This window comes from Paenibacillus dendritiformis (genome assembly GCF_021654795.1).
In the GTDB taxonomy this organism is placed as follows: Bacteria; Bacillota; Bacilli; order Paenibacillales; family Paenibacillaceae; genus Paenibacillus_B.
This window is the reverse complement of record NZ_AP025344.1, coordinates 634,387-1,095,759: the sequence shown is the minus strand read 5'-3', so window position 1 is coordinate 1,095,759 and position 461,373 is coordinate 634,387. Positions and strand designations below refer to the sequence as shown.

The following is a 461,373-nucleotide window of genomic DNA, read 5'->3' as shown; positions in this document are numbered from 1 at the left end:
TTCTGATTGATCACCCCGATCACGCCCCCCGCCCGGCTGACTTGATCGACGATGTCCTGCACATCGGACCAACTGATGAGGAGTCCCGCATCGAGGCGCTTCTGCTCGTATAAGCGAAGCAGCGGGGTTACGTCCGACACGTCCAGTATCGTGATCAGCGTCTGGTACCCCCGTTCCGCGCATTGGCTGATAATGGCGCCCACGATCGCGCCGTAGAACAAATCATCCTCATAGATCCTGTTGTGACTGGCGTCCTGGATAATGAACAGGCCGATCGTCCCCGGGTTGCGGGAGGCTTGCCTCCGGGCTGCCTGAGCCGGTTGTTCCTGATATTCTCTCCCGGCTCTGCGCACATTGGCTGGCGCTTCCGGATGCATGTTGGGGGCACCGCTGACCAGCGGAGGCATGGTGCTGCCCGCTCCTCCCGCTGGCGGGGCCGTAGCGAATCTATCCATATGTAGATATCCCGTTCCTCTTGTCATCATTTGTATCTCCTCAGTGTACCGGAGTCCGTTACCAAGAGTCAACGTTCCACCTGCGGCAACCTGCAATAAATACTTGCTTTTATGATTCAGATTGGCCAAAATAGGAAACGATTCGACATTATTTTCGTATTTCTTGGTATGAAGCCATTGTTCGCATACAAGGGGGCATCGGGAATGAACAAGCCATACATAGCGCAGCCGCTCCGCCGCAGCGCACTTATCGCATCGATGTTCTGCTTCTTGCTTCTCTCCGGCCAGCCCGCGGCGCATGCCGGGTGGTGGGGCACCATCAAGGATATTTCCGAACTGCCCGCCGAAGTCAATGAATTGAAGGAAAATTACCGCCAGACCGTCGACCAACTAGAGCAAGCTCATCAAAATATGGAGATATACCGGCAGGAAAACCAAAAATTAATCGAGCAGAATCAGGAACTCACTCGCATGGTTGCCGAGTTGAAGCGGCTCGAAGAGGAACGCCAGGCGAGCTACCGCAAGATGAGGGCGCTGCTGCTCACGGCGGCCGGCCTTCTGATTGGGTATTTCGTGCTGCTGCGCGGCCTGCGTGTCTGGATGCGGGTTCGGGCAAGATAGGAGGAGTTCCGGATGGAGATCTTAGTTGAACGCGAGAACCATACGAACGGACAAGCCGTCACCTTCCGGGTTCTGGAGGGAGAGCAGGTGAACGTGCTCCATCCGCAGCAGGTCATCGCCTATCGCGGCGCTCCCGACGGGCGCTCCGACCGGCTGATGACCGCCAAGGGCATGTACCGCAAGAAGAAGCTTATCCAGGCCCGCTTCACCGGGCCCTGCGAATTTCTGACCGCGCTGCCCCCCGGGTTCAGCATGAAGCCCGTTCCGTTGACAGGGGAGAGCGACCTGCTCTATGACGTGCGGCATCTGCTGTTCTATACGGAAGGCATCACGATGCAGACCCGCATCTTGAGCATGAAGAACATGCTCGTCACGCAGGATGTCGTCAAGGTGAAGTTCTCCGGTGAAGGGCAGATCGGCATCCTGACCCAAGGCACCGCTTGCGATGCCGAGCTCCACCCGGATCAGCCGCTCTACGTGGACGCAGGCAGCGTTATCGCCTACCCCGAGAACGCGAAGCTGGAACTATGCGTATACGGCAATCATCTGGCCAGCCAACATATGAATTATCATTGGAAGATGACCGGCAGGGGTACCGTCCTGATCCAGGCCGGGCGGCAGAATCAATCGCTCGTGCACGAGATGAACGATGAAGGGCTGTTCAAGCGCATTCTGCGCGAGGTCATCCCTTTCGGGGGCGTATTTATCAAATAGAGCGGGGAGCCGTACCTTCTCGGAAGGAATAGGCCCGCACAAGATCGCCAAGAGCCGATGATCAAACCGCAATTGATCTTCGGCTCTTCGATTCTTCGGTACGTTCGTTCATTGGATGCACCTGCCGCCCTTTTAATGGAGCGGCCTTAGTTTTTTATTTCTTCTTCGGATAACCCCGAAGCCTTGGTGATAAGAGCGATGTCCATGCCGAGAGCAAGCAGTTTCCGGGCCATTTCTTTCTTGCCTTCAGCTATTCCTTCGGTTATGGCTTTGGCCCTCCCCTCAGCTATTCCCTCCGCTCTAGCCCCTGCGATTCGGGACGCCTGGTCCAGCAGATATTTCTGACGGGCTTGGTTTCCCATCTTCGCCTGTCTATCCAGTCTCAAAAATTCCACGGTCGTCATCGCCTTTTTCAGCATGGGTTCGTTCATTGTCAACACCATTTCGTTTTGTCTATACCTTTCAAAAACAATAACCAGTTCACTCCCCCCCCTTCGCCGCCTTACTCCTGTTCTTTCTCCACAGCCGGAAAAGTTACGGTAACCTCGGTTCCGACGCCTTTCTCGCTGTGGAATTCCAGCTTGCCCTGCATCACTTCAATGATGCGGAAGGTCACCATCAGTCCAAGTCCGGTACCCTTCGTCTTGTTCGAGTAATAGGGCTCGCCCAGCCGCGCCAGCTCCTTCCTGTTCATTCCTACCCCGTTGTCCCGAATCCGTATGATGACCTTCCCGTCCTGCTTATGAGCGGCAATCCGGATCCACCCGTTGCTGTGCAGAGCCTCAATGCTGTTCTTGACCAGATTGATAAATGCCTGCTTGAACTTGGACGAGTTCCCTACGATCGCGAGATCCGGCGGCACGTCGAGCGTGATCTCCGCCCCCTGCATGTTGGCCAACGGCAGGAGGACCCCTTGGACATGCTCCAATTCCTCCCCTACATTCAGCAGGGCCAGCTCGTTTAGCTCGGGCTTCGCAAAGGTGAGGAAATCGGTAATTATACCGGATGCCCGATCCAGTTCGGTCAGCGCCAAATGGTAGTATTCCTTCTCTTTTGGACCGGACTGCTTCTCCAGCAGTTGGAGGAAGCCCCGCGTTACCTGCAGCGGATTCCGCACTTCATGGGCAACGGAAGCGGCCAGTTCGCTAATGATCTCCATCTTCTCCGAACGCTGAAGCCGGTGGTTGTACAGCTCCAGTTCTTTCGAATATTGAACGACCTGCTCGTGATTGCGCGCGATTTTGCGGCCCAAAATAATGATAAGCGCAACAACGAATAGCAGGATCCCCCACTTCCAGTACACCATATAATAATAGCCGGGATGAAGCAGGAACCAGATTAATTCGCATCCGGTGATCAGCGCAAAGGCGACAAATCCGACGCAGAACAGAATGGCGTCTTTATCTTTGTGGAAGGCGTAACGGATGGACGCCGAGATCAGCACGACGAACTGAATCAGGATCAGGAAGCCGAGCACGCGAACCGACAGGAAATAGTACAAATCATAAAAGCGGTTATCCGACAAAATATTAAGGAACAGAACGGCCATAGACAGAAGGGAATACGCGGTCTGGATCTGCCGGAGTCTGCGGATGATCCAATACGGGCCCGGGCCGAACATCAATTCGAAATAGTACGTAAGCAACGGGAAGAAGACCAGCATCGCAAAATCATAAATAACGAGCGACCAGACTTCGGTATGGAAAAAATACGTATAGGTAAAGGATGAGTACGTAAAGATCATTACCCCCGCGCATAGAATGAGCACGCAGAGCGACAGCCAGCTTGAGAAAAATATGTTCCGGAGAAACAGCGTGCAAATGAGCATGACAACCGCGATAAGTATGAGGGCGCTCCCCATGACGACATTGACGAGTCCCTTTTTCACATACTCGGGGAGCAGCTTTTGATAGTCTCCGATCCGGACCGTATCGTGAATGCCCAACTGCTCGAAAGGCGTCTTTACGTGTATATAGATGACCTGCTCCTCGGCGCTGCGATCCAGCGCAATAAGCACCGGATTCATGTCGAAGGAGAACATCCGCGAAGACCGGAACAGTCTTCGCCCTTCTTCCGATAATGCCTCTACTTCGCAGGCGTATACCTGTTCAATCCAGAGCCCGGCCTTGTCCCACTGCAGCGGCGGCAGCCTGAAGCGGAACCAGGCCGATTGGGCCCCTTCGGGCTTGCCGGGCACTCCTTCGCGAATATCGATATCTAGCCAACCCTCATCCGTGGAGGCAATGTACTCCCAATCCAGGGCCGACGTCTCCCACAGCACCTGCCATTGCGTAACTTGCAATTCCCCCTGCTCCGATTCCGCAATCAGAAGAGAAGGGCACAGAAGAAAGGCCGCCATGAGAAGCATGAACGACACGGTTGAATATTTAAAAATTGTTCTCATGAGGCACCTCTGTCCGTTCCAATTTGTAATGCGATGGTGAGCCGCAATCCTACACAGGCACTATTTCGACAGTTATCGCTAATTTCCTGCTCTATCCGCCATGAATCCCTTGCTCGGCTTTTATTTTTCGACATTCTGTTTCTTATGTTGTTGCTCCAATGATCAATGGCTTCTATAATAGAAGTACTAGAATGCAGGAATTTTGTCGCAGATCCAGGAAAAGTCCGATTTCGACCCGGGAGGACAGTAATATGGAATGGTTCGACGAATACATGGAGGATGTGGAGGCGATATTTGCAGAGGCGGCGCGCCTTGTCTCATCGTTCCCCGCACCGTTGGTGGAGATGGGCCTTCGCTATTTGGAAAAGTCAAACCCGCTGCTTACGGAGTCCACTAACTATATCTGCTATTTGCTCCCGTTCTGGCTGCAGGAGGCCACCGGAGCAGAGCGAAAAGGGTGTCGCCGCTTGGGACTGGCCGGCGTCTTCATGATGCTGCATTATTGCTTGCTGGATGATGTCATGGATAGCCCTGAGCAGAGAAGGTGGCATAAGACGTTGGCGCTGGGACATCTCTGCTACATCGAATATGAAAAGGTTTACCGTGAGCTGTTCCCTGCCTTCTCGCCGTTCTGGCATGCCTTCAACCAATACAGCGCCGAATGGGCCGAAGCCGTCAGCATGGAGTTGGAGCATGACTTCTTCCTGAACGACCGGATTAAAGTCGCGCACAAAGCGTCGCCCGTCAAGCTATCCGCCGTCGGATCAGCCTATCTTGGCGGAACGGATCATTTGCTGCCAGCCATTACGGCCGCGGTAGATACTGTGCTTGTCACGCTGCAAATGTCCGATGACGCAGAGGATTGGGAGAAGGATTTGCGGGAAGGGAGCTATAATTGCCTATTATCCTGGATCCGCTCCATGTCGAACCGGCCGTCCGGCGCATCGCCGACGCCTGACGAGGTGCGCCAGGCCATCACCGTGTCCGACGCCTTGCAGGGCTATGCTGCCATCGCGGCAGAGAACCATGCCCGGCTTCAGCGGCTGTCTATCTCCTCCCCGCACTTGCTCGCCTTCCATCAGGCGATGGCAGACAGTCTTAAGCAAGAAGCCGATTACATATATGAAGAAAGAAATAAGCTGATGTCGGGCGGATTTTCATATATATTGTCTAATCTAGCAAAATAGTACTGGTAAGTCGGAATCTATCAATGGTAATCTACCTATAATCTTCTGATTCTACAAATATGGAGGGATACGTTTTATGTCTATTAATCAAATGCATATGAATCAAATCGTCCAAAGAGCATGGGAGGATGCCACATTCAAAGAGAAGCTGCTAGCTGATCCGAAGTCCTCCATCAAGGAATTATTAGGCATTTCGATTCCTGAGCATATTCAATTGACTACGGTAGAAGAGTCTCCGAACCAATATGTACTGGTGATTCCTCCGAATCCGGTGGAGGTTATGAAAACTACTTCAACAGCGAGAAAGGGTATTTGGTAACTGATAACAGTAAAAAGAAGAGGCGCTCCTGAGAGCCCTCTTCTTTTATATTTATCTTAAAACAGAAGGAAAAGAGACGGTAATGACGGTACCAACACCCTTCTCGCTCTTGATATGCATTTTCCCCTGCATTACTTCAATGATGCGGAAAGTAACCATCAACCCAAGCCCAGTCCCCTTCGTCTTATTCGAAAAGTACGGCTCGCCAAGTCGCTTAAGCTCCTCCTCGTCCATGCCGATGCCATTATCCTCAATTCGGATAATAACCTGTCCTTCCCGCTCGTAAGCCTCGACCCGAATCAGTCCTTTCTCGGTGAACGCCTCAATGCTGTTTTTTATCATATTAATAAAGGCTTGCTTGAACTTGGACGAGTTCCCCTGAATCCGGAGATCCGGATTCGCATCCAGTTCGATCGCGCCCCCATGCATTGTCGCCATCGGCATCAAGATGCCCTCGATATGCCTCAACTCATCAGCTACATCGAGGACTTGAATCTCATCAAGTTCTGGCTTCGCGAACGTTAAGAAATCGGTAATGATCTCGGATGCCCGATCCAGTTCGGTCAAGGCAAGGTTCAAATATTCCTGCTCCTTCGTCCCCGTCTTGCCGCCGAGAAGCTGCAAAAATCCCCGCGTGACCTGCAACGGATTCCTTACTTCATGTGCGACGGACGCGGCCAGCTCGCTTAATATCTCCATCTTCTCCGATTGCTGGAGCTTGCCGTTGAACAACTCCAGTTCCTTCGCATAAAAAATGACGCGGCGATGATTTTCCGCAGTTCTCCGCCCCAGTATAAGGATAAGGCAGACAACAAAACAGACAACTCCCCATTTCCATAAATACAGTTCATATTCCCTCGATATAAAAGTGTACCAACTGACCTCACCGACAGACATAATAGAGAACAAGCTGAAACCAAGAGTAAACAATATTGCATCTTTGTTCTTCCGAATGGCGTGGCTAATTGAGAAAATCAACAGGAAAATAAATAGGACAATCATATAAATGCTAAATATGTGTATTGAAAATAAAGTATAAATCGGATGGGAATCATCTTTCTTGATTTCGACAAAATATACAAATAAAAGGAACCAGATGACCGAATAACAAACTTGGAACATAAAATATCTAAAAATTATTTTATAAGGACCGCTCCCCAAAAATTTCATAAAGAAATAGGTCAAGCTAGGAAACAAAACCATCATTGCGAAATCAAATAATCTGACGCTCAAATGCCCCCAATCTTTCAAAAACGTATAGGTGAACTTTGAGTATGTTATCGTAACAATACCTAGCGACAAGATAACAAGCGTCAATGATAGCCAGCTTGGCAACTCGATTCCACGCAGAAAAATTGCACATACAAACATAATGAAAGCAATAAGTATCAGGCTGCTTCCAATTACTATTTCCGTCAGCCCTTCCTTAACATATTTCCCTTGAAGCAGGTCATATTCACCTATAATGACGGGGATTTGAATCCCGACTCTCCCCTTGTTGGCAGATGTATGAATATATATCGTATTGTATTCTGGCTCCAGCGGAACAAGGAGATGAAAAATATCGTGAAAGTAATCCCTTGAATCATGGAAGAGCCTTCTGCCGTCGGGTCCCCATACTTCCACCTCATTTGCGTACAACTTTCCAATATACAACGCAGGTTGTTCCGGATCTAACACCGGCAACTGAATCCGAATCCATGCCGATTGCACGCCCTCTGACAACGGCGGAATCGACTTCCTGCTATCAACCTTCTCCCAGCCTTCCCGGACGGAAGCGATCTCCTCCCACGTCCTGGGACTCGTCTCCCACATCACTTCCCATTCGTGCAGCTTGATGCTCTGCGGTTCCGGCTCCGCTCGGGCGATGGCAGGATCCATAAGCCACCCGAATAGTACCAGGAATAAGAAGAAAACGGTTATGTATCTTCGCACACTCATCGCACACCCCTACACGTTTCTCTTGGTTTCGCCATTTTGCCCCATTTCGCAATAATTCTACAAAAAGAGAGCCAATTCCTTCTTTAAATTTTCAAATATTTACTTATATTCAAATAACGAACGTTGTATGGTCTGTCCGTATAATCTGGGATACTTCTCCAAACACCTATATATAAACTAAGGAACGAATAGAAACAGACTAGGAGAATTCTCCCCCTTTGCCGCTGATAGATGCAGAGGGGAACGGCCGTTATGGAAGCAACGCTGATGGATGGGGACGCTGCGGGGTTTATCTTGTGGAGTTATCGTAACAGGAAGAAAATGTTGTAATTGATAGAATCGCGTCACATCGTGTCGCTGACGAATTGAGTGAAGCTCTCTTTTCTGCGATAATGATTATGCTACTGGATGAAAGCGGGAAATTCAAGAAAACGTTATGTTACATCTATCATCATGTTAGACATACATCTGTGGAAATGAGGGGGATCCTGTTGCAATTCGTATTTGATTTAGATGGTACTATATGCTTTCGCGGGCAGCCGCTGACGGACCCGATTGTCCAATGTCTCGAGGAATTGGGCCAAAAGGGCCATGAAGTGATTTTCGCCTCCGCCCGCCCGATTCGGGATATGCTGCCTGTGCTGCCTGAATCTCTTCACGGCGGTTCGCTTATCGGGGGGAACGGCTCCATGATTGCCAAGGAAGGCCGGGTCGTGCACACCGAAGCCTTCACGGCAGAGCAAGCTTCGACACTGCTTGCGCTTATCGCCGAGCATGAAGCCGCCTACCTCATCGATAGCGACTGGGACTATGCTTATACCGGTCCGGACGACCATCCGATTCGGAACAACCTCGACCCGTCCCGGCTGGCGCGTTGCATTGCCCTCGAAGAGCTGAAGACGATAGTAAAAATTTTAATTCTATCCGCTCGCGATATGGAAGGTCTGGCGGAAAAGCTGTCCCGCCTCGGGGTCGTCGTGCATCGTCACCGCCACGAGGACGTCATCGATCTCAGCCCGCCGAATATTCATAAATGGAACGCGCTCCAGCGCCTCGGCGTCAAGGAAGGCCGCTACATCGCCTTCGGCAACGATGCGAATGATATCCCGATGTTCCGGACGGCCGGACATGCGGTCATGATCGGACATCATCCGGAGCTGGCCGCCTATGCAACGGAAGATATTCCGCTCCAGGGAGACGATGAAGCGCGCATTATCGCCAAGATTCAGGAGCTCGCGGCATGGCATCCATTGATGGCATCGAATTGAACCGGGCTGCCGTATGATCACCAAATCGGCCAAAGAGACGATCCGTTGAGATCGTCTCACAGATTGAAGACAAACTCCCGCGAAATACCTGCAGTCGCGGGAGTTCTTTGTGTTGTTTATACATATTTACATATACGAAAGAGAACTTAGGAGAGATGCGACTGGTCATCGTATACCATCATCTCATCGACGAAGATGCTATGAACTCGCAAATAGCGAAAGGGGCACACCCTCTCCACATGCCGCAGTTGATCCTGAACATCGGCATGCAAGCCTCCTTGGCTTTGCCGATCGTGATCAACGGCTTCCACGTATGCCGGATCGGCTCGCCGGGGACGGAGAGGTCCACTTCTCAGGCGTACTCTCCCGCCGCGAGAATATCATCATCCGCTGCACCAAGCGATTGGCTGCGCTGCAAATACGGATTGAGATGATCCTCAGCGCGCTGGATGAATTGAACGCCAAATCGGTGGCCGATGGCTTTTTCATCTGCTCCGCCAAAGCTGCATTATCTCCCGACACTCTATTCACCTGCTCCACCAATACTGCAAAAATGCAGCAATTTCATTGACACGAGGTAACGAAAATAAGATTGCTGCAAAAGTACAGCAATTCCCCTACGGCAAGGCATATATAGCGTTCAAAATGGCGAAATAATGTAATTTTGCAGGATTTTCTTGGAATTTAGCCTCTTGAGGTTAAAAATGCTGCGCCTGTGCAGCATTTTTAAGCGGGGACTAGCTTGCTTCATGCGCGGACCAGTTTGCCCTAACCTAACCTGTCCTGCCTCCCCCCCCCCGGCCTCGCCCTTCCTAAGAAAAAAAGACTATCGACAGGACTTTGTCGACAGTCTGAGAGACGATCCGCTGAGATCGTCTCTTTTTTCATGCGCTTCGACCGCACCCAAGATTCCCCCGCCGGATTATACCATGTTGAAACCAAATATACCTGCAGCAAGACAACCAGGACAAAGGAGATAGTGCCTGCGATTTTGGCAGGGTGCGTAAATTTATAACTGTGAAATGGAGTAATCCGGTTAACGATCCACCAAAACAAAAGTGTACCTGCCAGGATGAGAAAAGATCGTGCTATCATATAGTCCATTGAATTCGCACCGTTTACGATATGAGTGATGAAAAGAACCCATAAATAACCTAAAAAGCCGTGGACAACAATAGACTGTACTACTTCTTTAGTAGTCATGATCATCCCCATTTGAGAAGACTATTTATCAGGATAAATAGGTGTTTACAAAACATGCCACATAGGATAGTATGATTTGCATATCGATCTAATTTCTTAGAATGAACTAAATAATTAGATTATCAAAAATAGGTTGCTCGGCTATTCCATTTTATTAAGGAGGTTCCCGCCAATGGACTTCACACCGCAGTCCTCTCTTCCGATTTCGGTCGAACAATCCAAGCTGCTTGGCAATGCCAAGCGAATTAAGATTATTGCCGCCCTTCAGGACAAACCCAAGACAGCGAAGCAGGTCGCCGATGAACTGAAGCAGACGCCCGGCAGCATTCACTACCATATCCAGAAGCTGTATGAAGGCGGGCTGATCGATCTGGTGGATACCCAGTCGGCGGGCGGAATTATCGAAAAGTACTACAAGGCGAAAGCCGCATGGTACAGCTCGGAAGGCGCTCAATTCAACGACCCGGCGCTGGCGCAAGATCTGGATGACGCATCCCGTACCCTGCTCAGCCTCCGCTTGTATCTATCGCCTGTTCAGCGGGAGGAACTTGTGTCCGAGTTCCGTTCTTTTCTGGAACATTGGGTGCAGAAGACGGCGGACAATCATGAAGACAATAGTCAGGAGTTCGCGATTGGCGTGAAAGTGGTGTCAACGGAGCAGGAGTCTTGATTGGCGTCCGAGTGCCATAACGGAGGGATTGTATTGGACATTTTTCAAAACCGGAATTTCACGCTTATGTTCGCGGGGCGCATCCTGACGAACATCGGAGACAGCCTCTATGCCGTGGCAGCGATGTGGCTTGTGTATGACTTGGGCGGTTCCACGCTGTACACGGGGCTGGCCGGATTTTTATCCCTTATTCCCAGACTGATTCAGCTTCTGTCCGGGCCCATCATCGACCGTCTCCCTATTCGGAGCATTCTCGTATACACCCAGTTCCTGCAGGGCATTTTGCTGCTCATCGTTCCCCTGGCATCGTATATCGGATTTTTGAGCGTTGGCCTGGTGCTCACCATTACGCCGATATTATCCGCATGCAATATGTGGGTCTATCCCGCGCAATTGTCAGCGCTGCCCAGATTGGTAGAGAAGAAGCATCTCACCCAGGGCAATTCCTTGTTCTCGATTGCCTATCAGGGCATGGAAGTGGCCTGCAATGCATTGTCAGGCGCGCTAATCGTTCTGCTCGGGGCGCTCTCGCTGTATCTCTGGAATTCGGTCGGCTTCTTCATTGGAGCCCTTCTCTTCGCGCAGATTCGGATTCCCCCATCCGAAGAGGCTTCCGCAACCGATGAAAGACATCTGCGCACGGAGCCGAAGCCAGCCTCTCATCCAGTGAAAAAGTATCTATCCGACATGCGGGAAGGCATCCGGCTTCTGGTGGGCACGCCCCTCTCCCGGCTTCTCTTCGGGGTCATCGCTATTAATGCCGCCGGCGGAGCGACCTTCAGTCTCCTGCCGGCTTTTAGCAGCCAGATTGGAGGCCCCGGCATCTATGGCATCCTGCTGACGGCGCAAGCGCTCTGCAGTCTGATCGGCGCCATATGCTCGCCTTATTTGAAGCTGGAGCGCCTTCGGCTTGGCTTCCTGTACTCCATCGCCTATCTGTCATGCGGGATCTTATGGTCATTGAGCGTATTCAGCCCCTGGGCCTGGCTTACCGTTCTCCTCTACGGCTTGGCTTGGCTCCCCGGCGGAGCCGTCAATGTCCTGATCAACACCGTGATCCAAAAAGGCGTGCCGCAGCGCCAATTGGGCGTTGTCTTCGCGGCGGCTTCCGGGTTAAGCGGAATCGCCTCCCCGATCGGAAGCCTGCTCGGCGGCAGCCTCGGCACGCTGCTGCCCAGCGCCGCAGTCATCGCTTCCTGCGGATTGGCCGTGGCGGCCGTCGGGCTCTACTGGTCGCTCGATTCCGTCTCACGGAGCTTGCCGGCCACCGATGCGATGAAGGAGGGGTTCTTCGCGGGCCGCAATCCATCCCTCCGGATGGAACGACAGCAGTCAGATCTCCAAGGGTAGCCGGCCGTTGCATGGGCAGCGAGCGGGAGGCCCGCTCTCAGCCCAGTCCCCACCCGACAAGCGGAACCCGGATCGCCATATAATACGCTGCCGCCACCAGTCCAAGCATCGCGAGCGTGAAGCCGATGTCGGAACGGGTATATCTCGTTACATAGTAATATGTGCGCGCCCTGCCCATCTGGAACCGCTTCGCTTCCATGGCGACGGCGACGCGCTGGGCCCGGCGGATGCTCTGCGCCAGCAGCGGCAGCGCGTAGTTCCGCAGCCGCTCGTACATGCCCTTGATTCCCTTGGCATAGCGCACGCCCCGCACGGTCAGCGCATCGGATCGCGTGCGGATGTCGTCCCAGACCGCAGGAAGCATCCGAATCGAGGCGATGAAGCTGTAGGCGTATTTGGCGGGAAGCCGGAACTGCTGCATCAAGGCGTAGAAGAGCTGAATCGGCTTCGTCGTCAAGGCGAAGGCCAGTCCCAGCATGCCAAAGGTCAGCGTCTTGCAGCCCAGCAACAGACCGCGGTAGAAGCTCTCCTCGGAGATGCGAATCAGCCCCCACGACCACCAGATATGTTCGCCTTTGCCGAACAAGATCATCGTCGAAGCGGAAGAGATGAACAAGAACAGGAACGGCAGCGTAATCAGCAGCACCTTCTTCCGGGAATGGCCGCTGAACAGAAACAGCAGCAGCGTATAGGCAATCAACTGGTTCAAAGCAAAATCGAATTGCCTGTTCAACAAGGTGACAAGAAGCAGCAGCACGAAGACGAACAGCTTATAGGCCGGGTTGACGCGATGCAGCCAGGTCTCGGTTTCCGGTATCAGCAGATTCATGTAAGCTGCGCCTCCCGTTCCCCGATCGTGTCCAGGACCGTAAGACTGCCCCGTTCGACCCGCCACACGCGATCGGCATAATAACGTACAATATTCAGATCGTGCGTCACCATCACGATGGCCGTCCCTGCCGCCCGCAGACGCTCCAGCTTATCCAGGATCGCGAACGTGTTCCTCGCGTCTTGGCCGAACGTCGGCTCGTCAAGCAGCAGCACCGGATGCTCCCGCACGACGGCGGTGGCGACGCTGAGGCGGCGCTTTTGCCCCATCGACAGATGATACGGATGCCGGTCGGATCCCATATCGAGATCGAAGGCCGCCATCAAGGCCGTCACCTGACGCTCGACCTCCGCGGCAGGCCATTCCGCCAGCCGCAAGCCGTAAGCCAGTTCCTCGTAGACGGAATCGGTCAGGAACTGCATCTCCGGGTTCTGGAAGACGAAGGCCAGCTCCTCTGGCGGTTCCGGCCGGGCCGGCCGGAACCAGCCGCGCTTCTTCGGCTCCGGGACCGGACGTCCCCCGATAGCATAGGAGCCGCTGGCGCGAAGCAGCCGCATCAGGGACAGCAGCAGCGTGCTCTTGCCCGCCCCGTTCGGGCCCGTGACGGCAATCCATTCGCCCGGATAGACATCGGCCGCCTCGACGGAGATTGCCTCGGCCTCTCCCCGGTACCCGGAGAACCCGCGCAAGGCGATGATCGGGTCCTCCCGAAGAGAGGACGCCGCTTCGGCCTGGCGCTGACGCCGCTTGGCGCCCGCGATGGCGCGGTACGACTCCGACTTCACGTGATCCCGCCACACATCCGGATACCAGATGCCGTATTCGAGCAGCTTCTCCTTGTGCATCGTGAAAATAGCCCCCGGCTCGCCATCTGCCATAATGCGGCCCTCGCCGTCGAACAGCACGACCCGATCGACGATATCGGCGACCAGATCCAGCTTATGCTCCACGATCAGCAGCGTATGCGATCCGGCAATGTCCTTCACCGTATCCCAGATTTGCTTCGTCCCTTCCGGATCGAGCAGAGCCGAAGGCTCGTCCAGGAACAGCACCTCCGGCTCCAACAGCAGGACGGAGGCGAGCGCGAGCCGCTGCTTCATGCCCTGCGACAGCGCCGCAATCGGCGTATGCAGATTATCCAGCCGCAACCCGACCCGCTCCAATATGCTTCTTATGCGCGGCTCCATCTGCTCCCGCGGCACCGACAGATTCTCCAGGACGAATGCCAATTCCTCATCGACGTACGGCATGCAGAATTGGGTATCCGGATCCTGGAATACGAAGGCCCAGCTATCCGGGAGCTGCCTCCGCTCATATTTGAGCGGCACTTCGACCGAGTCCGGCATAATGCCGCTCAGCACCTGCAGCAGCGTAGATTTGCCGCAGCCGCTCGGTCCGAGCAGCAGCACCTTCTCCCCCGCCGCAATGGAGAAGGAGAGGTCCTTGAACAGCAAGGACGCCTCTCCCGGGAATTTCAATCTCAGATTTGTAATCGCGGCCCTGGTTGAGGCCGCTTGTTCTTGTGTCAATCCCAACACCCCATCGTTCATGTGCCATGATAACCGGCCGGCGGGCCTGACCGCCAGCCGGTGTCCTGCGCGCCTACCGGTCCAGGGCCGCGTATTCTTCTTTCGCGACCGGCCGGATCGACCTGGTCACCCCGGTCGCTTCCAGCGCGCGCATCAGGAAGTAAGCGAAGATGCCGGCGAACGTGAAGGCGCTGATGACGCGCAGTCCGTATTTCAGCACAAGCATCCATGTCTCGTAATTGGCATAGCCGTATCCGAGATCGAGGAGGAACGAGCCGGCAGCCGACATGATTCCGGCCGCTCCGGCGATCGCTAATCCTCCCCGGCGGTAACGCGCCAAGGCGAAGACGAGCTCGGCCGCCAAGCCTTGCACGAATCCGTACATGATCGTCTCCAGCCCCCATCCCGACCCGAGCAGGGCCGACAGATTGGCTGCGGCCAGACTGGCAATGAGCGCGACGCCCGGCTTGCGGATGAGCAAGTAGGCGAACGGCCCGGCCATGAACCACATGCCGTAAGTCAATTGCCCCGCCTGCGGGAACAGCGGCTTCACGATGCTGTACACGCTATCCCACAGCTTGAAGATAACGCCGAAGACGACCCCGATCATGACGGTAATGAGAATGTCCTGGAATCGCAATCCTTTCTTTTCACTTGCCTGTTCTTGCATTGCTACCCTCTCCCTTATCTCATGGTTCATACAAAAAAACCGTCTGGAACCCAGACGGTAGAGTAAGCCGATGATCATCCTGCAGGCATGATCGCACGACAAATACAAGATTTCTCTACGCTGGCATTATCCAGATCAGATTAACGGTCCGTAGCGGTATACTGGCTACTATCTCAGCCTGACTCCTCAAGCACCCGAATTTGTATGAATATGTAATCGCCCCTATAATACCGCATTCCCGATTGGTTGGCAATGGCGGATGGGCGAGAGGCGAAGAAGAAGCGGTCCTTATCTTCGCCGCCATCCCTTCTGTAGAGTCACCATAACCCGTGCCTGTCATGCCGGCCAAGACGAGCGTTATGCCCCGAACTGGGCCTGATGCAGCCGGCTGTAGCTTCCTCCCAGCGCCAGCAGCTCGTCATGCCGCCCCTGCTCGGCAATGCCGTCCTCATTGACGACGATGATCCGGTCCGCATGCTTGATCGTAGCCAGGCGATGGGCGATGATCAGCGTCGTCCGGCCGGCCGCCAGTTCAGCCAGCGACTGCTGGATGGCCGCTTCGGTCTCGGTGTCGAGCGCCGACGTCGCCTCGTCCAGAATCAGAATCGGCGGATTCTTGAGGAACATGCGGGCGATAGCCAGCCGCTGCTTCTGCCCGCCGGACAGCTTCACGCCCCGCTCGCCCACGACCGTGTCCAGCCCGAGCGGCTGCGAACGGATGAACTCCTCCAGCCGCGCCCGGCGCGCGGCCTCCATAATCTCCTCCTCGCTGGCATCGAGCTTCCCGTAGGCAATGTTCTCGCGCAATGTACCCGCGAACAGGAACACATCCTGCTGCACGATCCCGATCTGGCGGCGCAGCGATGCAAGCGTCATCTCCCGCGTATCGATGCCGTCGATCGTGATGCGTCCCGCCTCGGCGTCATAGAAGCGCGGCAGCAGGCTGCAGAGCGTCGTCTTGCCTGCCCCGGAAGGCCCGACGAACGCGACCGTCTCTCCTGCCGCAATCGTCAGGTCAATATTCTCGAGCACCGGGGGAAGGCCGTCATAGCCGAAGGTGACGCCTTCATAGCGGATATCGCCGCGCAGATGGGCCACCTCAATCGCATCGGGCGCATCCTTGACATCCGGTTCCGTATCGAGGATTTGCAGGTAGCGCTTGAAGCCCGCGATCCCTTTCGGATAGCTCTCGATGACAGCGTTGATCTTGTCGATCGGCTTGAAGAACACGTTCGTCAGCAGAATGAAGCCGACCAGCTCGCCATAGGACAACTCCCCCCGAATGACGAACCAAGCCCCGCAGATGAGCACAAAGACGGTCACGAGCCGCATCAGCATATAGCTCACCGACGAGTTAAGCGCCATAATCCGGTAGGCGATCAGCTTCGTCGAGCGGAAGCGCTGGTTATTGACCGCGAAGCGTTCCCGCTCGAAGCCTTCGTTCGCGAATGCCTGCACGACGCGGATCCCGCCGAACGTGTCTTCGACCCGTCCGTTGAAATCCGCGATGTCGGTGAACATCCGGTGGTTCGCCCGGGTCATCCGCTTGTTGCAGACGACGAGCCAGATGAGGAACGGAATGATCGCGAACGTGAGACAAGCCAGCTTCCAGTTGATGGTGAGCATCAGCACGAACGAGCCAATCAGCGTCATCACCGCGATGAAGACATCCTCGGGACCATGATGAGCCATCTCGCCAATCTCGAACAAATCATTGCTCATGCGTGACATCAGGTGGCCCGTCTTGTTGTTGTCGAAAAAGCGGAACGAGAGCTTCTGAATATGATCGAACAGCTTTTTGCGCATGTCGGTCTCGATGTTGATGCCGAGCATATGACCCCAATAGGTAACGATATACTGCAGCCCCATATTAAGCAGATAGAGCGCCAGCAGCCCGGCGCAGGCCCAGACGATAAGCGGCCAGTCATTGCTCGGCAGCAGCTTGTCCACCACCTGATTGACCGCGATCGGAAATCCCAGCTCCAGCAGCCCCGCGATCACCGCGCAGCCGAAGTCCAGGAGGAACAAATATTTGTACGGCTTGTAATAAGCAAAAAAACGGCGAAGCATGAAAGTACCTCATTTCTCGAATAAAATCGCTCTGCCGCTTCCAGGGCCGGATCAGCATCGTTCTCGCGCAGGACTATCACAATGCGAAAAGTCCACCGGGGCACCATCGCCTCCAATGGACTCTGCACTTGCCGAATGTGTTCCCATGTCCCATGTTTCCATAACCAATGCTGCGGCTTGCGCACCCGCGCTTAACGCGTGGCGGCATCGCTCCATAGACAACCCTATTCTACAAAAATAATGAAATTCCTTCTCCCGGCCGAAAATCACGGGAAACCGGCAGCGCACCTATCCCTGGGTTCCCGCAGCGCGATCACCCCGATCCATCACACACAGCCCCTTGAACATATTGATCCGAAAGGGGAATAGCGAGCTTGTCCGGCGTGTGGAGCGTTGAGGCCAAAAAGCGCACCATTCCCAATTGGTAACCGGAATGAATGCGCTCTTTATCGTATTGATTACTCCGCATACCGCGCAGACAGGAGCCGCCAACCGGCCGCTTTATGCCCTAACGGTTGGCTGAGCCGATACGCTCGGCCGCCAGCCGCTACGCCTCGTAAGCTTGCAAGGCGATGACGGCATTATGCCCGCCGAAGCCGAAGGAATTCGAGATGCCGATACGGGCCCCGCTCTGGCGGGCCGTATAGGGAACATAATCGAGGTCGCAAGCCGGATCCGGCTCCTCCAGATTGATCGTCGGCGGGACGATGCCTTCCTTCAGCGTCTTCACGAGCGCGATCGCTTCGACCCCGCCCGCCGCGCCCAGCATATGGCCGAGCATCGATTTGTTGGCGGTGACCGGAATGCGGAACGCATGCTCGCCGAACACATCGCGAATCGCGCGCGTCTCCGACAGGTCGCCCACCTCGGTGCTGGTCGCATGGGCGCTGATGACGCCCACCTCCTCCGGCGCGATTCCCGCTTCCCGCAGCGCGGCTCTCATCGCCTGGCTCGCCCCGCGCCCCTCCGGATGGGTAGCGACCATATGATACGCATCGGAGCTCGCTCCATAGCCGATAACCTCCGCGAAAATCGGCGCCCCTCTGCGCAGCGCATGCGTCAGCGACTCCAGGATGACGATGCCGGCGCCTTCCGCCATCACGAATCCGTCCCGCCCCCGATCGAAGGGGCGGCTCGCCCGTTCCGGCTCGTTATTGCGCGCGGACAAGGCTGTCGCGTTGCCGAAGCTGGCCAACGCCAAATCCGTCAGGGCCGCCTCGGTTCCGCCGGCGATGACGACATCCGCCCCGCCCGCCCGAATCAGGCGGAACGCCTCCCCGATTGCCGTATTCCCGATCGAGCATGCCGTCACGGGGGCCATCGACGGCCCGAGCGCGCCGTAACGGATGCTGATCTGGGCAGCGGCCATATTCGCGATCATCATCGGCACTAGCGTCGGGCTGACCCGATCCGGCCCCCGTTCGCCCAGAATTGCCTGCTGCTGCAGCATCGTCTGGATGCCGCCGATGCCCGATCCGACATAGACGCCCATCCGCTCGCCGTCCAGCCCGGCCCACCGGTCGAGCTCCGCTTGGCGGTAAGCCTCCTCGGCCGCCGCCAGGGCGAATTGGGTGAAGCGGTCCATCCGCCGCGCTTCCTTGCGCCCGAAGCGGGCTTCCGCATCGAAGTCCCGCACCTGGCCCGCGATGCGAACCTTGCAGGAGGAAGCATCGAACGCATCGATGGCGGAGATTCCCGATTGTCCGCGAATCAGCCCCTGCCATAGGGTATCCGTATCCTGACCAAGCGGCGTAATGGCTCCCATCCCTGTAATGACGACTCTCTCCATATCTATGTCCTCCTCCATCCGTACTGGTTGTCGTGTCGGATTTATTTTGTCATAGCAATTATCCTATTACAAGTTGTTGTTTATCCTAGTATAATTAGTACCAGATTAGACACTGGGAGGTGCTACGATGAATTCACCGACCCGTTTGCAAATGCTGTCCGAGTTCCTGCGCGCCAAGCGGGCTCAGATCCTTCCCCAAGCGGCAGGGCTTCCGGCAGGAACCCGGCGCCGGACCCCCGGGCTTCGCCGCGAGGAGGTCGCCCAGTTGGCGGGCGTCAGCACGACATGGTATACCTGGCTCGAGCAAGGACGGGATATTCAAGTGTCGGCTTCGGTGCTGGACCGTGTCGCGGAGGCGTTGAAGCTGACCGTGGACGAGCGCAAATATTTGTATGCGCTCGCCTTGGAAGGAGGGGCAGGCCCCGCCGTACGGGAAGAGGAAGAGCCGCAGATCAGCCCCGCCCTGCAGCGGATTCTGCAGGAGCTGCGGCATTGCCCGACAATCGTGTCGGATCGGCGCTGCCATATCGTCGGCTGGAACGAGGCGGCATCTCATGTCTTCCTTGATTTCACCCTCATCCCGCCGGAAGAGCGGAATATGATTCGCCTGCTGTTCACGCGCAAAGAATTCAAGAGTCTGGCGGTGAACTGGGAGCATTTCGTCAAAGGATTTCTGTCGATATTCCGCGCGTATTACGGCCAGTACGTAGAGGATGGTTGGTATGATCGCTTCCTGGAGGAGATGAAGGAGGTTCACCCGGACTTCCAGCGGTTATGGAACCAGAGCCAGGTAAGCACCGCTCCGGAAGTCGTCATTGAATTCAGACATGCCCGGGCGGGAAAGATGCTGTTCCACCTGACTTCCCTGCAGGTGCAGGGCGACGCCGATCTGCGCTGCAGCATCTACACGCCGGCCCCCGAATCTTCGACCGAATTCAAGCTGGTGAAGCTGATGGACCGCTGATTCGGCCCCGCAAGCAAGCAGAGAGTGAAAATATTTTATGCACCCAGGTTGTACATCACGGTTCCGAATTGCCTTATAAAGTGAAGGCGCGAATGTCCAGGCGAACATTGGCGTGCTGAAGGCGGGAAAAGCCGCCGGTTCACCCAATTCCCATTCGCGTTCGCGCTCTTCGCCAATCACGGAGATGGAGGCGAACCCCTAATGATGAGATGCAAGCAGCCTGAATTGTCCGCAAGTAAGATGGATGCGGCTTATCCCTTCCAAGAAGTTGCAGCCGCTGCGCCGGGCAGCTGCCGCAGACTGATGCTGAGCGATAATCCGGAGGTGCTCGATGCCGCCAGCTTCCCCGAGGCGGGCGGAACGCTCTGGCATGATGCGGTCCAGAGCGGCGAGGATGAGGTGAAGCACCGGGTGATGGGCTGGCATATCAATCAGACCGGCCAGCCGTTGCGGTTGGGCCTGACCCTGGAGAATCAATCCGGAGCGAACGCAATCGAGATTCGGGATATGAAGCGAGAGGTGCGGATCGCGGACGCGTCCGCGAACATACTGGTCGAAGCGGGCCAATGTCTGGCCGCGTCCTGCTTGGCCGGGACGATGGAAGACCATGCTGCGGCCGATTGCCGGCCGTTGGCGCGGGAGGCCGGCCTGATCGAAGCCCGGGAGGTGCCGCAAGGCCATCTTATCGGCTTCATCTATGAATTTACTGTCTGCCGCAGCACAGGAGAGGGGCCGCTGCATTATGTCTTGCGGACCGTGGCCAGCCGCCGTGCCGATGCCGATCTGAGAACGATCCTATCGGAGCCGCTGTCTGCCGCCGGGCAGCCGCATCCACGCGGCAGCTGGCCGTTCTCGGAGACGTTGGCGCTTATGCCGGAATACGAGGTCGGCGGGACGACGCATAACTATCGCGCCTTGGCGAAATCGCGCCAATTCGGCGGCAGCCCGCCCGCCGACCTCCTGTTCACGGCCGGCAGCAGCGATCCGCTCAGCGGCACCGGAGCGGTGAACAATATCGCCCAATTCGGCGCGGTGTACACGGTGAGCCTTCCGATACGGAACGAGACGGGCGCTCCGGCCCAGGTCCACATTTGGGTGAACCCGCGCGGGGGGAAATATGCCGGCGCCGTTCGGCACGGCGGGGAAGTGTTCCGAATTCCGGCGCTGCCGACGAACAAGGATGCATGCCGGATCGCCGAATATGAAGCCCCGGAAGGCCTGTCCACCTTCACCTTCTCCCTCATGACCGCCGGAGAATCGAATACGCCGCTCGGCATATTCGTGACGACCGCTTCCTAGCACACAGCAAGGCCCGCGCCCGCTTGCCGGCGCGGGCCTTGTCTGGTTCGATCCGGCAGCAGGATCTAGGAATCCATCCCTGCGTTCATGCCTCCCGCTTATTTTCAGTTGCCGTAATGGACGAGCAGCGCGTTGCTGATCTCCCGGCCAGGAGAGGTGATATATTTGCCTTTGTAATACAGCCCGCTCGATGCCCCGCCATCCAGATTCATCGCATGCTGCGCACCGGCCTGCTTCATCATCTGTGCGAGCTCCGGAATCGTGGCCCCGGGCGTCGTCAGCAGAATAAGCTTATGATCCGCTGTTACGCCGACAGCGCTGCGCGCGCCGCTGTTCGTCAATATTTTCGGATCCTTGAAGCCCTCCGGCACCGGATCGACGCTGACCTGACCGTTCGTCACCAGGCACGGTCCCGCCTGAAGCGCCCCTTCCACGCCGCCTGCCTCGAAGCGCTGCGGGAAGTCCTTGCCCTTCACGAACTCCACCTCATTGTCCTTCGTGAACACGAGCACGGTTCGGCGGTCGGCTGGACTTGGATGCACCAGCTCGCCCTTTTTCACGATATGGCCGTACGGGGGCTTATAGCTCGATTTCGTATACGCATCGAAAAACGTCCCATTCATCGCCACCGCCGCCTTGCTGGCATCCGCCATAAGCTTCAGGCTATCCACGGAGCCAATCTTGCCTCCCGCCACCGCCACATCGATCCGGATTTTCGGATGAAGCAGATCGACCTCCACGATCGAAGCCGACATCCGCTTCTTGCCGACGGTGAATGTTTTCTCCTTTTGTTCCAGGGGAGCAGCGGCTTGGTTCAACCGGTCCATGGAGACGACCGGCAGCTTCTGTGTCCCCTTGTCCGTATCGAACACGAGCGCGGAGGCCGCCTTGTCCCATTTCATCTGGAGCTTCATCGCTTCTCCGACGAAGCGAATCGGCACATAGGTCGTCCCTCCCTCGACAAAGGGCGCCGCATCCATCTGCTTCACCGCGTTATTCACCCGGGCCTTCTTGCTCCCGATCGTCAAGGATAACGTGTCCTCATTCGCGCGCACATCGATGCGCCGGGCAGCCTTGTCCCATTTCACCTGGTACTTCAGTTGCTCGCTCAAGTAACGGATCGGCACGAAGGTGCGGTTCGCCGCCGTATCCATATACCCGACGTTGCGCCCCGCGGCTTGTGTCTCGCCCTGCTGGCCCAAGACCGCCGCGAGGAAGGCGGCCCCCAGTACTGCCATGATTGCTCTCTTTCTCATTCTCTCTGCTCCCATTCTCTTCTGATGAATGTCCCTGCGGGGTACCGGGGTTCCGGAATCCGTTTCCCCCTTCCTGCCTTCTTGGGTTCAGTAAACCGTGTAAATGTTACCATATAGGACGTTTTACCCACAAACCTTATTTTTACAGCCTCTTTGACCAGCGTCTTCTTTCCTGGATAAAAAAAGAGAATAGGAGCCCGTGTCGCTCCTGTCCGTTGCTGCTATTTCCCGTCACTCCTCTGCATTTCGCCCCGATCCGCTGCAAGCATCGCATCGAAATACGCCGAGCCTTCCTCGGTTACCCCGCTGATGAAGCAATGCCCCTCCTGCCATGCGGAGCGGATGACCGCTATCTTGTCGTTCAAGACGGCCTCCCGGTGATACGTGATGCGGAAGCGGGACAGCCCACGTTCCAGTTCCTCCGGCTGCAGCGCATCGAGGCAAATATCGCCAAAACGCGCATTATTCAGATGCCCGTTCATGTCGATGCTGCTTAACCGCACCGTCATATCATAGGCATGCTCCCGGTTCAGGCCGTCCGGAACCTCGACCTTGCGCGGCATGCCGCCGACGCAATCATCGGGATGCGCCGGCAGGTCGTAAGGACAGGCCGATGCGCGAAGAATGCGGCGCTTGTTCAGATCGACCAGCACCCATGAGGTCCGGGCCTGCGCTATCCAGTCCGCGCCATCCGGGCCAAAAATGCGGAAGTCGCGCTGCCACTGAACGCCGGTGGCCCCCCGGTTCCATGTCACAATCTCAATTGTCTCGCCGTAGACGGGAAGCCTTTTCCATTCCAGATCGATCGTAACCAGCATCCAGGCCATGCCCTGCCGGATCATCTCGTCCAACGATACCCCGTAGTGCCCAAGCTGCGCATCTCCCGCCCGTTGCATCCATTCGAGCAGCGCCGACAGCTTGCACTGTTTCTTATAATCACAATTGTCCGAATGTATGTAATGCTTCTCGCGCCACTGTACTCCCATAGCCGAACATCTCCTTGTCTCCATTGAGCCTTCCTCGCCTGCGCGAGTGGAACAGCTTTATTGTACCTCAAGCGGATGGCTGCAGGGAAACGCATCACTCGGGACGCGCCTTCAGCGGAAGCCACATGCGCCATATGCTTCATCCTTTGCCCTTTGCCCGTTCCTCCACCTGAGCAATCCTCGCTTCATTCTTCCATCTGAGCAACCTTAGCACCATTCTCCCCCCGGTTCAGGAAAAACACTGTTCGACAGGTTATCCCCTTGAATCAGAAAGATCTTGCCGCTCAACCTAGAAGATATGTCCGGAGCGATGCCGCATCGCCCCAAATCGACAGCAGCTGTGGTAAAATAAAATCATGCTCTGGGAAAGGACGGTTATGATGAGCGAGCAGCTTCTTCACACGATTGTTCGGGAACTGCAAGGTCTGAACGGGCGGATCGACAAGATGGACATGAGGTTCGATCAGGTTGAGCAGCGCCTCGACAAGATGGATAAGAGATTCGATGAAGTCGATCAACGCCTCACCGAGATGGACAAGAGGTTCGATGAAGTCGATCAACGCCTCACCGAGATGGACAAAAGATTCGATGAAGTCGATCAACGCCTCACCGAGATGGACAAAAGATTCGATGAAGTCGATCAACGCCTCGGGAATGTCGAAAAACGTCTCGATAAAATGGACAAAACATTCGTTCAAGTTGAGCAGCGCCTCGATAAAGTCGAACAACGTCTAGGTAACATGGACAACCGGTTCGATCAGGTTGAACAACGCCTTGACACGATGGACTCGCGACTGGATGCTCTAGAAATGGAGGTTAAGCAAGCAAATGCTTCTCTGTCCCAAATAGAGCAGTCACAGCCAAGCGATATCCGCTCCATGCTTCATATCATTTCTCATAAAATCGATTCCTTGACCAAAGATATCGAATTCACCTATCATAAAACCGCTCAACATGAATTAGAGATCAACCGCCTTCGAAACCAGTAGGTTTCAGGGCATTTTTTATGCGATGCACACCGCCGTCTTCATATGCTACTATAAACATATCCCTAGATGCAGGGTTACCCTACGTCTAAAATCATGTCCGGCCTCCCTTTACTTCCGGGCGGGAACCGGATAACGTGGAGGCAGGACAACGTTCCGGCTGGAACTACATGCAAGGAGAGTCGGTTCATATGAGCTCACATCATAACGAAAAGGTGGATGCTTCCCATCTCCGCAGCGAGATAGCGGGAACGGGACATCGCATCCTTATTGTAACGTCCGTCCCCGCCGAGCGGGATGCCGTCCTGCGCGGGTTGGGCGGAGACGCCCGCTTCAACGTGATCGTCGGCGGCGTCGGCACCGCCGCAGCGGCAGCGGGAACCGCACGGGAGCTTGCTGCCGCTGATTACGGCGCCGCCGTGTGCGCCGGCATTGCGGGGGGCTTCCCGGAGCGGGCCGAGGTCGGCTCCGTCGTGGTCGCCAGCTCGATCATCGCGGCCGACCTGGGGGCGGAGACGCCCGACGGCTTCTGCAGCGTGGACGAGCTGGGCTTCGGCTCGGCCTATATACCGGTCGATGCCGATACAGCCGAGCGTATCCGCCAAGCGCTGCAGGCCATTCGGCTGCAGGCATGCGCCGGCCCCGTGCTGACCCTGTCCACGGTGACAGGCACGGCCGAGACGGCGGCGATGCTCGCGCAGCGGGTGCCCGGGGCCGCCGCCGAGGCGATGGAAGGCTACGGCGTCGCTGTGGCCGCCCGCCAGTTCGGCTTGCCGGCATTCGAGATCCGGTCGATCTCGAACGCGATCGGCCCTCGCAACCGGGCGGCATGGCGCATCCCAGAGGCGCTAAAAGCATTGGAAGCCGCTTGTTCAGTCTTACCGGAGGTGCTGTAAACATGAAAATTGCCTTTTCCCCTTGTCCAAACGATACGTTTGTGTTCCATGCCTGGGTGCACGGGCTCGTTCCCGGAGCGCCGGAGCTGGACGTAACCTATGCGGACATCGATATTACGAACGGTCTGGCCGCCAGCGGTCAAGGCCCGGAGGTCCTTAAAATCTCGTATGCGGCGCTTCCCTGGGTTCTGTCCGACTACGCGTTGCTCCCATGCGGCGGCGCGCTCGGCAGGGGCTGCGGACCACTCGTTCTAACGAAGGAAGCCGGAGGCGATCCGGCGGCCCTCAGCGGCCGGCGGGTAGCCGTGCCGAGCGAGCGCTCGACAGCCTACCTGCTGTTCCGCTTGTGGGCGGCGAAGCATGTGCCCGGCGGCGTAGGGGAGATCGTCGTCATGCCGTTCCATCAGATTATGCCGGCGGTGCGCGACGGCCATATCGACGCCGGACTCGTCATCCATGAAGCGCGCTTCACCTACCCGTCATACGGGCTGACCTTGCTGGCCGATATGGGAAGCTGGTGGGAAGCGGATACCGGCCTGCCTATCCCGCTTGGGGCGATCATTGCCCGCCGGACCCTGGATGCAGGCCGAATCGCCGAGTGGACCCGTGCATCCGTGGAATATGCCTGGGCGCATCCGGAAGCGTCCCAGCCGTACGTGCTGCACCATGCGCAGGAAATGGATCCGAAGGTGGCGCAAGCGCATATCAATCTCTATGTGAACGAGTTCACCGCAAATCTGGGCGAGGACGGATATGCAGCCGTGGATGCTCTTCTGAGAAGAGCCGCTCGGGAGGGGCTTGTACCCTCCTTCGATCCGGCTCTGCTGCGGTTGTAACCTTCCGTTCTACGCCAATCAGCTCTAGCGTGCGGAACTGACCGCTCCCAGTTGAACCGAAGAGAAGAGCACAAAGAGCGCCCCGCCAAGGAGCGCTCTTTGCGGCATCCAGTCCCAAGCTTAACCGAGCACGATGCCGAAATAGGTTTTTAACGCCTCATCATGCTGCTCCTTCGTCTCCGGGACGAAAGTGTGAACGCCATCGGCCGTGAAGATGCGGAATTCGTCTCCGGCGAGCGTATGGCGTCCTTCGCGAGTGCGGACAGCCGCCATCGCCTGCTGGGTAAAAATGGATTCTGGCGCATGCTCGCACCAGTACGAAGGCATAATAAAATCACGCGCGAGCTGCGGCTCCTCCGTAAAGGAATAGAGACGGCTCCATCCGTCCCGCTTGAACTCGAACAGCATCCAGCCATAGTCCGGGTCCCGCTCCAGCCGATAGCATTCATCCCCCTGCCATTGCTCCAGCCCCGTCTCGATTCGTACAGGCCGGCGCGGAACAATTCCGCCTACCCCGACATCGCACAGGTACGTCTCGCCTCCAGCCTTGACTTGCAGAACCTGGTGGCGGCGCTTGGGCGGAGGATTCGGTTCATCCCTCCAAAAGCGGGCCATCAAATCGGTGACCGAGTAACCAAGCTCCCGGAGCAGCCATCCGAACAAGGCATTGAGCTCGAAGCAGTAGCCGCCCCGGCGGCGGGTTATAATTTTATCTATAAGATCAGGAATGTCCAGCGACAACGGCACGCGGTTCAAAATATCAAAATTTTCATAAGGCACGGCATGCAGATGACATTCCTGCAGATCGGCCAGCACAGCGGCACTTCCATCGAGCGGGCCATCGTAGCCTATCCGCTTCAAGTAAGCGTATACATCAGATTTCAAATGCTCGCGTCCCTTCAACCTCATCGTCTCCTTAGCCTATGTTTCCTCTCATCATAGCAACATCCGCTTCTCCCAACAAGATGATCCGCCAGGTTTCGCCGAACAAATTTATAATACTATCTTACTGGAATCGGAGCCTTCATCATAACCCTGAAAAACAGTAATGGCGAGACAGATATCCCTCTTCATATTCACGGTAAAATGGAAATCCAGCCTCGGATAATTCTCCAATCAAAGGATGCAATTTGACTTTATTCCAAAATAATGAAAATTAGTTATAGCCAATTTGGTTAAAATTTTGTAATATAAAACCAACGAATGTCCTCGACCCTCCTGTCGAATCTTAGGGAGGAAAAGCGGCAACACGCAGTCTTCATCGTGAATTCGACTTCTTTTTCGGCACCTTGCGAGCATACCATCCCTTTGTGATAGATGCCGCCAACATGTGACAGCTCCAGTCCAACTCTGAGAAAATAATCAAAGTAACAATCAGCCGACATTTCCAGCTTCCAAACTTGGCTTCTTCTACTTTCTAACTGTAAATGACACTTATTTTTTTATCCTTTTTACCAGTCCCTTTTCTTTTTTTGGGAGAAAAGTTAAAACGAGATAACTTTAACTTAAAACGTTTACATTCTATGAAGGAGGTGGTCTTCTTTTCAAAAACAAGTTCCGGCGTTGTGTAGAGCTTGTCCAACATTAACTTTTAGGAGGTATTGTTATGAATCAGTTGCGAGTATGGAATCCGCTAGCATCCAAAGTATCCCCGCTGTTTGTCGCTTTTGGCGCTGTCTTGGCCGCCTTCTTCTGCATGATGGTGTTCGCTGAGCAGGCGTCCGCTCATGGCTATATCGAATCCCCGCACAGCCGCGCCTATCAATGCAAGCTCGGGGAGAACACCAATTGCGGACTCGTACAATACGAGCCTCAGAGCATCGAAGCGAAGGGCAACTTCCCGATCGGCGGTCCGGAAGATGGCCATATCGCCGGGGGCGGCGTGTTCCCGGAATTGGATGCCCAATCTTCTACCCGCTGGAATAAAGTCAATATGAACGGCGGCAACAACACCTTTACTTGGAATTTGACGGCGCCGCATGCCACGAAAGAATGGAAATACTATATTACGAAAAAAGACTGGAATCCAAATCAGCCATTGACCCGGGCCCAGCTTGAGCCGGATCCGTTCTGTTACTATAATGACGGCGGGAAAAAGCCTGACAAGTCCGTATCTCATCAATGCAGCGTACCGACAGATCGCAGCGGCTATTATATCATCCTCGGTGTCTGGGAAATTGCCGATACCGGCAATGCCTTCTATCAAGTCATTGACGTCAACTTGAACAATGGTTCCGGCGGCGTGGCGCCATCGGTTCCTGCAGGCGTAGCTTCGCCTTCGCAGACGGAGACGAGCATCTCCTTGACATGGAGCCCTTCTTCAAGCCCGAATGGAATCCAGCAGTACGAAGTATACCGCAACGGCACACTGGCCGGAACGACGGCACAGACCTCGTACACCGATACGGGATTAACGGAGAATACTTCCTACACATACACAGTAAGAGCCGTCGATACGGCAGGAAACAAATCGCAGCCCTCCCCGGCCCTGACCGTCAAAACGTTGGGCGACAGCGGTTCGCAATATCCAGCTTGGGACGCAAGCAAGACCTACGTTGGAGGCGACCGGGTATCGCATAATGGCGCTGTCTACGAGGCGCGCTGGTGGACATCCGGCGAAGAGCCAGGCCAAGCGGAAGTATGGAAAAAGCTCTAGCCTGAACCAGTTAACATACACTCACGACACAGGCTAACGGTGCGGCTTGCGCCCGTTAGCCTGTGCTGCTATATGAGGTGCATCTAGAAGGCCCTTAATCCCCTGCGAACCATAACCCGCACACGCCTACCCGGGTCTTCCCCACGCTAGCCCCCTTGGCAGGTTGGCAGCCGTCTTTACTGGCGTAATGCCTGATACGCATCGCTTCGCTCTTTGCATCATTATCCCATCGCATCAGGTACATTCGCATTCGCTCTTTACACCAGTCTCCCATCAAGTCAGCTATACATGCGCATTGGCTCTTTATCCCACTCTCCCGTCGAGTCAGGTTCACTCGCATTGGCTCTTTATCCCAGTCTCCCGTCGAGTCAGGCACTTTCGCATTGGCTCTTTATCCCACTCTCCCATCGAGTCAGGTTCACTCGCATCGGCTCTTTACGCCAGTCTCCCGTCGAGTCAGGCACTTTCGCATTGGCTCTTTATCCCACTCTCCCATCGAGTCAGGTTCACTCGCATTGGCTCTTTATCCCACTCTCCCATCGAGTCAGGTTCACTCGCATTGGCTCTTTACGCCAGTCTCTCATAATGTCAAATTACCCTGAACCGTTGGGACACTGCCTAGAAGGGACCCGCACACTTAACTACCTGAACCGTTGGGAGATTGCCTAGAAGGTCCCGCACACCTAACTGCCTGAACCGTTGGGAGACTGCCTAGAAGGTCCCGCACACCTAACCTACCTGAACTATGGGGAGATTGGCTAAAAGGACCTGCGTACATCACATGCATCTGCCTGAGTTGCGGGGGAGCGTAATAAGGAATCCCGTCCCGCATTGTTATTCCTGTACCAATGCGGAACAAGCAGGGCACTGGGGTCGTGCCCTGCTGGTTATGTGCGGCGAGTTGAGTTAATGAGAAAGGGCGGCTTATATGCCTAGTCTTTGTAGGGATCGAACTCGTTCGCTCCGGCCATGCAGACGCCGATTGGCTTGAGCACATGCAGCACGTCGAGCGTGTTCCGGTGCGAATCGAGCACGTCCTGCAGCTTGCGGTAGACGAATGGGCTCTCGTCGGTGCCTGCGCCGCGCAGCTCGACGCCGAAGCTCCGGACCGCCTCTTGCATCTGCTCCGGCGTGATCTGTCCGCCCGTCCGGGTGCGGGTCTTCCAGTTCATGCGGCCGGCGGCCTGGGTGCGGCTCATCATCCGGCCTGCGCCATGAACCGTGCTGTAGTAAGCATCCCGGTTCTCCTCCGAATCCGCGCCGCGCACGATGACGGAAATATCGCCCATGCTTCCGCCGATGAAGCCAAGCTGTCCGGGAGCCGAAGGCGTGGCCCCCTTGCGGACGACGATAGCATCCCGCCCGTTATGCCGTTCTCGCCATGCGTAGTTATGGTGATTATGCACTTCGAAGTCCGCCTCCGCCCCGAGGATGGACAATACTTGGCCGATGACGTAGTCCCGGCCGGCGTAGGCGTACCGCCCGGCCAGCTTCATGGCGCGGAAGTACATGTCGCCGAGCTCGCTGTCCAGCTTTGCTCTGGTACCATCCGCGGCGAGGCATGCTGATGTCCACGCGGCTGCGGAACATCGCGGAGGCGGACATGGAACCGGTGCCGGACGGCATGGCGGAGACATGGCTGAGCCGAATCGCGGCCGTCCTGGATTCCCGCAAGGAGCATGCCGTGATTGAGGTCGTCCGGATGTACAACCGGGAGTTGTCCCGGATCATGTACGGCTTCTCCTGCTTCGAGAAGGAAGTGGAATATGTAGAGGAGGAGGACAGCTACCGGATTCGGCTCGCCTTCATGGGCGACGAATGCGAGTATGTGCTATCCAAAATCCGCTTCCTCGGCAAACGGGTCCGCATCGTGGAAGGAGAAAAGCTCCAGCGGCGCATGCGCGAAAGCGCGGCGAAGGTGCTCGCCCGCTACGGCATCGGGGCAGAGGGCAGCGAAGCGACAAACAGTCGCAGCGATTAAAAGTCCCGGGCAAAAACCGGATATCGCCCATTGGCCTGTTTTATTTATACACCTGCGATCTATCGTCGGACAACGCTTCGATTTTCAAAAATTCAAACTGCGCTTCAAAGCCTTCTCCCTGCGGACTGCACGCATAGATGCCGGCCTGAACGGGCTGATCCGTCCGTTCGAACAGATGGGCCATGCGGATCTGCCTCCAGGCCTGCCCATCCCGCGAATAATCGGCATAGAAATCGCTGCCGATTCTTGAAATCCGAAAATAAAGCGGCGCGTTCCCTTCGTCCGCCTCCTGGGTCGACCAATCGGAATAGCCGTGATTCGTCACCACGGCACCGAGCTTATTCGGGCTGTCGGGAATATACTCTGCCGACGACTTCATCCATGTATCGGGCGAAAATCGGACCATCACGCCGGCCTGGTCATAGCGATGGACAGGAAATGAATGAACTTTGGTCGTCAGCCTCAAGTTCCCTGCCGCTTCGGCATAGAGAAAATGACCGTTATCCGCTTGAAAGCCATAATGCGTTTTTTGCCAAAAATCAGTATCTTTCTTCGTGTGAACGATCAACCGGGATGAGCCCGTGTCGATCGACCACGCTCTGGGCGGCGAAAACCAGTTCAAGCTGGCGTGGAGCCGCTCGTCCTTAAAATGTTCATGCAGCAGCAGATGGCTCATGTCAAATCCCTCCGGTAAACACAGGTTGCGTGTAAGTGATGGAAATAAAAGGAGCCTCCTGCGAAAGGCTGCCCCATAAGCAGGAAGGCTCGGACTTGTCTATTCGACAATAATGTCTTGCAGGACGAGACGCACCGGGTTGTTGATCGTGTCGCCGACCGGGCAAGTGCGTTCAATGAACTCTACGAATTCCTTCGCCTGCTCGCAGGAAGCATTGCTTTTGATATGTATATTATAACGAATCTCCGAGTATCCGCGGCGCACATCCGACTTGTTCATAAAGCCGTCCGTATCCAGATCCCCTTCTAGTTCCACCCAGAATGCCTCAAGATCGATCTTGAACTTGCGCGCATAGGCTCTGGCGACGATGGACTGGCAGGCCCCCAGGGCGCAGAGCACGACCTCCACCGGATTCATGGCTGTGTCCGTCCCGCCCAATGATTTCGGTTCATCGATCATGATCTCGAAATTTCTCGATTTTGCCCTTACCACCATCCCATCCTGCAGGTGTGCGGTCGCTTTAAACGTCTCAACTGGCATAGGATAACCCCTCTCCCACATTTTAACTTCCATTATAACATAGTTAGGAGATAAAAATAGTAAGAATTTAAACAATCAAAATTAGCGTAATCCCCCAATTTAGCTCCACCATGAAGGGGCAGCCGCTGCCCGCGCTGCCTCTTCCCTGCCCTTCCTGGGCATTTCCCCAGAACAATCATGCGCTTCCTCTCCGCTCTCGCCGATCGCGGCCCACGTAGGCGAAAAAATATTTTTTCTGCCGCTTTCCCTTGATGCATCAACCTCTGCGCAGGCAAGCTCCCGTTCGGCCGGCCTCGCCGGGGAAGAAAAAGATTGACTGCTTGCGGTATAATAGGAAGCGGATAATGTGTTCGGTCTGACATATCGAGTGCCGTTAGAATGACACTCCAATCGAAATGTACGTGGAAAAAGGAATATCGGGAGTGAAGATCTAATGGAAACATGGAAGAAAAATCTGTGGATACTGTGGTTCGGAGCATTCATTGTCTCTTCCAGCTTCTCCATGGTCGTTCCTTTTCTGCCGCTCTTCCTGATTCAGATCGGCGTCAAGGATCATCTGGAGCTGTGGTCCGGGATTCTGTTCAGCAGCGCCTTCCTGGCCGGAGCGATCGCTTCTCCGTTCTGGGGAGCCGTCGGGGACAAATACGGGCGGAAGCCGATGATTATCCGGGCCGGGCTGGCGCTCTGCGTCATCTATCTGCTGACCGCCTTCGTCACCAGTCCCGTTCAGCTGCTCATTCTACGGTTGCTGCAAGGGCTTCTGTCGGGATTCATTCCGGGTTCGATCGCGCTGGTCGGCACGAATACGCCGGAGCGCAAGGTCGGCTATGCGCTGTCGATGATGTCCACGGCGACGGCGACAGGCAGCATCATGGGGCCGATGCTGGGCGGCGTGCTGGCAAGAATCTTCGACAACCGGATTGCGTTCGGCAGCGCGGGAGTGCTCTGCTTCCTGGCAACCCTGCTCATTATTTTCTGGGTCAAGGAAGAATCGTTCGTGCCGAGCAAGGATCGCGTCTCGATCGTGCACACGTTCAGCCTGGCGGCCCACAATAAGCCGCTGCTCGTCGTGCTTGTTCTGTCGCTCTGCACGCAGTTCTCGGTCATGACGATCGAGCCGGTGCTGCCGCTGTACATTGTCGAGCTCGGCATCTCCGACAAGAACGCCTCGCTAGCGGCCGGCTTCGTCTTCTCGCTCGTCGGGGTAGCGAGCATCATCTTCGCGCCGCGCTGGGGCAAGATGGCCGACCGGGTCGGATTCCAGCGCGTCCTGCTGATTGGCCTGCTCGCCGGCGGCATTGGAACGCTAGCCCAGATTCCGTTCCACAACATCTGGTGGTTCTCGTTCATCCGGTTCGCGTACGGCATCTTCTTCTGCGCCGTATTTCCGGCCTTGAACGGACTCGTCGTCCGCGCGACGGACAGCGAATTCCGGGGCCGCGCGTTCAGCCTGAATCAGACGGCGAACCAGCTTGGGGGCATGCTCGGTCCGCTGGTTGGCGGCGCGATCAGCGGCGTATTCTCCATTCATGCCGTCTTCTGGGTGACCGGTATCCTGCTCCTCTCCACAATGGGGCTCGCATCCTGGTCGCAGCGCAACGCGAAGCGGAGTTCCGCATCGGCGGAGCAGGGAATGTAACTTGACAATGCCTGCGAAGAAACCAGGCATCAAATGGGGCTTGCACGAGGCAAAAGGCCGAGTTCCGGGTAAATGTACCCAGACTCGGCCTTTTGGCTTCCTTGTTGCCCTCTTGATCCATTGGACGGGGAAAGACAGCCCTGTTCCGCTGCCAATTAGGATTTCATTATTGTAGTCATGATCTGCTCCAGCTCTTCTTCCGAGTTTTGCAAAAAAATGAGCATTTTGAGCCCGTCCTGCACCCCTTTGGCATAGAACCAGCCCATCTGCACTAAAGCGAGTTCCGCGTGCGCATCCAGCCATTCCAGGTGCAAGTCTTTTGCCTGTTGCTGTAATTCGCGCTGCAGCGCCCGTTCTAGTGCTTTCCGTTTATTCTGCAATATTGCGATCTCCGGCAGCAGTTCCACATGCTCTTTTAGATATTCAAGGCGTTGATGCAAGGTTTCCTTTACCCAATCGGACATATTGCTTCCTCCACATCGATTTCTGAACTATCAGCTTTGCCTCATTCATCTTTTTGACTTGGAATCTCTGCGAATCGTTCTATTATATTATAACATTTTTATCTTTGTTATGTTATAGTGATATCTCTTTTTCTTCTATGTTTTACTAACCTCTAACTGAGGTGACTTTCATGTCAGATTTGCTAAAGCTCGTTGGCGAACAGCTCAGAATGATTCGAACCGCCAAGGGATTAAGTCAGGAACAGGTTGCGGAAAGAACCGGCAAAGAAGGAATGAGCAAGTCGCGCATCTCGGATATCGAATCCGGAAAAGTCAACGTAACCTTGAAAACATTGGAATCGCTCATGCATGCACTGGATATTGGACCGGCTGAATTGTTTAATTTTGAGAAGCTCCATGGCAAGGATGGCATCGAAGAGAAGCAAATGCTTCTTGATCTCCATAAAATTGCGCTGATGGAAAGATCGATTGACGAGGTTAAATATGTCGTTCGGACCGCAAAAGACTTTCTTGAAACGATAGATGCCCAAGCTGCAAAAGAAAATAAGAAGCGTTAATTGTCTGCGCCCCGGCCGCTCCGGAGCCAGTAAGGCCCAAAAATCAGAGGGCGGCTCGCGCTCTCTGATGGATATCTACCGGATTGCCTTTATGTTCTTTTCATTTCCTGCCCCCCTTGGCTGTACTTCCTTGGACCGGCTTGGTCTACTCCGTAAATTTTTCTTTTCCCATTGACTATCCCCGTAACGGGCAAGCCTCCGTTGCAGCTCTTCCAAGCGGTCAATCCCCCTCAAGCAGATCGGGAGCATCGATATTTTCATAGTCGGCTGCAACAAGAAAGCGGCTTTCCCGGAAGATCTTCCATGTAAGATTGTTGGATTGGCAACCCCAAGACGAGGTTTTCACGGATTGCAATTCCGCCCATAATATACAAAAAACCCGAAAGCAAGCGATCCTGTTCGGGAGCACTCAACTTCCGGGCCTTGGACTCCTTCCCCGCGTCTATGCCAGGGAATTCGTTATTTGCGGCGCGATGCCGGATGCCACGCCGCTTGGCGATGCGATACAGCGCCACGCCAGTTCCTCCAGCTCCTGAATCTCCCTGCAAAGCTGCGCGATGATGGCCGCATTATCGTTTCCGCCGTGGATGGCCATGAGGAAGAAATTTTTCAGCATATCCGCCTTGCGGGCAATGCGGCGCAGCAGCTGCGCCAGGCTTCGATCCCCCTCCGCCGCTTCCACGAAGCAGGAGAAGGCATAACGGGAGCCCGCAATGAATTTGAAGGCATGCGCATGGCAGTCATACAGCTCGGCCAGACTTGCGAACGGCCCCGTCTCTCCGCCGCATGCATAGGCGCGGACGATCTCGTAGTATGCCGTCTCCCCCTGCCGCCGCGCCATGCGCTCCGCATACCTCTCCCTAATCCGGTTCCAGTCCGGACTCGCCTTCGCTTCCGGCTTGCGGAGCAGGAAAACGGCCCGCTCCTCCGGCTGCAGCGCAGGAACCTTGCACATCCGCCGGAGGTCCTCTCCCGATATCTCCCCTTCGTATTCGGGGTAAGTATCGCGAATCGCATAGCGGCCCGAACCGCCCGGCTCGGGAGTCCACCCGCATACCCATATCGAATGCGCCGCTTCCGGATCGCCGAACGTTCCCGGCTTCGCATAAGGCGCTTCCCCGCAGGAGATCCAGAGGAAGGCCGCGCAAGCGCCGTAATCAATGCGCTGCAGCAGCGGGGCAATCTCCTCGTCATCCGCATAAGGCAGCTGTTCATAAGGAATGCCGATCAGCTCCAGCTCGGACGGCTCCAGACAGGGGGAATGGTAAAACCATGGCTTCGACTTTTTCACATACAAATGCTCGTAAATCTCCTTCGTGCTCTCCCACGCGTTATAATAGAGCGCCTCGACCGGCATTCCCCATTCCTGCAGCGCCAAGGTTACCTGAATGGCCCGGCAATCGAAGAAGCCAGCCTCGAACCGCAGTCTCTCACGTATGTCCATCACAACAACGCTTCCTCCCTCTCCTCATTTCATTGCGCCAAACATGCCGAGCCGCCGGGCCCTCATTAGCTGCCCGCGCTGCTGTACCCTCGTACCGCCCGCTTCCAGCACCATCTGGCCAGCAGCAGAAGCAGAAGCGGCGCCGCAGCCGCCCAGGCGATATCCCAGGAGCTCAGGTCATTGAAGACAAACTTGGGTGCGTAGTTGCTGATAAGAAACACCGGGATTACGTAAACGCCGATGCGCTGCAGCCACGACGGGAAAATATCGAGCGGCATATTGTTCGCATCCCAGATCGAATGCGCGATCTCCGTCACCGCTCCGGTCTGTACGAAGCGGAAGGCCAGCAAGGCCGGCAGCAGCATCAGACCGTAGGTGACAGCCAATGCCGCCAGCAGCAGCCCGGCGAAGCCAACGAGATTCGCCGCATTCAGGGGCAGCCCGGCGCGGGACCAGCCGACAGCGATCATGGCGGCTCCGGCCAGCACGTTCGGCACCGGCAAGCCGATATCGACATAGCGAAGCGAGACGAGAAATTGCAGGGAAACCGGCTTCGTCAGCAGCAGATCAAGCGAACCGTCGCGCACATATTGCTGCAAGCGGATGAAATTGACGTAGAACAAGCCCATATAAAGTCCCGTCATCATCGTGTAGGTGCCGATGAACAGCAGGATATGATCCGGCGTCAGCTTCCCAATATGGAGATTCGTCTGATAGACAATCAAAATGTACAGCGCCTTCACGCATAAAAAAGCGATTTCGACCGCAATGCCCATCCAGAAATTAAAGCGGTACTCCATGCTGGCCGCCAGGCAATTGCGGATAAAAACGCCATACAGACGCATATACTCCGCTCCCGTGCGCCATGCGTCCCGGAAGGGCCTTCGTCTCTCTCCACCCATCGCCGCCTCATCCTCCCAATCCGACATACCGCTTCAGGCCAAGCCGCCATGCGATGTGCGCGGTCCCGGCCAGCAGCACGAGCCAGACGCATTGGATGGCAATGCCGCCGAGCGCTTCGCTTGCGGGAATCCGGCCGGTCAGTACATTGACCGGAAAATAAATCGTATATTTGAACGGCAGCAGGCTGAACCATCCGTTCACCGTCTCGCCGAACACCTCGAGCGGCACGATGCCGCCGCTGACGATCTGCACGATAAGACCGGTGATGACGAAAAAGTAAGAAATCTCCGCCAGCCGGAAGGCCAAGGCGCAGATCGCGTAGGACAGCAGGAATTGCACGAACGAAGCCAGAAGGAGGGCTGCCGCGAACAGAGCAAGACGAGCAGGCGGCAGCGGAGCATGGCCGTAGCGGACGGCGGCGAGCAGCACGGCGGCCGCGAGTCCGATCAGCACGGTGTCCGGGATGACCCGGCTCCCGGCATAGGCAGAGAGCCGATAGCCGAAATAGCTGATCGGACGGACCAGATACGCGTTCAGTCCGCCGCTCTTGATGTCTTCCGCGATCGTGTGCTCCAACTGGGTCATGACGAGCTTCGTCACGATGCCCGACAGGATCGTGTACAGAATCATCTGGCTGTAATCGTATCCGTACAACACCCCGTCGGCGGACGAGCGGTACACGGCCGTCCAGATCAGCGACTGAATGCCGATAGGGAAGACGAGGCTGACAAGCCCGATCAGGAATTGAAGCCGGTATTCCATTGAGGCCTGGAGCCCGATCTTGAATGCGGCGGCATACTTGCCGGCAGCGATCCGGAAGCGGCCCGCCCTGGAACGGCCCGCATCGTGCTCCTTGCCGTCCGCCGTCCCGGTACCGTCCGCGTGGAGGCCGCCGTTATCGAAACCAGCCCTGCCGTGCGGCCGGTTGCCCGGCAGGCCGCCGCTGTCTTGCCTGTTCCCCGGCCTCTCCATCGGCGGATTATCCGGTTGGCCATTCGGTTGATCTGCTGGCTGATCATCCGGCTGGCCATTCGTGCCGCTGCCGTCCCGCAACCGCTGTCCGCCGCTATCCTTCCGTCGCATGCCGGGGCGCTTCGCATCCATCCGCGCGCTCTCCTTCCCTTTCCGACTTGGCCGCATACAAGCGCTCGATCGCTTCCTCGACCGGGATCTCCTCCACTGTCCAGTCCTCGACCAGATCATGGTCAAGCAGCAGACGCGCCAGCGGCTTCACTTCATCCGCCGCCACCTCCAGCTCGGCCGTCATCCCCTGATGGGCCCGGACCTCCGCCAGCATCCGCACGAGCGCTCGCAGCTCGATTAGGGGAATGTCGGCAGCGAACCGCACCTTCATCCGTTTGCGGCGGCCGAAGGATGCGCTGATTCGCGTCAACTCCCCATCATAGGCGATTTTCCCGCCGTGAATGACGAGCGCCCGGCCGCATACCTGCTCGATATCGCGCATGTAATGGCTCGTCAGCAGAATCGTCGCCCGCTTCTCTTCCTTATAAGCCCGCAGGAATTCCCGCACATTCTGCTGGGCGGCGAAGTCCAGACCCAGTGTCGGTTCATCGAGGAACAATAGCTGCGGCCGGTGAATGAGCGCGGCGATGATCTCCATCTTCATCCGCTCGCCCAGCGACAGACGGCGCACCTGCACGCCGAGCAGATGCCTTACATCGAGCATGCCGGCCAGTTCGTCCAGCGTCATCCGGTATTCGCGATCGCCGAGCCCGTAGATGCATTTGTTCAAATAAATCGATTCATTCGCGGGCAGATCCCACCAGAGCTGGCTTTTCTGGCCCATGACGATGGCGAAGCGGCGCTTGAACTCCCGCCGGCGCTCCCAGGGCACATAGCCGAGCACCTTCGCCTCTCCGGCCGACGGATGCAGAATGCCGGACAGCATCTTGAGCGTCGTCGTCTTGCCCGCTCCGTTCGGGCCGATGAAGCCGACGGCTTCGCCCTGGGCAATGTCGAAGCTGATGCCGGCGACGGCATGGCGGTACAGCTCCTCGCGGCGGAACAGATGGCGCAGCGAATGCCGGAGGCCGCTCTGCTTGCGGTAGTAAGCGAAGGTCTTGCTCAATCCCCGCACCGTGATGGCGCTCATGGCAGTTCTCTCCTTCCTTGTCCGCCCGTTCCGTGCCCGGCCCGCGGCCGGAGATTAGGCGCCGTTGTTGTACAGCAGCACGCATTTCGAGCAGACCGGCGTCAAGCCGCAAGCAAGCGCCTCGCGGTGCTTCTGGTACCCGTCGCCATGAAAGACGTCCTTCAGGCTGCCGTCCCGAAGATCGGCGATCGTGAATTCCGGGAAAAACTTGCATGGATTCACCTTCCCGTTCGGCAGCACATCCATGCGGGTCGCCAAGGCCAGGCACTCGGACCGGCCCATGCCCGGCCGGTCCGTGCCCAGCACGAAGCTGCGCACCTCGTCCGGCTCCAGCGCGGGCTGGAAGCGGATGCGGTTCCTCCATACTCGCGAACGCAGCTTCTCCATCTCCGCGATCAGCGGCTCGATGTTGTCCGGGGACAGATGGTAGGTAAAGGAGTGCCAGCTCTTTTTGCCGGACTCCGCGTCCTGCCGGGCCGCCTCAAGCCAGCCGAAATGCTCCGCGAAGTAGGTGTCCATCCGCTCCGCGACTTCCTCCGGAATATACCAAGGGAAGACGAAGTAGACGGAATTGACGCCGGCCTCCTCGAAAAATTCCATAAACTCGTACAGCCGGGTGACCATGGCGTCGTTGATGGTCAGGCTGACCGACACATCCCCGCGGAATTCGCCTGCCCGCTTCCGCTCCAGCAGCAGCTCGATGGCGGACATCACCTTGCGGAAGATGCCGCGTCCGCGTATCGCATCGTTCTCCGCCTCGAAGCCTTCCAGGCTGGCGAGAAGCGTCACCCCTTCCGGAAGCTTCAACAGCGACTCCAGCTTGGGCTCGACGAGCACCGCGTTCGTGCAGATGGTCGAGATGCGCGGATCGGAGGCCAGCAGTTCGCACAGCTCGTCGAACTTGGAATACATCAAGGGCTCGCCCCCCCATAAGTACATGCGGGAACGGTAAGGCCGCGTCTCCTCGAAGATGCGCTTGATCAAGGCAAAATCGATCTCCCGCCGGGCCTCCTGGCGCTCGAACTCATGATGATATCCGTCGGGATTCCATTCGAAGCAATGCTTGCAGCGCAGATTGCAGCCGTTATTCAGCTTGATCCCGATATCGCGCGGCAGATCGAAGGCGAAGGAGCGGTCAAGCTTCCGGCCGCGGCTGGCCGCGCTCCGGTTGTGAAGCGTCTGCTTCATGGAGCGGAATTCCGCCGGGGTCAGGGTAGCGCTTGTCTTCGGTTGTGTCATGGATACATCCCTCCGTAATCGGATAGTGAAAGCGCATGTCGAAGCAGATTATGATGAAGCGTCTCCAGCGCGCTGCGCGCGAAGCCGGACGCCGCCCATCGGTCGTAGGCGATGCCGAAGCCGAGCCGTTCCCACAGCAGCGCATTGGCCCGCTCATGATCGCCGAACGGCTCCAGATAGACGAGCGGCGCCGCTGCGGACAGCGAATCGACGAGCGTGCCGCCGCCGGGCTTGCTCACGATGGCCAGGCTGCGGCGGATAGCGCCGTATAATCGCGGTCCGTCCTGGCCCCGCTTATAGATCGGCGCTTCCCCCGCCTTCCATTCCGCCATCGGCGGATAAGGCGGCTGCTCGGGCCCCGCCGGGTCCTCCGACCACGGGTGCCATGCCGGGTCGGTGAGATAGACGCGATCGCCAGGCCGCGCCGCCCCCGTCTCGTCTTGATCGTAGGCGACGAGATCAAGCGCGTACCGCTCCTGGAGCGCGGGGGCCACGCCGCGGTAGGTGCCGATGCCCCATCCCCCGCCATGGACCACAATCCGCTCGTCCCGCTCGGCATAGGGCAGGATCGGCTCATCGGACATCGCGAGCCGGTAATGCAGCAGCGGCTGCTCTCCCTCCAGCCGGAACAGCCAGTGGTGGCGGAAGCGGGGATAGGTCTCGCGATAGACGCGGTAGGAGGGCGTATCGATCGCATCGAGCCGGAGAAATTCGGCCCGGATCGTCTCGGGGTGGACGCGCCGTTCGTATTGCTCCAGAATAGGAGCCCAGAAGCCCGTCACGGACAGGAAGGTGCGGCGTTCTTCGGCTTGCCAGCGATCAAGCAGGGCATCCACCGCGCCGTCCGCGAGTGACGGGCCAATGCCGCGAACCAAGCGCGTGCCCATCAAGGCCGTGGCGAAGCTGGCATGGAACGCCTGCTTCGCCCGGACAAGCTGCTGCCGCGTCTCTTCCGGGAACAAGCGTTCCAACACCTCGAATTCCGCCGGAACGCCGCGCTTCCGCAGCCGCTCCAGCAGGCAGATGCCAGGCACGTACGCGCCAAGCGAATTGCCCGAGGTCAGGATGGTAACAGGTGAAGCGGATTGCATCGATGACACCTTCTTTTTTCCATTCATAGATGAGCCGCGCCAAGACGGTTCATTCAACTTCGACCGTTCTGATTATCCGTCCATTCTCATTCATCCATTTTCATTCGTCCGTTCTCAATAGATGCGGAAGCCGTACGCCGCCAACGCCTCGCGGAGCCGCCGGCCGATCCGCTCGCTCGCCTCCCGGCTGCCGGCGGCCAGCGAGACATACCACCGTCCGGACGACCGTCCGCCATCCGGCGCGAACAGCGTATTGGCCGACAGGGGAACAACGCCTTCCCGCCGTTCCGGCGTGAACAGCAGCCCGCTCCGATCAAGCCGGGCCAGCAGTTCGGCGAACCGCTCCGTCTGATCGCACCAAGCGCGGTCCTCCCGTTCGGACTGCTTCATGTCTCCGCCCGTCCCGGCCGAGACCTTCCACGCGTCCGGAAGCCCAAGCTGAAGGCAGGACAGGAAGCTTCTGTGTCCGCATCGCTCCCAATGCGTGCCGAGGCTGTAATTCAACAGCCCCATCGAATGCCGCGCATTGATCTCGACGACGGGATGGACGCGGCCATCGGCAAGAAGCATCGAATCGACGCATACCGGGCCGAAGTAGCCCTCCTCATACAGGCATCCCGCCAATTGTTCCATCGCCGCGAAGTACCCGGAAGCGTTCAGCCGATCGGCCAGTTCGGGCCCGGCAGCATGAGAACCGCCGTAATTATGCCCGCGGTTCACCATCTGCTGAACGCCAAGCAGCGAGACGTCCCCGTCCGCCGCAATCTGGAGATGGCAGGAGAAATCAATCTCTTTCTCCAGCCACGGCTCCAGCAAAAGCTGCACCCGCTTGCCCGCCCGCTGCTGATCCCGGATATAGCCGATCAGCCGTTCCAGCAGCGGCGCGGAATCGACCGCAAGATTGCCGCTGCCCGAGACGCCGTAGGGATCCTTCAGCACGAGCTTCCCGGCCTGCCGCAGCAGCTTCGTCCCGATGCGCATCGCCTCGTCGGCATCCTCCGCGAGATGCCCCGGCGGATTCCAGCCCAAGCGGACCGCCAGCCGGTGCGAATACGCCTTGGAATTGACCCGGGCCGCGATGTCTGCGGCGGGAACCCGATCCGCGGCGCCATAACGCCGGGCCAACGCCGCGGCGGACGGGATGGCCGCATAGACAGCCCAGGGCAACTCCTGCAGGCAGCGGAGCCACTGCTCCTGATCCGGCTGGCTTGCGATGGATTGGAAGATATCGTCTTCCCGTGATCCGGCAGCCCCGCTCCCGCCTGCCGCCGCCGTCCGGAAGCGGAAGCCAATCTCCCGCAAATAAGCCCCATGCGCCCTGTTCATGGGCTGCCGTGTGATCAGCACGCCGTCATCGCCGCAGAGCGGGAACAGCAGCTCGTCCATACATCCGGCGACCGCTCGCCCCCGAGACGCTCGAACCGCAGGCAGCTTCGCCAGATGATCGGGACGCCAATACGCTTCGGCATCGAATGTTCCGAGCACGATCCGAGGCCCGTCATAGACCGGCTTCAGCAGCGGCCGCACGGCCTCCGGCGCCGGACTACGCATGCCGCTCCGCCCCGGCATCCAACTTCCCGAGGAAGCCCAGGAACGCCCGCACGCTCTGCAAATGCTCATACTCGAACCGTTCGAAATCGATCCGCACCTTCAACTGCTCCTCCACCTTCAGCATGAAATGAATGAGCTGAAGCGAATCGAGCCCGACATCGTCAATCAGATTCGTCTCCGGCGTCAGCCGCAGCTCCCAGGCCGGCTCCTCCTTCACCTCGCTGACCAGGCGAGCCAATGTGTCGATTGCGTGCATACCACCACTCCTGTTCTCTGTAAGTCGGATCGAACATCCTTAACCAACATATGAAGCCATAACAAGGAATATTTCACTCGATTTAAATGATATCGCTTTCACTTTCATCTTTTTTCATGGCTCTGCACGCTGCCCCCCCCCTAGACTCGCACATAGCGGTTTCCCGTATTTTTCTTGTCGCTGCTATCCCCTGCCTTCGCAGTCATCGCAAAAAAACCGTCCCGCAAGGCTGCTGCTCCCTTGCAGGACGGCTCTGTCATCTCAGTCTACATATGTCCCATTTGCTCCAATACGCGGTACAGGAGGACCGCCACCTGCGCCCGGGTCGTCAGGGCGTCCCCTGCGAACCCGCCTGCGCCCATGCCTTTGACCCATCCGGTCTGGTAGGCATACGCTACGGCCGCGCGCGCTTCCGGCGACACCTGCTCCAGCGCCGTCTCGTCCATTTCCCCGGCCGGAGGTTGCGGCAGCTCCGGATGGAGCGCCGCCACGAGCAGAACAATCATCTCCTCGCGCCGCAGCGCCTCATGGGCGCCCGGCTCGCCGGACCGCCGCTTCCAATCAGGTTCCTTGCCCGTGATACGGTCCAGCAAGGTCATGAATTCGGCCTGCGTCACCGGATCGTTCGGCGCGAACCGGGTATCATTCCGGCCTGACACGACATGATGGGAAGCCAGCGCTTCAATCTTGGCCCGGCCCCAATGCTGCGCGATATCTGCAAATGTCTTTGCGTATTCCAATCCCGCATATTCGCCCGGCTGCCGCACCGGCACAGTCAGGACATGCGCGCCTTTTTTGCCCGGCTCATTGGCTATGCGCTTCGGCAGCCCGGCGTAACCCCACGATTCCGCTCCATGTCGTCCATAAATGCCGGCCGCTTGCGGATGCCGGACCAATTGTTTGTCCAGTTCCAATTCCAACAGCAGGGGCACGTTCCAAGCCTCGCTCTTCGAGCCGATGCCCGGTTCGCCCGCCTGTCCCCCCGCTCCCTGTTGCTTCCCGGCTGCCGGTTTTTGCTCCTGTGCCTGCTGTGTCCGCACCGGGGTCTTCATGCCAATGATGTCCGACACGAGCGCGGCGGTATCGCCCGAGACCAGAGCCTGGCGGGCGCCGCCCAAGCTGGAGCTTGCCTGGACGGAGAGCGTCAGCTTCAGTCCATCCCGGTCAATGAAATCCGGGATCGCTTCTGCCGGCACGGTCAATGCGAAGCGAAGTCCCTTCAGAAGCAACACCTTCCCGGACTTGGCCAGCCTTTCGGCCGAGGAGTTGACTACCTCCACGACCGTCTCCGTATACTCCTTCCATGACAATGAGGACAGATCCAGCGCAACCGGAGCGCCGGCTTCCCCTGTGTCCAGCTCTTTCTCCAGCCAATCGGAAGCAATCCGCACGCGCGCCTGCTTGCCGCCCTGGCCATCGGTCACGTACAGCGTCCCTATCAAGCGGCCATCCGCCCGAATCAGGGTCCCGGTTCGCGAAGCCGGGCTTGAGCTTGAGTTTGAAGAGGATCCCGACCCCGAAGCAGATGATGGCGGATCCGGGCGGGTTGCTGGCGGCGTCGCCATGTCCGCCCCCTTCACCTTCACGAGCGCTTCTGTCTTCAGCGCTCCATAGACAATATGGATGCGGGCCTCCCCTTCTCTCAGGGCGGCAATGCGGCCGCCCGCTTCCGCCCGGGCGACTTGAGGGTTGGAGGATGTGAAGGACAATCCTTCCGTAATCGGGACGCGCTTCACTTCGCCTGCGGCATAGACGGCCGCCGTGACGGTCAACTGAGCCGATTCCCCCGCCTTCAATGCGAGCTCCTCAGGTTGGACATGGATCGAGCGCACTTCCTCTGTCGGAGGCACATCGGATTTCCTGACCGTGACCGGCACGACAGCCTCCAGTTCGCCATAGCTTACGGTCACCTTCGTCTCGCCTGCCTGCAAGCCGGTAACCCGTCCCGCCTCATCGACCGCGGCAATGCCGGCATCCTGCGAACGGAACACCAGGCCCTTCACCAGCGGGACCGTCAATTCCTTGCCCTCGGAATAGACTGCGGCCGTGACGGTCAATTGCGAAGCTTCCCCTTCCTTCAGTGCCAATTCCGGCGGGTGGACGGCAATTGAGCGAATCTCGCCCTCCGGGATGTCCGGAGCCGGGGACACGGTGACCCGAACGGTATCTTCCAGCCCCTCATACGTTGCCTTCACCGTCGCTTCGCCTGCCGACCGCGCCGTGATCAAGCCTTCCGCATTCACTTCAATGACTTGTTCACCGTCTGCCGCGTAGGCGGACAATGCAGTGACATCGCGCTCGTTCCCGTCCTCATCCTCCGCCTTGACATGCAATTGAAGCTGTTGTCCTTCGTACAAGCGGATATCACGCGGCTCCACCGTAATCTTCGCCACCGGTTGGGCGGGATCAGGGTGCGTGATGCGCGCGCGGATCATATAGTTCCCTTGCGAGGCTGCCGCCCGTGTCCAGGTTCCGTCCTCCAGCCTCCAGGATCGGCCGTGATTGACGCCCTCTTCATCGACGGCTAGCCCCGGCACGTCAGGATAAGCGCCGTCCTGGATATAGGCGACATAGAAATCCCCGTCAACGAACGGACCATTCGAAAAAGAAAGCTCGGTCCATTCCCCGTCAAGGCTGGCCGTTCCCGCGTGCGGACCGGAGAGCAGCCCGCCCGGCTGCCCGTCGGGTCCCGATGCGTCATACAGCGCATACCGGAAGGCCGTTCCGCCCGGAACCGGCCATCCATCAGCCCAGAAGAACATGCGCGCCCCGGTCACCTGGGCCGGGCCGTCGCTTGTCATGCGCACCGCATAGCCATTGCCTGAACTATAAAAAGCTACCGCATTATCCCCCTCCCCCCGATCGTAAGCCAACTCGTCCTCTGTCCCGCGGAAAGATTTCAGCGCAATCGGGTTCGTCACCGCCCCTTCCGCACGGATCTGCTGCTCATATGGCCAATACCCGCGCGCAGAGACGAGCAGCGTGTAATCTCCAGCGTAGACCTCCAGCGTGTAGTTCCCCTGTTCATCCGCAACGGCGGTTGGCACATGCGCATCTTCCCTTACCCGTACCGCCGCCCCGGCAATCGGCTCTCCCGTCGCCTTATCGGTAATAACGCCGCTGATCGTGGAGCTTGAGAGCGGCTGCAAATGAATATTCGCCTCGGTCCGCTCCCGATCATGTATCGTCACCGTCTGTTCGGCCGTGTGATAGCCATACGCTTCCACCCGCATCGTATACGTCCCCGGCGGGTGCGTCAGCCGATAGCGGCCCGTCCCGGAATCGGTCTTCGTCGAACGGTCCGTCTCGACGATCGTAACCGTCGCCGCGGCAGGAAGGCCGGAAGAGCGTTTTCCCTTCCCGTCTGCCGTCTGAAGGGAGGCGGTCTCCTGCTTCATGCTTCTCCACGCTGACAAGCTCGGGGCTGTTGGCGCTTTCTTCGCCGCCGCTTCCCTCGAAGTCGCTTGTTCTTCCTTGCCCGCTGCTCCTGTCCCCGCTTCTTCGGCAGGCTTGGCCTCGGTCCCGGCTGGAATGAAAGTCTTGACTGGCAGCGTATCCCGCACCTGAATATCATCCAAATACCACCCGTTCGCCAGAGAGGCTCCTCCGGTCTTCAGCCGGAAGCGGATGTGCACCTTCTTGCCGGCGTATTTGCCGATGTCGATCTCATCCATATACCAAAACCTTTTGGGATGGTTCGTATTATAGGTTGGCTTCGGATAGGCCGCCAGACTTTGCCACGCAGCGCCCCCATCCTCGCTAATCTCGACATAGCCCTTATCTCCGTCCTCCAGATCATACCACTGCTGAAAGTAGAGCGACGCATGCTTTGCTCCCGTCAAATCAATTTCCGGGGAAATGATGCTTTGATTCGTATTTTTCGAGACATATCCAGCGAAGTTCGTGCCGATGACGTTCTTGCCGGAGACGGCCTGCGGCGGTCCATACTTCGGGTCGGGAACCCCATGCTCCCACTCGTTCGGCTCGCCTTCACGCGTCCAACCCCTGTCCCCGCCTTCGAAATCTTCGCCGTAAATAAGCTCCCCTCCGGTAAATGTCCAGCTCACCTCGTTCGAAGCTTCGCTAAGCACATGGCTGTATGTCCTCGCCTTGGCGATATAAAAGTATGTTCCCTGCTGCGGCAAGGGGTGGTCGGCGAAGTTGCGTCCGGTGCTCACGCCAATCTCCGCGTACGATCCGCCTGGCTCCGGCGAACGGTAGATGACGTACTCCTTCACATCGCCTTGCGGCTCCTGCTCCCATTCGAGGATAACCTTGCCCGGGGCGTTACTCCGCGCCTTCACCTTGGGAGCGTCAGGCTGGAGGTTAGTCGGTCCGATAAGCTCGATATCGTCGACATACCAACCTTCATCGCTTCCGTAGGCTCCCCGGAGATTAAAAAGAACGAAAATCCGATCTCCTTTGTACGGAGACAAATCGATGTAGTCCGTTTTCCAATCGCCGCTTTTCCCGTCAAATTGCTTCGCGAGCTCGAATTCGAATTGCTTCGACTCCCGTCCGATAAAAACCTCTGCCTTGTCCAGCAGAATCGAGTACCAGCTTCCGAGCTTGTGCCAATGCTTGAAGCTCAGTATCGTATGCTCGCTGTCCCGCAGATCGATAAGCGGCATGACGAAGTAGGCCTCTTCCGCCCCGGTGGGGTAATTGCCGTCAAGCCGGGTCGCCATCACTTTGCTTCCCGAGCCCGCCTTGCCCGGCCCGCTCGTCGGGACGCCCCATTCCCAGATGCCCGGTTCCCCGCCGAAGCCGTAGCCCTCGATGTCCGTCTCGAAGTCCTGCGCATATCCGAGCTTGACTCCCTCCGAGACTTCCACGGGCCACCAGGCGGATACCTTCTCGTTGCCTCCGAAATCCACTGCCCGAATCCGGTATTCGATTCCAGCGGTGTCCAGCATCGATGACGGGATAATGCCCTCATAGATTCCATCCCGGTAATCCCCCGACATCCGAACCATAGATATTGCAGTTCCAGCCTGTTCCCCCTTCTTCTTCACTTCCAGTTCCGCCCGGGTGACGCTGATGTCATCCATAATTCGGGCCGATATTTCCTGATCCAGCGCGTTGAACACGAGCGTCAGGGGCTGATGCTCGATGACTGGTTCTTCGTCATCCTCTCCATCCACCGTTACCGCGCCTTCAAGTTCGCCCAGACCCGCTTGCTGGGTGGAGACGGCATTCAAGGCATTCACGATGCCCGATCCATAGCCATTGTTCGGACTCTGCGGGAACGTATTGTCCGTCAACGCGATGGCCGTGTCCTTCAAAATCTTCTCGACTTCATCCACCGTCAGTGAATGGTTGGCCTGCAGCAGCAGCGCGGCTACTCCGGCCACATGCGGAGCGGCCATCGATGTCCCGTTCATGAGAGCGTAAGAGCCGCCCGGGACGGAGGAACGGATGCTAACGCCAGGCGCCGACACTTCCGGCTTCATCTGCCCGTAAGGAGACGGGCCTTGGAGCGAGAAGTCAGCCAGCCGATTGCTGCTGTTGACCGCTCCAACCGCGAACGATTCCGGATAGTTCCCCGGCGGGGTGATAGACCCCGGCCCGCCGTAATTATAAGGAGGTCTCGTATTGCCCGCCGCAAATACAGGCACGATGCCGGCAGAGCGCCATGACCGGACGATATCCTGAAAAAACTCGTTCTTCCCGGCCTGCACGTTTCCCCAGGAATTGTTGACAATATCCGGAGCCAGCTCGGGATAGGCGCGGCCCGAGTCGTCGGTCGGCGCCAATATCCATTCGCCTGCCGCCAAAATGCCTGCGTCCGTCGCCTCCCCAGCCGAGTTGAAGATGCGCGCCGCGATCCATTTCGCCTGCGGCGCGACCCCGATCGGGTTGGTGCCATCAGGCTCCGATCCGACCATCGTGCCCATCACATGCGTTCCGTGGGCGTTGCCGTCAAAAGGCAGCTTCTTCTTTTCCGGCGTGGCGTCATACCAGCTTAACTCTGGCCGATCGACCTGCCCTTGAGCATTATAGCCTCTCCATTTCCGCTTCAGCGCCGGATGATCCAGATCGACGCCCGAATCCATGTTGGCGACGACGACGCCCATGCCGTCAAAGCCTTTGTCCCACGCTTGACCCACATTCAAGTTGCGCAAATTCCAAGGCAGCTCGACTGCTGCATCGGCTCCTCCCGTCCAGTCCTGAGCCGGTTCCCCCGCTCCATCCGCCTTGGACGGCCCGGTGTCCGGTACGGCTTGCCCCTTGTCGAGCACCTCCAGCATGTATTTGCGGTTCGGGGTGATGCGCTCTACCGCGGGATGGGCTGCCAGCCGCTCCATCACCTCCCGCGTGCTGGTGACCGCGATAGCGTTAACGATATAGAAGGAGCGGTAATCCTGCACCGAGCCATTCTGGAGGCCCGCTTCCAGTTCCTCGCTGATCCCGGCCTGAGTCCGATCGGCCGTCTCCTTCAAGTCGTTCAAGACAAAGCTTCGCACGGTCAGCTTGCGCTTCGCGGATGTCTCCCCGCTCAAGGCGGAATAAGACTTGGCCAGCTTCGCGGCGGCCTCCACGTCGCTCTGCTCCCGCAGCTTCACAATATAAGTCCCTGTCCCTTCCTGCCCGAACTCGTCATAGACTTCGCCATCTACAACGGCGGGCGGCAGACGAATCCTGTTGGATTCCGCCATCTGGACCGAGTTATCGGTCTGTTCTCCCGCGTGCGCATACACTCCCGGTACGGAAGTCATGCCCATAATGAGCGCGATGACGAAAATCAGCCATCGCCGCAGCCAAGCTTTGCCTTTCACATTCCATTCCTCCTTGTCCCGATTCTATTACCTTGATGAACAAGCCCAAGAAGTTGATAGAATTGTACACAAATTGAAATATTTTGTAAATGAATTTTTATAAACCATTTATGGATCATACTCTCATTTTTGAATTCTTTCTATTTTGGAAGAAAGTATTTCCGAGCCCAATCGTCAAAAGAGCGCTTCGATCGTCACCAATCTGCAAGGCAAGGGACTGCATTCGGCATGTCCCCGTATCGAAATATGTCCTAAAATTCTGACTTGTCTTCACGCAAAATCAGCCGCTCCCTCCGTTGATTTTGGCCCTTGCTCCCTTGTTCCTCCGACCCTGCGAAGCAGGCGGCGCTGTTAGTTCCCGGCCTTTCTATCAAACATTTTCAATGATTGGCCGATATAGTAAATAACATCCTGAATCTAGCAGCTTGGAAGAACACCCGCCGTACTTCATTTTTATGGAGAAGGAGACAGACTAAGCGATGAAAATCAACAATGGGTCGCTGCTTCCCCCGAACCTGTACAACATGAGCAGTCGTGAGGGAGAAACCGGACGCGCCATGCAACTCGAAGCGGGCAAGCCTGTTGGGGCGAATTATGACACGGTTGAGATCAGTCCGGCCGGACGGAAGCTGGCGGAGGATGCGATTGTGCATCACCCGGCGGCGCAGGTATCTATGCCCTCCAAGCCGGCGGGAGCGCCCGATGATTATGTCAACATTGGCGATTTGATGAAGCGATTTGATCCGGAAGGGCACCAGCAGATGAATGAAGCTATGATGAACGGTGGCGACTGGTTCGGCATCATGCTGAAGTTCGTCCATCGCATCCCGGACAACAAGCACTGGATCAGTACGTATCTGAAGGAGGAAAAAGAGGGGATAACAGCGGCAAAAACGGCAGCGGCTTTCTCTCCTCAGCAGACGGTTCAACCTGCAACGCCAGCTGATTCGGTCTTGTCCGAGCTTCAAGCTCTGTTGAAAAAGAATCCGTTCATGCTGGACGATGAGACGGGCCGGAATGTCTTCTTGTTTGTGCGAACGCTGCAAGCGGAGACAAAATAGAACGCGGAGTTCATACGTACCTTCCCTGGAAGCTGGGGCTGTCCTATATTTTGGGTCCGAACGAGACAGCCCTGCCCTTCCCCCGCTTCTTACAGCTCAACTTGCCGGAGAAACTGTAAAAATGCAGTTTTCCTCTATGACGTTTACTCCGCTGCAGCAATTCCTGCAAAACTGCACCATTTCCAGCTTATACAGTAGTTCGAAAGCAGAAATCAGTAAAAATGATGTACTTTCGCAGGAAAACTATCAAATCATAGATAAAATAGCGCAAATTGCTGCATTTACGCAGGATTTAACTGCTAAGGGAGCAGCAGACATCCTGAAGCAACTTAAACATATCAGAAGCCGGGGCTTCCGACCCCGGCTTTCTGTCTCTCTGCCTAGTATTCATCATAGAAGCCGCTCTTGGGCAGAAGCCCATCATATCGCTACACGCGGGCTTCCACCGGGACCCGGCCGATCATATCCGCGAGCTTGACCGGCATGCCTCGCTGGAGACGGGATTCCTCCGCGGCAAAGGCGATTAAGTGGCTCTGCAAGGAGGCTGTCGCCGAGGTCAAAGCCGACGGCGACGCTTCCTCCTGATGCTCGCGCACCAGATGGAGGAAATCGGCGACCATCCGCTCGTCCCCGCCGCCATGGCCGTCGCCGGAGACGCCGCAGTGGAACTCTACCCGCTCGCCGGTGGCAAAGCGCTTCAGCGTATACGTTCCATCCTCCATATTGCCGATAATCTCGCCCTTCGTTCCCATGATGCGCACGCTCCGAACCTCTTGCTCCGCGAAGGCCGACAGCGTGAAATTGGCATTGGCTCCGTTCGCGAATTCCATGTTGACGATCTGGTGGTCGACCACATTGTTGTCGCAGCGGTAGACGCAGCGCCCGAACGGGCCTTCCTTCAAGGCGGTCATGATGCCTTCCGGCGACAGATCATGCGTAATGTAGCGCGCCCACGGGTGCTCCGGCGGCTGGTTGTACAGCTTGAGCGCCGAGAAGGGGCAGCTTCGCTCCACCTGGCAGCCGTCCGTGCAGCGGGCGGTGGAGCCTGCCGGCGCATGCTCCTCCCGGAAATGCATCAAGGATCCGTAAGAGCTGACGCTGACGCAAGGCTCATCCATCAGCCAGGAGATAATGTCGAGATCATGGCATGATTTGGCGAGAACCATCGGACTCGATTCGTCCGAGTTCCGCCAGTTGCCCCGCACGTAGCTGTGCGTCATATGGCGGTAGCCGACATATTCCGAATGCTGGATCGCCGCGATCGTGCCGACTTCTCCCGCGTCGATGCAGCGCTTGATGCCGGACCAGAACGGCGAGTACCGCAGCACATGGCTGACCGTCAGCACCCGGCGGTGAGCGAGGGCGGCCTGCTCGATGCGGATGCACTCTTCGGCCACGGGCGACATCGGCTTCTCCAGCAGGATATGGTAGCCCAATTCAAGCGCCTTCATCGCCGGCACATAGTGCAGCCGATCCAGCGTGCTAATAATCATGACATCCGCGATGCGGCCCTTCTCGAAGGCCTGCTCCCACGAACGATATACATATTCCGGCGCGATGCCATGAATCTCCGCGATGCGCTGCCGCCGCTCCTCATTCGGCTCCGCGACCGCCACGATTTTCAATTCATCCGGATGCTTCTCCGCATAGGGACCGTAAATATACCGTCCTCTGCTTCCGGCTCCAAGCAATACGGCAGTTACTGTCTTCACAAGGGTTCCTCCTCGTCATGGTGATTGCTGTGCCCTGATCGTACGTCACCGGACGAGGAGCCGAAAGAGACTTTTCGATACATTCATATACTCTTCTTGACCTCCCTGGCCTGCCGCTGGAGCCGATATTCCTGCGGGGTCGCCTGATTCTGCTTCTTGAAAAAGCGGATAAACGCCAGCGCTGAATTGTAGCCCAGCGCCGCCGCAATCTCATTGACCTTCATCGGGCTGTTCAGCAGCCATTCCTTCGCCTTCAAATTCCGGTACTCATTGATGTAGTCGGACAGGCCGATACCCGTCAGCTGCTTATACAGGCGCGAGAAGTAAGACGGATTGAGCCCGACATGATCCGCAATGGCGATAAGCGAAATATCACGAGACAGATGCTCCTCGATAAAGCGGTGCACCTTCTTGACCAGATCGGCCGGCACCTGCCCTCCTTGGGCTGCCTGGCGCGCGAAGAAGCAGTCGGCCAGATTCCAGAAATACTGCTTCACATCCGGCCACGAGACCGCTTCATCCTTCTGGTACAGCAGCGTCGCGTCCAGCTTCGCGTGCACCTCCTGGCGGAACGGCTCGTTCTGATCCATGCACGACAGGAAAATGGAGGCGAGGGAATGATACAGCTCCATTTTGCGCCCGTAGGCATGCGAGTCATCCGTCCAGATGGCAGTCAGGTGAAGATACAGATTATTGAACTCTTCCCGGTGGTTGCTCTCCAGACATTGCAGGAGCAGCTGCAGCCGGGTATGGTGGCAGTAATCGTTCGCCGCATCCTCGCCTTCCTGCAGCTTGAGCAGATCCGAGTCCGTCACAATCACGGCGGGAGACAGGCCAAGCCCGTAGACGAAGCAATATTTCAGCATATGGAAGCGTTCCGAGATCATGGGCCAATTCGTCGGCTCGCTGCTCAGGGCGAAGGAGACCGAGACGCGCAGCAAGCGCTGGCATGTCTGCTGAATGTTCTCCAGCATAGCGCTGATATGCGAATACCCCTTCTGCCACGCCGCAGCCTCGGAGGGACCTGTCTCCCGGGGCTGCAGCAGCCACACGATGCGGGAATTATCACAGACGCAGGAGTAGCATTGCATCTGCGGCGCCGCGTACTCTTCGGCAATGTTCTGCACGGCGTACAGCAGCAGCGCCTTGTCCAGCGGCGTGAACGATTCCTTCCACGTGTCCACCCGGCCCAGCAGCAGCAGGATCGGCCGTTCCGCCTGCAGCGGAATGCCCAGCTCCCGCAGGTGGAGCGCCCGCTCGGCCGCTGCCTCCTGCTTGCCCTGCAGCAGCTCCCATATATACTCCTTCTGCAGCAGCGGCATCGCCTGGCGCGCCCGTTCATTGGCCCGCTCCAGCATCCGGAGCTGATCCCCTTCTTCGTCCAGCTTCGCCATCGCGCGCTCGACCGAGCTGATGATTTTGTCGTCGCTCTCGACCTTCAATATATAGTCGAAGCCGCCATACGCCATGGCGCTCCGGATATAATGGAAATCATTGTAACCCGTAAGAAAAATGACTTTGCAGGACGGCCAATCCGTCTGAATGATCTGCAGCAGCTCGATGCCTTCCAGTCCCGGCATTTTGATGTCGGAGATGACGATGTCCACCCGGTGGCTGCGCATGAGCTGGAGCGCCTCTTCTCCTGAATACGCTTTCATCACTTCCAGCTCCGGATGCTTCGTGGTCTGGAACAATTCCAGTAGCCCGTCAACAATGATGGGCAGATCGTCTACGATGAGCAGTCGACGCATAGCCGATTCCTCCTTTATTCTACGCCAAGATGTATAAGTACTTTGAGCCCGCCAAGCGCAGAGCGCGACACTTCCAGCCCGTATTCCGCACCATAGTGAAGCTGTATCCGCCGATGCACATTGATAAGCCCCGTCGTCTCCTCCATACGGTCAGCCGAATGCGCTAACCGGGCGCGCAATTGCTCCAGCCTGTCATCATCCAGATTGTTGCTGTTGTCTTCCACGCCGATGGTCATTCCGTCAGCCCGCACCTCGCTATACACCCACAGCTCGCCCGGTTCCACCATGCCGCCGATGCCATGCTTATAGGCATTCTCGATAATCGGCTGCAGCACCAGCCGGGGAACCCGCAGCGGCGGCGTCTCGACATCGAAGCGGACCCGGATCCGATCGCCGTAACAGATCGTCTGCATCTCCACGTACGTGCGCGAATGCTTTACTTCCATCTCCAGCGGAATAACATCCTCATCGTCCCGGGTAATAAATTGAAAATACTCGCCGATGTAGAGACAGAATTGGTATGCCTTCTCCTTATGCTCGGACTTGATGAGCCGGCACAGCACGAAGAAGCAGTTGTACAGAAAATGCGGATTAATCTGCGATTGCAGCCGCTTCAGCTCGGATCGCTGGCTGCGTATTTGCTGTTCATAATTTTGCTCGATCAGCGTCTTCAGCGAATGAACGGTATCGTTGAAGGCCTGGTACAGATAACCGAACTCGTCGCGTCTGCGTTCTATCGGAACCGGCACCAGCTCCAGCTTCTGCACCCGCTTGAAGCCATGAATCAATCTCATCAACGGGCGGTACATCAGCTTCATCAGCGAATACGAAAAAAACGTCCCCACGACAACCGCAAGACCGCACGCCCACAAAAACCACCGCTTATACGTCTGAATCGGACCCAAGACGGCGGATTCCGGGATGCAGGTGACGGAATAGGATTTCCATACGTCCGAGTACTTGAATACGGTAAGATAGCGTTCGCTTCCGAACTCGACCATCTCATAGCCTTGCTTTATCCCCGCCAGCTGCTTGTCGCGCACGAAATTCGTAAGTTCCAGCTCCTGAAGCGGAGACTGGTCATTGCTCCGAATCACCCAGCCCCGCTCCATATTCATCAGCATGCTCTCGCCGCCCAATGAACGGGTAATTTGTTCCAATGCTTCCTTGATCTTGCGCGTAGACAGTTCTACGCCAACGACATAGAGCGGATCCTTGAACGTATTGGTCGGATACTGCATCGTCAGGAACAAGCGGTCGTTCCAGTAGATGAACGGATCGTCGTAGAACGGCCCGCTATGCTGCATCGCGGCATATTCCTCCTGGCTCATCCCCGTCTCGTACTGCACGCTGAGCAGGGTGCGCCCGAGCTTGGGCACATAGGCCTTCGCTTCGCGGATGAACGGGCTCGAGTTCTTCATCAGGTCGAGCCGCTTCTGAATGAGCGTGATGCTGTGCGCGCGCTCATAATATGTCAGATCGGCGCCGAGCGCCGCCAGCTCCATCAGATCATTGTCCATCACATAGTTCGGCAAATACTGCACGATGCGCTGAACCTCCTTATCCAGCGAATCGAGATAGAAGCTGGTCGTGTTCAAGGTGGAATGCGAGATTTCGGTCTGAATGCTGTCTGCTCCCCGCTCATTGATGAACCATGTGATCATCATAAGGGGGAGCAGCACGATCAGGAACACGCCCATCATTTTCATAAAAATCGAGGAGTCTTTCAATCGGAATAATAGATTCATCAGGCGTTCCCCCAGACGTGAGTTGTTCGGGTCGAACTATTATTCTTTGACACTCCCCATGACAATTCCTTTAATGAAGAACCGCTGCAAGAACGGATAGATCGCCAGGATAGGAAAAGCGGCGACAAAGATCTGCGCGGCTTTGCTCGTCCGGTCGGACAGCTTCTGCATCAGCTCGATGTCCTGGGACTTCAGGAAGCGAAGGTCCATCTTGATAATGATCGACTGCAAAAAGGTCTGCAGCGGATATTTATCCGGATGGTTCATCAGGATCATCCCGTCGAACCAGCTGTTCCAATGCCAGACGATGGTGAACAGGCCCGTCGTGGCGAGCGCCGGCAGCGAGAGCGGCGCATAAATTTTCCACAAGGTCGTAAAATGGCCCGCCCCGTCAATCTTCGACGATTCCTCCAATTCCTTCGGCAGATTGCGGTAGAAATTAAGCAGCAAAATGATGTTGAACACTTGAATCGCGCCCGGCAGCACCAAGGCCCAGATCGTATCGATGAGCCCGACCGCTTTGACGGTCATATACCACGGTATCAAGCCGCCGTTGAACAGAATCGTAAAGACGAAGACCCATACATAAAGGGTACGCATCCGGAATTGACTTGTTTCCTTCGATAACGGATAGGCCGTTAAAATCGTCAAAAACATGCTGAGCGAGGTGCCCAACACGACGCGCTGAATCGTAATCCAGAAGGCGCGCAAATATTCCGGCTTGCCGAAGACGTTCTGATACGCCGCTGGCGTGAACTCTACCGGCCAGAGCAGGACTTTGCCTGCGGAGGCCGCATTGCCCGAGCTGAATGAAATCGCGAGAATATGAATGATGGGCATAAGACATAGAAGCGACAGTACCGCCAGAAAAACGAAATTGCAGCCCAGAAACAGTCGTCTGCCGAATGACTTTTTCATAAGTATGACCGTTCTCCTTTGCTAGAAAATGCGATAATTGGCGAAGCGGTAGGCCAGGACATAGGATACGGAAATCAAAATGAACGAGACGACCGATTTCAGCAATCCAACCGCCGTGGCGAATCCGTACTGCGCCTGCTCGATCCCCATCCGATAGACAAAGGTATCGATGATATCCCCGCTCTCATAGACCTGCGGACTGTATAAGTTGAAGATCTGATCGAAGCCCGCATTGAGCACGTTGCCGATATTGAGCGTCAGCATCAGCACGATAATCGGCATCATCCCCGGCAAGGTGACATACAAGGTCTGCTTCCAGCGGCCCGCGCCGTCAATCTCCGCGGCTTCATACAGCGCCGGATTAATGTTGGTGAGCGCGGCCAGATAGATGATCGTGCCGAAGCCGAACTCCTTCCACACATCCGTGATGACCATGACATATGGGAACCAGCTATTGTCTCCGAGGAAAAATATCGGCTTCACGCCGAACAGCCCCAGCAATTGATTCAATATGCCTGTAGATGGAGACAGGACGTCGATGACAATGCCGCTCAGGAGCACCCACGATAAGAAGTGGGGAAGATAGACCATGGTCTGGAATGCCCGCTTGACCCATTCCTTGCGCAGCTCATTCAGCAAGATGGCGATCGTAATCGGGACGATCAGACCCGCGATAATTTTCATCGTTGCAATATACAAGGTGTTGAAGACGATGCGGCCGATGTCCGGATAATCGAGGAGGAACTGGAAGTTCTTCCACCCGACGAACGGAGAACCGAACAGCCCCTTGGTCGGGATATACTTTTGAAATGCCATCAATATGCCGGCCATCGGAATGTAGCTGAATAGGATGACGAAGATGAGCCCGGGAATGAGCATGATATGCAGCGGCCATTCTCGCTTCCACATACGAGACCATTGATTCATTATGCATCACCTGCTTGGAGTAATTAGAAAAAGGGGGGAACCGAAGCATTCCGATTCCCCGCACACCACGTTAACTAGGCCATACTCATGAAAAATCTTGCTTCACGGCTGCCATCACAACCGATTACTTATTTTTGGCATACCATTCGTTGACTTCCTTCGTAATATCGTCCCCGCCCAGCTTCTTCCAGTCAGCGACAAACTTGTCGAATTCATCGATGGAGACTTGGTTCATAATGATTTTCATGAAGATTTCATCGCGTTTGCGGTTCAAAATCTCCCGCTTCTCCACCATCGTCGGTGTCGGCGCGCCCCAGAACTTGTTCTGATGGAACAGATTGTGCTCCTTCAAGTAAGGGATATTCGATACCGCTCCGTTCGGTCCGGAGATAAGGTATTCCCACCACATGCTGATATCTTCGCCATTCACGTATTTCATCGCCCGTTCGAAGCGCGTTTTTTGGTCCTTCGTCTTCGGCAGAGTCTCATCCTTCGTCTCAATCGCCTTCGGCAGCACTTCCCCGTTATCGCTCGTCAGGTTGAATGCCATGACCGGGTTGAGGAGCCAGTAGTTATTGCCTTTTTCCTTCAGATCCTTGCCGTATTCATACACCTTTTGCTCCGGCGTCGGATGATTGTCAACCACGATCCATTGGTTCAGCAGCTTGATCAGCGCTTCCGGATGCTTGGCATTCTTGGACACGACATAATAGCTCTCCGTTCCCAGTTCGATCTGCGTGGACGCTTCCGTGCCGTCAATGGAAGGCAGACGGTATACGCTCCATTCCTGCACCACCTTGCCGTCCTTCACGGCAGCCTGGGCCAGATGGGCCGGCGTCCACTCCGCGCCGTACAGCAAGCCAATTTTGTCGCTGAAAATCAGTTCGGACGCTTTCTGCATATCCTTCACTGCGAATTCCGGGTCGATCAAGCCTTTCTTGAACATCTCCTGAAGCGCGCGCAGCGCTTCCTTCATCTCCGGCTGAATGTCACTGTTCACCAAGCCGCCTTGGCCGTCTTCAATCCATTGATTGAAATAAGCATGATATCCATTCAGGAAGCCGACCAGCCCGAGCGCGCCTTCATCGAACTTCTTGTTCAGCGCCAGGCCGTAGGATTTCCCCGTGCCGCCCGGATCCTTCGTCGCGAAGGCTTCCATAATCGTCATCAGATCCTGCATCGTCTTCGGCTCCGGCAGGTTCAGCTTCTTCAGCCAATCGGAACGCACCCACAAGAGCTGCGGCGCGAACGGGTTGCCCGTCTGCGGGATGGCCATCAGCTTGCCGTCGAACGTGCCCGACTTCATCTGCAGGCCGCCGTCCTTCAGCATGAACTCCTTCGTCTCGTCCGTCGCATACTGGTCGTAGACCTCGGTCAGGTCCATAATCATATCCGCCTCGATCAACTGCTGCACCTGTGCCGGAGTAGCCGGGAAAAAATCAGGAATATCATTGGTGGCAATCGCCATCTTCAGCTTCTCCTGGAATTGAGGGCCGTTCACGACACCATCGACAACCCACTGGTTCTTTATGCGGACGCCAACGTCTTTTTCATACGCATCGTACACGGCGTTCTTGTCGAAATTTTCCCCTTCGTCAAACTTCAAATACGGATCTTGCGCACGAACCGTCGATATTTCCAAGACAGTCTCTTCCGGCGAACCTGCAGCCGTATCCGCGGCCTTGTCTGCCGGCTGCTGCGATTCCGCCGGCTGGCTGCTGCAGGCCGTTACCACGAGACTCAAGATGAGCGTAAGAATCAATCCGAATTTCCGCACTCTCTTCACGTCTGACCCTCCCATTGTGAATGGCATGATTATGTCTTCTTTCTATCTCCATTATAGGTAGCGCTTTCAGCCAAGGGCTATATACCGGTGTTTACTTCCGTATACAACTGTTGCGGAGCGCGAAAAAACCGTGGTTCCCGGGGGAAAACACGGTTGGGAAGGCTAATTGCACTGGGCTTGCTTGCTATCAAAAAACCCGAGACGTTCACTTTCACAGGCATCCTCGATGAACCAAGTGATAACGAATTACTCATAATTCAATTTCGTGGAGTCGTGGGATTAATCGCAGGTATCGTGACTATTGTGTTGAGTATACAGTTTTTTCTGGTCTGAAAAACTGCTGTCTCTGAGCACCTAGCGCGATTCCTCTCTAACATCATCCTCTTGAATGACTTGCGTTACCTTTGTTGCTAAATCTGCGGGCTCCTGATCCAACTTAACCTTCGCTTTGCCTTGACGGCGCGCTTCCCGCCATAGCCGTATGTCCGCTTCACTTTCTAACCTAAGCTCCGCTACTTCGCAAGCACGGTCAAAAAGTGGCTTCGCCGTAAACAATGCGTGATACACGTAATGGCCCCCTGGGACAATCGGTTGTTCCCGCTCTTCCCATTGCTCCACGGTAAAGAGTACATAGAGTTCATCTGCCACTCCACGGCTGGATTGAATATACGTAATTTCACGACGGGGTAGAACCTTCCATTCGCGCACACGGCCGTAATATCGTATCCCCGCTTCACCCCCAAATTGCTTCATGGACTGATATAACGCCACATACTCGATTTGGGTAAGCTGACGATGATCCGTTACCTGCTGCAGCGGAACATGGTAATGGTGATTCGCTAATGATGCTTCTAGCTGCTGCTTGGCTGTTCGGCCTAAGGCACCGACGAGCACATTTTTGCCCGATAGCTTTTCTATATAGTATTGCTCAGTCCCTCTTGGCCGTATGGAACGTTCATAGGCCTTTTCCGGGCTATCTTCAATTATCTCGTCTAAAAATTTCTCAACAAGCTTCGTTGCATTTGGCAAAAACGGCAATGCCCCGATGTTAATCAACTCAATGCTCTTATAGAAGCGATGATGTTGGAACTTCTCCTCGTTTGCATACGGGAATAATACATACGCCCCGAACATACTTCGCTCATATGTCTGATTAGCAAGATCCTCGTATACAATTGCATCTCGATATCGATGCATCGTATTGATGTCTTCTTCCTCTGGCCCAGGTTGCTTATATTTTGACCAATAGGGCGTACCTTCATAGGCCGGATTCAGGCGATACTTAGCATCAAAAATATATTTGTACTCCGTGGCCGATTCATTTTTCTTCAACGTTAGTACCGTGTCCGGCCGCTGCGATAGCGTTTTGCTAACCTCTCCTGCAGGGAGGGCATTATAGTAAAGAGTAAACTCTTCCCCGTTCCGAGGATTACAGTATTTCACCGTCGCCTTTCGCGACCGATCCAGCGTCACGAATAGTCCGCCTCGATTTACTTTAATAATATCCTGCTGGATAAGCTCGTATTTTTCACTTAATAAATGGTGTATTTTCAGGAAGCACCAATACTCGTACAGTTGCGCTAAATCCTTCACCGACAACCGGAACAAGTCCGTCTGAATAGACAACCCTTTCATGAGCATGAGATAGTACCGGTACACCTCGCGATATCCTGGTGCCATTTGCAACACAAGGGAAAGCGACATTTGCTTCATTTCCCCAACTTGAAGAAAATCTTGCTGGATCACTCGTCGAATCTGATTGTGCATCTGGTCAAGTCGACGGAGTAGATGCTCGTCACGAGTTCGTTGCATGTTCAGCAGACTTACCCGAATCCGTTTCAACTTTTGCTCCATTCGTAAGAACACCCACCGGACAAATCGGTTCTCAGGTGTATCGAACGATACCCGCCGCCTTTGCTCTAGCAAGTGCGAAGGGTTATAACGTTTATCATGAATAGAGATAATTCCATTCACACCAGCTTGTTGTAGCAAGTGAGGGTGCTTCGCTACATATGCCATATTCCCCTTGTCTGCCTTTCTTATCCGAGCCGCCTCTACTTTACTGTACTCGCTCTGAAGCTTCGTATGCGGGGCAGCCTGAATGCGCCCTACTGCCTCCAGCATTTGCGTAAAAAGCTGCTGAAGAATAACGAAAAACTCGGTCAAGCTCTGATGCTTCGTCTCCTTGAGACCACTGAAATGAAAGGTTTTGCGCAAAAAATCAAACGCTAGGTTGGAAATTTGGGCATTCACATCATTTAAAATAAGCAGATAATCACATTTATAATTCAGTTTGGATGGGAAAATCTCGAGCTGGATGCGCAGCAGCGTTTCTCCAAACAATTGAAGTTCCAACTCGGTGAGTCCGATTTCATTCGTAAACCGCAAAATACCTGACAAAATACGGCTCCCTAGCGGTCTGACTGCCTCACGAAGCTGAAGGTGCTCGTGATAGAACGTAAGCGGTAGATCTGCCTTTTTTTCTACAACTAGCTCATAAGCTTGTGTCTCATAGAAGAGCGGTACCCAAACATCACCTTTTCGCCAGATTCGCATTTCTCCATCAACGGGGGAATATAGATGAACTCCTTCAACTTGAACACGTGAAGCAGCAGTAACGTGAACATAAGTATCCACCCACTCTTGATGAGAATTACGATGCAGTTGGAGCGTCTCTACCGTAGGATGAAATGGTTTCCCTTGAATATATAAAGTAAATAAGTTCGTTTCAATCCGTAGGAGCTCCACGACTTCCTTAAGAGAGCCAGAATGAGGTGAAGCCATCCTCTTCTAACCTCCCTAACATGAAGCCTAGCTTCCGTGCACTGCGTGGATAACGTGCTTGGGCCCAATCTTGTGGCAGGTACAATGGGGATGAATCCTCCATATGTTCATCGATGGAGAAGTCCGTCCCTAATGCCTCCTTCATGAGCAAAAGCAGTGCACGCTTAATCGACATGCTGCTACCCTGAATTCGGGGAAGAATCTTTTGCAGCAACTGATGGTCAAAAGCCTCGTCTTCGCTCATTAATCCGAACTGCTTATTATAGATCATATAGAAGCATACCGAATCCCGAATCCGGAACCCGATTTGCGCATGAATGGGCTCGAGAATTTGGTTGATTCGGACCAACTTTTCTGTGACCAACTGAACGGACTCCCGATGTTCATGATAGACATCAACTAACTGCAAATACTCGCTACGTAGAAAAACATTGGATACAGAATGCTCTACAAGTAACTCAGCCGATTCCTCGAGGTCAGGGTATTGATCGAGAGCAATATAGTTGAACTCGATGGTATTGGCCCGATCCAAAACCTTTTTGCTAAAAGGATGTGTCGTCTCATCCATGTTCACCGTTCCAACCAAATAGACGTTATCAGGTATATGTAAAGTACTGAAACGAGCCCGATCTTCCTCCTGCAATAGCATCTCCGGCTGAAGAAGGCGCGTTGTTACAATACGATCGGCTTGCCATTCCTGCGTCTCTAGCACGCTAAGTACATCACTAAAGTAATGCTCTACCCGTGCCAAGTTCATCTCATCCAAGCAAATAAAATAGGGTTTGCGGCAATTATTAGGCTTCAGCGCTTCTTCCAGCGCTAAAGCAAGTGGTCCTGGACGAAACGATCCAGACAAATCCTTATAGCCTATCAAATCAGAAGGATCGTTCCAATCCGGCCGTACGGGAATAAGCGTAAACTGCTGATTGGATGCTGTTGCGCCTAACGCCTCTGCAAACAGCTTTACAAGTTTCGTTTTTCCTGTACCTGACACCCCTGCCAAAATAACAAACGGTTTCGTCTTCAAAGATAAGTAGAAGTTCGAGATAAGGTTTTCAGGGTAGGAGAAGCCTTTATGGCGAATATACCCCTGAATACGTTGTAGCTCATCAGCGACGATTAGAGGTTTTTCAGTATGTTCTTGTTCTTCCTCTGTTTCATCCTCGTAAGTTAAGTGCTCTTGGTTCATTTGCTCCTCCACGTATTGCCTGTAGTTCTCGACAACATTTTGTAAGTCGGCTTTGAGTTGCTCGTCGTCAGGAAGTTGATCTCGATCATAGCGGTAGTACGCGACAGTGGACACTTGGTAGTCATAGCCAAGACCGCCTGATGCCAGTTGGATATGATCGTCCTTCTTCATACCGGTTAAAGGCAAATACTCACGTAATTTTTCAACCTTATGACGAAGATATTTATAAGCCTCTGATTTTCCTTTTTCATTTTTGGGCGCCGTCACGCCCTGGTTGAAAGTTAGGTACACAGAGCTCATATCTTCTGAAAAGAGATAGACAATATACTCCCCACGCTGAGTAGAGGTAGTCACTCGATTGTCCATAATGGCAATCCAAGGTACGGTTGCCCAGTTCCCTTGCCCCACAGAGCCATATACTTTAAGCTGTTCAGAGATGAAAGGGAATGTTTTGATTCCATTCGTGATCGAATTTCTCACCAGCTCTCCTAGCTTGTGCCCCTTGAACTGTTCTGTCTTAGCCTGTAGATAATTAATCATTACGTGTTGAAGGGATTCCCTTAAGGACCATCCATGGTGAGGTTCTTGATAAAATTCTTCCAATTCACGTGCAGCAAAACCCTTTAATTCAACTGGTAAAGTCATGGCGTTCACCCGAATGAAATATTTTTTACGAATATTACGATAAATTTATTCTGCTATATAGTAACGTAAGACTCTATCTGAAGACTTATATATTATGTTTCGAGATTTTGGTAGAAGTTCCTCTTTCCAGGTCGATTTAAGACGGAAAATATAAAGAGCTCAACAGTCTATTGACCGTTGAGCTACATCTTTTGAATAGATCGATCTATTCCCTTCACACGATGCATTATTCTCAAGGCCCTATGACCATCGAAGATAAAGATCTGCCATAAAGATACACTATTCCAATTTCTTAGTTTGACTTTAAGTGAACTCCAACTAAACTACTAGGTCTTGGATTAGGGGATATTTTCCAACACAGCAATAGACCCTTCTCCTAACTACTGACCAATAAGAAAGCCAACCAGAAATAATGGTCGGCAGCAAGGCATATCTATTTAGGGATTATGTGAAACCTTATTTTGTTGATTTGGCTATAGACTCAAGCTCATTAGGACTAAAAATATTATTTTCGCTCGCTAAAGACTTCCCAAATGCCCCCACATTGCCTTTTTCTCCAATAAGAGTATATGAAACGCCTCCATCACTCCAGTAAAAAATTTGTGCGTTTCCGTTGTTTAAATATTTGGTATCATTCAATTCACTTGATGAATAGGATTGAAGTAAATTTTCACTATCAAGTGGTACAACCTTTGAATTAATTGCTCTTACCGTGAGAACATCCCCTGTTTGATTATTTATATAGTATAATTGAATCATTTGTTTATTATTAATATTCGACACAGAAGCAAAACTATGCGTGACTTCAAAAGGTATATTTTTTGGTTGTTTTACATTAAATGAGACTCTATTTATTGCATCTTCAATACTTAATGTTTGATTGCCTTTCTCTGCTTCAGCAAATACCCTATTAGAACTAAGATGATTATATCCTAAGGCAAAAAAAACACCAAGAAGTACACTCCCGATAGTTCCCAGCACTAGAATTTTATACTGTTTTTTCATTCTTCACACCTCGGTCCTAATTAATATTTATTTCATTAGCCTGAACATATTCTTTACAAGTCCAAGGTTGAGTACCACACCATCTTGGGTGGGTATTACGGGAATATAAAACTGCAGTCGGGGCTTCTCCAGGGTAAAATTCAGATGTTTTATCGATAGACCTCATCGATGATGAAAAGTCCGCTAATCTTTTTCCGTATGCAGAATCGTCTGTATAAATAATTTTGCTCTTATGGTTATCAGTAAGGAAATAAGATATCGTTACAGGGTCACCGGCCGTGACTTTTGGATTCCATTCTGTGAAGACAAAATAAATTGAGTATGCATTTTTGACATCATATTTTTCTTTTTGGGTTAATTGATAATTCGCAAGAGAGTCATTTACCCTAAGTGTGTTTGAACATGAAGTGAAAGCACCAACATTTGAATAGCAAATCTTGCTGGAGTCAAGCGCGTTCACAATAACAACTCCGATTGAACTTGATACAAGAAATGACAGGACAAAAACCAATGCGTACACTCTGTTTTTCAATTTACACACCCTCCCTTTAGCAAATATAGGTATATAATACAATCATTTCATCTTTACGTCAAGATAATTATTTTTTATTTCCTTTTAAGGATTATGTATCCAACAATTATAAACCAGTAATTTTCTAAATTACTCAATTTGCTCTCTCCTTTAGGGTATGAAAATAGTGTTTTGAAACAGGCTTTGACCTTTAGATTGTAAAAACATAATGTCCTGCAAAGAAAATATCAAATAAAAAGGCGAGTATTACGCTTCACGTAAACCCGCCAGAGATGAATATGAAATATAAGACAAAATCAATTCTTATTGAAAAGAACAGTCAATAAGTTCAATAGTATTTATTATAATCACCATTTCTTTGTAAGTACTCCTCTATTTTGTTTATTTTTTTGTTTATTTTGTATAAAATTGGAGATATAAATAGTAAGAATAAAAAACAAGCACTAACTAACGGTATCATCACTACCCCCCTTATTTAAAATTTTTTTGTGACACTTTATCTGAGCAAAATTATTCACTTAAGGCTAAACATGAAATATAAAAATTCCATTATATAATAAATCATATAAATTATATCCTCAAAATGCAATATTGATCAGATGTTAAAAGAAAATGATTTATATTCTGAAACTTAGCATTATATTTCTTAATCTCCCGCCTAGCTTGCAAAACCTAAATACTCACCTATTCAACTTCTCCCCCAAAAACTTCACAATCCCGTCCTCCGCGTCCTGCGAGTATTCCCAGACCATCGCCCCGCCCAGGTCTTTGGCTTTGATGTATTTCACCTTTTCCGCCAGGGCTTCCTTGTCCTCATAGCTGATGAAGGTATTGCCGTTATAGAGGTAGGCCGTCTTGGCCTGATCGTCGTAGTAGCGCTTATAGCCGTTTTTGTTCAAGTAGGATTTCTCGATCGTTTTGTAGCTGAGATCCGTTTTGTCGATATCGATCGGCTTGCCGGGAGTGAAGGCGCCGTCCGTCTTGCTCTTGACGTCCTTCCAGCCGTAGGAATAGGCAGGGACGCCGAGCAGCAGCTTCTTGCTGTCAATCTCATGGTCCAGGTACATCGTGATGACTTGATCGATGCTGTGCTTGGCTTTCTTCTCGCGATCCGGATACAGATTGGAGTTGTACCCGGTCGTGTCCGACCATCTGCCGGTGAAGTCGTAGGTCATGACGTTGATGTAATCGACGTATTTTTCGACTTGTTTGACCTCGACATTTTGGAAATACCAGTCCTGGGTGCCCGAAGCGAAGGTGAGCAGATACTTTTTATTCTTTGGATGCGGCAGCCGGTACAGCTTCTCCCGTAATTCCTTCATGAGACTCGTGAAATTTTGCGTATCCTCGGGGCGCGCCTTCTGCGTATTCCAAGCGTGGAACGCCGGATATTCCCAGTCGATATCGACGCCGTCCAACTCAAGCTCCTTCACCATATTGATGATGCTCTCGGTGAACAGATAGCGGTTGCCGTCCAAGGAAGCGTCAGAGAAGCCATCCGCGCCATAGCCGCCCACCGCCAAGACCATTTTGGTCTTCGGATTATGCTGTTTCAGCTTTTTAATGTTTTCTTTGATCTGATCATTGGTCGCGCCGTCTTCATGAAAATAAATATTCGTGCCATCGATTTTGGCAAAAGCGATAAAGGCAATATCCACATTTTTTTCCGACAGCTTGATGTTCTTATAATCTTTCCATGCTTCCACATAGACCGCCGTGACTTTGCGATCCCCCGCGTTCGAGATTTGATAGAAATACAGGCCCATCCCGGCCAGCAGCACGACGATAAAGCATTTCGTCCACAGGTTTACTTTCATCGTTCTACCCTCTTCCGCCGAATAATACGTAGGTAACCAGTTTATTGAGATTGAGCACCTTGACGGTGATATAGCTGATGCTGAATATGGCTGCGATATTGACGAGCAGGCTGAGCGTCGCCTCCAGCACCGACGCCTGGACTTCCGTGCGGCCGGACACCAGCATTTCGATGAGCAGATGGATTAAATAGATGCTGAAGCTCGCCTTGGAAACCGAACTGATTAATTTCTGGATTTTATGATTCGCTTTTTCGCTGATCCGCTCTTCTTTTTCCTTGAAGTAAATAAACATGCCGGCCGCCATGAAGAAAGTGGTGATGGAATAGTTGCCGTAGAACATCTCATCCAGCACGCCGTTCCGCAGCGAGACGAAATACGTCGCGACCGGAGTCAGGAAGAAGGAGACGATGCCGAGATTGAATACGATATTTTTCGCCCGCGGCGTCAGATCGTAATGAAAGAGATAATATCCCAAAATAAAATAGCCCAGAAACCCCATAAAGAAAGGGATGTTCATGATCGGAATATTGATATATTGATCCGTGGCGCGAAAGACAGCGTCGGAGATAAAGCGATACGCGATGCTGACAATGAACCACAGCAGCAGATAATAGCGGAGATCCCGTTCGCTGCATGTTTTGATTAATTTGCTGATTAAGGGAACGGTCATATAAATCGCGATAATGGCATACAGGAACCACAAATGCACATAGGTTCGGTCCGTCAGCAGCCGATAGCCGAAATCCAGCACGAACTCGTAGGCCGTCATCTTGCTTTGTAAAATATAGTACTGATTGTACAAGCCATAAATGAGCGACCAGCTCACAAGCGGAATGAGCAAGGGGACGACTCTTTTTTTATAGAACTCCGGATATGATCGGATCTCGGTTCTCAGAATCATCGCCCCGCTAATCATGAAGAACACCGGAACGGCAAAGCGCGAGATCGAATTAAACAGATTGCTGATCCACCACGAAGCGGTGTTGAAATCATTCGAGCTGGTCAACAATTCCGCGGTAAAATGCAAAATATTAACGGCGATAATAGACAAAATTCGCAATATATCCACATATAAAATCCGTTTCGTGTGAAAAACGCTGCTCATGCGTGCTCCCCCATTCCATTAATTTGATCCGGCAGCGATGTTCTGGCTGATCGCGGCGACGCCTTTGCGCTCGACGAACCCCCAGCCTTCATCATTGTCAAAATATTTGAACGTCCCGGCAATATTAATGTAGAGCAGCAAATTCCGGTAAGTAAGCAATTCGTATTGGCTGAAGAGGAACATTTTCACATAGTCTTTGAACGAATACGTGCTTCCGAATTTTTTGCATAAGTATAAGGAGATCATAATCTGGGCCGCATTGAACACCAGGCTGATCAGCAGAAAAATAATCGCATGAATAAGATTTCCGCCTGCGATGAGAGCCTGGGCCACATAAAAGAGCGTCGTAAACGCCGAGAAGGTGCCCAGCATAAAGCCGTCGATCGCAAAAAACAGGCTTACGCCAGAGGAAAATTTTTGCGACAGCTTCGACCAGTAGATTAAGATGCAGTCGACAAACGCCTTTTGCCAGCGAATGCGCTGCTTGTAGAAGTTGGGCAGGTTCTCCGGACATTCGGTATAGCAGACCGCTTCCGGCGCGTACACCAGTTTTTTCTTCAACTGCTTCGCTTTCAAATACTCATGAATTTTCAACGTAATGTCGATGTCTTCTCCCACCGTGCTGCGGAATCCGTTCACCTGAATTAAGATCTCTTTGTAAAAAGCGCCGAATGCGCCTGAGATGACCACAATGGAATTAAAGACGGATTGCGTTAATTTGCGGACGTAGAAGCCGTGAATATAATTGATGATCTGGCTCTTAACAAGCCCTGTGCCACGGAATCTCTCCACGATGACGCCGTTCCGCTTCTCTGCGCCCTGGACAATTTTGACCGTGCCGCCCAGCGCAATCACATCGTCCTGATGAAAATATTGATTGACATATTTCAACGCGTTCGCTTCCAGCATACTGTCCGCATCCAACGTAATGACGATCTCCGAAGCGGCGCAATCGATGCCCGCATTGAGCGAGTCCGCCTTGCCGCCATTCAGCTTGTCGATGACAAAGATTCGGGGATACCGCCGGGAACGGTAACATCCCTTGATCGGTTTATAAGCCAACTGATTGTCCGCTTCCCGGTCATCCGGCTCCAATTCGAGCAGCTCGTCCAGCCTGGCGAAGGTGGCGTCCTTGGAACCGTCGTTGATGACGATGATTTCATAATTGTCGTAATGCAGGCCCGTCATGGCATCTATGCAATTCTTGATCGTAAGCTCCTCGTTATAGGCGGGCACGAGCACCGAAATCGACTTTTCCGCAAGATCGGGATTCAGCTTTTTCACCTTGCTGCACACCAATGGAATGATGGTATACAGAAGTTGAAACACCAGAAACGTGACAGCTGTTCCATAAAAAATGTACTGCATGGCACTCACTCCTTTTTCTCTCTAACATTGAGCTGATTTCTGGGTGCAATGCTCGTTTTTTGAGGTCAGAGCCAAGCTTCCTTGACGCCGATCTCAACAAACGGGAACAACTCCTCTCGCCTCCTTATTTACAGATTACGCCATTTCTACTAATCAACCTATCCTAATTGGCATGCAAAAGTAAAACCGCATGAAGAACCAAGAAAACGAATACATTGCGGCTTTTCAAATTCAGACTTTGGTTTGGGTCATTTTACCTCTAAATGTAATATTAATGTAAATGTTAAATATTTTTGTTCCTTACCACAATTGATGGGATAAATTTCTCTTGAGGAGGGGGAAATTCCTTGAATCCGGGAGCCAAACGGAATAAGCCTATTTTCATATTCGGCTCCGATTCCTTCTCAAAGCCACAAGCGGATTGGTTCGCGGCCGCATTGTATGTAGAAAAGCTTGGCTGAACCGGCAAGCCCGGCAGGGAGGGAGATACGTGAAGGTTATTGTCGGCATTTTCTACGTCAATCGGCTGGACTTGCTGTACCGGGCGGTAGGCAGCATCCGGCACTGCTGGCCGCACACGGTCGTCATCGACAATTCGCCGGGGCAGGAGCTGCGCCGGAATCCCGGCTTGTCTTCGATGGTCACGGTCTATGTCCCGCCCGTTCCCTTGTCGCACAGCCAGTCGCAGAACTTGCTGCAATATTGGGGGGCGGAACGGAACTGCGATGCCATATTGTATATGCACAGCGACGCGGAAGCGCATGAGGGGACACCCGAAGCCTTTTTGGCCATGTTGGAGCGCTGGCTGCAAGAAGGACACAGATGGGGCATCGCGTTTACCAACCTCGATACGCTGGCGGCATTCCGGATGGAGGCCGTGAAGACCGCGGGACCATGGGACACGGAGCTGCCGATGTACTTCTCGGATCAGGACTGGTACCGCAGAGTGCTTCTCTCCGGCTACGAGATCGCCCACACCGGCCTGGGCGTGACCCATCATAATGACGGGGCCTCAACGGTGAAGTCCGATCCATATTTGACGCTGCTCCACCAGGTGACATTTCCGCTCTACCATAGCTACTATCAACGGAAGTGGGGCGGGACGCTGGGGCAAGAATCCTATATCCTGCCCTTCGGCCAATATCCGGTGAACCCGGTTCCGAACTATTTGCGCGATAGCGAAGGAGAACCAGGGGATCATCATGCGATCTGACACAAATAACCCGCAATTCCGGCCTCTCCTTCAAGGAAAAGCTTGGCTTGCGGGTTGTCTTCATCATGGAGAATTGCCAGTTACGGGCCAGGAGCCTTAAAATTCGCTTGAGCGGTAGTCGAACGGATCGATCTGCTTCAATGCGCTTAACTCCCTGACTGTCGGCAGCGGAGTGAAGCGAAGCTCATCGTATTTGACCTCGAACCCGGTGTTCTGCACGACTTCTTCCAGGGAGGATGTCGGATGAATGCTCTCGAGCATCAGCATCCCGCCCTTCATCGCAAACACGCAGAGCGGAGTGACGATCCGCCATACATTGCCCCGTGTCGTCACGAAGTCGACCTTGCCGACGAAGGTGCGCCGATCATGCTTCGTCCGCCATATAATCGCCTTCCTCGCGGTCGGGATAAGCACGGCGCTCCCGGCTCCCCCAGGCAAGCGGACCTTCGGCTGATGGTAATCCCCGATGACGGAGGCGTTCACATTGCCCCGGGCATCGAACTGCACGCCGCCGAGAAAAGCGACATCCAGCCCGCCGCGCATCGACAGGTCGAAGACCTGATCCAGCGGAAAATACGCTTCCGCGCTGGCCAGCAAATCCGCCCCTGCGGACGAGTACGATGCCTTCTTAATGGAGGAAGGATTGACGCCCCCCGGAATGTTCAGATGGACCAGATTGGGCGCATGAAGCTGCCGGGCCAGCATCATGGCGACCATCGGCATCTGCGATGACACCCCGTGAAATACCGTCTCCCCGTCCTGCAGCATGCGGGCCATCGCACAGACCATGATGTCGCTGACCCGTCCTTGCTGCGAAGCCGCTTGCGTTTGATTCGACTGATTCACCACTGGCCACCTGCCTTCATCCCGCTTCGATCCTTGCTGTCGTAAGCCTGCACATACGCCTCAATCTCTGCCGCCGTCTTCATCTTTACGAACCGCTCCAGCATTTTGAAGTCCGCTTCATAGCTCTTGTCGCAGGAGCATGGCGCCGCGCCGCGCGGAGCGTGAACGACGGCCTCGACGAGGAAGCGAGGAATGTCGACGCTGTCGGGACGCATCCGCATCTTGCTCTTCGGCACGATCTTCTCGGTTGTCAAGATGACCCGCTTGGCTGCGCGGCTCATGAGCACATCCTCGAACTTCGGGCCGAGAATGACGGCGTTGCCGTCCTCGTCGCATTCCTGCACATGCAGCACGGCCACGTCAGGCACGATGGAGCGGACTACCGTGACAGGCTCATCTCCGAACGGACTCGTGATCGCCGCGAAATAGTCGTTGGCGGCGATCAGATCCCCCGCCTTCAATCCGGCCACCGGCATGAACGGAGCGCCCGCCGCCGCCGCGCGCAAGGCGCAGATGACCGTATAGCACGCATGCTCGCGCCCCTGCACCTCGCCTCGCTCCACCGCTTTGCGGTAATGCATCGCCAGGCCGTATTCGGTCTCGTAGCTGACGAAGCCCGCATCGACCGACTGCACGCAGCCTGCCGCGCACAGGAGATCGATATCATGCGCCCCCGCCGTCTTCACCAGCCGCAGCCGGCGCTTCCGCTGTCTCACCAGCTCCCGCACCATCGCCATCGGCGCGCGGTGGAGCACATTGCCGCCGAGAGCGAGGATGTCGCCGTCGCGAACCAGCGCGGCAGCTTCCTGGAGGGCGATTATTTTTCGACTCATTCGGTCCACCACCTATTTGATAGCATTGCATGCGATATGAACGGCATCCCAGACGCCGGCGAACGGCGGCGCGTAACAGAGATCGACCATGCCCATCTCCGCCGCCGTCATGCGGTTATGAATCGCGACCGCCAAAATGTCGATGCGGAGCACGACTCCTTTCTCCCCGATGCCCTGCGCGCCGAGCAGAACGCCTGATTTTTTCTCATAGATGAGCTTCAAATGAATCGGCGTCGGGTCGGGATAGTACTTCGGATGATCGGCGGCGCTGACCCATACCGTTCCATAATCGATGGCCAGCCGCTTCGCGTCCTCTTCCGACATTCCGGTGCGGCCAAGCTCCAGGCCCAACACTTTGATCGCGGCGCTGCCCAGCGTGCCGATGAATTTCTCATGCTTGCCCAGCAGATTCAAGCCCGTAATCCGCCCGCACTTGTTCGCCGTCGTGCCGAGCGGAATATACGTGTTCTCCTCCATGACGCGGCTGTATACTTCGGCGCAGTCCCCCGCCGCATAGATGTCCTCCACGCTTGTTCTCATCTCGCGATCGATAATAATGGCGCCGTTGCGGGCCAATCTTATGCCCGTCCCCTTCACGAAGCCGGTCGCCGGCTTGACTCCCGCCGACAGGATGACCATATCCGCCGGATAGGCGCCCTTGTCCGTGCGAATACCGGTCACCCGCTCCGTCCCTTCAATTGCCTCGACCTTCTCCCCGGTGTTCAGGCTGACGCCTTTGTCCGCCAATTCCCGGGAAGCGATGCCGGTAATCTCCGGGTCGAATGTCTTCAGGATGCGATCGCCCAGCTCGACGACCCGGACGCGCTTGCCGAGCTCGACCATCGCCTCGGCCACCTCGATGCCGATATATCCGCCGCCTACGATGACCACATCCCTCACGTCCGGCGAAGCGACCTTCTCCTTCAGCGCGATGCCGTCTTCCAGCGTCTTCAGCAGATGTACTCCAGGCAACTCCTTGCCCGGCAAGGGCGGCACGATCGGAACGGTCCCGGCCGCGATCATCAGCTTGTCGTAGTGGTCGAGGAACACCTTGTTCTTGTCGAGATCCTTCACCATAATCCGCTTCGACTCGGGAACAATCTTCAGGACTTCATGCCGCAGGCGGGTCTGAATGCCCGCTTGCTCGAACTGCTCCCGGGTGCGCGCGATCATTTTCCGGTAATCGTCGTTGGCGCCTGACACGTAGTATGGCAAGCCGCAGGCGCCGTAAGACAGGAAGCTCCCCTTCTCGTATACGACGACCTCCGTCTCCGGAGAGGTCCGCTTCACCTTGGATGCGGCGGACATGCCGGCGGCGACTCCGCCGATAATGATGATTTTCATAGGATCAGCCTCCTCCTTGCTGAATGGCGATAATGCGCGCTTCGGCACGCTGCAGCGCCTCATCCGCGCTTCTCCCCCTTGGAACGCCGCGGCAATTTCCTCGTACATCACGCCCGCTATCCTTCAATGGTTCATTCATCGGAATTCCTCCTCACCCGGCAGGCGGGGCCGCGGCGGGAAGCGCCGGTTCGCTGTCGATGATGCCGACCACAAGCGCGTCGATCGGCGCCGGCTTCGTCAGCGCCTGTTGAATATTGCTGCCTTCCGCCACCAGCACAAGCTGATCGAGACCGGCTCCGATGGTGTCGGCCGCGACGATATACGCCTTCGGCTCGGTATAGCATAATTCAATGAGGAGAAGCTTGTAGCCCTGAAGCCCGTCATATTTGCGGGAGGAAACCATGTTGCCCACCACTTTGCCCATCTTCATCGCCATAAGCCTCGCTTTCACCGCAATATTTCTAACGCGTCTCCCTGCTTGATGCCGAAGGCATTGGAATCATCCGTATCGATATGCATTTCCAGGGCGTAGTCCTCCCGCACCTTGATCGATACATGATCCATAATGCCGCCTTTGTCGCCCGGCACCTTCACCTGCACCTTCTGCCCATGCCGCACGCCATACGCAAGGGCATCGGCAGGCGTCATATGAATATGGCGCTCGGCGATGATGCATCCTTGCGCCAGCGTCACGGCGCCGTGCGGACCGACGAGCTGCACGCCCGGAGAATCTTCGATCCGGCCCGACTCGCGAACGGGCGGTTGAACGCCCAGCTTGCGCGCTTCGCTGGCCGCAATCTCCACCTGCGTATGCTTGCGGAACGGCCCGAGAATGCGGACGTTCTCAATCGTCCCCTTCGGGCCGACAACCGTCACCTTCTCGTTCGCCGCGAACTGGCCGGGCTGAGAAATATCCTTGAACTTGGTCAGCGGCTTGCCCTGGCCGAACAGCAGCTCCATATCGGCTTGCGACAGATGCACATGACGGGCAGAGACGCCGACAGGCACGAAGCGGAGCGGCTCACGGGCAGGAGCCAAGCCGCAGCGTTCCAGTTCTTCCATCACCAATCGCTTAATATAATCCGTCAGTTCCTTATTAACCTGTTCTGTCATCTTTATCACCGCCATGATGGGTTGGCGGGCAGGATGCGGGCGCCGCCTCTTGGCAGACGTGGAATGACGAGGCACAATCGCGAACTCGCCTGCGCTCTGCGCCGCTTCCGCACGGCCCTACAGCATCGCATCGCCGCCGCGCAAAGCCGCTTGTCTCGCCCCATTCCTGAGGCTTCCTTCCTGCCCAGCCTTCTTCTTGCCGGGTTCATGGATTGTCTTGTCCGAATGAGCGGTTATCCCGCTTATTTCAGGGAAGGAAGAATTTTCAACACATCGCTGTGCGGACGAGGAATCACATGCGCCGCCACCAGCTCGCCCAACCGCTGCACGGCTTCGGCCCCCACCTCGGTCGCGGCCTTGACCGCGCCGACATCGCCGCGAACGATGACCGTCACCAGTCCGGATCCGATTTTCTCCGTGCCTACAATCTCCACATTCGCCGCCTTCAGCATCGCATCCGCCGCCTCGATCGCCGCCGTCAAGCCTCTCGTCTCGATAATCCCCAATGATTCGTTCATTTGGATAGCCTCCTTGTGGATATGAAAATGAAGTTCATTGATGCCGGTCTTGCCCGGCTTACTTCCCTGCGGCAATCAGCTTCGCCACGTCGCCATGCGGACGCGGGATGACATGAACGGCAACCAATTCGCCCACGCGCTGCGCCGCCTCGGCACCGACCTCCGCAGCGGCCTTGACCGCGCCGACATCGCCTTGAACCATAACCGACACGAGTCCGGAACCGATTTTCTCCGTTCCCGCAATCTCCACATTCGCCGCCTTCAGCATGGCGTCCGCCGCTTCTATCGCCGCCGTCAAGCCTCTTGTCTCCACAATCGCCAATGCTTGGTTCATCTCATTGTTCCTCCTTCATCTTGTTCTTTTCTGCCGCGGCCGGCCGGGAGCTTTTCCGCGTTGACGGGGTCTTCGTTCCGGCTGGGGCACCCGTCTCAACGTCCGCATCGGCAGCCGGAACCGTATTCGCCTTCGCTTCGCTGACAGCCGGATCCGAAGACGATGCCTTGCCTGCGTCTAAGGCCGTTTCCGCTGCTGCCTTGCCTGCATCCCATGCCCCAGCTGCCCCCGATCCCGCCGCCCCGGCACGCTCTTCTTCCCCCGCCTGTCTAGGCATAATGAACTTCATTATCTCCGCGTGAGGCTTCAGGATGACCGCCGCATGGGCGAGCGGATTGACCGCTTTGCCGGCACATACCGCCTTGGCCGCCTCCACCGCCGCCTTCACGTTGGCGACATCGCCGCCGATGATGATCGTCACCAGCCTGCCGCCCAAGGCCTTCTCGCTAGCGAGCCATTCCACCTGGGCCGCCTTGCTCATCGCATCGGTCATCTCCAGCGCCGTCGCGAAATAGCGGGCCTCGATTACGCCAATCGCATCGTACGTCATTCCCGGGTTCCCTCCGTTCCATTGCGAGGCAGCAGCTCGGCGAGCCCGTCATCCGGATTGTTGATGACATGGACGGCGACAAGTTCCCCCGTATTCTGCGCTTCCAGCGCTCCAATCTCGAGTGCGGCCTGAACGGAATCCAGCTTGCCCTCAATGAGTACCGTCACGATGCCCGCTCCTGATTTCTCAATGCTGACTACGGTAATATAAGCGCACTTCATCATCATGTCCGCCGCGCGGATAGCCGGGGTGATGCCTATCGTTTCTATCATGCCAAGAGATTGCTTCCCTTCTCGCTTCATGCCGCCCCCTCCCCTTCTTGCCGGGAAGCCTGGCCCGTTCCTGCCCATTGCCGGACATGGTCCGCCGGCTTCCCGTCTATCTCACCGCTACTTTGCCCTGCTTCAGCAAGGAGGCGATGCCGGGGCTGCCTGACGTAATGCACTTCGTAATCACTTGATCCCCGCGCAAATACGTCAACGCCTCTTCCCGCGCCGCCGCGAGCGCCGTCTGCACATGACTGACCGTGCCGCTGAACTTGACTTGAACCATCAACGGGATCGACGTCTCCATGTTCTCCGGCGGGTTATTCGCGTCAATTCCTAGAATATGCACGTCAGCCGCCTTGCAGGCTTTGTCCATCACCGCCAGGGCCACGCTGTAGCCTTGAACCTCCACGAATCCCAATGCTTTGCCGTCTGCCATCGTCATCTACCCCTCTTGCCCGGAATTATCCCCGACGTCAGATGTTCAGGTTCAGCGCTCCGCAAGAACGCTTCGCATCTTCCGCGTGAACGTGCGGGCCGATGTCAAGCCTTCGCCCGTCGGCCCGGCGATTGTCATCGTCGTGAAGCCTTCTCCGCCGGAACCGACACCCGCGAGCGACGAGGCGTTCTTGACGAAGATCGTCGTGCCGATCGCGCGCTCGAAGGCGGCGAGATTCGCCACATTCGTGGAATGCATCAATGCCGTATGCCGATTGCCGTGCTCCGCCAGGACGGCGAGGCGAATCGCCTCCTCCAGATCGCTCACGCGCACGATCGGCAGTATCGGCATCATCTGCTCCAGCTGCACGAACGGATGGCCGAAGTCGACCTCGCAGATAAGCAGCTTGACCTCCTTGCCGGGAACGACGCCGATCTTCTCCAAAAACAAAGCCGCATCCTTCCCAATCCACTCCTTCGCGGTGCGGTACTCGCGCTTCGCGTCCAGCGAGCAACCGCTGGCCGTCCCGCTCTCGTTCGCTTCCAGCGCGAAGCTCATCACCTGTTCGAGCTCGCGGTCGTCCAGCCGGTATGCGCCGTGATTCAGCATGTGGAACAGCAGATCGTCCGCCACCTTGTCCACGACGAACACCTCCTTCTCCGCAATGCAGAGAATGTTGTTCTCGAAGGAAGCGCCCGCGATAATTTCTTTGGCGGCCCGCTCGATGTCGGCGGTGTCATCCACGACGACGGGAGGATTGCCCGCCCCCGCGCCGATCGCTTTCTTGCCCGAGCGCAGCAGCGCTCTCACCAATCCGGGGCCGCCTGTTCCTACGAGCAGGTCCACCTTCGGCGATTGCGCAATCGCATCCAGCGTGTCCTTGGTCGGTTCCTTCACCATCGTGACCAGGTTTGCCGGCCCGCCCGCCTCTTGCACCGCCCGGTTGATCATTTGCACCGCGTAGGCGCAGCAGGCCTTGGAGGACGGATGCACATTGAAGACGACCGCATTCCCTGCCGCCAGCATCCCGATCGCGTTGTTGATGACCGTCTCGACCGGATTCGTCACCGGCGTCACGGCGCCGATAACGCCGAACGGGCCTTCCTTCAGCAGCGTAAGTCCGTCATCGCCTGTAAACGCTTTCGAAATCAAGTCTTCGGTGCCGGGCGTCTTGGTGGCGGTCAGCTCCAGCTTCGCGATTTTGTCCTCATAGCGGCCGAGCTTCGTCTCCTTCCAGGTCATGCTCGCCAACACGTCCTTCTGCTCGAGCGTCGCGCGGCGAATGGCGGCGATGAACCGCTCCCGATCCTGCAGACTGAACTGCCGGACATAGGCCGCCTGCGCCTCGGAAGTCGCATCAATGGCTGCTTCCGCCCCGGCGAAGACGCCCCGTTCGCCTCCCTTCTCCTTATCCGCAGTCGAACCGCCCGTCTCCTCCGCTTCCGGCCGCGTCTGCCCGGCCTCTGCATGCCCAACATTCGCATACCTGGCATTCCCAACCCCGGCCTCTGCATGTTGAGTCTTTCTGCCCGGCAAGCTCTGCTCGATATTTTTCAGCACGCCTTGAATAATGCTCTGGATATCCGATTCCGATAGCTTGATGCCCACTTCGTTCACCCCTTCTATTGAAGCTTCTGAAGCACTTGTTCCGTAACTCTGGCGACAATCTGACTGATGATGTCTTCCTTGTCGGCTTCGCTCATCGCCTGCGCTTCCGCGCGGCTCGGCTTCACGGCCCCCTCCGGCTTGCAGGCTGGCATCCCTCCGCTGTGAATGCCCATCTTCTTGCGAATCTCGATGAGGTCGGACACTTGACGGCAATTCAGCTCATTCGCCTGCTCGATGATTTTGCCGGAGTACATCAGCATCAGCGCGTAATGCTCCAGCGACTCCAGGCGATAATAGGCTTCGATGATGTCCTTGCCCCAGGTCAACGCGCCGTGATTGGCCAAGAGCACCGCATTGTAATCCTTGCAGAACGGAGCGATCGAGTCCGGCACCTCCTGCGTCCCCGGCGTCGCATACGGCGCGACCGGGACCGTTCCCAGAATGACGACCGCCTCCGGGGATACGGCCTGATCGAGATCGATGCCCGCGATGGCGAACGAGGTCGCCACCGGCGGATGCGCATGCGTGACCGCGCGCACGTCCGGATTCTCCGCATAGACCCGCAAATGCATCTTAATCTCGGAAGACGGCTTCCGGCTGCCGGCCAGCACCTTCCCGTCCAAGTCCAGCTTGACGAGCATGTCGGGGGTCATGAACCCTTTGCTTACTCCTGTCGGCGTGGCCCAGATCGTGTTGGGACCGGTTTTTACCGTAATGTTCCCGTCGTTGGCAGCCACGAAATTTTTGAGGTACATTCTTCGGCCGATTTCACAGATCATTTTCTTCGCTTCAAAATCAGAATAGTAGGGTGTTGCTTGGGTTAGCACGATGTCACCTCCTGTAGATTCCCTGAAAGCGCATGCCTGATTGAGGTTTGTTCAAAAAGTTCGCTTTTGAACACATCCTTTATGTCATTTATTTTCCTACTTCATACGTTGTTTGTCAATGTTTTATTTTGACTCTTATTGTTTTATGTTTGTTTTCTGGACACAAAATTCATCATTCTTCTACTTTTTATTCTATTTTTAGCTTGAATCAGGTCCTTATCGGCACGAAAACGAGAACCACCCCATAAAACACAGCACTTTTATCAGGAGGAAAGTATGTTATACTTAATGGAAAACAATAAAATGTCTGTTTTTAGGAGCGAATAGATCATGTTACCAGTAGCCAGAAAAGCCAAAATCAAAGAAATCATCATGGAGCAGAAGAGCGTGACCGTCGCCGCGCTCACTTCCCTGTTCAACGTCACGGAAGAAACGATCCGCCGCGACTTGAAGCAGCTGGAGGACGAGGGCGTTCTGATACGCACGTACGGGGGAGCCTATGTTCCGGACGGGGTGCAGAACGACGTGAATGTCAACCTGCGGGAGCATATCCACGTCGACGGCAAGAAGCGCATGGCCGAGCGGTGCGCGGAATTCATCGCCAACGGCGACTCCATCTTCTTGGATGCGTCGACGACGTCGCTCTATATCGCGCAGCAGTTGGAGAATAAGCGCATCACGGTCGTGACCAATTCGCTCAAAATCGCTAACGCCCTGCTCGATCACGGCAATGTCCATCTCGTCATGATTGGGGGAGGCATCTCTTCGAGCTCCATGTCCGCGCTCGGGCGGAACGCCGAACTGAATATGAACAGCTATTTCTTCGACCTCGCCTTCATCTCATGCCGCTCCGTCAGCATGCAGCACGGCATCACCGATTCGAACGAGCAGCAGGCGGAGGTGCGCCGGCTCGCGGTCGAGCGCGCGAACAAGGTCTATCTCGTCGCGGACTTCACGAAGTTCGACCGCACCTCCTTCGCCAGCATTTGTCCGCTTGATCGCATCCATACGCTCGTCACCGACAAGCAGCTGGGAGAGGATTGGCACGAGTTCCTCGATTCGCGCAATATCTCGCTGCATGAATGTGTATAAGGAAGCCCAGGCGGCGATGCCGTTGAGTCCAACAGAATCCAACGCAGAGAAGAAGGGGGCGTCCCACAAGTAGTATTTCACTACAGTGAGACAGCCCCCTGCTTCTCAAAAACTCGACTTCCCGAAAAACTCACAAATACACCTTTTCTTTTTGACGTGTACTCCGTTACTGGGAATCCTGCAAAACGGCATCAATTTCTGACGATCCAATCGAGAAAAGACAAAAATCGGTGAACATCATGTATTTTTCAGGCTGTTGGACAACCCCTGTTCTTTACGAAGGGGTGGAGATGTCCATTTTCCTACTCAAAACTTGGCATCATTGCCTCCTGGAAGCATTGCTCCTCCTGCGGCTGGAACATGTCGAAGGAATTGCTGCTATTTTACAGGAATTTCGGCTCAATGAATCCACATCCCAAGGAATTGCTGCAAATCTACATCATTTTAGGCCCTTTTGCTTCAAGCCGATGCGAAACGGGTGAAATTCCTGCAGTTTTGCAGGATTCCCTTTCTGGTAAAGTCGTCCATATCGAATTGCTGTAATTACGCAGCATTTCGCTGACCGAATAGGCGTATCTGGAGAAATCGTACAGTTTTGCGGATTTCGCCTACTGGATAGACGTGTCTGTGGGAAATGGTGCCGTTTTCTGGCCGTTGGAAAACCCCTGTTTTTACGAAGGGGTGGAGATTGTCCATTTTCCTACTCAAAACTTGGCACCCATAGCGTTTTAAACCGATTTTTTACTGAGGCAAGATCCACCACATAAAAAATGAAGTGCAAAAAAATTCCTTGGACTTTCTCAACAGCCTGATTTTTGCAGGACTTTCATCAAATAGCGGCTTAAAGAGCAGAAATTGCTGCATCCACGCAGCATTTCACTGCTTCATCCAACTTCCGCCGCTTTGCGCGCCGCCATTTTTCGATCTGTACAGTCTCTATGCGAGCGTTTCCGTTTTAGTTGCCCGATGCTTGCTTCGCGAACATGGCAGGCAGACTGTCGGCGAACGGCGGGTATGCGATGCCGTGCTGCGTAATGATCGCCGTAATATGCTCGTGATCCGTCACATCGAAGCACGGGTTATAGACGTTGACTCCTGCCGGCGCCATCGGCTTTTCATACCACTTGCTCGTAATCTCCTCATCCGGACGCAACTCGATATGAATGTCGTCGCCTGTCGCGCACTGCAGGTCGACTGTGGACAACGGCGCGCACACATAGAACGGAATGCCGTAATGCTTCGCCAGAATCGCCACCGCCGACGTGCCGATCTTATTGGCGGTATCCCCGTTGGCGGCCACGCGGTCGCAGCCGACCAGGACGGCTTGAATCTTGCCTTCCTTCATCACGATGGAGGACATGTTGTCGCAGATAAGCGTGACATCGATGCCCGCTTCCTGCAGCTCCCAGGCCGTCAGCCGCGCGCCCTGCAGCAGCGGTCTCGTCTCGTCGGCATACACCTTGAAGCCGTATCCCTGCTCCTCTCCCAAATAGATGGGCGCCAGCGCCGTGCCGTATTTGGCCGTCGCAATCGCCCCCGCGTTGCAGTGCGTCAGGATGCCCCAGCCCGGCTCCAGCAGCGACAAGGCATGGCGGCCGATCTGCTCGCAGACTTGCTCATCCTCGGCCCGGATCGCTTCCGCCTCCTGCCGCAGCGCTTCCTTGATCTCGGCGATGCTTCCGCCCTGCTCCCGCCGGAAGCGCGCCTCCATCCGATCGAGCGCCCAGAACAGGTTGACCGCCGTCGGACGGGAGGATGCCAGATAGTCCTTGACCCGCTTGAAATCCTCGGCCAACTCTTCCTTCGTCGGAGCTACCGAAGCCTTGACGCCCAGATACAGGCCGTATCCTGCCGCAATGCCGATCGCCGGCGCGCCGCGCACCTTCAGATGGTAGATCGCGTCCCAAATATCCTTCAATTCCTTCAGCTTGAGAAAAACCTTCTCGTTCGGCAGCACCGTCTGGTCCAGAATGACCAGCGTATCGTTCGCGTCATCCAACGTTACCGATTGAATCATTGTCGCTGTCATGCCGTTGTCTCCCATCGTCCCATGACCTCCTTATCTGCTGTACGCTTCGCCAGCGGCCGCAATGACCTTCATGAAATCCGTCCCGTTCTTCATCAGACGGCGCTCCATAATGAAGCGCTTGCCTATGACGATGCACATCTTCTCCGCCCGTGCCCTCGCGTTCGCGTCCGCAATCGACGTCATGTCCTTGACATGCGCGAGGCCGAGCGTCCGCCGGCACAGCTCCAGCCCGGCAACCCCTGCCGCATCCCGCAAAATCGTCTCCAGGTAATACTGATCGAAGCCTTTGTAAGAAGCGCATGGATCCGTCGCGAATTCCTTCCACGCCGCCAAAAATTTCGCTTTGAACAAATCAATCATATCTTGAATCGTTGACAGGAGCCAGTCTTTTTGCCGCTCCTTCTCGGCGCCGTCCTCCATGACGCTGTCCGCATGGACATAGGCGAAGATCAAGTTGGCGACGACATTGCCCACATCGTAGCCGGCCGGGCCGTAGAAGGCGAATTCCGGGTCGATCACCTTGGTCGAATCCGGCTTCACGAAGATGGAGCCCGTATGCAGATCGCCGTGAATCAGCGACTGGGCATTGGTCATGAATTCGAACTTCAGCTTCGCCGTCTCCAGGAGCAGCGCTTCATCCTCCCACAAATATTCCTTCACGAACGGGAGCAGCGGCGGGAACACATCATTGCGCGGGCAATCGAAGAACGGCTCGGTATAGACGAGATCCTCGGTTATCCCGCACAGATCCGGGTTGATGAACTCCTTCACCCGCTCCTTCTTTTCTTTATGATTCATGACGACATCCGATGTCAGCAGCAGCGTATTAACCAGGAAGGTCGAGATATGCTCGGCGAACAGCGGGAACTGCTTATGCTTCATCAGGGCGGCGCGAAGGATCTCATGATCGGACAAGTCCTCCATGACGCAGCAGTTCATGACCGGATCATACTTGTATACTTGCGGCACCAGTCCCGGAGCCAGTTCATGCTCGATGCGCAAAATATCGCTCTCGATCCGGTTCCGGTCCGGCGACACCTTGAACTCATCCGAGATGCGGGCGACCGGCCCCGCCTGCTTGATGATGAGCGAGCGCCCCGTCTTGTCGTCCACGACCCGGAACACATAGTTGAGATTGCCGTCGCCGATTTCCTTGCAGGACAGCCCGGCATCCCGATCGAAGTAATCAAGCTGGCTGAGGGCATACTGAATCGCATCGCTTTCGGTCATCGTGAAATACGTCTTGAATTCGCTCATTTCGATCTCCTCCTGCACCCGTTATTTCTGTTTGTAATAGGTTAAAGCCAGAGCAAAAGCGAGCACCGTTCCTTTCACGATGTCCATCGCGTAGTAAGGAACCGACATCATGACCAGGCCGTTCTGCAAAATGCCGATGAGCACCGCGCCGACGAAAGTGCCGAATGCGTTCGGTCTGCCGGCGCCCGCGACGGAGAACCCAATGTAGGCCGCCGCCACCGCGTCCATGAGATAAGGAGCGCCCGCATTGACTTCCGCCGTCATGACGCGGGACGCCAGCATAATGCCGCCGATAGCCGCGAATCCGGCCGACAACACATAGGCGAGCACGCGATATTTGTTGACGGGAATGCCTGACAGCTTGGCCGCCTCCATATTGCCGCCGATGACATACATGTACCTGCCATGCTTCGTGTAGTTCAGGAAAATATGGACGAGGACCACGACGACAAGCATTATGATGATAATCCAAGGCACCTGGCCGATTTTCGAGAAAAAGGCGCTGATCTGCCCCGTGGCGAACGTGCCGTCCGGCATGACCATGTTCTGCGATACGGTCGCTCCCCGCGTATACGTGAGCGCCGCCCCCTGGATGATGAACATCATCGCCAGCGTCATGAGCATGTCTTGAATTTTCATTTTGACGATCATGAACGCGTTCAGCAGGCCAGCGATTAGACAGACCGCGATCGCCGTGACGATGCCCACGAACGCATTCTGCGAATGCCAGACGAACATGGAGATGACGACGGCGTTGGCCAGCGACGCCACGGAACCGACCGACAGGTCGAAGCCGCCTACCGAGAGCGAGATCGTGATCCCGATCGCAATGACGGTAACGATGGAGATCGAGCGCAAGATGTTGATGATATTCGTAGGCATCAGGAAGCTCTCGGACATGATTCCGAACACGGCAATCAGGATGAGAATCGTGACAATCGTGCCGTATTTATATAGAAAATCGAAGAAATCGAAAGACTTGGCCGCCTTCGCTTGACGCTGTTGCCCTGTCCCTGTGCTCATGCTCATGCTACTTTCCTCCCGTCGAGTAGAACAATAATTCTTCTTCATTGGTCGCGCTCGTCCGGAGCTCCTTCACGATCTCGCCATCATAGAGCACGTAGACGCGGTCCGTGATGCCGATGATCTCCGACAGCTCGCAGGAGGCGTAGATGATGCTCTTCCCCTGCTGCGCAAGCCGCGAAATGAGCTTGAAGATGTCCTTTTTCGCTCCGACGTCGACGCCTTTGGTCGGTTCATCGAAAATGTACACTTCCGCCTCGGTCGCCAGCCATTTTCCGATCGCCACTTTTTGTTGATTTCCGCCCGACAAGTTTTTCACCTTCGCCAGCTCGTTCGGCGTCTTGATGCCCAGATCCTGAATCAGCCTCTGCGCCTCCTTCTTCTCCTTGCCGAACTGAAGGAACGTCTTGTACGCGCAGAACCTCGCCAGATTGGCAACCGACAGATTGTTCGCCACCGATTCCAGCACGAGAATGCCTTCCTTGCGCCGCTCCTCCGGCACGAGGGCGATTCCCTGCTTCACGGCCTCATTGCAATTCCGAATGGAAAGCTTCCGCTTCTGCAGCACACGCTCGCCCGCCGCAATGCGGGACGCGCCGAACAGGGCCTTGCACAGCTCGGTTTTTCCGGCGCCTACCAGTCCGGCGAGGCCGATGATTTCCCCTTTTCGCACATAGAAATCGATATTTTTCAGCTTGTCGCCATCCGTCAGGCCCTTTACTTCGAAATTGGTGTCTCCGATTTCGATCGGAAGCTTCGGAAATTGATCGTCCATTTTTTTGCCGAGCATCCGTTCCACAATTTCATTCGGATTCGTGTCCGCAATCCGCTTCTTGACGACGAATTGACCGTCCCGCATCACCGTAATGTCGTCGCAGATGTCGAATAGCTCCGGCAGACGGTGCGAGATGAAGATGACCCCGACATTGTTCTTTTTCAACTCCCGCACGATGCGGAACAGCTCTTCCGTCTCCGCATGGCTGAGCGGCGCGGTCGGCTCGTCCAAAATGAGAAAGCGGCATTCCTTCGTTATCGCCCGCGCGATCAGAACCATCTGCTTCTCGGCCAGCGTCAGCTCGCTGACCAGCTTCTTCGTCGGCACCTTCACATTCATCCGTTCGAGAGTCGCCTTCGCGCCGCTGTGTATCCGCTTCCAGTTGATCCACTGCTTTTTCCCCATGTCGTTGACCGTATCATCCAGCATGATGTTCTCGCCGACCGTCAAATAAGGGATGAGCGCCGTATCCACTTCCTGATATACAATCTGGATGCCCAAGTCCTTCGCATCCTTCGGCGAACGAATCTGCGCCGCTTGGCCGCCGATAAAAATGTCTCCCGTGTAATGGTTGTAGGCTCCCGACAACACCTTCATCAACGTCGATTTGCCCGCCCCGTTCGCGCCGATAAGAGCATGGGAGGTTCCGGTGTCGGTTGTAAAATCCACGTTATCCAGCGCCTTCACCCCGGGGAACTCGATGGAAATCCGCTTCATATCCAGGCGAATCGCTTGCTGTCCAATCATCTCTCCACCTCCTGTACGGAATCGGGAGGCAAGCGCCGTCCATCCGGCGTTGGCCGCGGAGGCCCTTCCGCGCTTCCCTCCGTCCCCTTCTTATTTGGATGAATACGCTTTCTTAAGGGCTTGCATCCAGTCCTCCTCGAAGTCCGTGCTTACGCCCCAATCCGGGATGATCTTGCTGAGACTCTCCATATTCACTTTTTCCCCGGAGGAATTCAATTGCTCTTGCGTAATCATTGTCGGCTTGAGGTCGAAGGTTGGCGGCGTGTCTTCGCCCGCGATCTTCTTCGCGACCAGTCGCATATTGACGGCGCCGATCACCTTCGGATCGACGGCGGCCGTGGCAACCCATGGGCTATTCTCTTCCTGCATCAGCTGCAAATCGGCGTTCGACACGTCGATGCCGTAAATTTTGATCTCGTCCCGGCCGGCTTCCTTGACGGCCCGCGCCGCGCCGATGGCGAACGCATCCCATGTCGCGAAGATGGCGTCAATCTGGCCTGGGCCGTGCTTGGTCAGCATCGCCGATACGGCGTTCTGCGTCTGCACCGATGTATCGGATGCCGCGACGCCGAAGCGCTCGATCTCCTTAATGCCCGCATTCGCCTTCAAAAAGTCTTGGTATACGCCGTTCCGGCTTACCATCGGCGGGAATCCGTCTACCCACAAATAAACAATGTTACCGCTTCCATTTAACTGCTTATTCATGCTGTCCAACGCCAATTGGGCCAGCTGCTTGTCGTCCTGCGATGTTAACGTCACGCCTTCAATATTGGCCAAGTCCGGATTGGAGTCGAATGTGACGACCGGAATCCCCTTCTCCGTCAGCTTCTTGACATCATCCACCGTAGCCGCGTCATCTCCGTGCGAGATAATGACGCCGTCATAGTTCTTTTCGAGAGCCTGGGCTATCGCGTCATGGAATTTGGCCGTATCGCCGTTCGCGGAGTAGGTGTCCACCGTAAATCCCATCGATTCGCCCTCTTGCTTGGCGCCTGCCAGAAATTGCGCCGTATGATCGTCGCCTCCGATTTTGCGGATAACCATGATCTTCACGTCTTTGCTGGCAATAGGCTGAGGAAGATTTTCGATGTTGCTCTTGTCCACATTCGGCTTGCTTTGGGCGGAATCTCCCCCGGTGGAACAGCCTGCCAACACAAGCGATACAGCCATTACGGCAGCGACAAATCGGGTCATCACTTTGAACTTCATCTCCTGCACCCCTTTTAAGGTAATCAAAAGCCCTTCAGGTCCTATGCAAAAAGCCATAAAACCTGTTGTTGTCTAACATACTACCACCTTCATACCTATATCGCAATGAAAATTTATTGTTTTATATTGTTTTGTGTTGATTATTACATTATTTTTTTGCTTATTCCTTGTCATTTGTAAAGGTATAGTCGAAAATATTGGCTTTATTTACTTTTAAAACAACAATTTGGATGCACACAAAATAAACCCATACAAAAAAAACGAATATGGGAATCCCCCCATATTCGTCCATTGCTTGGTGCACTAAGTCTGGCCGGTACCATACCGGCCGCGAAGCCGATCAAGCTTGTCTATGATTAAGTTCGCCAACTCGGGAGGCTCCTTCACGAAGGCGTCCCTCCCCCAACTGAATATCCGCTCCGCATAGTATTCGAGTTCGCCCTCGCCAAGTGCGGGTCTCGATCGTGCCCGTCCCGTCCTCGTGCCGCGTGATGGCTTTATCGAGCCAAGGATCGGCCTCGCATTTCCTCACTCCCAAGCGGGTCAATTCCACCCGCAGCGCCACATGATGCTGGCGCACAGGCGGCAGGAACCATTGCTCGAGCGTGATCAACTTCTTCATCTGCCTCCGCATCTCTGGCTCCAATGGCTCCCGAGGCTTCAGCGCTCTGACATAGTCCGCGCGGAACAATCGGTAGGATTGCCTGCGGAAGCAATAAGCCGGGCAATACCAATAGCCGTTATGCGCATATAAGCCGAGCGGCACAATGTCCCGTTCATTCTCTCCCCGCGCCGAATCGTAGCGGATCGTAAGCGCTTGGCGCCCGACAGCCGCTTCCAATAATAGCTGCAATAACGGAGCCTCCTGCTCTCTCTGCGGCACCCAGAACTGAATGCAATCCTTCAGACGGTCGATGGTCCGCTTCGCGTTCGGGGGCAGAATACGGTAGAGCTTGGACAGCGCCGAGACGGCTTCCTCCCCGAACGGTATCGACGCGTAGTTATGCAGCGACTGATAGGCGAAGAACATCGCCACCGCCTCATTTTCCCTGAACGTCAGCGGAGGCAGCAGCTTCTCCTTCAGGAGCCGGTAACCGCCCTTAGGCCCGTATTCGGCATACAGCGGCACCCCCAGCTCCTCCAGGTCGCGCAGATCCCGTTGGATGGTGCGCAGCGACACACCGCATGCCTCAGTCCCTCTTCCGTCACCGCGTGAACGCCGCATTCCGCATTCATTGTCAACGCACGCGTCTTCTATTGTTCCCCTGCCATTATCTGCTCACCCTTGTTCTGCTGTTCGGCACTCTCGTCAACATATCCGGATCACTAACACCCCACCCCCTACCCACTCCTGCTGCCCCGCATCAGGGTCAACATGGCGGGTTCTGCGGAACTGCAATCATCGTTAACATCCCCTTCCACTCCTGCTCCCCCAACTTCAGCGTGAACATGGCCGGGTTCTACAGTTCCCGCTTATCGCACAACCTTCCTTTTTATCTATGACAAATGTTGACGTAGATAGATGATACAGTAGACCAAAGCACGGCACAACACAACAACAATAAATCGCTGGGAGGAAGTACCTATGTTCAAAAGACTGGAATGCGTCGCTCTGTACACCGCAAACATCGAGGCCTCGATCGAGTTCTGCCAATCGCTCGGCTTGACGGAGCATTGGCGCATCGAGCGGCCCCTCGGCGAAGGAGGAACATGGATCTTGGTCGGAATGAAGTTCCCGGACGAAAAGAGCTCCGAGCTCGTCCTGCAAAATCATCCCGCTCTCCAGGTGGCCGACATTGAAATCTACGTGGAAGACGTGTGCGAAACTTATGAAGCGCTGTCCGCCAGAACGGATATCAACTGGATTCGCCAGCCTTTTCCGACGGAATCAGGCCATGTGGCCGTCATGGAGGCGCCGGACAGCAACGTCTTCGTCCTCGTCGGCCAATAAAAAGCCCGACCGGCAGGCGGGAGCACCTCTGCGGACGGGAGCGACGCCGCGGACGGGAGCACCGCTGCGGGCGGGAGCGACGCTGCGGACGGGACCACGGCTGCGGGCAGGAGCACCGCCGCGGACGGGAGCACCGCTGCAGACGGGAGCACCGCTGCAGACGGGAGCGACGCTGCAGACGGGAGCACGGCTGCGGACGGGAGCGACGCCGCGGGCGGGAGCGACGCCGCGGACGGGAGCACCGCTCCGGACGGGACCACGGCTGCGGGTGGGAGTACCGCCGCGGGCGCGAGCGACGCTGCGGACGGGAGCGACGCTGCGGGCGCGGGACCACGGCTGCGGGCGGGAGCGACGCTGCGGGCGGGCAAGGTGGCTTCTGCGGCTTGCTTGGTCCAGTCCGCCGGCTTGCCGGGATAAAAATCATAAAAATCCTGCACAGGCGCAGGATTTTCACCGCAAAATACGCATCGAAGCAGGAATTGCTGCAAAAGTACATCAATTTTGCGCGTTTCTGCTTCGTTCCGCGATTGGACGGGCAAAATGCTGCACTTTTGCAGGATTGCCATATAGAGGGCGCGGCCCAGGAACAATTGCTGCATTTTTGCAGGATTGGCGACACGGGATCGCAGCAGGGAGAGGATTGCTGCAATTTGCGGCAAAAGAGGCTCCCCTCAAGGGCATGAGCGCCCCGTCCGGGCGGCTCAAGCTTGCCGCGGAGAGCTGCATCGCACTGACGCGCATCCTGCGACGCTCGTGCAGAAGCGCGGCGGATGCAGCCGCCCGCTCCACAACAGCGCTTGCAAACGCCTCCTTACAAAACCGGCAGCCAGGCCATCCCCCGGCCCGCGCCGCTATCGCCCCGCTTCACGATGCGCTGCCACTTTCCCGATGCGCGGCCAAATGCGCTTCGAGCAGCTCGACGCATTGATCGATATCCTCGCTCAGCCGGTTCCGCACCTCTTCCTTCACTTCCGTATCCAAGTAAATATATTCCCGCAGCTGAATCAAGGTGTCCCGCATCGAAGCGGCGGCATTGCTGCTCCATTGGGGCGTGCGGGAAAGCCCCGACGCCAGCAGATCCAGCAGCGGCCGGTATCGTTCCGCCGCTTCCCGGGTCATCCCGCCGAACGGCACATAGATGGCGCCCACCTTGCGGGACATCTGCTCCAGCAGCACGCGGACGGGCTTCGTGGCATCCCGCTCCGGCAGAACTGCCTGGCTGCGGTACAGGCCGAACCACAGCTCGCGTTCATAACCGCCGGCGAAAAACGCCTCTTCCCCCGTTATAATCGCGCCAAGCCCATGCTCCGCTCCGTTCTGCCGAATCCGCTCCCTTACCGCCGCCGGATCCGTCTCTGCGCCGATGCGGATGTCCACGACAGCGGCGCCCGGCTTGCCTCCGAACGGGCCGGCTTCCCCGGCAAATACGGCCAAGCCAAGCTTCGCGCCCTCATCGATGTACACCTGCATCGCATCGAACAAAGGGCTGGCCGCTGACGTTTTCGCGCTCGCATTCGCGGTCTCGCCCACGCTCGGGCTCGTGTTCGCGCCGTTCGCGCCCGCCGATGCGCTTGGTCTTGCGGCTATCTTCGCGTCATTCCCGCCCGCTCCCGCAATCGCGGCAGGATTCGCCCTCGCCGATGCGCCCGGATTCACTGCCGGATTCTGCGTCCCGGCCCCGCTCGCCTTCGCGTCCGCTCCCGCCCGCTCCGCCGCCTCCAGGTAGACCGCGTTGAAATGCGCGGCCTTGATGCGCTCCAACCGTTCCCGCACCTTCTCGGCCTCGTTATCGCCCGGGCTCGGGCTCACCCGCAGCCGGATCCCGCGCAGCTCCACCTTGCGGGACTCCGTATTCAACTGCTCCGCCTCCGTCACAAACCGCTCCAGCTCCGCCGCCTGTTGGCCGAGCTGCGCGGCGTCGCGCTCGGCATCGTCCGAGGCGGCCCGGGCGTAAGCCAGCTTCGCATCGAACAGCTTGCTTTCGATACTGGAATACGGAACGTCCAGGTACAGCGCCTTCGACTGCGCGAGCTTCCGTTCCGCCTCGGCCAGCCTCTGCGCCGCTTGCTCGAAGTACTGAGCCCGTTCGTCCTGATTCATGGCCGCGATCCGGTCTGCCCACCCTGCCGCGCCAGTCCCACCAGACGCGGCAGCCGCCACGCCTGCGGCGCCCGGCCCCAAGGCAAGCGCCATCGCCCCGGCCAGCAGACCAATGCGCAGCCCTATCCCTGTCTTCTTCATCCTACCGGCCTCCTCGATTCAATAGGGTTCACATCCGATTGATAGATTGTATGCCCGCATCGGCCGGGGCCATTCCTTGGAATTTACCGGCCGGCGCCCAGGGCCCCCGCACGATGCGAAGCGGCTTGCCCATTGCAGGCGGGACGGCTCATAACAGCCCGCGGCAGAAGAAGGACATCTTGCGGTCCCGCAGGCCGGGAAGCCGGGTAAAACAAAAATGCGAACCTCTCAGGAAGCACTTACTTTCTGGAGGCCCGCACTTGGATGCAGAATTCGATATAACATTTTTATACAAAATGAACTTATTATTAACGATAGGTGTATGTATAATCCTCGCCGTTGGTCGAGACGATGACCTGGATCGGCTTCTTGTCCTTCGCCACTTCGGCAGGCACCTCGGCGATGAAATGAAGCGTGCCCGTTTTCAATGGCTCGATGCTGGTAATATTCGTGTAGGTAAAATCCGCCCCTCCTTTATCCTCGATCGTGGAAAAAGCGTTATATTCATATTTGTTGTCGTAGACGACCTTGACCGACACGAACTCATCCGCCGATTTCCCCTCGGTCAGCAAGCTCTTGACCTTGATCACCGTGTCGAAATAAGTATTGGACGCATCCTTCACTTCATAATAGGAGTAGAAGCTGTCCGGGTTCGGCGGGGTAATCTTGTTGGCGAACTTCGCTCCTTGAATGGTCAGCTCGGCAAAATCGGCGATTTCGAGCGGCTTTTTCGCTTCAATTACTTTGCCATTGGCAGCCGGAGCAGCCTCATGGTCAGACTTCTCCTCCGACTTGCCGGCGCTGTCGTTGCCCGCATTTTCCTTTTTCTCGGCGTCCGCTTTGCCTGCGCCCGGATTCCCCATTGCCGCTTTCAGTTCCGCATTTTCTTTTTCCAAAGCCTCGATTTTCTTCTCCAGGTCGGCCGTCGCGGAATCGCCGCCGCTGCATCCAGCCACCGTCATCCCTAGAAGTAATGTTGCGATACTGATGGCTGCTGATTTCTTTCTCAATGGAAGACCCCCTTTTTCTATGTATAAACATACCACCAACTCCACCTAATTTACTAGAAAAGAATTCAGATCATATGACAATTCTCCTAATTCTATCGACTCAATAAACTGGCAAAAGACAAATAATAAGATACGTTGAATATTAACTCGTTTCCGCTTGTATGCTCTTGTTTTTCCTCCGATCCTGCGGTACACTGATGCACATCACCCCAATGGAGCTGATCGCCTGGTGGATACGACCGACGCCAAAGAGACGAATTTCTACGAATCGGATATCTTCGACATTAGCCGCGAACGGAAAGTCCGCTCCAGCATGCCTTCGCGCCATTACCATGACGCCTATGAGATTTTCTATCTTGTCTCGGGCGAATTATCGTACTTCGTCGGGGATAAGACCTACCATCTCGTGAGCGGCATGCTGCTATTCATCAACGTCAACGAGATTCATAAGCTGGTCAATTCGAGCGGCGCGGCCTTCGAGCGCATCACGCTCCAGTTCAAGCGGGAATTTATCGCCGACCTGCTCCCGAAGCAAGAGAGTTTCGACGTGTTCTCCGCCTTCCAAGCCGATACGCATCTGCTCCGTCTGGACGGCAGCGAGCAGAGCATGGTAGAGGGATTGTTCGACCGGATGGTGCACGAATCGCTGCGCCAGCCCCCGGGCTATGCGTATTATGTCAAAATATTGCTCATTGAGCTGCTCATCTATTTGAAGCGCAAAGCAGACAGCGGCCAAAACCAGCCAGCAGCCAGCCCGCAGCAGGTTCATCCCAAAATCATCGCCGTCGTCAACTTCATCAACGAGAACTACAGCCGGCGCATTACGCTGGATTCCATCTCCCGGCGGTTTTATATCAGTCCCTCTTATTTCTGCAAAATGTTCAAAGACAGCACCGGCTTTACGCTGGTCGAATACGTGAATAATGTCCGCATCAAGGAAGCGCGCCTCCTGCTGCAGGATACCGATGCCAAGATGGGAGAGATCGCGGAACGGGTCGGCTTTGAGAGCCTGACCCATTTCGGACGCATTTTCAAGGAGTTGACAGGCTGTACGCCCTTAAAATACCGCCTTATGCAGCGTTCGAACCGGACCTGAGCGCGCAGCGCTTCATCCCCCTCTCCCTCTCAACCCGGCTATGCAAAAAAAGCCGCCCCCTGACGAAATCAAGGAAGCGGCTCGGTTCGGTCCAGCTTAGGCCTGGGCCTCGCACACATACTGCGCAAATTTCTGATAATCGCTCTGACGGCATTCCAGCGTCAGCTTCGTCCCCAACTCCTCGTATTCGGTCGCGAGGACGTTCGCATGCTCATTCAAGTAGGACACATGCTGGCCCTGATCATACGGGATGAGCATTTCGCATTTCACATAATCCTTGAACACATGGGCGCGGATGGCTGCGATCAGCTTATCGATGCCCTGCTTGCGCTTGGCGGCCATGTAGATAATCGAATCCTGCGATTCGGGAATGGCGCCTTCCTTCAGGTCGATCTTGTTATACGCATAGATCATCGGAATCTCTTCGAGCCCGATCGACTTCAGCGTCTCGTTCGTGATGCGGATGTGCTGCTCATACTCCGGATTGGAGAAGTCGACGACATGAACCAGCAGGTCCGCCTCTTTCACTTCCTCCAGCGTCGAGCGGAACGCCTTGACCAGATGATGCGGCAGCTTGCTGACGAAGCCGACCGTATCGGTCAGCAGGAACGTCTTGTTATCCTCCAGATCGATGCTGCGGACGGACGTATCCAGCGTTGCGAAGAGCATATCCTTCTCGAAGACGAATTTGTCCTTCGCATCCGTGAACAGCTCCACCAGCGTGTTCATCACCGTGGACTTGCCCGCATTCGTATAACCGACGAGCGACACGACCGGAAGCTCGGTTTTCTTCCGCTTCTTCCGCTGGGTCTGGCGGTGGGCGACCAAGGCCTCCAGCTCCTTGTTCAGAGCCGTAATCCGCTCCTCAATCCGGCGGCGATCCAGCTCCAGCTTTTTCTCCCCCGCCCCTTTATTCCTCGTGCCGACCCCGCCGCTCTGGCGGCCCAGCGATTCGCGGAGACCGACCAGACGGGGAAGCATATATTGCAGTTCCGCCACCTCTACCTGAAGCTGCGCCTCCTTCGTCTTGGCCCGCTCGCCGAAAATATCGAGGATCAGCAGCGTGCGATCGACGACCTTGCAGTCGAGATCCTTTTCCAGGTTGCGAAGCTGCGAAGGAGACAGCTCATCATTGAAAATAACCATATCCGCCTCATGCTGATTCAGCATAATCGTCACATCCTGCAGCTTGCCGGTGCCGATATAATGCGACGTGTTGAGCTTGCTCAGGTTCTGCGTCACGACGCCGACGACCTCCACGCCGCAGGCCGCGGCCAGATTCGCCAGCTCCTCCATCGAATAGTCGAAATCCGGCTGATGATTCAGATTTACGCCGGCCAACACCGCTTTTTGCGGCTGTATCGTAAGTTGTTCCATACTTTATTCCCCCGTTGCCGCACCCAAGTCCCGCTTGAGCACGGATCATCATGATTGTGAAATTTGATTTCGAAGTAAGCAATACAAAAAAACACAGGCTTTCCGCCTGTGCTTCGAGTCATCGGAAGACGAGCCCCGCGACGGAGCCGCTTGCAGAGGAGCATAGCAGCGCATCCCTGCACTATAAGCATACCCTCACGGCATGCGTGAAGTCACGGTCACCCCGCAAGCCTTCCATCCCGCCAATATCCGAGTAACAGCGAAGGCCGATCGCGGCCGGCAGGCTCCCGGTACGGAGCAGGCAGCGCACGAAAGAAGGCGTTCGCCGAAGAAGAAGCCGCTTCATCCAGCGCTTCGTTCTTGGCAGGTGCTGCGTCATATAGGCACAACAAAAGAGGCAGGCATCGTCCCTCCCTCTTCTGTCGCGCAACATATTAGGGTTCCTCTGAGCAACCAAGGCAGACCATTCCCGATCACTCTGCGCACAGGCAGAGCAAATGAGCACTATTCAGTTAGTGTCACATACGTTCAATCGGATTCTTCCCAAGCGGAAGATGGCTGCCATGTCAATCATCGGTGACCCTCCGTTCTGTCAAAGTTATCCCTATCCTAACACAGGTCCATCCCAAGAGCAAGGGCGGGCATGGAACTTTTCCGAAAAATGGCTCTATTCACCTTCGCGGCCGCTGTGCTTCTTCTCCTCCAGAATCACGGCGTGCACTGCCGGATCGCCCCACAGATTCCCGGTCTTGACGGCACTGACTTCAATATCGGGCTCCGTCTTCCGCTCTTCATTAATGACTCCCGACGAGGTTAGGCCCATGACACTAGGCATGCGGAAGGCGAAGCCGCTCTGGGGCAAGGTAGCAATCATCGGATCGATTCCGATTCCATCCCCGCCAGTCCGTTCCCCCACCAAGGTTGCCCAGCCCGTGCTCTTGGCGAACACCGCCCACGCTTCCGCTGACGAGTATACGCCCCCGTCGACGAGCAAATAAATGCGTCCGCGGTATTCCTTGCCCGCTTCAGGGGAAAACGTGATTTCGTTTTTAATATAATTTTGGAAATCCGTCTCGATCTCCGGCGGCAACTGGACCGCTCCCAATTCTTCCTTCAGTTGAGCGACAGGAAGCAGCTGCTCCGGTGAATAAGCCGAATGGGCGTACTGCTGGGCCAGCTCTCCCTTGCGGAAAAGGAAATAACTTACCGAAGTCAGAGGCTCCTTCATGAGCTGCGGCACGAGCATGCCCCAATAGGAGGTCGATCCGCCGCCATTGCCCCGGATATCGATAATGAGCGCGTCATAGCTTCGAATCTTCTCCAGAAAAGGCGCAAGCATCGCGTTATCCTCTTCGACCCGTTCATGAGGCAGGCTTGGAATAGACAGATACGCCAGCTTGCCTTCCTTCAGGATTCCAGTCACGGGCGAAGCTGCGGAGCTTGGGGACAAAGCCGAGTCCATGTCCTCCCCGTCCGCGAAATACCGCGCTTCCGCATGCGGCTGGCTCAACTGCCGATGCCACTGCTCTCTTTCTTTCATATCACGATATAGCCGCTTCATGTATGCATAGAATGATTTATCCAAAAAGGACGTGTGCCCATTGTTCAAATCGCGCAGCACCGTATTCATCCTGTCTCTGAACTCATCATCGGTGGTCGCCTGCAGCACAAACTGCTCATAGCGATCCGCGTTCTTCAGCCAGTCGACATGATGGACGCGCTGATTGACCTGGAGGAACGGGTAGTTGTCCTTGACGATGCGCACCATCGCTTCGAAATCCTCGCGCTTCTGTTCCTCCGTCAACGTCAGCTTGCCCGGCTCCAAAATCTTCCCCCCTCCATCGGCTGGCGGGGGATTCTCGGCCTGCTTCGGCTCCGCCTGAACGGAAATGCTGCCGCCTGTCCCGCTTGGCGCTTCCTTCGCATCGCAGGCAGCCAGTCCGAGCAGAAGGAGCAGGACCGCCGCCGGTATGAGCCAGCTTTTATTCATATGTTTCGCTTCCTATTCGAATGATAAATTCCCCAAATATTCCTTCCCATTCTATCCCAATTCGAAGGTCGCGACAAGCCGCCCGATGAGGCCCTTTTGTTACAATTCAGGGAAAAAGCTAACCCCGGGAGCCCCCGGGGTTATATGACATAGCCTGTTCCGTTTTTCCTACGGCAACAGTCATTACTTCTTCTGCACGATATTCCAGACGATGATGGCGGCCTGCGCCCGGTTCGCCTCGCCCTTCGGATGGAACAGGCCGCTGCCCATTCCCTTCACGATGCCTGCCTGTGCCAGCGCCGCAACCGCCTTCGCGGCATAGGAAGCGATTGCTTTACGGTCCTTGAACCGGGCCAATACCGGCTCCGCGTCCGTGGCCGCCGGCGTGCTCGTGAAGGCGGCAAGCGCCTTCGCCGCCATCACCGCCATCTCCTGGCGGGTGATGGGCCGGTTCGGCTCGAATCTGTCCTTGCCCGCGCCCTGCACCAGCCCGGCCTGCTTCGCCGCCGCGATGACGGTATAGTGCCAATCCGTCTCCTTCACATCGCTCCAGTTGAGCGGCGTACCGTCATCCTGCAGATCGAAGGCACGGACGAGCATCGCCGCGAACTCGGCGCGCGTCACCGGCTTCAGCGGCCGGAACTTGCCGTCCGCATCCCCCTTGACGATGCCGAGCGCCGCCAATTGCTGAATCGCCTCCTGCGCCCAGGCCGCCGGAGCGAGATCCGGGAAGACCGGAACGGCCGGTTCCACCGGCGGCACTGCCGGCACTGTCGGCGTCGATGGCGTCGATGGCTTGGAAGGCGCTGGCGCCGGAGACGAGGAGGAGCCGCCGGACGATGACGGCGGATCGAGCGGCGCCGGATTCGGAGCGCCCGGTTCCGCAGCCGTCAAGGTGACCGCTTCGCTGGCAGCGCTCTCGTTATGAAGCCGATCGACAGCGGTCACCACATAGGTGTATTGCTGTCCTTTCGCTGCCGTGCGATCCGCGTAAGCCTGCATCGCATGCCCGGACTTCTTGCGGATCGTGCCTAGCAGATGCGACGGGTCCGCGATGCTGCCCGCGGTCTTGCCCTCGAACCGGTAGACGGCATAGTACGTCTCATCGCTCGCCGTCTTCCACTTCAGCTCGACGCCCCCGCTCGCGTTGCGGGCCGATACCCCGGAGGGCGCCGCCGGAGCCTGCGCATCAAGCCAAGGCATCGCCGGCACGAGTGCCGGGTACCGGTACAGATCGCTGCGCAGCCGATCAGTGAAGCCTAGCGGATTCGCAGCGAACCATTGGGCGCTGAAATACATGCTGCCCGACACTTCCGCGAAATTGCGGTTGAAATTCACCTGGTTCGGCATTTCCTCCGGATCCATCCACCCGTCTCCCTGTCCGATGCGGTAGATCGCCTGGCCGCTGTACAGATGCACGTTCTTGCCGGCTGTCACCCCGCTCCACCAGGCAATCAAGGTGTCATAGGCGGCCGGAGAATAGCCCATATACCAATAAATCTGAGGCGTAATGTAATCGATCCATTCCTCCTCCACCCATTTTTTCGAGTCGGCGTTGAGCGCTTCATAGCTGCTTAAGCCGTTTGTGTCGGAGCCTTCCGGATCCTTGCTCTTGTTCTTCCAGATGCCGAACGGGCTGATCCCGAATTTGACGTAGCTCTTCTCCCGCTTGATCGCCTCGCTTACGCCGCGAATGAACTGGTTCACATTGTCCCGGCGCCAGGCGGCCCGATCCGGGAAGCCCGCGCCGTACTTCGCATACGATACATCATCCGGGAACTCGGTGCCTTCGATCGGATACGGGTAAAAGTAATCATCGAAGTGGACGGCATCGATGTCGTACTTTTTCACCACCTCCATGACGCTGTCCGTGATAAATTGCCGCGCCTCCGGATTGCCCGGATCGAAATACAGCTTGCCCCCGAACGAGAGAACCCAGTCCGGGTGCTTGCGCGCCGGATGATCCTCCACCAGCCGCTCGATATCGTTCTTCATGCTGACGCGATACGGATTGAACCAGGCATGGAATTCCATATTTCGCTTATGGGTCTCCTCCAGCATAAAGGCGAGCGGATCATATCCCGGATCCTTTCCTTGCACGCCCGTCAGCCACTCCGACCATGGGCCGTACTCCGACGGGTAGAAGGCATCCGCCGTCGGCTTAATCTGCATAATGACCGCGTTCATTCCCGCGGCCTGCAGCTCGTCGAGCAGCTTCCGGTACTGCTGCTTCTGCTCCTCTGCGCCGGTCGTGCCCTTCGCCGGCCAATCGATATTTTCCACCGTCGCGATCCACGCCGCTCTCATCTCCGCCTTCGGAATACCAGCCGGCTTATTGACTACAACATACACGGAGCTGGTCTTGCCCTCATACGTTGCCATAATTCGCGTTCCACCTACCTTGATTCCGGTCACTTTCCCGTTCTCATCGATCGGGGCGACCTCCGGATTGCTGCTCGCATACTTTACGCCTTCCGCAATTTTCACCGGCTCTTCCACCCACGAATAGGTGCCGTACACCTCCGCCTCGAACGAGCCGCCTATCGCGACCGCGCTCAAGCCCCGCAATTGGATGCTCTCCAGCTCGGGTACCGGTTCGGTCACCTCAATCTGATGAATCGCCGAGATGTTGCGGTAGGTCACGGACGTGACCGTGATCGCCGCCGAGCCTATCGCATGCGCTTCAAGCCCGCCGCTGTCATCGACGCTCACCACTTCCGGCCTACTGCTGGCGAAGCTGGCGCCGCCCGCCATTTCCACCGGCGCCCCAAGTCCCGCATAGACCGCATACGCCTTTAAAGCACCGGTCGCCGTCCGCACCATCTTCTGCGGGCCGGACACCTCAATCCGCTCCAGCTTCGGCGCATCCTCCGTCACGGTCAGCGTCAACCGGACCGGGGGCGCATCGCCGTATTCGGCCGTAATAATGGCCGTTCCGGCGCCGACGGCCGCGATCGAATCATACGTCGCCCGCGTCACGGCAGCGACAGTCTCGTCGCTGCTGGCCAGTTGGACGCCGCTCTCGATCCGTTCGGGAGCCGTGCTGCCGGTGCGCGTCGCAACCACTTGAACCGCCTGGCTGCTTCCGGCTTGCATGTGCGGCGGCAATCCGGTGATATCCAAGTGATGAATCGGGGAGCTTGAATAGATAGCGGACAGCCGGTCGAAATAGATGGCTCCGCTGTTTTTGTTTTCCGATTTTGTCGCGGCCATATAGATCTGGTTCAGCTTGAGAGGCCATTGTATATGTTGCGGAACGTCTGCGGTGACATATTTCCACCCCTGCCAATGGAATCCCGATGACGTCGTAAAATCGAGCGCGGGCAAAGCCTTGCCGCTTCCATCCGCCACCGCGGCGCGCAGCCAGTTATTGTTTTGATTTCCATATACCCACACGCCTAATTTCCGGGGCTGGCCCGGGACTGCCCTCCCCCTCGTGCCATCCGGATTATAGAAGTTCACATACGCTGCCGATGTGTTCGGTTGTCCGATAAAGTCATAGCTCAGCTTCACCGCATGATGACCGTAATAGATGGTCTCCGGCCGGCTGATCAGGCTCAATTCGACGGAATTGGCTTGCGCATGGCTGGCTCGCAGGTTCGTCAGATCCTCGAATTCCTCCAGCACAATCGGCTCTGCGCCGTCCGCTTCTTCCGCATGGACAAACGGTGAAGCGCTTCCAACTCTGGACAGTCCCGTCCCCAGCAAAAGAATCAGCGCCACCGTAAGAGCCACCATCGCCCTGCCGTGAAATGAATGCCGTCTCCTGTTCATTCGTTCATTCACTCCCTAATGAGATGATTGATCACTTTCCAAGCTCCCTAATTCCATGTTGTCAAACATGCTGCCAAGCGCAGCGAACAGATATTATGCTCCCTCCTTCGTTCTCAACTGAACAGCTCGCGGCTGCTACTCCCTATCATATTGAAACATTATTTTAAATATCAATAGTTTTTTTAAAATATAATTTTAAAATGAAGCAGGAATGTCCCGATTGGATGACGTATCGTCGTTTTTCGCCTCTCCCCATATGCCGGCCGCTTTCGCTTTCCTGGCGACACCGGCTTCTACAACAAGCCTTCTGAAACAAGCCTGATGGACAGTGACGGCGTCATAAAACCAGCGCATGGGCTGCCAGCGCATATGCCCGTTTTTGGGCCAAAGGTGCTTCTAGGGGAATTTGCGGATTAACACTACTTCTTGGAAAAAATGCTGCAAGTCTCAGGCTGTTGGAAAACCACTGTTTTTTGTGAAGGGGTGGAGAAGGTCCATTTTCCTCATCCAAACTTTGGCTCTTAGAGCGTTTTAAATCGATTTTTTTCTGCCGGGAGAAGAGATCCACATCACAGGTGAAAAGTCCCATAGACTACTCAATGGCCTGATTTTACGGGATCCAACCGACCGCGTCGGATGCTGGGGGCATCATCGCCTTCAGGAAGCATTATCAGCCTGCTGAAAGCATTATCTGTCCTGCTGGAAGCACTATCTGGCCTGCCGGAAGCACTATCGGCCTGCTGGAAGCACTATCTGTCCTGCTGGAAGCACTATCGGCCTGCTGGAAGCATTATCTGGCCTGCTGGAAGCATCGTTGCCTCCTGGGGCTTGGACGTGTGGAGGAAAATGCTGCTATTTTACAGGAATTTCGGCTTAATGAGTCCACATCCCGAGGAATTGCTGCAAATCTACATCATTTTAGGCCCTTTTGCTTCAAGCCGAAGCGAAACGGGGGAAATTCCTGTAATTTTGCAGGATTCCCTTTCTGGACTAGTCGTCCCTATCGAATTGCTGTATTTCTGCAGGATTTCGCTTACCGAATCGGCGTGCCTGGAAAAATCGTGGAGTTTGCGGGATTTCGCCTGCCGAATCGGCGTGCCTGGAAAAATCGAGGAGTTTGCGGATTTCGCCTGCCGAATCGGCGTGTCTGGAAAAATCGTGGAGTTTGCGGATTTTGCCTGCCGGATGGGCGTGTCTAGGGAAATGGTGCAGTTTTCAGGATGGTGGAAATATCCATTTTCCTACTCAAAACTTCTTTCTCAACAGCCTGGCAGGTGCAGGATTTTGCTAAAACTCCTCTAATCAGCCCGGCCCTGTCATCAGAGCAAGGACCGGATGTAGTTAAAAAGAAGCTAAGGCTCATCTAGGAACGAAGGAGAGAGCAGGCCCCGATGCTGCGAATGAACCGGGATAATAGGCAAGGCGCCGGCCGCTTCCTTGCAGATGCTCCTAATCGTATTCGCCGACATCCGCCGCATCCTCCCGGATATGGCGGTTGTCTGGTTATCCTAATTCGCGCTGTCAATCACCTTTTGCGGAATCTTGATTGCGCCCACTTTATCGTGGCGGGAGAATGATCTTTTCGTCACTAGTTCTTGAGTAGAATACTTTCCATATTCTTTCGGTTCCAAAATGATACTTACTTCCGCTTGAACCAATAGGAACGAATCTTTATGAATAAGAAACGAAGCTTTTATATTTTTTGCATGCAATGCTTCCAAAAACCATTTCATATGTTCATGTTCGCCGCTGCCTGCCTGACTTATCAATCCTTTAACCAGTTCCTGAAGTCCCTCGCCGGTCAGATCAGCCGTCAACACATACCTATTGCCGCGCGCCTTCACCTTCATATCTTGGGCCCTCGATCGGAACAGCTCCAACTGGTTCTCGGGATGCGCGAATATTTCGAGTCTTTCCAACCGCTCGTCAACCATCTCTTCAGGATATTCATGCCATCCGTCGCCGAGGTTCACATAGGCTTCCTCCCCCTCAACGTACAACGTTTGCTGAACTTCCTCTTGCCCGTCATACACTTTCCTATTCTCATAGTACATGCCGAACGGCTCTTTGTTCAGGTCCAGCTTTATGGTCGATTCGGATTGCCTCTCTTCCTTCAGCTCTCCTATACCGTCCGTAATCTTATTGATCGCAGTTCCTTCCATCGAGAAGCTCTTCATCTTCTGGTTGGCATCTATCGTCTTTGCCAGCAGTTCGTCTGCCGCAATAGCCGCGTCGGCGTCACTGCCGCCGCAAGCCGTAATGCCGAAGGCCGCAACAACTACTAACAATGCAATCGCACACTTCCTCAACGCGAGTATCCCCCTAATATCTGTAATTAATATAAGACCTAATCATCATAACCATACGGTCTATCCGGTACTAGGGGAAATAGTCCTGTACTGGCGATTTGAGCCAATTAATTATTTGGGCAGATAGAACGACAATCGCATGCTCCTATCTCCCATATTTCGACAAAGCCCTCTTCTCCCGATAACGCGCTCCATAGGTGTTATCTAAACTATCTAACCGCTCCAGCCAAGCTTTTGCGAGGAAAAACACGCTCCTTATCCGTTCGCCTTGACAAATCTCGCATTCTTTCATATCATTAGCTTGAATGACAAATAACGGCACTTGCGATGGAAGCACCCGCAAGAATGGGCCTGATAGCCCTTCTTGCAGGTGCTTTTTTGCATTTTCCTGTCTTGCGCGTGGGGATATGGAGGGCGGAGCCGGATATTTCGGGAAAATAAGAAGAGAGGATGAGACGATTATGATGAGGAAACAATCGGGCGCGATTATCGCATGGCTCCTTATTGCACTCGCATTCGCATGCCTGTTGGCCAACCCGGCGCCGCTCCGCGCCGCATCGGCGGAGCTGTCCGCCACGGCCAAGGCCGCCTTCGACAAGATGGTGGCGGCAGCGGACCGGACGCAGGCGGATAAGCTGAATCGGCTTTACCGGGAACTGATTCAGCTCGAGGCGGCAGAGCGGGAATGGCAGGAGAAGACGAAGCGCCTGCAGCGCGACAATGCGGAGGCGATGACCGCCATCCGGCAGAAGGTCAAGCTTATGCATGTGGAGAAGCTCAAGCGCCTCGATTCACAAGTCCAGGAGGCGAAGAAGAAGTATCAGCCGCTGTTCGACGCCTATAGCGCCTTGAACAAGCAGATTTCGGCGGCGAAGATATGGAAGAACAAGCAGCTGAACGCAGCGCTTCGCCTGCAGCACACCGGCATGAAGCCCCTCGTCCAGACCGCGCGGGAGGATATTCGCCGCCGCCAAGCCGCGCTGAAGTCGGCCAGGCAAGCCCGCACCGATGCCGTCAAGCGCGTGCGCCAGACGCTCTCCGCCATCGATACGGTCAAGGTGCAGATCAAGAAAGCGAAGAACGCCGCCCGCACCGATAAGAGCCGGCTCTCTGCGGCCCGGAGCACGTTAACGCAAGCCGCGAGGAAGGGCGATGCCGGCGCCAGCCTGAAGGCGCTCACCTCGATGACAGTCTCCTCCGGCCAGCGGAATGAACGCACTCGCCAAGTCTTCCAGCTGGAGCAAAAGATCGGAGAGATTATTCGGAAAGCGAGGACACAGCTCCAGTCTTTTTCTTCTTCGTAAGACTATTGCTTTTTCCCTACCCATTCGCTATACTCTGTAATACTACATGCGATGGAGGAACCTGCGATGAACCGAATCCAGCAGACTCAACTTCATCATCACAAGAAGCGTTAGCACCCCTGAACCTATCAGGGAGGCTAACGCTGTTCGCGTTGGCCTCCCTGCGGCATATATCCGGCGCGCGGGACCAAGAGGTCCGGCGCGTTTTTTATTTTCCGGAGACACAAGGGAGGATGGATACGATGCAAAACGTAAAAGGAACTTATGATTTTTTCGGTCCGGAGCAAGCGGCTCGCCAGCAAGTGCAGGACGTCCTGCGGAACCTGTTCGAGCTGTACCGCTTCGAGGCGATGGAGAGCACGATCTTGCATGAGCTTGATGTACTGACATCGAAATATGCCGGCGGGGAAGAAATCGTGAAGGAAATGTACCAGTTGAGCGATCAAGGACAGCGGCAGTTAGGGCTGCGCTATGACCTGACGATTCCGTTCGCCAAGGTTGTCGCCATGAATCCCGGTCTGCAGCTGCCGTATAAGCGGTATGAGATCGGCAAAGTGTTCCGCGACGGGCCGGTGAAACGGGGAAGGCTGCGGGAATTTCTGCAATGCGATGCCGATATCGTCGGCATTGCAGGGCCGGAAGCCGAGGCCGAGCTGATGCAGCTTGCCGTCGAGGCGTTCCGCCGCCTGGACATCCCGGTGACGATAAGATGGAACAATCGGCGGTTCCTCGGAGAATTGCTGGAGTCGGTCGGCGTCCCGGCCGGGGAGGCGTTGTCGGTCATGCTGACGCTCGACAAGATTGCCAAAATCGGAAAAGAAGGAGTAAAGGACGAACTGCTTGGCAAAGGCTTGGGGCCGTCCGTTACCGAGGCGATCTTGGCCTTGATGGAGAGAGAAGAGATCTCGGTCGATTCCCTCGCCGGGGCTTACGGCCTCCAGTCGTCGGAGGGTGCATCCGAGGTGCGCGCCCTGCAGCTTCTAATCGACGAGACCGGGCTTGCGGCAAGCTGCGCCTTCGACCCGTTCCTGTCCCGCGGGCTGTCCTTCTATACCGGCACCGTATATGAAATTTTCGATGCGTCCGGCTCCTTCGTCTCAAGCCTGGGCGGCGGCGGTAGATACGACGCCATTATTGGCCAATTCACGGGAAGGCAGGATGCAGCCTACCCCACCGTCGGCCTGTCGTTCGGCATGGAATCAATCATGGCGCTCGTCGCGCGGCGGCCAGCGGAACGGACCCGCGCTTCGGCCGTCGTCATTCCTATCGGGGATACCCTGGCCCAAGCGCTCCGGACCGCCGCGGCCCTTCGGGCCAACGGGATACGCACCTCTCTGGATACGAGCGGCCGCAAGCTCAGAAAATCGCTTGCCTCCGCCGCATCCCAACGAATTCGCTTCGTGCTGCTCATCGGCGAGAGCGAGGCCGCCATCGGGGCGATCCGTCTCAAGGATATGGCCGAGCAGACCGAAGCGGTCATCACCGTGGAGGAGGCCATTTGGCAAATCGAGCGCAAGCTGGGGCTGGCATAAGGCGGAGAGAATAGATGAAAAGCTACACCCGCGCAAAAAACCGCCGAATCCTTCCGGATCCGGCGGTTGAACGCGATTCAATTATTGAGCGCTGTCCAGCACCTCTTGAGGGATTTTGATTTCGCCCACTTCGTCATGCTTGGAGAACGTGCTCTTCATCACCATGTCCATGGAGATTTTCTGACCGTCCTGCTCCATTTCCATCGTCATGTCGACATCGGATTGAAGCGGCAGGAACGATTCTTTGTTGACCGCATACGTAACTTTGACATTTTTGATATCCATTTGCTCGATCAGAGCCTGCGTTTGCGCGTCTTCGCCGCTGCCCGACTGGCTCATCAAGTTCTTGGCGAGCTCTTTGATTCCATCGCCGGACAAATCAGCTGTCAATACGTACTTGTCTCCCTCTTCCGCCACTTTCATATCTTTGGAGAAAGATTTGAACTGCTCCATTTGAGTTTCGATTTTCGCGGATTCTTCCATCTGCTTAACCATATCGCCAATCATTTCGTCCGGAAGCTTCACCCATTGTCCATCCACATGCGTGTAGATCGCTTCCTTGGAAATATACTGCTTGATATCCTGTTCGCCTTGGCCAGGCATAGACATCTTCATCTCTTGGTACATGCCGAACGGTTCTTTGCTGAAGTCCGCCTTCATCGAGATATCAACCTTCTGCTCTTGCTTCTGATCGCCCTGAGCGACCGTAATGTTCTGGTTGATGCTCGCATCCATCGCGAAGTTCTTCATCTTTTGGCTGGCTTCCGCCATCTTCGTCAGCAGTTCATCCGCAGTCAATGCCGGCGCATTTTCTTTTTCTGTTTGCGCATCCGCCGGTTTTTCCGCGTTGGTCGCACCACCGGTAGCGCCTTTATCGCCGCATGCCGTGATTCCCAACGCCAAGATTGCCCCTAATAACGCGAGTGTCCATTTTTTCAAAGCCGATATCCTCCTAAGATCTGTAACAAATTTTCGTACCTAACCATCATAACCATATAGCCAATCCGGGCGATAGGGGAAAAAGTCCCAAGCAAATAAAATTAATCGACTAATTATATGGTGACAAAGGACTAGCACAGTCCGATAAAAATCTCCATAATTCGACAAACGATACTCCGTTTTCAGCGTTGCCATTCAGCAGGGAACAGCTCCAGCCCATCCACGGCAAACGCCTTCCGGACGAGCTCCGGAGCGACGAATTCATCATATTTGCCTAAATAAGGGGCCTCCTCCGGCGCTAAAAGACTCATCAAATCGATTCCGTTATTCAGCTCTGCGCGCAGTTCGTCCAACAAGGCGGGCGCATCCGCATGGCCGGAGACGACCATATAGTACGGCTCCATCGGCACAATCGACCGGAGGGCAAGTCGCTGGGCAAGCCGGTGCTTCAAGATGCGCTCCAATGTGCGGAACGGCTTCGTTCCCATCCAGGGCAGGATGAAGCAGGAGCTCCCTCCCGCCGGAAGAACGGACTGCCTGAGCAGACCGCTCTCCCGGGCAAGACGGCGGGCCCGCTCGAGCCGCTTGACAGCCCCCGGAGCCAAGTACGGATAGATCTCATGATCCGCCAAAATATCGCGCATCTTGGCCATGACCGATGTATGCACATCGCCCCCGGCCCCAAGCCAGAGCGTGTCCACCTTGCCCCGGGCAGGCTTGACATAGACGGCTTTGTGCTTCGCGTCCACCTCGACGACCTTCCACAGCTTGCCCGCCAGAGAAAAGCAATAGCCCGGCGGGGGAACGGTCGTAATCGAGCCCAATTCCTCCGAACCGTTATATACGGCATGCTCTTCATCGTCTTTAAATACCGCATAGAAGCGGAAATGGTTCACGACCTTCTCCCCGGCCAGACCAATCAGAAGCGTTCCTTCCTCGGTTCTCTGCAAATGATCGGTCTCCAGCAAATACCGGAGGAAGAGCTTATATTCTTCCGCATCGAAGTTCCGGAACGGCGGCAGCGTCAGCACCTCCCGGGCGAGTTCGGCCGGCGCCGCTTCCCCCATGCCCTTCAATATGCTCATCGTCTGATGATACAGCAGGCCGATTGGCTTCTTCCGCAGCGCGAGCGGCTCGATCCACTTGTCCCGCACATACAGCTCGATGACCGCGATTGCGCGCAGCAGCGTCCAAGGCATCCGTGCGGGGAGCTGCGCGTCCTCGTCCTCCTCTTCCGGCACCGCGAACAGCATCTCGGATACCGCATCGCCGCGTCTTCCCGATCGGCCGAGCCGCTGCACGAAGCTGGAGCAGCTATAGGGCGCTCCGAGTTGGATGACCCGTTCCAACTCCCCGAGATCGATGCCCAGCTCCAAGGTTACGGTAGCCGCGGTTACCGCTGGCCCGCGTCCGACGCGAAGCGCGGCCTCGGCCTCTTCGCGCAGCATGGCCGAGATGCTGCCGTGGTGCACGTGGAAGACATCCCGCTCCTGGCGCCGCGCAGCTGTGCGGCGCAGCTCCAGCGTCGTCAGTTCCGCATCGGAGCGGCTGTTCGTGAAGATCAGCGCCTTTTTGAGCCGCGTATGATCATAGATATAGTCATAATAAGCTTTGCGGGCATTCGCCGCCTGCTCCGTCTGCTCCTCGTCATGGGCGGCGGGGAAGGAGAAATGCTCGACATTCAATCTCAGCTTGCGGCCCGCGCGGGGCGCCACGACTTCGACGGCATGCGGCGAGCCTGCGCCCAGCCATTCGCAGGCGGCATCGTAGTCGCCCAGTGTCGCCGACAGGCCAATCCGTCTCGGCCGGCAGCCTGCCATCCGTTCCACCCGGGCCAGCTGGCTCAGCACTTGAATGCCGCGATCCGCCCCCATGAAGGCGTGCACCTCATCAATCACGACATACCGCAGGTCGCGGAACAGGGCGGGAATCGCATTCGGCTTGTTCATCAACAAGCCTTCCAGCGATTCCGGCGTAATCTGCAGCACGCCGGACGGTCTTTTCAACAGCTTCGCCTTCTCCGCTTGGGACACGTCCCCATGCCAATGCCGCACCGGAATGCCGGCCTCGCGCAGCAGATCGTTCAGACGCTCGAACTGGTCGTTAATGAGCGCCTTCAGCGGGCCGATGTACAGAATGCCTACCGATGCGGAAGGGCGTTCATATAATTCCGTCAAGGCAGGGAAAAAGGCGGCTTCGGTCTTGCCCGATGCCGTGCCGGATGCGATCAACAGATGGTTCGGCGAATCGAACAGCACGCGGCAAGCCCCGACTTGGGCCTCCTTCAGCGTCTCCCAACGCTTTTTGTAAATATACTCCTGAATGAACGGCGCCAACCGGTGAAAGGGATGAGTGCCGCTCATAGCTCGAATTCCGCCAAGAAGCCGCCGACTTCATCCAGTTGGGAAGCCGCGGGCTTGACGCACCGCTCTCCGATTAGATCGTCGAACTCCGTCTCCGGATGCTGATGCAGCGTGTGCATCAGATCCATGAAATCACGAATAATCTCCCGCGGGGTCAACAGCTCGTCCGCTCCGAGCCTGCCGGCGGCTTGCTCCATAAATACGATTAATTGCTCGTCCGTCAGCAGCGGTTCCACTCCATTGTGAAGGGCATGGATGTAACGCAGACGCTGCAGCAGAATCAAAATCTCCTCATGAGACAGCATGTCCAGTCGGATAAGAGGGCCCGTATAGGTGCGGAGCCCCTCTGCCGCGTATCTGCCGCTTACGAGGCGGGAGCGCAGCGCTTCATAGCTGAACAGCCCCCGGCGTTCATCCTCCACGAATTGCGGCGTGCCGCCGATGAAAATGCCGAGATGCTCCGCCTTGCCCTGCATCGTATCGTTGAACATCGTCAGCAGCTTCTCGTAATTGCTCTGCCGGGAGATGCTGTTCGTAAGTTTGTACAGGTTAACCCCTTCATCGATAAAAAGCAGCAATCCCTGATATCCAATCCGCGCGGCGAATTCCGACCACAGCTTCATGTAATCGTACCAGGTGTCATCATCAATAATCACACCGACGCCCAAAGCCTGCTTCGCCTCGGTCTTCGTCGTGAACTCCCCGCGAAGCCAGCGCAGCGAAGCTTGCTTCAGCTCGTCATCCATCCTCCTATACCCGCTCCAATACGACGCCAGCACCTTGGCGAAGTCGAACCCGTGCACCATATTCCGCATTTCATTCGTGACGGCTGCGATGCGGTGCTCCACCTCCAAATTCAAGGCCTCGTCGTTCGGTCCAATGCCAAGCTCGGACATGGCCTGCTGTTGAATCGAACCAATCCAGCGCTGCAGGATCGTCTCCAGCGCTCCTCCGTCCGGCCGGGTGCGCGTCGATAGATTCATCATCAGCTCGCGGTACGTCGCCAGCCCCTGCCCCTTCGTGCCGGCCAGTCTCCGTTCCGGCGACAGATCCCCGTCGGCAACGACGAAGTTGCGGTCCATCGCATAGTTGCGAATCATCTGCAGCAAGAAGCTCTTCCCGCTTCCGTATCGTCCCGTCACGAGCTTGAACGCCGCTCCGCCCTCTGCCACATTGTCCAGGTCGCGAAGGATGGCTTCAATCTCCGGCTTGCGGCCGACGGCGATATGCTCCAGTCCAATACGCGGCACGACGCCGGCGGTCAAGGAGTTGATAAGCGCCGTCGTGACGCGCTTCGGAATTTTCTTATCTGTCATGGTTCTTCACCTCGCCAATTTCTCAATCATAGGAAGATAGTCATCCGCAATCTCATTCCCGTCAATGATCAGGTCCCCGATCGTATCCATGGACGCGGCATTGATCTCATCGAAAAGCAGCTCGGCCATCGTTCCGTGCGCTTCGGCAAGCTTCACCAGCGAATGATGCTCCCCTCCCGCCATCATCGCCTGCAGCGTCAGACGATGCACCGGTTCGAGCAAACGATCGAATTGAATCCATTCGTCGTCCATGCCGCCGTGATTCCCGGCGAGGCCGATCGCCCTCATGCCAGGCAGTTGAAGCTGCTCATTCGTCAGCCGGGACAGCAGCATCTGGACTTCATCCGGTTCGGCGCACAGGATATCCGGCACATCCGCCGAACGGCCGCCCTCCGGCTCGCCGCGCTGCCCGGATCTCCTCGTCTCGGATGGCTCGTCTCGCGTACCGCCCGCGATCCGGCTCACGCCTTCCGGTTCGCCAACTTCCTCCGTCACTGCAAGCATATCGCGCACCTCGTCCGACTCGGCCTGCAGCCGGGCCAGCTTGTCCGCATTTATGCGAACGGCCGGCTCGTCCCGTTCCCGTTCCGCGGCGGAAGCTTGTCCAACCTCCCGCTCCAAATACCGGTGAACAAGAGCGGCGATCTCCGCTTCAACGGCAATGCCGCGCAGTCTGCCCTTGTACCCGCATAAGCCGCGCAGCGTATTTTCCGTTAACCGCATAAGTTGGGTTACGAAGGCGCGCAGCGGGCCGTGGGAGCTGATCGGAACACACTCGATTGCCGCGCTGCTTCCGTACAGCGTGGAATCGTAGACAGCGCTGCGGAACAAGTAACGCTCCCTTCTTGCCGGTTCGCCGGGATGAAGCCGCTCAATCAGGCGCGCGCCATATTTTTTGCTTATATATCCATCTACAGCCGCGAATACCTTGGGGAAATATGCGTTCATCATTGCCTGTCCGCCATTGGCGCAGAACTTGCTTCGCATGACATCATAGTCCGACAGCAGGGCCGCCGCTTCAAGCGGGAGATCCGCCGGCTCGCTCCGGAACCGGTCCATCAGCTCCCATTCGAGCGCATCTCCGGACACGCTGCATGGGGCAATCGCCGCGACATCGCGGACCGAGACATCAAGACGGTGGACAAGGCCGAAGTCGACAAGCCAATCGGGCAAGTAGGCATCCAGCTTCGGGAAGGCCTCCCGGTAAGCGATCCAGATCTCTTTCATCAGCCGGTAGCCCTGCACAGGCTCCTTCCAACCGATTCCATTAATCAATTCGTAGATGAGCAGAAAAAGATAAGACAGGCCAGTGGGCGGGTACCGACCTTCCCGAACTTCATTCCGCCAATAAAAGTACCATCGCGTCTGCCCTTCCGACATATCCTTATATTCCGGCCAGTAGCACATGAATGGAACAAAGGGGGCCGGCGCTTCAACATGCCCTTCCCATTGGCGGGCCTGTTCAACGAATCGCTTCTCTTTTGTTGTTGCCAGAGAGCTGAGCGCCAGGTCCAGCGGCTTCTCTTGTTCCTCGATTCGCCCCCGGGAAGCCGGCTTCTCCGTGTCCGCTCTCGGCGGAATCGCCATTCCGGCCTCCTCGCCGCCCTCCAGCTCCAGCTCTGCAAAATGGATCTCACGATAACGATCAATCATGATTTTGTCCTCACTTCTCATCATGAATTCCCAAGAGGTTCATATGAGCGTATCTATCGCCTGTCGGAACACTATTAAATATACCTATTATATCATCCATTAACGGGAATTTTGTTCGCCTGACAGGGACAAGCAAAAACCGGCGCTCCCCCGGCAGCAATCGTCTAAACCGATTCTATCACTCCATCATATATTGGTAGTACCTTACAAGAAGGAGTGATTCTAGAATGGCCAATCGAGATGTCAGACTGGCCCTTTTCAGCGGGGTTAACTTTACAGGAAGACGGATTGTGTTCCGCCGCGGAGGAGTAGCGGTTCGGGATTTGGGGGCGTTCCGGTTCAATAATGTTCTGTCCAGTTTCCGGCTGCGCAATGTGGTCAATACAAATGAAGTGACCTTGGTGTTATTCTCGCGAATTAACTTCCAGGGATCTTTTCGCGTGTTCCGGGGAAGCCAGAATGTAGCGAATCTGGGCCGGTTTAATTTCAATAATGTGACCTCTTCCTTCATCCTGGTAGGGCGCAGATTGACCGATGCCGAGATAAATACCATTCAACGGACAGGCAACCCGCCGCGGGATATCGTCATTATTCGGCAATAATTCCGCCTACCCTGGAATCAAGAGAGACGAGGACGCCGTCTGGCGTCCTGTTTTTGTTGCCGATGGGTTGACTTAGGTGCCGAATCTTTTCCGGTACCCGCATTTCCGGCATAATTCCTCAACAGCTTCTCTTCGCGAAAATCCGTCAAACAGACGGCTCGCGCGCTCGCCCTCCACGATCTCGGCAAACGGCGCCTGGTACACATTGCCCAAGCGAATGATGCCTTCGCCGTCCAGACAGCACGGGACGACCGTTCCGTCGACCAGCACCGCTGCCTGGCTGCGCAGCGCATGGCAGAAGCCCTTGCCGTCATCTTCCGGCGCCTGCAGGCTCGGCCATTGGAACTCATAATCCTGGTTCAAGTAAATGCGATCAGCAATTCGGATGCCGCCCCCAGGTACGACCTTTTCTTCAATGCGGTAATCCAGTTCAAATTCCTTTTCCAGCATCTCCAAGGTCTCCCGGTTCCGCCGCTTTTGCGCCGTTGTTGCATGCTCCGGATTGAGATTCCATAACCGGAAGGAAAAGATCACCTGATGCTCGGACGCTTCCCGCACGAACGATAAAATATCGGATAAGTACTCCTCCCGATTCTCAGAGCCTTCATGCCCGTCGAAGCTGTGAAGCGAGAAGTTCATCTGCCGAAGCGCCGGCTTGCCAAGCAGCTTATGCCGGTTCTTCCGGATCAGCGTGCCATTGGTCGTGATATTCACCTTGAATCCTTTCTCATGGCTGGCATCCAGCAGTTCATCAATCCGAGGATGGAGCAGCGGCTCGCCTTTGACATGAAGATAGATATGGCGCGTATGCGGCTTAATCTCGTCAAGAATATGATGGAACGCGTCAAGCTGAATGAACTGAGGTTTCCGTTCCGTCTGCGGGCAGAAGCTGCAGGCCAGATTGCAGATGCTGGTAACCTCGATATATACTTTTTTAAATGTCCTCAAGTCCAGGTTCTCCATTCTTGGTCGCTAAGGGTTGTCTCTCTCATTATAGCGGTTCGGGGCTGAAATTAGATGGATTTCGGAAAAAAAGACAGGGAAGAGGTGCCGGTGATAGATTGCAACAGCCAGGCCAAATCTTCGAAGAATGGCAGGGATCGGAAAAATAGTGCGCTTCAATCGAAGCGCACGTCAGACTCCCTCATCACGCCAAACCAGGGGATGGCCCATGGAGGGGGCTCTTGGCCGCTGCGAAGGAATCCGCTTAACAGCCGCCGGACGGGTAATGTTTGTACGGGATTTGCGGCTTCGGCTGGAAGCGCGTATAAGGATCCTGGTCGCGCCATACGTACCGGGGCTTGCAGCAGCACGGATCGGAATGGCAGCAGCATGGATCGCAGTCGTGGTGGTGCGGATGATGCGGCTTGCATTTCTCGCACTTGCACTTGTCGTGATGATGCCGCTTTGGTTTGCATTTCTCGCATTTGCAGTCGTCATGATGATGCCGCTTTGGCTTGCATTTCTCGCATTTGCAGTCGTCATGATGATGCCGCTTTGGCTTGCATTTCTCGCATTTGCAGTCGTCATGATGATGCCGCTTTGGCTTGCATTTCTCGCATTTGCAGTCGTCATGATGATGATGATGCCGCTTTGGCTTGCATTTCTCGCATTTGCAGTCGTCATGATGATGCCGCTTGCTCTTATGGCGGTGAGACTTGCCGCTGCATCCCGGCATATACATCGATCCCTTTTCGCCGCAGCACGTTTTCCATTTTACTTTCACGACCCGGCCCCATTCGATATTGCTCAGCCATTGCATGAACACATCCTGACTAATGACGTCATACTTTTTGGTCAAATCGAATTTCAGCTTTTGTCCACAGGCATATTTAACTTGAAATTCGGCTAGATCAAGCTCCTGAATGGCGTTCATTACTTTCTGATAACCGCTTATTATCAACATCCCTCATCCTTTCCCATTCCTATTTCTGCCGAAGGAAATGAAGCAAACATGACCTGTTACAACAGAATAAAGAGAACTAATAGGATAAGCGCATAGCGGGAATGATAGGCGATATATATATCAGCGGGGGTCATGTATTCGGCTGATGCTATAAATTATGCTTGTATGTCCGGTTTGGTAATAGGTAGATTTGCTGGACAATCTGCCCTAATTTCGAACAGGCATGCCAACAACCGCGTGCTTCGCATGATGCGCGCGGACAAATCGGGACAGCGGAGAGCGGAATAACCTTCGTGACGCCCATTCCGGTTCTTATGGGCGCAAGGCCCCCGGCGACCGCGGAGCCGGTCCCTGATCTGCGGTTCGCCAGGCGCCATGCTTGTACCGGTGAAGCGGCTCCCGGACACTCCCATCTCCTTCCCTGGCTGGTTATGTTCGCCGGATCGGTCCGGACAGCGAGAAGGAGGAAGCGGAATATCCCGGAATTCGTTCATCGGATGCGGCAGCATTGATTTCGGCAGTTCATGGCGGCTATATATCAGGATCTCTATCGCCATGTCCCGCTTAATATAAAATATGGCATTCGGTGCCGCGCGGTCATAGATAGGTGCTTCAGGCCAACCGCCTGATTTCATAGAATAGGGAAGCGAGAATCGCAAAAAGCCGCCCTCTCCCGGAGAAGAAGGCGGCGGCTTCATCCGGAGCCGCAGGCACGGCGCTTATGGAGCATAGCTTCCTTTCAAATATTGATAGGTCTTGTCATAGACCTCCCGCGCGGCCGGATCCTGCGATTCGGCGGCCTGTTTGAGCGTTTTGACCTGCTGATAGAAAGCCTTGAAAGAATTCATATACCCGTGCTCCATCCCTTTATTGAGATAAGCATAGTACTTCTCACGCGCCGCTTCATTGGTCAGCACCGCGTCCGACATCTCGATCTCGATGCCCATGCCATGGTCGTAGGCAGCCTGCGCAATCGCGTCCAGCCGCTCTTCACTCGTGTTGTGGAACATATAGTTCGGCTGCATGAGAGCCGTGTCGAAGCCGTTCGCCTTCCAATCGCTCCAGCCGCGCGCAAAATAATAGGGAATCCACTGGAGCTTCGCCCCTTTGCCGTGCACATAATCCGAGGTCCACCGGATTAGGGCGTCCTCATTCACCGTTGTCTGCCGGGATACGAATTCGCTGTACCAATAGAAGGCGGGAAGCTCCAAATGCTCGTAGCCGGCCGCTGTCCAACGGCGGTATACTTCATCCACATACCATTTGACCGCCTTCTGCCGGTTGACAAGCGCCTGATCCTCGCCAACTTCCTTCACGTTCATGTTCTCGCTGACGCCGTCCCCGTCGACATCCCCGAAGTCGCTCTGATCCGCGCGCGGATACGGGATCGTCAGGACGACCTTCGCCGTATAAGTCCGGTCCTTCCATCCGGCCTTCGCCTCCCCGACCGCCTGATTCAAGGCGCCCAGATCATCATCGTCCCGGAAAAGACGGTTCAGATGCTCCTCCCAGTCCGCTTTGTTCGTCGGCTTGGCCGTATTGGGGGCGAAGTTGGCGCCATTCAGCAGCGGGCCGTACGGCAGGAACACGAAGCCGTCGAACATATAGTCCCGGCTCGCCTGATTGCGGTCCACATAGGTGACGTACGGCTTCAGATCTTCCTTGGTATAAGAGATCCAATCCACGGGCTCATACTGCCATGCTCCCGTGTAGAGGAGCACCTGATTGCTCATCCGCCCCGCTTCCTTCGCGCCCTGCTTCGGGTAGCCGCTGTCCCGCTTCGGCCCCTTGTCCGGATGCAGCTTCTTGCCCCGCTGATCCGGCGAACCGATCACTTCAATCTCGTCCATGAACAGCCACGACTCGACAGGCACCTCCACCTTCACATAACGGGCAACCGTATCAATGCCGTCGATTCCGATTTTCTGCCGGATCGGGCCCGGCTCCGTTGTCGGCAGCCGGCTTGCTCCCTCCTTCAGATGCTGCCACTTCACGCCGTCATTCGAGAGCGCGAACTGAACCTTGGAGGGAAAAAAGATGCCGTTGGCGTTGTCCTGCAGCGCATGAATATAAATTTCCTCTACGGTAGACGGCGTCTCCAGATCGATCGTAACGAGGCGGCTGCCCTGCCACAGCCTTCCGACGAAGGCGCTGTCGGAGAATACGGTTCCGCCGAATTGGCCATCCGTCAGTTGGCGGCCCGTATCGTCCGGATGCGACGACTCCGTCTTGCCGAACAGCGCGTCGGGCGGATACGGCGTCTCCAGCGTGTAGCTCTTGCCTAACGCCAGATTAACGGCCGGAGCCGGTGTCTTCTTATGCGCCTCGGCCTCCGCCCCGGCCCGCTCCGTTTCATACGCATGCGCCATAGGAACCCGCCCGGCCGCGCCGATAAGAACGATAGCCGCTAGCCATGCGATCATGCACCTTTTCATCGAATCCCATCCCTTCTTCTCGTGTTATCGTTGCCTTTGGCAAGCATTGATGCCGCGCGTCGCTTTGCCCCGCTTTTCTGCCATGAATTCGGCCACGCCTCCAAGCCGTCTCTTTCGTCGTCAATTCCCCCCCTTTCTCTTCCGATTTCCGCCTCTTACCGGATCAAGCGGCTCAAAAAGCTGATGCGATATTTCTGGCGCGGCCGCCCCCTGGAAGCCCCCTTCTCTTCTCCGACAATATCGACCAGCCCCGCATCCATCAGCGCCAGCAGGAAGCGGTGGACGCTGCGGACCGTGACCCCCAGCACGGCCGCCAACTCCTGGGCGTAGTAATCGACCTTGCCGAAGCGGGTCATATGAGCGATGAGGCGGCTAAGATAGATCGAAGTGAGTCCCGCCGCCTCCGCCTGCTTCACTAATGACGCGTCAACCAGGGACAGATCAAGCTCATGCGGCTCGTTGATCTCCAGCGGACCGATGACGCTCTCATCCTCGCGGACGATGAAGCACATGCCTCCGCCCCCTTGGCAGGCCAGATGAAGCGAACGCCGCGCATGCACGCCCGCCTCGGCCGCCGAACGGCCGAAGCCGATGCCGATGCTGAGGTGAATCCCGTTCCTCTTGTGGGTATTGCGGGCGAGCGGAATACGTTTATAGCCGCCGGTCTCGCGCTCGAAGACGCCTCTCGTAGTCACGAAGGAATACTCCCCCGAGGACTGCTGCATGACGTGCCCGTCCAGTTGCTTCGCGAAGCCGAGAATCAAATGATGAACATCCTGCTTCAGCCGCTGAATCTCATGCCCGGACACATGACGCTCCGCCAGCCTCTCCATTCCGTCGGTCTGGATAAGGCCAACGACGACCTGCAATTCCTTGTTCCTTCGCCATTCGGTCGACAGGAGCGCGCGCTCCAGCGTCACGATAATGTCCTGCTCCGTCGGCACGATCCACTCGCACGGAATCCCCTCCCGCCCCAACTGCAGCGCGACGCTGCGGATCGCCGTAATGGCGCAGCACGAACGGCCGGCCTCGTAATGCCCCCGATGGAATTCGACCAGCTCCTCACAGGACGGGAGCGGCTCCCCTTCGTAGGCGGTCCACATATGGCCCAGCTCGCGGAAGGTGGACACGAGCATCTGACGGCTCAGGGTATCGACCGTGATGGCCGATACATCCAGCTTGCGCTCCAGGCGGAACAAGACGGCATAGAGGCCCGATCCCGTAAGCGGCACGAACAGCGAGGGAATGTCGAATTGTTGCTGATTTTTGGCGAGCTGATAAGAGACGGGCCCGGTGAACAGCAGCACATCCACCTTCTCCGCCAGCTCCCGCGCCAGATCAGGCGCCTCTTCCTCCCGGCGGCAGCTTCGCATGATCGGGTCGAAGGACGGAAAGCCTTTGAGACAATGTTCCATCAGCCCCATCATCGCTTCCGGTCCGATTATGCCGATGCGTATTTCCGGCGATCCCCACGATCCTTCCTTCTCATCCATCCACATCATGATGCGCCTCCGTCAAATTATAATGTAGTTCCCGGCGAGCATACCTCTAAAATGAACGGCAGCGAGAGGCGAGCTTCGCCTCCAATGTTGTGCACAGGTCCATCATGCCAAGGGCACCGCATGCGAGCAAGCCGCCCCGGACCGGATCGCCTAATACAGCTTGCCGAGCACCGACTTGGCCGTCATCTCCAGGAACCGGTAGCTCCGCTCCTTGTCCAGCAGCGCGAGCGCCGTCGATAAAATATCGAGCACATGAATCTGCGCCAGCTTGCTGGCGAAGGAGCCGCCCTGCAGCGGGCCCTCCTTCGCCACCGTCAGCAGCACGGCATCCGCGTAACGCGTCACCGGAGAGAGGGCGTGACTGGTCAGGCAAATGATGCGCGCCCCCTTCTGCTTGGCAATCGCGACCGAATCGACAAGATCCTTCGTGCTGCCCGACGCCGAAATGGCAATCACGACATCGCCTTCGCCGGCAAGAGCCGCATTCATGGCGATGATATGGGCATCCGCTTCCGCCACAACCTGGAAGCCGAGCCGCATGAATTTGTATTTGGCGTCCATCGCGGTAATGCCCGAGGAACCGACGCCGAAGAAGTACAGCTTCGCTGCGCCGCCGATCCACTCGATTGCCTTTTGCAGACTCGCTCCGTCCATAAGGGCCGTCGTATTCTGAATCCGCTGCTGATTCAGCGCATTCAGCTTCTTGACGATGGTCTCCAGATCATCCCCTGGCTCGAGGGCGCCCGATATCTGCTCTTCCACGGTCCCCAGGTTCTGCGCGAGCGACAGCTTGAATTCTTGATAGCCCGAATATCCGAGCTTCCGGCAGAAGCGGATGACGGACGTGTCTCCGACCTCCGCCTGCTTGGACAGATCGGTTATCGTGTAAAATACCGCCGTCTCCGGATCCTTCAGTACGATATCCGCTACCTTTTTCTCGGACTTCGTCAGAGAAGGATAAATGCTTGAGATGCGGAGAATGGACGATTGATTGATCCCGGTCACCTGGGATCGCCTCATCGCGGTCACCTCTTTCCTTCATCATACAGCTTATCCGCGCTCCCCTCGCCGAAGGCGCCGGGCCCGGACCGCCGCGGCGCTACGAGTCATACCGGAGCAATACTCCCAGCGCGCCGCTCATATCCGCATGAAGCGCTTCATAGGCTGCCGGCGCATCGCCGATGGCATATTCATGCGTAATCAGCGGGTTCAGGCGGATGCGGCCCGCCTCCAGCTGACGGACGAATTCCGCCATGTTCCGCCCTTCCGTCCAACGCACATAGGCGTAAGGATAATCGATGCCCTGCTCCTCATACTGCCGGTCATAGCGGCCGGGACCCGCGGCGCGGGCAATGACGAAATCCGCTTCCTTCTGGAAAAACAGCTCGCGCGGAAACTCGATCGGGACATTGCCCACGACCGCGTAGGTGCCGCGGAAGGCCAGCTTCTGCATTGTCGCCGCGATGATGCGCGGACGGGAGGAATGGGCGACGAGCGCGATGCTGTCGAAGCCGAAGCCGGCGGTGAACCGCTCCGCGTAGTCGTCCAGCGCTTCATCGTCGGCGAGATAGGCCGCATCCACCCCGCTCGCCTGCACGGCCGCGATGCGGGCCGGGTTCATATCGGTCGCGAACACCCGGTAATTCGCCTGATGGCTGAATTGCGCGATAAGCTGGCCGAGCAGACCCAGGCCGACCACCCAGACCGATTCGCCGAACTGCCGCCCGAGCCGGCGCACGCTGTGAATCGCTACCGATCCGAGGCCGACCAGCGCCGCTTCGCGCAGCCGGAACTCGTCGGACAGCTTTACGCAGAGCTGGCGCGGAACGGACAGCTGCTCCGCATGATACACATACGGGCCGCCGTAGCAGGCCACCCAGTCCCCCGGCGCAAGGCCGGCCGCCTCCGGCCCGACCTCCAGCACCTGGCCGGAGGCGCTGTAGCCGAGCGGGAAGCCGTCCGGGACCTCCATATGATGGATCAGATTCAGCTCCGTGCCGGGGCTGATCGAAGAATATCTGACCTTCACCAGCACCCGGGCCGGGTGAGATGCGGACAAGACCGGCGCTTCGGCCTCCTCCAGCACGGCCTGCCCCTGCCTTACCACGATTTGTCTCATCGGTATGTAACGCCTCCTCGAATACCTTGATCGGCTGTGCCGTCATTCGTGTCGGTCACCGCCGGAATTCCTCGTCCTCCCGTCAGGCTTCCTCTGCCGCGGCTTCGAATGCCAATGCCGCCATCGTGCCGGCGAACCCGGCCGCCTTGCGGAAGGTGGTCGTCACCGGCGTCCGATCCGGCTCCTCATGCCGGATGTTCGGCCGGAACAGGGCCATGCCCCGGGCGCTGACATCGTCCGCGACTTCCGCGAAGCGCTTCCTCCCGAGCTCGCGGATCTCCGGCCGGGTCCCGCAGCGCCAGAGCGCCATGTACAGCTCCCAGCCGAGCGTCCAATCGCGCGTCCACCACGGCGCTTCCGTCTCTTCCGACGGCGGCTGCCGGATCGCCTCGATCATCGTATCCACCGCTTCCTCGGATACGCGGCTCCAGGCCGCGCGCCGCTCTGCCGGCAGCAGCGGCGCAACGGTCGCGCCCAGGCCGACGATCGTCGCCTGGTACAGCACGCTGTTCCCCATCACGACCGAGCCGTCCCAGCGTTCAATATACGGCCACCAGCCGGCGGCATGGCGGCCGAAGCGGTTCATCAGATGGACGAACACGTCCTCCACCTTCTGCAGGAAGACCGCCTCGCCGGTCAGCTCATAGGCCCGGCCGAACGTATGCGCCGCATACATGTCGCCGTTCAGGACATCGAAATCCTCGCCCGGCCGCTTGAGCACCACGCCCGGATTCTGCTTGGCCACCTGCGTCAGCAGATACTCGGCCGACCGCACCAGACTCTGCTTCGCCTCCGGGCTCCCGGTCGTCCGGTATACATAATACAAGCTGTCCGCCGCCGCGCCGACCTCGGCGATATCGATGGGCGGCTCCTCCCCCTGCTTGACGTAATAAGGCTGGGAATAGCCTCCGCCCGGAAGCTGGCGGCGGCGCACGTCCTTCGCCAGCTCGCGGGCGATGTCCGCTCCGTCCCCGCCGCGCAGCAGCCAATCCTGCGCATAGAAGCTGGCGACGGCGGCCGTCGTGCAGCAGCTCGCCCGATCCCCGAGCTCGTCATCCAAAATATAGAGCGCGCCGCTATTCTCCTCCCGCCGCAGCAGTCCGTCAAAGTAAAGCTTCAAATGAGGGTCAAGCCGGAAAAAAAGCTGTCGCATCGCAATCCTCTCCTTGCCGTATTCTGCACTCCCGTCATTTCATTCCGGTCAACGTGATCCCTTGAATAAAGACTTTCTGCACGAAGAAATACAACATGACGATCGGGATCGTGAACAGGGCGGCTGCCGCCATCAACATGCCCCATTCGATGTTATATTCGCCGATAAATGCTTTCAGCCCGACGGATAAGGTCCATTTGGCCGGATCGTTCAAATAAATGAGCGGCATCTGATAATCCTTCCATGAGCCGAGGAACACGAGCAGCCCAACCGTGAACAGGGCCGGCTTCGACAGCGGGAGGATCATCTGCCAGTAGATCCGGAACTCCGAGGCGCCGTCGATTTTGGCCGACTCGGTCAGCTCGTAAGGGATGCCCATGAAGAACTGGCGCAGCAAGAAAATATAGTAGGCGGCCCCGAAAAAGGCCGGCAGAATCAGCGGCCAGAACGAATTGACCAGATCCATCTTGTTGTACAGCACATAGAGCGGAATCATTGTCGTCTGGGAAGGCAGCATAATCGTGCCCATCATGATCAGGAACAGGACGTTCCGCCCCTTGAACGGAATCCGGGCGAAGCCGTACGCCACAAGCGGGGCGGCAAGCAGCTCGCCCAGCACGCACATCAGCGAGATGAACACGGTATTCAGCGTATACTGGAAAAACGGAATCGCGTTCACCGCATTTGAATAATTCTCCCAATAGAAGCGCTCCGGCCACCACACGAACGGAACGGCAAAAATCTCGTCTATCGACTTCACGGAAGTTAAGAGCAAGTACGCAAACGGACCGAGGAAAAATAATCCCGCCAGCATCAGCAGCCCATGCTTGACGATGCTGGGGAACGAACGGCTGGCGGAGCTGCGCCGCATCCGCGCCGCGCGGCCTCCGGGTCTCAGGGCCGTCGCAGAGTTCGGCATTATTTCTCACCTCCGTAGTACACCCAGCGGGCCGACGTCCGGAAGATAAGCAGCGTGAACGTCATGACGACCAGGAACAGAATCCAGGCCATCGCGGCCGCGTACCCCATATTGAGGAAGGAGAAGGCCTGCTGGTACAAATAAATGGAGTAGAAGAGCAGCGAGTTCTCCGGCCCTCCGATCGACTGGGACGCCTCTGCGAACACCATGCCTTCCGTAAAATATTGAAAAGACCCGATCAGCATCATGATTAACTGGAACAGCGTCATCGGCGAAATCGCCGGGAAGGTAATCGACCAGAATTTGCGCCAGCGGCTGGCCCCGTCAATCTCGGCCGCCTCATAAAAAATCTGCGGTACGTCCTGCAACGCCGCCAAATACATGACCGTAATCGTTCCGGTTCCCCAGAAGCCCATCAAAATGAGCGACGGCTTGGTCCAATCCGGGTCGACCAGCCAGTTCGGACCGGCGATGCCGATACTCTCCAGCAGCATATTGATCAGGCCGTACTGCGAATTCAGAATCCACAGCCACAGCAGCGAGCCGGCGACCGCCGGAACGAGCGTCGGCAGGAAATAGATGGTGCGGTATATGCTTTGGCCCTTTATTTTCATATTAAGCAGCAGGGCCATCCCGAGCGCGAACGCCATATGCGGGACGACGCCGAATGCCGTAATATACAGCGTGTTATACATGGACAAGAAAAACTTATCGTCATGGAACAGATCCCGGTAGTTATGCAATCCGACCCATGCCGGCGACGAGAACAAATTATATTCCGTCATGCTGTAATAGAACGAGGTCACAATCGGATAAAGCTGAAACACCAAAAAACCGATAATCCACGGACTGGTAAAAAGCAAGCCGGTGATCAACGTCTTCCGTTCCCGTCTGCGAATGCCGGCAATGTTGCTGTTCTCCATTCGCCCGCCTCCTTCCTGTCATCTGCCGTACGCACATCCCCCTTACCGGACCTTGCTCAGAGCAGCTCCTGCATCAAGGCCCGAGCGGGAAGCGGGCCGAAGCGTCCCGCCCCGCGCCGCGTTTATCGCTTTTGGGCTGCCTTATCGGCAAGCGGCTGAATTTTTTGCGCGACCTTGTCCATCGCCTCCTGCGGCGACTGCGTCCCCTTCAGCGCTTTCTCCGTCTCCTCTGACAACGCTTGCAAATACTCGTTAATGTACGAGCTGTTCGGGAATCCCTGCAAGTTCTCGCTCTTCGCCGCTTCCAGGAACGGAATCATCGTCTGGTTGGCGTCCGCGCGAAGACGCTCGTCATCCAGCGCCGCCTTGATCGTCGGAATGACCTTCGCTTCCAGGGCGAATTCGACCTGCGTATCCCGGGCCATCAAATACTTCATGAATTCCCATGCTTCATCAGGATACTTGGCCTTGGCGGGAATGAATATGGCGCGCGGGCTGACCATCCCCGACCCTTTCAGCTCCGGCTTCGCGGCCGGGTAAGGGAATGGGGCGACGCCGATCGGGCCGTCCTCCGCCCGCTCGTCGCGGAAATTGTACTCCCAGCCGATATACATCGCCAACTGGCCTGTCAGCATCGGATCCTGCGGCGTGCCGCGCTTGCCCATCCCGGACTTGAACTTCGCGATCTGGTCCGCGCCGAATTCGTCGTAGAAGGAACGCTGGTACGCGATCGCCGCGACGTTGTCCGGATCGTTGGGCGTCACTTTGCCTGTGCTCTCGTCATACCACGAGCCGCCGAAGATGATCGGCCAGAACACGTTGTCGATCCACGGGTAATCCGGAATGAATCCGATCTGCTTGATATTCCCGCTGGCGTCCCGCTTCGTCAGCTTCTTGGCCGTCTCGAACATTTGCTCCAGCGTCTCCGGAGGGGCCGAAATGCCCGCTTCCTCGAATGCCTTTTTGTTATACATCAGCGAGTTCGCCATGCTCATCGTGAACGGCATTCCGTAATATTTGCCATGGATGCTCATGCGCTCCGCCGCGGCCGGGATGAGCGCATTCACGTCGAAGCCGTCCTTCCGGATGTTGTCCGTCAGATCCATGACGGCCCCCGCTTCGGCCCAAGGCCCGATGTTGTTCCAGAATGTCAGCAAAATATCCGGAGCCGCTCCGCCGGAGATCGCCGTCAACTGCTTCGTGCTGTCCTGATTGCCCAAAATTTTGACCGAAATCCGATCCTGGCTCTTATTGAAGCTCTCCACGACCTTGTTGATCGGCCCCGCATCGGTATCGGTGTAGGTGTGCCAGAAGGCAATCTCCACCTTCTCGCCCTGTTCCTTGCCCGCTTCCCCGGACGAACCTGCCGGATTCGCCCCATTCGCCCCCGAGCCGCTGCCGCCGCATCCCGCCAACAGCGTCAGCAGCATGCCGACGGAGCAGAGCAACGCCAGCGCTTTTTTTCTCATCTCTGTCATCGGTGTCATCATGAACCCTCCCTCTATCGGTTCGATTAGGTGAACAAGCCGAATTACGGAATGCGATTCCTTCGCTTGCCGGCATATGGATAAAAAGCCTCACCTCCTCCTATAATGCAGATACACGCAGCCGTGCCGCGCGCCACAAATCACTTCTATACGGAAATAGTGGATTCCGCTTCCCAATCACGAAGAAATGATGGATATCTCTTCCTTTTCCGGTGAAAAAAAATCCGCTAGACGTCACGGGCAGCATATTGTTCTATCTTCTGCATGGAAATGACGCATCCGATTCCCGGCGCCGCCGGCAATTGAACATGGCCCTCCTTGATAACGGGGCCCGTCTCGACAGGATCATCGGTCAGGAACAGCGGACCGTTCAAATCGGCCGGATAGGCGATGTCCAGGTGCTGGAACAGCCAGCCGCTGGCCGTCAACCCGAGCCGCGACTCCGTCAGCCCGCCGCCCAGCAGATCCAGCCCCGCATCACGGGCCAACTCGCCGCAGCGCTTGGCCCCGGCCAATCCGCCCATCTTCGTCACCTTGATGACGACCGTGTCGCATGCTTCCGCCCGAATCGCCTGCATCAGATCCCCGGGCGTCCAGACGCTCTCGTCCAATGCGATCGGTAGCGATGTCTTGCGGCGCAGCTCGGCGTGCCCGTGAAGCTGGTTGGCAGAGAGCGGCTGCTCGAATACATCGACTCCGATTCGCTCCATCTGCTTCGCCAGCTTGACGGCCTGCGGCAGATTGTAGGCCTGATTCGCATCGGCCCGGAAGAACAGGTCCGGCGCCTTGCTCTTCACGGCCTCCACAATCGCGAGATCGCGCTTCGGATCAAGCCCAAGCTTGACATCGACCGCTTCGTAGCCATTGGCTGCGGCGTATGCCGCCTTGCGCGCCGCCTCCTCCGGGCTGGGCGTGCTGATGAGATAAGACAGCTTCAGCTCCGGCTTCGGGGCCGAGTACCACAGCTCCGCCAGGGTGCGCCGCTCGGCGGCGCCGATCAGATCATGCAGCGCCATATCAATGGCCGCCTTCGCAATCGGCTGGCCGCTGCCCGGGCCCGGCCGGATCTCCCGGTTCATCACCCCGTGAAGCGTCTTCCAGTCCTTGGCCTCCATGCCGATCAGCGCCGGACGAAGGTAGCGCTCGATCGTGGTTGTAACCGTTTGCAAAGTTTCGTAGCTCCAACGGGGGCTTGGTCTGGCCTCCCCCCAGCCGCAGACGCCGTTGTCCGCAGTAATTCGCACATAGACATGCGGCGCCCCTATGCCGGCTTCCCCGACGGCCCCATTGGATATCGTGAACGACTGGCTCATCGGCAGGCGAAGAGGAAACACGTCGATGCGGGCAATTTTCATCTCATCATCCCCCTTGATTCGTTCCGCCATAGGCTTGATCACATCATACTCGATACATGGTAACAAATCTTCACTTCGCCGATTTAAAGACGAATTTTTCTCCACTCCCCGATCGCTTGGGAAAGGACTGATAGGGACTGGCAGCGGGCTTGCTTCCAATCCGGTCGGGTGCACGCGTCTGCCCCCCGCTCCCCTCCGGCAAGACCAGACTCGAAGCAGCGGCTATGCGGGGATTGAAGGACAAGTGCAGCCCTGTTCTTCCCGACCGGCAGTCCGGACCGAATCAGCAGCCGTGCGCGGGACACTTTCGTAATCGGCTTCGTTAGTAGGCGCTGCTTGAGTACCTCTTCATCGCATTCCTCTTGCTTGCGCAGCTATTGCTTGCGCCTATATCTTGCTTGCGTTTCATTACTTGCGTTCCCCTTGCTTTCGTTCCCCATGCTTGCGTTTCATTACTTGCGTTCCTCTTGCTTTCGTTCCCCATGCTTGCGTTTCATTACTTGCGTTCCCCTTGCTTGCGTTCCTCTTGCTTTCGTTCTTCTCGAGCGGATAATGCGGGATGCGTACACAGTCTGACAGTCTGTATGCTGCTGGTTCTCCCGTCGAAAACTGCAATAATGCAGTTTTTCCGGGGAAACCGCTTCTCACCTAAGTGAAGCCTGCAATAATGCAGCAATTTCGCCTGCTTGGGCTTGGAGGGAGGACTTTTCGAGGGAAATGATGTAGATTCGGCTAGGCCCCCTATATCTGGAGTCATGTCCACCAAAAAAGATGCGTTCTTAGAATTGCTTCCTATTTCGCGTGGTTACACGGCCCGATGATATTTTGATCGGTCCTCCAGCGTCATGACCCACTTTGAGTATTCCGATGGTGACATGCTCTTTAGGCTACCATGCATTCTGCGGTTGTTGTAGAAATCCATGTAACGATCAAGTGCTTCATAGGCCTCTTCAAATGTCATAAATTCCGTCAGGCTGAACAGATCACGTTCGAGTAAGCTATGAAATGACTCAATGTAGGCGTTCATATTCGGACTGCGTGGCGGGATGCGTTCATGGACGATCTCCAGACTCTCGCACGTATCACCAAACAACTTGCTGACAAACTGAGGCCCGTTGTCGGTGCGGACGGTGGGCAACTCATCGCCGGGATTCAGGCGTTCTTGTAGCGCCCGGCATAGTGTCTGTACGACGTGCTTGGCCTCACACACGGAACCCCGGTATTGTCCGACGACGACGCGGTCAAATACATCGATGATACTGAGCACGAAAAAGAAACGCTGGCGACCAATCACGTACCCATATTTAATATCAATTTGCCATAGCTGGTTCACCCCGGTTACCGTCCGGTTTCTCGGTACTCTTCGAGGATGTTTGCTTGTTTTCTTCCGTTGTTTCTGAAGAATTCCTAACTCTTTGCAAATGCGGTACGCCTTTTTCTTGTTTAGAATCAATCCACGTTGTTTGCGGAGGCACAGCGCCAAATTCTTATACCCATAAATGTGCTCTTCTCCTTCCAGGAGTTCGAGCATCCATTCTTTAATCTGTTCATCTGAAACTTTCCGGCCCGTGTTCGTAGAGGAAAATCCAGGCACAGGACGCCCTTTTAGAGCGCATGAAGCCTGTTCTTCGGTACTGGATGCCTCTCGTTTCTTCCGGCCATAGTACGTCGATTCGCGAACTTTCAGGATACGCAGAACTTTAGCTGCTGCATGCCCCCGCTTAATAAACGGTTCTGCTATTTCAAGTCTTTCAGATAAGCGGGGTTCTTCTTTTTTACGACTTCTCGCAGGATCTCGATCTCAAGCTCTTTTTCACCCAGGAGCTTTTTTGCCTGCTCGAACTTTGCCTCTACCTCTTGAAGTCGACGGAGTTCTTGCAGATGCTCGTCTGCTGCGGGTATCTCCTCTTGGCTAATTTCGTCACGGTGGTCTCTAACCCAAACACGTACCGTCTCCGGATGGACACCGTACATTCGGGCAAGTGTTCCCACCTTAATGCCGGCCATTGCTTCCTTTATGATTTGCAGGCGTTTTTCCTTGCTAAAGTGCTTTCCCATACTAGTTGTCCCCCTCTGATAACAGCTTATAATATTGGAGCCGGAAGCTCCAGTTTAATTAGGGGGCCTAGGAGGATTTGCAGGATTTGCGCCTAATATTTGCGATAAAGCAAAAAATTACTGCACTTATGCAGGATTCCAGCCATGAGCAGAAAGAGGATGATGCCGAAATCAGGCAGAATCCCGGCCTGCCCATTAAAAAGAGCCTCGGCGGATACCGCCAAGACTCTTCTTCTTCCCTATTGGATCCATTAAGCCGTGTAGATCCGGTACATCGAGAGGTTCTCCTCATCCATCGCGCGGGCCGCCTCGACGGCTTCCTGCACGCTCTTCTTGTTCTGAATCATCTCGTAGGCGAGACGCAGCACGAACATCAGCGCCGAGGTGCCTTCCGGGTAGTCGTCCGGTCCGATATACATCGTGCATCCCGCGTCCAGGAAGGCTTGCGCCAATGCCGGATCGCCCAGGGAGCAACCGTTGCCGATGACGATGTGATGATCCAGCCTCGCATACCGCCGAATCTCCTCCGGGCCGTAATCCCCGCGCGGCTCATGCTCCTCATAGACGTCCTCTCCCAATTCCGGCATGCAGAAGTGTCCTTCATCGCCATGGAAGTTGAGAATTATCAGATCTATGCCGGGATACAGATCCTCTCCCGATAGCACCGCATTGAAGTCACTCGGCCTTCCAATCCAATACGTAAACACCCGCGCTCCAAAATATTCCAAAGCCGCACGGATCGCTTGCGTGTCCATATCGCAATCCGGGCCGCACACCAAGGCGACGTTCATTTCCGGTCTACTCATCCTTATCTCCTCCTCAAATATGTTAACCATCTATCCGGATATCTTGCCGGATAGCAGGAGGAGCCCGGGCCCGGTCTGCGGAAGCAATGCGTTAAAGGCGAATCGATAGTTTCATTGAAAAATAACTCCTTCTATAATGGTGGTGATGGTAAATATATCTAGCATCCTATCATACATCCGCTGCCGCTGTCAAAATCAGCATTCCGGCGGCTTGCCCGCAAGGATCAAACTGCGGTTCCCGCACTGGATCGGCGGGATGATCATATAACCCGCAGGCGACCCTTCGATGGGCTGGACTGTATAGCGTTCGCCCTCCGGCCGCAGCGTCACGGTCTCAGGTACGGCATGGCGAATATCCGGCAAATAGACGATCGTCGGCGCTTCGCTCTCGCCCGCTTCCTCCCAGCGCATGCTGAAGGAGCCGAGCGCATGCTCGTAGCGGTACTGCTTCAGCTTGCCGGCGACCGCCATCGGATAGCCGCGCCGCACGCCGAGGAAGGACGGGCTGCGGTCCATATCCGGCGTGTAATCCCAATAGGTGTCGCTGCAGAGCAGCTTCTCCAGCAGGCGCTGGATGTGAAGCGACACATGCCCCGTGTCGCGCGAGCCGTAGAACGCGCCCCATTCGCCGACAAGCATGGGCATCTCCAGCCGCTGCCGCGTCTCTTCGTGCCGGGTCAGAATCAGTTCCAGGCGCGCATCGTTCGCCGTATGCGCCAGCTCCGTATCGGTCACCAGATCATAGGCGTGCGGCGCATATACCTGCTGCTCGCCGCGACTGCCGTCCGCGTCAGTCACCGGCTCAATCCTGCTTCGGGTCCCCAGATTGGAGAAATAATTCGTCTCCAGGAACAGCATGCCGTGCGGGTCCGTCTCCCGAATCGCCGCCGCGGCCTTCCGGTACAACGCGGAGAGCGACGTGGCCTCGAACGCTTGCAGCACCGGGCTGGGGGCATCGATCACCTGCCGGAACAGCTCCGCATCCTCCAGCAGACTGAGCGCCGCCTGCTTCCGTTCCGGATCCATCCAGGCCGCGAGCATCTCCGCCGGATCGGTCTCCCCGTACCGCGCGGCGTGCAGCTCCGCATATTTGGCCAAGATCGCGGACATCGCCTGCTCCGCCCCGCTGCCGATAAACGGCTCATTGATCAGATCATAGCCGATAACATTTGGCTCCGTATGCAGGTTCCGCGCCAGATGCCCCCACGCCTGCGCAAAATGATCCTGAATCCCGACCCCGTCGGAAGCCGGCGTATTCCGCCAGAAATGATCGAACGCCTTCTGGACCGCTTTGTTGAACAAATACGCGTCGCTCCATACCTGTCCCGGCTCATACCGCTCTCCATCGGTGAAGGTCGCCCAGGCAGGAGCGCCGCCGCCGAACAGCGTGCTGTACAGATCCTGATGCATGTCAAGGAAGACCCGGATCCGATGCTGATGCGCCAGCCGGATCAAGCGCCGGTGCGCCTCGATATATTCGTCGTCGTAGACGCCAGGCTCCGGCTCGAGCGCATTCCAATTCATGCCGAGACGGATGACATTGAGCCCCCAGCGGCGAAGCCGGGCGAAGTCTTCATCGCTCCAGTCGCCTATCCAGTGGCGGCTCTCCTCTTTGCACACCATGTTGACGCCATGCAGCAGCACCTGCCTGCCGGCATCGTCAATGAACCTCGTCCCGCGGACGCGCAAGCCCAATCCCGCTTGTCCCGATTGCTCCATCTATTCCATCCTCCTCGTTAGCGTATGCCAAGCCGACAGACAAGGCCGCTCAATTCCATCCTACAAACTAGATCAGTCCAGCCCTACCAAGCTAGATCCGTCCCGCCCTACCAAGCTAGCCTACCATGATACTTTCCCTGCGCCATCTTGTATCTGAATCGTTACGCCACACGGTTCCGACAAGACGGCCATCCTGGCCAAAACCTCGCAGGAAGCCGCCAATTGGGGCCACCCTCTCCGGTACCTTGGCCGCCCGCTGCCGAGTTCAAGCGGGTAGAGGGTCAATTCCGTCAGCTTGCCGTCCTTCATCTTCCAGTAAGGGATGACGGATTGCCAGACTTCCGCATCGGCCGCAAGGCCGGTTGTACCATGCTGACTTCTCGCATCATAGGCGTCCGCCGGACGATGCTGATGTCCCAACCCATATTTCTCATAAAAATCAGCAGGCTGGCGCAGGAACGAATCATTCTGAAAAATGAAATTGCCCAAGCTGTAGAAAATAGGGCGATCCTTGTACACCTCGATGCCCCTGACGATATGGGGACCATGGCCAACAACAGCATGAGCCCCTTCGTCAATGCATAATCTGGCGAATTCGACGACGAACCCGGCCGGGCGATCGAAGCTCCGGCCTTGCGGCTGATGAGCATGGATACTCACGATGACGTAATCCGCCTGTCTTCTCGCCTCGCGAATGGAGCGGACGATCCTGTCCACGTCTCCCTTATGCAGCCGGCAAGACGCTCCTTCATGCTCCCCTTCTCTAAACAGATATGCCCCAAATGGAACCGTTCCTTCCGGATGCTCCTCCATATAACCTTTTTGCACCATAAGCATATTAGGATCATTGATATGAGAGGCTTCTGCGATGCATCTCAATTGCTCCAGCCTCGAACGATGAAGTGTATACATGACATGATGCCGCAGTCCATTGACGCCGGGCCTCCCAATCATATCCGGGCGCTGCTCCCCCGCCATCCATGCCGGATCGAAGCTCGCCGTCGCTGCAATCAGCGCCACCCGGCCGGAGGCCGTCTCCAAATAGCGCGGCTCGCTTGCGCTTGCCAGATCTTTTCCGGCACCTGCATGAACCAGTTCGTGTTCATCTAAATATTTCTCGGTTGCCTCCAATCCCCCATACGAGTAATCAAGCGTATGATTGTTCGCCCAGGCCACCAGATTGAAGCCATACCTCAAGAGATCACCCAGCATTTCAGGAGTAGCCATCGCCCATGAGCCTCCGCTCACTGCGGACGGAAATCCTTCCATTCGGCGCACGGTCGTCTCCAGATTCGTGAACCGCACGTCCGCTTGCTTGATAATCGACGCCACTTCCCGACAAGCTTGGTCATTTGCGGGCAGACGCCGGGAGATAAGACTGTCGCCAGTCGCGGCGAAGCTGATCGCTTCCGTCATGGACACCTCCGGTACGATATGTATTGGTCTTGACGCGAAAATATAGGCCAACCAGAATATTCCGGTTGACCCCATCATACAAAAAAGACGCCAGCAAAGAAATATATTTTATGCGAACTGCGTTCGCGATCCGCCCCCTGCTTGACCGCATACGCTGGAAAACGCCGATTAGCCGGATCGCAACAACGCCCCTGACACATAACCTGTGCAGGGGCGTTCTCCACATCATCGTTGCCGGCCGCCGTCGGCGTCAAAGGACGCGGAATGTCGCCGTCGCAAGCGAGCCAAGCTGGCCGTCTGCGCCGAATACTTGCCCGGTGCATGTGATCGATCGGCGCGTCTCATGCACAATGTCCGCCGTGACGCGCAGTTCGCCTTCATGCAGCGGGGCAACGAAGTGAACGTTCAAATTCGATGTCACCGTATTCTCCCCGGGACGAGCCAGCATCGTGGCCAAGCCCATCGCGTTGTCGAGCAGGGAGGACAGCACGCCGCCATGCACGATGCCGATGGCATTCAGATGATGCCGCCCGGCATCCAGCTTCAGGACGGCCTTGCCCGGCTCGGCCGTGACCACCTCGCAGCCGAGATATTCCCAGAAGGTGCCCCGCGCTAGCTCGAACAACTGTTCAAGCGGCACGCCGCCGATGGACGCGGGAGCTGCCGATTGTCGCTTCATCTTTTCTCACCTCCGCCGTTCCTTCCTTCAGTGCCGCTGCGGCGGCCGGCCGGCATTTACCGCTTCATCAGCATCTCTTCTTCCTCCAGCAGCTTGCGGCGCAGCACCTTGCCGGCAATCGTCTTCGGCAGTTCGCTGCGGAACTCGTATTGGCGCGGCACCTTGAAGGAAGCGAGCCGCTCGCGGCACCAGATATTGAGCTCTTCCGCCGTCAGTTCGCTTCCGGCGCGCGGCACGATGTAAGCCTTCACCGTCTCCCCGCGGTACGCATCGGGCATGCCGACCACGACAGCTTCCTGCACGTTCGGATGCTCGAACAGCACTTCCTCCACCTCGCGCGGATAAATGTTGAAGCCGCCGGCGATGATCAGATCTTTTTTCCGATCGACAATGGAGAAAAATCCGTCCTCGTCCTGCCGCGCCAAGTCGCCGGTGAACAGCCATCCGTCCCGAAGCTGCTTCATCGTCTCTTCCGGCCTGTTCCAGTACCCCTTCATCACTTGCGGACCGCGGACGATCAGTTCCCCGACTTCGCCTTCGGCCACCTCGTCTCCCGTCTCCGCATCCACGATCTTCGCATCGGTGTCCGGGAACGGAATCCCGATGGATCCGTGCTTGCGCTTGCCCCACAACAGATTCGCATGCGTAATCGGCGACGCTTCGGTCAGGCCATAGCCTTCGATAAGCACGCAGCCGGTCAGCTCCTCGAATCGCTCCTGCACTTCAACCGGCAGGGAAGAGGCGCCGCTGATGCACGTCCGGATGGAAGACAGATCATATTTGTGCAGATCGGGATGATTGATGAGCCCAATGTACATGGTCGGCGCTCCCGGGAACACCGTCGGGCGCAGCCGATGGATGATGCGCAGCACCTCCGCAGGCTCGAACTTCGGGACGAGCACGTTCATTCCCCGGCAGAGCGTGCATAGGTTCATCAATACGGTCATGCCGAACACATGGAAAAAAGGAAGCGCTCCCAAAAAAATTTCTTCCCCTTGCTTCACCTTGTAGAACCAGGCGCGCGATTGCATCGTATTGGCCACCAGGTTGCCGTGAGTCAGCATCACGCCCTTGGGCGTGCTCGTGGTGCCTCCCGTATACTGCAGCAGCGCCAGATCTTGCTCCGGGTCGACCTCGACGCAGGTGAACCAGGGCGGAACGCTTTTCAGCAGCGAAGCGAAGGCATGGACCTGCTCCCCATACTCCACTTCCACCGCATGGCCGCTCCGTTTCGCTTTGATCGGGTAGAGCATGTTTTTCGGAAACGGCAAGTAATCCTTAATCGACGTCACGATGACATGACGCAGCCGGGTACGCGCCATTACGGCACGCACCCGCGGATAAAGGGCGTCAAGCGTCACGATCGCCGCGGCGCCGGAATCGGCCAGCTGCAGCTCCACCTCGCGCTCCTTGTAGAGCGGGTTGGTGAGCACGGCAATGCAGCCGGCCATCAGCGTGCCGTAATAGGCGATGACGGTCTGCGGGCAGTTGGGGAGCATAATCGCCACCCGCTCCCCCCGGCCAACGCCAAGGCGCGCAAGCGCATTGGCGAAGCGGCAGCTCTCCTCAAGCAGCCGCTCGTACCGCAGCTGCTTACCCATGAATTCGAGCGCGGGACGATTGGGACAATCCCGCGCCGCATCGATTAAAAATTGAGCGACGTTATGTCGCGGGTACTGATACGTCGGGTCAATTTCCTGCGGGTAATGACGGAGCCATGGCTTCTCCAATGGCATACCTAACCATCCCTTCCTCGCGGAGGATGCCCCCGCGTATTACGAGACCGCGTATTTTTCCGCTTGAATGACACGTGCCGCGATATCACGCTTGATGCTGATCGCATCGATCGGCGAGCTTTTCGTCAGTTTTTTCAGAATCGAGAGCTGGGTGCGCAGCATGTCGCCGGATTCCATCGCCGCCAGCGTGCTCTTGGCGATGCGCTCGATATCGGCCAGCGTCTCATGCACATAGACGGACGTCATCTGCATGGCGAGCTTCGCCTTCTCCTCGCCGCTCTTCGCCATCAGCTTGCGCGTGCGCAGCAGAGCGCTCTCCAGCGCATAGACGAGGATCATCAGATCGGCGAGGTTGCTCAAGATTTCCTGATGCTGCTCCAGCGACGTTCCGTATTTTTGCGCCGCCAGACCGCCGACCATGAGAAATACCTTTTTCGACATCGAGACCAGATGTCCTTCCAGCGCCAGCGCTTCACCCGAATCCGGCATCGTGACGATCGACATCAGCTCGGCCTGCAGCGCCTGCGCCTTTTGCATCAGCGGAAGCTCGCCTTTGGCCGCCTTTTTGAGCAGCATGCCCGGAATAAGCAGGCGATTGATCTCGTTCGTGCCTTCAAAAATGCGGTTAATGCGCGAATCGCGGTAAATGCGCTCGATTTTATATTCTTGCGTGAAGCCGTAACCGCCGTGGATTTGCACGCCTTCGTCCGCGACAAAATCAAGCGCCTCGGAAGCGAACACCTTGTTAATCGAGCATTCCAGCGCGTACTCGGCGATCGCCTTGGCCATCAGCTGGCCCGAATCCGGCTGTCTATAATCGATATCCTTGAGCGCGGAATCCACCAGCCCGGACGTCCGGTACACCATCGATTCCGTCACATAGGTGGCAATGTTCATATCCGCCAGCTTCTGGCCGATAAGCGGGAAGGAAGTAAGCGCCTTGCCGAACTGCTTGCGCTCGCTCGCGTATTTCACGCTCAGCTCGATCGCCTCCTTCGAGGCGCCGAGACAACCCGCTCCCAGCTTGAAGCGCCCGATGTTCAAAATATTGAACGCAATGACGTGGCCGCGGCCGATCTCGCCGAGCACGTTCTCCACCGGAACCTTCACATCCTCGAAAAAGAGCGGGCAAGTGGAAGAGCCTTTGATCCCCATCTTCTTCTCTTCCGGTCCGATCGTAAAGCCCTCCATGCCTTTTTCCACGATAAAGGCGGTGAAGTCCTTGCCGTCCACCTTCGCATACACGATGAAAATATCGGCAAAGCCGGCGTTCGTGATGAAAATTTTGGAGCCATTGAGCACATAGTGGCTGCCGTCCTCCGACAGCTTCGCCGTCGTCTTGGCGCTCAGCGCATCCGAGCCGGATGACGGTTCGGTGAGGCAATATGCGGCGATTTTGGCCCCTGTCGCAAGGTCAGGCAAATATTTGCTCTTCTGCTCCGGGGTGCCGAAGAACACGATCGGCAGCGTGCCGATGCCGACATGCGCGCCGATGGAGAGCGCGAAGGCGGACGCCTTCGTCAGCGTCTCGCCGATCAGCGTGGAGCTGACCTTGTCGAGCCCCAGGCCGCCGTATTCTTCCGGAATGTCGGCGCCGAGCAGGCCGAGTTCGCCGGCCTTGCGCATCAGCTTCACCGTCAGGTCATAGTTCAGCTTCTCGATCGCTTCGTCGTTCGGCAGCACCTCGCCTTCCACATAATCGCGAGTCGTATCCATCATCATGCGCTGCTCTTCGGTGAAATCCTCCGGCGTCACGATCGCATCCGGCGCGATATCATCAATGACAAAGCTGCCGCCTTTGACTTTCTGATCCAACACACTCATCGTCATCTTCCTTTCCATTTAATCAATTTACTGTTGTGAGTTTAAGCAAATACTTCGAACACGCCGGCGGCCCCCATCCCGCCGCCGATGCACATCGAGACGACGCCATAGCCGCCGCCCCGGCGGCGCAGCTCATGGACCAGCGTCGCCGTCAGCTTCGAGCCCGTGCAGCCGAGCGGATGGCCGAGCGCAATCGCGCCGCCGTTCACATTGACCTTGCTCTCATCCAGCTCCAGTTGGCGGATAATCTGCAGGCATTGCGAGGCAAACGCTTCATTCAGCTCGATCAGATCGACCTGATCCAGCGTAATCCCGGCCTTGCGCAGCGCCTTCGGGATCGCTTCGACAGGGCCGACGCCCATAATGTCGGGCGCCACGCCGGCCAGCGCGAAGCCGCGGAAGGCCGCGAGCGGCTTCAGCCCAAGTTCCTGCGCGCGCTCGGCGCTCATCAGCACGCAAGCCGCCGCCCCGTCGTTCATCGGCGAGCTGTTGCCGGCCGTGACGCTGCCACCCAGAGCGAAGGCGGGCTTCAGCTTGGCGAGCACCTCCTCCGTCGTATCGGGGCGTACGCATTCATCCATGTCGAACGAGATCTCCTTCTCCCATGGACGCCCGTCGCTGCCGACCCCTTTCTGCACGGTGGCGACAGGCACGATCTCGTCGCGGAATTTCCCCTCGGCGATGGCGGCCGCCGCTTTGCGGTGACTGTTCGCGGCGTAGCGATCCTGCTCTTCGCGGCTGATCCCGAACCGCTTCGCCACATTTTCCGCCGTGTAGCCCATGCCCATATAGACCTCCGGCATATCGGACACCAGCTTCGGGTGCGGAGCCAGCTTGAACCCGGTCATCGGCACCGCGCTCATGCTTTCCACGCCGCCGGCCACGATCGTCTCCGCGCCTCCGGCCATAATTCGCTCCGCCGCGAACGCGATCGACTGCAGCCCCGAGGCGCAGAACCGGTTAATCGTCACGGCCGGCACCGTATCCGGATAGCCGGCATACAGCGAGATGATGCGCGCCATATTCAATCCTTGCTCGCCCTCCGGCATGGCGCAGCCGAGGATGACGTCCTCGACATCCGACTTATTCAAGCCCGGCGCGCGCCGGACAGCCTCCTCCAATACGATGCGGCCCAGGTCCTCGGCGCGCGTCTGCGCGAGGCTCCCCTTCTTGGCTCGGCCGACCGGCGTGCGCGCCATCGATACAATGACTGCCTCTTTCATTGCGATCTCCCCTCATTTCATAGTGTGGAAGGACATTAATTACGAAGCGGCTTGCCCTTGGCGAGCATATGCTGCATGCGCGCCTGCGTCTTCGGCTCGCCGCACAGGCTCAGGAAGGCTTCGCGCTCCAGATCGAGCATGTACTGCTCGCTGACCAGGCTGTTCGCCGGCACATTTCCCCCCGCCAGCACATGGGCCAGCTTGTTGGCGATCAGCCGATCATGATCCGAGATGTAGTTGCCAAGCTGCATCGTATAGGCGCCAAGCTGCATCACCGCCTTGCCCGGTTCGCCGACGACGCGGATGCGCTCCTCTTCGATCGGCTCGTATCCGGCGCGATCCATCTCCAGCACCGCCATCTTCGCCTCATAGACGCGGCGGTCCGGATTGATGATGACCGAATCGCGCGGTCCCATATACCCGAGCCGCTTCGTGTCATGGCCGCTGGTCGAGACCTTCGCCATCGCGATCGTCTCGAAATAGCTGTTCACGAACGCCTGCAGGTCCGCGTCCGTGCTGCCCGCCATCCGGCTGGAGCGCAGCGCCATCTCCTTGCAGCCTCCGCCCGCCGGAATGAGGCCGACCCCCGTCTCGACGAGACCGAAGTACGTCTCCGCCGAGAAAATGATTTTGTCGGCCGGCAGGCACGCTTCCACGCCTCCGCCGAGCGTCATCTGATGCGGCGCCGCCACGACCGGCTTTTCCAGCCTTTTCAGCGTCAGCATCGTATTCTGGAACTGGCGGATGATGAGATCAATCTCATCCCATTCCTCTTCCTGGGCCTCCATGAGAAGCAGCATCACATTCGCGCCGACGCAGAAGTGGCGCCCCTCGTTCGCGATGACGAGCCCGCGGTAGTTCCGGCGCACTTCCTCCACGCTCTGCTGAATCATCGTCAGGATATCCGCCCCGATGGCGTTGTTCGGCGAGTGGAATTCCAGGCATGCGACCCCGTCGCCGATGTCGATCAAGCTCGCGCCCGGGTTGGACAGCACGACCTTGTTCTGCTGCTTGAGCCGCCGCAGCGAGATATGCTCCGCCGGCGTCGCCAGCTCGCTCCACGCCCCGCCATGGGCGTAGAATCGCCGGTCGTTCCGCTGCTCGTAGAAGCTGGTATTCCCCGCGTCAATCCAGGCGCGGACCCAGTCCGGCAGCACGTCGCCCTCGGCCTCCATCCGCTCGGCGGCCTTAACCAGGCCAATCGCGTCCCATACCTCGAACGGGCCGAGCTCCCAGTTGAAGCCCCATTTCATCGCGTTGTCGATGTCGGCGATCGAATCGGCGATTTCGCCCAGCTTGTGCGCCGAATAGAGCAGCACCGGCTTGAGCGTATTCCAGGCCAGCTCGGAGTACCGATCCTTCGTGCCGAGCAGGGCTTTGATTTTGTTGCCGGCTCCCTTGACGGCCTTGGCCGCTTCGAGCGAAGCGGAAGAGACTTTGCGCACCGGCTCGTACTCCATCGTGTCGAAGCGGAGCGCCTGGATTTGCGTGCCGGATTCCGTCTTCACTTTCTTATAGAAGCCTTGGCCCTGCTTCTCGCCAATCCAGCCCCGATCCACCATGCGGCCCAGCACGTCAGGAGCGCTGAACACGTCCTTCTCCGCCGTCGCCGCCGTCTGTCCATGCACATTGGCCGCCACATGCACGAACGTGTCGAGCCCGACCAGATCGAGCGTGCGGAAGGTGGCGCTCTTCGGCCGCCCCAAGGCCGGCCCGGTGACGGCATCGACTTCTTCCACGGTGTACCCGAGTTCCAGCATGTTGCGCAGCGTCACGAGCAGGCCGTAGGTGCCGATGCGGTTCGCAATGAAGTTCGGCGTGTCTTTGGCCACGACGACGCCTTTGCCCAGCCGGCGCTCGCAGAACCCGTGCATGTAGGACACGATCTCCGGATCGGTCGTCTCGCCCGGAATAATCTCCAGCAGCTTCATATAACGCGGCGGATTGAAGAAATGAGTGCCTAAGAAATGCCGCTTGAATTCCGGGCCGCAGGAGGCAACCATCTCATTGATGGAGATGCCCGAGGTGTTGGAGGACACGATGGTGCCCGGCTTCCAGACTTTTTCGATGCGTCCGAGCAGCTCGCGCTTGACATCGAGCCGTTCGACGACGACCTCGATAATCCAATCGACGCCGGCCAGCTTCGGCAGGTCGTCCTCCAGATTGCCCGGCGTAATCCGCGCTGCAAATGCCTCGCTGTACAGCGGCGCCGGCTTCGTCTTCTTCAAGCGCGCGATGGCGTCAACGGCCAGGCGGTTGCGCACGGCGGGATGCTCGAGCGTGAGTCCCTTCTTCGCTTCTGCTTCGGTGAGCTGGCCCGGCACGAGGTCAAGCAGAAGACAATGAATGCCCGTGCCTGCCAAGTGGGCGGCGATGGCCGCTCCCATGACGCCGGAGCCGATGACAGCGGCTCGTTGAATCGGTTGAACCATATGCGAGATCCCTCCCAAATGAAATGGTCTGTTTTCACATGATGAGAACAACGTTATATATGCGGTTGGCTTGCTCTGGATGCCCCTGCTGAAGCAGGTACTTGGGTATGCTTGATGTTGACGCATAGATGAATGGTTATATTGGGTAGGTCTTGGTTGGCGATAATCATTGCGGTGATGCATCTTAGAGGTTGTTTTTTGCGATTACATAAGAAGAGGTTGCTTGCTAGCTTTCAATGACTTTCCTTGAAAAAAAGATGCATTGGGTTATCCCTTTAGACGGAAACCGGCTGCCTGTCGTCCGATTTCACGGAACCGAACACGGCCAGCTCCAAAATTTCGGCGATGTCGCGCGTCTGCACCGCTTCATCCGCCTCCAGCAGCTTCGTGCCGTCTTCCATCATCGTCAGGCAGTACGGGCAAGCCGAGGAAATGACGGTCGGCTTCGCGGCCAGCGCCTGCTCCGTGCGGGCCAGGTTGACGCGCTTGCCCGCCGTCTCCTCCATCCACATCATCCCGCCGCCGGCCCCGCAGCACATGCCGTTCTCGCGGCTGCGCTCCATCTCCAGCAGCGTGACTCCCTTGATGGCCCGCAGCACGTTGCGCGGCTGTTCGTAGACGCCGTTGTAGCGGCCCAGATAACAGGAATCGTGATACGTGATGCGCTCCTCCACCTTATGGCGCGGAACGAGCTTCCCGGTCCGGACCAGCTCGTCAAGCAGCTCGCTATGATGAAGAACCTCGGCCTCCAGGCCGAATTCGGGATATTCATTTTTTAACGTGTTGTAGGTATGCGGACAGGCCGTAACGATCTTACGCACGTTGTATTTCCGGAACGTGGCGATATTTTCCTCGCACAACTGCTGGAACAAAAATTCATTGCCCATCCGCCGCGGGGTATCGCCCGAGTTCTTCTCCTCATTGCCGAGAATGGCGAAGTTCACGCCGGCCTCGTTCATCAGCCGTACGAGCGAGCGCGTCACCTTGCGGCTGCGGTTGTCGTACGAGCCCATCGAGCCGACGAACAGCAGGATGTCGAATTCCGGGTTCTCCTTCACGGTCGGCACATGCAGCATGCCTTCGGGATCGACCTCACGGACCCATTTGGCCCGGTCGCTGCGGCTAATGCCCCACGGATTGCCCTGGCGCTCGATATTTTGCAGCGCCCGCTGTCCGTCATGCGGCATGCTTCCCTGCGTCAGCACGAGATAGCGGCGCATATCGACGATTTTGTCGACGTGCTCGTTGCCGACAGGGCATTGGTCTTCGCAGTTGCGGCATGTCGTGCAGGCCCAGATCTCGGCTTCCGACATGATGTCGCCGATCAGCTCCATCTCCCCCGGAGCGCGATCTGCCGCCGTCTGCCACGCCGCGGCTTGCGCCCGCATCGTCGGCCCGATGTCGGTCATGCCCTTCCCTTGCCACTCGCCGAGATCCGCTCCGTCCGCCCGGATGCCGTGCGTGCCGCCCGACGAGAAGACGAAGGACGGAATCCAGGGCGATCGCGAGGTGACAGCCGCTCCCTTCTCAGTCAAATGATCGCGCAGCTTGACGATCATGTGCATGGGCGACAGCCATTTGCCCGTGCCCGCCGCCGGGCAGACGTTGGTGCAGCGCCCGCATTCCACACAAGCGTACAAGTCGAGCAGCTGCTTTTGAGTGAAGTCCTCCACTTTGCCGACGCCGAATGATTCCGCTTCTTCATCCTCCAGATCGAGCTTACGCAAGCGGCCGACGGGATCCGTGCGGCGCAGCAGCAGGTTGACCGGCGCCGATAACAGATGAAAATGCTTGCTCTGCGGCACATAAACGAGAAATGCCAGCAAGATAAGCAGATGCGCCCACCAGCATACCAGGTACAGCACCTCTGCAGCGGTCTGGGTCATGCCGGCCAGCGGCATCGCGATGAGAGACGCAATCGGCGCGTAGGGCGAGAAGTCCTTCCCTTCCAGAAGACGCTCGAACGACATCGTCAGCAAGACCGACAGCATCAGCGAGAAAATGAAGAAGACGACGATGGACGGCTTCCATCCGCGCTTCAACCGCCCCAGCTTCTCGCCGTACCGGCGGTAAGCGGCATACCCCATGGCGACGAGCACCAGCGTCACCGTCGCTTCCTGCAGCAGCACGAAGGCCTCATAGCCAGGAATCGGAAGCGGGCGGCCGGACAATCCTTTATAGATAATATCCAGCGCACCGACTTGCAAAATGATGAACCCATAAAAAATGACAATGTGCATCAGACCGCTCTTCTTGTCCTTGAGCAGCTTCGTCTGACCGAACACTTGAACCGCAAAGTCGCGCAAATTGCGCTTCGCGCGCCCGCCCCATTCCACCGGCTGCCCCAGCTTCACATACATATACCGGTGAATGACCGCTCTGGCGAACGCGTAGACGCCGAGTCCCGTGACGGCCAAAAACAGGACGAGCTGCACGATCGCTCCCGGCATCGGAACCATCTCCTTTCCCCTTTTGCAAATGAATGAGCTCATTGCGGCAAGCGCTTTCACAGCGTTCATACCGCCGCTCCTCCGCTGGGCGAACCCCCGTCTCCCGATCCAATGATTGACAAGGATCCGGTTCTATTTTATGATATCAGCAGAAAATGAATGAGCGTTCATTCATTCGTGATTCACATTTTAGCACCGAGGTGATTCCATGGCAAGTCAGAAAAAAGAAAAATATTCCCAAATCCTCGAAGCCGCGGTCAAAGTATTCGCCGAACACGGATTTCACCGTTCGCAAGTTTCCAGGATTGCGAAAACGGCCGGAGTCGCTGACGGTACGATCTATCTTTATTTCAAGCGAAAGGAGGATATCCTTATTTCTTTGTTCCGCGAGAAGCTTGGCGAGCTGATCGGCAAGTTTCACGCGAGTCTCGAAGAAACGACCGGAGCGAAGGAAGCGCTGCGCAAAGTGTGCGAAATTCATTTTACCGAGCTGGGGAATAACCCGGACCTCGCCTTCGTCACCCAAATCGAGCTGAGACAAAGCTCGCTCGAGCTCCGCAAAGAAATCGGAAAGATCATTAAGCCATACATTGTGCTCATTGAAAAAATCATCGTGCAAGGCATCGAAGAGAAAGTGTTCCGCGCCGATCTCGACGTCAAGCTTACCCGCCTGCTTATCTTCGGCTCCATGGACGAAGTCGTGACGTCCTGGCTCATCTCCGGGCAGAAATATTCGCTCATCGGCCAGTTGGATGGTACGGTAGGCTTCTTCCTCAAAGGACTGGAGGCCTAAGTTGTTTAGAGGTTTTCCAAAAGTCCGGTTTTCAGCCTTTTCGGCCTGAAGGACGCATTTTTTGAACTTTTTGCACCATCAAATCAATACTTATAATTATCCGCCATGGGGAAAATACCACGCGCGCTGCATCCCTTCATCCAGAATTGCACTTTCCACTTTCCTGCATGGTAATCAAGCGAAAGGGGCAATGAACGATGAATATCATCGTATTAGTCAAGCAGACCTTCGATACGGAGGAAAAGATCGTCATCGAAAACGGCAAAGTCATGGACGACGATGTCAAATTCGTGCTTAACCCCTATGACGAGTATGCGGTCGAGGAAGCGATTCGCATCCGCGATGAGCAGGGGGGCAAAATCACCGTCGTCTCCGTGGGACCCGACCGGGCAACCGAGGCGCTGCGCACCGCGCTCGCCATGGGCGCCGACGAAGCGGTCTTGATCAATGACGAGCGCATCGGCACGGATGAACATGCCGTCGCGCAAGCATTGGCCGCCTTCGTCGGGACGGAATCCGCCGACCTCGTGCTCGGAGGCAACTTCTCGGTCGATAACGGCGCAGGCCAAGTGGCTGTCCGGCTGGCGAAGCTGCTCGGCATTCCGCACGTGTCAGCCATTACGAAGCTGGAGATCGCCGACGGGCGCGCCGTCTGCTCCCGGGATGCCGAAGGAGACACCGAGGTCGTGGAGCTCCCGCTTCCGGCGCTCTTCACGGCCCAGCAAGGGCTGAACGAGCCGCGCTACCCTTCGCTGCAGGGCATTATGAAGGCGAAGAAAAAGCCGCTTCGCGAGATGACGCTGGACGATTTCAGCATCACCGCCGAGGCGCGTACGGCGCAGGCGGAGCTGTTCCTGCCTCCGCAGCGGCAGGCGGGCAAGCTGATCTCCGGCGAGCCGGCAGCGCAGGCGCAGGAGCTGTTCCGGCTCCTGCGCACGGAAGCCAAGGTCGTATAGACCGGCGTCTTCCGCCAGGTTGCCGTTAGAAGTTCATGTTCAAAAAGTACATTTTTCAGCATCGGGAAGGTTGCTTGAACTCGAAACCAATGCTTCCGAAGCCAGTTTTGCTGGCCAAAACTGGTAAGGAGCAGCGCCGTGTAGGCGAGACTGCAGGAGCAGCTCAAATGTTTCCGCAGGAAACATGCTTCGAAAAAGCAATCACTTGTCGAGACGGAATGCGAGATTCGATGCTGAGTTTACTTCTTGAATCACTTCGTGATATCAAAAATGGACTTTTTGAACCACCTCTTAAAGACCCATATTCCCGAGGAGGCGGATATACTATGTCCAAAACGATTCTTGTCGTAGCCGAGACGAAAGGCGGCGTTCTCCGGCAGGTATCCTATGAAGCGATCAGCGCGGCCCGCATGGCCGCAGGCGATGGCGGTACCGTGACCGCAGCCGTGATAGGGGCGGACGCTGCCCGTCATGCAGCCGATCTGGCCCCCTATGGCGCGGATCATATTTATACCGTAGAGCATTCCGCTCTTATTCATTATCATCCGGAAGCTTATTTTGCGGCGCTGCAGGCCGTCGTGCAGGAAGCGAAGCCGGATGGCGTATTCTTCGGCCATACCGCGCAGGGCAAAGATTTGGCTCCGCAATTGGCCGCCGCATTAGGCGCGGGACAGATCTCCGATGTCATCGCCATTGAAGCGGACGGCAGCGGCGAGCTGTTATACACTCGCCCTCTGTATGCAGGCAAAGCGATGGAGAAGAAAAAATTCCTGGCGGGACCATGGATTGTCACCATCCGCCCGAACAATATTCAGCCGCCGTCAGCCGAAGCGGGCCGGACCGCCCCGGTATCGGCGATCGCGTACCCCGAGCCGCCGCTGGCCGCCGTCATTCGCGAGGTGGTGCAGAATACGGCCGGCAAGATGGATTTGAGCGAAGCGAAAATTATTGTCTCCGGCGGCCGGGGCGTCCGCAGCGCGGAAGGCTTCAAGCCGCTGGAGGAGCTGGCCGAGGTGCTGGGCGGTGCCGTCGGCGCTTCCCGCGGGGCATGCGATGCGGGCTATTGCGACTATGCCCTGCAAATCGGCCAGACCGGCAAGGTCGTCACGCCGGAGCTGTACATCGCCTGCGGCATCAGCGGCGCGATCCAGCATGTGGCCGGCATGAGCCAATCGCGCGTCATCATCGCGATTAACAAGGATCCGGAAGCGCCGATCTTCCAGATTGCCGACTATGGCATCGTCGGCGATCTGTTCGAGGTCGTGCCGCTTCTGACCGAGCAGTTCAAGCAGGCGCTGCAGGCGTAGTATATAATAGGAAAGGGGCATTCCCGCCGGCACGATGCGGCTGGAATGCCCCTTTTGATTGTTCCTGGCGATAAGGCATGTCTGTACTGCTGTGATTCACATCGGCGTCTGCATATCGAGAATGAATGTGTATGAGTCTTGAGGGAACGCATCAAAAAAATAAGTTGGCCGAGGATGCAGGTAGGTCATTCTCGGCACCCGTGCCTTTTTTAATGCCTTTTCCATTCACGCATCCGCGTAGGATGCGACCGGTAATCTCGGCATCCTCCGGCAAGTGTTCGAGATTTCAATCCACGCATCCACATAGGATGCGACGGCGCAACTCCTCGACCTCCGACACGGTTCGACATTTCAATCCACGCATCCACATAGGATGCGACAAACGTTCTCCGCTTAAGCCTTGGTAACTAAACATTTCAATCCACGCATCCACATAGGATGCGACTCAAACCGAGGAGCCGGAAGCAAATCGGGATAAGCATTTCAATCCACGCATCCACATAGGATGCGACAACTATGCCAGCGGACGAATGGGAACGCATCGATATTTCAATCCACGCATCCACATAGGATGCGACTAGGCAGTTTAATCATTGGCATATCCTGCGGACGATTTCAATCCACGCATCCACATAGGATGCGACCAGACTCCATGATTGGTTAACTTCTTGATGTATACGGTATTTCAATCCACGCATCCACATAGGATGCGACGCTGTTGCTCCGGCATACAAGATCCTGGAGCGTTAATTTCAATCCACGCATCCACATAGGATGCGACAAGCGTCTAGGATGGCCTGTAACGTGCCTAATTCATTTCAATCCACGCATCCACATAGGATGCGACCTCCGAATGTGGTCAACGTGCCTTTGAATATGCGATTTCAATCCACGCATCCACATAGGATGCGACGGCATACGAGCCCAACCACCAGAGACTCCTACCCCAATTTCAATCCACGCATCCACATAGGATGCGACACCTGAAATAGAATTTTCTCATCAAGAATCCACAATTTCAATCCACGCATCCACATAGGATGCGACAATTTCTTGTTTCGTCTGCGGGATATTGACACAATTTCAATCCACGCATCCACATAGGATGCGACAGCGAAAAAGAGCACAAAACATACCAAAACAATCGTTTCATGGTTAAAAACTTCAAGAAAACAAATCAGTTTAGCTTCAATAAACCAAAATAAATTAACTATTATGGATAATATTTCAATAAATATGGTGCGAATCTCCCGGGGATTTCATGTGCACTTCACATTCGCACCGAAGTGGCCGGGCGTCCGAATGTCTCGGCCAACTTTGGCATGCTTCGGCACCATACTTCTTAGTATATCACGGACAAGTGTGCTAAGAAGATACTTTTATACGTATCTCCCGATAGAATCAATCAGGCAGCGAATCAGCCGTTCGTCGTGATGGGTAACTTTGGAGACAGTTAGAACACGCAATATCTCATATCAATAATGAGAAAGAGTGCATTCGGTCGGATATCCTGGCGTATGCCTGCCATGGTTAGCCAAAGCCTTCATAAAAATATCCGGTACTAATGCGACCCCACGTTAAAGCATGGAAGCAAATATGCCGCAAAAGGCCGGCAAAAACGGAAGTCCGGGAGGGGGCATGGCTGTAATTCGGTCATATCCCCTTTAGCGCCTCATTCATGCATGCTCCCTATCGCGAACCGAAAGCGCATCGGGCGAAGGTTCATAGGCTTGCTCAAAAAAACGGCTGGCGCCCGGATGCAGCAAATCGTAGTAGTTCTGGAATAACTGATCCGCTTCCTTGCCCAGCCATACATCCGGCAGCAGCTCTTCGGGGAAGTCGGGATCGATGAACAGGAACTTCCGGTACCGATGGACCAGCTTGGTCTTCTCCACGAAGCAATAGCCGTCGGGCACGGCCTCCCCCTGCTCCGCCGCCGCCAGCAATCTCTCATAGCTCGGACGGTACGCCTCAATGAACTCGGCGTAAGCCCTATTGATCTCATCGATGTTCCAGCACTTCTGCACCAGTTGTCCAGGCTCGCTCCAAGCGACATGATCCGCCCTGAAAATCTCCACGTACCCGGAAATCCCGCGAGATTCCACGATGTCTCTCACCTTGTCGGTCAGATCATTCGGGCTAATCCAGGTGCTTGTCGTCAGCATGCCGAAGCCGAGCCATGCCAGCTCCTTGCGAAGCTGATCCCGTATGCCCCGCTCTCTCTCGGGAATGTTGTAGCTGGCAATGCACCACTTGCCGTCCCATGTATCCGTCTCCTGCTTATAGATGCGGGCCGCCGCCTCGTTCAAGCGCCGCTTGCCGCGCGGGGACATGGAATAATAGCTGCGGTTCCCCACTTTGCGCGACTCCAGCCAACCTTGGCGCAGCATACGCGAGATGGCGGCCCGTACGGCCTGTTCGGTCAATCCGAATTCTCCCATCAGGCCGGTCAGGCTCCCGACCCAGATTTCACTGCCATAATGACGTACATACTCGCCGTATATGGTAAACAGCATGGATTGCGGCCTCATGTTCACCACTCCTAGTCGTTCGTATGATTGCCAAATGTTGCATCTTTGTCAAATTGTATCACTTGCCCCCCCATAGCTCAAGCAAAATGGGGGACACCGCCGGAGTGGAGGAACCGCCGCTTATGCCGTCAGGTCACCTTCTGCTCTTCTTCCACCTTGCGGCGCAGGGCCGCGAACCGGTCCGCCATCGTTCTTTTGTCGAAGATCGCCTGCGTGAACGATCCCGTCCCGACCAGATTGAACTTCGTCTCGGCTGTCACATCGCAGATGATGCGCTTCGGGCCCGCCTCGGTGCAGACGGCGCGGAACGTCACCTCCTGCCCGGCGACGGCCGGCCCCACATGCTTAATATCGAGAGCGAACCCCGATCCTTCCTCCTCTTCTTCCAAAAAAGGAACAATCATCTCGCGGCCTGCCTTTTCCATATAGTAGATCATCGAGACGGTAGACATCACTTCGTGAATGACGATACCGTCAAAGGCAGGGTACATATCCGGGGTGACGGTCACGACAAAAGAAATTTCGGCGCCCGGAATCAATCCTGGCTTCATGTCGATTCCTCCTCGCCTGGCTACCAATCAGCCGTGTCCATTCGCGTTTTCGAGTTTCTGACCCGTCATACTCGCTCGATAATCGTAGCGATGCCTTGCCCGACGCCGATGCACATCGCGGCCAGGCCGTAACGGGCTTCCCGGCGCTCCATCTCATAGAGCAGCGTAGTTAAAATCCGGGCTCCGCTGCACCCGAGCGGATGGCCGATCGCGATCGCGCCGCCATTCACGTTCACCCGTTCCGGATCGATGTTCAACTCGCGCATGCTGGCAACCGTCTGTGCGGCAAACGCTTCATTCAGCTCGAACAGATCGATATCCTGGATCGACAGCCCCGCCTGCTGAAGCACCTTGCGCGCGGCCGGCACGGGGCCGATTCCCATCACGGACGGATCGACGCCGGCAGACGCCGAAGCAATCACCCGGGCGCGCGGCCGCAGTCCAAGCGAATGAGCCGTCTCCTGCTCCATCATGAGCAGCGCTGCCGCCCCGTCGTTCAGGCCTGACGAGTTCCCGGCCGTCACGGTTCCCCCTTGCTTGAAGGCCGGCTTCAGCTTCCGCAGCTGCTCCAGCGTCGTCTCGGGGCGCGGGTGCTCATCCTGATCGAACCGCGCGATCTCGCCCTTGCGCCCGGTCACGTCCACCGGCACGAGCTCGGCCGCGAATCTTCCCGCCGCCAGGGCTTCGGCATATTTCCGCTGGCTGGAGAGCGCGAACTCATCCTGTGCCTCCCGGCTGATCCCATATTGCTCCGCGACATTCTCCGCCGTCTCCCCCAGGCTGATCGGCGGATACAGGGCGGCCAGCTTGTCATTGGTCATCCTCCATCCCAGAGTGGTGTCATAGATCTGCTGATGCCCCCGCTGGAAAGCGGCTTCCGGCTTCAACATCACATATGGCGCCCGCGTCATGCTCTCCGTCCCGCCGGCAATATAAGCGTGTCCCGCCCCGGCCATAATCGCATAGGCGCTCTGATGGACGGCTTCCATGCCGGATCCGCACAAGCGGTTCACCGTTACGCCCGGCACCTCGACCGGCATTCCGGCCAGCAGCAGCGACATTCGCCCCACATTGCGGCAGTCCTCCCCCGCCTGGTTCGCGCAGCCGAGGATGACGCCGTCCACCCGCTCCGGGTCAACCGGATTCCGCTCCAGCAGGCTGCGAATGACAAGCGCCCCCAGATCGTCGGGGCGCACATCCTTAAGAGCTCCGCCGTAGCGTCCGATCGGCGTCCGCACCGCATCAATGATTACGGGTGTTCCCATCTTGATCCCCCCTAATTTCATAGGAATAGAAGCCTTGGCCGCTGCGCCGGCCGACCCGCCCTGCCAGCACCAGCTTGCGCAGCAGCGGCGCCGGACGATACCGCTCCTCGCCCAGATCGCGGTGCAGCCCGCGCAGGACCGCCAGCACGTCATCCAGCCCAATACGGTCGGCCCATTCGAGCGGGCCATGAGGGTAACCGGTTCCCAGCTTCATGGCCGTATCGATATCCGCGGCGGATGCCGTCCCTTCCATGAGGGCGAAGGCGGCTTCATTGACGATCAAGGCGAGAATGCGCGGGAAGACAAGTCCCGCCTCATCCTCCACGATCTCCGCCTGCTTCCCCAGGGTGCGGAACAGCTCCTCCAGACCAAGAAGCGCTTCCTTCGACGTCTGCAGGGCAGGAGCCACTTCGATCAGGCCGCGCTCCTCGATCGGAGCGAACGTGCCGAAGCCGCATATCCGCTCCGGCCGCGCAGCCCATGACGCAATCTCGGTGGCCGCCAGAGCGAGCGAGGTGGCCGCGATGGGGATTTCCGGCCCTAACAGCCGATCCATCCTTATGATGTTGGACCGCTTTTCCGCCATATCGCCATTGGTTAGTTCCACGCCATACCGAACCGGCAGGCCCTCCCCGCTCTCCTCCGCTTCCGCCAAAGACACGACCCGGTAACCGCTTCGTTCCAGCAGCGCATGCAGGCCGTCGCGCAAGGGACTGGTTCCAGCCAACACAACCGCGTTATTGGTCATATGGATAAAATCCCTCCCCTGTCTTTCTGCCCAAACTCCCTGCCTGCACCATGCGCTGCTGGATCCGGCTCGGCTTGAAGCGGCTCTCGTGGTAGAAGCGGGCGTAGACCGATTCCGTCGTCGCCAGATTCACGTCGAGGCCGATCAGGTCCTGCAGCTCGAACGGCCCCATCTTGAAGCCGCCGGCCTGCTTCATAATGCGGTCGATCTGCGCCGGAGAGGCCACCCGATCGCCCATGATGCGCAGCGCTTCATTATAGTAGGGACGGGCGACGCGATTCACGATGAAGCCGGGCGAATCCTCCGCCAGCACGGGCACCTTGCCCAGCTCTTCCGCGAACCGGCGCGCGGCGGCGACGCAAGCTTCACCCGACTTGTGCCCGCGAATGACTTCGACCAGCGGCATAACTGGCGCAGGGTTGAAAAAGTGAAAGCCTATGATGCGCTCCGGATGAGGAAGACCCGCCGCAAGCTCCGTAATGGAGAGGGAAGACGTGTTGCTCAGCAGCAGCGCATCGCTGCCGCACAGCTCCGTTAAGCGGGCGAACACGGATCGTTTGAGCTCCAGCTTTTCGGGAACGGCCTCAATAACGATCGGGCACGACCTTAACGCTGCCATGTCCTGCATCGGCTCGACGAGCTCATGCGTCTTCCGCTTCTCTTCCTCTGAGATCCTTCCCTTCGCGACATCCTTCGCCAGGATGGAGCCGATATAGGCTTGCGCGGCATCCAGCACCTCCGGCTTAATATCCTGCAAATAGACGCGGCGGCCCCGACGGGCGCAGACAAGCGCAATGCCCGCTCCCATCGTGCCGGCGCCGACAATGCCGACCGCGCCGGGGCTGCTCCCGGGAACTTGGAATTCCATCGGCTACACCCCCTTGAACACGGGCGGCCGCTTCTCCAGAAAAGCTCGCATGCCTTCCCGGTGATCCTCCGTGCGCCCGGCGATCTCCTGGGCATACGCCTCTTGCTCCAGCGTCTGCGCGAGATCCGTCTCCAGCCCCCGGTTCATCGTCCGCTTCATCAGCCCGATGGCCCGCGTCGGAAGCTGAGCCAGCTTGGCCGCAAGCGCGTCCGCTTCCTCGTCCAGCCGTTCGGCGGAGCAAATGCGATTGACCAGACCGATTCGATGCGCCTCTTCCGCCGTGACGCGATCCCGGATCGTGGCGATCTCCATCGCCTTGGCCAGGCCGACGAGACGGGGCAAGAAGTAGCAGCCCCCTGAGTCGGGAACAAGCCCGATATTGACGAACGCGCTGACGAAATAAGCCCGCTCGGACATCACGCGCAGGTCGCAAGCGAGAGCGAGGCTCATGCCCGCTCCTGCGGCGACCCCGTTCACGGCCGCGATCACCGGCAGCTCCGTGCCGCGGATCTGCATAATCAGCGGATTGTAGCGCGAACGCAGCATGTCCCCGTGATTTTCGGCCGCGGCTTGCCCGTCTGCTCCCGGCACATCGCCCAGATCCTGTCCCGCGTTGAACGCCTTGCCCGCTCCGGTCAGGATGATGCAGCGCACCGCCGCGTCTTTCCCCGCTTGGCGGAACGCACCGATCATCTCGCGGATCATCTGCCCGGTGAAGGCATTGTATTTATCCGGCCGGTTCATCGTAATCCGGGCAACGCCCTCCGATACTTCATACCGAATCGTCTCGTACACGGCCATGTCTCCTCCTATCTGCCCTTGAATTGGGGACTTCGCTTCTCTTGAAAAGCGCGCATGCCTTCCTTCTGATCCTCGCTCGCGAACAGCAGATGGAAGCACTGGCGCTCATAATCAAGCCCTTCGGCCAGCGGAAGATCCTGCGCCTTGCGGACCGCCTGCTTGATAAGGCGGACCGCCAGCGGCGGCTGGGCGGCAATCCGGCGCGCCAGCTTCAGCGCCTCCTCCAGATAGAGCTCGACCGGCGCCACCTTGTTAATCAACCCGCGGCGCAGAGCCTCATCCGCCGGCATCGTGTCTCCGGTCAGCAGCAGCTCCATCGCCTTGCGGAGTCCCAGCGCCCTCGTCAGCCGCTGCGTCCCGCCGGCGCCAGGCATGACGCCAAGCCGAATCTCGGGCTGCCCGAATCGCGCCGTATCCGAGGCGACGACGAGATCGCAGCTCATCATCAGCTCGCAGCCTCCGCCGAGCACATGCCCGCTTACGGCGGCGATAATCGGCTTGGCGATGCCGCCGATGCGATCCCAGACGTCGAACTGCCGCTTCATCAGCAGCGATACGGCCGAATCATCCGCCATCTCCTTAATATCCGCCCCGGCGGCGAAGGCCTGATCATTTCCCGTAACGACGATCGCCTTGACGGCATCGTCCCGGTCCATCCGCTCCAGCTCCGCCACGAGCTCCTGCATCAGTTCTCGATTCAAGGCATTCAGCACATCGGGCCGGTTCAGGGCAAGCACGCCCACCGTTCCGTCCGCCGATACGTTCACATAGCTGCCAAGCTTCGTCATCCCGCCTCCACTCCTTCGTTTTCTTGAACGGCTGCCGCCCGCTTGCGGTTATCGACGATGCGGACGGCTTTGCCTTCGCTGCGCGCGATCGAATTCGGCTCGTTCACATGCAGCAGAACCGAGACGCCGAGCGAGCATTTGATTGCCTTGCCGATCTCCTTCACCAGTTCGGCCACCTCCCGGCTCTCCCGAACTCCGCCTACCCGTCTCCTGAATTCCGGCGTCACCTCGCAGTGCACCTCGAAGCGGTCGAGGGCATTGTCCCGCTCAATGACGACCTGATAATGGGGAGCAAGCTCGGAGAAGTTGAGGAGCACCGCCTCCAGCTCGGTCGGGTAGACGTTGACGCCGCGGATAATGAGCATATCGTCCACTCTTCCCTTAATCCGCGACATCCGCATCGTCGTGCGGCCGCACTGGCATGTGCCGGGGTGAAGCGACGCAATGTCGCCCGTCCGGTACCGGATGACCGGGAACGCTTCTTTGGTCAACGAGGTGAACACCAGCTCGCCCTCCTGACCATAGGGCAGCGGTTCACCCGTATCGCGATCGACCACCTCCGCCAAAAAATGATCCTCGGCAATATGCAGACCATCCTGCGCTTCCTGACATTCGATCGCGACCCCGGGCCCGAGCACCTCGCTCAAGCCATAAATGTCGATTGCCTTGATGCCGAGGGCATCCTCCAGATGGCGGCGCATCTCCTCCGACCACGGCTCAGCCCCGAAAATGCCGTACTCGACGCTTGTCGTCCGCGTGTCGATGCCCTGCTTGCGCATTTCCTCCACCAGATTCAAAATATAGGACGGCGTGCCCGAGAGCCCGCGCGGCTTGAAATCCTGAATGAGCGTAATCTGCCGGGGCGTATTCCCTCCCGACACGGGCACGGCGACCGCCCCCAGACGCTCGATGCCGTAATGCAGGCCCAGTCCGCCCGTGAACAGCCCATAACCATACGCATTGTGAAAAATATCCCCGGGCCGGCCGCCCGCGCAGCAGATAGCGCGCGCGACAATGTCCGCCCAGGCTTCAATGTCCCGCTTCGTATAACCGACCACAATCGGCTTGCCCCTCGTGCCGGATGAGCCGTGGATGCGCACGATGTCGCTCATCTCGGCCGCGAACAAGCCGAACGGATAATGATCGCGCAGATCGGATTTCTGCATGAACGGCAGACGGCGGAGGTCCTCCAGACTGCGAATGTCCTCCGGCGCCAGGCCGGCCCGATCCAGCGCGGCACGATGAAAAGGCACCCGGTCATATGCGCGCTTGACCGTCTGCCGCAGTCTCTCCAACTGGAGCGCCCGCATCCGATCGCGCGGCATCGTTTCCATTTCGACATTGAATATCACGCGCTACCCTCCTACTCCCCACGGAAGACAGGCTTTCGTTTGTCCGCAAAGGCTGCCAACGCCTCTGCCCGATCCTTCGTCGGGATAATCATCTCGTAGGCTTGCGCCTCAACCTCCAAGCCGGAGTGCAGATCAACGCTGGCGCCCCGGTTAATCGCGTATTTGGCCTGATAGACCGCGAGCGGCGCATTGGCGGCAATCTCATTCGCCAATTCGAGCGCCGCCTGGAGAAGCTGCTCCGCATCATCGGCTATTCCGGTCAGCAGCCCGTATTGAAGGGCCTCTTCGGCGCCAATCTTCCGCGCGGTCAGGATGAGCTCCTTCGCCCGCGCCGGTCCGATGAGCCGCGGCAGCCGCTGCGTTCCGCCCGCCCCGGGAATGATGCCCAGGCTCACCTCGGTAAGTCCCATGCGGGCATCCCGGACCGCAAAGCGGAAGTCGCAGGCCAGCATCAATTCGAAACCGCCGCCGAACGCGTATCCATTCACCGCCGCGATCGTCGGCTGCGGAAGCTCCTCGACGGCGGCGAACACATCACGGATCGCGCGCACGTTGCGGCGCACCTGCTCCTCATTCAGCACACGCCGCTCCTTCAAGTCCGCCCCCGCGCTGAAGGCGCGGCCCGCGCCCGTCACGATGACGGCCCGAATCCGCTGGCGGTCCTGCCGGATCTCCTCGACGATCCCGCCCAGCCGCATCAGCGTCTCATAATTGAAGGCATTCAATTCGCCAGGCCGGTTCAGCGTAATGATGGCGGCCTGACCGCGGCGCTCCAGCTTCACGGACTGCCCCAACGGCTGCCCCGCCTCCAAATCCTGCTTCTGCATCTCCATCGATTCGTACTGCCCCCTTCTTCCCGCCGCTCCATCGGCTCGGTATACTCTACTGTCTCTTGGCCTTATGCCTGGTCCTCAACCTTAGCCTGCTCCGCCGCCGGCAGTTCCGCGCCCCGTTCCACGCGTTCCGGGTTGATCCGAGCATAGGTTCCGGAGGCGACGGCCACGAGCTTCCCGTCGCAGGTGATCCGCACATCCGTCACAATCAGATTGCGCCCGCGCTTCAGCACGCGGGACTCCGCGACGAGCAGTTCGCCGATGGCCGGGGACAAATAATTGATTTTGCTCTCCACGGTCACGCATTGCTGCACCCCGTCGACCGGGGGCACAGCCGCATGACCCATAGCGACATCGGCCAGCGTATTCGTCACGCCGCCGTGCACGACGCCTTCAAGACTGTTGTGGAGATCGGGGCGGATATGCAGTTGCATGACGCAGCCGTCCCGCTGAAGCTGCACGACCTCGATTCCGAGCAAATCGTTAAACCGGTTGCGGCGCGTCGGCTGGCTCACTCGTGAACCTCCGCCATATGCATCGACACCACTTTGCCGGCGAATCCCATCAGATCCTTGCCCGACGCCTTGCCCTCCGGGGACGACAAGGCCGCCTTCAAGGCCTCCTTCGACTCAAAATACATCTCGCAAATGAGGTGCAGATCGCTCTCGCCCATAGGCGTTCCATAAATCGTTCCCACCTCCATCTTCACGAGGCCCGGCATCTTCGCCGCCAGCGGGGCGTGGGTCTGGAAATAATGCTCGTTAAACGCTTCGACATCCTCAGGCTTGCGATAAATGGCTATTAATTTGACCATGAATATGTCCTCCCTTATCCACCAAAATCAATCCCTACCATCCTATGCTACATTCCGAACGAGACGAACTTCGTCTCCAAAAAGGCGTCCATCCCGTAGCGTCCGCCCTCCAGGCCGAGCCCGCTCTCCTTCCAGCCGCCGAACGGGGCCTGCGTCTGCGTCGGAGCGCCGTCGTTAATGCCTACGATGCCGTATTCCAGCGCCTCCGCCAGGCGGAAGCAGCGGCTGTTGTCACGGGTATACACATAAGCGGCCAAGCCGTATGGCGTATCGTTCGCCATCTCGATGACCGCGGCTTCGTCCGTGAACGTCATCATCGGCACGACCGGGCCGAACGTCTCCTCGGCCGCAATCTCCATCTCCTTGGTCACGCCGGCAATCAAGGTCGGCTCGCAATAGAAGCCTTTGCCGTACTCGCCCTCCGTCAAGCGCTTGCCGCCAAATACGATCTGCCCGCCTTTGTCCCGGGCATCCTGGATATGGCGCAGCACTTTATCGAGCGCCCGTTGATTGACGAGCGGGCCGATTTCCGTCTCTTTGCCGCGGCCGTCGCCGACCTTCGCCTTGCTCAGCCGTTCGACCAGCTTGGCGCTGAACGCCTCCGCCACGGACTCATGCACATACAGGCGGTTCGTGCAGATGCACATCTGGCCCGAGTTGCGGAACTTGCTCTCGAACAGGCCCGCCACCGCCGCATCCAGATCCGCATCCTCGAACACGATGAATGGCGCATGCCCGCCCAATTCCAGGCTCACCCGCTTGACGTGCTTGGCCGCCCCTTCCATCAGCAGCTTGCCGACGCGCGTCGAGCCGGTGAAGGCGATCTTGCGCACCTTCGGATTGTCGAGCAATTCCTGGCCGACGGCCTCCGGCCGGCCGATGACCAGGTTGGCGACGCCTGCCGGGAAGCCGGCTTGCGCGATCAGCTCGAACAGCCGAATCGCGCTCAGCGGCGTGCTCTCCGCCGGCTTCAAGACGACGGTGCACCCCGCGGCCAGCGCGGGCGCGATCTTCCGCGCGACCATATTGACCGGGAAGTTCCACGGCGTAATCGCCCCCACGACGCCGACCGGCTGTCGGCTGACCATAATCCGCTTGTTCGGCACGGAGGACGGAATCGTCTCGCCGTACACCCGCTTCGCTTCCTCCGCATACCACATGAAGTTGTCGGCCGCGCCCAGCACTTCGCCCTTGGCTTCCCGCAGCGGCTTGCCCATCTCGGCCGAGATGATCCCAGCCAGTTCATCGCGATGGCTGCGCACCAATTCATATAATTGGTACAAATATTTCGAGCGCTCGCGGGCGGTCAGGCGAGACCAGCCCGGGAAGGCTTGATGGGCCGACTCGATGGCGGCTCTGGCGTCCGTGCCGTCGCCATAGCTTACCGTCCCGACCTCCTCCCCGGTTGCCGGATTGATGACGCGGAGCGTGCCGCCGGCCTCCGCCCGGGTCCATTCTCCGTTGATGAACATCGACTTCACTTCCACGGTCTGCATGCTTTTTTCCATCGTAACCGGATACCCTCCCAATTCCTCTGCAGCCGGATGCGCTTCAGAGGGCGCGCATTCGCGCGCGATATTTTTGTTGCTTGTTGGTTGACTTTCCTTTGACTGTTGCCCGATTATGATTACGCTTGATCCTCATAACACTTTCAAGGCTTCGAACGGATTTTTGCAGTGCTTGCAATATAAAATGCTGCGGCAAGCCGCGGGACCGAACATATTGTCCATGCGGGTGTGCGGCGAATCGCAGTAGGGGCACCGCACCTCCCACTCCTCGCCCGGCACGGAGCCGCGCGGCGGGGCAACGATGCCGAACGAACGCAGCTTCTCCCGTCCTTCCCCGCTAATCCGATCCGAGGTCCAGGCGGGCTCCTGCAGGAAGCGAACGCTCGCCTCGCGCACGCCCTCGATGGAGAGCAGCTTCTCCTGAATTTCGCTCTTCATCATCTCCAGAGCGGGACAACCGATGAAGGTCGGCAGCACCTCGACCTCCACCGTGGCTTCGCTGATAGTCACCCGGTGGATCATGCCCATCTCAATCATGCTGATGACCGGGATTTCCGGATCCTTGACCTCCCGAAGCAATGTCCAGATTCGTTCCTCGATCCCCGCTTGCATATGCCGGATACGCTGCGTCACGATGAACCGCCTCCTTTACCAGCCCGCCGCAGGGTCAATCCGGTACACCTCCGACAAGGTGGCGACGGCTTGCGCCAGATCGCCGGTATGCTGCCCGTCGCGTCCATTCCTGGCAGGGATGGCCCAATCACCCGGCCAAGCGAGCCCGCACGCTTCGAATAAGCTCTGCGCCTCCGCCTTCCACCGCCGCGCCAATTCATCCCCGCCTATGCTCAGCCCGAAGCGGACGATTGCCTCCTCCTCGCTGCCCAGCGGGAACAGGCTGCCGATATCGCTCCACACACGGGCCACGGCCGCGTTCAAGCGCAAGCGCGCCTCGTCCGTGCTGGACGCCAGCCGCGTGAACCAGGAGCGCCAATATCGTCGGTGATAGTGGTGCTCGCGCCTCATTTTGTGGGCCGTCTGCGCCAGCGGCACATAGGAAGACCGCGTCAACGCTTCCAGCCGGATCTCCTTGAACAAGCCGTACAGGCAGCAGCGGGCCACGGCATAAGCCCAGTCATAATGCGGGTCATCCGCATAATCCCCCGGTCCGTTCGGACGCTCGGCCAGAATGGCATTGCGGAACGCCTCCGGGGTGCGCAAATGCGCCAGATCGTCCGCCTTGCCGGCCCCCAGCTCCTCCAGCATCCCGTACAGCATCGCCGCATGCCCCATCATGTCCTGCGCCATCGACGAAAAAGCGACATCTTCTTCGATGTGAGGGGCCAGCCCCAGCCATTCCGATCCCCGGTAAGCCAATATATAGTCATCGTCTGCAATCTGAAACAACAATTCCTGCAAGGCCCGCGCATATTCCGGGCTGCGCTTGGCCTCTTCCGCCGACTCTGCGCCAATATATCCTGCCATGTCAGCCCTCCTTCCGTGCGGTATCCGCCTTGCTCTCGTACGCTTCCTTGTGGCGGCGCCATCTCGACTGCACATCGCCGTAGCCCTTCGTTTCGCGGTAGCTTTTGTTGTCCAGCCGTTCAAGACTCTCCCGTTCCTCCGGCGTCAGCCCGTGAATATCGTCGCGGTTCACGACCCAGATATTGATGCAGGGCTCGCGCCGCATGAAGTTCTCCCGGGCCATCAGGAGCGCAGCTTCCGGGTTCGGCGCCAGCAAGCTGAACTGGTGCGCGAAGCCGGCAGACGGGCTCTTCTGGCTGAACACCTCGTAAACAGAAAATTGCTCCTTCCGTTCGCTGCTCATATCGCCCCTCCCGCCGCATAGGTTTTGAGTGGCGCCAGCATCGCTTCGCGCACCCATCCCGCCTCTTCGTAGGATGTCTTCCGCAGCCGCAGCCGCTGTGCCGAGCAGGGTCCGTTCCCGCGCACAATCTCCACGAACCGGTCCCAATCGGGCTGCCGGTAATGCCAGATACCCTCCGCTTCGTCATAGCGGATTGTGTCGTCCGGAAGCGTCAGCCCCAGATGGAAAATCCGGTTCACATATTTATGGAAAAAGGCCTGCCGCAGCTCCTCGTTCGTCTGCGTGCGAATCTTGTAGCGCATATTCAGCTGCTGATTGCTGGACACGGTTCCGCCTTCCGGCGGGCCGAAGAACATCAGCAACGAAGGCCACCAGCGGTTCACGGCCTCCTGCAGCATCCGGCGCTGCGCCGGCGTCCCTTCCGCCAGCTCCAGCACGATGCTCTCCCCGTGCTGGGCATGGAACTTCTCTTCCGCGCAGATGCGCTGGAGCGCGCGGGCATACGGCGCATAGGACGTCTCCAGCGACATCGTCTGGGTAATAATCGCCGCGCCGTCGACGAGCCAGGCGATAACGCCGGCGTCCGCCCATGTGGGCGCCTCCATATGGAACACGTTATGGAACTTCAGCTTCCCCGAGAACAGATTGCGCAGCAGATCCTCGCGGGTCTGTCCGAGCGGCGCCATCAGATCCTCGGCGACGCGCAGAAGCAGCTGCCCATGCCCCATCTCATCCTGCACCTTCGCCATGATCGCCAGCTTGCGGCGCAGCGTCGGCGCCTTCGGGACCCATTCCTTCTCCGGCAATGCCCCCATAATTTCGCTCACGCCGTGCATCGATATCAGCTTGATTAACTGGTTGCGGTAATCGTCTGGCATCCAATCATCCGCTTCAATCTTGTCGCCCCGGTCAATCCGGTTCAGAAAATGCGCCAAACGCTCGCCGTCCGATGCTCTATCCGGGTCCGTCCGATTACTCATCTTCCAGCCTCCTCTCGTTCACAATGTGTATGGCATGCCCCAAGGCGGCGGCGGCGGCTTCCAGCCAGCCTTCGCTAAGCGTCGGGTGCGGGTGCACCGTCATGGCGATGTCTTCCGCTTTCGCCGCCATTTCAAGCGCGAGCGTGCCCTGGCCGATCAAGCTGCCGGCATCCGCGCCTACCGCGTGCATGCCAAGCAGCAGGCGGGAATCCGCTTCGACGACTACTTCCGCGAAGCCGTCCGTCTTCCCGGCTGCCAGCGCGTATCCGTTGGCGCGGAACGGGAAGCGGCCCGTCTTCACCTTCATGCCCTGCCGCTCGGCTTCCGCCCGCGTCAGCCCCACTCCCGCAATCTGCGGATCGGAGAAAATAACGTAGGGCACATAAGGCGAGTCGAAGGCGCTAGGGAGTCCGCCGATTACCTCCGCGGCGACCGTGCCCTGCCTCGCGGCGCGATGGGCGAGAGCGGGCCCTGGCGTAATATCCCCAATGGCGAAGATGTGGCGCATATTGGTCCGGCACTCCGCATCGACCGGAATATAGCCGCGCTCATCGACCTGCACCCCGGCCTGCCCGAGGCCGAGGCCCTCCGTGTTCGGCACGCGTCCGGTCGTGACCAGCACCTTGTCGCAGAGAACGCTCTCCTCGCCATGCCGCATCGATTCGAGGCGGAGCTCGACATGATCGTCATGCGCGGCAGCCGCCCGCACTTCCGTCCCGGTCTTGATCATCATCCCCAGCTTGCCTGCACGACGCTTCACTTCCGCGGCGAGGCTGCCGTCCACCAGCGGGAGGATGCGTTCCTCCCGCTCGATGAGTGTCACGCGGCATCCGAGCTTGGCGAAGGCCATGCCCAATTCGATGCCGATATAGCCGCTTCCGATAATGGCCAGGCGCTCCGGCAGATTCTCCAACTCCAGCGCCGCCGCCGAAGTGAGGATTCGGGCACCGCCCCCCGCCGCGAATGCCGGGAGATGCGGCCGCGATCCCGTCGCGATAATCGCCTCCTGGAATTTGTAGGTTTCGAAGCCGGATTCCGTCTCCACCCCGATGCGGTCGGGAGACAGGAAGACGGCGCTCCCCTTCACGACCGTTACCCCGTTCGCGGCGCAGAGCTGCCCCACTCCGCTTCGCAGCTTGGCGACGATGCCGGATTTCCACTGCTGCCATACGGACATATCGAAGGCAATCGCCCCCGGATTGATCCGCAGCCCCAGCTTGGAGGCCGACCTGGCGTCGTCATACAGTCCGGCCGCATGGATCAGCGCTTTGGATGGAATGCAGCCCGAATGAAGACAGACGCCGCCGAGCTCCTCTTTCTCCACCAGCACGACCTGCTTCCCCAAGTGGCCCAGCCGGATAGCTGCCGCATACCCGCCCGGACCGCCGCCAATGACAACAACGTCCGTTTCTACCGCAATTTCGCCGACGACCATCTACACCATCTCCGCCCATAGTAAGTCTGGCTGCTCCAGCAGCCGCTTGATCCGGTTCGTGAACCGAATCGCCTCCGCCCCGTCGATAAGCCGATGATCGAAGGAGAGCGCCATATTCATCATGAGGCGGATGACGCCTTCCCCGTTGCGGACGACCATGCGGGGCTCCATCTTGTGCAGCGCCAGGATGGCCGCCTCCGGATGGTTAATGATCGGCGTCGCGAGCAGACTGCCGATCGGCCCGACGTTGCTAATCGTGAAGGTGCCGCCGGTAATCTCCTCCAGCGCCAGCTTCCCGGCTCGGGCCCGTTCCGCCAGACGCCCGATCTCTTCCGCCAGCTCGAAGACCGTCTTCCGGTCGGCGTCCCGGATGACCGGGACGATCAAGCCGTCCGGCGTATCGGTCGCAATTCCAATATGATAATAGCGCTTCAGGACGATTTCCTTGGCCTCATCGTCGAGCGACGCGTTGAAAGACGGAAATTCCTTGAGCGCAATGACGATAGCCTTGATAAAAAACGGCAAGTACGTCAACTTCACCTGCCGCTCGGACGCCAGCGGCTGGAGACGTTCCCGGAGCGCCTGCAGGGCATCGGCCTCCAGTTCATCCACCTGCGTGACATGCGGGATGATAGTCGCCGCCTTGACGAGCCTTTCGGCGATTTTCAAGCGCACTCCCCGCAGCGGCACCCGTTCCTCGGCGCAAGCGGAGGCCGGCATTCCCCCTTGAGGCCGGACCGCGGCCTCCGTCCGCTCCCGCCCAGGCGAAGCCGCATTCATGCCCGGCATGTCGGGGCCTTCCGTTACCTTCGCCGTGCCTGCCGAGGCATGGCGCCGCACATCCTCTTCCGTAATGCGGCCGTCCGCTCCGCCCCCCTTCACCTGCTCGATGTCGATATTCAACTGCCGCGCTAGCTGGCGAACATAGGGGGCCGCGCGCACTCTTCCTGCCGAAGACGCAGGTACGGCCGCTGCGAGCGGAGGCGGAGGGGCGGCCGCAGAAGCGGCCTGCTCCGCTTTCCCCGCTTCCTCCACAGGGATGCGCCCCTCTGCTTCGAGGAGGAATAGCACCTCGCCTACCCGAACAGCGTCCCCCTCGGCAAACATCAGCTTGTGCACGACGCCGCCGGCCGGAGCGGTCAGCTCGGCGTTCACTTTGTCCGTCAGCACCTCGACGATCGGCTGATCGCAGGCCACCCGCTCCCCTTCCTTAATGAGCCATTTTCCGATCTCCCCTTCGTGAATGCCTTCTCCCACGTCGGGAAGCTTGAACTCTATCATTCGCGTTCCTCCTCCTGAACGGTCAGAACTGAATCGCTGCGGCGATTCCCTCTCTCACCCGCTCGACCGTCGGAACATAGACGTCCTCGAGCGAGAACTGCGGAACCGGCACATCGAAGCCGGTAATCCGCTGAATCGGGGCCCGCAAATACATCAGCGCCTCGTCATTGATCAGCGACACAATTTCCGCGCCGACGCCGGCCGTCTTGTGCGCCTCATGAACAATCACCGCCCGCCCCGTCTTCTTCACGGAAGCCGCAATCGCATCCCGATCGAGCGGATACAGCGAGCGAAGATCGATGACCTCGCAGGACCAGCCCTTCTCCCGCTCCAGCTGCCGGGCCGCTTCCAGCGCCACCCGCATCATGGACCCCCATGAAATCATCGTCACGTCTTCGCCTTCCCGGACGATGTTCGCCTTCCCCAACGGAATGCGGTACATCTCCTCGGGCACTTCCTCCTTGAAGGCGCGGTAGATCCGGGCCGGTTCCAGAAAAACCACCGGATCGGGATCCTCGATGGCGCTGATGAGCAGGCCTTTGGCATCGTACGGATTGCTCGGCACGACCACCTTAAGTCCGGGCGTATGGACGAAGAACGCTTCCACGCTCTCCGAATGAAGCTCCGGCCCGCGAATTCCCGCTCCGTACGGAGTGCGGATGACGAGAGGGACGCTGTACTGTCCCCGCGTCCGGTACCGCATGCGGGCCGCGTGGGTGATGATCTGCTCGAAGCCGGGATAGATGAAGGCCAAAAATTGAATTTCGACGACCGGAATGAAGCCGTTCAGCGCCAGCCCGATAGCCGAGCCGATAATGCCGGCTTCGGCCAGCGGCGTATCGACGACCCGTTCCTTGCCGTACTTGTCGATCAGCCCATCGGTCGCCCGGAATACGCCGCCATTGACGCCGATGTCTTCTCCCGTCAGCATGACGCGCCGATCGTCCGCCAGCTTCTGATCAAGCGCTTCATGGATCGCTTGCAATATCGTTAAGCTCCGGCTCATGCCTCACCCTGCCTTTCCGCGCACAGGCCGCTCTGTTCCCGCTGTTCGGCCACAGGCCACGGCATATCGGCGCTTACGTGCATGAACATATCTCCCGGCCGGGACTTCGGATAGCTCTCGGCCTCGTCGACCGCGGCTTCGATCAAGGCGCTGACCCGTTCCATCAGGCGAGCCTCGTGCTCCTCGCTCCACGCGTCCCGCTTCACGAGATGCAGCTTCAGGCGCTCTATCGGATCGCGCCCCTCCCTCCATTCGGCGGAGAGCCGGGCCTGGTCGCGGTATTTGCGCGGATCGTCGCTGGTCGTATGCGGCCCGTAACGAAACGTGACCGCCTCGATAAGCGTCGGCCCGCCGCCGTTCAAGCCGCGATCAATCGCTTCGCGCACGGTCAGCCAGACGGCGAACACATCGTTGCCGTCCACCCGCACCCCCGGCATGTCGTAGGCGGCCGCGCGCTGGGCGATCGTCCGGGAGGCGGACTGGGCATGGAACGGCACGCTGATGGCGTAGCCGTTATTTTGGCAGAAGAAGACGGTGGCCGTCTGATACACCCCGGCGAAATTCAAAGCCTCGTGGAAGTCCCCTTCCGAGGTCGCCCCTTCGCCGAAGTACACGATGCTCGCCTGCCTCTCCCCCTTCAGCTTGGCGGCCCAGGCCGTGCCCACCGCATGCGTCAAATGGGTGGCTATCGGCACGCATGGCGGCATGATATGGCGTCCTTCCGGGCTGATAGAGCCTTCCATATGCCCCATCCAATAGAGCAGGATGCGGGTAAGCGACTGCCCATGCGTCACCGCGGCGGCGTGATCGCGATAGCTGGGGAACAGCCAATCATGGGGGGACAGCGCCAGCGCGCTCCCCACCTGCGCGGCTTCCTGGCCTTCATAAGGGGCGTAGGTGCCCATCCGGCCCTGCCTCTGCAGGTTGACCGCCTTGCGATCGAACATCCGTGTCAGCACCATCTTCTCGTACATTTGTATCATTAGATCCTCGTCAATGGCCCCCTCGACTGGGTGGCGAAGCTCCCCGTCCGGCGCCAGCACCTGATATGGCTCAAGCAGCCCGCGCACGTCTTCATGCCGCGCCTCCGCTCCTGCCTCTTCTTCGATTGGCGGGGCAGACGGATGCCCCTGACTTTGAATCATCATTACCTCTCCCTTCCCCCTTCTTTTATCTATCCCAACAGCAAACGGTCATCCGCCACTCCCTTCAACTGGGCGAATTTTTTCAGCAACGCCTCGATCGTCAGCTGCTTCTTCTCCTCTTCCCGCACATCCAAAATAATCTCTCCGGCATCCATCATAATCAGGCGGTTGCCGAGCTCGATGGCCTGCTGCATATTGTGCGTCACCATCAGCGTCGTGAAGTTGGAACGCTCGACGACTTCCTTCGTCAGCGCCGTAATCAACTGCGCTCTGGCCGGATCAAGCGCGGCCGTATGCTCATCCAGCAGCAGCACCTTCGGCTGCGTGAAGGTCGCCATCAGCAGGCTCAGCGCTTGACGCTCGCCGCCCGACAGCAGCCCCGCCTTGGCCGATAGCCGATCCTCCAGGCCAAGATGGAGCGAAGCCAAGCTTTCCCGGAACAGCTCCTTCCGCCTTTTGTTCACTCCCCGGTGCAGAGTGCGTCTCTTGTCCCGCGAGTAGGCGACCGCCAGATTCTCCTCGATCGTCATCGTCGGCGCCGTTCCGGCCATCGGATCCTGGAACACGCGGCCGATCTTGCGCGAGCGCTCGAATTCAGAGAGACCAGTCACGTTCTCGCCGTCAATCTCGATTGTCCCGCTGTCCGGCGCCATCCCGCCGGAGATAATGTTCATCAGCGTGGATTTGCCGGCGCCGTTGGACCCGATAATCGTCACGAAATCTCCCTCGCGAAGCGTCAGATTAATATGCTGCAAAGCGATCTTCTCGCTCGCCGTCCTCCGGTTGAACACTTTCCGTATCCCGTCAAGTTTCAGCATGGCTTTCCCCCCTTGCTCCCTGATCGACGGACACATGCGGTACGTCTTCCCGAGAGGACTTCACCCGTCTGTCTTGCCATGTAGCGAGAACCCGCGACATGACGAGGGCGGCGACCACAATCGCGGCGGTCAGCAGCTTCAGGTCATTCGGATCCAGCCCGATGCGAAGAGCGAGCATGATAATGAGGCGATAGATGACAGCTCCTCCGATTACGGCGAAGGTCGCCCGCCGAATGGAAGCATGGCCGAAGACGGCTTCCCCCATAATGACGGAGGCCAAGCCGACGATAATAATTCCGATTCCCATCGAGACATCCGCAAATTCTTGATATTGGGCGATAAGCGCGCCGGAGAGCGCCACCAATCCGTTGGACAGGCTCAGCCCGACAATTTTCATATTGTCGGTGTTCGCGGAGAGGCTGCGGATCATTTTGCCATTGTCGCCGGTGGCGCGAATCGCCAAGCCGATCTCCGTATCCAGGAACCAGTCGATAGCCCATTTGATGAGCAGGACGAATATTCCTACAGCAGCCAAAATGGCAAGCGGCTGCAGGCTGGACAAGAAGGAGACAAGCTGCGTGAACAAGGTGTTCTCCCCCAATAGCGGCGTATTCGCCTTGCCCATAATCCGCAAATTGATCGAATACAAAGCAATCATCGAAATAATGCCGGATAGCAGCGTATTGATTTTCCCCTTCGTATGCAGCAGTCCGGTTACGGTTCCTGCCAGGCATCCCGCCAGCAGCGCGCCCAATGTGGCGAGAAGCGGGGGATAGCCGGACGTAATCATTACCGCCGCCACGGCTCCGCCGGTGGCAAAGCTGCCATCGACGGTCAAATCGGGAAAATCAAGAATTCGAAACGTCAAGTAAACGCCAAGGGCCATCAACGCGTAAATGACCCCTGCTTCCAAAGAACCCGTCAGCGCATACAGCACGATAGCATCCTCCTAATTTGGAACGACTTATTTCTCAATCAGGATTGCGCCTTGTCTCATCTCATCCGTCAATGTGATTCCCTGCGCCTCCGCCGCCTTCGGATTAATCATCAGTTCGAGCTTCTCGGAGAACTGGACGGGGATGTCGGCAGGCGATGCGCCTTTCAGCACCTCCACCGCCATTTTTCCTGTCGTATAGCCCAGATCGTAGTACCGGAACCCGATCGATGCGAAAGCGCCTTCCCCCACCGATTCACTGCTCTCGCAGAACAGCGGAATATCGTTGTCATTCGCGACCGACACGACCGAGCTGAGCGCGGAGATGACCGTATTATCCGACGGAAGATAGATGATATCCGCGCGCCCTACCAGTGAATCCGCGGCCTGCTTCACCTCGGAGCTGTTCGTTACGGTGGCCTCGACCGTCTCCAGCCCGCCTTCTTGCAGCACCTGCTTGACGTTAGCGATGTTGACGACGGAGTTCTGCTCCCCGGAATTGTAAATGACGCCTACCTTGCGAGCCTCGGGGAAAAATTTCTTGATAGTTTCCATCGTCTTCTTGATTGCGTCCGGATTCGTATCGCGCGTGCCTGTCACATTGCCTCCCGGCTTCTCCAGACTATCGACCAGCTTCGACGCGACCGGATCCGTCACGGCCGTGAACAGAACGGGGATGTCTTTTGTCGCCTTCGCAACCGCCTGCGCGGTCGGCGTGGCGATCGCCAGGATCAGGTCGCTTTTGTCGCCGACCAGCTTTTGGGCTATCGTGAGGTTGTTGTTCATGTCACCCTGGGCATTGCGGAAATCCACTTGCAAGTTGACCTTTTCCTCGTACCCGGCATCCTTCAGCGCCTGTAAAAAGCCTTCCCTCGCTCCATCCAGCGAAGGATGATTCGCGTACTGCGCAATGCCGATCTTGACCATCTTGCTGCCGTCGCCGTTCTTGGCCACGTCCTTCGGTTCGCCCGAGTTCCCGCATGCTGCCAGCAGCAGCAGCGAACAAACTACAACAATCGAATAAAACGGTTTCATCCAATCTCGCTCCTTTACAATAAAGATTGTAATTGTTTGCGCTTTCAATATAAGAAATAGATAAAAAGCGTATTGGCGAGTTGTCTGAGTGTTAGGGCTCTCTTGCGGTCATCGAGACATGGAATGTGTTCGCTCTGATGCTTCATGGAAGGTTCGTGATGAGTCGTGTGCTGCGTTCGCATGGAAGGATGATGTGAATGCGCTTGCCCTCGAGGCTTAGCGCTGCTGCCTGGCAGCTAAGATGCGGAGATGATGCGTAAACGAGTAAAGATAGCCTAGATGCACGTTGTCGTGCTGGAGCTTGCAATCGACATATCAAGGTTCTTCATGGGGTTCATTGCAAATTATAATACGTTTTTTTGGTGGTGCGTTATTTTAACGTTATAATATCACGGCGTCATAATGCGTGTCAATATTTAGACACATTTAAAATACAAAGTGTGATTTATGTCATAGCGTGCGTTAAAAACAAAAAAACTTGATAGGCACAGAGCCAATCAAGTTTGATTGAACATATACTTATTTACAGATTCATAAGTCTCTAATCGAACTTGACACCCATTCTATTGTTGCTGGTTCGATACGGCCGCTCCAATCACCCCCAGCTCATATCCTTTGGCGACCGCCCCCACACGCGACTTGACCCCCATTTTCTGAAGAATGGAGGTTAGATGGTATTCCACCGTCCGCTGGCTGATGCCGAGTTCTCTGGCAATCTCCTTATTGCTCATCTCCCGTGAAACCCTAACCAGCACCTCACGCTCCGTGGGCGTCAGCTTATCCTGCCCATAAGCTGCGAACAGATGTTCAGGAACCAGCATATGACCTGCCAGGCTCTGCCTAATCGCATTAATAATCTGGACGTAAGAAGCCTGCTTGGACAAATAGGCGTTCACGCCAATCTCATAGGCCTTCAGATAGAATTCTTCATATGTATAGCCAGACAGCATGATGATTTTAAGAGCAGAACCATATTCCTTCTTCAACAGAACGGCCAACTGAAAGCCGTCTATATGCGGCATGGAAATATCCATCACCAGCACATCCGGCTTATTCCGGCGGATTTGCTCCAGCAAGAGCCGCGGATCGGCAAACGTTCCCGTTACGCGAATATCTTCTTCCTGCTCCAGGCGATGTTTTAATGCATCTATCACAAGGGGATGATCATCAAGCAAGACAACCTTGATTTCGGACGCCATTATGGGTTCCCTCCTATTTCACTTGAAGCTGCAGACCGCAGCCGCAGCGTTATCCTTGTCCCCTCTCCCGGTGTGGAATGAAGCTCCATCTCTCCGCCAAGATCACCGATCTGGCTGTTGACCGAGATAAGTCCAAGATGCGCGCCTTCCCGGGATCCGATGTGTTCCAGAAAAGCGCCTGCATCGAAACCCTTGCCGTCATCGCTTACCGTGCAATATATATCCTCACCCTCTGCCCGCTTGACGCGAACATCAAGCTGCGTGGCTTCGGCATGCTTCAGCACATTATGGACAAGCTCACGGATCATTCGGAAAAGATTGGACTTCAGCAAGGGGTCCGGCTCTTCTCCCGGCCAATCGTAATGAAGCGCTGCACGCAGCCCGCCCTTCTCTCCGGCAGTCCGCAGCAGCCAGCGCAAGGACTCCTCCAGCCCGGCTTTATCTACAATATGCGGATACAACTCATCACACAGCGCCCGGATATCCTGCTGCGAATCATAGAGGCACTTCAGCCAGGACGCGATCTGCCGGGTATCGGCCCGTCCCTGATTCGCCATCTCCTCCAGATCTCTCGATAGGAAAATCAGATTCTGCAACAGCCGATCATGCAGATAATAGGAGAGCCGAACCCGCTCGGCTTGCTGGGCCTCCATTAACAGACGGTTCATCTGCCGAATGTCATCATGAAGAGGATGAGGTTCACACGCGTGCTGCCCTTTTGTATGTTGAAACTCTTTCTGCAATCCGGTCAGCAGTCTGGCATTGGTCAATAGCCGGCCGGCTTCCCTGCCAATCTCGTCGATTAGCCTCTTCTCTTCCATGGAGAAGAGCGACAGATTGCTCTTGGGGCCCATGCACAGATATCCTGCAGTGGCCGTTCCGGCGGTTCCGGGAACGGGGACAACATATTCGAAATCGAATCCTCGTTCCAAAAAGCCGCGATCTAGCCAGCGGGCGTCTTCCTCATAGCCGCTGATGTCTTTGTAGCGGCCTGTGCCGTGTACAACCCGTCGGGTCCCGTCATGCCAGACCATACAGACTCCTTCCACATCTACGACACGGTGAAGCATATCGCTGATCAGACTGAGAATATCCTGGATATTCCGGGTCTCCGCAATCTGGATGGATAACTTCAGCTTCTGCTGCTCCAACCACTCCTTGCGCCCTTCCGCCTGTTGTCTTGACCGCCGAAGCCCTCTCCGGTACACAAAGGTTCCCGCAGCAAAGCCTCCGAATAAGACGGCGGTCCAGACTGGACGCTCCATTCGATTGGCAAAGGCGATGAGGAGAAAGACGCCTCCATAATAAAGGATATGAACCATGAGCCGGGGAAGATAGATGTTCATATCCACCATGCTGCGCTTGTCCAGAATATACAGAAAAACGCCAGACAGCGGCACAAGACCAATCAGCGCGTATTCGGGAGCCAGGATGTACCCATTCCACAGTAAATCCGGGATTGCGTACAGAAACAGATAGGGCAGAAAGCTGAAGCATAGGCCGGCGCCCAGCCCCAGGGCATGATTTTTCTCCACCCGATCCATCGAGTTCCAATATAGCCGGATCATCAGCAAGATAAACAGCAGCGTCATCATAAAAACGAGATGCACCGTTTCCCGAATCCAGCCGGGAATCTCGTGCTGGCTTACGGTCCAAATGGTATAACAAGAAAACAGGATGCAGGCCAGGCGGAAGCAAAAGAGGGCCTTTGACCACACAGCAGGCGCCGCACGCAGCACAAACGAAACGCAAAAAGAGAGCAGCAAATAAGGGAGCCAGACCGAGCAGAGCGACAAAATCAAATCCGATACAAGCAATTCGGTAGAATATACAGTCAGAATGACCAGAGCCATTACGTAATTCAGCAAACAAAATTGGCGAACCGCAGATGAAACCGGATTTTTATAGTATGCCAGCAAGCCGATGATCTGCAACAGCACTGCCGCCACAATGGAAACTGCACTTTGCAGCACATCTCTGCTTTCTGTTTCGATTCGGATTTCATATACAGAGCCATCGCCGCGCATGAACTCTGCCGTGCTGGCTCTAACCAGAGACGACTTCGGCTTGTCGGCAAATTGCTTGTCCACAGGTAAGCCGTTCACCGCCAGCACCCGGTCTCCCAGGCGCACATCCTCGGTCGCTGCCTTGCCGGAAGGGTCTAGCTCGCTTACCTTCCATCCTTCTTCTGCTCTCTGAAGCACAGCGCCGATATAGGGATGACGAAGCGTCTCCATATGAATATAGACGGTTAACACTAGAAAAATGGCAAGCAATGCGGCAATGAGCGGCGAAAGCTTCGCGTAGGGCTTGCCCATCCGTTATCCTCCCCTATGATGTCAATGAGGATGAATTACACCCCGACCAGATAAAGGGTAATAGCCCCCCATATCGTATTTATAAAGATGTGAAACAGAATTGCTCCATATATGTTTTTGCGCAGCTTGACCAGGATTTCACAAGGAATGATAACCGCCAGCGGAATAAAAGCCCAGTTCATCGGCGCTTGCCACATATGATAGAACTGGAACAAAATGCTGAGGATCAGCCAGTCAAAGCGCAGCCTGCCTATTTTCTTCAGTAAATAACCGCGGAAATAGACTTCTTCTCCGATGAAGTTCCCGATGATTCCAATCAGCAGCAAAGGCCAGGGAAAATCATAGTATCCTTGGTTGAAAATATGCCACTCTCCCATATGAAGCGCCGGAATCGAGTTCAGGAATGAGGATAAAGACGGGAATACCCACTTCATGTAAGGCAGGGATAAGACAGTGAACAGCAGGGTTATTAGCGGCAGGACCAGCAGCAGTCCTTTGAAAGACTCCTTTCTGAACCCCAGATAACAAAGAGTTTCCTTCCAGGTCAGCTTATCTGAAAATCGTAGCATGAACAACGGAAAAAGGAAATGCCATCCGCTGGCCATGACCGCCAGGACAAAAAACTGCATATAATGACTGGATAATCCCGTCACAGCCATAAGCAGGGGGCGCAGCGGATAAATCAATAAATAGGCCAGCACTCCCGGAAAGACCGCAAAGGACAGGTAGAATAAAATTTGCTTTCCGCTCTTCGCTTCATGCTTGCGAACAAAGCTATCATATTCGGGATCAGATTGTACAAAAAAAGCGGCAAGCTTGCGGGTCCATTGATTCGTCATAACCATTACGCTCCTTTGGTCGGTTAATTACAGAAGGAGCGTAACACAGAGAGCTGATTCGGGTATCCGTATTCCGGTACCGGATACGGAGGCCTGTCACGCAAAATTTTTGCGCGATCCCGCAAAATTGGTTGGGCTGATAACATAAAAAATCCCCCCTCACTTTATTCGTGAGAGAGGTGGACCTCTGCCTAATGCCCTCCAATCAGATGATGGTCATTCCGCAGTTCCAATTTTACGGCCGTTGGCGGTGAATCGGTGTTGGGCGAAGCTGCTTGCTGATAACCAAAAAATAAGGCAAAAATCAAAAGTGCGCTCGCGATCTTCTTCATTTCTTTTTCCCCTTCCTTACCTAGTCTAGTTGATGTTCACTGACTTAATTAAACGATAACATGGTTCGAATTCGATCGAAAAATAAGAATAGTTATATTGTGTTCCAATCCTGTGAAACCATCCGGAATCCGGGCCAAATCAGCTGAAAAGTGAAAAAAACATTACCGAAAAGCCATTAAAATGCAATTGGATTATTCCGAAAAATACAAAAAGGAGGAATTGAAATTCCCGACCAGGACAAGCATATTAACTCTAGCATCAGAGAAATAAGTGTAAAATTGTGTAAAGGGGGAACGATATGGTTTATACGTTAAATGCCATTGAAATTGGGAAAATTATTAAGGACTTGCGTTTGAAACAAGGATTGAGCCAGCAGGCTCTGGCGAAGGGGATTTGTACGCAACCTCATATCAGCAACATAGAAAATGGGCGAGAGATTCCATCTGGCTTTATATTATACTTACTGTCCAAAAAATTAAGAGTGAATGTCAAATATTTATTTGATATCCAAAACGATTCCAATAGCAACTACAAAAATAATATTAAATTTATTGTCCACTCCTTTATTCAAGAAAATGATTTCGGACAAGTGTTAAAGATACTGGAAGAAGAAAGCCATCTTTTTGAAGCACCCGAAGATCAGCAGTTCCTCCTCTGGGCAAAAGCCATATCCCTTTACTACTCCTATAAGGACGTTCCTTCCAGCTTAATGATGCTGAAAACGGCGTTAAGAAAAACTTGCAAATGTTTAAAGTTTTGTTCGGAACAGGAATTGATGATTATTAACAGCATGGGCATCTTGTTGTCTGAATCCAGCCAAAACCGAAAGGCTCTGCGCATTTTGCATTGGACGTACCGCCATATCCATCGGCATTATTATATCGAAGACAGGACATTGCCTATCAAAAACATTTATGCGCTTGCACGTTCGTTATCAAGAAATCATGACTACCACACCTGTATACAATATTGCAATAAAGGGATCGAACAATGTTTGAAATACAACTCTCTCTATCTCTTTGGAGAGTTATATTATGAAAAAGGGTTAAACTACTATTTTTTGGATAACCACAAATTGGCGCTGGAAGACTTCGAACAAGCCATCATGCTGTTCAAGCTCAAAAAACAACTTAACTTGAAGCATTTTGTCGAAGATAAAATAAAGGAATTTCGACTGAGAAAATAAGGACACACAATATTAGAAAAAGACCGTTCCGAGAGTTCACTCTGCTTGGAACGGCCGTTATAGTCGGAACAAAATTATACGGTTGCTTTCTTCTTCCATACCCCAAGCGTAAGGGCAGATACGATCGAACCGAACAATATCGCAAGAAGATACAGGAATGGCTTATTGACTAAAGCGATAACGAAGATTCCCCCGTGTGAAGCAGGGAGCGTAATGCCAAAGGCCATCGCAAGACCGCCCGCAATCGCGGATCCAAGAATACAGCTCGTCAGTACACGGAGCGGATCAGCGGCGGCAAATGGAATCGCTCCTTCCGTAATGAACGACAAACCCATGACATAGTTGGTCACGCCGGATTTTCGCTCGCTCTCGGTGAACTTGTTCTTGAAGAACGTTGTCGCCAGTGCGATCGCTAGCGGCGGAACCATACCGCCTGCCATGACCGCAGCATGGGGACCGAGGTTGCCTGCTTCAATCGCCGCAATCCCGAACGTAAAGGCTACTTTGTTAATCGGGCCGCCCATGTCGACAGCCATCATACCGCCCAGGATTAGACCGAGCAGAATCGCATTTGCTCCACTTAAGCTGTTCAGCCAGTCCGTCATCATGCCGTTCAAAACCGCTACCGGCGGATTCACGACCGTAACCATCAAGATGCCCACGATGAGCAAGGCTAACAGCGGGAACAGCAGAACGGGCTTAATTCCTTCCAAGGCTTGCGGCAGGTTCTTAAGCAGACGCTTCAACAGAACAACAACATAACCGGCCAAAAATCCCGCTACAAGTCCGCCTAGGAAGCCGGCACCGGCTTCAGCCGCAAGATAACCGCCCACGATGCCAGGCAGAAACGCGGGGCGATCTCCGATACTGCTTGCAATAAAGCCGGCCAGAATCGGCACCATAAACATAAAGGCGGCTTTACCGATCATGAATAGAAGCTCTGCGATCTCACCCTCGGCGTTGATTCCTCCAATAAGGAATGACAATGCTATCAAGATACCGCCCCCGACAACAAATGGAAGCATGTTGCTTACCCCGTTCATCAGGTGCTTGTATATGCCGCGCTTGCCGCCGCTGCTCTCTTGCTGCTCCGTCTTCCCGCCGGCAGCGCGGTAAACAGTGGCGTCTTGCTTGATCGCCCGTTCAATGAGCTGCTCGGTCTTGCGAATTCCATCTGCCACAGGAACCTGGATCACAGGTTTGCCGGCAAAACGATTCATCTCGACCTGCTTATCCGCGGCCACGATAACCGCCGTAGCCCGGGCAATGTCATCTGCGGTCAGTCCGTTTTTAACACCTGTCGAACCGTTGGTCTCGACCTTAATATCGATGCCCATATCCTTCGCCTTCTGCTTTAACGCATCCGCAGCCATATAGGTATGAGCGATGCCTGTCGGACAGGCAGTTACAGCAACAAGGTATGGACGATCCTGTTCAGATGCCGGCCGAGCATTCCCAGGGGAAGCCTCACTCGACGCTTGAGCCTTGGCTTGATCCTTGGTTTGATCCCCTCCTCGCTTCTCGGCTTGCGCCTTCTCTTCCGCTTCGGCCGCTTCCGCCGCTTGCTCTGCCAGCACTTCATTTTCACGCTCGTCCACGATGCTTAGCAATTGCTCCACCGAATCCGCCTTCAACATGGCCTCACGCATCTTCTCATCCAGCAGGGTAAACAATCTTGACAGGGTCTCGACATGGGTATCATGCGCATCATCCGTCGCAGCGATCATGAAGAACAAATGCGCCGGCTGCTCATCCAGCGACTCAAAATCCACGCCTTCGACGGATCGCCCAAAGCATATCGCAGGCACCTTAACCGCAGCCGTCTTCGCATGAGGGATGGCCACTCCGTCCCCAAGCCCTGTTGTACTATGGCTTTCACGAAGCATAATCGCTTCTCGAAAGGTCTTAGGATCGCTTAAGCGTCCCGCTTCGTCTAACTTAGCTATCAGCTCATCAATAACCGCTTCTTTCCCCGTCGAATGAAGATCGAGGATGACCGTGTCCTGCTTGAGCAGATCTGTAATTCTCATGATGCACTCTCCCCCACTTGAGTCAGTTTAATTTGCGGAAGCAGTTCTTCAATATATTCCTTCTGGCACAAGTCACTTGAAAATGCCGTTGCACTCCCGGTTGCCACGCCATAGGCGAAAGCCTCCTGAATGGAGCCGGTTACGGCATAACATCCGATAAAGCCTGCAACGAGCGAGTCTCCTGCACCTACCGAGTTGATCACCTTGCCCTGCGGCACATTCGCCACGTAGGCTGCTTCTGTGGTTATAAGCACTGCGCCGTCACCAGCCATGGAGACAATGACATGCTGTGCGCCCCGCTCAACCAATTGGCGGCCATAGCGCAAGACATCCTCTAAGGATTCAATGTTCACATGGAAGAATTCTCCCAGCTCCTGCTGATTGGGCTTTGCGAGAAACGGACGGTAGGGCAGCAGCTCAAGCATAGCCTGGCCGCTTGTATCGACAACGGCTCGAATGCCCTTATCCATGCAGCGCCTCATGATATCGCGGTATAACCCTGCGTCCAAGCTTGAAGGAATGCTGCCTGCAAGGACCAGCGTGTCGCCGTTGCTCATCCCCTCAATCTTGGCAAGCAGTTCATGGACCTTATCTTCCGGGATGGCAGGACCTGCGCCATTGATCTCGGTCTCTTCCCCGGTCTTGAGCTTGATGTTGATCCGGGTATCTCCTTCGACCTTCACAAAATCGGTCTCGATGCCTTCGTTATTCAAACGGTCTTGAATGTACTGACCCGTAAAGCCTCCGACAAACCCAAGGGCTTTCGTGGGTACGCCGATCCGGGATAATACCCGCGAGACATTAATGCCCTTGCCGCCCGGATATTTCTGGTCTTTCGTCATTCGATTCAACCCGCCAACCTGGAATTGGTCCACGTACACGTAGTAATCAATCGAAGGATTGAGCGTCATTGTATAAATCATTTATTTCACAACCTTTATTACTTTCGTCTTGTTGTTGATGGAGCTCTCTTCTTCCGGTTCCAACTGATCAATAACGAGCGCTGCCTCATCGATAGCGGCGAACTGTACAAAGCAGACCTTGTTCCACTTGCTTCTGTCGGCAACGACGTAGCTCTTCTCGGATAAATGGAGCGCCATCTTCTTGATGTTGGCCTCTTCGGGATCTGGCGTCGTATAGCCAAGCTCCTCATGAATGCCATTGGTGCCAAGAAAGCATTTGTCAAATCTATAATCCTGCAAGCCGCGTACTGCTTGACTGCCAATTAACGCTTTGGTGAGCCCCTTTATCTTTCCCCCAACAACATAAGCCTGAATGTCATATTCATAAAGAGATTCAAGATGCATAAGTCCATTGGTTACGACGGTCACCCTTTTATCAACAAGCAAAGGAATCATCTCGTAGGTGGTGCTCCCGGCATCGAGATAAATGCAATCCCCGTCTTGAATAAGAGACACGGCAAGCTCAGCGATTTGTTTCTTTTCACGTAACTGCTTGGTGGATTTTTCACTTAAAGAAGATTCCATCCCTTTCCCCTGGAGCAGGGCCGCACCGCCGTGAACCCGCTTCAGCAGATTCTCGCTTTCCAGATGGCTCAGATCTCGCCGAATCGTTGCTTCGGAGGAAGCGGTCTCATGAACGAGCTCTTGAATCTTGACGACTCCCTTGTCCTTGAGCAGTTCCAAAATAATTCGATGTCGTTCCGGGGTTAACATCTTATCATCTCCTTCAACGCTATTGTATTGAAACCGCCAACAAAAATCAATCACATTCAATCAAAAACAATCATTTTTTTATTATTCTCGTTCACTTTTCGTTCAAAATCAATCAGATTATACCAATCACTGGATTCGTATCTGTCTTCAACCCAGGATGCAATTCCATTTTCCATATTAGTTTTGTTCCACTGCATGATAATAAACCTTTCCTTGTCCAAGGGCGTAAGCTGTCCCTAAAAAGGTACGCTGCAGCACAAGAAACCTTGAAAGGCACGGGGCCAATCAAGGTCTAATATTTCTTGCTCTTCCATCCACTCTTCAAAACCATGATGAAGAAGTTGTGCTCTCAGAGTTTCTATACCTTTATCACTTGCGAGGTTTACTGACACTGATTTTTGAATGTCATTAATAGTGATAGTTATGTCTTTTCCAGTGATAGACAAAATAAACTTAAACACCTTACAAATTTTGTTATAGTTATGATTTATAAATTATCAATCAATTTTATCTTGAGACTCGCAAGCCTTTAATAAGTTCTTCTAAAGATTTGGCAATCACAGTACTATGCCCTGTTTCAAAATCTTCTTGTAGAATTTCTCCCGTTTCGTTATTGACCATCAATGCCATATTCTCAGGTGATATGTAACCAAGTTGAATATTTTTTAATACTTTTCCTTGATGTTCTTCGTATTTTTTTTGATTAACAAAAAAATTATTAATATCCATTCCTGGTTCAACAGGTTCTAGAATAATTAACTTTGAATTATAAAAACCCTGAAGGTTTAAAAACCAAAAGGAATTAAAATACTCCTTTATAGATGAATGTAAATGTAAATCAATATTCGCCTCAATCGCTTCAAAATCTTCCTGCATTTCTTTTTCTATCGGCTTCCAAGAGACATATTCATCTTCATCCGGTTCACCCTGATATAATAAGGGATTAGCCTCTTCATCAAAGGGAGTCTTTGGTAAAGTTCCGAAAGTATTATTCCAGTAACTCAGCAATTCATCAAAATAATGTGCTAATTCTTCTTTGACACTCACTCTAATCACCTCTTAAATTGTCAATAAATACTTGAAGTCTATCTGCAAAAACTTGGTCTTTTCCCCATACACCTATTTGCTTCTCATTATTGTGTATCCCTCCATTCCCAGGGTAAAGTGGCGCAGGGATAGCTATGGCCTGACCACCACCCCCAACATGGTGATGGAGTAATGGTTTTCCGCGTAACCCCACTATATATTGAGGATAGTATTTTCTAAACGTAGGATCATTGGTAATAGACCAACCATTCTGTAAATTGATTATATTTTTTTCGCTAAAGTATTCAGGGTGTTTTTTTGTAAAACTCTGTAAAATAGTGATCATTATCCCTTCACCCCCCCTCGGAATTTGCTTTTGATTTTCCTTTTCCTATGAAAGGCATATCTATTATAAGACTTTCATCAGCAACAATTTTAGTCGTAAACGTCCCTTTTCTCGTTACTATTTCATATTCCTTATTTAATATCTCTAATTCAATTTCTCTATAAACCCTTATTGTGTGGTCCGGATTTTTCGTCCCTTCATAAGGCCCTTCCTTCTTACCGCCACCACCGCAACCAACATTCTGGCTGCTATACCCGCTCGGGTCCACATAGTTTATCGGGTTGTTGCCCACGTACGCGTACAGGTTCAAGCCGTCGCCGCGGTACTCGTCCTCTTGGGTGAACCGGGCAATGACCGGGTTGTAGAACCGCGCGCGCAGGTAATATTGCTGCGTGACGGGGTCGAACTGCTCGCCCGCGTAGCGGAAGCGGTTCGGATGGCTTCGATGGCGATGGTATGGGCGAAAGGTTTATTTGCCCATTTGGGCCAAATATTGGGTTCACCTACTACGTATCTAATTTTATTTTTTCTACACACAATTCATTTTTCTTTCTTTGAAAAATTTAATAGAGGATAGGAATTTAAACACTTACCCACTTGTCCTGAGGGGCAAAAAATAACAGGTCTCAACAGAGAATTTATCTCAATTAAGACCTGCTTTAATAAATTTTGTTAGGTTACACTTTACCTACGATTCCAATAATCTGTAAGTGAAGTGTAATTTTGCGCTCTGAGGTTTCACAAATATTTATCACTTTATTTTAACATATAAGACAGATTGTATAGTCGAACCCAATCTCTAAAAATCTTTTCATTGAGTAGGTCTGGACATACCTTTTTACTGTAAGTAATAAAAGTTTCAAACAATTCTTCTATCATTAAAAGTTAGAAAGAATTCATTACATTTATTTTTCTTATTTATTACTTAAATTGGAGTAAACCCCATTCCTATAACAACGAGATCACTAACAGAACTTGCAGTTCCTTAAGCAAAGTAAGCAATTATTATTCCACTTTGAGGATAGTCACCCTTCCAGCCACATGGAAAGCCGCCTGCTTTATAAATTTGGAACACTTTCTCATAAAAGTTATCATTCTGACCATTTACTGCACGGTTTAGGGCACAATTCCTTAAATCCACTAAAACATTCTCAAAAAAATCACTGTATGAATCAGTAATATTTTCTCTGAGACCTGCCTCTACTTTCCCTGTTATTTCACCCAAACCAACAGGCTTTTGAGCCGGCTCTAATCTATAAATTTTGCCCTTTACTTTTGCCATTTCAAGTTGTCTTATGTCTGACCATGTGTATTCATCTTCACCATAAACTTCATGAATAGCATATTTTTTCGCCTCTTCGTATTCATTAGTAACCAGTATGTCTTGAGGGAATTCCCCATTTGGAATATTTTTCATTGAATTTGCAAATTGAATAACTTCGTCTACTAGTTTTGTGTGTACCCCATAGATCATAACTTCTCAAACCACCTTTCCCACAAATCAAGAGTTGCTCCCCCGCCTCTATCCCAAACAGGCTTAATTTATCTTTATTGTTAGCTCTGTCAAGAATATACTGATCTAGTCCTTTTGATTTTAGCTTCTTTAATTCCTTTTGGAGGTAAATATCTGTCTTTATAGAGGTAAACCCTTTTCTTGAAGCTTCCTTAACTTTTGTTGCAATTCAAAAACTTGTTTATCAAGTACATTAATATCTTGATTTATATCCATTTTATTTAGTCTAAGTTCGACATATTCACTATAAACGGAGTGGTATCCCTGATGCCTAGAAGTAGCCCCAACATATTCGTCTGGAACACGAAGGAAAATACCATTGAAAGTATGGTCCATATCCATTCCTATTTTTTGAATTACAGGGTGCTCACTAAGTTCAAAAGGAATAATGTGCTGTGCCTGATATGGAGTTCGCTTAGTTGAGCGGGACTGTCCCATCTCCTTAAACATATTCTTACCAAGCTTCGAGGAACTCCCGCCTGGTACTTTTCCAGGTGTTCCAGGAATTAATCTAGAACTATTATCGGCCCCTCCATAAGGCCCTTATCGCCCTTGCCATAAACATTCCCTTTTTCCTCGCACGAATACCCGCTCGGATCCACATACCGAATCGTGTTATTGCCCACGTACGCGTACAGGTTCAGGCCGTCGCCGCGGTACTCGTCCTCCTGGGTGAACCGGGCAATGACCGGGTTGTAGAACCGCGCGCGCAGGTAATATTGCTGCGTGACAGGGTCGAACTGCTCGCCCGCGTAGGAGCATCTCAGCGTCAAAGCGACCACTCTTGCTAAACAATCCTCTTTCGGATTAGTATCTGCATAAAATCCTTCTTTTCGAATCTCAAAGCAGAGATGTTGTATGTCAGAAATAGAAGCTATGAGACAGCATGTATTTACTTTTATAAGTATCCGAGAATTTAAGCCAAAACACAAATAGCGCGCGCCGATTGAGTATCGACACGCGCTGGCTACATTGCTTTTTGAAAGGGGTATAACCTCAATCAAGTTTTTAGGAAACCCAGTATTTAACGTCAGGGTTAAGGCTTGAACCAATGATTCCTTCTTTCTCCCAGTCGTAAGAAAGATACCCATCATCGTCTAAAAAATAGACATGTTGTTTATAAAATTCATTGATCGTTTCTAACAATTTTTCGGGTGTCTTGTACATCAACTCCAATTCTCCTTCATCATGTAACAATGAACAAATGCAATTTTCCCCGTTTAATTTCTCTACATAACAAATAAAATCACTTGAATAGTTGGCCAAAATAGGTAATACAAAGGCAATATCAGTTTGAACGTTCAACATATCATCCACATTATTTTTCTCGCTAACAATTTCATCTATGTGAATAAGTCGATAGCCTGGTATAAAATCCATCAATCTTTGATCGTTAGTATCTCTATACGTTCCTTGTACAGTACTAAATATTACTTCAAAAAGACTCGGTATGTGAGTTAATTGTAAGGTCTCCGCCCAATCTTCTTTTGCAGTTCCCAAACTATCTGGATAAGTTGGGCGTAATTCCCTAGATAATTCAATAAACTCTTTAAACATTTCCCTTAGCATTGTACTCCCCCTCATTTAATCGTAATTCTCGCTGTTAAATGTGTTTTGGAATATTTGAAACTATATACAGCGAAAGTCAGTCAATAATTTTTACGTCAAAATAATCATTCTCTTTTAAACCATGCTTCCTATAAAATTGTCCTAAATCTCTTCCAGCTGCCTGATTCTCTGCACTTGGAACGGGTTCTACATGCGATCCAGCACCACCTTGTTTAGTTGATGCATAAGGGAATTCGTCGTAGTCATATCCTTTTGGAGGAGGCCCTTGTTCTTTCCTGATTTGTTTTTGAGCTTCATAACGGTTCTTCTTTGCTGCTCGAGTTCCTGCTCCCCTTTGAAGATTCTCTAATGAATGCCCATTATTTTGTGCGTTTTCTAACATTCCAGCATGATTCGGGTACATTTCCTTAGAAATTGTAAATACAGGATTTTTAGTCTCCTCATAAGGCCCTTCCTTCTTATCACCCTTGCCATAAACATTCCCTTTTTCCTCACACGAATACCCGCTCGGGTCCACATATTTTATCGGGTTGTTGCCCACGTACGCGTACAGGTTCAGGCCGTCGCCGCGGTACTCGTCCTCTTGGGTGAACCGGGCAATGACCGGGTTGTAGAACCGCGCGCGCAGGTAATATTGCTGCGTGACAGGGTCGAACTGCTCGCCCGCGTAGCGGAAGCGGTTCGGGATGCCTTCGGTGGCGGACAAGGTGTGGCCGAAGGCGTCGTACTCGTAGCTGTTGACGATGCCGCCCAGCCGGTTCGTGATATGCACGACGTCGCCGTGCTGGTTGTTCAGGTAGTAGTAGGCGTCTCCAAGGCCGTCCACTTGCGCCAGCAATTCATGGCCGCGCACATAGGAGGCCTTCGCGTTCCACTCCTCGTCCAGCTCGTTCACCATATTCCAGCCGTCGAACACGAAGCGGCTGGTAACGCCGTTCTCGCAAATTCCGCTGCGCAGCCCTTCCGGGTCGTAGTCATGGCGGACATAGCTGCCGTCCGGCTTCTCGACCTTGGCGGTCCGGTTGAACGCGTCATAAGCATAAGAAGTGGTGCCGTTGCCAGAGCGTTCGAAGAGCAAATTGCCCTGGCGGTCGTATTCGAAGTCGGTGCGGCTGCCGTCGTGCTCAAGCAGCGACAGCAGACGGTTGCGGCTGTCGTAGGCATAGCTTGTGGCCTGTCCGTCCAGCACGCGGCGGATGCGGTTCCCGGCCGGGTCGTAGCTGTACGACTCCTGGGCGCCGCTGCCGTAATCGACTTCCTGCAGGCGGTTCAAGCGGTCATAGCTGTATAGGGTAAGCTGATGATGCTCCATCTTGGCAATCTGGTTGCCGTTATTGTCGTAGCTGTACGTATGGCGCATCAGGTCCCGGCCGTCTTGGCCGGCCGCCCGCAGACTCGTCATCTGGCCGTCCCGGTCATAGCCGTATTCGACGCTGATCCCGCTTCCGTACAGAATGGAGGCGATGCGGTTGCCTTCGCCATAGCGGTACTGCGCGAGACGTTCCCGGCCCTGCAGCACCTCCTGGATACGCCCTATTTTATCATAGCGGTATTCCGTATGTCTGCCTGCGGCGTCGATCAACCCGGTAACCTGTCCGTCCGGGTCGTAGCGGAATTCGAGCAGTTTACGCATACCCGCACCCGCGGCCTCCGGCTCAAGCGCATCCATCGGATGCCAAGACTGAGGAGCGGCCGCTCCATTCGCTCCGGTACTTGTCAACGGGCCCGCGAACGGAGGCGATCCGGCCCAGTCGCCCTTGCGGCGAATTCCAAGCGGCGGTTCGCTTATATACTTCGCCGCCAGTCTGCCGTCCGGCGTATACATATAGTCATACCGCATCCGATCATTGCCGGCCGTTCGCAGCGTGCCATCCTCGTTGTAGACGTAGATGTCTTCCGCGCCTCCTGCGGCTTCTCTTCGCTTCACCAGTTGGTCGTCGAAATTGTACACATACTCGATAACGCGCTCGTTGCGATCGATCTGCCGCGTCAGCCGGCCCTGGCGGTCATACTGGTACACCATGCGCTGCTCCGACGGATCCTCCACCGCCGCCAGCTTGCCCAGACTGTTATAGCGGTAGATGGTCGTATGGCCGTTGGCGTCCGTGGAGCTGATGATATTTCCTGCACGGTCGTAGCTATACCGCTCTTCGCTTCCATCCGCACGGGTAAGCACCCGGATATTGCCCCATGCGTCCAGGCTGTGGCGCGTCCTGTTCCCTTCGCCGTCCACGACGCCCGTAATATTGCCAAGCGCGTCGTACATGTACTCCTGGCTTACCTTGCCGCGGGCCGCAGCCTCAGCGGTGCGAATCTGCTTCACCCGGCCGCCGATGGTATACGTATATTCCACGCCAATGCCTTCGCTCAGCTTTCGGATCAACTCGCCCGCCTGATTATAACGGTTCTGCTCCACGATCTGGCCATAGGCATCGCGAACCTCGATCAGCCGGTTCAACGCATCATAACGGTATATAGTGCCGTCGCCGTCATCCGTAAGCGGATTATACTGAGTCGGCGATACTTGCTTGATAAGCTGCCCCGCTTTGTCATAGAACAGGCGCGTCGTCTCGCCCCGCTTGCCTGTCGTGCGGATGAGGCGGTTCATCATATCGTAGCTGTAGGCCACGCGGTTGCCGTTCGTATCCGTCTCCTCCAGCACGTTGCCCGCCCGGTCATACTTGAAGTAGACGGTCCGCGCCTTGCTGTCCTGGCGTTCCCGGCGGCTAATCTGAATGATGCGATCGGCCCGATCGTAGCTGATCTCTGTCTCATAGCCTTCCGGCGTGACCAGCTTGATCATATTGCCGTTCCGGTCATAGCGATAGGAGGTCACGGCGGCGATCTTATCCTCGCTTCCGCTCAACGAGCGGCCCTCCGCCAGATCTTCCGCATCGATCAGATCGATTTTGCGTTCAAGCAGCCCGACCGCGTTGTACTCATAGCGGGTGACTTGTTCCTTCTGCTCGCTCAGCTTGCGCCGCTCGGACGTAACCTGATTCAGGCAATCATAGGTGTAGCGAATCTCGGCTCCCGTATCATCCTCGACCCGAATGACCCGGCCCAGCTTGTCATGCCGGTAGCGGATACGATGATACCGGCTCGCATATCCGGCCGCTCCGACATGCTCCGCCGTCCGCCGCTCTTCCACGAGACGGCCGGCCTGGTCATGCCGGTACAAGGTGAGCTTGTACAGAATCGCCCCGCCCTCGGCTTCGACCGGTTCCCGCTTCTCGATCAGCCAGCCGGCCCGGTTATAGGCATACAGCGTGCCGAAGCGCTCTTCATCGGTCTCCCCGCTTAGCCACCCGCGGGCATCGATCATTTTGACGACTCTGCCTTCCTCGTCATATAAGAATCGCTTGATGACATGCCCCTCCGGATCGGTAATCTGAACGAGGCGGTTCATCGCATCGTAGACATACTCGGTGCCCGGACCGTCATCGGTCTCGGGATTATATCGTTCCGGATCGATCGTCTTGATGATATTGCCGACCGCATCATACTTCGTGCGGGCGATGCTGCCGTCAGGGTACAAGCTCCGGATGCGGCGGTTCCGGTGATCGTATTCATATTCGACCCCGGCCCCGTCATCCTCCGCCCGGCTATATTCGTTCGGATGGACGGCCTTCACCAGATTGTCATGGATATCGTACATGACCCGCTGCTCGTTCTGCATCGGATCCGTCGTCCGAATGAGGCGGTCCATGAAGTCGTAGCGATATTCCGTCCCGATGCCGTTGCCCAAGCGCTCCACATATTCGTTCGGCAGCACTTTTTTGATCAAATTGCCCATCGGATCATAGAACAGCGCCGTCGTGTTGCCGGCCGCATCGATGATGCGCGTCCGCTGGTTCAGCACATTGTAGGCAATCTCCACCGTGCCGTAGGAGGTCGTAATGCTCGTCATCCGGGCCGCGGCGTCATAGCCATACTTGAACTGCTGGCCTTCCGCATCCTCTACGAAGGTCGGCGCATCGGTATGCTTCACCTCATGCCGGAACGTTGTCGCTTGGCCCATCGGATCGATGCGGCGGATTAGCCGTCCGAATTCATCATACTCATAAGCGGTGACGGATTCGTTCGTGTCGTCAATCCGCACACGTTCCTCCAGCAGATTCCCCCGGGTATCGTAGGCGTAACGAGTCTCGCTGCCACCGGCCGTCGCCGTGCGAATCCGGTTCCCGTCTTCGTCGTACTGGTGCTCCACCTTCGTGCCATCAGGCCGAACCTCCTCCAGCAAATGGCCATAGGCATCGTACACCCAGCGCGTGACGGTGCCATTGGCAGCTGTATGGCTGTCCTTATTCTGCCAGGCATCGTAGGTATAGGCTTCCTGCGTGCCGTCATCGTAGTGCGCTTCCGTAACCAAATAATCGCGGTTGTATTTGTACGTCTCCACGACTCCGGTGGCATGAAACGTAAAGGTCGTCATCCGGGCCCGCTCGTCGTAGACGATATCCGCGACATGGCCCTCGCCGTCATACTGGCGAATGACCCGATCGGCGCTGTCGTACTCATTGCGCACATAGGTATGGCCGTTCTGATCGGTAATCGAAGTGAGACGCCCTTCGCTGTCATAGGCATATGTGACCTCGCCCTTGTTCGGGTAGGTTACCCCGGCCAGCAGATCGCCCGCATACCGGTATTCGACCGTGCGCCCGATGTTGTCCGTGATCGCCGCAAGCTTGCCGTTCCTGCAGGTAAAAGCAAGCTCCTTGCCGCCCGGCGTCGTCAACGAGCGCAGGCCTTGATCGTCATAGTCCAACGCCGTGCGGTTGCCGTTGCCGTCGCTGAACGAGAGCAGCCGTCCGGTCGCCCCGTCATACACATACGTGTATCGTTCATGCTTGACGAGATATCTCCCTCTGCGCGGCTCCTCGACTAACCGGTAATCGAGCGCTCCCGACCGTTCATTGCGCCATTCGCCGTCCTGAAGGATGAAGCTCTCATAATGGCCGTCCATACAGATAAGGAAGGCGCGATCCTCTACCCGGGTCAGCGAGCTCTCCAGAGAACTAAGCCAGCCTTTGCCCAGCATGCCCACGAACGGGTTCTGCGAATTGAAGCTGCGCGTCAGTTCCAGCGTATCACCGATATCGTGCACGACCAAATCAGTCGCTTGCAGATAGAACCGGCCTTTGGCGACATCAATCGGGTCTAACCTCGTCACCAGATTACCGACATTGCTCACGAGTGATTTTTTCAACTGGTCGAAAAAAGTATCCTTGTCGATGGTCCCGTTCTGCAGAAGCTGGATCGCGGAACCTCCGGCCATATCCCCGGTGACGGACGCACCGTAACGGCCAATCCGGCTTTTTCCTCCCATGAAGGAAAACGCCGCGCCGAATACGCTGCTTACCGCATTGTTCAGGAAATTCACATCGCCGGAGTTGCTGATATCGAGCACGCTTGAAGCCACGAAGCTTGCACTATATCTGCCGCCGAATTGGGTGAGCGGACCGGCCCCGCACGGAATGCCCTTCAACACGCCGGCCGAGAGCGTTCCGGCCAAGGCCCCGTTATAGAAGCTCTTCAAATAATGCCCGGCCATCGCTTTCCAACTGAAGGTGCCGTCCAAGGGCTGGTACGGATCAAATATCGCCGTTATCCCCGCACTCATCGTCCCGCCGGTCACGCCGCCGGCCAACAAAGTCGTGCCCCCGGCCAAGAAGCCCCCGCCCAGCACGGAGATGGAGACCGAGCCGTATTTGACGATATTGTACAGATCCTCGTCGCCGCCGAGCACCGTGTCCCGCATGAAGTTATAGGATTTGCTCAGATCGCCGACCTGCGCCTTGGCGAAGTCCTCCCGGCCCTCAGCGATCTCGCTCGCGCCCACGACGGCCGAGACGGCGCCTGCGGCGCCGACGATAAGCGGCAGGGCGGCGCCCCCCGTCGCAACCGTCGCGACGGCTACCGCGACCACGCCGACCACCAAGGCGATGGCGCCGAACCCGAACTTGCTCTTCGCCGCCTCCGCCTTGGCGATGCACGCCTCGCGATAGGCCAGCGCCTGGGCGTTGACCTCCTCCATCAGCTTGGCGTCCTCGGCCAGCTGCGCGCTGTCATCGAACGTCTCGGCAGGCGGTTCGCCAGGCTCGCCCAGATAGATAATCTTCGCTCCTTGAACATAGGTCGAATCCTGTATCGCGATCGCATGGGCCGGATCGACGTGTTCCCCCGGACTCCGGCTGATGAACACATCTTCCCCCGCCGAGATCGAGATTCGCTTCGGCACGGCCGCAGCCGCTTCCGCCGCAGCGCTCTCGCTTGCCCCGATCGCCACAGCCGATGCGGCGCGAAGGTGCAGATCGGTGTCCGCAGCGATCTCCACGGCGCCGTCCCCGGACAACCGCACCTTGATACTGCCCTCGTCATTGGCGCTGAAGACGACATCCTGTCCGGTCAGCTTCATTTCCTTGCCCGTGTCATTCGTTAAGGAGCGCACCTTCGGGTCGGACTGCTTATGCCCGTACTTGCTCTCCTCGCCTCCTTGTCTCACCGAGCCGATCGCAATGGCTTCTCTCTCATTGACCGTCGGGAAATGCAGCTTGACGCCCGATCCCGGCTTCGGCATCAGGTACGAGATCTGGTTGTCGATCCCCGTCGAATAAGGGAACCAGCATGTATCGCCCTTCGTCTGGGCGGAATCGATGGCCAGCTGCACCCGAATGCGGTTGCGCGAGATGTCCGTAATCGTCCCGTCCAGCGACAAGCCTTGAATCCGCGGATTGGACAGATAGCCTTGTCTGACGCCATCGGCGGTGCTGAATGTATACGTGTGCCGCAGGAGGCCGTCCCGCACGAGCGACTTGGCGGCCCGGATGACGAACGGCCTCTGGGCGAAGCTGATGCGTCCCCCCAGCGGAAGCCAGAGCGGCGTATCGATCTCGAAGCTGATGAAGTCGGTCTCCTGCAGCTCCGGGTTCTCGTTCGTCCGGGCCAGCAGGCCGCGTCGAAAGTCGTTCCGGATGACATATTGCGCATCGCTAACGGCAACAGGTTCCCGATCCGCGGATACGCCAAGCGTGAAGCGAGCGCTCCCCGAAGCTGCATCCGGGACCACGACGGCCCCGAAATGCGAAGCCAGCCGCTTGACGAACTGCCAATCGGTCTCGTCATACTGCATGATAAGCCCGTCAATCCGGGCATGGTTCGTCGCATGATCCTGCATATTGGCATGCGGATAGTCCTGCAGCACCTGCTCAATTACATCGGCATAGGTCATATCGACCCGCTGGAACGAGCGCCGTTTGCGCTCGATGTCCATCGCCCACGTATAGGAACAGGCTTCCGCCTGGAGCGTGTACACGCCGCGCACGCACTGGATATCCAGTCGGCGAATCAGGCCTTGGAATAACACATCTCCTTGCCGGCTCCCGCCGGCCGGTTCGCCGCTATCCTCGACTTCCTCCAGCTCCCGATAGACGATAATCGGCGATCCTTGCCCCAGCTCATGAATATAACTGTCCTTCTTCTCTTCCGGGATAATCGCGCTGAACTGAAGCTGGATATGCTCATTGACCTCTCGCGTTAAGACAAGCCCGGTCAGGCGGTGAAGCTCAACCGGGAGCTCGAGGATTACTCCCCCGTAACGTATCCTCATCCTCTTCCATCCCTTCTCCCGAGGCTGCTATTCCCGTTGCCCGTCATGCACGATCGTGATGAGGCCCCCGTATGCGCAAGTCACCCATCCGTTGCTCAGCAACGCGGGCGCACCCCCGACCAATACATTCTCCTTGCCCGATTGCCAGAGCATCCCCGGCGTCACTTTCGGCACGCACATCGCTACGCATACGGGCGCCGGAACCTCTTCCGGGGGCGGAGCCTCCTTTTTGATGAACAAGCTCGCGAACCAGCCGGCCTCCTCCTGCTTCGGCATCGGCGGCAGGGCGTCGATGACGGCCTGTACCGCCGGATTCTGCGTGCTCTGACAGAGTCCGAACGGCCGTATATTGACCATCGGCACCTGGTCCTCCACATTCAATTGCGGCTGATCATGGATGTAATCCCCGTGGCTCGCCGGGATAATAAGCCGAGCGGGGCGCGTTCCCTGGCTGCAGGCGCAGAAGGCGCCGTGCACCACATATTTCGGCTCGGCTTGACCCTCGCCGCCTCCGCCGTCCGCTATCATTTCATGCATGTCTATTCCTCCTTACCTTTCCATCTATTGAACGATCCGGTTATCTTCCACTAGCGCACCGATCCTTCTGTGAATGCGCCCGGTTGGAATGCACCCGGTTGGGATACGTCCGAATCTCCGCGATCATGCTCCACCTTCTCCAGCCGAATCCCCAGCAGTTCCCTTCGCAGCAGGCTCTCGGCCACATCGAGAGGGATAAAGACATGCTTCTCCAGCAAGCCTTGAGCCCGGAAAATGGCATGTCCGGCAGCCCTCGCCTGATCGATGACGATGCGCTTGACCGCACCCGTCTTCTGGAACTCCGTCCGCTCCGACAAGCAATCGACCCTCGGCAGCAGCAGGAGCCAATATACCTTCTGCATGCTGTGCTTCGGGTCTGACAGGATGGCGCATTTGAACACCAGCTTCGGATCATGCAGCTCCAGCACTTTTTTGACCTCATCCGCCACCAGCACGACCGGCTTGCCGATATAATCGGGGTAGACGCTGTCGGCCTGGCCCTCGACGAATACGATGGTAATGTCCTGAATATCGTCCGCCTGATCCGGCGTCACCTCGATGATTTTATTCGTCGACTTCAAGCCGGCGAAGCGGAATTGCTGATCCGCGCTCTCATCCTGCGCAATGATGAAATAGTCCATATGACCTCCCGCTCCCTATCCATTGATCACTCCTGATCACTCGTATGCCCCCGCCGAATCGCGGCGCATCAGGCCCGGCACCCTTCCGCAATCACGATGCCCGCGATCTGCCGCTCGCTCAAACCGAGATGCCCCACATCCTCGGCCGCAAATATTGCGCCTTCCAGCTCCGCATCGGTGAAGCATGCCTCCCTTAAAGCCGCGCCCCGGAAATCCGCGCCCCGCAGATCGGCCCCGCGGAAGCTCGCATGCTCCAGGTTGGCGTCCTGGAAGCTCGTCTCCATGAAAGGCGGAATATGAAGCTCATCCGGCGCCGGGAAGGACAGTCCTCCCTGAATATGCTCCAGACTCGCGTTCCGCAGGTTCGCCTCCTTGAAGCTCGCCCCATGCACAATGCTGCGGTTCATATCTGCTCCTTCCAGATTGGCCCCGCGGAAGTCTGCGCCGATGAACGCGCAGCCCCAGATGGCATTGCCGGCCAACGTGCAATGGGACAGATCCGCGTAGCTGAAGTTGAGCAAGGAAAAGTACATGCCGCTCAGATCCGCTCCATTGAATACCTCATAGACATATTCGCTCCGCTGGCCCGCGGAGAGCATCTCCCGCAGCTCGCGGCCCCCCTTCTCCCGGGCATCATGGCGATAGACCAGCTCGCTCCGGTCCTTGTACTCGCCGACCATGATGTACAGCTCGTCTTCCTTGTCGATGGCGGCGAACTCATCGCTGCGAACCGCCTCTCTTACCGCATGGCGGGCCAGCTTGACGAGGCAGGCCGTATACCAGACGGCCTCGCCCCGCATGACCGCCTCCACATCGGCCGGCAGCACCTTGCCGACGTACCTTTTGCCCTGCTCCGCAATCGCGCGCGTGAACTCGTCCAGGCGGCCGAACGCCCAACCTGCATCATATTCGGCGGAACAGTCCACGGCATCCGCATACCACTGCCTGTCATACGCATCAATCCGGCAGCGGTGATCGCCGCTCAAGAGGCGGCTCCGCAGCGCCGAGTAATGAATGTATTTGATTTTCCCCTTGCGCTTCTCGTCCTGCATGCGCCGAATGTGACGGCATAGCTGCTTGAACGACGCGATGAATTCCGCCACCAGCCTGTCTCTGTCCCTCATCACGCTCTGATGGAGCGCATGCATTTGCTCCCACCGCTTCGCGGCAACGGCCGTATCCATCCAATGCCGCAGCGCCTCATCCCTTGTCACGGCGAATCTCCCTTTCTGCGCGGAGCGCCCTTAGTGCCACACTAGTTCGTAAGTACTTTGTTCCCCTTCAACTCCGCGTCTCCCCCGCTGTTGAGCACGATCTTGCCGCCTTTTTGGCTCTCGATCGCAATCTCTTCGCTTGCGGTCATCATCAGCGTCTTGTCCGCCCGGATGGTCACGTTCTCCCTCGAGGTCAACGAGACCTCGTTCTGCCCGGCAATCGTAATCGAGCCGTCCTGGGCGAGCCGAATCGTAGCCTGACCGTTATTTGCGGAAATCAGCACATGTCCGGGGGCCAGCGTAACCTCCATGCCCGAAGAATTGCGGAAATACCGGACATTCGGATCGGACATCCGATCCTGCGTCCCCCCGCCCGCAGCTCCAACGCCGGACATGCCGCCCTGACCGTTCTGCATTCCGGCTCCTCCCGGTTCGCCCGCATACGAGTTGACCGAGCTGATGGCGAAGGCTTCCTCCTCCCGATCGCTCGGGAACGTGACCCGGACGCTGTCGCCCGCCTCGGGCATGCAGTACCAGCCGCTGCCGTCCGCGGAGGCATAGACGGTCGAATACGGGAACCAGCAGGCCTTCCCGGCATCCTGCTCCTTGTCGATATCAAGCCGCACCTTCACCTTGTCCCGCTGGATGGCCAGCACCGTCCCGCCTATCGATGCGCCGCGGATCGCGTCATTGTACGGCGAATGCCGGTTCAAGCCTTTGCGGGTCGTAATCGTGTACGTGTGCTTGACGCTTCCCCGGTCCATCATGGACACGGCCTTGCCGACATAGAGCCGCGCCCCTTGGAAATCGACGGCATCGCCCAGATGCAGCCATTGATCCGTCGTAATCTCATAGAAAATAAAATCGCTCTCCATCGCATTGCGCCGGACATTTTTGTGGTAGTTCATATAGTCGGCCAGCTTTTTGGTAATGACATAGCTGGAAGGAGACAGCTTCTTGACCGCCCCGGTATCCGGGAGACCGAAGCTGAATTTAATATCCTTGAAGTTCTCGGCCGGCACGACCACGGTGTCGAGACGGGAGGCCAATCGTCTGAGGAAGGCCCAGTCCGTCTCCTTGTACTGCACGACCAAGGCGCCGAGGGAGGGATTTTGTTCCGACGTATAGTTCACGTCATAATTCGAGTAATCGCCGCCCAGATGGCGGACGAGCTGATTGTAGGTCATCGCGGCGTCCTGGAACGACCGGTTCTTCACGCGGATATCAAGCATGATCGTGCTTGTCAGCGCTTCCGCATAGACGGAATAGACGTCCCGCGACTTCTCGATCCGCATCTCTGACAAAATACCGGAGAACAAGACCCGCTCCTCGCCCTGCTCCGTGATCTGCACGACTTGAACCGGCGTCTGCTCATTCATGGCGAACAGATCATTGTCCTTATGATCCTCCGGCATTCGGCCCGTGAACGTGAGCTTCCCATGCTCGTTCACCTCTTGCACGATAGACATCTCCAACAGCTGCATATGGGGAAATGGGGAAATTCTCACATTTTGATAAGATAATTGCGATACGCTCATCTGCGCGCCACCTCCATCGAATCGATCATTTCCTGGGCAATGCAGGACCACAGCTTGCTGTCCTTCCCATTGCAATTGATGTTCCCGATAAGCCGCTTGCGCCCCGCATCCGCGAAAAACAAAAAGTTAAACACCTTCCCGTGCGCCACCGGGTTCAAAAACGCGCAGTAGTGAACCGGCCGTCCGTTCACCTCCTTCACGCCATCCTCCACCCATTCGGTATTCAGCTCCATGCTCTTCATATTGCGAATCATCTCGCTCTTCATTGCTGTCATATCGATGGGCTGCCCGGGGTGATCCGTGTACTGCAAGAGGATATTGACGGCATGGGCTTCGTTCCGGTACACCTTCTGCTGCTCGGTATCAAGCGCGCAGACGAGAAACTCCCCGGGGAACAAGAAACGAATACCCGGTTGAAAAAAGCTTGCCGGCTGGAATTCGACGGAAGTGCCCGCTATGTCAATACGGCCGCTCCGCATTCCTTCCCGAATCTCCCGCCGCCACTGCGCTTCCCTCTCCTCACGGGCCGCATGACGTTCGGCTTGCGCCTCGCGCTCCGCGTCCTCCTGGCCCTCCTGACTGCGGCTGTTCTGCTGCTCCAGCCTTTTCTTCGCCTGCTCCATCTCAATAATCTTCTTATCCAGATGCGTCATCGCCTGACTCCTCCTCGAATCGTCGCCAGATTTTTATGCTCGTCCCGTCAACTTCCCATTCTTCGATAAACTTGAATAAATATCCATTGAAGGTTACTAATGATATCGGCACATTTGGCCAAGTTTTTCAGTTTTTGTATCTAATCAAGCGGCGGACAGGAACAAAAAAAGATGACTCCCGATTCACTCGGAAGCCATCTGCTGGCGCGGGCGGCGGCGCATGCCGCCCCGCCTCCGGCACATTGATGCCGGCTCATGTATAATGGTGGATGAGAACGAACGATTGACGATGATTCCATACTTGGAGGCAGATCACTTGAAAAACTTACTTGTTACCGGCTACCGCGCCCATGAGCTCGGCATTTACAATAACAAGCATCAAGGAATCCCTTACATTCGCAAAGCGATCGCAGCCCGGTTGATCCCCCTGCTGGAGGAAGGGCTCGAATGGGTCATCACCCCGGGCCAATACGGGGTCGACCTATGGGCCTGCGAAGCCGCGCTCGCGCTAAAGCCGCAATATCCGCATCTGAAATGCTCGATCATTACGGCCTACAGCCAGCAGGCGGACCAATGGAATGAAGAGAAAAAAGCATACTTCGATCAGCTTGTGCAGCAGGTCGATTATTACGGCTCAGTCAGCAATGGCCCTTACAGCGGGAAATGGCAGTTCGTCGCCAGAGACGATCTGTTGTTCCGGAAGACCGAGGGCATTCTTCTCGTCTACGATGAAGACGCCGGGGAGGCGAGCCCCCGCTTCGTCCAGGATCGCGCGCTTCAGAAGCAGGCCCGGGACGGTTATATGTACCTCCGCATCGGAGCCGAAGAGATACAGGCAATCGCGGAGGAAGAGCAGCTTGACGCTTTCGGCGGATGCTGAAATCCGGCTGCGTCGTGCCGCAAGCGGCGCGATATCTTGCTGGAGCCAGGCCTCCCTCCACAGCTCCGTATAGAGGCTAGAGCGTTTGTCTTTTATGGAACTCCCTCAACACGAGCGGCTCTTCTTCAAAAAAACGGACAAGCTCTTGAATCCGGGCGATCGTGCTCCAACTGAAATGATGCTCAATCTGCTCGACTTCCTGGTGGATCTGTTCTTCCTCAACGCCGATCTGGCGCAAAAACTTTTCCAGCAATTGATGGCGGTTGAATAGTTGGCGCCCTACCTGGAACCCTTTTTCCGTCAAGCAGATTCTCCCGTATTTCTCGTACTGCACATATCCCGATTTCCCCAGCTTCTGCGCCATCTTGGAAGCGGACGAATCATGAATGGACAGTGCTTGCGCGATATCCGACACTCTTGTGAACCCTTTGGCTCTGGTCAACAGGTAGATCTGTTCGAGGTGATCCTCCATCCCCGGGGTTCGCATGCCCTCCCCCCTTTTCTGAATCGCGATCAGGCTCGTTGCCTACCGGCAGTTGATGCTTCCAGCGCGTTCTTTCTTCCCGATGGAATCAAAACCGCACTAGCCAAGTTTTTACTATTATGATTTGCTTAATTCGCTATGAATGAGTTCAAGGTTATATTCCAAATATTTGATATACGTATCCACTTCTTCTCCCCGCTGTCCGATTTCATCGGAGTAGATCCGCTTCTCGGCGATGCGTACGCCGGTTTCATTCGAGACGGTCTCCATTGGGCGCGGGTCCACATTGGATTCGATAAAGAGAACCGGCACTTTATGCTCCTTAATAAATTCAACCAGCGATTTAATCTGGGTTGGCGAACCGTTCTCTTCCGTGTCAATCTCCCAAATATACGCTTCCTTCAGTCCATAATGCGTCGTCATATATTGGAATGCGCGTTCGCTCGTTACCAGGATCCGGTTCTCTTCCGGGATGGAATTGATTTTTTCTTCATATTCCTTATCAATCTCTTTGAGCTTGCTGATATATTCGTCTGCCCGCTTCTGGTAATTCTCTTTGCGCGCAGGGTCCTTCTTCATCAGGGCATCCCGCATATCCTCCGCCATCTTGACGCCGACGGCAGGGTCGATGAACGCGTGAGGATTAATCTCTTCCTCATGGCCGTCCTTGCCCCCGATATACATCGGTTCCACGCGCTCCGTCAGGTTGAACACATTTTCCTCTTTCTGGCCGACGGACTCGATCATTTTGAAGAACCAGCCGCTTTTGCCGCCCTCCAGATTCAAGCCGTTATAGAAAAGAACATCCGCATCCGTCGCTTTTTTAATATCCTCCGGCAGCGGTTCATATTCATGCGGATCCGTGCCTGTTGGCACCAGATTGTGAACCTCGACATCTTCGCCGCCGATTTCCCGGGCGAAGTCCTCGAGAATCGTGAAGGAAGTGACGATCTTGAGCGGCCCTTCCTTGGCCGGCTCGGAAGCGGAATCGGAAGAGGCGGGAACAGCCCCGGATTTGTCCGAATTCGCTTGCCCGCACGCAGCCAGCACCAGCAGTGCCGCCATCGCCGACAATAACATGAATTTTCTTACCATTTTCATTTTCCTGGACTCCTTTTTCATATCATGATTTATCCTAATCCGGTTATTACTTCCCGACGGCCATTCTCCGCTTGTTCATCTTCAGCATCCGCCGAATCACTCCTTGCTTCGGAGAGAACAGAAACGCCAGCAAAAAGATGGACGTCGTCGCCAAGGCAATAACCGGGCCGGACGGCAGATTGTAGAGAAAGCTGACATACAAGCCGATCATCGAGGACAGGGCGCCGAAGAACATCGCGAGCCCAATCATCGTGGACAGTCTGTTCGTGAGCAAGTACGCGGTGGATGCCGGCGTAATCAGCATTGAGACAACCAGAATGACGCCTACCGTCTGCAGGGACGCTACCGTGACGAGCGTCAGCAGAACCATGATCGAATAGTGGATAAGGCGCGTCTTCAGCCCATAGGCCGCGGCCATCGTCTCATCGAAGCTCGACACCAGCAGTTCCTTGTAGAAGAGGAGGACTGCCAGCAGCACGATGCCTCCGACGGCGACCGTCAGCCACATATCCGATGCCCGTACCGACAGGACATTCCCGAACAAAATTTGCGTCAAGTCGGTAGCGCTCTTGGCGCTCGTAATCAGAATGATGCCGAGAGCAAAAGCGGCGGAGAACACCAGCCCAATGGAAGAATCGCTCTTGACGCGGCTGTTCTGATTAATGACTCCGATCCCGACCGCCGTCAATATTCCCGAGACGACCGCCCCATAGAAGTAATTGATCCCCAGCATATAGGAAATGGCCACACCCGGCAGCACGGCGTGCGAAATTGCGTCTCCCATGAGCGCCATCCCGCGCAATACGATAAAGCAGCCGATAACGCCGCAAATAACGCCAACAATAATCGAAGTGACAAAGGCTCGCTGCAAAAACTCATAGGCCATTAAATCATGTATAAATTCCATCACATTCCGACCCCCAATTTTCCTATCATCCCAAACGGCGTCTGATAGGCTTCCTGCATCAATTCCGGGCGGAAGACGCGATCGACGGGCCCGCAGCCGATCAATTCCTTATTCATCAAAATCAGATTGTCGAAATAGCTTTCCACCTTGCTTAAATCGTGGTGCACGACGAACACCGTCTTCCCTTCATCCCGCAGCGTCTTCAAAATATCGATGATGACGTTCTCGCTGGCGACATCAATTCCGACAAACGGCTCGTCAAGGAAGAAGTATTCCGCCTTCTGGGCAAGCGCGCGCGCCAGGAACACCCGCTGCTGCTGGCCGCCGGACAACTCGCCGATCTGGTTGTTTTTGAATTTCTCCATGCCGACCTTGCGGAGGCATTCGAGCGCCCATTCTTTATCGTGCTTGGTGGGCCTCCGGAACAGGCCGAGGGTCGGGAATGTCCCCAATAGCACCGTATCCTTCACAATAATGGGAAAGTCCCAATCGATATTGGAGCGCTGCGGCACATAGGCGATTTTTTTACGCATCGAGGTAAGCGGCTCTCCACCCAGCGTAATCTCTCCTCCGTCGCGGGGAATGAGACTGAGCATGGCCTTCATCAATGTCGACTTGCCCGCCCCATTCGGCCCGAGGATGCCGATAAGCTTGCCGGTCTGCAGCGAGAAGCTTACATCCTTGATGACCTCTTTTCCGTAATACGATATGTGCAAATTATTAACATCTATAGTTTGACGCATATTTTTCCCTCCCCCATAAAATATGTTTTTGTACAAAAATGTTTTCCTAAGGAAACTTATTTATTATCTTAGAGCATCTCGTAGGAAAAGTAAAGGCTCGTTATTGTTTTTTTGGAGGGAAAGAGTTTCGTAAAAATGCAGGGTCCTTTCGTCTGCGGTGCAGAAGGCGTAGCAAAAAAAACCGGCACTGGCATTTCCAGCACCGGGTTCAGGTTCAGATAAACGGCGGATGGTTCCAAAATCAAAATCGTTTGTAATCCTATAAGTTCCCCCTTTATTTGTCTTATAATGGAACGTATCCACGATTCCAAGGTCGGTAACCATTATCACGTATTGCAGTCCATACACATTCCCAAAGTTCAAGTAAACCCTTTCCCTCTGTGACAGGCGTTCAGGGCGATCCTCCCTTTTCATTTCAATTTTGGAGTAAATCTGGAGTACTCGTTCCCTCTCTTCTTTATCATATATTCTAAAGCTTGAATCTCTAGAAGACTCGCCCTGAATCGCCTTACTAAGGAAGAGATACTCGATCTCTTCTTCTTTGACATGTTCTTTAACTAATTGATTAAATGAAATCACTTCGGCTGTATGATTTAGCTTGGGAATATACAGTGCACCAATGATGAACACAACGACAAGAAGAAGTGTGACTTTCCCGTATTTTTTCATGAAGATACTCAAAGACACCCTCCCTTTCATTGGTTTATTGAGATATAAAATATGATGTGAATTCCGAAAAATCCACTTTCTGCACATCCTCCATTGTATTTTACCTCCCTCTTTTGAAGTATTTTTTCGCCGTTTCATTCCACCATTTCCCACATTACCATACGTTTGGAATAAGATGCTAGTGATTAGTAGTTGCTTTTTCTTTATAAGATAGAGGTGTTGTCGCTACAGTTCGAAAATACTCTAAGATAAGCAAAAAACCCGATACCTGCCTGCGCTAGCATCGACTTACCGAGCCGTTAATTTGAGCATTTTTTCTCCAATTCTTACAGATATAATCTAATAATTGTGTCTTAGAACCTTATAGACGGTTCCATTTTCTTGTAATAACATGTAGTTCAAAACAAAACTTTTACTTCTACAGGGTGTCCTGAATCCGTGAACGGGATGCGAATAAGAGAACCTGGACTATCAGATGTAACGAAAGGCTTAGAAAGCAGAGGCGGAGACTCGATTCTCTTTAAAAAGACATCACGAAACAAAGCTTCCCATGTGCCGAGTTTGAACGGAAACATAGGTTCGTGACATTTTATCCCGACAACATCCCATAAATACGCTGGAATGTCCGAAACCATGGACTGTGTCTTCCGAAGCGGAGCGTCCGGTTCTTGGATGGAAATTTGTCCAATGGCCCGCAGCAGATTATAAGCAACGAGGCCTGTACACAATACCAGATCGTTCGTGGCAAACTTGCCGGAAGGCAATCGCTCCAAATTTAAATCCGTCTTGAACAGGCGTTAGCGGGACGTTAAGCGCACCCAGTAAGTCTGCCGGCTCTTCCAGCAGTGTGGTTTGCCAATCGTAACTGCTGGCCGCCGCCAAATCCAGACGCTGACGGAGTGTGGGTGAGGACGGGCACGCGCTTGAGGCCTAAGGATTTGATGAAAAAGCGATCCTCGCGGAAAGGTTCGATCTGATCAAAGTCGCTTTTCCCTGGCAAAGTATCCCCAGATACGCATAGACCACATCCGGGTAAGTGACCGTGGGTCGAAGCATGCCGGGAAGCGGATTCAGGGTGGTTCTACAATTGATATTTCCTGGTAAAATGTAGGGAGTGTATTATTTGCAAATAAGTAAGGAGGGAACAGAATGTCAAAATATAAGAGGCCTATCATCTATATTGCAATTATATTATGGTTTTGTGTGTATGGGACCAGATTTTACGATCAGACTAGAACCTTCTCATTTAATGATTTGATTACGGAGCACATTGATGGAACAGAAATTGACTCTATCTATATACTAAAATCGAAAGAGATACAACACTATAGTATTGGAAGTGTAAAAGATAAAAAAGAAATTGAATTAGTAATGAAATCACTTCCTGAAATGAAAGTACAAAAGGGCAGTTCTGGTCTTGTTTTCCCTGAGTTTCCAAGATATCACCTTACGATTAAGGGGGAAAACGGAGTGTTATTGGGATTTTTTATTTCTGAGAAGGGGGAAATTTTACTATATGATTATGAAAAATCCAAAGATAAAACTCAAGAATACAAAATTACAAATGAATTCGTGTTTGATAAATTAAAATTCCTAGACCAATTTTTAAAGGAAATAGAAGAAAGTAAGAGATAACATACAGTTATCTCTTACTTTTCTACCTAGATTATTGATCAGTAGACCAGCCACCACGGCGATAATGAACCCCAGTGATTTGGCCCTCGCCAATAACGAATCGAATATCACCATCAACATGGTAGTACTGAAGAAATGGAAGTTTTACTCTGATGATATCATATTCTTTATTATTATCCATGAAATTGAGAAGGTTGATCAAGTACGTGTTTCCGTTATCAAGATACTTCCTAAGTACGGTTCTTCCATTGAACGTCATTTCAGTGAGTACAGCGACAATTGTTGTTGCCCACCCCAAAGCAGTGTAATTTCTCGCCATAGCCAGAAATCCCATAGCTGTAGCATAACCACCCAGTCGCCAAGACAGGTCATTAGTATCTACATCATTTTTAAATCCTTCACTGTAAATGGTTTCTTGTGCTTTCAAGAGTTGTACAATATCATTATACTTCAGTTCGACTTCTTCCGGATATTCTCTACCTCCAGAATACATAGGTGAATACATAGTGAAATCCCTCCAATTTGATATTATTGTGTCAAGAAAATTTGCTTCATCGATGAATTTTTTCCCTTCACCCTGCTTCTACAACCGCATTGCTCCATGTCTTTCTGGCATGTAACTCTCTCCTTTAATTTTGTTTTAGAGGTAATCGGGAGGATCAGTGGTCAAAATTCATCCTCAGAATTTATCGAGCACTGCCAAACTATCCTCTTACTAATTGAGGAGTTTTAAATTGATTTATAACAACTACTAATTTTTTAATTCCATACGTAATCTTGATTCGTAAGTTCTTTATAACAAAAAATGGGCCAACCCGGGTCTTGGGTTGACCTAAAGTGAACTATGTCATCCTTGATAATTTTTTGGGGACAGCTTTATATTTTTTCATCTCCCCTTTTAATTAGCTCTATAAGTCCTAGTATCATAGCTTGAAGCGCATCTTCCTTTGGCATTTTTATATACCTACTAAGATAGATCATCTCACTTTCATATAGCTTAATGATTTCCATCATGGCATTCTGGTCACTCTCCCTCGCTTTTTTAATCAACTCCATAAATTCGAGTTTTGAGATAGAAGTTTGAGAGACTTTTGTTTCCATTTATTCACCCCCTGCTGCGTGATATTCATTTCGTAAGCGGTTTCTTTTTCACTTTTATTTTCGACGTATATTTTTGTAATTATCTGCCTCGCCTTGTGTGATTCTAAGGAGTTAATTAATTCATTAACAAATAACTTCGAATCCGCCTCATCTAAAAAGCTTAACCCTTTAATAATGTCTAATTTGAGTTGTCTTTCCTTTTTTAGAGTAACCTTAGAACGATATTGTAATCCCCATGCAATTCTCCTTAATTCTTTTTTGTAGAAATCATAGAGAGACAATCCATGCAATTACAGCACCCCCCAAATAAAGTTTTCTCTAAAAATAAAGGTATTATATACCATGATTTTACAACCACAATGACAAATTACGTTTTCATACTACAAAGGTTGTATTTGTCTATCGCTTTCCACCTATAAAAGTAGATATGTAAAGGAGGGGGAGCATGGACGTATTCGTCAAATTCTTTATCCCGCTTTTAAGCGGCGGTTTTATTACTTTATTTGGTAATTATCATTTTTTACTGAAAATACTCATCTTCTTTGTGATTGTGGATTATGCGTCAGGATTATTGGCATCGGGAATAAAAGGGGAGCTTCGTAGTAACAAAGGCCTCATTGGAATATCCAAAAAAATCTTTATGTTTTTCATGATCGCAGCAGCTCATCATATAGACTTAATTTTTGGTCAGGATCACTATTTTCAGAATACCGTCACGTATTTTTATATTGCGAACGAGCTTATTAGCATTATTGAAAATGGAATTAAAATAGGTGTTCCGATACCCGCTATTTTTCATGAAATGATTCAAAAACTCAAAGAATTAAGTGATGAAACAAGGAATAAAAAATAGCTTTCCTTTAACGGCATCCATCCGCGACTTTCGTGACAGCAGCAGAAAACCCGACACCGGCTTTCGCCGGCATCGGGTTCTTTCTTTCCCCAAACTATACCATCACTTTGCAAATATCATTCGTGAATTGCACTGGATCGCCTATCGGCAGCCCTTCATCCTTCGATTCAGCAGCGCCTGATTGTACAGCAGGTTCGTGTACAAGCTCAGCTTCTGGCGGTCGTTCGCCAGCGCGTCCTTCAGCGACTCGAATACGCCATGGTTGACGTTGATTTCAAGAACCTTATCCGCCTGGACATCCTGGCTGTTTCGAAAATCAGGTCAACATGTTAATCTAATGGTCATACATTGAATAAATAATCATTTTTAAGCGAGGTGGAAAAATGTCAGAAAACACCCTGAAAATGATTGCCATTGTGATATATATGGGAACTATGCTGGGTATAGGGTGGTATGCTTTCCGCAAAACGACAAACTTGACGGACTATATGTTAGGGGGACGCTCCTTAGGGCCTGCTGTAACCGCTTTAAGTGCTGGCGCTGCCGATATGAGCGGATGGCTGTTAATGGGGCTTCCGGGAGGGATTTTCCTGACGGGACTGTCAAATGCCTGGATTGCCATTGGCTTATCGGTTGGCGCCTATCTTAACTGGCTGTTTGTTGCCCCACGTTTGCGGACATACACGGAAGTTTCCGGGAATTCCATCACCATTCCGTCGTTTTTGGAAAATCGATTTAGGGACAGCACCAAACTTCTGCGGATCGCTTCCTCCATTGTTATCCTTATTTTCTTTACATTCTATGTTTCTTCAGGAATGGTGGCAGGAGCCGTCTTTTTTGAAAACTCCTTCTCCCTTCCTTACATTGCGGGGCTGCTCCTCGTTTCCGGAGTGGTTGTCGCCTATACATTGTTTGGGGGCTTTCTTGCGGTCAGTTGGACGGACTTTGTCCAAGGGCTTATCATGCTGCTTGCCCTTATCCTTGTACCGTTGTTAGCGATGAGCGAGACGGGCGGGTTTGCCAACACAGTTGATACAATCAGATCCATAGATCCTTCCCTCCTGGATTTATTGACCGGCACTACTGCGCTCGGCATCATCTCCGCAGTTGCCTGGGGACTTGGCTATGTTGGACAACCACATATTATCGTCCGCTTTATGGCCATCCGCTCTGTACAGGAGACCAAAACTGCGCGACGTATCGGTATGGGCTGGATGGTTGCCTCATTACTTGGCGCTTCATTCACAGCATTGGTCGGTCTAGCATTTTTTACCCAAACAAAGTATACATTGTCTAATCCAGAAGCCGTCTTCATTCAACTTGGACAAATTTTATTCCATCCGTTTATTGCCGGAATTGTTCTTGCTGCAGTATTGGCTGCAATCATGAGCACGGTTTCTTCTCAGCTCATTGTAACCTCTAGTGCATTGACAGAAGATTTATATAAGCTGCTTCTGCGTAAAAATGCCTCGGATAAAGAACTTGTGTTCTTTGGGAGAATGGCTGTTCTAACGGTTTCGGTTGTCGCCTGCCTGCTCGCGTTGGGCGGTGAAAATAAAACCATTTTAAGTCTCGTCGCTTATGCCTGGGCCGGTTTTGGCGCTTCCTTTGGCCCCGTTATCGTGTTAAGCCTGTATTGGAGAAAAATGACCAATTGGGGAGCCATTGCCGGAATGTTAGCAGGTGCAGCAACAGTAATTATTTGGAAAAATATTGATTTGCAAATCACTAAAGATATATACGAAATCATTCCCGGATTTATCGTCAACCTTATCGTCAGTATTGTCGTAAGCCTGTTGACCTATCAACGGGACGAAGCTATCGAAAAAGAGTTTGATACCAGCTTGAAACTGTTGCATACAAATGTAGAAGAAGCATAATCAATTGCGGGGAGGGGGATTCCCTAGAGATTCCCCCCGCCTCAATACACTTCACCGTATGTGAAATCGCTCCTCAGAGGGATCAAGCCAGTCCCCGTTGGGGACGTTCCACCCTAAAGTTGACGCCCGTGCTGGACGTACGCAAAAAACCCGATACCGGCTAACGCCAGCATCGGGTTCTCTCCTTGCCCTCAACTATACCATCACTTTGCAAATGTCGTTCGTGAATTGCACCGGGTCGCCAATCGGCAGCCCTTCGATCAGCAGCGCCTGATTGTACAGCAGGTTCGTGTACAGGCTCAGCTTCTCGCGGTCGTTCGCGAGCGCGTCCTTCAGCGATTCGAACACGTCATGGTTGACGTTGATCTCCAGCACCTTGTCCGCCTGGACATCCTGGCCGTTCGGCATCGCCTTCAAAATTTTCTCCATCTCGATAGACAATTCGCCTTCGCTGGAGAGGCAGACCGGATGGGACTTCAGCCGCTTGGATGCCTTCACGTTCTTCACTTTGTCCTTCAAAATTTCTTTCATCGCATCGAACAGCTCTTGATTATCTTTATCCTCCGCCGCGGAATCTTTCTCGCTCTCATCCGCGTCGATGCCGAGATCGCCGCTGGAGACCGATTTGAACTCCTTCTCCTTGTAGCTCATGATCATCTTGATCGCGAACTCATCGATATCATCGGTGAAGTACAGGATCTCATAGCCCTTGTCAGCGACAAGCTCCGTCTGCGGCAGCTTCTCGATCCGGTCGATCGATTCGCCGGAAGCATAGTAGATGTACTTCTGATCTTCCGGCATGCGGGAGATGTACTCATCGAGACTGACGAGCTTTTTCTCCTTCGAGGAGTGGAACAGGAGCAGATCCTGCAGCACTTCCTTGTTCATGCCGTAATCGCTGTAGACGCCGTATTTCAGTTGACGCCCGAACGATTCATAGAATTGCTCGTATTTCTCCCGCTCTTCCTTCATCAGGCGCTGCAGCTCGCTCTTGATCTTGCTCTTGATATTTTTGGCGATCAGGCTGAGCTGGCGATCATGCTGGAGCATTTCGCGGGAAATATTAAGCGACAGATCCTCGGAGTCGACCATCCCTTTGACGAAGCTGAAATAATCCGGCAGGAGATCGGCGCATTTGTCCATGATGAGGACGCCGTTGGAGTACAGCTCCAGCCCTTTCTCGTATTCCTTCGTATAATAGTCGAACGGCGTCTTCTCCGGGATAAAGAGAATCGCATTGTAGACGACCGCGCCGTCCGCCTTGATATGGACATGCGTGATCGGCTTGTCGAAGCCGTACCGCTTCTCGGCGTAGAAATTCTCGTAATCTTCCGCAGTCAGCTCATTTTTATTTTTGCGCCAGATCGGAACCATGCTGTTGACGGTCTGCTCTTCCGTATATTCCTCGAATTCATTCTCGGCGCCTTCCTTCGGCCGGTGCCCCTTCACATCCATCTTAATCGGATAGCGGATGAAGTCGGAATATTTTTTGATGATCGATTTCAAGCGGTAGTCGTCCAGGTAGTCATCGTAGCGATCATCCTCGGTATTTTGTTTAATTTTCAAAAGAACGTCCGTTCCTACCGAATCCTTCTCGCACGGCTCGATCGTATATCCGTCGGCGCCCTTCGACTCCCATTTGTACGCTTCCTCGCCGCCCAGCGGCTTGCTGATGACGGTCACGACATCCGCCACCATGAATGCGGAATAGAAGCCGACCCCGAATTGCCCGATAATATTATGTCCGTCCTTAAGCTCGTTCTCGTTCTTGAAGGCAAACGATCCGCTCTTGGCGATGACGCCCAGATTGTTCTCCAGTTCTTCCTTCGTCATGCCGATCCCGGTGTCGGAGATGGTAAGCGTCCGGTTTTCCTTGTCCGGGGTGATTCGGATGTAGTAGCTGTCCTTGTCGAAGACGAGCTGATCGTCGGTCAGCGCTTTATAGTAGATTTTATCGATCGCGTCGCTGGCGTTGGAGATCAATTCTCGTAAAAAGATTTCCTTCTGGGTGTAAATGGAGTTGATCATCATCTCGAGCAGTCGTTTCGACTCTGCTTTAAATTGTTTTTTCGCCATGATGGGTCTCCTTTCGACAACACTTTTTTAGCACTCTAGACAAACGAGTGCTAACACTCCCTTTTATATATCATATACTAAATTTGGGTGTCAATATGTTCAAGCATTGGAGAAGCAACTTCTCCTTTCCAACGGTGCTTGCAGTTGTTCCATGCACCTGTCTCTTCATTTGCCTGCTTGGACGCATAGAGGTATAGTAAACACGAGGCAGGCCACTTCCGAAGCCCCTCAAAATAAAGATTCATAGGAGAACAAATATGGAAACATCCTTACCGAGAATCGGCGTCGGCGCCGTCATTATGAATGAAGCGAACGAGATTCTGCTTGTGCTGCGGGGACGCCAGCCGGAGAAGGACAAATGGAGCATTCCCGGAGGCAAGGTTGACTTATACGAGACGCTGGAGGATGCGACCGTCCGCGAGGTCATGGAAGAGGTCGGGCTTCACATCCAAGTAAAGCGGCTGCTCTGCACCGCCGAGACGATCGATCCCGGGCGGGGCGAGCATTGGATCTCGGTCATCTTCGAGACCCGCGTCATCTCGGGCGAAGCCAGCAACCGCGAACAAGGCGGAGCGCTGCGGGCTGTGCGCTGGTTCCCGTTATCGGAGCTGCCGGATAATCTGGCCTCCTTCACCTGGCCCGCGATTCAAGCTCTGCGCAGCCCCGGCGCTGCCGCATATTCCGGCCGGAACGAATGATGTCCCGGCTTGGGAGCTCCTCCGTCTCCAGCTCTTACTCCCCCAATTTAGAAAGAGAAGTCCCTGCCTCGGATCGTCGACAATCAACGAGCATTTTGTTTCAATTGGCATGTGTCCGCTGTCTGTATTCATGACAAGCATAACGGAAATCCACATGCCCAGATTATGTTGACCGGGTAGGCTTGCCGCTTGCCCGTTGTGAGCTGTTGCGAATGATAATTTCCAAAATATTACTCAATTCAGCTCGGTTTCCTGTATAATGTATCCTGTGAGCATACATTGGGATCACGAACATTATTTATATTTTGAAGGAGAAAATATATGAATCAAATAGAACAAATAGAGCGGCGATTTGGTGTCAAATACCCGGAATTGTATAAAAGACTGTACGACGATGGAATGCTTGATTGGGGAGAATATGGACCCAATTGGCACGCTGCTTATTGGGAAAAATTCAAAAGCGACCCGCCACTGTTGTTATTCGCAAATGACATTGAACTTCTTGAATTTAATCAAATAGTAGAAAAGATGGAAGAGTTAAAAGACCCGGAAGATTACAGAGCGACAAAACCTGAATTTCAATTTGTTCCATTTGCGATGACTGGTGGAGGTGACTTATATGTATTCCAATTTGATAAACAGTGTGGGGAAAATGTTCCTGTTACATTGGTTCCGCACGATAGTGAAAGTGCGAGTATATTGGCCAAAAACCTGCAAGATTTTATTTTTCGGAAACTCTTAGAGTGTGTTGCTGAAATTGATGAGTATTCACGCGCAGCGGAAGACGGCGATTTGAAAACGAATTTATTTAATATGCTGAGAACTCATAAACCGTATTTAAGCCAGCGCCAAGTCGCCAAAATAGAAGAAATATACAATCGGGACTTGTTTGACTATAAATACAACATTCCGAATGGCAGCGAATTATCTTTATCGGGGCTGATTTCGTTAGTTGGAAGAGGCCTTACATCAAGAAATTGGATTTGAAAACCTTGACAAAGAATTTGTATATATGGGCTGACAAAATCGCCGCTCCCGCCGCCATCCCTCGTTCGGCGGGATTTTTAATCCCACTGCCGCCGAAAATTGCTTCCGCTTTTTATCCCCATAATAAATTATATTTTTTATACCCCTTATATTCTTTACCGTCTATATACCAAGCAATGTCTACAACTAATTCCGTACTTGAGGCAACTAAATTAATTCCTTTAATTTTCAGTCCCTGTTTAAAATCAGTCTCTCTCTCAGATTCATGATTGCGATGAGAAGGAACCCGTCATACTGATCATGCTATTGTCAGCTTTCAGCTTCTAATTCTTACCGCAAAAGAACGCCCTGATCAGCGATCAGGGCCAATGTTGGAATCTTATTCGCGCGTAACGCATAAGACTGCGGCCGGCGTGCTGTATGCGCCTGCGGTCGACGCATATACGGCGCAGGTTACCGTGCGCCGGGCCGGAATGGTGACCGTCGCGGCCTCGACCGCTTGGACGGCCGGCGATAGCCGGGGCACGCCATAGGTTCGTCCCCGGTTCCAGCGGACGGCTCCCGCATAAGGCCCTCCGCGTCCCGTCAAGTAGACGGTCACCGTCTTGCGGCGAGAATGCGGATTGCTCAGCGCCAGGTTCAGCTTGTAGATGACGCCGTAATGCCCCTTGTTCGACGTTTCCGCATTCGCCGGATCATAGCTGGAAGCGGCCGCCATCAGATTATCGTTGCCGCCGTTATGGATGGCGAAGCTCATGCACCCGCTTCCGGCGACATACGTGACAGGCTGCGAACACGCCGGATCCGCGAAGCCTTCGATATCGGCGAAGTCCCACGAGCCGCGCGGATGCGACTTGCCCTCGGCGGTCCGATAGGCGGGCACGACCGGGGTATGGTTGAGCCTCAAGTCAGCCCCCGGGCGATTGGCGGCCACGGTGCGCACCCGGTAATCAAGCTCCTTCGGGCTGGACAGCGTAAATTCCATCACGCCGCCTACGAGTTCCCCGTCGGGGACGAGCCACTCCTTCACCAGCCCGGTCTGTCCGCCGCGGATCGAGCGATCGTCGGGAATGAGCGGGGCGAGCGTGCGCCCAAGCAGCGCCTTGGCAGCGCATCTGCCGAGTGCGGGGAAATCCGCCATCACGCCGATGGAATGCTTGACTTGGCGAACGCGTATCGGGCTGCCGCAGGATGCGTTCTCGACCGTGACGCCGAATGTAATCGGAGCTCCCGTCTGGTTCAGATGCCAGACGAAGAGCCGGTAGTGCACGCGCTTCCTTCCCCGGACGGCATCATGCCACAGCGTGGCGAAGCCGTTCGTGAATGACGTCGTGGCGCTGCTGATCGTCTCCGGATTGTCCGAGAGGAAGAAGCGGGTCGTTCCGCTTTTTCTCCCGTACACATGAACCTGGGGGGCGACATTGGGCACGGTCTCGATCGGTTTGTCGAATTGCGAACATCGAATCATCATTACACCTCCTCCAATTTGGCCGCGCAGGCCGGAATCATCATTGGGATAAGGAAAATCGGCGCGTATCCCCCGCGGCGGCTCTCCCGGCTATGATGACTGCGCCGCTCTGCGCGATATGTGTTCTTTCATATATAGAGGAGTTCTGGAAGGGATAAGTACAACCGGGTGGCGTAAAAAAATAAGTTCAGTCCGCTTTGAAATGCGGTAATTTCATATGCATAAGGGGGACGAGCCATCCAGACAACGAAAATAAGACCTCAGTTCAGCGTACTGAACCAAGGTCTGTTTGAGTTTGTAGATCGGTTTGCCGCAGATGCCTTCCATGGAAGAATCGTACCGCCCTTCACCGTCCTACTGCGGCGTGATCTCCCGCTTCATTTCACGTTTGAACCGATTTTTCCCTATCCGGCTTCACCGGGGGCTGCTTCGCCACGGGGGCTGCTTCGCCACGGTGGCAGCGGCGTCGCTGTCGCGAATCCGAAGCGCACAGCAAAGGCCCATAAGCAGGAAGCCTGCGGCCCCGAGCAGAGCGGCACGGTACGCCATAACAGTAGGCTCGGTTCCTCCGGCGGCATTTATCGTGCGGGTTCCCGCCACGGCAAGAATGCCGGACAGAACCGCCAAGCCTATGGCCGGCCCCAGCCGGTTCTGGACGGTGAACCAGGTCGACGCCCGGGCCATCGATGCAGGCGGAATGTTGGCAAAAGCCGCTATCTGAACGGCGCCGACCGTATGGCCCAAAAAGACGCCGACACCGAACAGCAGGCTTCGAATCAGCCAGGGATTCGTATGGGGGCCGACCATGCTCAGCATGACGAAGAAAACCGCCGTGCACAACAGCCCCAGAACCATGACGCGCTTCGGGCCCAGCCTCGGATAGGTCCAGGGCACAAGCTGAGAAGCAAGCATAAGGCCAAGCGCCTCCGGGAAGGTCGACAACCCGGTGTCGAGGGCCGAAGCATGCAGCGCATTCTGGTACATTAACGGGAACACGTACAGCATGCCGAGCAAGCCCGCTGCGGAGAACATGGCGACGAGGCCTGCCGTGCGGAACAGGCGGTCGCCCAACAGCCGCAGATCAAGCAGTGGCTGCTTCACCCGCAGTTCGACGACGACAAGGGCGGCGATGAGGACAAGGCCCGCTCCCCCCGTTGCCAAGATCGCGGGAGAACCCCAGCCCTGCACAGGGCCTTGGCTGAGGGCATACATCAACAGAGCCAGGCCCGGCGCCGACAGGAGGAGGCCCCGAACATCGAGGCGTCCCGCCTCATGTTCCCGATGCTCCTTCAAAAAGACGATTCCGAACAGCAAAGCGGGAATTCCGATCGGCAAATGAACGTAAAATATCCAGCGCCACGAAAGATGTTCAATTAGCAGCCCGCTAAGGATGGGCCCGACCGCGGGAGCAACCGCAATCGGGAGAACGAGCGCCCGTGAGACCTTGGCCCTCTCCTGCGGGGGAAACATGCGGAACAGCAACGCCATTCCGATCGGAGTAAGCAAGCCGCCGCCGATACCCTGTATGACCCGAAACACGGTCAACGCCGTCAAACTCTCGGCGAAGCCGCATAAGACCGAGGCTCCCGTGAACAAGGCGAGCGCGAGCAAAAAGGCGCGCTTGGTCCCCCACTTGTCGCCTAACCACCCCGCGGCCGGCAGGACGACAGCGAGGCTTACCAGGTAGCCGACATTCAGCACTCCCGACGCGGCCGGAGGCACGCGCAGCTCCTGGCTGATCGTCTGCAGCGCCACGTTGAGGACGGTGGCGTCCATAGCCACCGTGAACATGGCCGCCACGTAGACGATACAGACGGCCGTCTTCGGATTCAACCCTTTCGTCATCGCTGCGTTCCATGAACAAGATCCGATGCAGACTCGCATAAGCTGCGGGGCCGCAAATCGGTCCAATGCAGGTTGATATAGTCTAAGCACCCTTGTCGCGTAACCGGGCCCAGAACCGTACTCCATCCATCCGGCACCGCACCAAAGGCCGGCCAGAGCGAATACTGCCCCTCCTCATTGATCAGCACCAGAAAAGCTCCGTCCGCTTGCTCAAAAGGATTACTCATGGATTAGCTCCCTCCCATCTTGTCTCATGGCCGCGCCGTTCGCGGATTTCAGCTTGGCCAAAAGAGCCGCGCCGATCTCGGCAAGCGGTCCCGGCTGACACAGGTCCTTATGCCGGCAGGCGATATCATGCCGCTCGATCCGTCCGCCGATATAGGGAATCCACATCTCCGGTTCAATCGGATCGAACCAATCCGGTATGATCGTCGAGCGGAAGAACAGAAGATCCCCCTCGAATCGCCGCGGAGTATAGGCTCCCAGAAGACGGACCGAGTTTTCATACGTTTTTTTCAAATTCAGAATGGCGGCTTCGTCAAGCGTAGCCAAAGCGCTGCTGTCGCTGCGAAGAATCTCGATCGCGTTCGCGACCGTAAGCGGAACGCCGCCAATGCTGTCCTTGTCGTAGCCGCCCAAGGCAAGCAGCGCGGTCAACGCCTCCTCTTCATCCGGTTCTCCCCGAATCGGGAGATAATGGCTCGGATAAGCGTCAAGCATAGCCAAAAACGAGACTTCTTCCCCTGCTTCCTGGAGCTGCACCGCCATCGCATGCGCGACATTTCCCCCAAACGACCAGCCCAGAAGGCGATAAGGACCATGGGGCTGAATCGAGCGAACGGCTTCGATATAATCAGCCGTCATCTCCTCCAGCGTCTTCGGCAGCTCTTCCGCTTGCGCGATGCCGCGGGCCTGCAGTCCGTAGATCGGATAATCCATGCCGAGATGCTTCATCAGTCCGGCGTAGCACCAGCTCAGCCCGCCCGCAGGATGCACGCAGAAGAGCGGAAGTTGCCCGCCATGGGTCCGGAGCGGCAGCAGCACCTGCAGGGCGCTGGCTCCCCCGTCCATATCAAGCCGCTCCGCAAGCCCGGCCACCGTCGGGGCTTCGAAGAGGCTGCCTATGCCCGCCTCCCGTCCCAGCGCTTCGCGGATGCGGGTGATAAGGCGCACCGCCAGCAGCGAATGGCCGCCCAGCTCGAAGAAACTGTCGTCGATCCCAACGCGCCGCACCCCGAGCACTTCGGCGAACAGATCGCACAGCACCTCCTCCTGCGGCGTTCTCGGATTGCGGCCGTCCAGATCCAGAGAGAGCTCTGGCGCCGGCAGCGCCTGCCGATCCAGCTTGCCGTTCGGAGTGAGCGGCAGCGAGTCGATGGCGATAATCGCGGACGGAACCATGTAATCGGGCAGTATGGAAGCTGCATAGCGGCGCAATTCGGACGGCTCCAGGGTTGCGCCCGCGGCGAACACCACATAAGCGGCCAGCCGCTTGTCTCCCGGCCGATCCTCGCGCACCACGACGGCCGCCTGGGCGACCTCGGGATGACGGGCAAGCACGGCTTGGATCTCCCCCGGTTCGATGCGGAAGCCCCGAATCTTCACCTGATGATCGGCGCGGCCCAGATAATCCAGCGTGCCGTCGGCGAGCCATTTCGCCACATCCCCGGTGCGGTACATTCGGCTGCCCGGCGGGCCGAACGGATCGGCGACGAACCGTTCTGCCGTCAAGCCCGGCCGGCCCCAGTAGCCGCGGGCCAGCCCGGCGCCGGCCACATACATCTCCCCCGCCGTTCCGGGCGGAGCCGGCTGCAGCGCCTTGTCGAGCACATACACTCGCAGATCCGGTATCGGCCCGCCGATGAAGCTGTTGGCTCCCGAGGCGGCACTATCCCGATCCAGCTCCTTGTAGCTGACATGCACGGTCGTCTCCGTAATGCCGTACATGTTAATCAATCTCGGAGCATGATCCGGATGGCGGCGATACCAGTCCTCCAGCCGGGCCGGCTCCAAAGCTTCGCCTCCGAAAATGACATACCGCAGCCCAAGCGCCTGTCCCAGATCGGGTTGTTCCCGATCGGCCTGCATCAATTGATAGAAGGCAGACGGTGTCTGATTCAGGACGGTCACGCCCTCTTGGGCAAGCAAGCGCAGAAATTCGCGCGGCGATCGGCTTACCGCATGAGGCACCACGACGAGACGCCCTCCATGCAGAAGCGCGCCCCAGATCTCCCACACCGAAAAATCGAACGCGTACGAATGAAACAGGGTCCATACGTCCTCCGCTCCGAAGCGGAACCAGTGCATGGTGGACGCGAACAAGCGCACGACATTTTGGTGCGGGATAACGACCCCTTTGGGCTTGCCCGTAGAGCCTGACGTATAGATGATATAAGCCGGACTGAGCGGAGACAGCGGCCTGCGGCGTTCCCGATCGCTTGGATTGGCAGAGGATTGCTGCCGCAGCCGCTCCCGGACAGCGGTCTCATCCAGCACGATCCGCGGGAGGCCTCCAGTGTCTGGCAGACCGGATGACACTTCAGCGATCGTCACCATACAGACAGGAGCTCCGTCCTCCAGCATATATGCGATCCGCTCGGCGGGATAATCCGGATCGAGCGGAAGGTAGGCGGCGCCTGCCTTCAGCACGGCCAATATGCCGACTACCATCTCGAGAGACCGGGGCAAGGCCAACGCCACGAGCTGTTCGGGACCTACCCCCTCTGCCATGAGCAGATGCGCGAGCCGGTTCGCCTGCCGGTTCAATTCCTCATAGCTCAATGCGCGGCCGTCATGAACGACAGCTGCCGCCCCGGGCGAACGGCCGGCCTGCGCCTCGAACAGCTCCGGAATGGCGGCCGGGGGCGGCGCGGCGGCTTCCGAAGCGCTCCATTCTGTAAGAATGCGGCGCCGCTCTTCCGGCGTCAAAATATCAAGCTGGCCCATCGGCTTGTCCGGCGCGGCGGCTGCCGACTCCAGCACGCGCACATAGCGGGCGGCCAGCGCTTCGGCTGTGCCGCGCTTGAACAAATCCGCGCTGTATTCGACGATTCCGTCCAAGCCGTCCGGCCCGCCCTTCGCATCGCGCCGTTCCTGCAGCTCCACGGTCAGGTCGAACTTCGCCGTCCCCGCGCTTTCTAATTGCAGGCGGGCATCCACACCCGGCAGATCGAGCTCGGGAGCCGGCGTATTTTGCAGCACGAGCATAATCTGAAAGAGCGGATGCCGGGAACGGGAGCGAACCGGGTTCACCGCTTCCACCAGACGCTCGAACGGCACATCCTGATGCGCATACGCGTCCAGATTCACCTGGCGCACCCGGGCAAGCAATTCGCGGAAGCCGGGGTCCCCTGACGTATCGGTTCGAAGCACCAGCGTGTTGATGAACAAGCCGACAAGACCGTCAAGCGCATCGTCGTTCCGCCCGGTTACCGGGCTGCCGATCGGAATATCCGTCCCCGCCCCCAGCCGCGTCAGGAGAATGGCCAGCGCGGCCTGCAGCACCATGAACAGGCTTGCCTTCCCGGCGCGGGCGAGATCCAAGAGCCTGCCGTGAAGCTCCTTATGAATATGGAAATGGACGGTGCCGCCTTGATGGCTTGCCGCTGCCGGACGCGGATAATCGGCCGGCAGCTCAAGCTGCTCCGGCAAGCCTGCAAGCGTCCGCGTCCAGAACTCAAGCTGGCGGGTCATCAGGCTGCCGGGATCGCCGCCGCTTCCCAGCAAGCGCTCCTGCCAGATAGCGTAGTCCGCATATTGAACCGGCAACGGCGGCCATGCGGGATGCTCGCCCCGGCAGCGAGCCGCATAGGCGGCGGACAGATCGCGCGTTAACGGAGACAGCGACCATCCGTCCCCGGCGATATGATGCAGGAGCAACAGCAGCACATATTCATTCGGACCAAGCTCGAACAATTCCGCCCGAAGCGAGGGCTCGTCCGACAGCCGGAAGCGGTAGCGAACGGCTTCCTGGAGCCGTTCAGGCAGCTCCGCTTCGCTGGTCCTGGTCCAGATTAGCCCAGGGCGCGCCTCGCCGGCGTCCAGAATCAACTGGCGCGAGGCGCCGGACGCCTCATCAGGGAACACGGTGCGCAGCGTCTCATGCCGTGCCGCCACATCGCCGAGCGCGGCCTCCAACGCCCGGATATTCAGTTCGCCGGACAAGCGGGCGGCCAGCGGGATATTATAAGTCGGGGCTGGTCCTTCCAGGCGATACAGGAACCACAATCGCCGTTGGGCGAAGGACAACGGGATATCCTCCGTTCTCCGGTCCGGCTGGATAGCCGGTCTGGCTTCCCGCGAATCATCCAGCCGCCGGACAAGCCCCGCCACCGTAGGCTCTTCGAAGAGGCTGCCAATGCTCAATTCAGCGCCCAACGACTCGCGTATGCGGAGGATGACTCGTCCGGCAAGCAGGGAATGGCCGCCCAGCGCGAAAAAGTCATCATCGATGCCGACGCGGGGCACTCCGAGCGCTTCGGCGAACAGGGCGCAGAGCATCTCCTCCTGCGGGGTGCGCGGCCCGCGCCCTGCAGCCGTGCATCCCGCATCGGGCACAGGCAGCGCCTTGCGGTCGAGCTTCTTGTTCGGCGTCAAAGGCATGGCATCCAGCGTGACGATGGCCGCAGGGACCATATAGTCAGGCAGCTGGCTGGCAACATAGCTGCGGAGCTCGACTGGATCGATGCCGGAAGACGAAGCCGGAACGACATAAGCGACCAGGCGCCGCTCCCCCGGACGATCCTCCCGGACGATCGCCGCAGCTTGCGCGACGCCGGCATGCCGGGCGAGCAGATCCTCGATCTCGCCCGTCTCGATTCGGAAGCCGCGCAGCTTAATCTGGTGATCGGCACGCCCCAAATAATCGATGGTGCCGTCAGCCAGCCATCTCGCGAGATCGCCCGTGCGATACATCCGGGTGCCCGGAGGCCCGAACGGATCCGCCACGAACCGCTCCGCCGTCAGATCCGGCCGCCCCAGATAACCGCGCGCCAGCCCGGCGCCCGCAATGTAGAGCTCCCCTGCCGCCCCGGGAGGAACCGGCTGCAGCGACGAATCGAGCACGTAGAGCCTCGTATTCCAGATCGGTCCCCCGATAGAAGGCTTCCCCGTGCGCTCCGGTCCGAGCAAGGCAGCGGTGGAATAAATGGTCGTCTCCGTCGGGCCGTATTGGTTGTTCACCTCGCAATCCAGTTCCTGCAGAGCGAGCTTGAGCCCGATCGGCAAGGCCTCGCCTCCGGTGATCGCCGTCAGCCCGCCGAAGCTGCCGGAATGGCAGGCGGCGAGCGCCTGCCAGAGCGTCGGGGTCGCCTGCATCATCGTCGCCCCGGTGTCTTTGATTTTCCGGGCCAATGCTTGCGGATCCAGGATCGTCTCCTTCGGAGCGATATCGATGCTGGCTCCCGTCGTGAGCGGCAGCAGCACCTCCATGACCGAAATGTCGAAGGAAATTGTCGTCACGGACAGCAGCCGATCCCGGCCATCCGGCGCGAACCGCTCCCGCATGCACAGCAGCAGGTTCGCCAGCCCTCCAAAGGTGAGCAAGACCCCCTTCGGCCTGCCCGTCGATCCGGAGGTGTAAATGACATAAGACGGGTGAAGCGGCGACAAAGGGCATAACCGGTCGGCATCGGTCGGATTGCCTTCGGATTGCTGCTCCAGGCGTTCCATGGCCGCAGGTTCATCAAACAGGAGCTTCGGAATCGAGCCGGAGCCGGGCAGCCTGGAGGCCGCCTTCCGGACCGTGATCAGGCACATCGGAGCGGCATCATTCAGCATATAGGCAATCCGGGCTGACGGATAATCGGGATCGAGCGGCAAATAAGCCGCTCCCGCCTTGTGCACCGCCAGGATGGCGACCACCATCTCCAGCGATCGCGGGAGCGCGAGGGCGACGATCCGATCCGGGCCGGCGCCATGCGCAATCAGCCAATGCGCCAGCCGGTTGGCGCGCGCGTTCAAATCCGCATAACGGAGCGCTGTGTCTTCGAACACCGCCGCCACGGCATCGGGCGTGCTCGCCGCCTGCTCCTCGAACAACGCCGGCACGCTCCACTGCGCCAGTGCATGAGCGGTGTCATTCCATCGCTCCAACACCTGCAGGCGTTCTTCAGGCAGCAGCAATTCCAGGCGGCCGATCGGTTGGCCGGGCTCGGACGCGGCCAGCTTGTCCAGCGCATGCAGGAAGCGGCGCCGATGCGCGCTCAGCTCGCCGGCATCGTATACCGCAGGGTTGGCATCGAAATCGATTCGCGGCCCGCTGCCGCCGGAGCCGGCGTAAACATGAATCGTCAGATCATCGACAGGCCCGGCGGCCAGATTGTGTACCTTGCCGCGGCATCCGGCAAAATTCAGCTCCTCGATAAACGGCATAATATTGATGAGGGGTCCGAACAGCCGTCTGTTGTCCCCCACTAATTTCAGGTCGCGCCGGAGATCCTGATGCCGGTAATTCTGATGCCTTCGGATCTCGCGCATTTTTTCGGAGATCTGCCGCACCAGTTCGTTCACGCTCATATCCGGCCGAACGGCGGCGCGCAGCGGCAGCAGATTCATCACCATGCCGGGAACGCGCAGCGCCGCGGAACCGAGGCGGCACATCATCGGCACGCCGAGAATGATGTCATCCGTTCCGGTGAGCCGATGCATGTAGACTGCGGCGGCGGCCATCACGGCATCAGGCCAGCATGCTCCCATGCCGTTCGCGGCGGCCTGCCAACCGTCCATGACGCTTGGAGACAGCTCCGCGGACTGGCGCAGGAAGCTTCGCGACGTGCGCCGGGCCCGGTCGCCCAGACTGGCCGCTTCCGGATGATCGGCGAAGCGGGCCAGCCAAAATTGCCGATCCCGCTCCAGCCGATCCGATGCGCGGTAAGCCGCGTCTTCCTCCAGGACCGATCGCCACGAACCGAATGCCCCCTCGCCGATCGGCATCTCCTGAGCGAGCGCCGTATAAATTTGCGCCGTCCTTCGCGTCAGCAGAGAATAGCCGTAACCATCGATAACAATATGATGAATGCGTTGGTACCAATAGAATCGGTCGGGCGCGAGCTTCAATAGCGCTTCGGTAAACAGCGGCCCGCGGCCCAGATCGACAGGCTGAGCCAGATCCCGCTTCATCCATGCTTCCGCCGCTGCATGCGGATCCTTCTCGCCGCTGACATCGACCCTATGCATCGTCCAATCGGAGGACGGAACGATCGTCTGCCAAGGACCGTCCCGATCCTCGCCGAAGCGCGCGTGCAGCGCTTCCGCCTCCATCACGGCCTGGCGCACCGCGGTCTCGAAGCGCTCCGGGTCGACCGGTCCGCGGATATCGATGTATTCCCCGGCATTGAATATCGGGTTGTCCGGATCAAGCTGCTGCGCGAACCAAATGCCCGACTGCGCTCCCGACAAAAGCCAGCGGTCCTGATCACGATTATTCATGAGCATCGCCTCCTTTTATACGGTAAAATAATCGCTGTTCGGCAAAGAGCGGCTCATCCTGGAAGAGAGCAGCTGCCACCAGTCGGCCAATGTGGGCCGTTCGGCCAGCTCCGCGAAGCTTACTTCGGCTCCGCCGCGGCGCCACCGTTCGATCAGGCTCATAATCCGGATCGAATCCAGTCCCCAGATATGAATCAGGTTGTCATCATCCGCAATTCGGGATGGATGCTCCTGCAGTAATCCGGCCACTTCAACGCGCACCGCTTGCCTCGTCAGAGGATGGCCCCCTTCTTCATGTGGCGCCTGAACGCTTGGGTCAGCCGCCGGTCCGGATTCCGGTTCAGCCCTCGAATCCCCCAGCCCGGCCAATTCCTCAATGAGACGCCGGGTCGTTATGGCGACCGCGCAGCGATCCGCCGCGTAAGCGAGAGCCATCCGGTGCTTGTCCGCCGAGAAATCCGCGACGGCGTCCGCGACGAAGAAAGACTGCACATCCTGCATGAAGGCTTCGCATGCGGTCATGAGGCACCCGATATGCGCATAAATGCCGCACACGATCAGTTGATCCCGGCCGCGCTGGCGCAGGATATCGAGCAGCTCGGTCTTTTGAAACGCGCTGTACCGCCATTTTGTCACCACGATATCATGCTCGCCGGGAGCCAGCGCTTCCACGATTTTTTTCTGATAAGGCCCGTCGTCCATGCCCGGTCCCCAGAAATCGCTCAGCAATCCGCGCCGTTCAGGGCTCTGTCCGCCGGGTTGCGCCGAGTACACGACCGGGATGCCGAGTGCGGCGCATTGCGCGCGAAGCTTCCGGATGTTCGCCAACAATTCCGGAACAGGCGATTCCTCCGCGTTGAAAGCGTCAACGAAGTATTGCTGCATATCATGAATCAAAAGAACGGCCCGCTTCGGATCGGGCCTCCAGGCCGCCCTGTTCGCCGGCAGGTCCGGCTCTCCAGGCATCGGATAAGACAATATAGAAGGAAGAGCCATAACAATCTCCTCTTTTCATCATTATTTGGACAGATCGGCCGGCGCGTTCTGTTTATTGGCAATGAACTCGCGCAGCGCCTTTTTGCTTACCTTGCCAACCCCCGTCTTCGGGAACGCATCCGTGAACTCCACCCGATCGGGAATTTTGTAAGCCGCCAGCCCCCGCTTGCGGAGGAAGGCTTTCAGTTCAGAAGCCGTCAGCGTCGAGGACGGATAAGGAATCACGAAGGCGCAGGTGCGCTCCCCGAGGAACTCATCCGGCATCGCCACCACCGCCGCATCGTGCACGCCGGGATGGGCCAGCAGGTGATTCTCTACCTCTTCGGCCGCCACCTTGTCTCCGCCCCGGTTAATTTGGTCCTTGGCGCGGCCTTCAATGACCAGATAACCGGAAGGGGTCAATCGGGCCAGGTCGCCCGTACGGTAAAATCCATCGGTCGTGAACGCCCTCGCGTTATGCTTCTCGGCCTTGTAATAGCCGCGGATGGTATAAGGTCCGCGCGTCAGCAGATGACCCGTGCCGCCCGGACCGACTGCGCGGTCATCGTCATCGACCAGCCGGATCTCATCATATGGCGACATCGGCCGGCCCTGCGTGTTCACGACAATGTCTTCCGGATCATTCAGCCTCGTGTAATTGACCAGTCCTTCCGCCATTCCATAGACCTGCTGCAGCGTGCAGCCCATCGCGTCGCGTACCCGTTTGGCGGCCTCCGCGCTGAATTTGGCTCCGCCGACCTGCAGCACCTGAAGAGAAGACAGGTCATCACGGCGGGATCCCGCCGCATCGAGCCAGATCAAGGCCAGCGGCGGCACGACGGCCGTGATCGTAACGCCTTCCTTCTCGATAAGAGGGAAGGCGATGTCGGGACTCGCCCCAGGGGCCAGAACGACCTTGCCGCCGGCGTAGAGCGTTCCCAGCGTTCCCGGCGAGCTGAGCGGGTAATTGTGGGCGACGGGAAGCACCGCCAAATAGGCGCTCTTCTCATCCAAAGCGCAGATCTCGGCGCTAACCCGCAGACTGTAGATGTAATCATCATGCGTGCGGGGAATCAGCTTAGGAAGCCCGGTCGTCCCGCCGGAAAGCTGGAAAAAGGCAATATCCTCGGGCCGCGGCCCCTCGATGTCGTCAGCAGGATCGGCGTACAGATCGTCCAGCGCCGCGTACTTCCCCGCATCCCCGGCCACGATTACGCGGCGCAAGCCTGGCATAACTTCCCGCACCTGGTTGGCAAGCTCCCGATAATCGAATCCCATGTCGTCGATATCAGGGATAATATAAGCCGCCGCTTCCGTGAATTCGCATAAATAAACGATCTCGCTCTTGCGGTGCGCCGGCAACGAAAAGACGGGCAGCGCGCCCAACCGGAACAGGGCAAAAATCACTTCAAAAAATTGCGGAATATTCGGCAGTTGAACGATAACCCGATCCCGCGGCCGTATCCCCAAGCCGCGGAACCCGGCAGCAAGGCGATCCGCGCTGGCGTCAAGCTCCGCATAGCTAATCCGCCGATGGCCGCTGACAAGAGCAACGCGATCCCCGTAAGCCGCGGCGCGCTGCCGCAGCATTCCGCCGAACGTCTCTCCACGCCAGCATCCCAGCTGACGGTACCGTTCGGCCCATTCTTTCGGCCATCCGGGACAACCTGGCAGCAGCATGCTCATCCCTCCTTCTCCGCCGACAGTTGTTCTTGAGCCAGACCCATGGCAAGCAGCAGCGTGCGGAATTTGGCCGATGTCTCCGCAAGCTCCGAAGCCGCGTTCGAGCCGGCGACAATTCCCGCGCCGGCGAACAGGCGCAGTGTCCGTCCTTCCGCCTCCGCGCACCGGATCGTGACGGCCCACTCCCCGTCTCCCTTCGCGTCGCACCAACCGACCGCACCCGTATAGTACGCCCGATCGAAGGGCTCGATCTCCTCGATCGCGGCACGGGCCAGATCCGTGGGCGTTCCGCAAATGGCAGGCGTCGGATGAAGCGCCATCGCCAACTCCAGCGAGGAGACCGCCGGATCGGCAAGCTCCCCGGTTATGTTCGTCGAGAGATGCCACATCGTCTTCGTCCGTATAAGCGACGGTCCGGCGGGAACATGCAATGCCCGGCAGTAGGGGCGCAAGGCGGCGACGACCGCATCAATCACGACTTCATGCTCGTGCCTGTCCTTGCCGGAGGCCAGCAGGGCGGCCGCTCTGCGCTTGTCCTCGGTCGGATCATCGCTGCGGGCCGCGGAGCCTGCCAACGGATTGGCCATTACCCGCCCCCCTGTCTTCGTGACGAGCAGCTCCGGGCTGGCCCCGATCAGCGTGCGGGGACCCGTGCGACCCGTGCGCGCATCCGCCGCTCCGTCATCTTCCGCCGCCAGATTAACCGCAAACGTATATCCATGTGGATTATGACAAGCCAAATTCCGCAAAAGTTGGTGGACATCAATTGCCTCCGGCGCCGTCATGCGCAGCGTTCTCGACAGCACCACCTTCTGAAGCGCGCCTTCGCCAAGGCGGGCCAAGGCTTCGTTCACGCCATCCATAAATCTTTCCGGCTCCGGAATCGCCTTGGTCTCCCATGCGGATGCCACGGGCCGTTCCCGCGGCATGCCGGCATCGAAGCGCAAAGGGCCTCCCCATTGCACATCGTTCGGCACGATAAGCTGCGCGGGCTTCGCAGAAGCGAATGGAATCGCGCCGGCGACAATCGGCATCGCATGGCCCGCCTGTCCCGCCACGGCCAGAAGCGCCGCCGCGCGCTCGGGCAGGCGATGGCAGCCGTCCAGCCCCTCCTGAACGGGCACCCGCGCCCACTCTCCCCGCGCGAGCAAGGTCCGTTCCGGCGAAGAAAAAAAGAAGGACGTTCCCGTCCGGTATTGTTCCAGCAGCTCCGCGGCAGACGCCGCCAGAGCCGCATCGTCATATTTCAGCATTTCAACCGTCCCCCTTCCATCTATCTCAGCACCCCAAGGTCGCACCGCCGTCGACGCACAATTCATGCATCGTAATATGCCGCGCCCGGTCGGATACGAGGAAGATTACCGCATCGGCAATGTCGGAGGGCATGGCCAGCTTGCGAAGCGGGATTCCCAAGCGGAACGCCTCCGGCGAGCCGGCAATGACTGCCGCCGCGCCGTCCTCGCCGCTCCATAGCGCCCGCTGCATAGCCGTGTCCGTGGAACCCGGCGCTATGATGTTGCAGCGGATATGGTTCCGGGCGTACTCCAGCCCGAGACATTTGGTGAACATGGCTGCGGCCGCCTTCGAAGCCGCATAGGCTGACATATGCATCCGCGGCACCCCGGCCGCATTCGAACCCACGGTCACGATGGAACCGGAACCGCGGATCGCCATCCGTCTGACGGCAGCCCGGGACACATAAAATACGCCGTTGACGTTGACCCTGAAGGTCTCCTCCCAGTCCTCATCGCTAAGCGACTCGATGGGTCCTGCCCGCAGCAGACCCGCCACATTGACGACGATCTCAATCGGACCGAGCTCCTGTTCGATTCGCTCCACCGCTTTTTCCACGGCCGTCCGGTCACCGACGTCTGCCGGGTATGCCGCGGCACGGAGATCCCCGGAGCCGCTCAGCTCGGCGGCAAGCTTCTCGACGCCCGCGGCATTCCGATCTACGGCGGCGACGATCGCCCCGAGTCCGGCAAGCGCCCGCGCCACCGCTTCCCCGATGCCTTGGGCAGCGCCGGTAACCAATGCGACTTTTCCCTTGATTCCCGCATACTCCATCTTAGTCAACCCCTCATTGTTGCTCCGGATGCAAGGCGAACCGCAATGCCCGGCTGATCAGAATCGGCAGCACCGAGACATGCCCTTCATCTTCAAATTCCTTATATACGGCGCTCACTCCCACATCGGAGAGAGAAGACAGTCGTTCTGCAAGCTCCCTGGCGCTGTCGCAATTGCGGGCGACATGGCTCTTCTCCTGTTCCCCGACTCCGAGCAGCAGCCGGACGTTGACGGGCTCCTCCCGCACGCGGGCCGTGAATATCCGCTCCTGTTGAAGCAAATATTCCTTGCTCCAATGGATGGACGGACTGCCAGCAATATAGTGCCGGAACGCGTCCGGCTTCGTAAACAGCGCATACAGCACGAACAGACCGCCGAGAGAGTGCCCGAAAATCGTCTGCCGGTTCCGGTCAATCCGGAACTCGCTAGCGATCCGGGGCTTCAGCTCTTCTTCGATAAATTGAAGGAACGCCGCTGCCCCGCCTTGTTCAGGCAGCTCTGCTCCATCGGATCTGCGTCTGTACTCCGTATTGGGAACCGGCGTGTAATCGTAAAACCGATTCGGCGCATAAGAAGCCTCCGTCTCATAGCCAATTCCTACAATGATCGCCGGAGTAACTCCCGTCTTGTCAGGACGGCGGCTCTGCAGGCGCACCGCCTCGGCCATCGTTCCGAATACCGAGTTGCCGTCCAGCAAATAGATAACCGGGTAGCCCGAAGGAGGGGGTTCCCCCTCCGGCTGTGCCACGATAATCCGGTAGGTGCGGTTCTCGGCCCGCGAACGCAGCGTCCATTGCTCCGCGCGGGGAATGCCGACCTGGCGGCGCGCAAGATGATCAACCGTAATCATGTTCCGTGTCATGTCCTCCCCCCCGCTCATTGCGTCAGCAGCCGAACCGTGTCGTCAACGATTTTCTCGTAAGCGATAAGCCCGCTGCCAAGCCAGTATTTATTGCTGACTTCGTACACATGGCCCTGCTTGACGGCAGGAATGCTCTTCCAGATCGGGCTTTCCATCATTTCCGCCATGCGTTCCGTCCCTTGGTTATAGGCATTGATGACAAAAATATAGTCCGCGTCCAATTCCGGAAGAATCTCCATGGAAATGTTGGCGCTATTCTCATTCCCCACGAGATCGGATATGCCAAGCCCCAGATCGCGGTGCACGACATAACCGCACAAGTATTGCCCGCCCATCAGGCTGACGCCTTTGTGGGCAAAGCGGACAATCGCCACCTTTTTGTCTCCGACCGCTTCCTTCAGCTTTTCCCGAGCTTCCTTCACTTTTTGCTGATAAGCCCCCAGCGCCTTATTGACTTCCTCGGTTTTGCCGAGCAGCTCTCCTATGACAGCGAGGGATTTCTCAATATTTCCGGAAGCATTTTTGAATACATAGGTTGGCGCAATCTTGGAGTAGGCTTCATAGTTCCCGTTCTGGGCATAGGTTTCCGTATGCAAAATAATCAGCTCGGGATTGTAAGCCATTAACGTCTCCGGCGATGGCAGCCCTGCCGAGAAATCAAGCTTCGGCACGTCCTTCAATTCCTCTTGCAGGTAATCGTGTCCCATGCTGCCGTTGGACCATTGCGCTACCGGCTTGACGCCCAGCTTAAGCAGGGAGTCTTCCATATTGGGAGCAAAAATGTTCTTGGGCTCGGCGGGAATGTTGATCTCATGGCCAAGCTCGTCCGTTACCGTCCGCTCTCCGCCAGAAGGCTTCGCGCCGCTGTCCCCTGCTGCCGCAGACACTTCCGTGACGGTTGTGGAACTTGGCTGGCCGGTCGGCGCGGCTTTGCTCTCCGACGCAGAGCAGGCCGTCAGCACGCTTCCCAGAAGCAAGCAGCACAGCAATCCCGACATGCGGGCCATGAAACGGGACTTGGCATGAACTAAAGATGTTGACACGGTATATCTCCCCCTAAGTGATAATGATTCTCATTCGACCTGAGTATAGATCAGGTGGCGAAGGATTCACCATAGCCGTTATCCAGAAAACCATTTGGACAATTTCCGGTAAACAGCAGCAAGGCTTCATCAAGCATCCGCGTGATGGCGACGGCCGAATATTCGCACCACGGGTCGGAGGCAATGGGATAGACATACCGGTTCTTTACCGCTGACAGCTTCCGCCATTCGGCTGAATGCTGGAGTGCCAGCCAAAAAGCGCGGGAGGCCGCTTCGGGACATATCAGGACCAGAATCCGGTCGGGGGCAAGCTCCGCCAATTGCTCCAACGTCAACGGCGGACCGCTGGACGCGCCGCGCCGGCACGCGGATTCCAGCTTGAGGTCGTGATAGAGCACCTCCTCCAGTCCGCGGTTCCCGTAGATATGGATGAGGTGCCCATAGATGCGCAGCGCGAGTATCCGGTCCTGTCCCAACACTTCGCCTATTTGTGTCCGGGCGGACTGAACCCTCTGCTCGTAGCGGCCTATCCATTGCGCCGCCTTGTCTTCTCTATTTAAAAAACAGCCAATCTTCTGCAGTTGGTCCCGCCAACCGTCTTGTGCCGGCACCATGAGAGAGGGAGCAATCTCCTTCACTTTCATCTTCTCGAGGGAAGTGAGATGATCGGTTGCAATGATCGCATCGGGACGAGCCTGCACGAGCTTGTTCAGGTTCCCTTCGAACGGACGATGGGCATACGGAGCGGTAAGATGAAGATGGAATCGGATTTTCGTTCGCAAGGCGTGGTAATAATAGGGCGTCCACTTCGGATCAAGCGGCGCCGCCACCGGCATGACATCCAGCGCAAGCAATTGACCGATCAACGAAGAGGAGCAGGCGGCGATATGCCGCCTCGCATTCTTCGCGAAGTCGGACGGAGACACGCCGACTTCTTTCTTGAATTTTCGGCTAAAGTAGAATTCGTCCTTATACCCTACCTTCACAGCGATATCCCGCAGACGCTCTCCGGATTCCGTCAAATATCGCTTCGCGCGGTTCATGCGCACGGCCGTTAAGTAATCCATCGCGCTTAGGCCATAGGTTTTCTTGAAGAGATCGACAAAATATTTGGGGCTGATATTGGCCATCCGCGCCAGTTGACCGATCGACAGAGATTCGTCGTAATGCTGATCCATAAATTCTTTGATCTCATTCAAATTGGTTTTTCGGCTTCGGTCGGGCGTCCGGAAGCTTCTGTCTGCCGGCAGCTCTTTTTTTGCAACCACGGGGAACCTCCTTTTGGCGATATTTAATGAGCATGAAGCATGGGATGATGAAATGGACATCCGGCATTATATTGATAATGATTATCATTATCGATAACTAAATTACCATAAGCATCCACCCCAGTCAATCAATTTATGGAAGGATCGTGGCCATGAAAATCGAATGAGTTCGAAAGAAAAGGAGTCGGCCAAAAGCCATTTTCAATTCATGGCGGACATGATTGTATCTTCAAGGGCCGGATGCTATCCTATCTCCATATCCACTTGATGGCAACAAATGGATTGCATACCCGTTGCGAGGTGAAGACATGAAAAATATCATTTTGGAAGAGTTCTCGCCCGTCTGCCCCATTCAAGCGTTTGTGGAGGAATATGAGGACTGCGTTTATTTTTATTTATGGAACTACCCGGGCGAGGAATATGCGAGCGTTCGCGCCTGCTGGGTCAGGAACTACGGGCCGGCGCCGGAGTCCCTCGACGTGGAAGCGATGGGCCATGGCCGGGCTCCGATGCTGCCGAGAGACTGCTGCGCCCATCCCGATGGAGCCAACCGGCTTGATCCCGAACAGCTCGCTGTCGTCTGGTTCGAGGAAGGCGATGCCGCCGCCCTGCTCTATCGGGACGAGATTGTGAGCGTCATCCCGGGATGGACCGGTTCGTCCGCAGACGAACACAGTTATCCCGGCTATGCGAGGGACTGCATCGGGGAGTCGAACCTGTGCTTCCCGCTGGGGACGCCGGATTCGAACGCGTTGTTCCGGCGCATCGAGCTCGCCAAGCAGTTCTGGCAGAGCTGGGACGAGCAGACATGGACAGGCTTGCAGCAGCAGTATCTGGAGGCTATCGAATCCGGACTCGGTCCCGTCACGAAATACTATGCCATCGACGGCGGCAGCTGGCCCCCGCGAGCTATGGTTACCGTCGAGCGGGGGAACGTCACCTATGTCATGACATTGGGGACATCGATTCTGCCGCAGCCGAAGGTGGAGCAATATACGGAGACACCAGAGCTGCTGCGGAGGTTCGAGTTCGCCTTCGCCTGCGACTCGCGCTGGCTGGCCGAGCATGGGAAGCCGATGCTGCAGTACATTAGCGGGCAGGCCAATCTGCCCTGGACCTATCTTACGTTCGTCGCCAATGGACACACAATTCCATGCGGCGAGATCGGCCTCAGTCACGAACGCTTCACTGCGGTTGCGCTTGCGCAGCCGCCGCATGCGCCGGCTGTAGCCCTTCCGCAGATCGGCGGCGATCCGGTCAATCTGCTCTGGATGATTCCGATTACGGAGGAAGAGCGGCACTATGCCGAGGAGCAGGGTACGGAGCGCTTATTCGAGCGCGCGTCCGCCCCGGAGGAATGGATATTCAACGGGGAAGCCAAATTCTCGTTATAATCGAAAAAGCCCCATCGAACGCAAGTTGCCTGTGCTCGATGGGGCGTTGCCTGTCATGCCGGAAGCATCAAACGGCGCACGCCTGTTGCCGCCGCTCACGGGCGCAGGCGTCAGGCGGACGTCTCCTGCCGCGCCGGCGTTCGCGGCGCCCCCGTCAGGCCAGCTCTTCCTGAGCGACCTCCGTCTCCTGTCCCGAGGTATTCACGACGGTGATGCCCAGCGCATCGAATCCGTTGCGCTTCGCTTCCTCGAAGCTGCAGCGTTCCCCGCTAATCAGCTCCAACCGCCCCTCCTTATCCACATCTTCCGCAAATTCCTCGTCCCAATCGACATTATAAAAAACGGTGATGCGAATCTCGAACGTATCCTCCCCATCGGGATCGATATAGGGAAGGAGCTGCGTCCGGCCGTTCCGCTGCCCGGCGGAATACGTGTCGCACAGCATCGCGTCATATCCGTGCTTGCAGCCGTCGAACAGAACGTACCGTTGACCGGTAACGACATCCTCGGCGACGATCAGCTGAGGCGCGAACTCGGTTGCCGTAATCAACTCGTCCATCAATTCCCCATAGTAAAATAAATAAAATTGGGTATGGCCCTCCGGAGTCTGGAGCTTGCCCGTCCATTTCTCCTCTCTCCAAGCTTCCGGATTCACTGGCACGGTAATTCCTTCGAGATAGGCCGGTCCCGGTCTGTATTGATGCTGAACCGTCATGGGTGCACATCCTTTCCTTGTTCCATGGATATGGTGACCAGCTTGGCTTCCGCATCCACATCCAGCTTCACGCGGATGCCCAGCTTATCCTTGAACAGCTTCGTAATATTGATATACGGATCAATGACCTCGCTTTGGCTGCCTCCAGTGTGCCGGGTCATGCCTGCGGCAATTATCTCCTTCATATACTCGCGATCGACGGGGGCTTCCGGATCGTAGGTATAGATAAGACGGCCCTTGCCGTCATGGAAGTGTAGACCTGCTTCGAATCCCGCGCATTCTCGTACTGGCGAACCTCAGTTACATACTTGTCCCGCTCCCCTCCGTAGTGAATCTTTCCGGCAAGATACGGGTTGTCATCGGAGGGCTCCGGCTCGAACTCTTTATAGGCTAGCTGGAACAAATAGTTGATGTCGCTTCTCTCCGCCCGATAATAGAGCTGCCGATCATCCCCCCGCTTATCCATGGCGGCGAAGCTGGCGATGAGCGGCCAGACATCGTATTTCCGCCCATCGGCCTCGATCGCAAGCGCGTACCGCGTCAACACAACCTCCCCCTGGAACAGGCCGAAGGTGCGTCCGATGAAATAAGCGGGAATAAGCAGCACCGCGATGATGCCCAGCACAATCCCCAGTTTGGCGCCTAGTTTCATCTCGATTCCTCCATTGCTCTCTTTTAAGTCTTTCAAACCTCCTTATGCAGCAGTCCGCGCAGCGTCTTGACCATGGCCGCTCTGTTTTTGGCCTCTTTCATATAGGCAGGCAGCGTATGGGAAGCCGTCCTCTTCATGCCGGCGCCCGGCTTCTCCCGCAGGTCGGCCGATAGGTAGTCGATTAGATAGCGGAGGTGGTCCCGGTTCAGCGCCCATACCGGTATGCTTGAGGCTCCTTCTCATGGTAGAAGCATGCCGTACACTTTGCCTCTCTCCGCTGCTCTCCCTGGCAGATGAAAGCGAGCCCGCCGCATTGCGGACATTTCACCGCCACTTGCTCACCGCGATAGAGCACGGCGCCGAAGGCATATTTGTATCCCGGTTCATCCCGGAAACGTTCCATTGCCGGCCTTCCTCCTTCCGCTCTGTTGCCGACCGTATATACTGAAAAAGTATATGACACCCGCCATCCGCAGCACAATAGACCTGCCGTACCAGAATAACAGCCGGCTTTTTTCCGATGGAAAGCGGTCTTTTTGCGAAATGGTTGCAATAGGCGGCAAATTGCTGTACAAAATTTATCCTCCGCTTGATATCTGTTTAGCGATGTTTGTTTAGAAGTGATAAATCGATGGTGAAGGAATCTTGAATCCCATTACATCGCCCCAATGCCTAATATGTGATATTATGGAAGCAAACCAATTTTAGCTGCCAACGTATGGAATATGAGGAACACAATAGCCAAGCCGCGAAGCACGCGCTTTCCGAGTCTCCTTGATCATCAGGAGAAGCGGAGGGGGCGTGCTTTTTACATATATCCCTAATGGGATGGCAGTCAAATATGATACAATGAGGAGGAGACAAGGTGAAAACGGCAGATGTGCAGCAGTTACACAGACTTAACCCGAAAAACGATTTTCTGTTTAAGCGCCTGTTTGGCGAAAAGGAAGGCAAACGCTTGCTAATTGGCTTGCTAAATGCCATCCTCCGGCGCGAGGGCGCACAGATGATCACCGATGTGTCTATTCTAGAAGATACAAAGCTCGCCCGTGAGTTAGTGGAAGATAAGGAAGCGGTGCTGGATATTTTATGTGAAGTCGATGGCCGTGAAAAAGTAAATGTCGAAATGCAAGTGCGCCGCTTTGTCCGAATGGACTATCGAAGTTTATTCTATGTCGGCAAGCTGCTGACCGAATCGCTTCATCACGGGGATCCTTATGACCGTTTGCAGCGTTCCATAGGCGTAAATATTCTCGACCATCACTATCTTCCCCTGAAGAAGTATCATAGCACCTTTCATTTATATGAGGATGAAGAGCGCAGCTACATGCTGACCGACATATTGGAACTCCATTTTATCGAATGCCCGAAATTCCGGCGCCTGCCCTTTGATATTCGCGATCCCTTGCATCGCTGGCTGCGGTTTTTGGATCAACAGACAACAACCGAACAATTGGAGGAGTTGATGATGGTGGATGATCTGTTTAAGGAAGCCGAGGCCCGTCTCTCGTATTTGGCGAGCGACGAGGAGACAAGACGGCGTTATGCCCTGCGGGAAAAGGCGCTGCATGATCGCGCCAGCCTGCTGAAAGATGCGCGTACAGCCGGGATTGAAGAAGGGATTAACAACACAGCATTAAATATGTTGAAAGAAGGACTGGATACCGCCCTTATCTCTCGCATTACAGGGCTTGAGGCTAGCCAAATTGAACGGTTGAAGGAAAATAGGATGTGCAAGCCTGAAACGGACGAACAGGTGGAGAGCACATAAGCGTTAAGCAGGTTGCCGGCAGCCCTCATCCCGCCCGGACTGTCTCGCCAACGGCCGGATGGAGAGCGGCTGTTCGCCATGGTCGATGACAAGCAGCCTGGATTTCGATTACATTCTACGGGTCCGCCGTCCCCGCCGACATAGATTTGACGGCATCCAGTCCGGACAGGGAGAAAACGCCAGCGGGAGTCATGCTCCCCCTGCGAAGGTGGAGAAAAATATCATTTCCTATCCGTCTCTGCAGTCGCGGATGGCGTCCATCCTCAGGCTGGAGCTGTCATCCCTGCAAAATGAACCGAAGGCGGCTGGTTTGCCGCCTCCGCGCTCTTATTTTTTGTTTCTTCTGTACAGATCCATCGTCTTATAGCCCTCGGCCAGCACGGTTTTCATTTCGGCCAGCCTTTTGTCCTGCGTTTCCTTCTTCTTCGCGCTGTATACATACCGGGCCCAATCTTTCTGGTAGCCGGGAGTCAATTGATTGTACCTTTCCCCGATTTCCTCGTCGTGCTGTAAATAGGCCTTGATATCTTTCACCCGGTCGACATAATCATCCACGCATTGGCTCGGTTTCGTTGAGCTCGCCGCCTTCTTCGCCTGGGATTTCAATCCGATGACGGTAAACACGTCGTTCAGGCTCACCATGCGGGCGAACTTAATCGGGCTGCCTCCTACATATCCATCCTCATCCATTGGAACTTCGGCGAAGAAGCTGTCCCGCTCAATATATTCGGCGTACTTCGGATTATTTTTTTTCGGATAGGCGAAGAACAGATATCCGCCCTCTTCGAGCAGCTGCCGTTCAATCACCTGATTCAACTGGTTTACGAACTCCTCCAAGTGGAAGATAAACGTAAAAATGAGACTGTACTTCTCTTTGACCGCCGACGTGTCGTACTCCAGTCCGTCGAAGTCGGCGATATCGTCCGGCTTGCCCAAAATCAGCTTCGCCGGATATTTGCGGAGGTTTAATTTCTCAATAATGGTCTTCTCGGAGTTGTTCATGGCTGTATCCCCCTTTACGATGCGAAAAGCATGCCTGTCGACTATTCTATCATGGTTGACTCCGAAATCTCAAAGGAGGCAATGCCTATGTCAACGTCCACACCATGCAATCTCCACACGGAGAAATTCGCGGACATTCCCGGAAGAAAAAGAGGGGCTTATCTCCCCACTTGCGATGTTATCTATGCACGGCGACGGTTCTCGCTGCCGCCCCGCTTCCGGCTTACACGAACTGCCGGATGTCGTTGTTGCGGCCGAAGCGAAAGATTGCGATGAGCGCAAAGACCGCGGCGAAAGCAATCAGAATCGCCATATTGAGAGCCAAGCTGCCGAACGCAACGCCTTGCTGCAGTTGATTGATCATATCCAACAGCCAATGCTGCGGCATGAAGTGCGAGATTTTGCGCATCGTGTCCGGCATGATGTCCATCGGGAAGAAGCAGCCGGCGAGCAGGCATGACGGCGTAATGATCAGATTTTGCAGGGCGCCAGCGCCCGCGCTGGTCTTCGAGAACGCGACGATCAGGAGCGAGAGACTGATGGCCGTCAAGGCGAACAGGAACAGTGCCGCGATCATCGTGCCGTACGGGATGCCCGAGTCAATATGGAGAATATTCTTCATCACGATCAGCGTGACCGTAATCTGCAGCAGCATAATGACGACATTGACGGCCACGTTCGAGAGCACGTACGTCCGTGCAGAGACGGGTGCGGACAGCAGCCGCAGGAATGTGCGGTTCTCTTTCTCCTTCAGAATCATCTCCGACATGCTGACCGCGGAGTACATCATGAACGCGACGAGGAAGCCAATCGATTGATACGTCATGGACTTCAGGTTCGACGTATCCTCCAGCGTCTCGGACGTCACCTTGAACGGCTGCTGGCTGTATGCGGCATAGATGGTGTCGAACCGGGCGTCATCGCCTCCCGCACTGCGGCCGATCGCGGCCGCGTTGCCGACATGGCTGTGAAGCATCGCTTTGACGTAAGCGGTGACCTGCGTCCCTTTTACGGAGATGATGTCCAGATGTTCCGGCTGGCCGGCCCGCACGCTTGCGGCGAACCCTTCGCCGAACACGATGCCGCTGTCCAGCCTGCCTGCCGCGATATCGCGCTTCATCGCCGCTTCATCCATAGCCGTGACCTTAATCTGACTCAAGCCTTCCAGGAAGCGGATGGCATCCTGCGTAATCGCCTGATTGCCGTCCAGATTCGTCAGGCCGACGCGGAGCGTCCCGCTGCTATTGTTCGCGTACAGCATCATCGTCACCAGCACGCCCACGACGGGCAGGCCGAAGTAGACGAGCCAGTTCTTTTTGTTGCGGAATGTCTCGGTCATTGTTTTGCGGATAAGCCATATCACTTCGCTCATATTATAACGCCTCCCGTCTTCGCATAGAGATGACCGCGATCAAGAGAAAAATAGCCGCAATGCCGGTATTCAAACCGATAGCCGGCCACCCTGCGGCCGCATTGCCGGCATAGATGATCTCCGTCAAGGCCGTATTGGCCCAACGCAGGGGCGACAGATTGGTGAGCCAGGTCATAAAGCCCTCCGTCTCGCCAATCGGAAAATACGCCCCGCCGAGAAACGAAGCCACCTGCGTAAACATCATGGCGATGCCTTGAAAGCCCTCGCCCTGAAACAGGAAGCTGACCGCGAGTCCCAAGCTGACTGCGAGCAGCACCTCGGTCAACAGCAAGAGAAAGATCATGCCGTAATGCGTCCCCCAATCGGCTTGAAAGGCGAATTTGCTGAACAAGACGACCAGCAGGACGCACAGCAGATTGATGAACGTGCTCCCGATGACTTTTCCGATGAATATCTCTCCTTTGCCGATAGGAGCCGCTATTAAGCGAATCGACGTATGGCGGATGCGCTCCCCGCGGAACAGATAACCGGATGAGAAGACCGAGTAGAGCGCGATCATCGTCGTCATCGCAATCGCGTAGTACCCGAAGGAGTCCGGACGCTTATCCGGATTCAGCGCAGTCTCGCGGATGAAATCGCCGCTCTCCCCGACCCCGCTGACGATGGACCGGGCTGCCGCCGGATCCGAATGGAAAGCCGCGGCCATCAGCGAGTAGCGGTCGGCGAACGTGCTCAGCATCCCCTGAATAAGGTTGCTCTCAATCGTATTCTTACTGCTTCCATAGAACTTGATCCCGTCGCCGTCAAGCTCCGCATAAGCGGTAAAACGGTTCGTGCGGACCTCCTCCTGTCCGTTCATGCCGGCGGCGGCCTGCACCACTTCAACGCCTTCCTGCTCAATCGCCTGCACGAACTGGCTCCAGGCTGCCGTTCCTTGCGAATCGGTCCATTCATTGCGGACGAGCAGCCGCAGACCGTCAATCTCTACGCCGTCCGTGAACGCGTTCGTGAGCGCGGCCCCAAGAATCAGCATCAATGCGATCGGCAGAGCGAGCATAAACACAAAGGTTCGGGTATTGCGGAGATTGGATTTGATTTCTTTGAGCGCGATATTCCAAATATTCATGGCGCCGTTCCCCCTTAGTCCCGCAAATTCCGGCCGGTTAAGGTCAGGAACACCGTCTCCAGATTCGGCGCTTGCTCTTCGACCGATCGGATTTCCACCTGATCCTTGATCAGCTGCTGGATAATCCGGTTCAGATTGTTGATTTCCGCTTTGGATATAATTTTGAGCATCTGCTCCTCAAGCCGAACCGAGGTGACGCCCTGGATCTGCCGGATCGCATCCACTTCAAGCGCGGGGTCCGATGACTTGATGCCGATCCAGATCTCCTTCGATTCGGTAATCGTCGCGGTCAATTGCTCCTTCGTGCCTTCCGCGATAATTTTGCCGTGATCGACGATGGCGATGCGGGTGCAGATTTCTTCGACTTCTTCCATGTAATGGCTTGTGTAGATGATGGTGCAGCCCATCTCGTTCAGCTTGCGCACCGAGCCCAATATATAATTGCGGGAATGCGGGTCGATCCCGACCGTCGGTTCATCCATAATGATCAGCTTCGGCCGATGAGCGATGGCGCAGGCAATGTTCAATCGGCGCTTCATGCCGCCCGAGAAGTTTTTGGGGAAGCTGGCAGACTTGTCTCCCAAGCCTACGAAGTCCAGCGCTTCTTCGGTGCGCTTCTTCAGCAATTCCCCTCTCAGGCCATACAGGCCGGCAAAAAAATGAACATTCTCATAGGCCGTCATATCCTCGTAAATCGCGAGGTCCTGGGGCACGATGCCGATGTTCATTTTGGCGAAACGGTTATGCTTCGCGATGTTTTTGCCGAGCAGGCTGATCTCCCCCTTGGTGCTCCGCAGCAGGGACGCGATCATATTGATCGTCGTGCTCTTGCCCGCGCCGTTGGCGCCCAGAAAGCCAAAGATTTCCCCTTCGCGCACGTTCAGCGATATATTGTCGACGGCGATGAAATCACCGAATTTTTTGGTTAAATGGCGAATTTCCAATACGTTGCTCATCCGGATCGCTCCCTCCATGGTTCTGTCCGTATTGTAATAAAAAAGGATGCGCTTATGTCAGTGCATAAGTTCATCCTTTCTCCATGAGAATCTTCATTTGTTCGGCATGAGAATGTTCACGGGCCTCATCGGCCTCCGCAAGGCAGAAGGGTCGTCACGGTAAAGCCATTCGTCCCATCGACGATAACTGTGCCTCCCGCGGAAGCGGCCCGTTCCTCCATGCCTACCATCCCAAGTCCTTTTACGACCTTCTCCGCCCCGACGCCGTTGTCCGAGACGACCGCCTTGATCAATTTGTTCAACACCCGAACCTCAACATGGATGGCGGTGGCCTGCGCATACTTGAGCGTATTCGTGACCGCCTCGGTCGCATTCTGCTGAATGATCTTCCATTGCAGCGGCGTGATAGCGTCGATATCCCCGTCGTAGGCCAGTGTCGCGGCCACGCCTTCCCGGGCCGCCAGCTCGTCGACGAATAAGCGGAGCCGGTTGATCCCCATCTCCTCCGGCCGCGGCTTCATGTCCTTGAGCGTCAAGCGGATGCGCTCCAGTCCGTCCTTGGAGATCGCGACGGCATTGCCCAGCAGTTCGGACGCCTTGTCCCGGTCGGCGGCCAGCAGCCGCCGCGCCGCCTCCATCTGGATGAGCGCCCCCGCCATGGCATGGCCGACGTCGTCATGAATCTGCTGGGAGAGACGGTTCCGCTCCTCCAGCTTGATCGTATATTCAGACTGGCGAATATATTCATTGTTCTCGCTCAAGGTGCGGGCCAGCCGCTGCAGCTCTCCCCGCATCTTCTCCCGCTCGTTCTCCAGCCTGGCCAGCCTGCCGCTGAGCCCGCTGCCGCAGGCGTACAGCAAGTAGCTGAGCAGGGCGCTCAGCAAGTATAGCGGAATCAGATCGGAAGGAATGAAGAGCAGCGGCGGCAGCATGCATACGAAGGCGAGCAGCCTCCGATCCGAGCAGGAAGAGACGAATTCGTACACATTGATCGGAAGCAGCAGCAGGAACAACGGGTCCAGCCGGATCGCGCACACGATGACGAATGCGGCGGAGCAGGCGATCAGGGTCTGTTTGAGCCGGATGTTTTTGAAAATGGGCACTGTGATATTTACGGCGAGATACAGCAAATAGGAGAGAATATGCCACGAGCTTGCCGCGGAAGCGAAATTCATCAGAAACGAGGCCATCACCAGATAGCCCAGCACCACCGCTTTATTGCCGATCGTCCATAATTCCATAGGCGATAGATCTCCTAACTCTATTCATCCGATGTTCTCGCTTCACCCGTCAAATAATAGATCGCAATCTGCGTGCGATGCTCGAGTCCCGTTTTATTCAAGATCGAGGTGATGTAGTTGGCGACGGTTCCTTCGGAGATGAACAGCTTCTTGGCGATTTCTTTGTTGGATAAGCCGCGGGCGATATGGTCCATCACGCCCAGCTCCCGTTCGGTGAACGGGCTGCGGTCGATTTTGCATCCGTTCGAATCGGCCGCTGGCGGCGATGTTGTCCCTCCCGAATCGGGAATGGCCGCGTCCGGGGAAGAAGAATGATCTGCGGCAAGGTTGGCTTTGATCTTGTCCAGCACGACATCCTGCAAGACGTGATGGTCGTTGCAGACACTTTTGATGGCGTCGCGAATCCGTTCGGGATCATTGTTCTTGAGCAGATATCCGCGCGCTCCCGCCCGGATGGCCTCCAGGACGAACTCATCGTCGTCGAACGTCGTCAGAATGAGCGGCTTGACCTTGGTCTGCTCCGTCAACAGGCGGGCCGCCTCGACCCCGTTCATATTCGGCATCCGCACATCCAGCAGCGCGACGTCCACGTCGTGCCTCTTGCAAAAGGCGACCGCCTCCGCCCCGTCCTCGACCGTGCCGGCCACTTCAAATTCCTCAAAGCTGGATAATATGATTTTCATGCCTTCCCGTATGAACGAATTATCGTCTGCGATCAGCACTTTGATAGTCAACTTCGGTCTGCCTCCTGTCGCGCGATCTTCATTTCTGTAGTATGACCGATAATCCCGCCGCCGCGCAAGTTTTTTTCAAGCGCCTATACGCCCGACAGCCCCCGTCTTAGAGCAAGACGAGGGCTGCACGATGGATTGGCTTATTCGGTTACAATATCATGCACGAGCACCGGCGCTTCGGCATGGTCGCCAATGCGGATGTTCGCGTAAATCTTCTCAATCACATCGTCAACGTTCTCGCGGTTGGCATGTATCGTGACCAGGGACTCGCCTGCCTGCACCCGGTCGCCGATCTTCTTGTTCAGCATCAGGCCGACCGCCAGATCGATCTCGGAATCCTTCGTCGCGCGTCCCGCGCCGAGCAGCATGGCCGCCGTTCCAATCTCGTCCGCGACGATCTCGGCGACGACGCCGTCCTGACGTGCCGGGACCTCGATCAGGAAGGACGCTTGCGGAAGCAGACTCGGATCGTCCGCCACGGCTGGATTGCCGCCCTGATTCGCGAGGAATTCCTTGAACTTCTCCAAGGCCTTGCCGTTGCGGATAACTTCCTTCAATTGCTCCTCCGCTTCTTCCAACGATGCGGCCTTGCCCGCAAGATAGACCATCTGCCGGCCAAGCGCCAGGCACAGCTCCTCCAGATCGGCCGGCCCGCGTCCGCGCAGCGTATCGATCGCTTCCTGCACTTCCAGGGAGTTGCCGATCGCGCGCCCAAGCGGCTGGCTCATATCCGAAATGACGGCCATCGTCTTGCGGCCGACGTTGTTGCCGATGCTGACCATCGCGTGTGCCAGCTTCTTCGCATCCTCGGCCGTCTTCATGAAGGCGCCCGCCCCTGTCTTCACGTCAAGGACGATCGCATCGGAGCCTGCCGCGATCTTCTTGCTCATAATCGAGCTCGCGATGAGCGGAATCGAGTTCACCGTGCCGGTGACATCGCGGAGCGCATACAGCTTCTTGTCCGCCGGCGTCAGATTGCCCGTCTGTCCGATGACGGCAATCTTATGCGTATTGACAAGGTTCACGAACTCGTCCGTGCCGATCTCGACATGGAACCCTTCGATCGATTCCAGCTTGTCGATCGTGCCGCCCGTATGGCCGAGCCCGCGCCCCGACATCTTCGCCACCGGAATCCCCAATGCCGCGACGAGCGGCGCCAGCACGAGCGTCGTCGTATCCCCGACTCCACCGGTCGAATGCTTATCCACCTTGATGCCTTCAATGGCCGACAGATCGATCGTGTCCCCGGAGTTCACCATCGCCATCGTCAGATCGGCCCGTTCCCGCTCCGACATATCCTGAAAATAAATGGCCATCGCCCAGGCGCTCACCTGATAATCGGGAATGTCTCCCTTCGTATATCCTTCGATGACGAAGTTGATCTCCTCCGTCGTCAGCTCCTTGCCATCCCGCTTCTTCGCAATCAAATCCACCATTCTCATCGTTAATGCTCCTCCCTGTCTCCCGTTGATTGATGCGCTGCCCCGTCTGAGGCGGGCTGTATGCCAAGAACCCGAACCGCTAGATCGAGATTGCCGTCTCCAGCGCGACCTCCATCATGTCATGGAAAGTCGTCTGGCGCTCGGCGGCGGTCGTCTCTTCCCCGGTCAGCAAATGATCGCTTACCGTCAATATCGTTAACGCCTTGACGCCGTATTTCGCGGCAAGCGTGTACAGCGCCGTCGTTTCCATTTCGACTCCGAGCACGCCGTAATCCATCAGCTTCTTCACGACGGATTTGTCGCTGCGGTAGAACATATCCGAGCTGAATACATTGCCGACATGCAGCTTCAATCCCTTGGCCATGCCTCGTTCATAGGCCGCTTGCAGCAAGGGGAAGCTGGCAATCGGCGAATAATCGTACCCGCTGAATTCGTGGCGGTTCATGCTCGAATCGGTGCAGGATGCCTGGGCAAGAATAACGTCGCGAACTTGCACATGCTCCTGCATCGCGCCGCAGGTGCCGACCCGGATTAAATGTTTGACGCCGTAATCCGCAATCAGCTCATTGACATAGATGCTCGTCGTCGGAATGCCCATGCCCGTGCCTTGAACCGACACCCGCTTCCCGCGGTAGGTGCCGGTGAAGCCCAGCATGCCCCGCACCTCGTTATAGCATACGATGTCCTCCATATACGTCTCCGCAATATGCTTCGCTCTAAGCGGATCGCCCGGAAGCAGTATCGTCTCGGCAATCTCGCCTTGCTTCGCTCCAATGTGAACGCTCATCCCGTTCCTCCTCCGTTAGCCTGCGAGCCCGTTCCGCATCGGAACTACGGGAACGCGGTTCTATTTTTTTCTGCCAATCCTTACAGGAACAGCCCGGCAATCGTGGCCGACAGCACGCTGACCAGCGTGGCACCGTACAGCAGGCGCAGGCCGAAGCGGGCGACCGTATTGCCCTGCTTCTCATGCAATCCCTTCACGGCCCCGGAAATAATGCCGATGGACGAAAAGTTCGCGAACGAGACCAGGAAGACGGATACGATGCCAATGGTCCGCGCAGACATTGCTCCATCCTTCGTCATGGCGGACAAATCAAGCATCGCCACGAATTCATTCGCCACCATTTTCGTCGCCATGATGCTGCCCGCATCGACCGCTTCCTTCCAAGGCACGCCCATAAGGAACGCGATCGGCGCGAAAATATATCCCAAAATCTGCTGGAAGGTAATCCCGAACAATGTCCCGAACAGGCCGTTAATCAACGCAATCAGAGCGACGAACCCGATCAGCATCGCGGCGACGGTAATCGCTACCCTGAATCCGTCCATAATGTATTCGCCCAGCATCTCGAAGAAGGATTGCTTATGCTCGTCCTGAACTTCGAGAATATCCTCTTCCTTCGACACGGTGTACGGATTCAGTATCGATGCGATAATGAACCCCCCGAACAGATTCAGCACGAGTGCCGTGACCACATATTTCGGCTCGATCATCGTCATGTATGCCCCCACGATGGACATGGAGACCGTCGACATGGCGGAAGCGCACAGCGTATACAGACGGCGCTCCGGCAGCATCCCGATTTGCTTCTTGACCGAAATAAACACTTCCGACTGCCCCAATATGGCGGAAGCAACCGCATTATACGATTCCAGCTTGCCCATGCCGTTCACCTTGCTGAGCAGCAGGCCGATATATTTGATAATGAACGGTAAGATTTTCGTATATTGCAAAATGCCAATCAGTGCGGAAATAAACACAATCGGCAGCAGAACCATCAGGAAAAATTGCGTGCCCTGCCCTTCGTTCACGATTCCGCCGAACACAAAGTTAACGCCTTCCGCCGCGTAGGCCAGCAGCGCTTCGAACACGGAGGCAAATCCCCGAATCAGCGTCTCGCCCACCGTCGTGTTCAACAATACGAAAGCGAGGACAATCTGCAGCACAATCATTTGCGCCAGCGGCCGATAGCGGATGCGGCCCCGGTCCTTGCTCGCCAGGTAAGTCAGTCCGAATACGGCCAGCAATCCGACGATAGCAATCACATATTTCATCTCAAGTTCCTCCCAAGCTCAAGCATGCAAAACAAACCCGGATTCCTGTTACCGCTTACAAAAGGCCCAGGACAGGAAAGCGATTAGCTGTCCTGATCCATGTCTTCTGCGGAAAAAGCGCCCGGAAGCAAACGGGATATCGTCCACTCCTCGGTATGGCCATGAAGATTCGACAAAAAGATTCTCGTGCCGCCGTCGCAAAATTCAGCCAGCACCTGACGGCACGCGCCGCATGGGGCGACCGGACCTTCGGTATCCGCGACGACGGCGATGGCCTCGATCTTCTTCTCGCCCTCGGACACCGCCTTGAACACGGCGGTTCGCTCTGCGCAGTTCGTTAAGCCATAGGAGGCATTCTCCACGTTGCAACCGCGAAAGATTTTCCCGCCGGCGAGCACGGCGGCCCCGACCTGAAACCGGGAATACGGCGCATAAGCCTGCTTGCGCGCTTCCAGTGCCTCTTGAATCAATTGCTCCTTCATGATCTGCTCCTCCTTATCGGCGCTTCTCCGCCAACGTTTGCTTTCTTCCACAGCAATTCAGTATGAAGATGACGACTCCAGGCCATTCATAATGCTTACTCCGGAACTCGCTCCGATTCGCGTAGCTCCCGCTTCAATCATAGTGTTCACATCTTCCAGGCTGCGTACTCCGCCGGAGGCTTTCACGCCAGCTCGCTCTCCGACCGTACGGCGCATGAGCGCCACGTCTTCCCGCGTAGCTCCGCCTGTAGAGAAGCCCGTCGATGTCTTCACGAAGTCCGCGCCGGCCTTCACCGCCATCTCGCAAGCGCGAACCTTCTCCTCTTCCGTAAGCAGGCATGTCTCGATAATGACCTTGACAAGCGCTTTCCCCGCAGCGGCTTCGACGACCGCCGCGATGTCGCGCTCCACCTCGTCATCGTTCCCTGCCTTCAGTTGGCCGACGTTGATGACCATATCGATCTCAGTCGCCCCGTTCGCAATCGCGTCCGCCGTCTCGTAGGCTTTGACGGCCGTCGTCGAAGCGCCAAGCGGGAAACCGATGACCGTGCACACCTTGACCGGGGTGCCGGCAAGCTGCTCGGCGCAATACGATACCCATGCGGGATTGACGCATACCGAGGCAAACTGGTATCGTTTCGCTTCTTCTGTCAGCTTCGTAATCTCGTCCTTCACTGCGTCTGCCCGCAGCAGCGTGTGGTCGATCATTTGCGCAATGCTCATGCTGTACACCCCTTAAACAAATTAGTCATCATATTATTTATAGATTAACCATATTGATTTCACAGGTATCATAACATGCGCCTGAACCGATGTAAACATTTCATAGAAATTATGTTCATTGCAAATTCGTGAACTTGCATGCCGGCAAGTTATATTTTGTCATATTTTTGCCTTAAGCATACAAAAAAGCCCCTTGGAAAAGGCGGAGGGACTTGTCCTCCACTAATTCCAAGGGGGATAGCTCTTGTCATATTATGCATTATTGCAGCAGCGCTTGCGCCGTGAATTGATCCGTCACGATAATATTGGCGTACTTGCCGACAAGCGCGGCCCGAATCGCTTCGACCTTATGCCGGCCTCCGGCGATGAGAATCGATTTCTCCTTTTTCCGGAGATCCGGCAAATCGATTCCGACGGTCCGGTTATTAATATCTTCGCTGCATATATTCCCGTCCTTGTCGAAGAAGCGCGAGCAGATGTCGCCGACACCGGTGCGCTGCAGCAGCTTCTTCTCTTCCTTGTTCAAATATCCCAGTTGGAACAGCAGGGCGTCATCATTCACGGTGCCCACGGTAAAGACCGCGATATTCGCTTGCTTCCCCAATTGAATAATCCGGTGGATATGCCGATCTTCCTCCACCATCTGCTTCAGGGCAACGCTGTCGAATATAACGGGCAGCGGCAAATATCTGGCAATCGTCTGGAACGCCGCCGCGAATAAATTGACCGTCTCCGCCGCATACGTATTGACATGGGAATAGCTGATGCCGCCTTTTAACTGAACAACTTCGACGCCGCGCACCTGCTTCTCCTGCAGCCGAACCGCCACGGCGTGCATCGTTCTCCCCCAGGTTACCCCGATAATGTCCGTATCCTGAACCGTCTCCACTAAATAGTCGGCCGCTTTTTGGCTAATATTTTTCTGAATTTCGTGGTATTCATTCACGGGGGAATAGCATACGAGCGCCGTATCCAGTTCATACTTCTGCTTGACGCGCTCTCCCAATTCATCCAGATCCTCGAGGGGATCGACGATGTTGATGCGAACATAGCCCTGATCTTTGGCATACTGCAGTAGCCTCGATACCGTCGGACGGGAGACGCCGAGCATGGAAGCGATCTCGACCTGACTATAATCTGACATGTAGTACATTCTTGCGGCTTCGATACTAAGCCGGCGTTTATCCTGATCCATCATGACAACCCGCTTCTCGTGGTATTAGTCTCATCATCCTGGCTTCTTGCCTGCAAAAATACACGGTAGTGCAGTTAGCAATATACTACCATACAAACTCGAACATTTAAACGAACCCTTGCCTTCAGTGGCCGGAACCGGCCATTGCCCCCTGACGCGCCGTGTGATGCCGTGCCGCTGCTAAGATGCTTTAGGATGAACGATGGATATGATCTTGTCCGCTGGTTCACCTATAATAAAGAGAGCACGCTCTGTGAACCTGCTCGTCCAAAGACGGCGGACCCTGCATACGCGGCGCTCCGCGGGGATCTGCGGGATCGGAGTTATTTGGCATGTACCCTGCGCTAACGCGCTTGATGAACCCAAAAAGGAGAGTTGTACGATGGAACTGAACAATCTCGCGAACAAGACGGCCCTGATTACCGGGGCAGGAAAAGGAATCGGCAAAGCATTAGCCGTCGCGCTTGCCAAGGAAGGCGCGCATCTCGGGCTAATCGCCCGCACGCAGTCTGATCTGGAGGCGCTTAAGGCCGAGCTGGCCGGGCAATATGATGTCAAGGTTGCGATCGCGGCGGCAGATGTCGGCGTGCAAGCCGAAGCGGAGCAAGCGGTAGCTTCCATCCAGGAGCAGCTCGGCGCGATTCATATCGTCATCAACAACGCCGGCATCGCCTCCTTCGGCACGCTGGCCGACATGCCGGTGGAGGAATGGGAGCGCATCATTCGGGTGAACCTGATGGGCACCTATTATGTGACGCGCGCCGTGCTGCCGGGCCTCATCGCCCAGAACGAAGGCAGCATCATCAATATTTCTTCGACGGCGGGCGAACGCGGCTTCGCGACCGGCTCGGCCTACAACGCGTCGAAGTTCGCGGTCATGGGCTTGACCGAGGCGTTGATGCAAGAGGTGCGCAAGCATAACATTCGCGTCACGGCGCTCACGCCAAGCACCGTCAATACCGAACTGGCCGTGAATGCCGGGCTCAAAATCGGCGACGAGGACCGGATGATGCAGCCGGAGGATGTCGCCGAGCTCGCGCTCGCCGCCCTGAAGCTGCCGCAGCGCGTCTTCGTCAAGACCGCCGGCATCTGGACGACGAATCCGCAGTAGGCCTGTCTGCCTCCGAACGAAGCCGTCCAACCTTATGAAGGGGCTGTCTCATAAGCAGTTTTGGGCTGCTGCAGTGAGACACCCCCTTCTTCCCATAACTCGACGGGCCGAGAAGCTGTAAAAATGCAGTTTTTCCTTACAGCGTTTACTTCCTTACAGGGATTGCTGCAAAACTGCATCAATTTCAGCCTTTCCAGCAGGTGGAAGGCCAAAATCGCCGAAAATGATGTACTTTTGCAGGATTGGCTTCCGATCGCAGCTGAAATAGCGCAAATTCCTGTATTAACGCAGGATTTACACTGCCTGATCCATCTTCCGCCACGTTACTTATCTGCTTAAGGAAGATCCGTCTGCCGTCGTCTCCTTTTCTAATGCGCATCGCATCGAACAGCCGGCCCTCTTCCTCAAACGCTCTCACCTCGAGGTTATCGGCCGTCACGACCACTAGCACAAAATACGGCACGCCAACGATTGCGAGTATGCTATTCCCGCTATCCCTTTCTACCTAAAGGACCAAACATAGTTCCGATGTATAAATCAAGCTGATCCCTAGCAAAAAGAAAAAACCAGATCCCCGCTCACGCAGAGATCCGGCCTATCTATCCAGCCTATCTTTACTATTCCGCTTTGACCAAAATTTTGACCTGGTTCTTCTCGGCCAGGAGGGTATCGAAGCCCTCAGTCACGACTTCGTCAAGCTTGATGCGCTTCGTCACGAGCTTGCCGGCAGGGAAATAGCCTTTTTCCATCAAGCTGATGACGGCCGGGAATACATCGCGGTAACCGATAATTCCCTTCATCGTCCGCTCCTTCATGACGATATCATTCGGCATGATTGGAGCCTCGCGCTCGAAGATGCTCACGATCATCACTTCGCCGCCGAGACAAGTGGAATGAATCGCATTCGTCAACACAGCGGGAACGCCGGTCACCTCATAAGCGACGTCTACGCCGCCATTGGTCCGTGCGTGAAGCTCTTTGACGACATCGACCTTGGATGGATCGAGCCCGATGGCGCCCAATTCCTCGGCTTTTTTGCGGCGCTGCTCGGACAGCTCCACGGCATAGATTTCCGCCGCTCCGGATGCTTTCAACGCCTCAATGACAAGCAAGCCGATTGGCCCGGTTCCGAACACGGCGGCCCGATCGCCGACCTTCAGCTTGCTCTGGCGGACGGCATGCAGGGCCACCGCCGACGGCTCCACCAGCGCGCCTTGCTCATAGGACACGCTGTCCGGAATCTTGTGCACCATATATTCTTCCGCCGCCACGTACTCGGAGAAGCCTCCGCCTCCTCCGGCCAGGCCAAGGAAGCCCATCGTGCTGCACAGATTATATTTCCCTTGTCTGCAGGCATCGCATTCGCCGCATGCGTAGATTGGCTCGACGACGACGCGGTCCCCCGCCTTCACCTTGGTCACGCCTTCCCCGACTTCGACGACCTGTCCCGAGAATTCATGGCCCATAACGATAGGCGCTTTCTCTCCCGTAATGGGATGAGGAGCGCCTTCCGGAATGAAGATTGGTCCTGCTGTATATTCATGCAAGTCGCTGCCGCAAATGCCGCACCATTCGACTTTAATTTTCACTTTGCCTTTGAGAGCCTTCGGTTCCTCGATGTTTTCCAGGCGCAAATCCTTCACGCCATGCCATCTCAAAGCTTTCACTGCGATCATCTCCCTGGACGTGTAGATAATGAGTGGTTCAATAGGTTGCTAATGTGGAAAATCAAGAATCATTCCGGAAACGTTTCCGATATTAAATATGTCACATTGTCACGCTAATGTCAAATCTGCTCCTTGTTTTGTGAAAAAACAATGAAGAATCCGGATTCTATGGTATGATGTTCTTGATTTGTTCACATGATGAAAGATGGAAGGATTTCCGGAAAAGGCAGGAGGATGGAAGAATGGGCCGCAACAAAGTAACGATAGAGGACGTAGCCGCAAAAGCGGGTGTCGGGATCGCGACCGTATCGCGAGCGATCAACGATGCGGAAGGCATCAGCGCGAAGACGAAAGCAAAGGTGATGGCGGCCGTCGAGGAGCTTGGATTCATTCCCAACACTTCTGCCCAGAGCTTGAAGGTTCGCCAGACGAAGCAAATCGCTCTCGCCGTGCCGGATATCCGGAATGCGTTCATCCCGGAAATCGCCTATGCGGTCGAGCAGGCGGCCAAGCATTACGATTACCGCGTCGTTCAAATCAATACGCTGGGCAACGCGCGCGCAGAGCTTGAGATCTTGAAGGAGGCCAAAAAGCTGCATGTCGACGGCCTGATTCTGCTGCCGCTCGCCTATCCGAAAACATTGAAAGACTGGATCAATAAATCCGGTCTCCCGATTGCGATTATTAACTACGGCAAAAAATTGGACGCGGACATCAAAGCCGATATCGTGAGCATGTCCGCTCAGGAGGGCCGGCTTGCGATGGAGCATCTCATCGGCATCGGCCGCACGCGCATCGCGTATGCGGGCGCGCCCAAGGACATTATCGAGGAGCGGTTTTTCGCTTATGAGGACGCCTTGCATCAAGTCGATATCTCGCTCGTCTATTTCGGCGACGATTTCTCGCTGCAGACCGGGATGAGGGCCGCGGATTACTTCGCCGGACTGGCGCATATGCCCGACGCCGTGTATGCGGGCAACGACATGATCGCGATCGGGCTGCTCAACCGGTTCAAGGAGTTAGGCGTCCGCGTGCCTGAAGATGTCGCCGTCGTCGGGATCGACAATATCTTTTGGGGGACGATTACGACGCCGAAGCTGAGCTCCGTCTCGATTATGGGCGCCGAAGCGGCGCGAGTGGCCGCGGAACTGCTGCTGAACCGGATAATCGAGCAGAAGCGGGGCGTGTACGAGCGGGTTCAATTCGAGCCGCGCCTTATCGTGAGGGAGTCAAGCGTACCGATGACCCGGACTTCACGGCAGTTGGATTGATACAGGCGGCCATAAAAAAGAGGGGAGCCCGTCCCCTCTGCCGCCTTATGCCGCCTTAGGCCGCATTAATCGTCCCACTCATCATCCTCGTCGGCGTCATTTACCTCTTTGTCCACAATTTTGCCAGTATACTTGTCGATTTTGTATTCGAGGTCGCGATTTCCGCTTCGAATTTCGATTTCGTAGACGTGTTTGCCGGAATCGGTCTCAATCACCTGGCCCGGCGTATCTTGAAGCGCGATGGCGACCGCTTGCTTCTTCGAAATGGTCGCTGTGCGCTCCTTCGCTTGGCTTGGGCGGCGGTCACGCTGACGCTCGTCCGCGTCATCGTCATCATCCCGTTCGACCTTGAGCACCTTGCCGGACAGGGCGTCCAATGTCACTTCATTGTCGTCACGTCCGTCTGCCGTCGCGATTTCGACCTCAAATACCGTGCGGCCGTGCTCTTTTTTCAACTCGACGCTTCGGATGTCGCCATTGATTTCCCGGAGAGCAATCTCCTCGGCCTGCTTCGAGGTCAGGATTTGGCCCCCCTGCGTCAAGCTCTTCACGGATCCGTTCGCCGTGCCTACGGCCGCGGCACCTACGGCCCCTCCAAGCAATAATAAGCCTGCCATGCTGGCGATAAATGTGCGTTTCATATTCTATTGCCTCCTTCATAAGGTGTTACCCTTACGATAGACAACGAAAATGAGGATACGGGGATAGAAAAATGAGAATTTGCTGAGAAGCAGCCGGTCTTTCCGATCGGCCTCAGTCATCCCAGGTGACCGATTTGACCTCCCCCGTTATCGCGTTGATCTGTACCGTTCCATCCTCGCCGTCTTCCCGATCGATTTCGACCAGGTAATAGGCGACCCCGTCCGAATGGATCAGGTCAATGTCATCGACTTTCCCGTCCACCGTCTTGAGCGCGATAGCCGCCGCTTCGTCCTCCGTAAGCCGTTTTTGGGGCTTCCGCTTCGGCTTCGGCTCCGGCTTCTGTGACGCGGGCGGCTTCTGCTGATCCGGCTCCACGGCGGGCGGCTTGGCTTCCGGATCTGGCGCGGCCTTTGTCCTTGTCATCCCGGCGATTTTGCCTTTATTCCTGTCAATGCGGACTTCATACGTTCCCGTATCCAGTTCCATCGTCACCCGGTATCCATGCGGAAGCTCGCTGACTTCCACCACTTCGCCCTTGTACATCTCCTTCACTTTGCTGGCCGCTTCGGCCGCGGACAGAGGCTCGGCCAAGGTAAGCAGGCGAACAAGCTGCCAGACCACAATGGCAAAGAACGCAATGACGGCTGCGCCCAGCCATGCTTTTTTCATGTTTGCGCCTCCCTATTTCCAGACTCCCTCACCTGTTTTTCTCCAGTATACATGAGCAACATGAGAAATCGCTGAGCTTGAGCTTGCGGCGCTCGATCGGGCAGAGAGGACGGCGTTCAATATCGAGAAGCTGGCTCTGAACGCGCCTTCTTAAATGTAAGTCGAACGATGGTGCCCTGGCCTTCCATGCTCTCGATGCGAATATCGGCTTCCAGCGCGTCCGCAAGCTCCTTGGCGAGCGCCAGACCCAGGCCGAAGCCGCCCTTCGCTCTTGTTCTCGCCTTATCGACCCGGTAGAACCGGTCGAAAATTTTGTCCAACGACTCCGCCGGGATGCCGATGCCCCTGTCGCTAACCTCGACCACCGCTGTCCGGCCTTCCTTTTTAATGCAGACCCCGATCGCTTCCTCGCTATACTTCCGCGCATTATCCATCACGATGTAAAACAATTGTTTGCATTTTTGAACGTCGGTGTCGATAATCACCTCCGCTTCCCTCTGCAGCGCGATACCGCGGTGATACGCTTTTTCAAAAGCGCGGACCCAGCCTTCCACCATATGCCCCAGATCAACGGGCTCCATCGTGACCTTCCACATCTCGTCATGCTTCGCCAGCAGCAGCAGTTGCTGGGTCAGATCCTTCATCCGAATGGCTTCCGAATGTATCGCCTCGACCGATTCGTCGAACAGCTCGGGCTGCTCCTTCCCCCTTCTTTTCAACAGGGATGCATAGGATTCGATAATCGTCAGCGGCGTCTTCAGCTCATGGGATGCATTGGAAATGAACTGGCCCTGCTTCTCGTAGTTGACCTCGAGGAGATCCATCATATGATTGAATGTATCGCCCATCTGATAGAGCTCGTCCTTGGATTTCTTCGGCAGCGGAATCCGCTTGAACTGCCCGCTTCGCTGAATATCTCGCATCGTCGCAATCATCGATGAGATCGGCCGGGTAATGAGGTTGCTCAGCAGCTTGGACGAGATCAGGACGGGAAGAATGGCAAGCCCCGACACCAGAATCAGGACCACCCGCAAAATAGCAAGCATATCGGCGGTGGGCTTCAAGCTTTCCGTCACTTGCAGATTGGCGACCTCGCCGCCATGCCATACGATCGGAAGCGACACGAAAACATGCGGAATCCCCTGGTAGGCGACAATGCTGCGCTCTTCCTGCCGATAATAGGCAACGGGGAGATCGCGAAGCTCCTTCAGCTCCGGCGGCGCAACCGCCGCGCCCCGGCTTCCGTCCGCATTGACGATCTGGAGAATGCCGCGGAGCGGCGCATAGGCCCGCAGGAGGTCGTCGGGCGGAATGGATGTGCCGGCCTCATTCATTCCCGCCAGCGCCTGCCGGGCTTCGGCGGCCACTCTGTCCGCTTCCCTGTCCAATATCATGCTGCTGAAGATATAGTAAATGGCCGCGCTGACAACCAGGATGAGCGCGATGAACAATACCGAAGTGTAGAGATTGATTTTATTTCTAAGCTTCATCTCGGATCCCTCAGCACATACCCTACTCCGCGCACGGTATGAATCAGCGGCGTCTCATAGGGCTTGTCGACCTTATGGCGCAGATAGCGAATATACACTTCCACAATATTCGTATCCCCGTAATAGTCGTACCCCCACACTCCATCCAAAAGCTGCTCCCTGCTCAGCACCTGCCGTGCATGCTTCATCAGATACGCGAGCAAGCCGAATTCGCGGGGCGTCAGTTCAATGCGGTCCTCCCCGCGCTTCACTTCATGGGTCAGCTCGCTCAAGCTCAGATCGGCGACCGTGATCCACTCGGGCTGAATGTCGGCGGCCGGGGGGAGCCTTCTCATTCGCAGCGAGGCGCGAATACGGGCGAGGAGCTCTTCCATCTGGAACGGCTTCGTCACATAATCGTTGGCCCCCAGATCAAGGCCCGATACTTTATCCTCCACGGAGTCCTTCGCGGTCAGCATCACGACCATCGTATGCGGATCATGCGCGCGGATGCGGCGCAGCAGCTCGATTCCGCTAATGCCGGGCAGCATCACATCCAGCAATATCAAGTCCCAGGACTGCTCCTGGAACAGCCTGAACCCATCCAGGCCGTCCAGCGCCTTGCCTACCTCATACCCTTCATATGTCAGCTCCAGCTCCAGCACGCGGGCAATTTTTTCTTCATCTTCGACGATCAATATTTTGGGCTTATCCATAATCGGCCTCGTTCTCCTCCGCCAATGATCTTTGCTTTCTAAACTCTTCCCATACTTCAGAATTTAGTATAAACGGAGCCCTTCATTCCGTCTAACACCGAACCCTCATTCCCTGGGAAATAAATACACCCCCATAGCTCCCCGTTGCTTCATATTCACCGATTGAGAATGGTAAGATGAAAGCATCAAGGATTATCGGAGGGCCCCGCCATGGATAAGCGAATGAAAGAATGGATGGACGCCGCCCAGCAGAAATTCGGACTGGGCAGCTATTACTTGCATTCCTATGAATTGTATCGTGAAGTCATGCTCCTGAACGAGACCGGCTATTTTCTCAGCATGGAATGGTTCCCTTCCCATATCGCGGACTGGGAGGAAGACAGCAACCCGGAAGGGACAGCGGTCATTACCGTAAATTTGCATACCGGCCAATATAAAAGCGTCATTTTTGTGGGCGGGAAATCATGTGCTTCGGAGACGCCGTTCCAGGATGCCGGCCGGAATGAAGTCATCCGGTGGATGGAGGCGGAAGCCGGGATCGAGTATGGCAAGCAGTTCCGCTTGGACATGGAACAGGAGGGAGAATATCACTTTACCGCATGCATCGACGGCGTTCCCCTCTCTCCCGGCGGGCGGGCCGAGCTTCGCTTCGATGCGGAGGGCAAGCTCACCTTTTACAGCGTGTACGGGACATTCCCGGACCGTTCCCTTCTGGAAGAAGCGGACGATTCGTTTATTCTTACGCTGGAAGCGGCGGAGCCGCTGGCGAAGAAGCAATTGAAGCTGCTGGAGCTTCCCTTGCTGGAGGAGCAGCGGATCATTCCGGTGTATGGTCTGGAGGAAATCTATATTGTCAATGACGGCTTATCCGTCATCCCGTTCGATATCCACAGGAATACGGGAATGAGCGTAAGTCTCGATAAGCTTATGGCTTGGGAGCAGCCGGCGACGGAGCAGAAGCCTTTTGAGAGAATCGAGCTCGAGCTGCACGAGACCGTTACGCTGGAACAAGCGGCATCCCGTGAGCCGCATCCCGATTCCTCTCCGATTACGGAAGAGGAACAAGCCATGTGCATTGGCGCCGCCGAAGCCGCCTTGCGCCAGATCTATCCGCAGGATTCGGGACAGTGGGTGCTCAAAAGCTTGCAGCGGGACAGGGGATACATTCAAGCGGTATTAAGACCGGGCACGCCCAGCAATCGCGTGTTCCAGCGCAAGCTGCTCCTGTTCCTCGATTCCCGTCAATACACAGTCATCAATTATATGGATAACGCGCCGCTGCTCTCCATGTTCGATGACTTCCAACGCGAAGAGAAGGTTGCGGTCAGCCATGACGAGGCTTATGACAAGCTCAAGGGACGGCTCGAATTAACGCCTGTCTACGTATATGATCCGGAGCGGAAAAAGTATCTGCTCTGCGGCAAGCTGGATTGCCGCTACGGCGTGGTAGGCGCCAGCGGGGACGTGGTGGAGCTGAATCGCTTGCACTGAGGTGCCAAAGCCTCCCTCGCATACTGAGGGAGGCTGGACGATCAATGTGCCATCCCGATTTGTTCACGAACCTTTTGACGTACTTCCGGATTGGCAAGAACCCCATTTAAAAAGGCATTCAGCTTCTCTTGGATGTTCGATAGGCCTGCTTCGCGATATTTTTTAAAAACCACAAAATTTTGGTAAAGTTGTAATCCCTATTCATGGCATGCATCGCTGTATTTAAAATATAGTTGGCGGATCCGCCTTTGAAGCCTACATGCTGGAACATTTCCTGGTTCCCAGGGCTTTGCGCCGGCCCTTCCTGTTCCTGGTACTTCAAGCCGCTGTGCGCGCTCAAGAAGACGCGCGTAAAACGCGGGAAGGCCTCCAGTCAACCGCAACGGCCGCGAATCTTACAATAACCTTACGCCGAAGCCAGGGAGAAGGAGTTCGCCGGCAGAGAGCGAATGATTCCTAAAATCAGTCCAACAGGAGGAATGATGGATGCACAAAACGGTGTTAATCGCCGATGACGAGCCGGATATCGCAAGTCTGCTCAAGCTCTATCTGGAAGCGGAAGGGTTAACCGTGATGGAAGCGGGGAATGGAGCGGCGGCCATGGATATGCTGCGCCAAGAGGCCATCGATCTCGCGATCGTCGATATTATGATGCCGGAATTGGACGGCTATCAGTTGATCAAGAGCGTACGGAAGGAATATAAGCTGCCGATCATCATTATTTCCGCCAAAAACCGGGACGCCGACAAAATTATCGGACTGGGCCTGGGGGCGGATGATTTCATTACAAAGCCGTTCAGTCCCCTGGAGGTGGTGGCGCGCGTTCAGGCGCAACTGCGCCGAACATATGAATTCAACGATTATCCCTCTTTTCAGGACAGCCCGCACACGCGTGTCGGCGCCTTCGCGCTGGATCACCACGCTTGCGCCCTCTATAAACGCGGCGAGCATATCGCGCTGAGCGCGAATGAATATAAGCTGCTGAAGCTGCTGATGGGTTCGCCAGGACGCATATTCACGAAAAAACAAATTTTCGAGAAGGTATGGTCCGAGCCCTATATCGCCGATGACAACACCGTCATGGTGCAAATCAGCCGGCTGCGGGAAAAGATCGAGGACCAACCGAGAAATCCGGTCTATCTCAAAACGATCCGGGGACTCGGGTACCGGTTTGCCAAAGAGGAAGAGTGCCGTGAGTAACCGAAACAAGCTGTTTCGTCTTCTGATCAAGAATTATATTTTCTTCTCTTTTACGCTGGGGCTGATTATGTTCGGGCTGCTGAGCTTGCTCGCTTACCAGTTGGATCGCGAGTTGAACGGGCCGCGGCCCGCGGATCTGACGGCCAGCGAGATTGTCCGGCCGCACGTGGAGGAGATTCCATCGGAGGCGATCCAATCCTTCGGCGGTTGGGTCGAGATCCTGAATGAACAGTTGGAGATCGTGCATGTCGAGGGCAAGAAGCTGGATCAGGCGACTGCCTATACGGAAAAAGATCTTAACGCCCTGTTATACGATCAAAAAGGGAAGACGTACACGGTCTCGCTCGCTCCGTTTACGGCGCATGACGGACAGAACCGCTATGTTCTTGTCAAAATTCCTGCCCAATATGCGGCCCAAAATATTGAGCTTAAGGAAATGAACCGCGACGAACATAAGATATTCACCAAAATCATGATGCAAATATTGGCTTTATTCATCGTGTTGTTCAGCCTTAATACATATTTCTACAGCCGATGGACCGCGCGCAAAATTACGAATCCGCTAAGCGCTGTCGCGGAAGCCATCAAAAACGTCGCGAACGGCCATTACTATAAAAGACTGAATGTGAAAGCGAATCACGAAATCGCGCAAATTCAGGATCACTTTAACATCATGGCTGAGCGGCTGGAGAAGGCGGAGCAGGAGAAGAACAGATTGGAGGCGAACAAGCAGCGGATGCTGGTCGATATTTCCCACGATCTGAAAACGCCGATCACCACGATTCAAGGTTACGTGGAGGCTCTGCAGTTGGGACTCATTCATGAGGAAGACAAGAAACAAAAAACATTGAACCTGATTCAAGAGAAAACACAGCTCGTGGCGGCCTTGATCGAGGACGTGTTCGAGCTGTCCAAGCTGGAGCTCCCGGACTATCCGCTGACGACCGAGGTGGCCGATATCGCGGAATGTCTGCGCGAGATCGCCGCCGAATGGTATGGCCCGTTCGAGGACAAGCAGTTCATCTTCGAATATGCTCTTCCCGCGCACGAAGTGAACATCCCGTTCAACGCGAAATTGTTCTACCGCGCCATCTCCAACCTGCTCGCCAACGCGCTCAAATACAATCCGGAGGGAACCCGCGTAACCCTTGAATTGACGGAACGAAACGATGAAATCGAGATTTTGATCGCCGATAACGGCATCGGTATCGCAGAGGAGCTGCGGGACAGGATTTTCGATGCCTTCGTCCGCGGCGATTCGTCCCGGCGAAGCGACGGAGGGACCGGGCTCGGCTTGACGATTGCCAAGCATATCGTCGAGAAGCACCGGGGCCGGATTCGCTTGGATGTGTTAAATGGCGGACGGGAGAGCACCACCGGCGGGCATGGCACGATATTCCGAATCGTGCTGCCAAGAAGATAATAGGCGGGAACAGCCAAAAGCTGCTTTCCCATGAGCTTGTTCAGGGAAAACAGCTTCTTGTTGGCGGATGCAGCTTACGCTTCGCCGGCCGGCGGCGTGAAAGTGCGCTTGGCGAGCTCGGCATCGAGCATATAGAAGGCATTGCTATCATTATCAATGCGGCGCAGCTTCTGGATGATGCTGTCGAAGGTCGCTTCTTCCTCTACCTGCTCGTCAATGAACCACTTGAGGAAGTTGATCGTCGCATGCTCCCGCTCATCCCACGCGATATCCGACAATTCATAGATTCGCTTGGTCACCGTCTGTTCATGCTCATAGGAATGCTCGAAGGCGTCCAGCAAGGAGGCGTACTCATTCTGCGGATGGTCCATGCCGCTGACAATGGCCCGTTTGCCCAGCGCATTGATAAAGTGGTAAATTTTCATCCCGTGGAATTTCTCTTCCTCCGACTGCACGATGAAAAAGTTCGCGAACCCGTCAAAGCTCTCCGACGAACAATAAGCCGCCATCGCCAGGTACACCTGGGAAGAATAAAATTCATAATTCATTTGATCGTTCAACTTCGCAAGCAGCTTGTCGCTTAACATCGGATCACTCCCCTAATTAGCTTGTCTGGATGAGAAGCAAGCACATCCCGCTTCCTTCTATTCTCAGTATGTTGGAAAATGCCGGCGATGTAAAGGGAATTATGGGCGGCGCTGAAGGCCGGGAGGAATTTGGAGAATGAGCTTTTTCTTGCTCTCATCATCTTTCCGGCTCACCCGGTATTCAATGAAAGTACCGTTATAGTGCGCACTGAGCCGTTCCTCAACCGATATCCGATCATATGCTTCTTGTGCCCCGTTCACGGTGACTTGAATCGCATTTCCATCGAATGCCAGCTTCGTTTGAATGACTCCGCCTTCTTTGGTGCTCGCCAGAACCTTTATTTCGTCCTTTACTTTATGCTTCACGTTCACCACAAACTGATCCAACCGTTGCAGGTTGCGGATTTCTCTATGGCTCCAGAAAATCTCATCCTCGTGAGCTTCCGAACCGCTCGACGCTTGTGTTGTCCCGCCAACGGTGTTATGACGTGAAGCGATGCCCGTCTGACCTGGCAGATCATGATTCGATGGCGAATCGGAGCATCCGTTGAGAATGACGATGCCTGTCATGAGAGCGCCCCATAAGTTCCCCATTCACATCCCCCTGTCATCGTAAAAATACCCCGCATTAAACGGGGATCACCGATATACATATTCAATATTCGCATTTTCAACTAGGGAATGAACCCAGTTGTCGAAATGCTCTTTCCCTTTCTTCTGGACATAGCTATGAGTAAACTGACTGACTAAAGCGCGATTTTCCTCTTTATCATACTCGCTTTTTTCTTGAATTAATCCTTCGGCTACCATTTCCGCTTTAACAAGTTCAACATCAATGGGATTATCCTTTACATAATCAGACATGATTTTGTCTCTCGCCCCTTGATACAGCATTCGCAGCTTTAATGCCTCTCTATAATTGCCGATATCCCCCTATTGCTTGATGGCCAGATCGTAGAATCAGTTTTGATTCATGTTTTGTAATGCTTCCATTCGATGATCCAACTCTTCTTCATCCACCGCAATCCCCAGCCTCCCGGCTTCTTGGAGCACAAGCACCTCTTCGATCGCGCTTCTTACGACGTCTTCTTCGGAGACCTTGACGAATTCCCCTTTATTCTCATAGCGCTCTAACACACTTTCCATTTCCTCATGGGAAATGATCTCGCCATTCACCTGAATCATCACACCCCCTTATGATAAGAACTTCCTTCCCAATTCTATGAATTGAGAAGGAAGAATCGTTACCGACTCCTATTCATACTCGTTCCTGGCAGCATACCAATCGGCATGATGCCCTTTGCAGAACCGATCGATAAACCCAAAGCCAACGGCCGTCATCACGCAAGTTTTCCCGACATAATTCGAGCCGCTCTCTTCTTCATCGTGGCGCAGACCATACATATGCCCCGCTTCATGCTGGGTCGTCTCCGCATTTGTACTATACCCGTTGTCAAAAATAGTAGAATAAGGATTGCCAAGCGTTGCGATCCCCGCAATATTGGAATTATCGCTAGGTTTGAGGCCCGAGAACGCAATCATGATATCGGCCTTTTGATTGCCGTTGTAAGTCGAACCGTGTTTGTTCCGCGCATCGTTCAATAATCCGGAACTGGTGGTTGAAGACGATTGCCATAGAGGTTGGGCCACGGACAAGAAGTTGATGCCGAATTGCTCCTTCAAGGCCGTGCCGGCACGGGCAACCACTCGATTTGCTTCATAGGCATAGTTTTGGTACGTAGAGCGCCATTTCTGATCGAGAGGAGAGGTGACATTGACGGTAATGTTCGCCATTCTGAAAGCCGGTCTATCATATTCAAAAATGGCCTCCCCGACATAAGGCGCAGCCTGTCCAGGTATCTTCTGACCCGCCCATTTTCTCGATAAATACCACTGGGTTGCCATCCGCCGCATGATGCGGGAAATGTGTATACAATGACGAGATCGAACAAAATGGCGAAGATAACGATACCCTGCAAGTTGAAATCCCTGAGTTGATGAGTCAGGAACAATCCCATCTGCATCGTTACGCTCAACCCGAAAAAAACCATCAGAGCGTAAACGAGCCGCATTTTTACGACGGAGCTCATTGTTTTTTCCCACTTTTCATTTGGCTTAATTTCTGTTCCAGTCTGGCAATCACCTCTGGATCCACCTCATCCAGCGCATCGATCATATGCGTTACGACCAAGCTGCCGTATTCCTGAACGAGTCCTTGCGACACGACTTTCATTTGTTCCGCCAGAAACTGTTCTTTCGATTGCAGGGGTCTGAATTTTGCCGCGCGTGCCCTTCCCGTCCCCACGGTCTCTTTCGTTAGATGGCCTTTGTCCACTAACCGATTCATCACGGTCATCACGGCATTGATGGTAATGGAGGTATCTTGCGTCAAGATTGACTGTACTTCCCTAATGCTCAAGGGACCCGATGACCATAGAATATCCATGATTTTGGATTCGAGCGGGCCGAAAAAACGGTTCAAGCCTTGCCCGTCCAGGTTCATTTTTTTGATCTGCATCAGACTCACATCCTAACACTACACATTGTAGTATGGTTCATAAGCGAGTTCAATTCTTTTCCGTCATCCCTAAATCACTTGCGGATTTTAGACAATGTTTTCGGATCGTGGGATTTTGTAAGCGGTGTCAAGATTGCTACAATGAACTTGCAACTAAATGATTTTCGTTCGGGGGGAATAAATATGAAAAGGTTTTCTATGTTGCTGTTAGCTTGCATCCTGGTTGTCGGGGCGCTCAGCGGTTGCGGAAATAGCGAGTCGGATGCCGGATCGTCCAATAAGCTCGTCGTCTACAGTCCGAATAGCGAAGAAATCATCAAGACCATCATTCCGATGTTCGAGAAGAAAACGGGGATTACGGTTGAGCTTGTAACGGCGGGAACAGGCGAAATCATTAAGCGCTTGCAATCGGAAAAGCAAAATCCGTACGCGGACGTGATGTTCGGCGGCTCCATGGCGGGTTATCGCGAAAATGCCGACCTCTACGAACCATACGTCTCACCGGAAGACCAATACTTGATTGAAGGCCACCGCAATACGACGGGCTTCGCCACGCCTTACATTTCAGACGGAAGCGTGCTGCTCGTAAATAAGAACCTGATTGGAGATATCAAAATCGAAGGCTATGCAGATTTGCTGAATCCGAAGCTGAAAGGGAAAATCGCTTCTGCCGACCCGGCAAGCTCCAGCTCCGCCTTCGCCCAGCTCACCAATATGCTGAAAGCGATGGGCGGCGATTATGAAAGTCAGGAAGGCTGGGACTATGTTGCCAAATTGATCATGAACCTGGACGGCAAAATTGCAAGCGGTTCCGGGGCCGTTCATAAGAGCGTGGCCGACGGTGAATACGTAGTCGGCTTGACTTATGAAGATCCGGCCAGCACCTATGTCCGCAATGGCGCGCCCGTAGAGGTCGTGTATCCAAAGGAAGGCGCCGTATTCCTGGATGCGGCCTCCGCTATTATTAAAGACGCCCCGCACATGGAGAATGCCAAGAAGTTCATTGATTTCATTCTGTCCAAAGAAGCCCAGGACGCATTCGGCACGCAGCTCACGAACCGTCCGCTGCGTATGGATACGCAGCTTGGAGACTACATGACGCCGCTATCCGACATCCACATGATCGATGAAGATACGGACTATGTAAGTGAGCACAAATCCGAAATCATCGAGCAATATATCAATCTGTTCACAAGCATCAAGTAAATAATACGAGAATTTAGGTGACAACAATGAGCGTGACAATAACAATCAAAGACCTGGTGAAAAAATACGGCGATACCACCGTCATTCCTGAGTTGTCCCTGGAGATTAAGAAGGGTGAATTTTTCACCCTTCTTGGTCCTTCGGGGTGCGGCAAGACGACACTGCTGCGCATGATTGCCGGCTTCAACAGCATTGAAGGCGGAACGATTAACTTTAACGAGCGTGTCATTAATCAGGTCGAACCGGGGAAGCGGAATATCGGAATGGTCTTCCAGAACTATGCCATCTTCCCTCACCTCACCGTCAAAGGCAATATCGCCTTCGGGCTGGAGAATCGAAAATTATCCAAGGCGGAGATCAGCTCCAAAGTGGATGAAATCTTGAAGGTCGTTCAAATCGAACAATACAAGGACCGCATGCCGAAGAACCTGTCCGGCGGCCAGCAGCAGCGCGTTGCGCTAGCCAGAGCGATTGTGATCCGGCCGGATGTGCTGCTGATGGATGAGCCGCTGTCCAATCTGGATGCGAAGCTGCGGATCGATATGCGGAACGCGATCAAAGACATTCAACGGGAAGTCGGGATTACCACCGTCTACGTCACGCATGATCAGGAAGAAGCGATGGCCGTATCCGATCGCATTGCGGTGATGAAATCAGGCGTCATTCAGCATCTGGGCACGCCTCAAGAAATCTATCAACGTCCCGCGAACGTCTTCGTTGCTACCTTTATCGGCCGCACGAACATTATCGAGGGCAGCTTGTCGCGCGAAGCAGGCAGCTATCGCCTGCAGATCGGTTCCACCTATTCCGAAGAGCTCGCCAACATTCAAGTGCCAGCCTCGAATCAGCAAGCCAAGCTGAACGTCAAAATTTCAGTTCGGCCCGAGGAATTCATCATGACCGAGGATCAGACCGGCCTGAAGGCGACCATTGTGCATAGCGTCTTTTTGGGACAGAACACGCATTACTTCGCCGACCTGGAATCCGGTCAGCGCGTGGAGATTACGCAGGAATCGAAAACGGCCCACATCCTGGAGCCTGGCCAAACCATTCATCTGAAAGTGAAGACGGATAAAATCAATGTGTACGACGCTGCGGGGGAATTGAATTATACAAGGGGCGGTCAGCTATGAAAGGGACGCACAAACGATTTGACGTCTGGACTAACATTTCGTTCCTGATCTTTCTATTCTACATTCTTTTTCTTGCCCTGCCTTTATTTACAATGCTGTTCAAGAGCGTGTATAACGGCACGACAGGCGAGTTTTCCTTCGCTTATTTTGTGAAGTTTTTCAGCAAGCCTTACTATTTAAATGCGCTATTCAACAGTATCAAAGTAACCGTCTGTGTAACCGCCTTGGCGGCTCTCATTGCCACACCGCTGGCCTATATCATGGCTACCGTCAAGATTAAAGGGAATTCAACGATACGGATATTAATTCTGATCTCGTCGATGTCGGCCCCATTCATTGGAGCTTACTCCTGGATCCTGCTGCTAGGGAGAAACGGCGTCATTACCCGCTTCGTCAGCAACACCTTTGGGATTACGATGCCTGACATATATGGATTTACGGGGATTCTCGTCGTACTGACCTTGCAAATGGTGCCTCTCATCTTCATGTATGTATCGGGGGCGCTGAAAAATGTCGACCAATCGCTGATGGAAGCGGCCGAGAGCATGGGCTACAAAGGGTTGAGCAAAATGCGCAAGGTGCTGCTTCCGCTCATTACGCCAACCTTGCTTGCAGGCGGTCTGCTCGTATTCATGCGCGCGCTCGCCGATTTTGGTACCCCGATGCTGATTGGGGAAGGATACAAGACCGTGCCCGTCCTGATCTTTAATGAATTCATCAGCGAGGTCGGCGGGGATGACGGCTTTGCAGCCGCAATCAGCGTCATTGTCGTCTTGTTCGCAACGGCGATCTTCCTGCTCCAAAAATACGTCTCTCATCGCAACTCGTTCACGATGAGCGCGCTGCATCCGATTGAAGCCAAGAAGAAAAAAGGAATCGGCAATATTGCGGCGCATGCCGTCATCTATCTGTATACGTTGATTGCGCTGCTGCCGCAGCTGTATGTTATCTATACTTCGTTCCAGAAGTCGAATGGCCGAATCTTCGTAGACGGATACTCGCTGCAAAGCTATCGGGATGCCTTCAATAATATCGGCAGCGTCATTACGAACACGTTCTTCCTGGCCATCGTAGCGCTGGTCGTCATTATCCTCCTGGCGATTCTCATCGCTTATGTAACCGTTCGCCGGAAAAACGCGTTGACGAACACGCTTGATATTTTCACGATGTTCCCTTATATCGTGCCCGGCTCGATTCTAGGGATTGCCTTGTTGATTACCTTCAACAATAAGCCGCTTGTATTAAGCGGAACGGCGCTTATCATGATCATCTCGTTCGTCATTCGGCGTCTGCCTTATACGATTCGATCAAGCGCGGCCATTCTGCATCAGATTAGCGACGGGATTGAGGAAGCCGCGATCAGCTTGGGAGCCTCCAAGATGAAAACGTTCTTCAAGATTACCCTGCCGATGATGCTGGCAGGCGTCGTGTCCGGAGCGATTCTAAGCTGGATTACGATAATTACCGAATTAAGCACCTCTATCATTTTGTATACAGGCAAGACGAAGACCGTTACGGTGGCTATCTATACCGAGGTTATACGCGGGAACTATGGCGTGGCCGCCGCGCTGTCCACGATCCTTACCGTCATCACGGTCGTCTCGCTGCTTGTCTTCCTGAGGCTCTCGGGACAAAAAGAACTCTCGCTCTAAGAGGCCGCTGTTGATCGCGAAGGGATACCGGAAGAAACCCGGCATCGAAGCTAAATATGTTTTTACACATCCAAGTCGGTACCTGCATGAAGGGCCGGCTTGGTTGTATTTGGATGATCAGCCGTCAACGGCGATTCCTTATAATAAGAAGTGAAGGGCTTATCATAGGTGGAGGGCGACGACATGGAACAGAAAAAGATTCGCAACTTCAAGGAGTCAACCCGTCACTTATTCCGACTCTATACGATTATTCCGTTTTCCATTTTAATCGTCTTGTTTTTCATTTTCACCATCATTAACGGAAGAATGAACTTGACGCAAAAAACAACGGAGGCCGCCCAATCCATCAGTCACTCCATGGCAGAAGTATTTGAACGGTACTACGAAGAAATCAACCGGATGGCCGCTTCGCCTGAGGTAATGAACTATTTGACCACGCATTTGGGCAGTGAACATGTATATTCCGAATTTTATGAGTTCAATAACCATCAGAAGGTCAAGAGCATCTTCCACATCGTCGATACGGACGGCATCTTCCGTGCTAGCACCGAGTCGCCGGATGCGTTGTATGCCAGCTTTGCCTTCAGCAATCTCATTAACCGGATTGCTCAGAGACCGGACGGCACATTGACCGAGATGAACAGCTTTCGTTACTCGCATGATCGCGATACAAGCTATACGTTCGGCAAAGCGATTGTCAAAGACCGGCAAACAATAGGCTATGTCGTCTATCAACTGTATGAATCCGACATGCAGAAGCTTATTTTTGAACAAAATAATGAGATTGCGATGATTACCGACGAACATAACACGATCATTGCCACGACCAGCAATGTAACCAAAGGCGTCCTGAACAAATTCAGCCCCAAGCTCGACAATCAAGGGCATGTTCTGTTGAACGGCGGCAAGTACTATATGTATTCCAAACGGATACCGGACACGCCCATCCAAGTGATCGCGCTCAACTCCTACAAATCGGAGCAGTACACCTACTATACGGTGTCTATCTTTGTCCTTGCCTCCAGCCTGCTGTTATGGGTTATCATTCATTTTCTGTCGAACAAAATGTCTGCCCGCAATTCCGAGTCGATCGAGAAATTAATTCTTGCATTGGCCCAGCTCCGCGAAGGAAATTTCAATGGCTATGTCGACATCCAGACGAATGACGAGTTCGAAATTCTCGGCGGCGAGTATAATGCGATGCTTGATCGGTTGAAGGATTTGATGGAGAAAAATAAAGAGCTGTCCGAGCTCCGCACCATTATTGAAGTGAAGCAGCTGCAATCCCAATTCCATCCGCATTTTATATTCAACGTGCTGGAGACATTGCGTTATGCGATTAAGATTGACGCCAAACAAGCGCAGGAAATCGTCATGCTGCTGTCCAGACTGCTCCGCTACAGCATCGGGCCTGATCGCAGCGTCCAGTTGAAGGACGATATGAATTATGTGCGGGATTATTTGAAGCTTCAGCACATTCGGTTCAATGAACGGCTGGAGTACCGGATCTCCATAGCGGAGGAAACCCATGATGTCTACGTCCCCAAGCTTGTGCTGCAGCCCATTATTGAAAACGCTATCAAATATGGCTATCGAAACCAAAGCAAAGTGCTTATTGACATTCGGATCTACCCTTCTGGCGGAAGGCTGATGCTGGAGGTCTGCGACAACGGTCCGGGCATGGATGAAGAGACGCTGCAGAAGGTAAACCAGCTCTTGGAAAGCCAAAATAACACGACGCAGCATATCGGGCTGTACAATGTTCATCGCCGTCTGGTGCTTCTCTATGGCCAGGAGTCCGGCATCCATATCGACAGCACGCAAGGAAAAGGCACCTGTGTGACACTGACAATTCCTTACGATTGGAGTGGAAATGATGTTTAAAGTTCTGCTGGTTGAAGACGAAGATATGATTCGCAGGGGCGTGCGCTTCAGCATAGACTGGCTGGAATACGATTGTATCGTGATAGAGGAAGCGCTTGACGGACAGGACGGTTATGAGAAAATCTGCGAGCTGGAGCCCGATATCGTCATTACGGATATCAATATGCCGATTATGGACGGCATCGCCATGATTCGGGAAGGGCTTAAGAAGCATACCTTTAGCAGCATTATCATTTCGGGCTATAATGAATTCCATCTCGCCAAGCAAGCCTTACAATTAGGCGTAACCGAGTTCCTCGTGAAGCCATTGGAGGACGACCAATTGATTGCGGCGCTGGAATCTGCCAAGACAAAAGTCGATCTCCTGCGCAAGTACGAAATCATCTCCAAGCATCCGCAAGCATCCGAAGAGGTTCTGCAGAGCAAATTTCTGGAGAAGGAGACAAAGACCTCAAAATACGTGTCCCAAATGATCGCCTATGTGCAGGAGAATTACGCGAAAAAAATCAGCATCCATGACCTCGTGGAGCAGCTTGACTTAAGCGCCTATTACTTGAATCAGAAGTTCAAGGCGGAGACGAGCTATACATTCAATGAGTTTCTTAACCGCTACCGCATCCACAAGTCGATGGAGTTATTGAAGTCCGGCGACAACAAAGTGTATGCGATCGCGCAGGATATCGGATTTAGCGACTACAAGTACTTTATAAGCATTTTCAAAAAATACGCCCACGTTACGCCAAGCCAGTATCAAGAATATTTCAGAGATAAGAACGCGTAACATCGTAGCTCGTACAGAGAACACCTCTTCCTGCCAGGCGGCTGTTGCTTGACGCTTCCGCTCTAGGTAGTGGAGAGGTGTTTTTCTCTCACTCTATATGTTATTTACTTATATTCTTTCTTAGTCATTCATCCCTTCTGTGTGGCTATATCGTACATTGGAATGAGCCGCTTCGAACTCAGCTTCTCTTAATTTGGGAAGATCATATTGTCTTGCTGTAAATTTTCATACTGCTCGATGCTCATTACAACCATATCGCCATCGGAAACAGGTCTAATATGCGGCATAAATCCCCCTCCTCCACATCAAAATTTTACCATTCAACTAACATATGATTCATCTTATTCATATTTCATGGCGGCCCAGCTCTTGTATTCATGAATCGCAAAGCCGGCATAGCTCGAATGCCGAGTCAGCTTTTGATGAGCGGCTTGCAGCTCTTTTTCCATCGCTTCGATGCCCTTGGCATAGAAAGATGTCCGATCGCTCTCCACATTTTTAGCGGTCTCCACGGCAACGATGACTTGCTTGTTCAGCGTCGAGGCCTCTCTCATTATCGCGTTGCCGTTTTCCACAATCCCATTCCTGCCTAAGGCAAAATTGCGGTAATCCATAATCACCAGGCAATCGAACTTCTCCAATAACCAGGCGCTGAAGCTGTATTCCGTGCCGGGAACCTTTACGGTATTCAGCCAAAAAGGAACATCCAGCGTAATTTTTAAGCCGCTTCCTTTAGTTTCCTGCTCAATCAGCCTCATATTGTCCATCCAGCTTGCCAGCATCGCCTTATTGCCGGTCTTCCATTCGGGCAGCAGATAAGGTTCAATATCAAAGTGCAGACCGGCAAACCTCTCTTCGGGTGTAACGGAGGCATTATAGTTTTGGACCCATGCAATAAATTTTTTTATCTGGTCCTGCTTCGACTTGGATGCCCAATCGGGGCGGCCCGCCAGGGCTTCCACGTTTATCCGCTTCTCTGTGGCGCTGCGAATAAAATCTTGATATATCGCCGGAGCGATATCGGGATCGATCTGAAGGTATACGGAGGTTACGTTATTGTCGCTGGCAAAGCCGATTATCTTATCCGGGTCCCTCTCGATAAGGCGGCTATCCCAAATCCACGTGCCCCTGGGAACGTTATGTACAGAAGTAGTGATAAGGACCTGATTGTGCTCCGGCTTCCAAGCTACATCGGCATGAAATACTTCGCTGATGAAGCGAAGCGGAACCATCGTGCGGCCATGGCGGACCGCCGCCGGCCCGTCAAAGGTTACCGTCTTGCCATTCACTTGCGCGTGATTCTCGCCCACCTTCAACGTAATGGTGTCATGGTTATGCGTAAAAACGATTTGCTTCAATGACTCGTTCCGCTTTACGTTTGCGCCCAGCTTTTCGGATACGAATTTGGCGGGAACCATCGTGCGGTTGGATGTTCGATCCACATACGGAGGTTCGTCCGGGAACGCCACCTCACGCCCGTCCACGGTGACTCGGATGGGGGAAGCACTCACATGGGGGAGACAGAGTCCTAAACCTAAAGCAACAGCGACCATGCCAAAAAACAATTTTCTGGTACAACTCATAGGATACTACCTCAGTTTCTCCGATCGGTTCGGATTTTTTCTCTGCAAGCTTGGATGGATGCCGCACAAAGGGATTATATAATATGCAACATTTGTAAGAACATCCGACCTATGAACCAAGTTGCGCAAATTTTGTAAAGTAGCAGGATGTCCGTACTGTAGTCATCTTTCCAACCCTAGGCCCCCGCTTAGTCAATTCGTTATTCACCTACGTACAATGACACAAGTGAACTCCTTTTCACTATATACCGTGTGGGGGAGGTGCCTTCTTACTCGTAGTACCCTTCCGTTGATTTGCGGAGCTCCTTGAATTGATTGGCATCGTGTCCGAACCACACTTGGGATTTCGTTCGGGCGGCAAGAGCGCGGATCCTTTCGACCGTATTCCGGTACCCGATCGAATCATACATAATGCCCGGAGGCCTGACCGGCGGGCCGTAGCTCTCCGCCGTATAGATGGTATCGGAAGCGAGGATGATCCCGCCCGATTCCGGCATTTCGATATGCAAGCCCAGCATGCCCCAAGCATGGCCGCTTCCGAAGTTCAGCAGGGTGATGCCTTCGGCCAGCTCCACCCCATCCTCGGTGCGAACATTCCTCACTTGCCGCCCAAGGGAACGCGAGCTGCATCATTTCGGGCCACCGCCCTTCCTTGCCCATCCCGTTCGGATTGCAGGCCGTATCGAACAAAATCTTGCCTTCCGGATGATCGCTCAATACGGTATAGACCGGAAACTCCACGAACTCCGTGGCCGCATTCGGATTTAGAATCGTAGCCGGATTATGCATGCCGATCAACCAGTTTTTGTCCATGCTCATGCGGCCGTTATCCATCACATACAGCTTAGGACGGGCTTTCATCACATTCGTCATGTTCCTTTCCTCCCATGTAATGTACGACTTAGGGTACACCTTTGATTCTATGATCAGCGATGGAGACTTATAAACTAAACTTGAGACATGACAAAAAAAGCATAATAACGTCCCTTCGCCTTCAGGACATCATTATGCTTGGGCATTCTCCGATCCGCATCTTTAATAAAATAATCTTGGCACCAATAATTGGATTCTGTTCGTTGGCAGCATAATAGCCGCGCAGCCTCCATCTCCGAAGCCGGGCGAACTCCGCAAAACTGCTTGATTCTCCATATACGCCGATTCGGTAAGCGAAATCCTGCGTAAATACAGCATTTCGATATGGGCGGCTTTACCAGAAAGGGAATCCTGCAAAATTACAGGATTTTCATCCGTTTCGCCTTGGCTTGAAGCAAAAGGGCCTAAAATGATGTAGATTTGCAGCAATTCCTCGGGATGTGGACTCATTGAGCCAAAAATCCTGTAAAATAGCAGCAATTTCCTCCACAGGTCACGCTGCTGGCACGCTTCATCGCCGTATTGCTCGATTCCCCGCCCTCATAACATAAATCTAAATCATCGTAGGTCTTCCGAAGCATGTCACGCCAATCGGGATGATTGCTGCCTGACAGCACCCTCTCCGTCAATCTGTCATCCAGAGCGATGGCCATGCCATGTTGATCGGCGAAGGGCGCTATGGTGCGATAGGCTCTCTCATAAGGACTAGAAATGATATGTTCGATAGGTTTGTCCGCCAAAAATTCCGCAAGCTTGTGCGCTTGCCGCACACCGGCTGCGGTTAACGGCGCGTCCGGAGCTTGCCCTTCCGCTAGGGAATGCCGCACAATGTATACATTTTTCATGACCAATATCCTCCTGATAAGACAATGTGGGAGTTCAGGCCTTGGCAGCTTCCGGCTCGGGAAATCCATGTTGAATGGCAGGCGTGTGGCCCCGCCAATTCTTTGCAAATGATTATGATAACATAGAGTTCCTGAACTTGGAAGCTATGAGGTGTCATGAAATGTTCTTGATCATCTTGCGCGCCTCATCCTAGAAACCCGATGCACGGTCACAAGAAATTCAAAACATTGTGAAAAAAATCACTATTAATGAGGGCGACATTATATTAAAATGAAGTGTACCTAACATCATAGAAAAACGGGGGTTGTTAACTTGAAGAAGAAAGCAGCAGCAATGTTGATTCTCGTTCTCTCTTTCATGCTCGTGATCGCGGGATGCGGCAGCGGCGGGAACCAGAATCAAAACGAGAGCCAGGGCAATGAAAAACCGGCGGAATCCCAAGAATCGGAAGCCGTGTCGGGTGCTTCTCAAACCAACTATACACCTATCGATCAATTAAAAGATAAATATGATATCATCATTGTCGGTGCAGGCGGCGCCGGAATGTCTGCCGCGCTTGAAGCCAAAGAAAAAGGCATGAACCCGGTTATTTTCGAAAAAATGCCGATTGCCGGCGGCAATACGATGAAATCCTCCTCCGGTATGAATGCTTCCCAGACCAAGTTCCAAAAAGAGCAAGGCATTGAGGACAACAATGACCTCTTTTACGAAGAGACGTTAAAAGGCGGCCATGGCACGAACGACAAAGAGATGCTTCGGTTCTTCGTCGATAATTCCGCAAGCGCCATCGAATGGCTTGATTCGATCGGAATTCGTCTGAACAATATCACGATTACGGGCGGCATGAACGAGAAGCGCACGCACCGCCCGGAAGACGGCTCGGCGGTAGGTCAATACCTCGTCAACGGTCTGGTGAGAAATGTTCAAGAGAAAGAAATTCCTCTGTTCGTAAATGCGAATGTAACGGAAATTACGGAGAAGGACGGCAAAGTAAACGGCGTGAAGGTCCTCTTCAACAATAACGATGAGAAGACGATTGCGGCGGATGCTGTCGTGGTGACCACCGGCGGTTATGGCGCTAACATGGATATGATTGGCGAGGTTCGCTCCGATCTGAAAGGTCTGGTGACGACAAACCAAGAAGGCAGCACCGGCGACGGCATCAAGATGATCGAAAAACTCGGCGGCGTCACGGTCGATATGGATCAAATCCAGGTTCACCCGACGGTGCAGCAAGAGAAATCCTATCTTATCGGGGAAGCGGTCCGAGGTGAAGGCGCAATCCTGGTTTCCAGCGAGGGCAAACGTTTCACAAACGAGCTGGACACGCGCGACAATGTCACGGCGGCCATCAACAAGCTGCCTGAAAAATCAGCTTATCTTGTATTTGATTCCGGCGTAAAATCCCGGGCGAAAGCCATTGAGCAGTACGACAAAATGGGCTTTGTCATTCAAGGCGATACCATTGAGGCGTTAGCCAAAGAAATTGGCGTTCCGGCAGATCAGTTAACTGCCACGCTGGATACATGGAACAGCGCCGTGAAGAACAAAGAGGATGCCGAATTCGGCAGAACGACAGCGATGGACCACGATCTGTCCAGCGGGCCATACTATGCCATCAAGATCGCCCCTGGGATTCACTACACCATGGGCGGCGTGAAAATCAATACAAACACTGAAGTGTTGAATAAAGACGGCCAGCCGATTCCTGGCTTGTTCGCAGCAGGCGAGCTAACAGGCGGCTTGCACGGTCAAAACCGCATCGGCGGCAACTCCGTGGCCGAGATCATCATCTTCGGCCGCCAAGCCGGCATTAAATCGGCTGAATTCGTACAAGCACAATAAACCGCCAATTTTCCGGCAGCACGCGACAAGCGCTTGTGCTCCTCAGAGTCCAAGCGCTTGTTTTTTTACACGCCAGCAAAAAGGCGACCGCTCCCCGGTGGAATGGAGGGAAGCGATCGCCGCTTGATTTATTGCCTTACTACACGAGCATCCCGGCAATCGCCGCGCTCATCAGGTTGGCCAATGTGGCGGCAATGACCGCACGGAAGCCCATCTCGGCCAGATCTTGTCTTCGGGAAGGCGCAATCCCGCCCAAGCCTCCAATGAGGAGTGCAATCGCCGCCAGATTGGCAAAGCCGCACAGCGCGAAGCTGATGATGACAACACTTTTTGGAGACAAATGAGCAATCTCAGGCGCAAACGAAGTGTACGCGACAAATTCGTTCAGGACGAACTTTTGACCGATGAAGGAACCTGCCTGCAGCGCTTCGCTCCATGGAACACCGATCAGGAAAGCAATCGGCGCGAACAAGTAGCCTAGAATTTGCTCCAACGTCAAGGCCTCGATTCCGAACACGCCGCCAACCCAGCCAATGATCATGTTCACCAAGAAAATGAGCGATATAAACGCGAGCAGCATGGCGCCTACGCCGGCAGCGATCTTGAGCCCGTCCGAAGCTCCGCGAGCCGCGGCATCGATGACATTTCGGGACTCTGTATCCTTCACCATCTCGACGCGTTCCGCTCTGAGATGATGATCGGTTTCCGGCATAATAATTTTGGCCAGCAGCAAGCCGCCCGGCGCTCCCATGAAGGCCGCTGCAAGCAAATATTCAATCGGAACGCCAAGCATCGCGTATCCGCCCAGGACGGAACCGGAGACACACGCCAGTCCGCCGACCATAATCGCGAACAGCTCCGACTTGGTCATTTTCTCAATATAAGGCTTAACTACAAGCGGCGCTTCGGTCGGACCGAGGAAAATATTCGCAGCCGCTGACATCGATTCCGTTTCACTCGTTTTAAGCACCTTCGCCAGAAATCCGCCAATGATTTTCGTAGCCCACTGCATAATGCCGAGATAGTACAGAACCGCGATCAAGGAACAGAAGAAGATGATAATCGGCAATACCTGCAAGGCGAACGTAAAGCCCGCCTTTTCCGCACCCAATATCCCGCCGAACAAGAACTGAATGCCCGCATTCGTGGAATCGATGATGCTCTGCACGCCCGCAGCCAAGTAGTTCAGCATCTTCTTGCCGAATTCCCACTTCAACACGATCAATGCAAAAATAAATTGAATCGCAAACGCGCCAATCACCGTTCTCGGATTAATCGCCTTGCGATTTTTCGAAAACGCAAATGCTATCAAAAAAATGCCCAAGATTCCTAGAAGTCCCCAAATGTATTGCATATACCTGTCCTTTCTTCATCGTGTCAATGACCAAGAATGTAAAGCGAAAGGGGCAAACGGCCGCGCTTCAGATTCGTGCTGCCTTCTATGCCAAAGCGGCCGTTTGCAGTGATTAGCATTAGTTAATAGACTTCAATACATCCAACAGCATGTTTTTAAAAGCTTCCCGATCAATCGCTTCGCAGACGCGGACATTGCGCGTGCGTTCCAGACGATTGTTAATATCGACAAGGCTGTAGCCTCTAGTCAGCTCGCCGACGGTTTCGACATCGACGTGATAGAGATTGGACTTCGTCATGATCTTCTCGTCTGCCGCTACGGCTGCGAGCAGCGTATCCGGATGCGTCGTGCCGTTCAGTCTGTGAACCGTTTTATTAAATCTCATAACGACCTTGTTGACATCTTTGAAAAATTTCGCGCCCTTCGTTCCGAGCGCTTCAATCTCTTCATGGTCGTTATCGTCCATGATGGAATATTGCGTGCACATTTCCCAACCGACCATCGTGATCGGAATGCCCGAATGAAGCACGATTTTGGCCGCTTCCGGATCGACGTAGAAATTGTACTCCGCACTCGGCGTAATATTTCCGAGCGCATTGTTCGTTCCGCCCATAATATAGAGATGCGGAATTTTCGGAACAATGGTCGGATCCTTCTTGATCGCCATCGCAATATTCGTTAACGGCGCAATCGCAAGAAGATGGATTTTGCCTGGATTGTTATGAACCGCTTCGATAAGGAAGTCGACGGCATGCCCTTTTTCGGGAGACTGGATCGCTTTTTCAAAAAACGAATCCCCCATCCCATCCTTGCCATGCACGTCCTCGACCGTACGATGCTCCGTCTGGCCGATACCCATGATCGGGCCTTCATGCCCTTTGTACACAGGAACTTGGCCGCTTTTTCCCGCGACTTGCACGGTGTAGAGCGCATTTTCCACCTGCTGATCGAACTGGACGTTGCCCCCGGTAATCATAATGCCTTCGACTTGAAAATAGTGAAGCGCGGTTAAAATGGCAATCGTATCGTCGCCGGCTGTGTCGGTATCAATAATGACTCGCTTTTTCTCGGACATTACAAATCCCTCTCCGTTGCTTTTTTCGCCAATTCCGTAATGTAATCAAAGAATGCGTCGCGATCCACGTCATAGACGACATGTACCGGGCGTCCGTCCGCCGTTTCCACGGTACGGCCTTGGCTTGCGCCCTCCGTAATCACAATGCTGTTAATCGTCTGCACCTTCACCAGATCGCTCTTGCCAACGAACGCAGTCGTTAATACATCCCACAGATAGTATGTCGAGTTCGTCGAGAAATGAACGAGAGGCGGCACCATCGCGTAGCATTGGCCCAGGAAATCCACGCCGATATGCTTCCGTTCCGCAGCCCAGCGCTCACGAACATCGAGCGTAAGCGGCACTTGATTCGTGCTTTCCAGTGCCACCAGATCAATCTCGATCCCGCTGTCCCATACGCGCGCGGCCGCATCCGGATCCCAGAATACGTTCCATTCTGCCGTTCCGTCATGCTCAGGCTCGTGCACATTGCCTGCTTCACGGAAGGTGCCGCCCATCCATATCAGGCGCTCGACCTTTTCTTCGATCGTCGGATCGATATCTAATGCGCGGGCAAGGTCGGTCAGCGGGCCCGTAAACAGCAGGGTCGTCTTGCCTTCCGTAGCGCGCAGCGTGTCTATAATATGAAGATGTGCCGGCTTGTCCGCTGCAGGAGTCACCACTTTACCGGATTCGTTAAGAAGCGGCAGGGCGTCCACATAGAACGCATGCATGCGCCAGTCCTTCGGGAACGGATTCTTCCCGCGGGAATTCGAGGCGGCTACATCCAAACCTCCGCTGCCGAACCGATCGATGATTTTACGGCTGGCAAACATCGCCGGTTCCAAGTAACAATCCGCCGGAATGACCGACACGCCCGTCAGCTTCACGTTGTCCATGTGCAGTAACAAAAATAACGAAATTAAATCATCCACGCCGCCATCATGGTTAAAATAAATGTTCTTCTTCATCTTATCTCCATTCCCATCCCCATACATCAACACGTCATTTGCAGGAAATGTAAGTTTTGTATCAATGTATAAGACGTTGTAAAACCGAACAAAAATATTAGATCAACATTTATTATTCGGATTCCAATTAAAAATAATACTAAAATTTCTCTGAAAAATATATACTTCATGAAAAAATATTAGAATCCAAAAAGTGGGGGGCGGCGAGCGAATAGATGCAAAATGTGCCGGATGGCTGATGTGCTCATCCTGCTCCGGCTTTCGAGATAAAAGGAAAAAGCCCTCTCTGGGAGGAGAGGGCGGGCCGGGATTGGCTTCACAGTTGTTAGTTTCGTTCCAGGCCAAGAGTAAGCGACAGTCATGTGTGGCTCATATCCATCTGCTGCACCTCAGCCCCATTCTTTTTAGAATTGAATAAAGTTTTAGGGCAGAAAGTTTTAAGAAAATTATGGCCAAATATCTATCCACTCACTAGGCCATCTTTGCATTCCATATTTTGTGTCGAAATATACGGCCGTAAGCTGTGCATTATCGGTCACTTTATGACGGACAATATTCCGTGTGAAATCTTCTTGATCCTCTATACGAATAGAAGTTGAGCTTCCTCCATCGAGATGAATGGCCATTGTACAGCCTAAGCCGGACATAATGGTACGTCCATACCCTTACCGGTTTTTCCGTGTTCGAGAACATCTACGGCAATAGCCAGAACTATATTCTTTGTTTCTGAATTGTAGCCCATCATTGTACGTGGCCGTTTGTCTGAAACACCACCTACACCCTCCGCCTCATCAGCAATCAATTTATCGTATGCTGCTTTCGTCAATGTTTGATCGAGATGCATACTAATGCCACCAATTGCCCACTTTAGGTTACTGAGTTGTCCAGTCAAGTCTTTGGCAAGAACTGTGCGCTTTACATTCACTGTACCACCTGTGGTTCGATACATAGTCCCCCTATTTCGATTAATGGTACTAGTTCCATTTTTCAAGCAGTTATTTGGATAATCGCGATGTGTACGAACAGCCTGCCCATTTTGAATTGCAATCCCCTACAATTTGGCTCCCACTATAAAAGGTTCCGTTTACACCTTGCAAGCTAGAATTATAGAGACTAGAGCTGCCCAGTGAACCCACTTTCAGATCATCCACATGCCAAGTAATTGCGTATATCTCTGTCGATGTACCATTGACAGTTCTTTTGAAATGCTGCCACCATAAAAATCACTCCTTATTTTTGTTAGCTGATCAGCGCAGAGAAGTTGGCCAATTTTGCTTCTCATATATAAGGGAGTTTTGCGGCAGCAACTACAACCTTAGATTATAAATTTTTGAAATGATTCTTTTATGGTTTAATTTTCCCTCATTGGTATATAACTATTTATGTAATTTTAGAGAAACAAATACACAGTATCTTTCGTCTATTATGGTAAAGAAAGGTGCTCTATGAAAAAAATATGCGTTATCCTTGTATCATTGAGTATTCTTTTGAGTGCATGCATAAAGGAAGAAGCCAAGGAAAGAGAAACTGTGCCTTCAACTGGGCCAACAGAAGGAACAGCTACTCCTACACCAGCAGATATACCCAACGTAACCGCAACTCCACCGCCATCCCTTTCTGATTTGGAAAGAGCACAAGCTGAATTGGATGAAAAACGTAAGCGAAAAGGCGAAATAAAAATGGATAATATGGTAAATATAGGCGTAAAGGGAGACTTATTAGAAGGGGTCATGGCTTTGCTGGAAGCTGTAAAGAATCAAGACAAAGAAGGAAAATTAAAACTCCATTATGATTCTAACTGGATTACCTTCGACGATATAATAGAACCCTATATTCTCGAGTTCACCAAAATACAGCTAGACAATACGGAACTCAATGGTATGATTGATGAACATAATCTCCTCAGTTTTTCCAGTGACGCAGCTATTGTAAAAATTACAATAAAGACTTTAAATACAAACCTAGAGGAATCTTTATCAACCGGAAATTACATTTTTGTAAAAGTGGATGGTACATGGAAAGTATTCCGCTCATTTTAAACTATAAAATGAATGGTTTTGAAATGTATTTTGCTCCCAATAAGTTAACAAAAGGCGTGCCCTTTAATTCTGCCAATTGGAATTAAAGGAGCATGCCTTTTGTTTATTCTGTGATTTACCACACCTTCTATTTAGAGAATTCATCCTCTACTATCGCCTCTAGTAATTCGAGGACGATATATGATACTACATCTTCGGTCGGTAATTTAATATAGGTGCTGATCTTCAAGATGTCTTCTTTGAAAATTTCAATTATTTGCAGCATCGCCTCAGTATCTTTTTGCTTCGCTGCCTGTAAGAGGGTTAGAAATTCACGCTCTGAGATAGTTGCTGAAGCATTTTTCGTTTCCATTTATTCACCGCCTGTTGGCTCATTTTAAGTTGCTTCGCCACCTCGGCTTCTGTCATATTCAGAATGTAAAGTTTATAAAGGACCCTTCTTCCCTGTAGCGGCAAAGAATGAAGAAGCTGCTGTACCAATATGCGAGTCTCAAGTTCATTGGAAAAACAAGTATTTTCTCGACTTTTTTCAAAAAGGGCACATTCACTCGTGCGCATTTTTTTGACATGGTACTGCAATCGCCAACCACTCCGGTACACTTTATTCCTATAGCGTTCAATAATAGATACTTGCTTATCCACACTGCCCCCCCTTTTTGTTTTCCTATGACTCTAATATATAGGGAGTTTATAAGCTTTAAATTACAACCATTTAACATATTTGGTTGTGAATTAGCAATTACTTTTTCCCTACTTATAAAAAGAGCTGAAGGGAGGGAGGAGGGATGGAAGTAACCGATGTGATTTCACTTGTGACAAATGTAGGATTCCCGGTCACACTCTGTTTCATTCTAATTCGCTATGTTCTGCAAACTATAGGTGATAAGCTGGAGAGATTGGATAATTCATTGCTTCAGCTAGTCAGAGCTATCCAATCCATGCAGGACAGAGAAAGAAAAAAATAAAACGATTTGACTAGAGGGATAACTGTCTTATAGATTGATCCCTCATTGTAAAAAGCTGTTACGTTACGTAATATTATTTAGGGAATAAGATGGTGCCTTGTTTGGTGGGAAGAAATTGTGGTTTTGATGTCGCAAATGGATGTGACTTGTAGTTTGAGCGTAATCCTGGTTGAAAATTGTGGTTGCACCCGTCTGTTGCGGACCATCGCCTCCCTTTTCAGGATTTCGCTTCCCTCTACAGATCTCGTATGTCCGGGGAGAAAACCCTAATAGATGTAAAATGATAAACAATGACCTATCATCAAATTGATGCTTCATAAAAAAACCTCACCGTGTGGTGAGGTTTCGTTTACCATTAAGTTTTCTCCCGAATTTTAGATATAATCACATTGGCTGCTTCTACTGCACCGCCAGCACTCTGAAAAGTTTCTGACAGTTTCTGCGCATTTTCCTGATATGTCCGGTTAGCCAGCACCTCAGATACCGCTGCTGCCAAATATTTGGGCTTCTTTCCTTGCAATTTTAATCCTGCGCCCAGTTCAGCAACCCGCTCAGCCACTAATCTTTGTTCGCTATGTTGCGGAAATAAAACCATGGGAACTCCAAAATACAGGCTTTCATTCGCACTATTCATGCCGCAATGGGTAATAAATACATCTGCTGTCTGTAATACCGATATCTGATCCACGAAGTTTTTCACCGTGAAATTTCCGGGTATGCTGCCAAGAGAAGAAATCTCCGTTTTTTCACCAACTGACATCACAACATCATAGTCCGTATCTGCAAATGCCTGGATAAGGTTTTGGTAAAAATCTTGATTTTGATTAAGTATAGTCCCAAGAGAAACGTAGATTATTTTTCTATCTTTTTTGTTATTTAGTACCGGCGGAGACTGCCTGATGGATGGTCCGACAAAAGCATATCGCTCGGAAAAGGTACTTGCCATCGGCTGGAATTCTTTCGCGGTATAGACAATGGTGTCCGTTTCATTATTATTTTGAATAATCGAGACAAAATTCTCTACTTCATACCCACGATCCTTTAACAACTGAATTTTTTTGTTAATTCGGGGCAAACCCACGATCATTCTCCATAATTCTATGAAACCCCGCTTCATCAGTTTCGCTGTATGCTGATTAAAAGCAAAGGTAGTCGTCGAACAAATATATGGAATTCCTAGTTTTTTTGCAAATAATTTTCCCCAAAAGCATAAAGAGTCGGATACAATACAATCCGGCTGAATTTCCCGTAATTCCTTACATACCTTTTCATCCAAAGCAATGGTCGTATCGGCGACCATTTCAATCAATGCTGCAAAATCTTTACCAACCTTACGATTCAATTCTTTTTGGGATAGCTGGGGCAAAAATGCATCACAAGCAATAAATGCAGCGCCAGCACCTTCTATTTTCCCCTGAAATTCTAGAAAGGAATAATACCAAACTTGATGTCCTCTATTGACTAACTCGGTTACCACCGGAATGGTCGGATTGGTATGACCATGTGCGGGTATCGAAAAAAATACAATTTTGCTCATTCTGATTCATCTACCTCCCGCTCAGCTTTTTGAATCATCTCCACAAATTCCATGAATTCATTACTTTTTAAGAGAGCAATTCCTTTTGTCGCATCTTCTCCCAAGACAATCAGCTTATCACCAGCTTGAATCTGATACATTTCGCGTGCCTGTTTGGGAATCACAATCTGTCCCCGCTCTCCTACCTTCACAACACCAAAGAACTGCTTCCCCTTGGGACCGAGCCGATTCGCCTCTTCTTCACTCATATTACGGGATAATTGATCCAGGGTTATTTGAAAAATATCAGCGAGTATCTTGCATTTAAAAATATCGGGCAAGGCATCCCCGTTTTCCCACTTTGCTACGGTCTGTCGTGATACGTTTACCTTCTCAGCTAATTGTTCCTGACTCATTTTATGCTTTTTACGCAAAACACGAATATTCATACCAATCATATTTTTCATCTCCCTATACGTTTAAATATATAGAAGCTCCAAGTGTGAAATCTATCAACAGTTTGCAACATTTTTTGTTAAAAATTGTGGCAAAGTACCCATACATTCAAGTTACAAAGTGAACAGCTCAGAAAAATGGACAGGCTGCCTCTTCGAAAAGGTCGCATGCACTTTCGCATGCGAGTAACCTCGTCTAGAACATCTTCAAAGACTTGGCTGTCATGGACATATCCAAGCATTACTTTGACGCCGGATACAAAGGACACGTTTTTAATGAAACAAATATCCCCTCCGCCCAACACCGGAGATCATCACCAACAATCTCACGCTGTCAACCACGAGGGGATACCTTCAACACGATTCGATTTTACAAAACTAAGCTTGCTTTCAACGTTCAGAGCCCTAATCCACTCTCAAATGCTTCCTATAACCTTCCATCCATCAACTGCGCCCATCACTTCAACCCATAATACCCGCACACCACCTCCGCGACCGACTTCGCGGCCACGAGCAGCCCGTCCTCGTCGATATCGAACTTCGGATGGTGGTTGAAGTACACCTCTTTCGCATTCTTCGGCTTGCAGCCAATGTAGAAGAAGCAGCCTGGGATTTTATCCAAATAGTACGCAAAGTCCCCAGAGCCGGATAGCATATCGCCTTCAAAGATGGCGGTCAAATAATCGCCGACTCCGCGGCGGCGACGATCGCGTCATTGGCCATATGCGGCGAGGAGCCGTGGCCGCCTTTCCCCTGAATGCCGAGCTTGAAGTAGCTGCGGCCTGCCATCGCATATCCGCTGCGGTACATGACTTCACCAACATCCCCCGTAGGGAAGACGTGAACCCCGAAGATCTGATCCACGTCATCAAGCAGGCCGGATTCTACGATGCTCTTCGCACCCCCGGGAGGCGTTTCCTCCGCATGCTGGTGAATGATCTTAATCGTGCCGGGAAGCTCATCCTTGAGCTGAATCAGGCAGTCCGCAAGCACGAGCAAGTAAGCGGTATGCCCGTCGTGGCCGCAAGCGTGCATGACGCCGGGATTTTCAGAAGCAAAGGGAAGACCCGTCTCCTCCAGAATGGGAAGTGCATCGAAATCCGCCCGCAGCGCTATCGTCTTGCCCGGCTTGCCGCCTTGAATCGTGACGATAATGCCGTGCCCGTTTCCGGCTTCCGTATCCAGCTTCACGTCTTTGCCTTGATAGAAGCCGCGAATATATTTCGCGGTTTGTTCCTCTTGGAAAGATAGCTTACCAATGAATAAAAGGAGGCCGCCCTTATTGTAATCTCTCATCGAACATGAGTTGAATTTGAATGCCGAACGGATCTTCAATAATACCGTATGCCTTGCTAAACACGTTAGCCGATAAAGGAACAATGATTCTCACACGTTCATCTGCGGTCAAGCTCTTATAAAAAGATTCAATTTCCTCGAAGTCCGCACTTTGAATGCACAATGAGGTGTTGTTGCCAATGACATACTTTTCTGTTGCATCAATTGTATCTTCTGCGAGCATGACTCTGGTTTTTCCGATGGATAAGACAGAGTGAGCAATATAATCCTTATTTTCATCGGTAAGCTGCAGCGAGTTGTCGCGTTTTGCCATATCTTCGTAGGTAACAACCAACAATTCCGCGGCGTTAAAATGCTTCTTGTAAAAATCTATAGCTTCTTTTGCTTTTCCGTTCATGGATAAGAAAATAGCAGCTTCTAATGTGGCACTCATTGTTCAGTCTCCTTTTATATAATGATGAAGGCGAATTGATATTCATACCTTGAGCTTACTATAATATAGAAAGGTAGCAAAACATGACACCTTTACAAGGGGATTGAATGGATGAAGAAATCGGAAAGATTAAATGACATGATAAGATACTTGAACGGTCGAGAGTTCTTTAATTTACAGGACCTTATGGAGAAATACCATATTTCCAAAAGTACAGCTCTGCGCGATGTGAGTTCATTGGAACAATTAGGCATGCCTATTTATGCGCAGCATGGCAGACATGGCCGATATGGTATCTTAAAAAATAGATTGCTGTCCCCCATTACTTTTACGATGGATGAAGTGTATGCGCTGTACTTTGCTATGTTAACGTTGGAATCTTATCAATCAACCCCGTTTCATTTAAGCGTTACTCAACTTAATGAAAAGTTTGAAAACTGTCTTTCCAACAATCAAATCAAGCAGATTCATCAAATGAAAAAAATCCTGGAATTTGAAACATATCAGCATCATCATGTGAGCCGTTTTTTAGATAAGATACTCAAAAGCATTCTTCATGAGAGTACCTGCAAAATTCAATATGAAAAAAATAAGCGGACAAAAAGCTACCAGGTTCAATTTTTCAAAATTTCCGCCAAGTTTGGTCAATGGTATGCTGCTGGAGTCGAGCGACACACGAATAAATATCGCGTATTCAGATGTGATAGAATAACCGGGATCGAAGAGGAGGACAACAAGTCACGCTTCTCGATAGATGAACTCCTTGGTCGTTCATTAGAAATGTATCAGTCGGAGATGAGTATTGCGTTTGAAGCAGAGATTTTAGAACAAGCCAAGGATCTGTTTTATAAAGAGCATTATCCTTCGATGACAATAGAAATTGGTCATAAAACCGTTATTAAGGGATTCTATAATCCAGGAGAAGAGGAGTTTATCGCGGACTATTTTATGAGATATGGCCATCAAGTGATATCCGTGAAGCCCGAATCCTTAAGACAACTTATCCAGGATCGAGCAGAGAGTCTCTTTAATCACTATCAAAAATTATAAGCGTTTTCCCCGCCCCGATAGGGGAATCAACTCATTCTTTTTCCATTATAATTTCGCGAATAAAAGCGCCTTGCAGACGGATCTGCGAAGGCGCTTTGTTCGGGGAGCGGTTCCCCGGATCAATTGAACAATGCTATTTCACTAACCATAACGCCGGTACGTTAAGCGGTTCCCAGCCCGCCATCGAAAGATGTTCTTGAAGACACTGGTACGTTGCTCCGTCGTAGATTACTTCCTCTCCGATTTTATACGATATCCCTGGAGCCCAAGTCGGAGACGGTTGTGACGAATCGGAATCCGTCGTTACCGTTACGGCGTTGCTTGCTTCGGAACGGTTCCCTGAGGCGTCTACCGATCTAACCGTGAACGTATATGTGGTATTGGCCGTCAAGTCGGTAACCGTCGCCGAAGTAGTCGTGACTGTGGCAGCTAACGAGTCTCCGTTATATACTTCATAAGCGGTTACGCCCTCGTTGTCCGTGGGAGGATTCCAGCTAAGCGATACGCTTGTGCCAGTTTGGCCCGTGGATATTAAATCGCCAGGTGCGCTCGGGGCTGGCGTATCGCCCCCGCCGGCTGCCGCTAGCACAGCAGCGTGCGCATCAACAATGCCATGCCCATACTGATCAGAGCTTCCGGCAGGCTGCGCTGTATTCCGGAGAATATCTCCGGCCGCAGCAGGGCTCAGATTCGGATTGACCGATCTCATCAGCCCGAATACGCCAGTCACATGAGGGGTTGCCATCGAGGTTCCAGACAAGGTTGTGTATTGGCCGTTCTTATATGTGCTGTATATGTTCGACCCAGGAGCCATCACATCAAGACCCGGTCCATAATTGGAGAAGCTTGAACGCGTTCTGCTCGAGGTAACGGAACCAACCGCGATTGATCCGCTGTAAGCTGCCGGATAAGAGATGCTTGGGCGTCCGTCATTGCCCGCAGCCGCCACCACGATGGTGCCCAAGCTGACTGCGGTTTGAATCGCTTCCTCCATCCCGCGATCGTAGCCGCCGCCACCCAGCGACATATTGATGACATCGGCTCTAATATTAGCGGCGTGAACAATGCCTTGTTGAACGCCATACATCGAACCGGAACCGCTGTCGCTAAGCACTTTAATAGGAATCAAGGTCGCGTTCTGCATGACGCCTGACACCGATCCATAACTGGCGATCGTTCCCGCGACATGAGTGCCGTGCCCATTACCATCGTTTGTGGTACCGCCTACAAAGCTGCGGCCCAAGCTAGTATTCACCAGATTTTTCAAGCTAGGATGGTTGCTGTCAATTCCCGTGTCAAGCACGCCGATCCGCACTGAGCTCGACCCGGTCGTAATCCCCCAGGCTTGCGGAACCTTAATCATCTCATAATGCCAGCGTTGGTTGTTGTGAATATCTTGAGGTGAAATATCTTGCGCGGTTGCGGTTTCAAGCGCGTACATTTTGCGGTTTTCCGAGATGTACCGAACATTGAAACCGAGGTTCTCTAATGTTTTCTCCAAAGTGTTTTTTGCGGACTCGATTGACTTGTAGTCCTTTACAGAGTACTCGACCAAATAGACCAAGCCCATTTGCTCTATCGCCGTAGCCCTTACATCGCTATCCAGCGCTTGCACCGAGAAAGTGTCGGCATCCTGCCCGAACAGTGAATCGGCAATAGCAAAACCGCTCTCCGTGAGCGAATCCGCTTCCATCAATATATCATCCACGCTTTGGCTCGAATCCATGAAAGGTTCCTCGAGCGACACTACGAGTTGACCTTCAATATAATCAGCCGAGTGACCCTGAGCGGGGCTGCCAAACGACACCCCTGTTAATAAAGTGACCATTAACAAAATGGCGGCTAAAACAGAGCTTAGAAACTTCTTCATCATTATCCCTCCTCCATGGAAATAAATAATTTGTGCTGCTTTCTGGTGTTCAGCATAATGAAATAGAGTTTGTCACGATGCTGAGAAAGCGCATTCAAGATTTAGATTTATCAAGCCTCCTTTTTTCGGTTCTACCTCCGTGAGATTTCCTGGCTCCCCCCTTTCTTAATGTCATTAATTAATTGGGATTTTCGGTAAATAAATTACTCTTTTTCCCAACTGTCTTTATTTTACCACCATTTTTTTGGAAAAGTAAACAGAAAATTTAAAAAAGCAAATTGTCATCTATACGATGAAAGTCCGGAATGGGGGTTGGCATGCGCGGGCGGAAAGATGACGTTCTTATCTGGGGGCCTGCGGAATACGCAAAGTATCTTCGTAACCGCGGCTGAGAAAGTCGCGCTGAATCCTCATGATGGCTAATTCCCGCCGGGCCCTTGGGAAATGGCTCGAAAATGTAAATAATGCCCTTCCGACCTCCTATTGGGAAGCGAAAGGGCTGAAAAGTTTGCTTTCTCGTTCTTCAGAGTTTGGCGAAGAAGTTCCGCTACGTTATTGTTCACTTGAGGGGGTAAGCCCATCATCGTCATGTACGCTTTCGGGCGACCACCGCTAACCGGCCGTCTTCGGTCGAGTATTCACACGTAGACAGAACAATAAGCTTGTCGCCATACCGGGCTGTCACGCCGGTGTCGTATAGAGCGAGTTTTTTGATGTTCTGGATATATGATTCAAACTCGTCGGATGTTCCTGCCTTCTCAATCTGGTAGTATTTAAAAACGTCGTCCGTTTTGCGATAAACTTTTGAGAGAATAACGGCAACAATTTCATATTCTTCCTTCTCGTAAAGCGAACTGAACTCGATTTCAGCATGTTCCTTATAATAGCTTTCTTTCTTATACTTCATCAAATCCGCAAACAACGCGCCGCTTTTCATGTGATGTCCGTGAATCAGCAAAATGTCTGAACCGTTTATCCGGCTGTGTTCATCCAAAAAGGGGAGTCCGTTTTTGTTTTTCTTTTTATCGAAACCATGATTGAGATAGTATTGCGCATCCTGCTGGTTCTGCATAATCGGGTAATCAATTCGGCTGCCGTCAATTTTTAGCCAACCGACGATGTCCGGGTTTCTCTTGTAAAGCTCTTGAAATTCGGGGAGCATAACCGGCTCATGCGACTTCGGGATAAAAGGTGATGGTGTTGCTGCACCCTCGCCTGTCTCCGCTTCTTTTTCCCGTATTTCTGCCAACTCTTTAATTTGCTGCTGTTCATCATAATCCTGCAGGTAAGTTCTCGCCATCGAGACGAGAGAAAAAACCAACAGAACAGTGAAAAAGGCGGTAAGAATTTTTTTCGTTTTGCTCATTTTCTTACCGCCTTTCCTGTTACTGAATGTTCTTTTTCTTCTTGCCGCTGAGCAGACAGAATCCGATCGCCATCAGGGACATCAGTGCCAAAGCCATATAGAAGATTGGCGATGGGCTATTATCTCCTGTTGTCGGAACATTGTCCAGCCCGTTGTTACGGTGGCCGGCTCCGGTGTTGCCGTTACCGGTTCCGGTGTTGCCGTTGCCGTTGCCGGTTCCGGTGTTGCCGTTGCTGGCTCCAGTGTTGCCGTTGCCGGTTCCGGTGTTGCCGTTGCCGGCTCCAGTGTTGCCGCTGCCGGTTCCGGTGTTGCCGCTGCCGGCTCCAGTGTTGCCGTTGCCGGTTCCGGTATTGCCGTTGCCGGTTCCGGTATTGCCGTTGCCGGTTCCGGTGTTGCCGTTGCCGGTTCCGGCGTTGCCGTTGCCGGTTCCGGTGTTGCCGTTGCCGGTTCCGGCGTTGCCGTTGCCGGTTCCGGCGTTGCCGTTGCCGGTTCCGGTGTTGCCGTTGCCGGTTCCGGCGTTGCCGTTGCCGGTTCCGGCGTTGCCGCTGCCGGAACCATTAGTCGGCGTCAACTGTACATCGTAGCGTACGATGTCGCTTCCGACCGAGATGGTTGGGCTCGTATATGTCACATACCCGGATTTGGTTACAACCAGATAATAATCCGTGTCCGGGAACACCATATAGGCATATGCTCCGGTTGCGTCGCTCTTCTGGCTTGGGCTGGCGTTATCGTTCGGAGCAAAGCCCGGAATCACAGGCAACGTTACTTTCGTGCCCGGAACGATACCGTTCGCTATATTCCTCGGGGTATCCGCATAATACAGCGTCACTTCAGCGCCTTCGATGGTTGCGCCAGTGGTTGCGTCCGTAATGATGCCATACGGGTCAACGAGCTCCTGCGAAATATTCAATTCACCGTTCGCTTTCACGTCCAGCTTCGCATCCCGAATAAGCGTCAGTTCTTTGCCCGGCTCAAATTCATAACGTACTTCCATCGTATACTTACCCGTGGATAACCCTGCCGCAGAGAATGTGCCGTTGTTTTGCAAAGGGAATGCTTTCGGAACGCCGTTCTCCGAAATATAGCTGCCGTTCTCATCCTTCAAGTAGACGTGCAGCTTGCCGGCCAAGGCATTGTTAAGGAGCGAAGTCTTCCCATCGGGCTGCTTGAAGAGCACGATACCAACCGCAGTGATTTCTGCCGGAATGAGGTTCCCCTCCGTTGTGGGATTGGTGCCCTCAATGTATGCCTTTTGTGTGAATGGAACAGGCGTTGATATCCCGTCAATGTCAACCATCTTACTGTAAGAAATGGTATACTCTTCATCCCGCTGAACTGGATGGTAGTATTTTCCCTCCGAATCGGTGGTGATCGTTTGCTCCTCACCGGTCTTCACGTTCTTCACGATAATGACCGCATTGGGAATGACCAATCCCGTATTATTGTCCCGCAGAACACCCGTAAGCGCCGCCGGCATAGCGATGACGATTGCCTTATCCTCGTTGTATGGCACACCCGATGGACTGGTGGCTGTGGTGGTCGCAGTGATCTCGTGCTCCTTCGGCGTTGTATCACTCAACTTCGGCGGCGTATAGTGAATCTTTGCCTTGCCGTCTTCGTCGGTAACCGCCGTTCCTATTACCGTACCATCCTCCAGCTTAAACACAATCTTCTTGCCCTCTACCGGGTTGCCATCCGTTCCCGTGAGAGTGGCTGTCAACTCGGAGGGAGTCTTGCCGTCTCCAGGCACCTTCGCAGTTTTTGGTTCTAAGGCAAGCGTACCAGGAAGGTATCTGGCATTCACAAAAGGAACCTGGGCGATTTCATCCTCCTTGATATTGCCTGTATACTCCCGGCTCTCCGGGTCGGTCGTATAACCGTCCGACGTATAATCCGCTTCGGTTACGATATACAAGGTGTCCTTGAGGATGCCCGCAATGGTAACCGTCTGTCCGTGCTTGAGCAGAAGCTTGTCTCCCGATCGGATCGTTCCTGTAGTACCGTCAGGCTTCGTATAGGTATACGTTCTGTCTGCACCTGCTCCGGTGAAAGTGACGGTGTACTCAAATTCCTTGTTCACATCGCCGCCGTTGCCTGTCACCGTATTTCTGATCAGCAGGCCGCCAGGCAAATCTCTATGATTGACGAAATTGGCTTCGGCCGTTGTCGCCTGCACGATGCTGCCGGTAAGTGTCAGCTCCGCCGGGGTGGTCTCGTAGTCCTCGCTAGTGTAAGCTGTCTGCTCGACGGTGTAAGTAAGTCCCTCGGGCAGGTTGTCCACAGTGACCGTCTCGCCGTGCTTGAGCGTGATAGTCCCGCCGGATATGATCGTTCCTGTACCGCCGTTCGACTTGGTATAGGTATACTCATCTCCTGCGCCATATGAACCTGTGAAGTTTACTTTGTAGGTAAACTCCTTATGTTTGTCGCCGCCGTTACCGGTCACTGTATTACCGATCAGCAGACGGCCGTATACCATCCGAGTGTTGACGAACGGTGCCTTGTGGTCGCCATTCCCAACGATCGTGCCGGTATGAATTCCCTTCGCCGGGTCAGTGCTATAGCCGACTGCCGAGTAATCATTTTCGGTTACGGTGTATACCAGATCCTTGGGCAGTTTCGGAATGACAGCAGTTTGTCCATGCTTCAACTGGATATTATCGCCGTTTTTGATCATTCCGCTCGTGCCATCTGGCTTGATATAAGGATAACTGTCACCCTTGCCCTCACCCTCAAAGGTGATGGTGAACACAAATTCCTTATTCTGATCGCCGCCGTTGCCTGCCACCGTATTACTGATCGTCAGCTTGCCGGCAATAGGTGTTGGCACGATTAGCGGATTATCAGAGGTTACTTTTACCCCGTCTACCCAGATGGGCTTCCCGGGTGTGTTACCTACATACACCTGATAAATTCGTGTCGTCGGCAACCATGTCGTTGTGTCAATATAGGTTTCCTTCAGCTCATAATAGCCTGGATTCGGAAAGAGCAAATTGAGCTTGCCGTCCTTGCCGGTTTTTCCACTAGCAGCTTGCGCTCCGCCGTCTTTCTTATACAGCGTAAACTCTACGCCCTGCAGCGGATTGCCGTCAGGGTCCACCTTTTTCAGCGGCAGCAGAGCATTGGTGCTCGAACTGCCGGCTACGTCAGAACTGTCCAGCGTGCTCTCACTTTTGGCGCTGATAGAATTCAGCTTATCATCGCCCGTCAGCTTTACCTCGTTGCCCATTTTGTCGCCAGCTTTCGCTTTAGAAGGATCAACCTCTGTTTGGTACACAAACTGGTAAAACTTATTCGGGTCCTTCATTTTGAATTTCAGAACTGTCGTGCCGCCCGCGCCCGGTTCGGCTTCCACCTGAACTTCACAATTCGGGTCGCTGAGATTCAGTGCTGCACCGTCCCGCTCCAGAGCACCGCTCGCAGTCAGCTTGGCACGATAAACCGCCATGCTGGGTGCTATCAGCACAAGCTTTCCAAATTCATCATAGCGCAGATTCATGCCTGCACCTAGAGTATCCTGTAAATAAACGCCCTGATCCATGTTGAATGGCGGGGTATAGTTCACTGTCCATTCCAGCACCCCGGGAACCGGCTTAGTTACCGACTTGCCCAGCGCCTGAATCGGCACAATGACCTTGCGCTGTTCGGTTACCACCTTTTCCACTCCGCCCCATGTCATATGCAGGTCGGCTTTGTTATACAGCACCTGCCTGTCTGTGCCGTTGGTGGTGTATTCCTCCAAATATTTCTCCAGAGCCGCATTGGAAGGTCTTGCCTTAACCAGAATGACATAAGGGCTTTCCAGCTTGGAGAAGGTGAAGGTGCCTACGTTGCCGCTATGGGAGAAACTCACCACATGAGCAGGGTCGTTCGGCTTGATGATTGACACAGCGTTGTTTCGAACCCCATAGCCGGTGCCTCCGCCATTGTCCGAATAGCCCTTATAAAGCTCAAAATCCTTCCCCTCGGAAAACGGAACGAACTCCCAGCCCTCAGGCAGGGTGTCCACCAGCTTAATGTCGCTGATCACCCGATTGCCGCCTTCCTTTGCCATCTCGACCGTGTTGTACCCCGGCATATTTACCCCTAGGCGGAAGGTGACGGTCTTGGTCGTCCGGTCATAACCAGCCAAAGTGTATTCGTCGCCGCTTGATGAGCCGTCATAACCAATATAGCGGTTAACGTCGTTCGGGGTATACCATGTGTCAGCCGTCCCGTCCTTCTTCATAGGATAGGATGCCGTAAGCATATCCTTGTTCAGCATACGCAGGTGAAGGTTGATACTGTTTTGCGTTTGTTTTACGGTCTCGCCGTCAAAGAGCAAAGCCCGGTTCCAGCGTGTTTTCTCTGCGTTAATATCCTGCCTGAAGAGAACGTCCGTGTTGGTCTCCAGTGCACGGAAGCTGAAGGATGCAGCTTGGTCGGTGGTGTATCCGGTCGCCTTAATCAAATCCGCCACCACTTTACCGTTCACTGTCAAAGGAATAGCCTTCAGGGTCAATCCGTTCGCGCTCTTGAGGGTATCCTTGTGATACTTCTTCCAAAGCTGCGCAGTGGTTACATTTTCTTTGATTTTCGCAATCGTTTCCGCGCTCACCTCGCCGGTTTCATCCACCGCGTCGTTCAAGACGTTCAGATCTCCGCCATGCACCAGCACATCGTATACCACCCCATTTGGCAGGGCATACTGTGGCGTTAGGTTGACGGTCCATGTGATGCCGCCTAGGTTGAAATCCTCCATCGAGATAGAGCCTGCTTTTGTGAACGTGTGCGCCCCGACGGTGATGATTGCCTCGTCAGTTACCGCGTTGGGTCTTGTACCGGTTGTAACATCGTTGTTCTGTATGAAGTTTCCGTTTGCGTCCTTCGTATCCAAATCCCAGTTGGCCCGGGGTATGTTGGTAAAGCTGGAGCCGCTTTTCACTTTGGACTTAATCACCAGCTGAACTTTACCGTTTACATCCCCGAAGAAGTACACGCTGTTTTCATCCGGGGTAATCGGTCTTACTTCAGATGCCACCCCGTCCTCCCATTTCTGATATGTCGCTGACACGAACTCTAGACCCGCGGGCAGCACATCTGTAATGGCAAGGTTTTTTAATCCCTTCTTGTTATACCGGTTGACATCGGCAGTCCATGTGATGGTTTCATTTGCATGGTCATACACGCCGGATGCTTGAATCCAGTCGGGTGCAAAGGAAATCTCTTGACCTGCACTCGCTGAAACAGTGTCATCGCTCTGCTTTAATTGCACTTTGCCGTTCATGTCCCGATAGCTGCGGCCAAGATTCCCCGGTGGATTCTTGTACTCGTAATAGTAAGCTTCCTTTGGGATCCACGTCTTAAACTCAACCTTCGGATCTGCACCGGTCCCCGCCGGGAAGATGTAGCTCAGCTTACCGTCGGCGTCGATATCCGGTTCTACCGCTATGTCGTTGACCTTGAAGGAACCATGCACATAGATACCGCGGACATTGCCAAAGCCGGTATTATAAGATGCAGGGTCCGTAAAAAACTTCGTCCCGTCGAGCGATAGCTTGAGTGCTTTATCAAACTTATCGAAAGCAGAGGCGGTTGACTGCCAGGTAACCGCACCCTCAACAAATTGTGCGGGTTGGATACCGCGATAGCCATACTGATCCCACTTGATCATTCCGGGCGAGCTCAAGGTGATGCTGTAATCGGGCGTAACGTCCGGGTTTTTTAGCTGGTACGCTCCCCCGAAAATGGAGATAGGCCTTGACTTGCCATAATCTAAGCCCGCTACATCCGAATTGGCGGTGGTTTCAAAGCCGAAGGTAACCCCGGTTCCCACGCCGTTGAAAAAGCCATCGTCGCCATTAAACACAATCTTGATGCTATTCGGGGTGAAATAGGCCGTGCCAAGCGGTTTCACGCCAACTTCAGTTGTTGCCATCAAGGTTTTGGTAGCTGTCGGCAACACCACTTCCTTGAAGTAGTCATCCCGTCTGAGTTCGATCCAGTCCCCCTTCTGAATGTATAGGGCTGGATTCGCATTCGTCGGATCATCGTCATCGCCATTCACTGGCACCTTGAGGCCTTCCGACATGAGCGTGAATGGCTGTCTGCCCTGGATAGTCCCGCCAGGCTCAATAACAGCAAGGGGAGTTCCCTGCTTCACCTCCAGCGGAAAGGTTGAATTCGCTCCCATAAACACCGCTGTTTTGTCCGATGGACTAGCTATTGCGATCGCCGCGAAGCTGGCCGGCGCATCATACACTGCCTCAGTTACCGACGGTTCTGTCGCGGTCGGTGAGCCAGTCTCGATGACTGTTTCCGTCCCGGAATCGACTGGCGCGCTCTCCGCATATACAGGAGCAGAGAACGTCACCGATTGCAAAATAAGCAAAACCGCCAGGCAGAAAGACAGCATAGAGTTGCTTATACTGCGTTTTCGCTTCATTGCAAAATTCTCCCCCATTTTCCGAAGTTTTTGTCGATAACAAGATCACCTGCCCAATATCATGTACAAGCGAATAGACATAAGCTATTTTGCTTGACCCGGCTTCCCTTCACATCTTCGAAATCTTGCGGAGTTCGAGATGACCGGGCAAGCTCCGTGGGGATGCAGGCGGTTGATCAATGCTTATAATTTTCCTCCCTCCTCACCTCGACCATTTTTCGCCATCAAATCCTGAAAAATTACAGAATCCATCAAGTTTAGACAGCGCATTTCACTATTTTACTAGGACGACCTATACAAAACTTATACAACCACTCGACAATCGTAACTCATCTTCCGGGCAGGCTTATTTAGGGGAAAATTGGAAACGAGTTCGCGACATATCCGAGCATCCGAACTCGTAGCGGATAGGGGCGAGAGGTGATGCCAACCATCAATATTAGGTGCTCCACATGTGTGGAATGCTGACGGTACGTTTCGGTGTGACCTTTTTGATTGCTATGCATCCAAAGTTGTTGCTACGATAGTTGAACGCAGCAAGGTAAACTAATGAAATGGCAGAGGAGTTATTCATAATGAAAAGAATTGTAACACTGAGCACACGCAAACTGATGGACACTGCAAAGCACGGCGGATGCGGCGCTTGCCAGACATCTTGCCAGTCTGCTTGCAAGACTTCCTGCGGCGTGGCCAACCAGCGTTGTGAAAACGCAATGAACAAATAGAATATGAAACTCACCGCCGTCCTTCAAGGACGGCGAAGTTGTTTCTTGCTGGATAGCCGTTGCAATTTGTAGGCAAAAAGGAGCTTGATTCGCAGTATGATTCATCAATATCAACTGAACGGGTACAACATCGTGATCGACACTTATAGTGGCTCAGTGCATGTTGTTGATGACCTGGCGTATGAGATCATTGCGCTTTATGAGCATGCAACACCCGAACAAATCCTGACGATAATGAAGGAAAAACATTTCTCTGAGGAAAGCATTCGTGAGACCGTCTCAGAGGTCGAGGAACTTAAAAACAATGGGCAGCTCTTTACAGAGGATGCGTATGAGGAACTGGCCATCGATTTAAAAAAACGAAAAACGTATGTGAAAGCGCTCTGTCTCAATGTCGCGCATACTTGTAATCTATCATGCGAGTATTGCTTCGCCAGCCAAGGGAAATACAATGGCGATCGAGCAATTATGAGCGTAGAGGTTGGACACAGAGCTATCGATTATTTGCTGGAAAATTCGGGCCATCACCGTAACCTGGACATAGACTTCTTCGGCGGGGAGCCGCTTATGGCTTGGAAAGTCGTCAAAGAGATTGTAACGTACGCACGAAGCAAGGAGAAGGAATGGAACAAAAAATTCCGCTTCACCTTCACAACGAACGGCATGCTGCTCAACGATGAGGTCACCGATTTTTTAAATCAGGAAATGTACAATGTCGTCTTAAGCCTGGATGGAAGAAAAGAGGTTCATGATCGGCTGCGCACAACCGTTACCGGCAAAGGCAGTTATGATTCTATCGTGCCGAAGTTCCAGGAATTCATCGAAAAGCGGGGAGACCAGGAATACTATGTACGGGGAACATATACGCGAAACAATGTCGATTTCACCAATGACATCTTCCATATTGCAGATCTTGGTTTTGACAAAATCTCGATGGAACCTGTCATCTGCGATCCGCGGGAACCCTATGCGCTTACCGAGAACGATCTCCCGGAAATTTACAACCAATATGAAATTCTCGCCAAGGAAATGATTAAGCGCAGCGAACAAGGCAGAGGGTTTACGTTCTATCATTACATGCTTGATTTCTCGGAAGGCCCTTGCATCCAGAAGCGAATCACAGGCTGCGGATCAGGCACAGAATACCTCGCTGTCACGCCATGGGGCGAACTGTTCCCATGCCACCAGTTTGTCGGGGATGAAGCGTATAGCATGGGGAACATCTGGGAAGGCATCACTCGGCCTGAGCTGCAGTCCCAATTTAAAGAGAGCAACTGCTATACGAAGCCGGAGTGCAAGGATTGCTGGGCTAAACTTTACTGCAGCGGCGGCTGTCCCGCCAATGCCCTGCATGCGACGGGCTCCATCAACGGAACCTGCGAGTTTAGCTGTGATGTTTTCCGGAAACGGATTGAATGTTCCCTGATGGCGAAGGTTGCGGAGTCGATTAGAGCGATGGAAGAGAATCCAATGTAGATAGATGACAGAGGGGCACCGGCCCCTCTTTGCTATTCGTCCGTACTTGTCTGTCATATGTATCGGAATCATTTTGCGACACATACTCATGCAGAATGATTTGTATTGCTTTCAAAATGCGAAAAAGTGATCTATTGCCTACGAATTGCCTGAATGTGCTTGCAATAGTTCATACCATGCCAGGCGCACATAAAAAAGAACGAATCCCTGTTGTGTGGAATTCGTTCCTTCATGCTTAAATTATTTCACTTCAACGGGTTGCAAAGCCTCACTTGACTCTTTTTTTAGAGTCAACATGACGATAAGGGAAATGCAGTATAAGGCAGCTAAGTAGATCATTGCGACCGTCATATCATAACTTTGAAGAATATAGCCGACAAAGATGGGTGAAAACCCTCCAATTGCTCTGCCGAAGTTAAAAATTGTGTTTGTCGCTGTACTTCGAATCTGCACAGGATAGAAGCTGCTAATTAAAGCTCCATACCCGGCAAACATGCCATTCGAGAAGAAGCCGACAATCGCGCCACCGATTAAAATGGCGACACTTCCGGCAGCATAGGAGTATAAAAAGACAGCACATGCAGAGGCAAGCAAGAAGATGCCAAAGGCACGCTTGGCACCAAACCGGTCCATAAACAGACCGAACGTTAGCATCCCGACAATCATGCCAACCGCAGTACTAATGGTCCAAAGAGCAGAGCTTGAAACGGATAAGCCTTGCGATTTCTGCAGCATGGATGGCAGCCAAATCATTAAACCATTGTAGCCGGCAATTTGCACCGTTGCCATAATCATCAAGGAAATTGTCGTCATCGTTGTTCTAGGCGTTTCAAATAGTTGAGCCAGCTTGCCTTTTTCATGTTGCCTGTTGATTTCTTTATTTTTCTGGGCAGCCAGCCATTCCGGAGATTCCTCAAGGTTCTTTCGCACAATAAAGGCGAAAATGACAGGTACCACGCCGACAAAGAATAAAGCTCTCCATCCTAAAAACGGAAGAATAACAGCACTTAGTAACGCCGCTAAAATAACCCCGTACTGGGCACCTACACTAACATATGCGGAAGCTCTTCCTTGTTTATTCTTCGGCCAAGCCTCGGCAACGAGAGCCATGCCAATTCCATATTCTCCTCCTGCGCCAAGACCTGCGATAAATCTGAACATATAAACTTGTTCAATATTCGTTGCTAATCCAGTTAATGCCGTCCCAATTGCAAACAAAAAGACGGTATTCGTAAACACTTTTACCCGCCCATACTTATCAGCTAAAACCCCAAAAATAATACCGCCTAGCAGCATGCCAATATTCGTTATAGAAGAAATCAGTCCACCCGTTGCGAAATCAATGTTAAATTCCGAAATAATCATTGTCATCGCAAAGGAAATAAACATAATGTCCATTCCTTCCAACGTTAAACCAGTTACTGAAGCTGCCACTGTTTTCTTACGATAATCCATTCTAACGTTCCTCCAGTTTCTTGTTGATCTTTTTGCGTGTTTGAGGGAATGGATTACATAAGACTTTTCCATTCTCTTTTGAAGCCTCACGGGACTCCCTTTAAAAGAGGTACTAAAAATGCCCTTCTGCAAGGGCAAAAGGGCATGCGAAAACATAGATATTATTAGCCTTACAATATCACGTCGCCCTTTTCAGCCTCTCTGGACTGCATTAAAGGAAATTTATTTCGTGATACATACTAGCAAAATAGAGCAGATAATGTCAACTTCCATTTCGTGCTATATGAGTAAATTAATATGTGTGGTTTGCAATACTCCCAATCTTGACATTATCGAATACAGGCATGTAAAAATTATAATCCTTCTCTAAATCATCATATGCGTGAAATTTAGATTCTTCTCAATTAATAAAGTTAATAGTATTAGTAAAGTTAATTATTTTATAATTATGCAATATTAGGATATTGAGATTAATTTTTATCAAATTTGAGAAAAGGCTTTTATAATTAAAATTTCTCCTCCCATATCCAAATTGGCTCCATGACATCTTGCGTATACCATCCATATCCATATTTTGACGGAAACTTTTGAGCATGCGTCATACTCATCAGATCCGATGATTCTTTGCTTATCAATACATTATTACGCACTTCAACACGTCAGGTCGTCATCGACGCCGTTTCCTTCAAACAACTTGAGGAAGCGCTCACGCTGACTTATGATGCACGCGAGTTCTTTATCTACGATAGACTCGATGGAGCAGGCCGACACAATCGTGCTGTCAGGCATTGATTTTTTTTCCAAAAGGGCTTATTCTATAGACAGCTTAGCGATAAGCAAGTTCCTGACACGAAGGGAGATGTGTTTTAATGGCAACTACTTATATGGTGGTTAGGTCTTAAAACTGAATAGCAGGCATACGCGAAAAAAGCGGGACAACGCCCGTATTCTTTGGTATGCCATTCAAAGTAACCTTTCGTGAATATTGCTGTTTGCAGGATACGATGAAGGTCGTATCTTTTTTTGCGTCCTGATGCCGCGCGACAGCAGCTTCTTTAGAGGCTGCTTGTCCGTGGCATTTTTGCGTTCAAAAAACAACAGTAAAGGAGCTAACAAAAAAACATGATGGATTTGAAAACCTATGGCTACACAGAAATAGAAACAATTCCCGATGGATTATTGCCCGGCAGGGTGACGGAGCTTCGGCGCGAGCGCTTCACGGTCGTGACCGAGCGCGGCGAAGTGACGGCGGTACTCAAAGGAGCGTTCTATCACAGCGCGGAAACGCGTGTAGACTTTCCGTGCGTCGGTGATTTTGTCTTGCTGCACTACAACGAGAGCGGAGATTCTCTCATCGTTACGGTACTGCCCCGCCGCTCCAAGTTCTCACGCGCGGATTACTCAGGGCATGCCGCAGGCTATGCCAAAACCGTACGGGAACAGGTCGTTGCAACCAACTTTGACTATGTGTTTATCCTTTCTTCCCTGAATTGGGATTTCAAGGTTACCCGCATCATGCGGTACCTGACACAAGCCAGGCAGAGCGGCGCCCAGCCGGTCGTCATTCTGACCAAGGCTGATCTCGTTGAAGACTATAATCTCCCGCTCGCAGAAGTCACACAAAGCATCCCTGATGTGCCGGTTCACGCGATCTGCAGTCATACTGGCCTGGGGCTGAACGAACTCGCTCCCTACTTGATGCCTGGTAAAACAGTCGTCTTTCTCGGCATGTCCGGCGTCGGTAAATCGTCCCTGCTCAATGCGTTGATGGAACAGGACGTCATGAAGGTTCAGGCGATCCGGGAGATCGACAGCCGGGGGCGGCATACGACAACGCACCGTCAGCTGTTCATGCTCCCCTCCGGTACGATGGTCATCGATACGCCGGGTATGCGTGAGCTAGGGCTATTTAATGCCGACGAAGGCATACGCGCAAGCTTTACCGATGTAGAGAAATGGTTCCCGCAATGCCGATTTACGGATTGCCGCCATCAGACCGAGCCGGGCTGTGCCGTTCTCGCCGCGCTTGCCGACGGTTCGTTGACGCGTGAACGGTGGGAGCAATATGTTGCCCAGCAGCATGAGAACAAGTATGTCCAGGATAAAACGAGCTACCTCATCGACAAGAGGGCTCGAAACAAAACAATCGCCATATTAAGCAAGCAAACGAAGAAAAACGGAGGATGGAAGAAATGAATATTACATCGCTAATCTATGCCTTAAGCCGACGGTTCAAGAAGGATATCATCTCTGCCGACTGGAAAACCATGCCGTTACAGGGCGGAACTGTGGGAAATGTGTCCCTGGTAACGGGGATCGCCGAAACCGCGGATGGCGAAAAATTGCCGTACCGTATCGTGCTGAAAATCCAGAAGAAATGGGAGCGTTACGGAGATCCGGGTTCATGGCGCCGGGAATATGATCTCTATGCGTCTGACTTGGGAGCGACGTTCTCGGATGCTTTCCGCTGGCCGACATGTTATCACGCCGAGATCAATGCCGAAGAAAATGAATTCCAGCTGTGGCTGGAATATATCGATGGCGTAACCGGATTAGACTTGACCGGTGACATGTATGAACAGGCCGCGCTGGAGTTAGGACGCTATCAAGGCAAGCTGTATGCGGAGCAGCCCGCTGTGCTGCAGAGCCTGACCAACCTGAGCCACCCAGATCTCATGAAGAATACGTATCTGCATTACCGGTCATGGCCGGTCGTCTACGATTATATACGGTCGGAGGACTGCGAATTGCCGCAGCACGTGCGGCAAATGCTCATCGACATCGATGAGCACGCAGACGAGATACTCGCCCGCATCGAAAAATTGCCCCTCGTGCTATGCCACCGGGACTTCTGGGTGACCAACCTGATCTATGCCGACGGGAAAATCGCGCTCATCGACTGGGACACATCCGGATGGGGTTACTTGGGAGAGGATCTCGCAAGCCTGATTGCGGATGAAGCGGATATCGATCACATGGTCGAATACTACCAGCGATGTGTCCCCGCGTATTACAAAGGCTTTTCGGAGTATGCGGATGTATCCCCTATCGCTGATCATTGCGTCTACGAGATGATCCTTCTCGTATTCGGGTACAGGCTTGTGGAGTGGTATCTCCATACAGAGGACGATGACGAGAAGACGAAGCATGCCCATACGCTCCAAAAAATCTATGAAATGAAGACCAGCCCTGTGCAGGGTTGACTCTAAAAAAGAAACTCCGAAAACCCTTGAATGTAGTGGGTTTTCGGAGTTTCTTTCATTACTCCCATTCGATCGTCGCCTGCGACTTGCTTCTCTTTATATACCGCTTCCGTTACGGCAAGAAGTTTAATGAAACCCTTCTTTTCTTCTTTCCGCTTCTCACTTTGCCTTGATAATGACTGAACCTGTCTTTCCACTTGTTTAGCCAATGTTTTACTTTGAACTCTAGTTGTTCAATATTGATTGGATGTCAATTCTGCGTTTCAAACTTATTATATTAGACTTACTGGAACTAGGGTGGACGGGGAGGATTTATTTCGTGTTGCCAAGACTACTTGGATAGATGGATTCCGAAAAAAACAGTTCATCAGTTACCTCTTATGGACGAACACATTGCTAGCTTTCAGTTTTTCGACCCGAATGGAAATCACTTGGGTATATGGGGCGAATGGTCAAAAGAAGAAACCGATAAGTAATAAATCAAGAGGGGAATTGCCCCTCTTCATTTTATCCGCCACTACATCTCTGATTTAATTGTCCTTCCGCACTAACAGTGAACAGCACTCCACATGTGACGAGGTGACAGGGAGTACAGTTAAACGATGGAATGACATTTACTCAGCTTTTATACATAGAACATACTAGTAATATATCAACTTCTTCAATATACTATATATTGGAATTAGCTTTATAAAACCACGAAGACCGGAGAGTTATATGGATATAAAAATATTTGTTGATGAACTTCTAAATACTAAAAACCCTTCTTCATCATATGCGATGATAGAAGCTTTAATTTTCAAGGTACTATCGCAAGTTTTTCAAGATAACAATAAAGAACTCATAACAAACTACAGAATCAAGGGTAAAGGCTTGTTTGAGTTTGATGCATATGCCCCCGATGGATTTAGAGAATACGAAGGGGCAACTGTATTTGAGATTAAACTATACCGAAATAAAAACTCACTAAGAATGATTTACGAAACATATAATAGGCTCTTGAATGTGATAAAGTCTTCAGGAGTTAATGTACAAAACATATTATTTATTCTTACCGTAGAACTTACTGAAGAAGAAAAAATGAATATCATAAAAAAATTGAGCAATGATAATTTAATTAAGATTGGTATTTGGGATATAAGTAGTCTTCAAGAAATGTTTAATAATTACCCTGAAGTTGTATCGAAAGCGGTTGAAAATATATTCGAACTTGTATTAAATAATCAAGTTTTTCAAGGCATCAACAACGAACCGGATTTTAATGAAAATCAAAGAGATAAACATATTGATAATCTTAGAAACTGTTTCTTTGGTGATGAACTAGTTTTATTTTTAGGCGCAGGAGTATCGCGGGATGCGAAAATCCCAATGTGGGACAATCTAGTATCAGATTTATTGGTTTCGTTATTAAGCAATAAACTTAAGGAATTTAATATCAATTTATCTGAAAATGAAAGGGATTTCATTATAAAAAACCTAAAAGATTCTAATGGAAACTCTCCACTCCTTATGGCACGTTATATTCGACAAGGGCTACAAGAATTATTTACTGAGACGCTAACAAAGATTCTATACAAATCGTGTGTAAATGAATCTAACATACTAACTGCTATAACCAAACTTTGTAAGCCAGTTCGAAATGGAGTAGGTATACGAGGTGTTGTAAATTATAATTTTGACGATTTAATTGAGTTTAACTTTCAAAAACATGACATTAGTCACCGTGCCATATTTCGAGAGGGTGATATTCCAACAAGAGATGAATTAGGTATATACCATGTGCATGGATTTTTGCCAAGGGATGGAATAGGTTATACCAATTTAGCTAAAAGTCTTTTGGTTTTTTCAGAAGAAGGGTATCACAACTTAATGCTAGACCCATATAGTTGGTCAAATTTAATTCAACTAAATTATTTGAGAGAAAACACTTGCCTGTTCATTGGATTATCATTGACAGACCCCAATTTAAGAAGACTACTAGATATTGCTTCAAGAAAGCAGGAAAGCGATATCTGTAAACATTATGTAATCTTAAAAAAAGAGCTATATCACAAGAAAGACTTAGATGTATCTAATATTGACTTGAGAAACATTCAAAAGTTTGATACTGTCAATCAGAAATTGCAAGAAGAGTATTATAAAGAACTCGGGCTGAACGTAATTTGGATCGAAGGCTATGATGAGATTCCAAGTATTCTTGGAAAAATTAGAACATGATTTAATCTTCTATTAGATTGGGGCTGTCTCATAAATAGTTTTTACTCCCTGTAGGATGGCCGTAAAATTCGAAAAAAGGTCGAGTTAGGGGGTACACTGGTTCCCCTACTCGACCTTTTTGCTTCATCACTGCCCACTTGAGCAAATTAGGGGCAAGGGAAAGCCACCCGACCTCGAGGCTTACTTTTGACAGGCCTCGAAGCAGAAAGCGTCTGAATCCTCTGTTGTTTTTCATTTGTCCAAATACACGTTCCGGTTCGACCATTCGTCGAACCGACAGGGCATATCCTTCTTCGCTCCGCAACTTCTCCCTCGCTTGTTGCTTAGAGCGGAGATACTTCATGCTTACTCGGATTTCTCGATTCCCTTTGGCCTTGGTGCAGGCTGCTTTGAGGGGGCAATTCGATCAATCCTGACTTCGGTAATGCCTAAGTTTGATTTCATAACCACTCTCGTTTTTTTGCTTGCTCTCATACCGGAAGCCAAGAACTTGTCCACCGGGACACGTCCATGTATCCGTTTGTTCATTGTATTCCCAATTGTCGATCTTGCTGACATCTTGTTTCCATTTCTTTGATTTTTCTTGATGATACGTGCTGTATTTCACGATAGCCTCTACGTTTTCTTCGTCCAAACAGGCGTAGTTCTCTTCGCTTCCATAACCCGCGTCTGCTATAATCGTTCCCGGCAGCTTGCCCAGCGCGTTCTTCACTTTCTCTAAATGAGGTTTCATGCAACGGGTGTCCGTAGGCCGCTGATGCAAACGGTATCCGACCACAAACTGATTTTCGGTGCCAATTTGTACATTATAACTAGGCTTGAGCTGTCCATTTTTCATGTGGTCTTCTTTCATTCGCATAAAGGTAGCGTCCGGGTCGGTTTTACTGTAGCTGTTCCATTCTCCGAGCACTTCCTGATGATGTTCATATTTTTACAAGCGAGGCAGGAGATCTTTACGCCACAGCCGAACTGCTTTTTTGAGCGGTTTGTTTTTGGGTTGCTTTTGCAGCTTTTGCTCCAGGTGCTCTACGGCTTTCTCCAGCTTCTCGCTCGTGACCTCGCTCGATTCCCCAAGCTCTCGTAAATCTTGCCCTTGCAGATCCTGCTCTTCCTGACGCCCCGCTTCTTCAATGCTTGCAAAACAACGTCTTTACTTTTTCTTGCACTTTAGTTTTGGGCTTTACAACGGCTTTTCCCCAGACAAAGGTATACTTATTGGCATTGGCTTCGATTTTCGTCCCGTCTACAAAGTAATGTTCGAGCTTAACGTAATTTTCCTCGACAAGGAAACCAAGAATGGAGGTGAAAATCTGTTCGAGCACATCCTTCATCCGCTCGGACCCAAAGCGGTTGATGGTGCGAAAATCCGGGCGTTGTCTGGCTGCAAGCCACATGAATGGAATATTCTCACGCACCGCTTTGGCAATTTGACGAGAAGAATAGATACGCTAGGTATAAGCGTAGATGATGATTTTGGTGAGCATTTTCGGATGGTAGCTATGACGTCCGCCGCCTGGATAAGCGGAGGCAAAGATCTGATCATCCAGACGATCCACCGCTTGATTGATCATACGAACGAGGTGATTTGCAGGGATATCTTCTTCCAAGTCCATTGGCAGGCACAGTTGGTTCATGTTATATTGAATGTACAAAGAAATCGTTCCTTTCGTAGATGGTTGGTGGTACTTCCATTTTACTAAAGAACGATTTCTTTTTGTTTTACATTTTTGAGAAAAGGGGTGTCCCGTGTCATTTTCAATGACTTTTGGGACACCCCCTTTATCCGCCACTACATCTCTGATTTAATTGTCCTTCCGCACTAACAGTGAACAGCACTCCACATGTGTGGTTTGTGTAAAATGGACAAAATTTTGATGTGGCAGTATTCGCTAATTATTTTACGCCAACCTAATGCGATTTCACAGTTCGCCCTTAGGGTGGTACTAACGTTATTTATCTGCTACAATTTTCTATATATGTTTACGGAGTGATTTCATGGATACACTTTTGTTTGGCAACGGCATTAACATACAATTTGGTGGCGCTGACAATCTAAATAAGTCAATAATATTACGGGCAATTAGAAGTACAAAAGAAGCCGATTTTCCCAAGCATATCATTGTAGATGACCCAGAACTAATTCTATCGTTATTAGGTTATCTATTTTTAGAAGTACGATCCATACTCTCTAATCAATATAATAGATTTGCTTTTTCAACCGACGAGAAATTTGCTCTACATGATTTTATTCGTAGATATGGAAAGTGCAAAAGTTTATCTATTCCAAATATAGGATTTGAGGACTATTACTTAATATATGACCTCTTTTGCTATAAAAACAAGATAGTTAATCCAGAAAAATACTATATCAGAGAGGCTCTAAAAACTTTCTTTCTCTATTCTATTTATAATCAGGGGAAAGTTAACGAAATCTATAAAAATTACCCTGCGTCATTAAAAAAATTCTTTTCTAAGTATGATTATCTATTCACAACTAACTACGATAGAAATGTTGAAACCTTCTCAGAAAAAAATGTTAATTACTTGCATGGGGCATTCCACATAAAAGCCGATGTTTACAATCAAGAATCGCTAAGGAATAAGTTAAGTGACAGCCCAATGAAAAATTACAATCTTGATGAAGATTTTTATTACCTCTATTCAAATGCTTTAACTACTTACTGTGGGAACTCGAAACTTTTTGTGATTAAACAAGGGATGCAGGCGAATGAAGCAGTAGAAAAGATGGCTCTTGCCTATCAAAATAACCCTGTTATAAAAAAATCTATAGATGAATGGGAAAATGACACAAATGAAATAGTAAGAAAATTTAATGAAGCGACAAAATTAAAAGGCGAAAATCCAGATTTGAATTTTAGTGAAACATATCCAATTAAAGAATTTGAATCTATTAGTGGCAACCTTACTGTGGTCGGATTATCGCCTAATAATGATACTCATATATTCAATATGGTAAACAACAATCCTAATATAAACGAAGTTAACTATTATTTTTATGATACAACAGAAAAGGTACAGATGGGCGAACTAATAACAAACCACCCTATTAACTTTTTTGATGTTCGCTTGCTGTGGCAAGACTACAGGTAGGTGACACATGGAAATTGAAAAAAGAAATAATATACTTGAAGCAATAAAGTGTTTGACAGGCAGCATTATGTCGTACGAAGACATTATGAATGAGTATAATGCTTTAACGCCTCCAAAGCGAACCTACATTTATTCAAAAGTTCATCAAATTGTAAAGCATATGTACGCGCCGTTTGATAAAGCTCAGCCCTTAATTGTTGTATCAATAAATGTTTTAGCAGCAGAAGAAAACATTGACCCCGCTGTTGCTCTACTCATTTATACGGATAAAAATAATAAAAAAACTCGATAGTATATAACACGTTAATCAAAAAACTATAAATGTCGTAGTATCCCTGTTTTGCACGGTGACTATTTCAATAAACCTATATCGTTTTTTATTAGGGAAGGGGGTATAAGATGAACATAGAAAATTATATTGAAGCGCAATATAGAGAACTGCTTTCTAACAGCACAATAAACGCAGAATTCTCAGAATTATACATCAGTGTAGAGCATGCAAGATTACGCGAGATACTGGCAACACTTCATTATGATTTTATTTCATTATTTAGAACTATGAACGAGCGACTTCCTACCAATGACAATGGTGCACATTTCTGGGCAGACCCTAGCAGGAAGCTAATAAAAACTATCGAAATAGCATTAAGCTTGTATACTGCTCTCAAAAATACAAAGCTTGCATTTGAGATAACTGAATATTATTTTGAGCTAATAAAGAAATGCCGCGATTTTTTAAGTTCAAGCGGCGGAAGCGCTCTCCCCCCGCATATGAAGAAAATAGATTTATATTATACTATACCGCTTTTTACTCCGAACAGTATTGTAACAATAGACCATCCTCAAACAACAAGATCATTTTCACTAAGACAAATTGGGAATGGTTCATACGCCAATGTTTATAAGTATCGGGATACGTTTTATGATAAAAATTTTGTGTTAAAACGAGCAAAAAAGGACTTAACACCAAAAGAACTTGAAAGATTTAGACGTGAATTTGACGAGATGAAAGAATTTTCGTCACCTTATATTCTTGAAGTCTATCAGTACAATGAAGCCAACAACGAATATATAATGGAATACATGGACTATACTCTTGATAGCTTCATCCAAAAAAATAATTCATCAATGGCAATAGGGTTACGAAAGAGTATTGTAAATCAAATTTTGCGGGCTTTTGAATATATCCACTCAAAGGATAGATTGCACAGAGATATTAGTCCAAAAAATATTTTACTGAAAGAGTACCACGATATTCATGTTGTGAAAATCGCAGATTTTGGTTTAGTTAAAGTCCCAGATAGCTCACTTACAACTGCTAACACTGAATTTAAGGGTTACTTCAATGACCCTTCTCTTGTTGTTGATGGATTTGATACTTATAGCATTCTGCATGAAACATATGCTTTAACAAGGATTGTTTATTTTGTGATGGCAGGAAAAACCAATACAGACGCAATACCTAATTTGAAGTTACGGGAGTTTGTAAATAAAGGACTACATCCAGATAAATCAATGCGTTTCAAAACAACAACTGAAATGGTTCACGCTTTTCGGACTATTTCTTAATAAAATCAATATGGGCACGACAGCCGTTAAAAAGCCGTCGCGCCCCGAATCTTCATAGATTGGATTAAGCGGTAGGGAACGTTTTGAAGGATTAATTAATGAATTAGATACGCAGTCTGAAAAGACAAAGGATTCAGTATTACTCTTATGGGATAATAATCGTAACTGGATAACTAGAGAAGTAACTGACGGTATAGAATTTTTAAAATTACAGAACTAAGTCCTTTACGCCCCTTCAAATATCAAATTGCAGGGGCTTTTATTTTTGGACAAGGAACGTATTGACTGAAATTTTCGTCGAATAGGAATGACGATGTGCGTACATCAACATTTCCAGAAAATTTGGCAGGGAGCATACGAGGGTAAACTTTGTCGCGACAACAAAAAGTAAAACAATCGCCACCGGGGTGGGGTCAAATTAGAAGCGTGTAGAAGCCCGTAGAACGTAAGATAAGAGCCGCCCTAATCAGGATGGCTCTGCTTGTATTAGTCCTTATAAAGCCCTTCAATGGCTCTTAGCTTGTCTTCTTCGGAGGGTTTGGAGTATCGCAGTATCATGTCTGCTGAACTATGACCGCTTAGTGATTGAATGACCGCTATATCTTCATTCGCCCTGACAAGCCCTGTGATGAACGTGTGGCGTAGTTGGTGAGCGTGTAGGTCATGTTGCTCTAAAAGATGCTGTACACTTCTAACGCTGATACGTTTGTCTCTATTGCTGATAAACAGGGCTTCATTATCGTCTGACCGTTCCTCAAGGTATTTCCTGATAGGCCACCTTGTATCAGCGTCCAAGGGCATTTTACGGGTTTTGTTGCCTTTACCTGACGTTACCCTCAACTCGCCTTTGCGTTCGCTTAAATCAACGTCTGACCTGTCTAGGGCAACCAGTTCGGATACCCTCAAGCCTGTATGAAGTAAAGTTTTGATGATGGCAAAATCACGTTTGTTACCGTCCCTGTCTACTTCTCGCTCAAGCCGCTTCCGCTCAAGCCTGTCAAGGGCTTTCGGGGCAGTTTGCTTGTAGTCGGGGGCTTTGATGATATGAATCTACTCAATACAACCCAACTTCTTAGCCCACCGACAGAACTTCTTAATGGCATTATAGACCTTATTAATGGTCGCGGCTGTCTTCTTTTTGCTTGCCATGTATGTAATGTACTGCTGAACGTCAGTACGGCTGAAATACTCTAAAGTAGTGCCGCAACCATCAAGCCACTGGTTGAACTTTTGCAGAGCATGGCGGTAAGTCTTTACCGTTGCTTCACTCTTACCCGTAACCCTTCATTGATGAACTGGTCTAGCATATCCATCTCTCCCCGTAAAAAGGGCTTAAATAATTCGAAAAACCCTTACTTCCATTATAGTTATTATCAGAGTAAACCTAACTTCTTTGCGGTGTGGCTTCTGCACAAGAAGCAATACGTTTGCCGCCATTTCAACGCTATGCTTTCCTTCAATCCTGCTAACCCACCATTTGAAGCATTGGAAATATTCAATATGATTGAGCCTGAGAGATGGAAGGTAAGCAGACTTGATATTGCTTTCGACTTCCTTACCCCTTATGATGACTGTTTTCTCTTGCCACCGCCGACTAACTTGAAGATTAGTCGATATGATTCAACGCTTTATTATGGGGCGGTCAATTCGCAATGCACAGTATGTCAGTACGACAAGCAGAAGCAACTGAAAGAAGTGAAAAGTATTGATTCTGTTCCACTGACTAGAATTGAGTTTCGATTCAAGCCCAAACTAAAGCCAATAACGGAGTATGAGTGGGAAGACTTCAAAAAGATGGCAGGATACCACTTCATACCTGATACACATGAAATGACAGGCTTGAGATGCTTACTGAAAAGTATCACTTGTGGGAAACGTGAATGGAGAGGAATAGGGAGGAAGGACAGGCAAAAGATAACGGCGGCGGTAAAGTCACAAACAGCGGACATGCTCACTATGTTCCTGACACATATTGAAGGGGATGTAGATGGATTTTTGCTTGACGGTCTTATCATTCCTGCTCTCGCACAAGAACTAATCTATCAGAATGTAGGATGAAAATAGGGGCGGCTATTGTTGCACGCCCTCAAAACGTCCATATTCAGTTTCTGAGAGTATACCTCATATAGACCTACCCCAGTGCCTATCCTTCGATTGAGAAAGCCTATGGAAGACTTTACAGGCGTTAGATGCGTATTCAATTTTCCTGAAATACGTGTCGGACGTAAATAACCGCCCTTATGGACGGTTATCCTGATAAGTTCAGCATTACTAAGTTATATGAATAATCGTTGCAAAACCTATATTTGCTTACCCAATAAGTGTAATGTGGACAGGGGCAATTTAAGAAAAGAAAAAAACAGGACAAGCACCGCAAGTCTAATACTTTTGAGCCTTCAATTGTTTCTGCCATTTATCCCATTCATGATTCAAAGTGTTCTGTATAATTTTATCCAATCTACTAAACCACAACAAAATGTCAGTTGAAGAAAAAGATTTGTCAAAGTCGTTTAGAACTTCATTAATAAATGATAATGATGGGTGGGATTCGCCTAAGAAGGATAAAGACTCCAAGGCAACGCTTTGTCTAATGGTCATAGCCCTGTTGAATAGTTCTTCCTCTGGTAACCTCGAAATAGTTTTCTTGTCTCTAATTTCTACAAGAATGTCTCGTAGGTTACCAGTATCATAATAAAACTTATACTGTGGTGGTACTTCTGGAAGGTAAATTGGTTCCCCCGGTTTAAAATAATAGACGGGATAATCATACTCTTGCTCATTCTTAACCATCTTGTGTATATCAGTTGGTCCACTCACTTCCCTTAACTCTTGAAGAAAATTCAACGGAGCTCTGCACCATTGCCAGTCTGCTTCGGGAATTGATAGTTTACTAAATTGTGTTTCTATGCTTTCATCCCATCTTCTCGAGTATGAGTCGTGGTAATGTGTGCCATGTATACATTCTCCATCATAGTTGTAGTAATACGCAACTACTGCCCAAGAATCATGACTCTGATATGAAATATCTGTATAATGCAAGAATCCTCTGGGTAATAACCAAATGACTCTTTCTTTATCGAAATTATTAAGCAATGGTCTAGTATTAGTAGGAGTAATTCGTTTTTCACTCTCAGATTCAAAGTCAGGTTTCTTTCCTCTGACTGGTGGTTTCAATAATGGTACTTCCCAAATAAGCCTTTCTAATTTTTTGTAATTACTCTCGAACTCTTCTTCTTTTATCATACCTAGTGCAAATCGACTGCTCATGAAGTCTGGAAGTAATAATTCATTGTGTTCATTTAATTCCAAAGCGATTGGGATGAACTTGTCTTGTTTATTGCTCCTATAGACCTCAGGAGTAATTATTCTAGTCTCAGTTCCTACTCCACCAGCTCTGTTATTAGCTTTATCACAGTAAGTTCTATCGCAAATGACTAATACCTTATCAGCATCTCTAATACTTTCTTCCATAAAATGAAATCTATCATGCCCTATCTCTCCATGCCATTGGTCAAGGATTACATCAACACCTGATTCAGCAACTAACTTTTCTGCTAGAGAAAGAACCCATTTTTTGTGCTTCTCCGAAGACCAACAATATGAAATAAAGACCTTTGGAATTTTCTCAGCACTTTCCATGTATAACTAAACCCCCTGCAATATTATGTTGTATATTCTACCATATTATTACTTTCAACAGACATATAAAAGCAGAGGGAACTCCCTCTGCTACGCCAATACATCTCTGCTATCTGTCTTTCCTCACCAACAGTGAACAGCACTCCACATGCGCCGTCTGCGGGAACATGTCCACCGGCTGCACCTCGGTTACGGTATATCCGCCATCCGCGAGCACTCGCAAATCCCTCGCCAACGTCGACGGATTGCAGGAGACGTACACAATCCGGTCAGGGCGCATAGCCAGCATCGTGTCCAGCAGCCCGGGATCGCACCCTTTGCGCGGCGGGTCGACGACGATGACATCTGGAGTGATGCCTTGCTCCTTCCACTGCGGGATGATCTCTTCGGCGGCGCCGACAGCGAACTCCGCATTCGTGATGCGGTTGAGTTCGGCGTTGCGTCGCGCATCGGCGATCGCTTCCTCCACGATCTCGACGCCGAGAACCCGCTTCGCGCGCTGCGCCAGGAACAGCGAGATGGTCCCGATGCCGCAGTAGGCGTCGATGACGGTCTCTTGTCCGCTCAGGCTGGCATACTCTACCGCTTTCTCATACAACACTTCCGTTTGAACCGGATTCACCTGATAGAACGATCGAGCGGATATTTTAAAAGCGATGTCCCCGATATAATCCGTAATATATTCCGAGCCCCACAAGACGCGGGTTTTGTCCCCCATGATAACATTCGTGCGCTTCGTGTTGATGTTCTGGCAGATGCTCGCCAACTGCGGCAACGCTTCAACCAGCTCGGCCACAAGCTCCGCTTCATGCGGGAGCTTCTCTCCGTTCGTCACGAGCGTAATCATCTGCTCGCCCGTACGGAAGCCGACGCGCATAATCGCATGGCGAAGGAGACCCGTGTGCGTCTCTTCGTTGTACGGCGCAATGCCATACTTGCGGGCAATCCGCTTTACCGCGCGCATGGCCTCATCATTCCGCTCATGCTGAAGCAAGCTTACATCCGTATCGATAATGCGGTGGCTCGCCTTGGCGAAATACCCGCCAATCAGCTCGCCCGTCCGCGGGTCGGCCCCGATAGGCATCTGACTTTTATTCCGGTAGCGCCAAGGCTGCTCCATCCCGATGACCGGCAGCACCTTAATCGGCGGCTGCCCGTCCGCGCCTCCATCCTCTGCTCCATGCTCTACCTGGAACTTGCCTATCCGCTCCAGCACATCGACGACATGCTGCCGCTTCCAGCGCAGCTGCTCGCCATATTTCAGATGCTGCAGCTGGCATCCCCCGTACGCATTCGCCGGCTGCTCCAGTTCCACCCGATGCGGGCTCGTGATGAGCCGTTCCAATACTTTGGCATAGCCGTACTGCTTCTTCACCTTCAGCACGAGCGCCCGCACTTGCTCGCCCGGCAGCGCGCCGCTGACGAACAGCGTGAAGCCGTCCACACGGCCGACGCCTTCGCCGTCATGGGTTAGCCCGATAATATCGAGCACGACCTCGTCATTCTTGCTTACCGGAGCCGAAGTCAATGCCTGTCCCGTCCGGCCGCGCTTCTTCGCCGCGGTCCCCTCCGCCGCTCCCATCCCGACCGATCTCGTCCTGGCCGTTGCCGCCGTTCCCCGATGTTTCCGGCGCTCCGCCCCGTTCCCTTGCTTTTTTCCTCTCACTACAACATCCTCCGCTCTCTCGGTTGCTATCCTCATGTCAAAAAATGCTCTCGATATGCCCTCTACCAGCCTAGACCGTCCCCCATGAACTTACAGCTAGACCTTTCGGGCCAACAAGAATGCACCGACTCACTTCATTTTCCCTTCAATAGCTGAAAAAATCCTGCAAAAATACAGCTCTCCCGCCGAGCCCTCTACTGAAAAAAAAGAATCCTGCAAATATACATCAATCTAACTCAATTCCGGCCTAGCTTTCGATTTTCCCTTCAAAAAGCTGCATCCTTGCAGCAATTCTACAAAATAGGCGTGAAGAAGCATGAAATTACTGCATATTTGCAGGATTCCCATAATTGACTGGATTTCACCCTTTCAAGCAAGTGCAGGAGACCGCCGTATCACACAATATCAACCTCCGCCTGCCTTCCCCTGCTTGTCCTATCTTATCAAAAAAAGACCTGACCCCGCCTCACCGGCAGCGGGCCAAGCCCTCCAGCTTCCGCAACACGCACGCTCCGGCCGATGCCATAACGCGGCCGTCAACGCCATAAGCCGCAGCCGCGCCCATCCCAGAGCGTAACGCAATCGGCTACAGCCAGTTCACAATGCCGCAACCGGGGGCTCCTTACGCAACGCCAGCCAAGGCCACACAACAATGGCCGCGACGCCATAGCCAGAGCTTGCGCCGCAGCTGAGGCCGCTGCATGACCCGCAGCAAGGGCACGTCGGCACTCGCGGCACGGGTGCTCCCCCCACCCTGCCGGGCCAGTCGCATACAAGCGCGGGATGCCGTTCCTACCTTTGCTCAGGCAGCTCCTCCGGAACGTCGGCAAATATCCGCAAATGGGACGGCAGCACCTGGAACGTCCCCGGCAGCAGGCCGCCGTATTCCCCGTCCAGATTGAGCTGCACCGTATCCGGCGACGTCACCGTCACCCGCTTCGACTGGACATGGATGATGAGCGGATCGAGAATATGATCCCCCCGGAGCGCCATTCCCGCCACGCGGATGAACTCCGCCAGGTTGCATTTCTTCAGCATGATGACATCGAACAGGCCGTCATCGATGCGCGCTCCCGGCGCCAGCTTCTCGAAGCCGCCGACCGAGTTCGTATTCGCAATCAGGAACAGCATGAATTCCTCATGGAAGACGCCATGGCCGTCCACCTCGATGCGCAGCTCCGTCGGCCGCAGGCTCGTCATCTTTTCCAGGCCCTTCATGTAATACGCCAGCTGCCCGATCATCGTCTTCAGCTTGCTGGGCACCTCATAAGTCAGCTCGGTCAGAGAACCGCCGCCCGCGATATTGATGAAATACGTGTTATTCGCCTGCCCCAGATCGATGACTCGCGTCTTCTGCCGGGTAATAATCGAGCAGGCGTCCTCCCAATGGCGGGGGATGCCCAGCGCACGGGCGAAATCATTCGTCGTGCCGAGCGGAATAATGCCGAGCGGCGGCCGCGACGGCTTGCCGGCCATGCCGTTGATGACCTCGTTCAGCGTGCCGTCCCCGCCGGCGGCGATGATCATGTCATAGCCCCGGTCGATCGCATCCGCCGCACTTGCGGTCGCGTCCCCCGCGCCATCCGTCGCATGCGCCGTCGCCTCGATGCCGGCGGAGTCCAGCATATGGAGAATGTCCGCCAGCCGCTTCTTCCCTTCCTCCCGCCCGGAAGTCGGGTTATAGATTAACCTTGCTTTTTTTATCATTCCTTAAGTCACCCGTTTGCATTCTATTCCCATTCCGGCGCCATGCCTGCTCCCGCAGCTCCCTGATCCCGGGCACCTTCACAGATTGATTACTTACTTGATTATACTATGGAAAATCCAACATATCACTGTGAAATGCGCCTTCGGGCATCTTCCCGATCTTGCCTAAGCCGACTGAGCTTGCCCTGGGCCCGCCGCCAGCGTCTGGCGTCCGGCCTCCGCCTTCAACTGCTCTCCCCCGTCATCCCGGCCAGCAGCCGTTCCCCTTCGCGGGAGAGCCATTCCACCAAGGCCGGATGCGGCAGCAGCGGGCGCCCGTCATAGAGCGCCGGCACATCGCCCAGCCGCTCGGGAATGACCCGCGCCGTGAAATAGCCGGTGCTGAGGAACACCGGCACCACCGCCACGCGCCGCTCCCGGCGGCCGATTCCCGCCCGGGCCGCGGCCTCGGCGAGCGCGGCGCGCGCCGCCAGCGTGCGATCGCCCGCCAGCAGGCCGGGCCCCGCATCCGCGGGCAGCACCGCCAGCGCCTGCTGCAGCTTGCGCGCCGCCTCGGCGATGTCCTCGCAGCAGAGCAGCGCGTGGGACGCCGCCGCGCAAGCGCCGCGCTGCACGAGCTGCCGCGCCAGGCGGCGCAGGCTCGCGTGCCAGCGCCCCGCGAACGGCTCGTGCCGGCTGCCATGCGCTACGAGCAGCGCCGCGTCGCCCGCGCCGGCGCCGAGGCCGCGCAAGCGGTCCTCCACCATGCGGAGGAGGACCGTGCCCGCCTCGGGCTCGCCATCCGGGCCCGCATAGCCCGGCCCGGCCCCGCCGCCAGGCACGGCGAACAAGGCCGCCCCGTCCAGCGGGCGGCCGTAGCGCACCTGCGCGCGCAGGCGGAACGGCGCCAGCTCCGTGTCGGCGAGCGGCGCCGATGTGACGCCGAGCGCATAGGCGATCTCATCGACATGCGTGCTTCCGCCCGAGACGAACAAAGGGATGACGCCAATCGCATCCGCCCCTTTCGCCTCCAGCTCATCGATGCCGTCCTGAATCGTCCGCCCCGGCACGCAGCCCAAAAAAGAAGAAGCGATCGGCACTCCTTCCGGCCACGCCGCCTGCGCCATCGCTTCATCCACCAGTGTAACCCAGGAACCGTCGGGAGAACCGTGGCTGATCACCAACAGGCCCGAGCGCATCGCTTAGCGCCCCAGACGTTCCAGCGTCATTTTATAGCCGTCATTGCCGTAATTCAAGCAACGCTTCACACGGGAGATCGTCGCCGTGCTCGCGCCCGTCTCCGCTTCAATCTGATTATAAGTGCAGCCCTTGCCCAACATCCGGGCGACCTCCAGCCGCTGGGATAAGGATTGGATTTCATTTACCGTACACAGATCATCAAAGAAAATATAGCACTCTTCGAGCGATTCCAGCGTCAAAATCGCTTCAAACAGCTGGTCGATCGATTTATCATTCAATTTCTTCAATTGCAACCTTATCCACTCCTACTTCTTCGCATGTAATTTCATTGTACTGCCTTTACATCGCCTTTTCAAGCGTTACCGTGTTCGTGCTTTAATGAATAAATGCATCCATAACAGCGCTTACATGGAGGATTGGGCGTCCACCCACGGGCGATCGTCCACACGTGTTGTTCGCCTACCACATACTGTATAGTAACCTATCCCCAATTACAATCCAAAATATAGCGATCGTGCAAAAAGTCATACATCCCATCTCCAGTCTCTTTTTAACACGCATGATGATTTTAAGAAAAAAGGTCGTGATGAGATGAAAGTTCCTCACCGCAATGGGCGGCCCGGCATGCCGGATCAGGTGGAGCTGATGTCGGTGCCCCGCATGCGCGGCCCCCATGCGACGCATTCCTCATCTCCCCTAGCCAGGGAGAGGGCGGCCCGGATGCAGGCCCGGGCCCGCCCCGGCGGCGGCCGGATGAGCATCCGCAGCTACAATGGCGCGCCTTCCGGATTGCCGGAAGGGTACCCGGAGCTGTCCGGTTATGCGCCTTACCCGCAAACGCCAATCGTCCCGTTCAATGCGGTTGCCGAGACGCCAATCGAGACGGCCGTTCAGCCGGATAAGAAGCTGCTGGGCAACTTCTCCATGGGCGATCTCAAATCGATGATCGACCGGCTCGGAGGCGTTGACGGCATTGTCGAAACGATGGGCAAGGTGCAGAAGATCATGAGCAGCGTCCAGCAGATTATGCCCGTAGCCAAAATGTTCATGGGAACCCTGTTGCCCGGCAAAGGAGGTGGCAAAAAGCTGAGCACCGCGGATGACGGTGACTACGAAGCCGCACCGCGCAGACGACGGAGATATTCGGGCGGCAGCCCCCGATCGGGAAGCGGCAACCGCCGAAGATCGGCGGACCGCCGCACAGGCAGCGCCTCACGGCGTAAAAGGTAGCCCCGCACCGCGAACGGCACTCGTCAAAACAGACAGGAAGCATAGCTCTCAGGCATATCAAAAAGCCGACTCCACCGAGCCGGCTTTTTCCCCTTTTTAATAGAACAAAAAGTCAATCAATTTGAGGATCAACATCGATAATCCCGCGCAGATCGGAATCGTAATGAACCAGGTCACCACGATGCGCCCGGCCACGCCCCACTTGACCGCCGAGAACCGCTTCGCCGAGCCTACCCCCAGAATGGCGGAGGTAATCGCATGCGTAGTGCTGATTGGCAAATGCGTAAGCGTGGCGGACATGATGACGGATGCAGCCGACAAATCCGCGGCAAAGCCGTTGATAGGCTCGATCTTGAATATCTTCGTGCCCATCGTCTTAATAATCTTCCAGCCCCCGATCGAGGTGCCGAGAGCCATCGCGGTGGCAGCCGCGAGCTTGACCCAGGTCTGAACCTCCATCTCCTGCTGCAGGCCGGCGGCGACCAGGGCGAACGTAATAATCCCCATCGCCTTCTGGGCATCGTTCGTGCCGTGCGTGAACGATTGGAAGGCCGCCGTAATGATCTGGCAGGTGCGGAACCCTTTATTCACGGTATGCGGACTGCGCCTGCCGAATATCCATTTCAATATCGTCATGACGATGTAACCGACGATGAATGCGATAATCGGCGAGATAATAAGTCCGATAACAATGCTGTTGAAGCCGCTCAGATTGAGCTTGTCGGCCCCGGCTCCCGCGAAGACCGCTCCGGCCAGCGCGCCGATGAGCGCGTGCGAGGACGAAGACGGAATCCCGAACCACCAGGTGACCAGGTTCCAAATAATCGCCGCGATAAGCGTGGCCGTCACAATCTCAAGCCCGTTGTCGAGCTGCGCCGGATCGGCGATGCTTCCCCCGATTGTCTTCGCGACCCCGGTGAAGGTCAACGCGCCGGCGAAATTCATCACCGCAGCCATAAGAATGGCCACGCGTGGGGGCAAAGCCCGCGTCGAGACCGACGTGGCGATGGCGTTCGCCGTGTCGTGGAACCCATTGATGAAGTCGAACGCCAGGGCCAGGAAGATCACGATCCCGATGACCCAAAAATTAACATCCATTCCCATTTATTCACGATTGCACAGAGCCGGCAGCCGGATGCGTCCGCGCAATCCCCAACCTCCTTCGTACCTTGGCTTACCTATGCTACGACAGTTATCAGGAATTCCGCATGACGATCGATTCGAGCTGATTCGCCACATCCTCGCAGCTGTCGGTCGTCTGCTCCAACCGTTCATAAATGTCTTTGCGCTTGATCAGTTCTATTGGATCGGTCACATCCGCGAACAGTGCCCGGATGCCGCGGCGGTAAATATCGTCAGCCGCATTTTCCAGCTCGTTGACCCGAATGTTGTGCTCGCGAATAGCCAGAAGTTTCTTTTCCGAGAGCAAGCGGATTGCCTTCTGAATCTCATAGGCGCTGCGCTTGATGACATCGGCAAATAATACGACAATCTCGTCCCGTTCAAGCAATTGGTACATGTCGAAACGCGAAGCGCTGGCCTCCATGCCGTCCAGAACATCGTCCAGCGCCGTCGTCAGCGCCATGATGTCTTCCCGCTCAATCGGCGTAATGAACACCTTGTTGAGCTCCGTCAAAATGGTGTGGGTATAAACGTCGCATTTGCTTTCCAGTTCTTTCATTTCCTTCGTGAACGATAAGACATCCTGCAGATCTTCTACCCCGTTTGCGAACGTTTCCGCTGCCTGGACGAGCGTATCCGCCATATTTTGCAGCGTTTCGAAAAACACGTCCTTTTTCTTGAACATTCCGCGATCTCCTTTGCAATCAATATTGCGTATGTGTGGTACTGCAAACTTTTCAAGCCTTACATATCTTATCACATGACCCGGTGGTTTTGTAAAGAAAACGTAAATGGAAAGTGAGCATTTGTCGAATCTTGTAGCCGAAGCCCGGCCTAGAAATCATGCTTTTTCGACAAGTTTCACAACTTTTCAAAAACCGCTGAAAAGAAACGTTTTCATTGCAAATTCACAGCCACCTGCTGTTTTTCATTCTTCTATTTTTCTTTTTTGGTATCTAGATTATGCTTTCCCCTGCGAAATGACTCCGCCGAAAGGCCAGACAGAAGCAGTTCACGACAAAAAACGGAGCAGCGCCCCGCGCTTGCTCCGTGATCCATTTCATTCGCCTGCCCTTACGGCGGGCGGTTCTTACATCCCCTGCAGCTGCGTTAAACTTAAATGCTCCAGTTCGCCCATTCTTCCTGGCGCTGCTCCCATCGCTTCAGCCACTGCAGCGTGCACTCGAACAGCTTCTCCCGGTGCTGTCCGCTCGAGTACGTATGGTCCGCCTGAAAGACGATCTCCTTGTCGCACTGTCCGTCGCCCCGCATCCAAAATATTTTCTGATAGAGAAAGCTGTAATCGGCCGGAATAACATCGTCGCTCGTCCCGTGCACAAGCAGCACGTCGCCGTTGAACTTCGGGGCCTCCTGGAACGGCTGATGCCTGCCGAGCGCATCGAAATACGTCCGGGTGAAGGCATAGCCCAAATAATCGGACTGCCCGCGCGTCACCGCTTCATCATAGCGTTCCCGGCCGATGATGCGCACAATATCGTTGAACGGATAGGCGACGGGCGACCAGAGAATAAGGCGCTTGACCCGCACATCGCGGACCGCGGTCAGCAGCGCGACCGCCCCGCCGAGACTATGCCCGATAATCGTGACCCGCTGCGGATCCACATTGCCGCACCCGAGCGCGTAATCCAGCACCGTCCCGGTCTGCTCGATCATATCATCCAGCCCGAGACGACCGTAATCCCCGGTGCTCTCTCCGCAGCCAGCGAAGTCGAAGCGCATGACGAGATGGCCGATCTCCGCCAGCCGGCGCGCCGCATTGACGAACAAGCGGTCGACCCCGATTCGGCTCCCGACGAAGCCGTGACAAATGATCGTGACCGGCACGCGCTTCTCCTCGCCCAGCTCATAAGGCGTACGCTCTCCCGGATAATGTATCGTAGCGGCCAACCGTTCATCCCGCCACCGGATATCGACATGTCGTTCCATCGCTTCTCCTCACCTTTCCCGCCGTAATGTTTTTGGTCCCCGGCATTCTCGCAGCGCTCGGCTCCCCGGTCTTCTCCCAGTTCCCCGCCAGTCACCCGATATCCAACCCGAAGAACAGCATATATCTCATAATTCCGATTAACCTACTATGTTATAGAACATAGTGTACTCCGGCTTCGCCCCGGTGTCAACCCAGGACGGTTAAGAATCACTCCTCCTAGCCGTCCGGCAACACGACAAAGCCGCAGCCTCCGCTTGCGCGGAACTGCGGCCTTCCCCCGGCTGCCCTGCCAAGGCAGAGCCGCCTATTCATCAATCGTACAGCCCGTAAGAACGCTGCACCATCTGATGTGTCTCCAACGTACCGTCAGACATGCCTGCATGCAAATGGTCACTGATGGCATCGGGATCGCCCTCGAATGAAGCATCGGCTTCCTCTGCTCGATGCATCGCTTCCATGGCAGAGGCTTCCTCCTGTCCCCGGGTATGCTCTTGGGACAAATACAACTGAGTCAACGCATGACCCAGCGGATACGGATCCTTCATCAGTCGCTCCTCCTGACGTACGTAGATTACGTCATTAGTATGAGGATCCGAACATAAATTATTCTCCCAGCTTCACGTTCCGATCGGGTCGAAATGCCATGGCACAGCATCGTCATCAACTGCTCGGCCAGCGTGCGCAGGCCGAAGCCGCCCTCCAGCCGCCCGGGCCGGGATTTCTTCATCGACAAAATGTAAAGCACCATGAGATGGGGCGACAGATCTTTGCGAACCTGCCCTGCCTGCTGCCCGCGGAACAAGGCTTTCCTCAAACGCGGGAATGACCCGGTTCTCCGATAGAACAGGAACCGCCGAAGCAAAGACCGGCCCCGTCTTGTCAATCATAACCTGATTCGGTTTCTCCGCTTTCCCGACTGCCAGCATGATCGATGCTGTAATTACGGATGAGATGAGTGCCTTCCTCCTCAATCACGACCTTGTCCCCCTCGGTTGCCGGTCCGTCATTGACACGATACACCGTCTTCCATCCCCCTCTCCCTTCATCGCCTGCCGTTAGCGTCACTGGCCGGGAGGACGGTTCCATGCATCATCGGCATCATCGCTCGTGACTGGCGGCGTCGTACCCTTCACGGTGGCCAGCACCTGCAAATACGGCCGATTCTCCGCGGCTTCCCGACTCTTCATGCTCGCATAGCGGCTATCGACTGTATCGATGCCGACGATATCGTCGCCGAGCGCAGGCTTCGGTTCTAGGCCGCCTCCTCTTCCGTCCAACTGTCATCCGCTACCGCATACGAACTGACGCCTCCCGGCAGATCCGTACTCCCGTACACCCACAATTTAGTGACATTTTCGATGCACTTTGCTTGGTCTCCCATCCAGTCAGGCTCGTCCTTTCCGCTCCTCTTTGCTTCGGTATCCCATCTGGTCAGGGGCATCCTTTCCGCTCCTCTTTACTTCGGTCTCCCATCTGGTCAGGCGCGCCCCTTCCGATGCACTTTGCTCAATCTCCCATCCAGTCAGGGATGTCCTTCCGCTCCTCTTTGCTCCGGTATCCCATCTGGTCAGGGGCATCCTTTCCGCTCCTCTTTACTTCGGTATCCCATTTGGTCAGGCTCGTCCTTTCCGATTCACTTTGCTCAGTCTCCCATCCAGTCAGGGGCGTCCTTTCCGCTCCTTTTTGCTCCGGTATCCCAACCAGTCAGGTACAGCCAGGCACGCCGTTGCGTGCCACCGGAACTCTAGCATCAGTTGTTCAAGAAAACAATTTGACCCTAACACTAACAAGAAAAAATCTCATTTCCCCATAAATGACTAAAATAATAATCATATCCTGAGTAACGGGGAGACTGCCCATAAGAGCTTGAACCCCCCAGTTGCATTCAGTTCGCGAACGGTACGAACAGAGATAAGAGAGGTTGCTATGCTCATAAAAACGTGTTCTCTCCATGCGTTTCCATTCAGGTAATATTTTCTGCATGAGATCCAGAACCAGTTCTTTCAAGACGGTGGTTCAGCTTCAATGCGATCTAAGGAAAGATTTTCTCCCTACAAGGTGAAAAGGACTTGGAAAACTCAGATCCTGAGTAACGGGGAGACTGCGCATAAGAGCTTAAAAACATCGATTCCCATGCGTGTACGCGAGACGTAATAAAAACGAGCTTCTCCCGCAAACAAAAAACCGCGGCTCCACAGCCACTGGTAAGCGGCCAAGAGTCACGGCTTTCTCTAATGAATTGTCGAAATAAAAGCAATTATCCAATCATGCCTGTTCTAATTTCGGGATACCGCCAGACTACCGGGTCCCCGCAGAACCGGCCGCCAGTGAGCGGTTGGCCTTGTCGCCGATGTCGGTCCGGTAATGCATTCCGGCAAAGTGAATCTGGCGCACCGCTTCATACGCATTGGCCTTCGCCGCCGCGAGATCCGGGGCGCGTCCGACGACGCCGAGCACCCGCCCGCCGTTCGTCCGCCACGTCCCGTCCTGATCCCGTACCGTCCCCGCGTGGAAGAGGAGCGCCCGCTTCGACGCTTCTTCCAGTCCGGTAATAACATCTCCTTTGCGATAGCTGCCCGGATAGCCTTCCGAGGCGACGATGACGCATACGGCGGCATCTTCGTGCCATTCGAGCTCGATCTGATCGAGCGTACCGTCGGTGCAAGCCCACAGCACGTCGAACAGATCCGTCTTCAAGCGGGGCAGCACCGCCTGCGTCTCCGGATCGCCGAAGCGAGCATTGAATTCGACCACCTTCGGCTCCCCTTCAGGCGTTATCATCAGTCCGGCGAAGAGCAGGCCGCGGAACGGGCGGCCTTCCGTAGCCATCGCCCGCACCGTCGGCTTGATCACCTGCTCGACCGCCCGCGTGAACACCTCTTCCGGGAATTGCGGCAGCGGGCTGTACGTGCCCATTCCGCCGGTATTCGGACCGGTGTCGCCGTCATAAGCGGGCTTATGATCTTGAGCCGGCACGCAGGGCAATACCGTCTCGCCGTCCACGAAAGCCAACACTGACATTTCCTGCCCCTGCATGAATTCTTCGATAACGACCCGGCTGCCCGAGGCGCCGAACTTGCCTTCAACCATTACCTCATTCAAGACCCGCTCCGCTTCTTCGACGGTCTGCACGATCGTGACGCCTTTGCCGGCGGCGAGACCATCCGCCTTGATAACGATTGGCATCGATTGCCCGCAAACATATTGCTTCGCCGCCTCCACATCCTCGAATGCGGCATAAGCGGCGGTCGGAATGCCGTAGGCGCGCAGCAGCTCCTTCATGAACACCTTGCTGCCCTCGATCTCAGCTGCCTTCCGGTCCGGACCGAATACCCTTACCCCGTGCGCCTGCAGCACATCAACGATGCCGTCCGCGAGCGGATCATCCGGGCCGACGACGACAAGATCGATGTCATGGTGGCGCGCATATTTCGCAATGCCTTCATAATCCGTCACTGAGAATGGAACCCGCTCCGCGACATTCTCCATCCCCGCATTGCCCGGAGCCACCAGCACCTTGCTGACCTTCGGGCTCTGCTTCAGCGCCCATGCCAGCGCATGCTCGCGCCCTCCTGAGCCGATGATCAATACTTTCATGTGATGAAGTCCCCCGTTCCTGTTATCTCCGCTTCAGCCGGTTCATGACCGTCCTGCCGCCTTTTCCTGTTAGTGCTTGAAATGACGCACGCCCGTCATCACCATCGCCATGCCGTTCCGGTTCGCCACCTCAATGGACTCTTCGTCGCGCACCGAACCGCCCGGCTGAATGACCGCCGTAATGCCCGCCGCCGCGGCAAGCTCCAGCGTATCGCCCATCGGGAAGAACGCATCCGATGCCAGCACCGCCCCGCGCGCCTTCTCTCCGGCTTGCTCGATCGCAATGCGCGCCGCGCCGACTCGGTTCATCTGGCCGGCGCCGATGCCGACCGTCATGCCATCCTTGACGAGCACAATCGCATTCGACTTCACATGCTTGACCACGTTCCAGCCGAACAACAGCTGCTCTACTTCCTCCGCAGACGGTTCCCTTTCCGTCGCCGTTTTCAAGGAAGCAGCATCAAGCGTATGCACATCGGTATCCTGCGCCAGCAATCCGCCCTCCACCGAAGTCAACTGCCGGGCCGCCTTGCGCTCCGACGGCGCAGGCTCCGCGCCGGTCCGGAGCAGGCGGATATTTTTCTTCTGCTTAAGGATGTCAAGCGCCTCTGGACTGAAATCGGGAGCAATGACGATTTCAAGGAAAATCTCATGCAGCCTTTCCGCCGTCTCGCGATCGATCGGCCGGTTCGCCGCTACGATGCCGCCGAAGATCGAGGTCGGATCCGATTCATACGCCTTGCGGTAAGCTTCGGCCACAGTACTGCCGATACCAACGCCGCACGGGTTCATATGCTTCACCGCCACGACAGCCGGATCCGCGAATTCGCCCACGATCGAGAGCGCCGCATTGGCATCGTTGATATTGTTATAGGAGAGCTCCTTGCCGTGAAGCTGCTCGGCCGTCGCGACGCTGCCCGCGCCCGCCAGCGGCTGGCGGTAAAATGCCGCCCCCTGATGCGGGTTCTCCCCATAGCGGAGCGGTTGCGCCAGCTCATAGGTGACGGTGAGCCGCTCCGGCCATGCCTCGCCGGTCTGCTTCGTCAAATAATCGGCAATGAGCGCGTCATACGCCGCCGTATGGCGGAATACCTTCGCCGCGAGGCGCTTCCGCGTCTCCAGCGTCGTATCTCCTTGCTGGCGGATTTCGTCCAGCACGCCCGCATAATCTGCCGCATCGACAACCACCGTCACATCGGCATGGTTCTTCGCGGCCGAACGAAGCATCGTCGGCCCGCCGATATCGATATTCTCGATTGCGTCCTCATAGCTTACGCCTGGCTTCGCAATCGTCTCCTGGAACGGATACAGGTTGACCGCCACCAGATCGATATAGGACAATCCGAGCTCTTCCATCTGGCGCGTATGCTCCGCGTTGCCGCGTACGGCCAAAAGGCCGCTATGCACAGCCGGGTGCAGCGTCTTCACGCGCCCGTCCATAATTTCCGGGAAGCCGGTCACCTCCGAAATGCCGATAACCGGAACGCCTTCGCTCTCCAGCAGCGACTTGGTGCCGCCCGTCGACACAAGCTCCACGCCGGCTTCCGCCAGGGCGCGGGCGAATTCCACAATCCCCGTCTTATCGGATACGCTGATTAGCGCTCTACGAATCGTCATTTTGCTCTCTCCCTTAATTCAAGTCGCCATTTCCAGGCCATCACTTATATTCCGTCAATAGCACTGTCTATTGTGTTGTCACAATCTAGTATGGTGCTCTCAATCTATTGGGGGTTATCGCAAGCTATTGCACGTTATCCCGTTTGCCTGTCTAAGACCGGCTGTTCTTCCTCTGGCAATTCTTCATTTGTATCTAAAAAGGCACTTTCTCCTGCTATCATTGTAATGCGTTAAAGAAACCCCGTCCAGATGCGATACTCTGCAATCCAGCTCCCCCCTTGGGAAACTCCTGCCCTCTACCAAAAGCATCATTTCCCCGGAAACAGAAGCCGTCACCTCGCAAGGCCTCTAGCCCCAATGAAACGGTACAGCGGTCAATTCCATCATGCTTTGTCTTCTTGACCGGCCCGTTGGCTGGTATGGGACCCGGCTAGCAGACTTCGCACCACCCGCGGGTAAATGCGATGTTCCACCTCCTGAATCTTGGCGAGCAGCGATTCATGTGTATCGTCTTCGCCAATCGCGACCGCCTCCTGCGCCACGATCGGCCCCGTATCCATCCCGGCATCGACCAGATGCACGGTCACTCCCGTCACCTTCACGCCGTAATCCAGCGCCTGGCGTACCGCGTGCAGGCCCGGAAAGCTCGGGAGCAAGGAGGGATGGATATTGAGGATGCGGCCTTCATACGCTTCCAGCAGCACCGGGGTGACGAGCCGCATATACCCGGCCAGCGCGATCCATTGCACGCCATGCCGCCCCAGCGTCCGCAGGACATCGCGTTCGTAATGGCCGCGGGTCTCGTAGCGCTTCGGCTCGAACACCGCGGCCGGCACGCCGGCTTCGCGGGCCCGCTCCAGCACGCGGGCTCCGGTCTTGTCGCACACGAGCAGCGCGACCTCCCCGCCGAGACGCCCCGCCCGAGACGCCTCGGCCAGCGCCTGGAAGTTCGAGCCCGAGCCGGAGGCGAACACGGCAATGCGCGGCAGAGAGGAGGCGCCGGCGGACGGTGCGATTTGCAGCGCCCCCGTGCCGGCGTACTCCGCCTCCTGCCCTTCATATCCTGTGCGCATCAGCAGCCCACCTCCGGAATCCGAACCTGGCGTGCCCCTTTCGTCACCGTGCCGATGCGGTATACCGCCTCGCCCTGCTCCGCCAGGCATGCCTCCGCAGCAGCCGCTTCATCCGCGCTAACTGCGACGACCATGCCGATGCCCATATTGAATGTCGTGAACAGCTCCGGCCAGGTCAAGCCTCCGATCTCGCGGCTGAGGCGGAACACTTCCGGGATCGGCCATGTGCCGTAATCGATGTGGGCCGCCGTCCCTTCCGGCAGCATGCGCGGAATATTTTCGAGGAAGCCGCCGCCCGTAATATGGGCCGCTCCCTTGACCGTCACCCGCTTCATCAGCTCCAACAGCGGGCGCACATAGATGCGCGTCGGCTCGAGCAGCACATCGACCAGCGCGCGTCCGTCCGGCGTCACCCGCGCATCCAGAGTGTAACCGGCCTGCTCCAGGAACAGCTTTCGCACGAGCGAGTAACCATTGCTGTGGAAGCCGCTGGAGGCGAGTCCGAGCAGCACATCGCCCGGGAGGATGTTCTCGCCCGTGATGAGGCGGCGCTTCTCGACGACGCCGACGCTGAAGCCGGCAATATCATACTCGCCCGGCGCGTACATCCCCGGCATCTCCGCCGTCTCGCCGCCGATGAGGGCGCAGCCCGCCATCCGGCAGCCTTCGGCGATGCCGCTGACGATCGCTTCGATGCGCTCGGGCACAACCTGGCCGCAAGCCAAGTAATCGAGGAAGAACAGCGGCTCTGCCCCCTGTACGACAATATCGTTGACGCACATGGCCACCGCATCGATGCCGATCGTGTCATGCCGATCCGCCGCGAAGGCGAGCATCAGCTTCGTCCCTATGCCATCGGTGCCCGAGACGAGCACAGGCTCCTCATACTTTTTCGCATCCAATCCGAAGAGCGCCCCGAATCCTCCCAGACCCGACAGCACCTCCGGCCGAAATGTGCGCTGCACATGCTTTTTCATCCGCTCCACAGCTTCGTTGCCTGCCGCGATGTCGACCCCGGCTTGCTTATAAGCTTCAGACATAACCTATGCGTCTCCCCTCTCCGGTTCGCCCCGCTTTTTGCGGGACACTCTCCTCCTGCAATTTCCGCAGTTCCAGCCCTGACTCCTACGATGCTTCCCTGCACCTCATTTTCTGCCGCTTCTTATCCCCCTGATGCCGCCGCCAACAGCATCTCGTTGTACCGTCTGACTAAAGGCAATGCCCGAAAAATCATCCTGCCGCAGTCATAACCGAATCAAGCATTTCAGTGCGTTCGACCCGGCGGTCGTTCGTCTTCCCTTTTCTTCCTTGGTGTCTTGGTGTCTATGTCTCTGTAGATTTCCAATAGGCCATTAGGAGTCGGCTTAATAAGCCGCTTGGGCCCTAAGGCCTTACCGCCGGACGGACGCCGCCGCCTCCTCCGCGCCTGCCGCGACGCGCGCGCCGAACAGCTCCGTCGGATAATTATCATCGAAGCAGGCGAGGCACAAGCCGCCGCTCGGCTTATCCGCATAGCTGCCGCCGATCGCCTCAATCATCCCTTCCTTCGACAGGAAGGCGAGCGAATCGGCGCCGATCAGCTTCCGCATCTCCTCTTCCGTATGAAGATGAGCGAGCAGATCCTCGCTCTTCGGCGTGTCGATGCCATAGAAGCACGGATGGCGGAACGGCGGCGAGGCGATGCGCAGATGCACCTCCCGCGCCCCGGCTTCGCGCAGCATATTGACGATCCGGCGCGACGTCGTGCCGCGCACGATCGAGTCGTCAATGAGGACGACCCTCTGGCCTTCGACGACGCTCCGCACGGCGCTTAGCTTCATTTTGACGCCCTGCTCGCGCAGCTCCTGGCTCGGCTGAATGAACGTTCTGCCGGTATATTTGCTTTTGATAAGTCCCATTTCATAGGGAATCCCCGTCTTCTCCGCGTAGCCGATCGCCGCCGAAATACTGGAGTCGGGCACGCCTGTCACGATATCCGCCTCGACGAACGCCTCCTCCGCCAGCTTCATCCCCATATGCTTGCGGGCGGTATGCAGGTTCACCTCATGCAGTTGGCTGTCCGGACGCGAGAAATAGATGAATTCCATCGCGCACAGCGAATGCTTCGCCCCCGGCGCGAACCGTTCCGACCGGTGGCCCCACGCATCGACGACGACGAGTTCGCCCGGCTCCAGAGGGCGGACCAGCTCCGCTCCGATCGCCTCCAGGGCGCATGTCTCGGAGGCGAACACATAAGCGTCGCCGAGGCGGCCCATCACAATCGGGCGCAGCCCGTGCGGATCGGAGGCCGCCAGCAGCCGGTCATTGGTCATCAGCAGGAAGGCGAAGCCTCCGACCAGCTCCTTCAGCGCTTCCTTCGCGGCCTGCACGAAGTCATGCTCCGAGCGGGCAATCAGGTGCGCGATGACCTCGGTATCGCTCGTCGTCTGGAAGATGGAGCCCTTCTGCTCCAGCCCGTGGCGGATGCGCGGGGCATTCACGATATTGCCGTTCGTCGCGACCGCCAGCTCGCCGTCCCGCGTCTTGAAGACGAGCGGCTGCGCGTTCGCCAGCCGGCTGTCGCCGGATGTCGAGTAGCGGACATGGCCGATCGCCCGATCGCCTTCCAGTTCCGCGAGCCGTTCGGCGTCGAACACTTCCTTCACCAGCCCCATTCCACGGTGATAGCGGAACGAATCTCCGCCGGAGACGCAGATGCCCGCGCTCTCCTCTCCCCGGTGCTGCAGCGTGTGCAGCCCGTAGTACGTCAGCGTGGACGCGTCCTTGTAGCCGTAGACGCCGAAAATGCCGCATTCCTCTTTCAACCGATCGAACGGGCCTTCCCGGCCGCTGCCCTCGTTATAATAAGCCCCGCTTATTGCATAAGACATGGGATCGCATCCTTCCATACCCGCTCCGCTTCGTGGACCGGGAGATCGATTGCCGGACTGCCATTGACCCGAATGACGATCTGCTCGCCGCCGACCCGCCCCAGCCCCTCGACCGGGATGCCCGCTGCCGCACAGCGCGCCTGCGCCTCTTCGGCCCGCTCCGGCTGGACCGAGAGCAGAATGCGCGATTGGCTCTCGCTGAACAGCGCGATATCGGTCCGCAGATCGGCCGCTTCCAGCTCCAGCACAGCCCCGATGCCGCCGCTGATGCAGCATTCCGCGAAGGCCGCCGCCAGCCCGCCATCCGATACATCATGGGCCGACTGCACGAGACCGTCCTGAATGAGCGCCAGCACCGTCCGCTGCAGGCGCAGCTCGGTCTCGAGATCGACCTCCGGCGGACGGCCTTCCGCTACACCATGGACGACTGACTGGAACTCGCTGCCGCCCAGCTCCGCCTTCGTCCGGCCCAGCAGCAGCACGGCATCGCCTTCGCGCTTGAAGCCCTGCGTCGTAATATGATCCGCATCATGCACGAGTCCGACCATGCCGACGACCGGCGTCGGATAGATCGATCCGTGGGCATTTTCGTTGTAGAGACTGACATTGCCGCCGATGACCGGCGTATTCAGCATACGGCACGCTTCCGCCATGCCGTCGACCGCTTGCTCCATCTGCCAGAAGTTCTCCGGCTTCTCCGGATTCCCGAAATTCAGGTTGTCGGTAATAGCGAGCGGCTCGGCGCCCGAGCATACGATATTGCGCGCCGCCTCGCATACCGCGATGCGTCCGCCCATGAGCGGATCGAGCATCACATAGCGGCCGTTGCAGTCCGTCGTCATCGCGAGCGCCTTGCGCGTCCCGCGCACGAGCACGACCGCCGCGTCCGAGCCCGGCGTCACCGCCGTGCTGGCGCGCACCATGCTGTCATATTGGCGGTACACCCATTCCTTGCTGGCGACGGAAGGAGAGGCCAGTACTTGCAGCAGCGCCGCATTGACGTCCGTGACCTCCGGATATCCGGCCGTATCGACCGCCTGGTTGGCCGCATAGCTCGCCGGCTCCTGCGACGGCTTGTGATAGACCGGGCATTCATCGACAAGGCCCCGGACCGGCATATCGGCGACCACCTCGCCGTCGAACAGCAGGCGCAGCCGGCCGTCGTCCGTCACGCGCCCGACCTTGCGGCAGATGACGCCCCAGCGCTCGAATATTTCCATCGCGATCGGCTCGTTGTGCTCCTCGATGACGAACAGCATCCGCTCCTGCGATTCGGACAGCATCATCTCATATGGAGTCATGCCCGTCTCCCGCTGCGGCACCTCGTCGAGCACCAGCTCCAGCCCGTTGCCCGCCTTGCTCGCCATCTCGGCGCTGGAGCAGGTCAGTCCCGCCGCGCCCATATCCTGAATCCCGATGACGATGCCGGACTGGATCAGCTCCAGACACGATTCCATCACCAGCTTTTCCATGAACGGATCGCCGACCTGAACTGCCGGGCGCTTCGCTTCCGACTCGGCCGTCAGCTCCTCCGAAGCGAACGTCGCGCCATGAATCCCGTCGCGTCCCGTCGGAGGACCGACATAATAGACCGGGTTGCCGACGCCGCTGGCGACGCCCTTCTGAATATCCTCATGATTGATCAAGCCGACGCACATCGCATTGACAAGCGGATTCCCGGCATAGCTGTCGTCGAACACGACCTCGCCCCCGACCGTCGGGATGCCGATGCAGTTGCCGTAGCCGGCGATGCCCGCGACGACATGCTCGAACAAATATTTGACCCGCTCCTCCTTCAAGCTCCCGAAGCGCAGCGAATTAAGCAGGGCCACCGGCCGGGCCCCCATCGAGAAAATGTCGCGAATAATCCCGCCCACGCCCGTCGCCGCGCCTTGGTAAGGCTCGATGGCGGACGGATGGTTGTGGCTTTCGATTTTGAACACGACGGCCTGGCCGTCGCCGATATCGACGATGCCCGCGCCTTCGCCCGGACCGACCAGCACCCGCTCGCCCGTCGTCGGGAACCGCTTCAGAAGCGGCTTCGAGTTTTTGTACGCGCAATGCTCCGACCACATGACGCTGAACACGCCGATCTCGGTATAATTCGGACGGCGTCCGAGCAGTCCGCACATCAGCTCGTACTCGTCATCCGTGACACCCATGCCCGCATACAGCCGCTCGGCCGCAATCTGATCCGGAGACGGCTCCCGCCGCATATTATCGCGGGCCATCTCCAGCGACTGCCGCTTCCGGCGCGCTTCCTGTTCTGCCCGTTCCGCCGCTGCGGCGGTCGTATTGTTACGCGTTGACTGCATGCTTCTCCCTCCAAGCGTTCAAAATCGACGTGAACATCCGGCTGCCGTCTTCGGAACCGAGCCAGGCGCTGACCGCGCGCTCCGGATGGGGCATCATGCCGAGCACATTGCCGGCTTCATTGCAGATGCCCGCAATATCCTCAATCGAGCCGTTCGGATTGTCTTCGTAGGTGAACACGATCTGCCCCCGCTCCTTCAAGCGGCGCAAGGTCTCTTCGTCACAATAATAATTGCCTTCCCCATGGGCAATCGGGATATTGACCACTTCGCCCTGGCCGTATTCGGCCGTGAAGGGCGTATCGCGGCGGGCGACCCGAATCGGAGCCGCATGGCAGCGGAACTGCAGTCCGACATTGCGCCGCAGCGTGCCCGGCAGCAGCCCCGCCTCCGTTAGAATCTGGAAGCCGTTGCAAATGCCAAGCACATAGACGCCCTCCCGCGCCGCCTGCTCGACCGCCTTCATCACCGGCGCGAAGCGGGCGATGGCCCCGCAGCGCAAATAATCGCCGTAAGAGAAGCCGCCCGGCACGATGATCAGATCGTAGCCGGCCAGATCCGTCGCCGTATGCCAGACGCGGTCCGCCTCGATTCCCATCGTATCCTGGACCGCATGCACGCAATCCATATCACAGTTCGATCCCGGAAAAACAAGTACAGCCACCTTCATCGCCCTACGCCTCCAATTCGTATCGGTAATCTTCCACGACCGGATTGGACAGCAGCACCTTGCACATCCGTTCGACCTGTTCCTTCGCTTCGGCTTCATTCGCCGCCGCGAGCTCGAATTCCATATACTTGCCGATGCGCATATGCTCCACGCCTTCATACCCCATCGAATGCATCGCCCGCTCCACGGCGGCGCCTTGAGGGTCAAGCACGTTCGCCTTCGTCGTTACAATCACTTTTACCTTCACTGTGAATTCCTCCCGTTACGCCCATCTCTGTGCGGTTATTCGTTCATATAAAGCGATATAACGTCCTCGTGTAGCCTCGACGACCTCCGCCGGCAGCGGCGGCGGCGTGCTGCTCCGATCCCAGCCGGAGGCGGCCAGATAGCGGCGGACCGGCTCCTTGTCGAGACTGTCGATATCCGAATCGAGCGCATAGCTGCCGACGTCCCAGAAGCGGGAGCTGTCCGGCGTGAACAATTCGTCGATGAGCACCAATTCGCCATCAATGAGCCCGAATTCGAATTTGCAGTCGGCGAGCAGCAGGCCCTTGTCCGCGCATTCCTCTGCCGCGAACCGGTACAGCCGGAGACTCGCGTCCCGCAGACTCCCGGCCAGCTCCGGCCCGAGCTGCGACTCCATGACTTCATAGGCAACGTCTTCGTCATGTCCTTCGTCATGCTTGCGGGCCGGCGTAAATATCGGTTCAGGCAGGCGCTCGTTCATGCGCAGGCCTTCCGGCAGTTGGATGCCGTTCACTTCGCCGGTCGCTGTATACTGCCGCCAGCCTCCGCCGGTGATATAGCCGCGGACGACGCATTCGAAGTCCACGCGCTGCGCCCGCTTGGCGAGCGTCATTCTATCAGATAATAGGGATACTAGAGATGAGATGCGTTGATGAGGTTCCGGTTCGCTGCCGATCCGGGCGGACAATGCGGTCCGCAGGCATTCCTCGTCACAAGGAATGACATGATTGCCGATAATATGCTTCGTCCGCTCGAACCAGTAGCGGCTCAGCCGGTTCAGGACCGTTCCCTTGTCCGGCACGGCCGGCTCAAGGACGCAGTCAAAGGCCGAAATGCGATCCGATACGACGATCAAGAGCGTGTCGGCGTCCCATTCATACAGCTCCCTCACCTTGCCGCGGTGAAGCAGCGGGAACGGAATCGCATCCGCCAGCGTTGATACGATAGAGTTGGTAGACATGCCTGTGCTCCTCTCGGTTTCTCCTAAGCTGAAGCGGTCTTGCTTACCCTCCCGTTGGTTGCTCCCGCTGCGGCGGGCGGTTCCCGGAAGAGAGGAGGGCAGGGAGCCGGCCGCCGCATTCGGCCCGTTGGGGATAGGGCCTGCGCGAGCAGCTTATCCGCCGCAATCAGGGGGGCGGCGAACAAGCATGAACTTGCATTTATCCAATTTTCATATCGTTGTTATTGCCCTTGCAATTATCCTTCCAGCAGTCCAAGCTGGCCGAAAATCGTATCGACATGCTTCAAGTGCCAGGACGGGTTGAAGGCGTCCTCGATGTCCTCCGCGCTCAGCACCGCCGTAATCTCCGGCGTGCTCTCAATGATGTCGCGGAAGCTGCGCTGCTCTTCCCACGCCTGCATCGCGCGCGGCTGCACCGTGTCATAAGCCTGCTCGCGGCTCCATCCCCGGTCGATGAGCTTCGTCATGACGCGGCCGGAGAACGGCACGCCATACGTTCGCTGCATGTTGCGCTTCATATTTTCCGGGAAGACCGTCAAGTTCTTCACGATGTTCATGAAGCGGTTCAGCATATAGTTCAGCAGCATCGTGCCGTCCGGCAAAATGATGCGCTCGACCGAGCTGTGCGAGATATCGCGCTCATGCCAGAGCGGCACATTCTCGTAGGCTGACAGCATATAGCCGCGAAGGACGCGCGACAGGCCGGAAATGTTCTCGCAGCCGATAGGGTTGCGCTTGTGCGGCATCGCGGACGAGCCCTTCTGCCCTTTGGCGAAGGCTTCCTCGACCTCGCGGAACTCGCTCTTCTGCAGGGCGCGAATCTCGGTCGCGAACTTGTCGAGCGACGTCGCGATCAAGGCCAGCGTCGCCATATACTCCGCGTGGCGGTCGCGCTGCAGCGTCTGGGTCGAGATCGGCGCCGGCTTCGTGCCGAGCTTCTCGCAGACGAATTTCTCCACGAACGGGTCGATATTCGCATAGGTGCCGACCGCACCGGAGATTTTCCCGTACTGCACGCCGTCCGCCGCATCGCGGAACCGCTCCAGGTTGCGCTGCATTTCCGCGTACCAGAGCGCCATCTTCAGGCCGAACGTCGTCGGCTCCGCATGGACGCCATGGGTGCGGCCCATCATCGGCGTATCCTTGTATTCCAAAGCCTTGTCCTTCAATATATCAATGAACCGGAGCAGATCCTGCTCCAAAATCTCGTTGGCCTGCTTCATCAGGTAGCCCAAGGCCGTGTCTACGACGTCGGTCGAGGTCAGCCCGTAATGGACCCATTTGCGCTCGGGCCCGAGCGTCTCCGACACGGCGCGCGTGAAGGCGATCACGTCGTGGCGCGTCTCCGCTTCGATCTCATAGATCCGGTCGATATCGAAGCTTGCCTTGGCGCGCAGCGCTTCGACATCCTCCTTCGGAATGACGCCAAGCTCGGCCCATGCCTCGCAGGCGCACAGCTCCACTTCGAGCCAAGCCTTGAACTTGTTCTCTTCCGTCCATATGGCCCGCATCTCCGGGCGCGAATAACGTTCAATCATCGTCTCGTATTCCTCCACATGTTCGATTCTCTCATCCAAGCGAGCGCCGCTTCGGTACTCGGGGCCACGATATTGACATGCCCCATCTTCCGCTTCGGCTTCGCTTCCGACTTCCCGTACCAATGCAGCTTCGGCGTTACGCCGTAACGCTCGGCAGCCGGGTCGTCCGTACGGAACCATTGTACCATGTCCGCCGCGTCTTCGCCGAGCAGGTTGGCCATGACGACCGGAGAGACGAGCCCGGTCGGACCGAGCGGCAGATTGCAGATGGCCCGCAGATGCTGCTCGAACTGGGAGGTGCGGCATGCATCCATCGTGTAATGCCCGGAATTATGCGGGCGCGGCGCGAGCTCGTTCACGAGCAATTGGCCCTCTGCGGTCAGGAACATCTCGACCGCGATGAGGCCGACGACGTCGAGCGCCTCCGCGATGCGGCGGGCCAACCGCTCGGCGTCCGCCTGCACCCCGGCCGGAATGCGCGCCGGGACGATGGACAGGTGGAGAATATGCTCCCGGTGAATGTTCTCCGCCGCCGGGAAGACGGCGATCTCGCCCCGCGGGCTGCGGGCGGCGATAACGGACAGCTCGTGCTCGAACGGCACGAACGCCTCGAGCACCAGCTCCGGGGCCAGCGCCGACAGCTCGGCATAGGCGGCCTCCGCTTCGCTCTCCTGGCGAAGCATGCGCTGGCCCTTGCCGTCATAGCCGCCGGTGGCCGTCTTCAGCACGCCGGCGCCGCCGAACGCGCGCAGCGCCCGGCGCACCTCGCCCGCCGAAGCGACCGCCGCGAACGGCGCGACGGGAATGCCGGCGGCCTGCAGCGCTTCCTTCTCGCGCAGGCGATGCTGCGCCAGACGAAGCAGGCGGCTGCCCTGCGGCACGGGAGCGGCCCGCTCGAGCCGCTCGACGGCGGCGGCGTCCACGTTCTCGAACTCGTACGTGATGACGTCCGCACGCGCCGCCAGCTCCGCCAGCCCGTCCTCATCGCCGTAATCGGCGCAGATGAGGTCGGCCACCGCGGCGCAGGGCGCATCCGCCGCCGGGTCAAGCGCGACGAAGCGGTAGCCGAGGCGGACGCCCTCCAGCGCCAGCATGCGGCCGAGCTGGCCGCCGCCGAGGACGCCTACCGTCACGCCAGGCGCCAGCACCGGCGCCTTCTCCTGCGGCCGCATGCGGCCGTCCGCCGGGGCCCTCATGCGAGGTCCCCCGCGGCCTGCACCTGCTGCCGCACCGCTTCCCTGCGCGCTTCCATCTTCGCGCGCAGCTCCTCATCGTGCATGCCAAGCATCTGCACGGCCAAGAGCCCGGCGTTCGTCGCCCCCGCCGGTCCGATCGCCACCGTCGCCACGGGTACGCCGGCCGGCATCTGCACGATGGACAGGAGCGAGTCCATCCCGTTCAACTGCGAGGACCGCACCGGCACTCCAATGACCGGCAGCACCGTCTTCGCGGCGACCATGCCCGGCAGATGGGCGGCCCCGCCCGCGCCCGCGATAATCACGCGAAGTCCTCGCTCCGCGGCCGTCTCCGCATAATGGAACATCTCGTCCGGCGTCCGGTGGGCCGATACGACCTTGCTCTCGAACGGAACCCCGAATTCCTTCAGCACCTCGCACGCGAGACGCATCGTCTCCCAGTCGGACACGCTTCCCATAATTACGCCTACCCGCACGTTGTCCTTGTCCATCGTCGTGCACCTGCTTTCACCCTATTTTTTGCCCGGCTTCCGAATAATCCCTGTCATGAGCATAAAAAAATCAGCGGATGGCTACCCCCTGATCGCAGTCTTCGAACCCAAGAATGACGAGCCTCGGCTGTCCAAAAAGCCAAGTCCGCCCTCCGCCTCCCCGATGGCAGGCAGCAGCAAACAGACCTGCGGCATATCCGTCCGGTCGTCATTCTCGTAGTCCAAAGATTTACGGTCCTTGGGTAGAAACTTCCGGCCATATTCCCGGAATTATACGAGTTCAGAAAGATGAAATTATATCGATAGGATTTCAAAATTATTCGTTAATGGTTCAAGCAACTCCAGTGTAACAAGGGGTAACAGCCATGTCAAGAATTAAAATACGAATATAATGCATTAAATATATCTTATTGTTCGGATTTAGTTCGTTATGCCTATCTAATAAAAAGAACCGGCCTCCGCATGCGCGTCTTCCGGTCCTTCCCAATGTATCAAGTTATTTCATGACGAGGACAGGCACCTTCGCATGCTGCACGACATGGTGGCTGACGCTGCCGAGCACGAATTCCTTGAATCCGCTCAGCCCCCGGCTGCCGATCACGACCAGATCGCAGCCGAACTCCTCGGCTTCGGCGACAATGGATTGTCCCGGAGGGCCTTGCAGCAGCTTCACCTCGGCCCGATCGCCAAGCAGGGCCACCTGCTGCTCCGCCTCGTTCTGCGTCTGTTCGGCATACTGGTACAGCTCCTCATTCGTCTCGACGGTCGCCGTCGCATACGCGGTTCCGATAAAATATTGCGGGAACTGGAATACATGCACCACGCGAAGCATCGCTTCCGCATGGTTCTCCGCCAGGCTGATGGCATGGCGCAAAGCCTTCTTCGATGGCTCCGATCCGTCATAAGCGACAAGAATACGATTGAATACCATACATTCCACCACGCTTTCTTATAGTCAACGCTATGTAATAAGAGTATCCTGCTGCCAAGAGCGATCCACATCGCGTCCCTTGATGCGCGCCTGCGGAACAGATACTCCACTATTACCCGATTTTGATAAAAAAATAACCGAACACGACAATATTCACGATAAGAATGAATGGGATTCCCGCCGTAAACGTCACATGCTGCGTCTTGTGGCGCTGGTTGTACATCCCGGTCAGCACGCCCAGGGCGCCTCCCAGCCAGGCGGCCAAGAACAGCTTCCGCTCCGGAATGCGCCGCCGGTGCCGGATCGCCCGGCGCTTGTCCGCCGCCATCATCTGATAGCCTGCGATATTGACGGCCAGCAAATATACAAATACAAGCAGCGTCGCGTCCATAGATGAAGAATCCCCCTTTCCCTACAAATATTATACAACTTGACGCTCCAGGCGGCTACTGCAGTTAAAGAACTGCCCGCCCCCTAGGAGGTGCATAGACCGTGCACAAGGGTGCGGGGCATGACGGGTCAATAGATAATGCAGTGGCAGGAGTACTGAGGCAGGAGTAGATGCAGCAGTTGGGCAGGTGTTGGGGCAGGTGGTTAGTGCAGGTGTTGGTGCAGGTGGTGGTACAGGTATTGGTACAGGTGGTGATGCAGGTGGTAGTGCAGGTGGTAGTGCAGGTGGTAGTGCAGGTGGTAGTGCAGGTGGTAGTGCAGGTGGTAGTGCAGGTGGTAGTGCAGGTGGTAGTGCAGGAGTAGAGAGCGGGATTAAAGAGGAGGGAGAGACGGGGAGAGAACCGCGGCCGCAGATGGACGAGTCAGATGGAAGAAGCATTGAATCCTGCATAGATGCAGGAATTTCCGCGATTTACAACCTTATCTTATTACATTCCTGCAATATAGCATCTTTTTCGCCGAATTTTGCTTTGAATCTACTGTTTAGGATGAAATTGATGCAGTTTTCAGGCTGTTGGAAAACCCCTGTTTTTTGTGAAGGGGTGGAGATGGTCCATTTTCGTCATCCAAACTTTGGCTCTTAGAGTGTTTTAAATCGATTTTCTCTACCGGGAGAAGAGATCAATCACAAGTAAAAAGCCCCATATACTACTCAATGGCCTGATTTTACGGGATCCAAGCGACCGCGCCGGATGTTGGGGGCATCATCGCATTATCCGGCCTGCTGGAAGCATTATCGGCCTGCTCGAAGCATCGTTGCCTCCTGGGGCTTGGACGTGCGGAGGAAATTGCTGCTATTTTACAGGAAATTCTGCTTAATGAGTCCACATCCCGAGGAATTGCTGCAAATCTACATCATTTTAGGCCCTTTTGCTTCAAGCCGAAGCGAAACGGGGAAAATTCCTGTAATTTTGCAGGATTCCCTTTCTGGACTAGTCGTCCATAGCGAATTGCTGTATTTATGCAGGATTTCGCTTACTGAATAGGAGCGTCTGGAGAAATCGTGGAGTTTTGCGGATTTCGCCTGCCGGATGGGCGTGTCCAGGGAAATGGTGCACTTTTCAGGATGGTGGAAATATCCATTTTCCTACTCAAAACTTCTTTCTCAACAGCCTGAGTTTTGCAGGAACTCCTCTTACGGTGTAAATGCCAGAAGAAAATGCTGCATTTTTGCAGTTTTCCCGCATTCCTTGTATTTCCCTGCGTCCCCCTTAATTCTCAGCAAGTCGGGCTGACAATAATCAGGGGGCTGTCTCGCCGGAGCTGCACACGGCTGAATAAGACAGCCCCCTCCGCTCCATCAAGAAGCGTGAACGATTTCCGCTTTCTTCAGATGCTGGCGCTCCCCTTCGGTCAACCACCCCAGCTCGACCATCCGGCGCAGCACGACGTTCTGGCGATGCTCGGCCGCGGCGGGATGCTTCCGCGGAGACAGCCGTTCGGGCGCCTTCAGCAGGCCGACCAGCATCGCTGCTTCCGCTTCATTAATCGTCTCCAGCGCATCGGACGCCCCGGCGGTCTTGCCGAAGTAGAAGCGGGCCGCATCTTCAATCCCGTATTTCCCGTGTCCAAAATAGACCTTATTCAAATACATCTCCAAAATCTCGTCCTTCGTATATCTCCATTCGAGATTGGCGGCGATGGCCATCTCCTTAAACTTGCGGGAATACAGCTTATCCTGGGTCAGGAACAGGTTGCGGGCCAACTGCATCGTAATCGTGCTTCCGCCTTGCGCCTTTTGCTGCTTCGTTACGTTAATCCATACCGAACGGGCCAGTCCAATCGGATCGATGCCCGGATGGTAACGGTAACGATGATCCTCGATGGCGAGCAGCGCCTCCGTAACATAAGCCGGCATGTCCTTCAGGCGAACGATATGTCTCCCGTCTGCCGAGACTCCTTCCCGTATCTCCTCCCGCAGCGCCGCCAGCTTCGCTTCGTCCATCCAAGCCGGAGCAAGCCCGGCCATCATGAACCATCCGATGACCGGCGCCAAAATCGCCGCGGTTACCCCATATATGACCCATCGTCTCCAGACATGCGCGATGCTCCGGCCGATGGGGGTTGATGCTGATTCGGTATCTGTCTGCACTTGATCTTGCTTCACAGGCCGTTGTTCCGAAGCCGACGCGCGGTGTCCGCCCGGAGAGCCCGTCCATTCCCCTTGATGCGCGCGCATCGCTCGAATCGGCGAATGCAGCGCTAGCGAACCCTTTGCCGGATGCTCCCATCTGATAATTCTCATCGGAATCGACCTCCTTTCGATACGATCAGTGTACAAAATAGAGATTGCTCTTCCCATCGAATTCGGTTGCAGAAAACTTACAAGTACGAAAGCTACGTCATCCCTCTCTCCCCTTGATATTGGAGGGCATCTTCGGCCTCCTGACTCTGTGAGCAGAGATTGGATATGGTTACAGCGTTTTTACATTTCTTAACACCAAATTAACACCATTTTTAGTACGATTTCTCCAGACAGATCGGCACGGATTCATCCTTGCATTTTGAAAACGCTCCCCCCCCCCGCATCACGCTCTATCATTGCCCGGCAGAATGCTTCTTACGACTCCAATCGGTTCGTGGAAATGGAATCGGCGAGAACTTGCTTATCTCTTTCGATCATCATGGACGTGAGAACGATTCGGAACCGCTCCAGGTCTTCGCTCTACGCATGGAAGAGGCGAATCCGGGATGGTCTGAACAAGTTTATATTATTGTTTCTAAAAAGAAGGGAGCTCGGTCAACATGAAAAGAAACCTTTCCCTGCTATCCATCGCCATCCTGCTGATGATGCTGCTTGTATCAGGCTGCGGCGGGACAACCGCGGACCCGCCCGCTCTGCCATTAGACCAGAGGCAGGATGGAACGCCCCGCTCCGCCCCCGAACAGACAGGTGGTTCGGACACCGCGCAGCCGAACGACGCTTCGGCTGCGAATGAAGTCGCCTATGACGGCGAAGCGGTAACGTTAAAGTTCATTATCGAAGTCGATGAAGAGACATTCCGCATCCGCTACAAAGAACAAATCGAAGAGAAGTTCCCGAACATCACGCTGGAACTCGCCAACGCCTCGCTTACGCCGGAAGGACTCCAGGAATTGAATGCGCGCGGAGAAATTCCTGATTTATATGTTATGCATCAGGGCTACGACATGTTGAAAGAGCTGGATATGCTGGAGCCGCTCGATCCCTACATTGAGCAGAGCGGCTTTGATCTCGGAGTCATCAACGACGGCATCGCCGAGATCCAGCGCGCGCTCGATCCGGACGGAACCGGCTTGCTCTACGGCATGCCGATCGAAGGCACGCAGAGAGCCCTCTATTACAACAAAGCTATTTTCGATAAATTCGGCATCGGCTATCCGCGGGACGGCATGACCTGGGACGAAATTCTGGATCTGGCTAAGCAGGTGACGGCTGAACGGGATGGCGTGAAGTACAAAGGGTTGTCCTTCGGTCATTACTCCATCCCGCTTACCCAATTCGGCGTAAATGGAACCGATCCGGAGACCGGAGAAGTGTTGTTTACGAAAGAACCGGCGTTTCAGCAATTTTTTGACATGCTGGACAAATACCGCAGTATTCCCGGGATGGTGGATACAAGCGATTATTCCTATACGTTCAACAATGATCAGAATGTGGCGATGACCATCGTCTCCCTTCCTACGCTTCCGCTGTATAACGCGGTTCAGGGACTCGACTTCGATATGGTGTCGGTCCCGGTATGGCCAAATCATCCAGGTATCGGACCATCTGTTCCGGCGATTTCCGTCAGCATTAACAAGCATAGCCCGCATAAAGATGCGGCTTGGGCGGTCATCGCCCATCTGGCCTCGGAGGACGGCCAGCTTGTCCTGTCCCGCGTCGGCAGCCCGCCAACGATCAAGAGCGCGGAAGCATTCGAGCAGTATTCTGCGTCGGATATGGAAGCAGCCGGCAAAAAGTACAACATTCGACCGATTTTCGAGCAGAAAATGGCAAGCATTTCGAATTTTTCTCCTTATGGACCATTGGTTACGTTTTTCTACGATGATTATATCAATCAGAAGGCGCGCGCCTTTGTAACGGAGCCAGACAAAGATGTAGCCACTTTCTTGCGGGAGATGGAGGAAGAGTATGCGGCCATCGTCAAGGAAATGAAACAGTTGAAATAGAACGATGCCGAAAACCCCTTCCTTCGTTCCTTTTTCATTCAATGCCGCACAAGGTATACTGTCATAAGGGAGGGATCGACAAATGAAAAAAAAGCGAATGTCATGGCTTTCCGCCTGCTCGGCGCTTCTTATCGCCTTCGGCGGATTGATGTCCGGCTGCGCAGACAACCAGGACGCTTCCGATGCTTCCCCGGGTCAAGTCCAGACGAGCCCGTCAGACGCCGGAACCGCGGAAGAAGCTCTCGCAGACTCGGCTGCGGCCGGGCAAGATGCGTCATCTCATTCCGGCAAGCCGGCTGGCGGCACCTCTTCGGAAGGCCAAGCCGCGGCGGACGATGCGGATGTGGAGCGGGTGCTCAAATCGATCGAGACCGGGAACGGCTATCAGAAGAAGATTGAGCTGCTCAAGGACGGCGGCAAGCGCGTCACCATCACCGATCCGAACGGGAAGGCGACGGTTCGTAAAGTCGAATATGAAGGCATTGTCAGCGCCGTGAACGGAAGCCAAGTGACGGTTCAGTTGGACCGTGGCGGGGAGAAGACGTTAGACGTACCGAATCATATCGCCGTAGATGACGAGACCGGCCAAGGCTTCAAGGCTGGCAGGGAGATCGAGTGGGATGTCGATCAAGACGGAGCGATCCTGAAGATCGAGCTGGAAGATTAACTTCCGTCCATTACAGGCAATCCAGCCTATTGAACAAAAGGGTGCCCAGGCCATCTCGGCCCGGTCACCCTTTTCTTGCGAAATTGCTTAATTTTGCGCCATTCCTGCTTTCACCCAGCCGGCTGCCGTAACGGTGCGCTTCGCTTGATGCTTCACCGCGGCCTCCACATTTTCAACCATCTTCCCGTCCTGGCCTACGGTTACGCTGGTGCCATACGGGTTGCCGCCTGCCGCATACGCCGACGGATCGGTATAGCCCGGAGCGACCACGATGGCGCCCCAATGATACATCGACGTATACAAGCTCAGAATCGTCGCTTCCTGTCCGCCATGCGAATTGCCGGCGCTGGACATCGCGCTGACTACCTTGTTCGTCAGCTTGCCTTGCGCCCACAGGCCGCCGGTCGTATCCAAGAATTGCTTCATCTGGGATGGCATATTGCCGAACCGGGTAGGCACGCTAAATATAATCGCATCCGCCCACTCCAGGTCCGCAGGCTGTACGGCCGGCACATGCTGCGTCGCGTCCGCATGGGCTTTCCATGCCGGATTGCTCTCAATCGCTGCCGGCGGCGCCAGCTCAGGCACCTTAAGCACCTTGACTTCGGCTCCTGCCGCCTCTGCTCCTTCCTTGGCCCACTGCGCCAACTGATAGTTCGTGCCTGTCGAGCTGTAATAGATTACTGCCAATTTTACATTTGCCATCCGAAATCGCCCCTTTATTTTATTTCCTATGTGTAGAGTCAATCTATCATTGATTCGTGGGTACGTTACTTGCGGTACAGTGGATAATCGACGGCTGTCGGCACTTCAATGGCAATCAGCCGGGTCGCTTCCTCTGCTGCTATGCGGAGAACATCATCGGCCTCTTCGTTGCCCGTCGAGATGATGAATTGTTCGCCAGCATAGCGGGTCTGTTCTTCTCCCGCCTCCACGGAGCCGATGCTCCCCTTGCCGCTCATGATCAGCGCCGTCCATGTGCGCCCGCGCGGCAGGACTGCCTCATAGCTGCGGCCGGCTTGGATCGCAATGTCCCACATGCGGGCATCCGCTACTATGCGCCACGGAGCCCCTTCACCCAGCACCGTCTTCACGGAGACGCCGCCAGATTCATGAATCGGGAACGCCTCATGCTCAAATTGCGCATAATGGGGCGGACGCTTTCTGGCTTCCAGCAGATTCGGCTCGAACCAGATTTGCAGCATATCGGCATCCGGACCGACGATGCGTTCGCTGTGCTCCACGCCGCTCCCCGCCTGAATCAGTTGCGCGCCTCCCTCGCCGACGACGCTGTCCGTTCCCAGTGAATCGCCGTGGTGCGTCTTGCCCTGAATGACGTAAGACAGAATCTCGAACGCCTGGTGCGGATGAGGCGGAATATACCCTTCTTCCTTCGCCTTCGCCCAAGCCCAGTAGAACAACGTGCTGACGCGCTTGACGGCCCCGCCCTCATGCGGGAAGCCTATCGGCTTGATCTCCGTAATCCGCCCGCCGTCGAATGTTCCCGTCCCCATTTGGCTCGCCGTATACTGCTGAATCTTCATACCCATCCTCCCTTTTGCGGACATGTTTTGCGCTGGCGATACAAGTTTAATTATCTTCATTTCAAGATATATGACAGACATAATGCGGCCGCTTCCTTGAACGCCTACAAGTACCATCATAATGTCAAATTATCTTGAAGTCAAGATATTTATATGCAAGGTCGTCATTTTGATGCAACGCAAGCCTTACGCCTTGCTGGCTCCCTGGATCCGCTTGGCTTCGGATTGCGGTGTATTGCGACGCGGCATGGAAGACATCAAGATTGGAGGAGTCGAAAACCTGTATCCTCGTGTCCAGTTCAATGTCAAGACGCATGTCGCCTTGGACCGTACAGGCGAGATTGAATAAACACAGCCCGTCGGCGGGTTGCCAACGGGCTGCTATTCATGTGCGCGGCAGCGCACATCTGCTTTTTCTATCTTCCTTTTTACCTGTCTATGTTCTATTCTGTATACAATTCTTCAATATAGACTCTTTCTCCGTGCATCAAGAAAACGACGTTTTTGTCGGCATCCAGCGCCGCTACCATCTTGGTCTCCTTATTTTGGATAAAGCTGAAGTCTTTAGCCGAATTGTCCCATTTCACTTCAAGTCCCTGGAGATCCATATTGAACAATTTCTTCGCGATCGGAGCCACCGCTTCTTTCACTTCTTTTTCGGTAATATCTTTCTTCAATACTTGTTTTCGTCCGCCGTCATGAACGTATTGGACCTTCCCCGTCTTGGCATCCAGCGCAAGCGTAACCTTGCCGCCTTTAAGCTTCCACGTCTTATTCTCAACGCTACCCTCAAGCACTGCTTTCGTCACGTCCAAGTCGCGGTCTAAAGCCGTTTTCACTGCTTCCGCCGCCGCTTTCAGTAATTTCGGTTCAAGCTCGTTCTTGCTAAATTCGATCGCGGCCCCAATACGAGTTTTCTCTGTCGACCCTGGGATATTTTTCATCACAAAGGCGGAAAAATCCTTCCCGCTCAAAGAATACTGGGTAAAAGGTTGCTTTGGATTTTCATAGTACTCGGACACGTCAACTTCTTTATTAAATGTGTATTTTTTCTTGGCATGCATCCCTTTCAGCACTTTCAGGACTTCATCCTGATCCTTTTTGCTGATTCTATCGATGCTTTGCTTTCCTCTAATATTCCATATTTTTTTGGTCTCTTGTATATAGGCTACGCTATAAGTCTCATCTTCAGAACGAACCCACACCCACCCTGACATTTCATCAAGCTCGCCAACATCCTGCAGCTTAATCTCTTTCCCCGCAAATTGTTTTACGGCCTTTTGAAGCTCGGCAGCCAGCTTCTTGTCGATTTTCACTTCTTTGCTCTTCGATTGCTGCTGTTCTTGCTGCTTCTCTTGCGCTGCCTCCGCGCCTGCAGGAATCGGTCCTGCCAATGCGGCCAGCATGCCGGATACGACCAGTGTGGCTGCGATAGCTTTTCTCAAATTCATGATCAATCCTCCTATGCATCTCTTTGTGTTTTTTTAATTCCCTGCGGCCGCTCTGCTCCCCGACTTTATGTACACCACATTTTTCTCGGCATCCAATGCGGCTCTCACCGCCGTAATATCATCTTTTTCGATGAAGCGGTAATCTTTAAATAAGCTGTCCCATTTTACTTCATATCCCGTAATGTCGATATTGAATAATTTCTTCGCGAGCGGGGCGACCGCTTCTTTGGCTTCTTTTTCTGTCATCTCTTTGTTCGTCGTGACCTTATTGCCTTGTTTATTGATTAGGCTGATTGCTTTTTCGTTCTCCATGTAAACCTTCACTTTGTCGTCCTCAAGCACCCACGTATGATGCTCAATCTGCGCCTTCGTCACGTCGAATTGATGATCGAACGCCGTTTTGATCGCTTCCGTTGCCGATTTCAGCAATTTCGGATCAAGTTCTTTTTTGTCAATATCGATTATCGAACCGGTGATGGCATAACCTTTTGAAATATTAGCATTTACCGAAACTTCAAAATCCTTCCCGGAAAACCCATAAGATATATAATCTCCAAATTTGCCCTTGCTATTATCGTACGATCGTGACTGTGTAACGTCTTTGTTAAATACGTATTTCTTCTTTGAATAGGCTTTCTTTAACTCTATTAAAGCTTCGTCTTGAAGTCTTTTGTCGACTTTGTCGATTGTCGTCTTGCTGGAAACAAACCATATTTTTTCGTTTTTGGAATCAAAGCCAACACTATAATTTCCATCTGCAGATTGAACCTTGACCAAATGCTCATTGATATGTTCACCGGTATCCTTAAGCTTAATCTCTTTCCCCGCATATTGATTTACCGCTTTTTGCAGTTCGGCAGCCAGCTTTTTGTCGATTTTCACTTCTTTGCTCACCGATTGCTGCTCGTGCTGTTGCTCTTGCGCTGCCTCCGCGCCCGCAGGAATTGGACCTGCCAATGCGGCCAGCATGCCGGATACGACCAGTGTTGCGACGATAGCTTTTTTCAAATTCATGATAATCCTCCTATGCGTCTACTTATGTTCTTTAATTCCCTGCGGCCGCTCTGCTCCCGGACTTTATGTACACCACATTTTTCTCGGCATCCAATGCGGCTCTCACTTCGGTCGCTTTGCCTTTAACAAAGCAGTAATCTTTAAATAAGTTGTCCCACTTCACTTCATACTCCGAAATGTCGATATTGAATAATTCCTTAGCAAGCGGAGCAACCACTTCTTTAGCATCCTTTTCCGTAATCTCCTTGTTGGTCGTTACCGCTTTACGCGATTTATGATACAGGCTTGTGACCTCTCCCTTCACGATTTCAAGCGATACGTACTTATCCTCAAGTGTCCAAAAAATTTGTCTTAGATTAGCGGCTGTAACTTCCAAATCATGATTGAATGCCGTTTTTACCGCTTTTGTTGCCGTTTCCAATAACTTCGGATCGAGCTCTTCCTTGGTGAACTTTATCTCAAATCCACCAACACGACCTTTATGCTCTTTAGCAGAGTTTTCCTTTAAAAAGAAAATATTAAAATCTTCACCTGTCAACTCATACGACAAATTTACACCTAGTTTTTCTTTTTCGCCATCATAGCCTCGATGCATGATCACTTCTTTATTAAATTCATATGTTTTATTTGCATATGCTTTTTTTAACACTTTCAAGATTTTCTCCTGATCCTCTTTACTGATTTTATCGATTGTGATCTTTTCAGAGACTTCCCATATCTTACCACCATCAATATGAAAGCTGATAGCGTACTTTCCGTCTACGGATTCAACCTTGGCACTCAGAGAGAATTCTATCTTCTCGCCGACATTCTTCAGCTTGATCTCTTTCCCTGCATATTGTTTGATTGCTTTTTGCAGCTTGGCAGCCAGCTTCTTGTCGATTTTCACTTCTTTGCTCACCGATTGCTGCTCGTGCTGTTGCTCTTGCGCTGCCTCCGCGCCCGCAGGAATTGGACCTGCCAATGCGGCCAGCATGCCGGATACGACCAGTGTTGCGACGATAGCTTTTTTGAACTTCATTTTAAAAATCCTCCCAATACAACTACTTAAGTATTTACTGCCTCATCCAATCCTAACGAATAAATTGGAAATAAACCACAAAACATTCTATTAATATTAATTAAGAAAACGTTAATACTAACCAGCAGGATATAACAGTTACTTTTGACCATTGGCTTCACTATATTGAGCAGAGTAATCACCGTCTTTGGCATCCGAATACATTAAGCAACTTATATAATCTGGCCCGTTCATTATTCCATGGGTTCCGTTTTTGCCGCCAGATTGCTTGCTGCTGATCATGAAGCTTCCTCCGCCGCCATTGATGGTGCCCAACTAGACGACGACGCTTAAAACAGCGATTGCCAGTTGCATTCATGTATTCATCTGTTCTTCCCTTCTCATCTGTCTGCTCATTACTACGATTACCCACGATAAGGATTGACTCCACGATACAATTGATTAAACCTTTTTAAGAGAACCTTAATAACTATAAGGAGGCAGTGAGAGATTCAGTTGCCCGCCTTCCTCGTTTCGGGTCACAATAGACAAAAAAAGCACCCATAATGGGTGCTAATGGTGCTTTCACCAGTCAAGACGCTATTTCAAGTTGAAGCGTTCCCTGAGCTTGGGCAATTTCCCCACCGTCAGCCGGGAATATCAATGGCGAGCAAGATCTGAGCATTGAAAAGCCGCATGGCCCCCAACGAATCCTGCAAAACTGCAAGATTTCCCTGGACGAGCCTATTCCGGAAACGAAAACCTGAAAAACGCAAGAATTCGATATTCCCGACTTAGTCAAAAAGAAATCCTGCAAAAGTGCAGCAATTCGGAATGCACGACTTCACCAAAAAGAGAATCCTGCAAAAGTGCAGGATTTTTCTCCTTTTTGCTTCAATCGGGTGCAATTGCGAGCAAAATGATGTAGATTTGCAGGAATTCCACTGCATATGGGCTCATTGTGCCAAAATTCCTGTAAAATTGCAGCAATTCCCTCCACACGCTCAGCTCCAGGAGGCTACGACGCCTCTAGAATGCGATGATGCTCTCTGATGATGCTCCAGGATACGATAAAGCCTCTCCAATAACGCCTCTGTATGAGCTTATGCCTCAAGGTACAATGATGCCACTCGACGGTTTACGTCTCCAAGGTCCGCTTCCCCCTCCAGGATGCCATGCCATGTCCGTTCCCCGCGTTCCCTGACTTCCTCCGAATATAGAAAAAAACCACCGACAGAAGTCAGTGGTCTTTGTCTGCTTGGCAGCGTCCTACTCTCCCAGGACCCTGCGGTCCAAGTACCATCGGCGCTGGAGGGCTTAACGGTCGTGTTCGGGATGGGTACGCGTGGAACCCCTCCGCTATCGCCACCAAACAGATAAGGTTTGTACCTTAAAAACTGAATGCGAAAGTGAAGAATCATAATCACCCGGGGTCCCCGAAAAGTAATCGGTGTTGCTGCAACGCTTCACGTCACTTTTTGGGGTGAATTTAGGATAAGCCCTCGACCGATTAGTATTGGTCAGCTCCATGCATTGCTGCACTTCCACCTCCAACCTATCTACCTCGTCGTCTTCAAGGGGTCTTACCAATGTGGGAAATCTCATCTTGAGGGGGGCTTCACGCTTAGATGCTTTCAGCGCTTATCCCTTCCGTACTTGGCTACCCAGCTATGCCTCTGGCGAGACAACTGGTACACCAGCGGTACGTCCATCCCGGTCCTCTCGTACTAAGGACAGCTCCTCTCAAATTTCCTGCGCCCGCGACAGATAGGGACCGAACTGTCTCACGACGTTCTGAACCCAGCTCGCGTACCGCTTTAATGGGCGAACAGCCCAACCCTTGGGACCTACTTCAGCCCCAGGATGCGATGAGCCGACATCGAGGTGCCAAACCTCCCCGTCGATGTGGACTCTTGGGGGAGATAAGCCTGTTATCCCCAGGGTAGCTTTTATCCGTTGAGCGATGGCCCTTCCATGCGGTACCACCGGATCACTAAGCCCGACTTTCGTCCCTGCTCGACTTGTAGGTCTCGCAGTCAAGCTCCCTTCTGCCTTTGCACTCTTCGAATGATTTCCAACCATTCTGAGGGAACCTTGGGGCGCCTCCGTTACTCTTTAGGAGGCGACCGCCCCAGTCAAACTGCCCGCCTGACACTGTCCCCGAACCGGTTCCACGGTCCCAGGTTAGAACTCCGATACGATCAGGGTGGTATCCCAACGGCGCCTCCACCGAAGCTGGCGCTCCGGCTTCCCAGGCTCCCACCTATCCTGTACAGACCGTACCAAAGTCCAATATCAAGCTGCAGTAAAGCTCCATGGGGTCTTTCCGTCTTGTCGCGGGTAACCTGCATCTTCACAGGTATTAAAATTTCACCGGATCTCTCGTTGAGACAGCGCCCAAGTCGTTACGCCATTCGTGCGGGTCAGAATTTACCTGACAAGGAATTTCGCTACCTTAGGACCGTTATAGTTACGGCCGCCGTTTACTGGGGCTTCGGTTCATAGCTTCGCCTTGCGGCTAACCACTCCCCTTAACCTTCCAGCACCGGGCAGGCGTCAGCCCGTATACTTCGCCTTACGGCTTCGCACAGACCTGTGTTTTTGCTAAACAGTCGCTCGGGCCTATTCACTGCGGCCCCCTCGGGCTATTAACCCTACCGGGGCACCCCTTCTCCCAAAGTTACGGGGTCATTTTGCCGAGTTCCTTAACGAGAGTTCTTCCGCGCGCCTTAGAATTCTCTTCTCGCCTACCTGTGTCGGTTTGCGGTACGGGCACCTTTACCTGGCTAGAGGCTTTTCTTGGCAGCATGAAATCAAGACCTTCGGTACTGTAATTTTCCCTCCCCGTCACAGCCCAGCCTTACGGTCAGCGGATTTGCCTACTGACCAGCCTCACTGCTTGGACGAGCATCCATCAGCTCGCGTCCCTATCCTTCTGCGTCCCCCCATTGCTCATAACGGCTGCGGTGGTACAGGAATTTCAACCTGTTGTCCTTCGACTACGCCTTTCGGCCTCGCCTTAGGTCCCGACTTACCCTGGGCGGACGAGCCTTCCCCAGGAACCCTTAGGCTTTCGGCGGACATGATTCTCACATGTCTTTTCGTTACTCATACCGGCATTCTCACTTGTGTACAGTCCAGCAGTCCTTCCGGTCTGCCTTCAACCCGGTACACAACGCTCCCCTACCACTGATGCAAGCATCAATCCATAGCTTCGGCGGTACGTTTAGCCCCGTTACATTTTCGGCGCAGAGTCACTCGACCAGTGAGCTATTACGCACTCTTTAAATGATGGCTGCTTCTAAGCCAACATCCTGGTTGTCTGGGCAACTCCACATCCTTTCCCACTTAACGTACACTTAGGGGCCTTAGCTGATGGTCTGGGCTGTTTCCCTCTTGACAACGGACCTTAGCACCCATTGTCTGACTCCCGGATAATAAGTCCATGGCATTCGGAGTTTGACTGAGCTTGGTAACCCTTGGCGGGCCCCGCACCCAATCAGTGCTCTACCTCCACGACTCTTCCTCCGAGGCTAGCCCTAAAGCTATTTCGGGGAGAACCAGCTATCTCCGAGTTCGACTGGAATTTCTCCGCTACCCCCACCTCATCCCCGAATTTTTCAACATTCGTGGGTTCGGGCCTCCAGTGCGTGTTACCGCACCTTCACCCTGGACAGGGGTAGATCACACGGTTTCGGGTCTACGCCTACGTACTCATTCGCCCTATTCAGACTCGCTTTCGCTGCGGCTGCGGCTTTTCACCTTAACCTTGCACGTAAACGTAACTCGCCGGTTCATTCTACAAAAGGCACGCCATCACCCATAGAACGGGCTCTGACTTCTTGTAAGCACACGGTTTCAGGTTCTATTTCACTCCCCTTCCGGGGTGCTTTTCACCTTTCCCTCACGGTACTGCTTCACTATCGGTCGCCAGGGAGTATTTAGCCTTAGCAGATGGTCCTGCCGGATTCCCACGGGGTTTCACGTGTCCCGCGGTACTCGGGATCCGTCTCGGAGGGCATTTACTTTCGAGTACAGGGCTATTACCTTCTACGGCGGGCCTTTCCAGACCTCTTCGTCTAATAAACACCTTTCTGACTCCATGTGAGACGTCCCACAACCCCGGAGAGCAAGCTCTCCGGTTTAGGCTCTTCCGCGTTCGCTCGCCGCTACTGACGGAATCACTATTGTTTTCTCTTCCTGAGGGTACTTAGATGTTTCAGTTCCCCTCGTATGCCTCTTCACACCCTATGGATTCAGGTGTGAGTGACTGCCTATTACAGCAGCCGGGTTTCCCCATTCGGACATCCCCGGATCGATGCTTGCTTACAGCTCCCCGAGGCAATTTCGTCGTTCGCCACGTCCTTCGTCGGCTCCTGGCGCCTAGGCATCCTCCGTGTGCTCTTACTAGCTTAACCTATTTAAGGCGGTTAAAAAGTTTCCTTTTGATCACGAAGGATCTCAAGGTGTTGTTCGGCATCGAATCTTGCCTTCAGCGTCGAAATCCGGTGCTCATGTAGCCTTGACTACACTCCGCTCCTCTTTCTTCCGCTTCAAGCAACCTTCTCGGTGCTGAAAAGTAAACTTTTTAACTCCCATTTCACTAGCATTAAAGGATGATTCTAAGCTTTACTTTCGCGATTCAGTTTTCAAGGTACAAGTGAAAGGAATTGTCCTTTCAAAACTGACAACGAGTGATGTTTGCGTGTGGAAGCTTGTGCTTCCTGTATGTCTCCGTCGCAGGAGACGTAATCCTTAGAAAGGAGGTGATCCAGCCGCACCTTCCGATACGGCTACCTTGTTACGACTTCACCCCAATCATCTACCCCACCTTCGGCGGCTGGCTCCTTGCGGTTACCCCACCGACTTCGGGTGTTGTAAACTCTCGTGGTGTGACGGGCGGTGTGTACAAGACCCGGGAACGTATTCACCGCGGCATGCTGATCCGCGATTACTAGCAATTCCGACTTCATGCAGGCGAGTTGCAGCCTGCAATCCGAACTGAGACTGGCTTTTTAGGATTCGCTCCGCCTCGCGGCTTCGCTTCCCGTTGTACCAGCCATTGTAGTACGTGTGTAGCCCAGGTCATAAGGGGCATGATGATTTGACGTCATCCCCACCTTCCTCCGGTTTGTCACCGGCAGTCACTCTAGAGTGCCCAACTCAATGCTGGCAACTAAAGTTAAGGGTTGCGCTCGTTGCGGGACTTAACCCAACATCTCACGACACGAGCTGACGACAACCATGCACCACCTGTCACCTCTGCCCCGAAGGGAAGCCCTATCTCTAGGACGGTCAGAGGGATGTCAAGACCTGGTAAGGTTCTTCGCGTTGCTTCGAATTAAACCACATACTCCACTGCTTGTGCGGGTCCCCGTCAATTCCTTTGAGTTTCAGTCTTGCGACCGTACTCCCCAGGCGGAATGCTTAATGTGTTAACTTCGGCACCAAGGGTATCGAAACCCCTAACACCTAGCATTCATCGTTTACGGCGTGGACTACCAGGGTATCTAATCCTGTTTGCTCCCCACGCTTTCGCGCCTCAGCGTCAGTTACAGCCCAGAAAGTCGCCTTCGCCACTGGTGTTCCTCCACATCTCTACGCATTTCACCGCTACACGTGGAATTCCACTTTCCTCTTCTGCACTCAAGTCACACAGTTTCCGATGCGACCCGGAGTTGAGCCCCGGGTTTAAACACCAGACTTACATGACCGCCTGCGCGCGCTTTACGCCCAATAATTCCGGACAACGCTTGCCCCCTACGTATTACCGCGGCTGCTGGCACGTAGTTAGCCGGGGCTTTCTTCTCAGGTACCGTCACCTATGGAACAGTTACTCTCCATAGCGTTCTTCCCTGGCAACAGAGCTTTACGATCCGAAAACCTTCATCACTCACGCGGCGTTGCTCCGTCAGACTTGCGTCCATTGCGGAAGATTCCCTACTGCTGCCTCCCGTAGGAGTCTGGGCCGTGTCTCAGTCCCAGTGTGGCCGATCACCCTCTCAGGTCGGCTACGCATCGTCGCCTTGGTGAGCCGTTACCTCACCAACTAGCTAATGCGCCGTAGGTCCATCCATAAGCGGCAGATTGCTCCGCCTTTCCCGATCCCCTCATGCGAGGAAATCGCCTATCCGGTATTAGCCCACGTTTCCGTGAGTTATCCCGGTCTTAAGGGCAGGTTACCTACGTATTACTCACCCGTCCGCCGCTAAGCATCAGGAGTGCAAGCACTCCATCAACTCCGCTCGACTTGCATGTATTAGGCACGCCGCCAGCGTTCGTCCTGAGCCAGGATCAAACTCTCCATAAAAGTTAAGTTTGACTTGCTCATTTATTGCTGACGAGGTCATTTGACCTCTTGCACAAACATCACTCGTTGTTCAGTTTTCAAAGAACAATCCGGCAACCAACTTCATCAGTAAGTTGCTTTCTTTTCTTCACCGCTGTTCAGCGGCGACTTTTATAATATATCATGTCTTCGATTCAGCGTCAAGCATTTTTTTAAAATCTTTTTCGCTTCAGGCGGCTCATGCCGCTCTGTCGAAGACAGGAATCTAAATATATCACGCTCTTAATAGAAAAGCAACCCCTAAATTAAACTTTCTCTCCTGACTGTTCCTTTCAACTTATCGACGATTTTTACCTTGATGAGAATTGAATTAAATATGAGGCGGTATACATGCCGCCGAACCGGACAATGGCCCGTCGGCATGATCCCTAATCATCGCGGCTGGATGTCTGGTTTCCCTCCACACGCTCCACTTCCCGCCGTATTCGTTCCACTTCGTCTTCCATTTTTAAGCGGGAATAGCACAGCTCCATCATCTTCAGATCGTAGAGGTCCGGCTGATCGATTTGCTTCAAATAGTAAAGTGCCTTCTTCTGATCTCCCCAAGAATCCTTCGTCGTCCCGATCATTTCCATGCGGGCAAGGACCCGCAATGCATGCCGATTCTTGCCTTCCTTCAAGTAAGCGCGCTTGGCCGACTCATAGTCCGCCTGCAGAACGTATCGATCTCCGTCCGACACCGGGCCATCCGGGATGCGAATGAGCGGCAGTTCCCCTTGGCTGACGATCGTGTAAGACCGTGAGCTGCTAATTTTCCTGTCCTGATCATCGTAAGCATCGACGCTCCACACATACTGAGCGCCAGGGTATCCGATACCGAGCAAATAGGAAGGATAAATCCAGACGCCCTCATCAGGCGACCAATTCATTCCGCCGCCGGCGGCACCATTCTCTCTCAGCTCCGATAGACGATACGTAGCTTCCGTCCCTGCATGCTTTCCCGGAAGCACATGAGTGGCAGCCCCCCGGGATTGGCCGGCGCGAGACTGATGCGCCTCCATCCATTGCACCACATAATAGGCTGCACCCGGATAGGCTTCCCATCGCATCGTAATCTCATCGCCCTCCACGGTGACAGGACCTCGCGGCTCAAGAACGGTGAGATTCGGATTCAACTGAATGATAACCCCTTCCACCGATTGCCCTTTCTTCAACACGATGTTGTCCGGCGAAGTCTCTGCGTACGTATAGGAATCCAGTTCCCGCAGCGGAGCTCCGATTTCGATATCATAAGTCTGTTCCGGCACCTGATAAAAACGGAATTCCCCGTTCTGATCCGTCATCACCATGGGATAATCGTCCGGGCGGGGAGGAGAGTGCCATGAGTTTGCGTCCGTTTTACGCAGCACGACCACAGCCCCTTCGAGCGGCTGTTGCCCTCGCATAACGGTGCCGCTCAGCATCGGCTTCTCTCCTGGCTTGGGCACTCTTGATTCCAGCAGCTTCACTTGATCGCGGTATTCCAACTTATGCAGCGTATCGCTTTGCATCAATTCCCGGTAGAGCCGCTCCGCTTCCTCCCATCGTTTCTCCAACATATAAATATTGGCCAGCCGGCTCCAGGCGAGAGAGGCATTCGGATGATCGGGGTAGTCATGAAGGAATTGCTCGGACTGCTGCTTCATCTCCTCCATAGACAGCTCCTTGTCTGTCGAACCTCGTGTCGCAAAAGAGGAACTATTCTTGCCGATATACAGCATGTTCTCGGATGCCGGAAGATGCCTGCCCATAAGCGCCAAGTACCTTTCATCGGCCGTCTCGTCCTCGCGCCCAAGCAGCGATAACCAAAAGTCATGGGGCTGCGCCGCTATCTGCGGCAAGATCCAGGACAATCCCGACAAAGCGGCCAGCACGGCCAATAGGATGGCGAGATGCCGCACTTTTAACCGTATCACTCTCTCCCCTCCTTCTCGAGCAGCGAAGCCCGAATATAGATGCCGCCCATGTAGACGAAGCTGTCTTCCGATATGGCGGCCTCATCCTGGGCCACCCCATCCTGGTCGCCTTTGATTCCGGACAGAAGCAGCGGGGAGAATGCGAGGAGCAGCGACAGGAACAAGCCGGGAATCGCCAAGCGCAGCGGAATCCGAATCTCGCGTTCCCATAAGGAGGGCTTCGCATGCGCAATAACCTCTTGCTTCATTTTCTCGGCAAATGCCACCTCCTTCATCTCTTCCTGCAGCGCCTCGCGCCAACGATCATTCATGCTCCCACCCGCTTTCTTTTAAAATTCGCTCCAACTTGCAGCGCGCCCGCGACAGTCTGCTTTTCACCGTGCCTTCGGGCTGTCCGAGCATGGCGCATATATCGGTAATGGCCCAATCCTGAAAATAATGAAGCACAATGACCTCCCGTTCTGCATAAGACAGCTTCTGGATGCATTCCCGCAGGGCGACTCGCAGCGGCACTTCTTCCGTGGTTCCGATGGAAGAGATCTCGTTCCGCCACGGCTGCTCCCGGAAGAACAGCCGCTTCCAAGACGCCTTCCGTGTCTGGGCCCGGCACAAATTTACCGTAATTTTCATGATCCATGCCCGTAAGCTGCCTTTCTCCGACTTTTGATGAATTCGGCGGAACACGGCCCAGAACACTTCCTGGCTGATATCCTCGGCGCCATGACGATCACCAAGCAGCAAAACCGCTGTCCGGATGACGTCATCACCGTACGCATCCATAAGCGGACGAAGGGCCTCGCGGTCACCGCCCTGCAGCCTGTTCACCCATTCCTGTTCGGCGTTCATCTTCTCCCCCCAGTGGCTCTCTATATACATAGATGCGATCAAGCGGCTGCAAGGTTGCATTTCCAACATACTAAAAAGGTTGCTGCCGGACCTTATGCACACTCTCCCCCTCGTTCAGGATCCCATCCCCGTTTACCGGCACCCACTCAAGCCGACACTCACACCATTAACAGATCAGAGGCCGGTCATTCTGAGTCAACGGGATAATGGCTGAAAGAAGCGCAACCCCTTTCCCCCCTACTAATGAAGAAAGACCGTTTCCCGCTAATGGGCGAGAACGGCCTTTCCCTGCATATTATGTTTATGAAAAAGACCCGTACTAACGATTACGCTTCATCCCAGAAACGCTTCAAATTTTTCAACCCGATCGATGAGCCGATCCGGCAATCTTCCATACCCTCGAACTCAAGCGTAATATAACCGTCATAACCGGATTGCTTGATGAGCTTGATGATTTCCCGCATTGGCAAGTCGCCCTGGCCCAGAATAGCTCCACGCAAATAATTATCGTTAGCCGTCAGGAACCAGTCTCCCTCGCCCGGATGCTCATAGAATGGACGCACATAGAAATCCTTCACATGGACGAGCGAGGCATACGGCAAGTTTTTCTTCATGCCGACAAGCGGATTCTCATCGACGCACAGGAAGTTCCCGACATCGAGCGTTGTTTTGAAATTCGGACGGTTTACCGATAACAATACACGCTGCACGCGATCGCTCGCTTGAGCAGAGAAGCCGTGGTTTTCCAAGGTCGTCGTAATGCCGAACTGTGCCGCATAATCCGCGATCCGGCGGCTTCCTTCCACCATCAAATGCAGATTCGCCTCGAACCATTCGATCGTCATCTGCTCCTTCGGCAAAGTGAAGGCCGTGACATCATGGCGCATATGCTTGATCCCCATACGATGCAGCAAATCGACATGCTGCTTGACGCGCGCGACTTCGGCCTCGAATGCTTCATCCGTCTCCTGAACGAAGTTGGCCGGCATCGAATAGTTCGATAGATCAATGCCCCGCTCTTTCGCCTTGTCGCGAACGGCATCCGCCAGCTCCAGGTTATCAACCAACGTGAACCCGTAAGGAACAATCTCCATATGCTCCCCGCCGTTGTCGGCAATCCAGTCAATAACATCCAGTACCGTCATCTCGCCCGCTCTGATCGCTTGCAGCAGACTGTACGTGCTCAGACCCGCTTTCATCGCATCCACCTCTTCATTAAAATAATGCTGTCCCTGGAGATAACCCTTTTTGGGATACCGTTAACACAAACCTGCAGATGTAATCGCTTACCTCTGAGTTAAACTATATCATAATTTGAAGGAAGAATCATGTGAATGCCCAAGAAAAAAGCTGCCGACGCGTTCGGCAGCTTTTGTGCTGAGTAGGGTGAACCGCTCTGGACGTAAGAACCTGTCCCTGATTATGCCGCGATGCCCCATGGGGAGAATAAAACATATACGGCCACCATCAACAGCACCATGACGATCGTAAAGACTTTCGCATGTTTCCATGGCGTCAAATCGACTTTGCCCGATTCGAACAGCTCGAAATCATGCTCGCGCGGCTTCCATTTTCCGATAAGAAGCATGACGAGAACACAGACCGGGAATAATACGCTAAGAATGTACAAGAAGTTAATCGTGCCCATAAAAAACTTGGACAAGGTATATAGCACAATGTGTACCGCTAACGCAATCTTCGGCGCGCTGGCGGGCACTTTTTTACTGAAAAATCCGACGACGACCGCGGCAATGATCGGGATATTGTAAAATCCGAACATCTCCTGCAAGTAGTAATACAACCCTGAAGGCGCATACAAAATGAATGGCGCTACAATAACGGCAACGAGGCCAAGCGCGATGGCAAACCTTCTGCCAGCCTTCACCAATTGTTGCTCGGTCGCATCCGGCTTGAATATCGGCTTGTAAATATCGAGCGTAAACAAGGTCAGCGAGCTGTTCAACGCCCCGTTGAAGGAGCTTAAGATCGCGCCGAACAGAACGGCGGCGAAAAACCCGGACAGCAGCGTCGGCAGCACTTCGATGACCAGTGAAGGATAAGCCATATCGGCATTGCTTAACGAATTATTGAACAGATGATACGCGATAATGCCCGGCAGCACGAGGTAGAAGGCGCCGAAGATTTTGAACATCCCGGCGTACAGCACGCCCTTCTGCCCTTCCTTCAAGTTTTTCGCGCCGAGCGTCCGCTGGACGATGGCTTGATTCGTGCACCAATAGAACAGATTGTTGAACAGCAGCCCTGCAAAAATGGTCACCCATGGTACGGGAGAAGAACTGTCTCCTATCGAGTTCAATTTTTCCGGCTCTTTGTGCAGCAAGGTGCTCACGCCTTCGACCAGACTGCCTCCTCCGAGCGCGAACAGGCCGAGAAACGTAATCAGCAGTCCGCCGACAATGAGTCCGACGCCGTTCAGCGTATCGGAGAGCGCGCATGCGCGCAGCCCCCCGAGCACGACGTAAGCGATCCCCGTTATTCCAATGGCAAGCGACACGATCAAAATGATGCTGAAGTCACTTAAGCCGAACAGGTCGGAAATATTGAAGATCGTATCCAGCACCAGCGCTCCGGAATACAGAACCGTTGGCAGATAGGCCACCGCGTAGCCAAGTAAAAAGAGAACGGATATAAGCTGGCGCGTCCGCAGATCGTAGCGCTGCTCCAGAAAATCCGGGATGGTCGTAATGCCCGTCTTCAAATAACGGGGCAAAAACACAAACGCCATAAAAATCAAAGCAATCGGCGACGTGACTTCCCAGGCCATGACGACCATGGATGTCGCATAGCTTTGTCCGTTGAGGCCAACCATTTGCTCGGTCGACAAATTGGTCAGCAGAAGCGAGAAAGCGATTACAACGCCAGTCAAGCTGCGTCCGCCAAGAAAATATCCATCCGAGCTGTTGAGGTTGATGCTGCGCGTTTTGTACCAGGAGTACCAGGCGACAATACCGGTGTACAATAAAAAGGTGATGACAGTAATGTAGGTCATGAGTGCCCTCCTTCTCCACGCGTAGAGAGATCTGTGAAGTTACCTCGTATCGTGCGATCCGCTTAAGGCTGCGGGCTCAGCCACCTCAACCAAACGGCCGGTCTCATACGATTCCTTGCATGCATATCCAAGCGCGGTCGAGAGCACCCCGTCTTCGACCTTGACTCCCGGTTGTCTTCCTTCAAGAACGGCCTGCACAAATTCAATCGCCTCGTCCAAGTAAGCCTGCTCGAACCGCTCCAGGAACCCCTGCGCGCATTCGCGCACCACGCCGCGATCATCCATGATCGTTACCTGGTTTTTCTCGGGAACGGTACCGATCCGAAGCGATCCGAGCGTACCGATAATCTCGGTCTCGATATGGTAGCCATGGGCGCAATTGCGCCCGGCTACGAATACCCCCATTTTATTATTCGCAAATTGGACCAGGGCCGCCCCCGTCTCCGCATCTTGCAGTTGGGCCAGCTCCGTATAGCGGTGAGAGCCGCCGATGGCCCATACCCGTTCCGCTTCGACGCCCAAATACCACCGCGCCAAATCCAGGTCGTGTATGGCCATGTCGAGGAACAAGCCTCCGCTGTAGTTGCTCTTCGCGAACTGCAAAAAGCCGGGCATGGCCTGGGCCGGATCAAGCCCATAGCAGCGGATGAGCACGGGCTCGCCGATCGCTCCCGCTTCGATTTGCCGCTTGGCATAGACGTAGGAACGATCATACCTCCGCATAAAGCCGAGCATGAATACCTGCCGCGGATGACTTCGCACCGCCTCTTGGACGCGCAGCGCTTCTTCCATATAAAGCCCGAGCGGTTTTTCGCTGAAGACGTGAAAGCCGGCCGCCAACGCCTTTTCAATCTGATCGCAATGATAGGAGGAAGGCGAAGCGATGAAAATCGCGTCCAGCTCCTTGTTCCGCAGCATATCCTCATAATCGGTGTAACCGTAAGGAACGCCAAGCTGCGCCTGCGCTTCCTCCACCTCCTCCTCCTTGATGCTGCATACCGCCGCCAATCTGCAGTTCGGAATGCGATGCGCCAAATTCTCGGCATGCTGCCGTCCGAGCCGCCCCAAGCCGACGAGTCCTACCGATACGACTTTGTTGTCTCCCATTGATCCATCTCTCCCCTTCGTCTGACTGAACTCGCATTTAGACGCCAGCTTGGCGCAATATATAGTCTCGCGCTAACAACGCGTACTCGAACGGATTCGCTTTCGCTGGATCCTGCTCCGCTTCCACGAGCATCCAGCCGCGGTAGCCTGCCGTGGACAAGGCCCGGAACAGCGGCGCGAAGTCGATGCAGCCGTCTCCGGGAACGGTAAAGACGCCTTCCCTCACCGCCTGCAGGAAGCTGAGCCCCTCCTCGCGTGCGCGGCGCGCCACGTCGGGTCGGACATCCTTCAAATGAACATGCTTAATCCGATCCATATAGCGGTTCAAGATGCTCAGCGGCTCTTCGCCCGAGAATACCAGATGGCCGGTATCATAGAGCAAAGACACCAGTTCCGGATTCGTTCCCTCCATGAGACGGGCGATCTCCTCCGTTGTCTGTACCCCCGTACCCATATGATGATGGTACACAATGTCCATATCCTTCTCCCTGGCCAGCTCGCCGAGCACATGCAGACCATCGATTAAGCGCTTCCAATCCTGTTCGCCGAACACCGGCTTGCGCTCGAACAGCGGGGTCTCCATCATCCCTTGAACACTGTGACCCTGTTCGGATACGACAATGACCTTCGCCCCCATCGCATGCAGGAAGTCGCGGTGCTGAACGAATGCCGACGCCGTCTCTTCCAATGGCTTTACGGTAAGAAAGGCGCTGAACCAGGCGCTGGCCACCTCCAGCTTGCGCAGCCGGAGCGCTTTTTGCAGCGCGCCGATATCCCGCGGGTACTTGTTGCCGACCTCCGTGCCCGCATAACCTGCGAGCGCCATCTCGCTTACGCATTGCTCGAATGTATTCTCTCCGCCCAGCTCCGGCATATCGTCATTCGTCCAGCCGATGGGCGCAATCCCTATTTTCACGCTGCCTGCTGCAAACATGTCCATTCCTCCCTGATGTCATCGCGCCTCGGCCGAATGCCGGGCGGGTCGGACGCCGGGTCGGCGAAAACATGGGCCTCTTAACATGTCCCCCCGTCCGCATCCATCAAGCGGCTCGTGCCGCATGATGCGGCCACCGCCTGCCTCTTGCGGGATCCCGGAGTCTCCCCGCCCGCTCCGCCAAGGCGCGATATTTCACTGTAGCCCTTGTGTCAATAAGGTCTTGCTTGCTGCAAAAACCGCCGCCGCTCCTCGCTCGCGCGCGCAATATCCGGCTTCCCGGACACTTCCGCGACGCCGACGTTCCACCAAGCGCCGTACCCGTTCGTCATCGTCTTCGGCAGCACTTTGATATCGATGAGCGTGGAGACCGTCTGCCGCTTCGCGTCCGCGACGGCCTGCTCCAGCTCCTCCAGCGTGCGCGCCGTATACGTGACCACGCCGTAGCCTGCGGCGCTCTGGGCGAAATCAATGCCCACAAGCGGTCCGTCCAGCTTGCCGGTGGATGCATTGCGGGCGCGAAATTCCGTCCCGAAGCTGCCCATGCCGTGGCCCATTTGCAAGTTGTTAATGCAGCCGAAGCCGTTGTTGTCGAACAGCAGGACATTAATCTTCCGCCCTTCCTGAATGCTCGTGACGAGCTCGGAGTGTAGCATCAGGTAGCTCCCGTCCCCCGCGAACGCGTACACTTCGCGCTCCGGCTCCGCCATCTTCACGCCGAGCGCTCCCGAGATTTCATAACCCATGCAGGAATATCCGTATTCCATATGGTACGAGTGCGGCGCTTCGGCCACCCACATCCGCTGCAGGTCGCCGGGCAAGCTCCCCGAGGCGCCCACGACGATCGCATCGTCTCCGAGCAGCCGGTTCAACGCCGCCAGCACCCGGGTCTGCGTCAGGCAGCTGCCGAGCGCCTCGGCATATTCCGGCAGCGCTTCGTCCAAATGCCCCGCGACTTCGGGCGTGAACGAGCCGGGCGCGTACTGGATGCCGGCCAGCCGCTTCCATTCCTCGCCCCAAGCGGCCCGCGCCCCTTCGATCTCGCTCGTATAGCCCGAGCGGTACCCGGCCGCCTCCAGCCGCTGCCGCAGCGCGATCAGCGCCGCCTTCGCATCGGCCACGATCGGCGTCGCCTCCAGCTTGAGCGCGTGGAACTCGGACACGTTCACTGTCAGAATGTCCGTGTTGGCCCCGCTGAACAGCTCCTTCGAGCCGGTCGTGAAGTCGGTGAAACGCGTGCCCACGCCGATAATCAGATCGGCTTCCTTGGCCATCGCGTTCGCCGCTCCGTTGCCCGTTACCCCGATGCCGCCGAGATTGAGCGGATGCGAGCCCGGCACCGCGCTCTTGCCCGCCTGCGTCTCCGCCAGCGGAATCTCAAAAGCTTCCGCAAAGGCTTGCAGCTCCGCTCCGGCCTCGGAGTAGCGCACGCCGCCCCCGCAAATGATCAGCGGCCTGCGCTTGCTCATCATCAGCCGGACCGCATCCTCGAGCGCCGATTCCGCCGCCGGACGGCGCTCTATCCGGTGCACGCGCTTGGCGAAGAACGATGCAGGGTAATCATGCGCTTCTCCCTGCACATCCTGCGGCAGCGCGATCGTGACCGCTCCCGTATCGGCCGGATTCGTCAACACGCGCATCGCATGAAGAAGCGCGGTCATCAACTGCTCCGGCCGCATGATGCGGTCCCAATATTTGCTCACCGGACGGAACGCGTCATTCGTCGATACCGTCAGGTCATGCGGCTGCTCGATCTGCTGCAGCACCGGATCGGGCTGGCGCGAGGCGAACGTATCCCCCGGCAGCAGCAGTACCGGAATCTGGTTGGCCGTAGCCGTGGCTGCGGCCGTGACCATATTGGCGGCGCCAGGCCCGACCGAAGACGTGCAGGCGCAGATCTGCTTTCGCCGCATCTGCTTCGCGAACGCCACCGCGGCATGGGCCATCCCTTGCTCATTCCGCCCCTGATACACTTCCAATCCGCCGCTGTCTTCCTCCAGCGCCTGGCCTAAGCCTAGCACATTGCCATGGCCGAATATTGTAAAAATCCCTTTGACAAACCGCTGCTCCACTCCGTCAAACTCGACATACTGCTGATCGAGAAACTTGACGAGCGCTTGGGCCGTCGTCAAGCGAATCGTTTCCATTCCGAACACCGTCCTTACCAACGCGTAGTCATCATCTTTAGGTGCCTATAAAATTCCAATCCATCCGTTATGCGTTCCTTTCGCATTGCAGGTCGCTATAAAAGACATTCTTCCGGACTGAACTCATCCAAGCATTTGAGTTAAGCGCTTACCTTACGGCGTATTATATCCTTCCTATTTCGGGAATGTAAACGCTTTTCCATGAAAATTCAAAGTTCTTTTTTTCACAATCAGTTGTTTTTTCATATTGAAAATGAAGAGCTTTAAAGCCCTTCATAACGCACTTACTCTGTGCCCCCGAAGATTTTGTCTTGAAAACGCTTTAGTTATCACGTATAGTTGATTATGAGTTAAGCGCTTTCCCTAGCTTTACCTAGATTTTATGCTACCAAGAAAGCAGGGATAATTTATGCTGCAAGTGGGAATCATCGGCGCCGGGCGCATCGGCAAGCTGCACGCCGGCCATCTTCAACAAATGCGCGACGGGCAAGTTCGCGCCATATCGGACGTATGTATCGACGGTTTGGACGCCTGGGCTTCCGGGCTTGGAATTCCGGTTGTGACCAGCGATTACCGCGATTTGCTGCATGATCCGGACATTCAGGCCGTGTTCATCTGCTCGCCGACGAGCACGCACGCCGCAATCATTGAAGAGGCAGCCCAAGCGGGCAAGCATATTTTCTGCGAAAAACCGGTCAGCTTCTCCCTCAACGCCACGGAACAGGCCGTGGCCGCCGTGAAAGCAGCGGGCGTAAAGATGCAGGTTGGGTTCAATCGCCGTTTTGACCATAACTTCCAGAAAGCGCGTGATATCGTGCAAGAGGGCAAGATCGGGACTCCGCATCTGCTGCGCATCACGTCCCGCGATCCGGAGCCGCCATCGCCCGAATATATAGCCACATCGGGCGGCTTGTTCATGGACATGACAATTCACGACTTCGACATGGCGCGCTACGTCATGCAGAGCGAAGTGACCGAAGTGTACGCCCAAGGAGCGAATCTGATTGATCCGCGCATCGGCGAGTTGGGTGATATCGATACCGCTATCATCAGTCTCCGCTTCGCGAACGGCGCTCTCGGGATAATTGAGAACAGCCGCAAGGCCGTTTACGGGTATGATCAGCGTCTCGAAGCGTTCGGTTCGGCGGGCAGCGTCACTATGGACAATGACCGCGCCTCTACCGCGCTTGTCTCTACGGCAGACGGCGTGCATATGGACAAACCGTTATATTTCTTTTTGGAACGATATACACAAGCCTATATTCGGGAAGTCGAAGAATTCGTGCAGGCCGTGCTTCATGAACGGCCTGTCGCGTGCGATGCGAACGACGGACTGCAGGCGGAACGAATCGCACGCGCGGCGAAGGAGTCGCTGGACAGCGGACGCCCCGTCAAGCTGGAGCACCCATCCTTATCCGTACTCGGGCAGTAAAGCAGGTAAGGTCAGAAACATACGGTTGAGTCCGCATGTGCGGAATAAGCAGCCGCCAGGGGGGGCTGTCCCAGCAAGACCGCCCTTGGAATTTTTACTTTTGGCTCGGGAGGAGAGATTCTATCATGTCGAAATTAATGGTTGCACCGGGACCGCGAGACGAACACGGACAAATTTTATCGGTCACCCCGCAAAGCGCCGGCTGGGAGTATGTCGGCTTCGAAGTCTATTCCTTGCGGCCGGGCGAGGTCTTGGAACGGGATACGAACAATAGGGAGGTCTGTCTTGTCCTGTTAAGCGGGAAAGCGAAAATCCAGACCGCCAAGCAATCGTTCGGCACGCTTGGTCATCGAATGAGCGTCTTCGAGCGCATCCCTCCCTTCTCCGTCTATGTGCCGAACGATGACCGCTACTCCGTGCAGGCCGAGACGGCGCTGGAATTAGCCGTCTGCTCAGGGCCGGGCAAGGGAACTTATCCCGCCCGCGTCATCGCGCCTGAAGACGTCGGCGTAGAGACGCGCGGGTCAGGAAGCATGGAACGGCATATCCATAACATTTTGCCGGAACAGAAGGAAGCGGACAGCCTGCTCGTCGTGGAGGTCTTTACGCCAGCAGGGCATTGGTCGAGCTATCCGCCGCACAAGCATGACCGGGACGATTTGCCGCGGGAGTCGTACTTGGAGGAGACTTACTACCACGAGGTAAACCCCGCACAGGGCTTCGTCATGCAGCGGGTCTACAACGACGATCGCACGCTCGATGAGAACATGGCCGTTCCTCACCGGCATGTCGTATTGGTTCCGGAAGGGTATCATCCCGTCTCCGCGCCTCCGGGCTATGACTCCTATTATTTGAACGTCATGGCAGGCCCGAAGCGGACCTGGAAATTCCATAACGATCCGGCTCATGAATGGCTGTTCGCCAAGTAGTGTTTCTGTTGTTTTCCACATCAATACGATCCGGCAAGATCGAGGAGAATGGATGGAGTCCATTCTCCTTTTCTTTGTTTCAAGACTTTGTTTGAAGATGTAGTCAGATCTCCTTTTGTTGTTGGTAGATGTAGTCCATTCTCCTTTTATTGTCTATAATTGAGATAGCTAGGAGCATGCATGATGATAGGTTTACACGGTAAGCCAGTTAGAGAGGTTCGTTTATGAAAGCTACGATTTATGATGTCGCAAAAGCGGCCGGCGTCTCCATCGCCACGGTGTCCAAGGTGGTCAATCACACCGGCAACATCAGCGGGAAGACGCGGGAGCGGGTCATCCATGTGATGAAAGAACTGCAGTACCAGCCGAGCGTCGTCGCGTCGGCGTTGACGGGCAAGAAGACATCGACCTTCGGCCTGCTCATCTCGGATTTGGCCAACCCGTTCTTTGCCGAGGTCGCACGCAATCTAGAGGATCAGGCCCAGGCGGAAGGCTACAGCATCGTGATGTGCAGCACCGACAACAAGGACGATAAAGGCCTGAACTATATTTCCCTGCTTCAGCGCAAACAGATTGACGGCCTTATCGTCGCCTGCGAATTTTCGCGGTGGCCGCTGTTGCAAGAGAGCATTCCCGAGGGCTTCCCTGTTGTGCTCTTCTCCAAAGATATTCCTTCCTTATCCATGCATACGATTACCGTGGATGATTTCAAAGGAGGCTACGTCGCGATCCAGCACCTGATTGCCTTGGGGCACCGCCGCATCGGCATCGTCACGGAGGATAGCCCGAGCGGCGAGTACCGGGTGCGCGGCGCGAAGCAGGCGATGAGCGACGCCGGACTTGCCGTCAATGAAGATTGGATCGTGACGGTCCATTCATCGTTAGAGGACGGCTTGGCGGGCGCCGCCCGCGTGCTTGGAACAGATACCCGGCCTACGGCTTTGTTCACCTGCAACGACCTGCTCGCCGTCGGTTCCATGCAATCCGCCCAGCAGCTCGGACTGCGCGTTCCCGACGATCTATCGATCATCGGCTTCGACGATACAATTCTGTCCCGGATCGTCGTTCCTCGCCTAACGACGATACTGCAGCCGATTCCGGAGATGGCCAAGGAGACGATTCAATTGCTGCTGCGCCAATCCGACAACCCGGATATGCCCAAGCAAAAAATCATGTTCCAACCCCAACTCGTAGAGGGCCACTCCACTACCGCGGTACAGGACACCTAAAAAGAAAGGCAGGGCCGGTGCACCAGTCCGGCTCTCCCCGTATCTCTCCCCGTATCCCCCTTCGCCCATGTCCCTCCCGCCATCGTCTCCCTCAGCATCCATTCTTGTTGCACACCTTGTAAGGAATGGGGTTATGACTTTTATGACCGATATCCCAACGACTCAGAAGACAACTTAGCCATTTAATCGACTAACTAAGCAACAAGACATCCCTTTGAACTCTTATAACCAATATCCCCGTCGTTCAGGAAAGGCAAGCCGATATGCTCTTCCGAAAATGCTACGCTCTATTTTTCGGATCAAGTAAGTGAAAACTCTAACTTGGCAGCAAACTAATAGGCTAGCACAAAAAATTGCTCATCCGATAATTCCCGAGGTGCCTAATATAGTGCTCAGGCAAACCCCGCTATATATTCAGGCAGCGGTAAGGAAGGGGCCACCGTTCGGCGAGGAGGTTGTCCGCCATAAGTACCGCTGCCTTGCCCCGTTGTCTGCACAGCATATCGCGGCCAAAGGTTCCCACCCTGCCATTTCGCGGGCCCTGCACTCTTCCCGGTAGCAAAATTCATCCAGGTAATACTGCAGATACTTGCCGCTTATCCCACGGAACGTCTCGCATAACCATCGCTGCGCTCGCCGAAATACGCCATATAATGGACTTTGCTTGACCCGAAATCGCTGGCGGATTATAGTGACGTTCCATTCCGGCGCGGCAATATGTTCTTCGATAAAACGATCGCGGCCGCAAGGAAGCAGCAGCTTCCCAGACATATGCCGACGATTCACCAGTTTCATTTTGTAGTGGCGTCCTTCCCCATTCGAAGCCAGTGAAGCCGCCACGATAATCGGCTGCTCCCGAGGCGCAAGATCGACACTGGGATATAGTTTAGGGCCGTTGAAGGCAATAAAGCCATGCACATGCCCTTCCAGCCGCTTCCCTTCATCGGCACAGCTAATCGCTGTGCGAATTTTATGTAGCATCGACCATGCCGTCTTGTAAGTGACATCAATAATCGAGCGCAAGCGGACCGCATTAATGCCTTCCTTTGGATTAGAGACGAGCCAAATTGCCGCAATCCACTTCCGCAACGAGGTTCTGCTGCCTTCAAAAATCGTTCCTGCCGTGAGGGATGTCTGATGGCGGCAAGAGCCGCATTCATATAGAGGAAGCCGCCGTGTACGAATAAAGTAAGCCTTGGGATGCCTGCAATTCGGGCAGCGGAAGCCTTGAGGCCATTTGAACGAGAACAGAACAGGAATACAAGATGCCTCCGTTGGAAATCGGTTCATCACTTCCCCCAAAGTTCCAGCACCCAACAAGTCTTCCACCACAGCGCCCCCCTTTAAATATCCAGGACCACAAACGTATGTTCCTATATGAAGGATACCAAACATTTGTTCCCAAGTCAAGGGTGTCAATGGAATTACACTTTTCTTTTATAGCACGTCTCCAATAAAGAGAAAGATTTGAAGCCCTCGCCCAGTGGGTGAATTGGCTTTCATGAAGTCTTGAAGTTCCCCTGAAGGATTGGGAAATTCATCGTTAGGCCGCAAAATTGCAGGGAAGACCTGAATCGTCAACTAATTCATCGTTGGTCAAGAAAAACAGCTAAACAGATAAATGAATCATAGCAGGAGAATCATAGCAGGACGCAGGGGCACCGGAAAATCCTGAGTCGTTGGGATGCATCACTGGGGGTAGATTTCAAGAGACGCATCTTAGGGTTGAAGAAAAACCTTAAGGATTTCGGAGACTGCCATTGGATCGCGGGGCATACCTGAGTCGTTGGGAAACCGCCATTGGTTCCCAGGGAACACCTAAGTCTTTGGGAAACCGCCATTGGATCGCAGGGCATACCTGAGTCGTTGGGAGGATTATTATAAGGTCGAAAGGGTGTATATGTAACGTTGAATCATTCATTCGGAGGATTGGGCGTAGTCCTGAAAGGGAGGAATCTGCCGGGCCACCTTCTCGCACCCTGAGCGGTTGGGATAATCAGCATAAGAACGAACGATAGAAGCTCGAGAAATCGGTTGTGAATGATGTGAAGGAACCCTGAGCGAGTGGGATTCTGATCTTAAGGCGGGAACTAGCACTGGGACTAGGAAGAGGGCGCACTCATCATAGGGATGTAGCGATATTTAGATAATGCAATACACCTACAGACACAACCAGTGGCCGGCTGGCTGAAGCACCTCAACGTAAACAGTGTTAAACCCAGCAGCATCAGCCTAAAAGCGTCAGCCCAACAGTGTCATCCCAACAGCGTCAGCTCAAAAGTGACATCCCAACACGTCAGCTCAAAAGCATCAGCTCAAAAGATCAGCTTAACTGCAACAGCCTAAAAGCGTCAGCTAGCTTAAAGCAAAATCCGAATAAAAACGCCGGCCGACATCAATTGTCAGCCGGCGGGGGCTTCTGGCAGTCATGCGAGCGGGCTGTTAGTGTGATGTGTACCCTAGACGATGGTTGCCCACAACGCGTCATGCATGCTTCCTAAGGAAGGCGAGTACAGTATCAAGATCGCGACCCGTTGCCGGATTGGACACTATTCTTTCTCGACCAGCAACGGTACAACGGCCCCGGCTTCCACGTCGATCAGTCCGAGATCGGTAATTTTGAGCGAAGGGCTGACCGGAAGCGAGTGCGTGCTGAGAGACATAATCGGGTTATAGTGCTCATAACCGAGGGACTCCATCGCTTCGCGCAGCCGCTTCACGGCCGGGCCGAATTGGTCGAGCGGCTGCTCCGACAGAATGCCGCCGACCGGGAGCGGCACATGAGCGATGACCTTGCCGTCCTCGACGACGCAGAAGCCGCCTTGATCGGCAATGACCGTGTTGGCGGCAAGCGCCATATCCTCGGGGGAGTGGCCGACGACGAGCAGGTTGTGGTTGTCATGCGAATTTGTCGTCGCGATGGCGCCGCGCTTAATGGTATTGCCGGTAATCAGGCCATATGCGCGGTTGCCGTTCTTGCCATAGCGCTCGAATGTCGCGATGAGCCCGTACGGGCTGGCCTCCCATTGGAGACGGCCGTCAGCTGCCTCGACCGGCTTGTGCAGCTCGTTCGTATTCGTCGTGCCGTTCACGACTTCCATGACGCGGCACGTATGGGTCCCGTCCTCGGCTTCGATCCGGACCTCGAAGTCGGCCGCGGTCATCTCGGCAAGCTGGACGCTGCGATAGAAATGGGCCGGGAAGCGGCGAGCGGCTTCCGCTTGCTTGTAAGGCGCTCCGGCTTCATATGCCAGCCGCCCGTTCTTGTATACGGCGTCGATCGTGAACTGCTCCAGATTGCTGAGCAGGACGAAGTCCGCCGTCTTGTTCGGAGCGATGGCGCCGCGGTCATGCAGTTGCATGCGCCGGGCCGGCGTGTAGGTCGCCGCGTAGATTGCCCGCTCCGGCGCCATCCCCATCGCGATCGCCTTGCGCACGATATGGTTCAGGTGCCCGTCCTGGACGAAGGAATCGGCCATGACGTCATCCGTAACGAAGCAGAACAGCTCCGCTACGTCTTCCTCTATCAAAATCTTCATAATGTCCGGCGTCATCGACTTCTCCTGAATCTCCAGGAACATGCCGTTCGCCAACCGGTCGCGCATGCTGGCCGGGGCCTGTTCGGTATGGTCGGAATCGACGCCCGCGAACATGAAGCGGGCCAGTTCCAAGTCGACCAGCTTCTTCGGCGTATGCCCCTCGATGACCAGCTTCGGATAGTTCGAGCGGACATGATTGAGGATACGGTTCGTCTTGCAGTCCGGATCGCGGAGCACGTCGACCGAGTTCATGATCTCCCCGAGGCAGACGACCCGCTCTTCCTGCAGCAGCGCATCGATATGCTCGATATCGATCTCGCCGCCCGCCGTCTCCAGCGGCGTGGATGGAACCGAGCTCGGAATGGCGTACAAAATATCGGCGGCGCAGCCTTCGCTGGCCCGGATCATTTCCTGCACGCCCTCGAGACCAAATACATTGGCCATCTCATGCGGCTCGGAGACGATGGTCGTCACGCCGTTGCGAATAATTCCGTGCGAAAACGTATGCGGCGTCACCATCGTGCTCTCGATATGCAGATGGATATCGACCAGGCCCGGAATCAGATAGCGCCCGCGGCCTTCCACTGTCTGCGCCGCCTCGAATGTCTCTTCTCCGCGCTGGCCGGCATACAGGCAGCGCCCGTCGAGCACCGCGACATTGCCTGGCACGAACCGCTTCAAGTATACGTTGAACACTTGCACTTCTTTTATCAACAAATCGATCTTCATGGCTGCACTCTCCTTGTTGTCCCCGTTCTCTCGTAAATCGCCAGTCAGACGGACGGCAGTAACGGTTCATTGGCAGGGATATATGTTCTCTCGCACGCTTACGCTTCGGCGCGAACCAGCACGACTTTTTCCTTCGGCAGCACCAGCTTGACCGCCGTGCCGCGATCGAACGGCTGCTCCATTTCCCGGTTAACGGTGAAGTCGCCAAGAGCCGTCTCTACGACGTATTGATAGCTCCGTCCGAGGAAGGTGCTGATTTTGATACGGCCGGGAATCGTGTTCCAGCCTGCCGCCAGCTCCTCGGAGGTGAGGCCTCCTATAGGTCGAGCCATCGCTCCAGCAGCCTTGCCAGCGGTCCCATTCAGCCCGCCAGCGCTGTTCTCGAAGAAGCCGTTCAGTTCATCTGCGCCGCTGACGGATGGGCCGTTCAGTTCATCTGCGCCGCTGTCCGCGAAGCCGCTCAGTTCGCCTTCGGCCAGCACGATGAGATCATCGGGCCGGATGGCGCCTTTCATCGCATCGGTGATCGGGTGTCCCGAGCGGTGGACGACCTGAAGCCGCACGTTCCCTTCCCCTTCGAGGGTGATAAGGTTGCCGTCCTGCTTCATGCTGCCGAATTCGATGAAGTTGTTGAACCCGATGAAGCGGGCGACGAATTCGGTGGCCGGGTATTTGTAGATGTTCGCCGGGGCGTCCAATTGCTCGATGATGCCTTTGTTCATTATCGCCACCTTGTCCGAGATCGAGAAGCATTCCTCCTGATCATGCGAGACATAGACGGTAGTAATGCCAAGCTGCTTCTGAATGCGCCGGATCTCGACGCGCATGTTGACGCGCAGATTGGCGTCCAGGTTGCTGAGCGGCTCATCGAACAGCAGCAGATCCGGCTCGATGACGAGCGCGCGGGCAATCGCGACGCGCTGGCGCTGGCCGCCGGAGAGCTCGCCCGGGAAGCGCTTCTCGAAGCCCTTCAGATTGACGATCTCCAGCATGGCGAGGACGCGCTTCCCGATCTCGGCCTTGTCGACCTTCCGCAGGCGCAGGCCGTAAGCGACATTGTCGAACACGGTCATATGCGGGAACAGCGCATAGCTCTGGAAGACGAAGCCGAAGTTCCGCTTGTTCACCGGCATCTTCGTGTAATCCTTGCCCTTGAACATGAACTTGCCGTCCTTCGCCTCCAGGAAGCCCGCGATAAGGCGGAGCGTCGTCGTCTTGCCGCAGCCCGAAGGGCCAAGCAGGGAGATAAGCTCCCCTTCCTGAATATTTAGCGAGAAATCTTTCAAGATCGTATTTTTTTCATAAGCTACTGATATATTTTGCAATGATAGGTATTCCATGGTCGTCAGGCCTCCGTTTATGCTAGTTATTTTTCGTGAAGTAGGAGAGTCCCATCAGGCGCTCGATCAAGAACATCAGCAGGGCCGTCACGACCATCAGCAGCACCGAGATAGCTGCAATGGTCGGGTCGAAATAGTTCTCGACATAGGTCAGCATCTGAATCGGCAGCGTGCTGACCCCCGGTCCGGTCATGAACACCGAGATGTCGACGTTGTTGAACGATTCGAGGAACGCGAGCAATACACCCGCGATCAGTCCCGATCGGATATTCGGCAGGACGACCGTGAAGAAGGTCTTCAGGCGGCTGGCGCCCAGACTCATGGACGCTTCCTCGACCGCATAGTCGAAGTTCGACAAGCTCGATGCGATGACGCGAATGATGAACGGCAGCATCAGAACGATATGCCCGATTAACAGGCTGGTGTAGATCGGCAATTGGAACTGAACGACCAAATATTTCAGCATCGTGAAGCCGAGCACGACGCCCGGTATCAGGATGGGCGATATGAAAATCGAATTGAGCAGCCCTTTGCCCCGGAAATGGAAGCGGCTGAGGGCATAGGCGGCGGGAACGCCGATAAGAAGCGCGATGAGGTTGCCCGCCAAGGCGACGACAATCGTCACCTTGAACGTCGTCATAAACATCTCGACGTCGAAAATGTTGCGGTACCAGCGGAAGGAGAATCCTTCCGGCGGAAATCGGAGCACGGAGCTGTCTCCGAACGATGTAGCCATAATGATAAGCAGCGGCCCCAGCAAAAAGAGAAAGACGAGAGCCGTAAACAGGGCGAGTCCGCGATGTGTGTCCTTCATGTTCGTTACCCCTTCGGATTCAATTTGCGCGCCAGCTGGTTCATCAATCCGATGATGATGAACGTGACGACAATCATCACTGTGGCGATAATGGATGCCATCGTCCAATCATTGAGCGTCATCGCGTTCTGATAGAGGAACGTGGCGATGACGCGCTGCTTCCCTCCCAGCAGCTGAGGCGTCGTATAGGCCGTCAGGCTGCCGACGAAGACGAGAATGCTGCCCACGATGAGCCCGGGCACGCACAGCGGCACGATGATGCTCATGAAGCCTTTGAGGCGCGAGGCGCCGAGACTCTCGGAGGCGCGCAGCAGATCGCCGTCGATGTTCTCCATCACTCCGACGAGCGAGATGATCATGAGCGGCAGGAACAGATGGATCAGGCCAATCATCATGGCCGCCGGGGTGTACAATATTTTCAAGGGTTCGTCCACAAGGCCGATGCCGGTAAGCAGGTTGTTGACGATCCCGTTTTTGCCGAGAATCACCATCCAGCTGAACGAACGGACAATGGCGCTCGTCAGCATCGGGAACAGCGCCAGGGCCAGCAGGATGCCTTTGAGCCGGGCCTTCTTTTTGGAAATGTAATAGGCCGTCGGGAACCCGATAAGGATGCAGGCGGCGGTCGTCACGAGGCTGACTTCCAGGGTCGTCAGCAAAATTTTCAAAATATACGGATCACCGAGCAGCTTGACATAGCCTTGAATCGTGAACTGCCCTTCATTGAAAAAGGTGGACCCGATCGTCAGAAAGATCGGAATAATCATAAAAACGGTAAGGAACAGAAGTCCCGGCAGCAGCAGCAGCCACAAAAATCGTTTTTTCATAGGTTGTGTTCTCCTGTTGTCTTGGCTTGTAATCCGCTAGGGTGGAATAAAAAAGAGGGTGCGTATTCCAGCAGCCCTCCCTACCTTCTATACATCCCGGCCTACTCGATCTCCCGGTTCCAGCGGTCGATCCAGTCTGCCATCTCTTGATTCACCTTGCGCAAATCCAATGTCTTCAGGTTCTCGACGACGTCTGCACCGTAGGTCATGCCTGTGGCTTGCTCTTCCGTCAAGGTGACGAGCTTGTTGGTCGGTGAATCGACCCGATCGAGCGCATTGGCTTGCTGCACCTCCTGGCTCAGATGCCAGTTGATGAATTTCTCAGCCAATTCCTTGTTCTTCGATCCTTTGACGACGTTGACCGTGTTCAGCAGCGCATACGCGCCTTCCTTCGGCGTCACGAACTTGGCCGACGGCACCGCCTCCGAGACACTGCCATAGAACGTGTCCTGCATCGGCGCGATCACGACCTCGCCCTGCGCGAACATGTTCACGAGATCGGCCGACTTGGAGTAATATTTCACGACGCCCGGATTGATCTCTTGCAGCGCCTTGAAGGCCGCGTCGGTGGCCATATCCATGCTGCCCCCATGCTTGGCCGCCATATCGATCAGCATCGGGCCGGTCGTAATCGTAATATTCGGCAGCGCGAGCTTGTTCTGGAACGCCGGCTTCCACAGATCCTCCCAGGATTCCACCGGCTCCTTCACCTCATCCGCGTTGTAGACGAGGCCGAGCTGCGCGACCGTATGTGCCGGTCCGTAGTCTTGGCCAAGCGGGGCCTTGGCGATATCGTACAGGTTGTCGATATTCGGGATGTTCTTGCGATCGATCTTCTCGAACAGCCCTTCCTCGATGCCCTGCAGCGCGTAATAGTCAGACAAGTAAATCAGGTCGACCTTCGAGCTGCCCTGGCGGATTTTGTTGAGGCGGTCGGTGTTGTTGCCAATCTCGGTGACGATCTTGACATTGTATTGCTTCTCGAACGGCTCATACAGGTTCTTCTTCATTGCATCTTCGGCAAATCCCCATGTCGAGATGACCAATTCCGTCGGCTTGTCCTTGCCTCCTTCGGCATTGTTGCCGCCGGAGCAGGCTGCGAGCAGCGTGCCCAGGGCAAGTATCATAGCGAGAGTCGTTGCGAGTTTTTTCATGAAGTGAGTTCCTCCTGGATGCGAGTCTTGGATGAAGCCGATGAACGGCTGGTATAACTTCTGCTGCACGGACGATGCCATATGCATGCCGCCGGTGCGCTGCATCTATTAATGTCCGCCCATGAACACGTAGCGGAGAATGACGAGGACGAACAAAATCCACATCAGCCAATGAATTTTATATTTTTGCTCGCCTTTGCCGAATACGTTCGCGACGAAGGCCAGCAGCACATAGCCGAGAATACCGAAGGAGATTCCGTTCGCAATGCTGTACGTGAATGGCATGAACGTAATCGTCATGAACGCCGGAATGCCGATGACCAGGTCATTGAAGTTGATCTCGCGCACGGCTTGCATCATCAGAACGCCGACGACAATCAGCGCCGCCGCCGTAGCCGGTCCCGGAATCAGGGCAATCACTGGTGCCAGGAACAAGGCAAGCAGGAAGCAGATACCCGTCGTGACCGAGGTCAACCCGGTACGCCCGCCGGCGGCTACCCCGGCCGAGCTCTCGACGAAGGCCGTCACGGTGCTTGTGCCGAGCACGGCGCCGCCGCCGACCGCGATAGAATCGACGAACATGGCCTTGCCGACGCGCTTGTTGCCTTCTTCGCGGTTCTTCATGAAGCCGGCACGGTTAGCCGTGCCGACCAGCGTTCCGAAGGTATCGAACAATTCAACGAAGGTGAAGGTCAAAATAATCGACACGATGCCGACGCCCATAATGCCGGCGAAGTCGAATTCGAACACCGTCATTTGCGTCAAGTCAGGCACCCATTGAGCGCCCTGCAGCGAGCTGAAATCAATCAATCCCATTGGAATGGCAATCAGGGCCGTTCCGAGGATGCCGAACAAAATCGCGCCCGGCACGTTCAAAATCATCAATACCGAAATGAGCGCCAATCCGATAATCGTGAGCAGCACGTTCGGGTCGGTGAAGCTTCCGAGTCCGAAGACGGTCTCGAAGCCTTGCAGCGGCGTAAATACGCCCTTCGGCACGTCGTTCACCGCTTCGACGGATACCGACAGCAGGCCGCTGTTCTTCAAGCCGACAATCGTAATGAACAATCCGATACCAACGGTAATTGCATGCTTCAACGCGTCAGGCACGGCTTCCAGCAGCTTCTGCCGAATATGCGTGACGGTCAGCAGGAAGAACACAATCCCGGAAATGAATACGGCGGTCAAGGCCATCTGCCAAGTAATCGGGTGATCCGAGCCGGCCGTCGATACGATGACCGTAGCGAAATATGCGTTAAGTCCCATCCCCGGCGCCAACGCGACCGGGAAGTTGACGAAAATCCCCATCGCAATCGTAAAAATCCCAGCGGCAATCGCAGTCGCGAGAAAGACTGGATACCATTCCATGCCCGTCTTGCCGAAAGCAGTCAAAATGTTCGGATTGACGGCCAAAATATATGCCATCGTCATGAAGGTCGTAATCCCTGCCATTATTTCCGTTCTTACCGTCGACCCTTGCTCCTTAATTTTGAAGAAGCGATCCATGCGTTTACATCCTCCCCATGAACTGATAATCTCTCTGTTCCGAGCAACCTAATCCCGCACTTCCCGCTTCCGCAGCACCTTCCCCTTACAAGGGACAAAAAAAGAACTCAGGAGATTCTCCCGAGTTCCGGCTACTAAGGTCGGCAAGCTGCACCCGCCATTCGCCTGAGCGCTGCGCCCCATCCCTTGTCAATGGGAAAGCGCGCCGCGGCAGGCAGGGCAAAGCGTTCGGACAGACGTATGCGCAGTCCGGTGCCAAAATCCTTCGTAGCCAGATCATTTACGGTGATCTCGTAGAAACTCCCGGGCCAATTCCCGGGATTATACGAAAAAGAGCACGTATGAGGTTACGTACTCATTGTATAGCTTGCACTCGAATTTTGTCAACGATAAATCCGAACATTAATATCTCAACTTTATGATTTGTTCGTGTTTTTCAGAAAAACTCCAAATAAAAAACGCTCTTGCCGCCGCGACAAGAACGTTTACTTCCGCTAGGGCACCGCCCCGGGCAATGAGACCGCGGGGCGCTGTCCGATAATTAGCTTACCGGTAATTTCCGGTCACGAAAATTTTGCCTTTGTCGAATACAGAAGTCTGACCTTCGATCCGGATGTTCTTGCTTCCGCCAATATCCACGGAAATATCCTGGATTTTATCCTGTGCCGACAGCTTGACATGATTGAGCACCGTATCGCTGTCATCATATACTTTGACGCTGATTTCGCCTTCAACATCAAGCACGAATATTTTCAAGTCCAGCTTCTGATATTTATTCTCCGGCTGGAGCTCGAACGACTTCGCCGCCGAGTTCAGTTCATCGAGCACGATGCCCGAGCCGTAATCGACGCCCCCCTGAACCGTATATTGCTTGTCTTTTGTCGACATCGAGGAGTAGCTGAGCTTTATTTTTTCGGAAGTAATCGGTGTCGTGCTTGATTTTTCTCCCAAATAAATCGTATCGTTCTTGGAATCATACTCGACGGCCGTGCCCAGCGCATCGGCGACCGCCCGTACCGGCAAATACGTCGTTCCGCCATAAACAATCGGCGCCAACTTGTTGCCGGCGCTGTCCTGCGCCTTCCATTCCTTCCCGTTCACCTGGAACTTGATGGACCAGTTCAGTTGCGCGCTGATCTTCTCCAATACCGGTGCCGCGCTGGCGCCAGCGACAATGCCGAATGCCATTGCAGCTGCTGTAATCGTAATTACTGCCTTCTTCTTCATGACACGAGCCTCCTCTGTCCATTCTCTTCCTAATCCCAACTTCGTAACTATATGTAACTTTCACAGTATATCGTTAGTCGCAGTTTCCTTCAATATCTTGGTTATTAATATAGTTCTAAAGTCTTGTTAAAATAAGAAAAAAGTCCGTGATAGATATCCGTGAATTAGACCTATGAAGCATTTCCCTCGAACTAAAGTATATTTCATTCCCGCCAAAGTTGGCAAAAAAAAGCCTTCGTTCCACATGGAACGAAGGCTTATGGCACTGCCTTGCCTGCCTCTTACTCCCACTCAATCGTCGCCGGCGGCTTCGACGTGATGTCATAGACGATCCGGTTGACGTTGTCGACCTCGTTCACGATCCGGACCGAGATCTTCTCGAGAATATCCCACGGAATGCGCGCCCAATCGGCGGTCATGCCATCAATGGACGTAACCGCCCGGATGCCGACCGTGTATGAATACGTGCGGGCATCACCCATGACGCCGACGCTCTTCATGTCCGGCAGCGCGGTGAAGTATTGCCAAATCTCGTTATCGAGTCCTGCCTTGGCAATCTCCTCACGCAGAATCGCATCCGATTCGCGAACGATCTTCAGCTTATCCTCCGTCACTTCGCCAAGCACGCGAATCGCGAGCCCCGGTCCCGGGAACGGCTGGCGCCATACGATAGCGCGCGGCAGGCCCAACTCTTCGCCGACCTTGCGCACTTCGTCCTTGAACAGCGCGTTCAACGGCTCGATCAGCTTGAACTTCATATCTTCCGGCAAGCCTCCCACATTGTGGTGAGACTTGATCGTCTGCGCGGTTGCCGTTCCGCTCTCTACAATATCCGTATACAGCGTGCCTTGCGCCAGGAAATCGAACTCGCCCAGCTTCGCCGACTCCTCATCGAAGCAATAGATGAACTCATTGCCGATAATCTTCCGCTTCCGCTCCGGATCGGACACGCCGGCCAGCTTGCCCAAGAAGCGCTCGCGCGCGTCGATCTTGACCACATGCATGTCGAACTTGCCGACGAACGTCTCCATGACGCCTTCGGCTTCATCCTTGCGGAGCAGGCCGTGATCGATGAACATGCATGTCAGCTGATCGCCGATGGCGCGGTGAATCAGAGCTGCGACGACAGAGGAATCGACCCCGCCGCTCAAGGCGCACAGCACCTTCTTGTCACCGACCGTCTCGCGAATCTCGCGAACCTTATCCTCGATGAACGATTCCATCGTCCAGTCGCCGTGACAGCCGCACACCTCATACAGGAAGTTTTTGATCATCTCGTTGCCATGTACGGAATGGCGCACTTCCGGATGGAACTGCACCGCATAGAAGCGCTTCTCCGGGTGGCTCATGGCCGCAATCGGCGCATGCTCCGTGCCGGCATCGATGCGGAAGCCTTCCGGCAGCTCGACGACGAGGTCCGTATGGCTCATCCATACCGTCTGGTTCGGCTCCAGGTTGGCCGCAAGACCGCATTCCGGCTGGAAGACAACCTCTGCCTTGCCGTATTCCCGCTTGCCTGCCCGTTCTACCTTGCCTTTCAATTGATGGGACATCATCTGCATGCCGTAGCAAATGCCGAGAATCGGAATGCCCAATTCATAGATGCCCTCATCCACCAGCGGCGAGTTCTCCTCGTACACGCTGGCAGGCCCGCCGGAGAACACGATCCCTTTCGGGTTCAGTTCCTTGATCTTGTCCACGGGGGTGTTATACGGAATCAGCTCGCTATATACCCCCAAGTCCCGAATTCGGCGCGCGATTAGCTGGTTGTATTGTCCTCCGAAATCAAGGACGACGATCATTTCATGTGGCTGTGTCATTACCGAGCCTCCCAAACCATATTGCTCATAATTATAACGAACCGACAAAAGCCGAGTCAATCCGCAAAGCTTCCGCGAAAGCGCTCACTTTTTTGTTTCCTGCGATATTCGTGCGGAGTAATTCCTTCCAACTCCTTAAAAACACGGTTAAATTGCTTGACATGCTCGTATCCTACCGTGCGACTGATGTCCGCAATTTTGTCATTCGTCTCCGCCAGCATCCGCTTCGCTTCCTCCAGCCGCACCTTTTTGACATAGTTCACGAAGCTGTCTCCGGTGTACTGCTTGAACGCCTCGCTGAAATACGTGTAGCTGAGCGAGACATGATTCGACACCATCGCCATCGTCAGCGGCTTGCCGTAGTGTTCCCGAATATAGCGGATCGCTTCCTTCATCTCTTCCCGCTCCGAATGGGCCTGGCGCACTTCGGACATATAGCGGCTCAGATTGAGCAGGAACTGCTCCAGCGCCTTCACGTAAGTCTGCGCGTCGCTGAACCGGAACATGTCGCATACATCGCGCGAGCTGGCCAGCAATTCCGCCGGGGCAGCCCCGTGCACGCGGAACACGCCGTCGATGACCCGCTCGTTAATCAGGCTTCGCAGCTCCTCCAGATAGGCGATGCCGTACCCGATCAGCTTATCCTGATCGAACAGATCATATAGCAAAGCGCGCAATTCCTTATCGCGATCGGTGCCCAGCATGTTCGCCAGCTTATGCACTTCTTCCAGCGGCCGCGTGTACTCCCGGTGCAGGCCGGCAGGTTCCTCGTGAAACCTTACCGCATGCTTCGGCTCAATGAAGATTCCTGTCCATGCCTCTACCGCTTGGGCATGCGCCAGCCGCAGGCTCTCCAGCCCCACTGCCGGACGGCTGATCCCTGCCGCCAGCGGCATCCTCCGCTCGCGCCGCGGCGCCTCCGCGATCGCCTGCACCCGCTCCTCATGCGCGGTAATCAACACATAATGCCCTTCCTTGCCGATGAAGCCGACCTCATCTCCGGACGGCGTCCCGCCGCTCCACAGATGCTTCACCGCGGAAGCCAGCTCTTCGCCGCTCCAGCTCCGGCCAGCGGACCCTGCCGGCTTGAAGACGAGCACCCGGTAGGGAGAGCCGACGTCGCCGAAGCGGATCGCCGCCTCCACCCGCTTCAGTTCCGGGAGCGGCATATCCCGATTCAGCAGCACATAGTGCAGCTGACTGACTCGATACTCGGCGAACAGCCGCTCCGCCGAGTCGAGCATCGAGCGGTTCTCGGCCTGCCGCTCGAGCGCCTCTCCGGCCTTGTACAGGGCACGGAACAGTTCCTCCCGCTGAATCGGCTTCAGCAGGTAGTCGGCCGCCCCGTTCCGCAGCGCCTCCTTGCAGTAATGAAAATCGTCATGCCCGCTCAGCATGATGACCTGCGGCGGATTCGGCTCCCGGGACAGATGCTCCAACAGCTGGAGGCCGTCCATCATCGGCATCCGGATATCGGTAATGATCAGATCGTACGGGGAGCGTTCCAGTTCCTGGAGCGCCTCGCGGCCATGCCGGGCCAGCCCGATACGATACGCATCGGGATATTGGCGTTCAATCATCGCCTTCAGCCCGAAGCGGATATTTTTCTCGTCATCGACGATCAGCAGTCTGCGCATCGCTCACGATTCCTTTCTCCTCGCGCAAGACGGCAAGGCGAGGCTGACGCTCGTCCCCCTGCCGGGCATGCCCGAGATATGGATTTCATACTCCTTGCCATAATACAGCTCCAGCCGCTGATGGACATTGCGGAGGCCGATTCCTCCCTGATTGCCGGCCGCCGGCTCCGCATGCGCCTCCTCCGGCTCCTCGCGGCGGATCATCCGGTTCAGATCGTCCGCCTCCGCCTCCGTCAGGCCGCATCCGTTGTCCGTCACTTCCAGATTCAGAATGTCCAGCTCGCTCCACGCCGTCAGGCGGATCCGCTTCTCCCGCTCGTCATCCAGGCTCAGCCAGGCATATTTGAGCGAATTCTCCACGATGGGCTGCAGCATCATTTTCAGCACCTCCCGCCCTTCCAGCCCGGGAGGCACATCGACATGCAGATGCACCGGCTCATCGAAGCGGAGATTCATCAAGGCGACATAGTTGCGGACATGCTCGATCTCTTCGCCGAGCGTCACATATTCGCTCGGCCAGCGCAGATTATAGCGGATAAGGGCACCGAGCGAGGTGAGCGAATCGGAGATGGCAAGCTGGTTCTCGATCTCGGCCAGCATTTTGATATTTTCGAGCGTGTTGTACAGGAAATGGGAGTCGATCTGGTTGCGCAGCGACTTCAGCTCCGCCTCCTTCGTCATCGCCTGCTTGTTCACCGCGTCAGCGACGAGCTCATTAATCTTCTGCGCCATTTTGCGGACATGATGGGCCAGCTCCCCGACCTCTCCGCCGCCGCGAATATCGAGATTGACGTCGAAGCGGCCTTGGCGCATCTTTTTCAACGAATCGGTCAATTGATGCAGCTTCTTCAAAATAAAAGAATGGATGAAGGCCGTCGTGACGGACAAGGCCAGCAGCGTGACGATATTGACGATAATCATCACATTGCGCATGCCGCGAATGTCCGAGAATACCTTCTCCAGCGAGATGACGTTCACCAGTCTGGCATCCAGCCGCGGGATGTCCTTATACACCATCAGGAACGGGGTATCCTTATACGTGAACTGCAGGTGCTGCTCCTGGCCCGCCGCAGCCAGCCGCTTGTACTGCGCGGCGATGACGTCTTCCTGCATGCCGTAATGCAGCAGGAACGGATGTCCCGGCTTCGTGTACAGCTCCGCCGTCCGATCGAACAGGAACAACTGGGAATGCTCGTCCTGGAACGAGCCGTACACCTTCGGCAGGAACTTGCTCAACAGCATATCTACCTGCACGATACCGACATGATGGTCCTTCGGAATCTCGATCTCGCGCAGCAGCGATACCTTCGGCTGCCTGGAATCCGGCTCCTCCTTGTAGCGCTGGATGACGTCGGGATCGGTCCGCTCGAAGTTCCACCATTCCATCCCTTGCCTGGCCATCACCGTCGGATACCAGGGCTGGGCCTGGATCCGGCGCTCATGCAGGATTATCGGCCAGATTTCATGAGTCTTCGGGTTGGTGGCGAACAGCCGCAGATGCTCAATGTTCGGATTGTTGAACTGGATGCGCATCAGATTGGCGAACGCGTTCGTGTTGAATTCAATCAATTCCGCCGTAGGCGGCTCGTCCGTCTCCTGCAGATAGTAGATCACTTCTTTGTCCGAAATCGACAGCTGCGCGGCGCGCCCCATCGTCTCGATCTGGTTCTCGATATGGACATGCTCCATCTCAAGCAGGAACTCCGCATTACGGAGCGCTTCCTCCAGGTAACGGTCATACCAGCCGTTCAAAATAAAGGTCGATACGAATATGCTCGGTATCAATATAATGAAGACATAGGCGGCCACCAGACGCTGCTGCAGCGTCCGCCGCTCCAGCCAGACGATAAGCCAGGGAAGCCTGGCCCGGATGCGCCGGAACATAACCTCACTCCCGCCATGACAAAATTCCCCCTCCGCCCGCCAGGCGAGCATTGGGGGAATGTTTGCTGTTATTTCAAGAACTCTTCCAGCCGCTTCACATTTTCTTCAAAACGGGCCTGCCTGTAAGCTTCTACCTTATCATAACCGCTGGCAGCCCGCTTTTCGATATATTCCTGGAAGATTTGATCGAATTCCTCATCGGACTGGGCCAGCAGCATTTTCGGGAGAGCCTTGCCCCACAGCAGCTTCAGCTTGTTGTTCGCGATGCCTTCCTCCGAATTGCCCGTCGGGTCGAGCAGATCGTATTGCGAGAATCCGACCGTCTTGCCTCGGGTCCAATCCTCCATCTGCTTGAAAGGCTCGACGGCTGGCGGATTCCACTGTATCTGCATATTTGTATCCATCAGCATCCAGAACGTATGCGACGCGCCGTACTGCTTGTCGAAGGCCGTGCGGTCCTTGTTCAGCAGCTCCAGCACCTCCGGCTTGAACTGATCCTTGCCGTCGATCGTATCGTAGGTGACGCCCTTCTCGCCCAGGAACATATCCTTCTGCCCTTCCTCGCTGATGAGATAACTGAGGAAGCGGATGGCGCGCGCCTTATCCTTCACATCCTTCGAGATGAGCGTCACCGTCCAGCCGGAGATGGCCGGGCCGGACAAGGTCGGCGGATCCAGCTTGGAATTGGCCGGGCCGTCGATCGCGATATAGACCGAGTCCGGATCCTTCTCGTACAAGGCCGCTTCCTGCGCGGCGAAGTCGGAACGCTGATACATCATCGCGAAGTACCGGCCCTGCGCGATCTTCTCTTCCATCTGCGGCCGCTTGTCGATGAAGATATCCTTCGCGAGCAGTCCCATCTCGTTCGCCTGGCGGAACGTCTTCAGCCAGGCCGTATATTCCGGATCGGAGGTGCGGTCGTACAGCTTGCCGTCCTTCTCCATCGGAATGGCCAGGAAGTTCTGCAGATACCCTTCGAACGTGTAATTGCCGAATTCCGTAAACTCATGAACCCCGATCGGAATCAGCGGCTGTCCGTTCACTTCCGGGAACTTCTCCTTCGCCGCCTTCAGGGCGTTCAGGAAGCCCTCCGGCGTCCGCATGTCCGGCTTGCCGAGCGCTTCATACATATCTTTGCGCACGACGAAGGTCTGGTTCGACACATATTGATCCCCGAACTTCTGGAAGTCCTTCGGCGAGGAGGACGCGTTCGGGTAGACGTACGTCTTGCCGTCCGGCTGGCGGTACCAGGACAGCTTCGCCGGGTCGGCCGCCTTCACGAAGTACGGATCATACTGCTCCGCCAATTCGTCCAGCGGCAGGACGAGGCCGCCATCCACCATCAGCTTGACGGCATCCTCCCACCAGCCGAGCGTGATGAAGTCGGGAAGCTTGCCGGAGGCGATCATCGTGTTCAGCTTCTCGTTCTCATTGCCCGCCGGCACGATGAAGTTGATATCGACCCCGGTTTTTGTCGTAATATATTGGGATGTCGGATCAACTCCCCATTTGTTCGGGAACCAGGAGAAGTTCAAATACCAATCGAACGTAATCGGCGAAGTGTCCGCCTTCCAGCCCGGTTCATCCGGAGACAGCTTCTGCTGAGCTGCCTCCCCGTCCTTCGGCGCGTCACTGCCCGGGTTGACCGTGTCCGCCCCCTTGGAGGCGCAACCGCCCAGAACCGTCAGCGCCATCGCCAGGATGCTCACCCATAACAGAAGTCGACTGCCGCGCTTGCGCATTGTATCTACCCCTTTTTTTCAAAATATCGTACATGTTCAAAGTCTGGTGCTGCACGATCTCTATCTATTGGTTGGTTCAGCCCTTGATCGAGCCGATCATGAAGCCCTTGACGAAATACTTCTGCAGGAACGGATACACGATGACGATCGGCAGCGTCGTCACGACCATCGTCGCCAGCTTCAGCGATTGCGAGGTGACCGTCTTCGTAATGCCGCTCGGGGCCGCCGCCAGCATCTGGTTCGAGGAGGCTTGGGCGACGACGCGGTACAGGAAGGTCTGAATTGGCTGCAGGTCGGTATTGTTCATGTAGATCATGCCGGTGAAGTAATCATTCCATTGATAGACGCCCTGGAAGAGCGCGATCGTCGCGATGACCGGCATCGATACCGGGATGACGACGCGAACGAAGATCGAGAAATCGCCGGCGCCGTCAATCTTGGCCGCCTCCTGTAGCCCGGCGGGAATCTCCCGGAAGAACGTCATGAAGATAATCAGGTGAAAAAAATTGAACATCGCCGGAATGATATAGACCAGGAAGTTATCCAGCAGCCCGATGTCGCGAATCCATAAGTAGTAAGGAATCAGCCCGCTGCTGAAAAACATGGTGAACGTGCCGATCAAAATATAGAGCTTGCCGCCGATCAGATCTTTGCGGGAGAACGCATAAGCCACCATCGCCGTGAAAAACACATGCGTGGCCGTGCCGATGACCGTCTTGGCTACCGTAATGAGCATCGCCTGCATAATGCCGGGATTCGAGAAGACGGCGGCATAGTTCGAGATGCTGAATTGGCGCGGCCACCAATAGATGCCGCCCCGCATCGCATCGGTGCCGTCATTGAACGAATTGACGAGCACATACCATATCGGGTACAGCGTCAGGAAGCAGATGAACAGCATCATGACGGTATTGACCGCGTCGAACGCCTTCTCGCCGGCCAGCCGCGGCGCGCGTGAGGATGACATGGATTTCCACCGCCTTCTGTCATTGGAATGTGTCGCTAGAATAAGGAAGTGTCATTGATCTTGCGCGAAGCATAGTTCGCCAGCAGCAGCAGGAAGAAGGCAATGACCGACTTCATCAGATTGACTGCCGTCGCATAGGAATACCTGCCGGACACGATGCCGGTCTGGTAGACGAAAATGTCCATAACATTGCTGGCGCTCTCGTTCAGCGAGTTGCGCAGCACCAGGATCTGCTCGAAGTTGGAATTGAGCACGCCGCTGACGGCGAGAATGAGCAGGATCGCAATCGTGGCTTTGATGCTCGGCAGAGTGACGTACCACATCTTCTGGAAGCGTCCCGCGCCGTCGATGGTCGCGGCTTCATACAATTCCGGCGAGACGCCGGAGATGGCCGCCAAGTAAATAATCGCGGACCAGCCGAGCTCCTTCCAGATGTCGGACGCGATAATAATCGACCAGAAATAACCCGGCTCCGCCAGGAAGTTCGTCGGCTCCCGGATCAGCTTCAACCCGAGCAGGATATTGTTGATAACCCCGACATCGGACAGCCAGGTCGCCAGGATGCCCCCCAGAATGACCCACGACAGGAAATGGGGCAAATAAGAGATCGTCTGCACGGCCCGCTTGAAGCGGAACGAACGAAGCTCGTTCAGGAACAAGGCGAATAGAATCGGCAGCGGAAAGCCGATCAGCAGCTTCAACAAGCTGATGCCCAGCGTGTTGGTCAGGACGTTCCACAGATCGTCGTTCTCCAGGAACTCCCGGAAATGATCCAGTCCGACCCAAGGCGCTTCGGCAATCGGGCGGACGATGTTGAAATTTTGGAAGGCAATGATAATGCCGTACATCGGGATATAGTTGAACACAATCATCCAGGCCACGCCCAGGAGCGCCATCAGCTGCAGCGTCTTCTGGACCCCGATCTTCTTCAGCCATTGGCGCCAACGGGAAGGAGGAACCTCGGGCACGAGATGCCGTTCCGTCCGCGAAGCGGCGGGTTCAACGGAAGCGCGCGTCTCCATGTTGTCAACCTCCTCTCTTTGGCCTCCAGCCCATTTTTGTAAGCACTTTCATCTCTCTCTTGCTATTGTAAATCGGATCACTTTCGTCCATAAGGGCTCATATTTCGTATTGGGGGGCTGGTTTTTCGGATCTGGGGCGGGGAAAAGAAAAAAGCAGGCCGCGAACGAATCGCAACCTGCCGCTGGGCATAGTCAAAGCCCTTGTAAGAGGTCGAGCAAAATAAGCCATGCAACAACAAATGAAAATGTGCCAGCAATGTAACATGAGATTTCCCTTGCTTTGTTTTCTTTCTTGAGCCGCAGAATAATTCCCTCATTGATAACGCCAAAAGAGATGCAGAGCAGCATCATGCCCATATACATCGATTTGTTCTCTTTGCTAACAATCGCTGCCCCTCCTAAGAGAATAACCCCGACAATAATCAGATATTTGACAATGACATATCTATTTCGCGCTGCAGGCAAGATCCTGCCTCCTCCCTGATTCAAACTCTTCAACGGACAGTTGCAACAGTCATTTACAATGATACCAAATTTGATCCTCCCCATGCCTAAAGGCAGGGAATTCTAAAGTTGGCTTGAAGGGAATTGCTTCCCGACGATGGAGATGTCGAAGCAAGGCAGGAATCAGGAGGGCTACTATAAGTTTGCCAAGTCATAACCCTAGCGTTTGCCCCATATTGTGAGAAGAGAGCATTCTAAAACAGAGGAGGATAGATATGCAATTTTATTATGGTCAGCAAATGCCACTGCGAGTTTTGGATGAAGCGGAATTTTGGAAAATGCAAGAGAGCGAGCACACAGTTGTCATTCGAGAGGCTCTAACAAATTTGGAGAACCATTATGTGGAGGCTCTAAAACAATGGGAGCAAGCCCTGACGAGAACTCATCAAAACGTCGTGAGTTACGTAGAATCGGTGATTCGCAGTCAATATGTCCCTGCTCAACTTCATCAACAGGTGATCCAGCTTGTGACATACTGCCTAGATGAAAGCATGAAATTTATTGAACTGTGCCGTCAGATTAAAACTCATAGTTCAACTGCTAAGAATAAGCCGATAGCCCAAACTATACTCGATCATATCATTAGGGAATCAGAATACTTTATCGGCATTGGGCGAGTCATTCTATACGGCAACGCTCAGGGCTAAAGACTACTGACTCAAAAGGTAAGCGGTGGAGCTTTTCATTTCGTTATCGAAGCATCCCGTTTGAGCAGATGCCGCATCTTCCCGATTTATCGGTCACGAGGTGCTCGGTAAATTGGCTCCTTGGTCGCCGTCTTTACCAATCTACTGTCGTTTGTTTTCTATAAGATGCCCTCGTCCCCACAAGGTGAGGGTAATTTGGCATCCCTCGCTTTTACATACTCTTCATATGTAATACGCTTATGATCTCTTACCCACCTTCTTACCAGTAGAGAGACTATTTTTTATCTGATCAAAAGTGACTGCTTCCGCTGGGCTATGACTTTGTCCGAAATCCGTCTACTGGTCATTTTGAATCACCCTCCCCGAAGTATTGGTTACCCATTTTTTGGCCGCGCTTGCCAGTTTCCCTGTGAAAAAAACATGGGGTCAGTTCGTCAATAAGCGCTTCAATTTTCTCACGATTCATTTTCGCGTTTCCTCCCTTTGGTACAACATAAAAAGGAAGCGCCCCCTGATAAGCCAAGAGCTTATCGCAAGGCGCTTCCTCGTTTCTCCCTACTTGAATTGGTTCAAACTTAACACTCAGAGAACCCCATCATCCCCAGCCGACGGACTCCCCCTCCACGAGCGTAACGTAAATCCGTTCATGCTCGACCTTTTCCCCGGAAATAATTTTGATGAGCTGCTCCGCGGCCAGCGCGCCCCATTTATGCTTGGAATAATCGATCGTGGCGAGACGCGGCTGCATGTAACGAGTCAGCTCGATATTGTCGAAGCCGATGACATGGATATGCTCGCCGATCCGGTACTCGGTGTCGGCCAGCCGATCGCATAGTCCGATCGCCATGTCGTCATTGAGGCAGAAGACGGCGGCCGGCCCCGTGTATTCCTGGATAATCTGCTCTGCGGCACGCTCCCCGCCGCTTTTCTTGAAATTGCCTGGAATCTCGCTCCATTCCACATCCTCGGCCCGGTTCGCGACCAGCTTCACGGCCTTCATCCGCTGATTGGAGTCGTACGAGCCCTCGGGGCCCGTCACGACGTAAATTTTCTTGTGACCCCGCTCCACCAAATATTCCGTCGCCAGCGTCGCTCCCGCCTTGTTGTCCAGCAGCACCTGATTGATATTCGGATGATCCAGCTCCCGGTCCAGCACGACGATGCGGTGATTGCGGTCCGCATATTGAATCAGTTCTTCGCTTGAGAATGTCTGGTCCAAAATAATGGCGCCGTCGATCATCCGCTCGGGAAGCATGCGATGGGACTGCTTGCCGCTGCACACGATCAGATCATAGCCCTGCGCGTTGCAGACTTCCTTCATTCCGTCGAGAAGCTCTCCGTATACATCCCCCTTGAAGTCCGTCAAGAACACGCCTACGATCTTGGACTCCCTCTTCTTCAATGTTCTTGCGGCAGCATTGGGCACATAGTTCAGTTCTCTGGCAATCGCCAAAATTTTAGCGCTTGTCTCGTCCGTCACTTTGCTGCTGCCGTTAAGAGCATAAGATACCGTTGAAATCGAAACTCCGGCTTTTTTAGCGATATCCTTGATACTAACCACTTGTCCTCGCTCCTCCGTTGGTTCACCAGTCCTTCAATGCATCCATAATAAATGGTAATGTTAACCCTATTGTAGCATCGGCAGCGCCGCCGCTACATCAAGATCTCGACTACGTTCCGATCCGGCTTCATCTCGGCCGCAAAGACGCCCTTCGCCACGCGCAGGCCGCCCTGGCGATACGGATTGGACAGGCGCTCCGCATTCAGCGGCTTCCCGTTCATCACGACGCGGCTGACCGCTCCATCCGCAATGCGATAGATGAAGGTCACCTTCGCCCCGGCGAAGCGGAAGTCGAACCGCATCCCGTCCAACCCGGCCGGCAGCACCGGATCGATCACGAGATCGCCGTTGTCCTGCCGGATGCCAAGCGCATTCGAGATAAGCTGGTTCATGTAGATTCCCGGACCGCTGGAGTAGATTCTCCAGCCTCCCTTCACCGGAACCTGCCCGCCGCGAAGCGCGTCGATACGGGCCTGAGCCTCGTATCTCGTATTGAATTTGCCGTCGGAGCTGCTGAAGTAGGCATTGCTCTGGCGGAGCTCCGCGTTCGGCACGACGTCATGAATGCCGACCGGATTAATCATCTCCAATCCGTTCCATACATCGTCCGCATGCCCCAGCTTCGCCATCGCTTCCACATAGCGGATATGCGCATGCACATATTGCAGCCCGACCTCGCGTCCGAAGTTGGCCGCCTGTTCCGCCCGCTTGAAATGCGTGCTCACGCCGCCGGCGTATTGGGCCGGGCGGTTCATCAGGCGGACGCCGTCCGGGAAGAACAGCTTATCCTTAATGAGGCGGTAATTGGCCTCGGCCTGCTCCGGCCCGACCAATTCCGCGATAATGCTGCGCGTCATCGGCAGCAGCCGGAATTGGATGCCGGTGTCCGTATCCGCCGGATGCAGCATCCGCTTCACATGCTCCGGATCCTCCATATAGAGGAAGCCCGGAATCACCTTCGTGTCCAGCATATACCGGTTGTAGTCCCGCTCGATGCCGGACGCCATCTCCCGCAGCTCGGCCGCAAGCGCTCGCTCCGCCGGATGCAGCGCCCGGGAGAGCTGGTTCAGCGCCTGATACGTCAGCGCGACGGTCCAGCTGCTGACCATATACTTCTTCAGTTGGGCATTCGCCGGCTGGAGCGTGTCGTCCCAGTCCCCGTCCCCGTACGAGGACAGGTGCGTCTCATGCAAGAAATGAGTGCGGATATAATTGATTTCCTTCGCCGCATGCTCCAGTATCGTCGCCGTCCGCTCGGTGAAATCGAACCGGCGCTTGATGGTATAGGGAACCTTTTCCTCCAAAATACTGTAATCCCGGGTAGCCGTCAAATAATCTCCCAGAACTTTCAGCGGCCAGACAATAATGTCGCCGTGGCTCTCCTCCTGCTGGATGGCGAAATACTTGTCAAACATGAACCATTGCGGCCAGTTGCCGTCGTCTTCATATTGATGGGAATAGACCATCTTCAAAATATCCCGCACCTGCCCGTATTTCTGCGTCGCCAGGAAATATTCGACCGGTCCCTGACACACGTCCCGGGTTCCCCAGGCCGCGCCGCCATACTGCTCCAGCCCATGCGGAACCGCATAGTGGACAAGCATGTTATGCGTGTACCACCAAGCCAGGGCATTCACCTTGAAAAGCTCCTCCGCGCTCCCGCCGCCGCGCGACAGCCGGAAGCCGTTCATCGTCTCTCTGAAAAATTCGCGATAGTCCGCAATCTCTTCCTCCATGCCGCGCGAAGCCCGGTCAGGCACCTCTCCGTCCAGCCGCCCTTGAATCGTCAGCGTCCATTCCGGGCTGGCGCCCAGCTCCAGCGTCACGAGCGAAGCGTCGCCGGGACGAACGCCGTCGGCCAGCGCCGTCTCGTCGCCGACGGCGGCGTCCGCGCCATCCACCCACATGCGGTACTGCAGCTTCGGATAGACTCCCGCGCTAAGCGAAGCGGGATCCGCGGAGAAAATCAGCTTGCCCTGGTCATTGGACATCTGCACCGGCAGTTCATACTCATTGACATGCATCGTGACCTGATTGGTCACCAGATACCGGTACGGCTTGCCGCTCTCCGCGCGCACATGCAGGCGCACCTCCGGAGAATCCGCCGCCGTGAAGTTCGTAATGATAAGCATGTCGTCTTCCGTCTTGTAATACCACCGCGCATAGTTGAATCCAAGCTCGAACAGCGATGGCATCGTCAGCAGCCGGTATGTGCCTTCCCGTTCCACGTAAATGCGCTGCCCGGCCGTCTTCGGCACATTGAGCGGGTTGCGGGCGTTGCTCATCATTTTGTTGAAATTCGTGTTCCCGACCACCACATGGGAATTGAACAGCCCGTACATATAGGAAGTGGTCGTCAGGACTTCGGCGCCCAGCTTCAAGCTGCGGCCGCTCATCAAAATATGCCCGTGCGGGCGCTCGACAAGCAGTTCCTTCTCCTTCAGCACGATATGCTCGTACGTGTCCGTGAAGAAGGCCAGCAGCCGCCCTTGCCCGTCGCGCTCCTCCTGGCGAGTTCGGGGGAACCGCGCCTTCACTTCCTCCTCCTTCAGGGAGAGGGTGCGAAGCGGCTCGCCAATCGCCGGCTTCAGGCGGACCGGAGGCAGCTCGCGCAGCGGCGACGCCGCGTCTGCGGCGGCAAGACAGGCCTCCCAGGCCGCTTGCACCTCATCGCCATATTCCAGCTCCGTCACGGCGGCCGCATGATCCGGCTTGAAGAGGCCATAGAATACGAAGCGGGCTTCCCCGCTGAGCCGCACCGGCTGCGATTGAAGGGCCGTATAAGCGAATTCGTACTGATAGATTTCATTGGCCAGCTTGGCTTGGCTTAGGGCTGCCGGGACGTTGGTCTCCTTATAGGAGCGGCCGAAAAATTGGAACCCGTCGGTCGAAAATCCGGCCGCGCCGGTCAGCGCGCCCTGCTGAACGTACGGGAACGCACCGCCCTGCGGCTGGTTCTGGCGCGAGCAGACGACAAAGCCCTTCGCGTCATCCTCGAAGACGGCGTGGTCGATATATTGCGACAGGTACGCTTCATTGTTGCGCACGGCGCCGGGATCGGCGACGCCGATATCCTGGCCGTAGATGACGTCGATCACTGCGCCATCGCCGCGCGCCTCGACGTCCCAGAACCAGACGCCCTGCTTCGTCGGCGCGAACGTCACCCGATACGAGATGCCTTCGGCCGCGCCCTCCCAGACGAGACGGCCTTCGCCGGCGCGAACCGAGCTCCCGGAATGAACGCCGAGCAGCGGGCAGGACCGGATGCCGGATTCCCCATGAATCCGGAGATACAGATTGTTCAAGGACCCGTCAAGCGGGCTTGCCATCAGTTGATTGATCATCGTCCGGCCGCTTACGGCCTGGTACAAATCCCCGCTCTCCCAAAAGGTAAAGCGCAGATCGCCGGCCAGAACCTCAAGCTTGGACGTCTTGGATGTCGTTATCGTTGTCATGTGTGTGTCATTCCTCCCAGCTCTTGCATCGTCAATTGCGTTTCATCTATTGCGAATATTGCGAGAATATCTAATTTCTTCATTAAGTATGGAAAGCGGACGGCAGATTCCGTCTGTTGGACCGGACCAGCTTGAACGTCTGCTCCGCCGTGTCCCGGCTGTTCGGCCCGACATAGACGCGGAACGTCCCCGGATCGCTGGCATAACGCAGATCGGAATGATGGTACCGCAGCTGCTCCTCGGTCACGGTAAATGTCACGGTCTCGCTCTCACCCGGCGCCAGCGCCACCTTCGCATACCCTTTCAGCTCGCGAACCGGACGAACGACATCGCCGGCGACATCGCGGATATAGATCTGCACCGTCTCCACCCCGGATCTTGTGCCCGTGTTCTTCACCCGGACGCTCACGCGGAGCGGCTGTTCCGGCGTCATCTCGCTGCCGGAGAGCGTCACCTCGCCGTATTCGAACGTCGTATAGGACAAGCCGAAGCCGAACGGAAGCAGCGGCTCGTTCGAGCAGTCGATGTACTTGGACACATACCGTTCTTCCGTCTTCGCCGGATCGAGAGGCCGTCCGGTATTGAAATGGTTGTAATAGACCGGCACTTGGCCTGCCGATTGCGGGAACGACATCGTCAGCCGCCCGGACGGATTGACCCGGCCGAGCAGAATATCGGCAATCGCGGCGCCGCCCTCGCTGCCCGGGAACCAGGCCTCCAGCACCGCATCGGCTTCCTCGTATACCCCATGCAGGTCGAGCGGACGGCCGTTGAACAGGACCGCAGCCATCGGCTTGCCCAATGACTTCACCCGCTTCACCAGCTCAAGCTGCGCTTCCGGCAGACGAAGGTTCGTCCGGGAGCCGCCTTCCCCGCTCATCGCCGATTCTTCGCCGAGAGCCAGCACGACGATATCGGCGCCCCGGGCCGCGGCCAGCGCCGCCTCGCATTGCTCCGGCGTCATGCGGTCGATGCCGCAGCCGAGCACGATCTCCAGCATCCCGTCCTGCATCCGCTCGGCCAGCGCGTCACCCAGCTTGACGGCGTCCTCCTTCACGCCGACGCAGGACCACCAGCCCAGAATATCTTCGCTGTTGGCGAATGGCCCGATAAGCGCCGCCTTGGCCCCCGGCCTCAGCGGAAGCACGCCGTCGTTTTTGAGCAGCACGCAGGATTTGGCCGCCAGCTCGTAGGACACCTGACGATGCTCCTCGCAGAAGAGCACCTCGCGTTCCCGCTCCGGATCCGCTCCGCGCAGCGGATTGTCGAACAGCCCCAGCTTCTCCTTCAGCCGCAAAATCCGGAGCACGGCTTCGTCAATAAGCGCTTCGTCGACCAGACCGCTCCGCACGAGCTCCGGCAGATGCCGGACGTAGCACGGGGTCATCATCTCGATATCGACGCCCGCGCGAAGGGCCCGGTACGCGGCTTCGCGATCATCCTCGGCCGCGCCGTGGGCGATCATTTCCCGAATCGACGCCCAGTCGGAGATGACGACGCCGTCGAAGCCCCATTCCTCGCGCAGGATGCCGCGCATCAGCTTCTCATTGCCGGTGGCCGGAATGCCGTCGACCGTGTTGAAGGAGGTCATCGCCATTTCGCAGCCCTCGTCCAGCGCCGCTTGATAGGCCGGCAAATAAGATTCGCGCAGCTGGCGCTCCGACATGTCGACCGTATTGTAGTCGCGTCCGCCTTCCGCCGCGCCGTAAGCGGCGAAATGCTTGACGCAGGCCGCGAGGCGATCGGTATCCTCTTTCAGATTGCCGCCCTGGTAGCCGCGAACGAATGCGCGCGCGAAGAGGCTGTTCAGATACGGGTCTTCCCCGGTCGTCTCCATCACTCTTCCCCAGCGCGGATCGCGCACGAGATCCACCATCGGCGCGAAGGTGACATGGATGCCCGCCGCCGCCGATTCTTTGGCGGCCACCGCCGCGCTCTTCTCCGCCAGGTCCACGTCCCAGGAGCAACCGATCGCGAGCGGAATCGGAAATATCGTCTTAAACCCGTGCACGACATCCGCCATGAACAGCAGCGGAATGCCGAGCCGGCTTTTGCTTAAATAGGATCTCTGCACGTCAATGACCGCTTGCGCGCCCGACAGGCCGAGCACGGATCCGCTGGCGTTCACCATCGCTTCCGTAATCCCCATCTCTTCCATTGGACCGGTCACTTGTCCTTCACTCGCTGCGCCTTCATGAAAATGAGCCGTAAGCTGCAGCAATTGCGCGACTTTCTCTTCCAACGTCATCTGCCGCAGCAGGGCGGTTAATTGCTGATTGTCCATATTCGTTCCTCCATTGCTTCCTTTATAAGGGCGTGTTCATTTTTGCTTCCAGAGTGTAACCGGTGTTCAACCTTGAATCACCGGCAGATGCCTTCTCCTTTCTCAGGAACATGCATAACCGGAATGACAGAGACACAATCATCGGCGTCCAGCACTCCCGTTCATGCGCGAGGGGGGACCCTCCGCCGCGGAGTTATGCACATTCCTCATTCAGAAGAGCTGGACGGTGAAGCGAAGAACCCGGTTGCATGGGACTATCCTGCATACCGGGTTCCATCGACTCGGACCGCTGGCGAACGCCTCAGGCCAACTTCACTTGCAGCAACATTCGTATTTCTTATTGTTTGTTCAGTTCATCCAGAACCGGTTGGACAAGCGGCATTTTACTGTCCACCCATTTCTTCCAGTTCGCTTCCAGATCGCCGTTTTGCAGAATCAGGTTCGTATACTCCGACTCATATGCGAAGGTCGCCTGATTTTTCGCTTTGGAATCGTACAGTTGAACCGTCCAGTCGTACTCGGCCAGCTTGCCTCCTTCTTTGCCGAACTTCGCCTTGTTCTGGTAGTGCAGCACGGCCCGATCACGGTATTCCTTCTTAATCGCCGGGTTGATCATGCTGAAATCGTCGCCCAGGAGGTACAGCCCCTCGAAGCGGCTTGGGTACTTATCTTCCAGAGACGTGCCTTCCGGCAGCAGGCTGACGAGCTCTTTGTTCTCGCTGCGCTTCCAATCCTTGCCTTCGAAGCCCATGTTGAGCAGCATTTGTCCCTCTTGGGACGTCGAATAGTCGAGCAGATCCATGATGCGTTCGAATTTCTCCTCGCTGATGTCCGGCGAGAAAATGAGCGCGGACCAGAAATTGACTTGCTCCAGGTTGCGGTACTTCCCGTCATCGCCCAACAAGATTGCGGAATGGACGAGATCGTCGCTCTCGAGGCCGAGATTTTTCTTCATCGCCTTGTCCACGTCTTGCCGGTACGAAGCGAGACCGCCCAGGCCCGCCACCGCAGCGGTGCCCTTTACACGGAAGTTGTCGCCGCTTTCGCCGCTTTTCCATGTATAAAATTCAGGGTTCAGCAATCCGTCCTTATAGGCTTGCTGCATCAATTTCAGGCCGGCAAGCGTCTCCGGATCGGCAGGCCCCCAGTGGTATTTGCCGTCTTCGCCTTTGTAGAACGCCGATTCGACGCGGGCATGCTCGCTGTTCGGCATAATGATGTACGTCAGCGCGTCGCTTGCGTTAAAGGACAGCGGCACCAGATTCCCGCCAACTTTGCCCGGGTCTTTCTCCTTCACCAGCTTGGCATACTCCATCAGTTCGCTCGTCGTGTACGCATCCTTCAGTTCGAATCCGACCGCTTCCGCCCAGTCTTTGCGCAGCATGACGACCCCCATCTGATTCACCAGCGGATCGGCAGGCTTGTTCTCGTAATAGACTGGCCGCGGCAGCACGTACGTCCCTCCCGTCAGCTCTTCCAGCTTCTCGCCCAGGCCCGTCAGCTTGTAAGCCGCCGCCACGTTCGGCCAGCGCTCCTTCCAGTCATCCGGCAGCTTGTAGAGCAGCCCCTGGTCGATATAGTTCATCGCGTCGCCGTGAATGTAGTTCCAGGTCGCAACGTCAGGCAGGTCGCCGGAGTTGATCCACAGCCGCAGCTTCTCGCCCCAGGAATCCCATTCGATGAAGTTGTAGTCCCAATCGATGTTGAACTTGTCCATCCAGAACTTGTGGAACTCATTGTCGAGCTGGCCGTCTTTGAGCTGAATCGTGCTCGCCACGGAGATGGTCAGCTTGTCCTTGTAGCTTCCGTCGCCCTCCTTCTCATTGCCGCCTTGCGCTTCCTGCTTCGAGCAAGCAGCCACCATCAGCATGACCGCGCATAAGGCGATGGCCAGAACAGATTTTACCGACAGCTTTTGGTTCGTTTTCATTTCATGTCTCCCCCGTGATTTAGATTTTCATTGCAAAAATCTAACTTATGAGTGTTCAAAAAGTTCGGCTTCGTGATCCAAAGCGGACTTTTTGAACGGCCTCTATACGTATTAATCAGGTCTTGATAGCCCCTGTTAACACCCCTTTGGCGAAATGCTTTTGCAGCATCGGGAAGAAGCACATAATCGGCACCATCGTCACGAAGACCGCAGCCATTTTCATCCCTGTTGAAAAAGCTTGCTTGCCGACCGCATCGACGCTGGACGCGTTCGAGGCGTTGGTCTGCGACTCGACAATAATCGTCCGCAGTACGTTCTGCAGCGGGAGCTGATCCGCCTTGCGCAGGAAAATCATCGCATCGTACCAGCTGTTCCAGTAGGCGACGCCGTAGAAGAGCGTGATGGTCGCCATAATCGGCGCCGCCAGCGGCAGGACGACGGAGAACAGAATTCTCCATTCGCCCGCTCCGTCCAATCTTGCCGATTCCATCAGCGATTCAGGCAGGCTCTGGAAGTAGTTCATCATCAATATCATATTGAAAGCGCTGAAGCTGCCGGCCAGGATGACGGACCACAGCGTGCCTGTCAGATGGAGCGATTTCATAATCAGATAGAGGGGCACGATGCCGCCGTTGAAGATCATCGTGAACAGCACGAGGAAGAAGATCATCTTCTTGCCCGGGAACTTGCTTCTGCTGAGCGCGTAGGCCATGCTGCTCGTCAGGAACAGGCTGAGCGGCAAGCCTACGATAAGCAGCTTGAGCGTATTCCAGTAGCCCGCCAAAATGCTTCCGTCCTCGAACAAAGCCTTGTAGGAAGCCAGGGTCGGATTTCTCGGGAACATCATCAGCGGATTATCGGCATATTCCTTCGGCGTCGAGAAGGAGATCATAATGACATTCCAAAACGGAATCAGAATCAATAAGGCGAATATCAGCAGCAGGAAGAAAATCATGTAATCGAGCGCCGTCATTTTTCCTGCGCGGAACTTATGCTGCTTCTTGGCAGCTGTCTTGCTCATCCTTTGCACCCCTCTCTTATCGGAACAGACCGTCTCCGCCCATCATTTTGGCAACCCTGTCCGCCAGAAGCAGGAGGATCATATTCACGAGCGAACGGAACAGGCTGACCGCGGTGGAAAACGAGAAGTCCGTAGAAGACTGGAACGTAATGCGGTAAATATACACATCCAATACTTCCGACACGTTCTTCGTCGCCGCGTTCGCCAGGTTGAAAATCTGATCGAAGCCCGACGACATCAGGCCGCCCACCGACAAAATGAACATGATGGTGACGGTAGGCAAAATGTTCGGCAGCGTAATCCGGAACATCTGCTGCATGCGCGACGCGCCGTCGATCTGGGCCGACTCGTATTGATCCTGGTCGATCCCGGATATCGCGGCCAAGTAGATGATTGCGCCCCATCCGGTCGATTTCCAAATGTCCGTCAGCAGCAGCATCGGAACGAACATCTCCTCCGAGCCGAGGAAGTTGATCGTCGGCAGGCCGAGCAGCGCCAGAGCGCTGTTCACGAGCCCGTCATAAGCCAGCACATTGATGACGACGCCGGATACGATAATCCAGGACAGGAAATGAGGAAACGTAAAGACCGTCTGGAAGATTTTTTTCGTCCGCCGCATCCGGAGCTCGTTCAGCATCAGAGCGAGCAGAATCGGGAACGGGAACTGTATGACCAGCTTAATAATATTGATGTACAGCGTTCTCCATAAGGCATCGATGAACGCCGGATCGCGAAACACGTACTTGAAATTCTCGAATCCGACCCACGGGCTGCCCCAGATTCCGAGATTCGCCTTGTAATCCTTGAAGGCGAGCGAGAGGCCGCCCATCGGCAAATAGGCGAACAGCAGCAGCCAGATCAACCCGGGAAGAAGCAGCGTATACACCATTCTGTTCTTCCATATTTGCGTAAGCAGGCTTCCGGATTTCGAATGTCCTTTCACATGTCCGTCTGGATCTAAAGCGGTGGCTTTCAAATTGCATCTCCTCTCTCTCCCTGGTTCTTGTCTTCATACAGGAAGTCAAATGCCGTCTTCAAATGCTCTTCCCAGAAGAGCCAGTCATGCGTTCCCGGTCCTTCCACGTACCGGAAGTCGAATCGAGTGCCCTGCATGTAAGCGGCAAAGTCGCGGTTCATCGCGATGAACGGGTCGCCGGAGCCGCAGCAGCACAGGATGGACGGAAGCTCGCCCTTCTCCTCCGCTCTCCTCGCCGCCAAGGCGTACAGATCTTGTTCCGGCCTGATCTTCAGCTCGGGACCGAACACCGCCTGCATCTCCTTCACCATGCCCGGGGGCATCTCCGGGTCCAGAAGACGCCTCTTGATATCGGTCACTCCGGACAAGGATACGGCCCGGGCATACCGCTCGGGGTAAGTCAACGCGCACTTCAACGCGCCGTAGCCCCCCATGGACAATCCGGCGACAAATGTCCTCCCGGGATCGGTATTCATGCGAAGCATGCGCGTGCACAGCTCCGGGAGCTCCTCGGTAAGGTAATAAAAATAATCCAACCCGTATTCCATATCCGTATAGTAGCTGCGGTTCGCCTCCGGCATGATGACCGTGCATCCGTACTTGGCCGCATACAGCTCGATCGTCGTCAGCCGCTGCCACGTGCTCGCATTGTCCCCCGCCCCGTGCAACAGGTACAGCGTGCTGCCTGACGGATCCGGAGACTCCATGGGATAGACGACGTGAATGTTCGTTGTCATTCGCAATGTCGTTGAGCCGGTGTCTATCGTTACATGCGCCATATGTAATCCCTTTCATTCTCCAGAATTTGAAAACATAGAATTCGATCCTTGAAGCGGGTTCGCGCCTAACAATCAGGCTGCCATTGGCGCCTCGCCCCCATGAAAGCGTTTTTTCGAATCGTTTCGACTAAATCATAGATCTCGCCCCCAGAGCCTGTCAATGATTTTTTCGAGAAATAAGCTCAAAAGAAGTTGAAGTATCAGCATCCTTATTCCATTTTATTTATATATCTCCTTATATTGATGTAATAGGATACAAGAAAGCGCTCGCTTTTCGTTCATTGACAGGGTATGAAAGCGATTGTAATATGATAAATAACAGCTTGGCGACTTATCACGGAAACGTTTCTATTACGATATACATAAGGAGACACCGCTCTTCCTGCGAGCGCTCCTCTCTGCCTCATTTCGAAATTCTAAAGGAAAGAAGGACTGGATGATGTCTCAAGTATTAACCGGTTTTGTACAGCGGGTAACCGAGAAGAAATTAAACGTCCTCTCGGCGCGGGTGCGGCAAGGCGGCCGACTGGCGGCGCAATGGGATGCGGGCGAAGATATCCGCCGCGCACAGCATTCGGTCAGCAAATCATTCACCTGCATGGCGGCCGGACTGGCAATCGAGGAAGGGAAGCTGACCTTGGAGACGACGCTGGGGGACGTGTTTCCGCAGCATGTGCGGGAAGGAATGGCGGATGCTCCCGCCCTCGAGCCCGGCCGCATCCGCTTGTACGATCTGCTGCGGATGTCCTCCGGCCATGACGCTCCGCCGCTGTGGGCCGATGAGAGAAGGTCGCTCCAGGAGAAGGACTGGGCCAAATATTATATGTCGCTGCCGCTGGACCGTCTTCCCGGCGAGCGGTTCACCTACAGCAGCGGCGACACCTTCATGATTTCGGCGATGGTGCAAGCCGCCGTAGGCGAGACGGTCCATCAATATTTGACCCCGCGCCTGTTCGAGCCGCTCGGGATGGAACGCGTCGAATGGGACACGTCCCCGCTCGGCGTCACGCTCGGATGCGCGGGGCTGCGCATCAGCAACGAGGAGTTGAGCCGCTTCGGACAGCTGCTGCTGCAGCGGGGCGCTTGGGAAGGCGAGCAGTTGATCCCCGCGGAATGGATTGCGTTCGCCACGCGCAAGCATATCGGCAATGAGGGCAGCATCGACTGGAGCCAGGGCTATGGCTGCCAGTTCTGGATGTGCACGCATGACGCTTATCGGGCCGACGGCGCGCACGGGCAGTTCTGCATCGTGATCCCCGGCCGCGATGCGGCGATCGCCATCAACAGCAACGAGGGGGATATGCAGAGCATCCTCGATGCGGTCTGGGACGAGATTCTGCCGCTGCTGTAGTCGCGGCCAGACCCGGCCAGACGCAGCTAGCCCCGCGGCCGACTGCTCGGCGCGGGGCTGCTATTGTCTATTTCGATTTCACATAACGCTCATAGGCCGCTTGGTAAATCTCAAGATAACGCTTCAGATTCATCTTCTCCAGCTGCTGCACATAATTGTCCCATTGGTCGAATCCGACGGCGCCCGAAGCGAACTTGTCGCGCATCTCATCGACATACGTATGAATATCCGTCTGAATGGTCGTCAGCTCATCCTGCTCCTCCGGCGTGAAGTTGAAGGCCGGCCAGACCTCGCTCATCGGTATCGAGCGCGGCTCCGCCTCCTCGGCGTTCTGAACCGACGAAGGCAGCCCTTCCGCCCCCTTGAAATACTTCCGCATCACCATTCCCGGATAATATCCGCCCGGCCAGGTAAGATATTGGCTGACCGCTTGATCCAGGTTCAAGCCGTCCGGATTGTTCGTAATCGTATCCAAGTACTCGTATTCGCCCTTGTCATTCACTTTGTACGTCACGCCTTCGAAGCCCATGAAGAACATTTTGACCCCTTCATCGCTGTAGAAATGATCCATCCAGCGAATGGCCGCTTCCGGGTTCTTCGCCTTGTCCGTGAGCACGAACATGCCGATATTGCCGAGCGGCGATCCAATATTGGTCGCGGTCTTGTCGCCGTATGGGCCTTCGAGCACCGGCATGCCGACATAGCCCTCCTGATTGTAGACGGCCACCGGTTTGACGCCGTCCAGGAACCCGTACACGCCGGCGGTCGCCTTGGACGTAAGGTCGGTGTCCTTCATCGTGAACGTCTCCGGATCGAACAATCCGTCTGCGTGCAGCTTCTCGACATATTGCAGCAGTTCCTTGTACTGCTTCGTCGCCGGGACGAACCGGAGCTTGCCGGTGTCCGGATCGAGGTCGACGTTCGGATTCGCCGTCCCGTTCTTGTTCAGCCCGAACGAGCCCTTCAGGAAGTTGATCATAATCCAGACGCCGCGGGAACCCCATGGGATCTCATCCTTCTTCCCGTTGCCGTTCGGGTCGCCGTCCTTGATTGCCTTCAGCACCGTGTGCAGCTCCTCCAGATTGGTCGGCGGCTTCAGCCCCAGCTTGTCGAGCCATTCCTTCTTCATCCACGGCGTCCCGTAGAACAGCGACTTGAAGTCCGGGTCGAACACGGTCGGCAGTCCGTAAATGCTGCCGTCCGGCATCGTGATGCCCTGCTTCACGATCGGGTATTTCTCCATCAACGCCTTGAAATTCGGGGCATACTCGTCGATCAGCTCGTTCAGCCGCAGGAAGGTGCCCTGGCTTCCATACTTGATCAGATCGCTCTTGCCGAAGGCGGAGGCGAAGAACATCTCGGGATAGTCGCCGCCGGCCAGCTTGATGTTGCGCTTCTCCTTCAAGCTGTCGATCTGCACGGTCTCCCAATCGATATGAATATTGGTCATCTTCTCGTATTCTTCCCAGAGCATCAGCTTGCTCCAGTCCGCCGAAGCATAGAACTTCGCGGCGAAGCCGGACATCGTCATCTTTTCCTTGGCGATCGGCATCCCTTCCTTGTTCATCGAGGCGAGCCGTTCGTCGCGATTGCCGGCATCGGCTCCCCCTCCGCCGCCGCTTCCCCCGCAAGCCGTAATCAGCAGCGAGAAGCTCAGCAGCACGCACTTCGTCGTCATCAGCCATTTTCTAGATTTCACCGCATTTCCCCCTTTTTGATATTGGCCTATCCTTTTTGGGCGGTTACCCTTTCAGTGCTCCAATCATGATGCCTTTGACAAAATAACGCTGCAGGAACGGATACAGGACGAGCATCGGCAAATTCGCCACGACCAGCACCGCATATTTCAAGCCCTCCACACTCATCTTCATCTTCACCGCCGATTCCGACGTCAGCTTGATCATGTCGCCCGAATCGCTCTGAATCAGAATCTCGCGCAGAATGAGCTGCAGCGGGAATTTGTCTTTGCTGGACAAGTAAATCAGCGCGTTGAAATAGGAATTCCAGTGGCCGACCGCGTAGAACAGCACCATGACGGCGATAATCGGCATCGACAGCGGCAGGACGATGCGCAGCAGGGTCTGGATATGGCTGCACCCGTCAATCATGGCCGCCTCCTGAATCTCGCCCGGAATCGATTGCTGGAAGAAGGTGCGCATAATGATGATGTTCCAGACCGCGACGGCGTTCGGAATCACCATCACCCACAGCGTGTCGAGCATATTCAAGTTTTTGATGAGCAAGTACGTAGGAATGAGCCCGCCGCCAAAGAACATGGTGAATACGATGATGCCGGTAATCAGCCCCCGGCCGAGGAAGTCTTTGCGTGCGAGCGGATACGCCGCGCATATCGTCATGATGAGATTGATGGCCGTGCCGAGAAGGGTATATAGAATCGTGTTGCCGTAACCAAGGAGAATGTCTTTATTCTGAAAAATTTTGGCGTATGCGTCGAAATTGATCTGCTTCGGAATGAGCCACATCTCGCCGCGCAGCACCGTCTCCGGGTTGCTGACGGAGGCGCTCAGGACAAAGAGGAGCGGATAGAGCACAATGAGCATGACCAGCGTTAACAAGACGTAATTGACGGCATCGAAGATGCGGTCTCCGATGGAGCGATCAATCATGGCAACCCCCTCCTCACCATAGGCTCGTCGCGCTTACGCGTCTCGCGATCGAGTTCACGACAATCAAGAGCGCGAAGTTGACGACCGAATTGAATAATCCGACAGCGGCGGAGAAGCTGTACTGCGCATCCAGTATCCCGCTGCGGTACACATAGGTGGAGATGACATCCGAGCTGGCGAGATTCAGATTGTTCTGCATCAGGAAAATTTTCTCGAAGCCCACCGCCATCACCGCCCCCAGATTGAGGATCAGCAAAATAATAATCGTCGGGGCAATCGTCGGAATATTGATGTGCCAGATGCGCTGCAGCTTGCTGGCTCCGTCAATCGTCGCGGCCTCATGAAGCTGGTGATCGACCCCGGACAAGGCCGCCAGATAAATGATCGAGCTCCAGCCCATCGTCTGCCATACGTCCGACAGCACATACAGCGTCTTGAACCACTTCGCGTCCGTCATGAAGGCGATCGGCTCCCCTCCGAGCGCGACGATCAGATGGTTGACGATGCCCGTGCTCGGATTCAAGAAAATAAACAGCATGCCGACGACGACGACGACGGACAAAAAATGCGGCGCGTACGTAATCGTCTGTACGGTCTTCTTGAACCATTGCGCCTTCGCTTCATTCAGCATCAAGGCCAGCAATATCGGAATCGGAAAGCTGACCAGCAGCGTATACAGACTGATTGTAAGCGTATTCACAATAAGCCGTTCAAAGAAATAGCTGCTGAAAAACCGTTCGAAATGCTTGAAGCCCACCCAGGGACTATCCCAGATTCCTTTGGAAGCGATGAAATCCTTGAACGCGATCTGCACGCCGTACATCGGCAAATAATGAAAGATGATATAGTAGACAACGACCGGCGCAATGAGCGCATACAGCTGCCAGTTGCGCTTGATCGAGCGCCAGACCCGGGAGGATCCGGCGGCCCGAACCGCCGGCAAGCTTTCCGGGGTAACCCCTGTTTTGCTCAACTCTTCATTCACTCTCCTTTCTCTTGCCATTCACCGATAGACCTTCTCTTGCCGGGTAATTTTCAAGTTAAATACATCAATTATACATTTTGTAAATTTTTAACAAGATCAAAGATCGGGTGGGGGTTCCCGTATCCCCATGCTGCAAAACTCCGTCGCAGGAGATGCGGGAACCCTCTTCGTTATCCGTTGCCGCTACCCTGGAGAACGGCCGCATCCGGCGCCGGAGAGACCTGCACCACGCCTCCGCCGCCGCGAAGCGATTCCGTCGCCGCACAGCCTACAGCCACGCTCATGCGGCCCGCCAGCGGCGTCGCGACCGGCATCTTGCCGTCGAGAATCATATCTACGAAGTCCTTGCAAATATTCGGATCGGCACCGCCGTGGGAGCCCTTCGCTTCCTTAATCTCGTAGACCCGGTTGGACAGCTCGCGCGGATTGTTCGAGCGCCGGGTCCACACGTAGACCTTGTTCTCCAGCTCGTTGTTCTCCATCCGTCCTTCGGTTCCGATGAATGTATAGTTGCGCTGATAGTCCGGCGTGAAATGACATTGCAAATACGATGCCTTAATGCCGCCTTCCAGCTCCATAATGACCACATTATTGTCTTCCACATTCACTTCCTCGCGGAAGGCGCATTCGATCAGGCGGCCCGGGCTGACCTCCGTGCACGTCTCCCGCTCATCGCATGCCGGGCATGTCAGATCGTTCGGCTTGCCGCCGCCGTAGAAATCGAGCCCGCCGAAGGCCGACACCTTCGTCGCATAGCGACCGGTAATCCAATGAATGATGTCGATATCATGAGAGCCCTTTTGCAGAAGCAGTCCGGTCGAATTGGCGGAGTTCGCGTGCCAGTCGTGGAAGTAGAAATAGCCCCCCCAGCCGACGAAATGGCGCACCCAGACCGCCTTAATCTCGCCGATAACGCCGGAATCGACAATCTCCTTCATCGTCCGGTACATATTCATATACCGCATATTGAAGCCGACCATCAGCTTCTTGCCGGATTCCTGCCACGCCTTGAGGATGTTGTCGCAGCCGTCGACGGTGATCGCGAGCGGCTTCTCGCAAAAGACATGCTTGCCGGCCTTCAGCGCAGCCACCGCATGCTCTTCATGGCAATAATCGGGCGATGTGACCGCGATGGCATCAATATCGTCCCGCGCGATCAGTTCGCGGTAATCGGTCGTCACGAAAGCATCCGGATTGATCTCCTTCCGGAATTCCTCCAGCTTCTCCGGATAAATATCCGCCGCGCCGACAACGATGGAACGGCCGTCCGGCTTGTGCCAATACTTCGCAATCCCGCCCCTCCCGCGGGCTCCGATCATTCCTATGCGTACTTGCTGCATGATTCTGTCCCCTTTTCACCTTGGAGTATTCAACCTCTGGAAAATACGATTCACGGTTACGCGCAAACGCGCAATGAAGCTGATGAATGACAGGCAATAGGCAATAAGTCGAGGCAGCGCCCTCATTGCGTTTGCACAATAATTTTTGTGCGCAAATTTGCGCAAACAAATTTCGAACAAACCGCTTGACATCACCCGAAATACGTTCATGTAAGGGTTTTCTTTTATGCTTGTGGCCATTATATATCGGGTGATTCGCCAACGTCAACCTGTTTTGTTCAAAAAAACGTAAAATTTATTTCCTGATTTGGGGCAAATTATTGTGTGTTGTATTATGACTTAAAACACGCTAGCTAGATGTGCAAACAGGGCGAGAAAGTAAGTGACGAATAGATCAAAATGTGTATGGATACAATCTCCAGCCCAATTTTCGGCTTTGTCAAGAGCTAGGTATTTTCAAAAACAATGTGAAAGAACAGGCAAGTATCGACGGAGGCTGCGGAACAATCGGAGCAGTCTGGATTCTAAAACTGGACTTCACTTGAGTGAACAATTCCAGCAAATTGAGCAAGAATGCTATTATGATGATTTATGATTTGTACTGCTGTTAATCCATCGGAATCATAGGTGCTGTGACAGTCTTTTACCAATTCTACTTTGTAGCCGCGCGAATAACCACTTTTCACAGTCGTATCGACGCAATACTCGGTTTGAATTCCGCACATTACTAATGTGTCAATACCGTAATCTTGCAATTGGGTATTCAGCTCGGATTCAAGAAATGAGTCCGCATAATTTTTACTAATAACATGATCATGTGCAGCAGGAGCGATCTGTTCATGTACTTGCCATAGCGGTTGATTCTCAGATCTTGGGGAACCCTCCGGCTCTGTATACATGATATAGAAAACAGGTGAATTTCTCTTTCGAGCTTTATTAATCAAGCACTTTGTATTTTCAAGCAGTTTTTCTTCTTGATAGAGAGGTTTTCCACCGTAATTCTTCCATACAAAAGGCATAACCTGCATATCAATAATAAGTAGTGCCTTTCCCACCTCAGATAACCCTCCTTGTTCCATGCTTCATTTTGTCAGTTTTCCACAATCCGTGTCGGTTGCAATATGCATATAACGTTCCGCCGTGCATTTTGGGGAAACGCAATTCCGCGTTTTGTTCCGGGTACAATTTTATGAACAGTAACCTGTCATAAGAGATATAAGCAACAAAGGCTATATAATGCTCTCTGTCCATCTCATGTTGAAGTGTAACGAAGTAATCATCTTCAATCTCATGAACGATTATTTCGTGCTCATCGTCCTCTGGCTTTGAAAGCAATGGTTCCAATACCCTACCGCAACATGAAACGTTTATTGCCCCCGTACTGGTCATGACATTGTCACAGCATTGACATGCGTAAAATTTAATGTGCTTCATATTCCCTCTATCTTTTTCATTCGGCTTTAACTCCCCCGATAAAATCTTCTCAATATTTACCCCTAATATTTTGGATAGCACACCAAGCAGGGACACATCCGGACACCCTAAACCACGTTCCCATTTTGAAATCGTCTTGTCGCTTATATTCATAAGATGGGCTAAATCCTTCTGCGTCATGCCTTTCTCTTTACGAAGACTCAGAATGAGCTTTCCCACTTTATTGCAATCCATATTGTCCACCTCCCGTAATTCAAGAATATCGGTTATGCCTATCTTACTCAATAAACGCTCCGTAGAGTGTCACTCTCATGTTTGTTACTCATCCGGGCCTTAACCCTTTTTGGTTGTTACACAATGCTCAATTTTTGTTTGTCGTAGAGAGGTGAATGCGAGTTATGCGAGGTGGTCTCCGTTTCGTCCCCCAATATTGGGTCAGCCCCATGAGATTAAATTCAGAGAAATCAAAAAAGCGAGCCTCCGGATACGCCGAGACTCGCCTATTAACCAGGCTTCCGCTTGCAATAGATCCATGCTCTCCTCGCAGTTCATTTACCCCTGACGATGTGATCCCCTTCGCTCCGGCAAGAAAACCGCAGCAAGCCTTAATCCTCACAAACGGCAACCGTATGCCGGGTTTCCGCTATCATCAGGCCCTTGCGGCGCCAGGACGCGAATACGAGCAGCAGCATCGTCAGCATGACCCCGAAGAAAAGCCACATGACCGCCTGAACCGGGAAGATATCCATCATCCTGCCCACGGCAATCGGCATCAGCGAGCCGCCAAGTCCGTTGGCCGCCAGCAAAATGCTGGTCGTGCGCTCCGTCATGCCGGGCAGCGCCTGATTCGCGTAGATGAGCATAATGGCGAACATGCCCGCCATCCCGAGCCCGAGCAGGAAGCTGATCACGAAGCCGGCCCATGCCTGCGGACTGAAGGGGAGCAGCAGCAGGACGACTACGCTTCCTGAAGTGGTCAGCCACATGAAGCGATAGTAGGTCAGCTTCTCCGCGAGCACGCCGCAGAGCGCCCGTCCGATCACCATCGCCGTCCAGTAGGTGGTGACGGTCAAGGTCGCCTGGGAACTGGTGATGCCCCATTTTTCAATGAACATCGACGGGAAAAAGTGCACGACCGATACTTCGCTGCCCCCATACAGCATGAAAAAAACGGCGCACAGCACGAGAAACGGCAGCGACTTGGCGGAATAAGCAGCTGATGGCACTGCCCGGCCGTCCCGCTTCACTGTGCGGGTCAGCATCGCATCGGTGCTGCCGAACGATAATCTGTGCCAGACCAGGGCCGTGATCAGCGCGCTTGTCCCCAGCAGCAAGAACGAATACGTCCATATGCCGCGCGCGATCAGGAAGCTGGCTGCGAACGGAATCGCCAGAGCCCCGATGCCGAAGGTGACTTCCAGCTTGCTCATGGCAATGGCCTGCTTCTCCTTGACGGCGACCAGTATAATCGTGCCGATGCATGATTCCAGCAGCCCCGCGCCGGCGCCCGCCAACCCGGCCAATGCGATGACAACAGGCCAGGGCGGAAGGAAGAACAGAAGCAGCTCGGAGCTGATGAATAACAGTCCAAGAATGACGGCCCGCTTGCGGCTTAATCGGCGCGAAATCGCCGGCATGCCGAGCACGCCGGTAAGCATGCCAAGAAATTGGACGAAAATGAGCAGTCCGCCATCGGTATAGTTCAGTCCGTAGCTAGCCAGAAGCTCGGGGAGCACGGCCCCCATAATAACCAGTGTCACGCCGGTCACGACATACGAGAGACACCCCATCCAGATTAGCCTGTTAATCACGCGCAACTCCCCCCGTCCGCCACCAGCAGCTCCACGGCTGCCTCGCGGAGCTGCCGTGTCCACGCTTCACCCGGCTCCCGATCCGTAATGATGAAGTCGACGTCCTCCAGACCCGCTACACGGTGGAACATCTGCTTGTCGAACTTGGAATGATCGGCCAGCACAATCACTTGATCGGCCTTGCGCAGAACTTGACGGATGAGATAGCTCTCCTCCTCGAAATCCGTCGTCAAGCCTTCCGGCGATAAGCCGCAGGCGCCGATAAAGGCCTTATCCAGATGATAATCGCCCATCATCTCAATGGCGCGCGGGCCGTATACCATACGCTGTCCGTTGTATAACAGGCCGCCGAGCAGATGAATCCGCGCCTCGTCCTTGGCCGCCAGCATGCCGGCCATGTCAATGGAGTTGGTAACGACGACGTTCCGCTTCGTGGTCATATATTCACCCATATAACGCACAGTCGTGGAAGAATCGACATAGAAGTAGTCTTCGTCGCGCAGCAGCGAGGCGGCCAAGCGGCCAATCCCTTGCTTGGACGCCGTTGCCTTCTGCAGACGCTGCTCGTATGTCGGCATCTCCTTCGATAACGTGGGCAGAATGGCGCCGCCGCGCGTGCGGATGATGCAGCCCCGCTCTTCCAGCTTGATGATGTCCCGCCTTGCTGTATCGCGCGATACATTCAGCAACTCGCATATTTCGTCGACTTCGATCCGCTTATTGAGCCGCAGATGTTCCATAATAGCGGCAAGCCGTTCCTCTTGAAACATGCTTTTCTCTCCCATCATTAAGTGAAGTTAAGTAATATTAAGCAATAATAAGTGATATTAATGATTATAAGAGAGTTCCAGATGGTGTCAAGAAGCAAATCAATCCTATGTCTCCTAAGGAACGCCAAAAAGCCACTCTGCTTTCAAAAGAGAAAGCGAGTGGCCAACATGGAGCACCTCAACTTGCCCAAAGAAAAAAGAAAATTAAATCAGTCCGAACTCTTTGCCGACCTTCGTCAGCACTTCCCGGGCGAATGCGAGGTCCTGATCCGTATGCTGGGCCGTCACGATGAGGCGGACGCGGCCTTTGTCCATGGCGACCGTCGGATAGACGATGCCTTGGGCGCAGATCCCCTCCTCCATCAAGCGGCGGGAGAATTGATTCGTGCGGGCCGGATCGCCCACGATAATCGGAATGATCGGCGTCTCGCTCACGCCGGTGTCGAAGCCTTCCGCCTGCAGCATGCTGCGGAACGAATTCGCGTTGCGCCACAGCCGCTCGGTCAATTCCGGCTCCGTCTTGAGCACCTCGATCGCAGCGAGGCAGGTGGCCGCTACCGAAGGCGGCAGCGACGTGCTGAACAGGAACGAGCGCGCCACATTGGTCAAGTAATCCTTCAAGGAATGCGAACTGGCCACGTAGCCGCCAACCGCGCCGATCGCCTTCGACAGCGTGCCGACCTGGATATGCACCCGGCCATGCAGGCCGAAGTGATCGGTGGAGCCTTTGCCATGCTTCCCGAGCACGCCGCTGGCATGCGCGTCATCGACATAGACGATCGCGTCATACCGTTCCGCCAGCTCGACGATATGCGGCAGCGGGGCGATATCGCCGTCCATGCTGAAGACGCCGTCGGTGACGACGACCCGCTGGCGGAAGCCGCCGCTCTCCTTGAGCGCCGCTTCGAGCTGATCCATGTCCTTGTGCGCATAAATGCGCTTATTCGTCTTCGTCAGGCGAATCCCGTCGATGATGCTGGCATGATTCAATTCATCGCTGATGACGACATCGTCCGGACCGAGAATCGAGGCCAGCACCCCCTGGTTCGTCGTGAAGCCCGACTGGAACACCAGTGTCGCCTCCGTACCCTTGAATTCGGCCAGACGGCGCTCCAGTTCATCATGGATGTCGAGCGTGCCCGTAATCGTCCGCACGGAACCGGCGCCGACGCCGTACTTCGCAATCGCGTCCGCTGCCGCCTTCTTCAATGCGGGATGCTGCGTCAGCCCCAGATAGTTATTCGACGACATCTGCAGGACGCGCTTGCCTCCCTGCAGCGTCATCCAGGAATCCGATCCGCCTTCCCATACGGTAAGCGGACGGTAGCGGCCCGACTCCTTCAATTCCTTCAATTGCTGCTCAATCACATCAAACCCGGCCATGCTGCCGCACCTCCGTTTCTGTATTTGTCACTACTGGTGTATAAATACAATTTTGCCGCAACTCCCCGAAGACATCAAGTCGAATGCTTCCTCATACCGGTCGAGCGTAAGCCGGTGCGTAATAATTGGCGAAAGATCGATTCGGCCCCGTTCGAGCAGACCTTTGAGCTGATACCACGTATCGTACATGCGGCGTCCGGTTATGCCTACCAGTTGGAGCCCTTTGAAAATGACATCCTCCGCGAGATCGAAGGCTACCTCCTTGCTCGGAATGCCGAGAAGCGAGACGCGGCCGGCTTGGGCCGCCGCCTTCAACGCGTCGCGAATCGCGTCGGGATGGCCGGACATCTCCAGCACCACTTCCGCGCCTTCCCCGTTCGTCGCCTCCCGAATCGCTTGCACCGAATTCACTTCCTTGCTGTTGACGATGACATCCGCCCCCATCGTCTTCGCCATCTCCAGCCGGTACGGATTGATGTCCACCGCCATAATCGTTCCGCTGCCGCACGCCTTCGCGACCGCAATCGCCATCAGCCCGATCGGGCCGACGCCAATGACCGCGACACTTTTGCCGACAATGTCTCCGGCCAACACCGTCTGCACGGCATTGCCGAGCGGATCCTGCAAGCAAGCGATCTCAAACGGAAGCTTAGGGTCGTTCTGGATGACATTGCTCGCCCGCAGGACGGCGTATTCGCCGAAGCAGCCGGGCAGCGTAATCCCGAAGCTGCGCGTATGCGGGCAGACATGGGCGTTGCCGGTGCGGCACGCTTTGCATACGCCGCAGACGACATGGCCTTCTCCCGATACATGATCGCCGATCTTCACGTTCGTCACCTGGTCGCCGACAGCCTCCACGATGCCGGCAAATTCGTGCCCGAACACATTCGGGGTGACGACCGTACGGGCCGCCCAATCATCCCATTTATAAATATGAACGTCTGTTCCGCAGATGGAGGACGCCTTGACGCGAACCAACACTTCATCCGGGCCGTACGCCGGAACCGGTACTTCCTTCAACACGGCTCCAGGCTTGCGTTCTGCCTTGATCAAACCGATCATCGTCGCTGTCATTTACGGATTGCTCCTCCCATATGTTTTACATACAATAGAAAGAAAACGGATACCAATACTTCATGCTGTTGTATAATATACTACACAAACGTGCGCTATATTGTACATGGTCTTTTGTATTGTTTTCAGATATCCGGTACAGAGTGGGAGAGGAGAACCGCCATGCAAGAACCGATCCACAAAAAAATCGGGAAAAACCTTCAAGAGATCCGCAAATCGCGGGGACTGAGCCTGGACCAGGTGTCGGACATGTCCGGCGTCAGCAAAGGCATGCTCGGGCAAATCGAGCGCGGGGAATCGAATCCGACCATTTCAGTATTATGGAAAATTGTGAATGGTCTGCGCATCTCCTTCGCAACCCTGATGGAAGAATCGACGCCGAGCGTGTCGATTGTCAAGATAGAGGATATTACCCCGCTTGTGGAGGAAGAAGGGGCATACCGCACGTTTCCTATCTTTCCTTTCGAGCAGGACAAGGGGTTCGAGGTGTACAGCGTGGAGGTGGACCCGGGCTGCTCCCATGTGTCGGAAGCCCACTACGATGGCGTCGAAGAGTTCATCATGGTGATTGACGGCGTGCTTCACGTCTCGCTGGGCGGCGACGAATACGTGCTGGAGCCGAAGACGACGATGCGCTTCACCGCCGATCAGGTTCATACGTACACGAACCGCACCGACCGCACCATACGCTACATGACCCTGCTGCACTACCCGTCCGCGAACAGATAACATACTGTGCAATAGAGAAGGCGCTCCCCTGTATGGAGCGCCTTCGTTGCGTTGCCTAACCTATTGAGGAATTGCGGATTGCCGATTAAGGACGTTAGTCTGGCTCATGACGACCTCCAGCGCAACCCTCGTCGGCCGGAGAGAAGGTTGCGCTTTCGGCTGCCTCCATAATTCCTGCTGCCTATGGGGAGACAGGAGGTTAGCAAGCTCTGTCGCAAACCAGGCCTGCCCTGGCCTCCTTATGGTAGCCCTAAAATATGTGCCTTCTGCTTTCCAGACGGCTCGGCCATGCCATCTCCCCGCAACTTTTTCGCCCCCCGTTTTCTCCCTCCGGACTGGTAAGGTGCGTTCCACATATCCCTGCCTTCTTCCTTCTAGGCTTAGGCTCATGAACCTCCGCCAAGCCTCATTTCCGTTCCGTTGCGCTCTCTCCTCGTCTTCATTCTCTCGTCCGGTCAAGGCAACTGCTCTCCTTCTCCTTTACTCCATTCTCCCGTCCACTCAGAAAAACTCCCCTTTACTCCGGTCTCCCGTCCAGTCAGGGACTCCGCTCTTCCCTTCAATATCCCTTCCTATCAGGAAGAACTCCGAACTACGCTCGGAAGACGACCACAAAAAGAAGCGGGAAACAGAACGTCAAGCATCTGCTCGGTTGTTCCCGGGGAACCGTTGCTTTACCCGCGAGTGGCGTTCCTGAACGAGGGGAGATTGAAACTAAGGAGGCTGGAGAGGGGGATGATTACAGATCCGTCCCAGCATTGAACAGATAAGGCCCACGGTCTTGAACATGCTGCCTGCCAGAGCGGAAGGAAACCTCCTAACCTGTCGAACGCATCAAAAATCCTCCAACAAAGGCATTAGCTTCATTGGAGGTTCCAGGATGGGAAGCGCAATTGGAGGCGGGATGAGGGCAGGGTTCCCGTCTATCCGTCCACAGGCGCTTTTCGTTCCGGCGGCCGGCTCGACTCCCGGATTTGCAGATGGAACGGCAGCAGCATTCGGAACGGGTAAGGATATGGCTGATGCAGACTGTCCAGCAAAATCTTGGCGGCCGTGTAGCCCATCTCGTATTTCGGAATATGGACCGAGGAGAGCGGGGGCGAGCTGTACTTCGAAAATTCGATGTCGTCGATGCCGATAAAGGCGATGTCGCGGGGAATCGACAGTCCAAGCTCCGCAGCGGCGCGCATGGCCGCAATCGCCATCATATCGCTGGCGCAGAACATCGCCGTCGGCTTCTCTTGCCGTTCCAGCAGGCGCTTCATGCCTTGGTAACTCTGGTCGGCATCCCATTGGGCATCGATGACCCAGTCGGGACAGAAAGGGCAATTCGCTTCGTTCAACGCCATTTTATAGCCCCGGTACCGCTTCTCCCGCTCCATGCGCCCGAGCAGGCCCGCGCCCCCGATGAAGCCGATGTCGGTATGCCCCAGCTCCAGCAAATGCCGAACAGCGATCCGGGCCGCATCCAACCGGTCATAGGATATGATCGGGATATCCGGATCCGCTACGTCGATGCCGATGATGACCGGCACCCGCTCCTTAAGCCAGCGGTACATCTCCGGCTCCATCCCTTCGATGCAGATGACGCCGTTCAACGCCCGTTCATGCAGCAGCGCCTCCCGCACCGCGCCGCTCTTCAGCTCCGCCTGGGTATGAAGAAACGCCAGCGCGATCCCTTCCTCCATCAGCTTCGCCTCGATGCCCTGGATGATGGGGGAAAAATAAGGATGATTGTATTTATTATCCGGCAAGGATAAAATGCAGCCGATCGTCAACGGCGCGGAATGCTTCGGCGGCCGCTTCGCCCCTGCGGTTGGTTTCTGTGCAGGCTTCGCACGGTAATTCAGCTGCTTCGCAGCCTGCCATATTTTCTGCTTCGTCTCGTCGCTGATGCGGCGGCTGTCATCTCCGTTCACCACCCGTGATACGGTGGAGATGGAGACGCCGACCCGCTCGGCAATATCTTTTAATGTAGCCATGCTCCGCCTCCCCATGTCTATGTCAATACGAGTTCACTGCCTTAGGATCATATGGTAAATTATACTGCCCGTCTCGGTGGTTGAAAAGGGACCTGGTCATACAGCACCCGCTTCTTGCTAGGGTTGGATGTGCCGCCGCGCGCTCCCGCCCCCGCACCCGTGACTCATGTACATTGGCGGAGCACGAATGCGCAGCCTTCCAGGAAGCGTTGGCGCACGGCCCGCTCCGCATGCCGGCCGGCGAACAGCAGCGCATTGCAGTCGCGAATGAACTGCTGCAGTACCGGATCAGCCGCCGTCGGCAGCAGCTCGGGATCGCCGCGCTTCTCGGAAATATACTCGCTCCAGGTCATGCCGGTCGGACGCAGCCCGTATTTCCGCTCAAGCAGAAGCCAGGCAATCCGGCCCATCTCCTGCAGCCGTTCGTTCTGGAAGCTGCGCTGCTGCAGCCGGAGGAGCCGCCGCAGCTTGCGCTCCGGAGCCAGGCGCCGCCAATGCTTTCGCACGATCCAGGCCGCCAACAGAACCAGCCACAGCGAACCGATTGCCAGGACCGGCAGGCGGATCGCCGCATATCGAAGCAGTCCCAATAGCCCCGTCCCTGCCTCCGCCCCTGCCTCTGTCTGTTCCCCGCTGCGAAGCGTCCCGATTCGGGTCAAGGCCTCCCATTCCGCAGCGAGATGCTGCCTGATGGCGATCAGGCCCTGCTTCCCGGCATGAAGCGCTGCCTCCCCCCAGCGCTGCATCCGCTCCCAGCCCGAGGCCGGAGGAGCCTTCGACTCAAGCGATTGCTCCAGCAGCTCGCGAACCTGCGCGGACGGAACGAACGCTGCATCGGCGCCTCCATCCGAAGCAGCCGCTCCATCGGCCGCAAGCGCCGCCTGGCCCGGTAAGGCCGCGATCACCGCATCCGCCGGAACCTCTGCCGCTGCCGCCATTCCTGCCGGCGGGGTCGCCTCGAACGGCACCCAGCCGACGGTCGGGAAATATACCTCCACCCAGGCATGGGCATCGGATGACCGTACCGTATACTGCCCGGGCCCTGTCAACTCGCCGGGGGCGAAGCCCTTCACCCAACGCGCCGGAATGCCCTGGGTGCGGAGCAGAACCGCCATCGCGCTCGAGAAGTGGTTGCAATAGCCCTGCCTCGCCTCGAACAGGAAATAGTCCACGAAGTCCCGGCCCGCCGGCGGCACTTCGGTATCGCTCTTCGTATAGGCATATTCCTGAAGCAGAAACGCCTGCACGCGCCGCACAGTCTCATAGGGACCCGCCGATCCTTCGGCCAGCCGATCGCCGAGCTCCCTCACCCGTTGCGGGAGCGAGTCCGGAAGCTGAAGCTCCTCGCTCCAGCGGGCCCTCTCCTCGGACGACAGCTTCGGCGCGTCCCTCAGCATCGCCGTATCCGCCCTGATCACGCGGGTCTCGTATTGATAAGCAAGCCGTGATCCGGCTGGCGCACTCGCGTCAGGGGCATAGCGTTCGCCCGGCGCGTCGTAGCGCAGCGCCATCCCCTCTTGGGCCGGAACCTCCGTCTCCCCGTCCGGCATCCATGACGCCAGCCGTTCGGGCCGGCCGCCGAGGACAAGCGGCAGATGCGGCGCATACGCTTGCCAGCGAACTGTCTGCGTCAACGGCCCGGACCAACCCGACACTGGAGAATCGGGCATCTGCAGCCGTCCCGATCCGTCCACCGTTTCTTCCTGGGCGGCCTTCGACGACGCCCATCCCCGGCCGGTATAGCGCGATTTGCTCTCTCCCCGCCAATACGTCGGCTCCGGCGATTCCGCCGTGAACAGGATGCGGGGATCATCGCGAAGCGCACCGCCCAGCTCCGTATCGTCCGTACTGTATCCGGTCGTGCCTATCGCCGTCCCCCGCAAGGACGCGTGTTTCGCCGTCGGACGGGACGGGCCCCATTCGTTCGCCGAGACGGCCAGGGTCTGGGTCCACTCGCTCAGCGAAGGCAGACTCTCGGGCGGCGTCCAGCCGGGCATCCGGGACAGGCCGAAGCCGATGCCTACGATCAGCAGCGTCACCAGCGCCGCTTGGCCCAGCCATCGCAGAGGCCGGATCCCGGGTATCTTCGACGTCTCGGTATCCTCGGCCTGCCGGCGGTCAAGATGAAGGCAGGCGGATAGCAGCAGGCCCCAGCCTGCCGCGCGAATGACGGCGTCTGTCACCTCGAGGCCGAAGCCCCATTGAAACCCGAATAGATAGCAGATCGTGGCCACGCTGAAAAACAGCACCGTCCGCCGGGTAAGCATTTGCGCCTGAATGGAGGCAGTCAGCATCGCCCAACCGGCGAGCAGCAGCAAGGTACGGACTTCACCGCTCGTCTGGAGCCATTCCCCCTCCATCCACCGTTCCGCATCGGCAGCCAACGCGGAACCGAGCATCGAAAGGCCCGCCGCGACCGAGTCGGGGAGCGCTCGCAGGAGACTGCCGACAGCCGTTGCCGAATACGGCAGGGAAGCGGCCCCGAACATCCATGCGGTTACCGCGATCGCCGTAACGCTGCGCAGCGCGATCGAGAGGGCCCGGCCCCGGACAATCAGACCCACGGCAAGAAAGATAGCGATTGCCCCCAAAAACGGACGGATCTCATGCATATCGATATGCGGACCAAGCTGCTTCAAGGGATAGAACCATTCGGCGAACAACGCGAACAGCATCCCGGTGAAGGCGGCCTGCTTCACCCATTCGGAAGCGGTTCGCCTACCGGCTTGTTCGTTCCCTCTGACCAACGGTCGCATTGTCGCCTGGCCGTCACGCTTGGCGAATCGGCCGATATGACGGAAGCGCATCGCTTTCCCTCCTTCCTATGCTCTTGCCGGGGGCGGGATGTTCCGTCCAGAGGAAGGCCTCCGACGAAGCCGGAGCGGCCGTGGCGTCTGCATGCGGCCAGCGCGCGGCCGTCAGCCAGCCTTCTATGCTCGCCTCTCCCGCCGCGTCATGCAGCCGATCGAGGACGACCGGATCCTCCCGGTAGCTGATCAGCGTCAACGCGCGTATCGGCTGCGACGGATCAACAGCAGGCCAGGTCGCCGCCCCGCTTGACCCGGCGTCCGGCGAATGCGGCGCAGCCCAGCCGATCGCCGCCGCCGGGCCGGGCCGTTCCGCCGCCAGAGCGGCCAGCGCCTGCCATGCTCCGACGGCGATAGCCCCGTCGCTCAGCCGCAGCAAGCGAACGGGCCGCCCGGACTCTGCGGCGGCGCGCACGGCCGCGGCGGCGGCGGACAGCACCGCCTCCATCGGCGCGTGCTGTCCGGGCTGCGCCTCCGACCGCCATGGAATGTCGTCCATGGCGATGTCGGCCGGAGCGCAGCCGTCCGCTTCCGGCGCGCGGACCGCCAACACCCGCCGCTTGGCGTACGTGCGCCAGTCGATGGCACGCAGGGGCGTGCCCGGCTGGTACGCCTGCAGCTCGACGCCGCGCGCTCCTCCGGCCGTCGGGGCAGGCACGCCTCCGTCGGCCGCATCGGCGGCGCCGGCCAGCGGCGGCGGGCCGGCCTCATGCGCGGCTGCCGGCGCAGCGTCCGGCAGCAGGGCGGCTCGCACCGGCGAAGGCGGAATGACCAGCATCGGCGGCCCCGCTTCCTTCGCCGGCGCGACGTCCAGCCGCACCCGGCAGCCGAACCAGCCGAACAGGTCGCCATAGGCGAGTTCGGCCCGGGACAGGCGGTACACGCCGCGCGGTGCCCCCTCGAAGGAGACGGTGTAACGCGGCTCCTCCCCCCGGCTAAGGAAGAGCAGGCGGCGGCATACCCAGAGGCCGCCGTCTCCGCCTGTGCGCATCCATGCCTCCTCCACGGTCATCCAGCGCACAGGCCAGCGCTTCACGCCGCCTAACGCCACGCGGAAGGCGAGGCTGCCGGAAGCGGCCCCCGTTCCGGCAGGCCCCGCCTGCTGCAGCTCATGGAGAAGCCGGACGCCTGCGAGCTTCCGGCCAATGGCATGCAGCCGCACGCCGTTCAACATCATGGCCCCCAACAGGGCCGCCACCAAAAGCTCCGCCGGGCTGTTCCGCGCCCAGCCCGCCGCAGCCAGTCCGCCGCAGCCGGCGGCGGTGAGAAGGAAGCGGCCGATCCGAAATACGGTCCGCTTCACCGGAACCACCCGCCGAGCCGGAACCGCCCGGCAGCCGGCTGCGCCGCTCCATCGCCGGCCAGGGGCACCTGGACCATTGGCGCGGCGCCTGCGGCCGGGATCCCCCGCTTTTCCCGGCGGGAAGACTTCGGCGAGGATCTGCCGGTTCCGGTCTGTGCCGCCGGGAAGACCGGAACCGGCGTCATGCGCAGCACCTCGGCGACGACGTCGGCTTCCGTCGTGCCGGCAAGCAGCGCCTCGCGCTGCAGATGAAGGCGGTGCGCCATCACCGGTTGGGCCACCGCCTTCACATCCTCCGGAAGCGCATAGGTGCGACCCTCGGTCCAGGCTTGAGCCTGGGTCACCCGCATGAGCGACAGCGTCGCCCGCGGGCTGATTCCCAGCCTTACCGCCGGGTGCGCCCGGGTCGCATGCGCAATGTCCGCCATGTACCGGCATAGCGCCGCATCGAGATGCACCTCGCGGATCCGGCGGACGAGCAATTGCCATTCCTCCGGCGTCCAGAGCGGCTTCACGCGCGCGAGCGGCGACTCTTCCCGCTGATGGAGGAGCATATCCGCTTCCTGCTCCGCTGCCGGATATCCGAGCGACAGCCGCATCGCGAACCGGTCCATCTCCGCCTCCGGAATTCGATACGTGCCTTCGAAGGCCAACGGATTCTGCGTCGCAATGACGAAAAAGGGCTGCGGCAACGCGCGCGTCGTCCCGTCCACCGTCACCGTCCCTTCCTCCATCGCTTCGAGCAGCGCCGATTGGGTTCGCGCCGGCGCACGGTTCAGCTCGTCGGCCAATACGACGTTGCCGAACAACGCTCCCTCGCTATACCGCAGCCCGCCCGAGGCGGGCTCCCACACCATGCTGCCCGTAATATCGGCCGGCATCATGTCCGGCGTCATCTGAATGCGCCGGAAGCTTCCTCCTGCCATCCGCGCGAGCGCCCGGGCCAACAGCGTCTTGCCGACGCCCGGCACATCCTCCATCAAAATATGACCGCCGGACAGCAACGCCAAGCCGGCCAGGCGAATGACCTCCCTTTTCCCGGCGACGACTTGCTCCATCCGGTCCAGGAACGCGGGCCAGCCCCGCTCCGCGAACGAAGCCAGCCATACATCCTGCTCCATGGTGCGATCCCGATGTCCATTCATTTCCATTCGTAGATTCCCTCCCTCTTAACCTAGCAGCATCCAATGTTCTACAAAACGATAACAAGACACAAAAAACCCGGAACGAGTCCCTCGCGTGCATGCACGTTCGATGAACCGTCCCGGGCCGTTCTATGAATCAGTATCGCCCGACCTGCTAGATTATAAACCTGCGAGAGGCTGCTTTCCTCAGATGATAGAACAGAGTCACACCTCCTCCTGCAACGGAGTTAGCTCGTATGCGGTCAGTTGGACGCCGAACGCATGCAGCACGTCCCGCAGCGGCACCCAGGTGAGCGACCGTTCCGTCAGCGTCTTCAACGGCACAGCGGCTTCGGCCTTATCGGCAAATACGAGTTGTGCGCCCGCCAGATCGAAGCCTGCGCCCTTCCCGTTCCAATCGATATCCACCCGGTTCGCCTCCGCGTTCCAGCGCACCGTTCCGCCCAATTGCCGGACCAGCATCCGCAGCGGCACATACGTCGCATCCTCATAACTCAGGAACTGATCCGGCTCCAAATGAAGACTTCCTTGATCGGTATGCACATCCATCACCATCTTCGGTTCGGGCTTCACAGGCCCGGATACATGGACCGGCTGCACGTTCGCTTCAATCCAGGCGCTGCCGACCGGGGAGCGGGCCCACCGCTTCGTGGAAGCGACATGGAATTGAACCGGCTCCACCTCCGGCGACAGCACGCCGAATGTATAGCCTTTATCCTTATAATATCGGATAATCTCCGGCAGCGCCTTCACCGTCTCCCCGTGCCCGGCTCCGTCATGCATGAGCACGACCGTCTCCTTCAGCAGCGCCCCTTGCTTCACCGCGGACGCGATCTCCTTGGCCGGCACGCCCCGCCGCTTGGAATCGCCGCTGTCGACATGCCAGTCATAGACCAAGTATCCCGCCTGCCGCATCAGCTCGAAATACTGCTTATCGAAATTCATTGCCGTCCCGCCTGGCGCCCGGACGAGCCGGGGCTCATAGCCCAGAATGTCCTCCAGCACCTTGCCGGTGTCGCGAATCTGGCTCCAAAATTCACGGAAGCTGCCGTACAGCTCCTTATATTCATGATTATAGCTATGATTGCCGATGGCATGTCCCGCTTCCGCAATCGTTCGTACCATCTCCTGGTCGCGCTTCGCGTTTTGCCCCAACACGAAGAAGGTCGCCTTCACCTGCTCCTTGGCCAAAATATCCAGCACATCCTTCGTATGTGCGCTCGGGCCGTCATCGAACGTCAAATAGACGACCTTATCCGCCTTCTTCTCTTCCGCGCCCGGCGAAGGCTTCCCGGTATCCGGCTTCTTCGCCGCAGCCATTTGTATGGTGGCCTCTCCGGTATCAGAGCCAATGCCTTGCGCGGCTAGAGCGGCGACTGCCTCTTCTTTCACTCCGCTTATCTCAATGGACACGGGCTCGCTGGAATCCGAACGCGCGGCTGCCGCCTCCGCGTGATAAGCCATCGGTACCGCTTGAGGAGAAGCTGGCGATGCGGCGTAAGCGATCGGCTCCGGCGCTTCCTTCGTTCCCCAAGCCGCCCACAGCCCGGCGATCATCAGCAAGGCACAGACGGCCGTTGACAGCCGCCCTATCCAGTTTTTCGCATCCTTCCACAATCCCGGCGCTTCCTTTTTCATCCGAACGTCCCCCTCTTTTCGTGACTATTCATGAAAGCCCCCTGCAAGCGCAGATGAGGGACAGCCTGTCCCTTCTCCACCGCAGCGTCTTCGAATCCAGGTTCGAGTGATGTCCAGCCGGAATTCCCCGTCCTGTCCGCGATTCTGCGGCCTGCCCGAGAGCATATGCGTTCTCCATCGTTCTGATAGATTATATGAGCCATGCGAGAAAAGATGACACCTCCTGCCGCGTCTATCATCATACGCCGCTCCGGGCTAGTTGACAACGTTTTCCTTGGGAAAATAAGAAATTTTCCATAAAAAGAGCCCTCCCTTCGAACGGAAGAGCCGCGATAGCAAATTATGAGGTTTGCGGAAGCAGGTCTTTGCGCCGGTAAATGCCGGAGAAGAGTCCGAAAAGTGTCATCCACAACACCATTTGTGTACCTCCATAGCCAAACAAAGGCAGCTCCAGGCCGTACACTGGCACCATCCCGAAAAGGCCTCCCAACGCAAGCAGAAAACGTGCCCCTGTCAGCAACGCGATAAGGTTGGCTAGCCCCCGGCCAAAGGTATGGCGAATGCTGCATGCCGCCTTGTACACGCTGTATAGAAGAACTCCCATGGAACCCAACAACAGCAGGCCTGCGAACCACCCCGCCGTATGGATGAGGTAGACACTCAAATAATCACTGTAAAGATAAGGAAGGGTGAGCGTCTGACCGCTTCCTTGCCCGAACCATCCCGCTTGCTGCACCGCTCTGTGAATCTCCCGGATGACAAAGCCACCATCAGAATCAGGCTCGACCACGCCTCCAAGATATGTAATCCATTCCTGCATGCGGCGTCCGAATCCGATGCGTACCTTATCGAATGTCATCCATAGCAGTGCTCCGCCTCCCGCGGCACAAGCGGCCAGCTTCCACCATACTGCCGGGCGGCAGCGAATCTGCATGAGCACCGCGATCATGCCAAGACTATAGATGATCAACTGCGGGAAGCGGCCGTCCATCACATACAGCAGCACAGGCAGCGTAATGAGCGCATACGGCATTAGGTTCGAGTACGTCTTGGCACGGGACGGCCGCTCGCTTAGCATCGCATAGATCGCAAGCAGGAACAGAATCGGACTTATCAAATATACATCAATGGTCATGGGGCCTAACATCAAAAAACGCGTCCCGTTGACGGTAACCCCCATGTCCAATCCCATCCCAATCAGCAGGATCACCATTATCCCATACAACCATGGAGCGATCCGGCGAAGCCGGCGGTAGTCGATGATCACCCCAGTTGCGAAGCAAAGTATGCCAAGCAGGACATAGATAACAGATTTGGTGCCTAGTCCAACTGAATTGTTTCCACCTGCTTCATTCTGCAGCATAAAAAGACCGAATAGACTAAGCCCGATCCATATCCCCAAGCTGACCCATAGCAGCCAAGGGATATGCGGGCGATGAATCCGGTTCATTTGCTCGGCCACAATGGAGGATGCCCCCATTTGCCGGACCGCTTCACGCGCCGCTTCGTCCTCATCCATCCCGCGGTCCGTATGCTCTTCCATTCGGGACAAGAGATGATCCATCAGTTCCGCCTCGATCTCTGGCTTCATCTCCTTCGCTTTGATGCGTCCCAGCACATCCTGCACGAACCGTTCGGCTGCCTCCGGCATGCCGCACGGGATGTCTCTGTCTGTATTTTTCATTCGACTTACACCTCCCCCAGCACACGGTTCATCGTCCCGCTGAACAAACGCCATTCCTCCGTCTTCTCTTGCAGCAGGCTGCGACCGGCATCCGTAATGCGGTAATACTTTCGCGCCCGCCCCGCCGCCTCGCTCCAGTAGGCCTCCACCTGCCCGCCGCTCTCCAGCCCGTGAAGAATCGGATAAAGCGTACCTTCCTTCAAGGCGAACAAGCCGGAGGAGGCCGTCTCGAGCCGCTTGGTCAGCTCGTAACCATACAACTCTTCCTTCTCCAGCATCGACAATACAAGCAGCGCGGTGCTGCCCTTCAACAGTTCCTTGCTTACCTTCGGGTTCATCGCTTCCTCCTTCGCAATCTTCATGCAGTGAAATAACCTAATACATAGATATACAATATATATAGTATATCTATGTATAAAAAATGCAATCTCTATTACCAGTTGCTTCGTGTTCCGAGCCTTTTGATCGCTCTCCCTTTCACTCAGGGGGGCCGTTGCTTAGCCGCTATGCTTCGCTGTCTTGATCATCACTCTCCCAATCAGTCAGGAATATCTTTTCCATAGCTGCTGTTCACTTGCCGCGAAAGCTGAACACTTTCTTCCCTGAGAACTTTCTTCAGTTAGTCATTTTCCGCTGTCGTCTTGCGTTACATCTTCCCGCTTCCGTCCTCTCCCTCACGCTTTCTCTTCGTGAATATCCCATCCAGTCAGGAGCAAAAAATCTCAAATTTATTTGCACATCCTCTCCTGGCTACCGGGATAATCGGCGTTCCTGAACCAAGGGGATATTCAAAATAAGCCGCTAGGATACTTGTTCTTCCTGAACGACGGGGATATCGATCAAAAGAGGCAGAGGCCCGCATGTTACGGCTTCGAGCGGCGTTCGAGACGGCGCCTTTTATCCCGATCCCTATCCCCACGAAATAAAAAGAGGCGGAAGCAACGCTTCCACCCCAAGGTATTTCAATCCCAATCTAAAGGCTAATGCGGCACCATCGCCCCGAAATCATCCCGGCTCGACAGGTTCGCGTGGTAGAACAACACATCCCCGTCTCGCAATGCAAAGGTGCGGCCGAACGAATCCCGAATCGTCCGCTCAAATCCTTCCAGCCGCCACTGGTTCATCAACGGCGCGTGAATATATTGCAAATGCGGAACTGCGGTCCGGCCCTCCCGTATCGTCTCAATATTAAAGTTCACGACCAGGTAGCCATCCCTCAGAAAGATAGGGGACTGGTCATGCAAACCTCCATGCGTGCGGCCGTACTCGGCGATATCCGTCCCCGCCCTCACGATATAGACCTCGGCCGGCAAACTATACTCGCCATACCACTGCTGAATCGATACATTCGCCCTCTGGGCGTCGGCCGTATCCGGAAGATTCGACTTCGGCCCGATGAACGTGCGCACCGCTTCCGGCAGCAGCAGCCCGCCATAACCGCCGACCGGCGTCTTCCGCTTTGTCCATTTCTCGATGTACTGCTCGATATAGGCTTGGCGGCTCAAGGACACTCCTTGTCCCTCGCGGTCGTACTTGTAACTGGCCGTGTCGATCAACTGTTCCATCGGCACGTTGCGCAGCCGCTCATTCAGAATGACATATCGTCCGGCCTGATCCTCCTGCGATCCGATGCGAATGAAGTAGCGGTCATTGCTGTGGTAATACAAATCAACCGGAAAGCGAGCCTTGCCATCCTTGCTTACGTAGTAGAAGCTTGGCGTAATCCGGATGCTATCCTTTGGACCGAACATATTGCCCTTCGTTTTCAGATCGAATTTGAAATGATAGCCCGTCTTCACCGCCACATTGCGGTATCCCTGCAGCGGATGACTGCCGGGCCGAATCGGCAGCGTATACGGCGCCTGGTTTCCTCTCGGCTCCCCGTCAATGCCTTTCTTCCCGACCCAATAGGAGGCCCCGGCAGGTTCATGGCTGCCAGCCCGCTTGCGGAACACCTTCTCCCAGTTGTAATCTACGATGTCACTCACCCGGAAGTCATACAGCCGGCCAATGACTTCCACCTCAACCACGTCAGTGGAGACATGATTCCCTAGTTCGGTATTCGCATTCGGTTGGGTAGTGAAGTGCGCGGGCGCGTTCTCGGCAATCGTGCGAAACAGGACGGAATAATTGCCTTCATCGATCCATACCGGCAGGAAGAATGTCGTATCCAATTGATGCACCGGGAGGTCGATCCAGGTCCGCTTTGGAATGAAGCGGCTCCGATCCCCGGAGTACACATCGAACGGGAACCACACCTGCTTCGTGCGGATATAGTTCGCATAATCACGGTTGCCGTAGCCCGGGTAGGTGACATGCTGCCCGCCCGTCGGCAGGCGCACCGTAAATGTCCGCTCCAGAATGAGCGCCGCCCGGTTAAGGCTCGGCTTCGTCTTCTGGTTATGCGCCCGGTCATCCGACACGGAAGCATACGTCACAACCGGGGTATGTATCGTGACCGGGTTGATGCCCGGAATCGGGAATTCCTGATCCGTGCCGCCATGAATCCGTTCCGGAAGCAGCTTATAATAAATCGTACCGCTGCTCGGCACATTTTTTGCGTTCACTTTCTCGCTATGTAGTAAGAGCCGATTTTTATATAAGATGTTTTCGCTGATCACGGTTGGAGACGGAATGGTTCCTGGAGAGGAGCCGTTCTCATCCACCGCGTGCCCTGACATAATCGTCTTTCCCTGAAAGACAAGCAAATCATTTTGGACGCGAACTTTCCCGATCGCTTTCTCGGCAGCGGCTTTGAATTCTCCTGAATAGTTCGGTATGTCTTTGCCTACGGTTTGCGAAGGAAGAACGACACTCTGCGCTTCCGGTTCCTTCACGATTCCGCCCTGCTGCTTGAAATGATAATCGGGCGGCGTATAATTTCGGGGCTCCAAGGTAACCCCTCCGCCCGGCAATGCTGCATTTTGCAGCGTCGCTTCTTGGATTTTGTAAACTTCCAGGTTGTCAACTACCCAAAATGAATACGGACGCTCAACGGTCACGACATCACTGACGTTCTCCTCTTCCTCCATGTCTTCTTGCGTGGGCTTCCCCTCATCGTCAGTCCCTGGCTCTTTCCATTTCTTAAGAAACGTCTTTTCCACAGGAACTTCAAATGTACATTTCCCGCTCATCTGCACGAACGAGCTCTTGAATAAGTAATTATGAGCAAAGGCATTGGCGTATAAAAATTCAGAAGTCGGGATGCCGAGAAGCACATCGAACTGCTCATTTCCCCGATTATCCGCCTTAATCATAGCGCTCACCTTTGGATCCATTACCAGATTTGGGATTTTCGTTCCCGGGACAGGTACAGTACATGAGCCTGTCGGATCTGGCGGAATCGTCGGATCCGGTGTACCAGCAACATCGCCAACCGTAATCGTCACATCGTCATAAATATAGTAGGGATAGCTCTTCCATTTGGCAGTTATCTTGGCAGTTCCTTTCCCGACAGCTGTTACCTTCCCGTCAGGCCCTACCGTCGCCACAGAAGAGCGATCCGAACTCCATTCCAGCTGTTCCGTCCGACGAGTGATATCCAGCCAATTCGTAAAGCCTGTCATGTCATATTCCTGAGTCCTGACCTCTGCCTTTAAATTCTTGGTCTCTCCGATGTACATGTTTGCATCAGACGAGACGCGTAGCTCTTTCATTTCTGTGACATAGCCCTCAAAGTCTGCTTCTAGATAGATAAAGTAATGAGCCTGATACTTCGGTTGACCTTGATGCCCCGTTTCATATTGGCGGTATATTGAAACAAGATGGGTATGACCTGTAGTTGTATTAAGAACAGCCTCGAGTTGCCCCTTGGTGAATTTTGGTTCACCATTCGGAGTAAAAGAGCTTTGTGTTTCTTGATATTTCAGATTAGTTAACCCGAGTTCCTTAACGTGCTCCTTTTTGAATGCATGATTTTTTGTATCCTGTAGACTCTCTGGAGCATAGTTATACATAGTTATCCGGTCTTTCACTGAAGTGTCTCGCGGGTACTTATTTCCATCTTTACCGATGGCCATGAATGTTTCGACACGTTCACCATCTTGGGTAACTGCAACCCATTGTCCTCTATCCCCTTCAGTCCAGACTGTTTTTGGATTCGGGTAGTCTTTACCCGTTACAGTTACATTAATCTTTTGAGTCTTAGGAGCTAAACCTTCCGGGATTACTTTTATTCCTTTATCTGGATAACCATTTTTCCAAGGTATAAACTTTTCAACTTCCGGAGGCTCATCCAAAGCTGAGACAAGCTTAGGACTATAATTAGTCAAGGATATTAACAATAATAGGATTAAAATGACTGTAACTGCTTTTTTCATGTTTTCCCCTCTATTTCGCAATCATCAATAAGGAACCATCATCAAATTTAGCGCTACCGAGGTTATCTTCTTCCGTGTTATAGTATTTTACAACCCATAGTTTTACACCTGAAGAATGCTTGGAAAAGAAGTGTATATCCTCCATAACGGGAAGGGTTTCATATCCATATTTTTTGTGTTGATTGTTATGTATTGCAATCCCTCCCATCAAGTTTGTTATTCCAGTAGCATAATGGTCAACACCGAATTCCTTTGTTTTTGGATAGATCGTAAGTTCTATAAATAGCGGAAACCTTCCCTTGTGCTTTTCGAAAAATTCCTTGTCGCTCTCATCCAAAAACAGGTCACCATAAAAGCTTTTTTCGTTCCAATTTTCTACATTCACTGCAACCATCCGATGAAAAACCAACTTGCCGGCATTATTTTTAAATGTTCTCGTCTTTCCTGATGCTTTTGTCACACCAGGAGCTTCAAACGGCGTCACAACCTCCAAATTATTCTTCTCCGTCCCCACTGCCCGCAGCTCATTCAGGGCCGGGAAGCTGTCGGCCTTCTTGGTAGCTGCCTTCACGAACCGCAACAGAATCGCCGACGTCTCGGCACGAGTCGTTGTTTTTTTCATGCCAAAGGAACCGTCCGGGTAGCCGCTCATCAATTTGGTGCCCATGGCTACCGCAATATGGCCGGCTTTGGACGCTGGAATGCCTGGTTTGAAGTATTCTTTGACCGGAATCAGCGTCTCCTTCGTATCCAACAGCGCCTGCTTGTAGTCTTCATCCACCGCTGCCAAGCCGGAGCTGAGCCAGATGGCCATCTCTTCACGGGTTAACGCCGTGTCGGGTTGAAAGCCGTCTGGGTAGTTTTTCGGATCGATGAATCCCAAAGCAACCGCCTTCTCGACTTCCTTTTTGCTCCAGTGAGTGTTCAAATCGCTAAAGATATTTTCGATTTCCGTGGAAGCTTCCGCTTTCGATACACGCGACAGCAAGGCAGCGAATTCCGCCCTTGTAATGGTCGCCTCCGGTTGAAACGTTCCATTGCTATAACCCTTGAAATATCCTGCATTTACGGCGGCAGAAATGGAGTCCTTGGCCCAGTGCGTTGCCGATACATCCTTGAAGCTCATCCCCTTGGCCTCTGCGGATAGAATCCCCGGCAATCCAGGAAGCGCCAAGCAACCGATGATAAAGAACAGGATTACTCTTTTCATGGTCTTCATGATTGATCACTCCTACGATAATAGTGTTTTTACGCCATTCCCGATCGGCCCTGAAAAACACAAAAAACCCTCAGCCAATAGAATTAGCGTCGGGTTCTTCCCATCAGGACCTATGTATTCACATCAAATACTGAATTGCTTATATTATACAATATTTTCTTGTTAATGGCGAGTCCTAATTTTTTTCGACGTAAGATACCAAAAATCCCCCGCCTGCATCAGATGAGGCCTGATCGCTCCAACTCCAAGGCACGCGGTGCTTATTTTCCTCAATCAAACCCGCACATTCGGCAAAACGATTGGCTTCCTTAGCGCAACCAGGCCATGAACACAAAAAACGCTTGCAATCCTTCCGGAACCTCTGGTATGATATTCCTCGCTCTCTCAAGACGCATTACGCTCCCATCGTTGTGTAGGCACGCCGCTAAGCATGAAGATGCCGGAGGTGTTGAATGCTTTTTTGGACGCTAGCACGTAAAATGTACCTCAGCAATTTGCAGTACCGGAGTGCGCATCTTGTGCACAACATCGCCAGCGCTCTGTTCGGTCTCATCTATGTGTCCGTATGGACAGGGATTGCAGAAGGCCGATCGCTCGGCGAATATGGATTGAACGGCATCATCAGCTATGTCGCGTTCAATCAGGCGAGCTTATGGGTCGCCGCTTTTCTCAACAACGGACTCGGCATGGAGCAGTCCGTGCGAACCGGGCAGATTGCCCTCGATCTCGTCAAGCCCGTTCATCTGTTCTATCATCTGATGAGCAAGGAATGGGGGCAGATCGCCTACCAGTTCGTGTATAAGTTTCTTCCGATTTACGCGCTTTATTTCTTCGTATTACCGCTTCACGTCCCCTCATCCGTGACTACGTACTTGTGGACCGCTGTTGCTTTGACGCTCGCCGCGTACATTTCCATTTGCCTGAACTACCTGATCGGAGCTCTGGCGCTCTGGACGACCGAGTCGCGTTGGCTCTATTGGGTGAACTATGCCTTCAGCATGCTGCTGTCCGGCTTCCTCATCCCGATTGAATGGCTGCCTTCTTGGCTTGCCGCCATCAGTGAAGCGTCGTTCTATCCGTTCCTGCACTATGTGCCGACGCGAATCTACCTCGGAATGGAAGCGCCCGCCGCGTTGACAGGCTCTGTCATCTGGTGCGCTCTATTTACCGCTCTATGTCTCGCCGTTACCGGGATCATGAGACGGAAGGTGGAGGTGCAAGGGGGATGACATGGATTCGCATGTACGCGCTGCTCGTGCGCGCAAGCATCCGCAGCCGGATGCAGTACAAGTTCAACTTTTGGTTCTCAACGCTTATGGCTGCGATCATCAGCGTAGTCGAATTTCTAATGCTCGCGGTCATTCTGCTCCGATTCGGCCATATCAAGGGCTGGACCTTGGCGGAGGCCGGCTATTTGTATGCCGTTCTCTCCTTGTCCAAAGCCATCTACCGAATGTTCGCCTCCGACGTGCACCACTTGGAGAAATATTTGGTCACCGGCACGCTCGACGGCTTGCTGCTCCGGCCGATCCCGATACTGCTGGCGTTGATGTCCCAGAACTTCTCGATTCGCTTGGGCGAAGTGGTTCAAGGCACGGCCATCCTCTCGATATGCATCGGAACGCTGATGCAGCAGGGGCAGATTGGATGGACGGCGGTGCCGCTTACGCTGATCGTCATCCTGTCGGGCGCGGTGCTGCTCTTCGCCATCGGCCTGCTGACGGCGTCCGTCGGGTTCTGGATTACGCGCATCGAGGAACTGCAAAACATTACCGAGGATGCCGCCCGCACCGCGGCGCAATACCCGATGAGCATTTATCCGTCATGGCTCCAGGGGCTGCTGCTCAGCATCATTCCTGTCGGCTTCGCCAACTACGTCCCGTCCTTGTATATTTTGCGGAACAACTATGGCATCTGGCTGATTGGACTGTCGGTGCTGATCGCGGCCGGCCTGTTCGTTCTCGCCTTGCGGGTATGGAGAATCGGCCTGGCCCGCTACCAGAGCACGGGAAGTTAGCGTTAGGCAGAGTCAAGCATAGAAGGACGATAAGGGGGTTCAACCGTGATTACCGTGACTGATTTGCACAAACAATTCCGCCGGTCCGCTCCGAAGGAAGGGCGGTTCAAAGGCTTGCGAACGCTTCTGTCACGCGACTATGTCGTGAAGGAAGCCGTGCGCGGCATCAGCTTCCATATTGAGAGCGGCGAGTTCGTCGGTTATATCGGCCCGAACGGCGCCGGCAAATCGACGACCATCAAGATGCTCTCCGGCATTCTTCATCCGACCTCGGGAGAGGTGAGCATCTTCGGGCGGAATCCGCACCGGGAACGAAGGCGGGTAACCCGCAGGCTGGGCGTTCTGTTCGGACAGCGGACCCAACTGTGGTGGGACTTGCCCACAGCCGATTCATTCGATATTTTGGCCGCGATGTACGGCATGGATACGGATGCGGCGCAGCGGAGGCTCGGGATGCTCCGCGAGCTGCTCGGGCTGGATCAATTCCTGAAGACGCCGGTCCGGCAGTTGTCGCTCGGCCAGCGGATGCGGGCCGATATCGCGGCCGCCCTGCTGCATGACCCGGATATTCTGTTCCTGGACGAGCCGACGATCGGGCTCGATGTCATCGCGAAACGGAGCATCCGCCAATTCCTGCGGACAATCAACCGCGAGCTGGGCAAGACGATTCTCCTCACGACGCACGACATGGATGATATCGAGCAGCTGTGCGAGCGCGTCATCGTTATCAACCATGGCCAGATTGGCTTCGATGGCTCGCTTGATCAATTGCGCAAGAGAATCGGCTTGCCGACCCTCATTCGCGTCACGTACCGCGAGGGCGCGGCTTTATCCGAGGAGGTGCCGCACCCGCTGCGCTGCCGTTCCCTTGCCGGCAACACGTTGACGGTGGAATGCAACCGCGAGGAGCTGAGCGCGATGGAGGCGCTGCGCCTGCTCGAACGGTTCGGCGGGATGGAGGATGTTCATATGGAGGAGCCGGATTTCGAGGATATTATCCATCGGGTGTATTAGATAGATTTGATTAGCCAGTAGAACCTTGACGATTCTGCTGGCTAATCCTGTAAATTAACCACCCATTCATCTGAATGCCTTGATGTGAGCATGCGGCTCCTGGAGTGACAAAAATGACGGGCAAGTATCACCCGAAGCCAACCGAAGCAGTTGATATCCGATTCCTGAGATCCCCAGCCACAATCCTTGGATGTTCGAGCACTTAGGGATGCCGGTAAGATACTTCCCCTTGCTCTGGTAATCGTTCAGAGCTTGAGTTCCATACCTCCGGGCCATCTCTATCCATTCAGGACGATTCAGCTCTTTGCCGGCTAATAATAACAACTCCGCATTTCCAAGATCACCATGACATAAACAATGACTTTTTCCAAAACCATATCGAAGGGTCGCCATTACCGCTCTTTCGATTTCTTTCGTAACTTGCTTGGCTTGTGCCTCCCGCAAATAAGGGAGGCACATCGTTAGCCCAATCCCGATTCCGCTTGCCCCATGGCACCAGTTGGCAAGAGTTCCTCCGGCCTGGCTGTCAACCCAGTTTCCATAATCATCGGAATAATGAGAACGCACATATTGAAGCGCGTGTTCCGCCGCTGTCTGATATGCCTGATTTCCGGTCACGGAAGCGAGTCGGAAAAGAGACCAGGCTATTCCCATGCTTCCATGGCCTAAACCAACATAAGCCTGGGATAATCCAGTGGATCTCCAATACCACCCCTTGTCGCTTTCATGGACATTTTTCAATAAGTGATCGCCGTACATGGAGGCGATCTCGATTTCCCGCTCCGTACCCCTTAATGCAAGAACGTAACCCGAAAATTTGTTATCGAATTCCTTTGCCTTGCTCCCGGAGAGCTTTTCAAACCGCAAAAAAGAAAGTCGAAGAACCCTTTTTTTATGTTGTCTATATGGAGTGGGCGGAATCTGCTTTTTGCAATTATTGTCATTGCCTTATTGCTGCAAGCCTTGGGGGTCTTCATTCCTCGCGTAACGCAGTGGTTCATCGATGTCGTAGTTGGGGGGCGTCGTGAAGATTTACTCTTTATATTTAGTGTCATCATTGGCAGCCTTTTTCTATATACCCTGGGATTTCACTGTTTACGGGGCTGGCTCATTGCAAAATTACAATCTAAAATGGATGAAACGATGATGACGAAATATATGGAACGTCTTTTTACCCTCCCCTACGATTTCTTTGATAATCGCAAAGGAGGAGAACTGGTCTTTCGGGCCAACTCCAATATTTTAATCCGAAATATTTTATCCAATCGAGTGGTCTCCATTTTTATTGACTGTCTCTCATTCATTACATACGCAGCACTCATGCTGATAAGCATGCTACAGCTCGGCGTCATGGTCATTGGGATTGGACTTGTTATGCTGGGGCTTATTTTTTTCAGTTCTTACGTTTCTCAGCGTTTATCCCGTCAGGAAGTTTCCGCGCAAACTGAGCTATACGGATTTTTATCTGAAAATATTCAAAACATCACTGATTTGAAATTAATGGGGGCGGAGCAGGATGTCATTGCGAAATGGAAGCTGTTCTTTACGAAACAATTAAAAGCGACGGAAAAGCGAAGCGTCTGGACATCCATCATCGGCTCCAATTCAATCAGCATACAATTGATGCTTCCCCTGCTCCTGTTATGGGCCGGGGCTTATTATGTGCTGGAAGGGAAGATGACTCTTGGAAGCTTGCTGGGATTCCAAGCATTGGCCGCCTCCTTTATGGTTCCAATCGTTTCTTTGGGCCAAACCTATCATGATTTAGTGAATGTACGGACTTATATTCAGAGACTTCAGGATGTAATCGGAAGCACACCTGAACCTATGGGGGAAAAAATCCCCTCTCCGTCGTTTCAAGGTCATATCGAATTTTGCGACGTCTCTTTTAGATACAATAAATATGGCAGTGAGATTCTCAAAAACATCTCTGTGGCTGTCCGGCCGGGTGAACGAATCGCTATCGTTGGCGCGTCCGGATCGGGTAAAAGCACAGTCACTAAGTTATTGCTTGGACTGTACGAACCAACGAAGGGCATCATCAAAATTGACGGCATGAGCATCAATACATGGAACAAACAAGAACTTCGAAAACGTATCGGCGCCGTGCTGCAAGAATCGCGTTTATTTAATGCGACAATTATGGATAATATCCAAATGTACCATAAAAATGTTACAATGGATATGGTTGTGCACGCTTCAAAACAAGCCGCGATTCATGATGATATTATGCGGCTTCCGCTAGGCTATCAGACGATGGTATCTGAGAATGGTTTTAATTTTTCCGGAGGACAACGGCAACGGATCCTTCTCGCTCGCGCTTTGTTCCATCGTCCCACCATCCTGTTGCTGGATGAAGCGACGAGTTCACTGGATTTGATGTCGGAGCAACTCATTTGCGATTCCTTGCGCCATATCTCCTGCTCGCAAATCATTATCGCGCACCGGTTGAGTACCGTTCGGCATGCTGATCGCATCATCGTACTTGATGATGGGAAAATAACCGAGATGGGGAGCCATCAGGAATTGATGAGTTTTCAGGGGAAATATTACGATTTATATACTTCGCAGGATGAGAACCATGTGTTCTCGCCTGTTTCTTAACGGGAGCAGATGTTATGATCTCAAGCTTTCAACTATACAAGACCGTCTATCTATCTCGCGTAAAACAGATGGCACGGCGCGATATCGTACTGCTGGTGGTGATCCTGGCTTTGCTCCCCCGCGGGGCGTCTCAACTGACGGCCATGCTGGCATCCAGTCCGTTCCCTTCCGTCTATATCGGGCTGGGAAGCTGGCTGATCGGTTTCATCGCGGGCATCAGCTTGTTTGCCGCCAGCTCCCATGTGGCGGAGGCTCGCTTTCTATGGTCATCGGGACGGGGAGGTTCCTTTTTAACCGCCTATTCCCTTTGGAAAAAAACGCCCTTCCTGCTCCTCCTCGCGTGGATCATCATCGGCCAGCTCATGTGGACCCCGTCACATGCCGACATGTGGCTCTGGCTCATACTGATGCTGCTTGGATTCTCTTACGCGGAAGTGAGCGGGTATTCCTATAGGTCGGGACGCCTTGCCTTCCAATGGCTGGCTGTGATGTGGCTGGCCGTTAACCTGGCGGGGGTAGTTCTTCCCCTTGCTCTTGCGGCACGGATGCTTGGCGCGGCAATCATCATAGCGCTCCAATTCCTGTGCGCGTTCCGGGCGGCGGAATACGCCTGGCCGCAAGTGATGCGCTCGACGCTTCCTGCAGAGACTGGCGCCAAGACACGCATGCTGTCCCATTATCCGCTGTTCCGCAAGGAGCTTTACTTGGTGACCCGCTTCAAAGACGTTGTTCCCTTTCTCTTCTGCATCTTCGCTTTGGAGCTGTTCTGCTTCTATGCTGCCGCTGACAGTCCCGCGGTCATCCCAATAGGCGCCGGCCTGCTCATCTGGCTGGCTAATGAGATTTGGACGGTGAGAGGCTTCGCGAATGAAGGCAGAGGGCTGTCCTTATATACGGTTACCTTGGATGCATGGCGTACGATGTTGTCTGCGAAATGGCTTTTTTATTGGACAATGGGCGCAAGCATCGCCGCTATTCATTACCTTGGATGGCAGTTCGGAATAGAGCGGTCCTGGACCAATTCAATGATGCTCTTCCTCAAGAGCTCCTTTCTTGCTTCTACACTTGCCTCTTTTGGTCTGTTGGCAGGGTACCGCTTTACGTCTTCCGGCCGCATTACTTTGGTTGGGCAGCTATGGATTACCCCAAGCATGATTCTGCTCCTGTATTTGCATCAATTGCATTTTGTTCTCTTTATTTTATCCACCGCAGTCATTCAGATTGGTTTTATCCGGTTATACCGCACCATTCCTGACAAAATTCCTGCAAATGGTTAAGGAGGGATGCAAGCGATGGGCAAGATAGAGCCTCTCTCGCTGCAATTACATCGCATCGGCTATGCCTACGGTAACACCCCCATCCTGCAAGAGATAGATTGGACCCTGCAATCGGGAGAAATAACGGTCCTACTCGGCCCGAACGGTGCGGGCAAGACGACGCTGCTGCATCTCATTGCCGGAATGAATCAACCGCAGCAAGGCAGCATTACGCTGAATGGCCAGGTTCTGAACTGGCAGGATCAGCGCTACAAACGGCGCGTCGGATATATGATGGAGTTTCCTTTCCAGTACCCGTTTTTGACCGTCCTTGAAATGATGAGATTAAGCGGCCGACTGCGCAATGTCCCCAAAGATTTGCTAGAAGAGCGGATGCAGCACTGGCTCAAGCAATTCGGGCTGCAATCGTACAGCGGTTATCCGATAGGCTCCCTATCTCAGGGCACGGCCAAAAGAGTGGCCCTAGCGTCAACGCTGCTTCACGAACCGGATATTCTCCTCCTGGACGAGCCTACCAACGGTCTGGACCCGGATCAAGTCATTACGGTGCGGGATACGTTGCAGACGTACTGCGCCAAGGGCGCCTTGATTCTGCTATCGACTCATATCATCGGCCTGGCAGAGAAAATCGCGGACCAAGTCGCTATTTTACGGAAAGGGCGCATTGTGTACGCCGGCAATCCGACGGAGGATATCGAAAGCTTATATGTATCTTATGTGTAAACCCTGCTGCGGCGGCGCATTCGATGATGGCCAAGGGGTGCTCTGTATTCGAAGCCTGCACCGGCTCCCGTGCAAAAAGCGGCTCCATGTCCTCCCGGACCTTGGGCCGCCTTTTGTGCATAACATTCATTTAACCTAGCTCGCGCACGGCCTCAAGCACCTCTTCCGTGTGCCCTTTCACCTTCACCTTGCGCCATTCCTTCGCCAGCTTGCCCTCCCCGTCAATCAGAAAGGTCGAACGAACGATGCCGTAATACTCCTTGCCGTACATCTTCTTCAGCTGCCAGACGCCGAACAGGTCGGCCACGGCATGCTCCGTGTCGGCAAGCAGCGGGAAAGGCAGGCCGTGCTTCTCAATGAACTTGTCGTGGGACTTCACGGTGTCGGGGCTAATGCCCAAGACGACCGCATTGTATTTCCCGAAGTCGCCGTGGTAATCGCGGAAGTCGCATGCCTCCTGCGTGCAGCCTGGTGTCATATCTTTCGGATAAAAATAGAGCACGACCTTCTTGCCCGCATAATCGCGCAGCGATATATCGGCGCCCGTCGAGGACGGAAGCGTAAAGTCCGGCACGGCTTGTCCGAGCTGGACTTGATCGGATGAGGTCATTTGCAGCACTCCTTCCCGGCAGCCAAGACAGACTGCCGATGCATGATGCCTCTAGCTTACCATCGAATGCTTCTTTTTTCAAAAAACAACCAATCCCCGATAGCGCCCGCCCCTATGCTTCTGTTAAAAGTAAATCGTCTCCGCGGCCAGCTCCACCGGCTTCGGAATAACCTTCGCGACTTCCCGCTTGAACTTCACCACGTTCATCCAGTCGATGAACTGCTCCGCGCCAAATACATTCACATATCCGCGAAATGTCACTTGCCCGTTCTCGATGACTTCGTTGTACTGCCGGAATGGATGATTGCCCTCCAAATTCCCCAAGAAATCATCAAATTCGCCTTGCAGGGCACGGATGTTGGCGCCGACCTCGTCCGGGCAATCGATATAAGTGAATTGATCGTGATACACGATAATTTCGATAATGATAGCACTCCCCTCCTTCCGCCTGTCCTGTTCTGCTCACGGCAACGTCATCTTAGACAATGTTCAAGCTCAAGGATATGAATCCCTTCGCTCAAAGTCAGCCCGACACCACATGCAAAAAAATATCGAATCTCTTGCTCCTTCGTATGGTAGACCAAATATTGATGGTAGTTCGCCAGCAGTTCCTCGGGAGTCGAACGTATCTCGATTTCAAAAGTCGATTCTCGATAGGTTGGCCCCTGCCCTTCGCCCGTCAAACGGTGGCCTCTCTCCGAAATACCGATGTCGGCCACCGCGCGGATGATTAACAAGTCTTCTCTGCTCATGCTTTCCAGCAGGGCCGCATATTCCTGCTTCAACCGCGCCATCTCCTCCGGATTCCCCTCGAAGCGATCCTCCTGCCTCGCCTCCAGAGTATCGATGCTGCCGCTATACTCGATAATCCGCTTCATCAGAGGCAATAATTCCTTCGCCTTCGTTAACATATCGTCCCTCCCCAGTAGCGAATGCAGTCGCTTTTTCTATGGCGATGCTTCTTCATGTTTATACTTATAATTCTTCCAATCCGCTTCTTCCCGATCGGACATGCCTACTTGAATGATATCTCCTTTTTCGTTTCTTTTGTAGTCATAGGTGATATCGGGCTCATCGGCAAAGACCACCTCCGCTGTATATAAGGAGAGGAATTTGAGTTTCGTATCAAGGTGGAGAATATCGCTTTCGGCATAGCCTTGCCGGTCAATCAGATGCTCATAGGTTGCTTTTTCGAGGGAAGCGAGTTGATATTGAATGTAGGCGAACATCAGGATAGGGATAAGAACAATCATTGCGGCGGTAATGCCGTACACCTTGGCTGCTTTTTTCAAGCCCGCGGCTCCTTTCAATACGGCCTGCACCCTATGTTCCGAATCATTGAGGGGCGACAACTGTCCAGACGGGTTACTCCTTCGACCTCACCTCTATGATTTCCTTCTAGGTATATACAAATGGCTCTCAACTTCGTCCCAAGCGCCACTAATAATAAAAAGCGCCGACCCTAGCATGACAGCCAGAATCGACGGCATTTTTTTAATCGATATATATCTCCCCAAAACCTACGACCCCGCCCCGCGGTACCGCTTGATGCCGACGTTCCACAGCGTCAGGCCGAGCGCGAAGAAGGCGATGCCCATGAGCGGCGTCAGCAAGGCCATCTGCTGCATGCCCTTGCCCTCCACGAAGTAAGAGGCCGGGACGATGCCGACGAAGGCGAACGGCAGCACCCAGGTCAGCAGCACCTGGAGGAACCGGTTGTAGATCGTGAGCGGATAGCGCCCATAGCTCTGAATATTGAAGACGAGCGGCAGGATGCCGGTCGGGGCATCCGTGTAGAACGAGAGCGACGTCAATGCCGCATAGACGCCGAAGTAGACCATGACCGAGCCGGCCAGCATGACGAGCAGCATCAGCAGCTCAATCAGGCCGATAGCGAGTCCGAGCCGGGCCCAGCAGACGCCCATCATGACGGCCCCGACGAGGGAACCGATCAGCGCGGGCGGATCGACATTTTCCAGCAGAATCTGGAACAGATTATGGGCCGGCCGGGTCAGAATGCGGTCCATCTCGCCTTTGACGATATAGCGCTCGCTGAAGTTCCACAGATTGAAAAAACAGCTAAACACGCCATACGGGATCATGAAGTAGCCGTAGACGAAGATCATCTCGTCCCGCGTCCAGCCGGCCAGCGTCGGCGTATGCATGAAGATGACGAAGATGAAGATGAGGTTCGTCGCCTGGAAGAGCAGATCCGAGACCACTTCGACCCAGAAATCCGCCCGGTACGTTAGACGGGTTTTTAAGTAATTTTTCAAATATTCTCCCACGAGACCGAAATAGTACATGCCATTACCCTCCTTGCACGAACAGGCGCTGCCGCGCGGCCCGCCACATCAGCAGAATGGGCACTATCAGCACGGCGAACCAGACGATCTGTATCCCGATCACCGACAGAATCTGGGCGTCCTCGATGCGGCCGGTGAACACCGAGCTCGGCAGGAACGTAATCGCCTGGAACGGCAGCCATTCGTTCAGCGTAATGAGCCAGCCCGGGAAGAACGAGATCGGCACGATCACGCCGGAGAACAGATCGACGACGACCCGCTTCATCCGGATCATGCCCTCATTATTTTCCACGAAAAAGGCGGTCAGGCCCGTAAGAATATTCAACTGCGAATTGATCAGGAAGCTGAAAAAGAGCATCAAGGCGAAAACGAACCAGCGCTTCGGATCCGTCGGCAGCTCCACCGGGAACAGCAGACAGGCAATAATCATGCCCGGCGTCATGAATAAGAGCAAGCGGAAGATGCCTTCGCCGAAGGCCTGCATCATTTTGACAACCAGATAGTTATAAGGACGGATGAACTGAATCGCGACGCTGCCGTCCCGAATCTCGTTCGCAATCTCGCGGTCCAGATTATTGAAATAGAAGGCGCGCGCCATCCACGATACCGCGATGTAGGTCGTCATCTGCCCGGCGGTAAAGCCCGCCAAGGAGCCTTGCCCCCCATAGATCGCCTGCCACGTGAAATAATAGACGCCGATGCTGAGCGTATAAATGAGGATGCCGGAATAATAATTGACCCGGTAAGCCAGCATCGTCAAGAACCGGATCCGGATTAAATCAAGATAAGCGCTAGCCATGAAGCACCGCATCCTTCTCCCGGTCGGCGTCCGCATCGGTTCCGGCCGCGCCGCCGTCTCCGCCCCGGGCCGCCCCGCTTGCCTGCTCCGCATTGCCGGTCTTGTAGATCTCGCGGACGATGTCATCCGTGTTCGTCTCGACAATCTTCAGATCGGAGATCGAAGCTCCCCCGACCACGCGCCCGATGACATCGGAAATATTCGTCTCCAGCGGCACGTGAATGCTTGCTTCGTATGGCGAGTGCACCGTCCAGGTTCCTTCGAGCCCGGAGGTCAGCGCCTCGGCATCGCCCGCGCGCATCGGCTTGGCGAACTGGAAGCGGACCTCTCGCCCCTGGCCCCAGGTGGACTTGAGCATGTCCAGGCTTCCGTCATAGATAATGCGTCCGTCATCCAGCATAATGACGCGGGTGCAGAGCGCCTCGATGTCCTGCAGATCATGCGTGGTCAGCAGAATCGTCGTGCCATGCTCGCGGTTCAGCGTCAGGAGGAAGTCGCGAATCTCCGTCTTCACGACGATATCGAGTCCGATGGTCGGCTCGTCGAGGAACAAGACCGACGGCTGGTGCAGCAGGGACGCCACCAGTTCGCAGCGCATGCGCTGGCCCAGGCTCAGCTTCCTTACCGGCCGGTTCAGCAGATCCTGAAGCTGCAGCCGCTCGACCAACTCGTCCAGACGCCGCTTGAAATCCGCCTCCGGCACCCGGTACACCTTGCGCAGCAGGCGGAACGATTCGATGACGCCGATATCCCACCAGAGCTGGCTGCGCTGCCCGAACACGACGCCGATGCCCTGGACGAACCGCTCCCGCTCCGTGTGCGGGATGAAGCCGCTCACCCGGATATCCCCGGCCGTCGGCACGAGGATGCCGGTCAGCATTTTAATAGTCGTTGATTTGCCGGCGCCGTTCTCGCCGATATATCCGCATATTTCCCCCTGCGGGATCGTGAAGGAAATGTCCTTCACGGCCATGACTTCGTTATATTCGCGCTTGAACAAGTCGAGTAAGGCGCCGCTCAGTCCTTCCCGATTTTTCTGCACGCGGAAGGTCTTGCGCAGATTACGTACTTCAATCGCATTCATCGTTGTCAGCCTCACCCTTTCCGATTGGTTCTCCTTTGGTTGTCCCCTGCGGAGCGAACCTTGCTAATATGCTTGAGTCTCCCCGGGCAGGCCGGGGTCCGAATTGATTTTGGGAACGTAAAGATTTTATAATGAATAGACAAGATGCGGGGATAACATCCATACCTTTTAATATAGCATGTATATCGACTTGAATGAATGCACCGGAGACGACTCCATCATTTTACTGCTCCGCCGGATGCGGAAAGGACCTATCGATGATCAAAAAGTATTGGAAGCACGCACTCGTTGTATTGCTCGTACTGCTCATTGGCAGCGTCGGTTACTACATCTGGGCGATGTACAATAGTCTGAACAGCCTCCAGAAGCCGCCGGATCAGTCCCGCTTCGCGCCTGTCGTGAACAAGCTCCCCGAACCGAAGGAGGTCGCGCCTCCGAAATGGGAAGGCTCGGAGCGCGTCAACATTTTGCTGCTGGGCGGCGACTCGCGGGGGATGAAGCCGGACGAGGTTCCTCGCTCCGATTCGCTCCTGCTCGCATCCTTCGATCCGGCCGCGAACAAAGCGCATCTCTTCTCCATTCTGCGGGATGCCTACGTCGATATTCCCGGGTTCGGCAAGGACCGCATCAATGCCGCTCTCGCCTACGGCGGGCCGGAGCTGGCGATGAAGACGGTCGGCAATCTGACCGGATTGGACATCCAGTATTACGTGTATACCGATTTTCAAGGCTTCATCCAGTTAATCGATGCGATTGGCGGGGTGGAATTCGAGGTCGAGAAGGATATGAAGTATACGAGCAAGGCAGACAACCATGAATTCGATATTAATCTGAAAAAAGGAAAGCAGATCTTGAACGGCGAAACCGCACTCATGTACGTACGATTCCGTTATGACGCCATGTCTGACTTCGCGCGCACGAAGCGCCAGCGCGAGCTGCTGACGGCCGTGGCCGACAAGCTCAAGTCCGCCTGGTCGATCATCCAGCTTCCGTCGCTCATCAATAAGGTCTCCCCCTATGTGGAGACGAATCTGACCGCCGATGATCTCATCAAGCTGGCCGCGCTCGGATATGACAGCACGATCGGTCCGAGCCATCAGCTTCCGCCGATGGACAATGTGGCCGACCTGATGGTCAATCAGTCCGCCGTGCTCCAAGTCCTGGACCATGACCGGCTGAAGCAGTACATTCAAGATGCTCTGAACGACAAGATCGAGGACTCCGCATCGGGAGAAAACAACGACAATAAAGGAGATACATCCCCATGACTACGAACCGACAACGTTCCGCCCAATTGTATGAAGAAGCGCTGCAGCATATCGTCGGAGGCGTGAACAGTCCGTCCCGCTCCTTCAAGGCAGTAGGCGGCGGCGCTCCCGTCTTCATGGATCGCGCGCAGGGCGCTCATTTCTGGGATGTGGACGGGAACCGGTACATCGATTATTTGGCCGCTTACGGCCCGATTATTACGGGGCATGCCCACCCTCACGTGACGGAAGCGATCGTGCGTGCCGCCCGGAACGGCACGCTCTACGGCACGCCGACCGAGCTGGAGATCAAGCTGGCCCGCATGCTGAAGGAAGCGGTCCCTTCCATGGACAAGGTCCGCTTCGTCAACTCCGGCACCGAGGCCGTCATGACGACGATCCGGGTCGCCCGCGCCTACACGAAGCGCGAGAAGGTCATCAAGTTCGCCGGCTGCTACCACGGCCACTCCGACCTCGTGCTCGTGGCGGCCGGCTCCGGCCCGTCCACGCTCGGCGTGCCGGACAGCGCCGGCATTCCGGCCAGCATCGCCCAGGAGGTCATTACCGTGCCGTTCAATGACCTGGACAGCCTGCAGGCTGCGCTTGAGCGCTGGGGCGATGATGTGGCCGCCGTCATGGTCGAGCCCATCGTGGGCAACTTCGGCATGGTCATGCCGAAGCCCGGCTTCCTGGAAGGGCTCTGCCGGCTCGCGCGCGCGAACGGCTCCCTCGTCATCTACGACGAGGTCATCAGCGCGTTCCGCTTCCATTACGGCTCGGCGCAGACGTATGGCGCCTTCCCGGATCATGCGGCCATCGAGCCGGATCTGACCGCGATGGGCAAGATTATCGGCGGCGGACTGCCGATCGGCGCCTACGGCGGGCGGAAGCACGTCATGGAGCAGGTGGCTCCGCTCGGCCCTGCGTACCAGGCAGGCACGATGGCCGGCAACCCTGCCTCGATCTCGGCAGGCATCGCCTGCCTGGAGGTGCTCTCCGAGCCCGGCGTCTATGAACGCATGGAGGAGCTGACCGTCCGCCTGACGGAAGGCATTCAGGAAGGGGCCGATCGATACGGCATTCCGCTCACGATCAACCGGATTCGCGGATCGTTCTCGACGCATTTCTGCGATCATCCGGTGACGAACTACGAGGAAGCCCAGGATACGGACAGCGAAGCCTTCGCCGCCTTCTTCCGCCATATGCTCGACCAGGGCATCTGCCTCGCGCCTTCGAAGTATGAGGCCTGGTTCCTGACGACGGCCCATACCGGCGAGGAAATCGATCGCACGATCGAAGCGGCGCATGAATCGTTCCGCCGCATGAAGCTCTGATTCATAGGCATGAAGACTTGAAAAACGTAACGTTTTTCAAGTAGAATGGAATTAGATATAAGGGAATACACTAAAAAGGGAAGCAGTTGCAGCTGCTTCCCTTGCATGGCAGCCGCTTCAAAGGCGGTGGCTATCGGAAGTTGAAATAGACCGAGCCTTGACCGGGGCGGTCTATTTCTTATTGTTTTGGAAAAAACTGTATCAATCAATCCCCTAGGTTGATCATACAACGGCGAGCGCCCCTGAACTGTCCAGGGGGCGCTCGTTTTTTGTTTTAACATGATTGCTACAAAATATAACAATCCTTATGCCGTGAGGTGACAGCAGCTATGCTACGATTAATCTTAATCGAAGAAAAAGAATGGAGTGAAGCATATGACAAAAAAGAAAAAAAGGTCACCCCTATTTTTTAAAAGCATTACCGCAGTTGCCATTTTACTAGGTTCTCTAACCTTAAATGGACCATCTGTCTCTGCACAAGTAGCGAAAAATTCTCCCATCGATATCGGACAAGGCGCAAAGGTATACAATAACTTTTCTACAAGATTTGGCAATGAAAAAATAAAAACCTCTCTTTCTGTTTCCTTTATTGACGATCCTCATAATAATAAACAAATTGCAGTCATTACTACAGAAGGAAGCAACATTGACGCAGACAGAAAAATCTATTTTCCTGAACAGGATTCGTATCCTGGATATTATCGAGCGACAATGAATTGGGCATCTTCTTATCGGATTGCCATGGAATTAGACGGGAGCGGGGATTTTTTCAAAGTATCTCCTACGAATACCATTGATAAAAAAACGGTATCCTCTACCATTGGATATACTATTGGCGGTGCAATAGGCAGTGTCCCGAACAGCAGTAACAATTGGTCAACCTCCGTGTCTTATGAACAAGCAGACTACAAAACGAATTTAAAAACCGATACGAATAAAAAAGTGGAATGGACAGTACCTTTTGTATCTACTATGAACCAAGGATGGGGGCCATATAATAGAGATTCAAAAACTCCGCCTTATGGCAATGAGCTTTTTAGTAAATCTCGTAACGGCCAAGTCTGGGCAAAAGATAATTTTCTTTCCAGCGATCAGATGCCTGCTTTAGCGGCCTATAGCTTTTCTCCTGCCGTTGTCGCCGTTGTCATTGCCGATAAAACGGAGTCCACTTCTCCATTAACCGTACATTTAGGAAGAACACAAGATAGCTATAAGCTGCAATGGCATAGTGAACTATTTGGACTTGGTTATTGGGTAGGAGACAATGAAAAAGACACCTCCCATTCAACCTTTACTACAAAATATATACTTGATTGGACAAATCATAAATTAATAGAGATTGATTAATGAGGATCGTCACTATAAATCAAATAAGATGAACATGCGGCGGCGAGCGTCCCCTGAACTGTGCAGGGGGCGCTCGTTTTTGATTATCCTCCGCTAGTAACATGATTGCTGCAGAATATAACAATTCTCCTTATGCCGTCTTGTAATCGGACTTTCTGCCATCCTGGGATCGCTTCCGTTCCGCTCCAGGCTTATGCCGAAGCCTCCTCGATTGCCAAGAAAAAATCATCGGGATTGCAGATGGGAATGAAGTACTTAAAAAGGCAGGCCCGTATTATTACAAAAATCATTTGGAAAATACGGTTGACAACCCGGAAAGCAATGGTTTTTGAGTTGCGCTTCGGGCGAATCGCGATAGTGTTACGCCGGTACTCGATCTGTCTATATCTATTGAGGCGAGAACGGAAAATATAAGCTATGTTTCTACGGTGCCTGTATTTATCAGAGGAAACACATTTCCATTGAGAAAAAAGGAGGGGTCTCACTGTACCGAAAAACTACGTTTGGGACCGCCCCATGATTATGAACTTTTTTTAGAACCCTCGCATCGCTAGCGCATGATAATCGACATACCGCGAGATATATTCCGGGAAGGTCAGGATTTCACTGCCCAAGGTGTAGACCCGGTCTTCCGGCTGCACGAAGCTCAGCCCCAGATGCTTGATCACGCTCGGGTATATCGGGTGAATCAGATCGACGAAGTCCGTGTCGTGAACGACATCCGCAATCTCCTCGCCCGAGATGCCAAGCTTCTCCAATATGTTCATCGCCAAGTACTGTATAATCTGATACCGTGGATGGCATATCGTGGCGAATAAGTGAGCCTGCCGGAAGTTCTGTTCGATGAAATCAGCCAGAGGGATATCGATCCCCGCTTCCCGGCTCCGCAGATTGAGCATGAAATCATGATGATATTGGTGCAGGAACGCAGCGGAGTATAGATTTTCGTCAGATAAGTGGGTGATAATCATCTCCTTGCTTGCTCCCGCTTGCAGCAAGCGGATGACATTCTGATCCGCATAGGCGAACAGCGGCTCCTTATTGTCCGGGATGAATTGAGGATAATAGGACATGAAATAGGCATTGCCGATGCTGATGCGGACGCAATGGCCCGGCAGTCTGGTCAATATATAATCGGTGGACAGATAAGGCCCGAAGGCATGGCCCGTTCTCATATAGATGAACAGATCGCATTGGCTCAGCAGATGATCGCCGATGCCGGTGGCTTGATTGCATACCTGAATCATCGGCACCTCTACCAATTCGTACAATTGCCGGAACGTCGCCGACGAAGCCAAATATTTGCGAATCGGAATGCCATGGCAGTTGGCGAACACAATGCATTTCTTCATCGCGCACCTCTCCTCCAGCCCTGTTGCGGGCGTTCGTCTTAGTCCCATCTAGCGGTTTTTACATATAATGCAGATCCTCCGCCGCCTGTAAGGGACATTTTGTCCTTTCCGCTTCTCCAATGCGCCAGATTAGGCCCTACACGGCGAGCTCGGGGCGGGCTAGGAACGAGTTCAAGACGAGTTCGGGGCGAGGTCGGCGCGAATTCGGAGCGAGGCCGGCAATAGACGGAACGGACGGCAGCACATATGTGAAGGCCGGGTTGTCCGGGCGCGACTGCGGGGAAAAGCAAGCCGTTGGAGACAGTTATTCAAGGTGCTCCATTTGGTCTCGTCTCTCCGTAGAAAAATGGATTTAACCCGCTCTGATCGGAGTGCCTGAAAACTGCACATTTTCCCTGGAAACGTCTATCCGGTAGACGAAATCCGCCAAACTACTTTTCAGACACGCCGAGCCAATAAGCGAAATCCGCAAAAGTTGATATTTTTTTCATATAAGTCTACTCGCTAAGCTAAATCCTGCATCAATACAGCAATTCGATAAGGACGCCTTCAGTAGAAAGGGATTCCTGCAAAACTGCAGCAATTTCACCCGTTTCACTTCGCCATGGAGCAAAAGGGCCTAAAATAATGCAGCTGTGCAGCAATTCCTCGGGATGCGGACGCATTGAGCCGAAAATCCTGTAAAATAGCAGCAATTTCCTCCACATGTTCAAGCCCCGGGCCGTCGAGAAAGTTCATGGGGTTTTGGGAGATTCAGTTAACAAAGAAGCAGATCTCCGGGCGTTTATCGTCCAGGGAGACCTGCCTCTTCTGCCGTTCTGGCCTGCAAGGATAGCGTTATGATTTCATCCAGCAGACGGCTGTAAGAAAGGCCCGCCGCTTTGGCGCTTGTCGGGAGCAAGCTGTTCTTGGTCAGTCCCGGAAGCGTGTTGACTTCCAATACATAGGGAGTCCCGCCGGCCAGCATCATGTCGATGCGGGCATACACGCTGCACTTCATGGCCTTATAGATTCGGAGGGCGGCCTCGCGAACCGCCGTGCCATAGGGCTCCGGCAATTCGACGGCCTCCTCCTCCGCCCCGCCGTCGCAATATTTGGATGAATAGTCGAAGAAATGAGCCTTGGCCTTAATCGATACGGTCGGCAGCAGCGTTCCATTCAGCACCGGGCACGTAATCTCGTCCCCGGCGACATATTGCTCCAGCAGCACCTCCCGGTCCCACGCCAGCGCGTCCGCGACGGCTTGACGGAGACGGTCCGGGCCGTCCGCAATCTGCACGCCGATGCTGGAGCCGCCCGTATTCGGCTTCACGACGACAGGGTAGCCGAGCTGCCGGCCGACCGCTACCGTGTCGAGCTCATCGAGCGAAGCAATCAGCATCCAGTCCGGGGTCGCCAATCCCTCGAAGCGGATGATTTTCTTCGTCAGTTCTTTATCCATGCACAGGCTGCTGGATAAGACGCCCGATCCGGTATAGGGGATGCCTAGCGTCTCCAGCGTGCCCTGCACCGTTCCGTCCTTGCCGTATTTCCCATGCAGCGCCAACAGGGCGATATCGATCCCTTTGACCTTGTCGATCAGTTCCTCCGTGGAATTCAGTTCGATGGGGACCGCTTCATATTTGTAATCCAGATTCGCCATCATTTCCTTCCCCGTCATAAGCGACACTTGGCGTTCAGAGGAGACGCCTCCCATAATCACGCCGACTTTGATCGCCTTCATCCCGTTACCTCCCCCATGAGCTGCCTGACCGTCCTGCCTATCGTCGCGATGCCCGCCTCCAATTCCCCTTCCGAGACGCGCGAGAAGCCGAGCCGGAACGTATTGGCGCCGGAGCCGTCGGTATGGAAAATATCGCCCGGCGTAAAGACAACGCCTTGCCGCACGCACGCGCCGAGCACATCGCGCGCGGCCAATGATTCGTGAAGTTCGATGAATAAGTGCAGTCCGCCGTCGCCGCTCAGCCTGGCGAACGGAATATGCTCCCGGCACCATTGCACGGCCAGCTCGTATTTGCGCTTGTAAGCGTTTCGGGCCCGCTTGATATACTTTTCGAAATTTCCGTTATGCAAGTATTGATATAAAATCGCCTGATCCAACGTAGACGTATGAATGCTCCGCGCCCGCTTCATGCTCTCCAAATAATCGACGAGCTCCCGATCCGCCAGCACCCAGCCTACGCGAATCCCCGGGAACAGCACCTTCGAATAGCTGCCGATGTAGACTACGTTGTTCCCGCTGCCGCCGCAGGCAATCATCGGGGCGACGTGCGAGCCGGAATAGCGCAGCTCCTCGTTGAAGCCGTCCTCGATCACCGGAATATGGTAATCGCCGAACAGGCGCAAGGCCTCCATCCGCTTCTCCGGGGACATGACGATCCCGGTCGGATTATGATAGGACGGAATGAGATAAGCCAGGTCGAAGGACTGTCGGGCCAATTCCCGCTCCAGCTCCTCCAGTTGGAGTCCGTCCTCCTGCATGGCGACTCCGGTGATCTCCAGGCCGTGCATCTTGAACAGCTTGATCGCCGTATGATGGGTCGGGTTCTCGCACAGCACGCGCCCGTGCGGCTTGCGCAGGGCCGAGAGGACTAGATCGAGCCCTTCGGTAAAGCCATTCGTCACCAGCAAATCTTTGCCGGACAAGTCCACGCCCTTCGTCTCCATGTACCGGAGCAGGCAGTCGATTAACGGCTTGTAGCCTTTCGCATAGCCATAGTTCAGCAATATCTCGCCTTCGAGCGACATCCGATCGAGAAAGGCCCGCTTCACATTGTCCAGATCGAACAGCTTCTCGTCCGGGGCAATGCTCGTGAACGAAATCATCCCCTTCTCCCAGCGAACGCCATGCTTCATCAGATCGAGCTCCTCGGCCGTGCGCGCGCATGCCCCGATCCTATCCCTCCACTCCAGCCGCGCGCCGTCCACGGCCGGCACGACCTCCTGCGCCACATAGCTGCCTTTGCCCGCCACGGAATGAATCAGTCCTTCGTCCTCCAGCTCCCGGTAGGCCGTCATGACCGTGTTGCGGCTCAATTGCCATAAGGAGGCGAACTCGCGGGTCGAAGGGAGCTTCTGATCGGCGCGCAAAATTCCTTTATATATCAACTCTTTGATATAGTCCTTCACTTGAACGGAAGCGGGACGTCCATCTACGAGCTTGAAATCGTTGAACATTCACTCATCCCCTTACGACTATATTGGCATATTTCCGTGGAGAAACAAAGAACCGCGCTCTGCCTTTTTCCGGCAAAACGCGGTTCCTTACCTGGTTATATTCATAAGAGGGTCACACCATGCTATGCGCTTCTTCCAGCACGATCACCTGTCCTGTCGTGCCGTCCAGGCGAAGCAACTGGCCGTCACGGATCAGCTTCGTCGCGCGCTCGACCCCGACGACCGCGGGAATGCCATACTCGCGGGCGACGACCGAGCCGTGCGTCATCATGCCGCCAATCTCGGTGATGAGCCCCTTCGCTTGCTGGAACAGCGGCGTCCATCCCGGATCGGTGAACGGCGCCACCAGAATCTCGCCTTCCTTCAGCGAAGCCGCGCTCGGATCAAGCACGACTCTCGCCCTGCCCTCGACGATGCCGGGAGAGACCGGCAGTCCAATCAAGGCGCCTTCCGGCGCATCGCCGCCGTCCAGTCTGGCCTCGATAATCTCCCCTTCGCTCGTGAAGACGCGCGGCGGCTGCAGCCGCTGATAGTGCTTGAAGCTCTCCTGGCGGGCCGCGATCAGCGACGGTACGTCTTTTTCGAAGGTGCCGGTTATCGTTTCCTTCATTTCCTGCAAGGGCAGGAAGAAAATATCGTTCCGTTCGCGCAGGACGCCCCGGGCCGCGAGATCATCCCCCAGCTCAAGGACCGCTTTCCGATATAGCGCCAAATGCCGCACCAGCACGAATTTGTGATGCTCCCGCAAGCCCATAAAGCTGCGGTAGACGGTGATCAGCCGGGAGACGATCCGTTCCTTGAACGCTCCGTCTTCCAGGCCGCGGACTTGGGTCAGAATGCGTTCGGCGGCCCTCTCGGCTTCCTGCTCTCCTTGGCGGAAGCGTTCGCGGTGTTCTCCGTGCTTGACGCTGTCCAGATGACCCACAAGCGATGGGATCAGCATATAAGGCCGTTCCGACCAACGCGTCCTCATGATGTCAATCTCGCCCGGACAGCGAACGCCGTACCGTTCCAGCCACTGCGTGAAGGCCGCCTTGAATTCCGGGCCTCCGGCAATGCCGTCCAGCCCCTCCATAAATCCGTCCTCGCCCGCGTTCCGCAAATACGCGATCAACTCCGGGTAAGGACGGGCGATATCCGCCACATCCCCCAGCTCCAGTCCCATCTCGCTCGTGACATTGAACGGCAGGGACTTGTTCAAGGTGATTAGCTCGCCGCCGTCGAAGCGCCACCATTTCGCCAGCAGCTCGAGCAGATCCTTCGCTGCCATGGCTGCGACCGTGTAGTGAAAGCTCTCGCCCATCAAATTGCGCGCCAAAGCTTCGTAGTTTTGATGAATATACGTAATTTTATCGGCTCCGCCGCATTCGTCCAACCGCTGCCGGCATAGGTCCACCAGGCGATCCGCTCCGTCCTCGACCTCCGTGTAGGCCGCTTGGCCCTCTCCCTCCAGCATATCCTTGAGCACCTGCGTCGCAAGCCGGGGGAGCATCTCTTCCAGCCCCTCCCAACCGGCAGAGGATTCTTCCGTGACCGGAACACGGTCCAGGATTTGTCGGGCCGCGCTGGCTATCAGGGGGTCCATCTTGCCCATCATCTGCAGCGTCACCTTCCGGGCCAAGCCGGCCTGCAGCGAACGCGTGGCATCCATGAACAGTCTGCCGCCGGCTTCTACCAGCGCTGCCGCGCCCTCCTCCCCGGCGGAGGCGAATTCTCTCGTCATCTGCCAGACCGAAATTCCGGCGGGCGACATCGCATCCGTCATCATCTGGATGTGGCCGAACGAGAAATAAACATGCAGCCCATCGCTTGACGCCTTCGGTATCGGAAATAGGGAAGTGATCGGTCTGGCCTGAACAATATAAAACTGTCCGCCGGACAGGCACCATTCAATATCCTGCTCCGCCCCGTAATGCGCTTGAATCCGTTCCCCCATTCGGGCCAAAATCATGATCTCCTCATCGGACAGCGCCTGCTCCTTCTGCTTCCGTTCAGGGAGTTCTTCAACAGCCGTGCCTCCCTCGGCAAGCGTACAGACAACCGACTTCTTGCATGAGATCTGTTTCTTCACGATCCCGCCCTGCCTGACCTGGTACAGATCAGGATTGACGAGCCCCGATACGAGCGCTTCCCCCAGCCCGAAGCTGGCGTCAATCGAGATGATGCCGCGGTTCCCCGTTATCGGATCGGCGGTGAACATCACCCCCGACACGTCTGGCACAATGAGGCGCTGAACGATGACGGCCAGACGGACGGAACGGTGATCGAATCCGTTCTTGATCCGGTAGGCGATGGCCCGTTCCGAGAAGAGAGAGGCCCAGCATTGACGGATGGCATCGAATAGCTGCCGCTCCCCTCGCACATTCAAGAGGGTGTCCTGCTGCCCGGCGAAGGAAGCTGTCGGCAGATCCTCCGCCGTCGCGCTGGAACGAACGGCAGCGGCAGGATTGGCGCCCATCTCTCTCCATGCTTGGAGAATATCTCTGCTTATGTCATCCGGGATTGGCAAGCTGCCGATATGCTCCCGCATGCGCTGGCTTAGATGCCGCATCCCTTCGTTATCTTGAACGTTCAAGAGGCCGAGCTCTTCGTAGAAAGACTCCATCCGAGCCGATTGCCCCACGACCGCATCATAAGCGGAGGTCGTAATGCAGAATCCCGGAGGGACGGGAAAGCCGGCTTGCCGCAGTTCACCCAGATTGGCCCCCTTGCCGCCCGCGATCGGCAGATGGGTCCGGTTCACGCGGTCCAAATTAAGACAATTCATCAATGGCTTCCACTCCTTCGAAAAAGGTTAAATTAGCCACTAGTACTAGGAAATAGATGTATTATTGAAAACCATCCAATTGGATGATTATAATTTTACCAAGGCCTGTTATTTGTTCAATGCGCAGTTCGCTCACTTCTGTTCATTACCGTACACATGCAGCCAGATTGTTGATTTTTGTGTAAATAATTTGTAAACAAGAAGGTGAAGCTTGATGTCCAACACGGCGGATCGGCGAGTCAAAAGAACGAAAAGAAAAATCAGACGCGCATTAATCGAGTTGATGAACGAAAAGGAATTCGGGGCGATCACGGTGCAGGATATTGCCGAACGGGCGGACATTAATCGAGGGACATTCTATTTGCATTATCAAGACAAATACGATCTCTTCGAACGAAGCGTGGACGACATGCTGGATGAGCTCGCCAAAGCGGTCGGGCCGACCGAAGACGAAGAGCGGAGCGCTTCTCAGAAGTACCCGGAAAAGCAAGTCATCCGCTTGTTCTCCCATTTTCGTCTCCATCGCGATTTTTACAAGACCATGTTCGGAGACAATGCGAGAACCTATTTTAACAACCGCTTCACGGATATGCTATACCGACAATTCAGCCAGGCCTTTGAAGCGTTGAAGCTGACGCCGCGCGCCGTGAACGGCTTGAACAAGGAGATTGTGAGCCACTACGTTCTGTTCGCTCATCTGGGAGTCTTGGTGAACTGGCTGGGGCAAGACACGCCTCATTCCCCCGAATACATGGCGAAGCAATTGGAAGCGATCTACCATTATGCCTACCCATCCGGGAGGCCGAAGGAAGAGCAAGCGGGGAGCGCCAATCTGCATCTTATGGAGGACAGATAGACTAGATTAGAGATCGATGGGACGCGATGAAACGCAAAACAGAACCGCAAGGAGCCTGTTCCTCTTTGCGGCTCTGTTCTTCTGCCGGCTTGCTTGTTCTCTTATTTGCTCATCCCGTTGAGGAACATCTCGGCATAGACAGCCGCTACCTCGGCATCGGACAACGGACCGTCGGGCTTGAACCAGGTATAGCACCAGTTGCAGGCGCCGAGGATGCTGAACGCCATCATGTCCGCCGGCAGATCATTGCGGAACTCGCCGCTCTCCATTCCCCGCTCGAGGACAGACTGCACATTTAACCGGAACCGATCCCGCTTCTGTTTGATGGCGGCGAGATTGTCGCCCGTAATATGAAGGAGTTCACGGAAAAAAATGCGCGCGCTGCCGCCCTTGCCTTCGATCGCCCGAATCATCATGAGGATGATCCCGGACAGCTTCTCCCGCCAGGTTCGATCCGGCTGCTCGATGATGCGCCGCTGCTCCTCCAGCATGTAATCTATATACTGCAGATGAATCTGCGTCAGCAGTTGATCCTTGCTCGCGAAGTAGTAATAGAAGGTCCCCTTGGTCACGCCCAGTGTGTCGACAATATCCTGGATCGAGGCTTCGCTGAACCCTTTCGCTTCAAAAAGCGCTATGCTATGCTTTATAATCTTCTCTTTCATGGACGGCTCCAAGCCTGATCTCCCCTCATAGCGAGTTTGGCGGCGCCGGCTCTATTGGAGGCCAGGGCCGGAGTCTTTCCGCTTCGCTTGGTCCCAAGCCTCCTCCTGCAGCTTGCGCCACAATATTTTGCCGCTGCCGGTCACCGGAAGCGATGCGACGAATTCGACCAGCCGCGGATATTTATAGGCGGCCATATGCCGCTGCGCCCAGCTAATGATATCGTCCTCGGTTACCGTGCCGCGCTTGTCTTCCTGCAGGACGACGTAAGCCTTGATCTCCTCGCCCTTTCTCTTGTCCGGCACCCCGATGACGCAGGCTTCCTTTATCGCCGGATGCTTATACAGAATCGACTCCACTTCGGTCGGCCACACCTTGAAGCCGGAAGCGTTAATCATGCGCTTCACCCGGTCGACGATGAAGAAGTAGCCTTCCTCGTCGCAGTAGCCGATATCGCCGGAGCGGAGAAACGGTTTGCCGTCTATCTCGACGAAAGCGTTTTTCGTTTCCGACGGGTTGTTCCAGTAGCCATGAAATAATTGCGGGCCGCTCAGGATGATCTCCCCTTCTTCGCGCGGGCCCTTCTCTTCCAGCGTGACCGGGTCAATGATGCGCGCGTCCACGTCAAAGGACGGAATGCCGAGACATTGCAGCTTCGGGCGATCGAGCGGATTGAAATGCGTCTGCGCCATCGTCTCCGACAGGCCGTAGCCTTCCACGAACCGGATGCCCGTGGCCTGATGCAGCTTCTCGCCGACCGCCTCCGGCAGCCCCGCCCCGCCTCCGGTAATGGCGATCAGCGAACTCAGATCGTATCGCGGAAGCTGAGGATTGGCCAGAAAATCAATAATCATCGTGCTGATTCCCGTCCAATGCGTGCACTTGCGGTCTTCAATGAGCCGCGCGGCCGTATTGCGATCCCACCGCGTCATCATGACAATGGCGGCCCCCATATAGATAGGCGTGTGCATGCCGTGAACCATACCGGTCACATGAAATAAAGGAAGCGTGGACAGCACGATCGATTCCGGCGTCAGCGCTCCCCAGAAGGCCGTCGCAATCACGTTCGCCTGCACCGACTTATGGGTATGCATGCAGCCTTTCGGTTGGCCGGTCGTCCCGGACGTGTAGGGCAAGACCGCCAGATCGCTTCCGGCCGTCTCCGGGACAGGCCGCGCTCCGATGGCGGCCCCCATCGCTTCCGCCCACGGGATGACTTGAGGGGAGGCCGGTTCCAGCCGGGGAGCCTTGACGAAGTCCGGGGCATCCGCGCCTGGATTCGGGCAGTAGTCGGAGTATGCAGCGAGAATAATGCGTTCCAGACAGCTCGTTCCCAGCAGCGGCTCGATGCGCGGATACAGCTCCTGGCTGACCAGGCCGATCTTGACGCTGCCGTCTTTAATGTAGAAAGAGAGCTCCTCCGTCAGATTCATCGGATTGATCGGCACGACGATGCCGCCGCACCGCAATATCGCATAGTAGGAAATGATGAATTGGGGACTGTTCTGCATGTAGATCAGCACGCGGTCGCCTTTGCCGACGCTCACATGCAGTAAGTAAGCGGCCATGCGGTTGACCTCGTCTCTCAATGTTCGGTAGGTGATAACCTGATCATAATAGATAATCGCCGTCCGCTCTGGATAGCGGCGGGCGGTCACTTCCAGATTGTCGCTCAGCGTCGTGTCCGGCACCGCGAGCGTAACCGGCATGCGTGCAGGCCAATACGCAAAATGGGCACGTGTCACCCCAATCTCCTCCTCAGGCATACGAATGGTCAAATGCTCGGAACGGATATATAGTCAGCGCTTAGATCTGCCTCCGTTCCGTCTGCCGCCAAGCATGCGCTATCAGCGCCCGGACGGTCTCATCGAAGCGGGCAAACCGCTCATCGTTCGTTTGTCCTTTTTTCCAGCGGTAATAGATCTGCTGACAGATGACGGCCAGCTTGAAGTAAGCAAACGTCAAATAATACGACATCCCGGACACATCGCGTCCGCTCCTGGCCGCATAGGCTTCGAGGAATTCATCCCTCGTCATGAAGCCCGGGCGCACCGTCAACGGCGGATGCCCCAGCCCGCGCAGCAGCTCCGGCGGATCGTCCCGCTCGAACCAATAGCTGAGCGCCGCGCCGACATCGGCCATCGGATCGCCGACCGTCGCCATCTCCCAGTCGAATACGCCGGTCATCTCGCTCAGGCGGCTGCGGGAGAACATCACATTGTTCAGCTTGTAATCATAATGGATGACGGCCGGAGTCTGCGAAGCGGGCAGCGTATCGATCAACCACTTCTGGAGCTTATCCGCCTCCCGAATCTCCTCCGTCTTGGCCCGTTCATAGCGTTCCACCCAGCCCTGAACCTGACGGCGCATGAAGCCTTCCGGTTGGCTGATCGCCCGCAGATTCGCCTCTTCATAAGGCGCTTCATGGAGCTGCGCGAGTGTCGACACCATCGTTGCGGAGATCTCCCTGCCCAGCGCGGGTGTATATTCCACATGCGGGGGAAAGTCCCGATCCAGAATGATCCCATGCCGCCGCTCCATCACAAAAAACGGGCTGCCGATCACCGAAGAATTCCCGCAGTACAGATACGGACGAGGCGCAAGCGGGAATAAAGGATGGAGCCGCTTCAGCAGCGTGAACTCGCGCTCCATGTTATGCGCCTTCGGCGCCACCGGGCCGAGCGGAGGCCGGCGCACGACCGCTTCCCAGTCTCCGGCGCGAATCAGATAGGTCAAGTTCGAATGTCCCGCCCCGAACTGCTCGATCTCGATCGAAGCGCCGTCCGGAATGTCGAGATGCTCCCGTAAATACGCGTCAAGCGCGGCCACATTCAGCTCTTCGCCCCGGCGCACGGGAATCGTGTCCTTTGGCACTGCCTTTTGCTTGGACATCGTTTTGATAAGCCCCCTTTTCCGTACCATTCCTATTCACCTCAGCTCTTGGGCATGACTGGCTTCCCTCGCCAAATCCTGCCGCGGCGCTGCATGGCTGATATACCCCAAAATCGGCTATGCTGACAATCAGCGCGACCTCGAAGCTACATGGCCGACATGCCGCCGTCCACGGCCAGCACCGCTCCGGTCATATAATTCGAAGCGTCAGACGCCAGAAATACGGCGCTCCCCTTGAGATCGCTGTCCGAGCCAAGCCGCCCGAGCGGAGTAAGGCGGAGGATCTGCTCGCCTCCATGATGAAGGACCTCCCGTGTCATCTTCGTCGGGAAAAATCCGGGCGCAATCGCATTGACGCGAATCTGGTGCCTGCCCCATTTGGCCGCCAGATCTCTCGTCAACGCGATGACCGCCCCCTTGCTCGCGCTGTAGCCGACGGCATCCAGCCACTGCGGATCGGTTCCGCTCAAGCCCGCGACGGAAGCGATGTTGATGATCGTGCCTCCGCCCTGCCCGATCATCATCCGGCCGACCGCCTGCGACATGAGGAATGTCCCCGTCACGTTAATATCCATCACCTTGTTCCACGCTTCGAGCGGCATCTCGACAGCGGGCGCGCCCCAGGAGGCCCCGCTGTTGTTGACCAAAATGTCGATGCGGCCATAGATCTCCGCCGTTCGCTCCGCCACCCGCCGCACCTCGTCCGGGCGTCTGACGTCGCAAGCCATCGCATGGCATCTCACGCCCGTATCCCGCTCGATGCGAGCGGCCGTCTCGCGGCACGCTTCCTCCTTCCGGGAGCACAGGACCAGATTGGCCCCGGCCTCCGCCAGCCCTTGAGCAATCTGCGCCCCAAGCCCGCGTCCGCCGCCGGTGACGATTGCCGTCTTGCCCGTCAAGTCGAATAATTGCCTGACATTCACTTCGGTCTCCCCCTTCTGGATAGCAGAAATTTAAGTGGCACTTACATCGCAACCGGTTTCATTTATCGTCGTATTTGCGAAGCTCCAGCTTGGCGATGGCGGCTTGATGCACTTCGTCCGGGCCGTCCGCCAGGCGCAGCGTTCTCGCATTGGCCCAATGCGAGGCGAGCGGGAAGTCCTCGCTGACCCCCGCGGCGCCGAGCGCCTGAATGGCCCGGTCGAGCACCCGCAGCGCCATATTCGGCGCGACGGCCTTGATCATCGCAATCTCCGCCTTGGCGGCCTTGTTCCCGACCGTGTCCATCATATAGGCCGCCTTCAGCGTCAGCAGGCGCGCCTGCTCAATCTCGATTCGCGACGCGGCGATCCACTCCTGAACGACGCCCTGGTCGGCAAGCGTCTTGCCGAACGCCGTGCGCCGCCGCACGCGCTGGCACAGCTGCTCGAGCGCCCGTTCCGCCGCCCCGATCAGCCGCATGCAATGATGGATGCGTCCGGGGCCGAGCCGCCCCTGCGCGATCGCGAATCCTTTGCCCGCTTCCCACAATATCGAGTCCGCCGGCACGCGAACGCGGTCATACTCGATCTCGGCATGCCCATGCGGCGCGTGATCATAGCCGAACACGGGAAGCATGCGGCGGACCCGAACGCCGGGCGCATCCATCGGCACCAGAATCATCGACTGCTGCTCATGGCGCGGCGCGCCCGGATCGGTCTTCCCCATTACAATCGCCACCTTGCAGCGCGGATCGCCTGCCCCGGAAGACCACCATTTGCGCCCGGTCACGACGTACTCCTCCCCCTCGCGCTCGATCGTCGCCTCGATATTGGTCGCATCCGAGGACGCCACATCCGGCTCCGTCATCGAGAAGCACGAGCGGATTTTCCCGTCGAGCAGGGGCAGGAGCCACTTGTCCTTCTGCTCCCGCGTGCCGTACCGGACAAGCACCTCCATATTGCCCGTATCCGGCGCCGAGCAATTGAACACCTCCGGCGCGATAAGCGAGCGGCCCATGATCTCGCACAGCGGCGCATACTCGAGATTCGTCAGGCCCGCTCCATACTCTTCGTCCGGCAAAAACAGATTCCAGAGCCCGGCCCGCCTGGCCTCCTGCTTCATCTCCTCCATCACCGGCGGCACCGTCCACCTGCTGCCGGCCTGCTGAAGCTGCTTCTCATACGTCTTCTCGTTCGGATACACCACTTCATCCATGAACTCCAGCAGCGTACGCTGCAGCGACTTCACCTTCTCGGAATAATCAAAATTCACTAGCCCATCCCCCTTCACCCGAAACATACTGACCGGATAGTATGCTGACATGGTACATACTTACATAAACAAACCTCAAAATATTCAATATTTTTGTTTTTTAGTGATGGGCGTTGCTAGGTGGAGTGGTGGACTTATTTGTGGGGGATGTGGCGGCGAACCGGGAAAAGATGCTTATGGAGAGGTGATGGGGATGGGAGGGGAAATAGAGAAAAGCGCCTCCTGGTGGGAGACGCTGAGGGTAAGAGCATGTGCTTTTGAGACTGGTTAGGTCTTTCAATGCAAAAATGAAAAGAGATTTGGGGTCTACAATATCACTCATTTCCTTTCCCCGTTAGATAGGCTCTCAAATCTCCAACGGCCAGAATGTCTATGTATCCGTTATCGTCAAGGTAGGCGCCCACAGCGGGAAAGATGGCGGGGGGTTCCTCTATAGGCAGGCTTTTATGATCATCTAATTCAAGCGGCTTATTATGGATCGAATCGTAAACATATACAAGACTCCCGCCTATTATTTCTTTATCGTCTATCGTTGCCGTTCCGTATTTTTTCCTTAAGTTTATCCGGGAGATCGCCGATTTTTGCTCCGGAGGGATGCGCATAATAATCTCCTTCGGCAATGTAAATAAGCGAAGCAGCATTGTTACGATAATATACCGCCAGACCATGATCGTAGATCAAGAACTCTCCATTTGATGCTAATTCCCCTTTTCCCGCTACCCACTCGACTTCAGCCGCCTCCATCCCATAACAAATGACTCCTCCGTCATGTACGCGAAAGATACATGGATCAGGGCGTGATGAGCCTGCCAGGGAACGACATCCCGCAAGCAAAAGAGCAACGGCGACAACCACAATAATTTTCCTCACGGTCCCCCTCCTCTAAAAAGTCCTCACCAGCGGGGGAATGCATATACAAAACAACGAGCCCAGCGAGAGTTTCCCGGCCTGGGCCCGTCTCCAAGCTATTTGCGGCTCTTCGCGATCAACGCTTCTTTAACCAGACGAAGTTCTTCGGTGCGACGGGCCATCTCGGCTTTACATTCCACCAGCCGTCTTGTTTCCGCTTCGTACCCCTCTTTGTCGCCTGCCTGGAATCGTTCTGTCATCTTGGCACTAATCTGTTTTCTTCTCTTTTTCAGACTAGGCAGCGTTTCGTTTTCCAGAGTTCGTTGCAATGCTCTCAATTCCGATGCATTCTTCTCCATAAATTTGTTCGGCGGAGCCGGACTTTCCTCTCCCACCGTAATGACTTTGTTTGGACTATCAACGGTAAAACCAACGTCCAGTTCTTTCAACATTGGGCGCAACGGAACATAGAGATTTCCCTCAATCAGGGCTCCTTCCATCGGCTTCCCATTAATCACCACCTTGTATTCCTCGCTGACCTTCTTCCCGGTGAGTGAATAGTGGCTTTGGCCGTCAAGTGAACAACCCGCAGTCGCAGCCACAACGACAA

At 54.8% G+C, this 461,373-nt stretch carries 384 protein-coding genes, 3 rRNA genes, 7 pseudogenes, 1 CRISPR repeat array and 3 riboswitches (2 of these 398 cut by a window edge); of the genes and pseudogenes, 85 read left to right on the top strand and 309 right to left on the bottom strand.

Annotated elements, in window-relative coordinates:
* A protein-coding gene (locus L6439_RS04735; protein WP_237096748.1) for a LacI family DNA-binding transcriptional regulator crosses the window boundary here: on the bottom strand, positions 1–455 show its 5' portion. Its footprint begins 586 nt before the window's first position; the window shows 455 of its 1,041 coding nt (coding positions 1–455); the start codon lies at positions 453–455; its stop codon lies beyond the left edge, outside the window.
* Positions 456–659: 204 nt separating this feature from the next.
* Here L6439_RS04735 and L6439_RS04730 point away from each other — a divergent pair, with 204 nt between their 5' ends.
* Together L6439_RS04730 and L6439_RS04725 are read left to right on the top strand one after the other, a co-directional pair.
* A complete protein-coding gene (locus L6439_RS04730) occupies positions 660–1,076 on the top strand; it encodes a DUF342 domain-containing protein (protein WP_168179338.1) in 417 nt (138 codons plus the stop codon).
* 12 nt (positions 1,077–1,088) lie between these two features.
* Complete coding sequence (locus L6439_RS04725; RefSeq protein ID WP_168179339.1) at positions 1,089–1,790, top strand: AIM24 family protein; 702 nt, start codon at positions 1,089–1,091, stop codon at positions 1,788–1,790.
* Positions 1,791–1,936: 146 nt separating this feature from the next.
* On the opposite strand, the gene L6439_RS04720 is transcribed toward L6439_RS04725, so the two are convergent.
* On the bottom strand, positions 1,937–2,221 hold the full coding sequence (locus L6439_RS04720; RefSeq protein ID WP_213471103.1) for an Rpn family recombination-promoting nuclease/putative transposase: 285 nt from the start codon (positions 2,219–2,221) through the stop codon (positions 1,937–1,939).
* A gap of 71 nt (positions 2,222–2,292) precedes the next feature.
* On the bottom strand, positions 2,293–4,194 hold the full coding sequence (locus tag L6439_RS04715) for a sensor histidine kinase (RefSeq protein ID WP_237096747.1): 1,902 nt from the start codon (positions 4,192–4,194) through the stop codon (positions 2,293–2,295).
* Positions 4,195–4,445: 251 nt separating this feature from the next.
* On the opposite strand from L6439_RS04715, the gene L6439_RS04710 reads away from it, so the two are divergent.
* Both L6439_RS04710 and L6439_RS04705 read left to right on the top strand, forming a co-directional pair.
* Complete coding sequence (locus L6439_RS04710; RefSeq protein WP_213471102.1) at positions 4,446–5,381, top strand: methionine synthase I; 936 nt, start codon at positions 4,446–4,448, stop codon at positions 5,379–5,381.
* Positions 5,382–5,457: 76 nt separating this feature from the next.
* Positions 5,458–5,700, top strand: a complete 243-nt coding sequence (locus L6439_RS04705) for an NHLP leader peptide family RiPP precursor (protein ID WP_168179342.1) — start codon at positions 5,458–5,460, stop codon at positions 5,698–5,700.
* A 51-nt stretch (positions 5,701–5,751) separates the two neighbouring features.
* Here L6439_RS04705 and L6439_RS04700 read toward each other — a convergent pair whose 3' ends face one another.
* On the bottom strand, positions 5,752–7,515 hold the full coding sequence (locus L6439_RS04700; RefSeq protein WP_237096746.1) for a sensor histidine kinase: 1,764 nt from the start codon (positions 7,513–7,515) through the stop codon (positions 5,752–5,754).
* Between the two features lie 617 nt (positions 7,516–8,132).
* On the opposite strand from L6439_RS04700, the gene L6439_RS04695 reads away from it, so the two are divergent.
* The 4 genes from L6439_RS04695 (at position 8,133) to L6439_RS04680 (ending at position 12,132) form a co-directional block, all read left to right on the top strand.
* A complete protein-coding gene (locus L6439_RS04695) occupies positions 8,133–8,909 on the top strand; it encodes an HAD-IIB family hydrolase (RefSeq protein ID WP_213471100.1) in 777 nt (258 codons plus the stop codon).
* Between the two features lie 112 nt (positions 8,910–9,021).
* Positions 9,022–9,480: a hypothetical protein gene (locus L6439_RS04690; protein ID WP_213471099.1), complete on the top strand. Its 459-nt coding sequence runs from the start codon at positions 9,022–9,024 to the stop codon at positions 9,478–9,480.
* 804 nt (positions 9,481–10,284) lie between these two features.
* The gene (locus tag L6439_RS04685) at positions 10,285–10,782 is read left to right on the top strand and encodes a winged helix-turn-helix domain-containing protein (RefSeq protein ID WP_213471098.1); all 498 of its coding nucleotides are present in this window, start codon (positions 10,285–10,287) and stop codon (positions 10,780–10,782) included.
* 33 nt (positions 10,783–10,815) lie between these two features.
* Positions 10,816–12,132, top strand: coding sequence for an MFS transporter (locus L6439_RS04680; RefSeq protein ID WP_213471097.1), 1,317 nt, complete (start codon positions 10,816–10,818; stop codon positions 12,130–12,132).
* Positions 12,133–12,169: 37 nt separating this feature from the next.
* Here L6439_RS04680 and L6439_RS04675 read toward each other — a convergent pair whose 3' ends face one another.
* The 5 genes from L6439_RS04675 to fabF all read right to left on the bottom strand — a co-directional run bounded on the left by L6439_RS04675 (position 12,170) and on the right by fabF (position 19,019).
* Positions 12,170–12,961, bottom strand: a complete 792-nt coding sequence (locus L6439_RS04675; RefSeq protein WP_213471096.1) for an energy-coupling factor transporter transmembrane component T family protein — start codon at positions 12,959–12,961, stop codon at positions 12,170–12,172.
* On the bottom strand, positions 12,958–14,499 hold the full coding sequence (locus L6439_RS04670) for an ABC transporter ATP-binding protein (protein WP_237096892.1): 1,542 nt from the start codon (positions 14,497–14,499) through the stop codon (positions 12,958–12,960). Before L6439_RS04670 ends, L6439_RS04675 begins: the two co-directional genes overlap by 4 nt.
* Positions 14,500–14,563: 64 nt before the next feature.
* Positions 14,564–15,160 carry an ECF transporter S component gene (locus L6439_RS04665; RefSeq protein WP_172879190.1) on the bottom strand — a complete coding sequence of 199 codons (597 nt, stop codon included), beginning with the start codon at positions 15,158–15,160 and terminating at the stop codon, positions 14,564–14,566.
* A 95-nt stretch (positions 15,161–15,255) separates the two neighbouring features.
* Positions 15,256–15,367: riboswitch (TPP riboswitch) on the bottom strand.
* A gap of 150 nt (positions 15,368–15,517) precedes the next feature.
* The gene (locus L6439_RS04660) at positions 15,518–17,230 is read right to left on the bottom strand and encodes an ABC transporter ATP-binding protein (RefSeq protein WP_213471094.1); all 1,713 of its coding nucleotides are present in this window, start codon (positions 17,228–17,230) and stop codon (positions 15,518–15,520) included.
* A gap of 547 nt (positions 17,231–17,777) precedes the next feature.
* Positions 17,778–19,019, bottom strand: a complete 1,242-nt coding sequence (gene fabF, locus L6439_RS04655; RefSeq protein WP_213471093.1) for a beta-ketoacyl-ACP synthase II — start codon at positions 19,017–19,019, stop codon at positions 17,778–17,780.
* Positions 19,020–19,146: 127 nt separating this feature from the next.
* On the opposite strand from fabF, the gene L6439_RS04650 reads away from it, so the two are divergent.
* Positions 19,147–19,983, top strand: coding sequence for a helix-turn-helix transcriptional regulator (locus L6439_RS04650; protein ID WP_168182004.1), 837 nt, complete (start codon positions 19,147–19,149; stop codon positions 19,981–19,983).
* A 201-nt stretch (positions 19,984–20,184) separates the two neighbouring features.
* Positions 20,185–21,282: a hypothetical protein gene (locus L6439_RS04645; RefSeq protein ID WP_213471092.1), complete on the top strand. Its 1,098-nt coding sequence runs from the start codon at positions 20,185–20,187 to the stop codon at positions 21,280–21,282.
* A gap of 104 nt (positions 21,283–21,386) precedes the next feature.
* Here L6439_RS04645 and L6439_RS04640 read toward each other — a convergent pair whose 3' ends face one another.
* Positions 21,387–22,520: a phosphodiester glycosidase family protein gene (locus L6439_RS04640; protein WP_237096745.1), complete on the bottom strand. Its 1,134-nt coding sequence runs from the start codon at positions 22,518–22,520 to the stop codon at positions 21,387–21,389.
* 239 nt (positions 22,521–22,759) lie between these two features.
* Complete coding sequence (locus L6439_RS04635) at positions 22,760–23,524, bottom strand: acyl-[acyl-carrier-protein] thioesterase (protein ID WP_213471090.1); 765 nt, start codon at positions 23,522–23,524, stop codon at positions 22,760–22,762.
* A 377-nt stretch (positions 23,525–23,901) separates the two neighbouring features.
* On the opposite strand from L6439_RS04635, the gene L6439_RS04630 reads away from it, so the two are divergent.
* The 3 genes from L6439_RS04630 to L6439_RS04620 all read left to right on the top strand — a co-directional run bounded on the left by L6439_RS04630 (position 23,902) and on the right by L6439_RS04620 (position 26,242).
* A complete protein-coding gene (locus tag L6439_RS04630) occupies positions 23,902–24,513 on the top strand; it encodes a tropomyosin (protein ID WP_213471089.1) in 612 nt (203 codons plus the stop codon).
* Between the two features lie 188 nt (positions 24,514–24,701).
* Positions 24,702–25,406 (top strand): futalosine hydrolase, encoded by a 705-nt coding sequence (locus L6439_RS04625; RefSeq protein WP_210429599.1) that lies wholly within the window; start codon positions 24,702–24,704, stop codon positions 25,404–25,406.
* 2 nt (positions 25,407–25,408) lie between these two features.
* Entirely contained in the window at positions 25,409–26,242 is an 834-nt protein-coding gene (locus L6439_RS04620) for a 1,4-dihydroxy-6-naphtoate synthase (RefSeq protein WP_213471088.1), read from the top strand.
* Between the two features lie 120 nt (positions 26,243–26,362).
* On the opposite strand, the gene L6439_RS04615 is transcribed toward L6439_RS04620, so the two are convergent.
* The gene (locus tag L6439_RS04615) at positions 26,363–27,151 is read right to left on the bottom strand and encodes an arylamine N-acetyltransferase family protein (RefSeq protein ID WP_213471087.1); all 789 of its coding nucleotides are present in this window, start codon (positions 27,149–27,151) and stop codon (positions 26,363–26,365) included.
* A 697-nt stretch (positions 27,152–27,848) separates the two neighbouring features.
* Between L6439_RS04615 and L6439_RS04610 the strand changes: the two genes are divergently transcribed.
* On the top strand, positions 27,849–28,898 hold the full coding sequence (locus L6439_RS04610; RefSeq protein ID WP_269155979.1) for a lytic polysaccharide monooxygenase: 1,050 nt from the start codon (positions 27,849–27,851) through the stop codon (positions 28,896–28,898).
* Positions 28,899–29,830: 932 nt separating this feature from the next.
* Here the strand turns inward: L6439_RS04610 and L6439_RS04605 are convergent.
* Positions 29,831–30,430 (bottom strand): annotated as a pseudogene (locus L6439_RS04605) (RtcB family protein); the annotation flags it as partial.
* Positions 30,431–30,465: 35 nt separating this feature from the next.
* On the opposite strand from L6439_RS04605, the gene L6439_RS04600 reads away from it, so the two are divergent.
* Complete coding sequence (locus L6439_RS04600) at positions 30,466–30,879, top strand: WYL domain-containing protein (RefSeq protein ID WP_237096744.1); 414 nt, start codon at positions 30,466–30,468, stop codon at positions 30,877–30,879.
* A 40-nt stretch (positions 30,880–30,919) separates the two neighbouring features.
* Here L6439_RS04600 and L6439_RS04595 read toward each other — a convergent pair whose 3' ends face one another.
* Together L6439_RS04595 and L6439_RS04590 are read right to left on the bottom strand one after the other, a co-directional pair.
* Positions 30,920–31,555 carry a DUF1349 domain-containing protein gene (locus L6439_RS04595; protein WP_213471086.1) on the bottom strand — a complete coding sequence of 212 codons (636 nt, stop codon included), beginning with the start codon at positions 31,553–31,555 and terminating at the stop codon, positions 30,920–30,922.
* 99 nt (positions 31,556–31,654) lie between these two features.
* Positions 31,655–32,095 (bottom strand): OsmC family protein, encoded by a 441-nt coding sequence (locus tag L6439_RS04590; RefSeq protein ID WP_213471085.1) that lies wholly within the window; start codon positions 32,093–32,095, stop codon positions 31,655–31,657.
* Positions 32,096–32,528: 433 nt separating this feature from the next.
* Here L6439_RS04590 and L6439_RS04585 point away from each other — a divergent pair, with 433 nt between their 5' ends.
* Positions 32,529–33,734 (top strand): MFS transporter, encoded by a 1,206-nt coding sequence (locus L6439_RS04585; RefSeq protein ID WP_168181981.1) that lies wholly within the window; start codon positions 32,529–32,531, stop codon positions 33,732–33,734.
* Positions 33,735–33,889: 155 nt separating this feature from the next.
* Here the strand turns inward: L6439_RS04585 and L6439_RS04580 are convergent, their stop codons facing one another.
* Positions 33,890–34,198, bottom strand: coding sequence for a hypothetical protein (locus L6439_RS04580; RefSeq protein ID WP_168181979.1), 309 nt, complete (start codon positions 34,196–34,198; stop codon positions 33,890–33,892).
* 170 nt (positions 34,199–34,368) lie between these two features.
* Here L6439_RS04580 and L6439_RS04575 point away from each other — a divergent pair, with 170 nt between their 5' ends.
* Positions 34,369–34,755, top strand: a complete 387-nt coding sequence (locus L6439_RS04575; protein WP_168181977.1) for a helix-turn-helix domain-containing protein — start codon at positions 34,369–34,371, stop codon at positions 34,753–34,755.
* Between the two features lie 442 nt (positions 34,756–35,197).
* On the opposite strand, the gene L6439_RS04570 is transcribed toward L6439_RS04575, so the two are convergent.
* The 9 genes from L6439_RS04570 to L6439_RS04530 all read right to left on the bottom strand — a co-directional run bounded on the left by L6439_RS04570 (position 35,198) and on the right by L6439_RS04530 (position 50,131).
* Positions 35,198–36,199 (bottom strand): hypothetical protein, encoded by a 1,002-nt coding sequence (locus L6439_RS04570; RefSeq protein WP_237096891.1) that lies wholly within the window; start codon positions 36,197–36,199, stop codon positions 35,198–35,200.
* Positions 36,200–36,264: 65 nt separating this feature from the next.
* The gene (locus tag L6439_RS04565) at positions 36,265–37,101 is read right to left on the bottom strand and encodes an ABC transporter permease (RefSeq protein WP_213471083.1); all 837 of its coding nucleotides are present in this window, start codon (positions 37,099–37,101) and stop codon (positions 36,265–36,267) included.
* A 7-nt stretch (positions 37,102–37,108) separates the two neighbouring features.
* A complete protein-coding gene (locus L6439_RS04560; protein WP_172878885.1) occupies positions 37,109–38,206 on the bottom strand; it encodes an ABC transporter permease in 1,098 nt (365 codons plus the stop codon).
* Positions 38,169–39,215: an ABC transporter ATP-binding protein gene (locus tag L6439_RS04555; protein WP_172878887.1), complete on the bottom strand. Its 1,047-nt coding sequence runs from the start codon at positions 39,213–39,215 to the stop codon at positions 38,169–38,171. The genes L6439_RS04560 and L6439_RS04555 overlap by 38 nt, the downstream gene beginning before the upstream one ends.
* A gap of 54 nt (positions 39,216–39,269) precedes the next feature.
* Positions 39,270–40,454: a radical SAM protein gene (locus tag L6439_RS04550; RefSeq protein ID WP_168181046.1), complete on the bottom strand. Its 1,185-nt coding sequence runs from the start codon at positions 40,452–40,454 to the stop codon at positions 39,270–39,272.
* A complete protein-coding gene (locus L6439_RS04545) occupies positions 40,451–41,545 on the bottom strand; it encodes a hypothetical protein (RefSeq protein WP_213471082.1) in 1,095 nt (364 codons plus the stop codon). Before L6439_RS04545 ends, L6439_RS04550 begins: the two co-directional genes overlap by 4 nt.
* A 114-nt stretch (positions 41,546–41,659) precedes the next feature.
* The gene (locus L6439_RS04540) at positions 41,660–43,096 is read right to left on the bottom strand and encodes a peptide ligase PGM1-related protein (protein ID WP_168181048.1); all 1,437 of its coding nucleotides are present in this window, start codon (positions 43,094–43,096) and stop codon (positions 41,660–41,662) included.
* On the bottom strand, positions 43,089–43,352 hold the full coding sequence (locus L6439_RS04535; RefSeq protein WP_168181049.1) for an acyl carrier protein: 264 nt from the start codon (positions 43,350–43,352) through the stop codon (positions 43,089–43,091). The genes L6439_RS04540 and L6439_RS04535 overlap by 8 nt, the downstream gene beginning before the upstream one ends.
* A gap of 266 nt (positions 43,353–43,618) precedes the next feature.
* Positions 43,619–50,131: a S8 family serine peptidase gene (locus L6439_RS04530; protein ID WP_213471081.1), complete on the bottom strand. Its 6,513-nt coding sequence runs from the start codon at positions 50,129–50,131 to the stop codon at positions 43,619–43,621.
* A gap of 479 nt (positions 50,132–50,610) precedes the next feature.
* Between L6439_RS04530 and L6439_RS04525 the strand changes: the two genes are divergently transcribed.
* Positions 50,611–51,192, top strand: a complete 582-nt coding sequence (locus L6439_RS04525) for a hypothetical protein (protein ID WP_213471080.1) — start codon at positions 50,611–50,613, stop codon at positions 51,190–51,192.
* A 428-nt stretch (positions 51,193–51,620) separates the two neighbouring features.
* Here L6439_RS04525 and L6439_RS04520 read toward each other — a convergent pair whose 3' ends face one another.
* The 13 genes from L6439_RS04520 to L6439_RS04460 form a co-directional block, all read right to left on the bottom strand.
* Positions 51,621–52,904: a Gfo/Idh/MocA family protein gene (locus L6439_RS04520; protein ID WP_213471079.1), complete on the bottom strand. Its 1,284-nt coding sequence runs from the start codon at positions 52,902–52,904 to the stop codon at positions 51,621–51,623.
* Positions 52,905–52,987: 83 nt separating this feature from the next.
* Positions 52,988–54,655, bottom strand: coding sequence for a response regulator transcription factor (locus L6439_RS04515; RefSeq protein WP_213471078.1), 1,668 nt, complete (start codon positions 54,653–54,655; stop codon positions 52,988–52,990).
* A 14-nt stretch (positions 54,656–54,669) separates the two neighbouring features.
* Complete coding sequence (locus tag L6439_RS04510) at positions 54,670–56,403, bottom strand: sensor histidine kinase (RefSeq protein ID WP_213471077.1); 1,734 nt, start codon at positions 56,401–56,403, stop codon at positions 54,670–54,672.
* Between the two features lie 39 nt (positions 56,404–56,442).
* Positions 56,443–57,321, bottom strand: coding sequence for a carbohydrate ABC transporter permease (locus L6439_RS04505; RefSeq protein ID WP_168181055.1), 879 nt, complete (start codon positions 57,319–57,321; stop codon positions 56,443–56,445).
* Between the two features lie 21 nt (positions 57,322–57,342).
* On the bottom strand, positions 57,343–58,248 hold the full coding sequence (locus L6439_RS04500) for an ABC transporter permease (RefSeq protein ID WP_172878957.1): 906 nt from the start codon (positions 58,246–58,248) through the stop codon (positions 57,343–57,345).
* Between the two features lie 124 nt (positions 58,249–58,372).
* Complete coding sequence (locus L6439_RS04495; RefSeq protein ID WP_213471076.1) at positions 58,373–60,034, bottom strand: extracellular solute-binding protein; 1,662 nt, start codon at positions 60,032–60,034, stop codon at positions 58,373–58,375.
* A 354-nt stretch (positions 60,035–60,388) separates the two neighbouring features.
* Positions 60,389–62,818, bottom strand: a complete 2,430-nt coding sequence (locus tag L6439_RS04490) for a restriction endonuclease-like protein (protein WP_213471075.1) — start codon at positions 62,816–62,818, stop codon at positions 60,389–60,391.
* The gene (locus L6439_RS04485; protein WP_213471074.1) at positions 62,790–64,652 is read right to left on the bottom strand and encodes an MrcB family domain-containing protein; all 1,863 of its coding nucleotides are present in this window, start codon (positions 64,650–64,652) and stop codon (positions 62,790–62,792) included. The genes L6439_RS04490 and L6439_RS04485 overlap by 29 nt, the downstream gene beginning before the upstream one ends.
* A 456-nt stretch (positions 64,653–65,108) precedes the next feature.
* Positions 65,109–65,657 carry a hypothetical protein gene (locus L6439_RS04480; RefSeq protein ID WP_213471073.1) on the bottom strand — a complete coding sequence of 183 codons (549 nt, stop codon included), beginning with the start codon at positions 65,655–65,657 and terminating at the stop codon, positions 65,109–65,111.
* Positions 65,658–65,673: 16 nt separating this feature from the next.
* Positions 65,674–66,189: a hypothetical protein gene (locus L6439_RS04475; RefSeq protein WP_213471072.1), complete on the bottom strand. Its 516-nt coding sequence runs from the start codon at positions 66,187–66,189 to the stop codon at positions 65,674–65,676.
* A gap of 680 nt (positions 66,190–66,869) precedes the next feature.
* Entirely contained in the window at positions 66,870–68,006 is a 1,137-nt protein-coding gene (locus L6439_RS04470; protein ID WP_213471071.1) for a glycoside hydrolase family 18 protein, read from the bottom strand.
* Positions 68,007–68,010: 4 nt separating this feature from the next.
* Positions 68,011–69,111, bottom strand: a complete 1,101-nt coding sequence (locus L6439_RS04465) for an acyltransferase (protein WP_213471070.1) — start codon at positions 69,109–69,111, stop codon at positions 68,011–68,013.
* A gap of 18 nt (positions 69,112–69,129) precedes the next feature.
* Entirely contained in the window at positions 69,130–70,479 is a 1,350-nt protein-coding gene (locus L6439_RS04460) for a glycosyltransferase family 2 protein (RefSeq protein WP_168181062.1), read from the bottom strand.
* A gap of 490 nt (positions 70,480–70,969) precedes the next feature.
* Between L6439_RS04460 and L6439_RS04455 the strand changes: the two genes are divergently transcribed.
* Positions 70,970–71,692: a glycosyltransferase family 2 protein gene (locus L6439_RS04455; protein ID WP_213471069.1), complete on the top strand. Its 723-nt coding sequence runs from the start codon at positions 70,970–70,972 to the stop codon at positions 71,690–71,692.
* 96 nt (positions 71,693–71,788) lie between these two features.
* On the opposite strand, the gene L6439_RS04450 is transcribed toward L6439_RS04455, so the two are convergent.
* From L6439_RS04450 to L6439_RS04395, 13 genes are all read right to left on the bottom strand, one after another.
* Positions 71,789–72,538: a CoA-transferase subunit beta gene (locus tag L6439_RS04450; protein WP_237096743.1), complete on the bottom strand. Its 750-nt coding sequence runs from the start codon at positions 72,536–72,538 to the stop codon at positions 71,789–71,791.
* Positions 72,535–73,371 (bottom strand): CoA transferase subunit A, encoded by an 837-nt coding sequence (locus tag L6439_RS04445; protein ID WP_213471068.1) that lies wholly within the window; start codon positions 73,369–73,371, stop codon positions 72,535–72,537. The genes L6439_RS04450 and L6439_RS04445 overlap by 4 nt, the downstream gene beginning before the upstream one ends.
* A 12-nt stretch (positions 73,372–73,383) precedes the next feature.
* Positions 73,384–74,715: a CoA-disulfide reductase gene (locus tag L6439_RS04440; protein ID WP_213471067.1), complete on the bottom strand. Its 1,332-nt coding sequence runs from the start codon at positions 74,713–74,715 to the stop codon at positions 73,384–73,386.
* Between the two features lie 4 nt (positions 74,716–74,719).
* Positions 74,720–74,854 (bottom strand): hypothetical protein, encoded by a 135-nt coding sequence (locus L6439_RS29265; RefSeq protein WP_269155978.1) that lies wholly within the window; start codon positions 74,852–74,854, stop codon positions 74,720–74,722.
* A gap of 12 nt (positions 74,855–74,866) precedes the next feature.
* Entirely contained in the window at positions 74,867–75,145 is a 279-nt protein-coding gene (locus L6439_RS04435; protein ID WP_237096742.1) for a EutN/CcmL family microcompartment protein, read from the bottom strand.
* A 17-nt stretch (positions 75,146–75,162) separates the two neighbouring features.
* Positions 75,163–75,828 (bottom strand): phosphate propanoyltransferase, encoded by a 666-nt coding sequence (pduL, locus tag L6439_RS04430; RefSeq protein WP_213471066.1) that lies wholly within the window; start codon positions 75,826–75,828, stop codon positions 75,163–75,165.
* 242 nt (positions 75,829–76,070) lie between these two features.
* On the bottom strand, positions 76,071–76,346 hold the full coding sequence (locus L6439_RS04425; RefSeq protein ID WP_087440596.1) for a BMC domain-containing protein: 276 nt from the start codon (positions 76,344–76,346) through the stop codon (positions 76,071–76,073).
* Positions 76,347–76,404: 58 nt separating this feature from the next.
* The gene (locus L6439_RS04420; protein WP_087440595.1) at positions 76,405–76,680 is read right to left on the bottom strand and encodes a BMC domain-containing protein; all 276 of its coding nucleotides are present in this window, start codon (positions 76,678–76,680) and stop codon (positions 76,405–76,407) included.
* A gap of 1 nt (position 76,681) precedes the next feature.
* Positions 76,682–77,230, bottom strand: coding sequence for a BMC domain-containing protein (locus tag L6439_RS04415; protein WP_213471065.1), 549 nt, complete (start codon positions 77,228–77,230; stop codon positions 76,682–76,684).
* Positions 77,227–77,532: a BMC domain-containing protein gene (locus tag L6439_RS04410; RefSeq protein ID WP_168181584.1), complete on the bottom strand. Its 306-nt coding sequence runs from the start codon at positions 77,530–77,532 to the stop codon at positions 77,227–77,229. The genes L6439_RS04415 and L6439_RS04410 overlap by 4 nt, the downstream gene beginning before the upstream one ends.
* Before the next feature lie 76 nt (positions 77,533–77,608).
* Positions 77,609–77,935, bottom strand: a complete 327-nt coding sequence (locus tag L6439_RS04405; RefSeq protein WP_168181583.1) for a BMC domain-containing protein — start codon at positions 77,933–77,935, stop codon at positions 77,609–77,611.
* Between the two features lie 51 nt (positions 77,936–77,986).
* Entirely contained in the window at positions 77,987–79,543 is a 1,557-nt protein-coding gene (locus L6439_RS04400) for an aldehyde dehydrogenase family protein (protein WP_213471064.1), read from the bottom strand.
* 14 nt (positions 79,544–79,557) lie between these two features.
* Positions 79,558–80,322 (bottom strand): class II aldolase/adducin family protein, encoded by a 765-nt coding sequence (locus tag L6439_RS04395; protein ID WP_168181588.1) that lies wholly within the window; start codon positions 80,320–80,322, stop codon positions 79,558–79,560.
* Positions 80,323–80,700: 378 nt separating this feature from the next.
* Between L6439_RS04395 and L6439_RS04390 the strand changes: the two genes are divergently transcribed.
* Together L6439_RS04390 and L6439_RS04385 are read left to right on the top strand one after the other, a co-directional pair.
* Positions 80,701–81,462 carry a DeoR/GlpR family DNA-binding transcription regulator gene (locus L6439_RS04390; protein ID WP_168181581.1) on the top strand — a complete coding sequence of 254 codons (762 nt, stop codon included), beginning with the start codon at positions 80,701–80,703 and terminating at the stop codon, positions 81,460–81,462.
* Between the two features lie 402 nt (positions 81,463–81,864).
* Positions 81,865–82,005, top strand: a complete 141-nt coding sequence (locus tag L6439_RS04385; protein ID WP_213471063.1) for a hypothetical protein — start codon at positions 81,865–81,867, stop codon at positions 82,003–82,005.
* A 412-nt stretch (positions 82,006–82,417) separates the two neighbouring features.
* Here L6439_RS04385 and mtnA read toward each other — a convergent pair whose 3' ends face one another.
* The 6 genes from mtnA to L6439_RS04355 all read right to left on the bottom strand — a co-directional run bounded on the left by mtnA (position 82,418) and on the right by L6439_RS04355 (position 89,682).
* Positions 82,418–83,491, bottom strand: a complete 1,074-nt coding sequence (mtnA, locus tag L6439_RS04380) for an S-methyl-5-thioribose-1-phosphate isomerase (protein WP_237096741.1) — start codon at positions 83,489–83,491, stop codon at positions 82,418–82,420.
* 30 nt (positions 83,492–83,521) lie between these two features.
* Positions 83,522–84,748 (bottom strand): S-methyl-5-thioribose kinase, encoded by a 1,227-nt coding sequence (mtnK, locus tag L6439_RS04375; RefSeq protein WP_213471061.1) that lies wholly within the window; start codon positions 84,746–84,748, stop codon positions 83,522–83,524.
* A gap of 21 nt (positions 84,749–84,769) precedes the next feature.
* Positions 84,770–85,777: an ABC transporter permease gene (locus L6439_RS04370; RefSeq protein ID WP_168181578.1), complete on the bottom strand. Its 1,008-nt coding sequence runs from the start codon at positions 85,775–85,777 to the stop codon at positions 84,770–84,772.
* A gap of 1 nt (position 85,778) precedes the next feature.
* Positions 85,779–87,293, bottom strand: a complete 1,515-nt coding sequence (locus L6439_RS04365; protein WP_213471060.1) for a sugar ABC transporter ATP-binding protein — start codon at positions 87,291–87,293, stop codon at positions 85,779–85,781.
* Between the two features lie 90 nt (positions 87,294–87,383).
* Entirely contained in the window at positions 87,384–88,502 is a 1,119-nt protein-coding gene (locus L6439_RS04360; protein ID WP_213471059.1) for a sugar ABC transporter substrate-binding protein, read from the bottom strand.
* A 340-nt stretch (positions 88,503–88,842) separates the two neighbouring features.
* On the bottom strand, positions 88,843–89,682 hold the full coding sequence (locus L6439_RS04355) for a helix-turn-helix transcriptional regulator (RefSeq protein WP_237096740.1): 840 nt from the start codon (positions 89,680–89,682) through the stop codon (positions 88,843–88,845).
* A 405-nt stretch (positions 89,683–90,087) separates the two neighbouring features.
* Here L6439_RS04355 and L6439_RS04350 point away from each other — a divergent pair, with 405 nt between their 5' ends.
* Complete coding sequence (locus L6439_RS04350; RefSeq protein WP_168181574.1) at positions 90,088–90,453, top strand: VOC family protein; 366 nt, start codon at positions 90,088–90,090, stop codon at positions 90,451–90,453.
* On the top strand, positions 90,398–91,381 hold the full coding sequence (locus L6439_RS04345; protein WP_213471058.1) for a hypothetical protein: 984 nt from the start codon (positions 90,398–90,400) through the stop codon (positions 91,379–91,381). The genes L6439_RS04350 and L6439_RS04345 overlap by 56 nt, the downstream gene beginning before the upstream one ends.
* On the opposite strand, the gene L6439_RS04340 is transcribed toward L6439_RS04345, so the two are convergent.
* Together L6439_RS04340 and L6439_RS04335 are read right to left on the bottom strand one after the other, a co-directional pair.
* Complete coding sequence (locus tag L6439_RS04340; RefSeq protein ID WP_213471057.1) at positions 91,318–92,694, bottom strand: hypothetical protein; 1,377 nt, start codon at positions 92,692–92,694, stop codon at positions 91,318–91,320. The genes L6439_RS04345 and L6439_RS04340 overlap by 64 nt on opposite strands.
* A gap of 308 nt (positions 92,695–93,002) precedes the next feature.
* On the bottom strand, positions 93,003–93,704 hold the full coding sequence (locus L6439_RS04335) for a hypothetical protein (protein ID WP_237096739.1): 702 nt from the start codon (positions 93,702–93,704) through the stop codon (positions 93,003–93,005).
* 229 nt (positions 93,705–93,933) lie between these two features.
* Between L6439_RS04335 and L6439_RS04330 the strand changes: the two genes are divergently transcribed.
* Positions 93,934–94,800, top strand: a complete 867-nt coding sequence (locus tag L6439_RS04330) for an AraC family transcriptional regulator (RefSeq protein ID WP_237096738.1) — start codon at positions 93,934–93,936, stop codon at positions 94,798–94,800.
* 96 nt (positions 94,801–94,896) lie between these two features.
* On the opposite strand, the gene hflX is transcribed toward L6439_RS04330, so the two are convergent.
* The 4 genes from hflX to L6439_RS04310 form a co-directional block, all read right to left on the bottom strand.
* Complete coding sequence (gene hflX / locus L6439_RS04325) at positions 94,897–96,177, bottom strand: GTPase HflX (protein WP_213471056.1); 1,281 nt, start codon at positions 96,175–96,177, stop codon at positions 94,897–94,899.
* 667 nt (positions 96,178–96,844) lie between these two features.
* Positions 96,845–98,167, bottom strand: coding sequence for a S41 family peptidase (locus L6439_RS04320; protein ID WP_213471055.1), 1,323 nt, complete (start codon positions 98,165–98,167; stop codon positions 96,845–96,847).
* Positions 98,168–98,350: 183 nt separating this feature from the next.
* Positions 98,351–101,941, bottom strand: coding sequence for a family 10 glycosylhydrolase (locus tag L6439_RS04315; RefSeq protein ID WP_213471054.1), 3,591 nt, complete (start codon positions 101,939–101,941; stop codon positions 98,351–98,353).
* Between the two features lie 337 nt (positions 101,942–102,278).
* Positions 102,279–102,530 carry a hypothetical protein gene (locus L6439_RS04310; RefSeq protein WP_213471053.1) on the bottom strand — a complete coding sequence of 84 codons (252 nt, stop codon included), beginning with the start codon at positions 102,528–102,530 and terminating at the stop codon, positions 102,279–102,281.
* A gap of 47 nt (positions 102,531–102,577) precedes the next feature.
* Here L6439_RS04310 and L6439_RS04305 point away from each other — a divergent pair, with 47 nt between their 5' ends.
* Positions 102,578–103,243: a hypothetical protein gene (locus L6439_RS04305; RefSeq protein ID WP_213471052.1), complete on the top strand. Its 666-nt coding sequence runs from the start codon at positions 102,578–102,580 to the stop codon at positions 103,241–103,243.
* 206 nt (positions 103,244–103,449) lie between these two features.
* On the opposite strand, the gene L6439_RS04300 is transcribed toward L6439_RS04305, so the two are convergent.
* Positions 103,450–104,229 carry a DUF6612 family protein gene (locus L6439_RS04300; RefSeq protein WP_168178243.1) on the bottom strand — a complete coding sequence of 260 codons (780 nt, stop codon included), beginning with the start codon at positions 104,227–104,229 and terminating at the stop codon, positions 103,450–103,452.
* A gap of 482 nt (positions 104,230–104,711) precedes the next feature.
* Here L6439_RS04300 and L6439_RS04295 point away from each other — a divergent pair, with 482 nt between their 5' ends.
* Positions 104,712–105,554: a hypothetical protein gene (locus L6439_RS04295; RefSeq protein WP_213471051.1), complete on the top strand. Its 843-nt coding sequence runs from the start codon at positions 104,712–104,714 to the stop codon at positions 105,552–105,554.
* Positions 105,555–105,796: 242 nt separating this feature from the next.
* Entirely contained in the window at positions 105,797–107,086 is a 1,290-nt protein-coding gene (locus tag L6439_RS04290; protein ID WP_168178245.1) for a histidine--tRNA ligase, read from the top strand.
* An 81-nt stretch (positions 107,087–107,167) separates the two neighbouring features.
* Here the strand turns inward: L6439_RS04290 and L6439_RS04285 are convergent, their stop codons facing one another.
* The 4 genes from L6439_RS04285 to L6439_RS04270 form a co-directional block, all read right to left on the bottom strand.
* Positions 107,168–108,025 (bottom strand): DUF6612 family protein, encoded by an 858-nt coding sequence (locus L6439_RS04285; RefSeq protein WP_168178246.1) that lies wholly within the window; start codon positions 108,023–108,025, stop codon positions 107,168–107,170.
* 182 nt (positions 108,026–108,207) lie between these two features.
* The gene (locus tag L6439_RS04280; RefSeq protein ID WP_213471050.1) at positions 108,208–110,388 is read right to left on the bottom strand and encodes a DEAD/DEAH box helicase; all 2,181 of its coding nucleotides are present in this window, start codon (positions 110,386–110,388) and stop codon (positions 108,208–108,210) included.
* Entirely contained in the window at positions 110,385–111,704 is a 1,320-nt protein-coding gene (locus L6439_RS04275) for an ATP-binding protein (RefSeq protein ID WP_168178248.1), read from the bottom strand. Before L6439_RS04275 ends, L6439_RS04280 begins: the two co-directional genes overlap by 4 nt.
* Before the next feature lie 6 nt (positions 111,705–111,710).
* Entirely contained in the window at positions 111,711–113,357 is a 1,647-nt protein-coding gene (locus tag L6439_RS04270; RefSeq protein WP_213471049.1) for a TerB N-terminal domain-containing protein, read from the bottom strand.
* Between the two features lie 227 nt (positions 113,358–113,584).
* Here L6439_RS04270 and L6439_RS04265 point away from each other — a divergent pair, with 227 nt between their 5' ends.
* Positions 113,585–113,959 carry a hypothetical protein gene (locus L6439_RS04265; RefSeq protein WP_213471048.1) on the top strand — a complete coding sequence of 125 codons (375 nt, stop codon included), beginning with the start codon at positions 113,585–113,587 and terminating at the stop codon, positions 113,957–113,959.
* Positions 113,960–114,031: 72 nt separating this feature from the next.
* Here the strand turns inward: L6439_RS04265 and L6439_RS04260 are convergent, their stop codons facing one another.
* Positions 114,032–114,907 (bottom strand): radical SAM/SPASM domain-containing protein, encoded by an 876-nt coding sequence (locus tag L6439_RS04260; protein ID WP_213471047.1) that lies wholly within the window; start codon positions 114,905–114,907, stop codon positions 114,032–114,034.
* Positions 114,908–115,130: 223 nt separating this feature from the next.
* Here L6439_RS04260 and L6439_RS04255 point away from each other — a divergent pair, with 223 nt between their 5' ends.
* The gene (locus L6439_RS04255; protein WP_213471046.1) at positions 115,131–115,811 is read left to right on the top strand and encodes a hypothetical protein; all 681 of its coding nucleotides are present in this window, start codon (positions 115,131–115,133) and stop codon (positions 115,809–115,811) included.
* A 773-nt stretch (positions 115,812–116,584) separates the two neighbouring features.
* Here L6439_RS04255 and L6439_RS04250 read toward each other — a convergent pair.
* The 20 genes from L6439_RS04250 to L6439_RS04155 form a co-directional block, all read right to left on the bottom strand.
* The gene (locus tag L6439_RS04250; RefSeq protein ID WP_213471045.1) at positions 116,585–118,300 is read right to left on the bottom strand and encodes a DUF4855 domain-containing protein; all 1,716 of its coding nucleotides are present in this window, start codon (positions 118,298–118,300) and stop codon (positions 116,585–116,587) included.
* A 155-nt stretch (positions 118,301–118,455) separates the two neighbouring features.
* On the bottom strand, positions 118,456–119,802 hold the full coding sequence (locus L6439_RS04245) for a helix-turn-helix domain-containing protein (RefSeq protein ID WP_237096737.1): 1,347 nt from the start codon (positions 119,800–119,802) through the stop codon (positions 118,456–118,458).
* 150 nt (positions 119,803–119,952) lie between these two features.
* Positions 119,953–120,822 carry a MurR/RpiR family transcriptional regulator gene (locus L6439_RS04240; protein WP_168178254.1) on the bottom strand — a complete coding sequence of 290 codons (870 nt, stop codon included), beginning with the start codon at positions 120,820–120,822 and terminating at the stop codon, positions 119,953–119,955.
* 79 nt (positions 120,823–120,901) lie between these two features.
* Complete coding sequence (locus L6439_RS04235; RefSeq protein ID WP_213471044.1) at positions 120,902–121,921, bottom strand: zinc-dependent alcohol dehydrogenase; 1,020 nt, start codon at positions 121,919–121,921, stop codon at positions 120,902–120,904.
* A gap of 82 nt (positions 121,922–122,003) precedes the next feature.
* On the bottom strand, positions 122,004–123,074 hold the full coding sequence (locus L6439_RS04230; RefSeq protein WP_213471043.1) for a hypothetical protein: 1,071 nt from the start codon (positions 123,072–123,074) through the stop codon (positions 122,004–122,006).
* Positions 123,075–123,108: 34 nt separating this feature from the next.
* A complete protein-coding gene (locus L6439_RS04225; RefSeq protein WP_374043208.1) occupies positions 123,109–123,993 on the bottom strand; it encodes a carbohydrate ABC transporter permease in 885 nt (294 codons plus the stop codon).
* A complete protein-coding gene (locus tag L6439_RS04220) occupies positions 123,993–124,916 on the bottom strand; it encodes a carbohydrate ABC transporter permease (RefSeq protein WP_213471042.1) in 924 nt (307 codons plus the stop codon). The genes L6439_RS04225 and L6439_RS04220 overlap by 1 nt, the downstream gene beginning before the upstream one ends.
* A gap of 122 nt (positions 124,917–125,038) precedes the next feature.
* Positions 125,039–126,406, bottom strand: a complete 1,368-nt coding sequence (locus L6439_RS04215; RefSeq protein ID WP_237096736.1) for an ABC transporter substrate-binding protein — start codon at positions 126,404–126,406, stop codon at positions 125,039–125,041.
* A 224-nt stretch (positions 126,407–126,630) separates the two neighbouring features.
* Positions 126,631–127,758, bottom strand: a complete 1,128-nt coding sequence (locus L6439_RS04210; RefSeq protein ID WP_213471041.1) for a mandelate racemase/muconate lactonizing enzyme family protein — start codon at positions 127,756–127,758, stop codon at positions 126,631–126,633.
* 805 nt (positions 127,759–128,563) lie between these two features.
* Positions 128,564–129,445: an IS3 family transposase gene (locus L6439_RS04205; protein WP_237096890.1), complete on the bottom strand. Its 882-nt coding sequence runs from the start codon at positions 129,443–129,445 to the stop codon at positions 128,564–128,566.
* Between the two features lie 50 nt (positions 129,446–129,495).
* Positions 129,496–129,816, bottom strand: a complete 321-nt coding sequence (locus tag L6439_RS04200) for a transposase (RefSeq protein ID WP_237096561.1) — start codon at positions 129,814–129,816, stop codon at positions 129,496–129,498.
* Positions 129,817–130,067: 251 nt separating this feature from the next.
* A complete protein-coding gene (locus L6439_RS04195) occupies positions 130,068–130,622 on the bottom strand; it encodes a delta-aminolevulinic acid dehydratase (protein WP_213470539.1) in 555 nt (184 codons plus the stop codon).
* 195 nt (positions 130,623–130,817) lie between these two features.
* Positions 130,818–132,341: a cellulase family glycosylhydrolase gene (locus tag L6439_RS04190; protein ID WP_168178260.1), complete on the bottom strand. Its 1,524-nt coding sequence runs from the start codon at positions 132,339–132,341 to the stop codon at positions 130,818–130,820.
* Between the two features lie 120 nt (positions 132,342–132,461).
* Entirely contained in the window at positions 132,462–133,757 is a 1,296-nt protein-coding gene (locus L6439_RS04185) for a CapA family protein (protein WP_168178261.1), read from the bottom strand.
* A gap of 250 nt (positions 133,758–134,007) precedes the next feature.
* The gene (locus L6439_RS04180) at positions 134,008–134,436 is read right to left on the bottom strand and encodes a PaaI family thioesterase (protein ID WP_168178262.1); all 429 of its coding nucleotides are present in this window, start codon (positions 134,434–134,436) and stop codon (positions 134,008–134,010) included.
* Positions 134,437–134,492: 56 nt separating this feature from the next.
* Positions 134,493–136,172, bottom strand: a complete 1,680-nt coding sequence (locus tag L6439_RS04175; RefSeq protein ID WP_168178263.1) for an AMP-binding protein — start codon at positions 136,170–136,172, stop codon at positions 134,493–134,495.
* A gap of 39 nt (positions 136,173–136,211) precedes the next feature.
* Positions 136,212–137,996, bottom strand: a complete 1,785-nt coding sequence (locus L6439_RS04170) for an acyl-CoA dehydrogenase family protein (RefSeq protein ID WP_168178264.1) — start codon at positions 137,994–137,996, stop codon at positions 136,212–136,214.
* Between the two features lie 41 nt (positions 137,997–138,037).
* Positions 138,038–139,219: an acetyl-CoA C-acyltransferase gene (locus L6439_RS04165; protein ID WP_168178265.1), complete on the bottom strand. Its 1,182-nt coding sequence runs from the start codon at positions 139,217–139,219 to the stop codon at positions 138,038–138,040.
* Between the two features lie 35 nt (positions 139,220–139,254).
* A complete protein-coding gene (locus L6439_RS04160; protein ID WP_213470538.1) occupies positions 139,255–141,651 on the bottom strand; it encodes a 3-hydroxyacyl-CoA dehydrogenase/enoyl-CoA hydratase family protein in 2,397 nt (798 codons plus the stop codon).
* Positions 141,652–141,926: 275 nt separating this feature from the next.
* Complete coding sequence (locus tag L6439_RS04155) at positions 141,927–144,101, bottom strand: (Fe-S)-binding protein (RefSeq protein ID WP_213470547.1); 2,175 nt, start codon at positions 144,099–144,101, stop codon at positions 141,927–141,929.
* Positions 144,102–144,309: 208 nt separating this feature from the next.
* Here L6439_RS04155 and L6439_RS04150 point away from each other — a divergent pair, with 208 nt between their 5' ends.
* The 3 genes from L6439_RS04150 (at position 144,310) to L6439_RS04140 (ending at position 147,157) form a co-directional block, all read left to right on the top strand.
* Entirely contained in the window at positions 144,310–144,894 is a 585-nt protein-coding gene (locus L6439_RS04150) for a fatty acid metabolism transcriptional regulator FadR (protein ID WP_168178267.1), read from the top strand.
* A gap of 197 nt (positions 144,895–145,091) precedes the next feature.
* Positions 145,092–145,850: an electron transfer flavoprotein subunit beta/FixA family protein gene (locus L6439_RS04145; RefSeq protein ID WP_168178268.1), complete on the top strand. Its 759-nt coding sequence runs from the start codon at positions 145,092–145,094 to the stop codon at positions 145,848–145,850.
* A 326-nt stretch (positions 145,851–146,176) separates the two neighbouring features.
* The gene (locus tag L6439_RS04140) at positions 146,177–147,157 is read left to right on the top strand and encodes an electron transfer flavoprotein subunit alpha/FixB family protein (RefSeq protein WP_213470536.1); all 981 of its coding nucleotides are present in this window, start codon (positions 146,177–146,179) and stop codon (positions 147,155–147,157) included.
* Positions 147,158–147,374: 217 nt separating this feature from the next.
* Positions 147,375–148,269: a CRISPR direct-repeat array (repeat unit 32 nt; unit sequence ATTTCAATCCACGCATCCACATAGGATGCGAC).
* Positions 148,270–148,833: 564 nt separating this feature from the next.
* On the opposite strand, the gene paaX is transcribed toward L6439_RS04140, so the two are convergent.
* From paaX to L6439_RS04005, 27 genes are all read right to left on the bottom strand, one after another.
* Positions 148,834–149,688, bottom strand: a complete 855-nt coding sequence (paaX, locus tag L6439_RS04135) for a phenylacetic acid degradation operon negative regulatory protein PaaX (RefSeq protein ID WP_213470534.1) — start codon at positions 149,686–149,688, stop codon at positions 148,834–148,836.
* A 128-nt stretch (positions 149,689–149,816) separates the two neighbouring features.
* Positions 149,817–150,239: a thioesterase family protein gene (locus L6439_RS04130; RefSeq protein ID WP_168182511.1), complete on the bottom strand. Its 423-nt coding sequence runs from the start codon at positions 150,237–150,239 to the stop codon at positions 149,817–149,819.
* A gap of 65 nt (positions 150,240–150,304) precedes the next feature.
* On the bottom strand, positions 150,305–151,504 hold the full coding sequence (locus L6439_RS04125) for a thiolase family protein (protein WP_213470532.1): 1,200 nt from the start codon (positions 151,502–151,504) through the stop codon (positions 150,305–150,307).
* On the bottom strand, positions 151,482–152,252 hold the full coding sequence (locus tag L6439_RS04120) for a 3-hydroxyacyl-CoA dehydrogenase family protein (RefSeq protein ID WP_172878978.1): 771 nt from the start codon (positions 152,250–152,252) through the stop codon (positions 151,482–151,484). Before L6439_RS04120 ends, L6439_RS04125 begins: the two co-directional genes overlap by 23 nt.
* The gene (locus L6439_RS04115) at positions 152,242–153,120 is read right to left on the bottom strand and encodes a 3-hydroxyacyl-CoA dehydrogenase family protein (RefSeq protein WP_213470530.1); all 879 of its coding nucleotides are present in this window, start codon (positions 153,118–153,120) and stop codon (positions 152,242–152,244) included. Before L6439_RS04115 ends, L6439_RS04120 begins: the two co-directional genes overlap by 11 nt.
* A gap of 3 nt (positions 153,121–153,123) precedes the next feature.
* Positions 153,124–153,915: an enoyl-CoA hydratase-related protein gene (locus tag L6439_RS04110; RefSeq protein WP_168182508.1), complete on the bottom strand. Its 792-nt coding sequence runs from the start codon at positions 153,913–153,915 to the stop codon at positions 153,124–153,126.
* A 14-nt stretch (positions 153,916–153,929) separates the two neighbouring features.
* Positions 153,930–154,709 (bottom strand): enoyl-CoA hydratase-related protein, encoded by a 780-nt coding sequence (locus tag L6439_RS04105; protein WP_168182507.1) that lies wholly within the window; start codon positions 154,707–154,709, stop codon positions 153,930–153,932.
* Positions 154,706–156,061 carry a phenylacetate--CoA ligase family protein gene (locus L6439_RS04100; RefSeq protein ID WP_213470527.1) on the bottom strand — a complete coding sequence of 452 codons (1,356 nt, stop codon included), beginning with the start codon at positions 156,059–156,061 and terminating at the stop codon, positions 154,706–154,708. The genes L6439_RS04105 and L6439_RS04100 overlap by 4 nt, the downstream gene beginning before the upstream one ends.
* Positions 156,062–156,072: 11 nt before the next feature.
* Positions 156,073–156,894 carry an enoyl-CoA hydratase-related protein gene (locus tag L6439_RS04095; protein ID WP_237096735.1) on the bottom strand — a complete coding sequence of 274 codons (822 nt, stop codon included), beginning with the start codon at positions 156,892–156,894 and terminating at the stop codon, positions 156,073–156,075.
* 65 nt (positions 156,895–156,959) lie between these two features.
* Positions 156,960–157,409 (bottom strand): PaaI family thioesterase, encoded by a 450-nt coding sequence (locus L6439_RS04090; protein ID WP_213470525.1) that lies wholly within the window; start codon positions 157,407–157,409, stop codon positions 156,960–156,962.
* Positions 157,406–157,708: an EthD family reductase gene (locus tag L6439_RS04085; protein ID WP_087443198.1), complete on the bottom strand. Its 303-nt coding sequence runs from the start codon at positions 157,706–157,708 to the stop codon at positions 157,406–157,408. Before L6439_RS04085 ends, L6439_RS04090 begins: the two co-directional genes overlap by 4 nt.
* A gap of 47 nt (positions 157,709–157,755) precedes the next feature.
* The gene (locus L6439_RS04080) at positions 157,756–159,216 is read right to left on the bottom strand and encodes an NAD-dependent succinate-semialdehyde dehydrogenase (RefSeq protein ID WP_172878979.1); all 1,461 of its coding nucleotides are present in this window, start codon (positions 159,214–159,216) and stop codon (positions 157,756–157,758) included.
* 132 nt (positions 159,217–159,348) lie between these two features.
* A complete protein-coding gene (gene paaD, locus L6439_RS04075; protein WP_374043209.1) occupies positions 159,349–159,849 on the bottom strand; it encodes a 1,2-phenylacetyl-CoA epoxidase subunit PaaD in 501 nt (166 codons plus the stop codon).
* Between the two features lie 15 nt (positions 159,850–159,864).
* Positions 159,865–160,698, bottom strand: a complete 834-nt coding sequence (gene paaC, locus L6439_RS04070) for a 1,2-phenylacetyl-CoA epoxidase subunit PaaC (protein WP_213470523.1) — start codon at positions 160,696–160,698, stop codon at positions 159,865–159,867.
* Position 160,699: 1 nt separating this feature from the next.
* The gene (paaB, locus tag L6439_RS04065; protein ID WP_168179509.1) at positions 160,700–161,041 is read right to left on the bottom strand and encodes a 1,2-phenylacetyl-CoA epoxidase subunit PaaB; all 342 of its coding nucleotides are present in this window, start codon (positions 161,039–161,041) and stop codon (positions 160,700–160,702) included.
* Complete coding sequence (paaA, locus tag L6439_RS04060; protein ID WP_168179510.1) at positions 161,038–162,021, bottom strand: 1,2-phenylacetyl-CoA epoxidase subunit PaaA; 984 nt, start codon at positions 162,019–162,021, stop codon at positions 161,038–161,040. The genes paaB and paaA overlap by 4 nt, the downstream gene beginning before the upstream one ends.
* Complete coding sequence (gene lpdA / locus L6439_RS04055) at positions 162,014–163,456, bottom strand: dihydrolipoyl dehydrogenase (RefSeq protein ID WP_213470521.1); 1,443 nt, start codon at positions 163,454–163,456, stop codon at positions 162,014–162,016. Before lpdA ends, paaA begins: the two co-directional genes overlap by 8 nt.
* Entirely contained in the window at positions 163,457–164,737 is a 1,281-nt protein-coding gene (locus tag L6439_RS04050; protein ID WP_213470519.1) for a dihydrolipoamide acetyltransferase family protein, read from the bottom strand.
* A gap of 22 nt (positions 164,738–164,759) precedes the next feature.
* Positions 164,760–165,743 carry an alpha-ketoacid dehydrogenase subunit beta gene (locus tag L6439_RS04045; RefSeq protein WP_213470517.1) on the bottom strand — a complete coding sequence of 328 codons (984 nt, stop codon included), beginning with the start codon at positions 165,741–165,743 and terminating at the stop codon, positions 164,760–164,762.
* A complete protein-coding gene (gene pdhA, locus L6439_RS04040; protein WP_374043210.1) occupies positions 165,740–166,891 on the bottom strand; it encodes a pyruvate dehydrogenase (acetyl-transferring) E1 component subunit alpha in 1,152 nt (383 codons plus the stop codon). The genes L6439_RS04045 and pdhA overlap by 4 nt, the downstream gene beginning before the upstream one ends.
* A 26-nt stretch (positions 166,892–166,917) precedes the next feature.
* The gene (locus tag L6439_RS04035) at positions 166,918–167,706 is read right to left on the bottom strand and encodes an ABC transporter ATP-binding protein (RefSeq protein ID WP_168179515.1); all 789 of its coding nucleotides are present in this window, start codon (positions 167,704–167,706) and stop codon (positions 166,918–166,920) included.
* Complete coding sequence (locus tag L6439_RS04030) at positions 167,693–168,643, bottom strand: ABC transporter permease (RefSeq protein ID WP_168179516.1); 951 nt, start codon at positions 168,641–168,643, stop codon at positions 167,693–167,695. Before L6439_RS04030 ends, L6439_RS04035 begins: the two co-directional genes overlap by 14 nt.
* A 27-nt stretch (positions 168,644–168,670) precedes the next feature.
* Complete coding sequence (locus L6439_RS04025) at positions 168,671–169,675, bottom strand: ABC transporter substrate-binding protein (RefSeq protein ID WP_168179517.1); 1,005 nt, start codon at positions 169,673–169,675, stop codon at positions 168,671–168,673.
* A gap of 563 nt (positions 169,676–170,238) precedes the next feature.
* Positions 170,239–170,874 carry a response regulator transcription factor gene (locus L6439_RS04020; protein ID WP_168179518.1) on the bottom strand — a complete coding sequence of 212 codons (636 nt, stop codon included), beginning with the start codon at positions 170,872–170,874 and terminating at the stop codon, positions 170,239–170,241.
* Positions 170,874–173,192: an ATP-binding protein gene (locus L6439_RS04015; protein ID WP_213470515.1), complete on the bottom strand. Its 2,319-nt coding sequence runs from the start codon at positions 173,190–173,192 to the stop codon at positions 170,874–170,876. Before L6439_RS04015 ends, L6439_RS04020 begins: the two co-directional genes overlap by 1 nt.
* A 35-nt stretch (positions 173,193–173,227) precedes the next feature.
* Complete coding sequence (locus L6439_RS04010) at positions 173,228–173,878, bottom strand: CPBP family intramembrane glutamic endopeptidase (RefSeq protein WP_213470513.1); 651 nt, start codon at positions 173,876–173,878, stop codon at positions 173,228–173,230.
* A gap of 344 nt (positions 173,879–174,222) precedes the next feature.
* Positions 174,223–174,363, bottom strand: coding sequence for a hypothetical protein (locus tag L6439_RS04005; RefSeq protein ID WP_168179521.1), 141 nt, complete (start codon positions 174,361–174,363; stop codon positions 174,223–174,225).
* Positions 174,364–174,662: 299 nt separating this feature from the next.
* Between L6439_RS04005 and L6439_RS04000 the strand changes: the two genes are divergently transcribed.
* On the top strand, positions 174,663–175,550 hold the full coding sequence (locus tag L6439_RS04000; RefSeq protein WP_168179522.1) for a helix-turn-helix domain-containing protein: 888 nt from the start codon (positions 174,663–174,665) through the stop codon (positions 175,548–175,550).
* 74 nt (positions 175,551–175,624) lie between these two features.
* Here L6439_RS04000 and L6439_RS03995 read toward each other — a convergent pair whose 3' ends face one another.
* From L6439_RS03995 to L6439_RS03915, 17 genes and pseudogenes are all read right to left on the bottom strand, one after another.
* A complete protein-coding gene (locus L6439_RS03995) occupies positions 175,625–177,580 on the bottom strand; it encodes a PTS fructose transporter subunit IIABC (protein WP_213470511.1) in 1,956 nt (651 codons plus the stop codon).
* Positions 177,577–178,503, bottom strand: a complete 927-nt coding sequence (gene pfkB / locus L6439_RS03990) for a 1-phosphofructokinase (protein ID WP_213470509.1) — start codon at positions 178,501–178,503, stop codon at positions 177,577–177,579. Before pfkB ends, L6439_RS03995 begins: the two co-directional genes overlap by 4 nt.
* A complete protein-coding gene (locus L6439_RS03985) occupies positions 178,504–179,256 on the bottom strand; it encodes a DeoR/GlpR family DNA-binding transcription regulator (protein WP_213470507.1) in 753 nt (250 codons plus the stop codon). It lies immediately after the preceding gene.
* Positions 179,257–179,763: 507 nt separating this feature from the next.
* Positions 179,764–180,303, bottom strand: coding sequence for a SecY-interacting protein Syd (locus L6439_RS03980; protein WP_213470505.1), 540 nt, complete (start codon positions 180,301–180,303; stop codon positions 179,764–179,766).
* A gap of 1 nt (position 180,304) precedes the next feature.
* On the bottom strand, positions 180,305–180,628 hold the full coding sequence (locus tag L6439_RS03975; RefSeq protein WP_237096734.1) for a hypothetical protein: 324 nt from the start codon (positions 180,626–180,628) through the stop codon (positions 180,305–180,307).
* Between the two features lie 7 nt (positions 180,629–180,635).
* Positions 180,636–180,938, bottom strand: a complete 303-nt coding sequence (locus L6439_RS03970) for an RHS repeat-associated core domain-containing protein (RefSeq protein ID WP_237096733.1) — start codon at positions 180,936–180,938, stop codon at positions 180,636–180,638.
* Positions 180,939–180,941: 3 nt separating this feature from the next.
* Positions 180,942–181,013: pseudogene (locus L6439_RS03965) on the bottom strand (hypothetical protein); the annotation flags it as partial.
* Positions 181,014–181,613: 600 nt separating this feature from the next.
* Complete coding sequence (locus L6439_RS03960; RefSeq protein ID WP_213470503.1) at positions 181,614–182,102, bottom strand: hypothetical protein; 489 nt, start codon at positions 182,100–182,102, stop codon at positions 181,614–181,616.
* A 159-nt stretch (positions 182,103–182,261) separates the two neighbouring features.
* Positions 182,262–182,591 (bottom strand): AHH domain-containing protein, encoded by a 330-nt coding sequence (locus L6439_RS03955; RefSeq protein WP_306434367.1) that lies wholly within the window; start codon positions 182,589–182,591, stop codon positions 182,262–182,264.
* A 56-nt stretch (positions 182,592–182,647) separates the two neighbouring features.
* Entirely contained in the window at positions 182,648–182,914 is a 267-nt protein-coding gene (locus L6439_RS03950) for an RHS repeat-associated core domain-containing protein (RefSeq protein ID WP_213470500.1), read from the bottom strand.
* 235 nt (positions 182,915–183,149) lie between these two features.
* Positions 183,150–183,710 carry an SMI1/KNR4 family protein gene (locus tag L6439_RS03945; protein WP_168179532.1) on the bottom strand — a complete coding sequence of 187 codons (561 nt, stop codon included), beginning with the start codon at positions 183,708–183,710 and terminating at the stop codon, positions 183,150–183,152.
* A gap of 76 nt (positions 183,711–183,786) precedes the next feature.
* Positions 183,787–191,319, bottom strand: coding sequence for an RHS repeat-associated core domain-containing protein (locus L6439_RS03940; protein ID WP_213470498.1), 7,533 nt, complete (start codon positions 191,317–191,319; stop codon positions 183,787–183,789).
* Positions 191,320–191,346: 27 nt separating this feature from the next.
* A complete protein-coding gene (locus L6439_RS03935; RefSeq protein ID WP_168179541.1) occupies positions 191,347–191,856 on the bottom strand; it encodes a DUF4280 domain-containing protein in 510 nt (169 codons plus the stop codon).
* A 50-nt stretch (positions 191,857–191,906) separates the two neighbouring features.
* Positions 191,907–192,497 carry a hypothetical protein gene (locus L6439_RS03930; RefSeq protein ID WP_168179542.1) on the bottom strand — a complete coding sequence of 197 codons (591 nt, stop codon included), beginning with the start codon at positions 192,495–192,497 and terminating at the stop codon, positions 191,907–191,909.
* 68 nt (positions 192,498–192,565) lie between these two features.
* A complete protein-coding gene (locus L6439_RS03925; RefSeq protein ID WP_213470496.1) occupies positions 192,566–193,711 on the bottom strand; it encodes a pentapeptide repeat-containing protein in 1,146 nt (381 codons plus the stop codon).
* Between the two features lie 41 nt (positions 193,712–193,752).
* The gene (locus L6439_RS03920; RefSeq protein WP_213470494.1) at positions 193,753–195,249 is read right to left on the bottom strand and encodes a contractile injection system protein, VgrG/Pvc8 family; all 1,497 of its coding nucleotides are present in this window, start codon (positions 195,247–195,249) and stop codon (positions 193,753–193,755) included.
* The gene (locus L6439_RS03915) at positions 195,246–195,902 is read right to left on the bottom strand and encodes a hypothetical protein (RefSeq protein ID WP_168179545.1); all 657 of its coding nucleotides are present in this window, start codon (positions 195,900–195,902) and stop codon (positions 195,246–195,248) included. Before L6439_RS03915 ends, L6439_RS03920 begins: the two co-directional genes overlap by 4 nt.
* Before the next feature lie 316 nt (positions 195,903–196,218).
* On the opposite strand from L6439_RS03915, the gene L6439_RS03910 reads away from it, so the two are divergent.
* Positions 196,219–196,782 carry an SLOG family protein gene (locus tag L6439_RS03910; RefSeq protein ID WP_168179546.1) on the top strand — a complete coding sequence of 188 codons (564 nt, stop codon included), beginning with the start codon at positions 196,219–196,221 and terminating at the stop codon, positions 196,780–196,782.
* A 76-nt stretch (positions 196,783–196,858) separates the two neighbouring features.
* Here the strand turns inward: L6439_RS03910 and mntR are convergent, their stop codons facing one another.
* From mntR to L6439_RS03880, 6 genes and pseudogenes are all read right to left on the bottom strand, one after another.
* Positions 196,859–197,269 (bottom strand): transcriptional regulator MntR, encoded by a 411-nt coding sequence (gene mntR, locus L6439_RS03905; protein ID WP_168179547.1) that lies wholly within the window; start codon positions 197,267–197,269, stop codon positions 196,859–196,861.
* A 114-nt stretch (positions 197,270–197,383) separates the two neighbouring features.
* The gene (locus L6439_RS03900) at positions 197,384–198,367 is read right to left on the bottom strand and encodes a metal ABC transporter solute-binding protein, Zn/Mn family (RefSeq protein ID WP_168179548.1); all 984 of its coding nucleotides are present in this window, start codon (positions 198,365–198,367) and stop codon (positions 197,384–197,386) included.
* A gap of 46 nt (positions 198,368–198,413) precedes the next feature.
* Positions 198,414–199,274: a metal ABC transporter permease gene (locus L6439_RS03895; RefSeq protein WP_168179612.1), complete on the bottom strand. Its 861-nt coding sequence runs from the start codon at positions 199,272–199,274 to the stop codon at positions 198,414–198,416.
* Complete coding sequence (locus L6439_RS03890) at positions 199,274–200,017, bottom strand: metal ABC transporter ATP-binding protein (RefSeq protein WP_213470492.1); 744 nt, start codon at positions 200,015–200,017, stop codon at positions 199,274–199,276. Before L6439_RS03890 ends, L6439_RS03895 begins: the two co-directional genes overlap by 1 nt.
* A gap of 63 nt (positions 200,018–200,080) precedes the next feature.
* Positions 200,081–200,698, bottom strand: a complete 618-nt coding sequence (locus tag L6439_RS03885; protein WP_213470490.1) for a hypothetical protein — start codon at positions 200,696–200,698, stop codon at positions 200,081–200,083.
* A 635-nt stretch (positions 200,699–201,333) separates the two neighbouring features.
* Positions 201,334–201,477: pseudogene (locus L6439_RS03880) on the bottom strand (IS1380 family transposase); the annotation flags it as partial.
* 358 nt (positions 201,478–201,835) lie between these two features.
* Between L6439_RS03880 and L6439_RS03870 the strand changes: the two are divergent.
* Positions 201,836–202,321, top strand: coding sequence for a hypothetical protein (locus tag L6439_RS03870; RefSeq protein WP_213470488.1), 486 nt, complete (start codon positions 201,836–201,838; stop codon positions 202,319–202,321).
* Positions 202,322–202,352: 31 nt separating this feature from the next.
* On the opposite strand, the gene L6439_RS03865 is transcribed toward L6439_RS03870, so the two are convergent.
* Both L6439_RS03865 and L6439_RS03860 read right to left on the bottom strand, forming a co-directional pair.
* The gene (locus L6439_RS03865) at positions 202,353–202,826 is read right to left on the bottom strand and encodes a hypothetical protein (protein ID WP_168179552.1); all 474 of its coding nucleotides are present in this window, start codon (positions 202,824–202,826) and stop codon (positions 202,353–202,355) included.
* A 371-nt stretch (positions 202,827–203,197) separates the two neighbouring features.
* The gene (locus L6439_RS03860) at positions 203,198–203,422 is read right to left on the bottom strand and encodes a helix-turn-helix domain-containing protein (RefSeq protein ID WP_213470486.1); all 225 of its coding nucleotides are present in this window, start codon (positions 203,420–203,422) and stop codon (positions 203,198–203,200) included.
* A 445-nt stretch (positions 203,423–203,867) separates the two neighbouring features.
* Between L6439_RS03860 and L6439_RS03850 the strand changes: the two genes are divergently transcribed.
* Complete coding sequence (locus tag L6439_RS03850) at positions 203,868–204,275, top strand: phage holin family protein (RefSeq protein ID WP_168179554.1); 408 nt, start codon at positions 203,868–203,870, stop codon at positions 204,273–204,275.
* 94 nt (positions 204,276–204,369) lie between these two features.
* On the opposite strand, the pseudogene L6439_RS03845 reads toward L6439_RS03850, so the two are convergent.
* Positions 204,370–204,584: pseudogene (locus tag L6439_RS03845) on the bottom strand (molecular chaperone HtpG); the annotation flags it as partial.
* A gap of 74 nt (positions 204,585–204,658) precedes the next feature.
* Between L6439_RS03845 and putP the strand changes: the two are divergent.
* Entirely contained in the window at positions 204,659–206,155 is a 1,497-nt protein-coding gene (gene putP / locus L6439_RS03840) for a sodium/proline symporter PutP (protein WP_168179555.1), read from the top strand.
* Between the two features lie 195 nt (positions 206,156–206,350).
* Here the strand turns inward: putP and htpG are convergent, their stop codons facing one another.
* Entirely contained in the window at positions 206,351–208,231 is a 1,881-nt protein-coding gene (gene htpG / locus L6439_RS03835; protein ID WP_213470484.1) for a molecular chaperone HtpG, read from the bottom strand.
* 257 nt (positions 208,232–208,488) lie between these two features.
* Between htpG and L6439_RS03830 the strand changes: the two genes are divergently transcribed.
* Positions 208,489–208,929 (top strand): NUDIX domain-containing protein, encoded by a 441-nt coding sequence (locus L6439_RS03830; protein WP_168179557.1) that lies wholly within the window; start codon positions 208,489–208,491, stop codon positions 208,927–208,929.
* 321 nt (positions 208,930–209,250) lie between these two features.
* Complete coding sequence (locus L6439_RS03825) at positions 209,251–209,916, top strand: SMI1/KNR4 family protein (protein ID WP_213470482.1); 666 nt, start codon at positions 209,251–209,253, stop codon at positions 209,914–209,916.
* A 379-nt stretch (positions 209,917–210,295) separates the two neighbouring features.
* Here the strand turns inward: L6439_RS03825 and L6439_RS03820 are convergent, their stop codons facing one another.
* The 11 genes from L6439_RS03820 to L6439_RS03770 form a co-directional block, all read right to left on the bottom strand.
* Positions 210,296–211,387, bottom strand: a complete 1,092-nt coding sequence (locus tag L6439_RS03820) for a hypothetical protein (protein ID WP_168179559.1) — start codon at positions 211,385–211,387, stop codon at positions 210,296–210,298.
* A 411-nt stretch (positions 211,388–211,798) separates the two neighbouring features.
* Positions 211,799–213,229, bottom strand: a complete 1,431-nt coding sequence (locus L6439_RS03815) for a DHA2 family efflux MFS transporter permease subunit (protein WP_213470481.1) — start codon at positions 213,227–213,229, stop codon at positions 211,799–211,801.
* Entirely contained in the window at positions 213,226–213,456 is a 231-nt protein-coding gene (locus L6439_RS03810; RefSeq protein ID WP_213470480.1) for an MbtH family protein, read from the bottom strand. The genes L6439_RS03815 and L6439_RS03810 overlap by 4 nt, the downstream gene beginning before the upstream one ends.
* A complete protein-coding gene (locus L6439_RS03805; RefSeq protein ID WP_213470479.1) occupies positions 213,449–220,657 on the bottom strand; it encodes an amino acid adenylation domain-containing protein in 7,209 nt (2,402 codons plus the stop codon). The genes L6439_RS03810 and L6439_RS03805 overlap by 8 nt, the downstream gene beginning before the upstream one ends.
* 15 nt (positions 220,658–220,672) lie before the next feature.
* Positions 220,673–221,653 (bottom strand): isochorismatase, encoded by a 981-nt coding sequence (locus tag L6439_RS03800; protein WP_168179563.1) that lies wholly within the window; start codon positions 221,651–221,653, stop codon positions 220,673–220,675.
* Between the two features lie 21 nt (positions 221,654–221,674).
* Positions 221,675–223,318, bottom strand: a complete 1,644-nt coding sequence (locus L6439_RS03795) for a (2,3-dihydroxybenzoyl)adenylate synthase (RefSeq protein ID WP_213470478.1) — start codon at positions 223,316–223,318, stop codon at positions 221,675–221,677.
* Positions 223,315–224,568 (bottom strand): isochorismate synthase DhbC, encoded by a 1,254-nt coding sequence (gene dhbC, locus L6439_RS03790; RefSeq protein ID WP_213470476.1) that lies wholly within the window; start codon positions 224,566–224,568, stop codon positions 223,315–223,317. The genes L6439_RS03795 and dhbC overlap by 4 nt, the downstream gene beginning before the upstream one ends.
* A gap of 25 nt (positions 224,569–224,593) precedes the next feature.
* Positions 224,594–225,382: a 2,3-dihydro-2,3-dihydroxybenzoate dehydrogenase gene (locus L6439_RS03785; protein WP_168179566.1), complete on the bottom strand. Its 789-nt coding sequence runs from the start codon at positions 225,380–225,382 to the stop codon at positions 224,594–224,596.
* 13 nt (positions 225,383–225,395) lie between these two features.
* Positions 225,396–226,244, bottom strand: a complete 849-nt coding sequence (locus L6439_RS03780) for an alpha/beta hydrolase (RefSeq protein WP_168179567.1) — start codon at positions 226,242–226,244, stop codon at positions 225,396–225,398.
* A gap of 14 nt (positions 226,245–226,258) precedes the next feature.
* The gene (locus L6439_RS03775) at positions 226,259–227,287 is read right to left on the bottom strand and encodes an ABC transporter substrate-binding protein (protein WP_213470474.1); all 1,029 of its coding nucleotides are present in this window, start codon (positions 227,285–227,287) and stop codon (positions 226,259–226,261) included.
* A gap of 50 nt (positions 227,288–227,337) precedes the next feature.
* Positions 227,338–228,555 carry a helix-turn-helix domain-containing protein gene (locus tag L6439_RS03770; RefSeq protein ID WP_213470472.1) on the bottom strand — a complete coding sequence of 406 codons (1,218 nt, stop codon included), beginning with the start codon at positions 228,553–228,555 and terminating at the stop codon, positions 227,338–227,340.
* A 308-nt stretch (positions 228,556–228,863) separates the two neighbouring features.
* On the opposite strand from L6439_RS03770, the gene L6439_RS03765 reads away from it, so the two are divergent.
* Positions 228,864–229,949, top strand: coding sequence for a suppressor of fused domain protein (locus L6439_RS03765; protein ID WP_213470470.1), 1,086 nt, complete (start codon positions 228,864–228,866; stop codon positions 229,947–229,949).
* Between the two features lie 154 nt (positions 229,950–230,103).
* Here L6439_RS03765 and L6439_RS03760 read toward each other — a convergent pair whose 3' ends face one another.
* The 4 genes from L6439_RS03760 to L6439_RS29615 form a co-directional block, all read right to left on the bottom strand.
* Positions 230,104–230,664 (bottom strand): hypothetical protein, encoded by a 561-nt coding sequence (locus L6439_RS03760; RefSeq protein WP_213470468.1) that lies wholly within the window; start codon positions 230,662–230,664, stop codon positions 230,104–230,106.
* Positions 230,661–230,825, bottom strand: a complete 165-nt coding sequence (locus L6439_RS29445) for a hypothetical protein (protein WP_306434366.1) — start codon at positions 230,823–230,825, stop codon at positions 230,661–230,663. The genes L6439_RS03760 and L6439_RS29445 overlap by 4 nt, the downstream gene beginning before the upstream one ends.
* A gap of 20 nt (positions 230,826–230,845) precedes the next feature.
* Positions 230,846–231,352, bottom strand: coding sequence for a hypothetical protein (locus tag L6439_RS03755; protein WP_331253378.1), 507 nt, complete (start codon positions 231,350–231,352; stop codon positions 230,846–230,848).
* A gap of 169 nt (positions 231,353–231,521) precedes the next feature.
* Positions 231,522–231,719: a hypothetical protein gene (locus tag L6439_RS29615; RefSeq protein WP_420540574.1), complete on the bottom strand. Its 198-nt coding sequence runs from the start codon at positions 231,717–231,719 to the stop codon at positions 231,522–231,524.
* A gap of 462 nt (positions 231,720–232,181) precedes the next feature.
* Here L6439_RS29615 and L6439_RS03745 point away from each other — a divergent pair, with 462 nt between their 5' ends.
* The gene (locus L6439_RS03745) at positions 232,182–233,087 is read left to right on the top strand and encodes an Rpn family recombination-promoting nuclease/putative transposase (protein WP_213470466.1); all 906 of its coding nucleotides are present in this window, start codon (positions 232,182–232,184) and stop codon (positions 233,085–233,087) included.
* 327 nt (positions 233,088–233,414) lie between these two features.
* Here L6439_RS03745 and L6439_RS03740 read toward each other — a convergent pair whose 3' ends face one another.
* From L6439_RS03740 to L6439_RS03685, 12 genes are all read right to left on the bottom strand, one after another.
* Complete coding sequence (locus L6439_RS03740; protein WP_213470464.1) at positions 233,415–234,089, bottom strand: YdeI/OmpD-associated family protein; 675 nt, start codon at positions 234,087–234,089, stop codon at positions 233,415–233,417.
* Positions 234,090–234,312: 223 nt separating this feature from the next.
* Positions 234,313–235,461 carry an ABC transporter permease gene (locus L6439_RS03735; RefSeq protein ID WP_168179574.1) on the bottom strand — a complete coding sequence of 383 codons (1,149 nt, stop codon included), beginning with the start codon at positions 235,459–235,461 and terminating at the stop codon, positions 234,313–234,315.
* 1 nt (position 235,462) lies between these two features.
* Positions 235,463–236,587, bottom strand: coding sequence for an ABC transporter permease (locus tag L6439_RS03730; protein ID WP_213470463.1), 1,125 nt, complete (start codon positions 236,585–236,587; stop codon positions 235,463–235,465).
* 14 nt (positions 236,588–236,601) lie between these two features.
* On the bottom strand, positions 236,602–237,543 hold the full coding sequence (locus L6439_RS03725) for an ABC transporter ATP-binding protein (protein ID WP_168179576.1): 942 nt from the start codon (positions 237,541–237,543) through the stop codon (positions 236,602–236,604).
* A gap of 125 nt (positions 237,544–237,668) precedes the next feature.
* Positions 237,669–238,784 carry a sensor histidine kinase gene (locus L6439_RS03720; protein WP_168179577.1) on the bottom strand — a complete coding sequence of 372 codons (1,116 nt, stop codon included), beginning with the start codon at positions 238,782–238,784 and terminating at the stop codon, positions 237,669–237,671.
* Positions 238,785–238,804: 20 nt separating this feature from the next.
* A complete protein-coding gene (locus L6439_RS03715; RefSeq protein WP_213470462.1) occupies positions 238,805–239,518 on the bottom strand; it encodes a response regulator transcription factor in 714 nt (237 codons plus the stop codon).
* Positions 239,519–239,658: 140 nt separating this feature from the next.
* Positions 239,659–240,960, bottom strand: a complete 1,302-nt coding sequence (locus tag L6439_RS03710) for a pyrimidine-nucleoside phosphorylase (protein ID WP_213470461.1) — start codon at positions 240,958–240,960, stop codon at positions 239,659–239,661.
* Positions 240,961–241,039: 79 nt separating this feature from the next.
* Complete coding sequence (gene deoD / locus L6439_RS03705) at positions 241,040–241,747, bottom strand: purine-nucleoside phosphorylase (RefSeq protein WP_168179580.1); 708 nt, start codon at positions 241,745–241,747, stop codon at positions 241,040–241,042.
* Positions 241,748–241,827: 80 nt separating this feature from the next.
* Positions 241,828–243,018 (bottom strand): NupC/NupG family nucleoside CNT transporter, encoded by a 1,191-nt coding sequence (locus L6439_RS03700; protein ID WP_168179581.1) that lies wholly within the window; start codon positions 243,016–243,018, stop codon positions 241,828–241,830.
* Between the two features lie 83 nt (positions 243,019–243,101).
* Complete coding sequence (locus L6439_RS03695) at positions 243,102–243,500, bottom strand: cytidine deaminase (RefSeq protein ID WP_168179582.1); 399 nt, start codon at positions 243,498–243,500, stop codon at positions 243,102–243,104.
* 57 nt (positions 243,501–243,557) lie between these two features.
* A complete protein-coding gene (gene deoC, locus L6439_RS03690) occupies positions 243,558–244,223 on the bottom strand; it encodes a deoxyribose-phosphate aldolase (RefSeq protein ID WP_168179583.1) in 666 nt (221 codons plus the stop codon).
* A gap of 259 nt (positions 244,224–244,482) precedes the next feature.
* Entirely contained in the window at positions 244,483–245,418 is a 936-nt protein-coding gene (locus tag L6439_RS03685; protein WP_168179615.1) for a DNA-binding transcriptional repressor DeoR, read from the bottom strand.
* 382 nt (positions 245,419–245,800) lie between these two features.
* On the opposite strand from L6439_RS03685, the gene L6439_RS03680 reads away from it, so the two are divergent.
* Positions 245,801–246,529, top strand: coding sequence for a 3-ketoacyl-ACP reductase (locus tag L6439_RS03680; RefSeq protein WP_168179584.1), 729 nt, complete (start codon positions 245,801–245,803; stop codon positions 246,527–246,529).
* A 617-nt stretch (positions 246,530–247,146) separates the two neighbouring features.
* On the opposite strand, the gene L6439_RS03675 is transcribed toward L6439_RS03680, so the two are convergent.
* Positions 247,147–248,196 carry a 2,3-butanediol dehydrogenase gene (locus L6439_RS03675; RefSeq protein ID WP_168179585.1) on the bottom strand — a complete coding sequence of 350 codons (1,050 nt, stop codon included), beginning with the start codon at positions 248,194–248,196 and terminating at the stop codon, positions 247,147–247,149.
* A gap of 242 nt (positions 248,197–248,438) precedes the next feature.
* On the opposite strand from L6439_RS03675, the gene L6439_RS03670 reads away from it, so the two are divergent.
* Entirely contained in the window at positions 248,439–249,467 is a 1,029-nt protein-coding gene (locus L6439_RS03670; RefSeq protein WP_168179586.1) for a LacI family DNA-binding transcriptional regulator, read from the top strand.
* Between the two features lie 65 nt (positions 249,468–249,532).
* On the opposite strand, the gene L6439_RS03665 is transcribed toward L6439_RS03670, so the two are convergent.
* From L6439_RS03665 to L6439_RS03650, 4 genes are all read right to left on the bottom strand, one after another.
* Positions 249,533–250,108 carry a PepSY domain-containing protein gene (locus L6439_RS03665; RefSeq protein WP_168179587.1) on the bottom strand — a complete coding sequence of 192 codons (576 nt, stop codon included), beginning with the start codon at positions 250,106–250,108 and terminating at the stop codon, positions 249,533–249,535.
* 112 nt (positions 250,109–250,220) lie between these two features.
* Positions 250,221–250,778, bottom strand: a complete 558-nt coding sequence (locus tag L6439_RS03660; protein WP_213470459.1) for a PepSY domain-containing protein — start codon at positions 250,776–250,778, stop codon at positions 250,221–250,223.
* A 116-nt stretch (positions 250,779–250,894) separates the two neighbouring features.
* Positions 250,895–252,268 carry a sensor histidine kinase gene (locus L6439_RS03655; RefSeq protein ID WP_168179589.1) on the bottom strand — a complete coding sequence of 458 codons (1,374 nt, stop codon included), beginning with the start codon at positions 252,266–252,268 and terminating at the stop codon, positions 250,895–250,897.
* Positions 252,265–252,963 (bottom strand): response regulator transcription factor, encoded by a 699-nt coding sequence (locus L6439_RS03650; protein ID WP_168179590.1) that lies wholly within the window; start codon positions 252,961–252,963, stop codon positions 252,265–252,267. The genes L6439_RS03655 and L6439_RS03650 overlap by 4 nt, the downstream gene beginning before the upstream one ends.
* A 210-nt stretch (positions 252,964–253,173) precedes the next feature.
* On the opposite strand from L6439_RS03650, the gene L6439_RS03645 reads away from it, so the two are divergent.
* The 3 genes from L6439_RS03645 to L6439_RS03635 all read left to right on the top strand — a co-directional run bounded on the left by L6439_RS03645 (position 253,174) and on the right by L6439_RS03635 (position 257,077).
* Positions 253,174–254,454 carry a hypothetical protein gene (locus tag L6439_RS03645; protein WP_213470458.1) on the top strand — a complete coding sequence of 427 codons (1,281 nt, stop codon included), beginning with the start codon at positions 253,174–253,176 and terminating at the stop codon, positions 254,452–254,454.
* A gap of 486 nt (positions 254,455–254,940) precedes the next feature.
* Positions 254,941–255,654, top strand: coding sequence for a response regulator transcription factor (locus L6439_RS03640; RefSeq protein ID WP_213470456.1), 714 nt, complete (start codon positions 254,941–254,943; stop codon positions 255,652–255,654).
* Positions 255,647–257,077 carry a sensor histidine kinase gene (locus L6439_RS03635; protein WP_213470454.1) on the top strand — a complete coding sequence of 477 codons (1,431 nt, stop codon included), beginning with the start codon at positions 255,647–255,649 and terminating at the stop codon, positions 257,075–257,077. The genes L6439_RS03640 and L6439_RS03635 overlap by 8 nt, the downstream gene beginning before the upstream one ends.
* Positions 257,078–257,151: 74 nt before the next feature.
* Here the strand turns inward: L6439_RS03635 and L6439_RS03630 are convergent, their stop codons facing one another.
* From L6439_RS03630 to L6439_RS03605, 6 genes are all read right to left on the bottom strand, one after another.
* Entirely contained in the window at positions 257,152–257,664 is a 513-nt protein-coding gene (locus tag L6439_RS03630; RefSeq protein ID WP_168179594.1) for a ferritin, read from the bottom strand.
* Positions 257,665–257,763: 99 nt separating this feature from the next.
* Positions 257,764–258,258, bottom strand: a complete 495-nt coding sequence (locus L6439_RS03625) for a DUF4362 domain-containing protein (protein WP_168179595.1) — start codon at positions 258,256–258,258, stop codon at positions 257,764–257,766.
* Positions 258,259–258,303: 45 nt separating this feature from the next.
* On the bottom strand, positions 258,304–258,528 hold the full coding sequence (locus L6439_RS03620) for a hypothetical protein (RefSeq protein ID WP_168179596.1): 225 nt from the start codon (positions 258,526–258,528) through the stop codon (positions 258,304–258,306).
* Positions 258,529–258,624: 96 nt separating this feature from the next.
* A complete protein-coding gene (locus L6439_RS03615; RefSeq protein ID WP_213470452.1) occupies positions 258,625–258,849 on the bottom strand; it encodes a SurA N-terminal domain-containing protein in 225 nt (74 codons plus the stop codon).
* 69 nt (positions 258,850–258,918) lie between these two features.
* Complete coding sequence (locus tag L6439_RS03610) at positions 258,919–259,767, bottom strand: M12 family metallo-peptidase (protein WP_213470450.1); 849 nt, start codon at positions 259,765–259,767, stop codon at positions 258,919–258,921.
* Positions 259,751–260,182 carry a BlaI/MecI/CopY family transcriptional regulator gene (locus L6439_RS03605; RefSeq protein ID WP_213470448.1) on the bottom strand — a complete coding sequence of 144 codons (432 nt, stop codon included), beginning with the start codon at positions 260,180–260,182 and terminating at the stop codon, positions 259,751–259,753. The genes L6439_RS03610 and L6439_RS03605 overlap by 17 nt, the downstream gene beginning before the upstream one ends.
* A gap of 183 nt (positions 260,183–260,365) precedes the next feature.
* On the opposite strand from L6439_RS03605, the gene L6439_RS03600 reads away from it, so the two are divergent.
* The 5 genes from L6439_RS03600 (at position 260,366) to L6439_RS03580 (ending at position 266,838) form a co-directional block, all read left to right on the top strand.
* On the top strand, positions 260,366–261,388 hold the full coding sequence (locus L6439_RS03600; RefSeq protein ID WP_168179600.1) for an ABC transporter substrate-binding protein: 1,023 nt from the start codon (positions 260,366–260,368) through the stop codon (positions 261,386–261,388).
* Between the two features lie 26 nt (positions 261,389–261,414).
* Positions 261,415–262,521 carry an ABC transporter ATP-binding protein gene (locus tag L6439_RS03595; protein WP_168179601.1) on the top strand — a complete coding sequence of 369 codons (1,107 nt, stop codon included), beginning with the start codon at positions 261,415–261,417 and terminating at the stop codon, positions 262,519–262,521.
* Entirely contained in the window at positions 262,518–264,173 is a 1,656-nt protein-coding gene (locus tag L6439_RS03590; protein ID WP_168179602.1) for an ABC transporter permease, read from the top strand. The genes L6439_RS03595 and L6439_RS03590 overlap by 4 nt, the downstream gene beginning before the upstream one ends.
* 183 nt (positions 264,174–264,356) lie before the next feature.
* Entirely contained in the window at positions 264,357–266,057 is a 1,701-nt protein-coding gene (locus L6439_RS03585) for a sensor histidine kinase (RefSeq protein ID WP_168179603.1), read from the top strand.
* Entirely contained in the window at positions 266,050–266,838 is a 789-nt protein-coding gene (locus L6439_RS03580) for a response regulator transcription factor (RefSeq protein WP_168179604.1), read from the top strand. The genes L6439_RS03585 and L6439_RS03580 overlap by 8 nt, the downstream gene beginning before the upstream one ends.
* Positions 266,839–267,179: 341 nt before the next feature.
* On the opposite strand, the gene L6439_RS03575 is transcribed toward L6439_RS03580, so the two are convergent.
* The 4 genes and pseudogenes from L6439_RS03575 to L6439_RS03560 all read right to left on the bottom strand — a co-directional run bounded on the left by L6439_RS03575 (position 267,180) and on the right by L6439_RS03560 (position 270,139).
* Complete coding sequence (locus tag L6439_RS03575; protein WP_237096732.1) at positions 267,180–268,349, bottom strand: copper amine oxidase N-terminal domain-containing protein; 1,170 nt, start codon at positions 268,347–268,349, stop codon at positions 267,180–267,182.
* 341 nt (positions 268,350–268,690) lie between these two features.
* A pseudogene (locus L6439_RS03570) lies at positions 268,691–269,294 on the bottom strand (MBL fold metallo-hydrolase).
* 162 nt (positions 269,295–269,456) lie between these two features.
* On the bottom strand, positions 269,457–269,744 hold the full coding sequence (locus tag L6439_RS03565) for a hypothetical protein (protein WP_213470445.1): 288 nt from the start codon (positions 269,742–269,744) through the stop codon (positions 269,457–269,459).
* Complete coding sequence (locus L6439_RS03560) at positions 269,741–270,139, bottom strand: histidine phosphatase family protein (RefSeq protein ID WP_213470443.1); 399 nt, start codon at positions 270,137–270,139, stop codon at positions 269,741–269,743. Before L6439_RS03560 ends, L6439_RS03565 begins: the two co-directional genes overlap by 4 nt.
* A 313-nt stretch (positions 270,140–270,452) precedes the next feature.
* Between L6439_RS03560 and L6439_RS03555 the strand changes: the two genes are divergently transcribed.
* Positions 270,453–271,985, top strand: coding sequence for a flavocytochrome c (locus L6439_RS03555; RefSeq protein ID WP_213470441.1), 1,533 nt, complete (start codon positions 270,453–270,455; stop codon positions 271,983–271,985).
* A 139-nt stretch (positions 271,986–272,124) separates the two neighbouring features.
* On the opposite strand, the gene L6439_RS03550 is transcribed toward L6439_RS03555, so the two are convergent.
* From L6439_RS03550 to L6439_RS03535, 4 genes are all read right to left on the bottom strand, one after another.
* Positions 272,125–273,339, bottom strand: coding sequence for a NupC/NupG family nucleoside CNT transporter (locus tag L6439_RS03550; protein ID WP_213470439.1), 1,215 nt, complete (start codon positions 273,337–273,339; stop codon positions 272,125–272,127).
* A 118-nt stretch (positions 273,340–273,457) separates the two neighbouring features.
* The gene (locus L6439_RS03545; protein ID WP_213470437.1) at positions 273,458–274,414 is read right to left on the bottom strand and encodes a nucleoside hydrolase; all 957 of its coding nucleotides are present in this window, start codon (positions 274,412–274,414) and stop codon (positions 273,458–273,460) included.
* The gene (locus tag L6439_RS03540; protein ID WP_213470434.1) at positions 274,414–275,364 is read right to left on the bottom strand and encodes a nucleoside hydrolase; all 951 of its coding nucleotides are present in this window, start codon (positions 275,362–275,364) and stop codon (positions 274,414–274,416) included. The genes L6439_RS03545 and L6439_RS03540 overlap by 1 nt, the downstream gene beginning before the upstream one ends.
* A gap of 634 nt (positions 275,365–275,998) precedes the next feature.
* On the bottom strand, positions 275,999–276,289 hold the full coding sequence (locus L6439_RS03535) for a hypothetical protein (protein WP_213470432.1): 291 nt from the start codon (positions 276,287–276,289) through the stop codon (positions 275,999–276,001).
* Between the two features lie 520 nt (positions 276,290–276,809).
* Between L6439_RS03535 and L6439_RS03530 the strand changes: the two genes are divergently transcribed.
* Positions 276,810–277,403 carry a hypothetical protein gene (locus tag L6439_RS03530; protein ID WP_213470430.1) on the top strand — a complete coding sequence of 198 codons (594 nt, stop codon included), beginning with the start codon at positions 276,810–276,812 and terminating at the stop codon, positions 277,401–277,403.
* Positions 277,404–277,530: 127 nt separating this feature from the next.
* Here L6439_RS03530 and L6439_RS03525 read toward each other — a convergent pair whose 3' ends face one another.
* Positions 277,531–277,755 carry a helix-turn-helix domain-containing protein gene (locus L6439_RS03525; protein ID WP_213470428.1) on the bottom strand — a complete coding sequence of 75 codons (225 nt, stop codon included), beginning with the start codon at positions 277,753–277,755 and terminating at the stop codon, positions 277,531–277,533.
* Positions 277,707–277,961, bottom strand: coding sequence for a sigma factor-like helix-turn-helix DNA-binding protein (locus L6439_RS03520; RefSeq protein WP_213470541.1), 255 nt, complete (start codon positions 277,959–277,961; stop codon positions 277,707–277,709). Before L6439_RS03520 ends, L6439_RS03525 begins: the two co-directional genes overlap by 49 nt.
* 227 nt (positions 277,962–278,188) lie before the next feature.
* Here L6439_RS03520 and L6439_RS03515 point away from each other — a divergent pair, with 227 nt between their 5' ends.
* Complete coding sequence (locus L6439_RS03515) at positions 278,189–278,368, top strand: hypothetical protein (RefSeq protein ID WP_213470426.1); 180 nt, start codon at positions 278,189–278,191, stop codon at positions 278,366–278,368.
* Between the two features lie 355 nt (positions 278,369–278,723).
* On the opposite strand, the gene L6439_RS03510 is transcribed toward L6439_RS03515, so the two are convergent.
* The 4 genes and pseudogenes from L6439_RS03510 to L6439_RS03495 all read right to left on the bottom strand — a co-directional run bounded on the left by L6439_RS03510 (position 278,724) and on the right by L6439_RS03495 (position 282,068).
* Positions 278,724–279,905: a macrolide family glycosyltransferase gene (locus L6439_RS03510; protein ID WP_213470424.1), complete on the bottom strand. Its 1,182-nt coding sequence runs from the start codon at positions 279,903–279,905 to the stop codon at positions 278,724–278,726.
* Complete coding sequence (locus L6439_RS03505; protein ID WP_213470422.1) at positions 279,902–280,342, bottom strand: helix-turn-helix transcriptional regulator; 441 nt, start codon at positions 280,340–280,342, stop codon at positions 279,902–279,904. Before L6439_RS03505 ends, L6439_RS03510 begins: the two co-directional genes overlap by 4 nt.
* A 454-nt stretch (positions 280,343–280,796) precedes the next feature.
* Positions 280,797–281,593 (bottom strand): annotated as a pseudogene (locus tag L6439_RS03500) (amidohydrolase); the annotation flags it as partial.
* Between the two features lie 25 nt (positions 281,594–281,618).
* Complete coding sequence (locus tag L6439_RS03495) at positions 281,619–282,068, bottom strand: VOC family protein (RefSeq protein ID WP_213470420.1); 450 nt, start codon at positions 282,066–282,068, stop codon at positions 281,619–281,621.
* A gap of 111 nt (positions 282,069–282,179) precedes the next feature.
* On the opposite strand from L6439_RS03495, the gene L6439_RS03490 reads away from it, so the two are divergent.
* On the top strand, positions 282,180–283,118 hold the full coding sequence (locus L6439_RS03490; RefSeq protein ID WP_168179627.1) for a helix-turn-helix transcriptional regulator: 939 nt from the start codon (positions 282,180–282,182) through the stop codon (positions 283,116–283,118).
* A gap of 133 nt (positions 283,119–283,251) precedes the next feature.
* Here the strand turns inward: L6439_RS03490 and L6439_RS03485 are convergent, their stop codons facing one another.
* The 3 genes from L6439_RS03485 to L6439_RS03475 form a co-directional block, all read right to left on the bottom strand.
* Entirely contained in the window at positions 283,252–284,991 is a 1,740-nt protein-coding gene (locus tag L6439_RS03485) for a S8 family serine peptidase (protein WP_237096731.1), read from the bottom strand.
* Between the two features lie 583 nt (positions 284,992–285,574).
* Complete coding sequence (locus L6439_RS03480; RefSeq protein WP_213470416.1) at positions 285,575–286,354, bottom strand: class B sortase; 780 nt, start codon at positions 286,352–286,354, stop codon at positions 285,575–285,577.
* Positions 286,355–286,373: 19 nt separating this feature from the next.
* Positions 286,374–292,781, bottom strand: coding sequence for a DUF7601 domain-containing protein (locus L6439_RS03475; protein ID WP_213470414.1), 6,408 nt, complete (start codon positions 292,779–292,781; stop codon positions 286,374–286,376).
* A gap of 575 nt (positions 292,782–293,356) precedes the next feature.
* Here L6439_RS03475 and scfA point away from each other — a divergent pair.
* Together scfA and scfB are read left to right on the top strand one after the other, a co-directional pair.
* Positions 293,357–293,506, top strand: coding sequence for a six-cysteine ranthipeptide SCIFF (gene scfA, locus L6439_RS03470; protein ID WP_076321126.1), 150 nt, complete (start codon positions 293,357–293,359; stop codon positions 293,504–293,506).
* A gap of 96 nt (positions 293,507–293,602) precedes the next feature.
* Complete coding sequence (gene scfB / locus L6439_RS03465) at positions 293,603–294,982, top strand: thioether cross-link-forming SCIFF peptide maturase (RefSeq protein WP_213470412.1); 1,380 nt, start codon at positions 293,603–293,605, stop codon at positions 294,980–294,982.
* A 240-nt stretch (positions 294,983–295,222) separates the two neighbouring features.
* On the opposite strand, the gene L6439_RS03460 is transcribed toward scfB, so the two are convergent.
* Positions 295,223–296,437, bottom strand: coding sequence for an MFS transporter (locus tag L6439_RS03460; protein ID WP_168179632.1), 1,215 nt, complete (start codon positions 296,435–296,437; stop codon positions 295,223–295,225).
* Between the two features lie 1,122 nt (positions 296,438–297,559).
* Here L6439_RS03460 and rsgA point away from each other — a divergent pair.
* Together rsgA and L6439_RS03450 are read left to right on the top strand one after the other, a co-directional pair.
* A complete protein-coding gene (gene rsgA / locus L6439_RS03455) occupies positions 297,560–298,633 on the top strand; it encodes a ribosome small subunit-dependent GTPase A (RefSeq protein WP_213470410.1) in 1,074 nt (357 codons plus the stop codon).
* Positions 298,630–299,640, top strand: coding sequence for an aminoglycoside phosphotransferase family protein (locus tag L6439_RS03450; protein ID WP_213470407.1), 1,011 nt, complete (start codon positions 298,630–298,632; stop codon positions 299,638–299,640). Before rsgA ends, L6439_RS03450 begins: the two co-directional genes overlap by 4 nt.
* A 2-nt stretch (positions 299,641–299,642) precedes the next feature.
* On the opposite strand, the gene L6439_RS03445 is transcribed toward L6439_RS03450, so the two are convergent.
* On the bottom strand, positions 299,643–299,849 hold the full coding sequence (locus tag L6439_RS03445) for a hypothetical protein (RefSeq protein WP_213470405.1): 207 nt from the start codon (positions 299,847–299,849) through the stop codon (positions 299,643–299,645).
* 508 nt (positions 299,850–300,357) lie between these two features.
* On the opposite strand from L6439_RS03445, the gene L6439_RS03440 reads away from it, so the two are divergent.
* On the top strand, positions 300,358–301,857 hold the full coding sequence (locus L6439_RS03440; RefSeq protein WP_213470403.1) for an SIR2 family protein: 1,500 nt from the start codon (positions 300,358–300,360) through the stop codon (positions 301,855–301,857).
* A 115-nt stretch (positions 301,858–301,972) separates the two neighbouring features.
* Here L6439_RS03440 and L6439_RS29610 read toward each other — a convergent pair.
* Positions 301,973–303,509: pseudogene (locus tag L6439_RS29610) on the bottom strand (IS1182 family transposase); the annotation flags it as partial.
* Between the two features lie 343 nt (positions 303,510–303,852).
* Here L6439_RS29610 and L6439_RS03430 point away from each other — a divergent pair.
* The 3 genes from L6439_RS03430 (at position 303,853) to L6439_RS03420 (ending at position 306,537) form a co-directional block, all read left to right on the top strand.
* On the top strand, positions 303,853–304,968 hold the full coding sequence (locus L6439_RS03430; protein ID WP_213470401.1) for a hypothetical protein: 1,116 nt from the start codon (positions 303,853–303,855) through the stop codon (positions 304,966–304,968).
* 7 nt (positions 304,969–304,975) lie between these two features.
* On the top strand, positions 304,976–305,260 hold the full coding sequence (locus L6439_RS03425; RefSeq protein ID WP_213470399.1) for a hypothetical protein: 285 nt from the start codon (positions 304,976–304,978) through the stop codon (positions 305,258–305,260).
* Positions 305,261–305,367: 107 nt separating this feature from the next.
* Entirely contained in the window at positions 305,368–306,537 is a 1,170-nt protein-coding gene (locus L6439_RS03420) for a protein kinase family protein (RefSeq protein ID WP_213470397.1), read from the top strand.
* A gap of 486 nt (positions 306,538–307,023) precedes the next feature.
* On the opposite strand, the gene L6439_RS03415 is transcribed toward L6439_RS03420, so the two are convergent.
* Both L6439_RS03415 and L6439_RS03410 read right to left on the bottom strand, forming a co-directional pair.
* Entirely contained in the window at positions 307,024–307,443 is a 420-nt protein-coding gene (locus L6439_RS03415) for a tyrosine-type recombinase/integrase (protein ID WP_420540573.1), read from the bottom strand.
* 144 nt (positions 307,444–307,587) lie between these two features.
* On the bottom strand, positions 307,588–307,773 hold the full coding sequence (locus L6439_RS03410) for a site-specific integrase (protein WP_237096887.1): 186 nt from the start codon (positions 307,771–307,773) through the stop codon (positions 307,588–307,590).
* Here L6439_RS03410 and L6439_RS03405 point away from each other — a divergent pair.
* On the top strand, positions 307,768–308,595 hold the full coding sequence (locus tag L6439_RS03405) for a hypothetical protein (RefSeq protein WP_213470395.1): 828 nt from the start codon (positions 307,768–307,770) through the stop codon (positions 308,593–308,595). The genes L6439_RS03410 and L6439_RS03405 overlap by 6 nt on opposite strands.
* 321 nt (positions 308,596–308,916) lie before the next feature.
* Here the strand turns inward: L6439_RS03405 and L6439_RS03400 are convergent, their stop codons facing one another.
* From L6439_RS03400 to L6439_RS03380, 5 genes are all read right to left on the bottom strand, one after another.
* Positions 308,917–310,176, bottom strand: coding sequence for an SEFIR domain-containing protein (locus L6439_RS03400; RefSeq protein ID WP_213470393.1), 1,260 nt, complete (start codon positions 310,174–310,176; stop codon positions 308,917–308,919).
* A 109-nt stretch (positions 310,177–310,285) separates the two neighbouring features.
* The gene (rlmD, locus tag L6439_RS03395) at positions 310,286–311,842 is read right to left on the bottom strand and encodes a 23S rRNA (uracil(1939)-C(5))-methyltransferase RlmD (RefSeq protein WP_213470391.1); all 1,557 of its coding nucleotides are present in this window, start codon (positions 311,840–311,842) and stop codon (positions 310,286–310,288) included.
* 792 nt (positions 311,843–312,634) lie between these two features.
* Positions 312,635–313,549 (bottom strand): diacylglycerol kinase, encoded by a 915-nt coding sequence (locus L6439_RS03390; RefSeq protein WP_172878987.1) that lies wholly within the window; start codon positions 313,547–313,549, stop codon positions 312,635–312,637.
* 224 nt (positions 313,550–313,773) lie between these two features.
* Positions 313,774–314,727, bottom strand: a complete 954-nt coding sequence (locus L6439_RS03385) for a sirohydrochlorin chelatase (RefSeq protein ID WP_213470388.1) — start codon at positions 314,725–314,727, stop codon at positions 313,774–313,776.
* 3 nt (positions 314,728–314,730) lie between these two features.
* On the bottom strand, positions 314,731–315,021 hold the full coding sequence (locus L6439_RS03380) for a YerC/YecD family TrpR-related protein (protein ID WP_006678246.1): 291 nt from the start codon (positions 315,019–315,021) through the stop codon (positions 314,731–314,733).
* 298 nt (positions 315,022–315,319) lie between these two features.
* On the opposite strand from L6439_RS03380, the gene L6439_RS03375 reads away from it, so the two are divergent.
* Positions 315,320–315,958, top strand: coding sequence for an oligopeptidase (locus L6439_RS03375; protein ID WP_213470386.1), 639 nt, complete (start codon positions 315,320–315,322; stop codon positions 315,956–315,958).
* 96 nt (positions 315,959–316,054) lie between these two features.
* Here L6439_RS03375 and L6439_RS03370 read toward each other — a convergent pair whose 3' ends face one another.
* The 22 genes from L6439_RS03370 to L6439_RS03265 form a co-directional block, all read right to left on the bottom strand.
* Entirely contained in the window at positions 316,055–317,056 is a 1,002-nt protein-coding gene (locus tag L6439_RS03370; RefSeq protein WP_168182857.1) for an inorganic phosphate transporter, read from the bottom strand.
* 97 nt (positions 317,057–317,153) lie between these two features.
* Positions 317,154–317,765: a DUF47 domain-containing protein gene (locus L6439_RS03365; protein ID WP_168182856.1), complete on the bottom strand. Its 612-nt coding sequence runs from the start codon at positions 317,763–317,765 to the stop codon at positions 317,154–317,156.
* A 431-nt stretch (positions 317,766–318,196) separates the two neighbouring features.
* Complete coding sequence (locus L6439_RS03360) at positions 318,197–319,027, bottom strand: alpha/beta hydrolase (protein ID WP_168182855.1); 831 nt, start codon at positions 319,025–319,027, stop codon at positions 318,197–318,199.
* 312 nt (positions 319,028–319,339) lie between these two features.
* Positions 319,340–319,573 carry a hypothetical protein gene (locus L6439_RS03355; protein ID WP_168182854.1) on the bottom strand — a complete coding sequence of 78 codons (234 nt, stop codon included), beginning with the start codon at positions 319,571–319,573 and terminating at the stop codon, positions 319,340–319,342.
* A gap of 26 nt (positions 319,574–319,599) precedes the next feature.
* Entirely contained in the window at positions 319,600–319,830 is a 231-nt protein-coding gene (locus L6439_RS03350) for a hypothetical protein (RefSeq protein ID WP_237096730.1), read from the bottom strand.
* A 77-nt stretch (positions 319,831–319,907) separates the two neighbouring features.
* The gene (locus L6439_RS03345; RefSeq protein ID WP_213470382.1) at positions 319,908–320,048 is read right to left on the bottom strand and encodes a hypothetical protein; all 141 of its coding nucleotides are present in this window, start codon (positions 320,046–320,048) and stop codon (positions 319,908–319,910) included.
* Positions 320,049–320,089: 41 nt separating this feature from the next.
* A complete protein-coding gene (locus tag L6439_RS03340) occupies positions 320,090–320,305 on the bottom strand; it encodes a hypothetical protein (RefSeq protein WP_168182851.1) in 216 nt (71 codons plus the stop codon).
* Positions 320,281–320,469, bottom strand: coding sequence for a hypothetical protein (locus tag L6439_RS03335; protein ID WP_213470380.1), 189 nt, complete (start codon positions 320,467–320,469; stop codon positions 320,281–320,283). Before L6439_RS03335 ends, L6439_RS03340 begins: the two co-directional genes overlap by 25 nt.
* A gap of 857 nt (positions 320,470–321,326) precedes the next feature.
* Positions 321,327–322,625 carry a phosphoribosylamine--glycine ligase gene (gene purD, locus L6439_RS03330; protein WP_213470378.1) on the bottom strand — a complete coding sequence of 433 codons (1,299 nt, stop codon included), beginning with the start codon at positions 322,623–322,625 and terminating at the stop codon, positions 321,327–321,329.
* Positions 322,626–322,694: 69 nt separating this feature from the next.
* Positions 322,695–324,242, bottom strand: coding sequence for a bifunctional phosphoribosylaminoimidazolecarboxamide formyltransferase/IMP cyclohydrolase (gene purH, locus L6439_RS03325; protein WP_168182847.1), 1,548 nt, complete (start codon positions 324,240–324,242; stop codon positions 322,695–322,697).
* A gap of 383 nt (positions 324,243–324,625) precedes the next feature.
* A complete protein-coding gene (gene purN / locus L6439_RS03320) occupies positions 324,626–325,315 on the bottom strand; it encodes a phosphoribosylglycinamide formyltransferase (protein WP_213470376.1) in 690 nt (229 codons plus the stop codon).
* Positions 325,315–326,355 carry a phosphoribosylformylglycinamidine cyclo-ligase gene (gene purM / locus L6439_RS03315; protein ID WP_168182846.1) on the bottom strand — a complete coding sequence of 347 codons (1,041 nt, stop codon included), beginning with the start codon at positions 326,353–326,355 and terminating at the stop codon, positions 325,315–325,317. The genes purN and purM overlap by 1 nt, the downstream gene beginning before the upstream one ends.
* Before the next feature lie 351 nt (positions 326,356–326,706).
* Entirely contained in the window at positions 326,707–328,185 is a 1,479-nt protein-coding gene (purF, locus tag L6439_RS03310; RefSeq protein WP_213470374.1) for an amidophosphoribosyltransferase, read from the bottom strand.
* Entirely contained in the window at positions 328,170–330,416 is a 2,247-nt protein-coding gene (gene purL, locus L6439_RS03305; RefSeq protein WP_213470540.1) for a phosphoribosylformylglycinamidine synthase subunit PurL, read from the bottom strand. The genes purF and purL overlap by 16 nt, the downstream gene beginning before the upstream one ends.
* Positions 330,417–330,483: 67 nt before the next feature.
* Positions 330,484–331,167, bottom strand: a complete 684-nt coding sequence (gene purQ, locus L6439_RS03300) for a phosphoribosylformylglycinamidine synthase subunit PurQ (RefSeq protein ID WP_213470372.1) — start codon at positions 331,165–331,167, stop codon at positions 330,484–330,486.
* Positions 331,168–331,171: 4 nt separating this feature from the next.
* Entirely contained in the window at positions 331,172–331,414 is a 243-nt protein-coding gene (gene purS / locus L6439_RS03295) for a phosphoribosylformylglycinamidine synthase subunit PurS (protein WP_087443057.1), read from the bottom strand.
* Between the two features lie 15 nt (positions 331,415–331,429).
* Positions 331,430–332,374: a phosphoribosylaminoimidazolesuccinocarboxamide synthase gene (locus L6439_RS03290; RefSeq protein ID WP_213470370.1), complete on the bottom strand. Its 945-nt coding sequence runs from the start codon at positions 332,372–332,374 to the stop codon at positions 331,430–331,432.
* Positions 332,375–332,610: 236 nt separating this feature from the next.
* Positions 332,611–333,912, bottom strand: coding sequence for an adenylosuccinate lyase (gene purB, locus L6439_RS03285; protein WP_168182859.1), 1,302 nt, complete (start codon positions 333,910–333,912; stop codon positions 332,611–332,613).
* Positions 333,909–335,108: a 5-(carboxyamino)imidazole ribonucleotide synthase gene (gene purK / locus L6439_RS03280; protein WP_213470368.1), complete on the bottom strand. Its 1,200-nt coding sequence runs from the start codon at positions 335,106–335,108 to the stop codon at positions 333,909–333,911. Before purK ends, purB begins: the two co-directional genes overlap by 4 nt.
* Positions 335,105–335,599, bottom strand: coding sequence for a 5-(carboxyamino)imidazole ribonucleotide mutase (purE, locus tag L6439_RS03275; RefSeq protein WP_168183105.1), 495 nt, complete (start codon positions 335,597–335,599; stop codon positions 335,105–335,107). Before purE ends, purK begins: the two co-directional genes overlap by 4 nt.
* Positions 335,600–335,796: 197 nt before the next feature.
* A riboswitch (purine riboswitch) is annotated at positions 335,797–335,897 on the bottom strand.
* A gap of 198 nt (positions 335,898–336,095) precedes the next feature.
* The gene (locus L6439_RS03270) at positions 336,096–336,530 is read right to left on the bottom strand and encodes a universal stress protein (protein WP_213470366.1); all 435 of its coding nucleotides are present in this window, start codon (positions 336,528–336,530) and stop codon (positions 336,096–336,098) included.
* Positions 336,531–336,642: 112 nt separating this feature from the next.
* A complete protein-coding gene (locus L6439_RS03265) occupies positions 336,643–336,921 on the bottom strand; it encodes a DUF1294 domain-containing protein (protein WP_168183107.1) in 279 nt (92 codons plus the stop codon).
* A 187-nt stretch (positions 336,922–337,108) separates the two neighbouring features.
* Here L6439_RS03265 and L6439_RS03260 point away from each other — a divergent pair, with 187 nt between their 5' ends.
* Positions 337,109–337,564 carry a hypothetical protein gene (locus L6439_RS03260; protein WP_213470364.1) on the top strand — a complete coding sequence of 152 codons (456 nt, stop codon included), beginning with the start codon at positions 337,109–337,111 and terminating at the stop codon, positions 337,562–337,564.
* 716 nt (positions 337,565–338,280) lie between these two features.
* On the opposite strand, the gene L6439_RS03255 is transcribed toward L6439_RS03260, so the two are convergent.
* Entirely contained in the window at positions 338,281–339,225 is a 945-nt protein-coding gene (locus L6439_RS03255; protein WP_213470362.1) for a transglycosylase domain-containing protein, read from the bottom strand.
* 500 nt (positions 339,226–339,725) lie between these two features.
* Between L6439_RS03255 and L6439_RS03250 the strand changes: the two genes are divergently transcribed.
* The gene (locus L6439_RS03250; protein WP_213470360.1) at positions 339,726–341,132 is read left to right on the top strand and encodes an ABC transporter substrate-binding protein; all 1,407 of its coding nucleotides are present in this window, start codon (positions 339,726–339,728) and stop codon (positions 341,130–341,132) included.
* Between the two features lie 82 nt (positions 341,133–341,214).
* Complete coding sequence (locus tag L6439_RS03245) at positions 341,215–341,799, top strand: hypothetical protein (RefSeq protein WP_213470358.1); 585 nt, start codon at positions 341,215–341,217, stop codon at positions 341,797–341,799.
* Between the two features lie 87 nt (positions 341,800–341,886).
* On the opposite strand, the gene wrbA is transcribed toward L6439_RS03245, so the two are convergent.
* Positions 341,887–342,504 (bottom strand): NAD(P)H:quinone oxidoreductase, encoded by a 618-nt coding sequence (gene wrbA / locus L6439_RS03240; RefSeq protein ID WP_213470356.1) that lies wholly within the window; start codon positions 342,502–342,504, stop codon positions 341,887–341,889.
* A gap of 65 nt (positions 342,505–342,569) precedes the next feature.
* Positions 342,570–343,343 carry a pirin family protein gene (locus L6439_RS03235; protein ID WP_213470354.1) on the bottom strand — a complete coding sequence of 258 codons (774 nt, stop codon included), beginning with the start codon at positions 343,341–343,343 and terminating at the stop codon, positions 342,570–342,572.
* A 172-nt stretch (positions 343,344–343,515) separates the two neighbouring features.
* On the opposite strand from L6439_RS03235, the gene L6439_RS03230 reads away from it, so the two are divergent.
* Positions 343,516–343,692, top strand: a complete 177-nt coding sequence (locus L6439_RS03230; protein ID WP_168181646.1) for a hypothetical protein — start codon at positions 343,516–343,518, stop codon at positions 343,690–343,692.
* 94 nt (positions 343,693–343,786) lie between these two features.
* Here L6439_RS03230 and L6439_RS03225 read toward each other — a convergent pair whose 3' ends face one another.
* From L6439_RS03225 to iolD, 15 genes are all read right to left on the bottom strand, one after another.
* Positions 343,787–344,794, bottom strand: coding sequence for a hypothetical protein (locus L6439_RS03225; RefSeq protein ID WP_168181647.1), 1,008 nt, complete (start codon positions 344,792–344,794; stop codon positions 343,787–343,789).
* A gap of 33 nt (positions 344,795–344,827) precedes the next feature.
* A complete protein-coding gene (locus L6439_RS03220; RefSeq protein ID WP_213470352.1) occupies positions 344,828–345,808 on the bottom strand; it encodes a hypothetical protein in 981 nt (326 codons plus the stop codon).
* Positions 345,809–345,839: 31 nt separating this feature from the next.
* Positions 345,840–346,829: a hypothetical protein gene (locus tag L6439_RS03215; protein WP_168181649.1), complete on the bottom strand. Its 990-nt coding sequence runs from the start codon at positions 346,827–346,829 to the stop codon at positions 345,840–345,842.
* A 138-nt stretch (positions 346,830–346,967) separates the two neighbouring features.
* The gene (locus L6439_RS03210) at positions 346,968–347,111 is read right to left on the bottom strand and encodes a hypothetical protein (RefSeq protein ID WP_213470350.1); all 144 of its coding nucleotides are present in this window, start codon (positions 347,109–347,111) and stop codon (positions 346,968–346,970) included.
* A gap of 953 nt (positions 347,112–348,064) precedes the next feature.
* Positions 348,065–348,181, bottom strand: a 5S ribosomal RNA gene (rrf, locus tag L6439_RS03205).
* A 117-nt stretch (positions 348,182–348,298) separates the two neighbouring features.
* A 23S ribosomal RNA gene (locus L6439_RS03200) occupies positions 348,299–351,226 on the bottom strand.
* A gap of 341 nt (positions 351,227–351,567) precedes the next feature.
* Positions 351,568–353,118 (bottom strand): 16S ribosomal RNA (locus L6439_RS03195).
* The 16S, 23S and 5S rRNA genes sit together here, the layout of an rRNA operon.
* Positions 353,119–353,525: 407 nt before the next feature.
* Entirely contained in the window at positions 353,526–355,052 is a 1,527-nt protein-coding gene (locus L6439_RS03190) for a hypothetical protein (protein ID WP_213470151.1), read from the bottom strand.
* Positions 355,049–355,363, bottom strand: coding sequence for a hypothetical protein (locus L6439_RS03185; protein ID WP_213470149.1), 315 nt, complete (start codon positions 355,361–355,363; stop codon positions 355,049–355,051). Before L6439_RS03185 ends, L6439_RS03190 begins: the two co-directional genes overlap by 4 nt.
* The gene (locus L6439_RS03180) at positions 355,356–355,898 is read right to left on the bottom strand and encodes an RNA polymerase sigma factor (RefSeq protein WP_213470147.1); all 543 of its coding nucleotides are present in this window, start codon (positions 355,896–355,898) and stop codon (positions 355,356–355,358) included. Before L6439_RS03180 ends, L6439_RS03185 begins: the two co-directional genes overlap by 8 nt.
* Positions 355,899–356,224: 326 nt before the next feature.
* Positions 356,225–357,097, bottom strand: coding sequence for a sugar phosphate isomerase/epimerase family protein (locus tag L6439_RS03175; RefSeq protein ID WP_213470145.1), 873 nt, complete (start codon positions 357,095–357,097; stop codon positions 356,225–356,227).
* A 221-nt stretch (positions 357,098–357,318) separates the two neighbouring features.
* Entirely contained in the window at positions 357,319–358,908 is a 1,590-nt protein-coding gene (locus tag L6439_RS03170) for a solute:sodium symporter family transporter (protein WP_168180978.1), read from the bottom strand.
* A gap of 39 nt (positions 358,909–358,947) precedes the next feature.
* Positions 358,948–360,015 (bottom strand): Gfo/Idh/MocA family oxidoreductase, encoded by a 1,068-nt coding sequence (locus L6439_RS03165; protein ID WP_213470143.1) that lies wholly within the window; start codon positions 360,013–360,015, stop codon positions 358,948–358,950.
* Positions 360,016–360,052: 37 nt separating this feature from the next.
* A complete protein-coding gene (gene iolE / locus L6439_RS03160) occupies positions 360,053–360,949 on the bottom strand; it encodes a myo-inosose-2 dehydratase (RefSeq protein WP_213470141.1) in 897 nt (298 codons plus the stop codon).
* Positions 360,950–361,161: 212 nt separating this feature from the next.
* Complete coding sequence (iolD, locus tag L6439_RS03155) at positions 361,162–363,096, bottom strand: 3D-(3,5/4)-trihydroxycyclohexane-1,2-dione acylhydrolase (decyclizing) (RefSeq protein WP_213470139.1); 1,935 nt, start codon at positions 363,094–363,096, stop codon at positions 361,162–361,164.
* Positions 363,097–363,505: 409 nt separating this feature from the next.
* Here iolD and iolG point away from each other — a divergent pair, with 409 nt between their 5' ends.
* The 3 genes from iolG (at position 363,506) to L6439_RS03140 (ending at position 366,686) form a co-directional block, all read left to right on the top strand.
* Positions 363,506–364,528, top strand: coding sequence for an inositol 2-dehydrogenase (gene iolG / locus L6439_RS03150; protein ID WP_213470136.1), 1,023 nt, complete (start codon positions 363,506–363,508; stop codon positions 364,526–364,528).
* Between the two features lie 125 nt (positions 364,529–364,653).
* Positions 364,654–365,457 (top strand): 5-deoxy-glucuronate isomerase, encoded by an 804-nt coding sequence (gene iolB, locus L6439_RS03145; RefSeq protein WP_213470134.1) that lies wholly within the window; start codon positions 364,654–364,656, stop codon positions 365,455–365,457.
* Between the two features lie 224 nt (positions 365,458–365,681).
* Positions 365,682–366,686, top strand: coding sequence for a LacI family DNA-binding transcriptional regulator (locus L6439_RS03140; RefSeq protein WP_168180972.1), 1,005 nt, complete (start codon positions 365,682–365,684; stop codon positions 366,684–366,686).
* A gap of 414 nt (positions 366,687–367,100) precedes the next feature.
* Here L6439_RS03140 and L6439_RS03135 read toward each other — a convergent pair whose 3' ends face one another.
* The 15 genes from L6439_RS03135 to L6439_RS03060 all read right to left on the bottom strand — a co-directional run bounded on the left by L6439_RS03135 (position 367,101) and on the right by L6439_RS03060 (position 387,359).
* Positions 367,101–368,015: a transposase gene (locus L6439_RS03135; protein ID WP_420540585.1), complete on the bottom strand. Its 915-nt coding sequence runs from the start codon at positions 368,013–368,015 to the stop codon at positions 367,101–367,103.
* A gap of 1,220 nt (positions 368,016–369,235) precedes the next feature.
* Complete coding sequence (locus L6439_RS03125) at positions 369,236–370,954, bottom strand: adenine deaminase (protein ID WP_213470132.1); 1,719 nt, start codon at positions 370,952–370,954, stop codon at positions 369,236–369,238.
* A gap of 98 nt (positions 370,955–371,052) precedes the next feature.
* Positions 371,053–372,294, bottom strand: coding sequence for an ABC transporter ATP-binding protein (locus L6439_RS03120; protein ID WP_213470130.1), 1,242 nt, complete (start codon positions 372,292–372,294; stop codon positions 371,053–371,055).
* 22 nt (positions 372,295–372,316) lie between these two features.
* Positions 372,317–373,108, bottom strand: a complete 792-nt coding sequence (locus tag L6439_RS03115) for an ABC transporter permease (protein WP_197258448.1) — start codon at positions 373,106–373,108, stop codon at positions 372,317–372,319.
* A 5-nt stretch (positions 373,109–373,113) separates the two neighbouring features.
* Entirely contained in the window at positions 373,114–373,935 is an 822-nt protein-coding gene (locus tag L6439_RS03110; RefSeq protein ID WP_213470128.1) for an ABC transporter permease, read from the bottom strand.
* Between the two features lie 101 nt (positions 373,936–374,036).
* Positions 374,037–375,089: an ABC transporter substrate-binding protein gene (locus L6439_RS03105; RefSeq protein ID WP_213470126.1), complete on the bottom strand. Its 1,053-nt coding sequence runs from the start codon at positions 375,087–375,089 to the stop codon at positions 374,037–374,039.
* A 108-nt stretch (positions 375,090–375,197) separates the two neighbouring features.
* Positions 375,198–376,595 (bottom strand): NCS2 family permease, encoded by a 1,398-nt coding sequence (locus tag L6439_RS03100; RefSeq protein ID WP_006679109.1) that lies wholly within the window; start codon positions 376,593–376,595, stop codon positions 375,198–375,200.
* Between the two features lie 248 nt (positions 376,596–376,843).
* A riboswitch (purine riboswitch) is annotated at positions 376,844–376,944 on the bottom strand.
* Between the two features lie 197 nt (positions 376,945–377,141).
* The gene (locus tag L6439_RS03095) at positions 377,142–377,822 is read right to left on the bottom strand and encodes a stalk domain-containing protein (RefSeq protein ID WP_168180968.1); all 681 of its coding nucleotides are present in this window, start codon (positions 377,820–377,822) and stop codon (positions 377,142–377,144) included.
* Positions 377,823–378,103: 281 nt separating this feature from the next.
* Positions 378,104–379,642 carry a glutamine-hydrolyzing GMP synthase gene (guaA, locus tag L6439_RS03090; protein WP_111155976.1) on the bottom strand — a complete coding sequence of 513 codons (1,539 nt, stop codon included), beginning with the start codon at positions 379,640–379,642 and terminating at the stop codon, positions 378,104–378,106.
* Positions 379,643–379,698: 56 nt separating this feature from the next.
* On the bottom strand, positions 379,699–381,279 hold the full coding sequence (locus L6439_RS03085) for a response regulator (RefSeq protein WP_213470124.1): 1,581 nt from the start codon (positions 381,277–381,279) through the stop codon (positions 379,699–379,701).
* 3 nt (positions 381,280–381,282) lie between these two features.
* The gene (locus L6439_RS03080; RefSeq protein WP_213470122.1) at positions 381,283–383,163 is read right to left on the bottom strand and encodes a cache domain-containing sensor histidine kinase; all 1,881 of its coding nucleotides are present in this window, start codon (positions 383,161–383,163) and stop codon (positions 381,283–381,285) included.
* A 68-nt stretch (positions 383,164–383,231) separates the two neighbouring features.
* On the bottom strand, positions 383,232–384,905 hold the full coding sequence (locus tag L6439_RS03075; RefSeq protein WP_168180965.1) for an extracellular solute-binding protein: 1,674 nt from the start codon (positions 384,903–384,905) through the stop codon (positions 383,232–383,234).
* 76 nt (positions 384,906–384,981) lie between these two features.
* Positions 384,982–385,872, bottom strand: coding sequence for a carbohydrate ABC transporter permease (locus L6439_RS03070; protein WP_006677804.1), 891 nt, complete (start codon positions 385,870–385,872; stop codon positions 384,982–384,984).
* Between the two features lie 35 nt (positions 385,873–385,907).
* Positions 385,908–386,894, bottom strand: coding sequence for an ABC transporter permease (locus L6439_RS03065; RefSeq protein ID WP_168180964.1), 987 nt, complete (start codon positions 386,892–386,894; stop codon positions 385,908–385,910).
* A gap of 192 nt (positions 386,895–387,086) precedes the next feature.
* The gene (locus L6439_RS03060) at positions 387,087–387,359 is read right to left on the bottom strand and encodes a hypothetical protein (RefSeq protein WP_168180963.1); all 273 of its coding nucleotides are present in this window, start codon (positions 387,357–387,359) and stop codon (positions 387,087–387,089) included.
* A 254-nt stretch (positions 387,360–387,613) separates the two neighbouring features.
* On the opposite strand from L6439_RS03060, the gene L6439_RS03055 reads away from it, so the two are divergent.
* The gene (locus tag L6439_RS03055; protein WP_213470120.1) at positions 387,614–388,045 is read left to right on the top strand and encodes a DUF2935 domain-containing protein; all 432 of its coding nucleotides are present in this window, start codon (positions 387,614–387,616) and stop codon (positions 388,043–388,045) included.
* 343 nt (positions 388,046–388,388) lie between these two features.
* On the opposite strand, the gene L6439_RS29260 is transcribed toward L6439_RS03055, so the two are convergent.
* From L6439_RS29260 to L6439_RS03020, 8 genes are all read right to left on the bottom strand, one after another.
* The gene (locus L6439_RS29260; protein ID WP_269155977.1) at positions 388,389–388,511 is read right to left on the bottom strand and encodes a hypothetical protein; all 123 of its coding nucleotides are present in this window, start codon (positions 388,509–388,511) and stop codon (positions 388,389–388,391) included.
* Between the two features lie 129 nt (positions 388,512–388,640).
* The gene (locus L6439_RS03050; protein ID WP_168180961.1) at positions 388,641–389,606 is read right to left on the bottom strand and encodes a LacI family DNA-binding transcriptional regulator; all 966 of its coding nucleotides are present in this window, start codon (positions 389,604–389,606) and stop codon (positions 388,641–388,643) included.
* A gap of 92 nt (positions 389,607–389,698) precedes the next feature.
* The gene (locus L6439_RS03045) at positions 389,699–393,061 is read right to left on the bottom strand and encodes a GH36-type glycosyl hydrolase domain-containing protein (RefSeq protein WP_213470118.1); all 3,363 of its coding nucleotides are present in this window, start codon (positions 393,059–393,061) and stop codon (positions 389,699–389,701) included.
* An 82-nt stretch (positions 393,062–393,143) separates the two neighbouring features.
* Entirely contained in the window at positions 393,144–395,345 is a 2,202-nt protein-coding gene (locus tag L6439_RS03040) for a glycoside hydrolase family 3 N-terminal domain-containing protein (protein ID WP_213470116.1), read from the bottom strand.
* A 337-nt stretch (positions 395,346–395,682) separates the two neighbouring features.
* A complete protein-coding gene (locus tag L6439_RS03035; protein ID WP_168180958.1) occupies positions 395,683–397,275 on the bottom strand; it encodes an extracellular solute-binding protein in 1,593 nt (530 codons plus the stop codon).
* A 115-nt stretch (positions 397,276–397,390) separates the two neighbouring features.
* Positions 397,391–398,296, bottom strand: coding sequence for a carbohydrate ABC transporter permease (locus L6439_RS03030; RefSeq protein ID WP_168180957.1), 906 nt, complete (start codon positions 398,294–398,296; stop codon positions 397,391–397,393).
* A gap of 16 nt (positions 398,297–398,312) precedes the next feature.
* Positions 398,313–399,272 carry an ABC transporter permease gene (locus L6439_RS03025; RefSeq protein ID WP_168180956.1) on the bottom strand — a complete coding sequence of 320 codons (960 nt, stop codon included), beginning with the start codon at positions 399,270–399,272 and terminating at the stop codon, positions 398,313–398,315.
* The gene (locus tag L6439_RS03020) at positions 399,269–400,051 is read right to left on the bottom strand and encodes an alpha/beta hydrolase (RefSeq protein ID WP_168180955.1); all 783 of its coding nucleotides are present in this window, start codon (positions 400,049–400,051) and stop codon (positions 399,269–399,271) included. Before L6439_RS03020 ends, L6439_RS03025 begins: the two co-directional genes overlap by 4 nt.
* 436 nt (positions 400,052–400,487) lie before the next feature.
* On the opposite strand from L6439_RS03020, the gene L6439_RS03015 reads away from it, so the two are divergent.
* Entirely contained in the window at positions 400,488–401,402 is a 915-nt protein-coding gene (locus L6439_RS03015) for a serine hydrolase domain-containing protein (RefSeq protein WP_237096729.1), read from the top strand.
* A 67-nt stretch (positions 401,403–401,469) separates the two neighbouring features.
* On the opposite strand, the gene L6439_RS03010 is transcribed toward L6439_RS03015, so the two are convergent.
* The 10 genes from L6439_RS03010 to tdh form a co-directional block, all read right to left on the bottom strand.
* The gene (locus L6439_RS03010; protein WP_213470114.1) at positions 401,470–403,101 is read right to left on the bottom strand and encodes an extracellular solute-binding protein; all 1,632 of its coding nucleotides are present in this window, start codon (positions 403,099–403,101) and stop codon (positions 401,470–401,472) included.
* A 43-nt stretch (positions 403,102–403,144) separates the two neighbouring features.
* Positions 403,145–404,029 (bottom strand): carbohydrate ABC transporter permease, encoded by an 885-nt coding sequence (locus tag L6439_RS03005; protein ID WP_168180952.1) that lies wholly within the window; start codon positions 404,027–404,029, stop codon positions 403,145–403,147.
* Between the two features lie 13 nt (positions 404,030–404,042).
* Entirely contained in the window at positions 404,043–405,032 is a 990-nt protein-coding gene (locus L6439_RS03000) for an ABC transporter permease (RefSeq protein WP_168180951.1), read from the bottom strand.
* 152 nt (positions 405,033–405,184) lie between these two features.
* Positions 405,185–406,354 (bottom strand): Gfo/Idh/MocA family protein, encoded by a 1,170-nt coding sequence (locus L6439_RS02995; protein ID WP_168180950.1) that lies wholly within the window; start codon positions 406,352–406,354, stop codon positions 405,185–405,187.
* 524 nt (positions 406,355–406,878) lie between these two features.
* Complete coding sequence (locus L6439_RS02990) at positions 406,879–407,409, bottom strand: cysteine hydrolase family protein (RefSeq protein ID WP_168180949.1); 531 nt, start codon at positions 407,407–407,409, stop codon at positions 406,879–406,881.
* Between the two features lies 1 nt (position 407,410).
* Complete coding sequence (locus L6439_RS02985; protein ID WP_168180948.1) at positions 407,411–408,022, bottom strand: helix-turn-helix domain-containing protein; 612 nt, start codon at positions 408,020–408,022, stop codon at positions 407,411–407,413.
* A gap of 371 nt (positions 408,023–408,393) precedes the next feature.
* Positions 408,394–409,599 carry an MFS transporter gene (locus tag L6439_RS02980; RefSeq protein WP_168180947.1) on the bottom strand — a complete coding sequence of 402 codons (1,206 nt, stop codon included), beginning with the start codon at positions 409,597–409,599 and terminating at the stop codon, positions 408,394–408,396.
* Positions 409,596–410,369 (bottom strand): DeoR/GlpR family DNA-binding transcription regulator, encoded by a 774-nt coding sequence (locus L6439_RS02975; RefSeq protein WP_168180946.1) that lies wholly within the window; start codon positions 410,367–410,369, stop codon positions 409,596–409,598. Before L6439_RS02975 ends, L6439_RS02980 begins: the two co-directional genes overlap by 4 nt.
* Before the next feature lie 204 nt (positions 410,370–410,573).
* Positions 410,574–411,752, bottom strand: a complete 1,179-nt coding sequence (locus L6439_RS02970) for a glycine C-acetyltransferase (RefSeq protein ID WP_168180945.1) — start codon at positions 411,750–411,752, stop codon at positions 410,574–410,576.
* A gap of 30 nt (positions 411,753–411,782) precedes the next feature.
* Positions 411,783–412,826 (bottom strand): L-threonine 3-dehydrogenase, encoded by a 1,044-nt coding sequence (gene tdh / locus L6439_RS02965; RefSeq protein ID WP_168180944.1) that lies wholly within the window; start codon positions 412,824–412,826, stop codon positions 411,783–411,785.
* Between the two features lie 162 nt (positions 412,827–412,988).
* Here tdh and L6439_RS02960 point away from each other — a divergent pair, with 162 nt between their 5' ends.
* Positions 412,989–413,555: a helix-turn-helix domain-containing protein gene (locus L6439_RS02960; protein WP_006677826.1), complete on the top strand. Its 567-nt coding sequence runs from the start codon at positions 412,989–412,991 to the stop codon at positions 413,553–413,555.
* Between the two features lie 923 nt (positions 413,556–414,478).
* On the opposite strand, the gene L6439_RS02955 is transcribed toward L6439_RS02960, so the two are convergent.
* The 9 genes from L6439_RS02955 to L6439_RS02915 form a co-directional block, all read right to left on the bottom strand.
* Positions 414,479–415,537, bottom strand: a complete 1,059-nt coding sequence (locus tag L6439_RS02955) for a LacI family DNA-binding transcriptional regulator (protein WP_213470112.1) — start codon at positions 415,535–415,537, stop codon at positions 414,479–414,481.
* 164 nt (positions 415,538–415,701) lie between these two features.
* The gene (locus tag L6439_RS02950; protein ID WP_213470110.1) at positions 415,702–418,344 is read right to left on the bottom strand and encodes a transglutaminase TgpA family protein; all 2,643 of its coding nucleotides are present in this window, start codon (positions 418,342–418,344) and stop codon (positions 415,702–415,704) included.
* The gene (locus L6439_RS02945; protein ID WP_213470108.1) at positions 418,307–419,647 is read right to left on the bottom strand and encodes a DUF58 domain-containing protein; all 1,341 of its coding nucleotides are present in this window, start codon (positions 419,645–419,647) and stop codon (positions 418,307–418,309) included. Before L6439_RS02945 ends, L6439_RS02950 begins: the two co-directional genes overlap by 38 nt.
* A complete protein-coding gene (locus L6439_RS02940; RefSeq protein WP_168181680.1) occupies positions 419,644–420,798 on the bottom strand; it encodes an AAA family ATPase in 1,155 nt (384 codons plus the stop codon). Before L6439_RS02940 ends, L6439_RS02945 begins: the two co-directional genes overlap by 4 nt.
* 198 nt (positions 420,799–420,996) lie before the next feature.
* Entirely contained in the window at positions 420,997–422,430 is a 1,434-nt protein-coding gene (locus tag L6439_RS02935; protein ID WP_213470106.1) for a polysaccharide deacetylase family protein, read from the bottom strand.
* Between the two features lie 340 nt (positions 422,431–422,770).
* The gene (locus tag L6439_RS02930; protein ID WP_213470104.1) at positions 422,771–424,114 is read right to left on the bottom strand and encodes an FtsW/RodA/SpoVE family cell cycle protein; all 1,344 of its coding nucleotides are present in this window, start codon (positions 424,112–424,114) and stop codon (positions 422,771–422,773) included.
* A gap of 5 nt (positions 424,115–424,119) precedes the next feature.
* Positions 424,120–424,452, bottom strand: coding sequence for a PadR family transcriptional regulator (locus L6439_RS02925; RefSeq protein WP_168181677.1), 333 nt, complete (start codon positions 424,450–424,452; stop codon positions 424,120–424,122).
* A 642-nt stretch (positions 424,453–425,094) separates the two neighbouring features.
* Complete coding sequence (locus tag L6439_RS02920; RefSeq protein WP_237096728.1) at positions 425,095–427,680, bottom strand: DUF5704 domain-containing protein; 2,586 nt, start codon at positions 427,678–427,680, stop codon at positions 425,095–425,097.
* A gap of 763 nt (positions 427,681–428,443) precedes the next feature.
* The gene (locus tag L6439_RS02915; RefSeq protein WP_213470100.1) at positions 428,444–429,652 is read right to left on the bottom strand and encodes an S-layer homology domain-containing protein; all 1,209 of its coding nucleotides are present in this window, start codon (positions 429,650–429,652) and stop codon (positions 428,444–428,446) included.
* 452 nt (positions 429,653–430,104) lie between these two features.
* Between L6439_RS02915 and L6439_RS02910 the strand changes: the two genes are divergently transcribed.
* The 3 genes from L6439_RS02910 to L6439_RS02900 are packed head-to-tail and all read left to right on the top strand — an operon-like array spanning position 430,105 to position 432,683.
* Positions 430,105–430,881, top strand: a complete 777-nt coding sequence (locus L6439_RS02910; RefSeq protein WP_133381926.1) for an ABC transporter permease — start codon at positions 430,105–430,107, stop codon at positions 430,879–430,881.
* Positions 430,878–431,669: an ABC transporter permease gene (locus L6439_RS02905; RefSeq protein WP_213470098.1), complete on the top strand. Its 792-nt coding sequence runs from the start codon at positions 430,878–430,880 to the stop codon at positions 431,667–431,669. Before L6439_RS02910 ends, L6439_RS02905 begins: the two co-directional genes overlap by 4 nt.
* A 45-nt stretch (positions 431,670–431,714) precedes the next feature.
* Positions 431,715–432,683: an ABC transporter ATP-binding protein gene (locus L6439_RS02900; RefSeq protein WP_213470096.1), complete on the top strand. Its 969-nt coding sequence runs from the start codon at positions 431,715–431,717 to the stop codon at positions 432,681–432,683.
* 66 nt (positions 432,684–432,749) lie between these two features.
* Here L6439_RS02900 and L6439_RS02895 read toward each other — a convergent pair whose 3' ends face one another.
* Complete coding sequence (locus tag L6439_RS02895) at positions 432,750–433,550, bottom strand: lanthionine synthetase LanC family protein (RefSeq protein ID WP_237096727.1); 801 nt, start codon at positions 433,548–433,550, stop codon at positions 432,750–432,752.
* Positions 433,551–433,577: 27 nt separating this feature from the next.
* On the opposite strand from L6439_RS02895, the gene L6439_RS02890 reads away from it, so the two are divergent.
* The 3 genes from L6439_RS02890 to L6439_RS02880 are packed head-to-tail and all read left to right on the top strand — an operon-like array spanning position 433,578 to position 437,287.
* Positions 433,578–435,287, top strand: a complete 1,710-nt coding sequence (locus tag L6439_RS02890; RefSeq protein ID WP_213470092.1) for a peptidase domain-containing ABC transporter — start codon at positions 433,578–433,580, stop codon at positions 435,285–435,287.
* Between the two features lie 14 nt (positions 435,288–435,301).
* Positions 435,302–436,564, top strand: coding sequence for a hypothetical protein (locus L6439_RS02885; RefSeq protein WP_213470090.1), 1,263 nt, complete (start codon positions 435,302–435,304; stop codon positions 436,562–436,564).
* 15 nt (positions 436,565–436,579) lie between these two features.
* Positions 436,580–437,287, top strand: a complete 708-nt coding sequence (locus L6439_RS02880) for an ABC transporter ATP-binding protein (protein WP_213470088.1) — start codon at positions 436,580–436,582, stop codon at positions 437,285–437,287.
* A gap of 130 nt (positions 437,288–437,417) precedes the next feature.
* Here the strand turns inward: L6439_RS02880 and bcp are convergent, their stop codons facing one another.
* The 7 genes from bcp to L6439_RS02845 all read right to left on the bottom strand — a co-directional run bounded on the left by bcp (position 437,418) and on the right by L6439_RS02845 (position 442,086).
* Positions 437,418–437,897, bottom strand: coding sequence for a thioredoxin-dependent thiol peroxidase (gene bcp, locus L6439_RS02875; protein ID WP_213470086.1), 480 nt, complete (start codon positions 437,895–437,897; stop codon positions 437,418–437,420).
* 123 nt (positions 437,898–438,020) lie between these two features.
* The gene (locus L6439_RS02870) at positions 438,021–438,308 is read right to left on the bottom strand and encodes a hypothetical protein (RefSeq protein ID WP_213470084.1); all 288 of its coding nucleotides are present in this window, start codon (positions 438,306–438,308) and stop codon (positions 438,021–438,023) included.
* 62 nt (positions 438,309–438,370) lie between these two features.
* Positions 438,371–438,808 (bottom strand): hypothetical protein, encoded by a 438-nt coding sequence (locus L6439_RS02865; RefSeq protein ID WP_213470082.1) that lies wholly within the window; start codon positions 438,806–438,808, stop codon positions 438,371–438,373.
* Positions 438,809–438,844: 36 nt separating this feature from the next.
* Positions 438,845–439,189, bottom strand: coding sequence for a DUF3139 domain-containing protein (locus L6439_RS02860; RefSeq protein ID WP_213470080.1), 345 nt, complete (start codon positions 439,187–439,189; stop codon positions 438,845–438,847).
* 228 nt (positions 439,190–439,417) lie between these two features.
* Positions 439,418–440,203, bottom strand: a complete 786-nt coding sequence (locus tag L6439_RS02855) for an ABC transporter permease (RefSeq protein ID WP_213470078.1) — start codon at positions 440,201–440,203, stop codon at positions 439,418–439,420.
* Positions 440,204–440,207: 4 nt separating this feature from the next.
* Complete coding sequence (locus tag L6439_RS02850) at positions 440,208–441,002, bottom strand: ABC transporter permease (RefSeq protein ID WP_213470077.1); 795 nt, start codon at positions 441,000–441,002, stop codon at positions 440,208–440,210.
* Positions 440,995–442,086, bottom strand: coding sequence for an ABC transporter ATP-binding protein (locus tag L6439_RS02845; RefSeq protein WP_213470076.1), 1,092 nt, complete (start codon positions 442,084–442,086; stop codon positions 440,995–440,997). Before L6439_RS02845 ends, L6439_RS02850 begins: the two co-directional genes overlap by 8 nt.
* 257 nt (positions 442,087–442,343) lie before the next feature.
* Between L6439_RS02845 and L6439_RS02840 the strand changes: the two genes are divergently transcribed.
* From L6439_RS02840 to L6439_RS02830, 3 genes are all read left to right on the top strand, one after another.
* Positions 442,344–443,354 carry an LCP family protein gene (locus L6439_RS02840; RefSeq protein ID WP_213470075.1) on the top strand — a complete coding sequence of 337 codons (1,011 nt, stop codon included), beginning with the start codon at positions 442,344–442,346 and terminating at the stop codon, positions 443,352–443,354.
* Entirely contained in the window at positions 443,351–444,667 is a 1,317-nt protein-coding gene (locus L6439_RS02835; protein ID WP_213470074.1) for a glutamate-1-semialdehyde 2,1-aminomutase, read from the top strand. The genes L6439_RS02840 and L6439_RS02835 overlap by 4 nt, the downstream gene beginning before the upstream one ends.
* A gap of 375 nt (positions 444,668–445,042) precedes the next feature.
* Positions 445,043–446,014, top strand: coding sequence for a beta-channel forming cytolysin (locus L6439_RS02830; RefSeq protein WP_213470072.1), 972 nt, complete (start codon positions 445,043–445,045; stop codon positions 446,012–446,014).
* 533 nt (positions 446,015–446,547) lie between these two features.
* Here the strand turns inward: L6439_RS02830 and L6439_RS02825 are convergent.
* From L6439_RS02825 to L6439_RS02810, 4 genes are all read right to left on the bottom strand, one after another.
* Positions 446,548–447,366: a WcbI family polysaccharide biosynthesis putative acetyltransferase gene (locus L6439_RS02825; protein ID WP_168183029.1), complete on the bottom strand. Its 819-nt coding sequence runs from the start codon at positions 447,364–447,366 to the stop codon at positions 446,548–446,550.
* Between the two features lie 784 nt (positions 447,367–448,150).
* Entirely contained in the window at positions 448,151–449,089 is a 939-nt protein-coding gene (locus tag L6439_RS02820) for a D-alanine--D-alanine ligase (protein WP_269155976.1), read from the bottom strand.
* Complete coding sequence (locus L6439_RS02815; protein WP_168179656.1) at positions 449,086–450,543, bottom strand: aminotransferase-like domain-containing protein; 1,458 nt, start codon at positions 450,541–450,543, stop codon at positions 449,086–449,088. The genes L6439_RS02820 and L6439_RS02815 overlap by 4 nt, the downstream gene beginning before the upstream one ends.
* A gap of 112 nt (positions 450,544–450,655) precedes the next feature.
* Positions 450,656–453,310, bottom strand: a complete 2,655-nt coding sequence (locus L6439_RS02810) for a phosphoenolpyruvate synthase (RefSeq protein ID WP_213470071.1) — start codon at positions 453,308–453,310, stop codon at positions 450,656–450,658.
* A gap of 214 nt (positions 453,311–453,524) precedes the next feature.
* Between L6439_RS02810 and L6439_RS02805 the strand changes: the two genes are divergently transcribed.
* Positions 453,525–454,166 (top strand): TetR/AcrR family transcriptional regulator, encoded by a 642-nt coding sequence (locus L6439_RS02805; RefSeq protein ID WP_213470070.1) that lies wholly within the window; start codon positions 453,525–453,527, stop codon positions 454,164–454,166.
* Between the two features lie 101 nt (positions 454,167–454,267).
* On the opposite strand, the gene L6439_RS02800 is transcribed toward L6439_RS02805, so the two are convergent.
* From L6439_RS02800 to L6439_RS02770, 7 genes are all read right to left on the bottom strand, one after another.
* The gene (locus L6439_RS02800) at positions 454,268–454,831 is read right to left on the bottom strand and encodes a TetR/AcrR family transcriptional regulator (protein ID WP_213470069.1); all 564 of its coding nucleotides are present in this window, start codon (positions 454,829–454,831) and stop codon (positions 454,268–454,270) included.
* Between the two features lie 51 nt (positions 454,832–454,882).
* Positions 454,883–456,574 (bottom strand): long-chain fatty acid--CoA ligase, encoded by a 1,692-nt coding sequence (locus tag L6439_RS02795; protein ID WP_213470068.1) that lies wholly within the window; start codon positions 456,572–456,574, stop codon positions 454,883–454,885.
* A 61-nt stretch (positions 456,575–456,635) separates the two neighbouring features.
* Complete coding sequence (locus L6439_RS02790) at positions 456,636–457,721, bottom strand: phosphotransferase family protein (RefSeq protein WP_168179652.1); 1,086 nt, start codon at positions 457,719–457,721, stop codon at positions 456,636–456,638.
* Between the two features lie 146 nt (positions 457,722–457,867).
* Positions 457,868–458,644, bottom strand: a complete 777-nt coding sequence (locus tag L6439_RS02785) for an SDR family oxidoreductase (protein ID WP_213470067.1) — start codon at positions 458,642–458,644, stop codon at positions 457,868–457,870.
* Positions 458,645–458,702: 58 nt separating this feature from the next.
* Positions 458,703–459,914 (bottom strand): acyl-CoA dehydrogenase family protein, encoded by a 1,212-nt coding sequence (locus L6439_RS02780; protein WP_213470065.1) that lies wholly within the window; start codon positions 459,912–459,914, stop codon positions 458,703–458,705.
* Positions 459,915–460,433: 519 nt separating this feature from the next.
* The gene (locus L6439_RS02775; protein ID WP_213470063.1) at positions 460,434–460,784 is read right to left on the bottom strand and encodes a hypothetical protein; all 351 of its coding nucleotides are present in this window, start codon (positions 460,782–460,784) and stop codon (positions 460,434–460,436) included.
* A gap of 95 nt (positions 460,785–460,879) precedes the next feature.
* Positions 460,880–461,373 carry the 3' portion of a hypothetical protein gene (locus L6439_RS02770; RefSeq protein WP_213470061.1) on the bottom strand. The gene runs 40 nt beyond the window's last position, so the window shows 494 of its 534 coding nt (coding positions 41–534); its start codon lies beyond the right edge, outside the window; its stop codon occupies positions 460,880–460,882.

What these genes read in the sequence shown, in the direction of transcription:
- L6439_RS04730 (WP_168179338.1), top strand. Translation starts at nt 660, where the DNA reads ATGAACAAGCCATACATAGCGCAGCCGCTCCGCCGCAGCGCACTTATC.
- L6439_RS04725 (WP_168179339.1), top strand. Translation starts at nt 1,089, where the DNA reads ATGGAGATCTTAGTTGAACGCGAGAACCATACGAACGGACAAGCCGTC.
- L6439_RS04720 (WP_213471103.1), bottom strand. Translation starts at nt 2,221, where the DNA reads ATGAACGAACCCATGCTGAAAAAGGCGATGACGACCGTGGAATTTTTG.
- L6439_RS04715 (WP_237096747.1), bottom strand. Translation starts at nt 4,194, where the DNA reads ATGAGAACAATTTTTAAATATTCAACCGTGTCGTTCATGCTTCTCATG.
- L6439_RS04710 (WP_213471102.1), top strand. Translation starts at nt 4,446, where the DNA reads ATGGAATGGTTCGACGAATACATGGAGGATGTGGAGGCGATATTTGCA.
- L6439_RS04705 (WP_168179342.1), top strand. Translation starts at nt 5,458, where the DNA reads ATGTCTATTAATCAAATGCATATGAATCAAATCGTCCAAAGAGCATGG.
- L6439_RS04700 (WP_237096746.1), bottom strand. Translation starts at nt 7,515, where the DNA reads ATGTGGGAGACGAGTCCCAGGACGTGGGAGGAGATCGCTTCCGTCCGG.
- L6439_RS04685 (WP_213471098.1), top strand. Translation starts at nt 10,285, where the DNA reads ATGGACTTCACACCGCAGTCCTCTCTTCCGATTTCGGTCGAACAATCC.
- L6439_RS04675 (WP_213471096.1), bottom strand. Translation starts at nt 12,961, where the DNA reads ATGAATCTGCTGATACCGGAAACCGAGACCTGGCTGCATCGCGTCAAC.
- L6439_RS04665 (WP_172879190.1), bottom strand. Translation starts at nt 15,160, where the DNA reads ATGCAAGAACAGGCAAGTGAAAAGAAAGGATTGCGATTCCAGGACATT.
- L6439_RS04660 (WP_213471094.1), bottom strand. Translation starts at nt 17,230, where the DNA reads ATGCTTCGCCGTTTTTTTGCTTATTACAAGCCGTACAAATATTTGTTC.
- fabF (WP_213471093.1), bottom strand. Translation starts at nt 19,019, where the DNA reads ATGGAGAGAGTCGTCATTACAGGGATGGGAGCCATTACGCCGCTTGGT.
- L6439_RS04650 (WP_168182004.1), top strand. Translation starts at nt 19,147, where the DNA reads ATGAATTCACCGACCCGTTTGCAAATGCTGTCCGAGTTCCTGCGCGCC.
- L6439_RS04645 (WP_213471092.1), top strand. Translation starts at nt 20,185, where the DNA reads ATGATGAGATGCAAGCAGCCTGAATTGTCCGCAAGTAAGATGGATGCG.
- L6439_RS04640 (WP_237096745.1), bottom strand. Translation starts at nt 22,520, where the DNA reads ATGGCAGTACTGGGGGCCGCCTTCCTCGCGGCGGTCTTGGGCCAGCAG.
- L6439_RS04635 (WP_213471090.1), bottom strand. Translation starts at nt 23,524, where the DNA reads ATGGGAGTACAGTGGCGCGAGAAGCATTACATACATTCGGACAATTGT.
- L6439_RS04630 (WP_213471089.1), top strand. Translation starts at nt 23,902, where the DNA reads ATGATGAGCGAGCAGCTTCTTCACACGATTGTTCGGGAACTGCAAGGT.
- L6439_RS04625 (WP_210429599.1), top strand. Translation starts at nt 24,702, where the DNA reads ATGAGCTCACATCATAACGAAAAGGTGGATGCTTCCCATCTCCGCAGC.
- L6439_RS04620 (WP_213471088.1), top strand. Translation starts at nt 25,409, where the DNA reads ATGAAAATTGCCTTTTCCCCTTGTCCAAACGATACGTTTGTGTTCCAT.
- L6439_RS04615 (WP_213471087.1), bottom strand. Translation starts at nt 27,151, where the DNA reads ATGAGGTTGAAGGGACGCGAGCATTTGAAATCTGATGTATACGCTTAC.
- L6439_RS04610 (WP_269155979.1), top strand. Translation starts at nt 27,849, where the DNA reads ATGAATCAGTTGCGAGTATGGAATCCGCTAGCATCCAAAGTATCCCCG.
- L6439_RS04600 (WP_237096744.1), top strand. Translation starts at nt 30,466, where the DNA reads ATGTCCACGCGGCTGCGGAACATCGCGGAGGCGGACATGGAACCGGTG.
- L6439_RS04595 (WP_213471086.1), bottom strand. Translation starts at nt 31,555, where the DNA reads ATGAGCCATCTGCTGCTGCATGAACATTTTAAGGACGAGCGGCTCCAC.
- L6439_RS04590 (WP_213471085.1), bottom strand. Translation starts at nt 32,095, where the DNA reads ATGCCAGTTGAGACGTTTAAAGCGACCGCACACCTGCAGGATGGGATG.
- L6439_RS04585 (WP_168181981.1), top strand. Translation starts at nt 32,529, where the DNA reads ATGGAAACATGGAAGAAAAATCTGTGGATACTGTGGTTCGGAGCATTC.
- L6439_RS04580 (WP_168181979.1), bottom strand. Translation starts at nt 34,198, where the DNA reads ATGTCCGATTGGGTAAAGGAAACCTTGCATCAACGCCTTGAATATCTA.
- L6439_RS04575 (WP_168181977.1), top strand. Translation starts at nt 34,369, where the DNA reads ATGTCAGATTTGCTAAAGCTCGTTGGCGAACAGCTCAGAATGATTCGA.
- L6439_RS04570 (WP_237096891.1), bottom strand. Translation starts at nt 36,199, where the DNA reads ATGGACATACGTGAGAGACTGCGGTTCGAGGCTGGCTTCTTCGATTGC.
- L6439_RS04565 (WP_213471083.1), bottom strand. Translation starts at nt 37,101, where the DNA reads ATGGGTGGAGAGAGACGAAGGCCCTTCCGGGACGCATGGCGCACGGGA.
- L6439_RS04560 (WP_172878885.1), bottom strand. Translation starts at nt 38,206, where the DNA reads ATGGATGCGAAGCGCCCCGGCATGCGACGGAAGGATAGCGGCGGACAG.
- L6439_RS04555 (WP_172878887.1), bottom strand. Translation starts at nt 39,215, where the DNA reads ATGAGCGCCATCACGGTGCGGGGATTGAGCAAGACCTTCGCTTACTAC.
- L6439_RS04550 (WP_168181046.1), bottom strand. Translation starts at nt 40,454, where the DNA reads ATGACACAACCGAAGACAAGCGCTACCCTGACCCCGGCGGAATTCCGC.
- L6439_RS04545 (WP_213471082.1), bottom strand. Translation starts at nt 41,545, where the DNA reads ATGCAATCCGCTTCACCTGTTACCATCCTGACCTCGGGCAATTCGCTT.
- L6439_RS04540 (WP_168181048.1), bottom strand. Translation starts at nt 43,096, where the DNA reads ATGCGTAGTCCGGCGCCGGAGGCCGTGCGGCCGCTGCTGAAGCCGGTC.
- L6439_RS04535 (WP_168181049.1), bottom strand. Translation starts at nt 43,352, where the DNA reads ATGCACGCAATCGACACATTGGCTCGCCTGGTCAGCGAGGTGAAGGAG.
- L6439_RS04525 (WP_213471080.1), top strand. Translation starts at nt 50,611, where the DNA reads ATGAAAATCAACAATGGGTCGCTGCTTCCCCCGAACCTGTACAACATG.
- L6439_RS04515 (WP_213471078.1), bottom strand. Translation starts at nt 54,655, where the DNA reads ATGCGTCGACTGCTCATCGTAGACGATCTGCCCATCATTGTTGACGGG.
- L6439_RS04510 (WP_213471077.1), bottom strand. Translation starts at nt 56,403, where the DNA reads ATGAATCTATTATTCCGATTGAAAGACTCCTCGATTTTTATGAAAATG.
- L6439_RS04505 (WP_168181055.1), bottom strand. Translation starts at nt 57,321, where the DNA reads ATGAAAAAGTCATTCGGCAGACGACTGTTTCTGGGCTGCAATTTCGTT.
- L6439_RS04500 (WP_172878957.1), bottom strand. Translation starts at nt 58,248, where the DNA reads ATGAATCAATGGTCTCGTATGTGGAAGCGAGAATGGCCGCTGCATATC.
- L6439_RS04490 (WP_213471075.1), bottom strand. Translation starts at nt 62,818, where the DNA reads ATGGCTTCACCTCATTCTGGCTCTCTTAAGGAAGTCGTGGAGCTCCTA.
- L6439_RS04485 (WP_213471074.1), bottom strand. Translation starts at nt 64,652, where the DNA reads ATGACTTTACCAGTTGAATTAAAGGGTTTTGCTGCACGTGAATTGGAA.
- L6439_RS04480 (WP_213471073.1), bottom strand. Translation starts at nt 65,657, where the DNA reads ATGAAAAAACAGTATAAAATTCTAGTGCTGGGAACTATCGGGAGTGTA.
- L6439_RS04470 (WP_213471071.1), bottom strand. Translation starts at nt 68,006, where the DNA reads ATGAAAGTAAACCTGTGGACGAAATGCTTTATCGTCGTGCTGCTGGCC.
- L6439_RS04465 (WP_213471070.1), bottom strand. Translation starts at nt 69,111, where the DNA reads ATGAGCAGCGTTTTTCACACGAAACGGATTTTATATGTGGATATATTG.
- L6439_RS04460 (WP_168181062.1), bottom strand. Translation starts at nt 70,479, where the DNA reads ATGCAGTACATTTTTTATGGAACAGCTGTCACGTTTCTGGTGTTTCAA.
- L6439_RS04445 (WP_213471068.1), bottom strand. Translation starts at nt 73,371, where the DNA reads ATGAGTCGAAAAATAATCGCCCTCCAGGAAGCTGCCGCGCTGGTTCGC.
- L6439_RS04440 (WP_213471067.1), bottom strand. Translation starts at nt 74,715, where the DNA reads ATGAAAATCATCATTATCGGCGGAGTCGCCGCCGGCATGTCCGCCGCA.
- L6439_RS29265 (WP_269155978.1), bottom strand. Translation starts at nt 74,854, where the DNA reads ATGAATGAACCATTGAAGGATAGCGGGCGTGATGTACGAGGAAATTGC.
- L6439_RS04435 (WP_237096742.1), bottom strand. Translation starts at nt 75,145, where the DNA reads ATGAAGATGGGCAAAGTGGTGGGCAACATGGTTTCCTCCCGCAAATAT.
- pduL (WP_213471066.1), bottom strand. Translation starts at nt 75,828, where the DNA reads ATGACAGAACAGGTTAATAAGGAACTGACGGATTATATTAAGCGATTG.
- L6439_RS04425 (WP_087440596.1), bottom strand. Translation starts at nt 76,346, where the DNA reads ATGAACGAATCATTGGGGATTATCGAGACGAGAGGCTTGACGGCGGCG.
- L6439_RS04420 (WP_087440595.1), bottom strand. Translation starts at nt 76,680, where the DNA reads ATGAACCAAGCATTGGCGATTGTGGAGACAAGAGGCTTGACGGCGGCG.
- L6439_RS04415 (WP_213471065.1), bottom strand. Translation starts at nt 77,230, where the DNA reads ATGACGTACGATGCGATTGGCGTAATCGAGGCCCGCTATTTCGCGACG.
- L6439_RS04410 (WP_168181584.1), bottom strand. Translation starts at nt 77,532, where the DNA reads ATGAAGCGAGAAGGGAAGCAATCTCTTGGCATGATAGAAACGATAGGC.
- L6439_RS04405 (WP_168181583.1), bottom strand. Translation starts at nt 77,935, where the DNA reads ATGGCAGACGGCAAAGCATTGGGATTCGTGGAGGTTCAAGGCTACAGC.
- L6439_RS04395 (WP_168181588.1), bottom strand. Translation starts at nt 80,322, where the DNA reads ATGATCTGTGAAATCGGCCGAAGAATGTACCTCAAAAATTTCGTGGCT.
- L6439_RS04390 (WP_168181581.1), top strand. Translation starts at nt 80,701, where the DNA reads ATGTTACCAGTAGCCAGAAAAGCCAAAATCAAAGAAATCATCATGGAG.
- L6439_RS04385 (WP_213471063.1), top strand. Translation starts at nt 81,865, where the DNA reads ATGAATCCACATCCCAAGGAATTGCTGCAAATCTACATCATTTTAGGC.
- mtnA (WP_237096741.1), bottom strand. Translation starts at nt 83,491, where the DNA reads ATGACAGCGACAATGATTCAATCGGTAACGTTGGATGACGCGAACGAT.
- mtnK (WP_213471061.1), bottom strand. Translation starts at nt 84,748, where the DNA reads ATGAGCGAATTCAAGACGTATTTCACGATGACCGAAAGCGATGCGATT.
- L6439_RS04370 (WP_168181578.1), bottom strand. Translation starts at nt 85,777, where the DNA reads ATGAGCATGAGCACAGGGACAGGGCAACAGCGTCAAGCGAAGGCGGCC.
- L6439_RS04365 (WP_213471060.1), bottom strand. Translation starts at nt 87,293, where the DNA reads ATGATTGGACAGCAAGCGATTCGCCTGGATATGAAGCGGATTTCCATC.
- L6439_RS04360 (WP_213471059.1), bottom strand. Translation starts at nt 88,502, where the DNA reads ATGAAGTTCAAAGTGATGACCCGATTTGTCGCTGCCGTAATGGCTGTA.
- L6439_RS04350 (WP_168181574.1), top strand. Translation starts at nt 90,088, where the DNA reads ATGTTCAAAAGACTGGAATGCGTCGCTCTGTACACCGCAAACATCGAG.
- L6439_RS04345 (WP_213471058.1), top strand. Translation starts at nt 90,398, where the DNA reads ATGTGGCCGTCATGGAGGCGCCGGACAGCAACGTCTTCGTCCTCGTCG.
- L6439_RS04340 (WP_213471057.1), bottom strand. Translation starts at nt 92,694, where the DNA reads ATGAAGAAGACAGGGATAGGGCTGCGCATTGGTCTGCTGGCCGGGGCG.
- hflX (WP_213471056.1), bottom strand. Translation starts at nt 96,177, where the DNA reads ATGGAACAACTTACGATACAGCCGCAAAAAGCGGTGTTGGCCGGCGTA.
- L6439_RS04320 (WP_213471055.1), bottom strand. Translation starts at nt 98,167, where the DNA reads ATGAATAAAAGCTGGCTCATACCGGCGGCGGTCCTGCTCCTTCTGCTC.
- L6439_RS04315 (WP_213471054.1), bottom strand. Translation starts at nt 101,941, where the DNA reads ATGAACAGGAGACGGCATTCATTTCACGGCAGGGCGATGGTGGCTCTT.
- L6439_RS04310 (WP_213471053.1), bottom strand. Translation starts at nt 102,530, where the DNA reads ATGGGACTTTTCACCTGTGATGTGGATCTCTTCTCCCGGCAGAAAAAA.
- L6439_RS04305 (WP_213471052.1), top strand. Translation starts at nt 102,578, where the DNA reads ATGCTGGGGGCATCATCGCCTTCAGGAAGCATTATCAGCCTGCTGAAA.
- L6439_RS04295 (WP_213471051.1), top strand. Translation starts at nt 104,712, where the DNA reads ATGATGAGGAAACAATCGGGCGCGATTATCGCATGGCTCCTTATTGCA.
- L6439_RS04290 (WP_168178245.1), top strand. Translation starts at nt 105,797, where the DNA reads ATGCAAAACGTAAAAGGAACTTATGATTTTTTCGGTCCGGAGCAAGCG.
- L6439_RS04280 (WP_213471050.1), bottom strand. Translation starts at nt 110,388, where the DNA reads ATGAGCGGCACTCATCCCTTTCACCGGTTGGCGCCGTTCATTCAGGAG.
- L6439_RS04275 (WP_168178248.1), bottom strand. Translation starts at nt 111,704, where the DNA reads ATGACAGATAAGAAAATTCCGAAGCGCGTCACGACGGCGCTTATCAAC.
- L6439_RS04270 (WP_213471049.1), bottom strand. Translation starts at nt 113,357, where the DNA reads ATGATTGATCGTTATCGTGAGATCCATTTTGCAGAGCTGGAGCTGGAG.
- L6439_RS04265 (WP_213471048.1), top strand. Translation starts at nt 113,585, where the DNA reads ATGGCCAATCGAGATGTCAGACTGGCCCTTTTCAGCGGGGTTAACTTT.
- L6439_RS04255 (WP_213471046.1), top strand. Translation starts at nt 115,131, where the DNA reads ATGGAGGGGGCTCTTGGCCGCTGCGAAGGAATCCGCTTAACAGCCGCC.
- L6439_RS04250 (WP_213471045.1), bottom strand. Translation starts at nt 118,300, where the DNA reads ATGAAAAGGTGCATGATCGCATGGCTAGCGGCTATCGTTCTTATCGGC.
- L6439_RS04245 (WP_237096737.1), bottom strand. Translation starts at nt 119,802, where the DNA reads ATGATGTGGATGGATGAGAAGGAAGGATCGTGGGGATCGCCGGAAATA.
- L6439_RS04240 (WP_168178254.1), bottom strand. Translation starts at nt 120,822, where the DNA reads ATGAGGCGATCCCAGGTGACCGGGATCAATCAATCGTCCATTCTCCGC.
- L6439_RS04235 (WP_213471044.1), bottom strand. Translation starts at nt 121,921, where the DNA reads ATGAGACAAATCGTGGTAAGGCAGGGGCAGGCCGTGCTGGAGGAGGCC.
- L6439_RS04230 (WP_213471043.1), bottom strand. Translation starts at nt 123,074, where the DNA reads ATGCGACAGCTTTTTTTCCGGCTTGACCCTCATTTGAAGCTTTACTTT.
- L6439_RS04225 (WP_374043208.1), bottom strand. Translation starts at nt 123,993, where the DNA reads ATGCCGAACTCTGCGACGGCCCTGAGACCCGGAGGCCGCGCGGCGCGG.
- L6439_RS04220 (WP_213471042.1), bottom strand. Translation starts at nt 124,916, where the DNA reads ATGGAGAACAGCAACATTGCCGGCATTCGCAGACGGGAACGGAAGACG.
- L6439_RS04215 (WP_237096736.1), bottom strand. Translation starts at nt 126,406, where the DNA reads ATGATGACACCGATGACAGAGATGAGAAAAAAAGCGCTGGCGTTGCTC.
- L6439_RS04210 (WP_213471041.1), bottom strand. Translation starts at nt 127,758, where the DNA reads ATGAAAATTGCCCGCATCGACGTGTTTCCTCTTCGCCTGCCGATGAGC.
- L6439_RS04200 (WP_237096561.1), bottom strand. Translation starts at nt 129,816, where the DNA reads ATGGGAAAGCACTTTAGCAAGGAAAAACGCCTGCAAATCATAAAGGAA.
- L6439_RS04195 (WP_213470539.1), bottom strand. Translation starts at nt 130,622, where the DNA reads ATGAGTAGACCGGAAATGAACGTCGCCTTGGTGTGCGGCCCGGATTGC.
- L6439_RS04190 (WP_168178260.1), bottom strand. Translation starts at nt 132,341, where the DNA reads ATGGAGCAATCGGGACAAGCGGGATTGGGCTTGCGCGTCCGCGGGACG.
- L6439_RS04185 (WP_168178261.1), bottom strand. Translation starts at nt 133,757, where the DNA reads ATGACGGAAGCGATCAGCTTCGCCGCGACTGGCGACAGTCTTATCTCC.
- L6439_RS04180 (WP_168178262.1), bottom strand. Translation starts at nt 134,436, where the DNA reads ATGAAGCGACAATCGGCAGCTCCCGCGTCCATCGGCGGCGTGCCGCTT.
- L6439_RS04175 (WP_168178263.1), bottom strand. Translation starts at nt 136,172, where the DNA reads ATGCCATTGGAGAAGCCATGGCTCCGTCATTACCCGCAGGAAATTGAC.
- L6439_RS04170 (WP_168178264.1), bottom strand. Translation starts at nt 137,996, where the DNA reads ATGAGTGTGTTGGATCAGAAAGTCAAAGGCGGCAGCTTTGTCATTGAT.
- L6439_RS04165 (WP_168178265.1), bottom strand. Translation starts at nt 139,219, where the DNA reads ATGAAAGAGGCAGTCATTGTATCGATGGCGCGCACGCCGGTCGGCCGA.
- L6439_RS04160 (WP_213470538.1), bottom strand. Translation starts at nt 141,651, where the DNA reads ATGGTTCAACCGATTCAACGAGCCGCTGTCATCGGCTCCGGCGTCATG.
- L6439_RS04155 (WP_213470547.1), bottom strand. Translation starts at nt 144,101, where the DNA reads ATGCCGGGAGCGATCGTGCAGCTCGTCCTGTTTTTGGCCGTCACGGGA.
- L6439_RS04150 (WP_168178267.1), top strand. Translation starts at nt 144,310, where the DNA reads ATGGCAAGTCAGAAAAAAGAAAAATATTCCCAAATCCTCGAAGCCGCG.
- L6439_RS04145 (WP_168178268.1), top strand. Translation starts at nt 145,092, where the DNA reads ATGAATATCATCGTATTAGTCAAGCAGACCTTCGATACGGAGGAAAAG.
- L6439_RS04140 (WP_213470536.1), top strand. Translation starts at nt 146,177, where the DNA reads ATGTCCAAAACGATTCTTGTCGTAGCCGAGACGAAAGGCGGCGTTCTC.
- paaX (WP_213470534.1), bottom strand. Translation starts at nt 149,688, where the DNA reads ATGAGGCCGCAATCCATGCTGTTTACCATATACGGCGAGTATGTACGT.
- L6439_RS04130 (WP_168182511.1), bottom strand. Translation starts at nt 150,239, where the DNA reads ATGAAGCCAGGATTGATTCCGGGCGCCGAAATTTCTTTTGTCGTGACC.
- L6439_RS04125 (WP_213470532.1), bottom strand. Translation starts at nt 151,504, where the DNA reads ATGGGAACACCCGTAATCATTGATGCGGTGCGGACGCCGATCGGACGC.
- L6439_RS04120 (WP_172878978.1), bottom strand. Translation starts at nt 152,252, where the DNA reads ATGACCAATAACGCGGTTGTGTTGGCTGGAACCAGTCCCTTGCGCGAC.
- L6439_RS04115 (WP_213470530.1), bottom strand. Translation starts at nt 153,120, where the DNA reads ATGGAATTCCAAGTTCCCGGGAGCAGCCCCGGCGCGGTCGGCATTGTC.
- L6439_RS04105 (WP_168182507.1), bottom strand. Translation starts at nt 154,709, where the DNA reads ATGACGAAGCTTGGCAGCTATGTGAACGTATCGGCGGACGGAACGGTG.
- L6439_RS04095 (WP_237096735.1), bottom strand. Translation starts at nt 156,894, where the DNA reads ATGGAGATGCAGAAGCAGGATTTGGAGGCGGGGCAGCCGTTGGGGCAG.
- L6439_RS04085 (WP_087443198.1), bottom strand. Translation starts at nt 157,708, where the DNA reads ATGGTCAAATTAATAGCCATTTATCGCAAGCCTGAGGATGTCGAAGCG.
- L6439_RS04080 (WP_172878979.1), bottom strand. Translation starts at nt 159,216, where the DNA reads ATGGAAAAAAGCATGCAGACCGTGGAAGTGAAGTCGATGTTCATCAAC.
- paaC (WP_213470523.1), bottom strand. Translation starts at nt 160,698, where the DNA reads ATGGCAGGATATATTGGCGCAGAGTCGGCGGAAGAGGCCAAGCGCAGC.
- paaB (WP_168179509.1), bottom strand. Translation starts at nt 161,041, where the DNA reads ATGAGCAGCGAACGGAAGGAGCAATTTTCTGTTTACGAGGTGTTCAGC.
- paaA (WP_168179510.1), bottom strand. Translation starts at nt 162,021, where the DNA reads ATGAGTAATCGGACGGACCCGGATAGAGCATCGGACGGCGAGCGTTTG.
- lpdA (WP_213470521.1), bottom strand. Translation starts at nt 163,456, where the DNA reads ATGGTCGTCGGCGAAATTGCGGTAGAAACGGACGTTGTTGTCATTGGC.
- L6439_RS04050 (WP_213470519.1), bottom strand. Translation starts at nt 164,737, where the DNA reads ATGATAGAGTTCAAGCTTCCCGACGTGGGAGAAGGCATTCACGAAGGG.
- L6439_RS04045 (WP_213470517.1), bottom strand. Translation starts at nt 165,743, where the DNA reads ATGAGCCGGAGCTTAACGATATTGCAAGCGATCCATGAAGCGCTTGAT.
- pdhA (WP_374043210.1), bottom strand. Translation starts at nt 166,891, where the DNA reads ATGATGATTCAAAGTCAGGGGCATCCGTCTGCCCCGCCAATCGAAGAA.
- L6439_RS04035 (WP_168179515.1), bottom strand. Translation starts at nt 167,706, where the DNA reads ATGCTGAAACTTGACGGGATACGGAAAGTGTTCAACCGGAGGACGGCG.
- L6439_RS04025 (WP_168179517.1), bottom strand. Translation starts at nt 169,675, where the DNA reads ATGAAACCGTTTTATTCGATTGTTGTAGTTTGTTCGCTGCTGCTGCTG.
- L6439_RS04020 (WP_168179518.1), bottom strand. Translation starts at nt 170,874, where the DNA reads ATGGCGTCCGAAATCAAGGTTGTCTTGCTTGATGATCATCCCCTTGTG.
- L6439_RS04015 (WP_213470515.1), bottom strand. Translation starts at nt 173,192, where the DNA reads ATGGGCAAGCCCTACGCGAAGCTTTCGCCGCTCATTGCCGCATTGCTT.
- L6439_RS04005 (WP_168179521.1), bottom strand. Translation starts at nt 174,363, where the DNA reads ATGAAGAAGATCGCGAGCGCACTTTTGATTTTTGCCTTATTTTTTGGT.
- L6439_RS04000 (WP_168179522.1), top strand. Translation starts at nt 174,663, where the DNA reads ATGGTTTATACGTTAAATGCCATTGAAATTGGGAAAATTATTAAGGAC.
- L6439_RS03995 (WP_213470511.1), bottom strand. Translation starts at nt 177,580, where the DNA reads ATGAGAATTACAGATCTGCTCAAGCAGGACACGGTCATCCTCGATCTT.
- pfkB (WP_213470509.1), bottom strand. Translation starts at nt 178,503, where the DNA reads ATGATTTATACAATGACGCTCAATCCTTCGATTGATTACTACGTGTAC.
- L6439_RS03985 (WP_213470507.1), bottom strand. Translation starts at nt 179,256, where the DNA reads ATGTTAACCCCGGAACGACATCGAATTATTTTGGAACTGCTCAAGGAC.
- L6439_RS03975 (WP_237096734.1), bottom strand. Translation starts at nt 180,628, where the DNA reads ATGATCACTATTTTACAGAGTTTTACAAAAAAACACCCTGAATACTTT.
- L6439_RS03960 (WP_213470503.1), bottom strand. Translation starts at nt 182,102, where the DNA reads ATGATCTATGGGGTACACACAAAACTAGTAGACGAAGTTATTCAATTT.
- L6439_RS03955 (WP_306434367.1), bottom strand. Translation starts at nt 182,591, where the DNA reads ATGTTTAAGGAGATGGGACAGTCCCGCTCAACTAAGCGAACTCCATAT.
- L6439_RS03945 (WP_168179532.1), bottom strand. Translation starts at nt 183,710, where the DNA reads ATGCTAAGGGAAATGTTTAAAGAGTTTATTGAATTATCTAGGGAATTA.
- L6439_RS03940 (WP_213470498.1), bottom strand. Translation starts at nt 191,319, where the DNA reads ATGAGGATACGTTACGGGGGAGTAATCCTCGAGCTCCCGGTTGAGCTT.
- L6439_RS03935 (WP_168179541.1), bottom strand. Translation starts at nt 191,856, where the DNA reads ATGCATGAAATGATAGCGGACGGCGGAGGCGGCGAGGGTCAAGCCGAG.
- L6439_RS03930 (WP_168179542.1), bottom strand. Translation starts at nt 192,497, where the DNA reads ATGGACTATTTCATCATTGCGCAGGATGAGAGCGCGGATCAGCAATTC.
- L6439_RS03920 (WP_213470494.1), bottom strand. Translation starts at nt 195,249, where the DNA reads ATGAGCGTATCGCAATTATCTTATCAAAATGTGAGAATTTCCCCATTT.
- L6439_RS03915 (WP_168179545.1), bottom strand. Translation starts at nt 195,902, where the DNA reads ATGACGCATCTGGATAAGAAGATTATTGAGATGGAGCAGGCGAAGAAA.
- mntR (WP_168179547.1), bottom strand. Translation starts at nt 197,269, where the DNA reads ATGCGAACCCCGGGGATGGAGGATCACCTCGAACAGATCTACCTGTTG.
- L6439_RS03900 (WP_168179548.1), bottom strand. Translation starts at nt 198,367, where the DNA reads ATGAAAATGGTAAGAAAATTCATGTTATTGTCGGCGATGGCGGCACTG.
- L6439_RS03895 (WP_168179612.1), bottom strand. Translation starts at nt 199,274, where the DNA reads ATGGAATTTATACATGATTTAATGGCCTATGAGTTTTTGCAGCGAGCC.
- L6439_RS03890 (WP_213470492.1), bottom strand. Translation starts at nt 200,017, where the DNA reads ATGCGTCAAACTATAGATGTTAATAATTTGCACATATCGTATTACGGA.
- L6439_RS03870 (WP_213470488.1), top strand. Translation starts at nt 201,836, where the DNA reads ATGTCAAAATATAAGAGGCCTATCATCTATATTGCAATTATATTATGG.
- L6439_RS03865 (WP_168179552.1), bottom strand. Translation starts at nt 202,826, where the DNA reads ATGTATTCACCTATGTATTCTGGAGGTAGAGAATATCCGGAAGAAGTC.
- L6439_RS03860 (WP_213470486.1), bottom strand. Translation starts at nt 203,422, where the DNA reads ATGGAAACAAAAGTCTCTCAAACTTCTATCTCAAAACTCGAATTTATG.
- L6439_RS03850 (WP_168179554.1), top strand. Translation starts at nt 203,868, where the DNA reads ATGGACGTATTCGTCAAATTCTTTATCCCGCTTTTAAGCGGCGGTTTT.
- putP (WP_168179555.1), top strand. Translation starts at nt 204,659, where the DNA reads ATGTCAGAAAACACCCTGAAAATGATTGCCATTGTGATATATATGGGA.
- htpG (WP_213470484.1), bottom strand. Translation starts at nt 208,231, where the DNA reads ATGGCGAAAAAACAATTTAAAGCAGAGTCGAAACGACTGCTCGAGATG.
- L6439_RS03830 (WP_168179557.1), top strand. Translation starts at nt 208,489, where the DNA reads ATGGAAACATCCTTACCGAGAATCGGCGTCGGCGCCGTCATTATGAAT.
- L6439_RS03825 (WP_213470482.1), top strand. Translation starts at nt 209,251, where the DNA reads ATGAATCAAATAGAACAAATAGAGCGGCGATTTGGTGTCAAATACCCG.
- L6439_RS03820 (WP_168179559.1), bottom strand. Translation starts at nt 211,387, where the DNA reads ATGATGATTCGATGTTCGCAATTCGACAAACCGATCGAGACCGTGCCC.
- L6439_RS03815 (WP_213470481.1), bottom strand. Translation starts at nt 213,229, where the DNA reads ATGACGAAAGGGTTGAATCCGAAGACGGCCGTCTGTATCGTCTACGTG.
- L6439_RS03810 (WP_213470480.1), bottom strand. Translation starts at nt 213,456, where the DNA reads ATGAGTAATCCTTTTGAGCAAGCGGACGGAGCTTTTCTGGTGCTGATC.
- L6439_RS03805 (WP_213470479.1), bottom strand. Translation starts at nt 220,657, where the DNA reads ATGAATAATCGTGATCAGGACCGCTGGCTTTTGTCGGGAGCGCAGTCG.
- L6439_RS03800 (WP_168179563.1), bottom strand. Translation starts at nt 221,653, where the DNA reads ATGGCTCTTCCTTCTATATTGTCTTATCCGATGCCTGGAGAGCCGGAC.
- L6439_RS03795 (WP_213470478.1), bottom strand. Translation starts at nt 223,318, where the DNA reads ATGAGCATGCTGCTGCCAGGTTGTCCCGGATGGCCGAAAGAATGGGCC.
- dhbC (WP_213470476.1), bottom strand. Translation starts at nt 224,568, where the DNA reads ATGCTGAAATATGACGATGCGGCTCTGGCGGCGTCTGCCGCGGAGCTG.
- L6439_RS03785 (WP_168179566.1), bottom strand. Translation starts at nt 225,382, where the DNA reads ATGGAGTATGCGGGAATCAAGGGAAAAGTCGCATTGGTTACCGGCGCT.
- L6439_RS03780 (WP_168179567.1), bottom strand. Translation starts at nt 226,244, where the DNA reads ATGACACGGAACATGATTACGGTTGATCATCTTGCGCGCCGCCAGGTC.
- L6439_RS03765 (WP_213470470.1), top strand. Translation starts at nt 228,864, where the DNA reads ATGAAAAATATCATTTTGGAAGAGTTCTCGCCCGTCTGCCCCATTCAA.
- L6439_RS03760 (WP_213470468.1), bottom strand. Translation starts at nt 230,664, where the DNA reads ATGACGGTTCAGCATCAATACAGACCGGGACCGGCCTATCTCGAAGGA.
- L6439_RS29445 (WP_306434366.1), bottom strand. Translation starts at nt 230,825, where the DNA reads ATGACCCGGCACACTGGAGGCAGCCAAAGCGAGGTCATTGATCCGTAT.
- L6439_RS29615 (WP_420540574.1), bottom strand. Translation starts at nt 231,719, where the DNA reads ATGGAACGTTTCCGGGATGAACCGGGATACAAATATGCCTTCGGCGCC.
- L6439_RS03740 (WP_213470464.1), bottom strand. Translation starts at nt 234,089, where the DNA reads ATGAACAACTCCGAGAAGACCATTATTGAGAAATTAAACCTCCGCAAA.
- L6439_RS03735 (WP_168179574.1), bottom strand. Translation starts at nt 235,461, where the DNA reads ATGAGCGAAGTGATATGGCTTATCCGCAAAACAATGACCGAGACATTC.
- L6439_RS03730 (WP_213470463.1), bottom strand. Translation starts at nt 236,587, where the DNA reads ATGAATATTTGGAATATCGCGCTCAAAGAAATCAAATCCAATCTCCGC.
- L6439_RS03725 (WP_168179576.1), bottom strand. Translation starts at nt 237,543, where the DNA reads ATGAGCAACGTATTGGAAATTCGCCATTTAACCAAAAAATTCGGTGAT.
- L6439_RS03720 (WP_168179577.1), bottom strand. Translation starts at nt 238,784, where the DNA reads ATGGAATTATGGACGATCGGCAATAAAGCGGTGGTGCTGGGCTATCTG.
- L6439_RS03710 (WP_213470461.1), bottom strand. Translation starts at nt 240,960, where the DNA reads ATGAGAATGGTGGATTTGATTGCGAAGAAGCGGGATGGCAAGGAGCTG.
- deoD (WP_168179580.1), bottom strand. Translation starts at nt 241,747, where the DNA reads ATGAGCGTTCACATTGGAGCGAAGCAAGGCGAGATTGCCGAGACGATA.
- L6439_RS03700 (WP_168179581.1), bottom strand. Translation starts at nt 243,018, where the DNA reads ATGAAATATGTGATTGCTATCGTCGGATTGCTGGCCGTATTCGGACTG.
- L6439_RS03695 (WP_168179582.1), bottom strand. Translation starts at nt 243,500, where the DNA reads ATGAAGGAGCAATTGATTCAAGAGGCACTGGAAGCGCGCAAGCAGGCT.
- deoC (WP_168179583.1), bottom strand. Translation starts at nt 244,223, where the DNA reads ATGAGCATTGCGCAAATGATCGACCACACGCTGCTGCGGGCAGACGCA.
- L6439_RS03685 (WP_168179615.1), bottom strand. Translation starts at nt 245,418, where the DNA reads ATGGATCAGGATAAACGCCGGCTTAGTATCGAAGCCGCAAGAATGTAC.
- L6439_RS03680 (WP_168179584.1), top strand. Translation starts at nt 245,801, where the DNA reads ATGGAACTGAACAATCTCGCGAACAAGACGGCCCTGATTACCGGGGCA.
- L6439_RS03670 (WP_168179586.1), top strand. Translation starts at nt 248,439, where the DNA reads ATGGGCCGCAACAAAGTAACGATAGAGGACGTAGCCGCAAAAGCGGGT.
- L6439_RS03665 (WP_168179587.1), bottom strand. Translation starts at nt 250,108, where the DNA reads ATGAAACGCACATTTATCGCCAGCATGGCAGGCTTATTATTGCTTGGA.
- L6439_RS03660 (WP_213470459.1), bottom strand. Translation starts at nt 250,778, where the DNA reads ATGAAAAAAGCATGGCTGGGCGCAGCCGTCATTGCGTTCTTTGCCATT.
- L6439_RS03655 (WP_168179589.1), bottom strand. Translation starts at nt 252,268, where the DNA reads ATGAAGCTTAGAAATAAAATCAATCTCTACACTTCGGTATTGTTCATC.
- L6439_RS03650 (WP_168179590.1), bottom strand. Translation starts at nt 252,963, where the DNA reads ATGGATAAGCCCAAAATATTGATCGTCGAAGATGAAGAAAAAATTGCC.
- L6439_RS03645 (WP_213470458.1), top strand. Translation starts at nt 253,174, where the DNA reads ATGGATAAGCGAATGAAAGAATGGATGGACGCCGCCCAGCAGAAATTC.
- L6439_RS03640 (WP_213470456.1), top strand. Translation starts at nt 254,941, where the DNA reads ATGCACAAAACGGTGTTAATCGCCGATGACGAGCCGGATATCGCAAGT.
- L6439_RS03630 (WP_168179594.1), bottom strand. Translation starts at nt 257,664, where the DNA reads ATGTTAAGCGACAAGCTGCTTGCGAAGTTGAACGATCAAATGAATTAT.
- L6439_RS03625 (WP_168179595.1), bottom strand. Translation starts at nt 258,258, where the DNA reads ATGGGGAACTTATGGGGCGCTCTCATGACAGGCATCGTCATTCTCAAC.
- L6439_RS03620 (WP_168179596.1), bottom strand. Translation starts at nt 258,528, where the DNA reads ATGTCTGATTATGTAAAGGATAATCCCATTGATGTTGAACTTGTTAAA.
- L6439_RS03615 (WP_213470452.1), bottom strand. Translation starts at nt 258,849, where the DNA reads ATGATTCAGGTGAATGGCGAGATCATTTCCCATGAGGAAATGGAAAGT.
- L6439_RS03605 (WP_213470448.1), bottom strand. Translation starts at nt 260,182, where the DNA reads ATGCAGATCAAAAAAATGAACCTGGACGGGCAAGGCTTGAACCGTTTT.
- L6439_RS03600 (WP_168179600.1), top strand. Translation starts at nt 260,366, where the DNA reads ATGAAAAGGTTTTCTATGTTGCTGTTAGCTTGCATCCTGGTTGTCGGG.
- L6439_RS03595 (WP_168179601.1), top strand. Translation starts at nt 261,415, where the DNA reads ATGAGCGTGACAATAACAATCAAAGACCTGGTGAAAAAATACGGCGAT.
- L6439_RS03590 (WP_168179602.1), top strand. Translation starts at nt 262,518, where the DNA reads ATGAAAGGGACGCACAAACGATTTGACGTCTGGACTAACATTTCGTTC.
- L6439_RS03585 (WP_168179603.1), top strand. Translation starts at nt 264,357, where the DNA reads ATGGAACAGAAAAAGATTCGCAACTTCAAGGAGTCAACCCGTCACTTA.
- L6439_RS03580 (WP_168179604.1), top strand. Translation starts at nt 266,050, where the DNA reads ATGTTTAAAGTTCTGCTGGTTGAAGACGAAGATATGATTCGCAGGGGC.
- L6439_RS03565 (WP_213470445.1), bottom strand. Translation starts at nt 269,744, where the DNA reads ATGAGTCCACATCCCGAGGAATTGCTGCAAATCTACATCATTTTAGGC.
- L6439_RS03560 (WP_213470443.1), bottom strand. Translation starts at nt 270,139, where the DNA reads ATGAAAAATGTATACATTGTGCGGCATTCCCTAGCGGAAGGGCAAGCT.
- L6439_RS03550 (WP_213470439.1), bottom strand. Translation starts at nt 273,339, where the DNA reads ATGCAATACATTTGGGGACTTCTAGGAATCTTGGGCATTTTTTTGATA.
- L6439_RS03545 (WP_213470437.1), bottom strand. Translation starts at nt 274,414, where the DNA reads ATGTCCGAGAAAAAGCGAGTCATTATTGATACCGACACAGCCGGCGAC.
- L6439_RS03540 (WP_213470434.1), bottom strand. Translation starts at nt 275,364, where the DNA reads ATGAAGAAGAACATTTATTTTAACCATGATGGCGGCGTGGATGATTTA.
- L6439_RS03530 (WP_213470430.1), top strand. Translation starts at nt 276,810, where the DNA reads ATGAAAAAAATATGCGTTATCCTTGTATCATTGAGTATTCTTTTGAGT.
- L6439_RS03525 (WP_213470428.1), bottom strand. Translation starts at nt 277,755, where the DNA reads ATGGAAACGAAAAATGCTTCAGCAACTATCTCAGAGCGTGAATTTCTA.
- L6439_RS03520 (WP_213470541.1), bottom strand. Translation starts at nt 277,961, where the DNA reads ATGCGCACGAGTGAATGTGCCCTTTTTGAAAAAAGTCGAGAAAATACT.
- L6439_RS03515 (WP_213470426.1), top strand. Translation starts at nt 278,189, where the DNA reads ATGGAAGTAACCGATGTGATTTCACTTGTGACAAATGTAGGATTCCCG.
- L6439_RS03510 (WP_213470424.1), bottom strand. Translation starts at nt 279,905, where the DNA reads ATGAGCAAAATTGTATTTTTTTCGATACCCGCACATGGTCATACCAAT.
- L6439_RS03505 (WP_213470422.1), bottom strand. Translation starts at nt 280,342, where the DNA reads ATGATTGGTATGAATATTCGTGTTTTGCGTAAAAAGCATAAAATGAGT.
- L6439_RS03495 (WP_213470420.1), bottom strand. Translation starts at nt 282,068, where the DNA reads ATGAGTGCCACATTAGAAGCTGCTATTTTCTTATCCATGAACGGAAAA.
- L6439_RS03490 (WP_168179627.1), top strand. Translation starts at nt 282,180, where the DNA reads ATGAAGAAATCGGAAAGATTAAATGACATGATAAGATACTTGAACGGT.
- L6439_RS03485 (WP_237096731.1), bottom strand. Translation starts at nt 284,991, where the DNA reads ATGATGAAGAAGTTTCTAAGCTCTGTTTTAGCCGCCATTTTGTTAATG.
- L6439_RS03480 (WP_213470416.1), bottom strand. Translation starts at nt 286,354, where the DNA reads ATGAGCAAAACGAAAAAAATTCTTACCGCCTTTTTCACTGTTCTGTTG.
- L6439_RS03475 (WP_213470414.1), bottom strand. Translation starts at nt 292,781, where the DNA reads ATGAAGCGAAAACGCAGTATAAGCAACTCTATGCTGTCTTTCTGCCTG.
- scfA (WP_076321126.1), top strand. Translation starts at nt 293,357, where the DNA reads ATGAAAAGAATTGTAACACTGAGCACACGCAAACTGATGGACACTGCA.
- scfB (WP_213470412.1), top strand. Translation starts at nt 293,603, where the DNA reads ATGATTCATCAATATCAACTGAACGGGTACAACATCGTGATCGACACT.
- L6439_RS03460 (WP_168179632.1), bottom strand. Translation starts at nt 296,437, where the DNA reads ATGGATTATCGTAAGAAAACAGTGGCAGCTTCAGTAACTGGTTTAACG.
- rsgA (WP_213470410.1), top strand. Translation starts at nt 297,560, where the DNA reads ATGATGGATTTGAAAACCTATGGCTACACAGAAATAGAAACAATTCCC.
- L6439_RS03450 (WP_213470407.1), top strand. Translation starts at nt 298,630, where the DNA reads ATGAATATTACATCGCTAATCTATGCCTTAAGCCGACGGTTCAAGAAG.
- L6439_RS03440 (WP_213470403.1), top strand. Translation starts at nt 300,358, where the DNA reads ATGGATATAAAAATATTTGTTGATGAACTTCTAAATACTAAAAACCCT.
- L6439_RS03430 (WP_213470401.1), top strand. Translation starts at nt 303,853, where the DNA reads ATGGATACACTTTTGTTTGGCAACGGCATTAACATACAATTTGGTGGC.
- L6439_RS03425 (WP_213470399.1), top strand. Translation starts at nt 304,976, where the DNA reads ATGGAAATTGAAAAAAGAAATAATATACTTGAAGCAATAAAGTGTTTG.
- L6439_RS03420 (WP_213470397.1), top strand. Translation starts at nt 305,368, where the DNA reads ATGAACATAGAAAATTATATTGAAGCGCAATATAGAGAACTGCTTTCT.
- L6439_RS03400 (WP_213470393.1), bottom strand. Translation starts at nt 310,176, where the DNA reads ATGGAAAGTGCTGAGAAAATTCCAAAGGTCTTTATTTCATATTGTTGG.
- L6439_RS03390 (WP_172878987.1), bottom strand. Translation starts at nt 313,549, where the DNA reads ATGATAAAAAAAGCAAGGTTAATCTATAACCCGACTTCCGGGCGGGAG.
- L6439_RS03385 (WP_213470388.1), bottom strand. Translation starts at nt 314,727, where the DNA reads ATGCGCTCGGGCCTGTTGGTGATCAGCCACGGTTCTCCCGACGGTTCC.
- L6439_RS03375 (WP_213470386.1), top strand. Translation starts at nt 315,320, where the DNA reads ATGAAAGTTCCTCACCGCAATGGGCGGCCCGGCATGCCGGATCAGGTG.
- L6439_RS03370 (WP_168182857.1), bottom strand. Translation starts at nt 317,056, where the DNA reads ATGGATGTTAATTTTTGGGTCATCGGGATCGTGATCTTCCTGGCCCTG.
- L6439_RS03365 (WP_168182856.1), bottom strand. Translation starts at nt 317,765, where the DNA reads ATGTTCAAGAAAAAGGACGTGTTTTTCGAAACGCTGCAAAATATGGCG.
- L6439_RS03360 (WP_168182855.1), bottom strand. Translation starts at nt 319,027, where the DNA reads ATGGAACGACATGTCGATATCCGGTGGCGGGATGAACGGTTGGCCGCT.
- L6439_RS03355 (WP_168182854.1), bottom strand. Translation starts at nt 319,573, where the DNA reads ATGAAGGATCCGTATCCGCTGGGTCATGCGTTGACTCAGTTGTATTTG.
- L6439_RS03335 (WP_213470380.1), bottom strand. Translation starts at nt 320,469, where the DNA reads ATGCCCCTGACCAGATGGGATACCGAAGCAAAGAGGAGCGGAAAGGAC.
- purD (WP_213470378.1), bottom strand. Translation starts at nt 322,625, where the DNA reads ATGAAAGTATTGATCATCGGCTCAGGAGGGCGCGAGCATGCGCTGGCA.
- purH (WP_168182847.1), bottom strand. Translation starts at nt 324,242, where the DNA reads ATGACGATTCGTAGAGCGCTAATCAGCGTATCCGATAAGACGGGGATT.
- purN (WP_213470376.1), bottom strand. Translation starts at nt 325,315, where the DNA reads ATGCGCACAGGATATGAAGGGCAGGAGGCGGAGTACGCCGGCACGGGG.
- purM (WP_168182846.1), bottom strand. Translation starts at nt 326,355, where the DNA reads ATGTCTGAAGCTTATAAGCAAGCCGGGGTCGACATCGCGGCAGGCAAC.
- purF (WP_213470374.1), bottom strand. Translation starts at nt 328,185, where the DNA reads ATGTCTTATGCAATAAGCGGGGCTTATTATAACGAGGGCAGCGGCCGG.
- purL (WP_213470540.1), bottom strand. Translation starts at nt 330,416, where the DNA reads ATGGCCCGCGATAATATGCGGCGGGAGCCGTCTCCGGATCAGATTGCG.
- purQ (WP_213470372.1), bottom strand. Translation starts at nt 331,167, where the DNA reads ATGAAGGTGGCTGTACTTGTTTTTCCGGGATCGAACTGTGATATGGAT.
- L6439_RS03290 (WP_213470370.1), bottom strand. Translation starts at nt 332,374, where the DNA reads ATGTCTACCAACTCTATCGTATCAACGCTGGCGGATGCGATTCCGTTC.
- purB (WP_168182859.1), bottom strand. Translation starts at nt 333,912, where the DNA reads ATGATTGAACGTTATTCGCGCCCGGAGATGCGGGCCATATGGACGGAA.
- purK (WP_213470368.1), bottom strand. Translation starts at nt 335,108, where the DNA reads ATGAGGGCCCCGGCGGACGGCCGCATGCGGCCGCAGGAGAAGGCGCCG.
- purE (WP_168183105.1), bottom strand. Translation starts at nt 335,599, where the DNA reads ATGGACAAGGACAACGTGCGGGTAGGCGTAATTATGGGAAGCGTGTCC.
- L6439_RS03270 (WP_213470366.1), bottom strand. Translation starts at nt 336,530, where the DNA reads ATGGTATTCAATCGTATTCTTGTCGCTTATGACGGATCGGAGCCATCG.
- L6439_RS03265 (WP_168183107.1), bottom strand. Translation starts at nt 336,921, where the DNA reads ATGGACGCGACGCTGCTTGTATTTGTATATTTGCTGGCCGTCAATATC.
- L6439_RS03255 (WP_213470362.1), bottom strand. Translation starts at nt 339,225, where the DNA reads ATGAGAATTATCAGATGGGAGCATCCGGCAAAGGGTTCGCTAGCGCTG.
- L6439_RS03250 (WP_213470360.1), top strand. Translation starts at nt 339,726, where the DNA reads ATGAAAAGAAACCTTTCCCTGCTATCCATCGCCATCCTGCTGATGATG.
- L6439_RS03245 (WP_213470358.1), top strand. Translation starts at nt 341,215, where the DNA reads ATGAAAAAAAAGCGAATGTCATGGCTTTCCGCCTGCTCGGCGCTTCTT.
- wrbA (WP_213470356.1), bottom strand. Translation starts at nt 342,504, where the DNA reads ATGGCAAATGTAAAATTGGCAGTAATCTATTACAGCTCGACAGGCACG.
- L6439_RS03235 (WP_213470354.1), bottom strand. Translation starts at nt 343,343, where the DNA reads ATGAAGATTCAGCAGTATACGGCGAGCCAAATGGGGACGGGAACATTC.
- L6439_RS03230 (WP_168181646.1), top strand. Translation starts at nt 343,516, where the DNA reads ATGCAACGCAAGCCTTACGCCTTGCTGGCTCCCTGGATCCGCTTGGCT.
- L6439_RS03225 (WP_168181647.1), bottom strand. Translation starts at nt 344,794, where the DNA reads ATGAATTTGAGAAAAGCTATCGCAGCCACACTGGTCGTATCCGGCATG.
- L6439_RS03220 (WP_213470352.1), bottom strand. Translation starts at nt 345,808, where the DNA reads ATGAATTTGAAAAAAGCTATCGTCGCAACACTGGTCGTATCCGGCATG.
- L6439_RS03215 (WP_168181649.1), bottom strand. Translation starts at nt 346,829, where the DNA reads ATGAAGTTCAAAAAAGCTATCGTCGCAACACTGGTCGTATCCGGCATG.
- L6439_RS03210 (WP_213470350.1), bottom strand. Translation starts at nt 347,111, where the DNA reads ATGATCAGCAGCAAGCAATCTGGCGGCAAAAACGGAACCCATGGAATA.
- L6439_RS03185 (WP_213470149.1), bottom strand. Translation starts at nt 355,363, where the DNA reads ATGAATGATCGTTGGCGCGAGGCGCTGCAGGAAGAGATGAAGGAGGTG.
- L6439_RS03180 (WP_213470147.1), bottom strand. Translation starts at nt 355,898, where the DNA reads ATGAACGCCGAACAGGAATGGGTGAACAGGCTGCAGGGCGGTGACCGC.
- L6439_RS03175 (WP_213470145.1), bottom strand. Translation starts at nt 357,097, where the DNA reads ATGAAAGCGGGTCTGAGCACGTACAGTCTGCTGCAAGCGATCAGAGCG.
- L6439_RS03170 (WP_168180978.1), bottom strand. Translation starts at nt 358,908, where the DNA reads ATGACCTACATTACTGTCATCACCTTTTTATTGTACACCGGTATTGTC.
- L6439_RS03165 (WP_213470143.1), bottom strand. Translation starts at nt 360,015, where the DNA reads ATGGGAGACAACAAAGTCGTATCGGTAGGACTCGTCGGCTTGGGGCGG.
- iolE (WP_213470141.1), bottom strand. Translation starts at nt 360,949, where the DNA reads ATGTTTGCAGCAGGCAGCGTGAAAATAGGGATTGCGCCCATCGGCTGG.
- iolD (WP_213470139.1), bottom strand. Translation starts at nt 363,096, where the DNA reads ATGGAAACGATTCGCTTGACGACGGCCCAAGCGCTCGTCAAGTTTCTC.
- iolG (WP_213470136.1), top strand. Translation starts at nt 363,506, where the DNA reads ATGCTGCAAGTGGGAATCATCGGCGCCGGGCGCATCGGCAAGCTGCAC.
- iolB (WP_213470134.1), top strand. Translation starts at nt 364,654, where the DNA reads ATGTCGAAATTAATGGTTGCACCGGGACCGCGAGACGAACACGGACAA.
- L6439_RS03140 (WP_168180972.1), top strand. Translation starts at nt 365,682, where the DNA reads ATGAAAGCTACGATTTATGATGTCGCAAAAGCGGCCGGCGTCTCCATC.
- L6439_RS03125 (WP_213470132.1), bottom strand. Translation starts at nt 370,954, where the DNA reads ATGAAGATCGATTTGTTGATAAAAGAAGTGCAAGTGTTCAACGTATAC.
- L6439_RS03120 (WP_213470130.1), bottom strand. Translation starts at nt 372,294, where the DNA reads ATGGAATACCTATCATTGCAAAATATATCAGTAGCTTATGAAAAAAAT.
- L6439_RS03115 (WP_197258448.1), bottom strand. Translation starts at nt 373,108, where the DNA reads ATGAAGGACACACATCGCGGACTCGCCCTGTTTACGGCTCTCGTCTTT.
- L6439_RS03110 (WP_213470128.1), bottom strand. Translation starts at nt 373,935, where the DNA reads ATGAAAAAACGATTTTTGTGGCTGCTGCTGCTGCCGGGACTTCTGTTC.
- L6439_RS03105 (WP_213470126.1), bottom strand. Translation starts at nt 375,089, where the DNA reads ATGAAAAAACTCGCAACGACTCTCGCTATGATACTTGCCCTGGGCACG.
- L6439_RS03100 (WP_006679109.1), bottom strand. Translation starts at nt 376,595, where the DNA reads ATGGATCGCTTCTTCAAAATTAAGGAGCAAGGGTCGACGGTAAGAACG.
- L6439_RS03095 (WP_168180968.1), bottom strand. Translation starts at nt 377,822, where the DNA reads ATGAAGAAGAAGGCAGTAATTACGATTACAGCAGCTGCAATGGCATTC.
- guaA (WP_111155976.1), bottom strand. Translation starts at nt 379,642, where the DNA reads ATGACACAGCCACATGAAATGATCGTCGTCCTTGATTTCGGAGGACAA.
- L6439_RS03085 (WP_213470124.1), bottom strand. Translation starts at nt 381,279, where the DNA reads ATGCGCAGACTGCTGATCGTCGATGACGAGAAAAATATCCGCTTCGGG.
- L6439_RS03080 (WP_213470122.1), bottom strand. Translation starts at nt 383,163, where the DNA reads ATGTTCCGGCGCATCCGGGCCAGGCTTCCCTGGCTTATCGTCTGGCTG.
- L6439_RS03075 (WP_168180965.1), bottom strand. Translation starts at nt 384,905, where the DNA reads ATGCGCAAGCGCGGCAGTCGACTTCTGTTATGGGTGAGCATCCTGGCG.
- L6439_RS03070 (WP_006677804.1), bottom strand. Translation starts at nt 385,872, where the DNA reads ATGTCATCCTCACGCGCGCCGCGGCTGGCCGGCGAGAAGGCGTTCGAC.
- L6439_RS03065 (WP_168180964.1), bottom strand. Translation starts at nt 386,894, where the DNA reads ATGGAGACGCGCGCTTCCGTTGAACCCGCCGCTTCGCGGACGGAACGG.
- L6439_RS03055 (WP_213470120.1), top strand. Translation starts at nt 387,614, where the DNA reads ATGCAATTTTATTATGGTCAGCAAATGCCACTGCGAGTTTTGGATGAA.
- L6439_RS29260 (WP_269155977.1), bottom strand. Translation starts at nt 388,511, where the DNA reads ATGAATCGTGAGAAAATTGAAGCGCTTATTGACGAACTGACCCCATGT.
- L6439_RS03045 (WP_213470118.1), bottom strand. Translation starts at nt 393,061, where the DNA reads ATGACAACGATAACGACATCCAAGACGTCCAAGCTTGAGGTTCTGGCC.
- L6439_RS03040 (WP_213470116.1), bottom strand. Translation starts at nt 395,345, where the DNA reads ATGGACAATCAGCAATTAACCGCCCTGCTGCGGCAGATGACGTTGGAA.
- L6439_RS03035 (WP_168180958.1), bottom strand. Translation starts at nt 397,275, where the DNA reads ATGAAAACGAACCAAAAGCTGTCGGTAAAATCTGTTCTGGCCATCGCC.
- L6439_RS03030 (WP_168180957.1), bottom strand. Translation starts at nt 398,296, where the DNA reads ATGAGCAAGACAGCTGCCAAGAAGCAGCATAAGTTCCGCGCAGGAAAA.
- L6439_RS03020 (WP_168180955.1), bottom strand. Translation starts at nt 400,051, where the DNA reads ATGGCGCATGTAACGATAGACACCGGCTCAACGACATTGCGAATGACA.
- L6439_RS03015 (WP_237096729.1), top strand. Translation starts at nt 400,488, where the DNA reads ATGATGTCTCAAGTATTAACCGGTTTTGTACAGCGGGTAACCGAGAAG.
- L6439_RS03005 (WP_168180952.1), bottom strand. Translation starts at nt 404,029, where the DNA reads ATGATTGATCGCTCCATCGGAGACCGCATCTTCGATGCCGTCAATTAC.
- L6439_RS03000 (WP_168180951.1), bottom strand. Translation starts at nt 405,032, where the DNA reads ATGGCAAGAGAAAGGAGAGTGAATGAAGAGTTGAGCAAAACAGGGGTT.
- L6439_RS02995 (WP_168180950.1), bottom strand. Translation starts at nt 406,354, where the DNA reads ATGCAGCAAGTACGCATAGGAATGATCGGAGCCCGCGGGAGGGGCGGG.
- L6439_RS02985 (WP_168180948.1), bottom strand. Translation starts at nt 408,022, where the DNA reads ATGGATTGCAATAAAGTGGGAAAGCTCATTCTGAGTCTTCGTAAAGAG.
- L6439_RS02975 (WP_168180946.1), bottom strand. Translation starts at nt 410,369, where the DNA reads ATGTTTCAAGAGGAACGGCTTGCCGCTATTATGGAACATCTGCGGCTC.
- L6439_RS02970 (WP_168180945.1), bottom strand. Translation starts at nt 411,752, where the DNA reads ATGGCCGGGTTTGATGTGATTGAGCAGCAATTGAAGGAATTGAAGGAG.
- tdh (WP_168180944.1), bottom strand. Translation starts at nt 412,826, where the DNA reads ATGACAGCGACGATGATCGGTTTGATCAAGGCAGAACGCAAGCCTGGA.
- L6439_RS02960 (WP_006677826.1), top strand. Translation starts at nt 412,989, where the DNA reads ATGCAAGAACCGATCCACAAAAAAATCGGGAAAAACCTTCAAGAGATC.
- L6439_RS02955 (WP_213470112.1), bottom strand. Translation starts at nt 415,537, where the DNA reads ATGGCTACATTAAAAGATATTGCCGAGCGGGTCGGCGTCTCCATCTCC.
- L6439_RS02950 (WP_213470110.1), bottom strand. Translation starts at nt 418,344, where the DNA reads ATGCGCTTCCGTCATATCGGCCGATTCGCCAAGCGTGACGGCCAGGCG.
- L6439_RS02940 (WP_168181680.1), bottom strand. Translation starts at nt 420,798, where the DNA reads ATGGAAATGAATGGACATCGGGATCGCACCATGGAGCAGGATGTATGG.
- L6439_RS02935 (WP_213470106.1), bottom strand. Translation starts at nt 422,430, where the DNA reads ATGAAAAAGGAAGCGCCGGGATTGTGGAAGGATGCGAAAAACTGGATA.
- L6439_RS02930 (WP_213470104.1), bottom strand. Translation starts at nt 424,114, where the DNA reads ATGAAAAATACAGACAGAGACATCCCGTGCGGCATGCCGGAGGCAGCC.
- L6439_RS02925 (WP_168181677.1), bottom strand. Translation starts at nt 424,452, where the DNA reads ATGAACCCGAAGGTAAGCAAGGAACTGTTGAAGGGCAGCACCGCGCTG.
- L6439_RS02920 (WP_237096728.1), bottom strand. Translation starts at nt 427,680, where the DNA reads ATGACAGGCTTTACGAATTGGCTGGATATCACTCGTCGGACGGAACAG.
- L6439_RS02915 (WP_213470100.1), bottom strand. Translation starts at nt 429,652, where the DNA reads ATGAAGACCATGAAAAGAGTAATCCTGTTCTTTATCATCGGTTGCTTG.
- L6439_RS02910 (WP_133381926.1), top strand. Translation starts at nt 430,105, where the DNA reads ATGCTTTTTTGGACGCTAGCACGTAAAATGTACCTCAGCAATTTGCAG.
- L6439_RS02905 (WP_213470098.1), top strand. Translation starts at nt 430,878, where the DNA reads ATGACATGGATTCGCATGTACGCGCTGCTCGTGCGCGCAAGCATCCGC.
- L6439_RS02890 (WP_213470092.1), top strand. Translation starts at nt 433,578, where the DNA reads ATGTTGTCTATATGGAGTGGGCGGAATCTGCTTTTTGCAATTATTGTC.
- L6439_RS02885 (WP_213470090.1), top strand. Translation starts at nt 435,302, where the DNA reads ATGATCTCAAGCTTTCAACTATACAAGACCGTCTATCTATCTCGCGTA.
- L6439_RS02880 (WP_213470088.1), top strand. Translation starts at nt 436,580, where the DNA reads ATGGGCAAGATAGAGCCTCTCTCGCTGCAATTACATCGCATCGGCTAT.
- bcp (WP_213470086.1), bottom strand. Translation starts at nt 437,897, where the DNA reads ATGACCTCATCCGATCAAGTCCAGCTCGGACAAGCCGTGCCGGACTTT.
- L6439_RS02865 (WP_213470082.1), bottom strand. Translation starts at nt 438,808, where the DNA reads ATGTTAACGAAGGCGAAGGAATTATTGCCTCTGATGAAGCGGATTATC.
- L6439_RS02855 (WP_213470078.1), bottom strand. Translation starts at nt 440,203, where the DNA reads ATGTACTATTTCGGTCTCGTGGGAGAATATTTGAAAAATTACTTAAAA.
- L6439_RS02850 (WP_213470077.1), bottom strand. Translation starts at nt 441,002, where the DNA reads ATGGCTAGCGCTTATCTTGATTTAATCCGGATCCGGTTCTTGACGATG.
- L6439_RS02845 (WP_213470076.1), bottom strand. Translation starts at nt 442,086, where the DNA reads ATGAATGCGATTGAAGTACGTAATCTGCGCAAGACCTTCCGCGTGCAG.
- L6439_RS02840 (WP_213470075.1), top strand. Translation starts at nt 442,344, where the DNA reads ATGATCAAAAAGTATTGGAAGCACGCACTCGTTGTATTGCTCGTACTG.
- L6439_RS02835 (WP_213470074.1), top strand. Translation starts at nt 443,351, where the DNA reads ATGACTACGAACCGACAACGTTCCGCCCAATTGTATGAAGAAGCGCTG.
- L6439_RS02830 (WP_213470072.1), top strand. Translation starts at nt 445,043, where the DNA reads ATGACAAAAAAGAAAAAAAGGTCACCCCTATTTTTTAAAAGCATTACC.
- L6439_RS02825 (WP_168183029.1), bottom strand. Translation starts at nt 447,366, where the DNA reads ATGAAGAAATGCATTGTGTTCGCCAACTGCCATGGCATTCCGATTCGC.
- L6439_RS02820 (WP_269155976.1), bottom strand. Translation starts at nt 449,089, where the DNA reads ATGAAGGCGATCAAAGTCGGCGTGATTATGGGAGGCGTCTCCTCTGAA.
- L6439_RS02815 (WP_168179656.1), bottom strand. Translation starts at nt 450,543, where the DNA reads ATGTTCAACGATTTCAAGCTCGTAGATGGACGTCCCGCTTCCGTTCAA.
- L6439_RS02810 (WP_213470071.1), bottom strand. Translation starts at nt 453,310, where the DNA reads ATGAATTGTCTTAATTTGGACCGCGTGAACCGGACCCATCTGCCGATC.
- L6439_RS02805 (WP_213470070.1), top strand. Translation starts at nt 453,525, where the DNA reads ATGTCCAACACGGCGGATCGGCGAGTCAAAAGAACGAAAAGAAAAATC.
- L6439_RS02800 (WP_213470069.1), bottom strand. Translation starts at nt 454,831, where the DNA reads ATGAAAGAGAAGATTATAAAGCATAGCATAGCGCTTTTTGAAGCGAAA.
- L6439_RS02790 (WP_168179652.1), bottom strand. Translation starts at nt 457,721, where the DNA reads ATGTCCAAGCAAAAGGCAGTGCCAAAGGACACGATTCCCGTGCGCCGG.